The sequence below is a fragment of the Brevibacterium zhoupengii genome, assembly GCF_021117425.1.
GTDB classification, from domain to species: domain Bacteria; phylum Actinomycetota; class Actinomycetes; order Actinomycetales; family Brevibacteriaceae; genus Brevibacterium; species Brevibacterium zhoupengii.
On sequence record NZ_CP088298.1, the window covers coordinates 2,761,766 to 3,223,138 of the forward strand.

General features: G+C 62.8%; 415 protein-coding genes, 6 tRNA genes, 2 rRNA genes, 1 other RNA gene and 1 pseudogene (2 of these 425 only partly in view). 154 read left to right on the forward strand and 271 right to left on the reverse strand.

From position 1 onward, the window contains the following. The 12 genes from LQ788_RS12565 to argC all read right to left on the reverse strand — a co-directional run. Positions 1-1,951, reverse strand: a 23S ribosomal RNA gene (locus tag LQ788_RS12565); it reaches 1,163 nt to the left of the window's first position. Between the two features lie 414 nt (positions 1,952-2,365). Then, positions 2,366-3,900, reverse strand: a 16S ribosomal RNA gene (locus tag LQ788_RS12570). The 16S and 23S rRNA genes sit together here, the layout of an rRNA operon. Positions 3,901-4,438: 538 nt before the next feature. Then, complete coding sequence (locus LQ788_RS12575; RefSeq protein ID WP_231441465.1) at positions 4,439-4,840, reverse strand: YccF domain-containing protein; 402 nt, start codon at positions 4,838-4,840, stop codon at positions 4,439-4,441. A 258-nt stretch (positions 4,841-5,098) separates the two neighbouring features. Continuing rightward, positions 5,099-6,385, reverse strand: coding sequence for a tyrosine--tRNA ligase (gene tyrS, locus LQ788_RS12580; RefSeq protein WP_231441468.1), 1,287 nt, complete (start codon positions 6,383-6,385; stop codon positions 5,099-5,101). 113 nt (positions 6,386-6,498) lie between these two features. Beyond that, a complete protein-coding gene (locus tag LQ788_RS12585; RefSeq protein ID WP_317207042.1) occupies positions 6,499-6,759 on the reverse strand; it encodes a type II toxin-antitoxin system prevent-host-death family antitoxin in 261 nt (86 codons plus the stop codon). Between the two features lie 79 nt (positions 6,760-6,838). Beyond that, positions 6,839-8,260 (reverse strand): argininosuccinate lyase, encoded by a 1,422-nt coding sequence (gene argH, locus LQ788_RS12590; protein WP_231441472.1) that lies wholly within the window; start codon positions 8,258-8,260, stop codon positions 6,839-6,841. Between the two features lie 102 nt (positions 8,261-8,362). Then, complete coding sequence (locus LQ788_RS12595; RefSeq protein ID WP_231441474.1) at positions 8,363-8,896, reverse strand: arginine repressor; 534 nt, start codon at positions 8,894-8,896, stop codon at positions 8,363-8,365. After that, on the reverse strand, positions 8,893-9,816 hold the full coding sequence (gene argF / locus LQ788_RS12600; protein WP_231441476.1) for an ornithine carbamoyltransferase: 924 nt from the start codon (positions 9,814-9,816) through the stop codon (positions 8,893-8,895). The genes LQ788_RS12595 and argF overlap by 4 nt, the downstream gene beginning before the upstream one ends. A 92-nt stretch (positions 9,817-9,908) precedes the next feature. Next, positions 9,909-11,135, reverse strand: coding sequence for an acetylornithine transaminase (locus LQ788_RS12605; RefSeq protein WP_231441478.1), 1,227 nt, complete (start codon positions 11,133-11,135; stop codon positions 9,909-9,911). After that, positions 11,128-12,156, reverse strand: coding sequence for an acetylglutamate kinase (gene argB, locus LQ788_RS12610; RefSeq protein ID WP_231441479.1), 1,029 nt, complete (start codon positions 12,154-12,156; stop codon positions 11,128-11,130). Before argB ends, LQ788_RS12605 begins: the two co-directional genes overlap by 8 nt. Further along, positions 12,153-13,331: a bifunctional glutamate N-acetyltransferase/amino-acid acetyltransferase ArgJ gene (argJ, locus tag LQ788_RS12615; RefSeq protein WP_231441481.1), complete on the reverse strand. Its 1,179-nt coding sequence runs from the start codon at positions 13,329-13,331 to the stop codon at positions 12,153-12,155. The genes argB and argJ overlap by 4 nt, the downstream gene beginning before the upstream one ends. Continuing rightward, complete coding sequence (gene argC / locus LQ788_RS12620; RefSeq protein ID WP_231441483.1) at positions 13,328-14,437, reverse strand: N-acetyl-gamma-glutamyl-phosphate reductase; 1,110 nt, start codon at positions 14,435-14,437, stop codon at positions 13,328-13,330. The genes argJ and argC overlap by 4 nt, the downstream gene beginning before the upstream one ends. 44 nt (positions 14,438-14,481) lie before the next feature. Between argC and LQ788_RS12625 the strand changes: the two genes are divergently transcribed. Continuing rightward, positions 14,482-15,456: a quinone oxidoreductase family protein gene (locus LQ788_RS12625; RefSeq protein WP_231441485.1), complete on the forward strand. Its 975-nt coding sequence runs from the start codon at positions 14,482-14,484 to the stop codon at positions 15,454-15,456. Between the two features lie 265 nt (positions 15,457-15,721). Here LQ788_RS12625 and LQ788_RS12630 read toward each other — a convergent pair whose 3' ends face one another. From LQ788_RS12630 to LQ788_RS12655, 6 genes are all read right to left on the reverse strand, one after another. Beyond that, on the reverse strand, positions 15,722-17,422 hold the full coding sequence (locus LQ788_RS12630; RefSeq protein WP_231441487.1) for an AIPR family protein: 1,701 nt from the start codon (positions 17,420-17,422) through the stop codon (positions 15,722-15,724). A 315-nt stretch (positions 17,423-17,737) separates the two neighbouring features. Beyond that, the gene (locus LQ788_RS12635; protein WP_231441488.1) at positions 17,738-19,042 is read right to left on the reverse strand and encodes an MFS transporter; all 1,305 of its coding nucleotides are present in this window, start codon (positions 19,040-19,042) and stop codon (positions 17,738-17,740) included. Beyond that, positions 19,039-20,379 carry an MFS transporter gene (locus LQ788_RS12640; protein ID WP_231441491.1) on the reverse strand — a complete coding sequence of 447 codons (1,341 nt, stop codon included), beginning with the start codon at positions 20,377-20,379 and terminating at the stop codon, positions 19,039-19,041. The genes LQ788_RS12635 and LQ788_RS12640 overlap by 4 nt, the downstream gene beginning before the upstream one ends. A 33-nt stretch (positions 20,380-20,412) precedes the next feature. Further along, complete coding sequence (gene dgoD / locus LQ788_RS12645; protein ID WP_449495032.1) at positions 20,413-21,615, reverse strand: galactonate dehydratase; 1,203 nt, start codon at positions 21,613-21,615, stop codon at positions 20,413-20,415. Next, positions 21,597-22,211, reverse strand: coding sequence for a 2-dehydro-3-deoxy-6-phosphogalactonate aldolase (locus LQ788_RS12650; protein ID WP_231441494.1), 615 nt, complete (start codon positions 22,209-22,211; stop codon positions 21,597-21,599). Before LQ788_RS12650 ends, dgoD begins: the two co-directional genes overlap by 19 nt. Further along, on the reverse strand, positions 22,204-23,184 hold the full coding sequence (locus LQ788_RS12655; RefSeq protein WP_231441496.1) for a 2-dehydro-3-deoxygalactonokinase: 981 nt from the start codon (positions 23,182-23,184) through the stop codon (positions 22,204-22,206). Before LQ788_RS12655 ends, LQ788_RS12650 begins: the two co-directional genes overlap by 8 nt. Positions 23,185-23,260: 76 nt before the next feature. On the opposite strand from LQ788_RS12655, the gene LQ788_RS12660 reads away from it, so the two are divergent. Further along, positions 23,261-24,049 carry an IclR family transcriptional regulator gene (locus tag LQ788_RS12660; protein ID WP_231441497.1) on the forward strand — a complete coding sequence of 263 codons (789 nt, stop codon included), beginning with the start codon at positions 23,261-23,263 and terminating at the stop codon, positions 24,047-24,049. A 152-nt stretch (positions 24,050-24,201) separates the two neighbouring features. Continuing rightward, positions 24,202-25,707, forward strand: coding sequence for an amidohydrolase family protein (locus tag LQ788_RS12665; RefSeq protein WP_231441499.1), 1,506 nt, complete (start codon positions 24,202-24,204; stop codon positions 25,705-25,707). Between the two features lie 66 nt (positions 25,708-25,773). Here LQ788_RS12665 and LQ788_RS12670 read toward each other — a convergent pair whose 3' ends face one another. The 7 genes from LQ788_RS12670 to LQ788_RS12700 all read right to left on the reverse strand — a co-directional run bounded on the left by LQ788_RS12670 (position 25,774) and on the right by LQ788_RS12700 (position 34,535). Beyond that, positions 25,774-27,501: a DUF885 domain-containing protein gene (locus LQ788_RS12670; RefSeq protein ID WP_231441501.1), complete on the reverse strand. Its 1,728-nt coding sequence runs from the start codon at positions 27,499-27,501 to the stop codon at positions 25,774-25,776. 73 nt (positions 27,502-27,574) lie between these two features. Next, positions 27,575-29,098, reverse strand: a complete 1,524-nt coding sequence (locus LQ788_RS12675; RefSeq protein WP_231441503.1) for a S10 family peptidase — start codon at positions 29,096-29,098, stop codon at positions 27,575-27,577. A gap of 87 nt (positions 29,099-29,185) precedes the next feature. Continuing rightward, the gene (locus LQ788_RS12680; protein ID WP_231441505.1) at positions 29,186-30,001 is read right to left on the reverse strand and encodes an ATP-binding cassette domain-containing protein; all 816 of its coding nucleotides are present in this window, start codon (positions 29,999-30,001) and stop codon (positions 29,186-29,188) included. Then, positions 29,998-30,846 (reverse strand): ABC transporter ATP-binding protein, encoded by an 849-nt coding sequence (locus LQ788_RS12685; RefSeq protein WP_231441507.1) that lies wholly within the window; start codon positions 30,844-30,846, stop codon positions 29,998-30,000. The genes LQ788_RS12680 and LQ788_RS12685 overlap by 4 nt, the downstream gene beginning before the upstream one ends. After that, positions 30,843-31,838 (reverse strand): ABC transporter permease, encoded by a 996-nt coding sequence (locus LQ788_RS12690; protein WP_101598523.1) that lies wholly within the window; start codon positions 31,836-31,838, stop codon positions 30,843-30,845. The genes LQ788_RS12685 and LQ788_RS12690 overlap by 4 nt, the downstream gene beginning before the upstream one ends. Next, a complete protein-coding gene (locus LQ788_RS12695) occupies positions 31,838-32,782 on the reverse strand; it encodes an ABC transporter permease (RefSeq protein ID WP_231441510.1) in 945 nt (314 codons plus the stop codon). The genes LQ788_RS12690 and LQ788_RS12695 overlap by 1 nt, the downstream gene beginning before the upstream one ends. 7 nt (positions 32,783-32,789) lie before the next feature. Beyond that, on the reverse strand, positions 32,790-34,535 hold the full coding sequence (locus tag LQ788_RS12700; protein ID WP_231441512.1) for an ABC transporter substrate-binding protein: 1,746 nt from the start codon (positions 34,533-34,535) through the stop codon (positions 32,790-32,792). A gap of 220 nt (positions 34,536-34,755) precedes the next feature. Between LQ788_RS12700 and LQ788_RS12705 the strand changes: the two genes are divergently transcribed. Then, on the forward strand, positions 34,756-35,604 hold the full coding sequence (locus tag LQ788_RS12705) for a MurR/RpiR family transcriptional regulator (protein WP_231441514.1): 849 nt from the start codon (positions 34,756-34,758) through the stop codon (positions 35,602-35,604). Positions 35,605-35,708: 104 nt separating this feature from the next. On the opposite strand, the gene LQ788_RS12710 is transcribed toward LQ788_RS12705, so the two are convergent. The 11 genes from LQ788_RS12710 to LQ788_RS12755 form a co-directional block, all read right to left on the reverse strand. Next, entirely contained in the window at positions 35,709-35,987 is a 279-nt protein-coding gene (locus LQ788_RS12710) for a hypothetical protein (RefSeq protein WP_231441516.1), read from the reverse strand. 5 nt (positions 35,988-35,992) lie between these two features. Then, positions 35,993-36,904 carry a patatin-like phospholipase family protein gene (locus LQ788_RS12715; RefSeq protein ID WP_231441518.1) on the reverse strand — a complete coding sequence of 304 codons (912 nt, stop codon included), beginning with the start codon at positions 36,902-36,904 and terminating at the stop codon, positions 35,993-35,995. A 468-nt stretch (positions 36,905-37,372) separates the two neighbouring features. After that, entirely contained in the window at positions 37,373-37,603 is a 231-nt protein-coding gene (locus LQ788_RS12720) for a hypothetical protein (protein WP_231441520.1), read from the reverse strand. A gap of 132 nt (positions 37,604-37,735) precedes the next feature. Beyond that, positions 37,736-38,527, reverse strand: a complete 792-nt coding sequence (locus tag LQ788_RS12725; protein WP_231441523.1) for a hypothetical protein — start codon at positions 38,525-38,527, stop codon at positions 37,736-37,738. Further along, positions 38,524-41,709 (reverse strand): P-loop NTPase, encoded by a 3,186-nt coding sequence (locus LQ788_RS12730; RefSeq protein WP_231441525.1) that lies wholly within the window; start codon positions 41,707-41,709, stop codon positions 38,524-38,526. The genes LQ788_RS12725 and LQ788_RS12730 overlap by 4 nt, the downstream gene beginning before the upstream one ends. Before the next feature lie 476 nt (positions 41,710-42,185). Further along, on the reverse strand, positions 42,186-42,320 hold the full coding sequence (locus LQ788_RS19860; RefSeq protein ID WP_262908268.1) for a hypothetical protein: 135 nt from the start codon (positions 42,318-42,320) through the stop codon (positions 42,186-42,188). Between the two features lie 123 nt (positions 42,321-42,443). Continuing rightward, positions 42,444-44,459 (reverse strand): ABC1 kinase family protein, encoded by a 2,016-nt coding sequence (locus tag LQ788_RS12735; RefSeq protein ID WP_231441527.1) that lies wholly within the window; start codon positions 44,457-44,459, stop codon positions 42,444-42,446. Between the two features lie 441 nt (positions 44,460-44,900). After that, a complete protein-coding gene (gene dctP / locus LQ788_RS12740) occupies positions 44,901-46,184 on the reverse strand; it encodes a TRAP transporter substrate-binding protein DctP (RefSeq protein WP_231441529.1) in 1,284 nt (427 codons plus the stop codon). 138 nt (positions 46,185-46,322) lie between these two features. Next, positions 46,323-47,876: a TRAP transporter large permease gene (locus tag LQ788_RS12745; RefSeq protein WP_231441531.1), complete on the reverse strand. Its 1,554-nt coding sequence runs from the start codon at positions 47,874-47,876 to the stop codon at positions 46,323-46,325. Between the two features lie 23 nt (positions 47,877-47,899). After that, positions 47,900-48,436, reverse strand: a complete 537-nt coding sequence (locus LQ788_RS12750) for a TRAP transporter small permease (protein WP_231441533.1) — start codon at positions 48,434-48,436, stop codon at positions 47,900-47,902. Continuing rightward, on the reverse strand, positions 48,436-49,446 hold the full coding sequence (locus tag LQ788_RS12755; protein WP_231441535.1) for a LysR family transcriptional regulator: 1,011 nt from the start codon (positions 49,444-49,446) through the stop codon (positions 48,436-48,438). The genes LQ788_RS12750 and LQ788_RS12755 overlap by 1 nt, the downstream gene beginning before the upstream one ends. Before the next feature lie 115 nt (positions 49,447-49,561). On the opposite strand from LQ788_RS12755, the gene LQ788_RS12760 reads away from it, so the two are divergent. Then, positions 49,562-50,257, forward strand: a complete 696-nt coding sequence (locus tag LQ788_RS12760; RefSeq protein ID WP_231441537.1) for an aspartate/glutamate racemase family protein — start codon at positions 49,562-49,564, stop codon at positions 50,255-50,257. A gap of 101 nt (positions 50,258-50,358) precedes the next feature. On the opposite strand, the gene LQ788_RS12765 is transcribed toward LQ788_RS12760, so the two are convergent. The 6 genes from LQ788_RS12765 to pheS all read right to left on the reverse strand — a co-directional run bounded on the left by LQ788_RS12765 (position 50,359) and on the right by pheS (position 59,039). Next, positions 50,359-50,964, reverse strand: a complete 606-nt coding sequence (locus LQ788_RS12765) for a hypothetical protein (RefSeq protein WP_231441538.1) — start codon at positions 50,962-50,964, stop codon at positions 50,359-50,361. 518 nt (positions 50,965-51,482) lie between these two features. Continuing rightward, positions 51,483-52,256: an aminotransferase class IV gene (locus LQ788_RS12770; RefSeq protein ID WP_262908269.1), complete on the reverse strand. Its 774-nt coding sequence runs from the start codon at positions 52,254-52,256 to the stop codon at positions 51,483-51,485. Then, complete coding sequence (gene pabB / locus LQ788_RS12775; RefSeq protein WP_231441542.1) at positions 52,253-54,475, reverse strand: aminodeoxychorismate synthase component I; 2,223 nt, start codon at positions 54,473-54,475, stop codon at positions 52,253-52,255. The genes LQ788_RS12770 and pabB overlap by 4 nt, the downstream gene beginning before the upstream one ends. Positions 54,476-54,526: 51 nt before the next feature. Next, on the reverse strand, positions 54,527-55,408 hold the full coding sequence (locus LQ788_RS12780; RefSeq protein ID WP_231441544.1) for an SDR family NAD(P)-dependent oxidoreductase: 882 nt from the start codon (positions 55,406-55,408) through the stop codon (positions 54,527-54,529). A gap of 12 nt (positions 55,409-55,420) precedes the next feature. Then, a complete protein-coding gene (pheT, locus tag LQ788_RS12785) occupies positions 55,421-57,994 on the reverse strand; it encodes a phenylalanine--tRNA ligase subunit beta (RefSeq protein WP_231441546.1) in 2,574 nt (857 codons plus the stop codon). A 1-nt stretch (position 57,995) separates the two neighbouring features. Then, the gene (gene pheS, locus LQ788_RS12790; protein ID WP_231441548.1) at positions 57,996-59,039 is read right to left on the reverse strand and encodes a phenylalanine--tRNA ligase subunit alpha; all 1,044 of its coding nucleotides are present in this window, start codon (positions 59,037-59,039) and stop codon (positions 57,996-57,998) included. A gap of 167 nt (positions 59,040-59,206) precedes the next feature. Here pheS and LQ788_RS12795 point away from each other — a divergent pair, with 167 nt between their 5' ends. Beyond that, positions 59,207-60,862, forward strand: a complete 1,656-nt coding sequence (locus tag LQ788_RS12795; protein WP_231441550.1) for an acetolactate synthase large subunit — start codon at positions 59,207-59,209, stop codon at positions 60,860-60,862. A gap of 42 nt (positions 60,863-60,904) precedes the next feature. On the opposite strand, the gene LQ788_RS12800 is transcribed toward LQ788_RS12795, so the two are convergent. Then, positions 60,905-61,255 carry an SdpI family protein gene (locus tag LQ788_RS12800; protein WP_231441552.1) on the reverse strand — a complete coding sequence of 117 codons (351 nt, stop codon included), beginning with the start codon at positions 61,253-61,255 and terminating at the stop codon, positions 60,905-60,907. A gap of 697 nt (positions 61,256-61,952) precedes the next feature. After that, on the reverse strand, positions 61,953-62,612 hold the full coding sequence (locus LQ788_RS12805) for a pentapeptide repeat-containing protein (RefSeq protein WP_231441554.1): 660 nt from the start codon (positions 62,610-62,612) through the stop codon (positions 61,953-61,955). 81 nt (positions 62,613-62,693) lie between these two features. On the opposite strand from LQ788_RS12805, the gene LQ788_RS12810 reads away from it, so the two are divergent. Beyond that, the gene (locus LQ788_RS12810; protein ID WP_231441556.1) at positions 62,694-63,110 is read left to right on the forward strand and encodes a VOC family protein; all 417 of its coding nucleotides are present in this window, start codon (positions 62,694-62,696) and stop codon (positions 63,108-63,110) included. Positions 63,111-63,635: 525 nt separating this feature from the next. Here the strand turns inward: LQ788_RS12810 and LQ788_RS12820 are convergent. From LQ788_RS12820 to infC, 4 genes are all read right to left on the reverse strand, one after another. After that, entirely contained in the window at positions 63,636-64,526 is an 891-nt protein-coding gene (locus LQ788_RS12820; protein WP_231441559.1) for a TrmH family RNA methyltransferase, read from the reverse strand. Positions 64,527-64,651: 125 nt separating this feature from the next. Further along, a complete protein-coding gene (rplT, locus tag LQ788_RS12825; protein ID WP_009885052.1) occupies positions 64,652-65,041 on the reverse strand; it encodes a 50S ribosomal protein L20 in 390 nt (129 codons plus the stop codon). Positions 65,042-65,142: 101 nt separating this feature from the next. Further along, positions 65,143-65,349: a 50S ribosomal protein L35 gene (gene rpmI, locus LQ788_RS12830; protein ID WP_009885053.1), complete on the reverse strand. Its 207-nt coding sequence runs from the start codon at positions 65,347-65,349 to the stop codon at positions 65,143-65,145. 98 nt (positions 65,350-65,447) lie between these two features. Beyond that, a complete protein-coding gene (gene infC / locus LQ788_RS12835) occupies positions 65,448-66,128 on the reverse strand; it encodes a translation initiation factor IF-3 (protein WP_081448649.1) in 681 nt (226 codons plus the stop codon). 271 nt (positions 66,129-66,399) lie between these two features. Here infC and LQ788_RS12840 point away from each other — a divergent pair, with 271 nt between their 5' ends. Together LQ788_RS12840 and LQ788_RS12845 are read left to right on the forward strand one after the other, a co-directional pair. Then, positions 66,400-66,771, forward strand: coding sequence for a DUF1844 domain-containing protein (locus LQ788_RS12840; protein ID WP_231441561.1), 372 nt, complete (start codon positions 66,400-66,402; stop codon positions 66,769-66,771). 124 nt (positions 66,772-66,895) lie between these two features. Continuing rightward, positions 66,896-70,318, forward strand: coding sequence for a DEAD/DEAH box helicase (locus LQ788_RS12845; RefSeq protein ID WP_231441563.1), 3,423 nt, complete (start codon positions 66,896-66,898; stop codon positions 70,316-70,318). Positions 70,319-70,367: 49 nt separating this feature from the next. On the opposite strand, the gene LQ788_RS12850 is transcribed toward LQ788_RS12845, so the two are convergent. Continuing rightward, positions 70,368-71,021, reverse strand: coding sequence for a TetR/AcrR family transcriptional regulator (locus LQ788_RS12850; protein ID WP_231441565.1), 654 nt, complete (start codon positions 71,019-71,021; stop codon positions 70,368-70,370). Between the two features lie 198 nt (positions 71,022-71,219). Between LQ788_RS12850 and LQ788_RS12855 the strand changes: the two genes are divergently transcribed. Continuing rightward, positions 71,220-72,179, forward strand: coding sequence for an NmrA family NAD(P)-binding protein (locus LQ788_RS12855; protein WP_231441567.1), 960 nt, complete (start codon positions 71,220-71,222; stop codon positions 72,177-72,179). 62 nt (positions 72,180-72,241) lie between these two features. Here LQ788_RS12855 and LQ788_RS12860 read toward each other — a convergent pair whose 3' ends face one another. The 9 genes from LQ788_RS12860 to LQ788_RS12900 all read right to left on the reverse strand — a co-directional run bounded on the left by LQ788_RS12860 (position 72,242) and on the right by LQ788_RS12900 (position 80,351). Then, positions 72,242-73,879 carry an AbgT family transporter gene (locus LQ788_RS12860; RefSeq protein WP_231441570.1) on the reverse strand — a complete coding sequence of 546 codons (1,638 nt, stop codon included), beginning with the start codon at positions 73,877-73,879 and terminating at the stop codon, positions 72,242-72,244. Positions 73,880-73,926: 47 nt separating this feature from the next. Further along, entirely contained in the window at positions 73,927-75,273 is a 1,347-nt protein-coding gene (locus LQ788_RS12865; RefSeq protein WP_231441572.1) for a M20 family metallopeptidase, read from the reverse strand. 96 nt (positions 75,274-75,369) lie between these two features. Further along, positions 75,370-76,134, reverse strand: a complete 765-nt coding sequence (locus LQ788_RS12870) for an SseB family protein (protein WP_231441574.1) — start codon at positions 76,132-76,134, stop codon at positions 75,370-75,372. 4 nt (positions 76,135-76,138) lie between these two features. Then, entirely contained in the window at positions 76,139-76,876 is a 738-nt protein-coding gene (gene priA / locus LQ788_RS12875) for a bifunctional 1-(5-phosphoribosyl)-5-((5-phosphoribosylamino)methylideneamino)imidazole-4-carboxamide isomerase/phosphoribosylanthranilate isomerase PriA (protein WP_231441577.1), read from the reverse strand. A gap of 76 nt (positions 76,877-76,952) precedes the next feature. Next, positions 76,953-77,582 (reverse strand): imidazole glycerol phosphate synthase subunit HisH, encoded by a 630-nt coding sequence (gene hisH, locus LQ788_RS12880; RefSeq protein ID WP_231441579.1) that lies wholly within the window; start codon positions 77,580-77,582, stop codon positions 76,953-76,955. Next, positions 77,579-78,181, reverse strand: coding sequence for a hypothetical protein (locus LQ788_RS12885; protein WP_096160569.1), 603 nt, complete (start codon positions 78,179-78,181; stop codon positions 77,579-77,581). The genes hisH and LQ788_RS12885 overlap by 4 nt, the downstream gene beginning before the upstream one ends. After that, complete coding sequence (gene hisB / locus LQ788_RS12890) at positions 78,178-78,774, reverse strand: imidazoleglycerol-phosphate dehydratase HisB (RefSeq protein ID WP_009885065.1); 597 nt, start codon at positions 78,772-78,774, stop codon at positions 78,178-78,180. Before hisB ends, LQ788_RS12885 begins: the two co-directional genes overlap by 4 nt. Before the next feature lie 101 nt (positions 78,775-78,875). Then, positions 78,876-80,009, reverse strand: coding sequence for a histidinol-phosphate transaminase (locus LQ788_RS12895; RefSeq protein WP_231441581.1), 1,134 nt, complete (start codon positions 80,007-80,009; stop codon positions 78,876-78,878). 9 nt (positions 80,010-80,018) lie between these two features. After that, positions 80,019-80,351 (reverse strand): LysM peptidoglycan-binding domain-containing protein, encoded by a 333-nt coding sequence (locus LQ788_RS12900; RefSeq protein ID WP_009885067.1) that lies wholly within the window; start codon positions 80,349-80,351, stop codon positions 80,019-80,021. Between the two features lie 234 nt (positions 80,352-80,585). On the opposite strand from LQ788_RS12900, the gene lexA reads away from it, so the two are divergent. Beyond that, a complete protein-coding gene (gene lexA / locus LQ788_RS12905; protein WP_231441583.1) occupies positions 80,586-81,341 on the forward strand; it encodes a transcriptional repressor LexA in 756 nt (251 codons plus the stop codon). Between the two features lie 90 nt (positions 81,342-81,431). Here lexA and LQ788_RS12910 read toward each other — a convergent pair whose 3' ends face one another. After that, on the reverse strand, positions 81,432-83,399 hold the full coding sequence (locus LQ788_RS12910; protein ID WP_231441585.1) for an ATP-dependent DNA helicase: 1,968 nt from the start codon (positions 83,397-83,399) through the stop codon (positions 81,432-81,434). Continuing rightward, positions 83,396-84,871: a GTPase HflX gene (gene hflX, locus LQ788_RS12915; RefSeq protein ID WP_231441588.1), complete on the reverse strand. Its 1,476-nt coding sequence runs from the start codon at positions 84,869-84,871 to the stop codon at positions 83,396-83,398. Before hflX ends, LQ788_RS12910 begins: the two co-directional genes overlap by 4 nt. 111 nt (positions 84,872-84,982) lie before the next feature. On the opposite strand from hflX, the gene LQ788_RS12920 reads away from it, so the two are divergent. Next, the gene (locus tag LQ788_RS12920) at positions 84,983-85,597 is read left to right on the forward strand and encodes a class I SAM-dependent methyltransferase (protein WP_125188066.1); all 615 of its coding nucleotides are present in this window, start codon (positions 84,983-84,985) and stop codon (positions 85,595-85,597) included. A gap of 84 nt (positions 85,598-85,681) precedes the next feature. Here LQ788_RS12920 and dapF read toward each other — a convergent pair whose 3' ends face one another. The 12 genes from dapF to LQ788_RS12980 form a co-directional block, all read right to left on the reverse strand. After that, complete coding sequence (gene dapF / locus LQ788_RS12925; RefSeq protein WP_231441590.1) at positions 85,682-86,671, reverse strand: diaminopimelate epimerase; 990 nt, start codon at positions 86,669-86,671, stop codon at positions 85,682-85,684. Between the two features lie 46 nt (positions 86,672-86,717). After that, positions 86,718-87,644, reverse strand: coding sequence for a tRNA (adenosine(37)-N6)-dimethylallyltransferase MiaA (miaA, locus tag LQ788_RS12930; protein WP_231441592.1), 927 nt, complete (start codon positions 87,642-87,644; stop codon positions 86,718-86,720). A gap of 12 nt (positions 87,645-87,656) precedes the next feature. Next, a complete protein-coding gene (locus LQ788_RS12935) occupies positions 87,657-88,346 on the reverse strand; it encodes a hypothetical protein (protein ID WP_231441594.1) in 690 nt (229 codons plus the stop codon). A gap of 1 nt (position 88,347) precedes the next feature. Further along, positions 88,348-89,844: a tRNA (N6-isopentenyl adenosine(37)-C2)-methylthiotransferase MiaB gene (miaB, locus tag LQ788_RS12940; protein ID WP_231441596.1), complete on the reverse strand. Its 1,497-nt coding sequence runs from the start codon at positions 89,842-89,844 to the stop codon at positions 88,348-88,350. Positions 89,845-89,886: 42 nt separating this feature from the next. Next, positions 89,887-90,663, reverse strand: coding sequence for a regulatory protein RecX (locus tag LQ788_RS12945; RefSeq protein ID WP_231441599.1), 777 nt, complete (start codon positions 90,661-90,663; stop codon positions 89,887-89,889). Then, positions 90,644-91,756 (reverse strand): recombinase RecA, encoded by a 1,113-nt coding sequence (gene recA / locus LQ788_RS12950; protein ID WP_231441600.1) that lies wholly within the window; start codon positions 91,754-91,756, stop codon positions 90,644-90,646. The genes LQ788_RS12945 and recA overlap by 20 nt, the downstream gene beginning before the upstream one ends. A 307-nt stretch (positions 91,757-92,063) precedes the next feature. Continuing rightward, entirely contained in the window at positions 92,064-92,291 is a 228-nt protein-coding gene (locus tag LQ788_RS12955) for a DUF3046 domain-containing protein (RefSeq protein ID WP_231441602.1), read from the reverse strand. Beyond that, positions 92,291-92,620: a helix-turn-helix domain-containing protein gene (locus LQ788_RS12960; RefSeq protein ID WP_029417702.1), complete on the reverse strand. Its 330-nt coding sequence runs from the start codon at positions 92,618-92,620 to the stop codon at positions 92,291-92,293. The genes LQ788_RS12955 and LQ788_RS12960 overlap by 1 nt, the downstream gene beginning before the upstream one ends. Before the next feature lie 196 nt (positions 92,621-92,816). After that, entirely contained in the window at positions 92,817-93,392 is a 576-nt protein-coding gene (locus tag LQ788_RS12965; protein ID WP_231441604.1) for a CinA family protein, read from the reverse strand. After that, positions 93,346-94,050, reverse strand: coding sequence for a CDP-diacylglycerol--glycerol-3-phosphate 3-phosphatidyltransferase (gene pgsA, locus LQ788_RS12970; protein ID WP_231441606.1), 705 nt, complete (start codon positions 94,048-94,050; stop codon positions 93,346-93,348). The genes LQ788_RS12965 and pgsA overlap by 47 nt, the downstream gene beginning before the upstream one ends. 144 nt (positions 94,051-94,194) lie before the next feature. After that, entirely contained in the window at positions 94,195-96,972 is a 2,778-nt protein-coding gene (locus tag LQ788_RS12975; RefSeq protein WP_231441608.1) for a DNA translocase FtsK, read from the reverse strand. A 260-nt stretch (positions 96,973-97,232) separates the two neighbouring features. Beyond that, positions 97,233-97,832 (reverse strand): ArsR/SmtB family transcription factor, encoded by a 600-nt coding sequence (locus LQ788_RS12980; protein ID WP_231441610.1) that lies wholly within the window; start codon positions 97,830-97,832, stop codon positions 97,233-97,235. A gap of 133 nt (positions 97,833-97,965) precedes the next feature. Between LQ788_RS12980 and LQ788_RS12985 the strand changes: the two genes are divergently transcribed. After that, positions 97,966-99,324, forward strand: a complete 1,359-nt coding sequence (locus LQ788_RS12985) for an MFS transporter (protein WP_231441612.1) — start codon at positions 97,966-97,968, stop codon at positions 99,322-99,324. A gap of 398 nt (positions 99,325-99,722) precedes the next feature. On the opposite strand, the gene LQ788_RS12990 is transcribed toward LQ788_RS12985, so the two are convergent. Then, a complete protein-coding gene (locus LQ788_RS12990) occupies positions 99,723-100,382 on the reverse strand; it encodes a response regulator (protein ID WP_231441614.1) in 660 nt (219 codons plus the stop codon). Then, complete coding sequence (locus tag LQ788_RS12995) at positions 100,379-102,250, reverse strand: sensor histidine kinase (RefSeq protein WP_231441617.1); 1,872 nt, start codon at positions 102,248-102,250, stop codon at positions 100,379-100,381. The genes LQ788_RS12990 and LQ788_RS12995 overlap by 4 nt, the downstream gene beginning before the upstream one ends. 142 nt (positions 102,251-102,392) lie before the next feature. Here LQ788_RS12995 and LQ788_RS13000 point away from each other — a divergent pair, with 142 nt between their 5' ends. Together LQ788_RS13000 and LQ788_RS13005 are read left to right on the forward strand one after the other, a co-directional pair. After that, positions 102,393-103,901 carry a CitMHS family transporter gene (locus tag LQ788_RS13000; RefSeq protein WP_231441620.1) on the forward strand — a complete coding sequence of 503 codons (1,509 nt, stop codon included), beginning with the start codon at positions 102,393-102,395 and terminating at the stop codon, positions 103,899-103,901. Between the two features lie 13 nt (positions 103,902-103,914). After that, positions 103,915-104,376 (forward strand): universal stress protein, encoded by a 462-nt coding sequence (locus LQ788_RS13005; RefSeq protein WP_231441621.1) that lies wholly within the window; start codon positions 103,915-103,917, stop codon positions 104,374-104,376. 28 nt (positions 104,377-104,404) lie between these two features. On the opposite strand, the gene LQ788_RS13010 is transcribed toward LQ788_RS13005, so the two are convergent. The 4 genes from LQ788_RS13010 to aceB form a co-directional block, all read right to left on the reverse strand. Beyond that, positions 104,405-105,910, reverse strand: a complete 1,506-nt coding sequence (locus LQ788_RS13010) for a heterodisulfide reductase-related iron-sulfur binding cluster (protein WP_231441623.1) — start codon at positions 105,908-105,910, stop codon at positions 104,405-104,407. Beyond that, positions 105,910-107,040, reverse strand: a complete 1,131-nt coding sequence (locus LQ788_RS13015) for an FAD-binding oxidoreductase (protein WP_231441625.1) — start codon at positions 107,038-107,040, stop codon at positions 105,910-105,912. Before LQ788_RS13015 ends, LQ788_RS13010 begins: the two co-directional genes overlap by 1 nt. A 17-nt stretch (positions 107,041-107,057) precedes the next feature. Beyond that, positions 107,058-108,518 (reverse strand): FAD-linked oxidase C-terminal domain-containing protein, encoded by a 1,461-nt coding sequence (locus LQ788_RS13020; RefSeq protein WP_231441628.1) that lies wholly within the window; start codon positions 108,516-108,518, stop codon positions 107,058-107,060. Between the two features lie 136 nt (positions 108,519-108,654). Continuing rightward, positions 108,655-110,259 carry a malate synthase A gene (gene aceB / locus LQ788_RS13025; protein ID WP_231441630.1) on the reverse strand — a complete coding sequence of 535 codons (1,605 nt, stop codon included), beginning with the start codon at positions 110,257-110,259 and terminating at the stop codon, positions 108,655-108,657. 198 nt (positions 110,260-110,457) lie between these two features. Here aceB and LQ788_RS13030 point away from each other — a divergent pair, with 198 nt between their 5' ends. Then, positions 110,458-112,407 carry an L-lactate permease gene (locus tag LQ788_RS13030; RefSeq protein WP_317207043.1) on the forward strand — a complete coding sequence of 650 codons (1,950 nt, stop codon included), beginning with the start codon at positions 110,458-110,460 and terminating at the stop codon, positions 112,405-112,407. A gap of 132 nt (positions 112,408-112,539) precedes the next feature. On the opposite strand, the gene LQ788_RS13035 is transcribed toward LQ788_RS13030, so the two are convergent. The 7 genes from LQ788_RS13035 to ypfJ form a co-directional block, all read right to left on the reverse strand. Further along, entirely contained in the window at positions 112,540-114,186 is a 1,647-nt protein-coding gene (locus LQ788_RS13035; RefSeq protein ID WP_096167165.1) for a ribonuclease J, read from the reverse strand. A gap of 34 nt (positions 114,187-114,220) precedes the next feature. After that, positions 114,221-115,144, reverse strand: a complete 924-nt coding sequence (dapA, locus tag LQ788_RS13040) for a 4-hydroxy-tetrahydrodipicolinate synthase (protein ID WP_231441633.1) — start codon at positions 115,142-115,144, stop codon at positions 114,221-114,223. Positions 115,145-115,375: 231 nt separating this feature from the next. Further along, on the reverse strand, positions 115,376-117,121 hold the full coding sequence (locus tag LQ788_RS13045) for a sodium:solute symporter family protein (protein ID WP_231441634.1): 1,746 nt from the start codon (positions 117,119-117,121) through the stop codon (positions 115,376-115,378). Next, the gene (locus LQ788_RS13050) at positions 117,118-117,297 is read right to left on the reverse strand and encodes a hypothetical protein (protein ID WP_231441636.1); all 180 of its coding nucleotides are present in this window, start codon (positions 117,295-117,297) and stop codon (positions 117,118-117,120) included. Before LQ788_RS13050 ends, LQ788_RS13045 begins: the two co-directional genes overlap by 4 nt. A gap of 135 nt (positions 117,298-117,432) precedes the next feature. After that, complete coding sequence (locus LQ788_RS13055) at positions 117,433-118,068, reverse strand: TetR/AcrR family transcriptional regulator (protein ID WP_231441638.1); 636 nt, start codon at positions 118,066-118,068, stop codon at positions 117,433-117,435. Further along, positions 118,065-120,032 carry an NADH:flavin oxidoreductase gene (locus LQ788_RS13060; RefSeq protein ID WP_231441639.1) on the reverse strand — a complete coding sequence of 656 codons (1,968 nt, stop codon included), beginning with the start codon at positions 120,030-120,032 and terminating at the stop codon, positions 118,065-118,067. Before LQ788_RS13060 ends, LQ788_RS13055 begins: the two co-directional genes overlap by 4 nt. A gap of 55 nt (positions 120,033-120,087) precedes the next feature. After that, positions 120,088-120,966 carry a KPN_02809 family neutral zinc metallopeptidase gene (gene ypfJ, locus LQ788_RS13065; RefSeq protein ID WP_231441641.1) on the reverse strand — a complete coding sequence of 293 codons (879 nt, stop codon included), beginning with the start codon at positions 120,964-120,966 and terminating at the stop codon, positions 120,088-120,090. 48 nt (positions 120,967-121,014) lie between these two features. On the opposite strand from ypfJ, the gene LQ788_RS13070 reads away from it, so the two are divergent. Next, positions 121,015-122,394 (forward strand): heparan-alpha-glucosaminide N-acetyltransferase domain-containing protein, encoded by a 1,380-nt coding sequence (locus LQ788_RS13070; RefSeq protein WP_231441643.1) that lies wholly within the window; start codon positions 121,015-121,017, stop codon positions 122,392-122,394. On the opposite strand, the gene LQ788_RS13075 is transcribed toward LQ788_RS13070, so the two are convergent. The 22 genes from LQ788_RS13075 to LQ788_RS13180 all read right to left on the reverse strand — a co-directional run bounded on the left by LQ788_RS13075 (position 122,357) and on the right by LQ788_RS13180 (position 146,462). Beyond that, positions 122,357-122,815 carry a tetratricopeptide repeat protein gene (locus LQ788_RS13075; protein WP_231441646.1) on the reverse strand — a complete coding sequence of 153 codons (459 nt, stop codon included), beginning with the start codon at positions 122,813-122,815 and terminating at the stop codon, positions 122,357-122,359. The two genes, LQ788_RS13070 and LQ788_RS13075, sit on opposite strands and share 38 nt — an antisense overlap. After that, on the reverse strand, positions 122,815-123,564 hold the full coding sequence (gene dapB, locus LQ788_RS13080; protein ID WP_231441648.1) for a 4-hydroxy-tetrahydrodipicolinate reductase: 750 nt from the start codon (positions 123,562-123,564) through the stop codon (positions 122,815-122,817). Before dapB ends, LQ788_RS13075 begins: the two co-directional genes overlap by 1 nt. An 81-nt stretch (positions 123,565-123,645) precedes the next feature. Continuing rightward, the gene (locus LQ788_RS13085) at positions 123,646-124,191 is read right to left on the reverse strand and encodes a GNAT family N-acetyltransferase (protein ID WP_231441650.1); all 546 of its coding nucleotides are present in this window, start codon (positions 124,189-124,191) and stop codon (positions 123,646-123,648) included. 181 nt (positions 124,192-124,372) lie between these two features. Further along, positions 124,373-124,999, reverse strand: a complete 627-nt coding sequence (locus LQ788_RS13090) for a superoxide dismutase (protein WP_069600429.1) — start codon at positions 124,997-124,999, stop codon at positions 124,373-124,375. A gap of 196 nt (positions 125,000-125,195) precedes the next feature. After that, entirely contained in the window at positions 125,196-126,362 is a 1,167-nt protein-coding gene (locus LQ788_RS13095) for an acyl-CoA dehydrogenase family protein (protein WP_231441652.1), read from the reverse strand. Further along, a complete protein-coding gene (locus LQ788_RS13100; RefSeq protein WP_231441654.1) occupies positions 126,359-128,062 on the reverse strand; it encodes a thiamine pyrophosphate-binding protein in 1,704 nt (567 codons plus the stop codon). The genes LQ788_RS13095 and LQ788_RS13100 overlap by 4 nt, the downstream gene beginning before the upstream one ends. Beyond that, the gene (locus LQ788_RS13105; RefSeq protein WP_231441657.1) at positions 128,059-130,161 is read right to left on the reverse strand and encodes an acetate--CoA ligase family protein; all 2,103 of its coding nucleotides are present in this window, start codon (positions 130,159-130,161) and stop codon (positions 128,059-128,061) included. The genes LQ788_RS13100 and LQ788_RS13105 overlap by 4 nt, the downstream gene beginning before the upstream one ends. 4 nt (positions 130,162-130,165) lie before the next feature. Continuing rightward, positions 130,166-131,371: a glutamate dehydrogenase gene (locus LQ788_RS13110; RefSeq protein WP_231441659.1), complete on the reverse strand. Its 1,206-nt coding sequence runs from the start codon at positions 131,369-131,371 to the stop codon at positions 130,166-130,168. A 107-nt stretch (positions 131,372-131,478) separates the two neighbouring features. Then, entirely contained in the window at positions 131,479-132,096 is a 618-nt protein-coding gene (locus LQ788_RS13115; protein ID WP_231441660.1) for a TetR family transcriptional regulator C-terminal domain-containing protein, read from the reverse strand. A 155-nt stretch (positions 132,097-132,251) separates the two neighbouring features. Then, entirely contained in the window at positions 132,252-133,535 is a 1,284-nt protein-coding gene (locus tag LQ788_RS13120) for a M16 family metallopeptidase (protein ID WP_231441662.1), read from the reverse strand. Between the two features lie 68 nt (positions 133,536-133,603). Beyond that, positions 133,604-135,823, reverse strand: coding sequence for a polyribonucleotide nucleotidyltransferase (locus LQ788_RS13125; RefSeq protein ID WP_231441663.1), 2,220 nt, complete (start codon positions 135,821-135,823; stop codon positions 133,604-133,606). 393 nt (positions 135,824-136,216) lie between these two features. After that, positions 136,217-136,486, reverse strand: coding sequence for a 30S ribosomal protein S15 (gene rpsO / locus LQ788_RS13130; RefSeq protein ID WP_009882989.1), 270 nt, complete (start codon positions 136,484-136,486; stop codon positions 136,217-136,219). 93 nt (positions 136,487-136,579) lie between these two features. Beyond that, a complete protein-coding gene (locus tag LQ788_RS13135; protein WP_231441664.1) occupies positions 136,580-137,518 on the reverse strand; it encodes a bifunctional riboflavin kinase/FAD synthetase in 939 nt (312 codons plus the stop codon). A gap of 73 nt (positions 137,519-137,591) precedes the next feature. Further along, the gene (locus tag LQ788_RS13140) at positions 137,592-137,963 is read right to left on the reverse strand and encodes a hypothetical protein (RefSeq protein WP_193078314.1); all 372 of its coding nucleotides are present in this window, start codon (positions 137,961-137,963) and stop codon (positions 137,592-137,594) included. Next, positions 137,953-138,603 carry a MarR family transcriptional regulator gene (locus LQ788_RS13145; protein WP_231441666.1) on the reverse strand — a complete coding sequence of 217 codons (651 nt, stop codon included), beginning with the start codon at positions 138,601-138,603 and terminating at the stop codon, positions 137,953-137,955. Before LQ788_RS13145 ends, LQ788_RS13140 begins: the two co-directional genes overlap by 11 nt. A 78-nt stretch (positions 138,604-138,681) precedes the next feature. Further along, on the reverse strand, positions 138,682-139,599 hold the full coding sequence (truB, locus tag LQ788_RS13150) for a tRNA pseudouridine(55) synthase TruB (RefSeq protein ID WP_231441667.1): 918 nt from the start codon (positions 139,597-139,599) through the stop codon (positions 138,682-138,684). A 13-nt stretch (positions 139,600-139,612) separates the two neighbouring features. After that, entirely contained in the window at positions 139,613-140,518 is a 906-nt protein-coding gene (locus tag LQ788_RS13155; protein ID WP_231441669.1) for a ligand-binding protein SH3, read from the reverse strand. A 185-nt stretch (positions 140,519-140,703) separates the two neighbouring features. Continuing rightward, positions 140,704-141,132 carry a 30S ribosome-binding factor RbfA gene (gene rbfA / locus LQ788_RS13160; RefSeq protein WP_231441671.1) on the reverse strand — a complete coding sequence of 143 codons (429 nt, stop codon included), beginning with the start codon at positions 141,130-141,132 and terminating at the stop codon, positions 140,704-140,706. A gap of 328 nt (positions 141,133-141,460) precedes the next feature. Beyond that, positions 141,461-144,472 (reverse strand): translation initiation factor IF-2, encoded by a 3,012-nt coding sequence (infB, locus tag LQ788_RS13165; protein WP_231441673.1) that lies wholly within the window; start codon positions 144,470-144,472, stop codon positions 141,461-141,463. Positions 144,473-144,604: 132 nt separating this feature from the next. Further along, on the reverse strand, positions 144,605-144,880 hold the full coding sequence (locus LQ788_RS13170; protein ID WP_262908271.1) for a YlxR family protein: 276 nt from the start codon (positions 144,878-144,880) through the stop codon (positions 144,605-144,607). Positions 144,881-144,951: 71 nt separating this feature from the next. After that, positions 144,952-145,914 (reverse strand): transcription termination factor NusA, encoded by a 963-nt coding sequence (gene nusA / locus LQ788_RS13175; RefSeq protein ID WP_125240602.1) that lies wholly within the window; start codon positions 145,912-145,914, stop codon positions 144,952-144,954. Between the two features lie 83 nt (positions 145,915-145,997). Continuing rightward, positions 145,998-146,462, reverse strand: a complete 465-nt coding sequence (locus LQ788_RS13180) for a ribosome maturation factor RimP (protein ID WP_231441677.1) — start codon at positions 146,460-146,462, stop codon at positions 145,998-146,000. Positions 146,463-146,593: 131 nt separating this feature from the next. Between LQ788_RS13180 and LQ788_RS13185 the strand changes: the two genes are divergently transcribed. Continuing rightward, positions 146,594-147,571: a hypothetical protein gene (locus LQ788_RS13185; protein ID WP_231441679.1), complete on the forward strand. Its 978-nt coding sequence runs from the start codon at positions 146,594-146,596 to the stop codon at positions 147,569-147,571. Further along, positions 147,568-148,587, forward strand: a complete 1,020-nt coding sequence (locus tag LQ788_RS13190; RefSeq protein ID WP_231441681.1) for an aminoglycoside phosphotransferase family protein — start codon at positions 147,568-147,570, stop codon at positions 148,585-148,587. The genes LQ788_RS13185 and LQ788_RS13190 overlap by 4 nt, the downstream gene beginning before the upstream one ends. A 91-nt stretch (positions 148,588-148,678) precedes the next feature. Here LQ788_RS13190 and LQ788_RS13195 read toward each other — a convergent pair whose 3' ends face one another. Both LQ788_RS13195 and LQ788_RS13200 read right to left on the reverse strand, forming a co-directional pair. Further along, on the reverse strand, positions 148,679-149,485 hold the full coding sequence (locus LQ788_RS13195; RefSeq protein ID WP_231441683.1) for a TSUP family transporter: 807 nt from the start codon (positions 149,483-149,485) through the stop codon (positions 148,679-148,681). Between the two features lie 13 nt (positions 149,486-149,498). Continuing rightward, positions 149,499-151,346, reverse strand: coding sequence for a proline--tRNA ligase (locus LQ788_RS13200; protein WP_231441685.1), 1,848 nt, complete (start codon positions 151,344-151,346; stop codon positions 149,499-149,501). Between the two features lie 255 nt (positions 151,347-151,601). Here LQ788_RS13200 and LQ788_RS13205 point away from each other — a divergent pair, with 255 nt between their 5' ends. Together LQ788_RS13205 and LQ788_RS13210 are read left to right on the forward strand one after the other, a co-directional pair. Continuing rightward, positions 151,602-152,417, forward strand: a complete 816-nt coding sequence (locus tag LQ788_RS13205) for an NUDIX hydrolase (RefSeq protein WP_231441686.1) — start codon at positions 151,602-151,604, stop codon at positions 152,415-152,417. A 25-nt stretch (positions 152,418-152,442) separates the two neighbouring features. Further along, complete coding sequence (locus tag LQ788_RS13210) at positions 152,443-152,859, forward strand: RNA-binding S4 domain-containing protein (RefSeq protein ID WP_231441688.1); 417 nt, start codon at positions 152,443-152,445, stop codon at positions 152,857-152,859. Between the two features lie 156 nt (positions 152,860-153,015). Here the strand turns inward: LQ788_RS13210 and LQ788_RS13215 are convergent, their stop codons facing one another. Both LQ788_RS13215 and ispG read right to left on the reverse strand, forming a co-directional pair. Next, complete coding sequence (locus tag LQ788_RS13215; RefSeq protein ID WP_231441690.1) at positions 153,016-153,894, reverse strand: GNAT family N-acetyltransferase; 879 nt, start codon at positions 153,892-153,894, stop codon at positions 153,016-153,018. A gap of 60 nt (positions 153,895-153,954) precedes the next feature. Beyond that, on the reverse strand, positions 153,955-155,103 hold the full coding sequence (gene ispG, locus LQ788_RS13220; protein ID WP_231441692.1) for a flavodoxin-dependent (E)-4-hydroxy-3-methylbut-2-enyl-diphosphate synthase: 1,149 nt from the start codon (positions 155,101-155,103) through the stop codon (positions 153,955-153,957). Positions 155,104-155,291: 188 nt separating this feature from the next. On the opposite strand from ispG, the gene LQ788_RS13225 reads away from it, so the two are divergent. Beyond that, positions 155,292-156,728 (forward strand): serine hydrolase domain-containing protein, encoded by a 1,437-nt coding sequence (locus tag LQ788_RS13225; RefSeq protein WP_231441694.1) that lies wholly within the window; start codon positions 155,292-155,294, stop codon positions 156,726-156,728. 62 nt (positions 156,729-156,790) lie between these two features. Here the strand turns inward: LQ788_RS13225 and LQ788_RS13230 are convergent, their stop codons facing one another. Together LQ788_RS13230 and dxr are read right to left on the reverse strand one after the other, a co-directional pair. Beyond that, the gene (locus LQ788_RS13230) at positions 156,791-158,257 is read right to left on the reverse strand and encodes a M50 family metallopeptidase (RefSeq protein ID WP_231441696.1); all 1,467 of its coding nucleotides are present in this window, start codon (positions 158,255-158,257) and stop codon (positions 156,791-156,793) included. A gap of 1 nt (position 158,258) precedes the next feature. Beyond that, positions 158,259-159,512, reverse strand: a complete 1,254-nt coding sequence (dxr, locus tag LQ788_RS13235; protein WP_231441698.1) for a 1-deoxy-D-xylulose-5-phosphate reductoisomerase — start codon at positions 159,510-159,512, stop codon at positions 158,259-158,261. 111 nt (positions 159,513-159,623) lie between these two features. Here dxr and LQ788_RS13240 point away from each other — a divergent pair, with 111 nt between their 5' ends. Continuing rightward, the gene (locus LQ788_RS13240; protein WP_231441701.1) at positions 159,624-160,811 is read left to right on the forward strand and encodes an acyl-CoA dehydrogenase family protein; all 1,188 of its coding nucleotides are present in this window, start codon (positions 159,624-159,626) and stop codon (positions 160,809-160,811) included. Positions 160,812-161,012: 201 nt separating this feature from the next. Here the strand turns inward: LQ788_RS13240 and LQ788_RS13245 are convergent, their stop codons facing one another. The 9 genes from LQ788_RS13245 to rpsB all read right to left on the reverse strand — a co-directional run bounded on the left by LQ788_RS13245 (position 161,013) and on the right by rpsB (position 169,071). Continuing rightward, on the reverse strand, positions 161,013-161,807 hold the full coding sequence (locus tag LQ788_RS13245; protein WP_231441703.1) for a N5-glutamine methyltransferase family protein: 795 nt from the start codon (positions 161,805-161,807) through the stop codon (positions 161,013-161,015). 28 nt (positions 161,808-161,835) lie between these two features. Beyond that, a complete protein-coding gene (locus tag LQ788_RS13250; RefSeq protein ID WP_231441704.1) occupies positions 161,836-162,576 on the reverse strand; it encodes a hypothetical protein in 741 nt (246 codons plus the stop codon). Further along, complete coding sequence (locus tag LQ788_RS13255; RefSeq protein ID WP_029416982.1) at positions 162,569-163,129, reverse strand: DivIVA domain-containing protein; 561 nt, start codon at positions 163,127-163,129, stop codon at positions 162,569-162,571. Before LQ788_RS13255 ends, LQ788_RS13250 begins: the two co-directional genes overlap by 8 nt. Positions 163,130-163,211: 82 nt before the next feature. Next, complete coding sequence (gene rlmN, locus LQ788_RS13260; protein ID WP_193084469.1) at positions 163,212-164,519, reverse strand: 23S rRNA (adenine(2503)-C(2))-methyltransferase RlmN; 1,308 nt, start codon at positions 164,517-164,519, stop codon at positions 163,212-163,214. A gap of 68 nt (positions 164,520-164,587) precedes the next feature. Next, positions 164,588-165,610: a phosphatidate cytidylyltransferase gene (locus tag LQ788_RS13265; protein WP_231441706.1), complete on the reverse strand. Its 1,023-nt coding sequence runs from the start codon at positions 165,608-165,610 to the stop codon at positions 164,588-164,590. Further along, positions 165,610-166,167 (reverse strand): ribosome recycling factor, encoded by a 558-nt coding sequence (gene frr / locus LQ788_RS13270; RefSeq protein ID WP_009883025.1) that lies wholly within the window; start codon positions 166,165-166,167, stop codon positions 165,610-165,612. The genes LQ788_RS13265 and frr overlap by 1 nt, the downstream gene beginning before the upstream one ends. Before the next feature lie 150 nt (positions 166,168-166,317). Next, on the reverse strand, positions 166,318-167,070 hold the full coding sequence (gene pyrH, locus LQ788_RS13275; RefSeq protein ID WP_009885084.1) for a UMP kinase: 753 nt from the start codon (positions 167,068-167,070) through the stop codon (positions 166,318-166,320). Positions 167,071-167,244: 174 nt separating this feature from the next. Further along, positions 167,245-168,072, reverse strand: coding sequence for a translation elongation factor Ts (tsf, locus tag LQ788_RS13280; protein ID WP_231441708.1), 828 nt, complete (start codon positions 168,070-168,072; stop codon positions 167,245-167,247). Positions 168,073-168,105: 33 nt separating this feature from the next. Further along, a complete protein-coding gene (gene rpsB, locus LQ788_RS13285) occupies positions 168,106-169,071 on the reverse strand; it encodes a 30S ribosomal protein S2 (RefSeq protein WP_231441710.1) in 966 nt (321 codons plus the stop codon). 563 nt (positions 169,072-169,634) lie between these two features. Here rpsB and LQ788_RS13290 point away from each other — a divergent pair. Continuing rightward, positions 169,635-170,693, forward strand: a complete 1,059-nt coding sequence (locus tag LQ788_RS13290; RefSeq protein ID WP_231441712.1) for a peptidoglycan DD-metalloendopeptidase family protein — start codon at positions 169,635-169,637, stop codon at positions 170,691-170,693. Positions 170,694-170,726: 33 nt separating this feature from the next. Here LQ788_RS13290 and LQ788_RS13295 read toward each other — a convergent pair whose 3' ends face one another. The 18 genes from LQ788_RS13295 to LQ788_RS13380 form a co-directional block, all read right to left on the reverse strand. Beyond that, positions 170,727-171,686, reverse strand: coding sequence for a tyrosine recombinase XerC (locus tag LQ788_RS13295; protein WP_231441714.1), 960 nt, complete (start codon positions 171,684-171,686; stop codon positions 170,727-170,729). A 52-nt stretch (positions 171,687-171,738) separates the two neighbouring features. Beyond that, the gene (gene dprA / locus LQ788_RS13300) at positions 171,739-172,953 is read right to left on the reverse strand and encodes a DNA-processing protein DprA (protein WP_231441716.1); all 1,215 of its coding nucleotides are present in this window, start codon (positions 172,951-172,953) and stop codon (positions 171,739-171,741) included. Next, positions 172,950-174,500, reverse strand: a complete 1,551-nt coding sequence (locus tag LQ788_RS13305) for a YifB family Mg chelatase-like AAA ATPase (RefSeq protein WP_231441717.1) — start codon at positions 174,498-174,500, stop codon at positions 172,950-172,952. The genes dprA and LQ788_RS13305 overlap by 4 nt, the downstream gene beginning before the upstream one ends. Then, positions 174,497-174,895 (reverse strand): YraN family protein, encoded by a 399-nt coding sequence (locus LQ788_RS13310; protein ID WP_231441718.1) that lies wholly within the window; start codon positions 174,893-174,895, stop codon positions 174,497-174,499. The genes LQ788_RS13305 and LQ788_RS13310 overlap by 4 nt, the downstream gene beginning before the upstream one ends. A 170-nt stretch (positions 174,896-175,065) precedes the next feature. Further along, entirely contained in the window at positions 175,066-175,383 is a 318-nt protein-coding gene (locus LQ788_RS13315; RefSeq protein WP_231441719.1) for a DUF2469 domain-containing protein, read from the reverse strand. Further along, complete coding sequence (locus LQ788_RS13320) at positions 175,380-176,111, reverse strand: ribonuclease HII (protein ID WP_231441720.1); 732 nt, start codon at positions 176,109-176,111, stop codon at positions 175,380-175,382. The genes LQ788_RS13315 and LQ788_RS13320 overlap by 4 nt, the downstream gene beginning before the upstream one ends. Continuing rightward, on the reverse strand, positions 176,111-176,815 hold the full coding sequence (gene lepB / locus LQ788_RS13325) for a signal peptidase I (RefSeq protein ID WP_231441721.1): 705 nt from the start codon (positions 176,813-176,815) through the stop codon (positions 176,111-176,113). Before lepB (LQ788_RS13325) ends, LQ788_RS13320 begins: the two co-directional genes overlap by 1 nt. 178 nt (positions 176,816-176,993) lie before the next feature. Then, positions 176,994-177,617, reverse strand: coding sequence for a signal peptidase I (gene lepB / locus LQ788_RS13330; RefSeq protein ID WP_231441723.1), 624 nt, complete (start codon positions 177,615-177,617; stop codon positions 176,994-176,996). Positions 177,618-177,650: 33 nt separating this feature from the next. Continuing rightward, positions 177,651-177,992 carry a 50S ribosomal protein L19 gene (gene rplS, locus LQ788_RS13335; RefSeq protein WP_231441725.1) on the reverse strand — a complete coding sequence of 114 codons (342 nt, stop codon included), beginning with the start codon at positions 177,990-177,992 and terminating at the stop codon, positions 177,651-177,653. A gap of 175 nt (positions 177,993-178,167) precedes the next feature. Next, on the reverse strand, positions 178,168-179,013 hold the full coding sequence (trmD, locus tag LQ788_RS13340; protein ID WP_231441727.1) for a tRNA (guanosine(37)-N1)-methyltransferase TrmD: 846 nt from the start codon (positions 179,011-179,013) through the stop codon (positions 178,168-178,170). Between the two features lie 8 nt (positions 179,014-179,021). Beyond that, entirely contained in the window at positions 179,022-179,522 is a 501-nt protein-coding gene (gene rimM, locus LQ788_RS13345) for a ribosome maturation factor RimM (RefSeq protein ID WP_231441743.1), read from the reverse strand. Between the two features lie 274 nt (positions 179,523-179,796). Next, positions 179,797-180,027 carry an RNA-binding protein gene (locus LQ788_RS13350; RefSeq protein WP_009885102.1) on the reverse strand — a complete coding sequence of 77 codons (231 nt, stop codon included), beginning with the start codon at positions 180,025-180,027 and terminating at the stop codon, positions 179,797-179,799. A gap of 1 nt (position 180,028) precedes the next feature. Further along, positions 180,029-180,445, reverse strand: coding sequence for a 30S ribosomal protein S16 (gene rpsP, locus LQ788_RS13355; protein ID WP_231441745.1), 417 nt, complete (start codon positions 180,443-180,445; stop codon positions 180,029-180,031). Positions 180,446-180,605: 160 nt separating this feature from the next. Then, on the reverse strand, positions 180,606-182,213 hold the full coding sequence (gene ffh / locus LQ788_RS13360; protein WP_009885104.1) for a signal recognition particle protein: 1,608 nt from the start codon (positions 182,211-182,213) through the stop codon (positions 180,606-180,608). Between the two features lie 135 nt (positions 182,214-182,348). After that, positions 182,349-183,569: an ammonium transporter gene (locus LQ788_RS13365; protein WP_231441747.1), complete on the reverse strand. Its 1,221-nt coding sequence runs from the start codon at positions 183,567-183,569 to the stop codon at positions 182,349-182,351. A gap of 175 nt (positions 183,570-183,744) precedes the next feature. After that, positions 183,745-184,887, reverse strand: a complete 1,143-nt coding sequence (ftsY, locus tag LQ788_RS13370; RefSeq protein ID WP_231441749.1) for a signal recognition particle-docking protein FtsY — start codon at positions 184,885-184,887, stop codon at positions 183,745-183,747. 181 nt (positions 184,888-185,068) lie between these two features. Beyond that, a complete protein-coding gene (locus LQ788_RS13375; protein ID WP_009885107.1) occupies positions 185,069-185,470 on the reverse strand; it encodes a hypothetical protein in 402 nt (133 codons plus the stop codon). Positions 185,471-185,669: 199 nt separating this feature from the next. Continuing rightward, entirely contained in the window at positions 185,670-189,308 is a 3,639-nt protein-coding gene (locus tag LQ788_RS13380; RefSeq protein WP_231441750.1) for an AAA family ATPase, read from the reverse strand. A gap of 86 nt (positions 189,309-189,394) precedes the next feature. Between LQ788_RS13380 and LQ788_RS13385 the strand changes: the two genes are divergently transcribed. Together LQ788_RS13385 and LQ788_RS13390 are read left to right on the forward strand one after the other, a co-directional pair. After that, a tRNA-Asn gene (locus LQ788_RS13385) sits at positions 189,395-189,467 on the forward strand. 251 nt (positions 189,468-189,718) lie between these two features. After that, a complete protein-coding gene (locus LQ788_RS13390; protein ID WP_231441753.1) occupies positions 189,719-191,557 on the forward strand; it encodes a BCCT family transporter in 1,839 nt (612 codons plus the stop codon). Between the two features lie 115 nt (positions 191,558-191,672). Here LQ788_RS13390 and LQ788_RS13395 read toward each other — a convergent pair whose 3' ends face one another. Beyond that, positions 191,673-192,398: an SDR family oxidoreductase gene (locus tag LQ788_RS13395; protein ID WP_231441755.1), complete on the reverse strand. Its 726-nt coding sequence runs from the start codon at positions 192,396-192,398 to the stop codon at positions 191,673-191,675. Positions 192,399-192,489: 91 nt separating this feature from the next. Here LQ788_RS13395 and LQ788_RS13400 point away from each other — a divergent pair, with 91 nt between their 5' ends. From LQ788_RS13400 to LQ788_RS13415, 4 genes are all read left to right on the forward strand, one after another. Next, entirely contained in the window at positions 192,490-193,389 is a 900-nt protein-coding gene (locus LQ788_RS13400) for a LysR family transcriptional regulator (RefSeq protein WP_262908274.1), read from the forward strand. A gap of 52 nt (positions 193,390-193,441) precedes the next feature. After that, entirely contained in the window at positions 193,442-193,705 is a 264-nt protein-coding gene (locus tag LQ788_RS13405; RefSeq protein WP_231441757.1) for a hypothetical protein, read from the forward strand. After that, positions 193,693-194,328, forward strand: a complete 636-nt coding sequence (locus LQ788_RS13410; RefSeq protein WP_231441759.1) for a hypothetical protein — start codon at positions 193,693-193,695, stop codon at positions 194,326-194,328. The genes LQ788_RS13405 and LQ788_RS13410 overlap by 13 nt, the downstream gene beginning before the upstream one ends. A 97-nt stretch (positions 194,329-194,425) precedes the next feature. Next, entirely contained in the window at positions 194,426-194,971 is a 546-nt protein-coding gene (locus tag LQ788_RS13415) for a hypothetical protein (protein WP_231441761.1), read from the forward strand. Here LQ788_RS13415 and mutM read toward each other — a convergent pair. From mutM to LQ788_RS13450, 7 genes are all read right to left on the reverse strand, one after another. Then, positions 194,962-195,885, reverse strand: coding sequence for a bifunctional DNA-formamidopyrimidine glycosylase/DNA-(apurinic or apyrimidinic site) lyase (gene mutM, locus LQ788_RS13420; RefSeq protein WP_231441763.1), 924 nt, complete (start codon positions 195,883-195,885; stop codon positions 194,962-194,964). The two genes, LQ788_RS13415 and mutM, sit on opposite strands and share 10 nt — an antisense overlap. Before the next feature lie 10 nt (positions 195,886-195,895). Then, the gene (gene rnc, locus LQ788_RS13425; RefSeq protein ID WP_231441765.1) at positions 195,896-196,600 is read right to left on the reverse strand and encodes a ribonuclease III; all 705 of its coding nucleotides are present in this window, start codon (positions 196,598-196,600) and stop codon (positions 195,896-195,898) included. Between the two features lie 3 nt (positions 196,601-196,603). Beyond that, positions 196,604-196,807 carry a 50S ribosomal protein L32 gene (gene rpmF / locus LQ788_RS13430; RefSeq protein ID WP_009885115.1) on the reverse strand — a complete coding sequence of 68 codons (204 nt, stop codon included), beginning with the start codon at positions 196,805-196,807 and terminating at the stop codon, positions 196,604-196,606. Positions 196,808-196,809: 2 nt separating this feature from the next. Then, positions 196,810-197,328, reverse strand: coding sequence for a YceD family protein (locus LQ788_RS13435; RefSeq protein WP_231441767.1), 519 nt, complete (start codon positions 197,326-197,328; stop codon positions 196,810-196,812). 121 nt (positions 197,329-197,449) lie between these two features. After that, positions 197,450-198,637 carry an MFS transporter gene (locus LQ788_RS13440; protein WP_231441769.1) on the reverse strand — a complete coding sequence of 396 codons (1,188 nt, stop codon included), beginning with the start codon at positions 198,635-198,637 and terminating at the stop codon, positions 197,450-197,452. Positions 198,638-198,640: 3 nt separating this feature from the next. After that, on the reverse strand, positions 198,641-199,129 hold the full coding sequence (gene coaD, locus LQ788_RS13445) for a pantetheine-phosphate adenylyltransferase (RefSeq protein ID WP_231441772.1): 489 nt from the start codon (positions 199,127-199,129) through the stop codon (positions 198,641-198,643). Beyond that, a complete protein-coding gene (locus tag LQ788_RS13450; RefSeq protein WP_231441775.1) occupies positions 199,126-199,887 on the reverse strand; it encodes a GntR family transcriptional regulator in 762 nt (253 codons plus the stop codon). Before LQ788_RS13450 ends, coaD begins: the two co-directional genes overlap by 4 nt. Before the next feature lie 115 nt (positions 199,888-200,002). On the opposite strand from LQ788_RS13450, the gene ehuB reads away from it, so the two are divergent. Genes ehuB through ehuA form a run of 4 tightly spaced genes read left to right on the forward strand, consistent with a single transcriptional unit; the run spans position 200,003 to position 203,161 of the window. Then, positions 200,003-200,884: an ectoine/hydroxyectoine ABC transporter substrate-binding protein EhuB gene (ehuB, locus tag LQ788_RS13455; protein WP_231441777.1), complete on the forward strand. Its 882-nt coding sequence runs from the start codon at positions 200,003-200,005 to the stop codon at positions 200,882-200,884. A gap of 24 nt (positions 200,885-200,908) precedes the next feature. Next, entirely contained in the window at positions 200,909-201,700 is a 792-nt protein-coding gene (gene ehuC, locus LQ788_RS13460; protein WP_231441779.1) for an ectoine/hydroxyectoine ABC transporter permease subunit EhuC, read from the forward strand. Next, the gene (gene ehuD, locus LQ788_RS13465) at positions 201,697-202,356 is read left to right on the forward strand and encodes an ectoine/hydroxyectoine ABC transporter permease subunit EhuD (protein WP_009882488.1); all 660 of its coding nucleotides are present in this window, start codon (positions 201,697-201,699) and stop codon (positions 202,354-202,356) included. The genes ehuC and ehuD overlap by 4 nt, the downstream gene beginning before the upstream one ends. After that, positions 202,343-203,161, forward strand: coding sequence for an ectoine/hydroxyectoine ABC transporter ATP-binding protein EhuA (gene ehuA, locus LQ788_RS13470; RefSeq protein ID WP_275902172.1), 819 nt, complete (start codon positions 202,343-202,345; stop codon positions 203,159-203,161). Before ehuD ends, ehuA begins: the two co-directional genes overlap by 14 nt. Positions 203,162-203,229: 68 nt before the next feature. Here ehuA and LQ788_RS13475 read toward each other — a convergent pair whose 3' ends face one another. From LQ788_RS13475 to LQ788_RS13495, 5 genes are all read right to left on the reverse strand, one after another. After that, entirely contained in the window at positions 203,230-203,478 is a 249-nt protein-coding gene (locus LQ788_RS13475; protein WP_231441781.1) for a hypothetical protein, read from the reverse strand. Further along, a complete protein-coding gene (locus LQ788_RS13480; RefSeq protein ID WP_231441783.1) occupies positions 203,475-204,221 on the reverse strand; it encodes an RsmD family RNA methyltransferase in 747 nt (248 codons plus the stop codon). The genes LQ788_RS13475 and LQ788_RS13480 overlap by 4 nt, the downstream gene beginning before the upstream one ends. A 67-nt stretch (positions 204,222-204,288) precedes the next feature. After that, positions 204,289-206,436, reverse strand: coding sequence for an ATP-dependent DNA helicase RecG (locus LQ788_RS13485; protein WP_231441785.1), 2,148 nt, complete (start codon positions 206,434-206,436; stop codon positions 204,289-204,291). Further along, positions 206,433-208,139, reverse strand: a complete 1,707-nt coding sequence (locus LQ788_RS13490; RefSeq protein WP_231441787.1) for a DAK2 domain-containing protein — start codon at positions 208,137-208,139, stop codon at positions 206,433-206,435. The genes LQ788_RS13485 and LQ788_RS13490 overlap by 4 nt, the downstream gene beginning before the upstream one ends. Position 208,140: 1 nt before the next feature. Next, complete coding sequence (locus LQ788_RS13495; RefSeq protein WP_231441789.1) at positions 208,141-209,247, reverse strand: thiamine-phosphate kinase; 1,107 nt, start codon at positions 209,245-209,247, stop codon at positions 208,141-208,143. 32 nt (positions 209,248-209,279) lie between these two features. On the opposite strand from LQ788_RS13495, the gene LQ788_RS13500 reads away from it, so the two are divergent. Both LQ788_RS13500 and LQ788_RS13505 read left to right on the forward strand, forming a co-directional pair. Continuing rightward, positions 209,280-209,798, forward strand: a complete 519-nt coding sequence (locus LQ788_RS13500) for a DUF3515 family protein (RefSeq protein WP_231441791.1) — start codon at positions 209,280-209,282, stop codon at positions 209,796-209,798. 238 nt (positions 209,799-210,036) lie between these two features. Beyond that, entirely contained in the window at positions 210,037-210,993 is a 957-nt protein-coding gene (locus LQ788_RS13505; protein ID WP_231441793.1) for a hypothetical protein, read from the forward strand. A gap of 356 nt (positions 210,994-211,349) precedes the next feature. Here LQ788_RS13505 and LQ788_RS13510 read toward each other — a convergent pair whose 3' ends face one another. The 7 genes from LQ788_RS13510 to leuC all read right to left on the reverse strand — a co-directional run bounded on the left by LQ788_RS13510 (position 211,350) and on the right by leuC (position 218,474). Beyond that, positions 211,350-212,465: a D-alanine--D-alanine ligase family protein gene (locus LQ788_RS13510; protein ID WP_231441795.1), complete on the reverse strand. Its 1,116-nt coding sequence runs from the start codon at positions 212,463-212,465 to the stop codon at positions 211,350-211,352. Positions 212,466-212,521: 56 nt separating this feature from the next. After that, positions 212,522-213,055: a YbhB/YbcL family Raf kinase inhibitor-like protein gene (locus tag LQ788_RS13515; RefSeq protein ID WP_231441797.1), complete on the reverse strand. Its 534-nt coding sequence runs from the start codon at positions 213,053-213,055 to the stop codon at positions 212,522-212,524. 50 nt (positions 213,056-213,105) lie between these two features. Then, a complete protein-coding gene (locus LQ788_RS13520; protein ID WP_231441799.1) occupies positions 213,106-214,119 on the reverse strand; it encodes an NAD(P)H-dependent glycerol-3-phosphate dehydrogenase in 1,014 nt (337 codons plus the stop codon). Next, the gene (locus tag LQ788_RS13525) at positions 214,116-214,904 is read right to left on the reverse strand and encodes a lysophospholipid acyltransferase family protein (protein ID WP_231441801.1); all 789 of its coding nucleotides are present in this window, start codon (positions 214,902-214,904) and stop codon (positions 214,116-214,118) included. The genes LQ788_RS13520 and LQ788_RS13525 overlap by 4 nt, the downstream gene beginning before the upstream one ends. Then, positions 214,901-216,217, reverse strand: coding sequence for a UDP-N-acetylglucosamine 1-carboxyvinyltransferase (murA, locus tag LQ788_RS13530; protein WP_231441803.1), 1,317 nt, complete (start codon positions 216,215-216,217; stop codon positions 214,901-214,903). Before murA ends, LQ788_RS13525 begins: the two co-directional genes overlap by 4 nt. A 154-nt stretch (positions 216,218-216,371) precedes the next feature. After that, entirely contained in the window at positions 216,372-216,971 is a 600-nt protein-coding gene (gene leuD, locus LQ788_RS13535) for a 3-isopropylmalate dehydratase small subunit (protein WP_231441804.1), read from the reverse strand. Positions 216,972-216,983: 12 nt separating this feature from the next. Further along, on the reverse strand, positions 216,984-218,474 hold the full coding sequence (gene leuC / locus LQ788_RS13540; protein WP_231441805.1) for a 3-isopropylmalate dehydratase large subunit: 1,491 nt from the start codon (positions 218,472-218,474) through the stop codon (positions 216,984-216,986). Between the two features lie 198 nt (positions 218,475-218,672). Between leuC and LQ788_RS13545 the strand changes: the two genes are divergently transcribed. From LQ788_RS13545 to LQ788_RS13580, 8 genes are all read left to right on the forward strand, one after another. After that, entirely contained in the window at positions 218,673-219,389 is a 717-nt protein-coding gene (locus LQ788_RS13545) for an IclR family transcriptional regulator (RefSeq protein ID WP_009882470.1), read from the forward strand. A gap of 10 nt (positions 219,390-219,399) precedes the next feature. Next, positions 219,400-220,173, forward strand: a complete 774-nt coding sequence (locus tag LQ788_RS13550; RefSeq protein WP_231441806.1) for a DeoR/GlpR family DNA-binding transcription regulator — start codon at positions 219,400-219,402, stop codon at positions 220,171-220,173. 123 nt (positions 220,174-220,296) lie between these two features. Next, the gene (locus LQ788_RS13555; protein ID WP_231441807.1) at positions 220,297-221,385 is read left to right on the forward strand and encodes an ABC transporter substrate-binding protein; all 1,089 of its coding nucleotides are present in this window, start codon (positions 220,297-220,299) and stop codon (positions 221,383-221,385) included. A gap of 1 nt (position 221,386) precedes the next feature. Then, on the forward strand, positions 221,387-222,958 hold the full coding sequence (locus LQ788_RS13560) for a sugar ABC transporter ATP-binding protein (RefSeq protein WP_231441808.1): 1,572 nt from the start codon (positions 221,387-221,389) through the stop codon (positions 222,956-222,958). Continuing rightward, positions 222,955-223,923, forward strand: coding sequence for an ABC transporter permease (locus tag LQ788_RS13565; protein WP_231441809.1), 969 nt, complete (start codon positions 222,955-222,957; stop codon positions 223,921-223,923). The genes LQ788_RS13560 and LQ788_RS13565 overlap by 4 nt, the downstream gene beginning before the upstream one ends. Then, positions 223,920-225,017: an ABC transporter permease gene (locus LQ788_RS13570; protein WP_231441810.1), complete on the forward strand. Its 1,098-nt coding sequence runs from the start codon at positions 223,920-223,922 to the stop codon at positions 225,015-225,017. Before LQ788_RS13565 ends, LQ788_RS13570 begins: the two co-directional genes overlap by 4 nt. Before the next feature lie 114 nt (positions 225,018-225,131). Then, complete coding sequence (locus LQ788_RS13575) at positions 225,132-226,829, forward strand: sodium:solute symporter family protein (RefSeq protein WP_231447426.1); 1,698 nt, start codon at positions 225,132-225,134, stop codon at positions 226,827-226,829. A 17-nt stretch (positions 226,830-226,846) separates the two neighbouring features. Then, positions 226,847-227,137: a hypothetical protein gene (locus LQ788_RS13580; RefSeq protein ID WP_231441811.1), complete on the forward strand. Its 291-nt coding sequence runs from the start codon at positions 226,847-226,849 to the stop codon at positions 227,135-227,137. Positions 227,138-227,199: 62 nt separating this feature from the next. On the opposite strand, the gene galK is transcribed toward LQ788_RS13580, so the two are convergent. Both galK and galT read right to left on the reverse strand, forming a co-directional pair. Continuing rightward, a complete protein-coding gene (galK, locus tag LQ788_RS13585; protein WP_231441812.1) occupies positions 227,200-228,438 on the reverse strand; it encodes a galactokinase in 1,239 nt (412 codons plus the stop codon). Further along, positions 228,435-229,604 (reverse strand): galactose-1-phosphate uridylyltransferase, encoded by a 1,170-nt coding sequence (gene galT / locus LQ788_RS13590; RefSeq protein WP_231441813.1) that lies wholly within the window; start codon positions 229,602-229,604, stop codon positions 228,435-228,437. Before galT ends, galK begins: the two co-directional genes overlap by 4 nt. Positions 229,605-229,783: 179 nt before the next feature. On the opposite strand from galT, the gene LQ788_RS13595 reads away from it, so the two are divergent. After that, positions 229,784-230,740, forward strand: coding sequence for an aldose 1-epimerase family protein (locus LQ788_RS13595; RefSeq protein WP_231441814.1), 957 nt, complete (start codon positions 229,784-229,786; stop codon positions 230,738-230,740). Positions 230,741-230,812: 72 nt separating this feature from the next. Further along, entirely contained in the window at positions 230,813-231,610 is a 798-nt protein-coding gene (locus tag LQ788_RS13600; RefSeq protein WP_231441815.1) for a DUF4282 domain-containing protein, read from the forward strand. A gap of 211 nt (positions 231,611-231,821) precedes the next feature. On the opposite strand, the gene LQ788_RS13605 is transcribed toward LQ788_RS13600, so the two are convergent. The 5 genes from LQ788_RS13605 to LQ788_RS13625 form a co-directional block, all read right to left on the reverse strand. Beyond that, positions 231,822-231,894 (reverse strand) — tRNA-Glu (locus LQ788_RS13605). A 38-nt stretch (positions 231,895-231,932) separates the two neighbouring features. Beyond that, a tRNA-Gln gene (locus tag LQ788_RS13610) sits at positions 231,933-232,004 on the reverse strand. 170 nt (positions 232,005-232,174) lie between these two features. Further along, positions 232,175-233,542, reverse strand: coding sequence for an alpha/beta fold hydrolase (locus LQ788_RS13615; RefSeq protein ID WP_231441820.1), 1,368 nt, complete (start codon positions 233,540-233,542; stop codon positions 232,175-232,177). After that, entirely contained in the window at positions 233,539-235,005 is a 1,467-nt protein-coding gene (gene gltX, locus LQ788_RS13620) for a glutamate--tRNA ligase (protein ID WP_262908275.1), read from the reverse strand. Before gltX ends, LQ788_RS13615 begins: the two co-directional genes overlap by 4 nt. 115 nt (positions 235,006-235,120) lie before the next feature. Continuing rightward, positions 235,121-235,927: a fumarylacetoacetate hydrolase family protein gene (locus tag LQ788_RS13625; RefSeq protein WP_009882606.1), complete on the reverse strand. Its 807-nt coding sequence runs from the start codon at positions 235,925-235,927 to the stop codon at positions 235,121-235,123. Positions 235,928-236,000: 73 nt separating this feature from the next. On the opposite strand from LQ788_RS13625, the gene LQ788_RS13630 reads away from it, so the two are divergent. The 3 genes from LQ788_RS13630 to LQ788_RS13640 all read left to right on the forward strand — a co-directional run bounded on the left by LQ788_RS13630 (position 236,001) and on the right by LQ788_RS13640 (position 240,808). After that, a complete protein-coding gene (locus LQ788_RS13630) occupies positions 236,001-238,709 on the forward strand; it encodes an ATP-dependent RNA helicase (RefSeq protein ID WP_231441822.1) in 2,709 nt (902 codons plus the stop codon). A 35-nt stretch (positions 238,710-238,744) separates the two neighbouring features. Further along, complete coding sequence (locus LQ788_RS13635; protein WP_275902200.1) at positions 238,745-239,644, forward strand: 3-methyladenine DNA glycosylase; 900 nt, start codon at positions 238,745-238,747, stop codon at positions 239,642-239,644. A 111-nt stretch (positions 239,645-239,755) separates the two neighbouring features. Continuing rightward, positions 239,756-240,808 carry an alcohol dehydrogenase catalytic domain-containing protein gene (locus tag LQ788_RS13640; RefSeq protein ID WP_231441826.1) on the forward strand — a complete coding sequence of 351 codons (1,053 nt, stop codon included), beginning with the start codon at positions 239,756-239,758 and terminating at the stop codon, positions 240,806-240,808. A 45-nt stretch (positions 240,809-240,853) separates the two neighbouring features. On the opposite strand, the gene LQ788_RS13645 is transcribed toward LQ788_RS13640, so the two are convergent. From LQ788_RS13645 to LQ788_RS13700, 12 genes are all read right to left on the reverse strand, one after another. Continuing rightward, the gene (locus LQ788_RS13645) at positions 240,854-241,288 is read right to left on the reverse strand and encodes an HIT family protein (RefSeq protein WP_231441827.1); all 435 of its coding nucleotides are present in this window, start codon (positions 241,286-241,288) and stop codon (positions 240,854-240,856) included. Positions 241,289-241,295: 7 nt separating this feature from the next. After that, positions 241,296-241,874, reverse strand: coding sequence for a maltokinase N-terminal cap-like domain-containing protein (locus tag LQ788_RS13650; RefSeq protein WP_231441828.1), 579 nt, complete (start codon positions 241,872-241,874; stop codon positions 241,296-241,298). A gap of 1 nt (position 241,875) precedes the next feature. Continuing rightward, positions 241,876-242,661 carry an FAD-dependent thymidylate synthase gene (gene thyX, locus LQ788_RS13655; protein ID WP_231441829.1) on the reverse strand — a complete coding sequence of 262 codons (786 nt, stop codon included), beginning with the start codon at positions 242,659-242,661 and terminating at the stop codon, positions 241,876-241,878. 41 nt (positions 242,662-242,702) lie between these two features. Further along, positions 242,703-243,551, reverse strand: a complete 849-nt coding sequence (locus tag LQ788_RS13660) for a Type 1 glutamine amidotransferase-like domain-containing protein (protein ID WP_231441831.1) — start codon at positions 243,549-243,551, stop codon at positions 242,703-242,705. Next, entirely contained in the window at positions 243,512-244,006 is a 495-nt protein-coding gene (locus LQ788_RS13665) for a hypothetical protein (RefSeq protein WP_231441833.1), read from the reverse strand. Before LQ788_RS13665 ends, LQ788_RS13660 begins: the two co-directional genes overlap by 40 nt. Positions 244,007-244,008: 2 nt before the next feature. Then, entirely contained in the window at positions 244,009-245,097 is a 1,089-nt protein-coding gene (locus tag LQ788_RS13670) for a lipoate--protein ligase family protein (RefSeq protein ID WP_231441835.1), read from the reverse strand. A gap of 46 nt (positions 245,098-245,143) precedes the next feature. Beyond that, the gene (locus LQ788_RS13675) at positions 245,144-247,393 is read right to left on the reverse strand and encodes a prolyl oligopeptidase family serine peptidase (protein ID WP_231441836.1); all 2,250 of its coding nucleotides are present in this window, start codon (positions 247,391-247,393) and stop codon (positions 245,144-245,146) included. A 64-nt stretch (positions 247,394-247,457) separates the two neighbouring features. Then, positions 247,458-248,096 carry a GNAT family N-acetyltransferase gene (locus LQ788_RS13680; protein ID WP_231441838.1) on the reverse strand — a complete coding sequence of 213 codons (639 nt, stop codon included), beginning with the start codon at positions 248,094-248,096 and terminating at the stop codon, positions 247,458-247,460. Between the two features lie 282 nt (positions 248,097-248,378). Next, a complete protein-coding gene (locus LQ788_RS13685; RefSeq protein ID WP_231441840.1) occupies positions 248,379-249,701 on the reverse strand; it encodes an HNH endonuclease in 1,323 nt (440 codons plus the stop codon). Positions 249,702-249,785: 84 nt separating this feature from the next. Beyond that, positions 249,786-251,225 carry an MFS transporter gene (locus LQ788_RS13690; RefSeq protein WP_231441842.1) on the reverse strand — a complete coding sequence of 480 codons (1,440 nt, stop codon included), beginning with the start codon at positions 251,223-251,225 and terminating at the stop codon, positions 249,786-249,788. Positions 251,226-251,529: 304 nt separating this feature from the next. Next, on the reverse strand, positions 251,530-252,621 hold the full coding sequence (locus tag LQ788_RS13695) for a branched-chain amino acid aminotransferase (protein ID WP_231441844.1): 1,092 nt from the start codon (positions 252,619-252,621) through the stop codon (positions 251,530-251,532). 120 nt (positions 252,622-252,741) lie between these two features. After that, complete coding sequence (locus LQ788_RS13700) at positions 252,742-253,779, reverse strand: 3-isopropylmalate dehydrogenase (protein ID WP_231441846.1); 1,038 nt, start codon at positions 253,777-253,779, stop codon at positions 252,742-252,744. A 197-nt stretch (positions 253,780-253,976) separates the two neighbouring features. Here LQ788_RS13700 and LQ788_RS13705 point away from each other — a divergent pair, with 197 nt between their 5' ends. Together LQ788_RS13705 and LQ788_RS13710 are read left to right on the forward strand one after the other, a co-directional pair. After that, complete coding sequence (locus tag LQ788_RS13705; RefSeq protein WP_231441848.1) at positions 253,977-254,828, forward strand: HpcH/HpaI aldolase/citrate lyase family protein; 852 nt, start codon at positions 253,977-253,979, stop codon at positions 254,826-254,828. 10 nt (positions 254,829-254,838) lie between these two features. After that, positions 254,839-255,597: a phosphatase PAP2 family protein gene (locus LQ788_RS13710; RefSeq protein ID WP_231441850.1), complete on the forward strand. Its 759-nt coding sequence runs from the start codon at positions 254,839-254,841 to the stop codon at positions 255,595-255,597. A 41-nt stretch (positions 255,598-255,638) separates the two neighbouring features. On the opposite strand, the gene serA is transcribed toward LQ788_RS13710, so the two are convergent. The 5 genes from serA to LQ788_RS13735 form a co-directional block, all read right to left on the reverse strand. Next, positions 255,639-257,231 carry a phosphoglycerate dehydrogenase gene (gene serA, locus LQ788_RS13715; RefSeq protein WP_231441852.1) on the reverse strand — a complete coding sequence of 531 codons (1,593 nt, stop codon included), beginning with the start codon at positions 257,229-257,231 and terminating at the stop codon, positions 255,639-255,641. A gap of 136 nt (positions 257,232-257,367) precedes the next feature. Next, positions 257,368-258,660 (reverse strand): GNAT family N-acetyltransferase, encoded by a 1,293-nt coding sequence (locus LQ788_RS13720; protein WP_231441853.1) that lies wholly within the window; start codon positions 258,658-258,660, stop codon positions 257,368-257,370. Positions 258,661-258,789: 129 nt separating this feature from the next. Then, entirely contained in the window at positions 258,790-259,821 is a 1,032-nt protein-coding gene (gene ilvC, locus LQ788_RS13725; protein WP_069600489.1) for a ketol-acid reductoisomerase, read from the reverse strand. A gap of 150 nt (positions 259,822-259,971) precedes the next feature. After that, positions 259,972-260,484, reverse strand: coding sequence for an acetolactate synthase small subunit (ilvN, locus tag LQ788_RS13730; protein WP_096178825.1), 513 nt, complete (start codon positions 260,482-260,484; stop codon positions 259,972-259,974). Then, on the reverse strand, positions 260,481-262,418 hold the full coding sequence (locus LQ788_RS13735) for an acetolactate synthase large subunit (protein ID WP_231441855.1): 1,938 nt from the start codon (positions 262,416-262,418) through the stop codon (positions 260,481-260,483). The genes ilvN and LQ788_RS13735 overlap by 4 nt, the downstream gene beginning before the upstream one ends. Before the next feature lie 333 nt (positions 262,419-262,751). Between LQ788_RS13735 and LQ788_RS13740 the strand changes: the two genes are divergently transcribed. Beyond that, positions 262,752-264,518 carry an ABC transporter ATP-binding protein gene (locus LQ788_RS13740; protein WP_317207044.1) on the forward strand — a complete coding sequence of 589 codons (1,767 nt, stop codon included), beginning with the start codon at positions 262,752-262,754 and terminating at the stop codon, positions 264,516-264,518. After that, positions 264,515-266,368, forward strand: a complete 1,854-nt coding sequence (locus LQ788_RS13745; RefSeq protein ID WP_231441859.1) for an ABC transporter ATP-binding protein — start codon at positions 264,515-264,517, stop codon at positions 266,366-266,368. The genes LQ788_RS13740 and LQ788_RS13745 overlap by 4 nt, the downstream gene beginning before the upstream one ends. A 117-nt stretch (positions 266,369-266,485) precedes the next feature. Here the strand turns inward: LQ788_RS13745 and LQ788_RS13750 are convergent, their stop codons facing one another. Next, positions 266,486-267,493, reverse strand: coding sequence for a hypothetical protein (locus tag LQ788_RS13750; protein ID WP_231441862.1), 1,008 nt, complete (start codon positions 267,491-267,493; stop codon positions 266,486-266,488). 232 nt (positions 267,494-267,725) lie between these two features. Here LQ788_RS13750 and LQ788_RS13755 point away from each other — a divergent pair, with 232 nt between their 5' ends. Beyond that, positions 267,726-268,316 carry a hypothetical protein gene (locus LQ788_RS13755; RefSeq protein ID WP_231441864.1) on the forward strand — a complete coding sequence of 197 codons (591 nt, stop codon included), beginning with the start codon at positions 267,726-267,728 and terminating at the stop codon, positions 268,314-268,316. Positions 268,317-268,464: 148 nt separating this feature from the next. Here LQ788_RS13755 and LQ788_RS13760 read toward each other — a convergent pair whose 3' ends face one another. Then, a complete protein-coding gene (locus LQ788_RS13760) occupies positions 268,465-269,070 on the reverse strand; it encodes a protein-L-isoaspartate O-methyltransferase family protein (protein ID WP_231441865.1) in 606 nt (201 codons plus the stop codon). 76 nt (positions 269,071-269,146) lie between these two features. Here LQ788_RS13760 and LQ788_RS13765 point away from each other — a divergent pair, with 76 nt between their 5' ends. After that, positions 269,147-269,665 (forward strand): adenine phosphoribosyltransferase, encoded by a 519-nt coding sequence (locus tag LQ788_RS13765; RefSeq protein ID WP_231441867.1) that lies wholly within the window; start codon positions 269,147-269,149, stop codon positions 269,663-269,665. Positions 269,666-269,694: 29 nt separating this feature from the next. On the opposite strand, the gene LQ788_RS13770 is transcribed toward LQ788_RS13765, so the two are convergent. Then, on the reverse strand, positions 269,695-270,147 hold the full coding sequence (locus tag LQ788_RS13770) for a PTS sugar transporter subunit IIA (protein WP_231441869.1): 453 nt from the start codon (positions 270,145-270,147) through the stop codon (positions 269,695-269,697). Next, positions 270,144-271,067 carry a MurR/RpiR family transcriptional regulator gene (locus LQ788_RS13775; RefSeq protein WP_231441871.1) on the reverse strand — a complete coding sequence of 308 codons (924 nt, stop codon included), beginning with the start codon at positions 271,065-271,067 and terminating at the stop codon, positions 270,144-270,146. Before LQ788_RS13775 ends, LQ788_RS13770 begins: the two co-directional genes overlap by 4 nt. 122 nt (positions 271,068-271,189) lie before the next feature. On the opposite strand from LQ788_RS13775, the gene LQ788_RS13780 reads away from it, so the two are divergent. Next, positions 271,190-273,208, forward strand: a complete 2,019-nt coding sequence (locus LQ788_RS13780) for an HPr family phosphocarrier protein (protein ID WP_231441873.1) — start codon at positions 271,190-271,192, stop codon at positions 273,206-273,208. 25 nt (positions 273,209-273,233) lie between these two features. On the opposite strand, the gene LQ788_RS13785 is transcribed toward LQ788_RS13780, so the two are convergent. After that, positions 273,234-273,467 carry a PTS transporter subunit EIIB gene (locus tag LQ788_RS13785; protein WP_231447430.1) on the reverse strand — a complete coding sequence of 78 codons (234 nt, stop codon included), beginning with the start codon at positions 273,465-273,467 and terminating at the stop codon, positions 273,234-273,236. 173 nt (positions 273,468-273,640) lie between these two features. Here LQ788_RS13785 and LQ788_RS13790 point away from each other — a divergent pair, with 173 nt between their 5' ends. After that, positions 273,641-275,014: a PTS transporter subunit EIIC gene (locus LQ788_RS13790; protein WP_231441875.1), complete on the forward strand. Its 1,374-nt coding sequence runs from the start codon at positions 273,641-273,643 to the stop codon at positions 275,012-275,014. A gap of 172 nt (positions 275,015-275,186) precedes the next feature. Then, positions 275,187-276,008, forward strand: a complete 822-nt coding sequence (locus tag LQ788_RS13795) for an aldo/keto reductase (RefSeq protein WP_231441877.1) — start codon at positions 275,187-275,189, stop codon at positions 276,006-276,008. A 139-nt stretch (positions 276,009-276,147) separates the two neighbouring features. Here the strand turns inward: LQ788_RS13795 and LQ788_RS13800 are convergent, their stop codons facing one another. The 8 genes from LQ788_RS13800 to cysK form a co-directional block, all read right to left on the reverse strand. Continuing rightward, a complete protein-coding gene (locus LQ788_RS13800; RefSeq protein WP_231441879.1) occupies positions 276,148-277,089 on the reverse strand; it encodes a D-2-hydroxyacid dehydrogenase family protein in 942 nt (313 codons plus the stop codon). A 147-nt stretch (positions 277,090-277,236) separates the two neighbouring features. Then, a complete protein-coding gene (gene ilvD, locus LQ788_RS13805; protein WP_096157301.1) occupies positions 277,237-278,949 on the reverse strand; it encodes a dihydroxy-acid dehydratase in 1,713 nt (570 codons plus the stop codon). 112 nt (positions 278,950-279,061) lie between these two features. After that, positions 279,062-280,009, reverse strand: coding sequence for a 2-hydroxyacid dehydrogenase (locus LQ788_RS13810; RefSeq protein ID WP_231441881.1), 948 nt, complete (start codon positions 280,007-280,009; stop codon positions 279,062-279,064). Positions 280,010-280,087: 78 nt separating this feature from the next. After that, positions 280,088-280,552, reverse strand: a complete 465-nt coding sequence (locus LQ788_RS13815; protein ID WP_231441883.1) for a MarR family winged helix-turn-helix transcriptional regulator — start codon at positions 280,550-280,552, stop codon at positions 280,088-280,090. 2 nt (positions 280,553-280,554) lie between these two features. Then, a complete protein-coding gene (locus LQ788_RS13820) occupies positions 280,555-281,265 on the reverse strand; it encodes an NAD(P)H-dependent oxidoreductase (protein ID WP_231441885.1) in 711 nt (236 codons plus the stop codon). After that, complete coding sequence (locus LQ788_RS13825; protein WP_231441887.1) at positions 281,265-282,443, reverse strand: LLM class flavin-dependent oxidoreductase; 1,179 nt, start codon at positions 282,441-282,443, stop codon at positions 281,265-281,267. Before LQ788_RS13825 ends, LQ788_RS13820 begins: the two co-directional genes overlap by 1 nt. 285 nt (positions 282,444-282,728) lie before the next feature. Continuing rightward, positions 282,729-283,409, reverse strand: coding sequence for a serine O-acetyltransferase EpsC (gene epsC / locus LQ788_RS13830; RefSeq protein WP_231441889.1), 681 nt, complete (start codon positions 283,407-283,409; stop codon positions 282,729-282,731). Positions 283,410-283,534: 125 nt separating this feature from the next. After that, positions 283,535-284,461 carry a cysteine synthase A gene (gene cysK, locus LQ788_RS13835; protein ID WP_231441891.1) on the reverse strand — a complete coding sequence of 309 codons (927 nt, stop codon included), beginning with the start codon at positions 284,459-284,461 and terminating at the stop codon, positions 283,535-283,537. 485 nt (positions 284,462-284,946) lie between these two features. On the opposite strand from cysK, the gene def reads away from it, so the two are divergent. Further along, positions 284,947-285,522 (forward strand): peptide deformylase, encoded by a 576-nt coding sequence (gene def, locus LQ788_RS13840; protein ID WP_231441893.1) that lies wholly within the window; start codon positions 284,947-284,949, stop codon positions 285,520-285,522. Between the two features lie 36 nt (positions 285,523-285,558). Here the strand turns inward: def and LQ788_RS13845 are convergent, their stop codons facing one another. From LQ788_RS13845 to LQ788_RS13890, 10 genes are all read right to left on the reverse strand, one after another. After that, on the reverse strand, positions 285,559-286,668 hold the full coding sequence (locus LQ788_RS13845) for a hypothetical protein (protein ID WP_231441895.1): 1,110 nt from the start codon (positions 286,666-286,668) through the stop codon (positions 285,559-285,561). Positions 286,669-286,883: 215 nt separating this feature from the next. Continuing rightward, positions 286,884-288,365, reverse strand: coding sequence for an Asp-tRNA(Asn)/Glu-tRNA(Gln) amidotransferase subunit GatB (gatB, locus tag LQ788_RS13850; protein WP_231441897.1), 1,482 nt, complete (start codon positions 288,363-288,365; stop codon positions 286,884-286,886). After that, positions 288,362-289,864 carry an Asp-tRNA(Asn)/Glu-tRNA(Gln) amidotransferase subunit GatA gene (gene gatA, locus LQ788_RS13855; RefSeq protein WP_231447432.1) on the reverse strand — a complete coding sequence of 501 codons (1,503 nt, stop codon included), beginning with the start codon at positions 289,862-289,864 and terminating at the stop codon, positions 288,362-288,364. Before gatA ends, gatB begins: the two co-directional genes overlap by 4 nt. Next, positions 289,864-290,169, reverse strand: coding sequence for an Asp-tRNA(Asn)/Glu-tRNA(Gln) amidotransferase subunit GatC (gatC, locus tag LQ788_RS13860; protein WP_009882665.1), 306 nt, complete (start codon positions 290,167-290,169; stop codon positions 289,864-289,866). The genes gatA and gatC overlap by 1 nt, the downstream gene beginning before the upstream one ends. A 145-nt stretch (positions 290,170-290,314) precedes the next feature. Then, on the reverse strand, positions 290,315-290,854 hold the full coding sequence (locus LQ788_RS13865) for a hypothetical protein (RefSeq protein WP_231441899.1): 540 nt from the start codon (positions 290,852-290,854) through the stop codon (positions 290,315-290,317). A gap of 73 nt (positions 290,855-290,927) precedes the next feature. Next, positions 290,928-293,117, reverse strand: coding sequence for an NAD-dependent DNA ligase LigA (gene ligA, locus LQ788_RS13870; protein WP_231441901.1), 2,190 nt, complete (start codon positions 293,115-293,117; stop codon positions 290,928-290,930). Next, positions 293,114-294,268: a uroporphyrinogen decarboxylase/cobalamine-independent methonine synthase family protein gene (locus tag LQ788_RS13875; protein ID WP_231441903.1), complete on the reverse strand. Its 1,155-nt coding sequence runs from the start codon at positions 294,266-294,268 to the stop codon at positions 293,114-293,116. Before LQ788_RS13875 ends, ligA begins: the two co-directional genes overlap by 4 nt. After that, positions 294,261-296,273, reverse strand: coding sequence for a prolyl oligopeptidase family serine peptidase (locus LQ788_RS13880; RefSeq protein WP_231441905.1), 2,013 nt, complete (start codon positions 296,271-296,273; stop codon positions 294,261-294,263). The genes LQ788_RS13875 and LQ788_RS13880 overlap by 8 nt, the downstream gene beginning before the upstream one ends. 84 nt (positions 296,274-296,357) lie before the next feature. Continuing rightward, positions 296,358-297,551, reverse strand: a complete 1,194-nt coding sequence (mnmA, locus tag LQ788_RS13885) for a tRNA 2-thiouridine(34) synthase MnmA (RefSeq protein WP_009882674.1) — start codon at positions 297,549-297,551, stop codon at positions 296,358-296,360. Next, positions 297,548-298,759 (reverse strand): cysteine desulfurase family protein, encoded by a 1,212-nt coding sequence (locus LQ788_RS13890; RefSeq protein WP_231441907.1) that lies wholly within the window; start codon positions 298,757-298,759, stop codon positions 297,548-297,550. The genes mnmA and LQ788_RS13890 overlap by 4 nt, the downstream gene beginning before the upstream one ends. Positions 298,760-298,883: 124 nt before the next feature. Here LQ788_RS13890 and LQ788_RS13895 point away from each other — a divergent pair, with 124 nt between their 5' ends. Together LQ788_RS13895 and LQ788_RS13900 are read left to right on the forward strand one after the other, a co-directional pair. Next, positions 298,884-299,234, forward strand: coding sequence for a hypothetical protein (locus LQ788_RS13895; protein WP_231441909.1), 351 nt, complete (start codon positions 298,884-298,886; stop codon positions 299,232-299,234). Further along, complete coding sequence (locus LQ788_RS13900) at positions 299,231-299,698, forward strand: hypothetical protein (protein WP_231441911.1); 468 nt, start codon at positions 299,231-299,233, stop codon at positions 299,696-299,698. Before LQ788_RS13895 ends, LQ788_RS13900 begins: the two co-directional genes overlap by 4 nt. A gap of 146 nt (positions 299,699-299,844) precedes the next feature. Here the strand turns inward: LQ788_RS13900 and LQ788_RS13905 are convergent, their stop codons facing one another. The 3 genes from LQ788_RS13905 to LQ788_RS13915 form a co-directional block, all read right to left on the reverse strand. Next, positions 299,845-301,569 (reverse strand): hypothetical protein, encoded by a 1,725-nt coding sequence (locus tag LQ788_RS13905; protein WP_231441913.1) that lies wholly within the window; start codon positions 301,567-301,569, stop codon positions 299,845-299,847. Positions 301,570-301,622: 53 nt separating this feature from the next. Further along, on the reverse strand, positions 301,623-302,567 hold the full coding sequence (locus tag LQ788_RS13910; protein WP_231447434.1) for a tetratricopeptide repeat protein: 945 nt from the start codon (positions 302,565-302,567) through the stop codon (positions 301,623-301,625). A 189-nt stretch (positions 302,568-302,756) separates the two neighbouring features. Then, a complete protein-coding gene (locus tag LQ788_RS13915; protein WP_231441915.1) occupies positions 302,757-304,376 on the reverse strand; it encodes a hypothetical protein in 1,620 nt (539 codons plus the stop codon). Between the two features lie 193 nt (positions 304,377-304,569). Between LQ788_RS13915 and orn the strand changes: the two genes are divergently transcribed. The 3 genes from orn to LQ788_RS13930 all read left to right on the forward strand — a co-directional run bounded on the left by orn (position 304,570) and on the right by LQ788_RS13930 (position 307,389). After that, positions 304,570-305,175 carry an oligoribonuclease gene (orn, locus tag LQ788_RS13920; protein ID WP_262908276.1) on the forward strand — a complete coding sequence of 202 codons (606 nt, stop codon included), beginning with the start codon at positions 304,570-304,572 and terminating at the stop codon, positions 305,173-305,175. 100 nt (positions 305,176-305,275) lie between these two features. Further along, positions 305,276-305,698: an ArsR/SmtB family transcription factor gene (locus LQ788_RS13925; RefSeq protein ID WP_231441916.1), complete on the forward strand. Its 423-nt coding sequence runs from the start codon at positions 305,276-305,278 to the stop codon at positions 305,696-305,698. Further along, positions 305,695-307,389, forward strand: coding sequence for a SulP family inorganic anion transporter (locus LQ788_RS13930; RefSeq protein ID WP_231441918.1), 1,695 nt, complete (start codon positions 305,695-305,697; stop codon positions 307,387-307,389). The genes LQ788_RS13925 and LQ788_RS13930 overlap by 4 nt, the downstream gene beginning before the upstream one ends. Positions 307,390-307,444: 55 nt before the next feature. On the opposite strand, the gene LQ788_RS13935 is transcribed toward LQ788_RS13930, so the two are convergent. Continuing rightward, positions 307,445-308,365 (reverse strand): SCO6745 family protein, encoded by a 921-nt coding sequence (locus LQ788_RS13935; protein ID WP_231441920.1) that lies wholly within the window; start codon positions 308,363-308,365, stop codon positions 307,445-307,447. A gap of 16 nt (positions 308,366-308,381) precedes the next feature. Continuing rightward, positions 308,382-309,293, reverse strand: coding sequence for a FadR/GntR family transcriptional regulator (locus LQ788_RS13940; RefSeq protein WP_231441922.1), 912 nt, complete (start codon positions 309,291-309,293; stop codon positions 308,382-308,384). 222 nt (positions 309,294-309,515) lie between these two features. Between LQ788_RS13940 and LQ788_RS13945 the strand changes: the two are divergent. The 8 genes and pseudogenes from LQ788_RS13945 to LQ788_RS13980 all read left to right on the forward strand — a co-directional run. Further along, positions 309,516-310,256, forward strand: a pseudogene (locus LQ788_RS13945) ((Fe-S)-binding protein); the annotation flags it as partial. A gap of 251 nt (positions 310,257-310,507) precedes the next feature. Then, on the forward strand, positions 310,508-312,034 hold the full coding sequence (locus tag LQ788_RS13950; protein WP_394801309.1) for a lactate utilization protein B: 1,527 nt from the start codon (positions 310,508-310,510) through the stop codon (positions 312,032-312,034). Next, positions 312,031-312,828 (forward strand): LutC/YkgG family protein, encoded by a 798-nt coding sequence (locus LQ788_RS13955; protein ID WP_231441924.1) that lies wholly within the window; start codon positions 312,031-312,033, stop codon positions 312,826-312,828. Before LQ788_RS13950 ends, LQ788_RS13955 begins: the two co-directional genes overlap by 4 nt. Positions 312,829-312,877: 49 nt before the next feature. Further along, positions 312,878-313,606 carry an LmeA family phospholipid-binding protein gene (locus tag LQ788_RS13960; protein WP_231441927.1) on the forward strand — a complete coding sequence of 243 codons (729 nt, stop codon included), beginning with the start codon at positions 312,878-312,880 and terminating at the stop codon, positions 313,604-313,606. 67 nt (positions 313,607-313,673) lie between these two features. Continuing rightward, positions 313,674-313,823, forward strand: coding sequence for a hypothetical protein (locus tag LQ788_RS13965; RefSeq protein WP_231441929.1), 150 nt, complete (start codon positions 313,674-313,676; stop codon positions 313,821-313,823). A gap of 113 nt (positions 313,824-313,936) precedes the next feature. Further along, on the forward strand, positions 313,937-315,208 hold the full coding sequence (gene nhaA, locus LQ788_RS13970) for a Na+/H+ antiporter NhaA (protein ID WP_231441931.1): 1,272 nt from the start codon (positions 313,937-313,939) through the stop codon (positions 315,206-315,208). A gap of 57 nt (positions 315,209-315,265) precedes the next feature. After that, the gene (locus LQ788_RS13975; RefSeq protein WP_231441933.1) at positions 315,266-316,546 is read left to right on the forward strand and encodes a Zn-dependent hydrolase; all 1,281 of its coding nucleotides are present in this window, start codon (positions 315,266-315,268) and stop codon (positions 316,544-316,546) included. Between the two features lie 45 nt (positions 316,547-316,591). Continuing rightward, a complete protein-coding gene (locus LQ788_RS13980) occupies positions 316,592-316,951 on the forward strand; it encodes an antitoxin (RefSeq protein ID WP_231441935.1) in 360 nt (119 codons plus the stop codon). Between the two features lie 6 nt (positions 316,952-316,957). Here LQ788_RS13980 and LQ788_RS13985 read toward each other — a convergent pair whose 3' ends face one another. Together LQ788_RS13985 and LQ788_RS13990 are read right to left on the reverse strand one after the other, a co-directional pair. Continuing rightward, positions 316,958-317,710, reverse strand: coding sequence for a hypothetical protein (locus LQ788_RS13985; RefSeq protein ID WP_231441936.1), 753 nt, complete (start codon positions 317,708-317,710; stop codon positions 316,958-316,960). Positions 317,711-317,712: 2 nt separating this feature from the next. Continuing rightward, entirely contained in the window at positions 317,713-318,561 is an 849-nt protein-coding gene (locus tag LQ788_RS13990) for a hypothetical protein (protein ID WP_231441939.1), read from the reverse strand. Between the two features lie 206 nt (positions 318,562-318,767). Here LQ788_RS13990 and LQ788_RS13995 point away from each other — a divergent pair, with 206 nt between their 5' ends. Continuing rightward, positions 318,768-320,087 (forward strand): glutaminase, encoded by a 1,320-nt coding sequence (locus LQ788_RS13995; RefSeq protein ID WP_231441940.1) that lies wholly within the window; start codon positions 318,768-318,770, stop codon positions 320,085-320,087. A gap of 178 nt (positions 320,088-320,265) precedes the next feature. Further along, positions 320,266-321,084 carry a siderophore-interacting protein gene (locus LQ788_RS14000; protein WP_231441942.1) on the forward strand — a complete coding sequence of 273 codons (819 nt, stop codon included), beginning with the start codon at positions 320,266-320,268 and terminating at the stop codon, positions 321,082-321,084. A 49-nt stretch (positions 321,085-321,133) separates the two neighbouring features. Here LQ788_RS14000 and LQ788_RS14005 read toward each other — a convergent pair whose 3' ends face one another. From LQ788_RS14005 to LQ788_RS14025, 5 genes are all read right to left on the reverse strand, one after another. Beyond that, positions 321,134-323,443 (reverse strand): choice-of-anchor I family protein, encoded by a 2,310-nt coding sequence (locus tag LQ788_RS14005; protein ID WP_231441944.1) that lies wholly within the window; start codon positions 323,441-323,443, stop codon positions 321,134-321,136. Between the two features lie 136 nt (positions 323,444-323,579). Next, positions 323,580-324,503 carry a dihydrodipicolinate synthase family protein gene (locus LQ788_RS14010; RefSeq protein WP_231441946.1) on the reverse strand — a complete coding sequence of 308 codons (924 nt, stop codon included), beginning with the start codon at positions 324,501-324,503 and terminating at the stop codon, positions 323,580-323,582. Continuing rightward, complete coding sequence (locus LQ788_RS14015; RefSeq protein ID WP_231441948.1) at positions 324,500-325,363, reverse strand: ribokinase; 864 nt, start codon at positions 325,361-325,363, stop codon at positions 324,500-324,502. Before LQ788_RS14015 ends, LQ788_RS14010 begins: the two co-directional genes overlap by 4 nt. A 90-nt stretch (positions 325,364-325,453) precedes the next feature. Continuing rightward, entirely contained in the window at positions 325,454-325,882 is a 429-nt protein-coding gene (locus tag LQ788_RS14020; protein WP_231441950.1) for an organic hydroperoxide resistance protein, read from the reverse strand. Positions 325,883-326,071: 189 nt separating this feature from the next. Further along, a tRNA-His gene (locus tag LQ788_RS14025) sits at positions 326,072-326,144 on the reverse strand. Positions 326,145-326,368: 224 nt separating this feature from the next. Here LQ788_RS14025 and LQ788_RS14030 point away from each other — a divergent pair. The 6 genes from LQ788_RS14030 (at position 326,369) to LQ788_RS14055 (ending at position 331,445) form a co-directional block, all read left to right on the forward strand. After that, positions 326,369-328,078 carry a hypothetical protein gene (locus LQ788_RS14030; RefSeq protein ID WP_231441952.1) on the forward strand — a complete coding sequence of 570 codons (1,710 nt, stop codon included), beginning with the start codon at positions 326,369-326,371 and terminating at the stop codon, positions 328,076-328,078. A 109-nt stretch (positions 328,079-328,187) separates the two neighbouring features. Further along, a complete protein-coding gene (locus LQ788_RS14035; RefSeq protein ID WP_231441954.1) occupies positions 328,188-329,810 on the forward strand; it encodes a hypothetical protein in 1,623 nt (540 codons plus the stop codon). Between the two features lie 26 nt (positions 329,811-329,836). After that, positions 329,837-330,562, forward strand: a complete 726-nt coding sequence (locus LQ788_RS14040) for an ASCH domain-containing protein (protein ID WP_231441956.1) — start codon at positions 329,837-329,839, stop codon at positions 330,560-330,562. A 93-nt stretch (positions 330,563-330,655) separates the two neighbouring features. After that, a complete protein-coding gene (locus tag LQ788_RS14045; protein ID WP_231441958.1) occupies positions 330,656-330,946 on the forward strand; it encodes a DUF3618 domain-containing protein in 291 nt (96 codons plus the stop codon). Continuing rightward, positions 330,939-331,259, forward strand: coding sequence for a GroES family chaperonin (locus LQ788_RS14050; protein ID WP_096161198.1), 321 nt, complete (start codon positions 330,939-330,941; stop codon positions 331,257-331,259). The genes LQ788_RS14045 and LQ788_RS14050 overlap by 8 nt, the downstream gene beginning before the upstream one ends. Before the next feature lie 110 nt (positions 331,260-331,369). Further along, positions 331,370-331,445 (forward strand) — tRNA-Lys (locus LQ788_RS14055). A gap of 496 nt (positions 331,446-331,941) precedes the next feature. On the opposite strand, the gene LQ788_RS14060 is transcribed toward LQ788_RS14055, so the two are convergent. Then, the gene (locus LQ788_RS14060; RefSeq protein WP_231441960.1) at positions 331,942-332,580 is read right to left on the reverse strand and encodes a GntR family transcriptional regulator; all 639 of its coding nucleotides are present in this window, start codon (positions 332,578-332,580) and stop codon (positions 331,942-331,944) included. Between the two features lie 203 nt (positions 332,581-332,783). Here LQ788_RS14060 and LQ788_RS14065 point away from each other — a divergent pair, with 203 nt between their 5' ends. From LQ788_RS14065 to LQ788_RS14100, 8 genes are all read left to right on the forward strand, one after another. Next, a complete protein-coding gene (locus LQ788_RS14065; protein ID WP_231441962.1) occupies positions 332,784-334,034 on the forward strand; it encodes an NRAMP family divalent metal transporter in 1,251 nt (416 codons plus the stop codon). 2 nt (positions 334,035-334,036) lie between these two features. Next, the gene (locus tag LQ788_RS14070) at positions 334,037-334,822 is read left to right on the forward strand and encodes a LamB/YcsF family protein (RefSeq protein WP_231441964.1); all 786 of its coding nucleotides are present in this window, start codon (positions 334,037-334,039) and stop codon (positions 334,820-334,822) included. Beyond that, the gene (locus tag LQ788_RS14075; protein ID WP_231441966.1) at positions 334,819-335,607 is read left to right on the forward strand and encodes a putative hydro-lyase; all 789 of its coding nucleotides are present in this window, start codon (positions 334,819-334,821) and stop codon (positions 335,605-335,607) included. The genes LQ788_RS14070 and LQ788_RS14075 overlap by 4 nt, the downstream gene beginning before the upstream one ends. Further along, positions 335,604-337,286: a 5-oxoprolinase subunit B/C family protein gene (locus tag LQ788_RS14080; RefSeq protein WP_231441968.1), complete on the forward strand. Its 1,683-nt coding sequence runs from the start codon at positions 335,604-335,606 to the stop codon at positions 337,284-337,286. Before LQ788_RS14075 ends, LQ788_RS14080 begins: the two co-directional genes overlap by 4 nt. Positions 337,287-337,289: 3 nt before the next feature. Next, positions 337,290-339,038, forward strand: coding sequence for an ATP-binding protein (locus LQ788_RS14085; RefSeq protein WP_231441971.1), 1,749 nt, complete (start codon positions 337,290-337,292; stop codon positions 339,036-339,038). 84 nt (positions 339,039-339,122) lie between these two features. Next, complete coding sequence (bcp, locus tag LQ788_RS14090) at positions 339,123-339,596, forward strand: thioredoxin-dependent thiol peroxidase (RefSeq protein ID WP_231441973.1); 474 nt, start codon at positions 339,123-339,125, stop codon at positions 339,594-339,596. Between the two features lie 81 nt (positions 339,597-339,677). After that, positions 339,678-339,759, forward strand: a tRNA-Leu gene (locus tag LQ788_RS14095). 151 nt (positions 339,760-339,910) lie between these two features. Then, positions 339,911-340,387 (forward strand): GNAT family N-acetyltransferase, encoded by a 477-nt coding sequence (locus LQ788_RS14100; protein WP_231441975.1) that lies wholly within the window; start codon positions 339,911-339,913, stop codon positions 340,385-340,387. Here LQ788_RS14100 and LQ788_RS14105 read toward each other — a convergent pair. Next, positions 340,365-341,018 carry a MerR family transcriptional regulator gene (locus LQ788_RS14105; RefSeq protein ID WP_231441976.1) on the reverse strand — a complete coding sequence of 218 codons (654 nt, stop codon included), beginning with the start codon at positions 341,016-341,018 and terminating at the stop codon, positions 340,365-340,367. The genes LQ788_RS14100 and LQ788_RS14105 overlap by 23 nt on opposite strands. 86 nt (positions 341,019-341,104) lie before the next feature. On the opposite strand from LQ788_RS14105, the gene LQ788_RS14110 reads away from it, so the two are divergent. Then, positions 341,105-341,545 (forward strand): DUF1772 domain-containing protein, encoded by a 441-nt coding sequence (locus tag LQ788_RS14110; RefSeq protein ID WP_231441978.1) that lies wholly within the window; start codon positions 341,105-341,107, stop codon positions 341,543-341,545. Between the two features lie 38 nt (positions 341,546-341,583). Here the strand turns inward: LQ788_RS14110 and LQ788_RS14115 are convergent, their stop codons facing one another. Then, the gene (locus tag LQ788_RS14115) at positions 341,584-342,222 is read right to left on the reverse strand and encodes a maleylpyruvate isomerase family mycothiol-dependent enzyme (RefSeq protein WP_231441980.1); all 639 of its coding nucleotides are present in this window, start codon (positions 342,220-342,222) and stop codon (positions 341,584-341,586) included. A gap of 13 nt (positions 342,223-342,235) precedes the next feature. Next, on the reverse strand, positions 342,236-342,994 hold the full coding sequence (locus tag LQ788_RS14120; RefSeq protein ID WP_231441982.1) for a FadR/GntR family transcriptional regulator: 759 nt from the start codon (positions 342,992-342,994) through the stop codon (positions 342,236-342,238). Positions 342,995-343,065: 71 nt separating this feature from the next. On the opposite strand from LQ788_RS14120, the gene LQ788_RS14125 reads away from it, so the two are divergent. The 4 genes from LQ788_RS14125 to LQ788_RS14140 all read left to right on the forward strand — a co-directional run bounded on the left by LQ788_RS14125 (position 343,066) and on the right by LQ788_RS14140 (position 346,198). Continuing rightward, a complete protein-coding gene (locus LQ788_RS14125; RefSeq protein ID WP_231441984.1) occupies positions 343,066-343,950 on the forward strand; it encodes a carbon-nitrogen hydrolase family protein in 885 nt (294 codons plus the stop codon). Positions 343,951-344,038: 88 nt separating this feature from the next. Beyond that, entirely contained in the window at positions 344,039-345,385 is a 1,347-nt protein-coding gene (locus LQ788_RS14130) for an APC family permease (protein ID WP_231441986.1), read from the forward strand. A 49-nt stretch (positions 345,386-345,434) separates the two neighbouring features. After that, on the forward strand, positions 345,435-345,827 hold the full coding sequence (locus tag LQ788_RS14135) for a nuclear transport factor 2 family protein (protein WP_231441987.1): 393 nt from the start codon (positions 345,435-345,437) through the stop codon (positions 345,825-345,827). A gap of 8 nt (positions 345,828-345,835) precedes the next feature. Then, positions 345,836-346,198: a TfoX/Sxy family protein gene (locus tag LQ788_RS14140; protein ID WP_231441990.1), complete on the forward strand. Its 363-nt coding sequence runs from the start codon at positions 345,836-345,838 to the stop codon at positions 346,196-346,198. Positions 346,199-346,237: 39 nt separating this feature from the next. Here the strand turns inward: LQ788_RS14140 and LQ788_RS14145 are convergent, their stop codons facing one another. Continuing rightward, entirely contained in the window at positions 346,238-346,699 is a 462-nt protein-coding gene (locus LQ788_RS14145; RefSeq protein ID WP_231441994.1) for an ASCH domain-containing protein, read from the reverse strand. Between the two features lie 75 nt (positions 346,700-346,774). Between LQ788_RS14145 and LQ788_RS14150 the strand changes: the two genes are divergently transcribed. The 3 genes from LQ788_RS14150 (at position 346,775) to LQ788_RS14160 (ending at position 350,649) form a co-directional block, all read left to right on the forward strand. Next, positions 346,775-347,122 (forward strand): PadR family transcriptional regulator, encoded by a 348-nt coding sequence (locus tag LQ788_RS14150; RefSeq protein ID WP_231441997.1) that lies wholly within the window; start codon positions 346,775-346,777, stop codon positions 347,120-347,122. Beyond that, complete coding sequence (locus LQ788_RS14155) at positions 347,119-348,084, forward strand: HAAS signaling domain-containing protein (protein ID WP_231441999.1); 966 nt, start codon at positions 347,119-347,121, stop codon at positions 348,082-348,084. Before LQ788_RS14150 ends, LQ788_RS14155 begins: the two co-directional genes overlap by 4 nt. A gap of 63 nt (positions 348,085-348,147) precedes the next feature. Beyond that, on the forward strand, positions 348,148-350,649 hold the full coding sequence (locus LQ788_RS14160) for an excinuclease ABC subunit UvrA (RefSeq protein WP_231442001.1): 2,502 nt from the start codon (positions 348,148-348,150) through the stop codon (positions 350,647-350,649). Positions 350,650-350,651: 2 nt separating this feature from the next. On the opposite strand, the gene LQ788_RS14165 is transcribed toward LQ788_RS14160, so the two are convergent. Both LQ788_RS14165 and LQ788_RS14170 read right to left on the reverse strand, forming a co-directional pair. Next, the gene (locus LQ788_RS14165; RefSeq protein WP_231442003.1) at positions 350,652-350,885 is read right to left on the reverse strand and encodes a hypothetical protein; all 234 of its coding nucleotides are present in this window, start codon (positions 350,883-350,885) and stop codon (positions 350,652-350,654) included. After that, on the reverse strand, positions 350,882-351,301 hold the full coding sequence (locus tag LQ788_RS14170) for a hypothetical protein (RefSeq protein ID WP_231442005.1): 420 nt from the start codon (positions 351,299-351,301) through the stop codon (positions 350,882-350,884). The genes LQ788_RS14165 and LQ788_RS14170 overlap by 4 nt, the downstream gene beginning before the upstream one ends. Positions 351,302-351,453: 152 nt before the next feature. Here LQ788_RS14170 and LQ788_RS14175 point away from each other — a divergent pair, with 152 nt between their 5' ends. Both LQ788_RS14175 and LQ788_RS14180 read left to right on the forward strand, forming a co-directional pair. Next, positions 351,454-352,617 (forward strand): sensor histidine kinase, encoded by a 1,164-nt coding sequence (locus LQ788_RS14175; protein WP_231442006.1) that lies wholly within the window; start codon positions 351,454-351,456, stop codon positions 352,615-352,617. After that, entirely contained in the window at positions 352,614-353,300 is a 687-nt protein-coding gene (locus LQ788_RS14180; protein WP_231442008.1) for a response regulator, read from the forward strand. Before LQ788_RS14175 ends, LQ788_RS14180 begins: the two co-directional genes overlap by 4 nt. Positions 353,301-353,318: 18 nt before the next feature. On the opposite strand, the gene LQ788_RS14185 is transcribed toward LQ788_RS14180, so the two are convergent. Beyond that, positions 353,319-354,560 carry a class I SAM-dependent methyltransferase gene (locus LQ788_RS14185; protein ID WP_231442010.1) on the reverse strand — a complete coding sequence of 414 codons (1,242 nt, stop codon included), beginning with the start codon at positions 354,558-354,560 and terminating at the stop codon, positions 353,319-353,321. A gap of 209 nt (positions 354,561-354,769) precedes the next feature. Here LQ788_RS14185 and LQ788_RS14190 point away from each other — a divergent pair, with 209 nt between their 5' ends. Both LQ788_RS14190 and LQ788_RS14195 read left to right on the forward strand, forming a co-directional pair. Next, entirely contained in the window at positions 354,770-355,174 is a 405-nt protein-coding gene (locus LQ788_RS14190) for a universal stress protein (protein WP_231442012.1), read from the forward strand. A gap of 325 nt (positions 355,175-355,499) precedes the next feature. Beyond that, positions 355,500-356,669, forward strand: coding sequence for an RtcB family protein (locus LQ788_RS14195; RefSeq protein WP_231442013.1), 1,170 nt, complete (start codon positions 355,500-355,502; stop codon positions 356,667-356,669). A 79-nt stretch (positions 356,670-356,748) separates the two neighbouring features. On the opposite strand, the gene LQ788_RS14200 is transcribed toward LQ788_RS14195, so the two are convergent. Both LQ788_RS14200 and LQ788_RS14205 read right to left on the reverse strand, forming a co-directional pair. Continuing rightward, positions 356,749-357,906 carry a threonine aldolase family protein gene (locus tag LQ788_RS14200; protein ID WP_231442015.1) on the reverse strand — a complete coding sequence of 386 codons (1,158 nt, stop codon included), beginning with the start codon at positions 357,904-357,906 and terminating at the stop codon, positions 356,749-356,751. 228 nt (positions 357,907-358,134) lie between these two features. Then, positions 358,135-359,106: a GlxA family transcriptional regulator gene (locus LQ788_RS14205; protein ID WP_231442017.1), complete on the reverse strand. Its 972-nt coding sequence runs from the start codon at positions 359,104-359,106 to the stop codon at positions 358,135-358,137. Between the two features lie 101 nt (positions 359,107-359,207). Between LQ788_RS14205 and LQ788_RS14210 the strand changes: the two genes are divergently transcribed. After that, the gene (locus LQ788_RS14210; RefSeq protein ID WP_231442019.1) at positions 359,208-360,491 is read left to right on the forward strand and encodes an APC family permease; all 1,284 of its coding nucleotides are present in this window, start codon (positions 359,208-359,210) and stop codon (positions 360,489-360,491) included. A gap of 85 nt (positions 360,492-360,576) precedes the next feature. Here the strand turns inward: LQ788_RS14210 and sucD are convergent, their stop codons facing one another. Continuing rightward, positions 360,577-361,473: a succinate--CoA ligase subunit alpha gene (sucD, locus tag LQ788_RS14215; RefSeq protein WP_231442021.1), complete on the reverse strand. Its 897-nt coding sequence runs from the start codon at positions 361,471-361,473 to the stop codon at positions 360,577-360,579. 18 nt (positions 361,474-361,491) lie between these two features. Beyond that, positions 361,492-362,661, reverse strand: coding sequence for an ADP-forming succinate--CoA ligase subunit beta (gene sucC, locus LQ788_RS14220; protein ID WP_231442023.1), 1,170 nt, complete (start codon positions 362,659-362,661; stop codon positions 361,492-361,494). Between the two features lie 195 nt (positions 362,662-362,856). Here sucC and LQ788_RS14225 point away from each other — a divergent pair, with 195 nt between their 5' ends. The 4 genes from LQ788_RS14225 to LQ788_RS14240 all read left to right on the forward strand — a co-directional run bounded on the left by LQ788_RS14225 (position 362,857) and on the right by LQ788_RS14240 (position 366,228). Further along, positions 362,857-363,351: a MarR family winged helix-turn-helix transcriptional regulator gene (locus tag LQ788_RS14225; protein WP_231442025.1), complete on the forward strand. Its 495-nt coding sequence runs from the start codon at positions 362,857-362,859 to the stop codon at positions 363,349-363,351. 95 nt (positions 363,352-363,446) lie between these two features. Next, positions 363,447-364,133: a GNAT family N-acetyltransferase gene (locus LQ788_RS14230; protein ID WP_231442027.1), complete on the forward strand. Its 687-nt coding sequence runs from the start codon at positions 363,447-363,449 to the stop codon at positions 364,131-364,133. A gap of 160 nt (positions 364,134-364,293) precedes the next feature. Next, entirely contained in the window at positions 364,294-365,007 is a 714-nt protein-coding gene (locus LQ788_RS14235; protein ID WP_231442029.1) for a hypothetical protein, read from the forward strand. A 39-nt stretch (positions 365,008-365,046) separates the two neighbouring features. After that, entirely contained in the window at positions 365,047-366,228 is a 1,182-nt protein-coding gene (locus tag LQ788_RS14240) for an FAD-dependent monooxygenase (RefSeq protein ID WP_231442030.1), read from the forward strand. Between the two features lie 50 nt (positions 366,229-366,278). Here the strand turns inward: LQ788_RS14240 and LQ788_RS14245 are convergent, their stop codons facing one another. Continuing rightward, positions 366,279-366,896, reverse strand: coding sequence for a histidine phosphatase family protein (locus LQ788_RS14245; protein WP_231442031.1), 618 nt, complete (start codon positions 366,894-366,896; stop codon positions 366,279-366,281). Positions 366,897-366,985: 89 nt separating this feature from the next. Next, positions 366,986-368,182 carry a PEP/pyruvate-binding domain-containing protein gene (locus LQ788_RS14250; protein ID WP_231442032.1) on the reverse strand — a complete coding sequence of 399 codons (1,197 nt, stop codon included), beginning with the start codon at positions 368,180-368,182 and terminating at the stop codon, positions 366,986-366,988. A 58-nt stretch (positions 368,183-368,240) separates the two neighbouring features. On the opposite strand from LQ788_RS14250, the gene LQ788_RS14255 reads away from it, so the two are divergent. Next, positions 368,241-368,666 carry a DNA-binding protein gene (locus LQ788_RS14255; RefSeq protein WP_231442033.1) on the forward strand — a complete coding sequence of 142 codons (426 nt, stop codon included), beginning with the start codon at positions 368,241-368,243 and terminating at the stop codon, positions 368,664-368,666. Beyond that, positions 368,663-369,298 (forward strand): transcriptional regulator, encoded by a 636-nt coding sequence (locus LQ788_RS14260; RefSeq protein WP_231442035.1) that lies wholly within the window; start codon positions 368,663-368,665, stop codon positions 369,296-369,298. Before LQ788_RS14255 ends, LQ788_RS14260 begins: the two co-directional genes overlap by 4 nt. A 4-nt stretch (positions 369,299-369,302) precedes the next feature. Here the strand turns inward: LQ788_RS14260 and LQ788_RS14265 are convergent, their stop codons facing one another. From LQ788_RS14265 to LQ788_RS14285, 5 genes are all read right to left on the reverse strand, one after another. Continuing rightward, complete coding sequence (locus LQ788_RS14265) at positions 369,303-369,761, reverse strand: hypothetical protein (protein ID WP_231442037.1); 459 nt, start codon at positions 369,759-369,761, stop codon at positions 369,303-369,305. After that, complete coding sequence (locus tag LQ788_RS14270; protein WP_231442039.1) at positions 369,758-370,864, reverse strand: adenosine deaminase; 1,107 nt, start codon at positions 370,862-370,864, stop codon at positions 369,758-369,760. The genes LQ788_RS14265 and LQ788_RS14270 overlap by 4 nt, the downstream gene beginning before the upstream one ends. A gap of 64 nt (positions 370,865-370,928) precedes the next feature. Further along, positions 370,929-372,074 (reverse strand): BMP family lipoprotein, encoded by a 1,146-nt coding sequence (locus tag LQ788_RS14275; RefSeq protein WP_231442046.1) that lies wholly within the window; start codon positions 372,072-372,074, stop codon positions 370,929-370,931. A 42-nt stretch (positions 372,075-372,116) separates the two neighbouring features. Then, positions 372,117-373,343, reverse strand: a complete 1,227-nt coding sequence (locus LQ788_RS14280) for an amidohydrolase (protein WP_231442048.1) — start codon at positions 373,341-373,343, stop codon at positions 372,117-372,119. Between the two features lie 102 nt (positions 373,344-373,445). Then, positions 373,446-374,561: a mannose-1-phosphate guanylyltransferase gene (locus LQ788_RS14285; RefSeq protein ID WP_231442050.1), complete on the reverse strand. Its 1,116-nt coding sequence runs from the start codon at positions 374,559-374,561 to the stop codon at positions 373,446-373,448. A gap of 328 nt (positions 374,562-374,889) precedes the next feature. Between LQ788_RS14285 and sdhC the strand changes: the two genes are divergently transcribed. The 12 genes from sdhC to LQ788_RS14345 all read left to right on the forward strand — a co-directional run bounded on the left by sdhC (position 374,890) and on the right by LQ788_RS14345 (position 384,128). After that, positions 374,890-375,267, forward strand: coding sequence for a succinate dehydrogenase, cytochrome b556 subunit (gene sdhC / locus LQ788_RS14290; protein ID WP_035279682.1), 378 nt, complete (start codon positions 374,890-374,892; stop codon positions 375,265-375,267). A gap of 1 nt (position 375,268) precedes the next feature. Next, a complete protein-coding gene (locus LQ788_RS14295) occupies positions 375,269-375,721 on the forward strand; it encodes a succinate dehydrogenase hydrophobic membrane anchor subunit (RefSeq protein ID WP_231442052.1) in 453 nt (150 codons plus the stop codon). A 10-nt stretch (positions 375,722-375,731) separates the two neighbouring features. Continuing rightward, positions 375,732-377,492, forward strand: coding sequence for a succinate dehydrogenase flavoprotein subunit (sdhA, locus tag LQ788_RS14300; RefSeq protein ID WP_231442053.1), 1,761 nt, complete (start codon positions 375,732-375,734; stop codon positions 377,490-377,492). Further along, positions 377,492-378,289 (forward strand): succinate dehydrogenase iron-sulfur subunit, encoded by a 798-nt coding sequence (locus LQ788_RS14305; protein WP_069600613.1) that lies wholly within the window; start codon positions 377,492-377,494, stop codon positions 378,287-378,289. The genes sdhA and LQ788_RS14305 overlap by 1 nt, the downstream gene beginning before the upstream one ends. A 164-nt stretch (positions 378,290-378,453) precedes the next feature. Next, positions 378,454-379,710 carry a D-alanyl-D-alanine carboxypeptidase family protein gene (locus LQ788_RS14310; RefSeq protein WP_231442056.1) on the forward strand — a complete coding sequence of 419 codons (1,257 nt, stop codon included), beginning with the start codon at positions 378,454-378,456 and terminating at the stop codon, positions 379,708-379,710. 48 nt (positions 379,711-379,758) lie between these two features. Then, on the forward strand, positions 379,759-380,232 hold the full coding sequence (locus LQ788_RS14315; RefSeq protein ID WP_231442058.1) for a hemerythrin domain-containing protein: 474 nt from the start codon (positions 379,759-379,761) through the stop codon (positions 380,230-380,232). Positions 380,233-380,623: 391 nt separating this feature from the next. Next, the gene (locus tag LQ788_RS14320; RefSeq protein WP_231442061.1) at positions 380,624-380,791 is read left to right on the forward strand and encodes a hypothetical protein; all 168 of its coding nucleotides are present in this window, start codon (positions 380,624-380,626) and stop codon (positions 380,789-380,791) included. A 227-nt stretch (positions 380,792-381,018) separates the two neighbouring features. Beyond that, positions 381,019-382,134 carry an FUSC family protein gene (locus LQ788_RS14325; protein ID WP_231442063.1) on the forward strand — a complete coding sequence of 372 codons (1,116 nt, stop codon included), beginning with the start codon at positions 381,019-381,021 and terminating at the stop codon, positions 382,132-382,134. Positions 382,135-382,766: 632 nt separating this feature from the next. After that, positions 382,767-383,300 carry a hypothetical protein gene (locus tag LQ788_RS14330; RefSeq protein ID WP_231442065.1) on the forward strand — a complete coding sequence of 178 codons (534 nt, stop codon included), beginning with the start codon at positions 382,767-382,769 and terminating at the stop codon, positions 383,298-383,300. A 40-nt stretch (positions 383,301-383,340) separates the two neighbouring features. After that, positions 383,341-383,556, forward strand: a complete 216-nt coding sequence (locus tag LQ788_RS14335; protein WP_231442067.1) for a hypothetical protein — start codon at positions 383,341-383,343, stop codon at positions 383,554-383,556. Positions 383,557-383,634: 78 nt separating this feature from the next. Next, positions 383,635-383,925, forward strand: a complete 291-nt coding sequence (locus LQ788_RS14340) for a hypothetical protein (protein ID WP_231442069.1) — start codon at positions 383,635-383,637, stop codon at positions 383,923-383,925. A gap of 29 nt (positions 383,926-383,954) precedes the next feature. After that, a complete protein-coding gene (locus LQ788_RS14345) occupies positions 383,955-384,128 on the forward strand; it encodes a hypothetical protein (RefSeq protein ID WP_231442071.1) in 174 nt (57 codons plus the stop codon). Positions 384,129-384,418: 290 nt separating this feature from the next. Here the strand turns inward: LQ788_RS14345 and LQ788_RS14350 are convergent, their stop codons facing one another. Next, on the reverse strand, positions 384,419-384,727 hold the full coding sequence (locus LQ788_RS14350) for a hypothetical protein (protein WP_231442073.1): 309 nt from the start codon (positions 384,725-384,727) through the stop codon (positions 384,419-384,421). A 364-nt stretch (positions 384,728-385,091) separates the two neighbouring features. Here LQ788_RS14350 and LQ788_RS14355 point away from each other — a divergent pair, with 364 nt between their 5' ends. Then, entirely contained in the window at positions 385,092-385,880 is a 789-nt protein-coding gene (locus LQ788_RS14355; protein ID WP_231442075.1) for a tyrosine-type recombinase/integrase, read from the forward strand. Positions 385,881-386,389: 509 nt separating this feature from the next. Here LQ788_RS14355 and nrdF read toward each other — a convergent pair. The 4 genes from nrdF to nrdH all read right to left on the reverse strand — a co-directional run bounded on the left by nrdF (position 386,390) and on the right by nrdH (position 390,312). Further along, a complete protein-coding gene (gene nrdF, locus LQ788_RS14360) occupies positions 386,390-387,370 on the reverse strand; it encodes a class 1b ribonucleoside-diphosphate reductase subunit beta (protein WP_009881980.1) in 981 nt (326 codons plus the stop codon). Positions 387,371-387,516: 146 nt separating this feature from the next. After that, a complete protein-coding gene (nrdE, locus tag LQ788_RS14365; protein WP_231447440.1) occupies positions 387,517-389,643 on the reverse strand; it encodes a class 1b ribonucleoside-diphosphate reductase subunit alpha in 2,127 nt (708 codons plus the stop codon). Between the two features lie 5 nt (positions 389,644-389,648). Beyond that, positions 389,649-390,062, reverse strand: a complete 414-nt coding sequence (nrdI, locus tag LQ788_RS14370; protein ID WP_231442077.1) for a class Ib ribonucleoside-diphosphate reductase assembly flavoprotein NrdI — start codon at positions 390,060-390,062, stop codon at positions 389,649-389,651. Between the two features lies 1 nt (position 390,063). Further along, a complete protein-coding gene (gene nrdH, locus LQ788_RS14375; RefSeq protein WP_009881976.1) occupies positions 390,064-390,312 on the reverse strand; it encodes a glutaredoxin-like protein NrdH in 249 nt (82 codons plus the stop codon). A 588-nt stretch (positions 390,313-390,900) separates the two neighbouring features. Between nrdH and LQ788_RS14380 the strand changes: the two genes are divergently transcribed. Genes LQ788_RS14380 through LQ788_RS14410 form a run of 7 tightly spaced genes read left to right on the forward strand, consistent with a single transcriptional unit; the run spans position 390,901 to position 397,191 of the window. Continuing rightward, a complete protein-coding gene (locus tag LQ788_RS14380; protein WP_009881973.1) occupies positions 390,901-391,896 on the forward strand; it encodes an AAA family ATPase in 996 nt (331 codons plus the stop codon). 12 nt (positions 391,897-391,908) lie between these two features. Next, positions 391,909-392,793 (forward strand): DUF58 domain-containing protein, encoded by an 885-nt coding sequence (locus LQ788_RS14385; protein WP_231442079.1) that lies wholly within the window; start codon positions 391,909-391,911, stop codon positions 392,791-392,793. Then, positions 392,780-393,232: a hypothetical protein gene (locus LQ788_RS14390; protein WP_231442081.1), complete on the forward strand. Its 453-nt coding sequence runs from the start codon at positions 392,780-392,782 to the stop codon at positions 393,230-393,232. The genes LQ788_RS14385 and LQ788_RS14390 overlap by 14 nt, the downstream gene beginning before the upstream one ends. Next, complete coding sequence (locus tag LQ788_RS14395) at positions 393,223-394,197, forward strand: vWA domain-containing protein (RefSeq protein ID WP_231442083.1); 975 nt, start codon at positions 393,223-393,225, stop codon at positions 394,195-394,197. The genes LQ788_RS14390 and LQ788_RS14395 overlap by 10 nt, the downstream gene beginning before the upstream one ends. Continuing rightward, positions 394,194-395,267: a vWA domain-containing protein gene (locus LQ788_RS14400; RefSeq protein ID WP_231442085.1), complete on the forward strand. Its 1,074-nt coding sequence runs from the start codon at positions 394,194-394,196 to the stop codon at positions 395,265-395,267. The genes LQ788_RS14395 and LQ788_RS14400 overlap by 4 nt, the downstream gene beginning before the upstream one ends. After that, complete coding sequence (locus LQ788_RS14405; RefSeq protein WP_231442088.1) at positions 395,264-396,058, forward strand: tetratricopeptide repeat protein; 795 nt, start codon at positions 395,264-395,266, stop codon at positions 396,056-396,058. Before LQ788_RS14400 ends, LQ788_RS14405 begins: the two co-directional genes overlap by 4 nt. A gap of 23 nt (positions 396,059-396,081) precedes the next feature. After that, positions 396,082-397,191, forward strand: a complete 1,110-nt coding sequence (locus tag LQ788_RS14410) for a histidinol-phosphate transaminase (RefSeq protein WP_231442090.1) — start codon at positions 396,082-396,084, stop codon at positions 397,189-397,191. A gap of 12 nt (positions 397,192-397,203) precedes the next feature. Here the strand turns inward: LQ788_RS14410 and LQ788_RS14415 are convergent, their stop codons facing one another. Next, positions 397,204-398,694 (reverse strand): PucR family transcriptional regulator, encoded by a 1,491-nt coding sequence (locus tag LQ788_RS14415; RefSeq protein WP_231442092.1) that lies wholly within the window; start codon positions 398,692-398,694, stop codon positions 397,204-397,206. Between the two features lie 135 nt (positions 398,695-398,829). Between LQ788_RS14415 and speB the strand changes: the two genes are divergently transcribed. The 4 genes from speB to LQ788_RS14435 all read left to right on the forward strand — a co-directional run bounded on the left by speB (position 398,830) and on the right by LQ788_RS14435 (position 404,996). Continuing rightward, positions 398,830-399,840, forward strand: coding sequence for an agmatinase (gene speB / locus LQ788_RS14420; RefSeq protein WP_231442094.1), 1,011 nt, complete (start codon positions 398,830-398,832; stop codon positions 399,838-399,840). A gap of 2 nt (positions 399,841-399,842) precedes the next feature. After that, positions 399,843-401,531, forward strand: coding sequence for a thiamine pyrophosphate-binding protein (locus LQ788_RS14425; RefSeq protein ID WP_231442097.1), 1,689 nt, complete (start codon positions 399,843-399,845; stop codon positions 401,529-401,531). 49 nt (positions 401,532-401,580) lie between these two features. Beyond that, entirely contained in the window at positions 401,581-403,107 is a 1,527-nt protein-coding gene (locus LQ788_RS14430; RefSeq protein WP_231442098.1) for a sodium:solute symporter, read from the forward strand. Positions 403,108-403,343: 236 nt separating this feature from the next. Continuing rightward, positions 403,344-404,996, forward strand: coding sequence for a thiamine pyrophosphate-binding protein (locus LQ788_RS14435; RefSeq protein WP_231442100.1), 1,653 nt, complete (start codon positions 403,344-403,346; stop codon positions 404,994-404,996). A 78-nt stretch (positions 404,997-405,074) separates the two neighbouring features. Here LQ788_RS14435 and ssrA read toward each other — a convergent pair. The 5 genes from ssrA to ftsE form a co-directional block, all read right to left on the reverse strand. Further along, positions 405,075-405,451: a transfer-messenger RNA gene (ssrA, locus tag LQ788_RS14440) on the reverse strand. A 153-nt stretch (positions 405,452-405,604) separates the two neighbouring features. Then, positions 405,605-406,075, reverse strand: a complete 471-nt coding sequence (gene smpB, locus LQ788_RS14445) for an SsrA-binding protein SmpB (protein ID WP_009881955.1) — start codon at positions 406,073-406,075, stop codon at positions 405,605-405,607. Between the two features lie 188 nt (positions 406,076-406,263). Continuing rightward, positions 406,264-407,493, reverse strand: a complete 1,230-nt coding sequence (locus tag LQ788_RS14450; protein ID WP_231442102.1) for a M23 family metallopeptidase — start codon at positions 407,491-407,493, stop codon at positions 406,264-406,266. A 1-nt stretch (position 407,494) separates the two neighbouring features. Further along, on the reverse strand, positions 407,495-408,409 hold the full coding sequence (ftsX, locus tag LQ788_RS14455; RefSeq protein WP_009881953.1) for a permease-like cell division protein FtsX: 915 nt from the start codon (positions 408,407-408,409) through the stop codon (positions 407,495-407,497). Then, positions 408,406-409,095 (reverse strand): cell division ATP-binding protein FtsE, encoded by a 690-nt coding sequence (gene ftsE, locus LQ788_RS14460; RefSeq protein ID WP_231442104.1) that lies wholly within the window; start codon positions 409,093-409,095, stop codon positions 408,406-408,408. Before ftsE ends, ftsX begins: the two co-directional genes overlap by 4 nt. A 252-nt stretch (positions 409,096-409,347) precedes the next feature. Here ftsE and LQ788_RS14465 point away from each other — a divergent pair, with 252 nt between their 5' ends. The 3 genes from LQ788_RS14465 (at position 409,348) to LQ788_RS14475 (ending at position 413,264) form a co-directional block, all read left to right on the forward strand. Next, entirely contained in the window at positions 409,348-410,487 is a 1,140-nt protein-coding gene (locus LQ788_RS14465; protein WP_231442106.1) for a LacI family DNA-binding transcriptional regulator, read from the forward strand. Positions 410,488-410,828: 341 nt separating this feature from the next. Beyond that, complete coding sequence (locus tag LQ788_RS14470; protein WP_231442108.1) at positions 410,829-412,217, forward strand: MFS transporter; 1,389 nt, start codon at positions 410,829-410,831, stop codon at positions 412,215-412,217. Positions 412,218-412,277: 60 nt separating this feature from the next. Further along, a complete protein-coding gene (locus LQ788_RS14475) occupies positions 412,278-413,264 on the forward strand; it encodes a DUF2804 domain-containing protein (RefSeq protein WP_231442110.1) in 987 nt (328 codons plus the stop codon). 140 nt (positions 413,265-413,404) lie between these two features. Here LQ788_RS14475 and prfB read toward each other — a convergent pair whose 3' ends face one another. Both prfB and LQ788_RS14485 read right to left on the reverse strand, forming a co-directional pair. Next, on the reverse strand, positions 413,405-414,523 hold the full coding sequence (gene prfB / locus LQ788_RS14480; RefSeq protein ID WP_069600633.1) for a peptide chain release factor 2: 1,119 nt from the start codon (positions 414,521-414,523) through the stop codon (positions 413,405-413,407). Positions 414,524-414,535: 12 nt separating this feature from the next. Further along, complete coding sequence (locus tag LQ788_RS14485) at positions 414,536-414,682, reverse strand: hypothetical protein (RefSeq protein ID WP_231442112.1); 147 nt, start codon at positions 414,680-414,682, stop codon at positions 414,536-414,538. A 326-nt stretch (positions 414,683-415,008) separates the two neighbouring features. Between LQ788_RS14485 and LQ788_RS14490 the strand changes: the two genes are divergently transcribed. The 8 genes from LQ788_RS14490 to LQ788_RS14525 all read left to right on the forward strand — a co-directional run bounded on the left by LQ788_RS14490 (position 415,009) and on the right by LQ788_RS14525 (position 423,545). Then, positions 415,009-416,232: a CpaF family protein gene (locus LQ788_RS14490; protein ID WP_231442114.1), complete on the forward strand. Its 1,224-nt coding sequence runs from the start codon at positions 415,009-415,011 to the stop codon at positions 416,230-416,232. Then, positions 416,229-417,155 carry a type II secretion system F family protein gene (locus tag LQ788_RS14495; RefSeq protein ID WP_231442116.1) on the forward strand — a complete coding sequence of 309 codons (927 nt, stop codon included), beginning with the start codon at positions 416,229-416,231 and terminating at the stop codon, positions 417,153-417,155. The genes LQ788_RS14490 and LQ788_RS14495 overlap by 4 nt, the downstream gene beginning before the upstream one ends. Continuing rightward, entirely contained in the window at positions 417,152-418,090 is a 939-nt protein-coding gene (locus LQ788_RS14500) for a type II secretion system F family protein (RefSeq protein WP_231442118.1), read from the forward strand. The genes LQ788_RS14495 and LQ788_RS14500 overlap by 4 nt, the downstream gene beginning before the upstream one ends. Before the next feature lie 53 nt (positions 418,091-418,143). After that, entirely contained in the window at positions 418,144-418,377 is a 234-nt protein-coding gene (locus LQ788_RS14505) for a hypothetical protein (RefSeq protein ID WP_231442120.1), read from the forward strand. Positions 418,378-418,400: 23 nt separating this feature from the next. Then, entirely contained in the window at positions 418,401-418,823 is a 423-nt protein-coding gene (locus LQ788_RS14510; protein ID WP_231442122.1) for a TadE family protein, read from the forward strand. Continuing rightward, a complete protein-coding gene (locus tag LQ788_RS14515) occupies positions 418,816-419,310 on the forward strand; it encodes a hypothetical protein (protein WP_231442124.1) in 495 nt (164 codons plus the stop codon). The genes LQ788_RS14510 and LQ788_RS14515 overlap by 8 nt, the downstream gene beginning before the upstream one ends. Before the next feature lies 1 nt (position 419,311). Beyond that, the gene (locus LQ788_RS14520) at positions 419,312-419,749 is read left to right on the forward strand and encodes a pilus assembly protein TadG-related protein (RefSeq protein WP_069600652.1); all 438 of its coding nucleotides are present in this window, start codon (positions 419,312-419,314) and stop codon (positions 419,747-419,749) included. A gap of 166 nt (positions 419,750-419,915) precedes the next feature. After that, the gene (locus LQ788_RS14525; RefSeq protein ID WP_231442126.1) at positions 419,916-423,545 is read left to right on the forward strand and encodes an FtsK/SpoIIIE domain-containing protein; all 3,630 of its coding nucleotides are present in this window, start codon (positions 419,916-419,918) and stop codon (positions 423,543-423,545) included. 23 nt (positions 423,546-423,568) lie between these two features. Here the strand turns inward: LQ788_RS14525 and LQ788_RS14530 are convergent, their stop codons facing one another. Further along, a complete protein-coding gene (locus LQ788_RS14530; RefSeq protein WP_394801310.1) occupies positions 423,569-425,044 on the reverse strand; it encodes an amino acid permease in 1,476 nt (491 codons plus the stop codon). A gap of 74 nt (positions 425,045-425,118) precedes the next feature. Continuing rightward, positions 425,119-426,120: an N-acetyltransferase gene (locus LQ788_RS14535; RefSeq protein ID WP_231442128.1), complete on the reverse strand. Its 1,002-nt coding sequence runs from the start codon at positions 426,118-426,120 to the stop codon at positions 425,119-425,121. A gap of 46 nt (positions 426,121-426,166) precedes the next feature. On the opposite strand from LQ788_RS14535, the gene LQ788_RS14540 reads away from it, so the two are divergent. The 3 genes from LQ788_RS14540 (at position 426,167) to LQ788_RS14550 (ending at position 429,417) form a co-directional block, all read left to right on the forward strand. Further along, the gene (locus tag LQ788_RS14540) at positions 426,167-426,976 is read left to right on the forward strand and encodes a purine-nucleoside phosphorylase (RefSeq protein ID WP_231442130.1); all 810 of its coding nucleotides are present in this window, start codon (positions 426,167-426,169) and stop codon (positions 426,974-426,976) included. 92 nt (positions 426,977-427,068) lie between these two features. After that, positions 427,069-428,937, forward strand: a complete 1,869-nt coding sequence (locus LQ788_RS14545; RefSeq protein WP_231442132.1) for a phospho-sugar mutase — start codon at positions 427,069-427,071, stop codon at positions 428,935-428,937. A 3-nt stretch (positions 428,938-428,940) separates the two neighbouring features. Further along, the gene (locus tag LQ788_RS14550; RefSeq protein WP_231442134.1) at positions 428,941-429,417 is read left to right on the forward strand and encodes a hypothetical protein; all 477 of its coding nucleotides are present in this window, start codon (positions 428,941-428,943) and stop codon (positions 429,415-429,417) included. A gap of 18 nt (positions 429,418-429,435) precedes the next feature. Here LQ788_RS14550 and LQ788_RS14555 read toward each other — a convergent pair whose 3' ends face one another. The 8 genes from LQ788_RS14555 to LQ788_RS14590 all read right to left on the reverse strand — a co-directional run bounded on the left by LQ788_RS14555 (position 429,436) and on the right by LQ788_RS14590 (position 438,537). Beyond that, a complete protein-coding gene (locus LQ788_RS14555; protein WP_231442136.1) occupies positions 429,436-430,506 on the reverse strand; it encodes an alpha/beta hydrolase in 1,071 nt (356 codons plus the stop codon). A gap of 74 nt (positions 430,507-430,580) precedes the next feature. Next, positions 430,581-431,234 carry a deoxyribose-phosphate aldolase gene (gene deoC, locus LQ788_RS14560; protein WP_231442138.1) on the reverse strand — a complete coding sequence of 218 codons (654 nt, stop codon included), beginning with the start codon at positions 431,232-431,234 and terminating at the stop codon, positions 430,581-430,583. Positions 431,235-431,331: 97 nt separating this feature from the next. Then, on the reverse strand, positions 431,332-432,621 hold the full coding sequence (locus LQ788_RS14565) for a thymidine phosphorylase (RefSeq protein ID WP_231442140.1): 1,290 nt from the start codon (positions 432,619-432,621) through the stop codon (positions 431,332-431,334). A 109-nt stretch (positions 432,622-432,730) separates the two neighbouring features. Continuing rightward, positions 432,731-433,225 (reverse strand): cytidine deaminase, encoded by a 495-nt coding sequence (locus LQ788_RS14570; RefSeq protein ID WP_231442142.1) that lies wholly within the window; start codon positions 433,223-433,225, stop codon positions 432,731-432,733. Positions 433,226-433,252: 27 nt separating this feature from the next. Further along, positions 433,253-434,536 carry an ABC transporter permease gene (locus LQ788_RS14575; protein WP_231442144.1) on the reverse strand — a complete coding sequence of 428 codons (1,284 nt, stop codon included), beginning with the start codon at positions 434,534-434,536 and terminating at the stop codon, positions 433,253-433,255. Position 434,537: 1 nt separating this feature from the next. Continuing rightward, on the reverse strand, positions 434,538-435,770 hold the full coding sequence (locus tag LQ788_RS14580) for an ABC transporter permease (RefSeq protein ID WP_231442146.1): 1,233 nt from the start codon (positions 435,768-435,770) through the stop codon (positions 434,538-434,540). Continuing rightward, a complete protein-coding gene (locus tag LQ788_RS14585; RefSeq protein ID WP_231442147.1) occupies positions 435,767-437,392 on the reverse strand; it encodes an ABC transporter ATP-binding protein in 1,626 nt (541 codons plus the stop codon). Before LQ788_RS14585 ends, LQ788_RS14580 begins: the two co-directional genes overlap by 4 nt. Positions 437,393-437,466: 74 nt before the next feature. Continuing rightward, entirely contained in the window at positions 437,467-438,537 is a 1,071-nt protein-coding gene (locus tag LQ788_RS14590) for a BMP family lipoprotein (protein ID WP_231442150.1), read from the reverse strand. 350 nt (positions 438,538-438,887) lie between these two features. On the opposite strand from LQ788_RS14590, the gene LQ788_RS14595 reads away from it, so the two are divergent. The 4 genes from LQ788_RS14595 to LQ788_RS14610 all read left to right on the forward strand — a co-directional run bounded on the left by LQ788_RS14595 (position 438,888) and on the right by LQ788_RS14610 (position 443,476). Continuing rightward, complete coding sequence (locus tag LQ788_RS14595; RefSeq protein WP_231442151.1) at positions 438,888-440,747, forward strand: ABC-F family ATP-binding cassette domain-containing protein; 1,860 nt, start codon at positions 438,888-438,890, stop codon at positions 440,745-440,747. Positions 440,748-440,769: 22 nt separating this feature from the next. Continuing rightward, positions 440,770-441,114: a TraR/DksA family transcriptional regulator gene (locus tag LQ788_RS14600; protein ID WP_231442153.1), complete on the forward strand. Its 345-nt coding sequence runs from the start codon at positions 440,770-440,772 to the stop codon at positions 441,112-441,114. A gap of 119 nt (positions 441,115-441,233) precedes the next feature. Continuing rightward, on the forward strand, positions 441,234-442,265 hold the full coding sequence (locus LQ788_RS14605; protein WP_231442156.1) for an acyltransferase family protein: 1,032 nt from the start codon (positions 441,234-441,236) through the stop codon (positions 442,263-442,265). A 164-nt stretch (positions 442,266-442,429) separates the two neighbouring features. Then, positions 442,430-443,476 (forward strand): homocysteine S-methyltransferase family protein, encoded by a 1,047-nt coding sequence (locus tag LQ788_RS14610; protein ID WP_231442158.1) that lies wholly within the window; start codon positions 442,430-442,432, stop codon positions 443,474-443,476. Positions 443,477-443,653: 177 nt separating this feature from the next. Here LQ788_RS14610 and LQ788_RS14615 read toward each other — a convergent pair whose 3' ends face one another. The 6 genes from LQ788_RS14615 to gndA all read right to left on the reverse strand — a co-directional run bounded on the left by LQ788_RS14615 (position 443,654) and on the right by gndA (position 451,932). Continuing rightward, entirely contained in the window at positions 443,654-444,496 is an 843-nt protein-coding gene (locus LQ788_RS14615) for a formate/nitrite transporter family protein (protein WP_231442160.1), read from the reverse strand. A gap of 242 nt (positions 444,497-444,738) precedes the next feature. Further along, positions 444,739-446,082 (reverse strand): MFS transporter, encoded by a 1,344-nt coding sequence (locus LQ788_RS14620; RefSeq protein ID WP_231442161.1) that lies wholly within the window; start codon positions 446,080-446,082, stop codon positions 444,739-444,741. Positions 446,083-446,213: 131 nt separating this feature from the next. Then, positions 446,214-447,791 (reverse strand): class I adenylate-forming enzyme family protein, encoded by a 1,578-nt coding sequence (locus LQ788_RS14625; RefSeq protein WP_231442163.1) that lies wholly within the window; start codon positions 447,789-447,791, stop codon positions 446,214-446,216. A gap of 135 nt (positions 447,792-447,926) precedes the next feature. Next, entirely contained in the window at positions 447,927-449,081 is a 1,155-nt protein-coding gene (locus tag LQ788_RS14630) for a PucR family transcriptional regulator (RefSeq protein ID WP_231442165.1), read from the reverse strand. Positions 449,082-449,125: 44 nt separating this feature from the next. Then, positions 449,126-450,268: an alanine--glyoxylate aminotransferase family protein gene (locus LQ788_RS14635; protein ID WP_231442167.1), complete on the reverse strand. Its 1,143-nt coding sequence runs from the start codon at positions 450,266-450,268 to the stop codon at positions 449,126-449,128. A gap of 65 nt (positions 450,269-450,333) precedes the next feature. Next, positions 450,334-451,932, reverse strand: coding sequence for an NADP-dependent phosphogluconate dehydrogenase (gene gndA, locus LQ788_RS14640; protein ID WP_231442169.1), 1,599 nt, complete (start codon positions 451,930-451,932; stop codon positions 450,334-450,336). Positions 451,933-452,126: 194 nt separating this feature from the next. Here gndA and LQ788_RS14645 point away from each other — a divergent pair, with 194 nt between their 5' ends. After that, positions 452,127-452,624, forward strand: a complete 498-nt coding sequence (locus LQ788_RS14645; RefSeq protein WP_231442171.1) for a gluconokinase — start codon at positions 452,127-452,129, stop codon at positions 452,622-452,624. A 93-nt stretch (positions 452,625-452,717) separates the two neighbouring features. Continuing rightward, complete coding sequence (locus LQ788_RS14650; protein ID WP_231442173.1) at positions 452,718-454,121, forward strand: GntP family permease; 1,404 nt, start codon at positions 452,718-452,720, stop codon at positions 454,119-454,121. Positions 454,122-454,142: 21 nt separating this feature from the next. Here the strand turns inward: LQ788_RS14650 and LQ788_RS14655 are convergent, their stop codons facing one another. Genes LQ788_RS14655 through rsmA form a run of 3 tightly spaced genes read right to left on the reverse strand, consistent with a single transcriptional unit; the run spans position 454,143 to position 456,744 of the window. Continuing rightward, positions 454,143-454,889 carry a FadR/GntR family transcriptional regulator gene (locus LQ788_RS14655; protein ID WP_231442175.1) on the reverse strand — a complete coding sequence of 249 codons (747 nt, stop codon included), beginning with the start codon at positions 454,887-454,889 and terminating at the stop codon, positions 454,143-454,145. After that, a complete protein-coding gene (locus LQ788_RS14660; protein WP_231442177.1) occupies positions 454,889-455,839 on the reverse strand; it encodes a 4-(cytidine 5'-diphospho)-2-C-methyl-D-erythritol kinase in 951 nt (316 codons plus the stop codon). The genes LQ788_RS14655 and LQ788_RS14660 overlap by 1 nt, the downstream gene beginning before the upstream one ends. After that, positions 455,836-456,744 (reverse strand): 16S rRNA (adenine(1518)-N(6)/adenine(1519)-N(6))-dimethyltransferase RsmA, encoded by a 909-nt coding sequence (rsmA, locus tag LQ788_RS14665; RefSeq protein ID WP_231442180.1) that lies wholly within the window; start codon positions 456,742-456,744, stop codon positions 455,836-455,838. The genes LQ788_RS14660 and rsmA overlap by 4 nt, the downstream gene beginning before the upstream one ends. Positions 456,745-456,928: 184 nt before the next feature. Here rsmA and LQ788_RS14670 point away from each other — a divergent pair, with 184 nt between their 5' ends. From LQ788_RS14670 to LQ788_RS14680, 3 genes are all read left to right on the forward strand, one after another. Then, positions 456,929-458,182: a class I SAM-dependent methyltransferase gene (locus LQ788_RS14670; RefSeq protein ID WP_231442182.1), complete on the forward strand. Its 1,254-nt coding sequence runs from the start codon at positions 456,929-456,931 to the stop codon at positions 458,180-458,182. 53 nt (positions 458,183-458,235) lie between these two features. Then, positions 458,236-459,072 carry a sulfurtransferase gene (locus tag LQ788_RS14675; RefSeq protein ID WP_231442184.1) on the forward strand — a complete coding sequence of 279 codons (837 nt, stop codon included), beginning with the start codon at positions 458,236-458,238 and terminating at the stop codon, positions 459,070-459,072. Positions 459,073-459,625: 553 nt separating this feature from the next. Next, positions 459,626-460,504 (forward strand): C40 family peptidase, encoded by an 879-nt coding sequence (locus LQ788_RS14680; protein ID WP_231442186.1) that lies wholly within the window; start codon positions 459,626-459,628, stop codon positions 460,502-460,504. 101 nt (positions 460,505-460,605) lie between these two features. On the opposite strand, the gene LQ788_RS14685 is transcribed toward LQ788_RS14680, so the two are convergent. Continuing rightward, positions 460,606-461,373, reverse strand: partial view of a glycoside hydrolase family 3 N-terminal domain-containing protein gene (locus LQ788_RS14685; RefSeq protein ID WP_231442188.1) — the final stretch only. The gene runs 840 nt beyond the window's last position; 768 of the gene's 1,608 nt are visible here — the last part of the coding sequence; its start codon lies beyond the right edge, outside the window — the gene reads right to left on this strand; the stop codon is at positions 460,606-460,608.

Below are 461,373 nucleotides of genomic sequence, written 5' to 3' on the forward strand. Positions count from 1 at the left end.
CAGCACATCACCAAGCACGTTGGCTTCACCGGGATGGTCCCCCTTCTCCCGAAGTTACGGGGGCATTTTGCCGAGTTCCTTAACCACGATTCTCTCGATCACCTTAGTATTCTCTACCTGACCACCTGTGTCGGTTATAGGGTACGGGCAACACACAACCTCACGCCGATGCTTTTCTCGGCAGCATAGGATCACCAGATCACCCCACCACAAGTGGGGCGCCCATCAGCTCTCACACTCAAAGTGGGGACGGATTTACCTACCCCCACGTGCTACGACCTTAGACCACGACTACCATCGCGTGGCCTGGCTACCTTCCTGCGTCACACCTCGCGCTTACCGACTCCACACTCAGGTCCCAGCCGCACATCCACAACAGGTCCGAAGACCCGAAAGGACGATTGGATGGTTAGTATCGTGTGTTTTGGTATTGACGGTTGAGCGTCGGTACCAGAATATCAACTGGTTGTCCATCGACTACGCCTGTCGGCCTCGCCTTAGGTCCCGACTTACCCAGGGCGGATTAGCCTAGCCCTGGAACCCTTGGTCATCCGGTGGACGGGTTTCTCACCCGTCTTTCGCTACTCATGCCTGCATTCTCACTCGTACCGGCTCCACCACTCGTTCACACGGCGACTTCACTGCCAGCACGACGCTCCCCTACCCAACACCCCACCATTACGGCTACTTGGGGTGCTGCCACAACTTCGGCGGTGTACTTAGCCCCGCTACATTATCGGCGCTCAATCACTTGACCAGTGAGCTATTACGCACTCTTTCAAGGATGGCTGCTTCTAAGCCAACCTCCTGGTTGTCTTCGCAACTGAACATCCTTTCCCACTTAGCACACGCTTAGGGGCCTTAGTTGATGGTCTGGGCTGTTTCCCTCTCGACAATGAAGCTTATCCCCCACTGTCTCACTGCCACGCTGAACCTTACCGGCATTCGGAGTTTAGTTGACGTCAGTAACCCGGTGGGGCCCATCAGCCATCCAGTAGCTCTACCTCCGGCAAGAACCACGCAACGCTGCACCTAAATGCATTTCGGGGAGAACCAGCTATCACAGAGTTTGATTGGCCTTTCACCCCTAACCACAGGTCATCCCCTCCATTTTCAACTGAAGTGGGTGCGGGCCTCCACGCGCTCTTACACACGCTTCACCCTGCCCATGGCTAGATCACTCCGCTTCGGGTCTAGGACACGCGACTCATTCGCCCTATTCGGACTCGCTTTCGCTACGACTACCCCTCTCGGGTTAACCTCGCCACGCACCGCTAACTCGCAGGCTCATTCTTCAAAAGGCACGCCATCACCCCAACAAAGGAGGCTCTGACGGATTGTAAGCACATGGTTTCAGGTACTATTTCACTCCCCTCCCGGGGTACTTTTCACCATTCCCTCACGGTACTATCCGCTATCGGTCATCAGGAAGTATTTAGCCTTACCAGGTGGTCCTGGCAGATTCACACGACATTCCACGAGTATCGTGCTACTCGGGCAAACACATATCGTCGGGGCCACATGTTTCGTCTACGGGACTCTCACCCACTCCGGTACTGTTTCCCACCAGCTTCGACTACACAAGGCACACATCAACGACTCGGTCATGCTGGACCGAACACGCATTCCCCACAACACCGCATACGCAACACCAGCACGTTTGACACGCACACGGTTTAGGCTGATCCAGTTTCGCTCGCCACTACTCCCGGAATCATGTTTTATTTTCTCTTCCTACGGGTACTGAGATGTTTCACTTCCCCGCGTTCCCTCCACGCATCCTATATATTCAGATGCGGGTCACCACACTCTCATGTGGCGGGGTTTCCCCATTCGGACACCCTCGGATCACAGCCCGTTTATCGGCTCCCCGAGGCTTATCGCAGATTTCCACGTCCTTCATCGGCTCCTGATGCCAAGGCATCCACCATGCGCTCTTACACACTCATCACACCCAAACAAATTGGTTGCAATCGTGTGTGCGAAATTTTTCACACTAAGATTTCACAAGAAAAATCACATTACATAACAACCCAAACAAATGTTCGGGCTGTTGATGCTCGCGTCCACTATACGATTCTCAAACCACTACCAAACACCACCCACACCACGAACAGCTTTTTCGACTGCGAGTGTGGACGGGTTGGTCCTGTTGGTTGAAACCACAGACAACCATTGCTGGTTGGTTTGTGATCCCAGGACCCAATAACGTGTTCGTTCTAGCCCACCATCATCACACCGTCGACAAGGCATGAACCTTAACGACGCTGTGCGGGTTGAGCGAAAATAATGATGTTCCACCCTTGAGCTCCCAACCGGCACCACGTTCGGGTGACACGTTGGGGTTCTTATGTGTGCTCCTTAGAAAGGAGGTGATCCAGCCGCACCTTCCGGTACGGCTACCTTGTTACGACTTAGTCCCAATCACCAGTCCCACCTTAGACGGCCCCCTCCCACGAGGGGTTGGGCCACCGGCTTCGGGTGTTACCGACTTTCGTGACTTGACGGGCGGTGTGTACAAGGCCCGGGAACGTATTCACCGCAGCGTTGCTGATCTGCGATTACTAGCGACTCCGACTTCACGTAGTCGAATTGCAGACTACGATCCGAACTGAGACTGGCTTTAAGGGATTCGCTAAAACCTCGCGGTCTCGCATCTCTCTGTACCAGCCATTGTAGCATGCGTGAAGCCCAAGACATAAAGGGCATGATGATTTGACGTCATCCCCACCTTCCTCCGAGTTGACCCCGGCAGTCTCCTATGAGTTCCCACCATCACGTGCTGGCAACATAGAACGAGGGTTGCGCTCGTTGCGGGACTTAACCCAACATCTCACGACACGAGCTGACGACAACCATGCACCACCTGTACACCAACCCCAAAGGGGAGGAACTGTTTCCAGAACGGTCTGGTGTATGTCAAGCCTTGGTAAGGTTCTTCGCGTTGCATCGAATTAATCCGCATGCTCCGCCGCTTGTGCGGGCCCCCGTCAATTCCTTTGAGTTTTAGCCTTGCGACCGTACTCCCCAGGCGGGGCACTTAATGCGTTAGCTACGGCGCGGAGAACGTGGAATGTCCCCCACACCTAGTGCCCAACGTTTACGGCATGGACTACCAGGGTATCTAATCCTGTTCGCTCCCCATGCTTTCGCTCCTCAGTGTCAGTTACAGCCCAGAGTCCCGCCTTCGCCACCGGTGTTCCTCCTGATATCTGCGCATTTCACCGCTACACCAGGAATTCCAGACTCCCCTACTGCACTCTAGTCAGCCCGTACCCACTGCACGCGCAACGTTAAGCGTTGCGTTTCCACAGCAGACGTGACCAACCACCTACGAGCTCTTTACGCCCAATAATTCCGGACAACGCTTGTACCCTACGTATTACCGCGGCTGCTGGCACGTAGTTAGCCGGTACTTCTTCTGCAGGTACCGTCACCCGTAAGGGGCTTCTTCCCTGCTGAAAGCGGTTTACAACCCGAAGGCCGTCATCCCGCACGCTGCGTCGCTGCATCAGGGTTTCCCCCATTGTGCAATATTCCCCACTGCTGCCTCCCGTAGGAGTCTGGGCCGTGTCTCAGTCCCAGTGTGGCCGGTCGCCCTCTCAGGCCGGCTACCCGTCGTCGTCTTGGTGAGCCATTACCTCACCAACAAACTGATAGGCCGCGAGCCCATCCCCAACCGAAAAAACTTTCCACAACCAAAGATGCCTTCGGTTGTCATATCCGGTATTAGACCCAGTTTCCCGGGCTTATCCCGAAGTCGGGGGCAGGTTACTCACGTGTTACTCACCCGTTCGCCACTCATCCACCCACAGCAAGCTGCGGGTTTCAGCGTTCGACTTGCATGTGTTAAGCACGCAGCCAGCGTTCGTCCTGAGCCAGGATCAAACTCTCCATAAAAAAATTATGTTACGAATGAATCCCAGCAAGACAGCCAACCAAACGATCACGGGGTGACCGCAGTCGGCTCAATGTTCATGTCCACACATGCTGGCGTGACCGCCCGGCGAAGGGCAGTCACAAATGTGTGACCATGTGATTGTCTTACCAGAAAAATAATGTTTCTGGCATCACTATTTGTTCAAACAAACACGCTATTGGATTCTCAAACCACAAACACTCACCCATCACCACAACCCACAAAAAGGGGCGTGTTCACTGGGGGTGTCAGTTTCAATTTATGTGGCTGCCAACCACGTTTCCGTGTGAACCAACTAAACTGTGTTTGTGCTGGTCACACCCGGTGAAAACTGTTCTCGAAGAGTTCGTTTTCTGCGGGGCAACGAGATACAACTCTAGACCAGGCCAGCCTCCCCGTGCAACTCGAAACCGAACCTTTGGCTGTGACACCCGTCACCGAAGCCTCATCGGGCCTCGCGTTCCCCGAGTTCTAGGGGTTCAGTCCCTACATGCGGGTCCTTGTTGCGTGGCACCCGGCTCAGGCTCCGCGGTAGCCGGGCATGAGGGAATCGCTGTCGACGATCTCTTTGCCCAGGGGCATCAGTGAGACGGGAATGAGTTTGATGTTTGCCCATCCCAGTGGGATGCCGATGATGGAGACGAACAGTGGGATCGAGGTGACCACGTGTCCGACGGCCAGCCAGATGCCGGCGACGATGACCCAGATGATGTTGCCGAGAGTCGTCGCAATGCCAGCAGGCCTGGTCTCAATGACTTCGCGGCCGAAGGGCCAGAGGGCGTAGTTGCCGATCCGGAAGGAGGCAATGCCCCAGGGGATGGTGACGATGAGAATGCAGCAGATGATGCCGGCAAGGTAATAGCCCAATGCCAGCCACAGTCCGCTGAAGATGAACCAGATGATGTTGAGCAGTGTTCTCATATTCTCCTCGTTTCGACGTAGTACTGATACCAGTCTCGGTCACAGCGCCGGTCAGTGCCATGAGGTTGTCCAGAGATCTGACAATGGCGAGCACCACATACAAGCGACTTCCTTGTCTTCGTTCATAACAAGGCTTTCGCTTGTCCAATGCTTTTCATGCTCGACACCAAGGCATCAAGTCGTGCCCATGTGCCCGGATACGACGACACCGTGCCCTCGAGTTAATCAAAGGCACGGTGTCGTCGGCATTCGTGGAGCTCAGCTGATGATGTCAACTGCTCCCAGGGTCTTCTTTCCCCGACGCAGGAGGATCACTCCTCCGCCTTCGGTGGGGAGCACCTCGGCGGGGGTCAGGGTTTGGTCGTCACCGGTGACCTTGACGTTGTTGACGTAGGCGCCGCCGTCCTTGATGGCTCGACGTGCGTCGCCCTTGGACTTCACGATGCCGGCAGTCACGAAGGCGTCCGCTACGGGCACGCCCTCAGCCAGCTGCGCCGAGCTGACATCGCCGCGAGGAAGTTCGGAGGTCGCAGCGCCCAGGGTGGCGGCATCGAGACTGGCCAGCTCTCCCCCACCGAACAGCGCAGAAGCCGCCGCGGTCGCCTGCTCGTACTTCTCCTTGCCGTGGACCAGAGTCGTCACGTCCTCGGCCAGCACCTTCTGTGCCAGACGGGTGTGTGGTGCTGCGGTGAATTCGGCCTCGATCTGCTCGATCTCCTCGAGCGATCGGAACGAGAACACCTTGAGGTACTTCACGACGTCGCGGTCATCCGCGTTGAGCCAGAACTGGCTGAACGCGTACGGGCTGGTCAGGCTCTCGTCCAACCACACGGTGCCGGACTCGGTCTTGCCGAACTTGGTGCCGTCGGCCTTGGTGATCAGCGGTGTGGCCAGGGCATGGACACTGTGCTGTTCGACGCGACGGATGAGATCGACGCCCGAGGTCAGGTTGCCCCACTGATCGGAGCCACCGGTCTGCAGGGAGCAGCCGTAGCGGCGGTGGAGTTCGAGGTAGTCGTTGCCCTGTAGCACCTGGTAGGAGAACTCCGTGAAGGAGATTCCTGCTTCGCTGTTGAGACGAGCCGAGACCGATTCCTTGGCCAGCATTCGGTTCATCGGGAAGTGCTTGCCGATGTCGCGGAGGAAGTCGATGGCAGACATCTCGGACGTCCACTCGTAGTTGTTCACGACCTGCGCGGCGTTGGGACCGCTGAAGTCGAGGAACTTCTCGACCTGTGCCCGGATCTTCTCCAACCATTCCTCGACGACCTCGCGCGGGTTGAGCGTGCGCTCTCCCGACATGCGGGGGTCACCGATGAGCCCGGTTGCTCCGCCGACGAGCGCCAAAGGATTGTGTCCTGCTTTCTGCAGGCGCGCGGCGGTGATGAGCTGGACCAGATTGCCCATGTGCAGGCTGGGTGCGGTGGGATCGAAACCGACATAATAGGTCAGCGATTCCTCATTGAGAGCCTTCTGCAGGGCGGCTTCGTCGGTCGAAACCGAGACGAGGCCACGGGCCTTGAGTTCACTGAAGATGTCGGTCACTTCGGTCCTTTCAGATGTGTATGAAGTGTCGGCGAGAAGCCGACGGGGACAATTCTACGGGGTGTGCCGAGGTGTTTCTTCACGCCCGAGGCGCGGATTCTCTTCCAAGCGGCTTATCCCGTTTGGCAGCCAATCTCTCGGACGAGGTCCTCGTGAGTGACTCGTTCGGATTCATCACGCGTCGCGGCGACAGATCGGATATCAGCTTGATCTTCCAGCGCCTGCAGGGCACGGTCATAGAACTCCGGAGACACAACGACAGCACGACGGCCCGCCCCGCGCGACGTGATCTCGACGGGCTCTCGCTGCGCAGCGGCAATGTAGTCACTCTGCTGATTGCGGAATTGCGACAGTGTCACTGAAACCATGGCCATTATCGTACAACTTGTACAAGTCGCACGCTAGGTTCACGGTTTCAGAGATGCCAACGCTGCACTGTACCCGGCCGGTGTTTCACACGCTCCGTGCCGAATCAGCGAACTCGCGCAGCTTCGCAACTTCGGCCTTCGCATTGGCCAGCTGCTGATCCACGGCGCTGCGGGCGGTGCCGCCCTTGGAACTGCGGGAGTCGATCGACCCGAGAGTGGTGAGCACTTCACGCACATCGGGGGTCAGGTGCTCGGAGATGCCGGCGAACTCTTCGTCCGTGAGATCCCACAGTTCGGCGTCCTTCGACTCGGCAAGTTGCACGCATTCTCCGGAGAGTTCGTGGGCGATGCGGAAGGGCACGCCCTTGCGCACGAGCCATTCGGCGATGTCCGTGGCCAGGGCGAATCCGCGGGGTGCCAGGTAGGCCATGCGTTCGGTGTTGAACTTCAGCGTGGCGACCATCCCGGTGAACGCCGGGAGCAGGAGCTCAAGGGTGTCGGTGGCGTCGAAGACCGGTTCCTTGTCTTCCTGCAGGTCACGGTTGTAGGCCAGGGGCAGCGCCTTGAGCGTTGAGAGCAGCCCGGTGAGGTCACCGATGAGGCGACCGGACTTGCCGCGGGTCAGCTCGGCGACGTCGGGGTTCTTCTTCTGCGGCATGATCGAGGACCCGGTCGAGTACGCATCGTGGAGGGTGACGAAGGAGAATTCCTTGGTCGCCCAGGCGATAACTTCCTCGCTGAGACGGGAGAGGTTGATGCCGATCATCGTGGTGATGAACAGGTATTCGGCGAAGACGTCGCGGCCGGCTGTGCCGTCGATCGAGTTCTCTGCCGAGTCGTTGAAGCCCAGATCGGCGGCCACGGCCTGCGGGTCCAGGCCCAGCGATGATCCGGCCAGGGCACCCGAACCGTAGGCGGAGATGCCGGCGCGCGCATCGAAGTCGACGAATCGTCCGACGTCGCGCAGCAGCGGCCAGGCGTGGGCCAGCAGGTGGTGGGCCAGGAGCACGGGCTGTGCGTGCTGGAGGTGGGTGCGTCCGGGCATCGGTGCTTCGGGGTGTTCTTCGGCCTGGGCGATGAGGACATCGACGGTGTCGAGGACCAGGCTGGCCAGGTCACGGGCGTGATCGCGCAGGTACATGCGTCCCAGGGTCGCGATCTGGTCGTTGCGGGATCGGCCGGCGCGCAGTTTGCCGCCCAGGTCGGGTCCGGCGATCTCGATGAGTCCGCGTTCGAGTGAGGAGTGGACGTCCTCGTCCGATTCGGCGGCGACGTATTCGCCGGTCTCGACGCGGCGGCCGAGTTCGTCGAGCGCCTCTGTCATGCCCTTGAGTTCGTCGTCGCTGAGCAGACCCGAGCGGTGCAGGACCTTTGCGTGGGCCTTCGAACCGGCGATGTCGTAGTGGGCTAGGCGCCAGTCGAAGTCCGTTGACTTGCTCAGCGCGGCCAGTGCATCGGCCGGGCCGTCCGAGAATCGTCCGCCCCATAGGCTCAGTCGTTCGCTCACAAAAGGTCCTTCCCCACCGTCGGCGCCTTCACGCTGCCGGTTTGAATCCATCGGTTCGGTGTTCCAGTTCCCGGTCGGCCGGGTCTGCGTGTATCGGGTGTGTCAGTTCTCGGCGGCGTTTCCGGCCGCATATTCGAGGAATGTCTCGGCCAGTGCCTGTCCCCCGACGGAGGACATGGCGATGACGAGAACAGTATCGTCTCCTGCGATTGTGCCAAAGATTCCGACCATCGAGGAGCGGTCGATCGCCGAGGCCAGGTACTGCGCGGCTCCAGGAGGCGTGCGCAGGACGACGGTATTGTCCTGTGCCGCTGCGGAGACGAGGAGCTCTTCGAGCAGCCTCGGCAGTTTCGCGTCGAGGCTGTCGCCGGTGGACTGCTGCAGGCTCCGGTCCCCGCCCTCACCGGGGACGGCGTAGACGGATCCGGCGGTGGATCGGATCTTCACGGCCCCCACCTCGGCGAGGTCGCGTGAGAGTGTCGCCTGGGTGACGGTGATGCCCATCGTTGCCAGGTTCTCGGCCAGATCGATCTGCGAATGCACGGATGTGCGGGTGATGAGATCGATGATCTTCTGCTGCCGCGCGGTCTTCGTCAGCGGCGCCGAATTCGTCGCTGATGTGGCGTTCTCGCTCATCGCTGCTCCAGGAGGAATGTCAGCAGCGCCTTCTGCGCGTGCAGTCTGTTCTCAGCTTCATCGAAGACCGCCGAGGCGGGGCCGTCGATGACCTCGGCGCTGACCTCTTTGCCCCGATAGGCCGGCAGGCAGTGGAGGAAGATCGGGTCGTTGCCCAGTTCCATGAGTTCCTGTGTGACCTGGTACTTCACGAACGGAGAGGTCTCGTCGTCGCGTCCTGCCGAGTCCTGTCCCATGGACACCCAGGTGTCGGTGACGAGGACATCGGCACCCTGGGCCGCGGCTTTCGCGTCGTCGGTGACCGTGACAGATCCGCCGGTGGTCTGGGCAAGTTCGTTGGCCTCGGCGATGATCTCGGCTGCCGGCTGGTAGTCGGCCGGGGCAGCGATGCGCACATGCATGCCGGCGTTGACTCCGCCGAGGACGTAGGAGTTGGCCATGTTGTTCGCGCCGTCACCGTAGTAGGTCATGGTCTGCCCGGCCACGGCTCCGCGGTGTTCGCGGATCGTGAGCAGGTCGGCCAGGATCTGACAGGGGTGGAAGTCATCGGAGAGAGAGTTGACGACGGGCACCGAGGAGTACTGGGCCATCTCTTCGAGCCCGGCTTGGGCGTAGGTGCGCCAGATGATCGCCGAGACCATGCGCGACATGACCTGTGCGGTGTCGGCGATGGACTCCTTATGCCCCAGCTGTGCCTCACCGGGGTTGATGATCAGCGGCTGGCCACCCAACGCAGCGATTCCGGCGGCGAAGGACACGCGGGTCCTCGTGGAGGTCTTGTCGAAGATCACGGCCGCGGTCTGCGGTCCGGCCAGCGGGGTGCGCGAGTACGGGGCTGCCTTGAGTTCGACCGCGAGGTCGAGGACCTGGGTGAGTTCGGCCGGGGTGAGGTCCGTGTCCTTGAGGAAATGCCGTGTCATGGTGTGTCCTTTGTCAGTCTGTGTGGGGCGGCCGGGTCGGTCGCTGGATGCTCCGGTCGCCGAGGTGGCCGCTGAGTGGGCGGCGAACGTGATCAGCCGCGCAGCAGTCCGGGCAGCGCTTCCAGAAATGGTCCGAGATCGTCCTTCGTGATGATCAGCGGTGGGGCCAGGCGCAGGCGGCCGGGGGCGACGGGGTTGATGATGAACCCGGCCTCAAGTGCGCGAGCGGCGATCGCCTTTTCATTGAGTCCCTCGGCCAGTTCGAGGCCCAGCAGCAGTCCGGTGCCGGTGACCTTCTCGATGCCGTCGATGTCCAGCAGCTGCTCGGTCAGCCATGCCCCGGTGTCCCGGGTGTGGCCGAGCAGGTTCTCGTTCTCGATGGTCTCGAGGACGGCGAGTCCGGCGGCACACGCGATCGGATTGCCGCCGAAGGTCGTCCCGTGCTGTCCGGCTTCGAGGAGTTTGGTATTGGCATCGCCGACGGTGATGGTGGCTCCGATCGGCATGCCTCCGCCCAGGCCCTTCGCCGAAGTGATGATGTCGGGGACGACTCCTTCGCCGATCTCCGGGTCCTGGTAGGCGAACCAGGATCCGGTCCTGGCCACACCCGACTGAACTTCGTCGAGGACGAGGAGGGCACCGGCTTCGCGGGTGAGTTCACGGACCTTGGTGAGGTAGCCGGCCGGGTGCTGTCGGACTCCGACCTCACCCTGGATGGGTTCGATGAAGACGGCGGCAGTGGTGTCGTTGATGGCGGCGGAGAGCGCCTCGACGTCGCCATAGGGAATATGGACGACGCCGGGGACGCCGGGTGCGAAGGGTTCGCGATAGGCGGCCTTGGCCGTCAAGGCGAGCGCGCCCATCGTCCTGCCGTGGAAGGCACCTTCGATGGCGATGATAATCGGGCGTGAGCCTCCCCCAGCGCGTCTGGCCATCTTGAAGGCCGCCTCGTTGGCCTCGGTGCCGGAGTTTGAGAAGAACACTGCGGAACCGCTGGGCAGGTCGAGGATCTTGTGGAGCTTCTCGGCCAATGCGATCTGCGGTGGCGAGGTGAAGAAGTTCGAGATGTGGCCCAGGGTTTCGGCCTGCTCGGTGATGGCCTTGACCCAGGCGGGGTGGCAGTGGCCGAGTGCGTTGACGGCGATACCGGCAAGCAGATCGAGGTATTCCTTACCCGAGGCATCCCAGACCTTCGTTCCCTCGCCGCGAACGATATCGAGCTGAGGGGATCCGAAGACCGGTGAGAGGACGCGGGAGAAGTCGTCGCGCCAGGTCTGGGCGTCTGAAGTCTGGGAGTCTGCGGTCTGCGTGTCACTCATTGTTGTCCTCCACTGTTCCTGTGTTTCCGTCGCCCTCGTGTCCGTCGCCTGTGTGCCCTTCACCCTTGTGCCCGTCACCCAGGGGTGCGGGTTCGACGACGGTGTCTTCGACCATCGTGCCGATGCCCTCTGAGGTGAAGACCTCGAGCAGCAGGGAGTGCGCCATGCGGCCGTCGATGATGTGGGCCTGCTTGACCCCGTTCTCGATCGCCTCGAGTGCTGCTGTCATCTTCGGGATCATTCCCGCATCCAGGCTCGGCAGCAGTTCCTTGAGCTTCTTCGGCCCGATGCGCGAGATCAGCGAAGAGGTGTCCGGCCAGTTCGCGTAGAGACCTGGCACATCGGTGAGCATGATGAGCTTGTGCGCCTTGAGCGCCTTGGCCACCGCGGAAGCGGCGAGGTCGGCGTTGATGTTGAGCGGTTTGCCCGCTTCCCCGTCGATCTCCGAGGCGATCGAGCAGATGACGGGTACCCGACCGGCGTCGAGGAGTTCGTTGATGACGGTGGTGTTGACCTGGTCGATCTCGCCCACCCGGCCGAGATCGATCTTCTGTCCGTCCACCTCGGCGTGGGTTTTGTGCGCCAGCAGCAGGTCCGCGTCCTCACCGGAGAGGCCGATGGCGGCATTGCCGTTGCGGTTGATGCGGCTCACGATGTCGCGGTTGACCTGACCGGAGAGAACCATGCGGATCACCTCGGCGGCTTCAGGGGTTGTGACCCTCTGCCCGGCCTTGAACTCGCTTTCAATACCCAAGCGAGACAGCATGGCCGAGATCTGCGGGCCTCCCCCGTGGACGACGACGGGACGGATCCCGGCGAAGCGCAGGAAGGCGATGTCATCGGCGAAGGACTGCTGCAGCTCCGGGGAGATCATCGCGTTGCCGCCATACTTGATGACGATCGTGGCACCAGAGAACTTTTTGATCCACGGCAGTGCCTCGGTCAGGGCCTCGGCCTTAACCTGAGCGGCGGCGAGCCGGGCGGCCGTGGATTTCGTGGACATGTCGTGCGGGTTGCTCATGTGGAGTAGGCGCTGTTCTCTTCGACGTAATCGTGGGTGAGGTCCGAGGTCCAGACCGTTGCGGACTGGTCGCCGGCGTGGAGGTCGATGACGACGTCGACCTCGCGGGAGAATTCGACCTTGTCCGGGTCTTCGTAGGGACCGGATGCGCGGCAGACTTCGACGCCGTTGATGCTCACGTCGATCTGCGTGGGATCGAATGCCGCCGAGGTGGTCCCGACCTGAGCGACGACGCGACCCCAGTTCGGGTCCTGACCGAAGATCGCGGCCTTGAACAGGGCCGATCGTGACACCGAGCGGGAAACCATGACAGCGTCGTCCTCGCTCGCGGCCCCTTGGGTGGTGATGGCGATGTCGTGGTGGGCGCCCTCGGCGTCGACGTGGAGTTGGCGCATGAGGTCGAGGCAGAGATCGGCGACGAGGCTGGAGAACTCTGCCTCATCGACTGCCCCCTCGTGGGCGCCGGAGCTCATGAGGATGACGGTGTCATTCGTCGACATGCAGCCGTCGGTGTCGAGGCGGTCGAAGCTGCGGCTGGTTGCTCCACGCAGTGCGGAGTCGAGCACGGTCTGGTCGACCTTGGCGTCGGTGGTGATGACGACGAGCATGGTGGCCAGTCCGGGGGCGAGCATGCCCGCACCCTTGGCCATGCCGCCGATCGTGTACCCGGAGCCGCCTTCGCGTGTCGCGACCTTGGCGACGGTGTCGGTGGTCATGATCGCCTCTGCTGCGTCGGCGCCGCCTTCGACTGAGTCCTCGGCAGCTGCCACCAGTGGTGGGAGGTGGTCGATGATGGTGTCGCGGAAGTCCTGTCCCCCGACGCCGATGAGTCCGGTCGAGCAGACGAGGACGTCATCGGCTGTGGTGGCGTTGCCTGCTTCGCTGAGGAGTTTGGCTGTGTACTGTGCCGTGAGCTTCGTCGTCTCGTAGCCGAAGTCGCCGGTGTAGCAGTTGGCTCCCCCGGAGTTGAGCACGACGGCGCTGGCTTGGCCGTTGGCCGAGACCTTCTGTGACCACAGGACCGGGTTCGCCTTGCATCGGTTGGAGGTGTAGACGGCGGCGACGGCGTTGTCGGGGCCGGTGTTGATGACGAGCGAGAGGTCCTTCTTCCCGCTGGGTTTGAGTCCGGCGATGAGGCCGGAGGCGGTGAAGCCAAGAGGTGCGGTCACACTCACGGTGCGACTCCTTCCATGGGCAGTGCGGTGGTCTCGTCGAGGCCGAGGGCAAGGTGGATGGACTGCAGTGCCTGGCCGGCGGTGCCGCGGACCAGGTTGTCCAGTGCCACGACGACCAGAACCTTCTCGGCTCGTTCGTCGATGGTGAACTGGATGTGGGCCATGTTCGACCCCGTCGTCGACGAGGTGCGCGGCCATTGGCCTTCGGGAGGAAGGTGGACGAAGGGTTCGTCGTCATAGGCCTGACCAAAGGCCTCGCCGAGGTGGCTCTGCAGTGCCGCGACATCGATCGCGCCGTCCGCGGTTCGTGGTGCGCTCTCCCCCAGGTCGGCGGTGATGGTCGCGAGAATCCCGCGGGCCATGGGCACGAGTGTCGGGGTGAAGGAGATCCGGATGGGGCCCTCGGCTGCGTCGGCGCCGAGACTGCCGTTGAGGTTCTGTTCGATCTCGGGCACGTGCCGGTGGGTTCCACCGGTGCCATAGGGGCTCGCATCGCCGAGGACTTCAGCGGCGGTCAGGTGAGGTTTGAGTGCCTTGCCTGCCCCGGAGACTCCATTGGCGAGTACCGCATTGAGGCCGGTGGGTGCAGCGAGTCCGGCCTGGATGAGTGGTGCGAGACCCAGGGTCACCGCGGTGACGTTGCAGCCGGGGACGGCAATGCGCTTCGTGTCCTTAAGAGCCTCACGCTGCTTGGTTCCACCTGCGGTGAGGAGTTCGGGCAGACCGTAGGTCCATGTGCCCTGATGGGTCGAGCCGTAGAACTTCTCCCAGGCGGCGGCGCTGATGAGGCGGTGGTCGGCGGCGAGGTCGACGATGAGCGTCTCGGGACTCGACTGTTCGAGCTCGGCGGCGATCTGCCCGGATTGACCGTGGGGCAGGGCCAGGACGACGACATCGTGACCGGCGAGCACCTCGGCGGTGGACTCTTTGACCACAAACTCGGCAAATCGTGGAAGATGGGGTTGGTGACGCCCGAGTTTCTCGCCCACCGAGGAATGCCCGCACACGGTGCGGACGTTGAAGTTGGGGTGAGCGCTCAGCAGCCGGAGGATCTCCCCTCCGGCGTAACCGGTGGCACCGGAGACGGCAACACTGAAATCGTTCATATGTATAACTATACCGCACATTTAAATTATATGCAGGAGGCGCAATGACGCAGGCTATTCGGGCAATGAGTGCTGGCGGACCAGAGGTTCTCGAATTCTCGGAGATTGAAACTCCGCAGGCCGGGCCCGGTGAGGTGCTCGTCGACGTCGAGGCCGCGGGTGTGAACTTCATCGATACCTACCGTCGCTCGGGCACCTACCCCATGGAATACCCGCACATCGTCGGCTCCGAGGGCACCGGCCGCATTGCCGCCGTCGGCGAAGGCATCGAGTCCTGGTCCGTCGGTGACCGCGTGGCCTGGCATGAAGGCCCCGGCTCCTATGCCACACAGGTCATCGTCAAGACCGACAACCTGCTGCGCGTGCCCGAGGGCGTGAGCACCGAAGTCGCCGCCGCCATGCCCCTGCAGGGCCTGACCGCCCAGTACCTGGCCACGAGCTCACACGAGATCAAACCCGGACACACTGCCCTCGTCCACGCAGGCGCCGGCGGTGTCGGCCTGCTGCTCACCCAGATCATCAAGCACCTGGGCGGCAACGTCATCTCCACGGTGAGCACCGAGGAGAAGGCCGAACTGGCTCGCAAGGCCGGAGCCGATGATGTTTTCCTCTACGGCAATGGTGTCGACATCGCGGCCAAGGTCAAGGAGCTCACCGACGGTGAAGGCGTCCAGGTCGCCTATGACGGCGTCGGCAAGGACACCTTCGACGCATCACTGGCCTCGCTGGCACCGCTAGGCTCGATGGTGCTCTTCGGTGGGGCCTCGGGTCAGGTGCCTCCGTTCGACATCCAGCGCCTGAACTCCTCGGGCGGCATCTTCCTGTCCCGTCCGTCACTGGCCTGGTTCGTCCGGTCTTCGGAGGAACTGGCTAAGCGCTCGGCGATGTTGTTCAACGGCATCGAACACGGGTGGCTGAACTTCCGGGTTGGCGCGACGTTCGCGTTGGCTGATGCAGCGGATGCACATCGGGCGCTTGAGGGGCGTGAGACTACGGGGAAGGTTGTGCTGACGGTGTGACTGGTGCGCCCATTTCGAGGCCCGGGATTTCCATATCTAACTGGAGTCCCGGGCCTCGTCTTGTAAATGCACGACGCCAATTGCCACCCAAACATCCATGACCAGAAGAGCGTCCACCACACCAGCGCGTCTCACTTGTCGCTACACGGCATTAACCTCATCCGGCTGCGTGACTGACAACCCACCTATCGCGGCAAGATTATGTTCGGTTTTACAAACCTACGCGGGCAACAATCAAGCGGCGTCCCACCTGCAAGCGCAACAATCAAATCTTTCGAGATGAAGCTAAATATTGCCCCATTCGCTTCTTTATCTGTGTAGTAGCTAGAGGATTTTTCGCCAGCCTGTCAAACAGCACCTCGTTTGTCGCGCGCGCAGTTCGCCCGAATTCATCTTGAACTAACTCAACAAGAAAGCCGAGCAACTCATCGTTGAGGTTCTGATCAATTGCCCCAATATCCTTCGCGCGAGGTGTGAGCTTCCTAGTTAATGCAATGCCAGCCGCCATCGACAGATGAAAGACAAAGTCTTCCACCTGCGCCTGAGTCGTTCGATTATCACGCAAATACGATTCACACGTGCGCACGATGGAAATTGACCTCGCATAAACTCTAATCGGATGGGCCGCAGAGAACACGACATTGTAGATCTCGTCTTCAAATATACGAGAAACTGAGCCCCGTGAAAACTCCGGAGTCTGCACAAGAACAGCCATCACAGCCTGACCCATTTGGTCAATGGACACAAGGTCAACAATCGGAACATTCTGATTTTGATAATAGTTCTTTCGACGCTCGTAATAGAGTCCTTCTGCCCTCAGTATTTCTTCAATTTCGCGCTGAACTCGGTCAGTCGCGCGCAATGAACTTAGCCCCAGAGTCGTTTGGCTGTTCGTTGCACGAATGATTCTATCCTTGATTTCGTCGTCGCCTGCCTGTATCACTTTCACAAGGACTCCCCGGTTTTCGCTATATTCTTGCGAGCGACCTCTCTTGTAGATCTCATGAGAAGTCTGCAGCCCGTTCACAATTTGAGGAGATTCAAGCGAAAGATTCTTACCCGCGAGTTGCACTTTATCGGCTACGATGGTCACACCGTTATTCAACCACCAGAAATCTACGACCCTGTCCTCATGCTCGAGAGTGCCTTGAATACTTTTGTTTACTTCTGATTCAATTTCGTAGTCCCGAACATTAGCCTCGAAAAGCCCAGCGTCAAGATTCCCTGAATTATCAGTAATGAAATCCTGGTAATCTTCCAGCCGAACTAAACCTACATATCCACCGGATATATCCGTGGATATGGGGTTCTCAGCTAAAGTCAAATTTACGGTCACCGGTGGTCGATCACGCGCTAGATCGGATATTGCTGCAGCATCGAGCAATTGCACCTGAGTTTCGCTTGAGCCAAAGCAGCCTATCAATACTCGCTCTAGCTCCTTAGTCTTCAAATTGACATTAGGATGGAACTCTGTAGATTTCAGCGACGCAAATGCTACAAAGATCCTAAGAGCAGGCATATCCATTGAACGATATAACTCGAGAAATCGGCGAGTCACCTCAAGTACCTTTGGATTGAACTGCTCGCTCAGAGCTGAGTCATCTCGTCTAAAATCTAGCAATTTTGGAAGATTTATTATCAACTTGTCAATCGCCGATTCACCAAATCCTTTGGTGTTCTTTACTTGAACAAGGATGAGATCGAGCTGCGGGCTCCTTCCAAGCGAATCTGCACCTATATCATCGCGCAGGCAATATCCGTTACCAAAAACATAGACCGCGTCGACTCCACCATCCAGCGTTCCATCGACGATTCCCGATTGCACGTCGTCGTGGCTAGGTTTATAGTATTTCAAATAGTGTTTCGAGAAAAAGTATGCCTCTTGTTCGGACGAGGATAATTCATTAGTTTCCTGCCGAGATTTATCAATCATTCCTGACAGCAATAGGACATCGTTGTCGCTCATAACCATATACTCCAGTCATTGAAAATAATTAATTTGATACTGCTACTCTTTATATCCAAGTTAACTATCTGGAGCCTGATTTGAGTCGCCGGTTTCACCAGATGGTAATGCAGTGGATTGGAACTAGGCCCTACTTGCTACTGCCTATATCATTGGACCTGGAGAGTTTTGACACTTTCGGAATCATCTGACCCGATCCTTTTCACCCCAGTTGTTGTCTCTGTGCCTGATTCTATAGTAGTTTCGAACCGGTGTCGCCGACCAGAAACTCTTACACATCGGAGTATTTGATCGCTCGAAGCGAGCCTGGCTCTTTCACTCGTCCACCCGCTCAACTCTCCCCACCAGGAACACATACGACAGCACTCCGACGATGGTGATCGCTGCCATGTACACGAACGCCGGAGCGAAATCGATGTCGGTGACGAGGAAGCCGATGACGATCGGGGTGGCAATAGAGGAAAGGTTGCCGATGAAGTTGAACATGCCACCGGTCAGGCCCAGCAGGCGCTCTGGAGCCAAAGCGGACACGAGCGACCAGGTGATCGAGGCGAAGCCGTTGCCGAAGAACGCGATCGACATGAATACGATCACCAACGCAGTTGAATTCGTATAGTTTGCGCCGAGCATGAACACCGTCATTGCGAGACCTATGATGATCGGCAGCTTGCGCGCGGTGCCCAGAGACAGGCCCTTCTTCACCATAAGGTCAGAGACCCAGCCTGAGAGTAGCACGCCCACAAGCGCGGCAATGAACGGCAGAGAAGCCATGAAGCCGGACTCAATGTAGTCCATTCCGCGGTAATCAACAAGGTAGGTCGGGAACCAGGTGAGGAAGAACCACAGGGTCGAGGTCAGGCAGAACTGGCCGAGGTAGATGCCCCACAGCTTCCGCCTCGTCAGCACAACCTTGACGTCGGACCACCTGAGCTTCGGCTTAGTCTCCTTCTTCGTACCACTCTCGACGTCGACCAGTCCCCCACCGGATGCGATGAGATCGATCTCGGCCTGGTTGACCCCCGCCTTGTCCCGCGGTTCGCGGTAGACGAACCACCAGATCGATGCCCAGATGATGCCGACGACACCAGTGAGGATGAACACCCAGTGCCAGGTGAGCACCGTCTGCAGCCACGACAGTACGGGTGTGAGCAGCGCGAGGCCGATGAACTGTCCCGAGGTGTAGAAGGCGATGACTCGTCCGCGCTCACGCTCCGGGAACCACGCGGTGGCCACCTTGTTGTTGATCGGGTACGCCGGAGCTTCGAACCCGCCGACCAAGAGCCGGAGGATGATGAGGGCAACGAACCCGCCGGAGATTCCCATGAACAGCGTAGCCAGGGACCACAGCACGAGGCATGAGGCATAGAGCACTCGAGGTCGCACTCGGTCAACCAGCCATCCGCCGGGTAGTTGCATCGCGGCGTAGGTCCAGCCGAATGCCGAGAGCAGAAGTCCCTGCTGGCCGGTGGTGAGATCGAATTCCTGAGACAGCGCCGGCATAGCGATAGACAGGTTGGCCCGGTCCATGTAATTGATGACGACGGTGATGAAGAGCAGAACCGCGATGATGTAGCGGATCCGTGTGGGCTTCGTGCGCGTGTGTTCAGCGATCTTCGTCATGAGGTGGTTTCTCCGTTTTCGATAGTGGCTCCGTGCACACGAATCGGGGTACGCAGCAGAAGCAGATAGGCGATTCCCGCGATCACAGCGACCACGGCCCCGACGATGAACGGCACGAGGTAGGACCCGGTCGTTGTCACCAGCACTCCGGTGAGCCAGGGTGAGAGTGAACCAGCGAAGTAGCCACCGAAGTTCTGGATGGACCCGAGTGAGGCGACTCGAGTGCCGGTGACGACGTCGGCCGGGATCGACCAGCCGACGGCGCTCAGTGCACCGCAGAAGAACAGCGCGAGGCTCATTGCACACAGCTGAAGAACGAAGTGTCCGGTGGTGATGCCGACGAGGATCGAGCAGACCGCGAGTGCTGCGCCGTAGACGGCAGCGATCTGTCGTTTGCAAGCAAGGGGTGCCAGGTGTGCGCGCATCTTCGAGTACTTCGTGGTGAACCATCCGCCGAGGATTCCGCCCACACCGCCGACAGCGAATGGAATCGCGGTGTACCAGCCCAGGGCCGCATCGGCGACGGAGTAGATGTCGTTGAGCATGAGCGGAAGGAACGTGACGAAGATGTTAAGCGTCCACACTACGGCGACGAATCCCAGCACCATTGCCCATGTCTGTGGCTGGGTGAAGAGTCGCAGCCACGGGATGTGCCCGGCGGGGGCGTGATTGTCTTCTTCTCTCGCCCGGATGTGTGCGAGTTCGGCCGCGGAGACTCTGCGATCGTGTTCCGGAGAACGGTAGAAGATCCAGAAGCCGACGGCCACGAGAACGCCGAGCACACCGAGGATGACGAACATGGCACGCCACCCGAACCCGAGGATGAGGAAGGTGAGGATCGGTGGAGCGACGGCCGGCCCCCATTTACTTCCCGAGTCATAGACTCCGACTGCTGCGCCGCGTTCCCTGGGCGGGAACCATTCGGCAACGATCTTCGCCGAGGTGGGTGACACCGGCGCTTCAAAGATCCCCAGTAGGATTCGGGAGATCATGAAGTGCCACAGGTGGTGGCCGAACGCCATCAGCGAGGTCGCGATCGACCAGAACCCCAATGCGATGATGTAGACAGGTTTCGCGCCGAGACGGTCACTCAACCAACCGGCAGGCAATTGGAAGAACGCGTACGTCAGCGAGAACGCGGTTCCCAGCAAGCCGATGTCGGCAGCGGTCAAACCGAGTTCGTCGATCATGTGGGGTGCCGCGATCGACAGTGACGACCGGTCCATGTAGTTGATCATCATGGCTGCCAGCAGCCAGCCCAAGATCCACCACCTGGCACGTCCCGGTGACTTAGCTCGTTTGCCTGCGGGCAGCACAGTTGTCTCTGGATTCGTCATTGAATGTCCTTGTTTCTTTCGGAGTTTCCTAGCTCACCACTCGGCAAACGAACCGTCTGCGTGACGCCAGATGGGGTTGCGCCACCTGTGTCCCTCGGCCGCTCGTTCGATGACGTAGTCTTCGTTGACCTCGATGCCCAGCCCCGGACCGGTCGGAATGTCGATCATGCCGTCTTTGTAGGTGAACACCGATGGGTCGGTGACGTAGTCGAGCAGATCGTTGCTTGTGTTGTAGTGGATGCCCAGGCTCTGTTCCTGGATGAAGGCGTTGTAGCTGCCCGCGTCGACCTGCAGGCAGGAGGCGAGCGCGATTGGTCCAAGAGGACAGTGCAGGGCGAGCGCCACATCGTAGGCTTCGGCGATCATGGCGATTTTCCGGGTCTCCGTGATGCCACCGGCGTGGGAGACATCGGGTTGGATGATATCCACCGCCCCGGAGGTGAGCACCTCGCGGAAGTCCCACCGGGAGAACAGTCTCTCCCCCAGCGCGATAGGTGTCGCGGTGTTCGCCATGACATCACGCAGCGAGGACAGGTGTTCGCAGAGCACCGGCTCTTCGATGAACAGGAGCCGATAGGGTTCGAGCTCCTTGATGAGTACCTTGGCCATGGGTTTGTGCACGCGACCGTGGAAGTCGATGCCGATGCCGAAGTCCTCCCCGGTGGCCTCCCGGATCGCCTGCACGTTGGCGATGACCTGGTCGACCTTGGTGTAGGAGTCGATGAACTGCAGTTCTTCTGTGGCGTTCATCTTCACGGCGGTGAAGCCGCGGTCCTTCGTCTCCAGCGCCGCTGCTGCCGTATCACCGGGACGATCGCCGCCGATCCACGAATAGGTGCGGATCCGATCTCTCACCTTTCCACCCAGCAGCTGATGCACAGGCTGGTCGAGGGCCTTACCCTTGATGTCCCACAGTGCCTGGTCGATGCCGGAGATCGCGCTCATGAGGATCGGCCCACCGCGATAGAAGCCTCCGCGGTACATGATCGTCCACAGGTCTTCAATGTTCGCCGGATCCTTGCCGATGAGCAGGTCGGAGAGCTCATCGACGGCAGCTGCGACCGTGGCGGCTTTGCCCTCGATCACCGGTTCGCCCCATCCGACGATCCCTTCATCGGTTTCGATCTTGAGGAACAGCCACCGAGGTGGCACCGTGTACGTTGTCAGCGACGTGATCTTCATTGGTCTGGCCTTTCGTTCAGGTGTCGTCGGTGGGTTCAGTGGGCCTGAGTCCACGCCGATGCGATGGCTCGAGCTCGGTCGTGTACGTCTTCGGGGCGGTCACCTCGGCGATAGAGGGAGGACCCCAGACCCAAGCCGGCGGCACCGGCCTGACGCCACTCGGCGGCGTTGTCGGCTCCCACTCCCCCGACAGGGAAAAGTTCGGTGCCTGCGGGCAGTACCTCGGTCCAGGCTTTGAGGCCGCTGATGCCCACGGCAGTCGAGGGGAAGAGTTTGACCTTGGTGGTACCGGCCTTGATCGCGGCGAATGCTTCGGTCGGGGTTGTCGCCCCCGGGTACGGGGTGAGTCCGAGTTCGAGCGCGGTGGTGATGACCTCACGGTCGGTGTCTGGTGCGACGATGATGCGGGCTCCGGCCTGCTCACAGTCGCGAACCTGGCTAGCAGTGAGTACCGTACCTGCACCGATCTGCACCCTGTCGCCGAATCGTTTCGACAGTGCCGTGATCGAGTCCAAAGGGTCCGGAGAATTCAGCGGCACCTCGATAGCGGAGAATCCGGCATCGACGATGCCTTCCGCGATGTCGAGGACCTCGTCGGAGCGGACTCCGCGAAGGATGGCGATAAGCCCTGCGGGAACGGTGTCAGTCATGGGTGTTCTCCTTGGTCGGCACGAGGCCGGATTGTTCGGCAATGCGGAAGAGTCCAGTGGCAGCGGCGCGAGGATCCGCTTCTGTCGTCTGTCGCCCGTGTCGGCGGAGGGCGCGTGAGTATCGCATCGTCAGGTCCGCGGTTCCGCAGACGATGAAAGGGACTGCAGAGTCGGTTGTGGTCGTGAGCTGGGCGGCCACCTCGGCGCCGATGAGCATTCCCGAAAGGTAGTCGTTGATTTCCTCGGCGTGCAGTCGTCCGTCGAGGGCCCAGGTGCGCGCGGAGAAGATCGAGGAGGTGAGCGCGGCGGGGTCGTCACCTCCGACGCTCAGTCCCCAGTCGAAGGCGTCGGATTGGAAGACATCGGTGGGTTCGGCCAGGCGGCTGAGGATCGACGAGGTGCGCAAAAGGCCGAACATCTCTCCGCTCATCGAGGTGGAGAAGTCAGCCACGCGCTGACCCTGGCACCTCACCCATTTTGTGTGCGTGCCCGGAAGGATCACCGTAGTCGCGTCGATCTGCTCTGCATCGAGAAGGCCAAGCAGTTGGGTCTCTTCTCCACGGATGACATCGGGGGCAGTCGCTTCGGTCGATGTCTTCTGGAGTCCCGGGACGATGTGGAGTTCGCCGATGGTCAGTTCGACAGACGTCAGATGCCTACCCAAGACAGAAAGTTCGGTGGGCAGGTCGAGGTATCCGGCCTCGGCGACTCCCTGGGTCGAACCGATCATTCCGCACGCCAGGACCGGGAGGGGACCATGGGTCTCTACCCAGTCACCAATCGCGGCATGCGCGATTCGGGAGAAATCACCTCGGAGGTCGCCGGTGTCCGGACCGACGGCCATGATCCCGTCTGATCCGTCGCGTTCGGCGAGGACGCCGCCGTCGCTGCCGATGAGGAAAGCTCGCAGTGAGCTCGTCCCCCAGTCGAGGCCGATCATCAGCGAGGCCTCGGTTGTTGCCAGTTTTGCCATAAGTGCCACTATGGGCAGGCGTTCCACCATGCGCCACCGGTGTCCCTATATGTGGGATACGTGACAGACTGGGACGATGATCGAAGATTCTGGAACCGACGTCAACGATGCGATTCCCCAGGGCACTCAGACACTGGCCAGAGGGCTGCAGATCATCAGCGCCGTCGCTCATGGGTCCACCACTTTGAAGTCCGTCGTCGACGCCACTGGAATCGGTCGATCAAGTGCGCACAGGATGATCCAGCTGCTGGTGCACATGGGTTATCTGCGACACGGTTCACCGGGAGAGTTTCGTCTTGGCCCCACTCTCATCGAGTTCGGCTTCACCGCACTCAATCAGGATCCGCTGCCAGTCGTCGCCCGGGAGAGTCTCGAAACTCTCGCTGTGCGGACTCAGGACACGATTCACCTCTCCGTCGAGGATGGTGAGTCGGTGCTCTATCTCCATAAGATTCCGGGAACGCGCGGTGCCGAGATGCGCTCGCGCATCGGTCACCGGATGCCGATGACTCGTACCGGTGTCGGTAAGGCGCTGCTGCTCGGGCAAGAAGAGCGTTGGGAACGGATTTTCCTGTCGGAGAATCCAGGTGCAGACTCAGCCGCAGTCGAGGCCTTCGTCAAACGGATGCACGGGTATACCCACGACGGTGCTTCGCTCGACCTCGAGGAGAACGAACCAGGGATCCGATGCGTGGCAGCCCCGATCCGGGACGGCAGCGGAAGCATTGTCGCGGGAGTCTCACTGTCGGCCACTCGTCCCTACATGCCGAAGGAACGGATGCAGGCATTGGTACCGGTGATGAAAGCTGCTGCGCGGGATATCTCTGTGAAGCTGGGGTATACCGGTGATCGCATTCGAGTGTGAAGGTCAGGCACATTCTGGTCCCAAGGAGCATTTGTGTCCTACATCCCGGTTGATCTGCACAAGACGCTGGCTGTCGCGCTAGCCTGAGTGAGTATGAACAAGCTCAGCGAAGAGTTCACCACTCGTACGCAAAACCCCTGAGAGGACCGCCAATGACGCTCGAATCCACTGGCCAGATCGCCGCCCCCGCTAGGAGCACCGGGTCAGGGCCCTACCCCAGACTCGTCCTCCGCGATGCCATGATCATCGACGGAACCGGCGCTGCCCCATACGGGCCGGCGGACATCCTGATCGAAAACGACAGGGTCACCGGAATCTGGGAACCGAACGGCGCGAGCAGCCTCACCGAACGTCCCACGTCCGACGGCGCCGAAGTCATGGACCTCAACGGTTCCTACGTCCTGCCGGGACTCATCGACTCCCACGCCCACATCGGCAAACCCGAGCAGGCACCGAATGCCGACTATGTCTATAAACTCTGGCTCGGCCACGGCGTGACCACCGTCCGCGAACTCGGCGCGTTCAACGGCCTCGACTGGACCGTTTCCGAGGCCCGACGAGCCGAAGCCAACGAAATCACGGCCCCGCGCTTGCACATCTATCCCGCACTGCGTGCCGGAACCCTCGACGGGCCCACCCCGGTTACGGCTGACCAGGCAACCGCGTGGGTTAATGAGGTCGCCGACCGCGGAGCGAACGGAGTGAAGTTCTTCGGCACCTCCCCCACTGTGTTCGGTGCCGCCGTCGAGGCAGCACAAGCACATGGCCTGCGGACCGCCTGCCACCACGACCAGCGCCGAGCCGCGCAAGTCAACGCCCTCACCTCGGCGAGGTGGGGACTGGACAGCATCGAACATTGGTACGGCATCCCTGAGGCGATGTTTCGCGACCGCACGCTCCAGCACGTGCCCACCGATTACAACCACAACAGCGAACCTCAGCGCTTCAGCCAAGGCGCCCACCTGTGGTTGCAGACCGCCGAGCGCGGCAGCAGCGCCTGGCAGGAGACCCTCGCGGAGCTCCTCGAACTCGGAACCGCACTGAGCCCGACATTCAACATCTACATCGGGTCCCGCGACGCCGCGCGAGTGCGCACCTCCGAATGGCACTCCGACTTCACATCCCCCACCCTGTGGGAGTTCTTCCAGCCCTCGTCCGACAAACACGGTTCCTACATGGGCGACTGGACGAGCGAGGACGAGATCGCCTGGCGCCACGCCTACGTCAAATGGATGTCCTTCGTCAACGACTACAAGAACCTTGGCGGCTTGGTCACGGCCGGGTCGGACTCTGGTTTCATCTACAAGGTATTCGGCTTCGGCCTCATCGAAGAACTTGAACTCCTTTTCGAAGCCGGGTTCCACCCTCTCGAAGTCGTCCGCGCCGCCACGCTGAGCAGCGCCCAGCTTCTCGGCATCGACGACGAGCTCGGCTCCGTCGAACCGGGCAAGATCGCCGACCTGCTCATCGTCAAAGACAACCCCCTGAGCAACTTCAAGGTCCTCTATGGCCACGGTCATCTCCGCGCTGAGGAGTCCTGCATCAACCGTGTCGGCGGAGTCGACTTCACTCTGCGCTCCGGCATCGTCTATGACGCCAGGCAACTCCGCGAGGACGTGAAGTCAATGGTCGCCGAGGAGCGAGCGGGGCAGCACTGAGCGACATGACTCGACTCCGGTCGGACTGAGTTCCGACCGGAGTCGACGGTGTCAGAGACGTAGTACTCAGTGGCCAGCGGCCGCCTGTGTCTGTTGATCGGCGGCTGCCGAGCGGATAGCTGCACGCACTTGTGCCTGCAGCACGGTGAGCGGTACGCTGCCCATCCCGAGCACCGTGTCGTGGAAGTCCCTGATCGAGAAGTCCTCGCCCAGCGCCTCCTCGGCTTCCTGCCGCAGCTGCTGAATCGTCAACTGCCCGAGATAGTAGGCAGTGGCCTGCCCGGGCCAGGAGACGTAGCGATCGATCTCCGTGACGATCTCATGTTCGGCGATCGCCGTATTGTCCCGTAGGAAGTCCTGCGCCTGCTCCCGACTCCACCCAAGCGCATGCATACCCGGATCGACGACGAGCCGCACGGCCCGCCACATCTGGAACGAGAGCATGCCCATGCGTTCGAACGGCGTCTCGTACATCCCCATCTCATCGCCGAGGCGTTCGGTGTAGAGGCCCCAGCCCTCGCCGAAGGCCGAGATGTAGAGCCGCCGGAAGTCGGCGAGCTCGAGTTCCTCGGCCAGCGAGATCTGGAACGAATGTCCGGGCGCAGATTCGTGCAGGGTCAGTGCCGGCAGAGAATACAACGGTCGCGCCGGCAAGTTGTACGTGTTGAGCAGGTACCGGTCGGGAGCGCCCCGGCCGAAGGTGTCGAATTTCGCAATCTCCGCCGGTGTCTCCATGATGGCGAAGCGCTGCTGCGGCAGACGCCCGAAGTACTGATGGACCACCCGGTCAAAGGACTTGCACGTGTATGCGGCTTCGGACAGCAACTGACGAGGAGACGTTGCATAGAACTGCCGATCCGTGCGCATGAACTCGAACAAACCCGGCAGGTCGTCGGGATAGCCGAGCTCGACGGCGACGTCCTCCATCTCCTCCCGGATCTTCTTCACTTCGACCTGTCCGAGGTCGAAGATCTGCTGCGGGCTGAGGTTTGTCGTCGAATACTCCCGGATCTGGGACCGGTAGAAATCGAGGCCACCAGGCTGGTCGACCGCGGCGATCGACTCCGGCAGATTCGGTAGATACTCCGTTGTCAGGAAATCAAGAAGTTTACGGTAGGCGGGCACGACCTCAGCCGAGAGCACCTGCGCGGCCGCCTCGTGGAGTTCGGTTCGAACCTGTTCAGACACGACCGCCGGGATTCGTCGGAACGGTTCGAAGAACGACAGCTCGGTGACGTCCTCGGTCTCGGCGACGACCCGCACCGGTTCTTCTCGTCCGCTCATGCACACTCTGGCAGGCCCAAAGCCTCGAGCCACCCCGGCCCTCATGTTCTCGATCTGCTGATGGAAGAACCGTGGGATGTCGCCGAGCAAGCTGATGTATGCCCGAGCCGAACTGACGTCTTCGAGCACAAGACGGTAGGCGTCGAAGGCGAGCGTGCGCCAGAAGGCAGAATCCGCCGTGGCAGGTCTCTCCCACATCCGGTATCGCTGCGCCTCGACCAAGGTGACCAACTGCTGGCGGTAGACCTCGAAGTCGATAATCTCCTCCGCAGTGAGAGCATCGGTACTGACCGACTCGAGATTTCCGAGCGTGTCCTCCCACATCTGCTGCCGACGCAGCTGCGAGACTTCACCGACATCCGGCAAGAAGTCGACGACGGAGGCCTTCTGAGACAGTGATCCGAATTCAGCCTCTCTCCATGTCCACTCCGCGTTGATGATGGTGGCGAGCTTCCTGCCTTCGGCTGAAGCCCCTGCATGTGAGCTGCCTCGATGATGGCTCTCGGGCACGTCGATTCTCCTGTTCTCGATGATGATCGTCTTGGTGTGGTGCCGAACGGCTCGGTGCGCGTGACCGTCCGACTCAGACGGGTTGGTTCGACTCAGGCTTGGCACCGTCTCCGATCGACCAAGCGACGAAGTCTGCGATATCGCGCAGCTGCTCGACACGGACCTGCTGGTCGACATACATCATGTGACCGGCCGCGTAATAGCGACGAACGATCTGATCATGGGACTCATCGGCAACGCGCAGGTGGGCAAGCACATGCTCTGAGGCGGCGAACGGCGTCGCCGAGTCGTGATAGCCGAAAGCCACGTAGACCTTGAGATGCGGATTCATGCGCATCGCGAAAGCCAGATCTTCGGCAGTGTTGACGGTGGAGTTCTCGAACTCCTTGTACGACCATGGATGAACTCTGGAAGTCAGCACCTCGTAGGTGAGGTCCGATTCGTATCCGAGCTCGGCACGCAGCAGATGATTGATCCCCACGGTGTAGGGATACTGTATCGCCGGATACGAAGGGTCGTCGCCGAGCACTTCGGAAGCGACCTTGCCCGGATGCGCGGTGAAGCGGGAATCCAAACGACCGATGCGCAGTCGCTGATCGCGGAGCAATTCTGTGAAGAAGGTGAACTCGTCAATGCGAAGGTCGGCCAGCCGGACGAACTTCTCATCGATCCCGATGAGCTCGGCCAGTTTCGCAGCTATCAGGGAGTGTTCGGAGGCCTCGAGCCGATGTCCGCGCGCGAGCGCCTGGCTGAAGTCCCCATGGGCAAAATCCGTCGCCTCTGCGACGACATCTTCGAGCTCGCGCCCAGGATGTTTGCCGTGATAATGCGCGATGGCGGCAAACGTCGGCAGGTAGTGGATGTAAGGAGCTTCATTGCCCTCCGCGAAATCGATCGTGGCGAAATCGAGGACGGCCGAGATGAGGAGGATGCCGTTGAAGGCGATCCCGTGGCGTTTGGCCAGATGTCCGGCCAGGGCCGCGGCACGGGTGGTTCCGTAGGACTCCCCGGCGAGGAACTTCGGTGAGATCCACCGCTTGTTCCGTGTCAGCCACAGCCGGATCGCCTCGCCGACGACGTCGCGATCCCCAGTGAACCCGTGGAAGTCCTCCGGCTTCTCCCCCTTTGCGGTGCGGGAGTATCCCGTGGTCACCGGGTCGATGAAGACCAGATCGGCGTGAGCCAGAGTCGTCTCAAGATTGTCGACGAGACCGTATGGCGGCGGGGTGCGATCATTGACGTCGTTGGCCACCACCCGTCGTGGACCGAAGAGACCGATGTGCATCCAGGCCGATGACGATCCCGGGCCTCCGTTGAAGACGAAGACGACCGGACGCTGAGCATCCTGACCGTCGTCGGTGCCCTCGGTGATGGCGGTGTAGGAGGTGAGGAAGATCTGTGCCTTGGGCTTGAGGCCGGCAAACACGCCGTCCTCGACGATTTCGGAGCCTATGACCATCCGGCCCGCCTGGGCCCGATACCGGAGTAGACCGGCGGGCAGCTGAAGTTCATGGACAGTGGTGACGAAGTCATCGACCGGCTGCGGTGGGTCTGCCGGCTGATTCGTGGGCTGTGACTGAGTCTGCGTATCAGACATGATGGAGTTGAGGTCCTTCCCTGTGTATGGAAATGGTGGAGAACCGGTGGTCGGTGAGGATGCTGACCGCCGAGGTGCTTGTGTCGGTCAGGAACGCCGACCCGCGTCCCAGCGGGGATCGATGCTCGGGACCGCAGTGAGCAGGGTCTTCGTGTATTCGTGCTGCGGGTCATCGAAGATCTCGTCTCGTGGCCCTTGCTCGACGATCCTGCCCTTCTGCATCACCGCAACCTTGTGGGCAATCTGTCGCACGACCGCCAGATCGTGGGCGATGAAGATGTAGGAGATGTCGCGTTCGCGTTGCAGGTCGACCAACAACTCGAGCACCTGCGCCTGAACCGACACGTCGAGAGCGGAGACCGCCTCATCGCAGATGACGAGCTTGGGTTCGACGATGAGTGCGCGAGCGATGCCGATGCGCTGGGCCTGCCCTCCGGAAAACTGGCGCGGATAGCGAGTGGAGTGATCGGGGTTGAGTCCGACTCGATCCATTGCCGCCTTGACCATGCTCCGGTAGCCGCCCGCGGCCGTCCGCTTCTGATAACGGAGGGGTGCCGACACCACCTCTTCGACCGTGTGACGAGGGTTGAGCGAGGAATAAGGGTCTTGGAATACCACTTGAACCCCGCTGCGAAAGTCCCGCAAGGACGCACCGGAACGCTGGGTGATGTCCTCACCTTGGAACTCCACCGACCCGGAAGTGGGATCAATGAGGCGTGCGATCATCCGTGCCGTGGTCGACTTCCCCGAACCGGACTCTCCGACGATACCCAGTGTCTGTCGCCGGTGGACGTCGAAGGAGACTCCTTCGACTGCAGTGAATTTCTCTCTGCGGCCGGTGCGGAAATCCTTGCTCAGGTCATTGGCTGCCAGCAGCGGCGTGGCGATGTCGCTCATGCTCATTTGCCCCCTTTCGTGAGAATGGGCTCGGGAAGATCAACGATGTCGTCGAGGCGCGGTGTCGCTGCGAGCAGCGCTTTGGTGTAGTCGTTGCCCGGATTCGAGAAGATCTGTTCCGCAGTGCCCTGTTCGACGGTCCGGCCGAACCGCATCACCGTCACATGGTCGGAGATCTGGCTGACGACGGCCAGGTCATGGGTGATGAACAGCATCGCCGCCTGTGTCATCTCCTGCACCTCGGCGAGCAGGTCGAGGATCTGGGCTTGGACTGTGACATCGAGGGCCGTGGTCGGTTCATCGGCGATGATGAGGTCGGGTTCGCACACGAGCGCCATCGCGATCATCACTCTTTGGCGCATACCCCCGGAGAACTGATGGGGGTAGTGTCCGACGCGGCCGGCGGCGTCGGGGATACGAACTCGATCCATCGCCTCGGCGGCTTTCCTCATCGCCGCTGCCTTCGTGCCTCCCTTATGAGCACGGTAGGCTTCGGCGATCTGGAAGCCGACCGTGTAGTAGGGGTTGAGCGAGGACAGGGGATCCTGAAATATCATCGCGATCTGGTCGCCGCGGGTACGCCTCATCGAGGCATCGGACCGGTGGAGCAGTTCATCACCGTGGAACCGAGCCGACCCTGTTGTCGTCGCCTCCTTCGGCAGCAGACCCATGATCGCCAGTGAGGTCATCGACTTACCAGATCCTGATTCGCCGACCAGTCCCATCGTCTGGCCTCGTGAGATGTCGAACGAGCTTCCGTCGACGACGACGCCGAGCGGAAATTCGATGCGAAGATCCCGCACAGACAGGACCGGAGCCTCACTTGCAGCTCTCGACGGGTGTGCGCTCATGAGGTGCTCACTCTCACTCGGGGGTCGAGCACCCGGTAGAGCAGGTCGACCACAATGTTGGCGATGATCACGGCGAAGGCTGCCACGAGCGTGACTCCCATGATCACGGGCTGATCGTTGACGGCGATCGCGTCGTAGGCGTACCGGCCGACGCCGTTGAGCCCGAAGACCGTCTCGGTGATGAGGGCTCCGCCCAGCAGTGTGGCGAAGTCGACGCCCAGGAGTGTGACGATCGGGGTCAGTGACGGACGCAGTCCGTGCCGGATGAGGACGGCGCTGCGTCCCAGGCCTTTGGCACGGGCAGTGCGCATGAAGTTCTCTCCCATGGTGTCGATGACATTGGTCCGGGTCAGCCGCGCGTACATCGACGCGTACATGAGCGCAAGCACCATCCACGGCATGAGGTAGGCCTGGAACCACTGCACTGGGCTGTCAGTGAACGGAACCACCGTCGGGAACGGGAGCCATTGGAGCTGCACGACGAGGAGGTATTGCAGGACCAACGCCACGAAGTAGTTCGGCAGGGAGATACCGGCCAGGGCGAACATCATCGCTCCCTTATCCCACCATGTGCCTTCCTTCACAGCGCTGATCACGCCTGCGGCCACACCGGAGAGCAGCCACAGGACCGCAGCACCGACGGCGATAGTCACCGAGACGGGCAGACGATCGACGATCCCCTGCAGGACATCCTGGTTGGTCTGGAACGAGTACCCGATGCACGGGGCGTTGCAGTGGACCACCGAGGCACCCGAACCGTAGTCGCGACCAACAAAGATCGCGGCGAGGAACGTGAAGAACTGAGTGAAGAATGGTTCGTTGAGTCCCAGCTGGTCCCGGATCGCCTCGATCCTCTCCGGGGTGCAGGTCTGGCCGCAGATGCTGGCGGCCGGATCCGGTGAGAGTTGGAAGAAGATGACGAAGGTGAAGAACACGACGAGCAGCATGATGATCAGCGCCGCGAACAGTCGTTTGACGAGATAGATGGCCATCAGAGTCCTCCCGCCCAGATCTTCTGGAGGTTGTCACCGAGCACGGTGAATGACAGCACTGTGAGGAACAGGAACATACCCGGTATGGCGAAGAACATCGGATCGCTGGAGTACCAGGTCACCGCCGAGGCGATCATCTGCCCCCATGAGGGATCGGGTGGAGTGATGCCCACTCCGAGGAAGGACAGTCCAGCCTCAGTGGCGATGAACGTCGGCACAGCCAGCGTGGCCATGACGACGATGGTTCCCGAAAGGTTGGGCAGCACTTCCCGAAATACCAGCGGGACCCAGCCTGCACCCGATGTTCGGGCCGCCTCGACGAATTCACGATTCTTCAGTGACAGAGTCTGGCCGCGGATCACGCGGGCCGTGGCCGGCCAGGAGAAGAGGCTGAGCACGAGGACGAGCAGCAGCGGACGGTTCCCCTGTGGCAGGGCCGAGAGGATCGCGATCATGAAGATCAGTGCCGGGAACGCCATGAGAAAGTCCATCACCCGGGAGATCACGGCATCGACGAACCCTCCGAGGAAACCGGCGATCACGCCCATGACCACGCCGATGACCATGGTGATCGCGGTTGCGCCGATGCCGATGAGCATAGAGACACGCGCGCCGTAGGCGATCCGAGCGAAGATGTCCCGGCCGTTCTGGGGCTCGACTCCCATCCAATGCTCGGCACTGATGCCACCGAACGAGCCGTGCGGCAACCCACCCAGTGCCGGGTCCACGGCTCCTTCGTCGAATTCGTAGGGGCTGTAGCCGGAGAGCTGAGTAATAAGGGGAGCGAAGATCGCGAGGATGACGATGAAAACGAGGAACCCTGTGGACAGAATCACTGTCGGTTTGCGCAGGATCCTCTTCAGGGTTCCCAGCCCGGGGGAAAAGTCCTCCCCCGGGCCAGGCCGACCGAATTCTTCGACCTGATTCGAAAGCGAAGCAGTCACGAGTGAACTATCCTTCCGGCTTGAGTAGCCCCAGCTGCGAATAGTCGATGTATCCGGTCTTGGACGGATTGGCGAACGCTCCGCCGACGTTCGAGCCGACGAGCTGGAGAGGGCGCGGGCGGACCAGGGGCACGACGGGAGCGAGCTCGAGGACCTTTTCGTTAATCTCGGCATAGGCCGCTGTCTTGTCGTCAAGATCGGGCATGACTGCCGCCTCGGCGAGGGCCTTGTTCAGTTTCGGATCATCGATCTGGGACTGATTGAGGTTGCCGGTCTTCGTGATTCGCTCACCGTCGAACAGGGGTCCCAACAGCGGTTCACCTGAGAACCAGCCGTTGGAGCACCAGCCGGTAATCGCGAGCTCGTTCTGCTGGCTCGGTGTAGCTAGGACCTCGTAGAACTTCGCCTGGTCGATGACGTTGAGTTTGACCTCGATGCCGACCTTCTTCAGTGACTGTTGCACCGCCTCGGCCTGCGCCTGCCACATCGGCAGTGCACGTACGTCCATGGTCAGTTTGAGGTTCTCCGCTCCCGCTTCCTTGAGCATGGCCTTCGCCTTCTCTGGATCGCCCGTGTTTCCCTCGGTGGAGTAGGGATCGGTGTCGTCGTACTGCGGAACGCTGGGCAGTAGCAGGTTCGGTGCGACATCGGCCAGCTGTGGGCCGCCGCTGGCGTTGACCACGCTCGACTTATCCACAGCCCAGTTGATGGCTTGTCGGACCTTCTTGTCTCCAAGCGGCTTCTTGGAGTTGTTCATAACCATGAAGTAGTTGCAGGATGGAAGGCTTTGAACCGTGCGCTCCCCAAGTTTGGGATCCTGCGTGATTTTGGCAAGATTGGCCGCCACTACTGGGTTGGTCGATGCCGAGACCGCATTCGCATCCTCACCCTGTCCGGACATCATCCGCTGATCGATCGTGTTCTGATCGAGACTGACCGTGAATTTGAATCCATCTGGGTAGGCCGGACGAATGTCGTCGGTGTCTTTATTCCAGTTCTCGTTTCGCACGAGGGTCAACGACTCGCCCCGCTTGTATTCCTCGACCTTGTACGGGCCTGAGGAAATCGGATCCTTCTGGATCTGATCGACCTTCTTCACTTCGTCTTTGGGAAACGGTGTTGCTGGGGCCGTGGCGACCACGTTCGGGAAGTCCGCCATCGGTTCATTCGTCTCGATTGTGATCGTCCGATCGTCGACGACTTTGATCGAATCGAGGCCTTCAGGATCCTCGAAGGCACCCTCGTAGTCCTTGGCACCCTTGACGTAGTTCTGAAGGTAGTCGAGGCCGATGGCCAGCGACGGGTCGAAGGCATGCTCGAAACCGAATTTCACGTCCTCAGCGGTGATCGGCGATCCGTCCTCGAACGTGATTCCTTCTTTGAGTTTGAAGGTCCACTCAGTGGCATCCTCGTTTGAGCTGCCCGTATCTTCGGCCAGATCGCCGACGAGTTCGAGTTCTCCGGACTCTCGGTTGTATTTGTATTGAGTGAGGTTACGGTAGAGAAGGTTGTAGAGGTTGAGGACATTGCCGTCGCTGCCCATAGCGGGATCGAGATGAGAGAAATCGACTCCGCCCAACACTTCGACGACGCCACCCTTCTGCGGATCACCGGTGTACGAGGCGAAGCCCGTCTTGTCGTCAACGACAGATTGAGATTCCCCGCCCTTTTCTGAGCCACCGCTTCCACAGGCACTCACCAACATCGTGGCGGCAGCGGCGATCGCAACCATCGACATAGCTCGCTTGTTCATGAAAAGTCTCCTTCGACTGTTCCGTCATGATGCGTGGTTCAGAGTCCGCGAGTGACCGCACCCCAACTTCTGCAGTGTCTATTGCATGCTCTATTTCCGTCAACGCCCGTGTTATTCAGCGCTCAAGACCAAGAATCAAGCTCCAGACGGTACATAAGTGACCTCAACCACATCTCGTATACAATCAGATCGCAACGTTCATTGCAATAGGAGATTCATAGTGGGAATCATCGCGACATGGCTGGAGCACCTCATGTCTCAGCGCAAGCTGTCTCCGGGGACAACGACAGTACTCAAGGCGATTGCCGCCGATCCCGAAAGAGCTTCGTACTGCAGTGCGGCAGCACTCGCCGAGGCGGCTGGGGTCAACGTCGCGACAGTTGTCCGAGCAGCGCAGGCCATCGATTTCACAGGCTGGTCGGAGTTGTCGACAGAGATTCGGAATCGATTTCTCTCTTCATTGGATGCTGACAAACATTTTGTTCGCAACTCGACCATTGGCACGGGTCAGGCTGTGAAATCGATTCGTAAAGATCTCGAGCTCCTCGGTCTTCTTTCAGAGTCACTCTCCGACGCATCAATCAGAACTATTGCCGAAATGATCACTTCGTCGCAATCGACCAAGGTCCTTGCCACTGGCGCATACGTGGCACCGGGCGCAGTTTTGGCTCACAATGCACAAGGCCTGGGCTATAACGTGTCACTCAGTGATGGTTCGACAACAAGCATGATCAACGACGTTCGCTTGCTGCAGCCGGGCGACTGCCTGCTGACCTTTTCCATCTGGAAAACCAGCTCAAGCATCGTTCCACTGTGTGAACTAGCCAAAGAACGAGGTGTGCGGCTGATAGTCATTGCCGACCAGCATTCGCTACTGGCCGAACTCGCCGATCAACTCGTCCTTGTACCTTCTGAAGGCGTCGGCCCGATGGCCTCAGTGACCTGCGCGGTCAGTGTCGCCCAGAGCATCGTGGGTGCGATTGCGAACGTCGACACACAGCATTCTGCCGCGATGCTCGAGGAACTGCAGACCATGTGGTCTCGCACCCAGGCAGTGATCAGTGACTGACGTGTTGAGAGCCTCGCAATACGGTTGATCAGTTCGAGTACTCTGTGCGTCTTGCCACATGAGTCACAACAACCACTGCTCGCCCTATCCATGTGGCTGACGATTCAGTCGGCCTGTTTCGGCGCACTATCGTCGCGCATGCTCGCTTCGGCATTCCAATATTGACTAACCTTGAAGCAACCGACAACCAAACTTTTCATATTTTCGGCTATGCGGTTGATTTTGAAAGCCCGTCCTTCACTTCGCTCTCTGTTCGCCCAGAAAGCGAAATCCTTCGGCATGTATTCCCGATTTTTCGTGCAGTGTGCAACTGCGAAGATATATGAGCCAGCCATATGACCGACGATCCCGTTACCACCTGAACTTGAGATCACTACTTCCATCTCAACTACGATCCAACAAACTCCCGGATCGCCGGCAACTCACGTCGTGATTGAGACAGACCCATACGGTGCGCTGCCGCGAGACGGGAGAGATCGCGAGTGCCGTTGTCGACAGGCATGCGCTCCGGGGCGAACACGTGCGCCTTACCTTCAGCTTCGAGAGCGAAGATGCGTTCACGTGTCTCGTTGTACCGCACCCACCGAGTCAACAGCGCATCACCCAGTGCCGGGTACCGGCGGAAGAGGCTGCGATAGAACGCGGGGAACCGTTGCGGCACCTTCTTATACGAGCGCTCCTGAGTGAGGACAATAACAAACTTCTCAAACCCCTCGCGCTGAGCCTGACTCAGGGGTACTCCCCCGTCCTCGCCCATTGCCCCGTCGACGTACGCATGCCCGTCCAGGTGAACGGTCGGCATGAGCCCAGGCATTGTCGAGGACGCGCGGACACGGACCATGAGGTCATCGATTTCGGGGGTGTCCTTTTGGGACCACACGACGTCTTCACCTGATTCTGCGTCGAATGCAGTGATGCGCATATCGCCAGTACTCGACTGGAAGGATTCCCAGTCGAAGGGAAGCGCCATGCCGGGCGCGCCTGCCTGCTGATAGATGTACTCCGCATTGAACATCCCCTGCCCGCGGGCGAAGTAGCGCAGACCACCGAACTGCTCATCCGCGGCGAAATCAACGAACGACCGGCGGGCCCGACGTGCATCGCCCGACAAATAGTTCACCGCATTCGACGCACCGGCGCTGATGCCCGCAACCCAGTCGAAATCCAGCCCGGCTCCGAGCAATGTCACAACCATCCCACTCGTCAGTGACGCTCGCATGCCACCGCCTTCGAAGATGAGTGCGGTGTCGCTGATCCTTCTCGTATCTGCCTTTGCCGTCGCCTGGTGTGTGTCCGTCATGTCCGCCATCTTAACGAGGCAGGGCCGGGGAGCAGACTACCGCCAGAATCCTTCACTGTCTCGTCACCGGGCCGCTCGTTCCGTCTTCACACTCTGCACTCAGTCCAGCTACGTTTCGTAGAACTTCCGTTCGGCAGCGTCCTCTTTCATCGGCTGGGCGGTCTTGCGCAGTTTGAGCTTATGGGGTCTCCCGGTTGGCTCGGTTGTGTGGGTCACAGGCAATTCTTGGGCATCGATCATCGCCTAGATGTGCTGCCGGCGGGCTCGGCCAGTGGGCAAGTCGATGAGCGTTGATCTGCCGCTGCCAGAAACGACCCTAAGTGCTCACAGCCTTCACACCCACAGCCGGTGAACGATATCCACCAATCATCTGAGTCATGCTGCGGTCACCAGAAAAGGCACAGATATCAAAGGTACCCCCGAGGGCGAATATTCAGGGTCGTTGGAGAATCTGAATGTCTCTGCCTTTCATGACTGGGTCCCGTATTCGTGCCAGGCCCGGGCCACAGTAACTTCCAGATGCTTGCCCAGCAATCGCGAGGACCAATGATTGAGGCCGTATTTCTCCGGTGGCGTCGCCAACTTGGTGGTGACGATGTCGACGTGGTCGCGTCGCTTCGCCCCACGCGAGCGCGCACTATCGCCGAGTGCGGTGATGCATGAGTCGGCATAGCGGGCCCAAAACTTCGGCGCTGTCAATTCTGACGGGTCCGATCAGCTCGCCGATGCCTGTGTTCACGACGCCATTCGGCGAACCAACAACCTTGAGCGGGCGCCAGTCTCAGGGCTTGCTATATTAGTTGTGTTTGAAATTAGAGTGCCACATCGGGATCATTTCTGGACGAGTGCCCACCACATCTCAGAGGTCTTTCGTTTGAAATTGTCACCCTCTAACTCGGGGAGCGCCCGTGCCGTTGCATAGGCAAGCGCAAGTACGGCTGAAGCATTTCTCGACCTGAGTAGTCCGAGTTCGTCGAGGAGCTCGGTGTAGTCAGCTGGCAAAATCGCGGCTTCAGAGAGAACCTCCTGAACGCAAAGGTCTGCGATGACACGCCGCTTCGGGCCCTTCAAATGTTCTCTCCTGTAGCGAGCTTCGATCGCTCGCACTTTCGCCTGTCTAGCACCAGTCGAAAAAGACAAGTTAAGATCACGACACACCGCGGCAAAAACGGATGGGACTGAGACTGAAGTAGCTTCCACCCATTGCTGGCTCAGATCGGGATCCCGTCGAACCTTCTGAGCTGCCCGAATTAGTGAGTTCATATAGCCCTCGACCTGATTCACGAGTCTCTCGACGGCGTCATCCCAATCGATCGGCTCTTCCCCGAGCCAATTGCTATAGAAAATTAAGGCACTCTTGTTATCTTTATGCTGTCGAGCAGTCCTTAACATGTAAACCGATCGTGTTGCATCTTGGCGTTTCCCGAATACCCCGATCGCAGAGAGGAACGAAGCATCTTCTGCAAGCGTCTCGCGAAGTGCCACGTATGACGAAGATACGAAAGAATCGAAGCCATCGGCTCCGGAGTTTGAACGAGGCAGCTCAATATTTAATCCCACCTCGCTTCCGAGGAGGAGTGAACGAAGTTGCTCGTATTGGACGATAAAATCTGAAATCGTCACGCGCGATTCCCGTGTTTGAACCCAACCGGCTCGGCTACAGCACCCGTCGACAACTTGAAGCCCACAGTAAATTGCGCGATGGACTGGTTCTTAGCCACCTCCCCCGATGCAAAAAATCTGAGAGGATCGAATCGCACGGCTGTGCCGAGCTCGTTGACCCAAAGCTCCCCGCCTCGGCCTTGCGCCCATCGGACGCGGCCCGAATAGGTTCGAGCGTGCCCACGCTCGTTGGCAATTAAATTCGTTGTGTGAAGGCGCCGCGTGAGCTGACGCGTTGCTTCCTGAGTTGCCCGGAATTCGAGGCGAGCATCCGGGTAGTCACCACCGATGAAGGCAAGCATTGCACTTACATAATTCAGCCGATATGTGTCAGGCAGCTCAACGCCATCGAGACTTGCGATCACGTGGCGAAGGTATCTTGCTTCATGTTCTGTCATGTACAAAGGAACACGTTCCCCGTGAAGCAAATCGGAACCAGTAGCTCGCTTCCAGGCAAGGTTCAATAAAAGATTCGCACACCGCCAATCCCGGAGAGTCGCTGGAGAATTCTCCAGCCGGGTTAGGGCTTTGGCCTCGCCGTCTCCGCCATCACGAGCGTCAAACTGCGCAAGAAAATACGTAGCAGCAGGATCCTCGTTGACATCAAGTTCGGCCAAATAATGCCAGACTGCCTCGTCATTCTTTAGCAATCCCTCTAGTGTTGCGCTTCGGTCGTCAAGCTGAGCACGTTTTGCAGCTGAAACCGAATCTCTATCAACTGACTCAATCATCGCGAGCGCCGATGCCGCCCGGTCCACTCGTTCCGATTCTGATAAGACGCCCGACCGAAGTGCGTCTCTGGTCGCCCAAGCAAGAACGTCGATTGGATGCACATTTGTGGGATCGATAGCGAGCGCGCTCTTCACAGCGTTGAAGATATCATCGAGACGAGTCGCCAAACCGAGATTATCCGCAGTCGCATCTTTCGAGTTGGTCACCTCGTGGGTAATTGCCCCTAGCGTCGAGGCCAGCTCTACAGCAAGCGACAATCGAATCATTCCGCGCATAGTGTCGTCCGCAAGAACCTCCTCAAGCGTGTCACGGTTACGCTCCAACAGTAGAATTCTTTCGTCTGTCGTCGTATTCGTTTTAGTCTGTTGCCAATGCACGTGGGCCCGGATGAGTGCTGATTCTTGTAGGACAAGTCGCGGACTTATAGTAGCGTCATTTTCCCGCCGTAGACGAAGCGACTCTGAAAAATCGAGGTAATACGGCCGAAACCTCATATCTGACGCATTCGCACCCACCACCTCCAACAATTGAACTAGGAAGCTGACCTCGTCTGCAGACGAATAACCAACGGTCGTACGCACATTTGCAATAATCGTCTCGACGACTTCTGCCTCAACCGAGAGTGGAACTTCGTGCTGAGCCAAGAGAATTGCTTCCAGCCGCGAACGAGCGACGAGCGACAACTCTCCCGTTTCATCTTCGTCATCGCGAATGATGTCGTAAGCGGTGAGAGCAGCTCTGATTGACTGCGAACCCTGCCGACCAATAGTTCGAAGCACTAGGTCCATTGGAACTGGCAAGCCATATCTCCCTGCCACGATCACGATTGTCGTGACTCTCTGGATTCCGCTTCGGTCATCGAAACTCGCGTCATACAACTCTGACTCATCAACGAGAGAGCCCTCATTTACAGGCAAACTGTAACCAGCTGCAGCGAATGCCGCTTCCAACGCAGTCATTCTGCTTGATGCTTCTCGGACCTCGTTGTCTTGTGACGTCAGTTCGCGAAGCCCTCGTTCAGCTGCCCGCATCTCGGACGCAAGCCCATGCCGCAGGGAGTGTTCCGTTTCCGGCAGCGCGCGATACAGAAAGCCGAGGAAGCTTGAGTCAACTGGCCCCAGTTTTGGCGTAATCTCAATGCCAAAATTGCCGAGAAGCCTTGTGATTCTTCGAACCTCCCCATCGCTAAGCACAGCCGGAGCCTTGATAGCATCAGGCTCGGATGTCTTTTGCCAATAAGTTGACCCAACTAGGACAACTTTTCGACCGCGGGCATGTAATCGCCGCGCCAGCGACTCGTATTCAGACGCATCAGTCATGCCGTCCCAAATAAAGACAACTGCGCGGGCTCCCTCGTCTTGGGACCATTGTGCAAACTTCTCTATGTCGTCGAACGAGGGCCTGGAAGTACGACGCGACTGGTGCAACACAGCAGCCCGTCCACTCGCGGCAATCTTTACTGCTAGAGCTGCGAGAGCAATTGACTTCCCTGTCGAGGTTTGACCAGCAACCACGATCGGGCCGAAGGCATTAGGATCCTGGATAAAATCATTCACCTTGATTTCAAGCTGGTCTTCGAAATCGCGTTTTAGATTCATTCCTGCGGAAAGACCCGACCAGCGCGGCGCACCGTCGGGAGCGCCCATGAATGCTCGAAACTCTTGATAGCGTGAAGCGCTTGATCCAAGCGACGGCGGCTTGAGCAAATCAAGATCAATTGGTCGTGCTGAGCGGCGAACTTCATTCCAAGTAGCTATGTCAATTGGGACGAACTTGTCGCCAATCGGAATGACGTGCGACGATTTTTCGGCACCGAATCGGTCAGGAATGGCGCCCTTGTTACCAAGTTCAGATAGCGCGGATTCCAGCGATTCTATGTGAGGTACTAAAATTTCACGCGCGATAAGATCGTCTACGAACTCATCACGGTCGTGCTTATACGCAGAAAACAGGTGAACTTGCCCCATGGACAGCTGGGAAAGTATTGGCATTAAGTCTTCAGGCTTAAGGGGGTCTTCCTTTCCCCACCCTTCGATAACTATCACGCCGCGGGGGGTGATAGTCTCTGCTGATAAGCGGCTAAGCTCCTGAATGGCCGAGCTCTTCCGAATCGCGCGAGTAACTGCATCCGCCCCCGGAAGTTCCTCTTCGGGGAGCATTAGCCCTCCAAACAGGTGCCTAATCTGAAGTTCGCGGGTTGAGCGCGAGGGTACTGATCGCATTGCACCAAATCGCTGCACACCCCGACTGGGACTAGCAAACAGCTCACCGATCTGCGCCTCCACCCGTGAGGTGTATATTCCGCTCCAGCCGTAACCTGTCATCGCGGATGTCTCACCGACATCGTCGCAACCAAGAATCAAAAATGCTGGGCCGCCGGCTAGCATCGCACCCAGATCAAAACGATCCATTGAGCCCCCCATGATTCTCCTAGCTGCCGTCCAGCATTGATCCTACCGTGAGGCAATACACAAACAACGACAAGACACCACTCTAGTTTCCGCACATGCTCCCACTCTGCAGATGCCGGTTTGGAGGTTGCAGTACCCACGCTCTCGTTTGCAACAGCCGTGTCAACAGCCAATTGCAGGGTTCGACATTAGCGGAGCCTAGGACAGCACTTGCCTCGCAAGTCAGAATCGAAATATATAGCACGAGATCCGCGGCCGACGAGCTCTTAACGATTTTGTGATGTGGTTCGTATGTTGATTGCCAGCTTGGTGTTGCCCCGCCGCTTGACGGTCAATCAGAGAGAGCGCGATGGGAACGACTGCATTGTCAGTCATGGGTCTCAGCGTTCCGAAGATCGCCCTCGTCACGTAGAAGACCACCAGCAATGAGACGTCGAATTAAATGCTGAAAACCAACCTCAGCAGTTCGACGCCCCTCAGGATACTGACTGCGCGCGCACTGCGCTGCGGTCGAAGCCGTCGACCCACACACCATTCGGCAATGTGACAAGTGTGCGCACCACTGCGTGCAGCCTGGCCAATCCCTCGACCAGTCGCGCATCGTCAGTCATTGATGCCGCCAGCAACGGTATAGATACAATGGCTAAACCTTCGGCAAAGTTCGAGAATGCGTTCGCGCTCCAAAGCACACTGAAGGCGCGACTAAGTGACATGCGTTCAGCCTACTGGCGGAACTACCCCAGCCCTTCCCAGACCATGCGTTGGCGCATCGCAGGCGCCAAAACCAGAGCGGCAATAACGCTGCCCACTAGCAGCACCCACGCCCCGAAGTACGTAAACAACTTGAGCTCGGGTGCCAAGGCCGGCCCGAAGTCGGCAGCCATGAGGATGACTCCGCCGAGGATCAATGCCGTGGAGACGATCACCTGGATGAACTGTTCGACCGTCGACTTCAGCAGGTTCTTGATCATCGAAATGTTCAGACCACTCGTACCGACGTCCAGGGTGCCATCCTGCAGGTGGCCGGCGATGCGTGAGAGTTGTCCGGGCAGCTCCGCCAGCTGCGGGGCCACGGCTGCTCCGTAGAGAGCGGCCTCGTGCACATCAACGCCCAGTCCCCCGACCTCGCGCAGAAGGCTGCGACCGTTCTGCGTCACCAAGGTGAGCAGATTCAGCTCGGGGTTGAGCTTCGTGATCGACCCTTCCAAGGTGCTGATCGCACGGAAGGCTGTCGCCACAGAAGCGGGCATGGGGAATCCGAAATCGACGACGAAGTCGATGAGCTCACCGAACAATGCCGCCGAGGTGGACCCGGGCATTCCGTCGCCGTACTTCAGCAGAATCTGCCCGATCTCTCGTTGCAGCTCCCTCAGGTTGACGTCACTGGGTGTTCCGAGGAGGTCGAGGATCGCGGCCGTCGCCGCTTGGGAATTCTGAGAGTCGAAGGCCATGAGCAACAGGGCGATCGCTCGGCGGTCGCGTTTGTCGATGCGCCCCACAGCGCCGAAGTCCACAAGGCCGGCACGCCCAGCGGGCGAGATAACGATGTTTCCGGGGTGTAGGTCGGCGTGGAAGATCCCCTTGCCCAGAACCTGCCGGACGACCATGAGAAACAGGTCCTGGGCGATCTCGTCCCTGGCCAGCTCCGAGAGGTTCTCGATGACCTCGGTGGCATGGGACAGGGGAACGCCTTCGATGAGGTCCATGACGATGACGAACTCACCGGAGTACTCCTTGTACACACGCGGGATGCGCACCATCGAATCCGTACCCGCAGTAGATCGTCCCGTCTCATCGGCCTTACGCAGAGCCTCGATGTGGGAGAGCTCCCCGCGGTAGTCGAGTTCGCCCTGGAGCGAGTCGACGAAGCTGCGTGCCAGCTTCCCAATGCCGACCTTGCTGGCCCAGTCGGTGGATCGTTCAAGGCGCTCGGCCAGGCTGAGGACGATATCGCAGTCGGCCCTGACCTGTTTACGGATCTTCGGACGTTGCACCTTCACCGCCACGACTCGGCCCTCCCACGTGACCGCACGATGGACCTGCGCAACCGAAGCGGCAGCGAAGGGAACCTCGTCGAACTCCTCGAACACCTCGGCGACGGGCCTGCCCCACTGGGCCTCGAGCTGCCCTTTGACCTCAGTGAAGGGCACCGGCGGGACACCCGCTTGCAGTGTCGAGAACTCTTCGACGAATTCGTGCGGGATCATGTCACCGCGGGTGGCGATGAACTGTCCCAGCTTGATGAAGGTGACGCCTGCTGCGGCCAGAGCGTCACGGGTCGTCGATGCGATCTCACGCAAGGACACGCGCAGCGTCGGGATCCGTGGCTTGAGGTAACGGGAGAGGCCAAACTGGATGAGGATCTTCTGAATCTGGGCCAGGCGGCTGAAACGGCGGTACCAGGTGGGGATCTTCGGCGCAGACCGTAACAGCGAAGTCAGAGATCCTGTCGGCATAACGAGTTCGATGGCCAGGAGCACGAACATCTGGATGACGATGAACCAGGCGAAGAGCAGCAGGAAAACCATGGTGGCGGGGAAACTCATATCCAGTGTCGGATATTGGCCTCCCTCGGAGATTCCCAGCAAGCGGAATGCCTGGAGAGTGATCGGCCAGATCGAGAGCCCCATGACGAGGGAGACGACGATATTGCGGGCGGCCCCTGTACCGGTGAACATCATGCGCCGGACAAGGAATCCGACGATGACCGCGTTGATGAGGCCCAAACCGATGGAATAGAGGATCGTCACCCGTCAGCCCTTCTGTCGTTCGATCAGATGCGCGCTTACTGCACGTTGGCTCTGTTGTGCGCCGTCACCAGCCTAGTTGATGTGGCGGGCGATGAGATTGAGAGTTCGCAGTGCATCGAGGGATGGGCGGTTGGCCGATCAGTACGTACTATTGAACCAACGCCAAGGGAGGTCGACATGAATCACGACTCCAATCAAGAATTACCTGATCGCAAGGAACTGCGGGAGCCGTCCCAAACTGATGCTCCGCCCAGTGACTGTAGTCTCTCCGATCTGATCTCGATGAACGATGATCAAGATGTCCGCTTCGAACCGGAAAGGCTCGGACTTCGAGCGCGCGTTGTCGATATCTGACAATCGGCGTCAGCACCCAGACCAGTCCTGAGCTGGTCGACTTGCCGGGGAAGTTGCCACAAAGCTTCGCATCAGCCCTAAAGGTGCTCACTCCGGGCGGTGGCCTGCCATCGCCTTGTCGAAAAGCTCGGCGCCGAGGTCGTCGTAGTTCGCGTCCTTCGGGTACCACTCGTCCAGTGAAGCGAAGTCGCCCTTGTCGTCGTAGCCGAGCTCGGAGACGCTCTTCTGCCAGTCCTTCGCCGCCGAACCCAGCGTCGTCGGAGCATCAGGAACGCCTGCCTTGTCCGCAGTCTTATCGGACAGTGTCTCTGCGTACTTCGCCATCTGCTTCTGCACGTCGTCGTCGAAGGGTTCGACGGATCCGTCGTTGGCCTTCGCTTCTTCAACTGCCTTCGCCTTAGCGCCGATGACAACTTCCATCATGGTGCTGAAGGTCGTGGACATCGAGTCGAAGATGACCTGCTGGTAGGCCACCGGCAACTCGGAGTACTTCTTTCCGGCGGTGATCGCACCAGCCGAGCGGGCGATGCCTGCGTCGGCGGCGACTCCGATGTGGGGCGCAACTTCAAACGTTCCGGCTTCGACGTTGGGAGCGAGCTGCCCGAGATCGCAGTCGACGGTCCCCCGCTGCAGCGCCTCGTACGTCTCTGGGAACGACAGTGAGACTGGGGTGGCACCGAGATCAGTCACCTGTTTGCCGGCCGCGGCCGATCCGACGCGGATCTGATTGCCCTTCCAATCCTCGGCGGAGCTCATCGGCTTCGAGCACATCGTGGAATACCCGCCGGCCGCGAGCATCGGGATGAGCGGGACGAGACCCTTGTCTTCGAACTCGGCGAGCACCTCTGGTGTCTCCCAAGCGGCCTGGACGCCGGCCGCGTTCGCTGCGAGGTCGCTGGCCACTGGTGAGGAGGGCAGCGTCGACATGGCCGTACCGATTGCATCGAATGCGGGATATTCGGCTGGGGTGTAGGACGGCAGTGTGAATGCGAGGTCGACTCGACCATCGGCCAAAGCATCGTCAACGTCGGCGTAGCTCGCGATCGCCTGGCCCCACACGATGTCGACGGTGATCTTCCCGCCGGAGCGCTCTTCGATCGCCTTCTTCACGTCGAGCCCATTCGGCGCCAGGATCGAGTTCTCCGACATGGCCGAGGGCTGGAACTTCAGGGTGACCGGGTCGAGATCGGCCAATGCCTTGTCGATGTCCTCCTGCGAGGCCCCGGCGGTGAACCCCTTCCCTGCAGAGCCTTCCGTATCCGATTTCGAGTCGCCTCCGACCGATCCGGCGCATCCGGCCAAGAGCGCCAGCGACGCGACTGTCGCGACGGCGGTGAGAGGGCGGACAGATGCCGACCGAATGCGATTCATGGGACCCCTTTGAACAACGACTGAGAGTTTCCTTAGATCATAGATCTGAATGAGTCCACCCTGTTATGACTCCCCTCACACAGTGCGGAAGCCGTTGATCGGCACAGTCCACGGCAGGGTGAGCCACCTCGGCGAGGATCAGCCGCCAGTGCCGCTGGTGTTCTCGATGAGGTCGGGCAGCCATTCGGTCATTCCGGGGACGGCGACTAGGAGGATGAGGAAGACGACGGCGACGGGCAGGAACCACAGCAGCGAGATGAAGATGTCGCGCAGAGTGATCGTCGTGCCGACGTTGACGGCCTTGTCCTTGACGATGCTGTGGATGATGTAGGGAATGATGCCGACCGGCGGGGTGACCATGCCGAACTCCCCCAGCAGGACGACGAAGACACCGAACCAGAGGGGGCTGACGCCCATCGTCTCCAGCGTCGGCAGCAGGATCGGGATGGTCAGCAGCATCATGGACATGGTGTCGAAGAACATGCCCATGATGATGTAGAGGAGGATCAGCACGAGCAGGAAGCCGAGCGTTGAGAGCCCCAGGTCCGTGATGAAGCCGGTGAGGATGGGTGCCACCCCGGTGATGGCCAGCAGGCTGGTGAGCATCGTCGCGCCGATCATGATGAAGAAGATCGCCGAGGTGGCTGAGACGGTGGCGAGCGCCGATTCAGCAACCTTCTTCCACGGTCCGTCGCCGCGTTTCTCCCACAGGCACAGCAGCACCGAGCACAGGGCGGCAGCGGCACCGGCCTCGGTGGGGGTGAAGATGCCCGAGAACATGCCGCCGAAGAGCACGACGAGGATGACCGGGAAGCCCCAGATACCGCCGAGTGAGGTGAAGCGCTGACGCCAGGTCGGCGAGGTCCGCTCGACTCCTTCGACTCCGCGGCCGACGAGTTTGGGGAAGACCACACCGAGGCCGAGGATGAAGACGGCGAAGCAGACCGCCAGCAGTATTCCGGGCAGGGCGCCGGCCATGAGAGCTGGGCCCACGGGCACCGAGGCGATGCCAGCGTAGATGACCATGAGGATCGAGGGTGGGATGAGGTTTCCGGTCATGCCGGAGACCATGATCGTGCCCACGGCCATGCGTTTGTCGTAGCCGGCCTTGAGCATCTCGGGGATCCCGGCACGGCCCAGCGCGTAGGTCATGCCGATGGTCGAACCCGTCACAGCTGAGAGTCCTGCCCCGGCGAAGTTCGTGCCTATGCCGATTCCTCCGGGTAGCCAGCTGAACCAGTGATCGGCCACCCGGTAGACCTTTGTCGAGAGTCCGGATTGGGTCAGCAGCATGCCCATGAAGATGAACATCGGCAGCACGCTCAGCGTCCAGTCCGAGACCGCGCTGAAGGGTGCTGTGGAGAGGATGTTCATGGTCGCGGGGATGCCGCTGACCGCGTACACGCCGATGATGGACGGCACGGACAAGGCGATGGCGACAGGCACCGATAGGAACAGCAGGACGAGCATCATGGCGATGCACCAGGTCCCACCGACCGCCGCCGAGGGGCTGGTGAACAGTCCGATCAGGCAGACGATGACGAGCCCGAAGCCGATTGTCAGCCCGAGGTAGCCGGGCCGCTTCCGGCGGGATCCAGAAGGCAGCAGGGTGGAGCCGTTGGGCGTGAGGCTCTCGGGTGTCTGGCCATCGGGTGTCGGGCCGGCGGCGGTGGAATCAGTATTTGGGTTCACAGGTCGTTTCCGTCAGCAGCTTGTCAGTAGGTTCTGTCTTCGGCATCGTGTTCGGCGGGTCTGCCAGTGGCAAGGTCGAGTTCGGGCTCACCAGTCCGGGCGATGAGGACGGCATCGAGGATGTAGAGCGCGGCCAGGAGAACGAAAACGATCGGGACGAGGAAGTAGACCGGCCAGGTGATGACATCGGAGACGTCGGCGGTCGAGCCGATCGCCATGTTCTCCAGTGCCTTCATGAGACCGAACCAGGCGAAGCTGAGCGAGACCAGCGCACCGAGGATGCAGGCGAAGATCTTGAACACCGAGGCGGTTGCTTTGCTTGCGCGTTCGGTGACCATGGTGACAGTGATGTGTTCCTTCTGCAGCTGAGCAGCGGGAATCCCCAACAGTGCCACGATCGGCAGATACCAGTACTCGACGATCTCGTTGGTGCCGTAGATCGGGGCGTCGAAGAGGGAACGGGTGAGTGCGTGGATGACGATGTGGAGCATCATGATGATGACCGCTGCGGCAGTGACTATTGTCAGCCACTTGTTGAGGGTCTTGGTGAATGCCAGCATCACACGTCACTTGCTTCGGGCACCGTTGTTGCTGCCACTGCTTTGGGTGCCACAGTGCTGGGTGCTCCCGCGCTGGGTGATACTGATCGAAGCGCGGTCAACAGGTCTTCGACCTCTGAGGTGGATCTCAGCACCTCGGGGACCAACGCGGTGACCCGGCGTGCACCCGCCTCGTCGAGGACGATCGAGTCGATACCGTCCACCTGGGAATAGTGGCGGGCGCTGCGCGGCAGAAGGGCAACGCCGAGCCCGTTTGAGACGAGCGACTGGATCGCCCCCGGGTTGTCGGTGACGTGTCGAGTGCGTGGTTCGAAACCGGCACGTCGGCAGAGTCGCTCGGCTGTGGAGCGGCAACGCAGACAGCCCATGATCCAGGGCAGGTCTGCGACATCTTCGAGATGAGTGAACAGCCCGGCACGGTTCCACCGCTCGGGCACTATCAAATCAAGATGATCGGTCCCGAGTTCTACGGAGTCATGCCCCGGTAGCATTGGTGCGTCCTCGTCTTCGTGATGAAACACGAAAGCCAGGTCGATCTCGCCATCTTCGAGCAGTGTCAGCGCCTCGGGCGGTTCTGCTTCTTCAACCTCGTAGGAGTGGTGGTGGACGTCGCCACTGCCAGTGCCGGTCGCCGATTCGAGATTGCCCAATGCGGCGGCAAGGGGGCCGACGACGAAGCTGGGGAATCCGGCCAGCCGTACGTTGCGTCCGCCGAGGCCAAATGCCTTGGCCAGGTCCCCACGCAGACCCGTCACCGAGGCAGCTATCTCATTCGCACGGATGCGGGCCAGCTGTCCCGCTGTGGTGAGGACGATGCCCCGCGGAGTGCGATCGAAGAGAGTTACCCCAAGGTCCTTCTCGAGGGCGTTCATGTGTTGGGAGAGCGCCGGCTGCGACCACCCCAGATCACGCGCGGCGGCACCGATGCTGCCTGCCTCGGCGATAGCGCCGAAGATCAGCAGCCGCTTCGGCTCACCAATATCGAGAGCCTGCTCAAACACATTTGCCATAAGTCCAGCTTATGCCAGAGCAGAGAAGACTGGGTCTACCGGGTGGGATTGGCACGGGACAGACTTGATGATGACGAGAGACTTATGAAAGTTTCGCGAATTGAGGAGACGAACAATGCGCAGGATCGGCCTTTTGGGTGGGATGAGCTGGCACTCAAGCATCGAGTACTACACGAAGATCAACACCGCTGTAGCGCAGCGTCTCGGCGGTCATCATTCGGCTCAGATCCTTCTCGACTCCACCGACTTCGCCGATATCCGTGATTTGCAGGTAGCCGAGGACTGGGCTGGTGCCGGTGCTTCGTTGGCTGCGACTGGTCAACGCCTGCAGGCGGGTGGCGCCGAGGCTGTCGCCATTGCCACCAATCTCATGCATAAATGCGCGCCCGCTCTAGAGGCCGCGGTAGACGTGCCGGTCATTCACATTGTCGATTCGATCGCCGCTGTAGCTCGTGAGCGCGGATACTCGACCCTTGCGGTGCTCGGCACGAGATTGACTATGCTCGATGGCTTCTACACCGAGCGCCTGGAAGCTCAGGGCTTTCGCACGCACGTCCCCGATGAGCAGACCTGCAACGAGGTCGACCAGATCATCTTCGACGAACTCACTCAAGGGATTTTCACCGACGCCTCGCGAGCTCGCCATGTCGAGATCATGGACGGTCTCAAAGCACGCGGTGCGGATGCAGTTGCGCTGTCTTGCACGGAGATCGGTCTGTTGGTTCCGCCTGAGACCGCTCCCCTGCCTGCAATCGATTCGGTGGATGCGCACGTGGCGACGATTGTGGAGTGGATGATGGCCGCCGTCTGACTACACCGTTTGGCCTTCTGAAGTTGCTTGCGCGGAGGCAGACGATTACGGCAGTAAATTCCAGGCCATACCTCGAGCTAATTGAGTTGGTGCCAATGATGCTAATTCAAGGGCGGGCTCACAGAATTCAAAGCAGACGCCCTCGAGGATGTTTGTGATCCTGACTCCTGAATCTGACCATTTTCCGAACGTGTCTCTTTGGCCTCCGACATGGCAATGGCAGCGTCGAGGATTTCACTATCGCTGACTGGCTGAAAGTCTTCAGGAGAGAAAGCGCCGTCCATAAACAGATACCCCCAGGTGTAAAGGAAGACCGACAGAACTACCCATGTGCTGAATACTCGCAACAGATCATCGGAGACGAATGCCATTGCAGAAGCAAGAACAGCGATCCCTCCACCTACCGCGGCATTTCGGGTGATCCTCAGGAACTGCGTGAAAGTCCTCCGGGGATGTTTAGATTTACGAAATAAGGGGACGCACAGCAGAATGGCCGCCGAAATAACGATGTACACAGAAGCGATGAGAAAGCCACCGCGCACATATATCAGAGTGGAAATCTTTTCGAAGTCATCGGGGTCAGGCACAAAAGGAAGAGCTGCTGCAAAAACTATCAAAAGTGTGATGATACTTCCCTTGAGAAGGGCTTTGACCGCTCGTAGTTTCCTCCACGCCCAGATCAAACGCAATAGTGTCAATACTCGCACTCGCCACCGCTCCCAAACGGTTACTGGGCTGTGCGCGATCGCACGATCTCTTTTCGGACGATGAGGCACAGGAATGTACGTCCTTCCGTTGCAGGAGACCAGCCATCTCACCCTGAGGTTCACGAGCCGATGGTCGGGTCACTGTATAAATGTTTTCAGCATCAAAGCGGAGCACTTATCTCAGCCGTACCCACTTTCGGAATCGGCTGTGAAGATCTCGAAAGATCAATGTGTCGATAGTGGTTTCGAGCCTAACCGCATTGCCCCGAATATCTGGAATCGAACTGTGGTTTAGGGGACGCTCGTCCTCCTGCAACGATAAGGCCGAGGCCTAGCGACAACATGGTCGGGTGCGCAGTCAGAGGGTAGTCTCTGGGATCTTCAGTTCTATGACCGTTCACCCTCGTCGCCGAGTTCCAGGCTGTCAGCGACGACGATCTTCGCTGGCGCGGGCCATGCGCTTCTTTGGCGCCGCTTACTCGGCAATTTGGCATTCCTATCGCCGAGACGCCTCGTTCTCAGATTGGCTCCACCTGCGCGTTCAACCATTTCTTCCACTCCCAGAACCATCCCGGAGCAGTTGCGGAATCGGAATCGAGCGGGCGAGACCAGGCTCTGATGCGCCCGATTCCGTGCAGAGCGTTGACGAGCCATACCTCGTGTTCGAACAGATCTTCAGGGCGTGCCCGTCGATACTCGATGCCAATGGCCCTCCTGCGAGCTTCTGCCACGATCAGGGCTGAGGTGATGCCTGGAAGCTGCGCCAGATCAGGGTGAGGCACACACAGCGTCTCGCCCTCCCACCACAGCAGACTTGAGGTTGCCGATTCGACGGCCAGTCCTTGTTCGTCGACAAGCAGCACCTCGTCGCAGCGGTGTTCCTCGTATGCTCTGGTGCGCAATTCACCGAGCAGAGCGATGTCCGGGCCCTTGGTCCGTGGCCGCTGACGCGGATCAGTAAATGGTGGAACCCACACGCTGAGTTCGTCGGTGCGAACTGGTGCTGGTCTCAGTCGAAACCCGAGAATCGGGTCGTCGTTGCCGATGATCTCTACTCTGGGGAACCACTGACCTGAACGCGGAATGAGGTTGATGAGTGCTGACCAGAAGTCATCTGAACCAGCGTCGGGGAATCCGAGCTCGCGAGCAGCCTCAGTGAATCTCTGCCGATGCTCATTCAGTGCTCGCACCGTACCGTCATTGACTAACCAGGAATCTGCGGCCCAATTAGTGCCGCTGTTTTCACATGGCTCTAAGACCTTTTCGAGGGGGTTCCAGGTCCAGCTGCTCATTTCAGGGCCTCTCCCCTGCTGATTTCAATGCCGGCACTCGTCCGCTCGCTCTCGTCAGGAAATTCAGAATCGTGGAGCAGCCTCAGCAGTGGAGCGGCTTTGGTCACGGTTTCAGCGTATTCGTCTTCAGGGTCAGAGAGTGCGACGATGGCGCCGCCGACCCCGTACCGTGCGGTGTCATCCGCGACGACCAGCGTCCTGATGACAACGTTGAGATCGACGGCTCCGTTGAGGGAGAAGTAGCCGATAGTCCCGCTGTACACACCACGGGGGCCGCCCTCCAACTCTTCGATGATCGACATGGTTCGCAATTTCGGTGCGCCGGTCATCGACCCGGGTGGGAAGGCTGCTTTGACGCATGCGACTGGCGAATTCGCCGGGTCGAGGCGCGCGCTCACCGTGCTGACCATCTGATGCACCGTGGAATAGGTTTCGATGTCGAAGAGCTTCTCGACGGCCACCGAACCGAGCTGTGCGGTTGCTCCGAGGTCGTGGCGGACGAGGTCGACGATCATCAGGTTCTCCGACCGGTCTTTTTCACAGTGCCGGAGTTCGTTTCTGATCGCTTCGTCCTCGGCCTCGCTGTTGCCTCTCGCTCGAGTGCCTTTGATCGGCTTGGATTCGACCGTTCCATCGGAGCCGATGCGCAGAAACCGTTCGGGGGACGTACTGAGTATGGTCACGTCCTTCGATGTGAGATAGACACCGAAGGGTGTGGGATTGTCTGCGCGCAGCGAAAAGTAGGCGTTCAAAGAGTCGGAGCGAGAGTTCAGGGTGACGAACCCACCGTCTGACTCGAGCATGTTGGTCAGGCAGATCTCATAGGATTCGCCATCTGTAATCTTCTCCAGCGACCGTGCGATCAGAGCAAGATACTCGGAGTGAGAATGGTGTGCGCGCAGCGGCGATCTGCCGAAGGAGGCACCTTCACTGGGACTCACCGCTGTCTCAACATTGATCGCACAAATCAAGTTACGAGTCTGCTCACACCAGTCTTCACAGTCTGCTGTCGATGCGCCGAGTCCTTTCAACGCCAACAAGTAGATTCTCGATTCCACGTGATCGATGACGATGGCTCTGTCCAAGAACATCATCGTTGCGTCTGGCAGGTCCGAGTGGTGCTGATTCGGCGATCCGACTTCGGCCTTGAGCTCATATCCCAGGTAGCCGACCCACCCGAGTCGAAAGTCGAAGGGAAGTGGCGGACAATCAACGTCAGACTCAACCTCGATACTGGCGAGTTCGTTTTGCATCCAGTCGAAGAAGCCGCTGTTGACAATGGCCGGTGCCGAGACCAGCTCCGCCGAGGTACTCGCAGTACGGCGGACTCGCACCCTGCCGTTGGTCGCATCGGCTGTCGCAATTTTTCCATCTGGTCCTATGGGCGCACCCATAATGGAATACCGTGACGACTGGCTGCTGGGGTGATTCCCGTCGAGCCAGACGGACTCCTCCTCATGACCGTAGAGCGCTGCGAAAATCTGCTCCGCCGGTGCGCAGTGATCCAGGACTTCGACGTGCAGTGCCGCCTGACCCTTCAGACCTTTATCTGCGGGGCCCGAATGCTCAGTGCGCTCACCGGTTCGACCCGGACGTCTGTCATTGTGCACTTCGCTGTCCGGGCCTGACTTCGCGTCCGCCCACTCCCCGGTCAGTCGCGCAAAATTACCCAGCAGTTGAAGACTGTACTCAGTCGAGATCGACTCGGGATGGAATTGGACTCCCCACTGCGGCAGGGTGCGATGGCGCAGGCCCATGATGACTCCGTCATCGGAATACGCGGTGACCTCCAGCGCCTCGGGAACGTCGGTGACTGCCAGCGAGTGATACCGCACCGCGTTGAACGTCGGCGGAAGATCGGTGAAGAGATCGACACCGAAGTTTCGGATCTCCGAGAGCCGGCCGTGCCGTGGGCTGGGAGCGTGAGCCACCGTTCCACCGTGAGCCAGCGCAATCCCCTGATGCCCCAGGCAGATGCCGAGGACAGGGATCGTTGCCGTGGCGATGACCTCGGCACAGATACCGAAATCCGCGAACTTATCCGGAGAGCCTGGGCCCGGTGAGATCACCACATTGTCGAACCCGTCCAGCACTCCCGGGTGCCAGTCGGCCCAGTCATTGGGCACAACGACTGGCGGGGTGCCGTTGACCTCGGCGAGGTAGTGGTGCAGGTTGAAGGTGAACGAGTCGTAGTTGTCGATGAGGAGTGTGCGGATCACTGCTCTGCCGATACTTCAGTCAGTCCGTGAACTCTGCGCAGACCGAGGAACTCAGCCGAGCACGAGCCGACGCGTGGATTTCTCCAAGCCAGCAGCCGCCTCGGCGATCAAGGACTCTTCGGTGTCAGCACCGGCACGCACATAGCGGCCGGTGAACGCGTCGAGTGAGCCTGAAGCCAAGGCCAGGGCCAGGTCGGTGACCTGGGACGGTGTGGTCCAGTCGCCTTCGCCGCGGAAGTCGTGGACGGGCATGGACTTCGTCATTGCCGTCTCCACAACTCCGGGAGCCATTTCGAAGATCCGCAGCCCCTTGTCGTGACCGAAGTGCACGACGGAGTCAGCAATGCGGAACAGCGAGGCCTTCGACGCCGAGTACACCGCGTAGGCAGGCGTGCCCTGGGCACCCGAGCCGGAGTTGAGGTCGATGATGCGACTCGATCGTCCGGTCGCTTCGGCGTTGTCCATGAGCGCCGGGGCGAACGAATTCACCATGAGTGCCACGCCGAGGATGTTGGCGCTCACGACCACGCTCAGGCTCTCAGGCTCGGCCTCCCACAGCGGGCCCTCGGTGGATTCGATCTGCCCGGCGTTGTTGATGAGCACCTGCACACGGCGTGAGGTCTCGGTCTCCAAAGCGAGCACTGTGTCCTTGAACTCTGCGACGGAAACCGCATCGTCGACGACGAGCCCGCGTCCGGTGACCGATCCCCCGGTGGCACCGATGATATCGGCGGCCGAGGTTTCGGCTCGACTCGCCGAGGTGGCCGTGATGACCACGTGATAGCCGGCCTTCGCAAACGCCTCGGCGAGGTGGCGTCCGATTCCGCGTCCCCCTCCGGTGATGACGGCGATCGTCTCGGCAGGAACGGCATCGGACACGGCGTCCGCACCCGATTCGGGAAGGTTCGTGCCGTAGGGCAGCTTCTCACTCATACTCAGTACTCCTCAGCTTCTCACTTCGGCGCCGTGGCGTTCGGCGGCCAGCTTCGTCGCAGCCTCACGCATCGCCGAGGCGTCGTCGGCCTTCAGTGTGCGGTCGGCGGCACGGAAGGTCAGGCGGAATGCCAGGGACTTCTTGCCTTCGGGCAGTTGGTCACCGGTGTAGAGGTCGAAGGTCTCGAGCAGCTCGAGCTCCTCCCCCGCACCTTCACGAAGTGTTGCCGCCAGGGTCTGGGTTGGCAGATCCGCTTCCACGATGAGTGCGACGTCCTGGCGGGAGACCGGGTAGGTCGACAGGGCACCGTCCCAGGTGCGCAGATCATCCTGTGCCAGCAGCGCATCGAGATCGATTTCGAAGGCCACGGTCCGGGCCGGCAGACCCAGGTTCTCGCACACCTTCGGGTGGAGTTCACCGGCATGTCCGAGTTCCTGACCATCGGCGAGGACGAACTTCGCGGCCCGTCCCGGATGCCATGGTGCGATCTGGTCGGCCTCAACAGTGACGTCGATGCCGTTGGTGCGGGCAATGCGACGCGCGGTGTCGATGACATCGGCGGCCTCGGCCTTACGACCCTTGCCCCAGACTCCGGGGAGTTCGACGTTGCCGGAGATGATGCCCGCATAGTGGTAAGGCTGGGCGGGAACCGAAGCGTAGATCTCTTCGAGTTCCGCATCGGTGGGGTGGTAGCCGGGCAGGTGGCGTGGTCCGGGTCCAGCAGGCAGTCCCGCCGAGGTGGAGACGAGTCCCGCTTCGAACAGTGCCACGTCCTTGACTCCGCGACCGAAGTTGCGTGCCACGAGGTCGACCAACGTCGAGAGCAGGGTGGTGCGCATCAGCGGCAGGTCTTCGGACATCGGGTTCGCCAAGCGAATGTGCTTGCGGCGGATGTCGTCAGCCTCAAGGCGCAGCTGGTCATCGCGTTTGGCGCTCGTGAACGGGTAGGACAACACCTCGGTGTAACCATCGGCGGCGAGCAGGTTCGAGATCCGACGACGCGTCTTCTGCGCCTCGGTCAGTCCCTGTCCTGCCCGAGCGGATGGCTGGATCGATGGGATCTTGTCGTAGCCGCTGGTCCGGGCCACTTCCTCGATGAGATCCACATCGGCGGTGATGTCGGTGCGCCAGCTGGGAACGGTCACGGCCAATCGATCTTTGCCGACGACGTCGATGCTTGCACCGATGTCCTCGAGCCGACCGGTCACCTCGGCGGTGGTGTAGTCGACGCCGACAAGCGAACCAACACGATCGACTGGAAGCTCGATGACCGTAGGATCAGGTGCCTGGCCGACCTTAGTGGTCGCCGGGTTGATGGTGCCCCCGGCGAGTTCGACGAGCAGATCGGCGCAGCGGCGTGCGGCCACCGGGCCGAGCTTCGGGTCGACACCGCGTTCAAAGCGACGCGAGGCCTCAGAGGAGAGCTTGTGTCGGCGCGCGGTGCGGGCGATGGAAATCGGGTCGAAGTGCGCGGCCTCGATGACGATGTCGGTGGTTCCTGAGTGGACCTCCACGTCGGCGCCGCCCATGACTCCGGCCAGGCCGATGATCTTGCCACCTTCGCCACCACGGTCGGTGATGAGGAGGTCTTCGGGGTCGAGCTTGCGCTCAACGTCGTCGAGAGTGGTCAGCTTCTCCCCCGCCTGGGCCCGACGCACGACGATCTCCTCGCCGAGCAGCGCGGTGTCGTAGGCGTGCAGGGGCTGGCCGAGTTCGAGCATGACGTAGTTCGTGACATCAACGGTGAGGCTGATGGGGCGCATGCCTGCTGCGGTGAGCCGACGCTGCATCCAGAACGGGGTCTTCGCACTCGGGTCGATGCCATTGACCTGCAGCGCGGTGAACTGATCGCAGCCGATGACCTCGTTGATGGGGTTGGAGTCTTCGATGCTGACAGGGAACCCGTCAGCGGTGGGGGCGTTCACCTCGGCGACGGATGGGCTGCCGATGTCGGTGAAGGTCTGGCCCTTCATCTGCGCGTACTCGCGGGCGATGCCGCGCATGGACAGCTGGTAGCCGCGGTCGGGGGTGACATTGACGTCGAGGGTGACCTGGTCAAGTCCCAGCAGTTCGATCGCGGAGTCACCGGGTTCAGCACTCAGACCGAGGTCTGAAAGCACGATGATGCCGTCGTGGTCGTCCCCGAGGCCGAGCTCCTTGGACGAGCAGATCATGCCGTCGGAGACGTGACCGTAGGTTTTGCGTGCCGCGATGTGGAAGTCACCGGGCAGGGTGGTGCCGGGCAGGCAGGCGACGACGAGGTCGCCTTCTGAGAAGTTGTGGGCACCGCAGATGATGCCGCGGCTGGGACGCTCGGCGCCGGGCTGAGGGTCCTTCGGGTTGTCTTCGGCTTCGTTGTGCTCAGGACCGACGTCGACGCGGCACCAGTTGATGGTCTTGCCGTTCGAGTGCTCTTCCTTGACGAGTTCGAGGACTCGGGCAACGACGAGGGGTCCGGAGATTTCGGGCCCGAAGTAGTCTTCTTCTTCCAAACCGATCGCGGCGAATTCGGCCGCCAGGGCATGGGTATCCGTATCGGCTGGGAGATCGACGTAGTCGGCCAGCCAGTTCAGTGGGACGCGCATATCAAGCCTTCATTCCGAAACGAGCCGAGAAGCGCACATCGCCCTCGACCATGTCATGCATATCGTTGATTCCCTCGCGCAGCATCAGGGTGCGCTCGATGCCCATGCCAAAGGCGAAGCCCTGGTAGACATCGGGGTCGATGCCCGCGGCGCGGAGCACGTTGGGGTGGACCATGCCGCAGCCGCCCCATTCGATCCAGCCGGGCCCGCCGACCTTGTTGGGGAACCAGAAGTCCATTTCCGCGCTCGGTTCGGTGAACGGGAAGAAGCTGGGACGCAGGCGGGTCTTCGACTCGGGTCCGAACATTTCGCGGGCGAAGCCGTCGAGGGTGCCCTGCAGGTTGGCCATGGTCAGGCCTTTGTCGATGGCGATGCCCTCGATCTGGTGGAAGACAGGCGTGTGGGTGGCATCGAGTTCGTCGGTGCGGAAGGTCTTTCCGGGGCACACGACGTAGAGCGGGACGCCGCGCTGCAGCAGTGAGCGCGACTGCACGGGCGAGGTGTGGGTGCGCAGCACGAGACCGGCATCGGCGGGATCGACGAAGAATGTGTCCTGCATCTGCCGGGCAGGATGGTCGGGTCCGAAGTTCAGGGCATCGAAGTTGAGCCATTCGGATTCGATCTCGGGGCCTTCGGCGACTTCCCAGCCGAGGCCGATGAAGTAGTCCGAGGCCTGTTCCTGGATGAGGCTCAGCGGGTGCCGGGCGCCGAGGCGGGCCCGATCCGTTGGCAGGGTGACGTCGATGGACTCTTCGATGAGCACAGCGGCATCGCGTTCGGCTTCGAGCTCGGCCAGGCGCTCGTCGTGGGCCTTCTTGACCTGCCCGCGGGACTTGCCGACGATCTTTCCGGCCGCGGCTTTGTCGGCCTTGTCCAGCGACCCGATTGCCCGGTTGGCCAGCGCCAATGGGGCCTTGTCGCCGGTGAAGTCGATCTTCGCCTGCTTGAGGTCGTCAAGTGTGCGTGCGTCCGCGAATGCGCTCAAGGCCGCGTCAACGGCCGCCTTCACGGCCGACTCGTCCAGAGGGTCGAGCTGGTCAGTCATCAATGTCCTTCATATGCCTGCGTAGGTACCGTTCTTCTACCGCGCATCAGTCTATCGCCTGTGATTCGGTGCCAGGCCACCCGTCCGGATGATGTGCCATCGGGACTTCGCCTGGGTCTGTGACCTGGCTCATCGAGACCTGTTGTCAGAAGATGTAGTGTCGAAGGATGACGACTCAGCGAGCTTCCGATGTCATGGTCAAGGCCCTGGAGAACGAGGGAGTCGAACGCATCTTCGGCATCCCCGGTGAGGAGAATATCGACTTCATCGATTCTCTGCGCCAGTCCTCCATCGAATTCGTCCTCACCCGCCACGAACAGGCCGCTGCCTTCATGGCCGCGACCTACGGGCGCCTGACCGGCAAACCGGGGGTGTGTCTGACCACCCTGGGCCCGGGTGCACTCAACTTGGCGACCGGGGCCGCCTACGCCCACCTCGGTGGGATGCCGGTGATCATGATCACCGGACAGAAGGGAATCCGCACGGCCGAGCAGGCACGCTTCCAGATCGTCAATACCGTGGCGACGATGAAGCCGCTGACGAAAGACAGCCGTCAGATCACTTCGCCGAGGATGATCCCCACCATGATCAGGGAGGCCTTCCGCGTCGCCCAGTCCGAACGACCGGGTCCTGTGCACCTGGAACTCCCGGAGGACATCGCCGCGATGCCACTGGAGCAGAGCGAACTCGTGCAACCGCACACCAATGGACGCGCCACGGCCAGCGACGATGCCATCGATGCCGCCGCCCAGGTGATCCGGACCGCGAAGCGACCGCTGCTCATGCTCGGCGCCGATGCCTCACGTTCGGACGCCAGCGAGGCTCTGTCGAGATTCGTCTCCCGGGTGCGCATCCCCTACTTCACCACGCAGATGGGCAAAGGAACCGTGTCCGGCTCGTCCGATCTGTACATGGGCACCGCGGCTCTGACCAGCCGTGACTACGTCCATGACGCGATCGAGAAGGCCGACGTCATCGTCACCATCGGCCACGATACGACCGAGAAGCCACCGTTTACGATGGATGAGAACGGACCGACTGTCGTCCACGTCGGCTACCGGGCAGCCGTCGTCGAGCAGGTCTACTTCCCGCAGGTTGAGACCATCGGTGACCTCGGGCCCAGCCTCGACCGTCTCGCCGTGGAACTCGTCGGACACGTGCCCAATGCCGGAGCACTGTTGCCGATGCGGGCAGGAATTCTGGAGAAGATCGAAGAACGGTCGAACGATGAGCGCTTCATCCCGCAGCGCATCGTGTCCGAGGTGCGCAAGGTCATGCCCGTTGACGGGGTCGTCGCCCTCGACAACGGCATGTACAAGATCTGGTTCGCCCGAAACTACCGCACCACGAGGGCCAACACACTCCTCCTCGACAATGCACTTGCCACCATGGGTGCCGGCCTCCCCTCGGCCATGGCAGCGAAGCTGACCTACCCGGAACGCCGGGTCATGGCAGTCGTCGGAGATGGCGGGTTCATGATGAACAGCCAGGAGATGGAGACCGCGGTGCGACTGGGCCTCGACCTCGTCGTACTCGTCCTCGAAGACAGCTCCTACGGCATGATCCGGTGGAAGCAGGCTGTCGACGGCATGCCCGACTATGGGCTGACCTTCGGCAACCCGGAGTTCGTCGCCTACGCCGAGTCCTACGGGGCTACCGGGCACCGGCTTGAGAATGTCGACGACATGCATGACGTCCTCGAGTCCGCCTTTGCCGCCGGCGGAGTCCACCTTGTGGTCATACCCGTGGACTATTCGGAGAACGAGCGAGTGCTCATCGACGAACTGGGTCAGCGGGAGGCTGCGGCGCTGGACGCGCAGTAGGGCTGGGCGAACGGCCCGGGTGGGCGAACGGTCGGATTGGCCTCACGGGTCGACTGATCTCGCGGCACCATTTGCCGCTCTGACGGCGAGTACAGCGCCGACGAGGATGAGGACCCACCCGAGCAGAGCCAGTATGTGCCACGCTGCCGTGGCGTTCGAGAGTTCAACGCACAGTAATGCCACGGCGTGGCCGATGCCGATGACAACCATGCCGAAGAGATAGGGAACACCCGCTCGTTGGCCTGCCTCCCATGCGGCATCGGAGGCCAGCGTGTGCCGCGTGCGTATTCCTATCGCAGAGTTCTTGCCGATCGCCTGTCTGCGCACAGCGACGATCAGAACGACGCTGACTGCTGCCACGATCAGGTAACCCGCCATGGGTGCGTAGAACATCAGTGCTGCTCCTCCTTACCCCGAACTATCGTCGGCCATTGTCAGTCCACGCCGAGCAAATTTGTCCCCGTTGCCTCGACGGGAAATACTGACCCAGCGTAGAACGACCGGATGCGAGACTAGCCGAGCATGCCATCCTCGAGGCGGTCAGCCTGGGCCGCACGAACTCTCATCATGAGCACTTTAAACCGGACTCGCAGGGTACGGTGGCGGCGGTCGTTGCAGTCTCGTCACCGTTCACCCAAACCAGGCACCTCGCTTCGAGTCACCTCGCGTTGAGGCTACGTAGCGTTGTCATCGCCCACTGGAAACACAACTATCACACCCAGGAGAAATGATGACGACTCGCATCCGATCGAAAGTGGCCGTCGTGGCTCTCGCGCTTGCTACTTCTGCAACCCTTTTCAGTGCCTCTCCGGCGGCCGCCTCCCCAACCTACGGTTGGGGCATCTCGGTCCCCGGTGCCAAGAGCAAGTGCCTGTCGGCCACAAACAAGAAGATCCACGAGATCAGAACGGACGGTGGATCCATCGTCAAGAGTTCTATCTGCAAATTTGCGCTCGGGAAGAACCCTGCCACGGGCAAGCCCATCATCTACCATTCGACGAATCTCAGTTGGAAGCCTAGGTACTGATCGCACCCGCTGGACGGCCCGCGTCGACACTGCGCGGGCCGACCCCCAGCAATGTTGGCCCGATCATTCGACCGTAATACCGAGTTCGCTGGCGAAGAGTTCGGCGAAGAGCATCATCTGCATCTCATCGATGGTGGCACCCCGCAGCGAGTGGACGCCCGAGATCTTATGCGGCTGCAGACCCCGCAGATCCACATTGCCCAAGGTTGCGCTCTCGCACTGCAGCACCCCGACTCTCGAACCGGGGAAGGACACTCTGTTGGCTTTGGCCCGGTCGAGATCGATCTCGTCGATGACGCAGTCGCGGAATTCGACGTCGGTGAGTTTGGCCCCGCGGAGGTTGAGATAGGAGATTCGACAGTTGCTGAGAACGACTTTCTCCCACACGCTGTCATGAACCACTCCTGCACCGATCCGCGTGCCCGAGATCTCAGTGTGGACCAGACTCCCCCGCGGCATTGTCCAGGTGTCGGCCCGGCAGTCCTCGATTCTGCTGCCGGAGAACCGTGCACCGGTGAGGTTCACGGGAGACTCGGCGTCACCGAAGTTCACCCTGGACAACGAGGAGTCCAGGTACGTGGCCTGGGTGGAATCCACCTCGGCGAGGTCAAGGTCCTTCAACTCCATGCCCTCGAGAAACTCCTCCGGACCGATGTCGCCGAGGTAGCCGGGCGTCAAGTTCGTCAGCTTGATCTTCGGTGCGCGTGGAGCTTCAGTCGTCATGGTCTCTACCGTATCGGGACGTGCTGGCTCAGACGATGCAGCAACCAACCGAGTCTTCCCACGATCACTAGACTAGGTCGCATGAATCCTTTGACGACGGTCCTGTCACTGCCCGTTTCTGACCCCCAGAAGACCACAGACTTCTACCGCGATGGCCTCGGCCTCGACACCGAGGGAGTTGAGGATGGCATCGTTGCCTTCGAGCTCCCTAATCTTTCGATCTTCTTCATTGAAGCAACCGAATACGGAAAGTACCTTCAGCAATCCGGTCAGAATATCGGGCAGTACCCTGCTCCCGGCGCCAGCATCATCTCCTGCGCCTTCGCAACGCCCGGGGAAATCGACGAGGTCCTCACCAAAGCAGTGGCCGCTGGTGGTTCAGCTGACCCCGCCGAAGACGTCGACGACTCCTATATGGGCTACTTCGCCGACCCCGACGGGTATGTCTGGGAACTCGTCGCCAATGAGCACACCGCCCGGGCCGCAGCGGCTGAGTAGACTCACATCCGCTGGTTGCGAGCACTCTCGTAGATGCACACGCTGGCGGCTGTGGCGAGGTTGACGCTTTCGGCCCTAGCGTAAATCAGCACGGCTACCGATGAGTCGCAGGGGTCGAAGTCTTCCACCGACGCAGGCTAAGCCGACGGCGCCCCGGCTGGCAACGGCTGTACAAAGTCGAACCGTCTCTTTGCGCGGAAGTAACTAACAAGGTCCGTGAAAACTAGAGCGGACATCGTCGCAGAGATGAGCAGGCGTGGGACCGAGGGCGAAGAGCTGGTACCGAAGTTGATGGCCCAGAACAGTGCGGCGACCGCGATGCATAGCAGGACAGAGTTCAGCACGTCACGCACGCACTTCGCGTGGAGTTCCGACAGCGACTGCGGCCGAATTTTCGTGCCAGGCATTGCTTCGCTCCGTCCTGCGTCTCACCCATAAACAAACAGGTACCTTGCGTTCAACGCTAGCAGACGTCGCTCTGATCTGGAACACATGCTCGGCGCAGGCCGGAGTGGCTGAGTAGGCTCACATCCGCTGGTTGCGAGCACTCTCGTAGATGCACACGCTGGCAGCAGTCGCCAGGTTGAGGCTCTCAGCCTTACCGTAGATCGGCACGGCGGCCGAGGCGTCACAGAGCTGGAGGTCCTCGTCCTTCATCCCCCAGGCTTCGTTGCCGAATACCCAGGCGGTGCGAGCAGTCAGATCGAGTCCGCTGTCCCAGGGATGGTGGATGTCGTGAGACTGTTCGTTGGCGTCGGCGGCGAGCACCTGCAGGCCGCGGGCGCGAGCCAGTTCAGTCACCTCGGCGAGCCCGACCCCGGTGACCACGGGAACATGGAACAGGGAGCCAGCAGTCGAGCGGACTGTCTTGTCGTTGTAGATGTCGACGCTTGACGAGGTGAGGACCACGGCGTCGGCCCCTGCGGCATCGGCGAGACGGATGATCGTGCCGGCGTTGCCGGGGTCACGGACCTGGGAGAGGACGACGATGAGCTGTGCTTCCTTGTCGATGACCGAGGTCAGATCGACGTCGATGCGTTCGCAGACGGCGACGACGCCCTGTGAGTTCACCGTTGCCGACAGCTCGGTGAGCACCTCATCGGTGATGATGTTCCAGCGGATGTCGCAGTCCTTGACGGTCTCGACAAACTCCGAATGCGCCCCGGCGGCTTCCTCTGTGATGAAGAGTTCGATGACCGCGCCGCGCGGATCAGCATTGGACCCCACCCAGTCCGGAACGCCGGGTGCCTGGCCAGGAAGGCCCAGCTCTGCATGCCGTTCCAGAGCCTCACGCACGGCCTGGGGTCCCTCCACGAGGAACTGGCCCATCGTCTTGCGGCTGTGGCGCTTGAGCAGCTTGACCGCGTTCTTGACCCGTTTCGAATTCGGTGAGGAGATGGCGTCTGGAAGTTTCATGGAATTCGCTGACCCGCATTCTTGCTGGAGGGACTACTGGCTATCGGAGGTATTGGTGCTGGGACAAAATCAACGGCCCCGAACCAAGTAAGTTCGGGGCCGTTGAAAGTGTGAGGACCGGCAGCTCAGGCTGCGGCGGTCTTCGCTGCGTTGACGTCAGCCGGGAGGGCTTCCTTGGCAACCTTGATCAGGTGCGCGAAGGTGGCTGAATCGTTGACAGCGAGCTCGGCGAGCATACGGCGGTCAACCTCGACGCCAGCGGCCTTGAGGCCCTGGATGAAGCGGTTGTACGTCATGCCGTTGGCGCGAGCACCAGCGTTGATGCGCTGGATCCACAGGCGACGGAAGTCACCCTTGCGGGCGCGACGGTCACGGTAGCTGTAGACCAGCGAGTGGATGACCTGTTCTTTGGCCTTGCGGTACAGGCGTGAGCGCTGTCCGCGGTAGCCGCTTGCCCGGTCAAGGATGACCCGGCGCTTCTTGTGAGCGTTGACCGCTCTCTTAACACGTGCCACGTGTTACTCCTTCAAAGTTGGTTCAACCGGCGGTGCCGGAGTCTGGTTCAAGCTGTGGGAACCACATCAGTGGCTGCCCGGGATGGAGACCCGAAAGGGTCTCACCTGCCCTTGAGCTTGCCCAGAAGCTTGCGGGCTTTGGCGCGATCTCCGCCGGTGAGGACCTGGTCCTCGGCAACGCGACGCTTACGGGCCGAGGACTTGCCCTCGAACTTGTGCTGGTTGTTCACGCCTTCACGCATGATCTTGCCAGTACCCGTCACACGCATGCGCTTCTTGGCGCTGCTGTTCGTCTTCTGCTTCGGCATCGAGCCGTTCTCCTTTGCATTTCGTTGTCGGTGGCGACCACCGGCAACTACTTCACACGCTGAAACCGTTCAGGCTCCAGCGAATCGGTACTTACTTCTCACGCGTCGGGCGCTGCTTGTTTCTCTGCAGCGACGCGATCGCGTCGGGACTTCACCTCGGCGACGTTGCCCTTGGCATCGGATGATGCCTTGCGGGCCTCGGCCTTGGCGTCGGACTTTGACTTATGTGGGGCAATGACCATCACCATGTTGCGTCCGTCGACCCGTGGTGAGGATTCGACGGTGCCCAGTTCCGACACATCTTCGGCCAGGCGGTTGAGCAGCTTGATGCCCATTTCGGGGCGAGACTGTTCACGACCGCGGAACATGATCATGACTTTGACCTTGTCGCCACCGGACAGGAAGCGGGTCACATGCCCCTTCTTCGTCTCGTAGTCGTGTTCATCGATCTTGAGACGGAAGCGGATCTCTTTCAGCGCAGTGTTCGCCTGGTTCTTGCGGGCTTCTCTGGCCTTCTGAGCAGATTCGTATTTGAATTTCCCGTAGTCCATGAGTTTGGCGACGGGAGGCTTCGCCTGCGGTGCAACCTCGACCAAGTCGAGATCTGCCTCGCGAGCGAGGTCGAGTGCCTTGCGAATGGCAACGATACCGACCTGTTCACCGTTGGGTCCGACCAACCGGACCTCGGGAACCCGAATCCGGTCATTGATGCGCGTCTCGCTGATGTGTTCACTCCTTTTTAGCTCAAATGATGTCGTGGCAATAGAAAAGGCTCCCATTGACCACATGCCAAGGGAGCCTGCACACACATCAGAGCACGGTATTGAAACCGCAGCACTTCAAGTGAATACACCTCGATCTGAAATCTTCTGCCTCAGGCTTGCACCTGGGCTGTCGATCATCAGATCATTGGACCCGATCGCTCTACACGATCAAGGTGGGAGTCAGACCCCGCTTCGCACCACGACTTAGTGTACTACGCTTCATGACTCTTCGCACATCGAGGCCGAACGTGCAATCGACGCGTCGTTCATATGTCAAGCTAGTCCCATGAGTTCTGAAAATTCTGTACCCGCCGAGGCGGTTGCCGATGTCACGCGCGACATCGCCGAAGTACCAGCCATCGAGGTCATCACATCAGCAGCCGTGCACTTGATGTCCGCTGCCGCCGTCAAATGCGGACTGGCCGAAGACTCCCCCGAGGCTCCGGCAGCAGAGCTGCAGGACCTGGACGAGGCACGCAAGCTCATCACCGCGCTGGCCGGCCTGGTCACCGGAGCCGCCACCGTCATCGGCGACCACCATGCTCGCCCCCTGCGCGACGGTCTGCGCAGCCTCCAGTTGGCCTTCCGCGAAGCCTCGTCGATTCAGGATGAGCCAGGACAGGGTCCCGGCGAGAAGTACACCGGTCCCGTTCGCTGACACACCCCATTGTGCGTACCGACCGTTTCGTCGTGCGCCATGGCTCCGACATATTCGCTGCGGCTCCCGACCACTGGTCGAGGGCCGCTTCTGTCATGTCAGTGCCGAGTGAGACCATCGTCCTATGCCTCCCGTAGAACTGCCGTACGTGAGTGCCAAGGAGTTGCAGGACTACTTCGGCACCACGTTCTACGAGCGCGGACGCAGCTACGCCAATAAGGGCATGGTCGGGCAGGCACGTTGGGACCCGGAGGACAATACTCTGCGGGCAGACGTCGCAGGCAGCGCGGCTCAGGATTACACCAGCATCGTGCGGCTGAAGCGACACAGCCCCACTGCCAAATCATTCACCGTGCTCTCCTCGCAGTGCACATGCCCCGTGGGCGGAGACTGCAAACACGTGGTGGCTGCACTCATGGCGGCATCGGTTCGGCAGGTGGCTCCATTCGGTTCGACGGCGCTGCACGACCCGGACCAACGCCGCTCCCCCGAGCCTCCCAGCTGGCAGACTGCCCAAAGTAGGACGTCTTCTCGCAGCCGCACATCGTCGCCTCGGCGTGCGGAATCGGATTGGAAGTCGATCCTCTCCGGTTTCTCCTCCGACCGCGTCGACGCATCTGTGTGGGCCTCTGGTCCCGGTGGCACCCTCGCCGGGGCAGCACCGACGCGGCTTGCGCTCGGCTTCGAGATCTCCGAACTGCGGCGCACACGCTTCGGGAACTTCGAAGTGCACCCGATCACGCGCACGAAGCTCACCGGTTCCACCGACCTCGTCATCACCCTGCGCCCTCTGATGGAGGGGGCACGCCGCAATTGGATCAAGGGCAACGTGTCCTGGTCCAACATCGCCAACAACTCCACCACCCGCGCCTATGCGCGCGGTCAGGCGGCATGGTTCGCTCAGCTGTACGGGCTCTCTGCCATCAACTCGAATCGCCTTGTGACCAATGAGGTCACGGTGGTTCTTGACTGGTTCGCCTCACCCCTGCTGTGGCATCTCTTCGACCAGGCGAGGACCTTGGGCATCGAAATCGTCGGCACCCGCCGCGAGCTCACGGTCCGCCAGGCTGACGAGGCGACCACGGAATGCGATGTGCTCGCGACGCCACAGGGTCTCGAGGTTCGCTCCCTGATCACCGTCGACGGAGAGACGTTCGACCAAGGGCTCAGCGGACCGATCGACGATCATGGCTTCTACGGAATCTCGACCGCGGCAGGACTCTCCCTCGTCCTGGCACCGGCAGAGAAGACCACAGACCATGCGGTCGTTGAGATGCTGCGCCGTTGGGAGCCGGTCACCATCTCGAAGGACCAGATGGATGACTTCTTCACGAGCTTCTATCCCAAGCTCGCCTATGCCACCACCGTCGTCTCCTCCGACGATTCGGTGACCCTGCCCGTGCTCGTCCCTCCCGACCTCGCGCTCACTATCGCCTACGGAGATCATGGTGCCCATCTGACGTGGGAGTGGCACTACCATCACCCGGCTCATACGTTCCCGATCCGCCGAGGTTCAGCACCGGACCGCGACCGCAGCATCGAACACGAAGACACTGTGCTCGCGGATCTCAGCTCCACGGTTGCGGCAATCCCAGTCCCGCTGACCCTTCCCAGTGCGTTGGGCCATGCGGGCACCGTGAACCTTGATGGCCTGCAGACTGCCGTCTTCGTCGACAAGGTCCTGCCCGCTCTGAGCGACATCGACCATCTCGAGGTCAATGAGGTCGGCGATCGCCCGGACTATCGGGAAGTCACCGAAGCACCGCTGGTGTCGATGTCGACCGACGAGGCCGAAGACAGTGACTGGTTCGACATCCGCTTCCACATCATGATTGCCGGACAGAAGGTTCGCTTCGCCGACCTGTTCGTAGCCCTCGCACAGGGAGCAAAGATGGTGGTCCTGCCAGATGGCGCGTACTTCTCCCTCGACGGGCCCTTCTTCGACAAGTTTCGGCGCATGCTCGCCGAATCGGATGTCATCGCTGACTGGCAGCCGGACTCACCTCGCCTTTCGCGCTATCACATGGATATCTGGGCCGAATTCGACGAACTCGTCGACGACTCCACGGCCGCGGCCTCATGGCGACGTTCGGTCGAAGCGCTCAGCCACCTCGGCGAGATTCCGTCTCTCAACGTGCCGGAGGGAATCGAGGCCACACTGAGGCCCTACCAACAGGAAGGGTTCAGCTGGCTGGCGGCACTGTGGTCCAGCGGACTCGGCGGCATCCTCGCCGACGATATGGGTTTGGGCAAAACGCTGCAGGCACTGAGCCTGTTCACTCACATCAAGAACACGACGGCGAACGCCTCCCCCATCCTCGTCGTCGCACCCACATCGGTGATGTCGACATGGCGTGCGGAGGCCGAGAAGTTCGCACCCGGTCTGCGAGTCACCACCATCTCCGCCACAGAGAAGAAACGGAAGACCGCCTTGGATGAGGAGATCGAGGATGCCGACCTCGTCATCACCTCCTATGCGATTCTGCGCCTCGATGCACAGGCCTTCAGATCGATCGTGTGGGAGACCTTCGTCCTCGACGAGGCGCAGTTCGTCAAGAACAGGACGGCCAAGGTCCACACTGCGGCGAAGGGAATCCAGGCTCGATTCCGCCTGGCCATCACAGGAACACCGATGGAGAACTCGCTGACCGACCTGTGGTCGCTGTACTCGATCACCTCACCAGGGTTGCTGCCGGGCATCGAGAAGTTCCGTCGCGAGATCGTCTCTCCCATCGAATCGGGCGAGAGCCCGGAGGGCATGGCTCTGCTGCGGCGGCGGATCAGACCGTTCATGAAACGGCGGAACAAGGAACTGGTCGCAGCCGACCTGCCGCCGAAGCAGGAACAGATCCTCAGCGTCGAACTCAGCGCCAAGCACCGGGATCTCTACAACACGGTCCTGCAGAAGGAGAGGAAGAAGCTTCTCGGCCTCATCAACGACATGGATCGCAACCGCTTCGCCATCTTCCGATCATTGACACTGCTGCGGATGTTGGCCATCGACCCCTATCTCATCGATGAGAAATACGAAGCGATCGGGTCAAGCAAACTCAGCGCTCTCTTCTCCCACCTCGACGACATCATCGCCGAGGGGCATCGCACCATCATCTTCAGCCAGTTCACCTCGTTCCTGTCACGGGTCGGCGAACAGCTCGAGCATCGCAACATCAACTACTGCTACCTAGACGGCTCCACTCGGAACCGAGGTGCGGTCATCGATGATTTCAGGGCTGGGGAGGCACCGGTGTTCCTGATCAGCCTCAAAGCCGGCGGATTCGGGCTGACGCTGACGGAGGCCGACTATGTCTTCCTGCTTGACCCCTGGTGGAATCCGGCGGTGGAGGCTCAGGCGGTTGACCGTGCGCACCGCATCGGGCAGACGAAGAACGTCATGGTCTATCGGATGGTGTCTGAGAAGACCATCGAGGAGAAGGTTCTGGCGCTGCAGGAGAGGAAGGCGCAGCTCTTCGATTCCCTGGTCAATGAGGGTGAGGGCTTCTCCTCGACAATCACGAGTGAGGACATTCGCGGACTCCTCGACGGGTGAACGGCTCCTCGTAGCTGCCGCTGACGCTGACTCGATGCCGTTCGCTGACTCAGTGCCCGAGGGACGATACGACTCCGCGCATGAGCTCGTCCTCGACGAGTTCGACTCCAGGGCCGAACTGTCCGAAGCGAAGTGCGTTGATGAGACCAATGAGCGCTGCCCAGACGGTCACAGAGCGCACGATCACCTGATCATCAGGTTCCAACCCCAGCTCCCGCAGCCCTTCCCGCAGTGCCTCCAATGCGTGAGGCGGCGGGAGCTCAGAGGGAGCCTGGTCTGACGAGGACTTTTCCAACAGGTTCGTCAGCGTCACCATGATCCTGGTCCCGGGCACCACGGTCTCATCCCGCGGGGCCTGGTAGTCCGGAATGGGTGTGCCGTAGATGAGCGACCACCGATTGGGATGCCTGCGCGACCAGGCAAGCATCGTCACACCGACCGTGAGAACGGACTCGTCGCGTGCCAGTGCCTCATCAACCTCATCGGCGATCGCAGTGAACGCGTCACGGATGAGTATGGTCAGCAGCTCATCGCGGTTCTTCACGTATCGGTAGATGGCGCTCGAGACGATGCCGAGTTCACGAGCAATGGCGCGAAGTGAGACTCCCTCGAGTCCATCGTCGTCGAGCATGCGATTCCCGATCCGAGTGATCTGGGCTTCGGTTTCCAGCCGGGCCCGCTGGCGCGGAGTCGAGTTCGTCATGCCTCCACCCTAAAACGAGAGAGCGCAGATACCAATAGTGAGCACTGCTCTTGAATTGCAACACGGATGAGCCTACTCTAATTTCAGAGAGCAGTGCTCTCGCAAATTGTGAAATCAACGGTCCGCACGACATCACGACATCACGACATCACGACATCACGACATCACGACATCACGACATCACGAAGGATGATCATCATGAAATCTGCACTCGTCATCGGCTACGGACAGATCGGCAGTGAAATCGCCTCCCAGCTCACGGCAGCAGGGATACACGTTGCAGTCGCCACCCGCTCGGCTCCATCCGCAGTTCCGGTTGTCGCCGCCGGCACGGGATCGGCAGTCTCGGCCTACGCCGACCACGCCACAATCGACCGTGTCCGCGCGGACGCAACCGACCCCGATCAGCTGCGCGAGGCCGCCGCTGGCAGCGAAGTCATCTTCGCCTGCGTTCATGCCCCCTATGACAGCCGAGTGTGGGCACAGGTACTGCCGCAGATGGAGAAGACGATCATGGACGTCGCCGCGGAGCTGGCCATCCCGGTCATCTTCCCCGAATCGGTCTACGCCTTCGCCGGTCTCCACAGCCCGGTGACGGAGTCCTCTCCGTTTGTCCCGGTCGAGGAGAAGGGACGGATCAGGCAGCAGCTCATGGAGGCAAGGCTGGAACACCCGGCCACCTCGGCGAGCATCATTGCAGGAGATCTGCTCGGCCGAAGCGCACAGCCGTGGTCCTCAGTGGTGAAGATGTGCATCACCACTCCGATCGCCAAATGGCATCGGGCCATCGTGCCCGCACGCTCCGATGTCGCCCACGGCATCACCGTGATCGAAGACCTCGCTGCCGCGATGATCCGCGCGGCACAACTGCTCGAAGACGTCCCCGCGGGGACGCATCGCCTGCTGATCGCTCCGTCTTCGAATCCGACTCTCGGCGAGATCGCGGAGTTCACTCACGAGCATCTGGGAACGCAGCCGAGGAAGCCACTGTCCCTCCCCCGTTGGACGACTCGCGTCGCCGGAGTCTTCGATAGGTCAATGTACGAACTCAACCAGCTCGCCCCGATCTGGTACTCCCCCTCCGTCATCGAGCCCGGAGAGTTTGCGAAGGATCTGGGCACCACAGATTGGCGTGAAGGCGTCACGCAGATGCTGTGAGGCCACCCCAACTCGAGACGTAGGGTGCACCGAACTCGGACGAACAGGCCCTCGCGTCCGTCCTATTTGAGGAAGATGCCGTTGCCCGGGCCTAGTGGCAGATCGAAGAAGAACCAGATCGCCAGCAACGCAGCCCACGCCAGCCAGAATGGAATGACGAAGGGGAACATCCTCGAGATGATGGTGCCCAGTCCGGCGTTGGGTTCATACCTGCGCACGAGGCCCAGAAGCACGATCATGTAGGGGTTGAGTGGGGTGATGACCTGGGTCGCCGAGTCGCCGACACGGAATCCGGCCTGGATGAAGGCCGGTTCGTAGCCGAGCAGCGCGAACAGCGGAACGAATACCGCCGCCATGAGCGTCCACATCGAGGAGCCGGAGACGATGAAGAGGTTGAGGACACTGGCCAGGAGCATGAACCCGATGACCGCGGCAAAGCCGGTGAGTCCGATAGCTTCGAGCCCGGAGGCACCGGCCACTGCGATCCAGGATCCGATCCCCGTCCAATTGAACAGTGCGATGAACTGACCGAGGATGAAGGCGAGGATGAGGAAGGACATCATGTCGACGATCGACTGGCTCATCATCCGCACGAGATCGTTCATCGACCGCACGGTGCGCACGACGAAACCGTAGACCACGCCCATGAGCATGAAGTAGCCGAAGACGATGAAGACGATTGAGGACAGCAGCGGGGACTTCGGCAGAAACCCGCCGTCCTCATTGCGCCAGGGTGAGTCGGGAATGAGCACGGCGAAGAGCAGCACGGCGGTCAGCAGCAGCGCCGATGCCAGGGACCACACCAGGCCCCGCTTCTCCTCGGGTTCGAGCTGGGCCTTGACCTCCTTCTGCGATTCCTCGACCTCTTCGTCGGATACGGAGTTCTCGCCGTAGGGGTTGCCCTTCGCCTGGTATTCCTTGGCCAGGCCCGAACCCTTGGCATCGGCGTATTCGCGCGGAACGCCTTTGCGAACCATGTTCGGTTCGATGAGCTTGTCGATGATGAAACCGGCGATGACCGCCAGAACGATCGAGGCGACGATGTTGAAGAAGTAGTTCGACACCGGGTTGACGGCTGAATAGTCAGTGTCGGGCAAGGTCCCCATCACCGAGGTGGTGATGCCGGCGAAGAGCGCATCGAGGCTGGTCGGCACGATCGAGGTCGAATACCCGGCACCGGTGGCGGCAAATCCGCCGATGAGGCCGGCCATCGGGTGTCGTCCGGCGGCCTTGAACACGAGTGCGGCCAGCGGCGGGATGATGATGAAGGCGGAATCGGCCATGATCGACCCGACCACGCCGACGAAGCCGACGGCATAGGGCAGCAGCCAGCGTGGGCTCTTGCCGAAGGCGATTCGCACAGCTGCGGCGAGCATGCCCGACTTCTCGGCTACGCCCACCGCTAGGAGGATCGGCAGCACCGTGGCCAAGGGCGGGAATCCGATGTAGTTGTCGCCCATCGTCGTCGTCAGCCACGACAGCCCCTCGCCTGTGAACAGACCTTTGATCGCCACGGTCTCGTCACTGCCGGGAATCGAGACCGACACGTCTGCAATAGCCATGCCAGTCGATATCGCTCCTGTGATGAGGAACAGTCCGAGAAAGAGGGTGAACGGCTCGGGCAGTTTGTTGCCTATCCGTTCGATCCCGTCCAGCAGACGCTGGCCGATACCGACTTTCGCTGATGTCGTCGTTGACATGTGTCTTCCTTCTCTTCGATGGTCGCAGTCCGAGCGGACTCCCCGGACTAGTTGAAATAGTTCTCCACGTCGACCGCTCCTCCGTCGCGCTCGAATTCTGCAACCACCTCGGCGGCCAGGTCATCGTCGACGAGGAAGTCCAAAGCCGTACACGCCAGTCCATACCCGGCGTCATGGGCGGCAGCTTCGGCGGCGGGCGTGATCGAGGCTGCCGCGAACTCGCGGGTATGCAGCGCCACCTCGGAGTCGGCGGTTTTGATCAGTGGATGGATGCCCGGTATCCGGTAGGACACATTGCCGAAGTCGGTCGACGCTGCAATCGACTCATCGAGCACCCCACCGGGCAGCGGTGTTCGCCCTTGCGTCTCCTCGTGCACGGCCCAGCGCTGTGTGAGAGCGGAGTTCGTACGCACTGGAAGCGAAGGCGGATGCTCGTCCCAGTCGACTTCCACTCCCGTGCCGGTCATGAGGGCCGCTCCCTTTGCCGCGTCCTCGACCCTGTCGGACAGCTCCTTGAGCGTTTCGGGGAACTTCGACCGGACATAGCACTGCACTGTGGCGGCTTCCGTGATGATCGAGGGCCGGGTCCCGCCGTCAGCGATGACGGCGTGCAGTCGGGAGATCGGCGGCATCTGCTGGCGAATCAGTCCAAGACCCTGGTAGAAGAGGTTCGCGGCGTCGAGTGCGTTGCGGCCCATGAACGGCTGCGCCGAGGCGTGGGCGGCGATCCCTGAGTAGTTGACGGTCAGCAGACGCCTGCCCAACCACACCTGTTCCGCGCAGTCGTACCCGTATCCGTGGACCATAATGGCTGCGTCGATCCCTTCGAAGGCTCCGCTGCGGGCCATGACCTCTTTGCCCGAGTGGCCCTCTTCCGCGGGAGTCCCGAGCAGCACTACGTTGCCGGGAACAGCGCTGGGGTCCCGTTCCCAGAGGGCGTGAAGGGCGAGGAATGCTCCGACTCCGGAGGCGGCTATGAGGTTGTGCCCGCAGGCATGACCGATTTCCGGCAGTGCGTCGTATTCGGCGAGGATCGCGATCGTGCGTCCGTCACCATTTCCCGTCGTCGCGCGCAGGCTCGTCTCGACACCGTACAGCCCGGTCTCGACCTCGACGCCCCGTGAGCGCAGCAGTGAGGCGATAGCACTGACGGATTCGTATTCGACGAATGCGGTCTCTGCCAATGAGTGGATGGTGTGCAGCAGCCTGTCGAGATCAGACCGGGCCGCTTCAAGGCCTGCGGCGAGGCCTGCAGTGCTTGACTCGGGAGCCCCACTGAATTCGGAACTCCACTCACCTGCTCGCTCGCTGCGTGTTTGAGTCTCGGCGGCGATCTGGTCGAGATAGCTCGCGTTCGGGACTGTCGGTTGGCTCAGGTCGCGGATCTCACTCATGGAGATCAAGCATAGGAGACTTCGGGCAAGTGCACATGCCTTTTCCCTATATTCGGGACTCGACCCGAAGTATTGGGTACGCTGCGGGCCGGGAGTCTACGACTCAGCGATCTGCAGAGCCAATGAGTCCACTCTCTCCACGATCGTCTCATCAGCGGCCAGAGCTAGTTGGAATCGCTTCATCTCCTCGGCGGAGACTTGAGAGCGAACCCCAAGTCGGATGCCGACCTCGGGCCCCTCGACATGGACTCGGGCACTGCCGGGACTCAGACTGATCTGCGCCAGCCAAGGAAAATCCTCGGCGATGGCGACCAGCGCCTGGCCCACCTCGGCGTCGGCCCAAGACGGAGTCCAGGGCTGGCCCTGGGCAAACGCGAACATTGCGGGACGACGCAGCAGGAACGAGGTCTCGGCCCCGGGGTCGAGGACGACGAGCTGTGATTCGGCTTCGATTGCGCCGAGGACGAGTCGTTCCGATTCGATCGGCACAGGCCGAGCCTCGGGATGCCACGCCGTCAATGGTGGAATCGAGCAGAATCCGGGTGTGCACTCACGGCCGTCCTCGGCCTGGAGCCGGACCATGGCCATCTCCGAGGAGTTGTCGACCATCAGTCCGTTCTCCCCGACCTCCTGGTCAACCGCCATCGGAACGATCGGTGCGTACAGCCTGGCGCCTGACAATGCGGAGAGCACCTTGCTGTGCAGCGTCGGGTTCATCGGCTCCTGACCCACCTGGTTCAGGGCCTCGATCAGCCCGGCATCGGCAAGCCCGGAATCGCCCGAGAAGGGGTTCGGCCGCAGGTCACGGCCGGACCAGGATTGTCCGGCCGAGTCCGAGCGATCGCCCGTATCCGATGCCACTTCTTCAGCCTCCAGCGACTTCGAGGGCTTCTTCCAAGGTGAACTTTCCGGCGTAGAGGGCCTTGCCCACGATCGCCGAGTCCACGCCGTAGGGTACCAGCTCGCGCAGGTTGCGCAGATCGTCGAGGCTCGAGACTCCGCCCGATGCCACGATCGGCTTGTCGGTCTTTTCTGCCATCGACTTCAGCAGCTCCACGTTGGGTCCCTGCAGAGTGCCGTCCTTGCGGACGTCGGTGACGACATAGCGGGCGCAGCCTGCCTTCTCAAGGGTCGAGAGGACCTCGTAGAGGTCTCCCCCGTCCTTGGTCCAGCCGCGGGCGGCGAGAGTGGTGCCGCGAACGTCGAGGCCGATGGCGACCTGATCGCCGAAGCGGGAGATCATGTCGGCGGTCCATTCCGGGTTCTCCAAGGCGGCGGTGCCGATGTTCACGCGCTCAGCGCCCGTATCGAGTGCTCGTTCGAGGCTCTCGGTGTCGCGGATGCCGCCGGAGAGTTCGACCTTGATGCCGACGGCCTTGACGACCTGGTTGAGCAGATCTGAGTTCGATCCGCGACCGAATGCGGCGTCGAGGTCGACGAGGTGGATCCACTCCGCTCCCCGGCTTTCGAAGTCCTGGGCTGCGTCGATGGGAGAACCGTAGTCGGTCTCCGTGCCGGCCTCGCCCTGGACGAGGCGGACGGCCTTGCCATCGGCGACGTCAACGGCAGGAAGGAGGACGAGCTTGTTGGGGGTTTGAGTCATTGTGACCTTTCTCAAGAGGCTGTCGAGACTGATGTGAACGAGTTGGAGCAGTTGAACCTGGAGGGATCGGACAATCCTAGTCGCGGGTCGCGCCCGCTTCCGGGAAAGAGCCGATCCAGTTGCGCAGCAGACGCGCACCTGCGTCGGCTGACTTCTCGGGGTGGAACTGGGCCGCCCAGGTGGTGCCGTCCTCGACTGCTGCGATGAAGCTGCTGCCATGGGTTGCGGTGGTCACCACCGTGTCCGGTGGGGGTTCGGTGGCGGCATAGGAGTGGACGAAGTAGAAGCGCTCCTCGGCCACACCCTCAAACATCCGTGAGGACGTCGGTGCGCTGACCTGTGACCATCCCATGTGTGGAACGACCGGAGCCTTGAGCGCGGTGACGGCGCCGGGCCAGAGTCCGATGCCTTCCGTCTTCACACCGTGTTCTTCTCCGCGCGCGAAGAAGACCTGCAGACCCACGCAGATGCCGAGCAGAGGTCGCTGACTTTGGTGCCAGGAGCGGATCAGCTCGTCTCCGCCGATTCGCGTCAATCCGGCCATCACAGCCGAATAGGCGCCGACGCCGGGAACGAGCAGACCGTCGGCGCCATCGATGGCGGACCGGTCGGCGGTGAGAACGACCTCGGCACCGGCTGCTTCCACCGCGCGAACGGCTGAGCGGACGTTTCCTGCCCCGTAGTCGAGGACAGCGACCGTGCTCATTGCTTTGCTCCCTTGGTCAGGACGCTGTAGATCCTCCACAGGGAGAAGCCGAGGACGATTGCGCCGAAGACGGCGACCACCCAGGCCATGGTGTTGCCGGTGAGCCCGATAGTGATGCCGAAAGCGGTGATGAGTCCGGCGAGTACTGCCACGACGATCCACAGCAGTGCCGTTCGCGCCACAGCGGCCCGGCCAGGAGACATCGTGGCGGCACTGGCCTGCAGCTTTGTCATGGAGGAGGTGGGGATGTTGCCCTCCACCTCGTCGGCCGACTTGATCTCGAGCAGGAGCTGCTCGAGGACATCTGGAAGGTTCTTCAGGGCCAGTCCTGCTGGCACATCCGATTCGCGGGCACCGTGGCGGAAGTGACCGGCGTCGATCTGCTCCTCGCTGCGGGCAAGAAGGAGAACTTCGTGTTTGCCGGAGAGTTTGGAGATCGCAGCGGCCGCTTCGTTGCCCGCCTGCACGTCGGTGTCGGCCAAGACGATTCCGGTGAAGTCTCCGATGGGAACGATGGTTCCCTTGATGTTCGACAGCACGCAGGCAGCGGCCAGCTGCTCGGCTACGCCGAACGGGGTCACGACGACGGTGGTGCTCACAGGACTCCCTTGGTGCTGGGTACCGAGTTGTTGCGCTCATCGGGTTCGACTGCCTCACGCAGAGCGCGGGCGAAGGCCTTGAACTCTGCTTCGGCAATGTGGTGCGGGTCCCGGCCGCGCAGCAGGTCGAGGTGCACGGTGAGGCCGGCATGGAAGGCAATCGACTCAAGCGAGTGCGAGGTCATCGACCCGGTGAAGTGACCGCCGATGAGGTGGTACTGCTGGCCTTCGGGCTCACCTTCGTGCACGAAGTAGGGGCGGCCGGCCACATCGACGACGCACCGGGCCAGGGCCTCATCCAGCGGCACCGCAGCCAGACCGTAGCGGCGGATGCCGGACTTGTCGCCCAGTGCTTCGAGCAACGCCTGGCCCAGGACGATGGAGGTGTCCTCAACCGTGTGATGGACGTCGATGTGTGTATCACCGTCGGCCTTGATCTCCATGTCGATGAGTGAGTGCTTCGACAGCGCCGTGAGCATATGGTCGAAGAAGGGAACACTCGTCGAGATGTCGGACTGACCGGTTCCGTCGAGGTTGATGGAAACGTTGACCGAGGATTCCGAGGTCGTACGGGAGCGTTGTGCCTGCCTCATGGATGGCCTTTCGTAGGAAGGGTAAGTGCCGTCTGAGGACCATTGTCCTCTGACTCAAGCGAAGTGGTATGTCGGGGTGTGCGCATCTCAGCGATGTCGACTCAGTTGGCGGACAGCACGATGGCCGGGTCCTCGGCCAATATTTCATTGACTGCGGTGAGGAACGCGGTGGTTTCCTCATCCGTGCCGGCATTGACCCGTGCGTGATGGTCGATGCCGATGTCGCGGATGAGAATTCCGCGATCGAGCAGCTTCTGCCACAGATCATGAGGTGAGGCGATGCTGCCGAAGAGAACGAAGTTCGAATCGCTGGGGTAGACGGTGAACCCCGCCGCATCCAGGTGTTGCGAGATTCGGTCGCGGGAGTCGATGAGCCTGTCCACGTTCTCCAGGAGGAGGTCGGCGTGCTCCAAAGCGGTGGACGCAAGCACCTGCGTGATCTCCGAGAGGTGGTAGGGCAGGCGAACCAGACGCAGAACATCGATGAGATCCGGTGACGCAATGGCATAACCGAGACGCAGTCCGGCGCAGGCGAAGGCCTTACTCATCGTCCGTGACACGACCAACCGGGGACGGCCGTCCAGCAGCGTCATGGCAGAGGCGCGTGCAGGTCGGGAGAACTCGGCGTAGGCCTCATCGACGATGACAATGCCTGAGCAGTTGTCGTAGGCGGCTTCGATGACGTCGAGGTCGATCGAGGTGCCTGTCGGGTTGTTGGGGGTGCACAGGAAGACGATGTCCGGGTTCACTGCGGCCACCTCGGCGGCGACGGTTTCCGCATCAAGCGTGAAGTCGTCGTTGCGCGCCGAGGCCTGCCAGGTGGCACCGGTGCCTGTGGTGATCAGGGGGTGCATGGAGTAGCTGGGGGTGAATCCGAGGACAGTGCGCCCGGGTCCGCCGAAGGCCTGCACGATATGGGAGAGGACCTCGTTCGACCCGTTTGCCGCCCAGATCATGTCGGAGCTGAGCTCGACGGACTGTCCGGCGCGGTCATTGACGCCCTGCAGATAGGTGACGAGATGCTCGCGCAGGTCTTCGAACTCACGGTCGGGATAGCGGTTGAGTCCGGCGAAGTGTCCGTCGACGGCTGAACGCATACTCTCGACGACCACATCGGGGATCGGATAGGCGTTCTCGTTGACGTTCAGCTGCACTGGCACATCCAGATGCGGAGCGCCGTAGGGCTTGAGGCCGACTAGGTCCGAACGCACTGGCAATGACTCGTTATTTCCCACCGCATCAGTCTAGCGTTTGGGCACATCCAAGGTCTGCCCCGGGTGCACCACAGGCGAGGACAGGTGGTTGATGTCGACGATGTCAGCGACGACATCGCGGGTGTCGCGGTCGATCCCGAGGTCCACGGCCACTGCCCACAGTGACTCCCCTTCACCGACGACGACTGCCTCGGCGTCGATGCCGATGTCCTCGGTCTCTGCTCCGGCGGCTGCCGAGAACGACTGTGTGGCGACGAAGAATGCTCCGCCGACGATGACGAGAGCGCACACCATGGTCCGAAGCAGGCGCATGGCCTGGCGTCCACGAGTGGTGAAACGCAGTTCCTGGTTCAGTGCAGACATCGCTTAACCTCTTTCCTTCGTACGATTCCACCCGTAATAGGTAGAACGTCTGTTCTATTCAACATGCCAATCGAACATATGTCCAGTCCAACTCGAACATTTATGCGACAATGAGAGAGAACCAGCGTTGTTGATTGATCTGAAAGAACCATCTCAGGCGGCACTGACACGAGAATTCTCGACGTGAGGATCAAGCGGTGGGGCCGGCGGGAATAGAACGAAGGGGAACGAGCAATGGTTCAGAACAAACGAGGGAGGGGCCGTCCCCGCAACGAGGACGTCGCCAGCGAAATCGCAGCCGCCCGCAGCGATGACGAGGACGTCTCGATTCCGGAAGGCTCCACCGGCGAGGGCGATTTTCGTCTGACCCCACGACAGCGTCTGGTCCTCGAGACCATCGAACGCGCAGTCGTGACCAACGGCTACCCGCCGAGCATGCGCGAGATCGGCAAGGCTGCCGGGCTGGCCTCGCTCTCCAGCGTGGCTCACCAGCTTTCCCAGCTCGAACGTCTCGGCTATGTCCGTCGGGACCCGAAGCGCCCGCGCGCCATCGAAGTGGTCAATCCCTTCGAAGAGGAAGAGGCAGAGCGGGCCAAGTACGAAGAGCTGGCCAACAACACCGTCCAGGTCCCCGTCGTCGGCCGCATCGCCGCCGGTGGGCCCATCTTGGCTGAGCAGGAGGTCGACGATGTCTTCTCCCTGCCGACACAGGTCGTGGGCTCGGGCGACATGTTCCTGCTCAAGGTCGTCGGTGACTCGATGATCGAAGCCGCGATCTGTCACGACGACTGGGTGGTCGTGCGCAAGCAGCACACCGCTGACAACGGTCAGATCGTGGCGGCCCTGCTCGATGGTGAGGCGACTGTGAAGACGCTCAAGCGCAAGGCCGGCCGCCAGTGGCTGCTCCCCCAGAACAAGGACTATGAACCGATCGACGGCACCTATGCCCAGATCATGGGTCTCGTCGTGTCAGTGATCCGTCGCCTCTGACTTTTCTCCCCAGGTCTTCGACCACTGAGGTTCCGATGACTGTGCCCCCGACCGATGACGGTCGGGGGCACAGTGCGTCTCGGGCTCAAATCAGTCGTCGGTGGCTGCCAGACGTCCCAGGCTGGACTTCACGAGCGTCGAATCCGTCGTCGGCCACATCGACGGCATCGAATTCACTAGGTACCCGCCGTAGCGAGCCGAGCGCAGGCGCGAGTCGAGCACGGCCACGACTCCCCTGTCCTTGGTTGAGCGGATCAGGCGACCCGCTCCCTGTGCCAGGCGCAGTGCGGCATGGGTGGCGCTGACGGCCATGAAGCCGTTGACTCCGCGGTTGTCGGCGTCTTTCGATCTTGCCTGCATCAGTGGGTCATCGGGCCTGGGGAACGGAAGCCGGTCGATGATGACGAGGCGGTTGGTCCGGCCCGGAACGTCGACTCCCTGCCACAGTGACATGGTGCCGAAGAGGCAGGCTTGGTCATCTGCGGTGAATTGGGAGACGAGTGAGGGCAGTCCGTCATCGCCTTGGAGGAGGATCGGGATGTCGAGCTTCGCCCTCAGGTGTTCGGCTGCGGCATTTGCGGCCGCTCGGGAGGAGAACAGTCCCAGTGCCCCGCCCTTGGAGGCGGTGACCAGTTCCTCAAGCTCATCCAGTGCCTGTTCGCTCAGGCCGCTGCGGCCGGGACGTGGGAGGTGGGCGGCGACGTAGAGGATGCTCTGTTTGCCGTAGTCGAAGGGTGATCCGACGTCGAGGCTGTCCCACTTGGGTGCGTCGGGGCCGAAGAGTCCCAGGGACGCTGCGACGGCGTCGAAGTTTCCACCCAGGGACAGAGTCGCCGAGGTGGCTACCACTGTTGAGTCTTCGAAGATCCCTGAGCGCATGGTGCCGGCCACGCTGAGCGGGGCGACGACGAGGTTCGTGGTCTCACGTTCGCGGAAGGTGCTGCGCGAGAGCCACACGACGTCGTTCTTGCCGGGGTCGCAGAACCGTTCGGCCAGTTCGAAGATCTCCTGGCAGCGGGCCTTGGCCATCTGCCGCCCGGCGTCGGAGTCCTCGGTCTTGCCGCCGATGTCGTTGATGATCTGTCGAGCGGAGTCACGAATCTGAGCCAGCGCGAGGGACAGTGCCTCGCTCATATTGAGGATCAGACCTTCGCTGACACCGCTTTGGGCGCGTTCGAGAGCTGCGGCCGCGGAGTCAAGCAGTGCGACGACGCCGTCCTGGACGATGGTGTGCTTGCGCACGGAGCTTGTGGCGGCCGAGAGCATGCTCGTGTTGATCTGACCCGACAGCGCGTTCGTCACCCGATCCTTGAGTTCGTGGGCCTCGTCGATGATGATGACATCGTGTTCGGGCAGCACGGTGTTCTCACCGAAGGCGTCGATGGCCAGGAGCGCGTGGTTGGTCACGACGATGTCGGCTTCGGCCGCGTTGTTGCGGGCCAGTTCAGCGAAGCATTCGGTGTACAGGGGGCAGTTCGAGCCGAGACAGTCGAAGGAGTTGACCGAGACCTCTGACCAGGCGCGGTCGCTGACACCGGGCAGGAGATCATCGCGGTCGCCGGACTCTGTGGTCTTCTCCCACGTCCGAATTCGCTGGATCTCCTCACCGAGGCCGGACCGGTCGGTGGCCTTGCGACCGGCCTCCGCATCCGCACCGAGGTCGAAGAGCATCCCTTCGCCCTCATCGGGGTATCCGCCGCCGAGCTTGTGCTTGCAGACATAGTTGCGCCTGCCCTTGAGCAGAGCGGCCCGGGGCAGCGGATCGAGGGTCTTCTTCACGGCCTTGAACAGGCGCGGCAGATCGCGGTGGATGATCTGCGTCTGCAGAGCCAAGGTCGCCGTGGACACGATGACGCGGTTGCCCGTCCGGCTGGAGTACTCGGCCGCCGGGACCAGATAGGCCAAGGACTTGCCGGTACCGGTGCCTGCCTGGACCAGCAGGTGGATGCCCTTGTCCACCGACGAGGAGACTGCTTGGGCCATCTCTGTCTGACCTTCTCGGGTCGAGCCGCCGATGGCCCCTACGGCGGACTCGAGCAGTTCTTCGACGGTGCTCACTCGCCGATGACCAGGTCCGGACGTCGGAAGTCTGCGAGTTCCGCGGCCAGTTCTGCCGGAACCTTCGCCTGCATCGCGGTTCCGCCGGCACCGTGCTCTTCGTGTTCGACCATGCCGAGGGCATAGATCTTCGACACAAGATCTCCTCGCTCATAGGGAATGAGCACGGTGACCTCGATGTTCGGGGAGGGCAGCATCGACTCGATTGTCTCGACGAGCTCTCCGACGCCTTCCTTGGTCACAGCAGAGACGAAACGTGCCTCCGGGTACTCCGCGTGAAGTCCGGTGATCACTGCATCATCAGCGATGTCGGCCTTGTTGAAGACGAGGAGTTCGGGAATGTCTCCTGTCTCGACGTCTTTGAGCACCTCGCGCACGGCATGGATCTGACCATGCGGATCCGGGTGCGAGGCATCGACGATGTGCAGAAGCAGATCCGAGTCCGAGGCTTCTTCCAATGTCGAGCGGAACGCTTCGACCAATTGGTGGGGAAGGTTCCGGACGAATCCGACGGTGTCCGTGTAGGTGAAGGTGATGCCGTCGGCGGTCCGGGACTGTCTGACAGTCGGATCCAAGGTCGCGAACAGCGCATTCTGCACCATCACCTCGGCGTCGGTGAGCTGGTTGAGCAGTGAGGACTTGCCGGCGTTGGTGTAGCCGACGATCGCCACCGACGGGATGTGATTGCGGGCGCGGTTCTTGCGCTTCGTGTCCCTCGACGGTGCCATCGCGGTGATCTGACGGCGCAGCTTCGACATTCTGGCCCGGATCCGACGTCGATCGAGTTCGATCTTCGTCTCACCTGGACCGCGGGAACCGATTCCGGCACCGCCGGCGACTCGGCCACCGGCCTGGCGGGACAGGGACTCGCCCCAACCGCGCAGACGCGGCAGAAGGTATTCGAGTTGAGCCAGTTCGACCTGGGCCTTGCCTTCGCGGGACTTCGCATGCTGAGCGAAGATGTCGAGGATGAGCGCCACTCGGTCGACGACCTTGACCTTGATGACGTCTTCGAGTCCGCGACGTTGGCTGGGTGCGAGTTCGGAGTCGATGATCACGGTGTCAGCACCCACGGAGGCGACGATCTCGGCCAGTTCGGCGGCTTTGCCCTTGCCGAGGTACGTGCCGGGGTCCGGGGTCTCACGTCGTTGGATGATCGCGTCGAGGACCTCCGAGCCGGCGGTCTCTGCCAGAGCAGCGAGCTCCCGGATCGAGTTCTCAGCATCGGCCTGGGTCGTGTTCCACAGTCCTGCGAGGACGACCTTCTCCAGGCGAACCTGGCGGTATTCGACTTCGGTGATGTCTTCGAGTTCGGTGGACAGGCCGGCGACTCGTTTGAGGGCCGCTCGTTCAGCCAGATCGAACTGCGAGGCGTCGTCGACGGGTGATTCGTTGGTGTCCAGAGCCTGGGCACCTCGTGCGAGAACGCGATCGAGCATCGCGTCCCGACGCTCTTTTTCAGTGGACGTCATTCATTCCTTTGTTCGTTTCCACTCTCGGCGCCACATGGTGTCGCCCGGAGAGTCTCCCCTCAGTTGAGAGAGGTGTCCATCAATTCTCCCACAGCCGTCTAGACTGTAACGGTGTCAGAGCACTATTTCACCGAATCGCCCAGCAGCGAGGCCAAAACACGCGAGCTCACCCTCGATCTCGCTGGCCGTGAAGTCACGGTCGAGACCGTCTCGGGAACCTTCTCCCCCACACGTTTGGATCTGGGGACCGCGGTCCTGCTGCGACATCTGCCCGTGCCCGAGCCCGGCGACATCCTCGATCTGGGGTGTGGTTGGGGGCCGATCGCCTTGGACGCGGCCCTGAGCGCCAAGGACGCCGAGGTGGACGTTCGTGTGTGGGCACTCGACGTCAACTCCCGGTCCCTTGAAACGACTGCCAAGAATGCGCAGCGTCACGGACTCAAGACAATTCGTCCCGTCACCGCTGATGAGATTCCCGACGACCTGCAGTTCAGTGCGATCAGGTCCAACCCGCCGATCAGGGTCGGCAAGGAAGCTCTGCATGAGCTGCTGAGCACCTGGCTGCCCCGTCTGGCCCCGGGCGGACGCGCGGATCTGGTGGTCTCGAAGAACCTCGGCGCGGATTCGCTGCAGAAATGGCTCATCGCAACCCTCGGAACCGGCTTCAGCGTCGTACGCACCGGATCGTCGAAGGGCTATCGCGTCCTCACGATCGACCGCGACTGACGCGTCGTCAGTCTGCGTGTATTGGCTGTCAGTCTGTGCGAATCGGCCGTCAGGCTTCTTGTTTCGGCTGTCAGTCTGCGTGTGTCAGCTGATCGTTCCGTCGGCGACCAGCACAGCCGGTCCCGACAGGGTGACGCTGCCGCGTGTCCCATCGGCGTTGGGTGTGATGCCGATACGCAGCTGTCCACCGGGGACATCCACGCGCCATTGCAGGGGTGAGGTCGGTCCCGCCCAGTGGTGAGCGGCGATCGCTGCGGCACAGGCACCTGTCCCGCAGGAGCGGGTCTCACCAACACCGCGTTCGAACACCCTCATGCGCAGGGCGCCCTCTCCCCCGGCCACATCGCTGCGGGCCGGTTCCATGACGATGTATTCGACGTTCGATCCCTGCGGCGGAACCGGGTCGAGGACGGGTGCGTCGCGCAGTTCTGCACTTTCGAGTTCAGCGGACTCCGCCAGTGCGACCACGGTGTGCGGGTTGCCTGTTTCGACGCGCATGCCTGGGCGGGGAACTTCGATGCCCGAGGTCGAAACGATGACGTCTTCGCTGTCGTCGAGTGACCATTCGCCCATGTCGATCATGTACCAGGAGTCGGCTGCTGATCCGGGAAGCGACTGCCCTGCCGAGGCTGTGGCGTCGCCGGCCTGCTTGCCCAGTGCCGGGTTGAGGACCGTGCGCACGGTCTTGATGCCATCACGAGTGCCGACGAGGATCTCTCTCGAATCGGCCGCAACACGTCCTGTCGTGGCGAGCACGTGTGCGAAGACTCGCACTCCGTTGCCGCACATCTCAGAGAGGCTGCCGTCGTGGTTGTAGTAGTCCATGAACCATTCGGCGGCTGCCTCGGCCTGTTCCTTGGCACCGGGGATCCCGCTGCTCGCTGAACGCACGATGCGGATGACCCCGTCGCTGCCCAGTCCCGACCGTCGATCGGCCAGCAGCGCGATCGTCTCGGGATGCATCTCCAGTGCACTGTCATCGTCGACCAGGAGGACGAAGTCGTTCTGTGTGCCGTGGCCTTTGATGAAGGTCGTGCCTGCGATGTCCGCGAATGGTGACTGGGAGGAGCTCATGGTCTTATTCTATCGGTGACAGGCCAGCTGCCGACACAGTCGGCATTCAGCTCGTCGTGGCGGCCACAGCGTCGAGGGCGCTGGCCGCATTGGCCTCATGGTCACCCGCTGTGGCGTCGATCCAGACGATGCGCGGGTCTCTGCGGAACCAGGTGTCCTGCCTGCGTGCAAACTGTCGAGTTCTGATGATCGTCTGCTCCTGAGCTTCGCCTCTGTCGAGCGCGCCTGCCAGGTGCTGCTGAATCTGAGCGTATCCGATCGCTCGTGAGGCGGTTCTGCCTTCGGCCAGGCCGTGTTCGAGCAGGTTGCGGACTTCGTCGACCCACCCTTGTTCCCACATCGTCTCCACCCGGGACGCGATCCGCTCATGCAGGATCTTTCGTTCGACACTCAGGCCCAGGTGGATGGTCGGTTCGATGGCCTGATAGTCGGGCAGCTGAGCGCTGAAGGGACGTCCGGTGAGTTCGATGACTTCAAGGGCACGCACGATGCGCCGCGAGTCATTGGGAGTGATCTTCGCAGCGGCAGCCGGATCGATTTCCTGCAGATGCCTGTGCCTGCCCCAACGATCGGCCTCGACTTCGGATTCGATGCGTGCCCGCACCTGCGGATCGGTGCCGGGGAACTCCATCCGATCAGTCGCGGCGCGCACGTACAGCCCCGATCCGCCGACGAGAATCGGTCGTTTCCCCCGCGTGCGGATGTCGGCGATGGCTTCACGCGCCTGCCGTTGAAACGTCTGCACGTTGGCTTCTTCTCGGACGTCGAGGATGTCGATGAGGTGGTGGGTGATCCCTCGGCGCTGGTCGGCGGGAAGTTTGGCGGTGCCGATGTCCATGCCGCGGTAGAACTGCATGGAGTCCGTATTGATGATCTCCCCGCCCAGGTGCTCGGCCAGGTTGAGGGCGAGATCCGATTTTCCGGTGGCGGTGGCCCCGGCAATGGTGATGGTCGGCTGTGACGACGTGCTCAACGGTGTCTCATCTCAATATGTCCCGGTCCCGCACAGTGATCGAACCTCGTGAAGGTACTCGTCGAAGACAGTGGTGAAGGAATAGTCGGATGACCTGTGGGCCCACATGTGGGCTGCGGCTGCCTCGAGGAGCTCGAGATCAGCATGCACGTCAACGGCGGCCGCGACGGCGGTGACGACCGACCTAGGATCATCGGCGCTGAGCGCAGCAACAATCCGCTCGTCGGCCTGTGCCGCCCCTGGTACGGGGGCCAAAGGGGCCTCTTCAGAGGCAGCGGCTGAAAGGTCGATAGGGACCAACAGGTTCTCGTTGCTGGCCAGTGCTCCGCTGTCGGCCGGTGATTCGCTGTCGGGCAGTGCTCCGATGCGCACTCCGGCTGAGTGTGCATGGAGGAGTGCCACAGCAATGGCAGGATGTGCGGACTCACAGAGTGCACGGTCGGCAGGGTTGAGCTCCGACACCGCCTGAACCCAGTCCTCGCTCTCGAGCAGCTCATTCGTTCGCGTGTCGATTCCGCGATCGATTCCCAACCCGCCGAGACCTGCCAGCGGAGGCAATTGCCGAACCGGAAGCGCCCACTCTGATCTGGTCGACAGGCAGGATTCGATCGCGGCTCGCATCTGCCCAGCTTGCGAGGCCTCTGCCAGGTCCACGTCTGCCAGCAGGATCGGGGCTGCCGGGATCACTGCAAAAGAGGCCATCTCAGCTGCGAGTGCGGATGGTCGGCATGCCCAGGTTTGTGGAAGCCCCACTCGTCTGGCCCGATGTGGGAGTTCCGCAGCTGTCCGCCTGTGCGCGGTCGTAGGCGTCTCCGGCTCGTGAGGGTCGCAGTGCGTAACCGGAGTCTGCTAAGAGGAAGAACGGTTTGGCGTCGGTCACGGTCGCGGTGACGAAGTCGCCTGGACGCGGCATCTGCTCTCCGTCGGGGATGCCGACGTGAACGAGTCGATTGTCCGCCGAACGACCGGTGAGCCGTGGGGAGTCATCATGGGGTCGGGTCGTGACGAGGACTTCGACCTCGCGGCCGATCTGTGCGGTGTTCTCTTCCCAGGAGATTTCGTCCTGGAGAGCAGTCAGGCGTTCGAAGCGCTCCTGCACGATGTGTTTGGGCACCTGGTTCTCCATCGTTGCGGCGGGGGTGCCGGGGCGGATGGAGTACTGGAAGGTGAAGGCCTGCGAGAAACGCGCACGTCGGACGATGTCCATGGTTCCCAGGAAGTCCTCCTCGGTCTCGCCGGGGAATCCGACGATGATGTCGGTGGTGATCGCTGCGTTCGGGATCTTCTCGCGCACCGAGTCGAGGATGCGCATGAACCGGCTGGTGCGGTAGGAGCGGCGCATTGATTTGAGGATCGAGTCCGAGCCGGACTGCAGCGGCATGTGCAGCTGCGGCATCACGGTGGGTGTTTCCGCCATGGCGTCGATGACGTCATCGGAGAACGAGGCCGGGTGTGGGCTGGTGAAGCGCACACGTTCGATGCCTTCGACCTTTCCGACTGCGCGCAGCAGTTTCGCGAAGGCGCCCTTGTCCCGGAATTCCGAACCGTAGGAGTTCACGTTCTGGCCCAGGAGCGTGACTTCGACGACGCCGTCTGCCACGAGTGCTTCGACTTCGGCCAGGATGTCGCCGGGCCTGCGGTCTTTCTCTTTGCCGCGCAAGCTGGGAACGATGCAGAAGGTGCAGGAGTTGTTGCATCCGACCGAGATGGACACCCATCCGGAATGCTGAGACTCACGTCGACTGGGCAGAGTGGAAGGGAAGACGTCGAGGCTCTCAAGAATCTCGACTTGGGCTTCCTGGTTATGTCGCGCTCGTTCGAGCAGTGCAGGCAGTGAGCCCATGTTGTGGGTGCCGAAGACCACGTCGACCCATGGAGCCTTCTTGACGATCGTGTCGCGATCCTTCTGCGCCATGCAGCCGCCGACGGCGATCTGGAAGTCGGGATTGCGTTCCTTGACGTGGGCCAGCTGACCGAGGTTTCCGTAGAGACGGTTGTCCGCGTTCTCTCGCACCGCACAGGTGTTGAACACGATGACATCGGCTTGGTCATCGGCGTCTGCGGGAACATACCCGGCGTCGTCGAGAAGTCCGGAGAGTCGTTCGGAGTCGTGGACGTTCATCTGGCAGCCGTAGGTCTTCACCTCGTAGCTGCGCGGTGAGCTCTCGGCGGAGGTGGGTGCATCAATCAGTTCAGTCATGGCGCAACTATTCTAGCTGTTGTCCCTCACAGTCGACGATGTTCAGTCCTCGGCAAGGACTTCGCGTGTCACCTTGAGACAGACCGAGGATGCGAAGCCACGACGTGCGAGCATGCCCAGGATGCGACGTTCACGAACATCATGGTCAAGACCGCGAGTCGAGGCGGCCTTCTTCTCCGCGACTTGGCGGGCGAGATCATCTTCACCGTCGACGTCTTCAACGGCGTCGGAGACGATCTCGGCAGGCAGTCCCTTTTTGTTGAGTTCACGCTTGAGGGCCGAGCGGGAGAGCTTTCGCCGCTCCCGGTGAGCGCGCACGTAACGGTGGGCGAACTCTTCATCATCAAGGAGACGTGACTTCTGGAGCTTGGCGATGAGTTCATCGACTGCGGCCGGCAGGAAGTCACGTTTGAGGAGTTTGTCGCGCAGCTCTCCGCTGGCGTGGTCGCGCATGGCCAGCATGTTCATGGCCGTCTTCTTCGCCTTGGCGTAAGCGGCGTCGAAATCCACCGGGCCGTCATCATCATCGTCATCATCGTCGAATGACAGTGCATTCGCGAAGGATGGGATGCCATCAGACTCTGACGTCTGCACGGGTCCAGAGGCTACAGAAGGCCCCGGAGTCTGTGCTTCCGAGGCGTCATCGGCGAAGAATCCGCTTTCGCCTTCGGCATGGCGTTGGTCGATCTCGGAGATGGCCTCGCGAAGCTTCTCCAGCTTCGACGAGGCCGCCCCTGATCGCACCGAGTCGGTCCCGTGTGGGTTCGACTCGGCAAGATCACCACCGCGACCGTGTGGGTCAGGAGACTTCGACGTCATCCGATTTCGAGCTCTCTGCTGCGGCGCCGTCTGCCTGATCGGCGTCTGCGTCTGCTTCGGGTTCGTCGACCTTGATCAGACCCATCTTGTGTTTGATCTTGAGCTCGATCTCCTCTGCCAGGCCCGGGTTGTCGCGCAGGAAGTTACGCACGTTCTCCTTGCCCTGGCCCAGCTGGTCACCGTCATAGGTGAACCATGATCCGGACTTGCGGATGATGCCGTTGTCGACGCCCATATCGATGAGGCTTCCCTCGCGGGAGATGCCCTGGCCGTAGATGATATCGAACTCAGCCTGCTTGAACGGCGGGGCGATCTTGTTCTTGACGATCTTGGCACGGGTGCGGTTGCCGACCGCGTCTTGGCCTTCCTTCAAGGTCTCGATGCGACGCACGTCGATGCGCACCGAGGCGTAGAACTTCAGAGCCTTACCACCGGAGGTGGTCTCCGGGGAGCCGAAGAAGACTCCGACCTTCTCACGCAGCTGGTTGATGAAGATGGCGGTGGTCTTCGACTGGGACAGGGCGCCAGCGATCTTACGCAGTGCCTGCGACATCAGTCGTGCCTGGAGGCCGACGTGGCTGTCACCCATCTCACCTTCGATTTCGGCCTTCGGCACGAGGGCTGCGACGGAGTCGATGACGATGACGTCGAGTGCTCCAGAGCGGATGAGCATGTCAGCAATTTCGAGTGCCTGCTCACCGGTGTCCGGCTGAGACACGAGGAGCTGGTCGGTGTCGACGCCGAGCTTCTTCGCGTATTCCGGATCAAGTGCGTGCTCGGCATCGATGAATGCTGCGATGCCGCCTGTCTTCTGTGCGTTCGCAACAGCGTGGAGCGCCACGGTGGTCTTACCCGAGGATTCCGGGCCGTAGATCTCAACGACACGACCGCGGGGCAGTCCGCCGATGCCCAGAGCGATGTCGAGTGCGATGGAACCGGTGGGGATGCAGGCGATCGGTTCCCGGACTCCTTCGCCCAGGCGCATGATCGCGCCCTTGCCGTAGTTGCGGTCGATCTGACCCAGTGCGGCGTCGAGTGCCTTCGACTTGTCGCCGCCGGTCGGGATCTGCAGGTTCTTCGGTGTACGAGCCATGGTCTCTCCTAAAAGTGTCGTTTTCCGTTGAGACCAAGGCTAGAAGGTGGCACTGACATAACAACAGAGGAACGAAGCCCCCCGTGGATAATCAGCCACTCATGGTCACAGGTCCCGTGATTCATTACCAGCATAACCGACATGGGAACAAGTGTTCTATATGTCGGTGCGTGTCGCACTATTTTGCGCGATGTCATTGTGCAGCCGGTGCGAGAGAACCCGATGCGGTGATCGACAGAGACGTTGCGCGTCGAGGAGCGAAGCCCCAACGATCAGTTACCACCACGACCGGGAAAACAGAACGGCCTCAGAAGGGACGGGAGCGTGGTTTCTCTTTACCCAGGCGACGTGATTCCGGTACGCCGGAAGCGTCGCAGACTGCGATCCAGATGTCGCGGGGTTCAATCCCGGCTTTGAATGCTTCTTCAGCGGTTCGGGAACCCAAGCTGCTCAGCGCGAGATCCGTGTGCAGTGATGCGGCTCGTGCCTCGCCGAATTCCTCGTTCATGAGAACCCAGTAGAGGGTGTGACGCATTAGGGCTTGGCTGCCAGTCGCGGCACGGTGTAACCACCGGGACGACCGAGGATCTTGTCGGAGAGCTCCTGTGGGATGGTGTCGGGAATCTCAACACCTTCTTCGAGTGCGAACCGATCCGAGACCGAAGACAGCAGAGCCGACAACGGCAAGTCGAGGGCTTCACAGATTGCGGAGAGGAGCTCCGAAGAAGCTTCCTTCTGACCGCGCTCGATCTCGCTGAGGTAGCCCAGCGAGACGCTGGCTCCCATGGAGACATCGCGCAGGGTTCTCCCCTGGCGGCGGCGAACGGAACGCAACGCGTCACCGATTTCTACTCTCAGTAACATAACGCGTCCCTCCCTTTGTCTCCGCGAACTGTCCTAACGGTGTGCTCAACTTTACAGCCCGGTCGATGCCGAGCGCCAACCTGGGTGTGTGACCTGATGGTTTTGCCAGTCCATTCGAAGGTACCGGTGCATGTTCTTTCAATTGCCATTACTTGCTTAACTTCAACGAGGTGGAACTTATTCCAGGCATACGCGTTCAGGCCTCGACGGAGTCGTCTGCTTCAGGTCCGAACGCCAAGCGGGTGACGAAATCATCGAGGTCGGCCATCATGGCGGCCACGGTCTGACTGCGGATCGCCTCTCGGTCTCCCTCGAAATGGTGTTCGCTGACCTGTGCCTTCCCGGCGAAGGCGATGGCGGTGTAGACGAGACCGACCGGCTTCTCGTCCTGCGGGTCTGGTCCTGCCACTCCCGTGCAGGAGACTCCGATGTCGGCGACGCACTCGCGTGCCGCGCCGGCTGCCATCTGGGCCGCGACGACTTCGTCGATGGGCCCGGTCTCTTCGAGCTGGTCTGCGTCGACTCCGGCCAGTCGAGATTTGAGGTCGGTGGCATAGGTGATGAGCCCGCCGCGAACGACCGCGGAGGCCCCGGGGACGTCGACGAGTGTCGCCACGAAGCGACCACCGGTCAGCGACTCTGCTGCCGCGACCGAGAGTCCCACCTGCGTGCAGGTGGTGATGAGGTGCTGGCTGCGGGAAAAGAGCTCGGTCTCGTTCACGATCTCACTTGGCGTCTGGGCCGGTGTGTCCATCCGCGGCAGGAGGGCCATCGGCAGGGCGTTCCCCGGCGGGGCCGCCGACCGTGTGTGAGTCTTTGGCAAGTTTCGCAGCCTGGACGCAGTAGTCGATTCCGGTCACGACGGTGACGATGATGGCAGCGACCATGGTCAGCCAGGCCAGGATCAGCACGGCGAAGGTCACTCCTTCGGGAACGATCTGCGCAAGGGGGCGCAGGAGCAGGAAGAGTCCGATGGCGACGGTCTGCAGCACCGTCTTGATCTTGCCGCCTCTGGACGCGGGCATGACGGCGATGCGGATCATGAAGAAGCGAAGCACGGTGATGCCCAGCTCCCGGATGAGGATGATGACCGGGACCCACCAAGGGATCTCTGTGATCATCGCCAGGCCGATGAGGGCCGCTGCCATCAGGGACTTGTCGGCGATCGGGTCCGCGATCTTGCCGAAGTTCGTGATGAGGTTGTATTTGCGTGCCAGGTCCCCGTCGATCTTGTCCGTGGCCATCGCCAGCAGGAAGACGGCCAGTGCCCACCACCGCATGGTCATGTCCTGGCCGCCGTCGGCGAGGAGGAGGACGAGGAAGACGGGGACGAGCAGGATCCGGAGGACGGTCAGTGCGTTGGGAACATTCCACGGGCTGGGCTCTGCCGGTGTGTGTCCCGGGGCGCTGTTCTCTGGTCGATCATTCACGTGACAACCCTATCTGAGGGACATGTGAAAGGCGTGGAGCCGACCGCTCGTTTCAGCGGTCAGCTCCACGCCGTATTCTGTTCTATTCGCACCCCGCCCGATGGGCATGGGGCCCTACTCAGCGGGCCTGAGGTGCATCTGCGGTCAGCGACCCGTCAGTGACCAGGCGTCTTCGCCGCTGGTTTCGACGACTTCGAGTCCCGTCTCGGGATCGACATCGCCGACGTGCAGGTCTGCGGCATGTCCCACGCCCGTCGCATAACGGTCGTTGGCACCGGAACCTGAAGACCTCGCCGAGGTGCTCGCACCCGAGTCGCCGTAGTCGTCGAACTCCTCATCGAAGTCCCCGGCCGCCGACTGTGTGCCGCCCTGTGATCGGCTGTTCCCGCCGTAGCCGGAACCGTCGTCGTAGGCACCATCGTCGCCTGCCGCCGAGCTCGGTTCTTCGTCCGGAGGAGTCTCACCCTTGATGATCGCCAGGGTGCCGGGCAGATCCTCCGGCCGGACGAGCACGTCGCGGGCCTTCGAACCTTCGGAGGGGCCGACGATGCCGCGAGATTCCATGAGGTCCATGAGGCGACCGGCCTTGGCGAAGCCGACGCGCAGCTTGCGCTGCAACATCGACGTTGAACCGAACTGGGTGGTCACGACCTGCTCGGCTGCCTGGAGCAGGAGCTCGAGGTCGTCGCCGATCTCCTCGTCGATGACCTTCTTCGGTGCCTCGACCGCGACATCTTCACGGTAGTTCGGCTTGAGCTGGCCCTTGACGTGGTCGACGACCTTTTCGATCTCCGACTCGTTGACCCAGGCACCCTGGACACGCATCGGCTTCGCAGCACCCATGGGCAGGAACAGGGCATCACCCTGTCCGATGAGCTTCTCCGCACCCGGCTGGTCGAGCACGACTCGCGAGTCGGCCAGGGAAGAGGTGGCGAATGCCAGACGTGAGGGCACGTTGGCCTTGATGAGGCCGGTGACGACGTCGACGCTGGGTCGCTGTGTGGCCAGGACCAGGTGGATACCGGCTGCACGTGCCAGCTGCGTGATGCGCTGGATCGACGCTTCGACGTCGCGGGGGGCGACCATCATCAGGTCGGCGAGCTCGTCGACGACGACCAACAGGTAAGGGTAGGGCTGGAGCACCCGTTCCGATGCTGCGGGAACTTCGACGCGACCCTCCCGGACGGCCTTGTTGAATTCGTTGATGTGCTTGAACCCGAAGTTCGCGAGGTCGTCGTAGCGAGCGTCCATTTCGCGCACGACCCATTCGAGCGCCTCGGCGGCCTTCTTGGGGTTCGTGATGATCGGGGTGATGAGGTGCGGAATGCCCTCGTAGATCGTGAGCTCCACGCGCTTGGGGTCGACGAGGATCATGCGCACCTCGTCGGGGGTCGCACGCATCATGATCGAGGTGATCATCGAGTTCACGAAGCTCGACTTACCGGCACCGGTGGCACCGGCGACAAGCAGGTGAGGCATCTTCGACAGGTCGGCGACGACGAAGCCGCCTTCGACGTCCTTGCCCACACCCATGACCAGTGAGTTCTCGGTCTTGCGGGCGGCCTTCGAGCGCAGCACATCGCCGAGGGCGACGTTCTCACGGTCGGAGTTGGGGATCTCGATGCCGATCGCCTTCTTGCCGGGAATCGGCGAGAGGATGCGCACATCGGCGCTGGCTACTGCGTAGGCGATGTTCTTCGACAGCGCCGTGACCTTCTCGACCTTGGTGCCCGCGCCGAGTTCGACCTCGTAGCGGGTGACCGTGGGGCCACGGGAGAATCCGGTGACCGCCGCGTCGATCTTGAACTGTTCGAGCACGTCGCGCAGTGCTTCGACGACGCGGTCGTTGGCCTCGGAGCGTTCCTTCGCAGGAGGTCCGGGCAGGAGGTTGTCCGATGCTGGCAGGGTGTAGGTGACGTCGCCTGCCAGGGTGAGCTGCTCGACGCGTTCGGGCAGCTGTTCCGTGGGTGGGGGTGCCGGGCTGTTCGTCAACGGCACCGGCGCCGAGGCGGCTCCCGAGGTGGTTTTCTTCGCCACGGTGGCAGCGTCATCGTCCATGCCGATGGTCTTCTTCAGCGCAGCTGTTTCACGCTCGGCTTTCGTGGGCCGACGTTCGCCGGGTTTGAACTGCGGACGTTCGATGACGGTGGTGTCAGCTTCTTCATCGCTGACATCGTTTTCGTGGATGTAGGCCTTGTCGTAGGCCTTGGTCGCCGTGTCATCATCGGGATGCTCGCCCTCGGGGAGGTCGGTCTTCTTCTTCCGCGAGCGACGCTTGGCGCCCATGACGGGCTTGAGGGTCGAGGTCCGGGCATTGTCGGCGACGAGGTCGGTCGAATCCTGTCCATCCTGCTTCTCGGAATCGGGCCGAGCCCCTCCGGTGAGACGCAGGTAGAGATCCATCAGGCGCTTCGGGATCGAGCGCACAGGTGTCGCGGTGATGACCAGCAGGGAGAAGAGCCCGAGCAGGATGAGCAGCGGAACGGCCACATATCCGGTGGTGGCGACAACAAGGGGTGAGGAGATGACGAAGCCGAGCGCTCCTCCCCCGTTGGCCATAGCCTCACGGGAGTTGACGAAGCTGGGGTTGCCTGCGGCGATGTGGGCCAGTCCGGCCGCTGCGAACAGACCCAAGATGATGCCGATGAGGATCCGGTTGTTGCCTCGGTTGTCGTCTCCGCGCAGGAACAGTCGGATCGCATATGCGGTGAAGATCACCGGCAGGGCGAGGGCTACGCGGCCGAAGGTGCCTTCGACGACGTTGCGGACAACGTCGCTGATCGCACCGGGGATGTTCCACCATTCGAAGGCTGCGATGATGATCGAGAGACCGATGAGGAAGAAGGCGGTGCCGTCTCTCTTCGTCGGTGACTGGTCGGTCGGTTCGTCACTGAGGATCTTTCGCGCACGGTTTCCGGCCATGTGGGCCACTCCCCTCCACGCACCGGTGACAACGTTTGTCCCGGGGTCTTCCTTGGTCCCCGCTTGCCCGGTCCGACCAGCAGTTTTACGCGCTGTGCCTTTTCCTTTACCAGAAGCGGGGGAAGTCGTTCTGGTCGCCATGCTTCTTATCTTAGGGCGATTATGCGCCCCTGCCCAGTAAATCCGCAGGGTTCGGCGCGCCGAAAGAGTGGGCAGAGGTTGGTCAACGAGGCGCCAGCGAAAGGAATCTCACGGCGTATTCAGACTTCTGGGTCAACGCTCTCTGAGCTGCGTTCGGTGCTCGGCGGACTGCTTTCATTGTTCATCGGAGAGCTGGGGTGCATGGCGATGAAGAGCCCCCATTGTCTGGTGGCTGATCTACTCCGCCGGGATTTGAACTCTTCGAAGAGTTCGGCGATGCGGGTTCGGAATTCCTCGACTTCGTCCTCGGTGAGCATCGCGGCCATACGTCCCATCGTGCGCTCCTCGTAGGGAGCCGCCGTGAATTCGGCGGTGAAGGCCTCGATCATCGGGTTCGTCACGTCGCCGACATCGATGTACCAGCTTTTGCCCGTCGCGAGGTACGGGATCTCCCGGGCACCCCGGCGACCCCGTCTCGGCTCCTGCGCCTCGAGGAAACCTGTGTCGGCGAGCATCCGCACATGGTGCAGCGATGTCGCGGGGTTGAGGTCGGTCGCCTCGGCTATTTCGCGATTGCTCAGCGCCTCGTCCAGGCACAGCCGCAGGATGCGAATGCGCAGACTCGAGGCCAAGGCCTTCGCCTCGGCATCGGTGGCGTCACGGCGTTCAACGGCTCGCGCGACGGTCCGCGCTGTGTTCTCGGCGCGCTCAGCATTCATATCTCAACGCTAACGAGTGATCGGGAGAAGTCAATTGGTCACTCCACAGTGATTGACTTCTCTCAATCAGTAGTGTGAAACTAGCGATTGACAGTTGTCAATCACTCGTCATTCAGGACTCGGAGTGGAACCTATGACCGCGCACGGCCCGCCCGAAAAGACCAGCCCGACCGAAGTGACCGGTTCAGCGTCGCTGTGGCGCCATCATGATTTCCGGCAGCTGTGGATGGGCGACACAGTCTCCGTCTTCGGGGTCCAGTTCGTCGGCTTCGCTATGCCGCTCATCGCCGTGCAGCTGCTGCATGCGGACGCATTCGAGATGGGAGTGCTCTCCACCCTTGAGTCCCTTGCCTTCCTCCTCATCGCCCTTCCCGCCGGCGCCTGGGTCGATCGGATGCGCAAGAAGTACGTACTCATCTCCGGTGACATCCTCAGAGCCCTGGTGCTGCTGAGCATTCCTGCAGCCTGGCTGCTCGGTACTTTGTCATTCGTCCACCTGTGCATCGTGGCCGCGGTGGTCGGCATCATCACCGTCTTCTTCGACGTAGCGAATCAGTCGTACCTGCCCGAGATCGTCACCGGCGATCAGATCGCCGAGGGCAATGGGAAGCTCCAGGCCAGTCAGCAGACCGCCAATGTCATCGGTCCCTCGGCAGCGGCGGGCCTGGTAGCGCTCATCGGGTCACCGCTGACGGTCGGCGTCACCAGTGTCTGCATGGGACTTTCGAGTCTGTTTGTCAGTCGGATCAGACATCGAGAGCAGGCGCCCAGCGCAGTGAGCAGACAGCCTTTGCTGAAAGAGATCCGGGCCGGACTGGCCTTCGTCTTCAGTCATTCCCTGCTGGTCAGAATCGTCGCCTGCACCGGTACCAGCAACTTCAGCTCCTCAGCGATCTTCGCGTTGTCGACCCTCTACATCCTGCGCACTCTCGATCAGCCTCAAGCCGTCCTTGGGCTCGTGCTCTCAATCAGTGCCGCCGGAGGGCTTCTCGGAGCCCTGGCGGCTCCCGCCCTGCAGCGCATCGTCGGTGAAGGTCGCACCATCTCCCTGTCCGCACTGGCAGGAGGCCTCACCTTCCTCAATCTGCCGTTGGCATCAGTCCTGCCACCGGTGCCGACGCTGACGTTCGGAGGGTTTCTGCTCGCTGCCTCGGTCGTCGTCTACAACATCACTCAGGTGAGCTTTCGCCAGCGGCTGTGTCCCAAACCTCTGCTCGGGCGGATGAACGCATCGATTCGATTCCTCGTCTGGGGTCCGATCCCCATCGGGGCCTTCCTTGGGGGAGCAATCGGGCATTCCATCGGCATCGTGGAGACCCTGTGGGTCTTCGCCACATTGGGCATCGTGGCATCTCTACCGGTGCTTCTCTCACCACTGACCGCGATGAGAAATTTGCCGAGCGCGCTCAATCTGCTCGAAGACGGCACGGGAGACGGCGACGGGCCTGACGGCAGAGACAGGTCCGGAGGTTGCGATCCGCGGCAAGATTAAGGGCATGCACGACCGAGAGCACGCAGGCACGGCTACGGATGCTCAACCGGTGTGAATGGTTCGTGATTCCAGATTCCGTTGCAAAATGTGATGGCACCTGACCTGAGTTCGGGGGTGCTGCGTGCTGGAAACTCTGCCATAGAGACTCCCAGCAACTTTCCTCTCCCGAAATACCGGACACCGACGCCGATCCGGACCGTTGAATCCTGGTCGATCTCAATTTCTGTGGGCTGCGACCAGATCAACGGGTACTCTGCACGACCGACAATGGCCACGGGTTTCGACAACAGTTTCAGAAACCAGCTATTGACCCAATGCGCCCTAATCCTGATTCTGTATTTCATCCTCAAACTTTTCTCGGCGGAACGATCAGGCATGCGTTCGAGACCGTTGATCCTTCAGCCCATCCCGTAGAGATGCTCTGGACGTCCGGTGCTTCCGTACTGGAGTGAGACGGTCACGGCACGGGATTCGGCGAGCTTGGCCAGGTGGCGTTGGGCGGTGGCACGCGAGGTGCCGACCACCTCGGAGACCTCCATGGCTGTCAGCGGCTGATCGGCGCTCTCGAGTGCCTCAAGGATCCGGCCGCTCGTCGACGAGCCCGAGCCCTTCGCCGGAGCACTGCCCGGGGACGCGACATCGTGCAGGCTGCGCAGCTGGCGTTCAAGGTCCGGTTGGCTCACCTTCTCCCGGTCCCAATACCGGCGGAAACGGGCGTAGCGACGGAGGAAGTCCTGCAGCTCTTCGGCAGCGAAGGGCTTGAAGATATAGGTCATCGCTCCGGCCCGCAGCGCCGATCGCACCACATCGGGATCGGTCACGGCCGAGAGCACGATCGCATCGACATCTGTCTCGCGGATGAGTTCGACGCCGTTGCCTTCGGGCAGGACATAGTCGGCCAACAGCAGGTCCACCTGCTCCTCGACGATGATCGTGCGGGCGGTGCGGAGGTCTCTCACCGGCTCCAGGGCCTGAAATCCCGCGACCTCGTTGACGTAGCGACAGTGGATCTGTCCCACATAGAAGTCGTCGTCGAGAACCAGAACATTGATCATCATCTCTCCTTCTCATCCGTGTCGTCGCTGAGCGCATCGGGCAGGTGGACGGCGAAACCGGCTCCACCCAGCACCGGGTCATGACCTGTCAACAGCCACACTCGGCCGCCGTGTCGGCGTGCAGTTCTCCGGCACAGGGCCAACCCGATGCCGTGTCCGTGATCTGGGTCGAGATCATCGGCACTGCTGACACCCTCGTCGAAAATGGACTCCACGTCCGCGTCCTCGACTCCCCCACCGGTGTCGGTGACGACGGCATGCAGCTCCGAACCGGACCCGAGCAGCGTCACTTCGACCCTGCCGAACACCGCGTCTGTCCGATCAGCGTCGTCGCCCACTCCACCCATGGCATCCGTCACCACAGCTCGCACGGCGTTGTCGATGAGGTTGCCGAGGATGAGTGTGACGTCCTCGGGCTCATTCACCCTGCCCAGCACCAGCGAATCCGGTGTGACAGAAAGACTCACGCCCACCTCGGCGGCGGTGGTGCCCTTCGCCTCGAGGAGGGCCCTCAGGTAGGGCTCGGAAATCACCTCGATGCCTTCGACGGGAGTCGCTATCGGTCCGGTGCGCAGAATGGTGGCGAGGTAGTTTCGAGCTTCGTCGGTCGCACCTGTGTCCACGAGGCCTAGGACAGTGTGGAGACGGTTGGCGAATTCGTGTCGCTGGGTCCGCAGGGCTCGCGCCATCGAGGTCACCGACTCGAGCTGACGAGCCATGGTCAGGACCTGGGTCTCATCGCGCAGGGTGACGACACCGCCGACCGAGACTCCATCACGGCTGACTCTGACGGCGGTGGCCAGCAGGATCCGGTCGCCGACGTTGACTCGGCGCCGCAGGGCTCCGTGATCGGGTGCGTCGACCATCATTCGTCTGATCACCTCCGGCACTTCCGCGCGTGGGCTGATCCCGGATCCGTGGGCAATCGCCATCGTGGTGCCGCTGTCGGAATCGGCGTCGACACTGGAAGACGCGTCGACATGGGAGGGAGCGTCGACCTGGGAGGCAGCGTCGGCATCGGACAGCGCATTGGCGTTGGCATCGGTACGAGAGGGCGCATCGGGATCGGCATCGGTTCCCGCCTCGACATGGGCGATGCCGAGCAGCTGCTCGGCCGTGGAGTTGCTCAGGGTCGGGACTCCGGTGGAGCTGAAGGCCAGGACTCCATCATCGAGACCACGCAGCACCGCTCCCTGATCACGTGCCATCTCCGCAAGTTCCTCGGGACCCACACCCAAAGTCTCGCGGCGCAGCCTGCGCCCCAGCGCCAGCGAAGCGATGACCCCGATGGCCAGAGCCAGGACGGCCACAGAGCCGAGGACGAGGAACTCGCGGCGCAGATCGGCATCGAGGACCGAGGCGTGGATGCCCACGGAGACCTGCCCGACGACGGTCTTGCCATCGGAGGTGGAATAGATCGGCACCTTGGCGCGCACGGTCTCACCAAGGGTGCCGCGCTCATGGCTGATGTTCTCGCGCCCGGCCAGGGCCTCGTCCGGGGAGGTCGATACGTGTTTGCCGATGTTGTCCCGGTCCGGGTGGGTCAGTCGGATTCCACGGTCGTCGGTGATGACTGCGAAGACGATCCCCGAGGAGTCTCGCAGGTCGTCGGTGATCTTCACCAGCGCCGAGGTGATCGCTTCGTCAGGCTCCTCCGCGTGCTGTGCCGATGCGCGGGTGGCACCCTTCCTCACTTCCGGATCGACTGCCAGTGCCCGGGCAGTCGCCAGGGCCTCGGTCTCGGTGACCTCGGTGACCGAACGGCCGCCCATCCACGCGAAGACTCCTGTCACCAGTGCCAAGGTCACCACGATGACCGCGAGCTGACTGAACAGAACACGGCGGGAGAACGATCGGGCGGGACGTGGCACCAACCCACACTAACCAGGCATGAGCGAAATGCGCAAAAGGTGCCAAACAGGCAGAACGTGTTCAGTGCACACAAACGCGCGCCGCCGCGGTGACCGACCTAGGGTGTATCGGGCATCACATCCGCCTTCATAGGAGAAGTTCGTGCTCGTAATTCTTGGTTTCGCGATGATCATCGTCTTCATGACGCTGATCATGACGAAGCGACTCTCACCGATCCTGGCGCTGATCATCGTCCCGACCGTGTTCGGACTGTTCACCGGCGCAGGTCTGGGTATCGGAGAAATGGTCATGGACGCCATCGCAGACATGTCCTCGACAGCTGCGCTGCTGCTCTTCGCCATCATCTACTTCGGCATCATGATCGACGTGGGACTCTTCGACAAACTCGTCTCCTTCATCCTCAAGGTCGCCGGCCACGATCCCGTCAAGGTCGTCATGGGCACCGCCCTGCTGACAGGAGCGGTCTCCCTCGACGGCGACGGGTCGACGACGTTCATCGTCGTCACCGCCGCGATGCTGCCGATCTATCAGCGCCTGGAGATGTCACCGGTGGTGCTGACCTGTGTCGCCGGCCTGATCAACGGCACGCTCAATATCGTCCCCTGGGGCGGTCCGACAGCACGAGCCTCCTCTGCCCTGCAGATCGATGCCAACGACATCTTCGCTCCCATGGTCCCGGCCCTGGCAGCCGGTCTGCTGGTGTGCTTCGTCTTCGCCTACTTCCTCGGCATCTCCGAACGCCGACGCCTCGCCAAGAACGGTGTGGCCTGGGTCGATGAGGCCAGTTCCGGGACGTCGGGGTCGAAGCGCTCCGACCTCGTCGGCGCCGTCGCCCGCGCAAGCTCAGAGTCAATCTCGAGCACAGGGTCAAACTCGGGCTCAGGCTCGGAATCGGGTGCCGCTACCGGTGGCGCCACCTCGGCGACGTCGATGTTGGCTGACAGTGACGGTACCGATGCTGGTTCCGGTCACGACGCCGGTTCCGGTTCTGCCCTGACCGACACCGCACTCGACCCCAACCGGGCGACGCTGCGTCCCAAGCTCTTCTGGTTCAACCTCATCCTCACCGTGGCCGTGATGGTCATGCTCGTCGCCGACCTGCTGCCCCTGCCCTACCTGTTCATGATCGCCATGGTCATCGCGCTCATGGTCAACTTCCCCAACATCAAGGCACAGCAGGAAGAGCTGGCCTCACACGCCTCGGCGATCATCGCCGTGGTCGCCATGGTCATGGCCGCCGGCGTGCTCACCGGCATCATGAGCGGGACCGGAATGGTCGACGCCATGGCCGAGTGGCTCGTCGCCGTCATCCCCTCGTCCATGGGCCCCTACATGGCTGTGATCACCGGACTGCTCTCGATCCCGATGACGTTCTTCATGAGCAACGACGCCTTCTACTTCGGCATCCTGCCCGTGCTCGCCGAGACCGCCGGCCACTTCGGCATCTCCGCGGCCGACATGGCTCGCGCCTCGATCACGGGACAGCCGGTGCACATGCAGTCACCGCTGGTGCCGGCGATCCTGCTCCTCGTCTCACTCTCGGGAGTCGAACTCGGAGACCACCACAAGAAGGTCCTGTGGCGAGCCCTCATCGTCTCCCTGGTGATGCTGACCGTCGGCGTCCTCATCGGCGTCATCGCAATCGGATAGGAACACAACCGATATGACTGACTTCTACTCAGCACCCCAGCACAGGTTCCCGGTGCCCTCCCTGCGGGTGGCGGCCTCGGCCGACATCGACGATGCGCAGAATACGATCATTCTGGCCTACCGCTCGGAATCCTCAACGGCGCTCCTCGAGCAGGCGATCGCCGCCGCCCGGCGAGAGAACGCAGCTGTGCGTGTCGTCCACTTCGAATCGGATACGACGACCGCACCCTCGGCAGGTGCCCTGTCCCAGACGAAGGAACTGGCCGATTGGCTCGCCGAGGCGGACCTCGAGTTCGAGATCCAACGCGCCGATTCCGATGTGGCCTCCCAGATCATCGACCTCGCCGAGGAGTGGCAGGCGAGGCTCATCGTGATTCCTTCCAAGCGCCGCTCCCCCGTGGTCAAGCTGCTGCTGGGCTCGAGCACCCAGAGGGTCATCCTCGAGGCCGAGTGCCCGGTGCTCATCGTCAAGTAGCGTGCAGCCGGTCAGCAGCCCGAGGACCTCAGCGTGCCAGCAGTTCTCCTGCTCCTGCACCGGTGAGTGAGGCGTCGAGGAGTTCGATCGTGTGAGCAGTCGGAAGCGTGGCTTCCCCCTGCCTGCGCAGAGCGTCCGTGACCTGCAGCAGACACCCGGGGTTGCCGGTGACGACGAGTGCGGCGTTAGTGGCGGCGATGTTCGTGGCCTTCTTGTCCCCCAGCTCGCGGGCCGTCTCCGGGCGCACCAGGTTGTAGATGCCAGCCGATCCGCAGCAGGTGTCGGCATCCTTGATCGCTGCCAGTTCGATTCCGGGGATCTGGCCTAAGAGTTCGCGTGGTGGATTGCGCACTCCTTGGGCGTGGGAGAGGTGGCAGGCGTCGTGGTAGGCGACCCGCAGTCCGCCCTCGGCCACCGGATGCCGTGGTGCACTGGGGCCGAGTTCGACGAGGATCTCGGTGACGTCCTTGACCTTGTCCGCCAGCTCCTTCGCACGCTGGGCATAGGCGGGATCATCGGCGAGGATGTCGGCGTATTCCTTCATCGTCGACCCGCAGCCGGCGGAGTTCACGACGAGATAGTCCACCTCCGCCGAGGTGAAAGTGTCGACGATCCTGCGCGCGAAGTCCTCGCCTTCCTCGCTGCGTCCGGCATGGACCGACAGTGCCCCACAGCAGCCCTGGGACTGCGGCACGACGACCTCGCAGCCCTCCATGTTGAGCACGCGAACCGTGGCGGCATTCACCTGTGGGTAGAAGGTCCGCTGCACACAGCCGAGCAACATCCCCACCCGAGCCCTCACCGGCAGGGACTCGCCTGCAGCCGAGCGTGGCGGGTTCGTGGCGGGAATGGTGACCTTCTTCGTCACCGGCGGTGCAATGGCCTCCATCGTGGCCAGGGTCGGTGAGAGCTTCTCGAGGATCTTGGACTTGCGGATGACATTGGACAGTCCCGTCCGCTGATAGAGCTTGAGCGGTGCCAGCAGGGCCTTGAGGCGGTCCGGGTACGGGAACAGTTGGAAGATGGCCTCCCGCAGTGCCACCTCGGCGCGGCTGCGATGCTCTTTTCCGTTGCGTTCGACCTGACCACGGGTGGCTTCGATGAGTTTGTCGTACTGGACCCCGGACGGGCAAGCGCTGACGCAGGCCATGCAGCCCAGGCAGGCATCGAAGTGCTCGACCATCGAGGCGGTCATCGGACCTTCTTCCAGGCCCTTCTCCATCAGGTAGATGCGCCCGCGCGGTGAGTCTTCCTCATTGCCCCACAGTTGGTAGGTCGGGCAAGCGGGAAGGCAGAAGCCGCAGTGAACGCAATCGGCGATGAGACCCGGGTCCGGTGGGTTGAAGACGTCGAAGGCCGAATGGTCCATGGTCGGCGGGGCCATCTCCATCGTGGTCCGACCCGCGGTCGCCATCGTCATCTCCAACGGTGAGAGTCCCGATGCGCCTCCGGCCGACGCTGTTCCCGACCCGCTCGTCTCCTTGGGCGCTCCGCCGCCCTGGCAGCCTCCTGCGCCACCGCAATCGCATGACATCACAGTCCTCCTATTCCACGTCCGGGTGAGAGCAGACCGTCCGGATCGAACTGGTCCTTGACGGTGCGCATGAGCCCGAATCCGGGGATCTCGCCCCATGCATCGACCTCGCCCCACACCGAGGCGGGGGCACACAGCACGGTCGCGCTCAGCTGCTTCTGACCCCAGGAGCGAAGGTGTTCGAGAACCACTCGGGTTGCGATCGTGGGGTCCGAGTCGAGGTCGCCGATGCCCAGATCGAAGACGCCCATGGCGGACCCGCGCAGCTGGATCGGGTAGCCGATGGTGTCCTCGAGGCGGGCGATCTCCCCGACGAGCTGTGGAACCAGCGCAGGAGACACCGAAGCCCGGATGGTCACCGGCGCCTGAGCTCGCCGTGCCCACCAGCTCGGCTCAACGCAGCGCTGCGCCCCCGGGTAGGTGTTGACGATGCTCTCGGTGCGCGAAGTCACAGATTCTTCGAGTCCTTCGACCATGACCACAGTCGACGCCTGCCCGCCCGGGGACCGATCGATCTCCACAGCAGCCGGTGCCACCTGGGAGCCGATGGCTTCGAGTGCCGCCTCGGCGCCAGGGATCTCCACGTAACCCTGGGTCTGGGGCTTCGGGTAGAGCCGGAGCGCGGCACTGGCGATGATGCCCAGGGTGCCCCAGGATCCGGTCATGAGTTTGGAGAGGTCGTAGCCGGCGACGTTTTTGACGACCTTGCCGCCGGCCTTTGCGATGGTTCCGTCGGCGAGGACGACGGTGACGCCGAGGACGACTTCACGCAGCGGCAGCCGTCCGATGCGGCGCGGCCCCACGGACCGGGTGGCGATGGCGCCTCCCAGCGTCGATCCTGAATCGGTGCGATCGGCGGGAAAGTCCGGCAGGAGCTCTTGGTCCCCGGTCTCGGCGACGGCGTTGAGGTCGGCGATCGTGGCTCCGGCCCCGGCGACGAGGACGAGGTCCCCGGGTGAGTGTTCGATGACCTGGTTGAGGCCTCCTATGTCTATGAGGAGACCTGGGGTGTGTCCCGGAGGGTGGTCATCGAGCGCGGTCCCGCCGCCGTAGACGGCGATGGTGCGAGATTCGCGGTGGGCGCGGCCAACGATCTCGGACAGTTCCTCAACACTCTCGGGCCGGGCCATCCTGGGAAGTTCCTCGGTCAAAACAGCTCCGCCTTTCCTGCCGCCTGCAGTGGATGCTCCCCCGATGTTCGCCGAGGTGGTTCCCCGCACAGCCGTGGAGTCGGGAAGACCTTGCCGGGGTTGGACAGGTTGTTCGGGTCGAAGGCACAGCGCAGGATCTGCATGGTGTCGAGGTCGTCGTTGGTGAACATGCGCGGCATGAATTTGGCCTTGTCGGAACCGACCCCGTGTTCGCCGGTGATCGACCCGCCTTCGCTCAGGCACAGATCGAGGATGCGTCCCGAGGCGGTCTCGGCCAGTTCGGTCTGACCCTCGACGCTGCCGTCGAAGAGCACGAGCGGGTGCAGGTTGCCGTCACCAGCATGGAAGACGTTGGCCACGCGCACACCGCACTCCTCCGCGATCGTGGAGATCGAGGCGAGCACGGGCCCGAGCCGGGACCGTGGGATCACCCCGTCTTGGACGATGTAGTCGGGGCTGATCCGGCCCACGGCCGCGAAGGCGGACTTGCGGCCCTTCCAGATCAGGCCGCGTTCGACATTGTCGACGGCGACTCTGATCTCCCCTGCCCCATGGTCCTTCGCCCGGGCGATGACCGTCTCACGTTCCAGGTCGACATCGATGGCCGGACCGTCGAGTTCGACGACGAGGACGGCACCGGCACCCTCGGGATAGTTGCAGGCCACGGCCTTCTCAGCGGCTTCGATGGCCAGCGCGTCCATCATCTCGATGGCCGCGGGCATGATTCCCGCGGAGATGATGTCGCTGACTGCTTCCCCTGCTGCGTCGGTGGACTCGAATCCGATGAGCAGCGTCTCCACGGCCTCTGGCAGGCGGGTCAGTCGCACGGTCACCTCAGTGACGATGCCCAGTGTTCCCTCGGATCCGCAGAGCACGCCGAGGAGGTCGTAGCCGGGGTATTCGGGGGCGTCTCCCCCGATCTCGACGATCTCGCCGTGGGCTGTGACGAGGGTGACGCCGGTGACGTGGTTGGTGGTGAACCCGTATTTGAGGCAGTGGGCGCCGCCGGAGTTCTCGGCGACGTTGCCGCCGATCGAGCACACGCTCTGACTTGAGGGGTCCGGGGCGAAGTAGTAGCCGCCCGGATTGGCCTCATTCGAGAGATTGAGGTTGATGACCCCAGGCTGCACGATGGCACGCTGGGCGATCGGATCGATATCGAGGATGTCTCGCATCGTCGACATGACGATGAGCACGCCCTCCGCATGGGGTTGAGCTCCACCGGAGAGCCCGGTGCCCGAACCGCGGGCGACGAAGGGGACGTCGAACTCATGGCAGGCAGCCACGGTCAGGGCCACCTCGGCGGTGGAGGTGACACGGATGACCAGGGCTGGGACGGTTCTGTGCACCGCCAGCCCATCGCACTCGTAGGTTTTGCGTTCGTTCTCGTCGGTGACGATCGCCTGTGGCGGCAAATGCGGTTCGATCCGCGTGAGAACCGATTCGATTCTGCTCATGTCCACTCCCGCCTCCTTGCGTCAATGGTGTCGAGCTTAGCGAAGAACGCCGCCGAAAATGTGCCTCGCAGCACATTTTCGACGGCGTTCTTACCTGGTGAGACTCCTGAACCGCGGAGACTCAGGGGACCGAAACTCAGGGCATACGGGCGTAGGCCGGGAGTGTCAGGAAGTCGACATATTCGTCGGCGACGGCCACGGACAGGAACGTGTCCGTGGCATCCTTCCAGTCCGCTTCCTCACCGGGCAGCTTCGCGACCTCTTCGGACACGACCTGACGCACGAGGTCGCCGGTGACGGTGACTCCGGTGTCGAGTTCGACTCCGGCGTCCATCCACTGCCACACCTGGGAGCGGGAGATTTCGGCGGTGGCCGCATCCTCCATGAGTCCGTGGATGGCGACCGCGCCGTTGCCTTCGAGCCAGGCCCGCAGGTACTGGATGCCGACGTTGACGTTGGTGCGCAGACCCGCCTCGGTGATGGAGCCGGGTGTCGACTTCACGTCGAGGAGATCAGCCGCAGTCACAGAGACGTCTTCGCGCTTGTTCTCGATCTGGTTGGGCTTGTCACCCAGCGTCTCGGTGAAGACCTCCTTGCAGAGGGCGACCATGCCGGGGTGGGCGACCCAGGAACCGTCGAAGCCCTTGCTGGCCTCACGGGACTTGTCCTCGCGAACCTTGTTGAAGGCGGCCTCGTTTTCGTCCTTGTCCTTCGACGGCACGAAGGCGGACATGCCGCCGATCGCGTGGGCACCGCGCTTGTGGCAGGTGCGCACGAGCAGTTCGGTGTAGGCGCGCATGAACGGCACCGTCATCGTGACATCCGAACGGTCGGGCAGCAGGTAGTCCGAGCCGCGGGACCGGAAGTTCTTGATCACCGAGAAGATGTAGTCCCAACGGCCGGCGTTGAGGCCCGAGGAGTGCTCGCGCAGTTCGTAGAGGATCTCCTCCATCTCGAAGGCGGCCGGGTAGGTTTCGATGAGTACGGTGGCGCGGATGGTCCCGCGTGCCAGGCCGAAGGCGTCCTCGGCATGGTCGAAGACCTGATTCCACAGTCGCGCTTCGAGGTGGGATTCCATCTTCGGCAGGTAGAAGTAGGGACCCTTGCCCTTCTCGATCTGGATCTGTCCGGCGGTGGCGAAGTAGAGCGCGAAGTCCACGAGGGAGCCCGAGGCCTCTTCTCCGTCGACGAGGATGTGCTTCTCCGGCATGTGCCAGCCGCGAGGACGCACGACGATGGTCGGCAGCTCCTCGTCGGGGGCCAGCGTGTAGGACTTGCCCTCCGGGGAGGTGAAGTCGATCTCGCGGTTCAGGGAGTCAAGCAGGTTGATCTGTCCGCCGATGACCGAATCCCACTGCGGGGTGTTCGCGTCTTCCTGGTCGGCCAGCCATACCTTGGCGCCGGAGTTCAGGGCGTTGATCGTCATCTTCTTGTAGGTGGGTCCGGTCACCTCGACCCGACGGTCTTCGAGGCCCGGGGCCGGTGGTGCGACCTGCCAATCGGGATCATTGCGGATCTCGGCGGTCTCGGGAAGGAAGTCGAGGTCGGTTCCGGCGGCAATCTGAGCCTGGCGCTCTTTGCGAGCCTCCAAGCGCTCGAGGCGGACCCCATTGAACTTCCGGTTCAGCTCGACGATGAGTTCGAGGGCCTTCGGGGTAAGCACCTTCTGGGCCCCGTCCGGCAGTTCGCCGGTGATCTCCATGCCTTCTGGAATTTCCAGATTCTCGAGTTGAGCAGTCATCGGTGGTTCTCCTTAGTCAGCACTTTCACTAGTGCATCGCTGATCGCTGGCAACGGGGTTTAGCCTGCGAAACTTTCACATCGTGAAATTTATTGTTCACACAACGAAAAGAATAGGAGGTGATGCACATCTCGTCAAACGCTTCCCTCGAGGTGAGACGCAGGATTCCCTTGACGGTACAACAATCCACCAGGCACGATGAAGTCAGGTACTTCGTTTGCGGAGTCGGCACCACATCGTGCGCTGATCAACCGATCAGAGATGGGGGGACTCCTCGACCAAGCGGCAACGATGCCGCGGATCGGATTCACGATGGACAACCTCGCTGTCGCGGCGCTTCTTGCGCTCACCCCCATCCTCCTGGCAGGAATCCTGCTCATCGGATTTCGCTGGCCCGCAAAATATGCCATGCCGATCGGCCTGGTCGCTGCTGCACTCGTCGCGAACTTCGCGTGGCAGATCAACTGGGTGACGATCAGCGCTTCGGTGGTTCAGGGTCTGCTCACCGCGATCGGGCTGCTGTGGATCGTCTTCGGTGCCCTCCTGCTCCTGGCCACCGTCACACGATCGGGCGCGATTCAGACGATCCGCGCCGGCTTCGTCTCGATCTCGCCGGATCGACGTGTCCAAGTCATCATCATCGCTTGGCTCTTCGGTTCCTTCATCGAAGGCGCTGCCGGCTTCGGCACTCCCGCCGCCGTGGTCGCCCCGCTGATGCTCGCCCTCGGCTTCCCCGCCATCGCAGCGGTCCTCGCCGGTCTCATCATCCAGTCCACACCGGTGAGCTTCGGCGCCGTGGGAACACCCATGGTCGTCGGGATCGGCACCGGACTGTCGAAGGAAGACGGCAGCATGTCTGCCGATGTGGCGGCCAGAGCCTCCGAGCTCGGTCTCAGCCAGTCCGAGTTCATCGCCCACACGGCCACCCAGGTCGCTCTCATGCACGGCATCTGCGGAATCCTCATCCCGCTTCTGCTGTCGTGTCTGATGACCGGTTTCTTCGGCCGCAACAGGCGTTTCGCCGACGGCCTGGCGATAGCCCCGTTCGCTGTCTTCTCCGCGTTGGCCATGATCGTGCCCTACCTCCTCGTAGCCAACCTGCTCGGGCCTGAATTCCCCTCGCTCATCGGCGGCCTCGTCGGTTTGGCGATCGTGGTCACCGCCAGCAAGGCCGGATTCCTGATGCCGAAGAAGACCTGGGACTTCGCCCCGCGCGAGATGTGGCCCAAACACTGGATGGGCACCGTGGACCCCGCCGATGAGGCGGCGGAGCTGACGAAGAAGATGTCGATGATCCGCGCGTGGTCGCCCTACCTCATCGTCGTCGCGCTCCTGCTCTTCACCCGCAACGTGCCCCCGGTCAAAGAGTTCCTCACCGGACCCGCCGTCATCAAGATCGAGGAGATCTTCGGTACCGCGATCAGTTCGGATATGGACCTCCTGTGGTCCCCGGGCTTCATCTTCGTCATCGCCTGCCTCTGCACCTACCTCATCCACCGGATGACCGGCTCGCAGATCGCCGGCTCCTGGAAGATCGCGGGTTCGCAGATCGCCGGGGCCGCCGTGGCGCTGCTGTGCTCACTGCCCTTGGTGCGTGTGTTCATCAACTCCGGCAGCGACTACAACTCCTCCGGTCTGGATTCGATGCCGGTGACCCTCGCCGAGGCGGCCGCCAGTACCGTCGGCAGCGGCTGGCCGCTGCTGGCTCCCTTCGTCGGAGCCCTGGGCGCTTTCGTCGCCGGTTCGAACACGGTCTCGAACATCATGTTTTCGCAGTTCCAGTTCTCCACCGGTACGGCGATCGGGGCGGCCAGTCCCGAGACGGTCGTTGCCGCGCAGGCCGTGGGCGGAGCGGCCGGAAACATGGTTGCCGTCCACAATGTCGTCGCCGCCTCGGCGACAGTGGGTCTCATCGGACGCGAAGGCGAGCTCATCAGACGCACCTCCATTCCGATGCTCGTCTACTCGCTGACCGCCGGTGCGCTGGCCTTCATCGGCATCAACGGACTCGGGTTCAATTCCGGAACGATCGTCTTCGGAGCAGTCCTCGTGGGACTCATCGTCGCCGTCGTCCTCGCCCGGAAATCACCGGGCAAGGAACTTGTGGCTGAGGCACCCCGAGCCAAGGAAAAGGCGGTCGAGGACTGAGCCCACAGCCGCCGCACAGCGGCCTCCTCAGAGCCCACAGCCTCTGCAGCGCCCTGAGATGCACTTCGCCCGCGGCGGACCCTTCTAGGAGGGTTCACCGCGGGCGAAGTCAATGTGCGTGGTCGAACGAACTCAGACGATGACGACCATGGGGACGATCATCGGCTTGCGACGCAGCTTCGAGGACGCCCAGCGTCCCACGGTGCGGCGTACGACCTGCTGCAGCTGGTACTGGTCCGTCGTTCCGTCCTTGAGGGCGTCTTCGACGGCCTTGGTGACCTTCGGCATGATCGAGTCGAAGACCGAATCGGATTCGGCCACACCGCGAGCATGGATCTCAGGGCCGGCGATGAGGGACTTGGTCTGGCTGTTGATGGCCATGAAGATCGTGACGAAGCCTTCGCCGGAGAGCACAAGACGGTCCTTGAGGTCTGCCTCGGTGATCTCACCGACCGAGGAGCCGTCGACGAAGACGAAGTTGCAGTCGACTGCTCCGACAACCTCGGCGTGGCCGTCCTTGAGGTCGACGACCCAACCGTCATCGGCCAGCACGATGTTGTCCGGATTCACTCCGGTCGCCTCGGCGTGCCTGGCGTTGGCGAGCATGTGTCGCCATTCGCCGTGGACGGGCATGACGCCGCGGGGCTTGACGATGTTGTAGCAGTAGAGAAGTTCGCCGCCGGAGGCGTGGCCGGAGACGTGGATCTTGGCGTCGGCCTTGGAGATGACGTTGGCGCCCAGCTTCATCAGCCCGTTGATGACCTTGAACACGGAGTTCTCGTTGCCGGGGATGAGTGAGGAGGCGAGGATGACGGTGTCGCCGTCGCCCACCTCGACGCGGTGGCTGCGGTTGGCCATCCGTGAGAGCGCGGCCATCGGCTCACCCTGCGAACCGGTGCACATGAGCACGACCTGGTCGTCGGGGAGCTTGTCGACCTCTTTGATGTCGATGAGGGCACCGCGCGGGACCTCGAGGTAGCCGAGGTCTTCGGCGATCTTCATGTTGCGCACCATCGAGCGACCGACGAGAGCAACCTTGCGGCCGTGGGCGTCGGCGGCGTTGAGCACCTGCTGGACGCGGTGGATGTGTGAGGAGAACGAGGCGACGATGATGCGACGCTCGGCGTGACCGAAGAGGTTCTCGAGAACCGGTCCGATGTCCTTCTCCAGGGCGGTGAACCCGGGGACCTCGGCGTTCGTCGAGTCCGTCATGAACAGGTCCACGCCTTCTTCGCCGAGGCGGGCGAAGGCGCGCAGGTCCGTGATCCGGCCGTCGAGCGGGAGCTGGTCCATCTTGAAGTCGCCGGTGTGGAGGATGTTTCCGGCGCCGGTGCGGATGAAGACCGCGAGGGCGTCGGGGATCGAGTGGTTGACGGCGACGAACTCGAGGTCGAAGGGACCGAGCTGATCGAGGTCGTCTTCCTTGACCACGCGGGTGATCGGCTTGATCCGGTGTTCCTTGAGCTTGGCCTCGATGAGCGCGATCGTCAGCTTCGAGCCGAGGATCGGGATGTCGGCCCGGCGACGCAGCAGGTAGGGCACTGCACCGATGTGGTCTTCGTGGCCGTGGGTCAGCACGAGGCCGACGATGTCGTCGAGGCGATCATCGAGATACGCGAAGTCGGGAAGGATGAGGTCGACGCCGGGCTGATCCTCTTCGGGGAAGAGGACGCCGCAGTCAACGATGAGCAGCTTGCCGTGGTACTCGAACACGGTCATGTTGCGTCCGACTTCGCCGAGGCCGCCGAGCGCGACGATGCGGACGGCTTCTGCGTCCATCTTCGGCGGAAGCTTCAATTCTTGGGTCAATGCATTATTCACTGAGGTAACCACTCCTGGTCAATTGGGCGGTCACGAGCGCCATCTGCTCTTCGTCTGCTGGGAGCAGGGGCATTCGCGTTCCGCGGTTGTCGAGTATTCCTTGGGCCTGCAATGCGGCCTTGGCCGAGATGACTCCCGGCATGTGATTCATGAGCGCGTCAACCATGTCTGCCGTTTCATGGGCAATTGCGCGAGCGGTGGTGAGGTCGTTGTTCGCAACGGCTGAGACCATCTCAGCGAACCGCGGTGTGCAGACGTGGCCGGCGACGGAGACCACGCCGAGGGCACCGAGAGCCAGCAGCGGAAGGTTGAGCGCGTCCTCGCCCGAGTAGTAGACGAGGGAGCTGCGGTTCATCACCTGCGCCGAGGCGAAGAGGTCGCCCTTGGCGTCTTTGACCGCGAGGATATTGGGGTGATCGGCCAACCCGAGGAGGGTCTCCGTTCTGATGGGCACGCCGGAGCGGCCCGGGATGTCATAGAGCATGACGGGAAGGTCGGTCGAGTCGGCGGCTGCGCGCATGTGAGCGGCGATGGCCGGCTGCGTCGGCTTCGAGTAATAGGGCGTGACGATGAGGATGCCGTCGGCACCGGCGGCAGCCGAGCGCTTGGACAGATCGATGGTGTGCGCGGTGACATTGTTGCCGGTGCCAGCGATGATCTTCGCGCGGTTGCCGATGACACCGCGGACGACCTTGAGCAGCTCGATCTTCTCATCGTCGGTCGTCGTCGGTGATTCGCCGGTGGTTCCAGACACGACGAGCATGTCGTTGCCGAGGTCGACGAGGTGGTTCGCCACCTTCTCCACGGCAGGATAATCGATGGTTCCGTCGTCCTTGAACGGCGTCACCATCGCCGTGCCGACAGTACCGAACGCATCAATCGCAGCGGCTGCTGCGCTGTCACCGAGAATCGCCATACGAAAAGGATACCGCGCACAGTCCACGACTGCGGCAGTGGCCGTGCGCGCGCCACGAGTGCATTGTCTCTTCACCGGTGCCTGCCTGTGGCCACGGGCCGCTCATCGGAGGCGTGGAAGGCGTTCCCCTCAGGCGTTGCCGATCGCTTCCGTCTTGAGAGACAGATCACACCAACCGGGCACTGTCGGCAGACGAAGAATGCGCATTTCCCATTGCGCCCACTTTGGCCATCAGAGAGCGCTACCGTAAGGAATCGCGTACAGCACGACCATGACGACCGAGCACAAAACCAGGCCGATGCCACAGATCGCCATGATTGTCCTCGTCAGCTTGAGGTCCTTCGGATTGCGGTCTTCGTCTGGCACTGCGAGAAGCGTCCGCCGGAACGCGTTGCCCGCTTCAGGTGGAACCTGGCCGAGATTTCCCAACCACGTGCCTACGATGCTGGCGAGGAACCCAAGGATTACAGGGTCAAGAATTGTTGGAAGTGCCAGTCCAGCGAATTCCGTAGCACTGTTGAGGACCCCGACAACGAGGAATCCGCTGATCATGCCAGCGGCGGCTCCTCGAGCGGTCAGACGCTCACTGCGGACCGACCAAAAGGCAATCGGGCCCCATGAGGCCGCAAACAATGTAGCTGCGAAGTATCCGATTGTCAGAACGGCGGGGCTTGCAACTGCCGTGATTGCGAGAACGACCAGGCCGACGACGAACATGGTGATTCGAGAGGCCCACAGGCCTCGTGTTCCTTCGTCTTCTGTGGAGCTGTCTGCAGCTGCCTGTTCGGCTCCTCTGCTCGCCTCACCACGGTCGTAGGGTGAGGCCGACGCGGCATATTCGTTGTTCGCACCCGCAGTTGCTGCGACAGCTGAGACATTCTCGGCGCTTGTCGTGCTACGACGGAAGAGAACGGGAAGAATGTCGTTGGCAGTACTGAACCCGATGAGTGACAGAAATGATGCGGCGGAGGATAGTCCTGCGGCCACAATTCCGGTGACTGCGATAACTCCGATAACCGGAGGCATGACGTTTTGGGCGGTCCAGATAAAGGCGACTTCTGACGGATCGATCGCTGGGTTGAATGCATTGATCGCGAATCCGCCGAAGGTGAGAAAGAGGTAGATGGCAGCAAGCACCACCATCGAGATCGCACCCGAACGAATGCAGACATGTTCGTTCTTCGCCATGAGGAAGCGACTCGACTGCCACGGACTGACTGCAACCACTGTCGCCCAGACAAGCCCAAGCGTCACACAGTACATAACGATGTCCGCGTGGGAACCCATATAGTTCGTTTCACCGGTCAGCCCGTGCCAGGCCAGCCCATCAGGCTTTGATGCCAACGCTGAGAGCTTCTCAATCGCCGCCCCTGGGCCACCTGCTTTGATGAGGACGTAACCCATGCCCAGGACAGCGGCAATGGTGAAGACGAAGAACATCAAAGTGTCGTTGACGAGAACTCCCTGTGACCCCGACAGCATTGTGAACAACGTGTAGCTGGCCCACACGATGACTAGCAACAAGGTCTCGTTCAGCCCAGTCAGTTGCACAAGCACGAGAACGAGTCCCTGCGTGACCGCTACGAGGTAGAGGCCTATACCGACGACGACCATAACCCCGGCGATGGCCTGAACCGCTTTGGAGTCGAATCGATTACCGAAGTATTCCGGCACTGTCAGAGCTTGGGAACGTCGCAGGTATCGACCGAAGAAGAGCACACCGACTACGTAACCGCACACATTGAACAGTGTCAGAAACAACATCGGTACGGGATAGCCGTCGTAGGAGAATCCAAGCTCCCCCATGAACGACACCGTCGACAGGAAGGATGCGACCAATGTACCTGCGATCAGCAAGGTTGGAGCCGCTCGTCCGGCCACGTAGTAGTCGGAGGTGTTCTTGACCTTTCGCCCGACGATTGCCCCGATGACAAGATAGAGGACGAACGAGCCGAAGATAGCGAGTGTGAACATCATCGCGCATCACCATCCTGTTCGGAGTGTGGTGCCCGATTGCGCGTCCCTGTGGTCATGTCGGAGGATTCGCCGACCGTTTTTGTTCCATAATCACGGCGGACGATGTGCCAGCCGAGCATGATGATCGCTGCGGGAACCAACCCATAGCAGATCGAGACCAAATACGTTCCTAACATGAGTTCTCCTTTGAACCGGTGTTCTGAGTTTCCTTGAGTTATCGTGAGATCTCTGCTGGTACAGAATCTCCAAGGGTGGCCGCCGATCGACGACCGACGGGCAACGCCGAGTCGAATCTGGCCGAGTCGGGTGGCCTATTCGTATTCTGGTTCGCGCGTCATGTCGACGCCCAACGCTGCCGCGGCAGTGATTTCGAGGGACTTCACGATCCGGTCGGGCGAAGTTGACCCTCGTCCTGCGACTACGGCGACGTCGAAGCCGTCGATCGCCGCGATGAGAGTGTCAACGATGAGGTCGGTGTCTGCCCGCGGCCGGAAGCTCCCGTCACGGATACCGGTGTCGATGATCGCTCTGAAATGTGCGCCCCATTTGTCGAAGACCTCGTCGACCGAGGCTCGCAGATAGTCGTTGCGGCTCGAGACTGCAACGAGTTCGATCCAAATTTGCGAGCGCCTTCGCAGGTCGCCGATCGAGGGGAACGCCCATAGGCTGGATTGCACCTTTTCCCATGCTGAGCCATGAGTCTGCGACAATCCGGCGATGTCTTCAACCACCGAGCTGCTGTGAGTTGAAAAGGCCTGGACGAGCAGGTCCTCGCGAGAACCGAAGTAATACTGCACCGTGCCCACCGACACCCCGGCGTCTTTGGCGACATCCTTCATCCGCACGGCCTCCGGACCACGTTTCACGATCTGTGCCAACGCCGACTCGAGGATGATGGCGCGTTTGGCCTCAACCTCTCCTGCAGAGTACTGGGGCCGGGGACTCACGAGGCCACAGCCAGACTGTTCGCAGCCTCGAGCCCTTCGAATACCGCTTCCTCCACGGTCCGCGGGGCCAGGGCATCGCCTATGGTGTGAACACTCGCAGAGCCGAAGTCGAGATCGGGGATCACGGACTGCGGGGCACCGGAGACGATCGTGGCGGCCACACCCTCGACCTCGTGGACGATCTCGCACAGTGTGGACTGCAGGTAGCCGGTGTCGGCATCGACGCCGACGAGACGCGCGTCGTTGACGAAGTCGACCCCGGCCCGCAGAGCCTGGGACATGAGCAGCGTGCGCGTGTACTGCTGGATCGCGGCGCCCGCGAAGTTCGCCGCGGTCGCCAGGGTCACCGGCACACGGGCTTCAGCCAGACGCAGGGCGATGCCCAGGCCGATCCAGTCGCCCTTCCAGTCGGTGACGAGGACACGGCCCGTGGGCAGAATCGGCTGGGTGCTCAGGTAGTCCCGGGCTCCGATGACGAATGCCGCATCGTCGACCTCGAGGTGCGGCATGCGTTGCCTGGCACCGGTCGCGACGATCACGTGTTCGGGGGCGACCTCATCGAGGATCTGCTGGGTCACCGTCGTCGATGTTCGGATATCGACACCGGCCCGTTTCGCCTCAGCACTCAGATTAGTCGCCGCTCCCCCGAATTCGGACCGATAGGGCAGCTCCTGAGCCAACAGCACGGCCCCGCCGAGGTGGGGCTCGCGTTCACAGAGAACGACGTCACCTCCGGCCTCGGCCGCCACCGCCGCAGCCTTGAGTCCGGCGGGCCCACCGCCGATGACGAGGACACGGCGTCGGGTTCTCACTCTGGGTCTGGGCAGAAACGTAAGCTCCCTGCCGGATTCGGGGTATTGGATGCAGGAGATGGGCACGCCCATCTGGAAGTGTCCGATGCAGGCCTGGTTGCAGCCGATGCAGGCCCGGATCTCGTCTACGGCATCACGGCCGGACTTGTTCGCGATCTCCGGGTCGCAGATCATCGCCCGAGTCATGATCGCCATGTCGGTGCGGCCCTCGGCGATGGCCTTCTCCGCCTCGTGGGGCTGGTTGATCCGCCCGGCGACCATGACCGGTTTGTCGGTGATCTTCTTGACCTGTTCGGACAGGCTTGCTGCGTAGGCCGGGTCGATCTGCATCGAGGGCACGATGTGCACCGCACCCTGCAGAGTCGACGAGTCTCCGGCGGTGATCGAGAAGTAGTCGAGGCAGTCAAGGGAGTCGAGGTGTTCGATGAGGTCGAGGATCTCGGTGGCGACGAGACCGTCCTCGGTCTTCTCCTCCCCCGAGATCCGCAGGCCCACCACCACATCGGGACCGACGGCTGCGCGTACCCCGGCGACCACCTCGGCGAGGAAACGTCGACGGTTGGCCGAGCTGCCACCGTATTCGTCGGTGCGGGTGTTGACTCGCGGGTTGAAGAACTGGATGGGCAGGTAGCCGTGGCTGGCCACGATCTCGACGCCGTCGATGCCGGCGTCGGTGATGCGCTTCGCGGCGCTGGCATACCCAGCGATGATCTCCTTGATCACCTCGATGCTCAGAGCCTCGGGAACGACCTTGAATCTCTCCTGTGGTGCGTCACTGGGAGCCACAGCCCGCGGCGCCATCCCGCGTTCACCGTCCATGACCTCGCGGCCAGGGTGGAAGAGCTGGGCGAAGATCGTGGCACCGTGGCGGTGGACCGCCTCGGCGACGGACCGGTATCCGGGGATCGAGGAATCGTCGGTGGCCATGAGCACATGGTTCGTGTACCGGGCGGTCTCGTGGACGCCGGAGACCTGGAGGACGATGAGCCCGCACCCGCCTTGGGCCCGCGCTTCGTGGTAGGCGACGAGGTCATCTCCGATCGACCCGTGGTCGTCGAGGACGGTGTCGTGGCCCGAGGACACGATGCGGTTGCGGATGGTTCGGGTGCCCAGGGCGATGGGTTCGAAGAGGTGCGGGAACAGTGAAGACATGATCATCCTTGATGCATGCGGGTGCAGCTGACCCTTTATTCATATCACGATATGACTAACCGGAGTAGGCCTCGCCGAAGGTGTCACAGCTGCCTAAGCCGTTCTCGTATCCGCTGGCGAACCATTTCTGGCGCTGCTCGCTCGAACCGTGAGTGAAGGACTCGGGGTTGACGGAGCCCGCGGACTGCTTCTGGATGTGGTCATCGCCGACGACGAAGGCTGCGTTGAGCGCATCGTCGATCTGTTCCTGGGTTGGTGTCTGCAGGTAGGGCGTGCCGTTGTCGTCGGTCAGGGAGGTGACATCGCCGAGCCATGCCCCGGCGTAGCAGTCGGCTTGGAGTTCGATGCGCACACCGTTGCTCTCGGCTCCGGTGCCGTTGTTCGGGTGATCGCTCATCGTGCCCGTGATGTTCTGGATGTGATGACCCCACTCATGACCGACGATGTAGAGCTGGGCGAGCTCGTCGGCGGAGGCACCGAACTGCTGACGCATGATCTCGAAGAAGCTCGGATCGATGTAGACGCCCTGCTCGGGCGGGCAGTAGAAGGGACCCACCGCATTCGACGCGGTTCCGCACTGAGTTGAGGTCTGGCCGTCGACGATGGTCAGCAGTGGAGGCTTGTAGCCGTCGACGTGCTGGGACCAGTATTCATCAAGGACGACCTGTGCCCCGGCCATCCGGCAGTCTAAGGACTCATTGGCATCTTCGCCTGTGTCACATTGGGCCATCTCTTCGACACCCGAGGACTGTGACGACTGCTCACTGTCGAGGCTGCCGCCGCCCATGAGCCCGGTCACATCGACGCCGAGCAGCGGCCCGATGAGGAAGACGAGGAGGCCCACGATTCCGACGCCGCCGCCGGCGATGGCGGTGTTGCGTCCTCGCCGGCTGGTCTTGTTGCCCGAGATGTCAGCATTCGGATTGAAGGTCATAGCCATAAAGATACAACGGCTTGTCACCTGGCATGTGAGAATCGATGCATGAGCTCTCACCGCTCCCCCACCTCGGCGACTGCTGGGATTGAAACGGTCCGTGATCGCCTGAGCCCTGCCGGCCGACTCATCGGCCTCGACGCCGCTCGCGGAATCGCCCTGTTCGCGATGATGGTCACGCACATCTTCGCCCTGTCCGATCCCGAGGGCTTCCCGACCTGGGCCGCTGTGTTCGCGGGGCGGGCCTCGGCGCTGTTCGCGGTCCTGGCCGGTTGTTCACTGGTGCTTTCGACCCGGTCACGATTGGCAGCGTCCGGACGTCTGCGCGGTGCCGTGCCCAGTGTGCTCATCCGTGCGGGAGCGATCATTGTCATCGGCCTGTGCCTGGGGTCGGTGTCGTCGCTGCTGGCTGTCATCCTCGTCAACTACGGGGTCATGTTCGCAATCGCAATGCTGTTCCTGCGCCTGCGCGCGAGGACGTTGTTCATCATCGCCCTGGGCTGGATGGTGCTCAGCCCCGTGCTCTCGATGCTCATCCGCAGTCAGTTCGGGCTGGAGCCGCAGTATTCGTCGATGTCATGGTTCGACTTCGCGACCCCGCTGACGATGCTCCATGACCTGGTGCTCACCGGCTATTACCCGATTCTGCAGTGGCTGTCCTACATCCTGCTGGGGATGGCTGTTGCCAAGATCGACATCGGCAGACACCTTATGTCCCTCTTCGCCGCCGGCCTGGGCCTGTTCCTCGTCGGCAAGGGAGTCTCCTGGCTGCTCCACAACGTCGCCGGTGGTGGTGACGAGCTGGTGCGCGTCTCCGAACTGTACGGAACCGATCTCAATGCGGCGCTGTTCACCGGAAGCTATGGGGTGACGCCGACGACCTCGTGGTGGTGGTTGGCAATCGCGGGCCCGCATTCGGGTACACCCTTCGACCTACTCGCCACGGCCGGAACTGCGCTGCTGACCATCGTCGTCTGCCAGTCCTTGGCGCTGCTGCTGGGTCGCAGAACCTCGGTGTTGGCGCCGCTGACTGCACCTGGGTCGATGCCCTTGAGCGTGTACTCCGCTCACGTCATCCTGCTCGAGATCACACGCCCGTGGGTCGAGGCCAACCCGATGCTCGGCGGTGAGGCGATGACGCCACAGGCTGTCGAGTTCGGCCTGCATGCTCTCGTGTTCATCGGATTCGCCCTGATGTGGAAGCTGGCAATCGGAGCCCACGGTCCGCTGGAGGGCGGAGTCGCTGCGGTCATCCGGTCTGCGTCGCCGGCCCCGGGTCACGGGGCATCAGCGGATTCGGGAGCCGCCTCGGGAGCGGGGCCGACTTCAGGGCCGGGTCTAGCCTCAGGAGCGGGGCCGGCCTCAGCGACGGGTCCGGATGAGGATTCCGCTAGGAATTCTGCTTCACGCCCGCCCGATATATATTGACCGCTTTGCGCATCGTCGATCGGGCGCGCTTGCGGTCTCCGCACGCATCGTAGGCGCAGGAGAGACGGAACCAAGAGCGCCAGTCATCGGGCGCGGCTTCGGCCTCGGCCTGGTATTGGCCGAAGGCTTCGTCGGCGGACTCGCGGATGATCTTCCCGCCCGGTGTGCGCGGCAGATCATCGACAGGCAGGCCGCCTTCGGACTTCAGGATGCGCGCCAGCTTCTCCGTCCGCGCACCGAACATGAGTTCGACGACCAGGGTCCAGGCCCCGATGAGTGGCAGAACGAAGAGGGCGATGCCCATCAGCCGGGGCACGAGATCGGGTTCCCGAACCAGTATCCATGCTCGATGCCCCATGAGGACGAAGTAGAAGACGAGCACCACTGAGACGACGATCGCCCCGATTTTGCCTTTGGACATCAGAGGTCGAGCATATTCTCGAGGCCGTGCAGCAGACCCGTGTATTCGGAGATCGAACGCACAGCAGTCACGATTCCCGGCATGAACGCCGAGGTGGAGTGGGAGTCTGTGCGGATCGTCAGGGCTTCACCGTCCGAGCCGAAGTGGATCTCCTCGTGCGCGTTCATGCCCTGCTGGCGGATGGCGTGGACGTGGATGCCGTCGATGACGGCGCCTCGGGCCCCGTGAGGATCGCTCTCGGTCGAGTCGGGGACCTGTGGCAGGCCGGCTGCATTGCGGGCGGCGGCGATGCGCTGGGCTGTGTGGTTAGCGGTGCCTGAGGGAGCGTCAAGTTTTCGAGTGTGGTGGATCTCGACCACCTCGGCGGAGTCGAAGTACGGTGCGGCCAGTTCCGCGAACCGCATCGCCAGGACAGCGCCGATCGAGAAGTTCGGGGCAATGAGTACGGCGGTGTCAGCGTGCCCGCTGAGCAGAGTTTCGAGGTTGGAGAGCCTGTCGGCATCCCAACCGGTGGTACCGACGACGGTGTCGATGTCATGCTCGACGAGGAAGCGCACATTGTCTTCGGTCGACTTCGGGACAGTGAGTTCAACCGCAACGTCGATGTTCTTCTCGAGCACGGTCTCGATGGAGTCGCTGCTGCCCAGAGTCGCAACGAGCTCGAGGCCTTCAGCCTCCGTGATGGCGTCGACAGCTTGGGCGCCCATGCGGCCCTGTGCTCCGATGACGGCTACTCGAATCGCATTCATAAGTCCTGACTCCTTGCTCGACGATCTCCGCAGGCCAGTCTAACGACTCTCACTGCTGCCACCGTCATCAGGTGATGCGATTCAGAACGTCACGAACGGCAATCGGTGGCTCTGAGGCCGTGGATCCCCGGCCAGTCGAGCACATTCCTCTGTGTCATAACGGGCCCCGTCGTAGAGCAGCCGTTCGCGCTGACGCCCTTCGACGATGAATCCGGCGCTCTCGGCCACCGCAGCTGATGCCGGATTGTTCACGCGGTAGCCCAGTTCGAGGCGATAGACGCCAATTTCATCGTGGACGTGGTCGACGAGGCTGCAGAGTCCTGCTGCAGCCAGGCCCTGGCCGCGAGCGTCCGGGTCGAGCCAATAGGAGATCCAGGCGGTCGAGTGCCGCCGATCGATGGCTGTCGCCATGACATTGCCGACCGGTGTGTGGTCACCGGCCACGATGGCGAGGGCGACCATGGATCCGTCTGCTTCTGCTGTGCGGATTCCTTCGAGCCATGCCTGCGCACCGGTCAGAGACGGATCGTCGGGGATGTTGTTGAAAAGATCGGCATCGGCCCGACTGTAGATCTCTGCGAGGGCAGCAGCATCATCGCGGTGCCAGCGTCTGAGGAAAGCGGTCATGCGCCCAGCGTAGCGAGGCCTGAGAGGCCTGAGCCCTCAGGTGAGCCACCTTCCGGGCGCTGAGCAACCCCGCCAAACGTTGCTGAGCGCACGGAAGGTGGCTCACCTGGTCGGCCCGGACATGACAACGGCGGCCCCGCCGCAATGGGTCGGAGCCGCCGTTGAGGGGTCTGTACGGCTATCAGCCGAGCAGGAGGCCCTTGGTCTGAGACACGGCACGGTCGAAGCGTGCGCCTGCATCTGCCCAGTTCACGATGTTCCACCAAGCCTTGACGTAGTCAGGCTTGACGTTCTGGTAGTCGAGGTAGAAGGCGTGCTCCCACATATCGAGCTGGAGAACCGGGGTTCCGCCGAGCTGGATGTCCGACTGCTGGTCCTTGAGCTGTTCGATGAAGAGGTTTCCACCAAGCTGATCGTAGACGAGCACGGCCCAGCCGGAGCCCTGGATCGTGGTGGCTGCCGTGGTGAAGTGCTCACGGAACTTGTCGAAGGAGCCGAACTGGTCGTCGATCGCTGCTGCGAGTTCGCCGACTGGCTTGTCGCCGCCGTCTGGAGACATGTTGTTCCAGAAGATCGAGTGGTTGACGTGTCCGCCGAGGTTGAACGCGAGATCGCGGGTCAGCTTCGGCACGTTGGCGAGGTTTCCGCTTTCGCGGGCTTCTGCTAGCTGTTCAACAGCAGTGTTGGCACCCTTGACGTAGGTTGCGTGGTGCTTGTCGTGGTGCAGCTCCATGATGCGAGCCGAGATGTGCGGCTCAAGTGCGGAGTAGTCGTAGGGCAGTTCCGGAAGGACGTACTGCTCAGCCATGAAATTCCTCCTGAAGAGAATTGATGTCCGCCAAGTCGGCGGCTTCATTTCGACCCTATAGCAGGGTCTCATCTCGAACAACACGGTCATCGCGGGGTCTATTCCAGATGACGCCATGTGACCTCGGAAAATATCGTTTCACCACGGAAATGAGTCCTCACGCCGCACGCCCGATAGAGGCGTCAGTGCCCCAGATTCAGGGCAGATTGCGTGAGATCAGCAGCCGCATGATGTCCGAGGTCCCTTCCTCAATTTCCTCGAGTTTGGCGTCGCGCATCCACTGTTCGACCGGGTGCTCGCGCGAATAGCCCCACCCGCCCAGAGTCTGGACTCCAGCCCAGGTGCAGAACATCGCGGTCTCCGAGGCGCCCATCTTCGCCATCGCGGCGGAGGCAGTGACCTTCTCCCGCGGCACCGACTCCCCCGCATCGATCATCCGTGCCGCGTTGAGGACCTGCAGCCAAGCGGCATCGATGCGCGCAGACATGTCTGCCAGGCGGAAGGCCACGGACTGGTGGTCGATGATCGGGGAGCCGAACTGTGTCCGCTCACGTGCGTAGTCGCGGGCGTATTCGTAGGCGGCCCTGGCCGTGCCCAGAGCAGCGGCACCGAGGACCACTCGGGAGATGTCGAAGGTGCGCATCAGCCCGTAGAAGCCCTGCCCTTCCTCGCCGAGGCGGTTCTTTGTCGGGACGAAGGCGTCGGAGAAGAAGATCTCCCGGCATACGATCGCACGCTGACCCATCTTCTTCATCGGTGCCCCAAACTCCATCCCCTCGGTATCACCCGGAAGGAGGAACGCGGTGACCCCGCGTGAGCGCTGCGTCGGGTCGGTCTTGGCGAAGACAACGTATCCCGTGGCCAGGCCGGCATTGGAAATCCATGCCTTCTGCCCGTTGAGCAGATAGCCGCCGTCAACAGCCTCAGCACGGGTAGTGATCGAGGCCGAATCAGACCCTGATCCCGGTTCCGTCGTCGCCAGTGCGGTGAAGATCGGATCTGGGCCGGTCAGAGGACGCAGCCACGCCTCCTTCTGCTCCTCGCTTCCCAACGCCAGGATCGGATCGGCGAAGAAGCCGTTGGAGCACAGGAAGTTACCGATGCCGGGGTCGCCGAAGCACAGCTGCTCCTGGACGAGGCATTGTGTGAAGACGTCGGTGAAGCCACCGCCTCCGTACTCCTCGGGGATCATGAAGTCGGTGATGCCCACGCGCGCCGCTTGGCGAAACAGCTCGACCGGGGACTGAGTGTCCGCCTCGTCGACGCCGCGGCCGGCTGGCCGGATCTTGTCTTTGGCGAATGCGGCGCACAGTTCGATGATGTCCGTCTGCTCATCGCTCAACGGCCAGGGTGTGTAGCTCATGTCAGGTTCCTCTCCTCAGTCGACTTCGGCTCCTCGGTCGACTTCGCTCTCTGACCGAACGCACCCAGCATGTCCGTGGCTGCGCGTGAGTCCTCGGTGATGTGGATGAGGGTGGGGCCGGCGAATTCCTCGGCCTCCCGCAGTGCCGCCGCCAACTCAGCCTGTGTCTCGATGTGGAGACCGCGAGCGCCCAGCGAGGTTGCCAAGGCGGGGAAGTCCGGTCCCAGCAGGGCAACTCCGGCAGGAGTGTCGCCGCGATCGGCCATTTCGTTCCTGATCTCCCCGTACCCGCCGTTGTCGACGATGATGAGCGCCAGGGACACCTGCGCCTGCGCGGCCGCGGAGAGTTCGGCGATCGTGAACATCGCTCCCCCGTCACCTTCGATCGCCACTACCCTGGCCTCGGGTGCGGCGAGCTTGGCACCGATTCCCGCCGGCAGACCGAACCCCAGGGTTCCTGCACCTGCCGGATAGAGGAAGCGGTCACCTCGCCGCGCCCGCCATCCGGTCTGCACTCCGTAATAGCAGCACATCGTCGAATCTGCGGCGACGATGACTGGTGATGTCGACGAGGTGGTGTAGTCGTTGAGCCCGCCGCACAGCGCTGCCCAGGGTGCACCTTCATCTTTGCCTGCGGCCGTGATCGTGTCATGCCAGCGGCGCAGCCATTCGCCTGCTGCCCGTGAGAGACCGGCCGATCTGGTCTGTCGCAGCTGGTGCGTCAACGCGATCGTCGCGTCCGTGGCATCGGCGGGGATGGGGTGGGTGACGCGAGCATTGCGCAGCATCTGCACCTCGTCGACATCGATGCGCACAACAGTGTCCGGCAGCGGCATGGGCTCGGGCCAGAAATCGCTGGGGGCCAGTTCCGTACCGATGGCCACCACAGCATCTGCGGCGAGCAGCATCTCCGGCAGCACCTCGAGGACCCCGATGGCGCCGAGGTTGTTCTCAAACTCATCATCGATCGTGCCCTTGGCATTCGAAGACAGGATGACCCCGGCCCCGAGCGCGGTCGAGAGCTCTTCGATCTCGACTCCGGCAGCACGGGCCCCGGCACCGACGATGAGCAGGGGACGCTGGGAGGCGGCGAGCGCCTCGGCGGCGGACCTGATCGCATTCGGCTCCGGACTCGGGTGAGGGCGGGTCACCGACGGGTGCAGCGTTCCAGGTCCGGTGGCCTCGATGAGGTCGAGTGGGATCTCGATATAGGCGGGCCGACTGCGCCCGGATCGCATCGTCGACAGGGCCTGTCCGACCGCCAGGGACACCTCACCGGGGCTCGTCACTCGATGGCTGTCGCCGAGGACGGCCTCGATGGCCTGACTCTGATTGCGCACCTCATGGAGGAGTCCGTTGCCGCGTCCCGGGTGGGTCAGCGGCATGCCGGGACCGATGAGGAGGACCGGGACCGAGTCGGTGAAGGACTGCAGCAGTGCGGTCAGCGCATTGAATACCGCCGGCCCTGTCGTGGTGACCACGACCTGCACCTTTCCGGTGACACGAGCCGCACCGTCGGCCATGTACCCGGCGCCCTGCTCATGCCTGGGCGAGACGATATCGATGCCCTCGGTGGCCAGTTGGGCGAAGATCTCAAGATTGTGGGTCCCGGGAATCCCGAAGACCCGCGTGATCCCCTCTGCCCGAAGCGCTCGGGCCAGATGTGCCCCACCGGTGATCTCTGCGTGTTCCTCTGTCATCGTGGCTCCTTGTTATCGGCACGGTTGCTGTCATCGTCGTCGCTGTTGCTGTCACTGCTGTCATCGTTGTCGTCGTCGCGGCTGGTCACGACCAATGCGTCGACCGCGAGTGCCCCTTCGGGGGCGACGCGGACCGGGTTGATCTCGATCTCCTGGATTTCGTTGCTGCCGGCGATCAGGCGGGAGACCGAGACGATGATCTCGGCCAGTTCGTCGAGATCGGCCGCTCGCCGTCCCCGCCACCCGGTGAGCAGGCGGTAGCAGGTGAGCCGGGAGATCATGTCGAGTGCCTCCGCGTGCGTCACCGGCGCCAGTTCGAGCCAGGTGTCCCCGTAGAGCTCCGTCTCGGTTCCCCCCGCACCCACCAGCACGATGGGGCCGAAGTTCTCGTCCCAGCGTCCGCCGACGAGGATCTCGACTGCATCATCGCGGGTGTCCATCTCCTCAATGATGTACTCCCCCTCGCCGAGGCGGCCCACCATCTCCGCATGCGCGTGTTCTACCGCAACGGCATCGTCGAGTCCGAGGGCGATCGCCCCGAGTTCGGTCTTGTGCGCGGGCCACCCGGCCTTGAGCACGAACGGCGGTGTCAGATCCGAGCCCGCCAGCACCTCGGCGACTGCAGATCCGCGACTCAGCGCCAATGCCCGCGGCACCGGCACGCCAGCCGCTGCGATCGTGTCCCTGGCCGCAGCGTAGCCGCTGCCCCAGGGCGTGACCGGTCCCGACTGCTCCAGAGCCTCGGTGATGCGCCCGGCATGCGAAGCGTAGAAACCGGCCCCGGAGACCACGCGCATGACCGAATCGATCGACGTGTAGACGGGAATCGAGTTCTCCCACAGAGCGGCGACGGCGGCTGAGTCGGCACTCATCGAGTGCACGATGAGGGGCTTGCGGTGACTGCGCACGGTCTCTCCCAACCGCTGCACCTCGGCGAGTTCAGGTTCGCGCAGGGCAGCGATGTCTTCGCCGTAGCAGCCGAAGTACCCGCTGAGGATGACCGCGTCGATCCCCTCATCGGCTAGGAGTGCATCGACGAGTCGCGAGTGCACGCTCAGGTCCGCCTCCCCTGCGCCGTCGAGGTCGATCGGATTGTCGGTGTGACCGGCCTGCGGCAGGTGATGCTCGACGTGGGTGCGGGTGGCTTCGTCGAGGACGTTGGCGCGCAGACCATGGGACTCGGCTCTGTCCGCGGCGATCGCACCCTGCCCTCCGGAGTCGGAGATGATGGCGATTCTTCGGCCCGCAGGCAGCCATGATGTGGCGAGGAATCCGGCGAGTTCGACCGCCTCACCTGGGGTGGTGAGTCGGATGGCACCGGCGGCGCGGCAGGCGGCATCGATCGTGTCCATCGCCGAGGTGAGTGATCCTGTGTGTGATCGTGCGAGCCTGGCACCGGCATCCGATTGGCCCGTGGTGAGAATCATGGTCGGCTTCCCGGCCGCGCGCAGCGCCTGCATGGCCGAGACCAGGGCAGTGCCGCCGGTGAAGGATTCGAGGTAGAGGACGACCTGAGTGGTGGCATCGTCGTCGACGAGGGTGGTCAGGACCTCTGCGGCCCGGACGTCTGACTGACCGCCGATGGAGGCGAAGCGTGAGATCCCGAGCCCGCTGCGTGCGGAGAGGGTGGCGATCTCCGTTCCCAGCTGCCCGCTCTGCGTCACCACAGCCAGGGAGCCTGGGGTGAAGTTGCCCCAGGCCAGAAGCAGCTCATTGCCGGAATCGACCACCCCCAAGGACGAGGGACCGATGAGGCGGGCGCCGGCGGCAACGATGCGTGCGGCGATATCGGCGGCCCCGGGCACCCTGGCCGAGATGATGAGGAACGCTTTCACTCCCGCTGCCAAGGCCTCATCGACCACGGCAGGCACTCCCGTACCGGGAATCGAGATGACCAAGAGTTCCGGCGTCTCGGGCAGATCGGAAAGGTGAGCGAAGGTGGGTTCGGCCTGGATCGAGGCGACGCGGGAATTGATGAGGTAGACCCGGCGCCGGTGAGCGCCCTTGAGCGCTCCTGCCGAGAGCCAGAAACCCCATTTCGCGGGATCGTTCGACGCCCCGAGGACGGCCACACTGCCGGGATCGAAGAAGCGCTCCATGGTGCTAGTGCTCTGCGCTCGCGGAAGTCATCGGGGCGGTAGCGCTCGGATGGCCCGTCTCGGACCGCAGAGCCTCGAGATTGGCATCCACCAAAGACTGTGCCGCCTGTCGGGGCGTGATGCCTTGGCGCTCGGCTTCGCTGAGCACCTGAGTGGTGAGTTCGCGCAGGGTCTGGGTGACCAGTGACCTGCTGTCATCCCAGGTGCCGTCGACGTCGCCGAAGGTCACCCACCACCACCAGGCATTCGTCGCCGAGTTCGCCAGGAAATCTGGCACGACCTTCACCCCACGAGCCTGCAGCTGCGCTTCGGCATCCGGGAGAACGGGCATGTTCGCGGCCTCGACGATGAGCGTGGCGGTGATGGCAGCACAGTTCTCACTTGTGATGGCGTAGCTGACCGCGGCGGGAACAAGCACGTCGCAGTCCGCCGACAGCCAGTCTCCCCGATCGCCGACGCGATCTTCGGGGCGCAGAGTCGAGCGATCGATGCCGCCGAAAGGATCACGCGTCGCCAGCAGCGCCTCGACATCGAGACCGGCCGGGTTGGACACAAACCCATCGGCATCGGCGATGCCGACGATGCGCACCCCCGCCTCGGCGAGGAATCTCGCGCTCGCCCCACCCATGGAGCCGAACCCTTGGAGCACGGCGGTCGCGGAGGCCGGATCGACCCCGTCAGCCTCAAGTGCGGCAAGCACCGAGGTCGCCACTCCAAGTCCGCCGACGAGTTCGTCTTGGCCAACACCGTCGACGATGGTGGAGAAGGCTGTCTCTGCCCGAGCTGCGGCAGCCTGCGGATCGGCCAGCAGCTTCTCAACGGCACTCAGCGCGCTGCCGAGGTCACGTGAGGCGAGGATGTCATCGATGTCCCTCTGGCGCACGCCCAGATCCTCGCCCAAGGCCCAGTAGGCACGCATGATCGGGTTCACTGCGATGAGGAACCGTTCGAGGACGTCCCTGGCTCCGGGCTGGCGCGGGTCGAAGTCGATTCCGCCCTTGGCACCTCCGACAGGAACATAGTGTCGGCCCTCGCGCAGGTGGATGGCTTCCTTGCGCGTCATCCCTTGAGCCAGGCCCCGGACCTCTTCGAGAGTGCACCCCTGTCGCATCCGCAGGCCGCCCGAGGCCGTTCCCCTCACGAGCGTGTCGATGACGACGAATCCGTGTGTTCCGGTGACCGGATCCTGCCAGGTGATGTCCATGAACATGTCGCTCCCAAGGATTTAACTGAATCGCTGTTCAGTAAGGTTCAGAACACCAGTCTGACCGCCTCGACGCAGTGCCGTCAAGAGAGGTGCGGTGAGAAGTTCCGGGCTCAGTCCAGTTCGCGTGAGACGAACGCATCAACCCAACCCGACAAGGTCGTAGGAGACACCGTTTCGGGGTTGACGATGAGTTGGATTGCGAGCCCGTCGAGATAGGCCAGGATCCGCGTGGCACTGCCCTCGGCCGCCTGAACAGCAGACCCCTCTGCGAGGTCTATTGCGTGAGCGCACCGGAACTCACCCGCTTCGAGACCGGCGACGATGAGCTCAGACAGAATCGTCTTCCATTCGCGGTCGAGGGCGGTGAACGTCGATCTCACCTCGTCGTCGAAGAGTCCGGCCGACCAACCGTCGATCCAGATCTTCCAACTCCTGGTCGAACCTGTCGGCATGTACCACCGGACTACGTCGTTGAGCCTTTCCCTGGCCGACTTCCTCCCGGCGGCGAGTCGACGGGCGCGGTAGAGGTCGTTCTCTCCGGCGTGCGCGAAGGCCGCAGCGACGAGGGCCTCCTTCGTCACGAAGTGGTAGATGACCAGGCTCGGGCTCAGGCCCAGTCGCGCGGCCACGTCGGCGACTCGGAGGGTGCGCAGACCGGTGCTCTCGATCTCTTCCACGGTCGCTGCCAGGATCTCTTCCCGACGGACCGATGCGCTCTTCCGCGACATGGCCTCCTCCTTCACACAGACAGAAATGGCTGCGCAGCAAGTACCTTGCTGTACAGCCATTCTAGTTCCAGGCGCCGGTGAACCCTGTGCCCACGCCACCAGTGGGCGCCGGCGTCAGTGGGCGCCCACGCCACCAGTGGGCGCCGGCGTCAGACTCAGCGCAGGACGACGTCCGTCTGAGGTCCCACAAGCGACAGCGACTTCGGTCGGCTCAGCAGATCGCCGGCCATCGTCGTCACCTGTTCGGCCGTGACCGAGCGGACGCGTTCGATGAGGTCGAGCGGAGCCTCGAGCGGGATCCCGAAGATCTCGGATCTGGCCAGGCGGTTCATGCGCGCGGCCGAGGATTCGAGCCCGAGGACCATTGATCCCGAGAGCTGGGAGACGATCGCGTCGAGTTCCGAGCGGCTCGGTGCCTCCTGCGCCAGGCGATCCCATTCGGCCAGAGCCAGATCGACGACGGCCTGCCCGTTCTCCGGTGTACACCCGGCATAGATGCCGAACGTGCCGAAATCGGTGAACTGGCTGGCTACACAATTGACGGCGTAGGCGAGGCCGCGTTCTTCCCGCACACTTTGGAAGAGGCGGGAGGACATGCCCCCGCCGAGCATCGTCAGCAGCACCGAATAGACGAATCGATCCGGGTGGCCCTCTTCCAGACCTTCACAGCCGAGCAGGATACCCAACTGTTCGGTGTCTTTGGCCGTGTGTGAGCGCCCCGAATGGAACGTCGGCACCTCACGTGCGCTTCGTCCGGACGTTTCCGTCGCCGCAGCCGACCCGGTTCCTGCGGACGAGCCGGAGGTCGCCACGGTGTCCCAGGTGTGTGAACCGGCCTCTGAACCGACGCCGGCCTCGGCCAAGGCATCCTCGACCATACGCACAACCTCGTCGTGGGTGGAACCGCCGGCGGCGGCAATGACCAGACGCGGGGGAACATAGGTCGTCGAGTGGTGCTCGAGAAGTGTGTGATGGCCCAGCACGCGGATCTGGTCCTTCGTCGCACCCACAGGACGTGCCAGGGGGTGGTCGCCGAAGATGAGCTCGTCGAAATCATCGAAGAGAACATCACCGGGGTCGTCGGCGGACATCGCCAGCTCTTCGATGATGACTCCGCGCTCACGTTCGAACTCCTCGGCATCCAGGCTCGAGTTCGAGACCATGTCGACGAGCAGAGACGTGATGTCGGCTAAATCTGTGACGAGGCACCGGGAGTAGTAGCAGGTGAGTTCCTTCGCCGTGATGGCGTTGGAGTCTCCCCCGGTCCGGTCGAAGGCCGCTGCGATCGTCTTCGCGTCCTTCGTCGCCGTTCCCTTGAAGAGCATGTGCTCGAGGAAATGGGTCGAGCCCGCGGTCTCGGTCGATTCATCGCGTGAACCGGCTGCGACCCAGATGCCGATCGTCTCTGAGGCCAGCCCGGGCATGTGTTCAGTGGTCACCGTCAAACCACCGGGGAGGACAGACCGATCGATTCGGCTGCCCTCCCCGGTGTGAGAATCTTTGAGTATCAGTTGTCTGATTCCTCTTCTGTCTCTTCGTCATCGTCGCTGACAGGCGCGAGTGACAGCTTGCCGCGGTCGTCGATCTTCGTGATCTCGACCTGGACCTTCTGGCCGACTCCGACGACGTCTTCGACGTCCTCGACGCGCTTGCCATCGTTGAGCTTGCGCAGCTCGGAGATGTGCAGCAGTCCGTCCTTGCCCGGCGTCAGGGAGACGAATGCGCCGAAGCTCATCGTCTTCACGACCGTGCCGAGGTAGCGTTCGCCGACCTCAGGCACCTGCGGGTTGGCGATGGCGTTGATCATCGAACGGGCAGCTTCGGCAGACTCGCCGTCGGTGGCGCCGATGAGCACGGTTCCGTCGTCTTCGATGCTGATGTCAGCGCCGGTGTCTTCCTGCATCTGGTTGATCATCTTGCCCTTGGGTCCGATGACCTCGCCGATCTTGTCGACGGGGATGTTCACCGAGATGATGCGCGGAGCAGTCGGAGCCATCTCTGCCGGAGCATCGATGGCCTCAGCGATGACGTCGAGGATGACCATGCGGGCTTCCTGCGCCTGCTTGAGCGCGGCACCGAGCACGGAGGCCGGCAGGCCGTCGAGCTTGGTGTCGAGCTGGATCGCCGTGATGAAGTCACGCGTTCCGGCAACCTTGAAGTCCATGTCGCCGAAGGCGTCTTCGGCGCCGAGGATGTCAGTCAGTGCCGCGTATGCGGTCTGGTCACCGGAGTCGGTGGAGATGACATCGGAGACGAGTCCCATGGCGATGCCTGCGACAGGAGCCTGCAGCGGCACACCGGCCGAGAGCATGGCCAGTGTCGAAGCACAGACCGAGCCCATCGAAGTGGAGCCGTTGGAACCGAGAGCCTCTGAGACCTCACGGATGGCGTAGGGGAAGTCCTCGCGCTTGGGCAGAACCGGCACGAGCGCACGTTCAGCCAGTGCACCGTGTCCGATCTCGCGACGCTTCGGGCTGCCCACACGACCGGTCTCTCCGACCGAGTAGGGCGGGAAGTTGTAGTGGTGCATGTAACGCTTCGTGGTCACTGGCGAGAGCGAATCGATGTGCTGTTCGAGCTTGAGCATGTTCAGCGTGGTGACACCCAGGATCTGGGTCTCGCCGCGCTCGAAGATGGCCGAGCCGTGGGCACGTGGGATCACGTTGGTCTCTGCGGTCAGCGGACGGATGTCCTTGAGGCCACGACCGTCGATGCGGATCTGCTCGGTGAGGATGCGCTTGCGCACAACCTGCTTGGTCAGAGCATTGAGGGCCCCGGCGATTTCCTTCTCGCGGCCGGCGAAGCGCTCGCCCAGCTTTTCGAAGAGCTCAGACAGCAGAACTTCGCCTGCGGCTTCGCGCTCCTGCTTGTCAGCGATCTGGAAGTTCTCGGTCTGCTTGGCTTCGGCGAGTTCACGCACTGCTTCGTAGACGTCGTCCTCGTAGTCCTTGAAGACCGGGAATTCGACGGTCGGCTTGGCGGCGCTGTCGGCCAGCTCCTGCTGGGCACGGCAGAGTTCGCTGATGAAGGGCTTCGCTGCTTCGAGTCCCTCGGCCACGACCTCTTCGGTCGGTGCGGGGGCACCGGTCTTGATGCGGTCGATGGCGTTGTCCGTGGCTTCTGCCTCGACCATCATGATCGCAACGTCGTCACCGACAACACGGCCAGCGACGACCATGTTGAACACTGCGTCGTCGAGCTGCGAATGGTTCGGGAAGGCAACCCACTGGCCGTCGATGAGTGCGATGCGCACGCCGCCGATGGGGCCGGAGAAGGGCAGTCCGGAGAGCTGAGTCGACATCGAGGCAGCGTTGATGGCCAGCGCGTCGTAGATGTGATCGGGGTGGATCGACATCACTGTGACGACGACCTGGACCTCGTTGCGCAGTCCCTTCACGAAGGAGGGGCGCAGAGGACGGTCGATGAGACGGCAGGTGAGCACTGCGTCGGTCGAGGGGCGTCCCTCGCGGCGGAAGAACGAACCGGGAATGCGGCCCGCGGCGTACATGCGCTCTTCGACGTCGACGGTCAGGGGGAAGAAGTCGAAGCCCTCACGGGGGTGCTTGCCGGCCGAGGTGGCCGAGAAGAGCATGGTTTCGTCATCGAGGTAGGCGACGGCGGAACCGGCGGCCTGCTGTGCGAGGCGTCCTGTTTCGAAGCGGATGGTGTGTGAACCGTAGCTGCCATTGTCAATGTGCGCTACGGCGGATTCAGGGTTGAGTCCCACGTATTCTCCTTGTAAGTAACCGGTACGCGGACACCTTCGAAGTCCGAAGGCGGAAAGTCCGCGCCAATCCGGTGGATATTGACTTGGACATCCCATGGATCCAAGCCGGTCATCGATCGGGGCCCACGGAACCGGCGTATGTCTGCCCGTTCTTCCGGAGGCCACTACCGAGGACCGAAACGTCCATGGCATGATTGTCCGCTTCGAAGTCTACCGCAGTTGCCTCATTGAGCCATCGAGACGCATGCCACCCGGGCCTGCCGCGAAGAATCGGCCTGCCTCAGAAGACGAAGAAGCGCCCTGCATGATGCAGGACGCTTCGTTTCGTCTGAGGTGACTTGCTCGAACCTGTATCGGTTCGTCTGAGCCGCACTCAATGTCAGGGTGCTGGTCTCAGCGACGCAGACCCAGGCGCTTGATGAGCGAGCGGTAGCGCTCGATCTCGACGCGCTGCAAGTACTTGAGCATACGACGACGCTGACCGACGAGGAGCAGCAGGCCACGACGTGAGTGGTGGTCGTGCTTGTGATCCTTGAAGTGCTCGGTGAGCTCGGTGATCCGGCGGGTCAGCAGCGCAACCTGGACCTCGGGAGAACCGGTGTCGCCCTCGTGAGTTGCATATTCCTTGATGACTTCTTGCTTTTCAGCAGTGCTGAGAGCCATGGACTTCTCCTTTAAGATCGTTGCGCGGCGCCGAGACCTGTCAGTCTCAGCACTATCGAACCGCGGCCGGTGAAAACGGCAGAGTTCAGTTTATCAGGTGTGGAGCACCTCGCGCACATCGGCGATATCCTCGTGCATCTTCACCACGAGTTCGTCCATGCCGGTGAACGTGACCTGTCCACGGATGCGCGAGACGAATTCGAGAGTCATGTGCCTGCCGTAGACGTCGAAATCGCCGAATTCCTTGTCGAGCACATGTGCTTCGACCCGACGAACGCTGCCTTCGAATGTGGGGTTGGTCCCGATGGAGATGGCTGCGGGGTATGGCTGTGTGTCGTCCGAGAAGGTCGCCCATCCGGCGTAGACGCCATCGGCGGGAATGAGCCCTTCGGCATCCTCGGACAGGTTCGCCGTCGGGAACCCGAGGTCGCGGCCTCGAGCGTCGCCGTGGACGACGGTTCCCTCAACCCGATGGTAGCGACCCAGCTGATCAGCAGCCTCGGCGACATCACCGGCGACGATCTGCTCACGGATCCGCGAGGAGGAATATCGTCCCCCGCGTCCGACCTCTTCGATCGTCTCCGTCCGGAACCCGAATTTCTCGCCGAGGTGGCGCAGGGTCTCGATGGTGCCCTCGTTGTCTTTGCCGAAGCGCACATCATCACCGACGACGACGATCTCACAGGCCAGTGCCTCAACGAAGTAGGTGCGAACGAACTCCTCGGCGCTCTGGGAGGCGAAGTCGAGATCGTAGTGCTGGACGAACAGGGCGTCGATGCCGGTGTCGGCGATGAAGTCGGCCTTCTGCTCGGTGCTCGTGATCATCAACGTCGGCTCATCCGTACGGTGGACCGTGCGCGGATGCGGGTCGAAGGTCATAGCCACGGAGCGCAATGAGCGCTCGGCCGCCAGTGCTGCCACCGCCTGGAGAACGGTTTGGTGACCGCGGTGGACCCCGTCGAAGTTGCCCAGGGTCACGACGGTGCCGACATCGCCGGCCCCGACCTCATTCAGTCCGTGATAAAGCTCCACTCGACGCTTGCTCCTTCCGTGCACCGGATCAGGTTATCTCAGAGATGTTCTCACTTGCTAACCCACGTCGGCCTCAGGAGATGACGGCCCAGCCGATCACGCCGATGAGGGAGGCGATTGCGATGGAGACGAAGGTTCCGATGATGAATCGCTCACCAGCGGCGGACGAGGATTTGATCTCGGCGAAGCGGCCGAGGCCCTTGACCGCGACGACGACGGCCATGAGTTCGGGTCGGCCCAGAACAATTGCCCCGGCGATGAGCGCACGCTCGACGATGCCGATCCACATGCCCCCGCGCAGCACTTCAATGTCCTCGCTGCCTGTGCGGCTCGGCTTCGAGCCGGGGCCGTCGTGGGTCATCCGCAGGAACAGCGGCACGAGCGGATATCCGCCACCGGCCGCGACGATTGCTGCAAGGACCGCGATGAGTACGTCAAACCACATGGTCACCTGCCTGAGAGTCGTCCTTCGCGCCGTCGTCCTGATCACGAGTGCCCCGGTCCGCTTCTGCTTTGTCGAGGTGGAAGGTCGCCAGGGCGCAGGCGCCCTCGATGAGCTCGACCCCGCCCGGGGAGAGTACTCGGGAGACTGCCTGTTGGGAGACGTCGAAGTGTGCGGCGATGTCGTGCTGAGTGGCCTCGGGGTGGTCGAGTCGACGGTCGATGTAGCGCCGGGACTGGGGTCGAATGTTCTCAAACGTCCAGATCAACAGGCGCAGGGCGCTTTCGGCCAAGCCCGCATGGTCCGCGCTCGGGTCCACGACAAGGTTCGCCGGAGCACTCTTCGCTGCTTCGACTGCACGTCTGGCCGCGTAGAAGGCTTCGCCTCTGCCCTCGGCAGTTGAAGTGGGAAGTGGATTCTCGACCGAGCCGATTCCGATGCCGATGTGCCACTCGGCCTGTGTGGCCAGCAGGCGTACGGCGAGGGCCACCTGCTCTGGTGAGTCGAGAACGCCCTGCACCTCGTCGCCGATCGTGCGCTCGAAGCCCAGCCGAGTCTCGACCCGGCTCAGAAGTTCCAGCACCTCGGGCACACCATCGGTGCCCTCACGAGATCCTCGCTGATCGATGGTCATGACGTACATGACTCAAGTACACCAAACCCCACGAGAGAAAACAACCGTTTCGCTTGTAATCAATGAAAACAAGCGTATTGGTTGTATCTAGGCAAGATCGATGGCGAAGGCTGTCTGGGACTTGAGCACTCCCCCGGCCCTCACTTCAGCGATGGAGACGAGCTCATCGTCGCAGATCACGACGACCTCACCACTCTCCACCGGGCTCCGGTCGGTGGTGACGGTCTTGCCCTGCATCAGTGCCTTCGCTTCACCGGCGTCGACGTGCACGGACGGAAGCAGGGTCCGGGCCACCTCGGCGAGCGATGTCAGTGTGGGCGCTGCGGTGTCAAGATCCTCGGGGATCGTGACGGCATCGTCGATGCCGAAGGCACCCACACGGGTGCGCCGCAGCGCGGTGAGATGCCCGTGGACGCCGAGGTTGCCGCCGAGATCGCGGGCCAGGGCACGGACGTATGTTCCCGACGAACAGTCGACTTCGACGTCGACATCGATATGGCCGTCGGCGAGAGCGTAGCGGGTGTCGAGGATCGTGAACTGTGAGATCTCGACCCTGCGCGCCTTGAGCTCGACTTCCTCCCCTGCGCGGACGCGGGCGTAGGAGCGCTGCCCGTTGACCTTGATCGCGGAGACGGCGCTGGGAACCTGGTCGATGGGACCGGTCAGCGCAGAGACGCCCTGGGCGATTCGGGTATCGGTGACGGCCGCCAGCGCTGAGGGTTCGGCGAAGAGATCCGGCTCCGAGTCCGCGTCGTCGGTCGGCGTGGCCGAGCCGAGGCGGATCGTGGCCAGGTAGGTCTTGGACACACCGGTGATGTAGCCCAGAAGTTTGGTCCCGCGACCGAGGCCGAGAACGAGGACGCCGGTAGCCATCGGATCGAGGGTTCCGGCATGCCCGACCTTGCGGGTGCCGTACCAGCGCCGAATCCGTGAGACGACGCCGTGGGAGGTCAGGCCTTGGGGCTTATCGCAGACAAGGATGCCCTGTGGGGAAGTATCGCTCACGCGTCAGTGGCGATCAGTTGAACGAGACGTGCACGTGGTCGAAGTGGTTGTCCGTGGGTGATCCACGATCTTCCATGCTCGACCAGCCGCTGCCCGGGTTCCAGATGCGCTGTTCCCAGATCACGTACTTGACGTTGAGTGCTCCGGAGTTCTTGATCAGGTAGTCCGCGATGCGGTCGCCGGTGGCGCCGGTGATCATGATGTCGACGGCTCCGCCGGTGTAGTGGTCCGAGGTGCCTGAACCTGGGCGGACGCCGCCGTAGGTCTTGACCTCGGGGAACTTCGCACACACGGCACGGTAGCCGTTGACCGCGTTGGGCTGCAGTCCGGACTCGATCGACGAAGAGACCGAGCAGGGCTCGTTCGAGATGCCCTCAGGCGTGTCTCCGCCGGATGACTTCTCATCCGAATCCGAGGACTTGTCATCGGATGACTTCTCGTCTGATGTCGACGCGCCGCCGGAGTTGGTCTCGGCCTTCTCCGTCGTCGGAGAGGGCTTGGGTTTGGGGGTCTTGACGTCGAGTGTCGTCTTCGAGGTCTTGTTCTTGTACTTGGGATCGTCCTTGACGTCCTTGAGGTACTCTTCGCCGGCCTTCTCGCGCTGAGCGTCGATCTCATCCTGGCTGACAGCCGAGGGGCTCGACTGCGACTCCTGCGCGGAGGTGTCAGCGGCTTCGGTCGTGACATTTCCGGCCTCTGGCGGGCTCATGACGACAGTGGAGCCGACGACGGCGGCGGTGGCCGCGGCCGGAACCGCGATCGCGGCAACGACGGGACGCTGGCGGACGGTGGCCAACACCGAGGTGGCAGTTGACGGCGCGTCCGAGGAGTGCCGACCGGCTGAGCGCTTGCTGGCGGGAGTCAGATCCCGGACCAACTGCTTGGCAAAGCCAGGCTTTGGCGAAGAGTGCTTACCCAATTCAGAATTCCCTTAACAGAGTCGTAATCATTTCGTTACCGGAAAAAGTCTAAACCAGAAGTGAAAGATAACAAAACTGTTACGTGAAGTTTTTTCTCCGAAGTGACTGAGATCGCGATTGGGCCTACGCATTCAGCCGGGCCCAGCCGTGCTTAGCCGTGTGCCTGCGGCGGAGTGTCGCTGGCTCAGGCCTCGTCGTCGGTCTTCTTGTAGGGATCTTCATCCCCGGCAGGCTTCGCACCCTTGGCGAGGTCTGCAACCCGTGCATCGTCGGCTGCGGCCTTGGCCAGAAGTCCATCGAGATGGGCGGCAGCCTCGGGCACTGCGTCGGCGATGAATTCGAGGCTCGGGGTCAGTCGAATCGTCAGACCCTTGCCGACCTCTGAACGGATGAAGCCCTTCGCCGACTCCAGCGCTTTGCCTGTCGCTTCGAGGTCCTGTCCGTCACCGAAGACCGTGTAGAAGATCGAGGCGTGCTGCAGGTCTCCGGTCACGCGCACATCGGTGACCGTGACGAAACCGAGACGTGGGTCTTTGAGCCTGCGTTCGATCGTGCTGGCGACGATGACCTTGATCTGGTCGGCGATCTTACGCGCCCGAGTTGCATCTGCCATGGTGTTTTCCTTCTTCATCTGAACTGTGTCTGGGGTGGAGCTGGAACTGTGTCATTTGGTGTGACTGTGTCTGAGTTTCTGGGTGTATCTGTGTCACCGGGAGTGACCGTGTATCCGCGCCGACGAGCCAACTCCCCCGGCACATTCTCTCATTGCCGGGACTGTCATGATGTCGACTGCCATGACGTCGACCGTGGTGGTGCGGAACTGCGAACCGGCCCGACAACCGCAGACCGGGTCCTGCCCGGGTGGTGTGCGGGCGAGTGGACTCTTGCCACCCGCTCGCACACAACCCGTTCAGAACCCGGTGCGGACTGCGATGTGCTGATCAGTCGCGCGGCTTCTCACGCATCTCGACGGTCTCGATGATGTCACCGACACGCAGATCGTTGAAGCTGCCCAGTCCGATACCGCACTCGAATCCTTCGCGGACCTCGGTGGCATCGTCCTTGAAGCGGCGCAGGGACTCGATCTTGACCTTGTCCCCGATGACCACTCCATCACGGGTGACGCGAGCGGTCGCGTTCCTGGTGATGTGACCATCGCGAACGATGGAGCCGGCAATGTTGCCGAACTTGGAGGAGCGGAAGACTTCGCGGATCTCCGCGGTGCCTGTCTGGACCTCTTCGTACTCCGGCTTGAGCATGCCCTTGAGCGAGCTCTCGATGTCGTCGATCGCCTGGTAGATGACCGAGTAGTAACGGACATCGACGCCTTCGCGCTCGGCCAGGTCGCGTGCCTTCGCTTCCGGACGGACGTTGAAGCCGAGGACGATCGCGTTGTCGACCGTGGCCAGGTTGATGTCGTTCTCCGTGATCGCACCCACACCGCGGTGGATGATGCGCAGGTCGACGTCGTCGCCCACATCGATCTTGAGCAGCGAGTCCTCCAGTGCTTCGACAGCACCCGAGACGTCGCCCTTGAGGATGAGGTTGAGCATGTCGACCTTGCCCTCGGCGAGTGCCTTGGTGAAGTCCTCGAGGCTGATGCGCTTGCGACCGCGGGCCTGAGCGGCATTGCGCTCGATGGCGTCGCGCTTCTCAGCGATCTGACGTGCTGTGCGGTCGTCCTCGGTGGAGATGAACGTATCGCCGGCACGCGGCACGGAGGACAGACCCAGCACCTGCACGGGACGGGATGGTCCCGCCTCCTCGACGAGGTTGCCGTTCTCATCGAACATCGCACGGACACGGCCGTAGGCAGTGCCGCAGACGATCGCATCGCCCTGGCGCAGTGTGCCGGAGTCGACGAGCACGGTCGCAACCGCGCCGCGGCCCTTGTCGAGCTTGGCTTCGATCGCGATGCCGCGAGCCGACTTGTCGGGATTCGCCCGCAGGTCGAGTGCGGCGTCGGTGGTCAGCAGCACGGATTCGAGCAGCTGGTCGATGCCTTCGCGCTTGAGCGCAGAGATCGGCACGAACATGGTCTCGCCGCCGTATTCCTCGGCCACCAGGTTGTACTCGGTCAGCTGCTGCATGACCTTCGAGGGGTTGGCGCCCTCCTTATCGATCTTGTTGACCGCGACCACGATCGGAATGTCCGCCGCCTGAGCGTGGCTGAGCGCTTCAACGGTCTGCGGCATCACACCGTCGTCGGCTGCGACCACGAGGATCGCGAGGTCCGTCGACTTCGCACCGCGGGCACGCATGGCGGTGAACGCCTCGTGGCCCGGAGTATCGAGGAAGGTGATCTTGCGATCGGCGCCTTCGTGCTCGACCTCGGCCTGGTAGGCACCGATGTGCTGGGTGATTCCGCCGGCTTCGCGTGCCGCCACGTTCGCTGAGCGAATGGCGTCGAGAAGCTTGGTCTTACCGTGGTCGACGTGACCCATGACGGTGACGACCGGTGGACGTGCTGCGAGATCCTCGTCGTCCTCGTCCGCGGCTTCCGCGTCAAGGTCGATGTCGAAGGTCTCGAGCAGCTCACGGTCTTCGTCCTCGGGTGAGACGATCTCGATCTTGTAGCCGAGTTCCTCGCCGAGAACCTCGAAGGTCCCCTCGTCGAGAGACTGGGTGATGGTCGCCATCTCGCCGAGGTGGAAGAGCACCGTGACGAGGTTCGTCGGATCGGTGTTGATCTTCTCAGCGAAGTCGGCCAGCGAGGATCCGCGGCGCAGGCGCAGCGGAGTCGAGCCGTCGCCGCGTGGAACAGAGACGCCACCGACGGACGGTGTCTGCATCTGTTCGAACTCGGCGCGCTTGGCCCGCTTCGACTTGCGTCCCTTCTGACGGGGACCTCCGCCACGGCCGAATGCACCCTGTGTGCTGCCGCGACCGCGGCCTGAACCACGACCGCCTGGACCGCCTCCGGGTCCGCGACGACCTGCAGGTGCGCCGCCTGGAGCTGCACCTGGTGCACCGGGTGCGCCACCGCCGGCGGGCGCGTTGCCACGTCCTCCGCCGCGACCGCGACCTGGGGCCGGCTTGTTGAGAGCCGAGTTCTTCATCATCGATGGGTTGGGGCGAGGTGCGCCCGGGCGTGGTGCCGGACGTGGACCTGCTGCGCCTTCCTCACCGGATGCGCGAGGAGGCTTCTGACCTGGCTTCGGCATTCCCTGCGAGTTGGCGAACGGGTTGTTGCCCGGACGTGCTCCTGGACCGCCTTGACCGCCCTGGCCACCTTGGCCGCCGGGGCGATTGCCGGACTTCGGTCCACCGCGGCCTGCCGGTTTGGGCATGCCCTGGGCTGGAGCGAAGGGGTTGTTGCCGGGACGAGCCGGCGAACGGCCGCCTGGCTTCGGGGCAGAGCCCGGCTTGGGAGCCGAGCCTGGTTTGGGAGCTGCACCCGGCTTCGGTGCAGCGCCTGGCTTCGGTGCGTTCGCACGTGGCGCAGGTTTGGTCTGCTCAGCGGATGCTTCGGCTGCTGCCGGAGCTGCCGGGGTGTCATCAGCCTTGGGCTCTGCAGCGGGCTTCGACTCAGCAGCAGGAGTAGCTGCAGGCTTCGCGCCCGGCTTCGCACCGGTGGGCTTGGCTGCGGGCTTTTCCGCTGCAGGGGTGCTTTCGGCTGCTTCGCTTGGTGTCGAGGCTGCTTTGGCGCCGGGCTTAGCGCCTGGCTTGGCGGCAGTCTTCGCACCGGGCTTGGGAGCGCCGGGCTTCGCTGCGGGCTTTGCGCCCGGCTTGGCTGCCGGCTTCGTCTCGGCGGAGGCGCTGGAGGCCTTGTCTCCGCTGGACTTGGCCGGAGCGGAATCGGCGAATGCTTCCTTCACCTTCCGCACGACGGGTGCTTCGAGGGTCGAGGAAGCGGAGCGAACGAATTCGCCCAGGTCCTGGAGTTTCTCGAGGACGTTCTTACTTGTAGTGCCGAGCTCTTTCGCGAGCTCATGGACACGGGGCTTTGCCACAGTTCTCCTGTCCGGGTTCTTTCCCGGTCAGGAAAGAACCTCATCAATGAAGAGCAGTTCTCATTTCACTGCTCTCTCGAATTCCGATAGCGGTGTCATCGCACGACACTCACAACTTGTCATCCATTCGGGCTACCCGCTCTTCTTGGGTTCGGTATCCATCCTCGGCAGGTCCGAGGCGGTGACCTTCGTTCGAAAGGCTCGAGCGAAGGATGCGGCCGTCAATGCCTTCTTCAGGCATGTGGCGTCCGGGTGCACCCAGGCTCCTCGTCCCGGCAGTGTCGCTGACACGTCATGGACGATGGCCGGATGCTGATCAGGTCGAATCACGAATCGTGTGAGTTCGTCCCGGTCGGCCTTTTGCCTGCAGGCGATGCACGTCCTTCGAGGTGCCTCGCCTACAATCACAGTACATAATTCTACAGCACTTCCGTCCCCACCCGTGCCACGCCCCGGGTGGTTCAGATCACGCTCGATGCCTATTCGCCTGGGACGATGTCGATCTTCCAGCCGGTGAGCTTGGCAGCCAGGCGGGCGTTCTGCCCTTCTTTGCCGATCGCCAGGGAGAGCTGGTCCCGGGGCACGATGGCACGAGACTCCTGCAGGTCGGGATCAAGGATGTCGACCTTGCTCGCCTTGGCTGGTGAAAGCGCGTGGCCGATGAACTTGGCCGGGTCGTCGCTGTAGTCGACGATGTCGATCTTCTCCTGGCCCAGTTCGTTCATCACGGCCCGCACTCGAGATCCGAGTTCGCCGATGCACGAGCCCTTCGCGTTGACTCCGGGCTTCGTGGCGCGCACAGCCAGTTTGGTCCGGTGGCCGGCCTCACGTGCCAGGGAGACGATCTCGACGGTGCCATCCGCGATCTCGGGCGCTTCGTGCGCAAACAGCCGACGTACGAGGTTCGGGTGAGTGCGCGAGACGGTGACCGATGTTCCCTTCGGTCCCTTATGCACGTCGGCGATGTAGACACGCAGGCGAGTTCCGTGACGGTAGGACTCACCGGGAACCTGCTCATGCGGTGGCAGAACTGCCTCGACATCACCGAGGTCGACCTGGACCATCTGCGGATCCCTGCCCTGCTGAATGGTGCCGGAGACGATCTCGCCCTCGCGGCCCTTGAAGTTGCCGAGCACCGATTCGTCTTCGACGTCGCGCAGGCGCTGGTGGATGACCTGGCGTGCCGTCTGCGCAGCGATGCGCCCGAAGCCGGTGGGGGTGTCGTCGAATTCGCCGATCGGATTGTCATCGTTGTCGAACTCGACCGCGAGGATGCGAACCTCGCCCGTGGTCTTGTCCAGTTCGGCGCGGGAATCAGGCCACGCGCCCTCGGTCTTCTGATAGGCAAGGAAGAGCGCTTGTTCGATGAGTTCGATCAGAGTGTCGAGCGGAATCTCCCGCTCTCGCTCGATAATGCGCAGAACACTGAGGTCGATATCCATGGCCTATATCCTCTCCGGCTCCCTCGAGCATTGAATTGTCGGTCTTCATTTATGCAGGCGTGACATTCTATCTCAGATTACGCTCACCGAAATTTGAGTTCGACCTGCGCCTTGACGATGTCGCCGAGCTTGACCGTGCGCTTCTCACGACTGGCGGGATCGATGCCCGAGATTGAGTGATCGCCCACATCGTCGAGATCGAGCTTGAAAGTGTCCTTCTTCGTGCTGATTTCGAGTCGACGGCCGAGCACGCGCTTGAATTGCCGAGGCTTCTCCAGCTTCCGCGTCGCACCCGGACTGGTGACCTCAAGCTGATAGGGCTTGTCACGGAAGACCTCGACTTCGTCGAGGGTGTCACCGACGAGACGGCTCGATTCGGCGATCTTGTCCATCGACATCGGTTCCGTGCTGGACTCGTCGAGGTCGACGACGACCGTCAGTGCCCGTCGCTGGCCCGCTGCCACTGCCTTCACCGATTCCAGGTAGAACCCGGAGGCCTGCAGCGGTTCCCGCAGAAGCTCCTCGATCTGCGCCACGTCCTCGTCCATGTATCCTCCAGTCCTCGTTCCGTCAGCGGAGCGAACCCCGCGCGGAACTGTTGTCTCTGCCCTGCTGCTTGCCTATTCTCCAACCCTAAGCGACTCCTCGGTTGAGGTTAAGCATCCGCTAGGATTGGCCTATGCGTTTTCCCGTCAGCCGTCGCGCTCTTCTCCTCTTCGGTGCGAGCGGGGCGAGCCTGAGCCTGCTGTCGGGCTGTGGTGTGAGACTCGATACTCCCCCAGACGTGCCGACGCTCGATGAGACGAATCAGCTGCGCAATCGGATTGCCCGAATCCTCACCGCCACGACTCCCGGAGACAAGGACCCGGAGACCTCCGGTGAGGCCCTGCAGAAATTCCGGGACGCCATCGGCCCCGTCTGGTCCCCGCCGACGGAGATGGCCACCGAACCCCCACCGACCGAGGAGCAGCGCACCTACATCGCCGCCGCAGAGGTGGTCACCACTGCCGTATTCACCGACCTGTCGACCTTAGGCTCAGGCCTCAACCCCGTCCTGGTCGACGTGGCGACCGGCCTTGCCCTGACCGCCGGGACGAAGGACGCCGAAATCATCCGCAGCTCAGATGCCCTGGTTCGAGAATCACGCAGTTCCAGTCCCGCAGATTCCTCGGCAGAGCCGGGAACTGCAGAGGCCACCAAATCCCCCGGTGAACAGGTGCCGACGGCTGATGATTCCGCTGCTCCCCCAATGTGGAATGCGATACTCAGCCAGGCAAGAGCCGCCTCCTACGGGTACGAGCGACTCGCCGTGAACTTCGATTCCAAGTCAACCGAACGCAGACGTGCCGTGGCCCGTCTGGAGTCGCTGGGGTCTCTGGCTGGCGAAATGCTTGAGCGCCTCGGCGAGAACAACGCAGATCCGGGTGCTCCGTCATGGAAGCTCGACCCCAGTCCCACCGACCCGGAGACTGCCAAAGAACTGGCGCTGGCTCTTGAAGACGGAATCGCCGCAGCCCTCCTGCCGTGGCTGCAGATGGACACACGGGCGGCACTGCGCCTCTGGGAATCCGCCCGCACGCGCACGGTCTTCGCCACCCCGCAGGTGCTCCGGTACACCTATTCCGGGGACTCCGGAGAGGCGGAGGCACAGAAGTGAAGGTCCCACCAGTCCTGTTCAACGCCACTCGAGACATCATCGGCGAATTCCGCACCACCTCCTGGGTCGCGGCCCTGGACTTCATGGCCAGCGAGCTCGCCGACCGGTGGAAGCTGACCTTCGACGATGTCCCCGGTTCACCGTGGGCAGGCTGCGAGAGCCTCGTCATTCCAGTCCTGACCCAGGAGCACTACCAGGGAGTGCTGCGGTTCGCGGCCCCCACCTCGGCGCATACGGCCGCACATGCACAGGCCCTGCGGGCGCTGAAGATGTGGAACGGGCATGGTGCCGTCCGGGTGATCAGGGACGATCACAGCTTCCGGGTGACACTGCAGGAGCGGCTGCGAACGAAGGACAATCTCTCCGTGCTGCCTTTGGCTGATGTACCTCCGGTGTGGGGTGCTCTGCAGCGGTCTCTGGAGGTTCCGGCGGATTCAGATTTCCTGCGGGTCCAGGACGTGGCCGCGGGATGGTTGACCACCTTCGATGCCGACGCCGGGCTGCTCAGCGGCTGGTCCGAGGCTGGTCCCGGTGATTCGCTGCTGCTCTCGTTCGCGCGCAATTGGATGCACACGCTGGCTGCGTCTGAGGAGAACTGGCTCATCCACGCAGATCTGCACTACTACAACATCCTTGCCGGCAATCCCGATGCCTCCGGGATCGCAACGTGGAAGGCCATTGATCCGCAGCCGCTGTCGGGACCGACCGCCTACACCTTGGCACCGGTGTTGTGGAACCGTCTCGTCGAGATCCCAGCCCAGCATCCCCAGGCCCAGGCCGCATGGCTGCGCGGATTCGCCACCGATCTCGCCCTGTGCGCGGGCATGGACCCGCAGTATGGGATGGGTGCCGCAGTCGCCCGGGAGATCACCAACATGTTCTGGTATTTGAAGTCTGCCCGCAGCGGTTCGAATGCGGCTCTGGCCGATGCCGCCCGCTCACTGTGGGTCGCCCGTGCCCTCTCGGGTGCCGATGTCGCCGGCGTCAATGCCCACGCGCTCAAACCCATCGGCTGATCACCCCGCCGCTAATACTCCCTGACGTCACTAATGCCGCATGGCGCCGGGCGCATTTAGTGACGTCGGGGAGGTTTAGCGATGGAATACCTCAATGGACGAGGCCGGAGATCACGTCGTAGCCGAGTTTGATGATCATCGCGGAGACCACGACGACGAAGACGACTCGAACGAAGCCGGACCCCTTCTTCAATGCCGTCCGGGCACCGAAGATTCCGCCTGCGACATTGCCCACGGCGACAACGAGGCCGAGCGCCCACACGACCTGACCATCGGGGATGAAGAAGACGAGGGCTCCGAAGTTCGTCGCCCAGTTGATGACCTTCGCCGTGGCTGAGGCCTGGAGGAATGAGAATCCGATGACCGTGACGAACGCGATGACGAGGAAGGAACCGGTGCCGGGTCCGAGCACTCCGTCGTAGATGCCGATGACCAGGCCGATCAGCCATGACAGACCATGGTGACGTTTCGAGGACTCCCCGAATCGCAGCGTCGCATCGGCGCCGAGGCTGGGGTTGAGGACCGTGAAGAGTCCGACCCCGATGAGCGCGACCAGAATGATCGGAGTGAAGAGTTCACCGGGGACCAGGGTCGCGAGTTTGGCGCCGAAGACGGCACCGAGGAACGCCGTGGCAGCAGCAGGGATCGTCGCCGAACGGTCGGGTGTGATTGTGCGCAGATAGGTCACCGCCGAGGCGGTCGTGCCCGCGATCGAGCCCACCTTGTTCGTGGCCACGGCCTGGACCGGTGTCATGCCCGGCACCAGCAGCAGTGCCGGAAGCTGGATCAGACCCCCGCCGCCGACGACGGCATCGATCCACCCGGCCAGCACACCCGCGGCCAACAGCCACAGAAGCATGCCGAGGGTGACATCGATGCCTGCGGTGAGAGCCTCCATCACCTACGTCGGTTCACCGAGCAGGTGCTTCGGCAATCGCGGCGTCCGCCGCAGCATCGGCAGCGGCGTAGGCGGCACGAATCGTAGCCACGGTGCCAGCGACCACCTCGGCGACGGGCACTTCCTGCTTCTCATCTGCGAGACGGTTGCGGACTTCGACGACTCCATCGGCCAGTCCGCGACCGACGACGATCACGGTCGGGATGCCGATGAGTTCGGCATCGGCGAATTTGAAACCGGGTGAGACCTTGAGGCGATCGTCGAGGAGGACGCTGACGCCTTCGGACTCGAGCTCGGCTGTCAGCTTCTCCGCCGCCTCGGCGATCTCTTCGCCCTTGCCGGCAGCGATGATGTGCACGTCGGCCGGAGCCAGGTGCTGAGGCCAGAGGAGGCCGGATTCGCTGTGGTATTCCTCCGCGATGCAGGCCATGACACGGGTGACGCCGAGACCGTAGGAGCCCATGGTCACGGTCGTGGCCTTGCCGTTCTGGTCAAGGACCTTGAGGTCGAGGGCCTCGGCGTACTTGCGGCCGAGTTTGAAGATCTGACCGATCTCGACACCGCGGGCCAGCTCCAGCGGACCGGAACCGTCGGGTGCCGGGTCACCGAGGACCACCCCTGCGGCTTCGATGGTGCCATCAGCGGTGAAGTCACGACCGGCGACGAGGTCGAAGACGTGGCGGCCGGGCTCGTTGGCGCCGGTGATCCAGCGGGTGCCGTCGACGACGCGGGGATCGAGGAGGTAGCGGATCTTCGAGGTGCCTTCGAGGCCGAGGATCTGATTGTCGAGGTCGTTGCCCGGTCCGATGTAGCCCCTGACGAGCTCCGGGTGGGCTGCGAGGTCCTCGCTGGTGGCGGCCTCGAGGTCGACCTCGCCGTTGCCGAGCATTCCGGTGCCGGCGGCGCGATCGAGGTCGACGTCCCGGTCTCCGGGCAGGCCGATGACGATGATCTCGCGGGTGCCGTCGGGGTGGGTGACGGCGCAGACGACGTTCTTGAGCGTGTCCGCTGCGGTCCAGGCGCGGTCCTCGCGAGGGTGGTTCGCATTGGCGGCGTCGACGAGGGTCTCGATCGTGGGCGTGTCGGGGGTGTCCTCGACGTGGGCCGCGGGAGAGTTCTCGAACGGGATCGTCTCGGGCACGATCGAGGTCACTGCCTCGACGTTGGCGGCGTATCCGCCGGGTGAGCGCACGAAGGTGTCTTCGCCGACCTCGGAGGGGTAGATGAACTCCTCGGTGCCGGAGCCGCCCATGGCACCCGGGGTGGCCTTGACCGGCAGGCAGGGCACGCCGAGGCGGGCGAAGGCTCGCAGGTAGGCCACGCGCATCGCTTCGTAGGAGGCGTCGAGTCCGGCATCGTCGATGTCGAAGGAGTAGGCGTCCTTCATGATGAATTCGCGTCCGCGCAGCAGGCCTGCGCGGGGGCGTGCCTCGTCACGGTACTTGGTCTGGACCTGGTAGATGGACAGCGGCAGGTCCTTGTAGGAGGAGTAGAGGTCCTTGACCAGGAGGGTGAAGACCTCTTCGTGGGTCGGGGCCAGGATGTAGTCGTTGTCCTTGCGGTCCTTGAGGTGGAAGAGGTCGGGGCCGAAGGCTTCCCAGCGTCCGGACTTGCGGTACGGGTCGGCGGGCAGCAGACCGGGGAAGTGGACTTCCTGTGACCCGGCGCGGGCCATCTCCTCGCGCACGATGGTTTCGATCTTGCCCAGGACCTGCAGTCCCAGGGGCAGCCATGTGTAGATCCCCGGTGCCGATCGGCGGATGTATCCCGCACGGTGCAGAAGTTTGTGGCTGGCGACCTCGGCACCGACCGGGTCTTCCTTCTGGGTTCGCACAAACAGGGACGACATGCGCAGGGCCATGGGTGATACTCCTCAACTTGTCAAGACTCAGATCGAACACTATCGCACGCGAGTATCCGCACTGCAATTGTGAGACCAAACCGTTCTGCGGCTCACACAGACAGGGCCGGTGAGGGGTGGTGGAGGTTCTGTCTGTGAGCGCGGATTCGTCAGGTGGTGGAAGCGAATTAGACTGGTGGGCACAGACGTCCACCAGGGCCTGAGCGAATTGGGCCGAATCGCTGACCGACCGAATTTCTGACCGATACGAAGAGCATGCCTGATTCCACTCAACTGACGCAGTTCCCGCGGCCCTCGGTCGCGGTCGACACCGCAGTCCTCTGCCCCGTTCCCCGACGTGGCCTGCACGTGCTCCTCACCCATTCCGGCGACGGTGCCTGGCAGCTGCCGGGATCGATTCTGCGACCCCAGGAACGCCTCGCCGAGGCGGTCGCGCGGTGTCTGCGCGAGAAGGCGAGGCTCGTCGATCGTGCCCCGGTTCAGCTCCATGTCTTCGACCAGCCCGATCGTGATGATCGTGGCTGGGTGATCTCGGTGGCCCACCTCGACGTGCTCTCGACGAGGGATGTGGGGTTCGGCGATGCCAGCTCCCCAGAGACCGAACCGGATCCGCAGGATGCCCGGAGACGAAAACTGGCACCCGTGCATTCGGTGCGTGAACTCAGCGCCGAGCATCAGGAGATCGTGCGGGTTGCGGTGCATCGCCTGCGCGCCCTGCACGAACGCACCCCCGATCCGTTCGGACTGCTGCCGGAGGAGTTCTCGCTGCGGCAGCTGCGTGAGCTGCATGAGATCGTCTCGGGAGAGAACCTGCAGGCGGATACCTTTCGCCGCACGATGCTGCCCCTGCTCGCACCCACCGGACAGGCGGTGTCCCAAGGTCGCGGCCGCCCTGCCCAGACGTTCACCCGCCGCAGCGAGATCGCTCTGCGCAGCGATGCCGACCACGTGATTCCGAGTGCAGGAGACGCGGACCAAGCTGCAGGCAGAGCTGCACCGAGTACAGGCGACGTTCCACCGAGTGCAGATGACGCGGCCCCGAGTGCAGGCGCAGACGGGACTCGGCGCTGAGTGCTGACGATCATGGAGGCTGACTATGGAGATTGACCGCTCCCCCGGCAAACACGTGCGCGTGGATGTCTGGCTGTGGACGACCCGGATGTTCAAGACCCGGAACCTGGCGACCCAAGCCTGTCGGGGCGGACACGTCCAGGTCGAGGGCCAGCGAGTCAAGGCGGCGCAGAAGGTCTCCGTCGGCCAGGAGGTGCGCGTGCGCAAGGCCGGCACCGAGTTCATCTGGAAGATCACCGGGTTCATTCCCACGCGTCCCCAGGCTGCGATCGCCGTGCAGTGCTACGAAGACCTCACCCCGCCGCCCGATCCTGCTCTGCGCGGATTCGTCCCCCGCAGAGACAAGGGCTTGGGCCGGCCGACGAAGAAGGACCGGCGCGAGATGGAGAAGTTCCTGGGAGACATGGCCAAGCCCCAGAATCGCGATCGCCGAGACCACTGATCAGGCCAGCGAGAGTTCGAGTTGCTGCGACTGACGTGCGACTTGTCGTCGAAAGCACAGCCGACGCTCGAAAGCAGACTCCCTGAGCTCGACCCCCGGCGCTACCCTCTGCTCTCGACGCCGCCCTCTGCTCTCGACGCCAGGGCCGGCTCAGGCTCAGTACATGACGGTGGCGAAGGTGCCGACCTGTTCGAAGCCGACTCGCGTGTACATGCGCAGGGCCACCTCGTTGTAGTCGTTGGCGTAGAGGCTGACCGTAGTGTGCCCGGCCGCCCGAGTCTGTGCCACAACGGCCGCCATTCCGGCAGCCCCCAGACCTTGTTGGCGCACATCGGGATGGACCCAGACGCCCTGCACCTGAACGATGCGCGGTGCACGAATTCCGATGTCGGCCTTGAACAGCACCTGCTCGGGCTGCTCGGTCGCCGGCCAGCGGCCTACCAACCCGCCTTGCGGCAGAGTGTCAGAGATACGGGCGAAGCAGTTCTTGCCCCGGATAATGTTGCGGACTCGGGCCAGGTAGCTGGACTGACCGCCTTCGATCGGAGAGAAGCCCACCTCGTTGGTGAACATGTCGACGCTGGCGGCGAACACCGCAGGCAGCTGCTCCACCGTGACCAGGTGCACCGCTTCGTCGGGGTCGACCAAGGGGTCGGAACTGATCGCCAGCAGCGGCTGCCGATCGCGGACACCGCGGGCACGGCCCCAGTTCAGGCGGTTGTGCAGATCGAGGATGATCTCCCGGGAACCGATGAGGGAGCAGGAGTAGCGCCCATCGGCGTTGAGCTTCTCTGCAAGTGCCTGGTTCGTTGCCGGGGTCGCAGCGACGGGAATGATGTTCCCACCCACCCAGTAGGCGGAAACCGGGCGGTCACCGTCGAAGACACCCAACACGGTACCGGCCGGTGAGTTCATCTGCGCTGTGCCGGTGATTTCGATCAGCGCGATGAGGTAGACGTTCTCGCACGGATTGAGTGCCAGCAGGCTCTTCAGCCACCCGGTGTGCTGATGTCCCAGACGAGCGACTCTCAGCACCAGAGAGCCTCCTTGTTCTGATCCTCACACACCGGGGAGCTTTTCGAGATGGTTCGGGTTTCAGCCGACGACGACGTCAGGTGATCCGGACGGGGCGTCGGACTCCGCTGCGATGCGGTTGGCCTCTTCGATGAGAGTCTCGACGATCAGAGCCTCGGGCACGGTCTTGATGACCTCGCCCTTGACGAAGATCTGGCCCTTGCCGTTGCCGCTGGCCACACCGAGGTCGGCCTCACGGGCTTCACCGGGACCGTTGACGACACAGCCCATAACGGCGACTCGCAGAGGAACTTCCATCCCTTCGAGACCGGCCGTGACCTTGTCCGCAAGGCTGTAGACGTCGACCTGGGCGCGTCCGCAGGACGGGCAGGAGACGATCTCGAGCTTGCGTGGTTTGAGGTTGAGGCTCTCTAGAATCTGGTTGCCGACCTTGATCTCCTCCACCGGTGGTGCGGAGAGGGAGACGCGAATCGTGTCGCCGATGCCCTGCGACAGAAGCGAACCGAAGGCGGTGGCGGACTTGATCGTGCCCTGGAAGGCGGGCCCTGCCTCGGTGACACCCAGGTGCAGGGGCCAGTCACCGCGTTCGGCGAGCAGCTCGTAGGCGCGGACCATGACCACGGGGTCATTGTGCTTGACGGAGATCTTGAAGTCGTGGAAATCGTGTTCTTCGAACAGCGAAGCCTCCCACACGGCGGACTCGACGAGCGCTTCCGGAGTGGCCTTGCCGTATTTCTCCATGATGCGCTTGTCCAGGGATCCGGCGTTGACACCGATCCTGATCGAGGTCCCGGCGTCGTTTGCCGCCTTCGAGATCTGCTTGACCTGATCGTCGAATTTGCGAATGTTGCCGGGGTTGACGCGGACCGCGCCGCAGCCGGCGTCGATCGCGGCGTAGACGTACTTCGGCTGGAAGTGGATGTCAGCGATGACCGGGATCTGCGACTTCTGTGCGATCACCGGCAGTGCCGCAGCATCATCGGGCGAAGGGCAGGCCACTCGCACGATGTCACAGCCTGCGGCGGTAAGTTCGGCGATCTGCTGCAGAGTCCCGTTGATGTCAGTGGTCTGAGTCGTCGTCATCGATTGGACGCTGACAGGGAAATCGGAACCGACGCCGACCTTTCCGACCTGGATCTGTCGCGTTTTACGGCGCGGCGAGAGCACAGGAGGTGGTGGGGCAGGCATTCCGAGGTTGACCGATGTCACGAAGACATTCCCTTCATTGACGACTGGGGACCAGACTGATCGTTCGAGTCATTCATATTGTAGGACTTCAAACCGTGTCCGGGCTCTCCGATCACGGTGTGATCGCTCACCACAGCATCATTTCGCAGGTATCGTGAAGGAAACTTGCCGTCCCATCCCAGAAGATAGCCGTGAGCCGAGGAGATTTCGTGCCATTCACCCACCCCGATACGCAGGCCATCATCTCCCGACTCGAATCTGCGGCGACGTCTCTGGCCGAGCAGGGCGGAACCCTGGCCTGGGGCGTCTTTCCCAAAGGTGAGGCCGGGACCGTGGCCAACGGCGAAGTTCCCTACCGGATCGCTTCGATGACGAAGTCGTTCACGGCCGCAGCGATCGGACGGCTCAGGGCCCAGGGATTGGATATCGACATGCCCTTGGGTCGGCTCCTGCCCGAACTCAGCGGCACAGCGATCGCCGATCGCACCTGCCGACAGGCGCTGACGATGGGAACCGGGTTCACGAAGGACGATCCGTGGGCCGATCGGGTGGAGGCGATGACGGGTGCCGAGCTCATCGACTATCTCAAGCGCGGAGCCATCCCCATCGCACCGGCAGATACCGGATACGAGTACTCCAACCTCGGGTATGCCCTGCTCGGTCTCGTCGCCGAGGCGGTGGCTGGAAAATCGTTCATCGACGTCGTCACCGCCGAGGTGCTCGCGCCCTTGGGACTGACCCGCACCGGCTTCGACATCGCCGAATTCCCGGACCTGATGCCAGGAATCCGCATCGACTTCAACGGTCACAACCACCCGGCCGAACTCACCGGCCCCGGGGTCTTCTCCCCCATCGGCGGAGTCATTTCCACGGTCAACGACATCGGAACCTGGATGTGCGCCCACCTGGACGCCCTGGAAGACATTGATTCCTACGAACCTGGCGCACTGCCGCGGATTCTCACGGACAATCAGCAGTCCCATCGCCTCATCGAGATCCAACACAGTGAGCATCACACCGAATCCGTCAACTACGGCTTCGGCCTGCAGCCGCGCCTGGACTCCAGGTTCGGTCGGATCGTCTGCCATTCCGGTGGCTACCCTGGTTACGGCTCTCACATGCGGTGGTTCCCGGACCTGGGGCTGAGCATCGTCGTCTTCGGCAATACGACCTACTTCCCGGCCGAACGCACCGTGAGGGAGGCCATCGATGCCGGTTGGGCCGCTGCCGTGGGCACTCCCGACCTGCAGCTGACTCGCACCACCACTGCGACACCGGCCCCTCACCATCCGGTCGCGGCCAGACAGGCTGAGACCGTGCTGGCCGCAGCGAACCTGGTCATCGACTTCGACGACACGATCGCTGATGAGCTCTTCACCATCAACATGGACCTCGATGAGCCCCGCGCCGAACGCCGCGAACGCTTCACCGCGTGGAAGGAGGACCACCAGCTCAGCCGGCCCCTCACCCTTGAGGCACTCACCATGCTGACTCCGCTGAAGGGCACGGTGACCGTTCCTGTCGTGCCAAGCAGCGACGAACCAGTCACGGGGCATCCTGCGACGGAGCCGGCAGCCCAGGCACCATCGATCATGGTGAGCTTGGACCACCTCGGCGAGGTGCAGACGATCACGCTCAGCAGCTGAGCACGGGGACGACCAAGCACCTGGGCAGTTAGCCTCCTGGGCCGCCGAACAGCCCAGCGTGACTATCCGGAGTTGAAGATCGCGTCGAGCGTGACCGGTTTGACGAGGTCGACGTAGACGAGCAGTGCCGTCATGCACAGCATCAGCCCGATGACGACGTAGGTCAACGGCAGCAGCCGGGCCGTGTCGAAGGGGCCGATCTTGCCGCGTCCGCGGAACTTGTTGATTTGGCGGCGTGCGCCTTCGTAGAGACCGACCGCAATGTGTCCGCCGTCCAGCGGCAGCAGCGGGATCATGTTGAAGGCGAACAGGAAGATGTTGAGCGAGCCCAGCATGCCCAACCCCAGCTGTGCCTTCTCGACGATCTGGAACTGGTCGGTCGACACGATCTCACCGGCGATGCGCCCGACTCCGACCATTCCCACCAGGCCTTCGGCGTCGCGTTCCTTCGAACCGGTGGCCACCTCGGCGATGTCGATGAGCTTGACCGGCAGGGTCACGATCGCGTGGAAGACGCCGCTGACCTGCTCCCAGACGGCTCCGGGGAACTCGTTGAGCGGCAGCGGCTGACGCTCTTGGACGGGACCCACGCCGAAGAAGCCCTCGATCACCGTCTGCGGTGTGCCGTCGGCGTTCATCTGCGCCTCGCCGCGGTCATCGACGACGGCTCTCTCGTGGGCGATGATCGGCACTGTCACCGTCTGCTTCTCGCCATCGCGGGTGAACTCCACGTCGACGCGTTCACCGGCATGATCCTTGATCACGCTGGAGAGTTCGTCCCAACTGTCGGTGGAGACACCGGCGACCGAAGTGATGTCATCGCCGGGTTTGATCCCGGCTTCCCACGCGGGAGTCAGCGGATCATCGTCCTGGCAGGTCTCCTTCTGGGCAGCAGGGCGCTGCGCCGCCTCCGAGGCAGGGACCGCACATTCGACGACGGTCTGGACCGAGGTAGTCGGGGTCATGACGCCGATGCCGATGAGCGAGATCGCCATGATGATGATCCCGAGCACAAGGTTGACCAGGGGGCCTGCGAACATCACGACGAGCCGTTTGGGCACGTTCAGTGCGTAGAAGGTCCGGTGCTCCTCCCCCGGTTCGATCTCCTGGTTCGAGAAATCCCGGGCATCGGCCATCGTGTTCTCAAACAGCCGTCCCCGGCGCTGCTTCCGCGGCCGGAGAGGAGCCTCCGTCGCGAGGTCGGAAGGTCCGTTCTCGTGCTCGACCGTGCCGACTTCGTTGCGCTCGTTCCCGGCTGCAGTCGTGCCGGCCCGACGAGTCGTGGCCTCCAGCGGCGGGTACATTCCGGGCATGGCGATGAAACCGCCCAGAGGCAGGGCCTTGATCCCGTATTCGGTCTCCCCGCGTCGGAAGGAGAACACCGTCGGACCGAAGCCGACCATGTAGTGGGTGACCTTGACCCCGAACTTCTTCGCCGGTGTCAGGTGGCCGAGTTCGTGGAGTCCGATCGAGATCGAGATCCCGATGAGGAACAGGACGATCCCGACGATGTAGAGGACGACTGTCATATCAGGAGCCGCCGGCGGTCGCACCGTGTGCAGATGCTGGTGTCTGCTCGGCCTGTGCCTTCAGATCTTGGCGGGCGAACTCCCGGGCCCATGCATCGGCGGCGAGCACGGTTTCGACGGTGTGCTCGGCTGCAGGCTCGTGAGCCCGCAGCGCCCGTTCGATGCCCTTGTCGATACCGGTGAATGGGATCTGTCCGCCCACGAAGGCTTCGACGAGGACCTCGTTCGCGGCGTTGAATACCGCGGGGAAGCTCTTCCTCTTCCGTCCTGCTTCAACGGCCAGGCCCAGTGCCGGGAACGCGAGGTGGTTGACGGGTTCGAAGGACCAGTGCATGGGCTGACCCCAGTTGTTGGCCACCGCACCGGAAGACAGGCGTTGGGTCTGGCCATCGGTCTGGGTGCCGAGTGCATAGGCGATGGGCAGTCGCATGTCCGGTGGGGAGATCTGCGCGATCGTCGAAGCGTCGGTGAATTCGACCATCGAATGGATCTGCGACTGCGGGTGGACGACGACCTCGATATGGTCGAAGTCGATGTCGAAGAGCAGATGCGCTTCGATGACTTCGAGCCCCTTGTTGACCAGGGTCGCCGAGTTGATGGTGATCATCGACCCCATCGACCAGGTGGGATGTTTCAGCGCCTGAGCCGGAGTGACACGACGCAGTGCATCGCGGGTCATCCCGCGGAAGGGTCCCCCGGAGGCGGTGATGACGAGTTTGCTCACCTCACCGTGGGTGCCCGAGCGCAGGGCCTGGGCGATGGCGGAGTGCTCACTGTCGACAGGGATGAGAGACGCGTTGTTTCGGGCGGCGGCATCGAGGACGATCGAGCCGCCGATGATGAGGGACTCCTTGTTCGCCAGTGCCACATCTGTGCCGCGCTCGAGGGCGGCCAGGGTCGCACCGAGCCCGGCGGCACCGGTGACAGCGTTGAGAACCATGTCGGCAGCGGCACCGGCGACCACCTCGGCGGCGTCAGGGCCCACGTAGATCTCACGGACGGGATCACTGACTCCCCGTTGACCGGCTGCCTGCTCCAGTCGTTGCCTGATCTCCTCCGGGCCACCCTCTGGCGGGCTGGTGAGACCGATGACGGGGACCGAGAATTCGAGGGCCTGGGCGACCAGCGCATCGAGCTGGGTTCCGGCGGCGAGGCCGATGACCTCGAAACCTTCTGCGTTCTCCGCCAGGACGTCGAGGGCCTGGGTGCCGACCGAACCGGTCGAGCCGACTACAATGATTCTACGTTTGCTCACGCCTACCGATAATGCCAAAGTTCTCTGAGAAATGACTCGACATCGGCGTCATCGGCGACGTGAGATATGCAATGCGAATCAATGGCGAAAGAGGATTTAATGAGTGCAGCGATGAGCCCCGACGACATTCTCGGATTGGATTCGGTCTTCGAGGAAGACGACCTCGAGTTCGCGTCGATCGTGAAGAAGTGGCTGGATGAGAACGTCCGCGAGAAGATCGGCGACTACTTCCTCGACGCCACGATCCCCGCTCGGGAACTTGCCGAGGGACTCGGCGAACTCGGGCTCCTGGGCATGCACCTCGACGGCTACGGCTGCGGCGGTTCCACCGCCACCCAGTACGGCCTGGCCTGCCGTGAACTCGAAGCCGTGGACTCCGGTCTGCGCTCGCTCGTCTCGGTCCAGGGATCCCTGGCCATGTTCGCCATCCACCACTTCGGCTCGGAGGCACAGAAGGAAGAATGGCTGCCGAAGATGGCCGCCGGCAAGGCCATCGGCTGCTTCGGTCTGACCGAGCCCGATGTCGGCTCCGACCCCTCGGGCATGAAGACGACCGCGAAGAAGGACGGATCCGACTGGATCCTCAACGGCGCGAAGATGTGGATCACGAACTCGCCTGTCTCCGATGTCATGGTCGTGTGGGCCAAGACCGAAGAGACCGACGCCAAGGGCAAGCCCGTCGTCCGCGGATTCGTCGTCCCCAGTGACACCGAGGGTGTCCAGACTCCGGAGATCCACCGCAAGATCTCGCTGCGGGCCTCGATCACCGGCGAAATCGTCCTCGACAACGTGCGCCTGCCCGAAGACGCCATGCTGCCGGGGGCCAAGGGCCTCAAGGGACCACTGTCGTGCCTGTCCGAAGCCCGCTACGGAATCGTCTTCGGCGTCACCGGTGCCGCACGCGACGCCCTCCTCTCGGCACTCGAGTACACCAACACACGCATTCAGTTCGACCGTCCGCTCTCCTCATTCCAGATCAGCCAGCAGAAGCTCGCGAAGGCCTTCGGCCAGTATTCGCAGATCACACTGCTCGCCGCTCACCTGGGCAAGCTCAAGGACGCAGAGAAGGGTGTGCGCCCTGAACAGATCAGCCTGGGCAAGATGGTCAATGTCGATACCGCGATGAACGTGTGCCGTGACCTGCGCGCACTCTTCGGCGGTTCCGGCATCACCAGCGAATACCCACCGCTGCGCCACGCAGTGAACCTCGAGACCGTGCTCACCTACGAAGGCACCCACGAGGTCCACCAGCTCACCTTGGGACGCAGCCTCACCGGAATCAACGCCTTCGCGAACTGATTCGCAGGGCCTGAGCACCTGACCACCTGAGCACCACCCAGCAACCGCTGGCAAGAAGTGTGTACGCAGTGCACTCATGCAGCACCACTGCATGTCTTGCCAGCGGTTGCTGTCATTCACCTCAGTCACCGGCCTGCATGGCGGCCGCTCACCGGTCTGCGCTGTTGCCGTTCACCGGCCGACAGCGCGAACTGAGCGTGCTCAGTCGCGCAGCCGCAGTTCGAGCACGACGGTCTGTTCGTCGTCGCCGAGCCTGTGCCTGCTGTCGAAGCCCAATGGTTCGGCGAAGTCGGTGGCCTGTTCCTGCTGCTGGGTGCCGAGTTCGATGAGCAGCACTCCACTTGGTGCCAGCCAATCGCGTGATTCGGTGATGAGGCGCCGGACCAGGTCGAGCCCGTCGGCCCCTCCGAAGAGCGCTGTCGCCGGCTCGTACTCGACCGCTTCGTGGGGAAGGTATTGTGCCGCAGAGTCCGGCACATAGGGCGGAACCGCGGAGATCACGTCGAAGCCGCCGGTCAGGGTCTGTGGCAGTCCCACCAGGCAGTCGAGCAGGTGCGTCGTTGACTGGGCGCCGACGTTCTTCTTGGCGCAGTCAAGGGCAGTCTCATCGTGATCGCCGAGGTGGATCTGCGTTCCGTGCAGAGTGCGGGAGACGGTGGTGGCCACGGCCCCCACACCACAGAAAGCTTCGAGGAAGCGCACCGATTCTCCTGCGGCCTGCACGGCCAGGATCGACTGCTGCGCCAGGAGCGTCGTTCTCTGCCGGGGTACGAACACGCCGGGCGCGACCGCGATGCGCTGACCCGCGAAGTCGACCCATCCCACGACCTGTTCCAGAGGCTCACCGGCGACGCGGCGAGCCAGTAATCGGCCGAGAACAGCGCGGCAGTCAGCGAGTGCGGATTCCTGTGCGGCCTCCATCAGGATTCGGGCTTCGTCTTCGGCGAAGACGCACCCTGCTCGGCGCAGATGGGCGGCGACCATGCCTTGGCTCATCTGCTCAGTCGTGTTCGGATCAGAGGCGTCAGGCCTCAGGAAGGAGCTCCTGCGACAGCCAGTCCAGGCTCGAACGTGCGTCGAGAGAAGTTTCGTCGGTGACGATCAGTTCTCGATCCGGTGACAATGCGACGACAGCTGCCGGTTCGACCCGTGAGTCCCGCATCGCCTGATCGATATTGGCAGTCTCCCCCGTCACGGTGATGCCCACACCTTCGAATTGGGAGCGGATGGCCTTGACCGATGCCCGTCCCGACTCGATCGGCGGTGCGTCGATCGTGTGGACGAACACGGTGGTGGTCTCGGCAGCTCCGGGCCGAGCAGAGGGCTGGGCAGAGGAGGACTCGGCCGACGGGGCCGATGCGGGGGCCGCGGTGTTCGCCGCCGTTGAGCTCACGTCGACGCCGACTCCGATTCGGACAGCCCCGAGGATGCTGAGCGCCCGGGAGACCGGTGGAACATCCTCGGCGATGATGATGCGTTCGTTGGCTGTGCCGCTGATGCCCATGGCACGGAGGACTCCGGCGAGTTTCGCACTCCGGTCGAGCACCTCGGCGCGATCGAGTTCCACGGGCTTCGACAGTGCCTTGACCAGACGTGGATCGGTGACCACGCGACCATCGACCATCGGCTGGTCTGGGACCGGGCCGGTCAGGACGATGTCATCGGCCCCGCCCATGGCGATCGGGAAGTCGAGCAGCTCGAAGACCGGGTTGAGAGTTCCGGCCGAGGTATCCGTGGGTGATTCGAAGTAGTGGAAGTCAGTCAACGGAGGCCATCACTTCGACGACACGGTCGATGAAGGCATCCACCTGGTCCTCGTCGTAGGCCTTGTCACCCTTGGCCGTCTTGAACAAGACGCGACGCACCTGGTCGACGCTCATGGCCACACCCTGGGTGAAGTAGGCGTTGACCTTCTCGCACATGTCATCGACCTGGTCGATGTCGTAGCCGATGACTCCGGGAGCCGGGTTGTCGAAGTGTTCGCCGGGTTCGCGCACCAGACGTCCCCGCAGGGACGCGGCCACACGAGTCAGCTCGGACACCCAGGCATCTTGACCCGACTGTGCGATGAGGCGGTCACGTGCCTGTTTGGCGAAGGCGTCTTCGAGTCGGTCGAGTGCGGCATCGACGACGGCGACGTGGTATCCCTTGCGCACCAGGTCGAAGCCGACAGTGCGCACGGCACGGGAGTCGAGGTCACCGGGCTGCGGGGTGGGACGTTCGAAGGATTCACGCGCACGTTTGAAGAAGCTGTCGACTTGTTTCGGGTCGTAGCCGTTCTTCCATCCGGACATTCGGGGGAAAGTCGTGTCCGCCATGTTGCCTCCAGAAGCGAATCGCCGTATTGGTCATTTCCACCATGATAAATGGCGGACGCGGAAAATGCGTGTTCGCGGCTTCTCAGTCGGCGGCAGCGAGCTGTCCGCAGGCTCCGTCGATGTCCGATCCGCGGGTATCGCGGATGGTGGTGGGGATCCCCTGGTCGATGAGTCGGCGCACGAATTCATCTGCCACCTCCGGCTCGGACGCGGTCCACACCGAGCCCGGAGTCGGGTTGAGCGGGATCGGGTTGACGTGCACCCAGCCGCGGCCGCGAGCGTTGAGCTTCTTCGCCAGCAGCTCTGCACGCCAGGGGTGATCGTTCATGTCCTTGATGAGCGCGTATTCGATGCTCACTCGACGCCCTGTCACCTGGTAGTAGTTGTACGCGGCATCGATGGCCTCATCGGCCTTCCACCGGGTGTTGACCGGGATCATCTCATCGCGCAGCTCATCATCGGGTGCGTGGAGGCTGAGCGCGAAGGTGACGGGGATGTCCTCGGCCGCGAGCTTGTTGATGCCGGGGACCAGTCCGACCGTGGAGATGGTGATCCGGCGGGCAGACATGCCCAGTCCCTGGGGAGCAGGTTCGACGAACCGGCGCACCGCGTTCATCACCCGCTTGTAGTTGGCCAGAGGTTCGCCCATTCCCATGAACACGATGTTGGAGACGCGTTCGGGTCCCGTCGCCGAGGTGCTCGTGCCCGATTCGTCGACCGTGGCCTCGGAGGTCTCCCCCTGGTCGTCATCGGCTTCGGCACCGAGTGCGGTTTCGCCTTCGGCCGGCATGTCTGATGTGGGTGCGGGTGCGAGTTCACCGGCGGCGATGACCTGGTTGGCGCGGATGACCTGTTCGACGATCTCAGCCGCGGACATATTGCGTGTCAGTCCCTGCTGGCCGGTGGCGCAGAAGGGACAGTTCATGCCGCAGCCGCACTGGCTGGACACACACAGGGTGACGCGGTTGCGGTAGCGCATGAGGACTGATTCGACGAGTGCACCGTCGTAGAGGCGCCACAGGAACTTGATCGTGTCACCATTGGCAGTCCTCAGTCGACGAACCTCGGTCAGCAGGTGGGGGAAGAAGCGTTCCTGCAGGTCAGCACGCAGATCCTTGGGCAGGTCCGTCATGGACTCCACGTCGGTCTGATAGTGCGAGAAGTAGTGTGTTGAGATCTGCTTGGCACGGAAGGCCGGCAGTCCCATCTCTTTGACCGCGTCGATGCGTTCGTCCATCGTCATATCGGCCAGATGCTGCTTCGGCTGGCTGGCTCGTGGGGATTTGAAATTGAGCAGCGGACGACCATCACGCGTCGGCGTCTTCGATGTCGTGCCGTCTGCGTGTTCGACGACGGGCCGTGTCTGCCTGTTACCTGCTTGAGAACTCACACGTCCATTGTCTCATGAGAGCAATTCGTGTGGGATGTGTGTGCCGCCACGGCCCGGCGGGTGTCGGATCAGAGGTATCCGGGCAGAACGGAGAACATCACCAAAGCCACCGGGGCCGTCGGCAGGATCGAATCGAGTCGGTCCATGACTCCGCCGTGGCCAGGCAGCAGGGTTCCCATGTCCTTGAGCTCGAGATCGCGTTTGATCATCGATTCGCTGAAGTCGCCGAGAGTGGCGAAGGCCGGAATAACCACACCGAAGACCAGTCCGGTCCAGAAGGGTGCGTCGAAGAGCGTCAGAGCGAGGATGGTCGCGACCGCGGCGGCGAAGACCACCGAGCCGATGTAGCCTTCCCAGGATTTCTTCGGTGAGATCCTCGGGGCGATCGGGTGTTTGCCCCACAGCACGCCGAAGACGTAGCCACCGGTGTCCGAGGCGACCACACTGGCGAGGAACAGGATGACGTAGAGGTTGCCGTCGGGCTGCGTGAGCAGGTAGACGACGAAGCAGGCCATGAGGCCGACGTAGGTGAGCGCGAACAGGGACAGTGAGACGTCTTTGACTGCGTTCTTACGTCGCTCGACCATGGTGAAGAGCATGACGGCGCCGGCACTGGCGGCGAAGGTCACCCACAGTGCTTCGCGTCCGCCGACGAACGTTGCCAGCACCATGCAGGCGGCGGAGACCATGGTCGGAATGCGTGAGACCAGCGATCCCGAACGGGACAGCGCGTTGGCCAGTTCCCACATCGCAGCGACGATGGCGATGAGGATGATGAAGAGGAACGAGATCGGGAAGAAGATGAGGGAGACCAGGACGACGCCGCCGATGAGCAGCCCGATGCCGATCGCGGCCGGCAGATTTCGTCCGGCCTTGCCGTAGTCCTTCTCTGCCACCTCTGGAACGTCTTGCCCGGTCTCCGCTGCCGGATTCGTCGTCGGATCGTCCGGTGAGTAGTCCTTATCCGAGTTGCGCAGGTCTCGGCGCCTGGGAAAGGGGGTCTCAGAGCCTGATGGATGCGGAACCGGATCCGGCCCCCCGAAGGAAGCCGGATCGGATGCAGGACTGTCTGACCCGGTCAAGGAAATCATCAGACCTCGAGTAGCTCAGCTTCCTTCTGGTTCAGCAGCTTGTCGACGTTGTCGACCTTGCTCTTCGTCAGGTCGTCGAGTTCGGAGATTCCACGTGCGACTTCGTCTTCGCCGGCGTCGCCGTCCTTCTTGATGCGCTCCAGGGTCTCCTTGGCATGGCGACGGATGTTGCGGATCGAGACCTTGCCGTCTTCGGCCTTGCCCTTGACGATCTTCACGTACTCCTTGCGGCGTTCCTCGGTGAGTTCCGGGAGCACAACGCGGATGACGTTGCCGTCATTGGCGGGGTTGGCTCCGATGTCCGAATTGCGCAGTGCCGTCTCGATGTCACCAAGTGCCCCACGGTCGTAGGGAGTCACGAGGATCGTGCGCGCTTCCGGTGTCTGGAATGAGGCCAGCTGCTGCAGAGGGGTCGGTGCACCGTAGTAATCGATCTCAATGGACGCGAACAGTGCGGGATTGGCGCGGCCGGTGCGGATGGACGAGAAGTCCTCCTGCGTGAATTCCACGGCTTTGTCCATCTTCTCTCTGGCCTCGGCCAGTGTCTCTTCAATCACGACTCACTCTTTCCGTCGGTGGGGTGCTTTGGGTTCATTCTATGGGTCATAGCTCACGAATGCCCCACTCTATTGGTCCAGGGATAGTCCTGGACTTCATTTGAGGGGGTGTTTCGCGGTGGTGCGGCTATCAGGCGGTGCGCCCTGAGACTAGTTGACTACGGTGCCGATCTTGTCTCCGACGATCGCCTTGCGCAGGTTGCCTTCGCCTTCCATGCCGAAGACGTGCATCGGCAGCTTGTTGTCCATGCACAGCGAGAAGGCAGTGGCGTCGACGACCTTGAGGCCTTTCTGCAGTGCCTCCTGGTAGGTGATCTCACGGATCTTCTCTGCCGTGGGATCGATGTTCGGGTCAGCGGTGTAGACACCGTCGACCCCGTTCTTGGCGATGAGGACTTCATCGGCGTGGATCTCCAGCGCACGCTGTGCGGCGACAGTATCGGTGGAGAAGTAGGGCAGTCCGGCTCCTGCACCGAAGATGACGACCCGGTTCTTCTCCATGTGACGCATCGCCCGGCGTGGGATGTAGGACTCGGCGACCTGCGACATCGGGATCGCGGTCTGCACCCGAGTGTCGACTCCGGTCTGCTCGAGGAAGTCCTGCAGCGCCAGGCAGTTCATCACTGTTCCCAGCATGCCCATGTAATCGGCGCGGGTACGGTCCATGCCCCGCTGGGACAGCTCTGCGCCACGGAAGAAGTTACCGCCGCCGACGACGATGCTGACTTCCACCTCGTCGACGGTGGGTGCCACTTCTCTGGCGACTGCGGCGACGACGTCGGGATCGACTCCGATCTTGCCTCCGCCGAACACCTCCCCGGAGAGTTTGAGGAGAACGCGGCGGCGGTGGGTGCGGACTGGTCTGCTGGCGTAGCTGGATTCGTGAACCGGGGTGGATGTCATTTAGTCCTTCTTCCGTCTGGGCAGGTTGGAGCCCGGATGAGTCGTCGGTGTCAGTTTAGCGAAAACGGGGCCGGACCGATTGGTCCGACCCCGTCTGCCGCTTATGAGTTCACTCTCAAGCGAGACGACTGCTGTGCGGGTCGGAAACCGACTCGCTCAACGGTCAATGATGTTTCAGGCTCCGACGCGGAAGCGCAGGAATCCGGTGGCCTTGACGCCGGCAGCCTCAAGAACCTTGCTCACGGACTGCTTGGGATCCTTGGCGAATCCCTGGTCCAGCAGGCAGTTCTCCTTGAAGAAGCCGTTGACGCGGCCTTCGATGATCTTAGGCAGAGCCTTCTCCGGCTTGCCTTCGTTCTTCGCGGTGTCTTCAGCGATGCGACGTTCGTTCTCCACGAGGTCAGCGGGGACCTCTTCACGGGAGAAGTACTTCGGGCTCATCGCAGCGATGTGCACGGCGACATCGTGGGCAACCGAGGAGTCGTCACCTTCGTAGGCCAGCAGAACGCCCACCTGAGGAGGCAGATCCTTGTTGGTCCGGTGCAGGTAGGACTCGACGCTTGCGCCTTCGAGACGTCCGACGCGGCGCAGGGCAACCTTCTCGCCCAGAGTCGCACCGCTTTCGGTGATGAACTCCGAGACGGGCTTGCCGTCCTTTGTGGACTCGAGGACAGCTTCGGCCGAATCGGCGTTGCTGGACACGGCCAGAGCCAGAACTTCGTCAGCGAGTGCGACGAAGGGATCGGACTTCGCAACGAAGTCGGTCTCCGAGTTGAGCTCGATCATCGTTCCGACGCCGCCGTCGACCTGTGTGGCCACGAGACCGTCGGAGGTGGAGCGACCTTCACGCTTGGTCGCGCCTTTGAGGCCCTTCACACGGAGGACCTCGATGGCTTTCGCCTGATCGCCGTCTGCTTCGTCAAGAGCCTTCTTGACGTCCATCATTCCGGCGCCGGTCTTCTCGCGCAGTGCCTTGATATCAGCGGCAGTGTAGTTTGCCATTCTTTCTCCTCAGGGTGGTGGAGTTATGGAAAATCAGGACTCGGTCGACTCGGTGGAGTCTGCAGCAGCTTCTGCGGCAGGTGCTTCGGTCGCCTTGTCAGCGGCCTCGGCAGCAGCCTCAACTGGGGGCTCGTCGGTTGCCTCTTCAGCCGCAGCAGCGGCGTCAGCGGCTGGCTTCTCAGCAGCGTCTGCAGCCGGGGCGGCAGCTTCCTCAGAGGCAGGAGCGTTGCCCTCGAGCAGTTCGCGTTCCCATTCAGGCATCGGTTCGACGGCGGAGACGTTCTTCTCTCCGCTGTCATCGTCCGAGGAGTGACGGGCGATGAGGCCCTCTGCCACTGCGTCGGCGATCACGCGGGTCAGCAGGGACACCGAGCGGATGGCGTCGTCGTTGCCCGGGATCGGGTAGTTGACGTCGTCGGGGTCGCAGTTGGTGTCGAGGATCGCGATGACCGGGATGCCCAGCTTGCGAGCTTCGTCGACGGCGAGGTGTTCCTTCTTGGTGTCAACGATCCAGACAGCCGAAGGGGTCCGCTGCATGTCGCGGATACCGCCGAGGGTCTTCTCGAGCTTGTCCTTCTCACGACGGAGAATGAGCAGTTCCTTCTTGGTGTGCGAAGAACCTGCAACGTCGTCGAAGTCGATCTCTTCGAGTTCCTTCAGGCGGCGCAGACGCAGCGAGATGGTCTGGAAGTTGGTGAGCATGCCACCGAGCCAACGCTGGTTGACGTAGGGCTGGCCCACGCGCTTGGCCTGTTCGGCGATCGATTCCTGCGCCTGCTTCTTGGTGCCGACGAAGAGGATCGAGCCACCGTGGGTCACGGTTTCCTTGACGAACTCGAATGCAGTGTCGATGTAGCCCAGCGACTTCTGCAGGTCGATGATGTAGATGCCGTTGCGCTCGGTGAAGATGAAGCGCTTCATCTTCGGGTTCCAACGACGGGTCTGGTGTCCAAAGTGAACGCCGCTGTCGAGCAGCTGGCGGATGGTGACGACGGCCATGCCGACGCCCTCCTTTCTCTTGCGCCTGTGGGCGCTTTTACGTCAGTGTTCTCCGGCAGCATTGAGCTGCCGGCAACAGTGACCTTTTCGGTTGATTCCTGGTATTCGGTTCATCCGCCCCACAAATTCGCCCTTACGGACAATTTGCACCATGGGATGGAGAAGAAATCGAATACGCGTAGTCAGAAGGCACGCTTCTGCTGAGGCCAGTCTATCCCCGTTGCCCAAGGCATTTCCAATCGATCAGGCACCTGCCGGATGGTCTGCATCACATGTATCGCGCGTTCGCTCGCCATTTCGGAGACGGTGCCCCTCGACTCGCGTGCACCGGTGTGTGGACAACACCGGATCTGTGCATGCGTGAGTCCTCAGATCTGCTGCTGGTCTTGTCGACCCAGATGGCTCTCGGCCACCTCATCAGAGACTGTGGCTTGTCACTCGTGCGTGATCTCCTGTGGATTGCCCGACGACTCGTGTTCGTTTCGCCTGTGGACTCTCGCACGCCGTCCACAGGGGTCGTGGAGGGGCCTGACTTCGGCAGGTGATCCGGCTTCCATGGGCTCATGGCTCTCTTCACCGGCTCCGCGCACATTGACCGCTCCTCCCGGCTTCGGCCCGGCCCGACTTCTCGTCGACTGCGACTCCTGCTTGCCGGGAGCCTGCTGGCCTTCACTCTCACCGTCGCCGAGGTGGGGGTGCCGTTCGCGTCACCAGCGGCCACCTCGGCTGCGGCCACTGCCTCGGTGTCCGAGGCTGAGCAGACCTGGGTGTCCCCGGTGCCTGCGATGGAGATCATCGAGGCCTTCGATCCGCCCATCGAAGCCTGGCTGAAGGGACACCGCGGCATCGATGTGCTGACGGTCAGTGGTGAACCGGTGCGTGCGCCCGCCGCGGGCACCATCCGATTCCGGGGCTCTGTGGCCGGCACTGCGACCGTAAGCATTGTGACCGACTCCGGCCATGTGGTCTCCTTCCAACCAGCTGAGACGGAGCTGAAGAAGGGTGAGAGATTCGCTGCCGGTGAGGAGATCGGGACCGTCGGTGAAGGTTCGCACTGCGATGACTCATGCCTGCACGTCGGAGTCTGGGCGGCTCAGGGCGACAAGGTCTACATCGACCCGGCAGGCTTCTTCGGACAGGAGGAGTCGATCCTTCTGCCTCTGTCTCGCAAACCCGCGAAGGAACCGACCGGGGATTCTACGACCTCGGGTGCAGGCGCCTGGGGTGGGCATCGCAACGGCCGAATTCCTGCGGCTGCAATGTGCACGCTGGACTCGGCGCCGGGGCAGATGCTGCGCTGTGATGCGCAGAAGGCATTCGACCGCATGTCCCACGCCTACGAAGCCAGATTCTCATCTCCGATCTCAGTCACGGATGCTTACCGCGACTATGACACCCAGGTCATCCTCAAGAAGCGCAAGGGACGGATGGCGGCAACCCCGGGAACCTCGAACCACGGATGGGCACTGGCCGTTGACTTGGGTGGCGGAATCAATTCCTTCGGCAGTGCCCAACATAGATGGATGCGCGCAAATGCACCCAAGTTCGGGTGGATCCATCCTGGCTGGGCCCGCCAGTCAGGTTCTCTGCCGGAGCCGTGGCATTGGGAGTTCCGCCAGTGATGGCGTCCCACGACCGCGCTCGGCTCGCTGGGATCAGGCCCGGGGGTGCGCCTGCCGATAGGTTTCCTGCAGCCGTTGCATCGACACGTGGGTGTAGATCTGGGTGCTGCTCATCGTCGAATGCCCCAGAAGCTCTTGGATCTGGCGTAGGTCCGCTCCCCCGTCGAGCATGTGTGTAGCGGCCGAGTGTCGGAGTCCGTGCGGGCCGATATCGGGTGCGCTGGAGTCAGCGGCACCGTAGCGATGAACGAGCTCTCTCACCTGCCTGGCTCCGATGCGGCCGCCTCTCACGCCGAGGAAGAGCGCATCGCCGCTGTGCTCGGAGGCGAACGTGTCCCGCAGACTCAGCCACTGCGACAGTGCCGTCTGGGCTGGTTTTCCGTAGGGGACGCGTCGTTCCTTGTTGCCCTTGCCCAGCACAGTGATCATCGAACGCTGGTGATCGACGTCGCCGCGGTTCAGACCCGTCAGTTCCGATACACGCACCGCGGTGGCATAGAGCATCTCCAAGATGGCTGCGTCTCTGACCCACTTCGCGGCCTCGATGGGGTCACGGTTGTCAGCCTCGGTGTGAACTGTCCGCTCCCGGGATACGAGATCGGCGGCCTGCTGCGGTTTGAGCACGGTGGGCAGGCGTGAGTCCTTCTTGGGAGTTCGCAGCCGTGCCGCCGGATTGTTCGACAGCCCTTGCTGGTTCACGCAGTAGGCGAAGAACGACTTCACTGCGGCGATCTTCCGAGCCACCGTCGACTTCGCCGCTCCGGCGTCATCAAGGGTGATGAGCCACGACCGCAGATCGTTGAGATCGATGTCGCTGACCTGAAGCTCAGCAGTGCGGGACTGATGACCGGAACCCGGTGCGTGGGCCGCATGGTCGAAGAAGTCGCTGACGTCGGCGACGTAGGCTCTCGAGGTGTGGGCTGAGACGTCACGCGATCTCAGGTGGTCGGCATAGCCGGACACCACCTCGGCAATGGTCGTCGGAAGGGTCACAGCCCCAGGTTACGCGATCGGCCGCCCTCAACGGCGGACCTTCATCGGAGTCTCATTGTGGTGGCCGCAGCTTGACCCAGCCGGATTCGCGGCGGGCGCTCAGGCCTGCAAGTTCGAGGACGGCGAGCGCGGAGAGGGTGTTCGACACTGTCAGTCCGGCCCGGGAAGCCACTGTTGAGACGTCGAGTGCCTTAGTCACCGAGAGCACGTTGACACAGATCTTCTCCCGTTCGGCGAGATCATCGATCGGGTCGGAGGCCGTTGTGCTGGGGTGCTCGTTCGTGAGACTTCCGTCGTCGAACAATGTCGGTTCCTCACCGCCGATGAGTTCGATGACGTCCGTGCAGCTGGTCACCAGCTCCGCTTCATGCGCGCGGATGAGCCTGTGGGTACCCGTCGAGGATGCCGAGTACACGGATCCGGGGAATGCTGCGACCGCGCGTGAGAGTTCCAGCGCGTGCCGGGCGGTGTTGAGGGCTCCGCTGCGCCAGCCGGCCTCAACGATGACCGTGACTTGGGATGAGGCGGCGATGAGGCGGTTGCGCAGCAGGAACCGATGCCGCATCGGGGTCATTCCGGGAGCGGTCTCCGAGACGATCGCTCCGCATTCGAGCACCTGCTGGAACAGTTCGGTATTGGCCACCGGATAGAAGCGATCGACTCCCCCGGCCATGAAGGCGATCGTAATGCCCTCTCGGGCGATGGCTGCCCGGTGAGCGGCTGCGTCAATCCCGAAGGCCCCTCCGGAGACGACGGTCTGTCCCCGTGCGGCCAGGTCCCAGGCAAGGTCTGAGGCGCACTTGGTGCCGTAGTTGCTGGACGCCCGTGCTCCGACGATGGCGACGGCCGACCGCAGCGCCGTGTTCAGGCGTGCCCCGCCTCGGACCCAGAGTCCCAGTGGTGCCGCCGGTCCCAAGTCGGTGAGGGCGACTGGCCATTCGTCATCGCTGGGGACGACAAGTCGCCCGCCCAGCCTGTGCACGGCTTCAAGATCACGATGCCCCTGGGCATCTTCGCCACGCACTGCCCACCGGTCAAAAGCCTCTGGGAGCTGTCCGCTTCCTGAAACTGCGGTCACGATCGTTGAGAGACTCTTAGCGGCTTCGGTCGCTGATGACGTTCCTGCAGCCACTGCCCGAATGAGTTCGAGGACTGCGATCGGACCGATTTCGGCGACGAGGCCGGTGAGCAGACCGTCGCCGGGTTCGCCGATTCTCAGCAGCGCGGCCACAGCTGCCCTGATCTCCCCATTGGTGTCGTCGTTCATGATTCCTGAGTCCTCAATGCCAGTGCCGCCGTGATCTTGTCGGGTGTCGGCGAATCGGCCCCTTCGAGGTCGGACAGAGTCGTTGCAACCCTGAGCACTCGGTCATATCCGCGCATCGTGATCCTTCCGGTGTCGAGAGCACGGTCGAGGTCCCGCAGACTGTCTGGGCGCAGTGCAAAGTGTTCACGCAGCCATGCTCCGGGAGCATTCGAGTTCAGCGTCCACTCGCAGTCGACGTATCTGTCTGCTTGTCGTTGTCGGGCGAGCCTGACCCGCGTGGCCACGGTTGTGCTGTCCTCCTGTGCCCCACCGAGGCGGATGTCTGCTGGAGAGACCGGGAACAGTTCAAGCTGCAGGTCGACTCGGTCCAACAGTGGCCCGGAGAGCCTGTTGCGGTAGCGGCGTTTGTCCATCGGTGTACACCGGCACGTGGATTCGGCTCCGCGCATTCCTACCCCGCACGGGCAGGGGTTGGCCGCCATGACCAGCTGGAACGATGCCGGCAGCACCATGGACCCCCACGCCCTGTGGATGTGGACCTGACGAGATTCCATGGGCTGTCGCAGTGCCTCGAGGACGTCTCGTGAGAATTCGGGGGCCTCATCCATGAAGAGGACGCCCCGGTGGGCTCTGCTGAGTATGCCGATCGATCCGGGTCGGCGCCCGCCGATCAGCGCCGAGGCGGTGCTGCGGTGGTGGGGTGCCTCGAACGGAGGCGTGTGGTCGAGTCCTTCACCGCCGTTGAGTTCTCCCCTCAGCGAGCGCACAGCCGCCGCTTCAATGGCCTGTTCGTCATCCAATGGCGGAAGTATCCCCGGCAGGCACTGTGCCAGAAGCGTCTTTCCGGCTCCTGGTGTGCCTCGCATCAGCAGATTGTGTCCACCGGCTGCGGCGACTTCGAGGCCGAATCGCGCTTCTGCCTGGCCTTGGACTTCGATGAGGTCGTGACGTTCAGACGTTTCCGGGCTGATGGTCTCGACCTCGATGACCGGTGGCAGTTTCGGGATCGCCAGGCTTCCACCATAGATGTTGATGAGTTCTGCCAGTGAGGTGACGGCCTTGATACTGGTTCCCCCGAGCAGGGCCGACTCCTGGCTGTTGCCGACGGGAACGACGAATCGTTCGAAGCCTGCCAGGAGACCACTGTGCAGGCTCGGCAGCACCCCGGTGACGGGACGAATGCGCCCGTCGAGTCCGAGCTCGCCGCAGTGGATGATCGATTCGGTGTCCGTCGCGGTGATGATGCCTTGAGCCTTGAGCACGGCCACGGCGATTCCCAGGTCGAATCCTGTGCCGATCTTGGGCACAGTGCCCGGGGTGAGGTTGATTGTCAGATGCTGCGAAGCGACGGGTATTCCCAGGTAGGCGAGCGCGGCCCGAAGCCGTTTCCGGGACTCGCTCACGGAGGCATCAGGCAGCCCCACGATGTCAATGCCCGGCAGGCCAGCGGTGACGCAGGCTTCGATGGACACGATCTTGCCCGCCAGTCCCCAGAGTGCGACGGCGGAGGCGCGTCCGATCACGTTGAGCTTCGTCTCCTCGCTCACGAGTCGACCTGGACGTTGCGGCGATGAGAGTAGTGGGGTCCGGGTTCCATCACGATGCCGAGGGCATCGATGCGGATGGATGCGAAGAAATCGTTCTGGCGGTTCAACCAGATTCCCGACAGTGTTCTGATCTTCCGCAGCTTTGCTGCCGTGACCGCTTCGAGAGGAGATCCCTGCGCAAGGGTTCTGCGGGTCTTCACCTCGACGAAGACGATGGTGTCACCATCTTTGGCGATGATGTCGATCTCTCCACGTGGACACCTGAAGTTGCGTTCGAGGATGACCATTCCCTGCCGTTGCAGGAACTCTGCGGCCAGGTCTTCCCCGCTCTGCCCCAGTGCGCGCTGGCGCAGTCCCGGTGTCGTTGCCCTGCGTCTGCCAGTTGTCGGTCCCATGGCAGTCAGACCACCATCGGAGAAACTAACGTGGCAAGGGCAGAAGTGCGGCCTGTGGACGACGCTTCGTCGTCCACAGGCCGGTTACATACAAGTCGAGGCCCCTTCCACAACAGAACGGTGTACGAGTGCTCCGGAACGTGTCAGGACCTCAATTGCACCGGCTGCTTTCAGCCTCTGATCGACGTCGGTGGCTCCAGATCGCTCTTAGAGATCTCCTCGATGTTGACGTCTTTGAAGGTCAGCACGTGCACGGTTTTGATGAAACGTGCTGATCGGTAACTGTCCCATACCCAGGCGTCGCGCAGCGTCAGCTCGAAGTAGACATCCCCGGCGTCGTTGTGGGCCTTGAGGTCGACGTGGTTGGCCAGATAGAAGCGCCGTTCCGTCTCCACCACGTAGGCGAAGAGTCCTACGACATCGCGGTATTCCTTGTAGAGCTGCAACTCCAGTTGAGCTTCGTAATCGTCCAGATCATCGGTGCTCATGACGATCCCTCCTTCGCATCGTGTGCCGTTTGCAGGCGGAAGCTTCTCCGGTGGTGAATGCTGGGACCGAAGTCGGCGATGCCCCGACGGTGTTTGCTGGTTCCATACCCCACATTCGACTCCCAACCATACTGGGGGTGTGCATTCGCGAGTGCGATCATCTCTTCGTCTCTCTGCACTTTTGCCACAATACTTGCTGCGGCAATCACCGGAACACTTCCGTCGCCTTTGATTACGGTTCGCACTTGAGGCAGTTCGAGGTCGGCTGCGTCCCCGAATATCCCCAGGCAATCGAGCGTAAGTGGTGCCGAGAGCCAGTCATGTTTGCCGTCGAGGAGGATCATCGTCGACGGCGGAAAGTCAGTCGATCCGACGAGCAGCAGCAACATCTCAGACAGGGCTCTCCGACCGGCCAGGTTCAGGGCCATGGTCATCCCGAGTTCGTCGAGTTCGTTCGGAGTCGTCGATCCCACGGCGGTGGCCCGCGCCCACGCGTTGACACGATCGGTCGCGGACTGGCGGGACACCGCACTGAGCTGTTTGGAATCATGGATGCCGGCGGGCACCTCGGCGGCGGTGAGCTCTTTGAGGTCGAAGAGGGCGACACCGACACTGACGGGTCCTGCCAGCGCTCCCCGACCGACCTCGTCGACGCCGATGACGAATTCATAGCCCTCTGCCACCAGTGCGCTCTCACAGCTGAGGTCGTGCAATCCTGTCTGCGCCATCAGCTGCCGGTGATTCCTTCGGAGTCGGGAACATCGGCGAAGACCGCCTTCGGTGTCGACATCCAGCTGAAGTGCTTGAAGGGCCAGTTGATGAGGAAGACGGTGCCCACCACATTGTCTTCGGGCACATAGGGCTGTGTGTCGACGTGGTACCTGGAATCGGCGGAGTTGCTGCGGTTGTCGCCCATGACCCAGTAGTGGCCTTCGGGGACGGTGACCTTGAAGTCCACTTCCGACGGGGCGATGTCATCTTCCAGGTAGGTCTCATCGATGGGTTCGCCGTTGACGAGGATGCGTCCTTGCGCGTCGCAGCATTCGACAGTGTCGCCGCCGACGCCGATCACGCGTTTGATCAGCTGCTGGCCCCCGTCGGCAGGAGCCAATCCGACGAATTCGAGGATCGGGTTGGGCTCATACTCCGAGACTTCCTCGGGGCTCAGCCAGTGGTCTGGGTCGTCGAAGACGATGATGTCGCCGCGGTTGGCCGGTCCGAAGCGGGGTGCCAATTGATTGACAAGGACCCTGTCGTCGATCTGCAGGGTCTCCATCATCGATCCAGACGGAATGTAGAAGGAGCGGACGACCCAGGTCTTGAGGGCGGTGGAGATGAGGATGGCGACGAGGATGATCGCTGCGGTCTCGAGCAGGCCACGCAAGAATCTCTTCGAGGCTGAAGGTGGGGAAGCTTCTGATTCGGTTGACATTCGTTCGCTTTCGCATCGGACCACAGGTTCCGCAGAGGGACTGAAATGAGCGTACCAGCACCTCGTCACGTCATCTGTCAGGCAGCGATCATCTCTGTAAACCGGCCAGTTTCCCAACTGGTGCCTGTCGCCAGGAGGGTCAGACGGCCAGGGCGGTCGACCCCGTCGGACAACCTGCTCAGTCGACTGAGGAGCCGTGCCCGATGACCGGACCGATGACACGGTCGAGCGGAATGAACCCGCCTCCGGGTCTGCCCAGCAGCGCTCGGGAGTCTGCCGAGTCGTTCCGGTTGTCGCCCATCACCCACATGGTGTCGGCGGGGACCTCGATCGAGAACTCCGTCTTCGAGGCCGGGAGCGGGGCGTAGTCCTCCTTCAGCGGTTCGTCGTTGAGGAGCAGTCGACCCTGGGCATCACAGCATCGGAGAGTGTCTCCGCCGACGGCGATGACGCGTTTGACGTAGTAGACGTCTTTGCTGCCCAGCCCCACCCATGACCCCACCTTCTGCAGCGGGGTCGGAAGGGCATCGTCGACGAAGGAGCCTCGTCCGTCGAAGACGACGATGTCACCGCGTTCGATGTCAGAGCTCAGCGCGTCGGGACGCCAGACGCTGATGTCGTCGCCGACATCCAGGGTCGGCTCCATCGATGCGCTGGGAATCGTGAACCGTTGGATGATGAACCCGCGAACGGATCCGCCGATGACGATGATGAGGATCGCAATGACAGCGATGAGCTTCCAGAACCGGCCAGAATACAGAAAACGCGACCCGAAGGTCGCGTTTTCCTCTTGCTCCGGCACAGCGCGATCATCGCCCACAGTGCCAGCCAATAATCAGGCCTTTTCGCGGATGCGAGCAGCCTTGCCGCGCAGTTCGCGCAGGTAGTACAGCTTGGCACGACGAACGTCACCGCGGGCGAGAACTTCGAGCTTCTCGACGATGGGCGAGTGCACCGGGAAGGTACGTTCGACACCGACGCCGAAGCTGATCTTACGAGCGGTGAAGGTCTCACGGATTCCGTCGCCCTGGCGACGGATGACGATTCCCTTGAACACCTGGATACGCGAACGCGATCCTTCGACCACGCGGACGTGAACGTTGAGCGTATCGCCCGGGCGGAAATCAGGAACGTCAGTCTTCAATGAGGCTGCGTCAACAACATCAAGCTTCTGCATTGTGTTTCTCCATGTGTCCCCTGCTTCAGGTCGAGAACACGCATATCGGACCGGTTGCACCGGTGATTGGATCGTCTGTCGGGATTGCTCCCCGGAATTCTGCGATATCGACACCGCAGAATCGCTGTGGGCATCCATCCCCCTGAAGCAGGTGAATGCCAACAAACGCGACGATCTATTCTGTCATGGATTCGTCTCCGGACTCAAACCGTTCCACAACGGCGCGGTCGTGCTTGTCCAGATCTTGGAGTTCGGCGAGCAGATCGGGCCTGACCTCGGCCGTGCGTTCGAGCCTCCGGTCTCTTCTCCACCGTGCGATCGCACGGTGGTTTCCGCTGAGCAGGATCTCTGGCACGTCTTGGCCGCGCCAGCTGGCGGGCTTCGTGTAGATGGGGTATTCGAGGAGCCCGTCCTCGTGGCTTTCCTCCGTCAGCGATTCCGGGTTGCCGATGACTCCGGGGATGAGACGGCTGACGGCTTCGATCATCACCATCGAGGCGACCTCTCCCCCGTTGAGGACATAGTCTCCGATGCTCATGGGGCGCACATCGAAATGCTCGGCCGACCAGTCGATGACCCGCTGGTCGATGCCCTCATAGCGCCCGCAGGCGAACACGATGTGCTCGGCCTCGGACAGGTCTTCGGCGATGCGCTGGTTGAACACGGGACCGGCTGGACTGGGCACAATGAGGATCGGCTTCCGGGCCGCGCCCGTCCGTGCATCGTAAGGGCTGTCCCCGTCTCCGTTTTCGGCGCCGGGCCCGCTGGCACTGTCCTCCCCTGCGGCCTGCTGCCCCTTGAGGATGTTCTCGAGGGCCAGCGCCCAGGGCTCGGCCTTCATCACCATGCCCGCGCCGCCGCCGTAAGGTGAGTCATCGACGGTGTTGTGACGGTCGAACGTGAAGTCGCGCAGGTCATGGACGGTCAAGTCGAGCAGCCCTTGGTCGACGGCCTTGCCGATAAGTGAGAGCTGCAGCCCGGCGAGATACTCCGGGAAGATGGAGACGACGTCGATCTTCATGCTGGCACTCACGAAGCGTCGAAGAGACCGGCCGGAGGTGTGACCTTGACCCACCCGGCCTCAACATCGACCTCGGGCACGATCTCCGTGACGAAGGGAATGAGTGCCTGATGCCCGTCGACGTGCTTCATGTGGAGCAGGTCCTGGGCGACGCCATTGGTCACATCGACGATCTCTCCGACCTGCGTCTCACCGTCGAAGACTCGGAGTCCGATGAGGTCCTCAAGGTACCAGGCATCGTTCTCGACTTCGTCCTCCTCCTGGTCGCTGAGGATCAGGGTGTTGCGGATCTCCTCGGCCCGATTGCGATCGGGAACCTCGTCGAAGGTCAGCAGCAGCCGGTCTCGGTGCCACCTCGCGGTCCGCAGCGTCAGCTCACCGATGTCGGGATCAGTGGAGTAGGTCTGCCCGGGAACGAGTCGTTCATCGGGCCGGTCCGTGCGCACCTCGACGGTGAACTCACCTTTGATGCCGTGCGGTTTGCCCAACCGGGCGATCACCGTGTCCATGCTGCTCCTCGTGTTCGTGGAAGTGCTCAAGTTCGTGTTCGTGAAGACGTAGGTTCCCATGCAGACATGGGCACGTATTCACTTCAGTCACACAGTTTAGTCCGCTGCCGTGCCTGAGCCGCATCGTGTCTGCAACACCCAGGTGCCCGCGGAAAGTGGCCTCTCCGTGACTCCGCAGTTCGCAAAAGCCTGTAAGGGAGGCGCCTGCAGAGCGGTGAATACAGGAAAGGGGACACGGCGATGATTCGCCGTGTCCCCTTTCCTGATGAAGGTGTTACGCCTCGATGAGGTCCACTCGCACCGACTCGCGGCCGGCAAGAGAGTTGATCACGGTGCGCAGAGCCTTTGCGGTTCTCCCTGCGCGACCGATGACACGACCGAGGTCTTCGGGGTGAACCCGGACCTCAAGCGTGGTCCCGCGCTGTGACGAGCGGGATCGAACTGCAACATCGTCTGGATGATCGACGATGCCGCGGACCAGGTGTTCGAGCGAATCAGCCAACATGTCAGGCTTCAGCGCTCTCTTCGGAAGCAGCAGGTGCAGCTTCTTCAGCAGCCTTGTCCGAACCCTTAGGGGTGATAGCTTCCTTGATGACGGAGCCAGCGGTGGGAGCCACGTAGGCTTCCTTCTCCGGCTGCGGCTTCACAGTGTTGACTGCTTCGCCGACGCCGGTGTGCTTCTGCCAGTCACCGGTGAGCTTGAGCAGGTTGCGAACCTGATCGGTCGGCTGAGCGCCGACGGAGAGCCAGTGCTGTGCACGCTCCGAATCGATCTCAATGACCGAAGGGTTGCGTGTCGGGTGGTAGATGCCGATCTGTTCGATGGCCTTACCATCACGACGTGTACGCGAATCAGCGACAACGACGCGGTAGAACGGTGCACGGATCTTGCCCATGCGGGTCAAACGAATTTTGACTGCCACTTTAGTGGTGTCTCCTTTTGTCTTTAAGTTGCACAGAGGTCCCAGAAGAATCGTGGGGTTGATCTGCCGGAATCTGTGACCTGGACTATCACTCCGGGGCGGAAGAGAGGGCCCGCACCGGTAGCAAAAGTACAAGAGTCAATTGTGCCAGAAAGCCCTATTACTTTCCACCTGGGAACATTCCCCCGAAGCCCTTGGGCAGATTCTTCATATCGAACTCTTCGTCACCGTCGAGATCGACTCCCCCGAAGGCCGAGCCGACCGGGTCTTTCGTCTTGCCGGCCTTCTTGTCTTCAAGCGCCTGAGCCTGCTGTGCGCGCTTGGCGGGGTTGCCCGACTGACCGCCCTTGCGGCCCTTCTTCTTGCCCACGGCCTTCTTCTTGCGGTTGGCTCCGCCACCGGGCATCGAACCCATGCCGGGCATACCGCCCATACCCGGCATGCCGCCTCCGCCCGGCATACCGCCGCCACGGGTCATTCCGCGCATCATCTTCTGTGCCTGTGTGAACCGCTCCATGAGCTGGTTGACCGCGGTCACCGTGGTGCCGGCACCCTTGGCGATGCGCGCACGGCGTGATCCGTTGAGGATCTTCGGGTTGGTGCGCTCTGCCGGAGTCATCGACCGGACGATGGCCTCGACCCGGTCGACTTCGCGCTCGTCGAAGTTCTCAAGCTGATCTTTGTACTGGCTCATGCCGGGCATCATGCCCAGCATCTTCTTCATCGAGCCCATCTTCTTCAGGCCCGACATCTGAGTCAGGAAGTCATTGAGATCGAAGTCCTCACCGGCTTCGACCTTCTTCTGGAGCTTCGCCGTCTCCTTCTCATCGAAGTTCTTCTCGGCCTGCTCGATGAGGGTCATGATGTCGCCCATGTCGAGGATCCGGTCAGCCATCCGGTCGGGATGGAACTGTTCGAACTCCTTCATCGACTCACCAGTCGAGGCGAACATGATCGGCTTCCCGGTCACCTCGGCGACGGACAGCGCGGCACCGCCGCGTGAGTCACCATCGAGCTTCGAGAGCACGACACCGGTGAAGTCGACACCTTCGAGGAAGGCCTCGGCGGTCTTCACCGCATCCTGACCGATCATCGCGTCGATGACGAAGAGGACCTCATCCGGGTTGACCGCGGAACGGATGTCCGCGGCCTGCTGCATGAGCTCTTCGTCGATGCCGAGTCGACCGGCGGTGTCGACGATGACGACGTCGTGGAGCTTGGCCTTAGCGACCTCGAGTGAATCTGTGGCCACCTGCACCGGGTTGCCGACGCCGTTGCCGGGTTCGGGTGCGTAGACGAAGGCGCCCGCACGTTCGCCGACGATCTCGAGCTGGTTGACCGCGTTCGGACGCTGCAGGTCGGCTGCCACGAGCATCGGGCGGTGGCCTTCGGACTTCAGCCAATAGGCGAGCTTACCGGCCAAGGTGGTCTTACCCGCACCCTGCAGACCGGCGAGCATGATGACCGTGGGTGGTCGTTTCGCGTAGTTGAGGCGACGGGTCTCCCCGCCGAGGATGCCGACCAACTCATCGTTGACGACCTTGACGACCTGCTGGCCCGGGTTCAGAGCGCCCGAGACCTCTTCGGACAGGGCCCGCTCGCGGATGCGTCCGGTGAACGCACGGACGACGGGCAGGGCGACGTCGGCGTCCAGAAGGGCACGACGGATCTCGCGGATGGTGCCATCCACATCGGCTTCGGACAGCCGGCCCTTGCCGCGCAAGTTCTTGAACGTCGCGGTGAGCCTGTCGGAAAGAGAATTAAACACGTACAAGCCTTCTTCACGATAATTGGTCGACTCCCTAGCCTAACAACTCACCGGTGTCCGACTGAAACCGAGAAAGCTGGGAAAGCGCCCACAACCGGCACCCTGACAGGTCCGGTCGTGAGCGCTTCCACCGCTTCAGCGAAACGAGTAGGCCTGCTCCGCGTGCTCGAATGCGTCGATGCCTGCCAGTTCGTCGCGGGGATCGATGCGCAGTCCCATGGTCGCGCGCAGGACGAGCGCGATGACCAGCGTGACGGCTCCCGCGAAGAGGAGCGCGACCAGGGTTGCCACGATCTGTGCCCCGAGGAGTCCGAATCCCCCGCCGTGGAAGAGACCTGCCGGCGAGTCGGCGCTCGGGACCGCGAAGAGACCGATCATCACAGTGCCGATGACTCCGGCGACGAGGTGGACGCCGACGACATCGAGAGCATCGTCGTAGCGCAGACGGTTCTTCGCTTCGACCGCCAGCACTGCACCCGCACCTGCGGCGATTCCGATGATGATGGCCGCATAGGGTTCGACATTGGCGCAGGCCGGTGTGATGGCCACCAGACCGGCGATGGCACCGGAGACGCTGCCGATGCTGCTGGGACGGGTGGCGCGGATCCGTTCGATCGCGATCCAGGTGACCAGTCCTGCAGCGGGTGCGACCAGGGTGTTGATCCAGATCAGACCCGCCTGCTCGATCGTCGAGGCGGCTCCCCCGTTGAATCCGAACCACCCGAACCACAGCAGTGCGGCACCGAGGACGGTGATCGGGATGTTGTGCGGTTTGTGAGGTGTGGAGAACCGGGCCCGACGACCCATGACGACGACCAGCACGAGGGCGGAGACTCCCGCGTTGACGTGCACGACGGTACCGCCTGCGAAGTCGATCGCGGTCCCCACCGCGCTGCCGATCGCTCCGGACTCGCTGAGCAGTCCATCGCCCCAGACCATGAACGCCAGGGGGCAGTACACGAACGTGACCCACAGTCCGGCGAAGACCAGCCAGGTGGAGAACTTGGCGCGATCGGCCACGGCACCGGCGATCAGGGCGATCGCAATCATGGCGAAGGTGGATCCGTAGCCGATGGAGATCAGGGTCTCGGGTTGGCTGCTGACCGCCTCGGCGAGGCCGATCTGGGACAGCGGATTGCCGAAGATTCCCAGCACGGAGTCACCGGAGCTCAGCCCATATCCGAAGAGGACCCAGACGAGTCCGCCCACGGCCATGGCGGAGAAGACCATCATCATCATGTTGATGCTCGAGGTGATTCGCGTCATTCCGCCGTAGAAGAAGGCGACCCCGGGTGTCATGAGCAGGACCAGACCTGCCGCGATCATCATCCACACACTTGTTGCATCGAGTTCCATGTTGTCACTTCCACGTCATTGCCGGCTCCGGGTCGAGCCGAACAATGACAGTGTCTATGACACATGTCACCATAGTGAGTCAGTGATGTTTCCAGCATGTGACACGGGCGCTCTCACGCTGGAATATTGCTGAATTCTCCAGTGGAGACGATAGCCTCTCTGCGACGAGGCGAACTCAGTCGAGGAGCGCGTCGACGAATCCCTCAGCGGTGAATGGGGCCAGATCATCAGCGCCCTCACCGAGGCCGATGAGTTTGACAGGAACTCCGAGCTCGCGCTGGACTGCCACGACGATTCCGCCCTTGGCCGTGCCGTCGAGCTTAGTGAGCACGATGCCGGTGATGTTGACCGCCTCGGCGAAGACCTTCGCCTGCTGCATTCCGTTCTGACCGGTCGTGGCGTCGAGGACGAGAAGCACCTCGTCGATCTCGTGCCCCTCACCCAGGGGACGAGTCGCGACACGCTTGACCTTGCCGAGCTCGTCCATCAGGCCGATCTTGTTCTGCAGACGTCCGGCCGTGTCGATGAGGACGACGTCGGTGTTCTCCGATTTGCCTCGTTCGACGGCGGAGTAGGCCACGGAGGCGGGATCTGCACCCTCCTCACCGCGGACGGTCTCGACTCCGACGCGTCCGCCCCAGGTGGACAGCTGCTCGGCAGCGGCGGCGCGGAACGTATCGGCCGCCCCCAGGAGCACACTCTGGTCTTCGGCGACGAGCACGCGGGCGATCTTGCCCACGGTCGTGGTCTTGCCGGCCCCGTTGACGCCGACCACGAGCATCACTGCCGGGTCGTCACCGGTGCCCGAGACCGCAAGCTCACGGTCCATGGTGGGATCAACCAGTTTGATGAGCTCCTCGCGCAGCAGTCCTCTGACCTCTTCGGGTTCGCGGGTGCCGAGGACCTTGACGCGTTCACGCAGTCGGTCGACGAGCTCGGTGGTCGGATCGACTCCGACGTCGGCGAGGATGAGCGTGTCTTCTATCTCCTCCCACGTCGATTCGTCGAGCGTGTCTCGCGACAGCAGGCTGAGCAGTCCCCGCCCCAGACCGGAGTTGGACTTCGCCAGGCGTTCGCGGAGACGAACGAGTCGGTTCGCGGGTTCGGTGGGAACCTCGGAACCGCGAGTCGCCTCCTTCTCCTTGGCGACCGCCTCGGAGATGTCGTCGATCTTGAGTTCGCCGGTGACATCGGCGTCGATGCTGCGCCGGTCGCGCAGCCCCTTCCGCTTCGCGTTGACGCGCAGCGTGAAGCCCAGCCCGACAACGAGTATGAAGACGATGGCTGCGACGATGAGCAATACGATCGGCTGATCCATTGACGTACGTCCTCCTTTGAGTACCTTTGCGAGCCCCACGTTCTCACGCGGCGGCTGCCGGCCAAGGGTGCAGTCCCGGTTCCGTTGCGCGCATCAGCCCAAGGCCGTTGACACGTTCCGGTGGCCCGCACCCCAGCACCCCGCTGTCTCGGGGCGCGTGTGATGATGTCGTGTTGTCCGGTCAGGAACCTCGGCTGCCGAAGAGCAGACCGGCTGTGGTTCTCCACCCGGTGCCGGATTCCGGGATCTTCCAATGGCGGGTGCGCGGCCTCACCGTCAGCAGAGACGGCGCTGCGTGCCGGCGCGGCTGCGGCCTGAGCACGTAGGAGTGGTCTCGGATCGCGGTGACGGCAGCCTGTTCCCGAGTTGCCAGGTGGGAGGTGCCGTCATCATGTCCGAAGAATTCGTGGACCTCGTCGTCATACCCGGTCCATTGGCCCGGCAGACGAAACCGCTGCACATCTGAGGAGTACTTCAGGCGACCTTCGGCCCTCAGCCCCGGCAGTGCGACGAGGAGCACGACGATGAGGGCGAGCGCGAACGATACGGCGAGTCCGACGATGACGACGAGTACTGCATTCATGCTCGCGAGTCACCTCGTGATTCAGCCGGCTCGGCCATGGACGTCCCGCTCCTCAAGGTTTTCGACAATGTTTCCCTGTGCTCAAGTCTATCGTCCCAACACACGACATTTGTGCTCAGGGTCCGTGAGCCTGGTGGAGAATTTCCTGGGACTCCCCTGGACATCCCTGCCGAATCGGCGTCTCGCGAAAGGCCGCCGATCATGGGATCCGCTGCGAGATGACCTTCGACACACCGTCCCCGTGCATCGTCACCCCGTAGAGAGCGTCGGCGATCTCCATCGTTCGCTTCTGGTGGGTGATCACGATGAGCTGCGAGGAATCCTGCAGCTCCTCGAACACGGTCAGCAGGCGGGACAGGTTGAGGTCGTCAAGGGCCGCCTCGACCTCGTCCATGACGTAGAACGGGCTGGGTCTGGCCTTGAAGATCGCCACCAGCATAGCCACGGCGACCAGTGATCGCTCTCCGCCGGAGAGCAGCGACAGCCGCTTGACCTTCTTGCCTGCCGGCCGGGCGTGGACATCGACGCCGGTCGTGAGCATGTCATCGGGGTCGGTCAGGCTCAGGGAACCCTCACCGCCGGGGAACAGTCGGGAGAAGATGTCCTCGAACTCCCGCGCAGTGTCCGCATAGGCTTCGGCGAAGACCCGTTCGACGTGCCGGTCGACCTCGTCGACGAGCTTCATCAGGTCCTTCCTCGAAGTCTCGATATCGGTGATCTGCTTTTCGAGGAACTGGTGCCGTTCTTTGAGCGCCTCGTACTCCTCGAGCGCCAGCGGGTTGACTGTTCCGATGCGTTTGAGTGCGGCAGTCGCCTGCTTGTGTCTCTTCTCCACCTCGGCCCGCACATAGGGTCGTTCCTCTTCGTCCTCACCGAACGCGGGAACCGGAGTGTGGGGACCGTAGAGTTCGACCAGCCGCTCCAAGCTCAGACCAGTCTCCTCCCCTGCCCGGTTCTCGATCTCCTCGAGTTTGAGTCGAAATCGTTCCTTCGCGAGTTCGGCTTCGGCCGCGGCATCTTTGAGTCGCTGCAGCTCTGTGCGCGTGGTGCCCAATTCCTCGCCGAGGTGGCCCTTCTCCTCTCGCATCTGCCCGCGCTCTTCGACGAGCACCTGGATCTGGGATGCCAGTTCGGTCACCGTCGTCTCCGCGAGCCCCGTCGCGTTCTGCGCGGTCTCGACGATGAGCAGCGCAGAGGCGGCGGACCGCTTCTTGCGGGCGATCGTCCGCTGCGTCTGTTCGCGTGCGCTTTCTTCAGCCGCCGCCTGTCTCAGCAGGGAGTCGACTCTGTCGGAGAGGAATCGTGCTCGGTCAGTGGCTGCCTTGTGGCTGATGCGGGTCTCGATGACGTCTTCGGAGGATTGCGAGACCTGCCGGCTCAGCTCATCGCGGTCGGTGGTGTCGACGACTTCTTCGACGTCTCCTGCTCCGGCGAGGGCGGATTCGGCAGCGCGGGCATCACGTTCGGCAGTCTCCAATCGTGTCGCGAGCTCCACCTCGTTGTCCTTGGCCCGCTGCAGGCGGGTTTGGGCTGTGGTGATGTCGCTCGCTATTCGCGATACCTCCTCGCCTGCGGCCATGATCGCCGCGTCCGAGGAATGCAGCTTCTCAAGTGCCGCGGCGGCCACGGTCTTAGCCTCGGCGAGCTTCGCGGCGACCTGGTCGATGTCGGTCTCGACTCCGCTGTGAGTTGTCTGCAGTTCAGAGATGGAGGCATGGGTGTCTTCGAGCGCGGTCTGCGAGGCCAAGCGGGTCCCCGAGGCGGTGCGTGCCCGACTGACGCGTGTCGCGGTCACGATCTCCCCGTGGATGGTCACGGCGGTGAGTTCGGGATGGGCGTCGATGATGGACAGTGCGCTGCCGGCATCATCGACGCACACGACCGTCTCCAGTGCAGCGTTGAGGAGCTGAGTCAGTTCAGGGACGTCGCTGCTGACAACCTCGGTCAGCCACCGCACCGTCGATTTTCCCTCGGCTGAGCCGGTGAGCGTGGGCAGTGCCCGCGGCGTGGTCATGGTCTCGGCAGTCGGGTTCGCGCCCTTTCCGGCACTGGTCTTGCCCGCACCGGACTTGCCTGCCGCTCCCCCGCGTGACCCCGCACCGGCTGTCGAGCCGCTGGTCGCACCGGTGGGGATCGTGAGGTGGACGTTCGTGTCCTCGCCGAGGTGGTCGAGGACCGTCAGCGCCACCTGCCCGGAGTCGACGAGCACACCGGAGACCGTGTTCGACAGGGCAGCGGCCACGGCCATCTCGAATCCGGTGGCCACGCTCAGTCGTTCTGTCACCGCCGAGCCGACACCCGGCAGATCGGCGTTGAGGATGTCTTCGAGGTCAGCTTCCAAGGCTGTGCCGAGTGACAGTGCTTCGGCCCTGGCCTGCGCCGAGGCCAACTCCGAGGCCGTCTTCGCCTTCTTCGCGCGCAGGGCCTCGAGCTCGGTCTCCAACACAGTCGCAGCCTCATTGGCAGATTCGTATTCCGTGTCGAGTTCGGACTCCCCGGCTTCGACTCCTTCGACGGCGGCCTCGGCTGTGGCCAGTTCATCGCGGCGCTCGGCGATGCGGGCCGTCGCGGTGTCGATCTCCGTCCGGTTGGCTTCGATTCGTGCAGTGAGGTCGCTGATGCGCTCACGTGCTTGGGAGCTCTTCGACTGCAGGGCCGACCGGTTCTTGATCGCCTCGGTGATGGCCAGCTGTGCCGCCTTGACCTCGTCATCGGCCTTCTTCAGCGCCAGGGCGAGCTCTTCCTTGCGCATCTGACTGCGATCCAGAGCCGCCGCGGATTCCTCCACCGCTGTCTCCGCGGCACCGAGCTCTTCCCGATGATGCTCTGCCTGAGTCCTCAGCTCTTCCGGCGATTTCGATTCCCGCCTCCCCAGGCTGGCCACTTCGGAGAGCAGGTGTGCACGTTTGTCCTCGGCGCGCTGGGCGATCCCTTTGGCCCGCACGATCTGGGTCTGGGTACGTGATTCTGCGGTGCGCAGGTCCTCGAGTTCGGCGTCGAGTGTCCCCAGTCGTGATTCGATCTCCTGCAGCCGCTCTTCGGTGCGGGAGCGGCGATGTTCGAGGTCGCTGATGCGATCGCCGCCGCCCTCGCCGCCAGCGCTGGCCGTCGAGGCCAGGGAGGCCTGCAGGCGCACGGTGTCATCGGCGAGCAGCCGTGCGGTGGAGTCGCGCAGTGTGGCTTGGACCGTGGCGGCCTTCTGCGCGGCCTCTGCCTGCCGGCCCAATGGCCCCAGCTGCCTATTGAGTTCGGAGCGCAGGTCCGAGAGTCGATCGAGGTTCGTCTGCAGACCCGTGAGTTTGCGCACGGCCTTGTCCTTGCGCCGCCGGTGCTTGAGGACGCCGGCGGCTTCTTCGATGAAACTGCGACGCTCGATCGGGTCCGCGTGGAGAATCGCATCGAGACGCCCCTGGCCGACGATGACGTGCATCTCCTTGCCCAGGCCCGAGTCGTTGAGCAGCTCCTGGATGTCAAGGAGTCGTGCCGGGGTCCCGTTGACGGCGTATTCGCTTCCCCCGGTGCGGAAGAGGGTGCGTGAGATCGTGACCTCGGTGTAGTCGACGGGGATGGCTCCGTCGGTGTTGTCGATGGTCAGGGTCACCTCGGCGCGGCCCAATGCCTGGCGCTTGGAGGTGCCGGCGAAGATGACGTCGTCCATCTTGCCGCCGCGCAGATTCTTCGCTCCCTGCTCGCCCATCACCCAGGACAGGGCGTCGACGACATTGGACTTGCCGGATCCGTTGGGGCCGACAACACAGGTGATGCCCGGCTCGAATCGGAGAGTCGTCGCCGAGGCAAAGGACTTGAATCCTCGCAGGGTCAGGCTTTTGAGATGCATTGTCCACCCAGCATATCCCGAAGGAGTTCCAACAATTCTCGAATCTTTTGATAGAGTATTTCCTCGTGCGCCGAAATCGGTGCCTTTCCTCCGTAGCTCAGTTGGCAGAGCATTCGACTGTTAATCGAAGGGTCGCTGGTTCGAGCCCAGCCGGGGGAGCTGATCGAGGCCCCGTCGTTCGCGACGGGGCCTTGACCATGTCCGGGCAGAATCGTCATGTCTCTACCCGCCTCGCATCTCATCTGAGAAGATCATTGGTGTGAACCGACAGGAAACTGAAAAATCGGACTAGTTTGGACTCAGCGCCCCAATCGGCCCGATGACAATCAACGCCGTCCATGAACAGGAAGGAGCGCCGACCGGGACCGGCCGCGGACCTACTGCGGCCACGCTGATCGGCAAGCATCCCTATGAGCAGTGAAACGACTAAGACTCAGGAGCTGATACGGCACCTGAAGAATCCGACCACGAAACAGAAGCCGCTCATCCGCAAGGGCGTCGACAAAGTGGTCTTCTTCACGGCAGGCGTCCTCGCAGTCGGCTTCGTCGTCTGGGGCTTCCTCTCCCCGGACAGCCTCGGGGCTGTGGCAGGAACTCTGCTGACCGGCGTGATGGACAACTTCGGCTGGCTCTTCGTCATCGCCGCCACGGTCTTCACGATCTTCGTCATCATCGTCGCCCTGTCCAAATTCGGGCGGATTCCGCTGGGCCGAGACGATGAGAAGCCGCAGTTCAAGACATCATCGTGGATCTCGATGATGTTCGCGACCGGCATGGGCATCGGTCTGGTGTTCTCCGCCGTCGGTGAGCCCCTGTTCTTCTACATGTCTCCCCCGCCCAACACGGTCGATGGTTCCACTGCCGAAGCCATGGGCACCTCGATGGGCACCACGCTCTTCCACTGGACCCTCTACCCCTGGGCGATGTACGCGATCGTCGGCCTCGGCGTCGCCTACGGCTCCTTCCGTCTGGGACGTTCCCAGCTGTTCTCGTCGATGTTCACCCCGCTGTTCGGTGAACGTGCGGTCAACGGCGCCGGCGGCAAGGTCATCAACATCCTCGCGATCCTCGCCACACTCTTCGGCTCGGCCTGCTCGCTGGGCCTCGGTGCGATCCAAATCGGCGGCGGCATCGAGTCGGCGGGCATCATGTCCGATGTCTCCTCGCCGATCCTCGTCATCATCATTGCGATCCTCACCGCAGCCTTCGTCGCTTCGGCCGTGTCCGGTGTCGAGAAGGGCATTCAGTGGCTGTCGAACATCAACATGGTCCTGGCGATCATCGTTGCGCTCATCGTGTTCATCGGCGGACCGACGCTGTTCATCCTCAATGTCATTCCCTCCTCGCTCGGTTCGTTCATCGAGGACCTGCCGCAGATGGCGTCGCGGACTGCGGCCAACGGCCAGGACGTCAACACCTGGCTGTCTTCGTGGACCGTCTTCTACTGGGCCTGGTGGGTCTCATGGTCGCCCTTCGTCGGCCTCTTCATCGCCCGCATCTCCCGCGGTCGCACCGTGCGTCAGTTCGTCCTCGGCGTCCTCATCGTTCCTTCGGTTGTCTCGACCATCTGGTTCGCGATCTTCGGCGGCGGTGCCATCGGCATCCAGGAACGTGCTGAGCGCGGCGAAGGCACGGTCAAGGCCTTGGCGAAGATCGTCGACGGGGAACCGGACATCAACATGGACACGATCCTGTTCGATCTCCTTGGTGCCCTGCCGCTGCCCAACGCCATCGCCATCATCTTGATGGTCGTCACGGTCATCCTCATTGCGATCTTCTTCGTCACGGGCGCCGACTCCGCGTCGATCGTCATGGGCACGCTGTCGGCCAACGGTCGAGAAGAGCCCGGCAAGGGCCTCGTCCTGTTCTGGGGTGTGGCTACCGGTGCAGTGGCAGCGGTGATGCTCCTGGCCGGAGGTTCCGACCCGGCAGAGGCGCTCGAGGGTCTGAAGAACATCACCATTGTGGCGGCATTGCCGTTCGTCATCGTCATGCTGCTGTTGTGTGTGGCCGTCTGGAAGGACCTCTCGCGAGATCCGCTGATTATTCAGGGTCAGCTGGCCAATCACGTCCTCGAGCAGTCGGTCGCCACAGCCGTCAACGAGTACGACGGTGAGGTCTTCGGACTCGAGACGTCCGAGCTGCCTGTCGAGGAGATCGAAGACGACAAGGAAGACGCCGAGGCTGATGCCTCAGCGAATTCTGCCAGCGACGATGTCGATCACGAGAACGGCGACACCGTCAAGTAATCCGATGTCGCGGTGCTGATCACGCGACATCAGGGAATACCAGAGGCGGCTGGTGAGACTCGGTGAGAGTCTCACCAGCCGCCTCTCGTCTGCGTCAGCAGCTACTGGATCCGGATCACCATGGCACGACACCATCGTCATCGAAGAAGCCGCCACGAGGTCCGTCGTCAGGGAGAGTCGCGAGCCTGATCGCGACAGCGGCCCCCTGCTCTGCAGTGCGATCCGAGGCGTGGCCGGTGAAGTCGGTCGCGACGTAGCCAGGACAGTAGGCGTTGATGATGACATCGGTGTCGGCGAGTCTGCGACTGTACTGGGCGGTGATGCTGTTGAGCATGCTCTTCGACGGCGCATAGGCGGCCAGTTGAGGGCCGGTCTGCAAAGCCAGGGATCCCATATTGCTTGAGGCGTTGACGATCCGGGGCGACGGTGACAGACGCAGGAGCGGGAGCATGGCGTTGGTCACCCGCACCACCCCGAAGACGTTTGTGTCCAGGACGGAACGCAGGACGTCGAGATCGAGGGTGGTCGGGTCCTGCTCACCATTCAGATAGCTTCCGCCTATGCCGGCGTTGTTGACAAGGACGTCGAGGCGGCCGACCTTCTTCGAGATGGTTTCGGCCGCTTGGTTGGCGCTGTGATCCGAGGTGACGTCGAGAGCGACGCCGAATGCGTCTACGCCCGACGAGCGTAGGCGGTTGACGGCATCGGCGCGGCGGGTGTCGTCGCGTGCACCTACCGCGACGGTGAACCCGAGCTTGCCGAGACCCTCTGCAATCGCGAATCCGATGCCCTTGTTCGCTCCCGTCACGAGCGCTGTCTTCTTCTTCGAGCCACTATTCATGAAACCTATCGTCGCCTCCAGCGATCGGAGTCGTCCAAGATCGATTCGGTGGTCTGTGATACCTGACAGGCATTACGAGTAAGGTTGGCCCATGCTTGACCTCGAGACGCGCGAGTTGCGCTACTTCGTCACCATCGCAGAGGAACTGCACTTCCGACGTGCTGCGGAACGCCTGGGCATGGCACAGCCTCCGTTGTCGCGGGCCATCGCTCGCTTAGAGCGCCGCCTCGGCGTCCAGCTCTTGGAGAGGAATCGCCGCGGCGTGAGGCTCACCGACGCAGGTTCGGTGCTGCTCGGAGAAGCCCGGAAGGCGCTGGACGCGGTCTCTGCCGCGGCGGAGCTGACAAGGCGTGCTGGAACGTCACGTCAACCGCTCATACTCGCGACTAAAGCTGGTGCGTCACATGAATTGCTGCAGCGGCTGCTCGAAGCAGTGGCGAGCGAACACGGCCCCGGGCATATCGAGGTGCGGCTGTGCGAGGTCGGTGAGCAAGCCGAGCTGCTGCGATCTGGGGCCACAGATGTTGCCATCATGCACAGTCCCGTCGATGACCTCGTCGGGTTCGACACCGTGGACCTGTGCACAGAAGACCAGGTCGTGATCGTCCCCGCCGCCCATCCTCTCGCTCGCCGCAACGAGGTCACCCTCGCCGAGCTGCAGAATGATGACTCGGTGCCGCTGGCCAGATGGCCCCGCCTGGACGGCACGTATCCCAAGGGGCCCGGGCCGGAAGTGCGCACACAGTCTCAGATCGCCCAGCTCGTGGCCCTAGGGAAGGCTCTGCTCGTCATCCCCGCATCCAGTCGCGCATGGCAATGGCCTGAGCATGCGGCTGTGCCAGTCACAGACGCACCACGCGTCACAACGCTCTTGGCGTGGCCGGCTGGCAGCCATTCGACTGCAATCGCCGAATTCGTCCGTGTCGCTTCCGGTTTGGGAGACCCGCTGAGGCAAACACTCCGATCATCTCAAGGAGACACCAGCCGGTGACGCGGCGTCCTTGAGATCTACGGCCCATGGCGTTGGCCTCAGCGGTAGGGGTGTGGCAACCGGTGCAGTGGCAGCGGTGATGCTCCTGGCAGTCTGGAAGGACCTCTCCCGCGATCCGCTGATCATTCAGGGACAGCTGGCCAACCACGTCCTCGAGCAGTCGGTCGCCACGGCCGTCAACGAGTACGACGGTGAGGTCTTCGGACTCGAGACGTCCGAGCTGCCGGCTGAGGGCCGGGTACTGCTCCGAACGGAGCGGGACCGGCCCTCGTTCCCGGCCGGTCACCGTTATATTCTGAGTGTATGGATTCGATGACCGGGCTGAGCAGCATTCTGCAACGCTTGGAATTCCACGGCAGCGTGACGTTGCCCGGTCGACCGTCCGAACCGCTGTCTCGTTGGCTGCGGAAGAGAAGCATTGCAAGCGGAATCTCGTTCGCAACCGCTGGCGCTGGAGTGGTGCTGATCGTCATCGGTGCCGTTCTCCGCGATGTCGGATTCTGGTCTCTCAGCATCATTGTCGGCGCGTTGCTCGCCGTGCTGGGTCTGTTTGTCGGAGTCATCCTCGTTGGCGTGGGCCTGCTCTGGCGTGAGCGCATCGCCTCCGAGAAACTGCCCGTGCGCCTTGATGCTCTCGGAGTCTCCCTGCGCGGCATCGGCCCCATACCTTGGGGAGATCTTCGCGCCCCCGAACGCCGTTATGTGCCGGTGAAGAACGACATCGGGGGCCGATGCACCGTCATGCCGCTGACACAGCGCGCTCAGACCCGGGTACGCATGCAGCCAGGTAATTGGCAGCTGCGAGTCGGTCCCCGCCCGTACCTGCGCTTCGACCAGCCGTTCCTTCTCCTGCCCGGAATCCAGGGCCTCAGCGAGGACGAGGTAGTTCAACTCTTCCACCATGTCTGGTCCAGGTTCTCGACTGAGTACCAGCGCTGAGGCACGGTATGGGCACAGGCGCCCATCCTGCCGCGCCGCTGACGTGAGAAGATAGCGCCGTGCGCCTGACGGATCAGCGGGAAGGAAGCGACGACGAATGAATACGATCATCCGAACTCACGGTGTGGCGTCACTCGTCGTCGGGTGGATGCTGACCGGCATGGGGATTCTGGCTATTGCGACGGTGATCATTCTTTCCGTATTCGTGGAGGGCTGGATGATCGTATTCCTCTTCGGTCCTGTCCTCCTCTTCATCGGCGCTGGAGTCAATTTCTGGATGGGGTCCAGGGCACGATTGGAGATCACTCCCGATCGCTTCATCTGGTGCGGCCCCATCGGTCGAGCTCGAAGCATCGCCTGGCACGATGTGCACCGGATCCTGCGACCACCACCAGGTTCGCCCCCGCGTCTGGCCGCCGTCGCACACCTCAGGGACGGCAGTTACGTCGAGGTCAAAGCCCTGTGGAAATCTCCGACCTGGCCGACGACCTATCTCAGTCACCAAGACCACGGGCGCGCGCAGCAGGCCTTGATCGATGAGCACATCGCCCACCTCAATCGGATGTCACGAGGTTCCCAGCCGCAACGTGGGCGACAGCAGCCCGGCTGGCCTCTGGGACAGCGTGGCGGTCCTCAGCGGTAGCGCGGCGGCTTCTGGCAGTTCGGGCAGAAGTGACTGCCGCGTCCACCGATCGTCATCTTCTCGATCTCGGTCCCACAGCGCACACATTCCTGGCCACCGCGTCCGTAGACGAGCAGGGCACGGTCGAAGTAGCCGGATTCTCCGTTGACATTGACGTAGAGGGCATCGAAGCTCGTCCCACCCACGGCCAGTGCATCGCTCATGACTCGTGTCGCGGAGTCGAGGACGGCGGCGAGACGGGACTTGCGAGTGCGAGCGGGGACCGCAAGGGGGTGGATTCCGGCGCGGAACAGTGCTTCGTCGGCATAGATGTTGCCGATGCCGCTGACCAGGGATTGGTCGAGCAGCGCTGATTTGACCACCGTCCGCTTGCGAGAGAGCTGTTCGAGAGCGAGGCCGGGTTCGAAGGCCGGTTCCAGAGGATCGGCTGCAATATGATTCGCCGAGGCGGGTACGAGCCGACCATAGGCATGCACCAGTGGCTGTACGCCGAGATGGCCGAAGATCCGTTGGTCGATGAAGCGCAGCTGAAGGCTCTCGCTCCCCCGTTCGAGGTGGAGGATTGCCCGGGTGTGCCTGTGGATCTCGTCAGCGGCATCGTGCACGCGAAGCTGACCGCTCATGCCGAGGTGGACGAGCAGACTGAGTTCGGGGGCAGCCGGTTCGGCAGCCGGGCCGGCCCGGAGGTCGGCCCCCAATGTCAGCCACATGAACTTGCCGCGACGTTCGGCACCGATGATCCGGCGACCGGTGACGGCGGCGACGAACCCGTCGACGGCGGAAGCATCGATGCGACGCTGGGATGTCGTTCCCAGGATTCGGGGGTCGATCACCTCGGCGCCGGTGATGGTGGTGCCAGCAGTCCACTCATGGACGCCCACACGGACGCTCTCGACCTCGGGAAGCTCAGGCATCAGGAATGCCTCAGCGCGTGTAGTCCGGGTAGATGGTGCGGATGGCCTTGACGGCGACTTCCGCGGCGGCCGCTTCGGCGTTCTTCTTCGAGGATCCGTCGCCGGTGCCCCAGCCGTTGGCGCCCAGGAGCGCCGTGGCGGTGAAGACCATGGCATGGTCTGGTCCCGAGGACACGATCTCGTAGCTCACGGCACCCAGGTCAAGGTCGGCCGCTGCTTCCTGCAGGGTCGTCTTGTAGTCCATTCCGGCACCGAGGTTCACAGCGTCGGAGAGCATCGAATCGATGAGGCGGTGGACGAGGGCGAAGGCCTCTTCACGTCCCCGGGCGACGAAGGTCGCGCCGATGAGGGCTTCGACGGTGTCGGCGAGGATCGAGTCCTTGTCACGACCGCCGGTGAGCTCTTCGCCCTTGCCCAGCAGAATATGGGGGCCGATGCCGTGCCTGCGCGCGATCGATGCCAAGGCTCGGGTGTTGACCACGGCCGAGCGCATCTTGGCCAGTGAACCTTCGGCCAGATCCGGGTTGTCGTAGTACAGCGATTCGGTGGCCACGAGGCCCAGCACGGAGTCGCCGAGGAATTCGAGGCGCTCGTTCGTGGGTATGCCGCCGGCTTCGAAGGCGAAGGAGCGGTGAGTTAAGGCGAGACGAAAAGTCTCGGGATCAATATCGATCCCGAGACTCTTCTGCAGTTCTGCTGTGGTGTCAGTGTCCACAGGTCAGACGTCAGCGACCTTACGTCCCTTGTATTCAAGGAACAGCGGGGTGCCTGCTGCGTCTTCGACAACTTTGGCCTGGTGAGGGCGCGAGTACACAACGCGACCGTTCTCCACAGTCTTGACCAGGCTAGGAGCCTGTGCCTTCCACTGCGAACGACGGTGGCGGGTGTTGCTGCGCGACAATTTACGCTTTGGAACAGCCACGTCTAGCTCTCTTTCTTCTCATCCAACAAACTCTTCAATGATGCGAACGGCGAATCCGCTTCACTCTCGTCCACCTCGAGGTCCTCCCCCACGGTGAAGCTGAACTCTTCGCTTTCGTCCTTTGACGGACTGAACGGAAGAGCCATTACGACAGCGTCTCGGATCGCGGGCTCGAGGTCGAGCTGATCGCGGTCGATGACATAGGAATCCTCGTCGCCATCGGCCTGCTCATAGACGTACATCTCTTGGATGTCGACATCTATAGGCAACTCGATTTCGTCGAGAGTCCTCACATCTTCGCCGCGGGCCGTGGCCGAGACAGTGCCCGACACGTAGATTCCCTCCGACACGCTTTCGAACATCAGCTCGAGTGCCAGTGGTGAACCTTCTGCGACCCCGATCACTTCGATCTTGAGATCCGCCGGAGCAGACAGGGTGGTGTTCACCCGTTCCCATTCACCAGGATGACCGAGCAATCCCATCGACCTGAGATCGTAGACGAACTCAGACTGCTTCTTCATGCTCACTCCTCCTTTACGTGATTGAGGATGCTTACTCCTGCGTTCACACGCGACTCACCATTCTAGTCATCATCGCCGGTCATTACCAATCGAGCCTGCACAGATGCCCGAGTGTTCCCGGTCACCATTTCTCGCGGTGATTGCGCAGCGTCACCGCACCGGCCGCCAACAGCAGTGCCCCGGAGATCGTGAACACGATGCCCGAGCCCGCGATGAGGGTGAGCAGGGACGCCGCCGAGGGGATTGCGACCTGGCTGAGTCGGTTGCCGGCGAGCCGGATCGAGAGGACCGCGGCACGGTTGGCCGGGTCCGACAGGGTCGAGACCCAGGTCATCGTCAACGGCTGCGTGAGCCCGAAGCAGAACCCGGAGATGAGCAGCAGGATCGCCAGCGCCCACGGCTGAGTGAAGACGGGGATGAGGATGATGCAGACCCCGGCCAGCGCCGAGGCGGTCCACAGGAGCGAGAGATTGTGCCATCTGCGGGTCAGCACCCCGATGATGAGCCGCGAGATGACCGAGGCGAGCGTACGCAGGGTCAGCAGCCAGGTCACCGTTGTGACCGACAAACCGTTCTGCTGACCGATGAGCGGCAGATAGGCCGTCATCAGATCCACGGCCGCCAGCGTGGTCATCGAGGCGAGGATCGCGGGCTTCATTCCCCGGATCGAAAGCAGAGACCAAGGCGTGCGAGCGTCCTTGGCCGCATCGGCGCGGGAGACGTGCGGTGTCCGCCCGCGGAGCATGACGATGACCGCCGCAACCAGTGTCAGCGCGGAGACCGCAGTCATGAACCACAGGGCACCGACGATGTGCGGTGACCCGTCGGTCGAATCCGCGATCATGCCGGCCACAGGTAGACCGATCGTCTGACCGATCGAGACGCCGAGTGTGAGATAGCCGAACTTCGACGTCAGCGCCGAGGCCGGGAAGCTCTGCGGGATCAGCGCCTGGGAGGCCACAGTCGTCAGCAGCTGGCCCAGGCCCAGGCTCATAGTGGCGAGGAGAAGCACGCCGAGGTTGGGCGCCAGCGCGGCAAGGCCGACGGGCACGATTGAGAGAATCGTTCCCGTCCACAGCACAGCTGTCGCGTACCCGCGATCGACGAGGCGGCCGACGAAGAGTGCCGTGAGCAGCGGGACAAGTGAGTAGCAGGCGGTCATGAGACCGAGGACGACTCCGCTGCCGCCCAGCTCCAGGGTCCGGTAGGAGATGAGGACGCGCACACCGTTGTAGGTCGCGTGCGCGATCACGGTGTGGAAGATCAGCCCGAGGAACCATGCCCGGGAGGAGGAAGAGGGAATCGGCATGCCTCAGCGGCTGGCGTTCAGCGCCGACAGCACCGCATCCGGCACCAGTCCCGTGATGTCTCCCCCGCCGGAGTGGACTTCCTTGATGAGTGAGGACGAGACGTGTTCGAACTCGGGATTTCCCGGGACGAAGATCGTCTCGAGTTCACTCAGATGCTTGTTCATCAGCGCCATCGGCAGTTCGTAGGCGAAGTCCGTGCCCGAGCGCAGCCCCTTGACCACGGCGGGTGAGCCGATGGAAGTGCAGTAGTCGACAAGGAGGCCCCCGGCGACGGTGTCGATCGTGATGTGCTTCGCACCCTGGGTCCGCTCATCCTCATTTAGAGAGGCGCGGATGAGATCAGCGCGAGCCTGTGGGTCGAATCGTCCGGACTTCTTGGGGTTGTGCACGACGGCAACGACGACCTCGTCGAAGAGCCGGGCACTGCGGGCGATGACATCGAGATGACCCATGGTGATCGGATCATAGGAACCGGGGCAGACAACCTTCATGGCTTCATCGTATCTCTCAGCTGCGACCACTGGTCGTCGACAGGCTCGTCGAGATCACCAGCCCTGACGATGACAGCCTCGGGTTCCGTCAGAGGATTGTGCAGGCGGGATGCCGCGCAGCTCATGACTCTGCCGACGATCGCCAGGGACAGCTGTTCGTCAGCGTCAGCGATCGCCTCGGCGAGTTCTCGGTGCGTTTCGATGAGGTCGCATCGGACCTCGTAGCCGCGTGGATCGGAGAGCGAGAGCAGACGAGTGTGGACCATTGAGACCTTCATCAGGTCGCTGAGCCTGACGGAACCGGAGCAGGCGACGATCGAATGGTGGAAGTCGAGGTCGGCATCGCCGATAGTGCGCGCCGTGTTCCCCGCGATCGCCTCCTCCAACCTGGCCAGCGCCTGGCGGATGCGGGCGATCGGCTTGCCTGAGCGGATGACGATCTTCACGGCTTGCGCTTCGATGGCTTCCCGGACCGCATAGACATCGTCGATGTCATCTGTGCTCATCCGCTTGACCCAGACTCCGCGACCGGGTGCGTGGGTCATCACTCCTTCGCTGACGAGGCGCTGCAGAGCCTCCCGCAGTGATGGCCGGGAGACAACGAGGAGCTCGGCCGTACGGACCTCGTTGATGGACTGCCCCGGAGCCAACAATCCGCTGTAGATGGCGTTCCGGAGCTGATCGGCGATGAGGTCGATCGTCGAGGAGCGGATGACCTTGCGCAGGACAGGGAGCTCCGAGGTCGGGGGTGAAGGCATATCACGATCATATAACGTTGTCTGACAGTGTGACATCCGGACAACTAAAGTATTGAATAGTGTTCTTGAGACGCATGTCACGAAGATGTGTCAACGTACTAAGAAAGGGACAGCTATGAAAGCCATCAAGGGGCTAGCCGCCGCGACCTCGATCCTCGCCCTGACACTCACCCTGGGGGCTTGCGGCGGAAGCGATTCCGACAAGAGCACTCTGCAGAAGGCCATCGACGACGGAAAGATCTCAGTCGGCTTCGCCGGTGAGGCACCGTACAGCTTCGAGAAGGACGGCGAGCTCCAGGGCGCCTCTGTTGAAATGGCCAAGACGATCTTCAAGGAGCTCGGTGTCGACGACGTCGAAGGTGTCAACACCGAATTCGGCTCGCTGATCCCTGGCCTCAACGCCGACCGCTTCGGGGCCATCTCTGCCGGCATGTCGATTCTGCCCGATCGTTGCGAACAGGCTGCCTTCGGCAACCCCGAGTTCATGTACACCACTGCCCTGATGACCAAGAAGGGCAAACAGGACGGCATGAAGACCATCGACGACGTCAAGGAGAAGGGCCTCAAGCTGGCCACCATGACCGGTGCGATCGAATCCGACTACGCCAAGGACCTCGGCATCAAGTCGCAGGAAGTCGGCACTCCCCAGGACGGCATGGACGCCGTGACCACGGGCCGTGCAGATGTCTTCGCTCTGACCGGCATCTCGCTCAACTGGATGGCACAGAACAACAAGGATGCCGACGTCGAGGTCAGCGAATCCTTCGTCCAGGAGATCGACGGCGTCCCGCAGATCGGTGCCGGCGCCACGGTCTTCCGCACGGATGACACCGAGCTCAAGGATGCTTGGAACAAGGAACTCGACAAGATCGTCAGCGACGAGAAGAAGTACCTTGAAGTCGTCGGCGACTACGGCTTCACGAAGGAAGAACGCCCCGACGGTGAGATCACAACGGATCAGCTGTGCAAGGGCGAACTTCCCACAGCCAAGTCCTGATCTGCCTACTGAGCACCTCAGATCATGACTGACAATTTCACGACGTTGCTGAATTTCCTCCCACAGCTGTGGGAGGGAATTCAGACAACGCTCATCCTCACCGTCGCGGGCGCGATCGGCACCATCATCATTGCGATCATCCTCGGGCTCGCGATGACGTCGCTCCACGCCTGGATGCGTATCCCGGCACGCATCATCGTCGAGTTCTTCCGCGGCACATCGCTGCTGGTGCAGCTGTTCTGGCTCTTCTACGTCTTTCCGCTCCTCGGCGTCGACCTCGACCCCATTCTCTGCGGCATCGGAGCTCTGGCTCTCAACTACGGTGCCTACTCCGCCGAGGTGGTTCGGTCGTCGATCAAGACCGTCGACAAGGGCCAATGGGAGGGTGCCATCGCACTCAGCCTCTCCCCCACCAGACGAATGGTCCGCGTCATCTTCCCCCAAGCCTGGGCACTGATGATCCCGTCCCTGGCGACCTTGCTCATCCAGCTCCTCAAAGGCACAGCGGTCGTCTCCTTCATCACTTTGCAGGACCTGACCGAGAAGATCGATCAGCTGCGCCAGTCGACGAACGACACCTACTTCGCCTTCACCATCGGGCTCATCATCTACTTCGTCATCGCCTGGCTGATCCAGGAGGGTATGAACTTCCTCGAACGCAGGGCCACAGCAAAGCTGGGCCGCAGACGACCAAACTCACGTGCCGACAGACGGGTAGCGCGCCGCGACGCCCGCGCAGATAAGAACAGTGACCCCGGTTCCACTTCAGTGGCTGGGCCGAACGCAGGCAACGTCGGATACGGAGGCCCACTGTGATCTGGAACTGGGAATTCGCCGCCGAAGCGCTGCCGATCCTCCTCCGAGGATTCGTCAACACGCTCATCGCCACCGTCATCGGCACGCTCATCGCCGTGGTCCTCGGCCTCATCATCGCCGTCGCGATCCGCTCACTGCCACGCTGGATCAACTGGCTGATCCGACTGCTCGTCGCCTTCGTCCGCAACACACCGCTGGTCATGCAGCTGATGTTCGTCTACTTCATCTTCGCCGGAATTCCCGGCTTGGTGGACGTGCCAGCGCTCGTCATCGGCTTCATCGTCATCGGCATCCACTATTCGACCTACATGTCGGAAAGCTACCGTGCGGGCATTGATTCGGTGCCTCCGGGCCAACATGAGGCAGCGACCGCACTGTCGCTGCCGCCGGTCCGGAAGTTCACCGCGATCGTCCTCCCGCAGGCTCTGCGCGCCACGGTCCCGTCGTTGGGAAACTACGCCGTCGCGATGTTCAAGGACACCCCGTTCCTGTTCGCGATCTCCGTCGTCGAGCTCGTCACCTCGGCACAGCAGTTCGGAGCGGCGAAATTCGCCTACACGGAAGCCTTCACCCTGGCCGGTCTCATCTTCCTCGCCGCCAGCTACCCGACATCCCTGCTCATCCAACGAATGGAGAAGCGCCTTGCCACCTACTGAGAACACCTCATCAGCACCGGGCACGACCACCTCGACCTCCGGCACTCCGGCCATCGAGTTCAAGGACGTGGAGAAGCGGTTCGGGAAGACAACTGTCCTCAAGGACCTCAACTTCACCGTCGCCCCCGGAGAGCGTGTGACGCTCATCGGCCCCAGCGGCTCCGGCAAGACGACGATTCTCCGTCTTGTCATGACCTTGGAGGAGCTGACCGGCGGCTACATCTTCGTCGACGGCAAACCCCTGACGCACACCGAGAAGAACGGCAAGCGAGTCGAGCTGCCTTCGAAGACAACGCGCGCCATGACGACGCGCATCGGGATGGTCTTCCAGCAGTTCAACCTGTTCCCCAATATGACGGTGCTCGAAAACATCATCGAGGCTCCCGTCCATGTCTTGGGCAAGCCGAAGGCAGAGGCCGTCAAAGAGGCGAAGTCTCTGTTGGAGAAGGTCGGACTCGGTGAGAAGGCCGATGAGCATCCCACCAGGCTCTCGGGCGGTCAGCAGCAGCGTGTGGCCATCGCCCGAGCATTGGCGATGAGCCCAGAGATCCTCCTCCTCGATGAGGTGACCTCCGCACTCGACCCCGAACTCGTCGGCGACGTCCTCGGCGTCCTCCGCGACATCGCCGAGACCACCGACATCACCATGCTGCTCGTGACTCACGAGATGCAGTTCGCACGCGAGGTCTCACACAGAGTGATGATGTTCGATGGCGGGCAGGTGCTCGAGGAAGGTCCACCGGACCAGATCTTCAACAACCCGCAGCACGAGCGGACACGGACGTTCCTCTCCAGCGTGCAGTAGCCACACGTTCAGCAAGGCCCACCGGAGTGCGACTCCGGTGGGCCTTGCTGTGTCTCATCCCCCGTGCTTCAGCTGCGGATGCGTCGCACGAGCCGCCAGATTCTCACGATCACCGCAATGACGATGAGCACCATGGCCACCCAGAACAGGATGTCCGTAGGTCCTGGCCAGAAGATGTCAGATCGACTCACCGGATCGGCAGCTCTCGCATCCGACTGACTCCTCAGCCACTTGAGTGCGAACCAGAAGAGCAGCAGACCCACTCCGCACGCTGCGAACACCCAGGGTGTGCGGTACCAGGGACGGCGGGAGCTCACGCCGACTCGTCCGCTGCTGCTGAGTCCGACACCTCTTCAGGCTTGCCTTTGAGCTGGACGAAGTAGAGAGCGGTCTCGCCGAAGGTCTTCGAACGGAAGACCTCGAGGGCCGCTGGCATGGTCGGTTCCGGGGCTCGTGAAGCGCGTTCGACCACGACGATGGATTCCATATCGAGGAGCCAGGAGAGCTTGCCCAGAATCTGAGTCACAGCGTCCTCACCCAATGGGTAGGGCGGATCCATGAATACCAGGTCGAAGATGCGTCCATCACCGTCGTCGATGTCGCTTCGTGTCTCAAGCACCTCGCCGTCCAGAACCGCATCGAGCCCGTCTCCGTGCTCGCCTCCCCCGCTGTGGGCTCCCCCGCTGTGGGCCTCGGAATGCAGCTGCGCCGAAGCGTGCTGCTTCGGGACACGCTGCGAGCTGAGGAATGATACGACGTCCGAGGAATGGATTCGAGTCGAGTGATCGATTCCCAGCTTTGCGGCATTCGCCTCGACCGCACGGGCAGAGGCACCTGCCGAATCGACGAAGTCGACTTCTGCGGCGCCCCTCGACATGGCTTCGAAGCCCAGTCCACCGGACCCGGCGAAGAGATCAAGGACGTTCGCGGCCTGCAGCACCCCGTAGCCGTCGAGCATGGAGAAGAGGGATTCCTTGACTCGATCCGAGGTCGGGCGGGTGTTGGACCCGCCCGGTGCGACGAGCTTGGAACCTTTGTAAGCACCAGCGATGATTCTCATTGCGGCTCCTCCTCATGAGGGTGGTTCGACAGCACACGAAGGCTTGTCTTCTCACAGTAGCGCGACATCAGCTCGCCTCGATGAAGTGGGCCGACTCTGCGGGAAGAACCCTGTTGATGAAGGTTCGCAATGCTGGCAGCGCACTCAGATCGGGGTCGACGGAGATGATCTTCTCCGCGATGCCCCTCGCCTCTTCGACGATCGGCGCATCGCGCAGGATGGACAGGTGCCGCAGCGAGGATCCGCCCCACTGCGAGGCTCCGAGCACATCGCCTTCTCCTCGCGTGCCCAGATCGTACTCGGCCAGGGCGAAGCCGTCGAGGGTGCCTGCCACCTCAGCCAGTCGTTCGAAGCTCTCATCGACTTCAGGCACCTCGGTGAGTAGGAAGCACATGGCCGCACTGCCGTCGCGTCCGACGCGCCCGCGCAGCTGATGGAGCTGAGCGACGCCGAAGCGTTCGGCTTCGAAGATGACCATCATGGTTGCCCGGGGGACGTCGACTCCCACCTCGACGACGGTGGTGGAGACCAGGATGTCGGTCTCGGCGGAGACGAACGCCGCCATCGTCCGGTCCTTCTCCGCCGGAGACATCCGACCGTGAAGAAGCGCAATCGAACGTGAACGGAGCTGATCGGAGTTCTGCAGAAAGTCCCTCAGCTCCTCAATTCCCTTTCTGGCACCGATCACATCGCCCGTTTCGGGATCTTCGATATCGGAGGCCTCGATGCGCGGGAAGACTACGAAGGTGCCTCGCCCATTCTCGGCCGCCTCGTCGATGAGCTGGAGGACGCGGCCCAACCAGTTGGGATGGTCGCCCAGGGAGACAGCGTGGGTGGTGATGTCCTTGGTGCCGGCAGGCATCTCGTCGAGGGTGGAGACATCGAGGTCGGCGAAGACCGTCATCGCCACGGTTCGTGGAATCGGGGTCGCGGACATCACGAGGGTGTGCGGGACCTTGAGCCCGGCCTTCGCGCGCAGTGCTTCACGCTGTTCGACGCCGAAGCGATGCTGCTCGTCGACAACGATGAGACCCAGTGTGTCGAACATCGTCGTATCCGACATCAGGGCATGCGTGCCCACGACGATGTCGATCTGGCCGGTGGCGAGGTCGAGTGCCAGCTGTTTGCGTTCCCGGGCCGGCATCGACCCCGTCAGCAACGCCACTCGCACCTGGTCGTCGCTCGACAGCAGTGGGCTCAGCGCCATCTGTTCGCCGAGGAGGGTCTCGATGGAGCGGAAATGCTGAGTGGCGAGCACTTCGGTGGGAGCAAGCATCGCGGCCTGGGCTCCCGAGTCGACGGCCGTGAGCATTGCCCGCAGCGCCACGACGGTCTTACCGGAGCCGACGTCTCCGTGGAGCAGGCGATGCATCGCCGTCTTCCGGCCCATGTCTGCCTCGATCTCCTCACCGACCCGCAGCTGCGAGGCTGTGAGGTAGAAGGGCAGACTGTTGTCAAATCGCTCACTTCTGGCTCCGACGTTGAGCAGAGGGGTGGCCTCGAGCTTTTCGTAGTCGGCCTTGCGGGAGACGAATTCAGCCTGCAGCGCCAGCGCCTCTTCCCATTTCCAGCGCAGCTTGGCCTTCTCGGTCGCTGCGGCTGACCGGGGCCGATGCATGTCATTGAGCGCGGTGCGCAGGTCAGGCAGGTCGAGGTTCTCGCGCATGGCGCTCGGCAGCGGGTCCTCGAATTCCTCGGGGTCGGCGACATCGAGGAGAACCTTGATGGCCTTCCACAGTCGCGTCTGCGCGATGCCTTTGACCCGTGAGTAGACGGGGAACGGGGAGTTGAGGTCTTCCGGGGTCCACTTCTCGTCGTGTTCGTCCCGGTTGAGCCAGGTCGGTGAGTTCAGGGTCAGCTGCCCGCGGTACTCCTCGACCTTCCCGGCGAAGACGACAGTGAGCCCTGGCACCAGCTGGGCGTCCAGCCAACGCTGGTTGAAGAAGGCGATCTTCATCGACTGCTGTCCGTCGTGGACGATCACATCGGTGATGGTGCCGCGGCGTCTCTGCATGCGGCGGGTGTCCACGGAGATGACCTCCGCCTGCAGGATCGCGGTCTCGCCGAGCGGGAGACCGCCCAGCGGCGTCTTCTCGCCGGGTACGAGGAATCTGCGTGGGAAGAAGCGGAACAGATCCGCCACCGAGGTGATTCCGCGCTTCTTCAGTGCACCGCGGTCTCGGGCGGTGAAGTAGTCCTCAAGGCGGGCGCTCATTCGACTCCCATGATGAGCAGTGTGGCCCGGTCCCTCGAGTCGATGTCCTGGAACCGCACTTGGGAGTGTGATTTGCGGATCCAGTCCCGCAGATGCGAGAGGACGTCGGGGGCGCAGCCGGGACCGTGGACGACGGTGAGGAGCTCTCCCCCGGCTCCCAGGAGTCGATCGGCGAGCTTCTCGACCAGGGTCGTGAGTTCGGTGCTCTGCGTCTTCACCTTCCCGTCGATGAAGACCCGGTAGAACTGTGAGGGATGAGAGAGTGGAATCCTGCGCATCCCCGCCGTTCCGGAATCGAGTCCGGTGTCGGACTCGAGTGCCGACTCTCGCCTGGAGCCGAACGTTGAGTCTGGATCCGAACCCGCTCCAGGAACATCGTCGATGACAGGCAGGGCACCTGTGGGCGGGTTGAGGGCAAGCTGTTCTGCCGAGACGATCGTGCCCACGCGGGTGCCGGCAGCGGCCTCGGTCATATCCGCGAAGATCTCCGCGGACGGGGCGAAGGGATCATAGACCGCGAGCGCCGAGAGCAGAGTGGCGACATTGCGAGAGCGGACCACCTGCCCACCGGAGACCTGTCCCAGTGCCTTCAGGACGGTCGTCGAACTGGGGACGACGATGACCTCACGTTCCTCCTCGGCGATGATGTCCCTGGTCATGGCGCGCACGTCACCGGAATCCGGTGACAGGGCACTTGCCCCGTTGAGCGCGCAGTGCATGAGAAGCCCGGTGCCGGAGACGATGGCCACCAGATGGGTCTCGCCCTCCTCCTCGTGCAGACGCAGGTCTTCCATATTCAGACGGGCGATGCCAAAGCCGGCGAGATGGTCGAGAACGGTCACGGCGGTCGCCTCATCGGCGACGTGGACGTGAACCTTGGATCCGTTGATGACGATCGAGGTCCCACCCAACTCATCGAGCGCCTCGGCGAGGGTGGAAGTCGTCTGATCGGAATCGGTGGATGTCGGGGTCGTGGCCAGGATGGCAACGATCTCGAGTTCATCGGCACTGGCCTGATGGACGATCCGTGGGGACCTGGTGACTTCGCCGAGCATCGAATCCTGCGGCGTCCTGCCGGTGACCGTGGCGTAGAGGAGATCGAAGAGCTCCACGATCCCCGTCGAACCGGCATCGACGACTGCGGCCTCGCGGAGCACGGGCAGCTGCCCGGTGGTCTCGCGTAGTGCCGACCGGGAGCGCAGGCGCACAGCGGAGATGAGTTCGATGAGGTTCGCCCCGTCTGCGGCCTTCTCGGCCGCCTCTGTGGCCATGGCGTCGAGCACCGTGAGCATGGTGCCGTCGACTGGTCGGGCCACGGACTGCCGGGCCCTGGCGGAGGCGAGTTCGAGAGCTTCGGCCATGGCTTCGGGCGTCGCCACGGTCACCCCGTCCAGGGCATCGGCGACTCCCTGGAGTGCGACGGCGAGGATGAGTCCGGAGTTTCCGCGAGCACCACGTCCTGCGCCCTCGGCGAGTGCGGCGACGACCTGGGGCAGCGTGACGGGCCCGGTGAGCTCTTCGACGGCCAGATAGGCGGCGCGCAGCGTGTGGTACATGTTCGTGCCGGTGTCGCCGTCGGGGACGGGGAAGACGTTGAGTTCGTCGATTTCGACGCGTTCCTTGCGCAGTCGATCAACGGCTCGCCGAGCCCACCTGGCGGCCAGACGCCCATTGAGGCCGATGGCTTGATTGGGTCCGCTCATGTCACTTCCCGAAATGGCTGAAGCCGCTCGTCGGCACCGATGCGCCGTCGAGACTGACCCCGCTGCCGTCTCTCATCTCTCCGATTCTCCGCCAGCCTACCGGAGGCGTGTCGAACTGCGCCGACGACGCGACGAAGCCGTGGTCCTCTCCCCCGTTGAGCACCCAGTGCAGCGCCAACTCCTCGGCCTTGTCGGTACTTCCGGCCGCTTCGGTACCGGAGCTCCTGCCCACCAGGTGCCAGGCTGCCGGCAGCAACGGGTCGATGAGCTCCTGGAGTGCGGCTCGGTCGATGCAGGCGTGGACTCCCGAGGCTGCCGCGACCCGCCCCAGGTCCGTACTCAGCCCATCGGAGACATCGATCATCGCCGAGGCTGCCCTCATCTCAAGGACGGCCGCATAGTCCGGCTGTGGGGCCAGTTGGGTATTGATGAGTACGGTGAGGCTGGTTCCCGTATGAGAATCAACTGGGTCGACACCAGTGCTCGGGTCGACCCCAGTGCTCGGGTCGACACCAGTGCTCGGGTCGACACCGGCGAAGAGGAGATCCAGTCCGGCGGCCGCGCGACCGATGGTCCCGGCCAGGTAGATTCCGTCCCCCGGTTGCGCCCCCGCACGGGTGATCGCTGCACCCTGGTTTCCTGCAGGCGAGGCCCCAGAACCTCCGACGGCGCCCAGGGCAGTGATCGCGATGACGATGAGACCCGATGAGGACAGGTCTCCGCCGATGATCGGGATCTCGCAGCCCAGTTCCTCCCCCGCACGAGCCGCCTCGGCGACGATGCCCGAGAAGAGAGCCTCGAGATCCTCGATCTCGGTCGAATTCGGCACGGCCAGCGACACGAGCAACCCGTGCGGCTTCGCACCCATGACGCACACATCGGAGAGGTTCTGTGCTGCGGCTTTGACGCCGAGGCGGTGCCAGTCGAGCCAGGTGCGGGTGAAGTCCTCATTCTCCACGAGCATGTCGGCCGTCGACACCAAGTTGCCGTCCACGGCGGTCACGGCGGCATCGTCCCCGGGTCCGATGATCACCTGCGAACCGCTGCGATTGTGAGAGAGGATACGTTCGAGCACGTGTGATTCGCCAAGTTCGGACAGTCGGGTCATGACTCCAGGTTATCGGGAGATACGGTAGTTGTATGAGATCTCGTCGCCTCCGCCCGTCGCTTCGAACGTCGCCTCGGAAGACGCGCACCTTCGCCCTCGCCGCCGTTGCCACAGTGTTGGCCGGTGTGAGCCTGGCAGGGTGTGAGCGAACCGTCGTCGTTGAGCCCGCGCAGGACGCACAGAATCCCAAATGCGCCGACATCATGCTGCGCATGCCCGATGAGATCGCCGGCCAGAAATCACGCACGACGTCCTCCCAGGGCACGAAGGCGTGGGGAGATCCCAACATTGCAGTGGTGCGCTGCGGGGTCACCCCACCGGGGCCGACCACCGATCAGTGCGTGAGCGTGAGCAGCGTCGACTGGATTTCGAAGGCGTCAGAGGAAGACGACACCTGGGTGTTCACCAGCTACGGTCGCACCCCGGCCGTCGAAGTCCTCGTCAACCGCAAGGCGGAATCGGGCAACAATGTGCTCGCGGCCATCTCGCCGGCGCTGACGGCCATCAAACCTGAGGCCAAGTGCGTGGGAGCCCAAGACCTCGAAGGCTGATTAGTCCCCAATCCTCGTCTTCGGGCGAACCACTTAGCATCGACCGGAGACTCTATAAAGTAGTCGCTGGATGATAAGTAGTCCCCTCGACGAAAGCGCCCGCGGCGCATGTCCTCTCGACGAAAGTGCCCGCGACGCCAGTGAGCAGCGATCGAGAATAGTGCAGTCGTTAAATGCATTTAATATTGTTTGATTGTTTTTGTTGCGCTTAGAGACTCTTAGGTATCATAATGGGAAAATGGTCTCGGTCTTCAGATCCAAGGCACTCCATGACCTCGGATTCACTGAGGCGGACATTCGTGATGCACTCAACTGTTGCCTGCGACGGATTCGTCGCGGCCACTTCGTTTTGAGTTCGCCCTGCAGCAAGACTGACCATAAGCCGCTCCAACTTCTGCACAATGCCACTGCCACGGAGTACCCGCGACGTTATGGAGACATCCGCGACAACTCGGAGTGGCTCAGGGTGCTGATCCGCTCTTATGCTGACGAGCTTCCGTCAGGGGCCGTCTTTTCTCACGTGTCCGCGGCACTCATACATGGTCTGGACCCGCCATTTCCGGCAACCGATGCAGCCGAGGTGGTTAGGCCCGGATTTCACCGAGCGAAGAAGACGCTGCGGACCCGTGACCGTTCGCTGAGCTCCGAAGAAATGACGCATGTGGGCGATCTGCCTGTGACAACGGTCAGCAGAACACTTGTCGACCTTGCCAAGGACTATCCGCTGGAGGTCTCAGTGCCCTTGGTCTCTGAGGCGCTGCGTCGAGGTCTCGCATCCCGCGAGTCACTGCACAGGAGCATCCGATCGGGCACACGAGGATGCAGGCGGGCTTCCCGGGCCTTCGACTTGGCCAGCCCGTCTCACGAATCATCGGGTGAGGCGCTGTGCGCAGTGAAGTTCGTTCGGTTCAGCATCAGCGGGATGATTCCTCAGGTGAATACCTACAATGACGCGGGAGCGTGGATCGCTCGCAATGACTTCCGGCATGAGAAGCATCCCGTCATCGTCGAGTTTCATGGCGTGGGAAAGTACTATCTCAACGATGCGGGCCCGGACCGCGCCAGCTCTGAGAACCATGAAAGACACATGAAGCTGCTCAACGCCGGATACCGCGTCTTCAATCTCGTATGGGCAGATCTCTTCCGCGCGAGTGAGTTCATTAAGATCAGGGCAGCAATCGCTGACCTCGACTGACAGCCGGAAGCTCATTCGGAAAGCGGCACACGGCAGTTCTGTCCGAGACCACTTCGACGTCTATGATCACACGTTGCATGTCGACGAGCCCAGGCCCATTCGGAAGCTGCAACGGCATCTTGCTGACACCTCAGCGCCCCCAAGATTGCGCCTGTGCTTGGGATCTGTGCCGGACTCGAGCAACGGCGGGACTACTTATCATCGAGGGGTCAGGGTATAGCGTGGCCCCTCGACGATAAGTGGTCCGCTCGATGATCAATTGCATATGCAACCTACCCGCCAGGTGGGTTCAAGGAGCTGTAGGTGTGGTCAGGAGCTGCAGAGCCTCAGCGCGCGGGACTCAACTCAAACAACCCTCAGTGGGTGCGGGCGTGATCGACCAGGGCGATGGTGATGAGTTCTGAAATGAGCGCCGGGTACTCGATCCCCGACTTCGACCACATGAATGGGTACGCCGAGGTGGGGGTGAATCCCGGGAGGGTGTTGATCTCGTTGATGAGGACCTCACCGGAGTCCGTGACGAAGGTGTCGACGCGGGAGAGTCCTGTGCAGTCGAAGAGTCGGAACACCTGTGCCGAGAGTTCCTGGATCCGCGCCGTCGTGGTCTCATCGACACGGGCCGGGCAGGTCAGCTGGGCATCGGCAAGGTTGAGGTATTTGGCTTCGAAGTCATAGAACGAGTGTTCGCCGGAGACCTCGATCTCTCCGGGGAACGAGACCCGGACCTCCCGGTCGTGGACAGAGCCGAGCACAGCGCATTCGATCTCACGGCCGACGACCTGCGGTTCGACGATGACCTTCGAGTCATGTTCGAAGGCCGAACGCAGCGCCTGGTCCAGTCCTTCGGCGGATTCGACGCGGCTGACACCCATAGAGGACCCGGCCCGGGCAGGTTTGACGAACACAGGCAGCCCCAGACCGGTGATCCGATCCTGGGCCTCGGCCTGGTCGGCCTCCCACATGGTTTCGGTCACGAGCTCCCAAGGACAGGTCGGGATCCCGGCATGGGCCATCAGGGACTTCGTGTAGTGCTTGTCCATGCTCGCCGCCGAGGCGAAGACCCCGGAGCCGACGAAGGCCGTGTCGCTGAGTTCGAACAGTCCCTGCAGGGTGCCGTCCTCCCCGTACTGGCCGTGCAGGAGCGGGAAGTAGACGTCGACCGATCCGAGTTCGGTGTAGTGTCCCTCAGCGTCCCGCTGCAGCAGGGGCGAGCCCTGAGCTGAGATCGGCGGGATGATCTCGGTCCCGTTGTCGACGACCTCGGGCATATTGTCCGGGTCGAAGGCCATCGTCGACCAGTCTTCGACGATGCGCCAGACGCCGGCCTTCGTGATGCCGATCGGCAGAACGCGATAGGCGTCATCGTCGATGGCCCGGATGACCCCGGCAGCAGTGACGCAGCTGACGGCATGTTCGCTCGATCGTCCGCCGAAGAGGACTGCGACGAGTGGCCGGTGATCAGATTCAGGCATAGAAATCCTTGGTCGTTAGCGCGCGTGACCGTTTGTACGGACTGGAAAACTCTAGCTCACTTGAGCTCGAACGTGCATTCCAGGGATGCACGGGCGATGCCCTTGAAGAACATGTTGAATCCGGCGAAGGCCGGTGATGCAGAATCGTCAAGGCCCAGAGGCTCCGCCAGAGCAGTGACGATGAAGAAGTAGCGGTGCGGTCCGTGGCCCTGGGGTGGTGCGGCACCGACGAAGCGAGGTTCGCCCGCATCGTTGCGCAGCGTCACCGTTCCGGCAGGCAGCAGGTCCGCCGAGGGGTCGCCGGCGTTGGCGGGCAGGCTGGTCGTCGAGGCGTCGAGGTCGGTCACGACCCAGTGCCAGAAACCGGAGCCGGTGGGTGCGTCCGGGTCATAACAGGTCACGGCGAAGGCCTTGGTCTCCTCGGGGAAGCCCGACCACGACAGCTGCGGCGAGACGTCCTGACCGCCGTCGACGCCCATGGCGCCCGAGAGCTGTGGTCCGGTCAGTTCGCCCCCGGCCTCGACATCCGTGCTGGTGAGGGTGAAGCTGGGGACATCGGAAAGGTTGTAGAACGGTGAGTTGACGCTCATGTCTGCTCCTAGTCGTACGAGTTATTGCGGTACTGGACAGCCTGAGGTGCTCAGGCTGGTGGTCCCTCGTGCTTACGCTTCCGAGACAACAGCAAACCGGCGAGTTCGTCAACCCGCAGCCGCCCTCCGAGGACTGCGCACACGGCTTCCGTGATCGGCAGGTCGACGGAGTACTTGCGTCCCAGGGCGAGGATGGCGGGCGCCGATTTCACTCCCTCTGCGGTCTGCGAGGTGTGAGCGATGACATCGTCTAGGCTCATTCCCTCACCGAGGTGGCGCCCGAAAGTTCGATTCCGCGACAGTGGGGAGGCACAGGTGGCGACGAGGTCGCCGAGTCCGGCCAGTCCCGAGAGGGTGTGCGGCTGCGCGCCCATGGCAGCGGCCAGACGTGAGGTCTCGGCTAAGCCGCGGGTGATGATCGAGGCCTTCGAGTTGTCGCCGAGCTTCTGGCCATCGGCGATGCCGACGGCCAGAGCGATGACGTTCTTCACGGCACCGCCCATCTCGACGCCGACGACGTCGGTGTTCGTATAGGGACGGAAGTACCCGTTCGCGCTGATCTCAGCGACAGCCTCGGCGGTGTCGATGCTCTCCGCGGCCACCACGGTGGCCGTCGGCTGCTGATCGGCGATCTCGCGGGCCAGGTTCGGACCGGAGACGACCGCGATCTGGGTGGAGTCCACCTCGGCGACCTCGGCGATGACCTCGGACATGCGCTTGCCCGTGTCGACCTCGATGCCCTTCATCAGGCTCACGAGCTTCACGCCCGGACGCAGGTGCGGCTTCCACCGGCTGAGGTTCTCACGCAGTGTCTGCGCGGGCACGGCGAGGATGATGACCTCGGCGTCGGTGACGGCGGCGATGTCGTCTGAGGTGGCGCTGAGCAGTTCGGGCAGGACCCGATCACCAAGGTACCGTTCGTTCGTATGGGAGTTGGTGATCTCCTCGGCGACCTCGGACCGGCGAGCCCAGAGAGTGACGGGGAATCCGGCATCGGCGACGACTGCGGCATAGGTCGTCCCCCACGATCCTGCACCCAGCACCGCGGTCTTCTTCACGCTCATTCGCCGACCTCCTCATTGTGGAATCTCGCTGGCAGCTCACGGTTCGAAAGCTCACCGACCATGGTTGCTATGGTCTTCGTCAGACGGTGGGTCAGCACCGTCTTCGACCTCTTCTCCTCACGGTGGGACCACAGGTCCTCGTAGTCGATGGGATCACCGAAACGGACCACCGAGGTGTGTCTCAGAGGTCGGAACTTCGGCACCTTCGCTCCCTGCGGGAAGATCTCCTGCAGACCCCAGTGCGCGGCGGGAATGATCGGGGCACCCGTTTCGAGTGCGAGCCTGGCGGTGCCGGACTTGAAGTGCTGAGGCCACAGCTCCGCGTCCTTCGTCAACGTCCCTTCCGGGTAGATAACGACGCATTCGCCCTTGGCCAGAGCCTCTTTCGCATATTCGAGGGAGTCACCGGCCTGGTTCGAGGACCGCAGGACGGGGATCTGTCCCAGGCCGCGGAGGACGGTTCCGAGGGCACCGGAGAACAGGGTCGATTTGGCCAGGAAGTGCGGCAGGTGACCATTGCGCCACAGCGCCAGGCCGACGAGGATCGGGTCCAGGTGGCTGGCGTGGTAGGCGGCGATGATGGCGCCGCCGCCCTGGTTCGCAGGCATCCCCCGCAGGCGCTGGATCCGCGGCGTGCGCGGGGGCAGGATCTCGGCGTTCTCGACCTTGATCTTCGAGGTCAGACGGTAGAGCCCATAGGCGGCCGAGGCCACGACGAAGGCGACTCGGCGCTGGGACCTGACCGCGGAGGGCTCGAAGGAGACCAGCACCTCCTCCTCGCTCACGCGGCCACCTCGGCCCCGAGGCCGATGAGCTTGTCGAGGAAGTTCTCGTATCCGCGGTTGATGAGTTCGATGCCGTGGACCTGACTGGTGCCACGGGCTGCCAAGGCGGCGATGAGGTGGCTGAATCCGCCGCGCAGGTCGGGCACGTCGATGCGTGTTCCCGTGAGCTCGGTAGGTCCCGAAACCACGGCCGAGTGCTGGTAGTTGCGGCGCCCGAAACGGCACGGCGTGCCGCCGAGGCATTCGCGGTAGAGCTGGATCTGGGCGCCCATCTCACCGAGGGCATGGGTGAAGCCGAACCGGTTCTCGTACACGGTCTCGTGGATGATCGACAGTCCCTCGGCCTGGGTCATGGCTACGACGAGCGGCTGCTGCCAGTCGGTCATGAAGCCCGGGTGCACATCGGTCTCCAGCGCGAAGGAGGTGAGTCTGCCGCCGGGGTGACGGAAGCGGATTCCCGTTTCCTCGACCTCGAACTCCCCGCCGATGCGACGGAAGACGTTGAGGAAGGTGATGAGCTCGGGCTGGGAGGCGCCTTCGACGAAGATGTCGCCGCCGGTGGCCAGAGCCGCAGAGGCCCAGGAGGCGGTCTCATTGCGGTCGGGCAGTGCCCTGTGGATGAAGCCGCGCAGGGAGTCCACACCTTCGATGCGCACGACCCGGTCGGTGTCGACGGTGATGATGGCGCCCATCTTCTGCAACAGGGCGATGAGGTCCATGATCTCGGGTTCGATGGCCGCATTGCGCAGTTCGGTCACGCCTTCGGCGCGGACCGCGGTCAGCAGCACCTGCTCGGTCGCTCCCACTGAGGGGAAGGGCAGTTCGACCTTCGTGCCCTGGAGGCGTCCACGGGTGGTGAGCATGATGCCGCCGGACGTCTTGTCGACCTCTGCGCCGAATTGGCGCAGCACATCGAGGTGGAAGTTGATGGGCCGGTCCCCGATGTGGCAACCACCCAGATCAGGGATGAACGCCTGCCCCAGACTGTGCAGGAGAGGTCCGCAGAAGAGGATCGGGATCCTCGACGACCCGGCGTGAGCATCGATGTCGACGATCGAGCCCTGCGCCATGTCGGAGGGGTCCAGGTGCAGCTCACCATCGGAGAGGTCTCCATCGCCGCCGGGACTGACCCGAACCCCGTGGAGCTCCAGCAGACCGGTGACGATCTCGACGTCCCTGATCTGCGGCACCCCACGCAGCACGGAGGGCGTCTCCCCCAGCAATGAGGCGACCATGGCCTTGGGCACCAGGTTCTTGGCACCTCTGACCTGGACTGTTCCACCTAGCGGATTACCGCCGCGAACTTCGAGCATGTTCCTCCCTGCGTCACACTTGCACCCGGTGGGATCCGGACGTGGCCCAGACTAGTCCGGACTCGTCCAAGACTAGCGCAGAGGACACGCAGGTCCCTTGTGGGAAGGCTCTCAGACCGCCGCGTCGGACGATTCGAGCCTTCACGCGGAAGGGTCAGACCTTTGCGGGCAGGGTTGTCGGCTTGAAGTTCGCCCGCTTGGACTCGAAATCGGAGATCTCGGATTCCTTGGCCAGCGTCAGGCTGATGTCGTCATGGCCTTCGAGCAGGCGCCAGCGTGTGTAGTCATCGATCTGGAAGGTCACGGTCACCGAATCGCAGGTCACGGTCTTCTGGTTCAGGTCGACGGTGATCGGGGTGCCCGGGTGGTTCTCCAGGATCTTCCAGATCAGTTCGATGTCGGCCTGGTCGAGCTGAGCGGCCAGGAGTCCCTCTTTGCCGGAGTTGCCGCGGAAGATGTCGCCGAAGCGTGAGGACAGGACGACGCGGAACCCGTAGTCCTTCAGAGCCCACACGGCGTGTTCACGCGATGAGCCCGTGCCGAAGTCGGGTCCGGCCACAAGGACGGAGCCGGCTGCGAAGTCGGGGTCGTTGAGGACGAAGTCCTCGGCGGTCCGCCAGCGGTAGAACAGTGCGTCTTCGAAGCCCGTGCGAGTGACTCGCTTGAGGAACTTCGCCGGGATGATCTGGTCGGTGTCGATGTTGGCGCGGCGCAGCGGGACGCCGATTCCGGTATGTGTGCTGAAAGCTTCCATCAGTCGGTCTCCTTACGCGTTCGCCGAGGTGGGGGTGGGTGTCAGTGTCAAGGTGGGCTTATCGTCTGTCCACGCCACCGGTTCGGCGTCGCGGGGCAGGTCCTTGACGTCACCGGGTGAGGACAGCGTTCCGCGCACGGCGGTGGCCGCTGCCACGAGTGGCGACACGAGGTGGGTGCGACCGCCCTTGCCCTGTCGGCCCTCAAAGTTGCGGTTCGAGGTCGAGGCACAGCGTTCACCGTCGGCCAGCTGGTCCGGGTTCATGCCCAGGCACATCGAGCAGCCGGCGAAACGCCACTCTCCCCCGAAGTCCTTGAAAATCGTGTCGAGGCCCTCGTCCTCGGCCTGGAGGCGGACCTTGGCGGATCCGGGAACGACCATGAAGCGGACGTTCTCGGCCTTCTTCCGGCCGCGGACCACCTCGGCGGCGGCACGCAGGTCTTCGATGCGTGAGTTCGTGCACGAACCCAGGAACACGGTGTCCACCTCGATCTCGCGCAGCGGGGTGCCCGGCGTCAGGCCCATGTAGGCCAGAGCGTTGGCGGCCGAGGCCTTGTCGTTCTCGTCGGCGAAGTCATCGGGTGAGGGCACGGAGGCCGACAGCGGCAGTCCTTGTCCGGGGTTGGTTCCCCAGGTGACGAACGGTTCGATGTCCTTGGCTTCGAGCACGACCTCATGGTCGAACGTGGCGCCCTCGTCGGTGTACAGGGTCTTCCAGTATTCGACCGCCGCATCCCAGTCCTCGCCCTCGGGTGCATGCGGACGGCCTTTGACGTAGTCGAAGGTCGTCTCATCGGGGGCGACCATGCCGGCACGGGCGCCGGCCTCGATCGACATGTTGCAGATGGTCATCCGTGCTTCCATCGACAGCGCCCGGATCGCCGAGCCGCGGTACTCGAGCACATAGCCCTGCCCGCCGCCGGTGCCGATCTTCGCGATGATGGCGAGGATGATGTCTTTGGCACTCGACCCTTCGGGCAGTTCGCCGTCGACCGTGATCGACATCGTCTTGAATGCCTTGAGGCTCAGTGTCTGGGTGGCCAGCACATGCTCGACCTCGGAGGTGCCGATGCCCAGTGCCAGCGCACCGAAGGCACCATGGGTGGAGGTGTGGGAGTCACCGCAGACGACGGTGGTGCCCGGCTGGGTCAGGCCCAGCTGTGGGCCCACGACGTGGACGATGCCCTGATCGGCATCGCCGAGGCTGTGCAGCCGGATCCCGAACTCCTTCGTGTTCTTGCGCAGAGTCTCGATCTGCGTGGCGGAGGTGGGTTCGGCGATGGGCTTGTCGATGTCCCAGGTCGGAGTGTTGTGGTCCTCCGTCGCGATCGTCAGGTCGGGGCGGCGCACCGGGCGCCCGGCGAGTCGGAGTCCGTCGAATGCCTGCGGGCTGGTGACCTCATGGACGAGGTGGAGGTCGATGTAGATGAGGTCGGGCGCACCGTCTTCGCCCAGGGATACGACGTGATCGGCCCAGACCTTCTCGGCCAGAGTGCGTGGCATGATTCCTCCCGCCAATACAGGGATTGCCTGTACGTGCTTACTGCTGCGACGTCCGCGAGTCCGCAGCGTCTGTGACATTCGAATTGGTGACTCGGCGAGTGCGCAAGGCTGTCTCAACGAGTGTGTACAGGAAACCTACTCGTCCGTATCGCATTTCGAACTTGCATCTCGCCCACTGAGACGCGCACAATGGTATCTATGACAAGCAATGGTAGCGGCGTCGGAGTCATCGACAAGGCCGCAATGGTTCTCTCCGCCCTCGAGGCCGGACCCGCTTCACTGGCCGAACTGGTCTCACTGACCGGACTCGCCCGACCCACTGCCCACCGCCTGGCTGTTGCACTCGAATTCCATCGCATCGTCGGTCGTGATCTGCAGGGCCGCTTCGTCCTCGGCCCACGCCTGGCCGAGTTGTCTTCCGCAGCCGGCGAGGATCGCCTGCTCGCCGCGGCCGGACCGGTACTCGGCCAGCTGCGCGACCAGACCGGCGAGTCCGCGCAGCTCTTCCGCCGCCAGGGCGACCTGCGCCTGTGCGTGGCTGCCGCCGAACGCCCAGTGGGCCTGCGCGACTCGGTGCCGATCGGCGCCACCCTGAGCATGCGCGCCGGCTCTGCCGCCCAGGTCCTCCTGGCCTGGGAGGAGCCCGACCGCCTCCACACCGGTCTGCGCGGAGCTCGCTTCTCCGCCACCATGCTCTCCGGTGTCCGTCGCCGAGGCTGGGCCCAGTCGATTGCCGAACGTGAACGGGGCGTTGCCTCTGTCTCCGCCCCCGTGCGCGGACCCAGCAACCGCGTCGTGGCCGCAGTGTCGATCTCCGGCCCCGTGGATCGCCTGACACGTCAGCCCGGACGTCTGCACGCGAAGTCCATCATCGAAGCGGCTCGAACCCTGAGCGAAGCTCTCATCAGAGGCTGAGGACGACACCATGATCGCTGCCCAACGACGCAATGTGATCATCGAGACGATCGAACGCGACGGCGCGGTATCCATCTCCGCTCTGTCCGAACGGCTGGAGACCTCGGCCGTGACGATCCGTCGCGATCTCGATCAGCTCGCCGACGAAGGCCGCCTGACCCGCACCCACGGTGGGGCAGTCCCCTTCTCCAGCGCGCGCGAGTCGAGCTACGCGGAGAAGCTCGAACAGGCCCTGGCCGAGAAGTCAGCAATCGCCCGAGCCGCGGCCAAGCATGTGCGCTCCGGCGACGTGGTCGCCCTGGGGCCCGGCACCACGACCGAGCTCCTGGCCAAGGAGCTCAGCGGACGCTCGGGCATCCGCATCGTGACCAACTCCCTCCTCGTCGCCGAGGCGATGGTCTCCTCCCCCGATATCGAAGTCATCGTCGTCGGCGGAATCCTGCGACATTCGATCCGCGCCTTCGTCGGCGGCGGCACGGTCTCACAGCTGCTTGGCCTGAGGGCCGATACAGTCTTCCTCTCCGGCAACGGTCTGGCCGCGGACTTCGGCCTCTCCACCCCAGCCTTCCCCGTGGCCGATACCGACCGTGCCATGGCCACAGGTGCCGGGCAGGTCACCGCCCTCGTCGACCACACAAAGGTCGGGCTGCGCTCATCCGTCCTCACCGTGCCGACAGAGGAGATCGACCAGTTGATCACGGATTCGGGCAGTGATGACTCCGAACTCGATGCCCTGCGCACCGCGGGGGTCGAAGTCGAGGTGGCCACCACCACCGCGAGTTAGCCGGGGAACCTCAATCTCTCGATCTGATGACGATCGGGCGTCACTTCTTGATTGTTTTGTTGTGATTCTGATAACTTTTGATCAGTCGCGGCGATGGCGCCGTGCAGGACAAAAGAGGTACCTATGAAAATCACAGCATCGAGTACAGTCCTCCGGGCCACCGCATTCCGCGTCTCCGCAGTCGCGGCAGCGGGTGCCCTCCTATTGTCCGGCTGCACGAACGAAGGTTCGACATCCGAGCCGACGAGCAGCGGCGAGGCCGCACAGGCCGCCGACAGCGCCGGCTCTTCGGGCCCCACCTGCACTATGGACGACTACGGAGTCGACAAGATCGACCTCAAAGGGGCGAAGATCGGCTTCTCCCAGTCCGAACCGGACTCGGCGAGCTTCAGAGCCGCAGAGACGAAGTCGCTCAAGGACGCGGCCAAAGAGGCGGGATCAGATCTCGTGGTCACCAATGCCAACAATGAGCTGCCTAAGCAGATCAGCGACATCGAGAATCTGCTCAGCCAGGGCATCAAGGCACTGGTCATCGCCCCGGTCAACTCCGACGGCCTGGACTCTGCGCTCAAGGCGGCCAAGGACAAGAAGGTTCCCGTGGTCACCATCGACCGCAAAGTGACCAACAAGTCCTGCGACGACTACCTCACGTTCATCGGCTCGGACTTCGTCAAACAGGGCGAGCGCGCCGCCGACGCTCTGGCGAAGGCCACAGACGAAAAGGCCAAGGTCGCGGTTCTGCTCGGGCCCTCCGGCAACAACGTCACCGATGGTCGGCAGAAGGGGTTCAAGGACCAGGTCAAGGCCGAGTACCCCGACATCGAGATCGTCGCTGAGCAGACGGCCAATGCCTCACGGTCCGAGGGCCAGGAGGTCACGGCTCAGCTCCTCCAGTCGAACCCCGACATCAACGCCGTCTACGCCTTCAACGACGAGGAGGGCCTGGGCGCGATGGCCGCGATTCAGGAAGCGGGCAAGACGCCGGGAGATGAGGTCAAGATCGTATCCATCGACGGCACGAAGAACGCGGTGGAGGCGATTGTCGACGGCAAGTACAACGCTGTCATCGAGTCCAACCCTCGGTTCGGGCCCCTGGTGTTCGACACTCTGACGAAGTTCTACGAGGGTGAGAAAATCCCGGAGGACATCATCATCAAGGACGGCGAATACACCCCCGACAATGCTGAAAAGCAGGTCGGACAGGCATTCTGACGTGGCAGAGCCCGGATCGTCCTCGGCCGAGGCTCAGTCTGCACCGGCAACCCAGCCTGTGCTGTCTGCGCGTGGACTGAACAAGTCCTTCTCCGGTGTGCACGTGCTCCGCGATGTCGACTTCGTGCTCGGCCCCGGGACCATCCACACGATCGTGGGTGAGAACGGGGCCGGGAAGTCGACCCTGATCAAGTCACTGACCGGGGTCTATCAGGCAGATTCCGGCAGCATCGAACTTGCCGGGAACCCGGTGTCGTTCAATCATCCGTCCCAGGCTCAGGACGCGGGAATTTCGACCGTCTATCAGGAGGTCAACCTCGTCCCCCTGCTCTCGGTCGCACGCAACATCTTCCTCGGCCGCGAGCCTCGCACACGCCTGGGACTCATCGACCTCAAGGCTCTGAATTCGCGTGCCGCCGAGGTGGTGTCCGACCTGGGCATCGACGTCGACGTGACCGCCGAGCTGGGTGCGTTGGGGTTGGGGGTCCAGCAGATGATCGCGCTGGCGCGGGCCGTGACCACCGAGGCGAAGGTCATCATCATGGACGAGCCGACGTCCTCACTTGAACGCAGGGAGGTCGACGTCCTCTTCGGAGTCGCACGCCGGCTTCGGGACCAGGGTGCGGGGATCGTCTTCGTCTCCCACCGCCTCGACGAACTGTGGGAGCTCTGCGACGAGGTCACGATCCTCCGCGACGGTGAGGTCGTGCACACCGGAGCGATGGCCGACCTCGATCGCCGGTCCCTCATCTCGGCCATGCTCGGACGTGACATCGCCGCGCACGGAGTGACCTCGTTTACGGAGGACTCCCCCTCCGCTGCAGACGACTCCCCCACCGCCGAGGTGGTGCTCGAGGCCAGCGGACTCAATGCTCCAGGCCGTCTGCACGACGTGGACGTCCGTGTCCGGGCTGGTGAGATCATCGGCTTGGCCGGACTGTTGGGGTCTGGACGCAGCGAAACCGTCAAGGCGATCTACGGCGCCCTCGACACGAGCGCCGGTTCGATCACCGTCAAAGGGGCACCCATTCGACGGCAATCGGTGCCCGCGGCTCTGAAGGCCGGTATCGCCCTGCTCTCCGAAGACCGCAAGTCCGAGGGCATCGTGCCCGAGCTCTCCGTCCGCGACAACATCGTCCTCGGCATCCTGCCCCGCGTATCCAGGGCCGGAGTGCTGTCGCAGAAGAAGATCGACGAACTCGTCGACACCTACATCGACCGTCTGGGCATCAAGGTTGCTTCGCCGAAACAGCTCATCTCGGAGCTCTCGGGAGGCAACCAGCAGAAGGTCCTCATCGCCAGGTGGCTGGCCACCGAACCAGCAGTCTTCCTCCTCGACGAACCCACCCGTGGAATCGACGTCGGAGCCAAGCAGGAAGTCCAAGCACTCATCGACGAGCTCGCCGATCGAGGGATGGCCGTCGTCCTCATCTCCTCGGAGACAGAAGAACTCGTGGCCGGATCCGAATCCGTCATCGTACTGCGAGATGGTGAGATCAGCGAGATCCTCACCGGCGACGAGGTCGACAACACGCGCCTCCTGCAGTCTCTGGTCTCGGGAGGTCAGGAATGACGACTGCCACAGCCACCACCTCGGCGCCGGTGAAGCGGTCGACCTCGGTGCGCACGTGGATCGCCTCCTACGGTGTCTACCTCGCCCTTGCCCTGCTCGTGATCGTCAACGTCATCATCACCCCGCACTTCCTCACCGTGTCCAATCTGCGCCTCCAGCTGATCCAGACCGCTCCGGTGCTCATCGTCGCCCTGGGGATGGCGATGGTCATCGGCACGAAGGGCATCGATCTCTCCGTCGGCAGCGTCATGGCCCTGTCGGCTGCTGTCATGCCGCTCTACATCGGCTACGGGACGCTGCCGGCGATCATCATCGGCATCGTCGCCGGCGGGCTCAGCGGGCTGATGATCGGCCTCCTCGTGTCCCATTTCGGACTCCAACCGATCGTTGCCACCCTCGCCGTCCTCATCGGCGGACGGGGTCTGGCCAACGTCATCGGCGGTGAGATCAAGAACCTCTCCGATCCCGGCCTCGCGGTCCTGGGCACAGGTTCCCTGCTGGGCGTGCCCTATTCGGTGCTCAGCGCGATCGTGTTCGTCATCGTTGTCGGCTTCTTCATGCGCCGAACCTCGTTCGGAGTCATGATCGAGGCGATCGGCGGCAACAAACGCGCGGCCGAACTTGCCGGCATCCGGATCAAATCGGTGCTCGTCACCGTCTATGTCCTCTCCGGCCTGCTCGCAGCCTTCGCCGGGATCCTCGTCGCCGCCCGGTCACAGGCCAGCGACCCGCGCACCCTAGGCCTGCTGATGGAGCTTTCGGCCATCGCGGCCGTCGTCATCGGCGGAACATCGTTGAACGGCGGACGAGTCAGAGTCCTCGGCACCGTCGGGGGCGCACTGCTCATGCAGCTCATCGTCTCCACATTGGTCTCCCACAATGTTGCGGACTCCATCTCGCAGATGGTCCAGGCCGTCGTGATCGTCGTCGCGGTCGCACTCCAAGTCGGAAGGAGGAGAACATGACGAAGCCCGATCCCGTCGATGTGGTCTCTGCCAATCAGACCAATCGCTCACGCATCGAGATGCTGGCCAGACTGACGCAGCGCAACGGTGCACTGGCCATTCTGCTCGGACTCGTCGTGATCACATCAATCGCGTTTCCGTCATTCGCCTCGGTGGGGAATCTTTCCCAGATCGCCCTGCAGTCCGCTTTCCTCGCCCCCTTGGCTCTGGGTCTGACGTTCGTCATCTTCACCGGCGGTATCGATCTGTCCGTCGGATCGGTCTTCGCCCTCGGCGGCGTGCTTGCAGCCTGGGCTTCGCAGTACGGCTTCCTGGCTGCGGTGGTCCTCCCTCTCATCGTGTGCACTCTCATCGGGCTGATCCAGGGCGCCATCATCGCCGGCACATCGATCCCGGCGTTCATCGTCACCTTGGCCGGACTGCTGTTCGCCCGGGGCCTGCTGCTGGCACTGACCCAGGAGGGGTCTGAAACGTACAAGGTGCCCGCCGAGGCGGCTTTCCTCCAGCTCAGCCGCGGTTCGTTTCTGGGGTTGGGCTATCCGGTCTGGATCGTCGTGGTTCTCTTCGCCATCGGTGTCCTCGTCCTGCATCGGACCTCCTACGGCTCGACGCTGCTGGCGATCGGAGGTCAGCCCGATGCCGCTCGGCTGATGGGCCTGCCCGTGCTGCGCTCCACACTCATCGTCTACGCGGTCAGCGGCACGATGGCCGGTCTCGCCGGAGCCCTGACGGCCTCATATACGGCCTCCGGAGTCACAACGTTGGGTGTGGGCCTGGAGCTCACCGCCATCGCCGCTGTGGTTCTGGGAGGGACCCTGCTCACCGGGGGCGCTGGCACGGTCGTCGGTTCTCTGGTCGGTGTCACGCTGCTGCAGGTTGTCGCCAACCTCATCAACCGCCTCGGGCTGACGAATTCGAACTGGCAGGCCGTCGTCAACGGAGCTGTCCTCCTCGTCGTCGCGGTGGCGCAGGTTCTCCTCTCACGGGTCCAGGCGAAGGAGCGAGAGCGCAGGCGCGGAGGCGAGACCGAGGAGGGTGCCTCCGACACGCCGAGAGCAGAGCAGGGATCCCCGCCCACAAGCGAGCGATCATAAACAATCAAAACTTTTCATGTTCGATCACTGGTGATCGGACGATCTGTCCTCTAAAGTATCGATTTGAGGTGGCTTAACCACAAGGAGCCATTCACCGAAGACGCTGGAGGAACCTTGGAAGACATCCGTCTGGACGCCCAGTGGATCGACTATCTGCTGATCGCGATCTACTTCGTATTCGTTCTCGGAATCGGCTGGTTCGCCAAGCGCGGCATCTCCTCGAGCATCGAGTTCCTGCTCTCCGGGCGCAGCCTACCGGCCTGGGTGACGGCATTGGCCTTCGTCTCGGCCAACCTCGGTGCCGTCGAGATCATGGGTATGTCGGCCACCGGCGCGCAGTACGGCATGCCGACGATGCACTATTTCTGGATCGGTGCCGTCCCGGCGATGCTCTTCCTCGGTGTCGTCATGATGCCGTTCTACTACGGCTCGAAGGTCAGATCCGTCCCGGAGTTCATGCGCAGGCGCTTCGGCACCGGCGCCCACCTCGTCAACGCGCTGTCCTTCGCCGTCGCTCAGATCCTCATCGCCGGCGTCAATCTCTTCCTGCTCGGCACGATCGTCAATCGCCTCCTCGGCTGGCCGCTGTGGATCGCCCTGGTCGTCGCCGCCGCCATCGTCCTGTCCTACATCACGCTCGGCGGACTGACCGCTGCCATCTACAACGAGGTGCTGCAGTTCTTCGTCATCGTCGCAGCCCTGCTGCCGCTGACGATCATCGGCCTCAACCGCGTGGGCGGCTGGGACGGCCTCGTGGCGAAGGTCAGCAATGACGGCATGCTCGGGGCCGAGCAGCTCAGCAGCTGGCCAGGCGAGCAGCTCTCCGGTTTCTCCAACCCGGTGCTCTCGGTCGTCGGGATCGTCTTCGGGCTCGGCTTCGTGCTCTCCTTCGGCTACTGGACGACGAACTTCGTCGAGGTCCAGCGTGCCATGGCTTCGAAGAGCATCAACGCCGCGCGACTGACGCCGATCCTCGGTGCCTTCCCGAAGATGCTCATTCCGTTCATCGTCATCATCCCGGGAATGATCGCGGCAGTGCTCGTGACTCAGCTGACGAAGTTCAAGCAGATCGCGTCCAGCGTCGACGAGGCGACCGCTCAGGCCCAAACCGGTGTGACCTACAACGATGCGCTCCTGCTGCTCATGCGCGAGGTCCTGCCCAACGGCCTCCTCGGCGTGGCGATCGCCGGCCTGCTTGCCGCGTTCATGGCCGGAATGGCTGCCAACATCTCTGCGTTCAACACGGTCTTCAGCTACGACCTGTGGCAGCAGTACGTGGTCAAGGACCGGGAGGATTCCTACTACCTCAAGGTCGGTCGCTACGCCACGATCGGCGCCTGCATCGTCGCGATCTTCACCGCCCTCATCGCCGGCAACTTCGCCAACCTCATGGACTATCTGCAGACGCTGTTCGGCTTCTTCAATGCGCCGCTGTTCGCCACCTTCATCCTCGGTATGTTCTGGAAGCGCATGAGCCCCACTGCCGGTTGGGTCGGTCTGGTCGGCGGCACTCTCTCCGCCGTTGCCGTCTTCGTCCTCAGCGAGACCGGCGTGTTCGACCTGCCCGGCCAGGGTGCGGCATTCCTCGCCGCCAGCACGGCTTTCGTCGTCGACATCGTCCTCTCGGTGATCGTCACCTTCAGGACCACACCGAAGCCCGCCCATGAACTGCGAGGGCTCGTCTATTCGGAGACCCCGAAGACCGACTTCGAGGATCTGAACGAACCGAAGCCTCCGATCTGGAAACGCCCGGTGCCTGTCGCAGGCGTGGCACTGGTCCTCGTCATCATCCTCAACGTGGCCTTCGGCTGAAGGAGCAAGTGAGAACAATGAGCACAGCAAACGAACTGACCAAGACCGCAGGTGCCTTCGACATCCGTAACTTCATCGGGGTGCTGCTGGGGATCTTCGGGATCATCCTCACCATCGCCGGCGTCGTCGGCTACACCCCCGACGAGGCGGAGCGAACCGGCGGAATCGATGCCAACCTCTGGACCGGAATCGGCCTCATCCTCACCGCGGCATTCTTCCTCATCTGGGCCAAGCTGCGCCCGATTCGCATCATCGCCGATGACGCAGCTGAGGTGGCCGAGGTGGCCGACACGGATCCCCGCGACTAGCGCGACCGTGCCTAGCGCGACCGCGCTCTGCGCGAGTGCGGCACCGGCCTAACTGCGTCTGTTCAGTCGATACGGCCGGCGCCTGGCCCCGGGCCGACGGCGAAGATATCGGGCGCACGGAAACCGCGGTCGGAGAATTCGGCCACGACAGCCTCGGCGATCATGTCGACCTTCTCCGTATCGACAAGTGCGATCGCCGATCCGCCGAAGCCGCCGCCGATCATCCTCGCTCCGAGTGCTCCCGCTGACATCGCCGCGCTGACTGCGGCATCGAGTTCGACGCAGGAGACCTCGTAGTCATGGGCCAAGGAATCGTGAGAGGCAAGCAGGAGCTCACCGATTCCGCGGATGCTGCGCCCCTCCCCGCCTTCTCCTTCCAGGAGTTCGACAGTGGATGCGACTCGGGCATTCTCGCTGAAGACGTGTCGCACTCGCTTCCGCTGCACCTCGGTGAGGGGACTGAGGTCGACGGATTCGTCGAGTTCGCGCAGACTGTTGGCTCCGAGGATTCCGGCGGCTTCCTCGCAGGTGCGTCGCCGGTCGCCGTAGCCGCTTTCGCTGTGGGAGTGGGACACCCGGGTATCGATGACGAGCAGCCGCAGCCCCTCGGCGTCGAGGTCGAAGGGGATCTGTCGAGATCGCAGGTCACGACAGTCGAGGAAGAGCGCGTGTCCGGCCTCGGTCATGATGGAGGCGGCCTGATCGACGATCCCTGTGGGAGCACCGACGAAGTCGTTCTCGGCGCGCTGGGTCAGCAGCACCTTCTCTCGGTCGTCGAGACCGAGACCGTAGACCGCGTCGAGTGCGATGAGGACCGCCACCTCAAGGGCATGAGACGAGGACAGTCCTGCACCGACTGGCACCGTCGACTCGATATAGAGGTCGATGCCGCCGACAACCGTGCTTGTCGTCTTGGCGATCTCATCGACGACACCCGCAGGATGGTTGAGCCACGCTGGAAGAACTCCGGGCACGAGGTCCTCGGCGATGAACTGGCCTGTGAGTCGCTGGCCCCGATCGTCTCGATGGTCGGAGACGATGCGGATACTGTTCTCATGGGCTGGCGGTGCCGCGGTTCCACATCCGTGAGCGTCCGCATGGCTTTCAGTGCGTCGTCCGATGGCCACCTGCACAGCCCGGTCAATGGCGATGGGCAGGACGAATCCGTCGTTGTAGTCGGTGTGCTCGCCGATGAGGTTGACGCGTCCTGGGGCACGAAAGCAGTCGAGTGGCTGATAGCCGAAGAGCGCTTGGAACTCGGCACGCAGACTCTGCCCGACAGAAGTGTGAGTCGCGTTCATCGGTGACCGTCCTCGTTCGTCGTAGTTGCCTCGCGCATCGAGTCTGCCGACCGCGGTTGCACGTTGCGCAACCTTGCTGCGGTCTCCTCGGCGGAGACGTCTCCGACGAAGGCGCCCATGGCCGCTTCGGACCCGGCGAGGAACTTCAGCTTGTTCTCGGCACGCCTGGGGCTGGTGATCTCCAGATGCAGCCACTCTGCGGCGCGGTCCTCACAGTTGACCGGCGCCTGATGCCAGGCCGCGATGTAGGGAGTCGGTGTGGAGTACAGGCCGTCGATCCTTCGCAGGGTCTCCGGGTAGATGCGAGCGAGGTCCTCGCGTTCGGTCTCGTCGAGTTCGTCGATGCTCAGCACCTGCCGATGCGGGACGATATGGACTTCGACCGGCCATCGAGCCGCATAGGGCACGAAGGCAGAGAAGTGGGCGGAGTCGAGAACCATCCGCTCGCCGGATCGGCGTTCGAAGGCGAGGATGTCGGCCATCAGTGTTCGGCCCGTCTCACGTCTGTGTTGGACCGCCCGGGCCGAGGTGACCTTGGTGTGTGGAGTGACATAGGGATAGGCGTAGATCTGGCCGTGTGGATGATTCATCGTCACGCCGATCTCCTCGCCCCGGTTCTCGAACACGAAAATCTGCTCGATCCCTACGCAGGAGGCGAGCTCACGCGTCCGATTCGCCCAGGCGTCGATGACTGTGCGGGCTCGCGCCGTGTCGAGGTCGGCAAACGAGCCGTTGTGTTCGGAGGAGAAGACGACGACCTCACAGCGTCCATGGGCCGGGGCCCTCAGGGCGGTCTCCGAGGCCACCTCGGCGAAGGTATGGCTCGGATCGGCACTGACCGCACCGATTCCAGGACCCAGCGACGGGAAACGATTCTCGAAGACCACGACCTCGTAGTCGGCTGCCGGAATCTCTGTGGGTCGTCCCGGTGCCGACGGGCAGAGGGGGCATTCGGCGGCGATGGGAAGATGAGTACGCGACTGGCGATGCGTGGCTACGGCCACCCACTCACCGGTGAGCAGGTCGAAGCGCAGCTGGCCGCCGGTGGGACGCGGCTCCGCGGGGCGCTGGTCCTCAGCTAACGGCGCAGCTGGCGAATCGGTGTCGTGGAAGAACAGGATCTCTCGGCCGTCGGCAAGGGTGTTCCTGCGGATCTGCGTGTTCAACGGGGACCTGTGAACTCACCGCTGCGACGGTGGATATGAGAAATGCAACGCTGGCTCATCAACCCTCCAAAACCGATCATTTTCGATCATAATGCTAACATCTGATGAGTGGAGAACACAGTTCTGCCGTAGAATTCTGGGACACCAGAACATTCGCACACAAATTGCGCAGGAGTCGCATGTCCGGTTCCATTGAGCTCACTCAGGGCAACGACAGCGCGGTCGTGTCCACACGCGGTGCGGCTCTGCTTCACTACACCGTCGGCGATCGTCCTGTCGTCGTTGAGATGTCCGCCTTCGACGGCGCCGTACTGGCACCGTGGCCGAACCGGATTGCCGATGGGCGCTACGACTTCAAGGGCCGCTCCCACCAGTTGCCCATCACCGAAGCCTCCCGCAGCACCGCCCTGCATGGCCTCGTGGCCGAAGTCGACTGGACGGTGTCCGCACGCGATGCCGATTCGGTGACGCTGTGCACTGAAATCTCGGACTTGCCGGGATACCCCTTCGCAATCTCCCTCGCGGTGACATACGCCCTCATCGGCCATGACGACGAGGGCGAGGATGCAGGCCGCGGTGAGCTGCGGGTCCGCACTCTGGCACGCAACATCGGGCAGAAGCCGGCTCCATTCGGACTCGGCTTTCATCCCTGGATCCACCCGGGCGCGGAACACGTCGATGAGGCTCAGCTTCTCATTCCGGCCGACACCTGGCTCGAGACCGACGACAGGCTCATCCCCCAGGCGGTCCGACCCTTCGACACAGGGACTTTCATCCCCGCCGACCATGGGCTCAACGAGGCGAGCTGCCTTCTCTGCAAGGACTTCCGCGCACTGCGCTCTTTGGGCCGTACTGTGCTCGATGATGCCTTCGGCACACCTCAGCGCGATGACCACGTGTGGTCGCGGGTGCGGTTGAAGGGTGCCGACGACAGGACGGTCGTTATCAGTATGGATGACCATTTCCGGACCTGGCAGATCTGCACCGGCGACGAACTCGGCGCGGACCATCGGCGCCGTGCGATCGCGATCGAACCGATGACGTGTCCACCGAACGCCTTTGCCACTGGCTCGGACTACGACGTCATCGGACCACGGGGTGAACTCAGGATGGAATGGAGCATTGCTCTGCGTTAAGAGTTCCGGGTGCAAAGTCATCTTGCCCTGATAAGTTGCGACTATCGGCTTCAACACGTGCGAAGGAAGATAATGTCGACACCACAGAACCCGTACTCCGGTTCGGACGCAGAGAACAATCAGAACATCACGAACGACCAGCTCGGTCCCGACACGAACCGGGTCAGCCCTGCGTCGGACGAGGTCAGCCCTGATTCGAACTCGACTGGCTCTCAGTTCAGCCAAGCCGAGCAGTACAGTCAGACCGAGCAGTACAACGAGCACCAGACTCAGTTCGCTTCGCCGAATCCGCAGGGCCAGCAGTACCAGTACAACCCAGGCGGAGAGTACAACCAGGGCGGCCAGTACAACCACGGCGGTCAGTACGATCCTCAGAATCAGTACGGAGAGTTCGAGCAGCCGGCTCAACAGGGACAGTACTCTCAGGACGCTGGCTATGCCGCATATGGCCAGGGCAATTACGCAGGGTCCCAGCACGCCCCGGTCGGCAATTTCCAACAGCCTGCAGCGCAGCAGAAGACTGGCGGCAGCGGCGGCTTCTTCAAGTCGCTCTTCGACTTCCGCTTCGACAACTTCATCGCCGTTCGCTGGGCGGGATTCATCTACATCATCGCCATCGTGGTGGCCGCGCTGTCCTGGCTGGGATCCATCATCGGCGGAATCGTCACAGGCGCAGCTGCGGGCAGTGCATCCGCCTACTTCGGCGAAGCCCCGAGCTTCAGCCCATGGCCGCTGCTGCTGGCGATCATCTTCGGCTGGATCATCCCTGCACTCTGGGTGATCTTCGTCCGTCTGGCCCTCGAACTCATCGTGGCCAACGTCAAGACCGCTGAGAACACGAAGCAGATCGCAGACTCACTCAGGCGCTGAAACGCTTCAGTATTCGCTCTGAGGCTCAGGCATCTGATTATTCAGGGATCTGAGCCTCAGGGATCGGCTGTGCTATCGAAGGGATCGGCTGTGCAGTCGAACTCTGAGGCTCGGACAAACCCTGAGGCTCGGAGGAGCCGAGGCAACTGCAGAAAAATGGCCGTGAATTAGAGCGAGCCCCGCACCGATTCCTCGATGCGGGACTCAACCGTACCCCCGAGCAGGTTCGAACTGCCGTTTCCGCCTTGAGAGGGCAGCGTCCTAGGCCACTAGACGACGGGGGCCAATAAACAGCTCAGAGTCATACTCCCGATGCTGTTCGCTGGGGTACCAGGACTTGAACCTAGACTAAATGTACCAGAAACACTCGTGCTGCCAATTACACCATACCCCAATGTTATTCAGGTTCATCCCCGAAGGAATTTCCCTGAGCAACGAGATATAACTCTACACAAACCCCCCGCCCGACTCCAAATCATCGGGCCCCTTTTCCAGTGTGACCTTCTTAACATTCACCGTCAGGCCCCACCTCAGGCCTCCCTGTCGCCTACGCTCGCGCGCCACTCATCCGCGAGCGAGTGAGATGAGCCGGTCAAGGACCCGATAGCCGTCGGCGCGCAGTCCGTTGTGCTCGTATTCGTTCGTCACCCAGGGCTTGACCCCGCCGAGGAGGTCGGCCGTGGCCAGCGAGAACTCGGCCGGGACATACGCATCCTCGAAGTACACCGCTGCCGCGCCGCGCACGTCAGCGGCCCGCAGAGCGTCAACGTCGTAGAGCCTGGGCCACTCCCGCTGTGCTGCGAGTTCGGCCACCTCGGCGAAGGGCGCGAGCTCGGGGTCCTCGGTCAGAGACTCCGGTCCGGCGTGCTCACCCGCCAACAGTGTCGGGTCGGCCTGGACATCTGCGGGCATCGCCCGTCGGGCCGCCCAACCGGTGACGCCGCCGTCGGCCCAGCAGGATTCGTGGATGATCGCGTAGAGCGGGTTGCGTCCGGAGAATGGCAGTGCCGCCGCCAGATCATGACGGAATGCCACCGAGGCGGGATCCTGGTCGAGCAGATAGTGCAGCTTCTCCGGGCCATCGGAGGCCCCGAGGAAGTGTCCGAGCAGTCGGATACGTTCGCTCGTCGCGCGGGCTCCGCCGGGCAGAGTGATGCCGTCATCGGAATCGGCTAAGTCGATGAGGTGCGACAGCTTCTCGCGGTCGCCGGGGAAGGCACGGTAGTACTGCTCTGACTTGCGCTTCATCCCCTCCCACGTTCTCGCGTACACGGTGGCCGGATCGGTGTCGACCGCCGGCAGTCCGCCGGTGAAGTAGACCTCGTCAAGCGATTCGGAACGCGCGGAGACATAGCGCAGAGCGGTGAAGCCGCCGAAGGACTGACCCAACAGCGACCAGGTATCGACGCCGAGCGCCTCGCGCAGGATTTCAGCGTCTTCGACGATCGAGTCTGCTCGGTAGTGGCTGAGCGCCTCGGCGATGTCCGCGGGATCGTCTCCGGCTGCGTCGAGGCCGGTGATCCGCCCCTCGACGGAGCCGATGGGACTCGACTTTCCGGTGCCACGCTGGTCGAACATGATGACCTGGAATTCTTCGAGCGCGCGAGCCAACCACGTGGACGCGCCGACCGGTGTCGTCGGTCGGGGTGCCTCGTTGCCCGGACCACCCTGGAGGAAGACCAGGTAGGGCTTCTGGCTGTCCGCCTCGGTGGCGACGATCCGCGCGAAGATCTCGATGCTCGATGGACCCTGTGGCTTGTCCGAGACCGGTGCTGCCAATGAGGCTGCTGCGGACTTCGCCGCTCCCCCACCGAAGTGGGCGAATGGAGCCTCGAACGTCACGTCCTTCAGGTGCAGTCCCCCACGTGTCCAGCTCGACTGCTGCAGACCCTCGGCTTGGCTCGCACCCTTCGACTGGTTCGCATCTGTCACAGTGAGGCCGCCAGGGCACGCAGGCGTGTGAGCGAGGAGTCCTTTCCGAGGATCTCCATGGACTCGAACAGCGGCGGTGAGACCTTGCGTCCGGACACGGCCACGCGCAGCGGACCGAAGGCCAGTCGCGGTTTGATCCCCATCTCGTCGACGAGCTTAGCCTGGAGCACACTGTGCAGGGTATCCGTGGTCCAGTCGTCGGTTCCCTCGAGGACCTCGATGGAAGCGGCGAGCACCTCGGGGGCCGAGTCCTTGAGAGTCTTGAGTCCGTCCTCGGCCATGGTCAGCTCGGAGTCGGGAGTGAACAGGAACGCCAGCAGGTCCGGAGCCTCGGCGAGAAGATTCATCCTCGTCTGCACGAGGGGTGCGGCCTGGTTGAGGACGTCCAGCTGAGCCTCCGATGGCTTCTCAGGAAGCACCTCGGCGGCCTGGAGATAGGGCACCAGACGGTCGCGGAAGTCATCGCCCTCGAGAAGTCGAATGTGGTCGGCGTTGATGGCCGTGGCCTTCTTCACGTCGAAGCGGGCCGGGTTGGGCAGGACATCGTGGATGTCGAAGGCCTCGACGAACTCCTTGACACTGAATACGTCGCGGTCGGGGCCGATCGACCAGCCGAGCAGGCCGAGGTAGTTGATCATGCCCTCGGGGATGAAACCGTTGTCGCGGTGGAGGAACAGGTTCGACTGCGGATCACGCTTGGACAGCTTCTTGTTGCCGTCACCCATGACGTAGGGCAGGTGACCGAATTCGGGGGTCGCCTCGGCAACGCCGATGTCTTTGAGTGCTTCGTAGAGCACGACCTGGCGCGGGGTCGAGGACAGCAGGTCCTCGCCGCGCAGCACGTGGGTGATGCCCATGAGCGCGTCGTCGACGGGGTTGACCAGGGTGTACAGCGGCTGTCCGTTCGCGCGGACGACGACGTAGTCGGGAATGGTGCCGGCGCGGAAGGTGATTTCTCCGCGCACGAGGTCGGTGAAGGTGACGTCCTCGGCGGGCATGCGCACACGCCACACGGGTTCGCGGCCCTCGGCCTTGAAGCCGGCGATCTGTTCGGACGTGAGGTCGCGGTCGTAGCCGTCGTAGCCGAGCTTGGGGTCGCGTCCCGCGGCCTTGTGGCGAGCTTCGACCTCTTCGTTCGTCGAGTAGGACTCGTAGATGTGTCCAGCGGCCTTGAGCTTCTCGATGACACCCTGGTAGATCTCGCCGCGCTGGGACTGACGGTAGGGTCCGTCGGGTCCGCCGACATCGATGCCTTCGTCCCAGTCGAGGCCGAGCCACTTCATGGCCTCGACGACCTGGCCGAAGCTCTCCTCGGAGTCACGTGCGGCGTCGGTGTCCTCGATGCGGAAGACGAACTTTCCGCCGGTGTGCTTCGCGTATGCCCAGTTGAACAGGGCGGTGCGGACCATGCCGACGTGCGGGGTGCCGGTGGGTGATGGGCAGAAACGAACTTTGACGCTCACGGTAGTCCTTATGTCGTTTGATGGTGCGAGTCTGTGATGGTGCGAGTCTGTCGGCAGCGAACGGCGTGTGGTGCTGCACGTGTGTGCTGCAGTGCGCTGCCCGGTGGTGCTGGTCTCAGGCGTCCATGACCATATTGGTGAGGACTCCGAGTCCCTCGATGGCGATGTCGACACGGTTGCCGGACACGATCTGCCCCACTCCGGCAGGGGTGCCGGTGAGGATGACGTCACCGGGCAGCAGTGTGATGGTCTCGGACAGGTGTTCGATGAGGGTCGGGATGTCAAAGATGAAGTCGGCGGTGTTGCCGTCCTGCTTGAGCTCCCCGTCGACCCAGGAACGGATGGAGAGGTCGTCGACGTCGAGTTCGGTTTCGATCCACGGGCCCAGCGGGCAGGAGGTGTCGAAGCCCTTGGCTCGTGACCACTGTTTGTCGGACTTCTGGATGTCGCGCATGGTCACATCATTGCCGCCGGTGTAGCCGAGGACGTAGTCGAAGGCGTTCTCTGCCTTCACACCCTTGGCGACGCGACCGATGATGACGGCCAGTTCGGCTTCGTAGGACACGTATTCGCTGATGGAGGGCAGGCGAATCGGATCGCCGGGGCCGATGACCGCGGTGTTGGGCTTGAAGAAGGTCAGCGGGCTGACGGGCACTTCGTTGCCGAGCTCGGCGGCATGGTCGGCGAAGTTACGTCCCACGCCGATGACCTTCGAGCGCGGCAGGATCGGGCTGAGCAGACGAACGTCGTCGAATTTCAGCCGCTCACCCGTTGACTGGGCCGGAGCGAAGAAGGGGTCCTGGTCGAGAACGGCGAGACTGAGACCGGACGTGTCCCACGTGCCGTCCTCAATCTGCGGCACGTCGCCTTCGACGACTCCGTATTTGGGTTCATCCTGGTGCACAAATCTGGCAATACGCATGTCCCCCAGTCTAGTCAGTCGGCCGGGCCGCTGACACACGGGCTTTCTGCGCTGGGACTGAGACACTTAAGACATGCCCGATTCCCCACACTTCGACCTGCACGCCATCGCCGAGGGCCTACCCGCTGCGGCACTCATCGACCAGCTGGCGAGCGCGGCTGTCGGCAGAATCCCCCGCCTGGTCGTCGAAGCCCCGCCCGGAACCGGCAAGACCACACTGGTGCCGCCGCTCATTGCCGAGCATCTTCGCAGCTCAGCGGACGTACCGGGGCGAATCATCGTCACTCAGCCGCGACGCATGGCCGCTCGAGCAGGCGCCAGGCGGCTGGCGACGCTGACGGGGACCCGCCTCGGCGAGGACATCGGGTTCACGGTTCGCGGCGAGTCGCGGACCTCCGCGCGCACGCGGATCGAGTTCGTGACCACGGGAGTCCTGCTGGCCCGGCTGCTGCGCGATCCCGAATTGGCAGGTGTCTCGGCGGTCATCCTCGATGAGGTGCACGAACGTCACCTCGACACCGACCTGACCTTCGCACTGTGCCGGGAACTCGTCGATCTGCGTGAGGACCTTGGCCTCATCGTCATGTCAGCGACCCTGGACGCCACGCTGTGGGCACGACGCTTGGGAGCAGGTGACAGTGCCGGTGGGGCCGAGGCTCCGGCCACACTGCTCTCGGTGTCCGCCCAGGTCCATCCCCTCGAGGTCAGGTGGGCGCCCGCGAAGCAGCGGCCTCTGGACGCACGCGGTGTGACCTGGGACTTCCTCGATCATGTGGCGCGCACAACCGTCGATGCCCTGTCTGCGCACACGAGTGGGGACGTGCTCGTCTTTGCTCCCGGTGCCAGGGAGGTCGAGGAGATCGCCTCACGCATCGCGCGGTCCCTTCCCTCCGCACCGACGACTGAGGTTCACACCCTGCTCGGGCGCACCCCGGCCAAGGAGCAGGATGCGATCTTGAAACCGCAGGCCGCCGAGGTTGGCCGACGTCGGGTGATCGTCTCGACCTCGGTCTCGGAGTCGGCTCTCACGGTTCCCGGGGTGAGCATCGTCGTCGATTCGGGGCTGGCCAGGGGTCCCCGGTTGGACACGCGGCGTGGAATGTCTGGTCTGGTCACAACCCGGGAGTCCAAGGCCTCGGGCACCCAGCGTGCCGGTCGTGCTTCGAGGTTGGGCCCCGGCACGGTCTACCGGTGCCTGTCCGAATCCGATTGGGCGAGCCTGCCCGAGCACACGCCGGCTGAGATTGCGACCTCCGACCTCACTTCGGCGGTGCTGACCCTCGCGGTGTGGGGTGGTGACACAGGCCTGCTGCCGGACCCGATGCCAGAGGGCCCCTACCGCCTGGCCGTGGACAATCTCGTGGCGCTCGGGGCAATCGAGGCGGCAGATCCGGATCAGGGGGCAGATCCGGGTCAGGGTGCAGGGGCTGAGCGCGATGCAGGTGCCAAGGAGGCCTCGATCACGGTCACCGAGCTGGGGCGGGCCATCTCCCGGATCCCGGCCTCCGCGTGGTCGGCGCGAGGTCTCTTCGACGGAGCCGCAATGCTGTCCCCGGCAGCTGCCGCCGAGGCGATCGCTGTGATCGAATCCGAGCAGCGTGCCCCGGGTGCCGATCTTGTGGCCACCCTGCGCGAGCTGCGGCGCGGCAAGGACCGTCGATTCACCCAAGACGTGAAGCGCTTCGCCGGTTTGGCCGCGGAGTTCTCGAACCCGCAGGGTGCAGCGGATCAGGGTGCAGAAGCTCAGGGTTCGGCTCGGGGAGGGTCACTGAGTCCCGATGACCTGGGACTCGTCGTCGCCCTCGCTCACCCGATGCAGATCGGGCGACTGCGCAGCTCCTCGGCCTCTGAGTATCTGCTGGCCTCGGGCACAGCCGCGACACTGCCGCGGAACTCCTCACTGCAGGGCAGCCCGTGGTTGGCGATCTCCGATGTCGGCCTTTCGGGCGGACGCGCAGTGATCAGAGCTGCTGTTGTCATCGACGAGGACACCGCGGAACTTGCGGGGGCTGGTCTGATGGCGACTGAGGAGACGGCGACGTTCGAGCAGGGCAAGGTCCGTGCGGTGCGCCGGACCCGCCTCGGCGGTATCGAACTCACCGCGACACCGATCAAGGCGAGTCCGGAATTGGCCCGCTCGGCGATCGCAGCGTCGGTGCGTCAGCGCGGGGCCAGAGAGATTCTGCGACCCAGTGAGGCATTCGAGGAGCTGCGCTCGCGGCTGGGACTGCTGCACGCAGTCTATGGCGCGCCGTGGCCGGATGTGCGCTGGTCACAGCTGTCGCAGACGCTGACCCAGTGGTGCCCGGCAGCCCTGGACCGGGTCGCACGAGGAGCCGACCCGAGCAGAGTCGACCTCGTCTCCACGCTGCGGACTCTCCTGCCCTGGCCGCAGGCGTCGCGCCTCGACGAACTGGTGCCGGTCAGTGTTGAGGTGCCCTCCGGTTCCCGAGTTCGCCTCGACTATCCCGATCCCGACCGAGTGGACTCGGAGTCCGATTCCGACCAGGGACCTGTGCTCGCGGTCAAGCTCCAGGAGTGTTTCGGTTGGCAGACGGCGCCGAGCGTGTGTGAGGGTCGAGTCCCGGTGGTGGTCCACCTGCTCTCCCCTGCCCGCCGACCGCTGGCGGTCACCAGCGACCTCGCCTCCTTCTGGGCCAACGCGTATTCCCACGTCAGAGCCGAGAACCGCGGCCGTTATCCGAAGCATGCCTGGCCCGAGGATCCGCTCACAACACCCCCGATGCGCGGGACCAAGCGGTCTGGGACAATGAGGAGGTGACTCTCGCCGCCTCCCTGACTGCTGATGGCACCGACATGCTCGGTGCTGCGATCAGCGCACTCACGTGGCGAGTTCTGCGCGATGGGCACGCAGCGAGGATTGCGGAGAGGACCGATGCGCACCTCGCCCGCCGGCTCAGGGGCGAGAAGCACCCGGTCGAGGATTTCCTGTTCACCTACTATCCGTTCAAAGCGGGTCAGTTGGCCAAGTGGAATCCCGGCCCCGGGGTGCAGCTCGAGTTGGCCACCGAGGCCGACCGGACCTACTTCGACCGTCGCTGGTACACAACGAATCCTGCCGGAACGATCGCCGAGGTGGATGTCGAGTCCTGGCGCAGCGACCGTGGCGATGGTGCGAAGTTCATTGCCTCGCTGCTCCAGTCGACCCTGCGTCGGGAGGCGAACTTCGGGTGCTTCGGCATTCACGAATGGGCAATGGTCTACAAACTCAGCGAGGAGCAGCGTCGCCATCAGCAGGTGCCGCTGCGGCTGAGCCATGAGGCCACCGATGCCGTCGTCGAAGGTCACCGGATCCAGTGCTCACATCACGACGCGTTTCGTTTCTTCACCGAACCTGCCCGGCCGCGGAATACTCTCCAGCCCACCCGCGAGTCCATGGTGGCCAACGAGCAGCCCGGCTGCCTGCACGCGGGAATGGACCTGTACAAATGGGCGATGAAGATCGGGCCCATCGCCCCCTCCGACCTCGTCGTCGACTGCTTCGACCTGGCCCTGGACATCCGCACCCTCGACATGGAGGCCTCGCCCTATGACCTGCGCGGTTGGGGCTACGGTGTCGTCGCCATCGAAACCGCCGAGGGCAAGGCCGAATACATGGTTCGCCAGAGAGCCTTCTCCGAACGGGCCCAGGCTCTGCGACAACGACTGCTCAACTCCTTGGCTGCAGTTGGGGTCCACGCCAGAGAGTCTGACTGAAGGCAGCGCCGACCGATAGAGTGCCCGCCCCACCCGAGGCCGGGCACCGGCAAAGTGCACACAGTGTGGACCGCGGTGAGTCGCCGGCCCCTGCCTGCATAGGATTGCGGTGTGCGTGCAATCGTCTATGAAGAGTTCTCTGTCCTCCCCCAGCTGAGAGACATCGAGTCCCCCTCCACTCCCACCGCCGGTGTCGTCATCGACGTCGAAGCCACCGGCGTCTGCCGCAGCGATCATCACGCGTGGTCAGGCCACGACTCCACGATCTCCTTGCCCCATGTGCCCGGCCATGAGCTGGTCGGTCACATCGCCTCGGCGGGTCCCGAGGTCACAGCCTTCGCAGTCGGCCAGCGCGTGACCGTGCCCTTCGTGTGCGGCTGCGGGAGCTGCCGGTGGTGCCTGAGCGGTAATGCTCAGGTGTGCCCGAATCAGACTCAACCCGGCTTCACCCACTTCGGTTCCTGGGCGGACCAGGTGGTCATCCACAATGCCGATGCCAACCTCATCGCGGTTCCCGACGATCTGCCCGCCTCGGCGATGGTCGGACTCGGGTGCCGTTTCGCCACCGCATTCCACGGGCTGAGGGTGCGGGCGAACCTCAGTGCCGGTGAGACGGTCGCGGTCTTCGGCTGCGGCGGGGTGGGCCTGTCGGCGATCATGATCGCCCGGGCCATCGGCGCCCAGGTTGTCGCCGTCGATGTCAGCGATGCCGCACTCGAGCGAGCCCGCCAGCATGGAGCGGTGCACACGGTCAACGCCTCTGGCAAGAACCCGACCCAGCTGTCCGCCGAGGTGGTCGCACAGTTCTCAGTCAAGTGTCCCGATGGTGTGGCCGTGAGCGTGGATGCGCTGGGCCGCGAGGACACGATCGCTGCCGGGATCGCCTCACTGGCACCCTTGGGCCGTCATGTCCAGATCGGACTGCTGTCCGCTCCACCGGTGATCGACGTGGGACGTGTCATCGGCCTCGAACTCAGCGTCCTCGGCTCCCATGGGATGGCCGCGGCCGAATACCCGGAGATGCTGGACCTCGTCATCGACGGCAGACTCCGCCCGCAGGACCTGGTCACGAACGTCATCGGTCTTGAAGACGCCCCTGCGGCCATGGAGATGCTGGGCTCGAACACCGGCTCAGGAATGACCATCATCGACCTGAGCCGCTGAGCTCGGCGGCCCGACCCGCCAGATCTGCGCCGGTGGTATGCCGGGTCAGCCTTCCTGCAGGGCTGAGCGCATCGAGGATGCCAGATCCTCAATCAGCGCAGCGTCACCGCGCACGCCCGGTTCGAACGGCAGCCGCAGCCGGTCCTTGTTCTTGTCCCGATAGCGCGGGATGAGGTGCATGTGGAAGTGGAACACCGTCTGCCAGGCGTCCTTGCCACAGCAGTTGAGCAGGTTGACCCCGTCCACGCCCCACGCCTCGAAGACGTGCTTGGCGATGCGCTGTGACTCGATGGCCACCTCGGCGAGATCAGCCGGCGGGATGTCGCGCAGATCGGTGCTGTGACGCTTGGGAACGACGAGCAGATGCCCGTCGGAGCCCGGTTGGATGTCCATGAATGCGTAGGTCGTCTCAGTTTCAGCAACCTTCGCACTCGGCACGTCACCTGCGACGATCCCGCAGAACAGGCAGTCCTGGCTCATCGGTGCATCACACCATCACTGCGAGCACGACCGGAGCTTCCTGACCGGTCCAGCGGCCCAGGAGCAGTCCCGCGTCAGATCCTTCAGCGGGAGAGTCGAGGTTGAGCTCATACAGCACCTGCACGTCTTCGGCGCCGGCCAAAGGTCCCGTGCCCCAGGCATGAGCCACATCGGTGATCTCGTCGATTCGGTTGCCCTCAGCGTCGACGCGGTACTGCTTTGCCGAGGTTCCGGCGGTGGCGATCGCGTGGTCCAGTCGCTGCCGGAAGAGCGGGTCGCCCATCCCGTCATAGACCCAGCGCGCGCCGAGGATGGAATGTTCCATGGTCGAGACCAGGTGCTTGTCGGCACCGGCCAGCTCCGCACCACGGTAAGTCAGCGGCACCTGGAAGACACGGTCACCGGCGGCCACGATATGAATCTCGGCGCCAACCTTGCCTTCCGGATCATCGAATCGGTAGGACGTGACCTTCGTCAAGGACTCCGGAGCCACATCGACCTCGGCTGCCCATGACTGCTTGGACAGCCATGCAGAGATGACGTCGAGTTTTCCAGGGTTGAGTTCGGCGCTGTAGATGTCAGCCATGTCATGCCTTCCGGGTCCCGGGGATCCATTCCCCGTCGACCACTTCATAGTCGGAGAAGATCGCTGGGGCCTCTTCGCGCATGGCCTCACCGATCTTGTTGAACACGAGACGGATCTCTTCCTCTGCCCCCTTGGCGGTGCGCATCTCGATGACGTGACGCAGGGAGCGCAGGTTCGCGGTGTAGACGATGCCGGTGGCCAGGCCCTCGGGTGCGAAACGGCGCATGAAGGAAGTCATGTGCTTCTTGTGGGAGAACTTGGTGCTGGCTTCGTCGAGTTCGAAGTGCTCGGCCATCCACTTCTGGTGCTCTTCGAGGGTGTCGAGGACCTTGAGGGAGCGTTCCATGAGCTCCGAGTCCTCACGTGCCCATTCGGGGAACCAGAACGGAATGTCGGCCAGGCGCACGTAGCGCAGGGATTCCTGCGAGAACGCGGATCCGGCGCGGTGACGGATGAGTTCGTGGGTGAGCACCCGTGAGACGTTGTGGAGGACGAAGGTGAAGTTCGCGTGTTCGAGCACCGATCCGTGCTGGGAGGCGATGACGTTGCCCAGGTACTGGGCCGAGTCGGTGCGCACGCGCGACACGTTCGGGTTCAGTCCCGGCTCCCACGAGCGGTAGCACATGCGTCCGGAGAACTCGAGCAGATCCTCGGCGTCGGGAGAATCGGCCTCTTCGACACGGTCGGCCCAGGTAGTTCCGCCCACCTCGTCGAGGTATGTCCTCATCGATTCCCAGTCGATGCTGGGTTTTGCGAGCAGTTCTACGGATGGTTCGACCTGGCGCATGGCTCTCCTTGTGCAGGGTATGGCTTGATTGATTCCCAATCCTACAGATCAGATCGCCGAGGTGGTTCGACCGTGCGTGGCGAATGTTGGGTCACGTCTCTGTCGAGCCGTGTTTCGCCTCGCTCGTCGACGATATAGGCGTGTGCCTCGGATTTCTCCGCAATCACCGAGGTGGCTCTGAAGTTCTCGAAGACGACCGCAGCATAGTCATCGATGGCCAGCCCTGGCCCCGGAAGCTGGCCGGTCTCGATCCATGTTCGGAAGGTCTCAGCCCGACCGGGTTCACCGTGATAGTGCGGGCAGGCGCTTCCGGAGATGAATCCGAGGCCGTCGTTGAGTGGAGCCAAGGGCCCGAACGAATCTGTCGACGAGGCCTCGAACCAGCAGTTGGCGCCGGCACTGATTCCGGCCAGGACGGTGCCTCTCGATGCGGCGAGCGCCATGATGTCGTCGACTCCGTGGTCACGCCACAGCGTCAGCAGGTTGGCGGTGGATCCACCGCCGACGTAGATGAGGTCCATGTCCAGGAGCATCTTCGGGTCCTGGTAGTCCCACGGGCTCTGTCCGAACAGTGAGAGCACGTGCGTTTCGGCCCGCCCGGCGAAAGCCGCTTCGAAGCGGTGGATGTAGTCGGGGTTGTCTCCCGAGGCGGTCGGAACGAAGCACACGCGAGGGAGCAGCGAAGCTCCGCGACTACCTCGGCGGTGGTGAGCTTCTGTGCTGCGTTTGTCCCGAACGGTGGCCGCCAGCTCAAGGAGGTAGTCATCGATCGCTGATGTCCCCGATTCCGACATCGAGAACCCGCCACCACCGAGAGCGACGATCGTCGACTGATTCAGAGCATCATCCTTCATCGTCTCGTGGGCCTGTGAGGTCGTCCGTTCTGCCATTGGTCACGGGGTTTCCGTCTCGTTCGGCCAGCCTTCACCAATGCCGCGATGGCGCCGACTCCGAAGAACAGGAAGCCGATTGCGGCGACGATGAGCACCGCGATCTGGTTGCCGCTCGCCCCATAGGTCAGCGCCGATAAGAGCGTGAAGATGAACAGGAGCCCCATCCCGAGCCCCATCAGCAGCCCCACCCACAGTGTGAGTACGAAGGTGGTCCGGGAGTTGGGGTCCCTGCGCATCAGGATTCCGCCGAAGAGACAGGCACCGAAGAAGACCAGGCACACCAGCCCGATCAGGCGGAGAGCGCCGATGAACATACACAGCAGCGAGGCCGCCACGAACACAGACGAGACGATGATGAGTGCGGTTCCCTGCCGTCTCTCACGGCGTTGTGCTTCTGCAGCCAGTGCCAGTGCTTGGGCCTGCCACCAGGGCCCTTGATCCTCTGGGGACATGCTCACGGCACCCGGTGCGTCCACTTCTCGGTGCCGAACTTCTCGTCAACCAAGGCCTGCGCCTTGTCCAATTCGTCGGCGGTGAAGGTGTCGAAGCTTGCCCCGTAACGGTCGGCGAAGGTGTTGGCCATGACGTCGATGATGTCCTTGCGGGCCTCACCGGTCTGGCTGCGGAGGGGGTCGACGCGCTTCTTGGCGCTCGAGACTCCCTTGTCGGAGATCTTCGCCTCGCCGATGCGCAGAACCTCGACCATCTTGTCGGCGTCGATGTCATAGCTCATCGTCGCGTGGTGGAGCAGAGTGCCATCACGCAGTCTCTTCTGTGCCGCACCGCCGATCTTGCCGCCGGTTGAGGAGATGTCGTTGATCGGTTTGTAGAAGGCTTCGACGCCGAGGCTCTTCAGAGCGGCCAGCACCCACTGGTCGAGGAAGACATAGGACTCCTCGTAGTCGAGGCCGGCGACCAGCGAGGGCGGCACGAACATCGAATAGGTGATGCAGTTCCCGCCTTCCATGAACATCGCTCCCCCGCCGGAGATGCGGCGCACAACCTGCACGCCGTACTTCTCGACGCCTTCTGGGCGAAGTTCGTTGACATAGGACTGGAAGGCCCCGATCACCGTGGCGGTGTCGTCCCATTCCCAGAATCGCAGTGTCGGTTTCCGACGTCCCGCCGCGACCTCCTCCAACAGCACCTGGTCGAGGGCGACATTGACCTGTGTGGGCAGCACCTGACCGCGGATGACCTGCCAGTCGAAGTCGGTGAAGTTCGCCGCCGACCCCAGAGCACGGCGGACGACTGTCGCGATGTCAGAGGTGGAGAATCCGTGCATCGCCAGTTCCGAGCCGTAGCCGGCGAGCGCCGCATCGAGTCGTTGCCGCAGATTCGCGTTGTCGGCGGTGACGCTGGCTCCCACAAGCGCAGGGGCGAGATCGAAGTAGGCCTCTTCGGGTTCGAGGAAGAAGTCACCGGAGATCTTGAGCTCGGTGATGGTCTTCCCGTCGGTCTCCACATCGGCGACCACGAGCTTCCCGCCGATGACCTTGTACTCGGCGTGAAAACGCTGGGGTTCGTGCATGTCGTTCGTCATGGTTCCAAACCTACTCTCGGGGCAGTCTTCGTAGCTATGAACTTGCTCACTCGCCGGTCAGTGAGTTCCACAGGAACCGGTAGCTCAGGGCCCGGGTGAAGGCCGCCTGCTTGTTGTCCGATGCCGCCGAGTGTCCGCCTTCGGTGTCTTCGAAGAACCACACGTCAGCGATGCCGCGATCCTGCATTCGGGCAGCCATCTTGCGTGCCTGGACTGGCCCCACACGATCATCCGAGGTCGCTGTCCAGAACAGCACCGGCGGATAGTCCGTACCGTCTTCGAGCAGATGGTAGGGCGAGAACTTCTGGATGAACGCCCAGTCCTCGGCCACATCCGGGTCACCGTATTCGGCCTTCCACGAATAGCCGGCGCTCAGTTTGGTGTAGCGGCGCATGTCCAGAAGAGGCACTCCGCACGAAATCGCGCCGAAGAGCTCGGGATACTGGGTGAGCATGTTCCCCACCAGCAGTCCTCCGTTCGATCCGCCAGCACAGGCCAAGCTCGACGGACTCGTCACTCCGCGTGCGATGAGGTCCCGGGCAACCGCGGCGTAGTCCTCGTAAGCCCGCATCCGGTTCTCCCGCATCGCCGAGGTGTGCCACCCTGGCCCGTATTCTCCACCGCCGCGGATGTTGGCGAGGACATAGACCCCGCGCCGTCCTGCTGGAACCGAGGCTTCGGTTCCAGCCGTGCGCCCCAACCAGCCGATGCCCATGACCGGAGAGTAGACCGGTGTCCGGCTGACTTCGAAACCGCCGTATCCGTCCAGCAGGGTCGGATTCGACCCGTCGAGTTCCAGGCCGCTGTCGCCGATCTGGAAGTAGGGGACCTTCGTTCCATCGTCGCTGGTGGCGAAGTGCTGTTCGACGCGGAACCCTTCGCTGGGAAACAGTGCTGGCGCCGATTTGATGACTTCTGGTGTGGTCGAGCTGCTGGTGCTGCCAGAGCTCTCGGTATCTCCTGAGGCCTTCAGACTCCCGTACGACAGGGTCGACGGGGTGAGGAAACCCGTGCTCACCAACCAATAGTCGTTGGCAGTCGCATCATCACGCTTGTCGACGGCCCCGAGACCAACCATGTGATTGGCCGGGACGCCGGGCAGTCGAGACGAGGAGAAGCCGTCGTTCGGGTCAAGAACGACCAACTGCGATTGAACGTCGGAGAGCAGTTCGAGGACGAGGTAGTCCCGTGTCCATGTCCACGACTGCAGTGCGGTGCGCTCATCTGGGGTGAAGATGACGGTTGGGGAGATTTTCCCGGCCTTCACCTCGGCGATATCGGCAACAGCCAGGCCTCCGGCCGCGACCGTGAGACCCTCATGATCCCACTGAGACTGGGGACGGAAGAGAACGAAGTCTCGCTCGAATCCGACCTCCACATCGGTCGGGATATCCACGACGTGACGTTTGTTCTCCCACGCCAAGGCGGAGGCTGAGATCGACCCGGATTCGTCTCTGACATCGTCGACGTCGATGAAGCTCATCCTCGTGTTGAAGAAGTCGATCGCGTCGATGACGAATGCCCGGTCGGTGGAATCAGGATCTGCTGCTCCCACGTCGCTGCCGACGAAGATGGCGACATGGTCGCGCGGCACCTCGGCGACGATTGGCGCATCTGTGATGGCCTGGCCACGTGTGAGAACTCGTGCCTGACGCGGATAGGACGAGGTGGTGAGAGAGTCCTCACCGGTATCGGTGGCGACGATGATCGTGTCGTCGTCGAGCCAGGCGAAGCGAGTCTTCGCCGACGGCAGGTCGAAGCCGCCTGCAACGAAGGATTTGGTCACCAGATCGAATTCGCGCACCCGGTGTGCGTCCCCACCATCGGGAGACAAAGACACGAGAGCACGAGAGTTGTCCGAGCGACGTACCGAGGCTCCGGCCCAGACCCAGGGTGTGTCCTCGGCGATGCCGAGTGCGTCGATGTCGATGAGGACTTCCCATTCCGTGGAATCGGAGACATAGCTGTCCCAGGTGGTCTGTCGCCATACGCCTTTGGGGTTCGTGGAGTCGCGCCAGAAGTTGAAGTAGTGATCGCCTCGTTTGGCCACCATCGGGATCTTGCCCTCGGAGTCCAACGCGGTCTGAATATCGCCGGCGATGGAGTCGAAGAGATCATCATGGAAGCGGGCGAGGGTGGTCGCGTTCTGTTCCTTCACCCACGCAATCTGCTCCGCCCCGTGGATGTCTTCGAGCCACAGGTTCTCATCGTGTGGCATTGGGGCAGCGTCATGCGGCTGCATTGCCGCGGTGGAGTTCTCGTTCGTCTGGTCATCTGCCGAAGCTTCTCTGCGCATGCCACCATCCTAGTGATCGTTGAGCACCGCCGAACTCGGGTGCCCGCACAGCAGGCGGTTCAGTTCAGACCGGTGGTCGGAACATGATCAGTCCCGGTTGGCCGTTGGGTGCTTGGGGTCCGTGGCCGAGGTCGTAGAATCCGAGGCTTTCGTAGAGTCGGCGGGCGGGACTGTCGATGTCGGTGGTCTGGAGCCAGCAGCTGTATCCTCTGATGCCGGCCAACCAGGCCTGCAGAGTGGCTCGTCCGAGTCCGGATTGCTGCAGATGAGGGTCACGTGCCAACAGGTTGAGCGCGAACGACCATTCGATTGTCGCGGCGTTATCCCCGAGGGTGGAGCGGAGTTCATGCGCCCAGTCGTAGTCCTGTTCGGCCCAGGACCAGAAATGGCCGTAGGCGATTGATCTCAGGCGACCCTCGGAACGTGCTGCGGCGACGAGGACCTGGCCATTTCGGACCGAGAGATCGTAGAGACTGCCGAACAGTGCAGCATGCTTCGGATCTTCGTTCAGGGGCGGCTCGGCTGCCGCAGCAGCGTAGAGTTCCTCGACCTCAGACGGAGGCGGGAGTACCCCCGGGATTCCGGCTGCCGAACCTACGGGGGCCCAGCTCTGCCCCAGACCGCCCGGCACTCCCCACACGAGCTCAACGTCGAGCTCTGCAGGTGAGGTTCCGAGCACTTCACGCTCGGCATGTTCATCCATGCTCTCACCCTAACGACGTCGGCAGGCGATCAGTTGAATTCAGGGAGAATTCTCGCCAGTGGATTGAAGAGCTGACGGCTGATTTTGGCACCCGGTTCAGGTGGCTGGCTCTGGCGACTGGTTGAGGGCGTCATGCCGTGGAGACAAAATCGGCGAGCTGTCGATCGAGGCACACTTCCATCGTGCTTGGGGGCTCCTCATAACATTCCCAAACATCCACGTTCAGCGATGCGAACGGCGCTGCAAGTCTCGGCGCTTTCACTTTTCGCATTGGTGGGAGTTTCACAGAGAAGAGATTCGAATCGTTGGCCGGATCGGAGGCCTGTTCGTCTCTGAGCTTGGAACGGGGACCTTCTCGGGAGTTTGCCGTCGGTTTTCCAATCGGTCTGGTGCCGATCCGGTAGCGATGTCCGGTGGGAGTTCGTACGACCAGCTCTTCTGCCGTGGCCTCGTGCCGCCTGGCACCTCTTTGAGAAAGTTACATGCTGCGCAGAGACCTGAGGCGTTGTCCCAGCTGGTCTCACCGCCGCCGGAGTACGACTGCGCGTGGTCGGCATGCTTGATCTTGGCATCGCACCAAGGTGAGCGACAGACATCATCACGGATGACCACCATACGCCGAAGCAGACCAGAGAACTCACGCCGCTTCGAATCCATCCGGACCAGTTGCCCATCGGATGGTCGGGTATACAGCCGTCGGATGAACGTCGCAGCTTCGTTCTCGGCGATGAAATCACGTGCCGTCTTCGCGGGGACCGGGCCGAAGCCGGGAAACCATGCCGGGGTGTCGCCTGGGGAGAAGAGGCTGTTCTCATTCATCACGACGTGAACTTCGGTGGGAATGGCTTCTGCGTTATCTTGCCCTGTGGTTCTCTCGACCAGGAGGTCGGCCATGATCTGGCTCTGAGATCTTCCTTCGGCCTGTCCTATTCCGACGATCGACTGCGCGGACTTCGCGAGGTTGGTGTACGCCGCCACTGCCTGCGACAGGGGCAGGAGCGCCGTCAGATACGCCATGTTTCCTGGTGCTGGGCGCACGGTGACGGCACGCTCTTCCACACACCTGTCGAGGTGCTCGACGGCAGCCTTTTGGTCGAGTTGCTGGGCAAAGGCTCGGACTTCATTGCCCAATCGACCGACGCCGACCTCGGAGAGACGATCGGACATCCGCTCATCGACCTGGTGTCTTTTGTCCCTGGGGAGCCAGTCGGTTTCCTTCGCGACGACGCGTGCCTTCTCTTCCGAGATGACTCCGGCCTTCAACGCGGCATAGGTTTTGGGCAGGTCCATCAGCAGTGAGCGAGAGAAGCCGAGCAGTTTGCTGCCTCGGGCTCGAGACACCTTCCGAGCCAATCCGATCTCGGCGCCCAGGCCTCTGCCCTGTTTGCGGCTCGGCACTCCGTCTTCGGCCTCGCGATTCCGACGGTGCATATCGAAGGTCAGGGTTTCTCTGGCCTGCGCCGCTGCGCTCACTGACACCAGTTCTTCCAGGGCAGTGATCCGATCGATCGCTTCGTGCTCGGTCCGTGCTGGGGGCAGATCAGACAGCTTCTCGCGCCACCGATGAATCTCGGCGATCACATCTGAAACCGGCTCTGCCTCCATAAGAACACGGTAGCGGTCGGCACTGACATGAGATTTTGGTCGTGTATCATCCCAGGTCAGAGGTGGAACCGAGCGACGGGAGCCTCAGCCGAGCGCTTCGCCTGTGGTCTCTCTGGCGAGCAGGGCCATCAGCACCACTGCCACAACCACGAGCACACCTGTGAGGATGAACGTCAGTGTCAGGCCGAGAACCGGCCACATGAAGGCACCGAAGACAAGAGGTGCGATACCGGTCGCGATGCGCGATGCCGCCGATGCCCAACCGAATCCCGATCCTCGCAGGCGAGTTGGGTACAGCTCTGAGACGTATGTGTAGAGGGTGGGAATCGCAATCTGCACGACGAAGCCGAACCCGATGATGCTGGCCTTGGCGGCGAATGTCAGCTCCGAGCCGGAAGCCTCGATGAACACTGCAGCGCCGACGAGCAGGAGCGCGGAGACAATTGACGTGGTGCCGAGCACCCACTTACGACCGACTCTCTCGACGATCAGCGCCGAGACGATGACACCGAGGATTCCCACTGCGGTCATCGAACCGGTGACCATGAATGCTGCCTGGTCACCCAGGCCCTGTTTCTTCAGGATCCCCGGCAGCCATGTCAATGCTGCGTAGTAGACCAGGAGAACGGAGACGAACAGGGCCCAGGAGACGAGAGTCGTCTTGGCAGAGTACTGCCATAGCTGTACCAGTTGGCCGGTGGCAGCGCGTAGCTGTGCATTGACGTTGGTGATCTTGCCGGGCTGGGACGGAGCGTTCGGAATTGCCTGAGCCGCAGCACTGGTCTGGCTCGCGGCTGTTGCGGGGACATCATGGGTCCAGGTCGTCACCTCGGCGCCGGTGCGCTCAACGAGTCGGGCGATGATCGCATCGGCCTCTTTGTAGCGTCCGACAGAGGCTAGGTAGAGAGGTGATTCGGGAATTCCGAAACGCACGGCAACGGTCAGCAGCGCGGGCACGATCATGACGAGCATGATCAGTCGCCAATCCCCCACTCCCAGCAACCATGCGGAGACGAAGGCGCACAGTGAGGCGCCGATGGGCCACCACCCGTCCATCGCGGTGAGAACTCGGCCTCTGTGCTTTTTGGGGGTGAATTCGCCGACGAGGGCGTAGTCGACGGGGATGCAACCGCCGAGCCCGAATCCGGCGAGGAATCGGAAGAGGATGAACCAGCTGAATGCCGGAGAGAATGCACCTGCGACGGTGAAGACTGAGAACACCAGCAGAGTGAGGGTGAATGCCTTCTTCCGGCCGATCACATCGGCGATGCCGCCCCAGATGAAGGCGCCCAAGGCCATGCCGATGAGGTTGGCAGTGGCGATCCAGGCGGCTTGGCCGACACTCAGGCTCCAATAGTCGCTGAGCAGCGGGATGAGGAACCCATTGAGGGCGACGTCCCAGGCGTCGAACATGAATCCCAAGCCGCCGATGATGAAGATGGCACCTTGGGTTCTCCATCGCCAGGGAAGGTTGGCGACGACTTCGGAGGCGGTCGGCGTTGTCGCCGAGGTTGCAGTAGACACGAGGCCACAATACCTCTTTAACTCATTTGTGAGTAAAATTGCCCGCGACTCGTCTAAGCGCTCCGTGCCGCCCGGTGGAACATGTCTAGATGAAGTACGCCTATTGGACCAGGCGCGCCGAGCCCCAGGTCGAAACTCCTGAGACTGTCATGGCACATGCCTGAGACTGTCATGGCACACGAAGAGGGTCGGGTGCCGCGATCGAAATCGCAGCACCCGACCCTCTCAACGCGGGGCAAACTGAACCGCCGCGCACGCCTCAGTGCTCGAGCCAACGCAGCCTTCAGCGCCCAAATATCAGACCTCAGGCCAGGCGAACCATCCAGTTGTTCTTGTCCTCGGTCCGGCCGTACTGGATGTCGAGCAGCGTCTTGCGGAACTCCATGGTCTTCGCACCCGGCTCAGCGCCGTGATCGATGGTGAAGTCGTTGCTGACGACCCGACCGATCGGTGTGACGACCGCGGCGGTGCCACAGGCGAAGGCCTCGACGATGTCGCCGTTGGCAGCGCCCTCGCGCCATTCATCGATGGTGACCTTCCGCTCTTCGGGCTCGAGACCCAGCTGAGGGGCGAGATCGAGCAGCGAACGGCGGGTCACACCATCGAGGATCGAATCGCCGAGTTCCGGAGTGACCAGACGACCATCCTTGGTCACGAGCATGAGGTTCATGCCGCCGAGCTCGTCGATGTACTTGCCCTCTGCAGCATCGGTGAACAGCACCTGCTGGCACCCCTGAGCTGCGGCTTCGTTCTGCGCGGCCAGTGAGCTGGCGTAGTTTCCGCCGCACTTGGCGAATCCAGTGCCGCCGGCACCTGCACGGTTGAAGTTCTGCGATAGCCAGATCGAGACGGGCTCGATGCCGCCGGAGAAGTAGGGCCCGGCCGGGCAGGAGATGACGTAGTAGTCCACTTCATGACTGGAGCGCACACCGAGGAAGCGCTCGGTGGCGATCATGAACGGACGCAGGTAGAGGCTCGACTCGTCGGCCTCGGATTCGGGAGTCGGGACCCACTGCTGATCGAGGGCGACGAGGGCCTTGAGCGACTCGATGAAGTCCTCTTCCGGCAGCTGCGGCAGTGCAAGCCGTTCGGCGGACTTGTTGATGCGAGCGGCATTCCGATCGGGACGGAAGGTCCAGACCGAACCGTCAGCGTGGCGGTAGGCCTTGAGACCTTCGAAGATCTCCTGCGCATAGTGGAACACAGCCGCCGCAGGATCGAGCTGCAACGACGCGTATGGCTGCACCTGGTGTGCGTGCCAGCCATCGTCCAGGGTGTAGCGGACGTGGGCCATGTGGTCGGTGAAGTACAACCCGAATCCGGGGTCCTTCTTGATGTTCTCGCGCACCAGCTCGGGTTGCGGCTGGATGTTTTTGAGAACGGCAAACTTAGTCATAAGAACTCTTTTCTCATTTGTGATGAGTGACACTGTCAGGGTAGTCCATCACCCCGGTGCGCGTCGCACCGGGGTGATGGTGATCCAGGCCGCAGCAGCGGGTGAAACCAGACAGGAAGCTCAGCCCAGGCGAGCCGCGATCGCGTCGCCCACCTCGGCGGTGGAGCGCTTGGTTCCGTCCCGATCGGCCAGATCGGCTTCGACAGCTGTCTCAATCGACTTCGCGACGACGTCGAGCCCCAGGTGTGAGGCCATGAGCGCACCGGAGAGGATCGACGCGGTCGGGTCGGCGATCTGCTGCCCGGCGATGTCCGGCGCGGAGCCGTGAATCGGCTCGAACAGGCTCGGTGCTGTGCCTTCGACATTGAGATTGCCCGAGGCAGCCAGGCCGATGCCGCCGGTGACCGCGGCCGCGAGGTCGGTGAGGATGTCACCGAAGAGGTTGTCGGTGACGATCACGTCGTAGCGACTCGGGTCGGTGACCATGTAGATGGTGCACGCATCGGTGTGCTCGTAGTTGAACGTCACCTCGGGGTATTCGGCGCCGACCTTCTCTACGACGCGACGCCACAGGTGACCGGCGTGGACCATGACGTTGTGCTTGTGCACGTAGGTGAGCTTCTTGTTGCGGGCCTGCGCGCGCTCGAAGGCGTCGCGGACTGCCCGCTCCACGCCGTACCAGGTATTGACCGAGACCTCGGTGGCGACCTCATAGGGGGTGTCCGTCCGGACGGAGCCGCCCATGCCGGTGTAGGAGCCTTCGGTGCCCTCGCGGACGACGACGAAGTCGATCTCACCCGGGTTCGCCAGCGGGCTCGTGACACCGGAGAAGAGCTTCGAGGGGCGCAGGTTGACTGCGTGGCTCAGCCCGAAGCGCATCTTGAGGATCACACCGCGTTCGAGCACGCCCGAGGGCACGCTCGGATCACCGCAGGCACCGAAGAAGATGGCATCGTGCTTGCGCAGTGATTCGAGCTCTTCGTCGGTGATCGTCTCGCCGGTCTCGTGCCAGCGGCTGGCGCCGACATCGTAGTCTGTGAGATCGAGTTCGACCGGCTCTCCGGACACCTCGATCGCACGTTTGAGCACCTTGAGACCTTCGGGGACGACCTCGTTGCCGATTCCGTCGCCGGGCATGACCGCAATTGAAAACTTCATGGTCTCAGGTTAGAACTCATCTCACCATGCAACTAGGTTGTCCTACTATTCGGACAGCTTTGGGCGCTCGGTGCCAGCAAATCCCGTCATCCACAATTTCATGTCTCAAACTTCGTTCCCGACTACAATTTCCCGTCCCGAACGCCGAAGATGGGAGGAACAACCCCAGCGAAACAAACCCCAGAGAAAGTCGATCATTGACAGAGACGATCCGCAACGCCCGAGCCGCCGCCCTCCCCGCCAAGCTCTCCCGATCCTGGCTGCTGGTCAACGCCGCCAAAGAGGAGATCTTCACCGAGGCGCAGATCTCCGAATCGGATTCCGTCATCTTCGACCTTGAGGCCTCGGTCTCCGACGACAAGAAGATCGCCGCCCGTGACAACGTCGTGCGTGCCCTGGAAGGCGGCATGTCCGCCTGGGTGCGCATCAACAAGATGGACTCGGAATTCTGGGATGACGACCTCGCCGCCATCGCCATGCTGCCCGGACTGCGCGGCGTGATGCTGCCGGAGACCGAACGCCCCGAACAGGTCTCCTACACCGCGATGCGTGCGAAGGCGGGACTGCCGGTCATCGCCCTGCTCGAATCCGCCATGGGCGTGGAGAACGCAACCAAGATCGCCGAGGCACCCGGCACCTTCCGCCTGGCCTTCGGAACGAACGACTTCCGCAAGGACACCGGCTTCTCCGGTGACCCGATGGCGCTGGCCTACGCTCGCTCGCGCCTGACCATCGCCTCGCGCATGGGCGGGCTGCCCGGCGCGATCGACGGCCCATCCGCGGCGACCGCCAGCGATGAGCAGGTCCGCAACGACGCCGAGGTGACCCACATGATGGGCATGACCGGAAAGCTCGTGCTCAACGTCGATCAAGTCGTAGCGCTCAACGAATCGATGAGCCCGAGCGAGGATGAGCGCGATTGGGCTCGACAGCTCCTCGAAGCCGCTGAGGGCGGATCCGAGATCACGGACGGTTCGTACCTCCCCCGCCTGGCACGCGCAAAGAAGATCGCATCTCTGGCATCGACCTACGGTCTCTGGAACGCCTGAGTCCTCGGACGTGTCGGTCCGTCAGCCTTCGTGGATCCTCTGGTCGACCCTGCCTGCGATTCTCCTGGTCATGGCCTTCGGGCTGTGGCTGAGAGGCAATGTCTCCGGCCCTACAACGGTCGACCAGGACTGGCTCAACCTCGTCGGACTCGATCCCGACACCGTCCCGTACTGGATAGCGGTCACCCTCGCCGAGGTGGGTGGGGGCACGGGTGTCGTGATCTGCACGGGAGTGCTGGGTGCGGTCTTCGTCCTCCTGCGACAGTTCCGTTCCGCTGGCGTCCTCGTGACCACCATGCTCCTGGGAATTGCTCTGTCCGAGCTGCTCAAGGCCGTGGTGACCCGAGTCCGTCCCAGTGAGCAGCTCTACGATTCCCTGGGCTATTCGTACCCGTCGGGCCATTCCATGGGTGCTGCCGCCCTGGCCCTGGGACTGGCCTTCATCGCCTCACGGGCGCATATGCTGCGCCTGGCCGAGGTGGGCGCAGTCGCCCCATTGGCACTGCCGCCGGAGAGCACGAACGAGGTCGAGTCGGCTCCGACCGAGATCACTCCCCCACTCGAGCCCGTCGTCCTGCGGTTCCACTGGTCGATGCTCCTTGCCGCTGCCTGGATCCTGCTGATGATGTGGTCGCGGACCGCACTGCAGGTGCACTGGCTCTCCGACACGATCGCCGGTGCCCTCATCGGCATCTCAGCTGCGGTGCTCGCCGACGCACTCTGGACCTCGCTGACGATGAGGACCCGCTCACCTCGTCATGAGAGGTGAACGGGTCCCGTTCGATCTGCCGTTTCCGGTGACGGTGGAGGTCAGTCCTCGCTCAGTGAGACTCCGCTGAAGGCGGAGGCATTGACGGCTCCGGCCACGGCCTTGACGACTTCCTCGGAGACCGCCGAGTCGACGGCGAGAACCGAGAGCGCATCGTTGTCGGTTGCCGAAGGTGAGACCTGCATGCCGGCGATGTTGATCTCGTTGGCACCCAGTGCCTGGCCCAGCTGCCCGATGATTCCGGGGCGATCTTCGTAGCGGAAGATGAGCAGGTTGTCGGTGAGTTCGATCTCGAGGTCGAAGCCGTTGACCTCGGTGAGCTTCTGCACGAGCTTCGGTCCGGTCACGGTGCCCGAGACGGAGATCCGCTGCCCTTCGCTCGTCGTCGCGGTCAGCCGCGTGACATTGCGGAAGGATTCGCAGTAGGGATCGGTGACGAGTTCGACGCCGATTCCGCGCTCCTCGGCCAGGAGCGGTGCATTGACGTAGGAGACCTGATCGGACACGACGTCCTTGAACAGACCCTTGAGAGCGGAGAGCTTGAGAACGGACACGTCCTTGTCAGCGATCTCGCCGTTGACCTCGACCTTGAAGTGGGTCACCGAGGAGTTGGCCAACGAGTTGACCACGCGGCCCAGCCGTTCGGCCAGGGGAATGCCCGGGCGTACGTCCTCGTGGATGGCTCCTCCGGCGACGTTGACAGCGTCGGGGACGAGTTCACCGGCGAGTGCCTTGCGCACGGACTTGGCCACGGCCACGCCGGCCTTCTCCTGTGCTTCAGCTGTCGATGCGCCGAGGTGGGGCGTGACGTTGACGGCGTCGAGGTCCATGAGCGCCGAGTGCTCGGGTGGTTCCGTGCTCCACACGTCGATGCCTGCACCGCCGACCTCACCTGCTGCGACAGCCTCGGCGAGGGCGTCCTCGTCGATGATGCCGCCGCGGGCGACGTTGATGAACCGGGCGCCGGACTTGGCGGCCTTGAATTCCTCGGTGCTGATCATGCCGATCGTCTCAGGCGTCTTGGGCATGTGGACGGTCACGAAGTCGGACACGGCCAGCAGTCCGGGCAGGTCGACGACCTCGACGCCCATCTGCGCGGCGCGTGCCTGCGTGATGTAGGGGTCATAGCCGACCAGTCGCATGCCGAAGGCCTTGGCACGCTCGGCGACGAGGCCGCCGATGCGGCCGAGTCCCACGATGCCCAGAGTCTTCTCGTAGAGTTCCACGCCGGTGTACTTCGAGCGCTTCCACTCCCCCGCCTTGAGCGAGGTGTTGCCGGCGCCGAAGTAGCGTGCGGAGGCCAGAATGTGTGCCATGGTGAGCTCGGCCGCGGAGATGATGTTCGAGGTCGGAGCGTTGACGACCATGACGCCCGCCGAGGTGGCAGCTGGGACGTCGACATTGTCGAGTCCGACGCCGGCACGGGCGATGACCTGGAGCTTCTTCGCCGCGGTGATTGCCTCGGCGTCGACCTGGGTCGCGGAGCGGACGAGGATCGCGTCGACATCGACGATGTCGTTGAGGAGCTGGGAGCGGTCAGCACCTTCGGTGTGACGGATCTCGAAGTCTCCTCCGAGGGCATCGATGGTTGCCGGTGACAGATTTTCGGCGATGAGCACGATGGGCTTGGGCACTGAGTTCCTCCTGTTGCGTCCGGGACGCGTCCATCTTATGAGACTTTGTGAATGCATTCACAAAGTCTCAAATTATGGGAAGTGAGTCTCGACTCACTCAGGCGAGTGCATCAGCCGTGTCACTCAGGCGAGTGCCTCAGAACCCGTTGGGCGAATACGGCATCCGGCCCAGGTTGAACATCGAACTCGCGCGCACGGCCGCACCCGGCACATTTTCGTCGATGCGTCCTGCGCGGGCGAGGATCACCGGATCGGCGCCACCGAAGTAGAGGGACCCGAGTTCTGCGATGCCGAGACTCAGGTCGGCAGGGGTCGAATCGGGGGCGGTCTCGACGACGGCGTTCTCTCCGTCCGAGGTGATCGTGTAGCGACCACCAGCCAGATCGAGGGAGTCGTCGATCTCGAGGACCAGTGTGCCCGGCACATACCAGGGACGAGCCTCAAGGGCGGCTTTGACGTCGAGGATCCGCATCCAGATGTTGTCCTCTGTGGACACGGTCCGGACTCGGCGGGAGTCGGTGAGCAGCCACGGCAGCGGTGAGTCCTCGGCAGACTCTCCGAAGGTCACCCTCGTCGTCAGGTCGATGGCGGCCAGGAATGACCACAGCGAGGCGTAGGCGGCATCGGTGACCGCGACGAAGTCGATGAGTTCGATCGTCGGCGGATTCTTCGACCAGCCGGCGAACTTATAGGACACGTAGCCGTCGGCTTCACCCTGCTCGTCGAAGTGCAGGGCGGCACGCACACCACGATCGGCCTCGCCGGTGTCCGTGTTCAGGTCTCCGGTGGCGCGCTCGATGTAGGTCTGCTGGCGTTCCATGGCACCGGGTGAGGTGCGCATGAACTCTCCGTAGATCTTCGGTGCCAGCTCGCGCAGTTCGCTGGGCAGGCACATCTCGACCCGGCGGTCGGGTTCGTGGACCATCTTGAACCCCGGTGAGGTGTCGACCTCGATGGAGTGTGCCCAGGTCGCAACCCCGAATCCGAAGCGGGAGTAGATTCCGCCTTCGGTCGCTGTGAGTGCGGCGAAGGGGTATCCGGCGGCCTTCGCCTCGGCGAGGTCGGTCGTCATCAGCGAGCGCAGCAGGCCACGTCGGCGATGGGTGGGCCGCACCGTCACCCAGGTGATCAGGTGGCCGGGCACCAGACGTCCGCCGCCCACGTTGACCAGCTTCTCGAACCACGCAAACGTCGCCACGGGGACGCTGGCGTCGAGAGCGTGCTCGTATTCCTGCTTCGCGTAGACGGCGGTGAGATTCCGCCCGTCGGCGATGGCTCGCTCGACGCGATTCTTCAGCGCATCATCGGTCGACCGTGCGTCATGGAATCCCACGCTCGTCGACGCGAAGTAGCCCTGAGTGCGCTCATCAGGGGCTCCGGTCGACTCGTCGAAGGCTGGCTTGAAGTTTTCGAATCTGTAGTTCGTCACGATCCCAAGAGTAATTCACATCACCGCAGATGCGACTCATGCATGAGCGGAAATAGTCGCCTCGCACCGGGCGCAGATACGACGATGCCCCGGAGGCCAAGCGGCTTCCGGGGCATCGAGGTAAGACGATCAGCGAGCGGCAGTGCCCTCGGTGTAGTCGTCATCGGAGTCCTTGAGCCATGCGAACATCTTGCGCAGTTCGCGGCCGGTGGTCTCGATCGGGTGCGTCTCTTCCTTCGAACGCAGCTCCTTGAACTCAGCCGCACCGTTCTTCTGGTCGTTCATGAAGCGCTCGGCGAACTTGCCGTTCTGGATGTCGGCGAGGACGGCTTCCATGTTCTTCTTCACGTCAGGGGTGATGACGCGAGGACCGGAGACGTAGTCGCCGTACTCAGCGGTGTCGGAGATCGACCAGCGCTGCTTGGCGATTCCGCCCTCGACCATGAGGTCGACGATGAGCTTGAGCTCGTGGAGGACCTCGAAGTAGGCGATCTCCGGCTGGTAGCCGGCCTCGGTGAGGACCTCGAAGCCGTACTGCACCAGGTGGGAGGTGCCACCGCAGAGAACGGTCTGCTCGCCGAAGAGATCCGACTCGGTCTCCTCGGTGAAGGTGGTCTTGATGCCGCCGGCGCGCAGTCCGCCGATGCCCTTGGCGTAGGACAGGACGAGGTCCCAGGCCTTGCCTGAAGCGTCGGCTTCGACGGCGACGAGCACGGGGACGCCGCGACCGTCGACGTACTCGCGACGCACAACGTGGCCCGGTCCCTTGGGTGCGACCATGATGACGTCGACGCCCTCGGGAGGCTGGATGTAGTCGAAGCGGATGTTGAAGCCGTGAGCGAAGAGCAGCGCATTGCCGGGCTTGAGGTTCGGGGCGATCTCAGCGTTGTAGATCTCAGCCTGGACCTGGTCCGGGGCGAGGATCACGACGAGGTCGGCCCACTCGGAGACCTCGGCCGGGGTGCCGACTTCGAGGCCCTCTGCTGCCGCTTTGTCGCGGCTGGCGGAGCCTTCCTTGAGGCCGATGCGGACCTCGACGCCGGAATCGCGCAGGCTCAGTGCGTGTGCGTGTCCCTGGCTGCCGTAGCCGACGACGGCAACCTTCGTGCCCTGGATGACGGACAAGTCTGCATTGTCGTCGTAATAGCGTTCTGCTGCCATAGTTCTCTTGCTCCTTCAGAGGTTTGGGGTACTCCCCCATTGTTTCACAGTTCGGTACTGCTGTTCACTTATTGAGATGGTTGACGTTCCACGAAGTGGAACGAGAAGGCCTCAGCCGCGCAGGGTTCAGGTGCGCAGCATCGCCAGGCTTCAGCTGCGCAGGGCGCGGTCGGTGATCGACTTCGAGCCGCGCCCGATGGCCACGGTGCCCGATTGGACGATCTCTTTGATCCCGAAGGGTTCGAGGACCTCGCGCAGGGCCTCGACCTTGCCCAGTTCTCCGGTGGCCTCGACGCTGACGGAGTCGGGTCCCACGTCGACGATCTTGGCGCGGAACATCTCCACGGCCGCCGCAACCTGCGGGCGGGTGGTGGCGTTGGCCTTGACCTTGTAGATGATGTGGGCCCGCCGCACAGAGGTCGCTGGTTCGAGTTCGACGATCTTGATGACGTTGACCAGCTTGTTGAGCTGCTTTGTCACCTGCTCCAGCGGCACGTCCTTGACGTCGACGACGACCGTGATGCGCGAGAGCTCATCGTGTTCGGTGACACCGACGGCGAGGCTGTGGATGTTGAAGCCGCGGCGGGCGATGAGGCCGGTGAAGCGGGTCAGCACGCCCGGCTTGTTCTCGACCAGGACTGAGAGTGTGTGCCGGTTGTTCATTCCAGGCCTCCTTCGATCTGTGCCACGGAGCGAACTGTGCCGTCTTCTTCGGTACCGGCTTCTGCGATCTGGCTCTCAGCCTGCTCGTCGCCTTCGCCGTCGAACTCGGGGCGAATACCGCGGGCGTATTCGATCTCATCGTTGGATACACCGGCGGCGACCATCGGCCACACCATGGCATCCGGCGGGACCGTGAAGTCGAGGACGACGGGACGGTCACTGGTCTCCAGCGCCGTCTTGATCGCAGCATCGACATCGTCATTGCTGTCTACGCGCAGGGCCAGGCAGCCGTAGGCCTCGGCGAGTTTGACGAAGTCGGGGATCCGGATCGTCTCATGTCCGGTGTTGAGATCGGTGTTGGAGTACCGGCCGTCATAGAACAGGGTCTGCCACTGGCGAACCATGCCCAAAGACGAGTTGTTGATGATCGCAACCTTGATCGGGATGTCGTTGAGCGCGCAGGTCGCGAGCTCCTGGTTGGTCATCTGGAAGCATCCGTCTCCGTCGATGGCCCACACGACACGGTCGGGTTCGGCGACCTTCGCGCCCATCGCGGCAGGCACCGAGTAGCCCATGGTGCCCAGGCCCCCGGAGTTCAGCCAGGACTTGGGGCGTTCGAACTCGACGAACTGGGCGGCCCACATCTGGTGCTGACCCACGCCGGCGGCGTAGACGGCCTCGGGTCCGGTCAGCGCCGAGATCCGCGAGATCACATACTGGGGATCGCAGAGTTCGTCCTGAGTGGAGTAGCCCAGCGGGTAGGTCGTCTTGAGACGGTTGAGGAAGCGCCACCAGGGTTCGCGCTGACGTTCGAGCGCCTTGGGGAACTTGCTGCGCAGTTCGCTGAGCATCTCCGCAAGTACCTCGCGGGCGTCTCCGACGATGGCGACGTCGACGTCACGGTTCTTCCCGATCTCCGCCGGGTCGATGTCGGCGTGGATGACCTGCGCGTTCGGTGCGAAGGAGTCGAGGTTGCCGGTGACTCGGTCATCGAATCTGGCACCGATGGTGATGAGGAGGTCGGCCTTCTGGAAGGCGGTCACGGCGGGCACACTGCCGTGCATTCCCGGCATTCCGAGGTGGAGCTGGTGCGAGTCGGGGAACGCGCCGCGGGCCATCAGAGTGGTGGCCACGGGAATGTTGGTCGCCTCGGCGAGTTTGAGCAGTTCCTTGTCGGCCTGCGAACGGATGACTCCGCCGCCGATGTAGAACACGGGGCGCTGGGCCTCCGAGATGAGCCGGACGGCCTCGCGAATCTGCTTCGCATGCGGCTTGAGGATGGGACGGTAGCCGGGCAGCTGCGGCTCACCGGGCCAGACGAAGGGCGCGGTGCCCGTCTGTGCGTCCTTGGTGACGTCGACGAGGACCGGGCCCGGCCGGCCGGTGGTCGCGATGTGGTGGGCATTGAGAATCGCCGAGGGGATGTCCTCGGCCTTGGTGACGAGGAAGCTGTGCTTGGTCACAGGCATCGTCATTCCCACGATGTCGGCTTCCTGGAAGGCATCGGTGCCCAGCAGCTTCGAGCTCTGCTGGCCGGTGATGGCCAGGACGGGCACGGAGTCCATATGGGCGTCGGCGAGCGCCGTGATGAGGTTGGTTGCTCCCGGGCCCGAGGTTGCGATGCACACGCCCAGCTTGCCCGAGGCGGCGGCATAGCCTTCGGCCGCGTGTCCGGCACCCTGCTCGTGGCGAACGAGGATGTGGCGGATCTTGTCGGTCTCGAACAGGGGGTCGTAGGTCGGAAGGATGGTGCCGCCGGGAAGGCCGAAGACCGTCTCGACCTCGAGGAGCTCGAGGCTGCGGACGATTGCCTGCGCTCCGGTGAGGACCTCTGGGGTCGAGTTGCGTCGAATGCTTGACGGGGTCGCGGTGACCGGGGCTGCGCTGGGCGCGGTGCCAGTTCCCGCTGACTGGGCCGAGGGCGTGGCTGCCATCGTTTCGTATCCTTCCTAGTGATCCATCTTGTCTCCGCATGAAAAAAGCCCCTCCGGTTTCGGTAGGGGCGCGCGGAACATGTCGTGTTGACAGGCTACGGAAGATCCGCGCGCTGGGTAATAACGACGACAAGAAGGTGAGTCATGGCTCAATAGTTCACCTCCGGCGATAAGGGTGTCAAACGTCGCAATGGATCGTCTCGCAGAATGGGACATTTGTGGACTGAAGGATGAGACCCTGCAAACGTACCCGCGGCTGCACCACAGGGAAGAAGGAAAGCCCGATTGCGCGAACCATAGACTCCGACACGCGCTCCGACTAGGCTCTTGAAGGTGCGTCCCCTCTTACGTTTCTGGCCCGATCTGCGCTCTCGAATCGGCGTGTACATCGCAGTACTCGTGCTCACACTCCTGGCCAACGGCATCCAGCTGATCATCCCCCTGATCACCGGTCACATCATCGACGGCCCCATCGCCCACCGTGATCTGTCGGGCCTGTGGCTGCCCGTGCTCGGCGTCCTTCTCATCGGCATCGCCGAGGCGGTGGCGCTGTGGGCACGGCGCATGCTCGTTGCCCCGGTCGTCGCCCAGTGGGAGATCACCTGGCGTTCACGTCTCTTCGACCGACTGCAGTACACCTCGGTGGCCATCCACGACTCGTGGGAGTCCGGGCAGCTGCTCTCGCGCGCGATCAATGACCTGTCCCAGCTGCGCCGGTTCTTCGCCTTCGGTATCCCCTTCCTCGTGACCACTCCGCTGATCATCATCATCGGCACCATCATCCTCACCTTCCTCCAACCGGTCTTCGGACTCATCATGCTGATCATGGCCGTACCGACGATTGCCACGGTGACGGTCTTCGAGAAGAGGTACCGCGAGGCCTCTCGACGCTCCCAGGACACGGTCGGTGAGATCACCACCGAGGTTGAGGAGTCGATTCAGGGGATCCGGATCCTCAAATCCTTCGGCCGCTCGCCCTGGGCCGCGCAGCGCTTCTCCCTGCTGTCGCGGAAGTTCCAGGGTCTCGAGGTGCGCAAGGCGAAGCTCGACTCCTGGTTCTGGAGCGTGCTCATCCTCCTGCCCACGCTTGCCCAGGCAGCCATCGTGGCCGTCGGCACGTGGGGCGTCGTGCAGGGGTGGACGACGATCGGCACCGTGGTTGCGGGAGTGACCATCTCCATGGTGATGCGGATGCCCATCGAGATGCTCGGCTTCCTCCTCGCAGATGCCCTCATGGCCTTGACAGCCGCGGCCAGGTACTGGGAGGTCATTGACATCAGGCACGACATCACCGACTCCGACGGCCAGATCGCCGATGCCCCAGATGTGCGTCGCTATCAGGGCGAACTCGATTTCGAGGACGTCGACTTCCATTTCGCCGACACCGACCGCGAGACCCTGAAGAAACTCAACCTCCACATCGCTCCGGGCCAGACCCTGGCCATCGTCGGAGCCACGGGCTCGGGCAAGACGACCCTGGCTTCTCTGGTCCCGCGACTGCAGGACGTCACCGGCGGATCGGTGCGGATCGATGGCACCGATATTCGCGATCTGCCCGTCAACGAGGTGCGCAACCTCGTCTCCGTGTCCTTCGAAGACCCCATCCTGTTCTCCACCTCGGTGGCCGAAAACGTGAGCATGGGAGCAACCGGGGTCGATGATGCCGACATCTGGCAGGCCCTGGAGATCACGGCCGCGAAGGACTTCGTCGAACGACTGCCGGAGGGCTTGGACACCCAGGTCGGCGAGCAGGGACTCTCGCTGTCCGGTGGGCAGCGACAGCGGCTGGCACTGGCCCGCGCTGTGATCGGCGCTCCCCGCATCCTCGTCCTCGATGACCCACTCTCCGCAGTCGACGTCGATACGGAGGATCGGGTGCAACGGTCGCTGCGGGAGATCCTGCCCGATTCGACGACGCTGATCATCGCCCACCGCCCGTCCACCTCGGCGCTGGCTGATGCTGTTGCCGTCCTCGACGAGGGCCGCATCGTCGCACTGGGCACCCACGATGAGCTGCTGGGATCCTCCCCGCTGTACCGCGAACTCATGGGCGCATCCGCAGCGAGCGAGCATGCAGCGAGCGACGGAGGCAGCCGATGAGCATTCCCCGCCTCAATGAGGACGAGGTCGAGCAGCTTCCACCGGACATCGCGAAGAAGGCCCGCGCGCTGCTGCTGTCCCTGGTCCGTCCGCATCTGCCGATGGCGATCTTCCTGCTCGTCATCGTCGTGCTCACGGCGCTCTTCCTCGTCATCGGTCCGATCTTCATCGCCGATGCTCTCGACAACGGTGTGCCGAAGGCTGTCGAAGGCGATCCGGAGCCTCTGATTCGGGCAGTCTCAGCCTTCGTCATCTCAGCGATCGCCTCGGCAGTGCTCGCCTTCACCTCGACGAGGCTGGTCGGCATCACTGCGCAGAAGGTCGTCTACAGTCTGCGCGAACGGCTGTTCAAGCACATCCAACGCCTCGATCTGGGCTATCACGAGCGCTCGACCTCGGGCCGGCTGGTGTCGCGGCAGACCTCGGACATGGAGTCGGTGCAGCAGTTCCTCTCCTACTCGCTCTTCGATACGGCGCTGGCGCTGTTCGAGATGACGTTCATCGCGGTGACGCTCATCGTCCTCGACGTGCCTCTGGCCGTTGTGGTCTTTCTCGGCTTCATCCCGCTCTTCTTCATCACGAAGTCCGCGCACACTTCGCAGCGCAGCGCCTACCGTCGGACGCGGACCTCGATCGCGAAGGTCATCGTCCACTTCGTTGAGACCATGGGCGGGATCCGCGCGGTGCAGGCCTACCGTCGGCAGCCTGACCGACGCGGCACGCTCAAAGACGAGGACACCCAGTACCGCGACGCCAACACCGATGCTCTGCGCGGAGTCGCCTGGTTCGCCGGCTGGACGCGGCTGGTCGGCAATGTCACCCAGACCGTGATCATCATCGTCGGTGCCTGGCTCGTCATCGAAGACTGGACACAGATCGGCGTGCTCGCGGCGTTCATCCTCTATCTGCGTCGCTTCTACGGTCCGCTCGATGAACTGGTTCAGTCCTTCAATCTCTACCAGTCCGCCTCGGCCGCACTGGAGAAGATGGCCGCCGTCCTCGACACCGACCCCGAGGTGGTCGCACCGGCGAGTCCCAAACAGTTGCCCGTGCACAGTTCCGACCGGAGCTCGGGCACCACCTCGGCGACGGAGGACCTGCCTGACAAACCCAGCGGCCGCTCGATCGACCTCAATCATGTCCGCTTCTCCTACGGCGACGGCCCCGATGTCCTCCCCCGGTTCGACCTGCGCATCCCCGCGGGCCAGATCGTGGCGCTCGTCGGGGCGACCGGCGCGGGCAAATCGACCCTGGTCAAACTGGTCACACGGTTCTACGATCCCAGCGAAGGTCGCATCACCATCGACGAGGTGGACCTGCGTGACCTCGACGATGCCGAGCTGCGTCAGAGCGTGGTCATGGTCACCCAGGAGTCGTTCCTGTTCGCGGGCACGATCGCCGACAATATCCGGATCGGCAACCCCGATGCCGGTGATGACGACGTCGTCGCCGCGGCCACGGCCGTCGGCTTGGATCCCTACATCCGGCGACTGCCAGAGGGCTATGAGACCGATGTGAAGAAGCGCGGCGGTCGGCTGAGTTCGGGACAGCGTCAGCTCGTGTCATTTGCCCGCGTGTTTCTGGCCGACCCGGACATCGTCGTCCTCGACGAGGCGACCGCCCACCTCGACATCCCGTCCGAACGCCTGGTCCAGAAGGCACTGGCGACGGTGCTCGAGGGACGCACCGCGATCATCATCGCCCACCGGCTCTCGACTGTGGAGATCGCTGACCGCGTTCTCGTCATGGACTCCGGTCGGATCATCGAAGACGGCACACCGGATGAGCTGATCTCAGGGGCGGGCAAGTTCGCGCAGCTGCACAAGGCGTGGCGGGACTCGCTGGTGTAGGGCTGCGGGCCAGCCAACCCTGCCTCATTCGATATCAGCTCGGTGAACCGACACCAGCTAGGCGCATGGACCTGGCTACTGTCAGTTCACCGAGCTGATGGCCGGACCGATTGCGGCTCAGCCCGCCATATTCCGTGGAGTTCGTGCCCGCACGAGCCTTTCGATGTCGACGAACGCCTGCCGATGCCACAGGTCTTTCCAATAGACACGGATTACGTGATAACCAAGTGCACGCAGACGCCGTTCGCGTTCACGCTCACGGTCGAACTCCTTGCGAAGGTCGCGACCATTGAGCGTGTACTTGGCTCGTCCGTCGAACTCGATGATCGTCTTCGACGGCCGATGGATGAAGTCGGTGCGCGCCACGAAGAACCCGTTCTCATCAAAGATCTCGAACTGCGGCTCGATATCGTCCAGGCCGACTTCATGGAGACGGATTGCGACGATAGATTCTCCCGGGGACTCGTGCCGGGCGTCTGCCAAGGCGAGTGCCGCAGCGACTCGATGGCAGTTCCGGGCCTCCTTGCAGGTTGCAATTACAGTGCGGAGTTCCTCCTTGGAGACCAGCTGTCTCCGCAGAGCATCGTCGAGCATCGGGATGCTGTCTTCGAGCTCGTAATCACGGGCGACGTCGATGAGCGTCCGAGGTTTCGAGGTCAGCATCATTCCGCCGAGAGACTCGACATGTACGGCGTCGAGCTCCCGCCTACGAACGATCAGCTGAGCGAACCGCGCACTGGAATTCGGCCGGATGACTTCCACACGAGAATGCGCAATCTGCACAACCTCGAGCTGCCACAGCAATGCAGCAGACAGATGAGAGAAGACATCGCTTGTCGTATGCGAACCCTTCGCTGTCTTCCTATTGATCTTGTCGGCACGAGCTCGGATCAGCACCTTCACCCTCTCGACGGCATCACGCTTGTCTCCCAGTCGCACGAGTTCCTCGGCATCCCCGTCTGCGAGAGTTGCCCAGATCTTTACATGCCGAGGATTCGCACACATGCCTGTGACAGCGAAGCGACCGCGCGCAACACGCTCGAGACAGCACCCGATCGCGGCACGAATGTCGCGGTCCGAGTAGCCGAGACGCATCAGATCCGTCGTCGCAAAGACTTGGTACATGGCATTATCATCTATCAAACGCCATCAAACAGCAATACTCTGCATGTGATGGTCTCAACGATCCCAGCCCGGCCAATCGACCTGTCGCTTATCAGCCCGGTCAACCGACATCAGCGCGGCCCATGCACCGGGTAGGTGTCGGTTCACCGGGCTGATGAGCCTCAACTGCCAGCCGACACGACAACGTATATTGTTTCTAAGCTGACTGTTCGACTCGACAAGGAGGACACCGATGGACGCGGAGAAGCGGAAAGAAATCGGTCCTGCGGCCGAAGCCGGCACCGAGGGCGCCCTGGAACTCAACGTTCAAGCCGGAACTGGAGCCGGTTCCACGAACGGGACAGAACCCGTCACAATATCCGAGGAGCGACGGATCATCGGCGATGCAATTGCTCGGGGACATCAAGTGACGAGATGGACCGCATTGATCATCGGCCTGCTGTTCATCGCTTCAGGATTATGGTTGGCGGGCGTCCTCGTCCTCGTTGTGACGGTTTTCGATCTGCCCCGTATCGCAACTGAGCGCTATGCCCGCAAGCGTGGGGCCCGGCTGGACGTTCCCTCCCTCGACGTAGTTGAGAAGGCTTCTCTGTCAGGCCTGCTGATCCCGGTCGTATTCTTCTCTGCAATCTGTGGGCTCATCGTCGTCGAAGCGAAGCTCGGGCATCCACTGCTGCCGTGGTCATGGAAGAACCCGCAATACCGGGAAGATGATCTGTACATGATTGTTCCTTTCGTCGTCGCCGGATTGGTTCCCACCATCGCCTGGTTCGTCCGACGCAGAAAACACAACCGGCATCACAAGGATGGCGTCAACCACTGATCAGCGGTACAAAGCGATAACTGCCATGCCGCGTGATGGTGACGTCTGAGTCAGCACCGAACTCGTCAAAGAGCACCCTGAGCATGACTCGGATCAGCCTTGCTCAGTCGCGGCGTGGGCCGCACGGCCAGCACAGTCGCGAACCAGGTCAATTGAGGATGAGCGGAACGAATCGGTAGCGTCCGTGCCGGGTGATGGTGATGTCTCGGTCGCCCGATCCGGAGCGCTCGACCCTGAGCATCTCACCCTGCACGGGAATGACCATGACCCCACCGATCTCCAACTGCGCGATGAGTTCAGCTGGCATGCTCTGGGCCCCGGCTGAGACGAGGATGCGGTCGAATGGACCGGCATCCGGGAGGCCGAGGACACCTGAGGTCGCAGCGACGATCTCGACATTGCCGAAGTCGACATCGTCCTGAGCGAGGCGCTCCAGTGCCGCCCGTGCGTGTGTGATGAGTTCAAGGTGACGCTCCACTCCAGCCACATGCCCGCGAGAGCCGACTAGGACGCCGAGGAGAGCGGTCGTCCATCCCGAGCCCGAGCCGAGGTCGAGCACACGGTCGCCAGGCTGCGGGTCAAGGAGTGCGAGCATGTCTGCCACCGTGCTCGGCTGCGAGTTCGTCTGCCCCTCGCCGATCTGCAGCGGCACATTGCTGGAAGCGAATTGTTGTTCTTCCTTTGGCAGAAACAGCTCACGAGGAACCTGGGCGAAGGCCTCGGCGAGTGAGTCAGCTTGTCGATCGGATGCCATGGAATCCTCCAATGCTGTGACTTCTACGCTACTCCCCCACCTGATGGCACTGCCGCCCACCGAGTATCGTTGACCCGTGACGAATACCGATCTCGAACGCGCGCAGACACTGATCACCTCGATTCCCGACTACCCGCAGCCGGGGGTGAACTTTCGCGATATCTCGCCACTCATCGCTGACGGTCCTGCACTTCGTGCCGTCACCGAGGCGCTCATCGCACCTTTCGAGGGACAGTTCGACATCGTCGGCGGCCTTGAAGCACGCGGCTTCCTCTTCGCCGGAACGATCGCGGCAATGACAGGAGTCGGCATTCTGCCCATCCGCAAGGCCGGCAAACTCCCCCGCCCAGCCGCAGCCGTTTCCTACTCACTCGAATACGGCACCGCGACGATCGAAGGTCCGGACGTGCTCAAGGAAGGCGAGCGTGTCCTGCTCGTCGACGACGTCCTTGCCACCGGCGGAACGCTGACTGCTGCGCAATCACTGGTCAAGGACCTCGGCGCCGAGGTGGTCGGCTCAGCCGTGGTCCTCGAACTCGTCGACCTCGGCGGTCGGACGCTCACCGGAGACGTGCACGCACTCTTCACCGGCTGAGGTCGGCTGCACCGACCCCAGTTGCGCACTCATCCCAGTTCGAGAAGTTGGTCCCCCGCACTCACAGCACCCTCGGCAGTCACTGTCAGCGACTCGGCCTCAGCCTCGAGCACGACGACCGGCACGACGAGAGATCGCCCTGAGTTGCGGGCAGGCTCGGTGTCCCAGGTGATGAGCCGATCTCCCGCGTTCACCGTCTGCCCCGCCTCGACGTGAAGGGTGAAGCCCTCCCCCTTCAGCTCGACGGTGTCGATACCCAGATGGACGAGCACCCCCTGATCGGACTCGGTGGCGATGACGAAGGCATGAGGCTTGAGTGAGCTGAGAGTGCCAGACACCGGAGCCACTGCCGTGACGGTCGACGAGCTCCCGGGATCGATCGCCGTTCCAGGGCCCACGAGCGCCTCGGCGAACACTGGGTCTGGAACATCTGCAAGTGGAATGACGGTGCCACTCACCGGTGAGGAGATCGTGCGCGTCATGATGGGTTTCCTGCCTTTCTTCGACGGGGTGCCAAGCGGCGGTGGGATGTGCCGACGGCATCTCGTGCCCGAGCCCCGCAGCGTTGGAATACAAGAGTGAAGAGAACATCGACGATGAAGAGCTGACCCGTTCGCGAACTCATCGCAGCCGAACGCATGCCCGATTCCCGGGCGGCGACGCCGATGAGAACATGGTCGGCCGAGGTCAGAGTGCTGCGCGGACGAACCGTCAGGGCCACGGTCGGCACCCCGGCTTCCCTGGCGGCAGCGAGAGGTTCGATGATGTCGGTGGTCTCTCCAGAGGCGGAGATGACGACCAGCAGCTCATCTGGTTCCATGAGCACGGTCAATGTCATCGCCATGTGACCTTCGGTGACGGCACGGGCGGTGAGACCGATCCGCTCCAGTTTCGTCGACAGATCCTCAGCGACGAGCCCCGAGGCTCCGATACCGGCGATGACGATCCGCCGTGCCGCGACGATCGCATCGGCTGTGGCTTCGAGTGCGGCGACGTCGAGGTTGGCCGCGGTATCGGCGAGCGCCTGCCGCTCCTCGGCCGCAAGCTTGGCCACGACCACGACGGGATCATCACCGACACTGATATCGGCAGGCAGCCCGCTGGGACGACTCACTTCCTCCTGCGCAGCAGCCGCGGCAAGCAGGGTGCGAAACTCCCGGTAGCCGCTGCAGCCGGCAGCCTGGGCGAGTCGGATCACCGAGGCCTCGGAAGCCTGAGAATGTGCGGCGAGCTGCTGGACTGTCATGGGCACTGCCAGCCGGGGATCGTCGAGGACCGTGCGTCCCACCGCCGCCGGACCGCGGCTGAGCGTGGGCACGAGGGAGCGCAGCCGGGCCAGCACCGAGGCGGAGGCTGCGGAGGTGATGGCCGTCGTTCCGGCCCTGCCCCGAACAGCGCCCACGTTACCTCCTGTGGAGGTTTCCTCCGCATCACTTCCCATAAATCGGAGTTTTGCACCTAGACTGACGATGTGTCAAAGATCACTATCAGGTTCCGACATCGAGGTCGGGGCGAGGAGACGACGTGAGGCTGCAGGGAACCGGCGTGAGCCACGGCTGCGCCCTGGGACCGGTCCACCGCGTGACGCGCACCGTCGACGAACCTTCCGTCGCCCCACGTCCGTCCGATTCCGAGACCGGACCCGAACTCGAGCGCTTCCACGCAGCTGCCGCGGCGGTCGCAGATTCCCAGGAAGCAGCAGCACGCACGGCGCAGTCCACTGCACGCGATGTACTCGAAGCGACGGCGGAGATGGCCGCCGATCCCGCGCTCCTGGCCATCGCGAACCGCCACATCCAAGACGGTCGGCTCACCGCCGAGCGCGCGACGTGGGAAGCCACCGGCGAACTGCGAGCACGCCTCGAGGCCGTCGGCGGATATCTCGGCGAACGGGCCGCGGACATCGATGACATCCGGGACCGGATCATCGCCGCCCTGCGCGGCGGCCCTCTCGGGATCACTCTGCCGACGACACCGTCGATCCTCGTCGGCGAGACTCTGTCGCCGACCGACACGGCTGGACTCGACCCTGACACCGTGCTGGCCATCGTCACGACCAACGGTGGAGCGCAGTCCCATTCGGCCATCCTCGCCCGTACCCTTGGCATACCCGCCGTAGTCGGAGCAGACGCCCACGTGGTCGACATCGACGACGGTACTCAACTCTTCGTCGACGGATCCACCGGAGTCCTCAGCGACGACCCCACCGAGGACGAGCGGGACCGGGCCGTGCAATTCTCCGCGGAGCGTTCCGCGGCACCGGTGCTGACCAGCCACGGCGAACTCGCCTGCGGAACGCGAATCCCCCTGCTGGCCAACGTCGGCTCTGCCACAGAGGCGAAGGCGGCCGCCGAGTCCGGCGCCGAGGGCATCGGGCTGCTGCGCACAGAATTTCTCTTCCTCGATCGCGAGGACGAACCCACCGTGGTCGAACAGACGGAGGTGTATGCGGAGATCTTCTCGCATTTCCCCGGCCTCCCGGTCACCGTCCGCACCCTCGACGCGGGTTCGGACAAGCCCATCCCGTTCATCTGGGGCAGCCGCGACGAACCCAATCCGGCACTGGGAATGCGGGGCTTTCGCACACATTCCTTCGCACCCGAAGTGCTGGAGCGCCAGATCGAAGCGATCGCGCGTGCGGCAAAGTCCGCCACCGCCGAGGTGAAGGTGATGGCTCCGATGATCACCACCCCGAAGGAGGCTGTCCGGTTCGCCGCCCTTGTCCGTGCCGCCGGGTTGGACTCCGCGGGCGTGATGATCGAAACCCCTGCCGCGGCACTGTGTGCCGAATCAGTTCTCGAGCCCGTCGCCTTCGCGAGCATCGGCACGAACGATCTGGCGCAGTACACACTCGCCTTCGACCGCGAGCTCAACGACTACGAGGAACTGCAGTCGGCACGGCAGCCTGCGATCCTCCGCCTCATCGACGCCGTCATTGTGGGCGCCCGGCGCGCTGACGATGGTGACGCTCGCGCCGGTGACGAGTCGAGGGCGGAGGCACGCGCAAACCCGCGTCCCGTGAGTGTCTGCGGGGAGGCCGCGGCCGATCCTGAACTTGCCGTCGTCCTCGTCGGTCTAGGGGTCTCGACCCTGTCGATGTCTGCGCCCGCCCTACCTCGAGTCGCCGCTCGCCTCGCCGAGGTCACCCTCGAACAGGCTCGGGAATCGGCCCTCCAGGCGCTCGACGGCACGCTCTGGACCGACGACGGCGCGAATGCGATGGCATCCGACATCGAGCCGGAGGCGGGCACCGGCACCGGCACCGGCACCGGCACCGAGGCGATTCGGCGCACGATACACGTCACGGCACCAACGGGCCTCCATGCTCGGCCGGCGGCTCTGCTCGCCCGAGCAGTGAAGGCACTCGACGCCGAGATCACCCTGCGTCGTCCCGGAAACGAAGCGACCGCCTCGGCGACCAGCGTCATGGACATCATGGGACTCGGCATCGATCCGGGACACGATGTCGAGGTCAGCGCGTCCGGACCGGATGCCGCCGCCGCGGTCGCAGCCGTGGAGGCGGCGGCCACCGGAGAGGCATGAGATGTCGTGGAACCAACTCCCCGAGTCAGTCGAGCAGATCCTCGATGTCGTCAACCAGATTGTCGGCCTCGGGACCGACGACGACCTGCACCGCATTCCCCTGGACGAGGACTCCGAAGGCTCCGGCACCCTTGAGGACGCGTTCGTCGACAAGGTCCCCGTCGCCGACCTCGACGCGCAACCGCGTGATGCACGCTTCGACCTCGTCGATGTTGTCCGCGCCGCCCAGTCCGGCGACGATCTGCTCCGCTTTGCTCATATCAGCTGCCTTGATCTCCCGCACCCGCGTACCGGTTCCGGGGTTGTGTTCTGCGATGTTCGTCACAAGTCTACGGCGACCAACGGACATTGCCGGAAGCACACGCTGCACCGACGATCCACCGTCGGCGCAGCAACTCCAGCACCGGGCGCATCTCGATTAGGAGGAATCCGATGAACACTGCATCCACCGATGATGCCCCGAGGAAGAAGAAGCGGTCGGTCCCCGGCTTTGCGCAGCTGCAGCGCGTAGGACGCTCCCTCATGCTGCCGATCGCGGTGCTCCCCGCCGCTGCACTGCTGCAGCGGTTCGGGCAACCGGACATGCTCGGCGCCGACGGTTTGGCCCAGTTCGCACCGTGGCTCCAACCGGTGGCCGACACACTCGCCGCGGCCGGTTCGGCACTGTTCGACAACCTGCCGCTCATCTTCGCCGTCGGCGTGGCGATCGGCTTCGCGAAGAAGGCCGACGGTTCCACAGCGCTGGCGGCCGTGGTCGGCTACATGGTCCTCGACGGAGTGCTCACGGCTCTGGCTCCCACCTTCGGATCCGACAGCGGCGACGGCGAGATGGTGATCAACTACGGTGTGCTCGGCGGCATCATCGTCGGCATCGTCACCGCGGTGCTCTATCAGCGCTACCACCGGATCAAGCTGCCCACCTACCTGGGGTTCTTCGGCGGCAGACGCTTCGTGCCTATTGTCACGGCGGTCGCGGCGATGCTCATCGCCGTCGTCATGGCCATCGTCTACCCAGTCTTCGATACGCTCATCAACAAGGGCGTGGGTGGCTTCCTCATGGAACACGGCTCGAACCCGGGCACGGGATTCGTCTTCGGCACGGTCAACCGCCTGCTCATTCCCTTCGGCCTGCACCACCTGCTCAACAACCTGCCGTGGTTCCAGCTCGGTTCGTGCACGAATGCCGCGGGCGATACGCTCCACGGCGACATCACCTGTTTCTACAGCGGAGTCGACGGAACAGCGGCCTGGACCGGATCCTTCATGACCGGGTTCTTCCCCATCATGATGTTCGCCCTGCCGGCCGCGGCTCTCGCGATCTACCGCACGGCCCATCCCAAGCGCCGCAAGGTCGTCGGCGGCATCATGCTCTCGGTGGCACTGACTGCCTTCATCACGGGAATCACCGAACCGCTTGAGTACGCCTTCGCCTACGTCGCATTCCCGCTCTACGCCGTCCACGCAGTCCTCACCGGCACTTCGTTGGCGCTGGTCAACGCCTTGGACATCAAGTCCGGCTTCGGATTCTCGGCCGGAGCCATCGACTATGTGCTCAATCTCGGCCGAGCCTCCGAACTCTCAGGCGGCATCGGACCGGTCCTGCTGCTGCTCGTCATAGGTCTTGCCTATGCGGTGATCTACTACGTCCTCTTCCGGTGGGCGATCATCAAGTTCAACCTGCACACCCCCGGGCGCGAGGACGACGACGAAGCCAGCATCGGCGGCCCCTCGGTCTTCGACGAGGCGCAGGAAGCCGCCGAGAAGTCCACCGGCAAGCGACGCGCCCAGGACGAGGGGCGAAGTTAGTACGCGGTCCTGGCACCGGTGGCCAGCGGCACCGAATTCCACATGACATCGTGTCGATCACACCTGGGAATACCGCACTTCCACCATGACGTTATAGGCTCGCACAGGTACCGTCACCACGGTGCCCGTTTGCAGCACGACAGACCACCAACCCGTGACGAAAGGCGGCACCTTGACGGTTCCCACACTCACACTCAATGACGGCAAGACCATTCCCCAGCTGGGCTTCGGCGTCTTCAAGGTCGATCCCGAGGAGACCGAGCGCATCGTCACCGACGCCCTCGAGGTCGGCTACCGCCACATCGACACGGCCGCCGTCTACGGCAATGAAGAGGGCGTGGGCCGCGCCATTGCGAAGTCCGGAATTGCCCGCGATGAGCTCTTCGTGACCACCAAACTGTGGAACGACCGGCACGGTGCCGACGAGTCGAAGCGTGCCCTGGGCGAGAGCTTGGAGAAGCTGGGCCTCGACCACGTCGACCTCTACCTCATCCACTGGCCGACACCGGAGAACAACAACTCGGTCGAGACCTGGGAGGCCTTCCCCTCCTACCGCGATCAGGGTCTGACGACGTCGATCGGTGTCTCGAACTTCGATCACCGCTACCTGCCCCAGGTCCTCGATACCGGAATCATCCCGGCCGTCGACCAGATCGAATGCCACCCGCAGTTCCAGCAGATCGAGACCCGTCCGCTGCTGACCGAGCACGACATCAAGGTCGAGGCTTGGGGACCGCTGGGACAGGGCAAGGTCGACTATGCCGACACCGTGATCGGCGAGATCGCTTCCGCCCACGGCAAGTCCTGGGCCCAGACCATCATTCGCTGGCACCTGCAGCGCGGGCATGTCGTCTTCCCGAAGTCGAACAACCGCGACCGCATGGCCCAGAACTTCGATGTCTTCGACTTCGAACTCACCACCGCCGAGGTGGCGGCCATCGATGGCCTGGAAAACGGCGGTCGCGTGTCCGGTGATCCCGCCGAGGTGAACTGAGGTTCTGACGTCAGCTGAGGTTTGTGATCTGAACCGAGGTTGAACGTCCAAAGGCCCGCTTGGAGCTTCATCGCTCCAGGCGGGCCTTTTCAGTGTCTTCCAGCAGTACTTTTTGTCATCTCCCATCTGGCCTTGGACGTCAGGTGAGCAGACGAACCGGCTCCCCCGCCATCCACGCGGCGATGTTCTCGACAGTCTGGGTGAAGAAGATCCGATACGTGTCTTCGGTGACATAACCCAGGTGCGGAGTCAGCACGGTCCGCGGAGTGCTGCGCAGAGCATGATCATGTGGCAACGGCTCAAGGTCATACACGTCAATCCCCGCGCCGCGAATGCGACCTTCTGCCAATGCGTCCTGCAGTGCTTCCATGTCGACGAGGCCCGCCCGAGAGGTGTTGATGAAGATGCTGTTCGGCTTCATCAGTGACAGTTCCTTCGCAGCGACAAGCAGGCGGCTGCGTTCGCTGAGCTTATAGTGCACGGTCACGACGTCAGAGGTTGAGAAGAGTTCCTCTTTGCTCACTGCGTGCGCCCCGACATCGGCTGCCCGCTCCTCGTCGAGGTTCTGACTCCAGGCCACGACGTCCATGCCGAAGGCGGCCCCGACCCGGGCGACCTGGGTGCCGAGTCTGCCGAGTCCGATGATCCCGAGTCGGTGCCCGAAGAGGTCACCGCCGACGGTGGACTGCCAGCCGCCGGAGTGCATCGCGGCGTCTTCGGTGGGGATGCTGCGCAGCACCGAGAGAATGAGTCCCCAGGTCAGCTCCGGGGTCGCCGAGGTGGTGGATTCGGTCCCGCAGACCGTGATCCCCTGGGCTCGTGCCGCATCCAGATCGATTGATGCGTTGACTCGTCCCGTGGTCACGAGGAGTTTGAGATCGCGCAACTGGGCCAGTCGCTCGGCAGAGAAGAGGGTGCGTTCACGCATGGCAACGACAACCTCGGCGCCGGCCACCGTCTGCACCAGATCCTCGGTGTCGCGGATCGGACGGGAGACGAATTCGACCTCGGCCCCAAGCTCCTGCCAGTTGGCAAAGTCTGCCGCCACATTCTGGTAGTCATCGAGCACAACAATGTGCATGTCTGTCCCTCCTCGGATGTCGCGGGGTATCAGTGAGATATCGGCCGAGGCGGTGCGAACATTCGTCCGCACCGCCTCGGCGATGGATCGCTCCCCCACACAGCGGTGGGAGGCCAGCCGATGATCAGCTCATCGGCTGGAAGCTGCTCAGAAGCAGACGGCTCCGGTCGACGCCGACTGGACGAGCTTGGCGTACTTGCCGAGCACACCAGTGAGGCGGTGGTTCTCGGGGATCGTCCAGGTCTTGCGACGCTCTTCGAGCACCGACTCGTCAACATGCAGATCGATGGACCGTGCCGCGATGTCGACGGTGATCTTGTCGCCGTCCTCGACGAGTGCGATCGGTCCGCCGTCGACGGCCTCGGGCGCCACGTGACCGATGCACAGTCCCGTCGATCCGCCGGAGAAGCGTCCGTCGGTGATGAGCAGGACGTCCTTGCCGATTCCCGCGCCCTTGATCGCACCGGTGATGGCGAGCATCTCGCGCATACCGGGTCCGCCCTTGGGTCCTTCGTAGCGGATGACGACGACATCGCCCTTCTTCAGCTCACCGTTGAGGACGGCATCCATGGCCGGCTTCTCCTGGTTGAACACGCGAGCGGTGCCTTCGAAGACGTCGGCATCGAAGCCGGCGGACTTCACGACTGCACCTTCGGGAGCCAACGAGCCCTTGAGCACGGTGAGGCCGCCGGTGGCGTGAATCGGGTTGTTGAGCGCGCGCAGGATCTTGCCGTCGGGGTCCGGCGGGTTGATCGTCTCGAGGTTCTCCGCCACGGTCTTTCCCGTCACGGTCATGCAGTCGCCGTTGAGCATTCCGTTGTCGAGCAGAGCCTTCATGATCACCGGCACGCCGCCGATCTTGAACACATCGTTCATCACGTACTGGCCGAAGGGTTTGACGTTGCCCAGGTGCGGGACCTTGTCGCCGATGCGGTTGAAGTCATCGAGGGCGAGTTCGACTCCGGCCTCGTGGGCGATGGCCAACAGGTGGAGGACGGCGTTGGTCGAGCCGCCGAAGGCCATGACCACGGCGATCGCGTTGTGCAGCGATTCCTTCGTGATGATGTCCTTCGTCGTGATGCCCTGGCGGAGCAGGTTGACGACGGCGTCACCGGACTTGCGCGCGAACATCGTGCGGTCGCGGTGGATGGCCGGTGGCGCGGCCGATCCCGGCAGGGACATGCCCATCGCCTCGGCTGCCGAGGCCATGGTGTTGGCGGTGTACATGCCGCCACAGGCGCCTTCACCTGGGCAGACAGCGCGCTCGATGGCGTCGACGTCCTTCTGGGTGATAGTTCCGGCACGGCAGGCGCCGACGGCTTCGAAGGCGTCGATGAGAGTGACTTCCTTCTCAGACCCGTCGGACATCTTCGCGGTGCCCGGCATGATCGAGCCGTTGTAGAGGAAGACGCTGGAGAGGCCAAGACGAGCCGATGCCATGAGCATGCCAGGGATCGACTTATCGCAGCCGGCCATGAGAACCGATCCGTCGAGGCGTTCGGCGCTCATCACAGTCTCAACGGAGTCGGTGATGACCTCGCGGGAGACCAGCGAGTAGTGCATGCCCTCGTGTCCCATGGAGATGCCGTCGGAGACGGAGATGGTGCCGAATTCCAAGGGGAATCCGCCCGACTCGTGCACGCCTTCCTTGGCGGCCGCGCCGAGGCGCTGCAGGGACATGTTGCACGGGGTGATCTCGTTCCAGGACGTCGCAATGGCGATCTGCGGCTTGACCCAGTCGTCATCGCCCATTCCGACGGCACGCAGCATGCCGCGTGCGGCAGTGGCTTCGAGACCGTCGGTGACGTCGCGAGAACGTGGTTTGATGTCCGGTTTGGTGGAGTTCGTATCAATGCTCATGCAGGCACTCTACGCCGGAGCCCATCATGTATAGGCCAAGTTCTCGCATGTTGGAACTTGTTTTGGGCGGTCGCTCGAGAACTGGCTGGCAGTTCCTCGAGAACCGCTGCGATCACTCCGCCGCGACGAGGTTGAGCGGCTGCTCGCCGTCGTTGAGCCGGCGCACCTGCTCGGCCAGGATCTGCACCACCCGTGGCTCGAACGCCGAGGTGTCCCCGCCCTCGTGGGGTGTGATGAGAGTGTTCGGCGTCCCCCACAGCGGATGGTTCTCCGGCAGCGGCTCGGGGTCCATGACGTCAAGCGCGGCATGGAGACGGCCGGTGCTCAGCTCGGCCACGAGGGCATCGGTGTCAACGACCTTGCCTCGAGCAACGTTGACGATGAGAGCGTTGTCGGGCAACAGGGCCAAAAAGTCCTTGTCGACAAGCTTGTTCGTCGACTCGGTCAGAGGCGTGATGAGGACGACGACCTCGGTGTGGGGCAGCAGCTTCGGCAGCTCATCGACACTGTGGATCTTCCCGCGATCATCTTCACGAGCGGTTGTCGCCACCCGCGTGAGGTCGACCTCGAAGGGAGCGAACCGATCGGCGATCGCCGAGCCGATCTCGCCGGCGCCGATGATCATGACGCGGCGATCCTGCAGGGAGCGGTTGCGTTTGTGGTTCCAGATCCTCGCGCTCTGCGCACGAACGGCATCATCGATGCCGCGCAGGCTGGCCAAGGTCAGAGTCAGGGCGAGTTCGGCCGTTCCGCCGGTGTGCACGCCCGAGGCGGTCGCCACCTTGATGCCGCGCTCTGGCAGGTGAGCGACTGGGTCGTACCCGGTGGTCTGGGTGATGACCAGGCCCAGGTTCGGCAGCTCGTCGAGCAGTTCGATGGTCGGTCCCGAATCGAGGTACGGGAGCACGACGACATCGACGTCGTCTCGGCTCAGCTTCGCCGACTTCTCGGCGTCCGAGTAGACGACCAGGTCGACGTTGGCACGTTGGTGCGCCGGAATCCGGGCGATGACGCGGTTGCGGAGTTCAGAATCTGGGAAGGCAATGGTCTTGATCGACATGGACACATTGTCCCACGAACAGGCTCACTCGGGCAGGGGTGATCAGACGGTCCTGTTCGAGCTGGCCCTCAGACAGTCCTATTCGGGCAGAGCCTGACCGATACGCGCGAACACTCGCTCGATGACTTCGAGTTCGTCATCGTCGACGTGGGAGAGGAAGACCTCGTCGATGTTCTCCCGGTGCTGACGCCCCGCGTTGAGGAAGGCCTGAGCACCAGCCTCGGTGAGCCCGACGTTATGCGCTCGTTTGTCGTCTGCGCATTCCGTCTTCGTCACCAGGCCCGCGTCTTCCAACACCTTGATCCGGTAGTTGAGCCGTGAGGGTGAGAACACCAGCTTTTTGGCCAGCACGCTCATCGTCAGCAGGTGCGACGGTTCTTCCCATAGCAGCAGCAGCGTGTTGTAGTCACTGACGGTGAGACCGGCGCGGTCCTTGAGATTGCCCTCGAGGTTCTGCCGGATGCGCTGCGAGGTCTCGAAGTACAGTCGCCACGACCTCTGCGCGAGCGCGTCACGATTCCGGCCGAGTTTGATCTCGACCATCGTCAACCCTCGAGAAGTTGGGCGAAGGGGGTGATGAGCTCGGGATTGAACTCATCGTCGATGCTCGGGTTCCGCTGCGCGCCGCGCCGACCGAACTCGCCGGTCGTCGTGGTCGCGGTGCCGCCGCCGGCGGTCTCACCGGCAGTGCCTGCGTTCGAACCGGTGCCGACACCGTGCAGGCTCGCCGCCAATCCGATCAGCTCCTCGCTGGCCTGAGCGATCCGAGCGTTGAGACTGCGGCCGCCCTCGATGCTGCCCCAGTCATCGGTGGCGGCGAAGACCGTCGTCGGTACGACGATGCCCTTGAGGTAGGACAGCATCGGACGCAGCACAGTCTCCCCCGCCAGCGAGTGCCGAGGCGTCCCACCGGTCGAGCCGATGAGCACAGGCTTGTTCGCCAGCGCCTTTTCGTCGATGAGCTGCCAGAACAAGGTGTGCAGGCCCACCGGAGCGACCTTGTACACGGGTGCCACGGTGACGATCACGTCTGCCGCGGCGACCTGCGCGAAGGCCGCCTCGAGGCTGTCCGAACGGAATCCGGTCAGGGCCATGTCGGTGAGGTCCGAGCTCAGGTTCCGCACGTTGATGTGCTCGGTCTCCGCGCTCAGGTCCACAGCATCCGTCGCCGAGGTGGCGGCTGCGATGATCTTGTTCGAGAGTTTCAGTGTGGTTGAGTCCTCGCTCAGCGAGGTCGTGATGCTGAGAATTCGCATCAGCGATCAGCTCCTTGGGTCTCGTTCTGCTCCGCTGCCCTGGCCTGACGATCGGCGTAGGCACGTGATCCGGGACCACCGCCGGGGATGGGATCGCGGCCCTCACGGTGACGGATGACGAGCGATTCGTGGGTCGGGGCATCGGGGACATCGGCTGGACGGTCCTTCGCGAATTCCTTCCGCAGAACTGGAACGACTTCCTCGCCGAGGAGGTCGAGCTGTTCCAGCACAGTCTTCTGGGGCAGGCCCGCGTGGTCGATGAGGAACAGCTGACGCTGGTAGTCGCCGGCCCATTCGCGGAAGCTCAAGGTGCGTTCGATGACCTGCTGGGGCGATCCGACCGTCAGCGGGGTCTGCGTCGAGAAGTCCTCGAGGCTGGGGCCATGGCCGTAGACCGGTGCGTTGTCGAAGTACGGACGGAACTCCTTGACGGCGTCCTGCGAGTTCTTGCGCATGAACACCTGACCGCCGAGTCCGACGATCGCCTGGTGTGCAGCTCCGTGGCCGTAGTACTCGTAGCGCTGGCGGTAGAGCTGAACCATGCGGGCAGTGTGCGACACCGGCCAGAAGATGTTGTTGTGGAAGTATCCGTCACCGTAGTATGCGGCCTGTTCGGCGATTTCGGGGCTGCGGATCGATCCGTGCCACACGAAGGGCGGGACATCGTCCAGAGGTGTCGGTGTGACGGTGAACCCGTTGAGAGGCGTCCGGAACTTGCCCTCCCAGTCGAGGTTCTTCTCGCGCCACAGGCGGTAGAGCAGGTTGTAGTTCTCGACCGCCAGCGGGATACCCGAACGGATGTCCTTGCCGAACCAGGGGTAGACGGGTCCGGTGTTGCCGCGTCCCATGACCAGGCTGATGCGTCCGTCGGAGAGGTGCTGAGCATAGGCATAGTCCTCAGCGATGCGCACCGGGTCGGTCGTCGTGATCAGTGTGGTGGCCGTCGACAGATGCAGCTTCTCAGTCTGGGCCGCGATGTTCGCGAGCAGGACCGGCGGGTTCGCGGGTGCGACGAACGGCGGGTTGTGGTGCTGACCGGTGGCGAAGACGTCGAGGCCGACCTCTTCGGCCTTCTTGGCGATCTCGACCGTGTTCTTGATCCGCTGATTCTCAGACACCGTGGTACCGTCGGTGGGATCGCTGGTGACGTCTCCGATGGTGAAGATTCCGAGTTCCATGTCTGCTCCTTCTGCTCGCTGTTCGCGAACTCTCCTTGAACTGAATAACTTCAGTTTTGAAGTAACTAGTTGAAAGTTTAACAGACTTGGATTGAGAAGTATTCCCGAGCTCTGTCACGCAACGATCTGAGCTGAGTCACACGGCACCTGGGCTGTGTCATCTGGCTCTCGGAGGGTCCGGGACACAGCAGACGCCGGGCCCTTTGAGTCGAATCCTTTGCGGAAATCGGCTGGGAGGGCCCGGCGTCGACGGTGCTGCGGTGCAGTAGGCGAGTGAGTTCTTGCTCAGATCCAGATGGCGGGATCGATCAGCTCGAAGTCGGCGTAGGCCGAACGTGAGTCACCAGCATCGGACCCGACCGCCTCGGGAGTGGTGCGATTCTTGTAGGGCCTGACCTTGGCAGGGATTCCCACTGCACTCGAATCGGCGGCGACGTCTTTGACGACGACCGCGTTGGCACCCACCGAGGAGTTGTCGCCGACGACGACTGGGCCGAGGATCTTCGCACCGGCACCGACGAGGACATGGTTGCCGATGGTCGGGTGACGCTTCGTCTGCTCCATCGATGTGCCGCCGAGGGTGACCTGATGGTAGAGCATCACGTCATCGCCGATCTCCGAGGTCTCGCCGATGACGACCCCGTTGGCGTGGTCAATGAAGAAGCGTCGTCCGATCTGAGCGCCAGGATGAATCTCAACACCGGTCAGCGTCCTCACCGCCTGTGACATCAGCCTGGCCGGCACCTTGGTGGCATCGCTCTGCCACAGTCGGTGCAGGCCGCGGTGGGCCCAGATCGCGTGCATGCCCGGGTACGAGACCAGCGAAACGAAATCGTTGGTGGCCGCAGGGTCACGCCTGCGCACGGTATCGAGGTCTTCGCGCAGTGTCGCGCGCACCTCGGGTCGACTCAGCCCATAGGCTGCCGCGCCGATCGCCGCCGCCGCCACGGTCCACAGTGCCTTCATCTCAACAGCCCTTCTTACTCGTGATCGTCAATCCTCAATGCCGCGAGGGCGCCAAACATGTGTTTGACGCCCTCGCCGCAGAACCGGCATCTGCCTGCGGCGATGCTCAGTCGAACCTGCTCTGCTCAGTCCATGTACTCGGCGAACAGCGGTGTGGTCAGGTAGCGCTCACCGAAGTCGGGCAGGATGACGACGATGCGCTTGCCTGCGTTTTCCGGGCGAGCACCCAGCTCTTCGGCCGCCACGAGTGCAGCACCCGAGGAGATTCCGACGAGCAGTCCCTCTTCCTTGGCAACCTCGCGGGCGCGGGAGAAGGCATCATCGTTTTCGATGGTGACGACTTCGTCGTAGATCTTGGTATCGAGTACGCCGGGGACGAAGTTGGCGCCCAGGCCCTGGATCATGTGAGGGCCGGCAGCTCCGCCGGAGAGCAGTGCCGAGGCAGCGGGCTCAACGGCAACGATCTTGACGTCGGGGTTGGCCTCGCGCAGGGCGGCTCCGGCACCGGTGATGGTTCCGCCGGTTCCGATGCCCGAGACGAAGATGTCGACCTTGCCGTCGGTGTCGGCGAGGATCTCGGGACCCGTGGTCTTGCGGTGGATGTCAGCGTTGGCCTGGTTTTCGAACTGGCGGACCAGCACTGCACCGTCGGCGGCGATCTCTTCGGCCTTCTCGACAGCGCCCTTCATACCCTGGGCCTTGTCGGTGAGGACGAGCTCGGCGCCGAATGCGCGCAGCAGTGCACGGCGTTCCTTCGACATGGATTCCGGCATGGTCAGCTGAACCTTGTAGCCACGTGAGGTGCCCACCATCGCCAACGCGATTCCGGTGTTGCCGGAGGTGGCTTCGACGATCGTTCCGCCCGGCTTGAGGTCGCCAGAGGCTTCGGCGGCATCGATCATTGCGACGCCGATGCGGTCCTTGACCGAGTTCGCGGGGTTATAGGATTCGAGCTTCGCAACGATCTCCGCGCCGGAGCGTTCGCTGGCCTTGTTCACACGAATCAGCGGGGTGCGGCCGACCAGTTCGGAAACATTGTTGAAGATGGTCAAGACATGTCCTTTCACGCTTATTTGTTCGCCCGGTACTGAGGGCTGTGACGAAGACGTCACGCAACCACCAGCCAAAGGCTTCAGCTGCTGATCTCGTCTCGTGGACCGAGACGGTTCGACACCATCATAACCACCCGCCATCTGCGGATGTTCCCGATATGGTTGCTCAACAATCCATGTTCGCTTCCGGCGAAATATGTTGTCATTGCGCGTCATATGCACTTAACTGCCCATTCTGCTTAGCAGCACCAGCCTCTCTCGGTGATCGAACCGCTGAACAATCGGGCACGAAAGCGCCAATGCAGCTTCCCTCGGCAACATCTCGCAAGAGCCGATAGACGGGTGTGAATCTGAGACGCCGAGGCGGACATGGGACAGCCGATCGGTCTGCGAGATCCCGACGGGCTGGTCACGAGGCGGCGCACCTGGATGAGCCTGCTTCCCTGCGACACGATGCTGTAAGGAAAGCCGATACGATTGTCCTCATGGCTATTCATCCCATCGTCATCTACGGCGAGCCCGTGCTGCATCAGCGTGCAGAGAAGATCACCGACTTCGACGAGGAGCTCGCAACCCTGATCGCCGATATGCACGAGACTCTCGATGCCAGCAACGGGGTCGGTCTGGCCGCTCCCCAGATCGGCGTGGGCAAACGCATCTTCGTCTTCAACGCGGAGGACGAAGAGGCGGGAGTTCGTCGACGCGGCACATTTATCAACCCGCTGCTCATCGCCTCGAAGGTGCCCGACACCCGCCCCGATCCTGATGAGGAGACGGAAGGCTGCCTCTCCGTACCCAGCTTGGACTTTCCGCTCAAGCGCGCGGACCGCGTCACGGTCAACGGTCTCGATGAGACCGGGCAGTCGGTGTCACTGACCGCTGAAGGCTGGTTCGCCCGCATCATGCAGCACGAATACGACCACCTGCAGGGCACGCTCTACGTGGATCGACTCGACAAGCGCTGGTCGAAGAAGTGGAAGAAAGAGCAGTCGGCCAACGGCTACAACGTGCCCGGACGTTCATGGACACCGGGCGTCGACCCTGATCCCTTCGGCCACTGAGCCGGCACTGATTCAGACGTAGTGACGCTCGTCGGATCACTCCAAGCGGCGGTTGTCCTTCGGGTCGGTCTTCGCAGCAGGCGATGACGAAGGCGTGGGTTCGAGCGCGTCGACCGACTCCTGGGCCGCTGCCAGACGTGAGTCGAAATCATCGAAGTCGTCTGCGGTCTGCTCAAGCTCGGCGACAAGCCCCGAGATGATCGAGGACTGCGACTCGGCGTCGATCCGCAGTTCCCTGAACTGCCAGTCAGCGGAGTCATCGGCGGCCGTCCGTGACAGTACGTCGAGGACGCGGTCGCCGAGTTCACGTGAGCGTTCTGAGTTTTGAAGCAGCATGAGCTGCTCGTCGAGAGCGATGAGATGCTCATAGTACTCATGCATCGACAGCACACGGTTGGCCATCGAGGTGAAGGCCACAGCAAGCTTCGACAGGTATGTCTCCACCGACTTTGCGGTCCCCGCGTCCCTGATGCTCTCGATCTCCTCACGCAGCCGGACCAGTTCGGCCAGCCGTACACCGATCGAGGCGACAGCATGGTCAAGGTCGACACGTGAGACGTGGTCGCGCAGGATCGGGTGGGTCCAGGCACGAGTCCGGACGATCTTGCGCGCAATGGTCACGGCGAGGTGGAACAGTCGCTGTTCGTCGGTATCGCGGCCTTCCTTGCGGCCAGGCTGGAATCCCAGTGAGGCGGGCGTGATCCACTGTGCCTGTCCGACCTGCTGACGGTTCTTGCGGCTCAGACGTTTGGGGTCTCGAAAGTACTTCGGGGCGGTGACTGCGGCGAACACGCCGGTGCCGACAGCGGTCGTTCCTCCGAGCACACCGAACATCAGTGCAGCATCGGCGAAGCCGGACAACAGCGCCAGGCTGCCGGGTGCGGCGAAGCCCGCTGTCACAGCGGCGCCGGTTCCGGTGCCACCTTTGAACAGCATGCTGGAGCGGAAGAAGTTCCGACGCATTCCACCGGTGAGCATGATCGCGCTGGGGGCACCGGCGGTATAGCGATACCCGCGAGCGTTCCAGGCCTGCATGATGTCCTGATTGACGCTTTCGGGCACGAGAACCCGGTAGATCGGGATCGACTTCCCGCATTCGCTCTTCCACAACGACTTCCACGACTGGGACACCGCATTCACCTCCACGTACGGATGGCACCCTCACGCCGGCCGCCGGAAAACTGCCCGGTCGAGTCGGCGTCCGGTCCGGCAGAATGCGAACAGCCACACCCTCCGGACTTCTTTGGTATCCGAGTCTAGAGGGTGTGGCTGGATCAATCCTGAGTTCTGTTCAGACGCTTACATCTGTTCAGATGCTTATATCTGTTCAGTCGTCTGATTCAGTTCAGACGCCTGTGAACTCAACCGTTGATCTTGGCAAGGATCAGGTCCTTGGCCTTTCCGGCATCGGCCTGACCGCGGGTGGCCTTCATGATCGGTCCCATCAGAGCGCCGATGGCCTGCATCTTTCCGCCCTTGATCTTCTCGACCACATCGGGGTTCGCGGCGATCGCTTCCTCGACGGCAGCCTCGAGAGCTCCGGTGTCTTCGACGATTTCGAGACCACGGGCACTCATCACCTCGGCGGGTTCGCCTTCTCCGTCGGCCACGGCGGTGAGGACGTCCTTCGCGAGTTTGTCATTGAGCTTGCCGTCATTGATGAGCCCGATCAGGGCAGCGACCTGTGCCGGTGCGACGAGATCGGAGGGGTGCTGGTCCTTCTGATTGGCCAGTCTGGCCACTTCACCGGTCCACCATTTGCGTGCTGCTGCAGGCTTCGCACCAGCGGTCACGGTGTCTTCGATGGCTTCGAGCAGACCAGCGTTGACGATGTCTCGCATCTCCAGATCGCTGAACCCCCACACGCCTGCCAGACGGCGGCGCTTCTGGGCTGGCAGCTCGGGCAGGGTAGCCCGCAGCTCTTCGACCCACTCGCGGCTGGGCACGAGTGGAACGAGGTCCGGCTCCGGGAAGTACCGGTAGTCGTCGGCATCGGACTTCGGGCGTCCCGATGAGGTCTCACCCGTTCCCTCATGGAAGTGACGGGTCTCCTGCACGATTGTCTCTCCGGCTTCGAGACGGGTCGCCTGACGGGCGATCTCGTAGCGGACCGCGCGTTCGATCGAGCGGAAGGAGTTGACGTTCTTCGTCTCTGTGCGGGTGCCCAGTGGAGCATCGGGGCTCTCGCGCAGGGAGACGTTGACGTCGGCACGGACGTTGCCCTGTTCCATGCGTGCCTCCGAGACATCGAGGGCACGGAAGATGTCACGCAGGGTTCGCACATAGGTGGAGGCCACCTCGGCGGCCCGTTCCCCTGTCCCGGTGATCGGGTGGGTCACGATCTCAACGAGGGGCACACCGGCACGGTTGTAGTCGACCAGGGAATGGTCGGCTCCGTGGATACGGCCGGTGGCGCCGCCGATGTGGGTGTTCTTGCCGGCGTCTTCCTCCATGTGAGCACGCTCGACCGGGATGGTGAACATCGTGCCGTCTTCGAGCTCGACCTCGACCGAGCCTTCAGCGGCGATGGGCTCATCAGACTGGCTGGTCTGGAAATCTTTGGGCACGTCCGGGTAGAAGTAGTTCTTCCGGGCGAAGCGGCAGGTCTCTGCGATTTCGCAGCCCAGTGCCAGGCCGATCTTGATCGCGTACTCCACGCCCTTCTCATTGACGACGGGAAGGGAGCCGGGCAGGCCTAGAGAGGTGGGAGTGATATTGGTGTTCGGTCCCCCGCCGAAGGTGTTGGGTGCGGCGTCGAACATCTTCGTCGCGGTGCCCAGTTCGACGTGGACTTCGATGCCGATGACCGGATCGTACTTCTTGATCGCGTCTTCGTATTTCACTTGGTGGTCAGTCCTTCCGCAAGAGTATCGAGCACACGAGATCCGGAGGCTTCCAAAGCGGCTTCGAGCGGGCCGGCCACCTCGTACATCTTCACGTCCTGTCGTGCCGGGGCGAGGATCTGGAATCCGACGGGCAGACCATCGGACAGTCCTGCCGGCAGCGACAGGCCGGGGATTCCGGCGAGGTTGGCCGGAATCGTCGCCACGTCGCCCAGGTAGAGGGCCATCGGGTCGGATGCCGCCTCGGCACCGAACTTCAGGGCCGTCGTCGGAGCTGTCGGCGAGACGAGGACGTCACAGGATTCGAAGGCCTTGGCGAAGTCGTTCTGCACCAGGGTGCGGATCTTCTGCGCCGAGCCGTAGTAGGCGTCGTAGTAGCCAGCCGACAGCGCGTAGGTGCCGAGGATGATGCGACGCTTGACCTCGGCGCCGAATCCTGCGGCACGGGTCGCTGACATGACCGTCTCTGCGGTGACCGGACCGGATTCGGGCTCGACGCGCAGGCCGTAGCGCATGCCGTCGTAGCGTGCCAGATTCGATGACACCTCGGAGGGCATGAGGAGGTAGTAGGCATCGAGGGCGTAGGAGATCGACGGGCAGTCGACCTCGACGATCTCGGCACCAGCGGCTGCAGCCACGTCGAGGGCAGCGGAGAAGGCATCGCGGACGCCGTCCTGGTAGCCCTCGCCGCGCAGCTGCTTGATGACACCGAGCTTCTTGCCCTTGAGGTCCGAAGTCTGTGCCGCGGAGAGGAAACCTGCCACCGGGTCGGGCAGCGAGGTTGAGTCGAGCGGATCATGACCGGCGAGCAGTTCGTGCAGAACCGCGGCGTCGGCGACATTGCGGCCCATCGGGCCGACCTGATCGAGGCTCGAGGCCATGGCGATGATGCCGAAGCGCGAGATCGAGCCATAGGTCGGCTTCACACCGACGGTGCCGGTGAACGCTGCGGGCTGTCGCACCGATCCGCCGGTGTCGGTGCCGATCGACAGTGGAGCTTGGAAACCGGCGAGTGCTGCTGCCGCGCCTCCGGAGGATCCGCCGGGCACGTGCTCGAGGTTCCAGGGGTTGCGGGTGGTGCCGAAGGCCGAATGCTCGGTCGTCGACCCCATGGCGAACTCGTCGAGGTTGGTCTTGCCCAGGACCGGAAGTCCGGCGGCCTTGACCTTGTTGTGCACGGTCGATTCGTAGGGCGGGACCCAGTTCTCGAGCATCTTCGACGCGGCGGTTGTGGCCACGCCTTCGGTGACGATGAGGTCCTTGAGCGCGACCGGCACTCCGGCCAGTGCGTGGACTTCCTCGCTGGCGCTGCGCTTGGCATCGACGGCCTTGGCGGTCTCAAGTGCGAGATCGTCGGTGACGGTGATGAATGAACCGAAGTCTGCTTCGGTGGCGTGGATGCGGTCCAGGTGAGCCTGGGTCACCTCGACGGAGGAGAACTCGCCGGCTTTCAGTCCTGCGGCGAGTTCGAGGGCGCTCTTGGTGGTGAGTTCGTTCATCATTCCTCCCCGAGGATCTGTGGGACGAGGAATTTGTCATCGGCGGATGCTGGTGCCGAGGCCAGAGCCTGCTCGCTGGTCAGGGTCTCGCCCACGACATCGGGGCGCAGCACGTTCGACAGTGCGATCGGGTGGCTGGTCGCCGGCACATCGTCGCCGGCCACTTCGTTGACCCTGGCGACATTGCTCAAAATGGTGCTCAGGTCACCGGCGAGCGACTTCAGCTCGTCTTCGCCCATGGCGATCCGAGACAGCGAGGCCAAATGCTCGACTTGTTCGGGGGTGATTGCGGAGGACTCCGTCATTCCCTGCCTTTCATCGGTCTGTTTACTCGTCAGCAAGTCTAGTCTCTTTGCCGGACCTGTTCTGATGGGATCGATGTGAGGTTGTCCGAGCATCATTGCTCAGCTGCGTCGAGGCGCACGGGTCTCGCCGGGTAGGGTTCCGAACTCAGGCGACGGTGCGCTCTGGCCAGGTGCGTTCGCCCTTGATGTAGCTCGAAAGCTCGCTGAGCACCCTGTCTGCGTCCGCCTGGGTGTATTCACCGGCGTCAACACCGGTCTGCAGGTCGTGCGCAAGATCTGAGACACGAGATTGGGCGTCGGCAACGGTGTGTGCGACCAAGCCCGCCGAATCTCCGGCCCCCACGGCGAGGTCGCTGGCCTGCACGGCGACGTCGCTGGCCTGCGATCCGGTGCCTGTTGCTTCACTGGGGCCTCCGTGCAGACGGTACTGATCGTTCGGCTGCTCACCGTTGGACTCTTCGTCGTGAGAGGTTTCGTTGTCGACACCGTCGCGGTCGTCGCCACGCGTCCTCACTGGTGCAAGAAGCTCCGAGGTCGAACCGGAGAGTGCGGGGGCCGCGCGTTTGATCGGCGGCTGCCCCGGATTGAGGACGAAGTCGGCGATACCGGCTGTCACCGGTGCGGTGGTGAGTACAGCGGCGAGGACGACAGCAGTACCAGCGACCAACCGCGGGATTGATTTCATGCCTTCACTCTTTCAGACTCAGCTGTCTCCCCACTTGATTATGCCTGTGACGATCCTGAAACTCGATGGCCGATCAGTCCACGTTTCCGGTCTCCAGGAGTGTGCGGAAGGTGTCCTCGTCGAGGACTCTGACTCCCAAAGATTCGGCCTTCTCCAACTTCGATCCCGCGTTCTCACCGGCCACCACGTAGTCCGTCTTCTTGGACACGGAGCTTGCCGCCTTGCCGCCGGCGCCGAGGATCGCTTCCTTGATCCCGTCCCGGGTGAATGTGCTCAGCGAACCAGTGGCCACGATCGTCAGGCCCTCCAAGGTCTGTGCCCCCGCTTCCTGCTCCTCATCTTCCATCCGCACACCGGCTTCGGCCCAGGCCTCGACGATTTCGACATGCCAATCGACGGCGAACCAGTCGCGGATGCTCGCTGCGATCGTCGAACCGATGCCGTCGACGGCCGAGAGCTCCTCGAGTTCGGCCGCCCGGATCGCTTCAAGGGTGCGAAAGTGTGCGGCCAGGGTTCGTGCAGCAGTCGGTCCCACGTGCCTGATCGAGAGCGCGACGAGGGCTCGCCACAGGTCCTGGTCCTTGGCCTTGTCGAGTTCGTCGAAGAGCTTCTTCGTATTCGCGCTCGGGGCGCTGGGCTTCTTCGCTGTAGGGCGCGTGTAGAAGTAGGGCACCAGCTCGCGTTCCCCGGTCTCCACGCCCTTGACCTTCTTGTTCCTCCAGATCTTCACCTCGGCCAATTCCTCGGCTGTGAGATCGAAGAGGAACGCCTCCGAGGTCAGCGGCGGTGACTCGGGCTCGGCCGGTGCGGTCAATGCCAGCGCCGCCTCTTCGCCCAGGGCTTCGATGTCGAAGGCGGCGCGGGAGGCCAGGTAGAAGATGCGGTTGGCCAGCTGCGCGGGACAGGACCGGGCATTCGGGCAGCGCTTGTCCTTGTCCCCTGCCTTCTGCTCCCCCAGCTTCGTTCCGCAGGAGGGGCAGTGTGTGGGCATGACGAATTCGTATTCGCTGCCGTCACGCTGAGCGACCACCGGGCCGAGCACCTCGGGAATGACGTCACCCGCCTTGCGCAGGGTGACCGTGTCGCCGATGAGCACACCCTTGCGGGTGACCTCGTAGCCGTTGTGCAGGGTCGCTCGTTCCACCGTGGACCCGGCGACCGTGACCGGTTCCATTACCGCGAACGGGGTGACTCGTCCCGTCCTGCCCACCTGGACCTGGATGTCGAGGAGCTTCGTGGTGACCTCTTCGGGCGGGTATTTGAAGGCCGTGGCCCACCTCGGCGCACGTGAGGTATAGCCCAGGGTCTCCTGGACGGCGATGTCGTCGATCTTGATGACAATGCCGTCGATCTCATGGGTGACGTCGTGGCGGTGTTCGCCGTAGTAGGTGATGAAGTCTTCGATCTCATCGACGTTGTCCAACACCTTGAAGTATTCGCTGATGGGCAGACCCCAGGTCCGGAACTGCTCATAGACCTCGGACTGATGAGCCGGTTCGGGATGTGAGTCATCGGCCGGTGTCCACACCGCGATGCCGTGGACGAGCATGTGCAGGGGCCGCACAGCGGTGACGGCGGAATCCTTCTGGCGCAGGGATCCGGCGGCCGAGTTGCGGGGGTTCGCAAACGGGGCCTTGCCCTCTGCGACGAGGGCGGCGTTGAGTTCGGTGAACTTCTCCAGCGGGAAGAACACTTCTCCGCGGATCTCGACTTCGGCCGGCGGGTAGTCGGTGTCGAGCTTGTCGGGGATGTCGGAGATGGTGCGGACATTGGCGGTGATGTCTTCGCCGATTCGTCCGTCGCCTCGGGTGGCGGCGCGCACGAGTTCACCGTTGCGGTAGAGCAGGTTGACGGCGAGTCCATCGATCTTGAGTTCGCAGAGGAACTTCGACTTCGCCGAGGTGGCCGCCCGGACACGGTCGTACCATCCCCTCAGTTCCTCGAAGTCGAAGACATTGTCGAGGCTGTACATCCGACCGATGTGTTCGACCGGGTCGAAGGTGGAGGTGTCGACATTGCCGCCGACGGTCTGGGTCGGTGAGGAGTCGGTGACGAGTTCCGGGAACTTCCCCTCAAGGTCCTCAAGCCGGTGGACGAGGTCGTCGTATTCGGCGTCGGCGACCAGAGGCGAGTCGTCCTTGTAATAGGCAGCGCGCTGCTCTTCGATCTTCTCCACGAGCTCTGCATGAGCTTGGGCACGGGCCGTGGCGTCCGAGAGGTCAGACTTGTCGGACTCGCCGGAGTTGTCGGGCGTTTCGGTCATTCGATCTCCTCAAAGGCACGCCGCAGACCGGCGGCGATCATCATCGTTCCCGTGCTGATGTTCTTGGCACCATCTGCTGTGTCCCCCTCGACCGAGGTCAGCAGCGGTGGGTAGGTCAGCGGAAGCTCATCGCCCGCGAGGACGCCGAAATCACGCAGACTGGTCGTGCTCATGCCGATGCGGTTCCACGGCGTCATGATTCGGTTCAACCAGTGCTTGACCTCCTTCGGCCTCGATCCTGCGGCAGGCGGCAGTCCCATCCATGTTCCGATCCCGGCCTCGGAGATCATGGCCAGCTGTTCCCAACCGTGTGCCTTCAGGCTAGCCAACGGCACTGACACGGCGGTGGCACCGGAATTGCGGACCACCTCGGCGGCGGTGATCTCCTTGCCCTGCAGCGGCAGGGGGTCGAAGTCGGGGAGGCTGAGCAGCACCGGGGGCAGATGGCGCAGGGTCGACTGGAGTGCGGCGTAGACCTGGGCTTCGGGGATGGCGGGCAGGGTGGCCCAGCCGGAGACCGTGGGCCAGGTTCCGGTGAGGATCGGGTGCAGGCGGGTCTCGACGAGGCGGATCACAGGCTGCATCCCCAGTGAGGCCAGCTTGTCGGCGAACGCGGCAAGACCGAACGCGTAGGCCTGGATGACGTCGCGGCGAGCACCGTGGTCGGCGAGCACAGGCGCCCCGGAGGTCAGGCTCAGTGCCGTGACCAGGCTCCACGGTCCCGGGAGGGAGATCTGGACTTGGCCGGTGTAGCCGTCACCGTATTCGGCGATGGCGTCAAAAGCCTCGCTGAGGGCCGAGGATTCGAGTCGCTCGTCCTTGCCCGCCGCACTTGTCAGACGCCAGCCGAATGAGGCTCGGTCGACGTGAAGCTCGGTGAGGAGTCCGACGGCACGACCGATCGCGTCGGCACCCCACCGATCCTCGGAGCGATGGGCGCTCAGCGGCACCGGCGGCAGCTGTTCGCCGAGGTGGGTGAACGCTGCTGCGGCCGCTTCGCGGACGGGGCTGTTGGCGATGTAGCCCGCGGCACCGGACTTCGATCCCGCCCCGGTCTCTGGTCTGGGGCCCGGAATCCAGATACCGGTGGTCGTTCCGGCCGGTTCCAGGGCTGCTGCGGTGTCGGCCGGGGACGCGACAGGTTCAGCCATGGTTGCGGCTGCGTGGGATTCCGAAGACGTCGGCATAGAACCCGAACTCGCTTTCCAGGGAATCGATGATGGTTTCGGTGCGGACGAAGCCGTGGGATTCGCCCTTGTACAGACGGAAAATGTACTCCACTCCGGTCAGTTCCAACATATCGACGAAATCCTGGGCCTGATTGGGTGGGACGATCGGATCCCGATCGCCTTGCATGATCGCCACCGGGACTCTGATCTGGCTCGTGCGTCTGATCGGTGAGCGGGTGATGTAGGCGTCTTGGGCCTCCGGCCAGGGGCCGACCAAGCCGTCGATGTAATGCCGCTCGAAGTCGTGGGTGTCGACGACGAAGCGCATCAGGTCGGTGACCCCGAAATAGGAGGTGCCGCAGGCGAAGACGTCCGAGGAGGCCAAAGCGGTGAGCACGGTCCACCCTCCCGACGAGGCACCGGAGATCGCGATGCGATCCGGGTCGGCCAGCCCCTCGGCGACTAGAGCTTCGACCGCCGCGACGGCATCGGCGACGTCGACGATCCCCCATTGGCCGCGCAGTCGGTTGCGCCAGGCTCGGCCGTAGCCGGTCGAACCGCCGTAGTTGACCTCCATCACGCCGATGCCACGGGAGGTGAAGTAGCTGGATCGGGCCGACATGTCCGGGGTCGCCTGCCCTGTGGGCCCACCGTGGATGGAGATCACATAGGGCGGGAGCTCCCGGTCGAGGGCGGTGAATCTGGGGTTGTGCGGTGGGTGGATGACGACGGGAACGCCGCCGAGGACTCGGGTGCCAGGACGCGAGTAGTAGTCCTGATGAGCGTCGAGGCGTTCCTGCGCAATCTCGGTGAAGTTGCCGGTGACCCGGTCAACGGCGTAGAGAGCACCGGTCGAGTCCGCGGACTTGCCGGTCAGCAGCACATGGCTGTCGTTGAGATCGTGGAGTTCAAGGCTGCCGAACGGCGCTCCGGGCGGGGTGATCTCCTCGACGTCACCGCCGGTGGCATCGTTGGGCAAGAGTGGGAGACGTGCCCGGATCAGGGAGGCGGTGTCGGACTGGGAATGAGCCCAGATCTCCTCACCATCGCTGAGGTGCCAGTGGGTTCCCAGCTGCCAGAGGGGGCCGCCGATCTCGCCGCCGGTGTCGAGGACCGGTCGCAGCTCGGAGATGTCGAGGTGGTCAACGGAACTGTCTGCCTGGCCGGCTGGTCCCCGCGCTGCGGCCTGTCGGTCACGGACCAGGCAGTCGACCGGTTCGAAGTCCAGTGAGTACAGGCTCCAGGTTCCGCTGTGGTCGGAGCTGAGGATGAGCGAGGAGTCCGAGGTGAATTCGGGTTGCAGGAGGGAGACGTCGTGCCCGGCCAGCACTGCCACGGCCGGAATGTCGGAGGTGCGCACGTCGATGAGCCACAGGTTCGTCGAATCCCAGGGCATATTGGGATGTTCCCAGCCGATGAATGCCAACGTCGAACCGTCCGGAGACAGTCGGGGGCTGGCCATGAAGTAGGAATGACGTGAGAGCACATTCGTCGTCCCGTGCCGGGTGATGAGGACGATGGCGCGTTCCCGGCGCGTTGACCGGCAGTCTTCGCGCACGCACAGCAGACCCCAGCGCGTCATCGTCAGGTCACCGTAGCGGATGCGGCCAGAGGTGTCCGGGGTCAGCGCATGAGGAGCCTTGCCCGGAATGATCTGCCAGATCCGCTGGTCAGAGGCATTGACGAAGTAGATGACTTCGCTGTCGGGATCCAGGGCCCAGGCCGCTCCCCCGTATTCGTGCACCGAGGACCGGATGTTGAAGTCCGCTGGCAGCACCTGTTCCTTCAGGCCCGGATGCGAGAGCGTGGTCCGAACCAGCCCGGTGCGGGAATTCTCCGCCGGGACCTTCGTCGAGAAGTAGATGTGCTCACCACGGAAGGCGGCATCGAAGATCGGCGCGGAACCGGCAGCCACCTCCGCAGCGCTGAGCGGTGACGACCAGGTTCCGAAAGGTGCCGTGACGACATCTTGGGGAAATTCCTTCATACCCCCAGGTTAACGCAGGCGCGAGGCGCGCGACTCAGTCGCCGAGGTGGTCCGTGCCCTCAGACGCTGTGGCAGTCTTCGTCTTCAGACGCCGAGGCGGTCCTTGGCTGTCACGTCGATCGTGGCCTGTCCGAGAACTCGGGTTCCGCGGTAGATGACCATGGTCTGCCCGGGTGCGACGCCGGAGAGTTCTTCGTCGACGTCGATATGCATGAGCTGTCCGGCCGGTCGTGCGGCCGGAACCTCGACCTCGTCGACGATCGGGTTCACTTCGTGCTCGGGTGCCTCGGAGATGTAGTCACCGAGCCAGGCCCGAGCCGGAACGGGGTCGCTGTGGGCCCGAATCTGGACCTCGCAGTCGATGGCGGTCGCCGGTTCGCTGCCGATGTCGGTTGGTGCCGGACCGGCCCAGGTGGTGCGGATGCCGGTCAGGTGGGACACCGCGAGATCGCTGCGAGAACCCACCGTGACGGTGTTCGAGGCCGGGTCGAGACCGGTGACGAAGCGAGGCTGGCCATCGGCAGCGGGCTTCTGGATGCCCAGTCCCTTGCGCTGGCCGATGGTGTAGGTCATCGCACCGTCGTGTTCGCCCAGGGTCTCACCCTCGGCGTCTTTGATCAGGCCAGGACGCATGGGGATCTTATCTGCCAGCCATGCCTTCGTATCACCGTCGGGGATGAAGCAGATGTCATAGGAGTCGGGCTTGTTGGCCACGGAGAACCCACGTTCGGCCGCTTCGGCACGGACCTCGGCCTTCGAGGCAGTGGCACCGATCGGGAAGTAGCAGTGTTCGAGCTGATCGCCGGAGAGCACACCGAGGACGTAGGACTGGTCCTTGGCCAGGTCCTCACCGCGGTGGAGTTCCGGGAGACCGTTGTCATCGCGCAGCACCTCGGCGTAGTGGCCTGTGGCGATGGCGTCGAAGCCCAGTGCCAGGGCACGGTCGAGGAGGGCGGCGAACTTGATGCGCTCATTGCAGCGCATGCACGGGTTCGGTGTGCGTCCGGCCGCGTATTCGGCGATGAAGTCATCGACGATGTCTTCTTTGAATCGCTCGGAGAAGTCCCACACGTAGAAGGGGATGTCGAGCATCCCGGCTACGCGGTGGGCGTCCCGGGAGTCTTCGATGGTGCAGCACCCGCGTGAACCCGTGCGCAGGGTTCCGGGCATGCGGGACAGGGCGAGGTGGACGCCGACGACTTCGTGGCCGGCATCGACGGCGCGTGCTGCGGCGACCGAGGAGTCGACTCCGCCGGACATGGCGACGAGAATTTTCATGATGCTCCTTGCATCCAGCGGGGAGTGGCCGAGACCATTCCCGCTTGGTGTGCTTGTTCGACGACTTCGGGCAGGACCGCGAGAAGTCGATCGACTTCCTCTTCGGTCGAGTCGTGGCCGAGGCTGAATCGTTGGGCTGATCTGGCGACGTCTTCCTCCATGCCGCAGGCCAGCAACACGTGGGAGGGACGGGAGACCCCGGCCGAGCAGGCCGAGCCCGTCGAGGTCGCCAGTCCTCTCGCGTCGAGGCCGAAGAGGAGAGAGTCGCCCTCACATCCGGAGAATGTGAAGTGCGCGTTCGCGGGCAGCCTGCCCTCACCTCGGCGACCGGAGAGGGTGGCACCCTGGATCGTGTCTTCGATGCCGGCGATGAGCCGGTTGCGTAGGAACGAGAAGCGAGCGGCCCGAGCCTCGATGTCGGAAGTGGCGAGTTCGACGGCCTTGGCGAAGGCGACGGCGCCGGCCACGTCGAGCGTGCCCGAGCGGACTCCGCGTTCCTGACCGCCGCCGTGCAGGATCGGGGCCGGGGCTGCGCCGCGGTCGAGCAGCAGTGCGCCGATGCCCACGGGACCGCCGATCTTGTGGGCGGTGATCGACATGGCGGTGGCGCCGAGTTCGGCGAAGTTCAGCGGGATCTGGCCCAGTGCCTGCACCGCGTCGATGTGGAAGGGCACGCCGAGTTCCTTGGCTGCCGCGCCGATCTCGGCGATCGGCTGCAGAGTGCCGATCTCATTGTTCGCGGCCATGATGGAGATGAGTGCTGTGCGTTCTGGGGCGCTGCGCAGTTCGGCCAGGGCGGCATCGAGGTCGAGGTATCCCTCGTCGTCGACGTCGAGGTAGACGATTTCGGCACCCTGAGTGCCCAGCCATTCCACGGAGTCGAGGATTGCATGATGTTCGACCGTGGTGGTGAGCACGCGGGGGCGAACCGGGGCTTCGAAGGTGGAGTTGTTGCGGGCTAAGTAGAGGCCCTTGAGTGCGAAGTTATCGGCTTCTGTGCCGCCGGAGGTGAAGATGACCTCGGACGAGGTGGCAGCGCCGACACCGCGGGCAATGTCCTCACGAGCGGTCTCGATGCGCATTCGCGCGGCCTGTCCCACGGCGTGCAGAGCCGAGGGATTGGCCCGTCGGCTCAGCTCAGCGGTGTAGACGTCGAGCACCTCTGCCGGCATCGGCGAGGTGGCTGCGTGGTCAAGATAAATCGGCACTCTCCCTATTTTAGGCCGCGAACGGCACTTCGGCCAGGATCAGTGCCGCATCTCACCCGAGGCTCCGGGCAGATCCGGGCACCGCAGGTTCCGGGTGCATACCAGTGCCGACTAAACTGGGGCTGTGTTCACCGTTCTCACCTTCGTGCTCTATGCCGTCTCCGCCGTGCTGGCCATCTGGTCGATCGTCGAAACCATCCGCAACAAGCCCGCCGGCAAACTGCTGCTCGGTGCGACCGCGTTCCTTCTGCTGCTGCTCATCGTGCAGCTGGTGCTCTCGATCGTCACGTTCGGATCGACTCACGACATCGATCCGCTCCTGTACTTCGGCTACGTCATCACCGCGATCCTCGTCATCGCCCTGGCCGGCTTCTGGGCGTTTGCGGAACTGAGCAGGTGGGGACCCGGTGTGCTTGCGGCGGCAGGACTGACGGTGATCGTCATGATCGAGAGATTGGACCAGATTTGGCAGTGAAGAAGCGAGAAGAGATCGCCGCGGCGAAGCAGGAGAGGGCCGAGAAGCGCCGCCGTTCACCGTTCTCGGCGATGCATACCGGACCGGGTCGGGCACTGACTGCCGTCTACGGAGTCTTCGCGCTCTCGGCAACCGCACGTGCCGGCTATCAGGTCATCCGCGAGTTCGACGTGGCCCCGATTGCGTATTCGCTGTCCGTGCTCGCCGCCGTCATCTACATTGCGGCCACGGTCTGCCTGGTCATCGGCAACCGCGTCTCACACCGGACTGCGATCGCTGCCTGCCTCGCCGAATTCGTCGGCGTCATCGTCGTCGGCATCCTCAGCTTCACCCACCCCGAAGACTTCGCCAAACCCTCGGTGTGGTCATCCTTCGGCAGCGGCTACGGGTACATCCCACTCGTCCTGCCCCTCATCGGACTCTGGTGGCTCTTCCTCGTCGGACGCAGAATCCGCACCAGCTGACATCGCACCAGCTGAGCTCGCACCAAATGACAAGTCAGGCCCCACCTCGGCGGGGCCTGACTTGTCTTCTCACCTGACGTGGACTCTCACTCGATGCCTGAGGTTGTCACTCGACGGGTGAGGTTGTCACTCGACGTAGGAAGTTGTCACTCGATGCGTGAGGAGAGCACGTTCCAATCGGTGGCCACGGCGCTGAGTTCGTCGCCGGTCTTCATCAGCACATACGGGTGGGCGGTGTCGACCTTGACGGTGTTGCCGTCCTTGTCATTGGTCTTCACTGCTTCGATGGTGTCGCCCAGGTCGACCGAGTAGTCGTCGGGGACCTCGATCGTCATGGTGCAGCGGACCTCGCCCATGCCGATCGCACCGTGTTCGGTGCTCAGCGTCATCGAGGTGAAGTCGAGCTTCTCATAGGGCTTGCAGGAGACGTCGACCTTCTCGAAGCCGGAGTCCTTGCCCCGCAGGTCGCCCAGATAGTCTCTGAAATCCTTGAACCCGCCTTCCTTCAGCCCATCGGCATCGGCTTTGCCGGCCTTGCCATCAACGAGGAATGACGATACTTGGTCCGCGGTCGCCGTCATATCCTTATCGAATCCCTCAGGGCCGGTCTTGACCGCTCCCTGCCCGTCAGCCATCAGCGTCGGCATCTGATCGGTCGGGATGTAGGAGGCGGTGCGAACGATCGGATCGGCCGCTGCCGACTCGCGAGTCACCAGCTGCACCTGCGTGAGCTTTTTGTCGCCCTTGCTGGTGCCGAATGCGTAGAACCACATCGGATATTCGGTGAAGCTCGGGCTGCCGGCGACGACCTCGCTGAAGTTGGGTGCCCGCAGCTTCTGCTTCGCCTTCTCCGCGATCTGCATCTGTGCGCGAGTGTGATCGATCAGGGGCTCGCCCTGAATCTTCTCCAGGTCGGTGCCGCCGTCTTTGAGAGTCTCGTCGAGAGCCTCGGTGTAGCCGGTCATGAAATCCCCGGCCTCGCCCGGGCGCATCGCCGTGCGCTCATAGGGGGTGATGTCGGGGCTGTGCGGCTGAGCCACGGGCAGTGCGCTGCACCCGCTCAAGGCCAGGCCCGAAGTCAGCGCTGCGGCGGTGACCGCGCGCATGGATCGTCTGCCGCGCGCGCTCTGGCGCCGAGGTGGCGCTGCGTTCGTCCCGGCAGGTTTCTTCACGAGGCGCGAGCTCTGCACACGTCCTGTGTTCGTCCCGTCGGCGAACGTCCCGTCGGTATCCGTTCCGCCGCCGCTGCCAGAACCTGGACCTGAGCTGCGGCGGCTGGGGCGGGCCTTCGTAGTCTTCTTCTCCGGTCGGATGCGGCCGTGGAACCAGCGCAGGAAGAAGTAGGCGCCGAATCCGGCCAAGATGATGCCCAGAGCGATACCGATGAGGCTCAATGCCAGGACTCCTTCCACACGCATCTTCATCGAGACCGTGGTGCCGTCAAGGCTTTCGCCCTCGTTCGCTGCCGAGATGACGAGGACCTGGGGGTCGGCATCGAGGTCGAAGGTCTTCGCGACCTTCTCCCCCGTGTCCTTGCTGATCCACCAGTCCCGGTCCGTGATCGTGGCTTCCGGTTCGGCATCGCCGGGGATGTACCTGTGCTCGAGTGTGTTGGGGAACTCGACGTTGCTGACCTGTTCCTGTGCCACTCCGTCGAGGATGCTGTCGGTGTCGACGCCGTTCGCGGTGCCGACGAACAGTTCCGTGCCCTCGGAATTCTCGGCCTCAACGGTGACGCTGGTGCCCGAATAGGGCACGATCGCCTCGTCGAGGACGACGGCGTAGGCGCCGTCCTTGACAGTGAAGGGTTCGGACTCGGTGACCTCGTCGGTGCCGACGACGGACAGAGCGGAGACAACCAGAACTGCCACGATCACCGCTGCAAGCGCGAACAGAATGGCTGTGGTGAGACGGATTCTCTGGATCAGAACAAGGCCCTCATCAATGCTGTGCGTGCCTTGGTCACGGCCGGATCATCCGCACCCAGGACTTCGAAGAGTTCGAGAACCCGCAGACGCAGCGCTTCCTTCTCATCACCGGCGCTGACGCGGATCAGTGAGATCAGTCGGTTGAAGGCGCTGCTCGGGTTGCCGCCGACGATCTCGGCGTCGGCTGCTGCCTTGGCCGCCTCGGGGTCCTTCGGGTTCGCATCTGCGGCGGCGACGAGCTGCTGCGGATCGGCGTCGATGAGGCGGCGTCCCAATCCGGCACGAGCGAGACCGAACTTGGCCTCCTCATCGGCCGGAGACGCAGCCAGCGCTGCCTTGAACAGGGACTCGGCAGTATCGAAGTCACCCCGGTCCAGTGCCTCTTCAGCCTCGGGATGGGCAGGACCGGCCGGTTCCTGCTCGGCTCCGGCAACGACGGCATGCCCGGTGACGCCGTTTTCGCCGGCGAGTTTGAGCAGCTCATCGAAGTAGGCCTTGACCTGCGCCTCGGGCAGTGCGCTCTGGAACAGAGGCACGGGCTGGCCCTTGACGATGGCGATGACGTTCGGGATCGATTCGACGCCGAAGGCCTGCTGCAGGCGTGGGTTCGCATCAACGTCGACTCGTGCCAAGACCAGACGGCCGCCGAAGGATTCGACGATGCGCTCGACGATCGGTGAGAGCTGCTTTCCCTGATCGCTCCATTCCGCCTGCAGGTCGATGACGACGGGAACGCGATCCGAGATCGCGACGACGTCGTTGAAGCTGGCTTCGTCGACGTCGAATGCCAGGGCCGGCACCGGCACCGCATTCGGGTCCGCGGCGGCTCCTGCGGACTGACCCGGTCCACCGGTCTTCTCCTCATGGGGCAGGTTCTTGCTGCGCACCGCGGACAGGTCGAGTCCCTGGTTGGGCTGCGTGTTGTCCTGCGAGGGATCCATTGACACGTGGTCTCCTTTGTTGCGGGAAGTGCGAATTCGTACGGTACGTCTCGTCCGGAACTCTACAGTTCAGACGGCGTTGATGACATCCAGTTTAGAACGTATCGACATCGTCGGGCCTGCACTCACTTCAGATCGCAGTGCCCGCGACCATTTCAGGTCGCCGGGCCTGCGACCCTTCAGTTCGGACTATTCCAGTTCAGCGCCGCTGAGAGTCTCCAGTCCGCCGATGAGGCGCACCTTGCCATCCTTGGGCACGAGGAACGTCAGGACCTGGGTCGTCTTCGTCGTCACCGGCTGCTGGGTGCTGTCGGATCCTGTCAGCTCCTTCTGCGGGCTGGACAGCGTCAGGGTTCCGGTCCGGCCGTCGACCGATTCCGGAGAGATCGTCGACTCGGCCTCGACGACTCCCGTGACGACGGCGGAATCATCAGCAGTGCCCTGCGCAACGATCTCCTTGCCCGGGGTGTACTTGTACTTGACCTCGGCCTTGCCTTCTTCGGCACTCTGCTTCTGCGCCTGCTGGTTCTTCCAGATCGACTTCGAGAAGTCATCGGACTCGAACTTCTTCGCTTCCTTCGAAGCCTTCCCCGAACCCAGTGCCTTGGCGTATTCGGACACGGCCTTCTCCGGTGTCATCGCAAAGTCCTTGGACTTCGGATCGAGAAGTGCCGAACCCTGCCTGGCATCGGGAATCTCCGGCAGCTCCGTACCCGGGACCAGCTGGGTCTGCGACCACAGCTTGTAGTCGGCCCGTGGGTCCTCCTGGGTCAGGACCAGAAGCTGAGTGTCCTTGCCCGCCGAGGTGACGAGGCTGGTCATGCGCGGCCAGGAGTCGGTGGCCGCGGTGTAGTTCACGACGACCTTCTCATTGGCCACTGCCGGTGGAAGCTTCTGCTTCTCGACCTTCTCCTTCACCTTATAGGCATCCTCGCGCTGCTGCAGGGCAGGTCCTGCAGCGGCCTTCTTCAGATCGGAGCTGGAGGTCTTCTTGTCTGCGGCCTTGATGTCTTCGGCCACGGAGTCGAGGATCCGTTTGGCCTGATCATCGTTGACGCCGGCTGCGGCAGAGCTCGGCGCTTCCGAGGGTTCCGGCTTAGGCAGCTCTTCGGGACCACAGGCGCTCAGTGCCAGAACCGGAACGATCGCAAATGCGGTTCCGTATTCTGCCAGCTTCTTGCGGCGTTCCTGACGGGCCGTGCGTCGGTTCTTCTCCTTCTTCGCGCTCTTGCGGTTGAAGAAGAGGACGACGATGCCGCCGATGAACAGTGCCCCGCCGATGATCATGAGAGGAAGAGCCCAAGGGGTCTCGGCGTGGTTGGGCCAGGAGATGGTGACGGTCTTGACGTCGCCGGGTTCACCGCTGCCTGCGATGAGGAATCCGGTCCGGTTCGCGTCATCGGTCCAGTCAAGCTTCACCGTGTCTGTTCCGGTGACTTCGGAGGTCCAGAGATCGGCACCGGCAGGGTTGGGAACCTTCGCCTTGCCGTCCTGGGCCTTCACGGTCAGTTTGCCTTCGGGGGCGAGACCGGTCACATGAGCCGAGGCTGAGTCGCCCACCCAGGCTTCGACGTTCTCGGCTGGTGCCTGAGCGATCGTCAGATCGCCGGAGCCCTTGACCTCAAGAGTTGCGGGGGTTTCGTAGAGATTGAGCATCCCGGGGTCGACGACGACGGCCGGTGTCTCCGCATCGATCTCTGCGGTCGCGGTGATCTGGTCGTCCGGCGCCCACAGGGTCTTCTGCAGAATTCCGAGGCCTCCGACAACGACGCCCACCACCATGAGAATCACAGCTAGTGTGTAGCGCACGTACGAACCCTTCCCTCAACAAAGTGTCTTCTGACCCCACGTTCACCCGTGGGACAGTCCAAGTTTAAGTCACTGAGCGCCGATTGGTTTTGTGCGTGTACTCAGCGTGTGTCGACGCGCACAGCTGACGGTGTGGTGGTGCGCACAGCCAGGGGAAATGCTCAGCCCCGCCCCTCTGCTCTAAGCTGGAGTGGTGAGCAACGACAAAATTGTGTGGATCGACTGTGAAATGACCGGCCTCGACGAAGTCAGGGATGAGCTCATCGAAGTGGCGGCTGTCATCACCGACTTCGACCTCAACCCCCTCGACGAGGGCATCGACATCGTCATCAAACCCTCCGCCTCGGCGCTGGAGAACATGAACGACTTCGTCACCAAGATGCACACGAGTTCCGGGCTCATCACCGAACTCGATGCAGGCACAACGGTCGCCGAGGCGCAGACTCAGGTGCTCGATTACATCAAGAAGCACGTCCCAGAGGCCGGCAAGGCGCCCCTGGGCGGCAACTCGGTGGGCACCGACAAGGTGTTTTTGAACAAGCAGATGCCCGAGCTCGTCGAGCACCTCCACTACCGGATCATCGACGTGTCCTCGATCAAGGAACTGAGCAAGCAGTGGTTCCCCCGCGCCTACTTCCAGTCCCCTGAGAAACACGGCGGCCACCGCGCCCTCGGCGACATCCTCGACTCCATCGTCGAACTCCAGTACTACCGCAAGGCCGTCTTCTCGGCTGAAGGCCCGACCTCCGACGAGGCGAAATCCATCGCCGCCGAGGTCAGCGCCAGCGTCTCCCGCTGACTGGCCCGAGCATCACCGCCGGACTGGCCCGAGCATCACCCTCTGACTGGCCGAGTGCCATTCGCCGTCTTCGGCGTTGATGTGAAATGATGATTCCATCATGCCATTAAGTCACGGACAGCGTCCCCTCTATGAGGTCAAGGCCAACCTGTTCAAAGGGTTGGCCCACCCCTACCGAATCCGCATCCTCGAGCTCCTCGCCGGCGCCGCAGAGGTCAGCGTCACCGACCTGCAGGCCGAGACCGAGCTCGAAGCCTCCCACCTCTCCCAGCACCTCGCCGTTCTCCGCCGACATCGCCTGGTCGAATCCGAACGTCGAGCCAGCCACGTCTACTACCGCCTGTCCGACCAGCGCACAGCGGAGCTCCTCTCTGTGGCCCGGTCGCTGCTGCTGTCGATGCTCGAAGACGACGAGGGGCGCCTCGCCGAGGCCCAGACGCTGCCGCAGATTCCAGGTGGTCCTGCCACCTCGGGCAGAGTTGCGCCCACAGCCGGCCCTGTCACCAGCGAGCCGGCGCAGTGAGTGCGCCCAGCACCGCCTCGGCGGCCCTGCTCAGCACGCTCAGACGAGCACGCTCTCTGCTGCCTCGCGTCTCCGACTACAGCGAGACTCGCCGCTCGTGGCCGCGGGACCTCCTCGCCGGTGTCACCGTCGGCATCGTCGCGCTTCCGTTGGCACTCGGCTTCGGCGTCAGCTCGGGACTCACCGCGGAACAGGGGCTGATCACTGCAATCGTGGCGGGTCTGCTCGCGGCGATCTTCGGTGGCTCGCATGTGCAGATCTCGGGACCGACAGGCGCCATGGCCGTCGTGCTCGTGCCCATCGTCGCCACCCAGGGCGCCGAGGCGGTGGTTGCGGTCACGCTCATCGCCGGGATCATCGTCGTCGCGGCCGGCCTATTGCGTCTGGGCCGTGCCGTGTCGTTCATTCCCTGGCCCGTGATCGAGGGATTCACCCTGGGGATCGCGGCCATCATCTTCTTGCAGCAGGTCCCCTTCGTCACCACGCCGAGAGACTCACAGCCCGGAGAGCACAGCACGAATGCGCTCCTCGCGGCCGTTCAGCTCATCGGTGAGGCCGACTGGTCGTACATGCCCTATTCGCTGACGGCAGTTGCGATCGTCGTCGCATGCATGGTCCTGGCACCGAAGATCCATTCCTCGATCCCAGGCTCTCTCGTCGGCATCATCATCGTCACGGTCCTCGCCGCACTCATTCCCAACCCCCTCGCGACCATCGGGGAAATTCCACGCTCGCTGCCGCTGCCGTCGATTCCGAGCATCGATCTCGGCGCCATCGGCGGACTGCTGCCGGCAGCAGGGACGATCGCTGCCTTGGCGGCCATCGAATCGCTGCTCTCAGCGCGGGTGGCCTCCTCGATGTCGGAGTCGGGCGCCTACAGTCCCGATCGGGAACTGGTCGGACAGGGAATCGCGTCCATCGGCTCCTCACTCTTCGGCGGCATGCCCGCGACCGGTGCCATCGCGCGCACCTCGGTCAATATCCGTGCCGGTGGTCGCACCAGGCTCGCCTCGATCGTCCACGCTCTCGTGCTCCTGGCCATCGTTCTCGCCGCGGCCGCCCCCGTAGGGCATATCCCGCTAGCGGCCCTGGGCGGAGTCCTCTTCGTCACCGCGGTGCGCATGGTTCATCTGACCACGGTGCGTGCCATCATGCGTTCGACGCGCTCCGATGCGGTCGGCTTCGTCATCACCGCACTCATCACTATCTCGTTCGACCTCATCATTGCCGTCGGAATCGGTATGGTGGTGGCCGCAGCGTTCGCCCTGCGCAACCTGTCCCGGGCCACCGGAGTCACGATCGAAGAGGTCTCCGCCGCCGATTCCGCCGATCCAGGCGATGACTCGATCTCGATCGTGCGCTTCGATGGACCTCTGTTCTTCGCCTCCTCGGACCGGGTCTTCGACGAAGTCATGGAACTCGACGGAATCGTCGTGGTGATCCTGCGGATGTCCCAGCTCGAGCTCGTTGATGCGTCCGGCGCGCGGATCCTCGCCGAGGTGGTGCACACCTTCGAACGCCGCGGGATCACGGTCCTCATCAAGGGCGTCAAGGACTCCCATGTCGATCTGTTCCGTCACGTCGGCGTACTCAGCGCGCTCAGGCACAACAAGCACCTCTTCGATGACCTGCCCAGTGCGATCGAGCATGCTCGCTCACACGTGAAGCGGGCCTCGACTGGCTCCCGCTGAGCCGACGTGGATGCCAGCCTGGGGCCGACGTGGATGCCAGCCCTGCTACAGTGACTCAGCTGGTCTTCTTGGCCGGCTGGGCGAAGACCGACGCGGGGAAGGCTCCCGACTGAGCCAGGACCTTGATCAGGCTGCGGCTCGGGGACACGAGCGCCTCGATCTCCTCATCGGAGAGGACTGACCAGGCTGCGGCCACGGTGCCGTCGGTGAGCTGTTCGACCTGCTCCTTGAGATCGCGTCCGGCATCAGTGATCGCCGGCAGATCGAATCCGCGCTCGTCCTCGCCGACGGTGATGAGACCGGCCTCGGCCAGGCGCGTCTGTGCGCTCTTCCATTCTTCGTCGGTGTATCCGCGGGTCTTCTGTGCCGCACGAGGTTTGAACGAGGCGCCCGTGGCGACATCGAGCAGGAGGGCGTCGATGCCCGGCACACCTGTTGTCACCAGTGAGGCCACGTGGCCGTCACCGCGGAACTCTCGGGCGATGGTCGCCACGCCCCACAGCCGCTCGAACGCTGTGTTCGGCTGGTGGGCAGTCAGTGCGTCGGCGGTGGCCTGAGCCAAGACTCGGCCCGAGAAGTCCATGTTCTCCAGCACCGGCGCCACAGCGGTCGCGACCTCCGTGGCCGCCTCGGTGAGCAGGGCGATGTCCTCACGGGAGTCGAAGAGCTCGGACATGAATGCGGCCACCGCGTCGAAGCGCGCCTGCACCATGGTCTCCGGTGAGGCAGTGTCCCAGATCTTCGGGAACTGGGTCGAGAGGAAGGCATGTGAGTAGTTGTAGTAGGCGGCGCTGACCACCCCGGCATTCACGCGCCCCAGCGGAGCCGATCGTCCGGCCAGGTTCCCTTCGACTCCGGGTTCGAGTCCGTGTTTGGCATATTCCCGGCCCACGGTCTCGGAGAAGTACATGGCCGAGTGGAACGAGTTGAGGCGGGAAGAGATGGTCCTGATGTTCTGCGTGCGCTGCGAGTTCATGGTGCCCATCCTATGGTCAGGTCTCCCGTGCGTCGAGAGCGTTCGACGGCGTATCTGTGCTGGTGGACGCGGTATCGGTCGACGCGGTGTCAGGGCCGGTGGTCGTGGTGTCAGCGTCGGCGAACGCAGAGCCGGTGGTCGCAGTGTCAGCGCCAGTGGTCGCGGTTCTGATTCCGGTGGTCGCAGCGAACCAGTGGATGTGGTCCGCACATTCTCTCCGTGCCCGCTCCGCATCACCGGCGAGGACGCTCTCGAGGAGACCTGCATGCTGTGCGGTGAGTTCGGCCTGCACCCATGGCCAGTCAGCGGTGCCGTCTGCCGCCGCGGAGACATAGTCGAGGATGCTGCTGGACAGCGAGGCCAGAATGATGTCGGTGACCGGATTGCCTGCCGCGGCACACAGTTCGCGATGGAATCGGGCGTCGAGATCATGGAAAGTCGCCTTGGCGATGTCGGCCTCTCGCATCCGAGCCAAGAGTTCACCGGCGCGTCTCAGGTGGACCCTGCTCAGCCCGGTGCCGTGTTCGCCCGCCGGTGACATCCTCGCGGCAGAGCCAACTTCGCCGGCAGCCTCGGCGGCGACAGCCTCGGCGGCGGTGGCGACCGCATCGGATTCGAGGACGACTCGGGTGGTGAGTACGTCTGCGGGAGCGATATGCCGGGCCGAGACGTGCAGCTTCAAGGCCCGGGACAGGCCCACCGCAGGCTCGGAGACGATGACCGATCCGGCCTCGGGTCCCGATCCGACACCGGATCGGATGAGTCCGACGGCGTCGAGGATGCGAATGGCTTCGCGCACGCTGGACCGGGAGACGGCGAAGCGCTGAGCCAGGGCACGCTCCCCCGGCAGCCGGTCGCCGAGGTTGAGCGTACCGTCGAGGAAAGCACCCTCGATTCCGGCAAGGACTATTTCATAAGCCTTATTCATCGTAATTGCCTTTTCGCCGTCCGCGGTTCCCGCGAAGAGTCCGCTGTCTGCGGGGTTGTCAGGGGCATCTGCATCGAGGCCTTTGCGGGGACATCCCCTTATGTTATGGTCTGACCACATTTGTGACAAGAACCACTTCCGTCGCATTCGATCGGTCTTCGCTCAGGAGCCGAGCCCCGGATCCGATTCTTGGCACTGCAGGCACCACGGCTTGGAGGTCAGATGAAGATTGCACTGTTCGCCACGTGCATCGTCGATGCCATGTATCCGGAGGTCGCGCAGGCGACCGTGACGATTCTGCGCAGACTCGGCCATGAGGTGATCTTCCCCGAGGGGCAGACCTGCTGCGGCCAGATGCACATCAATTCAGGAAAGTTCGCGCAGGCAGAACCGGTCATCGCGGCCCATGCCCGCGCCTTCTCCAGCACCGAGTGGGATGTCGCTGTCGCCCCCTCCGCGTCCTGTGTCGCCTCGCTCGGACACCAGCAGCCGATGGTCGCCAGGCGGATGGGAAACGAAGCCCTGGCTACGGAGGCCGCCGACATCGCCGGACGCACCTATGAACTCTCTCAGTTCCTCACCGACGTCCTCGGCATCACGGATGCCGGGGCCGACCTGGGGTCCTACTTCCCTCACCGGGTGACCTACCACCCTTCGTGTCACGGAATGCGTCTGCTGCGCCTCGGCGATCGCCAGAGCAATCTGCTGCGCTCGGTCGAGGAGATCGACTTCGTCGAGCTTCCTCTGGCGGACTCCTGCTGCGGATTCGGAGGAACCTTCTCGGTGAAGAACCCCGAGGTCTCCTCCGCGATGCTCGCCGACAAGGTCCGCACCATCCAGTCGACCGGCGCCGAGGTGTGCACCGGCGGAGACGCTTCCTGCCTCCTGCACATGGGCGGCGGAATGTCTCGCTTCCAACGGACCGGGAACTTCGAGGGCACCCCCGACGTCACGGCCGTGCATGTGAAGCAGACGAGCTCGACCGAGGCCGGCGCCGACAATGCCGATCAGCTCACAGCGGTCGTCGGAGCCAGCGACGATGACCACCGTATCCCCGGCCAGCAAGGCACGCGGCCGCAGGAACCGAGTCAGCTGCAGTCGGGTCTGAGGGGCGGACAGTCGGCGGTCCACCTGGCGCGGATCCTCGCCTCGACCAAGGAGGCTCCGCTGCGTGTCCAAAGTGAAGGAGCAACCGTGAGCGGAGGGAGTCTGCGATGACTTTTCTGGGAATGCCGCTGCTGCGGTCCACACGCCATGACGATCATGAGATCCCGGGCGGACAGGGCAATATCGTCGAAGACGAGTCCTTCGCCGGGGTCTCACATCAGCATCTGTCGAACCAGCAGCTGCGCAACAACATCGGACATGCGACCGCGACGATTCGGGACAAACGCTCCGAGGTCGTCGCCGAACTCGACGATTGGGAGGCCCTGCGCGAGGCCGGGTCTCGGTCCAAGAATCAGGTGATGGAGAACCTGCCGGAGTATCTGGCCGAGTTCGAGAAGAACTTCACGGCGGCCGGCGGCGTCATCCACTGGGCCCGAGATGCCGATGAGGCCAATGCCATCGTCACCGAACTCGTCGAGGCCAACGCCCCGGTGCTGGAGAGCGGGCGCCGTGAGGTCATCAAGGTCAAGTCCATGGCGACCCAGGAGATCGGACTCAACGAACACCTCGAGACGCAGGGCATCGATGCCTTCGAAACCGACCTGGCCGAGCTCATCGTCCAACTCGGCGATGACAAGCCCAGCCACATCCTCGTCCCCGCCATCCACCGCAACCGCGATGAGATCCGCGACATCTTCAGAGACAAGATGCCCGACGCCGGAGAGCTGACGAATGAGCCGGCAGTCCTCGCCGAGGCTGCCCGAAGGCATCTGCGCCACAAGTTCCTGACCACGAAGGTCGCGGTCTCCGGAGCGAACTTCGGCATCGCCGACACCGGGTCACTCGGCGTCGTCGAGTCCGAGGGCAACGGCCGCATGTGCCTGACCCTGCCGGAGACGCTCATCACCGTGATGGGCATCGAGAAGCTGCTGCCGAGCTTCGATGATCTCGAGGTCTTCCTGCAGCTGCTGCCCCGGTCATCGACCGGTGAGCGCATGAACCCGTACACCTCGTTCTGGACGGGCACGACCCCCGGCGACGGTCCGCAGAACGTCCACCTCGTCCTCCTCGACAATGGCCGCACCCGGGCCCTGGCTGATGAGCACGGACGCACCGCGCTGAACTGCATTCGCTGCTCGGCGTGCATGAACGTCTGCCCGGTCTACGAACGCACCGGCGGTCACGCCTACGGGTCGACCTATCCGGGGCCGATCGGTGCGATCCTCTCACCACTGATGACCGGCATAGAAGTCGAAGAGAACGGCTCCCTGCCCTACGCCTCGAGCCTGTGCGGAGCCTGCTACGACGTGTGTCCGGTCAAGATCAACATTCCCGAGATCCTCGTCCATCTGCGCGGCGAGGACGTCGAAGCCAACCACTCCCCCGTCTCCTCACAGCTCGACGCAGCGCTCACCGGCGCCTCGTGGATGATGAGCGACGGCAAGCGGATGGCCGCAGCCGAATCCGGTCTGCCCATCGCCCACGCGGTCACCGGTGGCGACCAGATCAATTCGCTGCCCGGCATCGCAGGAGCGTGGACCTCGAGCCGTGACATCCCCGCGCTGCCGGAGAAGAGCTTCAGACAGCTGTGGGCCGAGGATGCCGCCCGCGCAGAGGAAGAGGACGAGACATGACGGACACTGCACGCGAAGAGATCCTCGGCCGCATCAATCAGGCCCTCGGTCGCCGAGGTGGGGGCGAGTACGTCTCGTCCGCCTCCGGGACCGTGCCCGCCGGTTCACCCCAAAGTGCCACCGGCTCCGTGCAGTCCCATGGCACGAGCACGCAGACGAGCGCCGAGGTTGCTAGCGCTGAAGGTGCCGACGCCGAGGCTGCAGGTGCCGACATTCCCGCGGCCGGCGGCGGCATGGTCAATCAGAGCGCGGACTATCGTCGCACCGGCACGCATGAGGGCGAGGACCTCATCGAGCTGCTCATCGACCGTCTTGTCGACTACAAGGCCAACGTCCACCGCGTCAGCGGCGACCCAGCGACGACTATTGCGGGACTCCTCGACTCCGGGTCGAAGGTCGTTGTGCCTCGCGGGCTCGATGACTCATGGCTGCGTTCGTTCTCCGGTGAGGTCTCGGTCGATGCCCCAGGGCAGGAGCTGAGCGTCCCCGAACTCGACGCCCAGGCGGCAGTGGTGACCGCCTCGGCGGTGGCGATCGCCCAGACGGGAACCATCGTCCTCGACGGATCACCGGAGTGCGGCAGGAGGGCGATCACGCTCGTGCCAGATCATCATGTCTGCGTTGTGCGCGTGGCCGACATCGTCGACATCGTGCCCGAAGGGATCGCCCGCCTGAATCCGACAGCGGCGCTGACATTCATCTCCGGGCCCTCGGCGACAAGCGACATCGAGCTCAAACGCGTCGAAGGCGTCCACGGTCCGCGCACCCTCGACGTGGTCATCGTCGATACGTGAGTCGGCCCCACGACCCCAAGGCCATCGGCGATGCGGAACAATGGTGGCCATGACGATGGCCCGCACTGCAGAATACCCACGCGAACCACCTCGGCGGAGGTCTCGCCGGTCCAAACTCATCGTCACCGCGGTCATCGTCGTGATCACCCTCATCCTCGGCGTCATCGCCGCCGACCGGGTGGTCGACTTCACCACCGAGCAGAAGATCGCCTCGAGCCTCGAACCCTACGGCGAGGCTGATGTCAACGTTGAGGGCTTCCCCGTGCTCACTCAGATGGCCGGAGGAACGCTTGACACCGTTCGTGTCACAGCGGATAAGGCGCAATATGAGAATGTCGACTTCACCGATGTCGATGCCGAACTCTTCGACGTCCCGGTCGACACCTCACGCCCCATCGGCACGGTCGAGGCGAGCGCGGTGATTCCGCTGTCGACGATCGACTCGCTGGCCACCGAGCACGCCTCGCTGCCCGATGGCATGTCATTTGCCACTATCGACGGCGGACTCTTCCTCAAAGGCTCACTGCTCGGTCAGGAGCTGCTCATCGGCATCGACCCGCAGGCGCAGTCGCGGCAGGTCGTGGTCAATGCCACGACGATCAAGCTCGGATCTGCCGAGATCGACATCGACTCTCTCCCGTCCTTTCTGACCTCGTCGATCTCCGACATCGTCATCGACCTCGACTTCCTGCCCGCAGGCCTGGAACTCACCGACATCAAGGCCACCGACACCGGCCTGGAGATCAGCCTCCACGGCACCGGAGTCTCGTTGAACTGAGATTGGGGCGACTCGAAGCGGGGCGTGAACCTGCGAAAGCATTCTGATTTCGCGTAGACTGACTGTGATGACTCCCACGATGCCTGACACCGTTTTCACACCGAAGGTGTGGGTTCTGGGGCATCCGGGCACCAATGGCTACATCACCTCCTGGGGCATGATGCTCTCAGGAACAGCCCCACTTCTGGCCGGCGAACGACTCCGGCCCATCCTCTGAGCAGACGATCGTGAGCGCGAGCGCCTCGGCGCTCGATCACTGACCACTCTGGCAGAGCACCCACACATTTCGGGTCGGAGAAGCACACCGTCCGACCACGAAATGGGATCACCGTGTCTTCACCTTCTCCAACGACCACCGGCGGCAACCGCCTGCTCACCTCTCTGCGCAAGGACACCGTGGGCGGCGGACTCCTCGTCATCGCCGCACTCACCGCCCTCATCTGGGCGAACTCTCCACTCGCGGACTCATACTTCGCTCTCAGAGACGTCGAGATCGGCTTCGCGCCGTGGCACCTGCAGCTGAGTCTGGGCACCTGGGCCGCCGACGGGCTGCTCGCGATCTTCTTCTTCCTCGTCGGGGTTGAGCTGAAGACCGAATTCACGCATGGAGACCTGCGCCGTTTCCGCACGGCCATCGTCCCCATCACTGCCGCCGCTGGTGGTGTCATCGTCCCGGCCCTCATCTACACGGTGCTCATGACCTCTCACCCGCAGCTGCTGCGCGGCTGGGCAATCCCCACTGCGACGGACATCGCATTCGCCGTCGCTATCCTCGCGATCATCGGCTCCCACCTGCCCAAGGCGCTGCGCATCTTCCTCCTCACCCTCGCCGCGGTCGATGACCTGCTGGCGATCGGCATCATCGCCGTCTTCTACACCGAGTCCATCACCCTCATCCCCCTGCTGGCCGCCGTTGGAGTCATCATCGTCTACGGACTCATCGCCGCCCGTTGGAGAACATCCTTCGTCGACCGCGCCTGGGCGGCGTGGGTGATTCTTCTGCCGCTGGGACTCATCGCCTGGGGCCTCATGCATGCCTCCGGGGTCCACGCCACGATCGCGGGTGTCGCGCTCGGGTTCACCATCCCGGCCTTGGCTCGGCGCCGGCGCAGGGCCCAGGACGAGACCCCGAACCTCGCCGAGGTGCTCGAACACCGCCTGCGTCCCCTCTCCGCAGGGTTCGCCGTCCCCGTGTTCGCCTTCTTCGCCGCGGGTGTGGCCGTGGGCGGATTCGAGGGGCTGGCCACGGCGTTCTCCCAGCCGCTGACCTTCGCGATCATCGCGGCACTGGTGCTCGGCAAACCGCTGGGCATCCTCGCTTCGACCTGGCTGGTCTCCCGCTTCACCTCCGCCGGGCTGGATCCGAGCCTTAAGTGGCCCGATCTGGCCGGGGTCGGTCTGCTCGCCGGCATCGGCTTCACGGTCTCCCTCCTCGTGGCCGAACTCAGCTTCATACCAGGTTCTCCCGAACACGATTATGCGAAGGTCGCCATCCTCAGCGCCTCCGTGATCGCGGCCCTGCTGGCCATGCTCGTCTTGGGCAGCAGGAACCGTCGGTATCGCACTGCAGAGGGCGCTACCCTGGATGTGCATCAAGTCTGACGAGGGCACACCTCTTCACGCACCCCAGCACCGCCTCACCATCAGAAAGGCTCAACGATGAGCACGATCACCCCGGTAGTCCCACGATTCGAATCTGAACTGACGACGCTGGCCACCCTCGTCGACTCGGATCGGCCCGGATGGACGAGGCGAGCGCTGAGCGAATTCGATATCGCCGGGCGCGACTACGCCCGCACCCTGATGAAGCAGGCAGGGCTGCAGACCCGAGTCGACGGTGCCGGCAATGTCATCGGAGTCCTGCCGGGTCGCCTCGGCGGGCGTGAGATCATGCTCGGGTCCCACACCGATACCGTCGACGGCGGTGGCCGCTTCGACGGAATCACCGGTGTCCTCGGTGCCATCGAGGTCGTGCGGCTGCTGCGGGAGAACGACATTCGACTCGACCATGACCTCGTCATCGTGGTCTTCTTCAACGAAGAGCCCAATGACTTCGGTTTCTTCTGCGTCGGCTCCCGGGCGATGACCGGACTCGTCGACCGCACCACCCTGGCCGCCACCGACACCAGAGGCCGCAGCCTCGCCGAGGCTCTGCCGGATTCCGGCATCGATCCCGAGGCTTTCCTCGAGGCACGCTACGACTTCTCCAAGGTCACCGCCTTCCTCGAACTCCACATCGAGCAGGGGCCCGAGCTGGAGCGGATGGACAGACAGATCGGCGTCGTCGAGACCATCACCGGCATCAACCACTTCAAGGCACTCTTCACCGGGCGACAGGACCACGCAGGCACGACCCCGATGGATGTCCGCGCCGACGCTGGATGTGCTGCTGCCGGCACGGTGCTCGCCGTCGAGTCGATCGCCGAGTCCGGGACGAATACTCGGGGTACGAGCGGCCAGATCCAATTCACTCCGGAAGCCGTCAACGTCGTCTCAGCCAATGCCAGCGTCGAAGGCGAGTTCCGCGGCCCCGAGGGGTCTTGGCTGCAGGAGGCTCAGCGGCGGCTCACCGACGCGGCCAGCCAGAACGCCGACAAGCGCGGTGTCCACGTGGAGATGGAGTGGACGACCGACGATGCGCCCGTGCCCCTGCACGAACCGATCACCTCGACCATCGCCGAGGTGGCCGATGAGCTTGGTCATACCCGCGCCACCATGTTCTCCGGCGCCGGTCACGACGCGGGCATCATCGCCGCGAAGACGCAGGTGGGCATGATCTTCGTGCCCTCACATGATGGCCGCAGCCACTGTCCCGAGGAATTCACGGAACTCGATGACATCGTGCCTGGAATCGAGGTTCTTCTGCAGACGGTGCTCCGCCTCGACGGGGCCGCAGTTACAGGTGGGATGCCACGATCAGGTGGATCACAGTCTCGGTGACTACAGTCAGTGCTGACACGACAGTCTGCTGAAAAGGGCCGCATCATGCCATTCGACAAGTTCATCAACAAAGCCAAGAACCTGGCCAACGATCCGAAGGTCCGCGAAAAGCTCAACTCCGAAAAGGGAGAGAAGGCCACCGATTCGATCCTCGACAAGGCGGCTGGGGTTGCGGAGTCTCTGACCAAGGGCAAGCACACCGATAAGATCCAGAAGGCCCGAGACGCCGCCGACCGCGCCGTCGGCACCGATGGGAAGTCGGAGAACAACCAGGCCGATGGCCAGCGACCGGCCGGTGAGCAGCGCCCTGCTGACAATCAGCGTCCCACTGACGATCAGCGACCGGCCGGCGAGCAGCGTCCCGATGTGAATCCTCGCACCGACGAGGGCGATACTCGCCCCTGAGGATCCTCACTTCGTCGAATCGATCCTCGGCTCGATGAGGCCAGCCTCGTCGGTGTTGACAATGATCCGCACGGCGTCGGTCTCTGCCAGCTCGTCAGGCCCGATCAACCAGTCATCACCGGACTTCCGGCCGCAGGATTCGCCCTCCGGGGGCCAGTCCTCACACTCGACGGCGACGATCGATTCAGCTGATTTTACGACCACGTCCCCGGGCACCAACGGTCGGAAGTAGACGGCGACTCCCCCGGTCTTCGCCTTCGCCTGCGCTTTCGTTTTCGCCTGCGCGGAGCCGACTGCTGCACCGGTGACCCTGTAGTCGACGGTGGCCTCGTGCTCTCCTTCGGTGAATTTGTCCTCGGCGGAGATGTCGACGGCGTGGACCTCGTGTTCCACCTCCACCTCGGCGGGTTGGCCATCCATAGTGATCGCCGGATCTGAGTACTGTGCCCGCAGGTAGGGCGGCAGCACCGACTCGGTGTCGGGCAGACGGAAGCCGTCGTGGACCGCACCGCCGAAGGTGAATGTGTAGTTCCTGGCCAGTTCCATGGTCTGGTCGATGTGCACCAGATAGCTGCCGTCGGAGTCGATGGTGATGGTGTGAGTGGCGTCCTCTCCCATGTACGGGTTGGGTGCGGCAGAGACGTCATCGACGGTGACCGTGCCGGCGACGACGGCCGCGGCTGAGACCACCAGTACTCCTACGCCGGCACCGGCGGCTTTCCGGCTGCGTGAACTGGTCCCGTGCTTTCGGGAGTTCATGATCAGCTCCTCTCACGTTCGGGTGCGTCAATGGGTTCGGCCTGCATATTCTCCGGGGCAGCGAATCCGATGGCACCGATGCTGCTTGAGATCTCTTCTGACCAGGTGAGTCTGGTGCCGTCGTCGGTGAAGCGATGTTTGTCCAAACCCGTGCATTCCGGATCAGGGTCGAAGTCCATATTGTCTGGCAGGCACTGAATCGGACCGCCCGCTTCCAGTGACACGGTGCGCATGCTCGGCGCTTCGTTCGATCCAGAGGGAAATCGCAGGGGCAGAACGAAGAGCTCATGCCCATCGACGTTGAGGTAGACGTCGTCAAGAACATAGGTGAAGTCGACGACGTGCCTGCCCGGGGTCCACTGCGAATCTTCGCCAGCCTGCTTCGGGCGCGTGAAGTCGTAGACGGCCGAATCAGAGAATGAACCGTCGATCGCCGGATTCTCGCGTGTCACGGTGAGATCGCCCACCTCGGCGGGATTCTCCTTCGTTGAGTCCTCCGCGGTGCTCAGCTCCTGCGCTGAGACCTCCCCAACCTGTGGCAGAACGTAATACCTCGGGCCGGCACCGACTCCGTAGCCGATCCGCTCTCCACCGACATACCAGGACAGCGGCGACTTCATCTCGTCGGTGACATCGAAGATCAGGCGCTGGCTCACATGCAGCGACCCATCGTTGCGCGGTGCCACGTTCACCGTGATCTCTTCGGGCGTCAGCGCCTGTTCGGGATACCTCGACCGATCCGGTGGCATTTCGGGGCTGCGAGTGAACACCGGGAACACGATCACGAGGATGATGACTATCGCGGCGAACCCGATGGCACCGGCGACGATGATGCTGGTTGGCTTCGACATGTTCACACAATATGGTTGGCCACTGCGGCATCTGTGCCAGCCCAGTTCCGGTTCTGTCACATGCTCTGCCCACATTGAGTTCACTGCCCCGCGGTGGACTCCCCACCAGCACCGGGGTGTGTGAGAATAGCAGTCGGGCATCAGCGGCCCCCGCCATATTCAGCCGAATCACATCCCACGAACTTCATCACACTGCAGGAGGTGCAATGCGATCCCCTATCCCTGATTTCCTGGACGAGACGCTTGATCGTCACAGGTCAGACCGGTCCGGTGCGAACGCGGACTATATCCCCGATCTGGCGGCAGCCGATCCGGAGAAGCTGGGCATCTGCATCTCCACCCTCGACGGAGTCGAATACTCCTCCGGCGACTCGGAGTTCGAGTTCTCCATCCAATCGATGTCGAAGCCCTTCATCTACGGCATGGCGATCGAGCAGGAGGGACTGGCTGCGGTGCTCGACATGGTCGGTGTCGAACCCAGCGGTGAGGCCTTCAACGAGCTTTCCCTGGACAAGATGTCGGGCAAGCCTCTCAACCCGATGATCAACGCCGGAGCCATGGTCATCCATTCGCTCCTGGGCGAGCCGGGAACCTCGCTGGCCGAGCGGATCGAGATCGTGCGTGCCGGCCTGTCCGAGTTCGCCGGACGGCAGCTGCGCGTCGACGATTCGGTGGCCGAAGGCGAATGGGGTGAGGCTTACCGCAATGTCGCGATCGCCAATATGCTGCGCTCATACGGTGTCTACACCGACCAGCCCGACGAGGTGGTCCAGGGCTATATCGCCCAGTGTTCGATCCTCATCACCACCAAGGACCTGGGCATCATGGCCGCCACCCTGGCTGCCGGCGGAATCAATCCGATCACCGGCAAACAGGTGCTCTCACCTCGTGTGAACCGTCAGGTCCTCGGGGTCATGATGACGTGCGGCATGTACGACGCGGCCGGTGACTGGATGACAGAGGTCGGCGTGCCCGCCAAGTCCGGCGTCTCCGGCGGAGTCTTCGGGGTCCTGCCCGGGCAGGTCGGCATCGCCACCTTCTCTCCGCGCTTGGACAAGCACGGGACGAGCGTTCGCGGAGCCAACATCTTCCGGACCCTCTCACGCGAGCTGAGTCTGCACATCATGGACGCCCCCGAACCTGCCCGCTCCATCATTCGCCGTGACCGACGCTTTGTGGACTCCCAGGGCGTCATGGTCCGCATCTGCAGCCTCCAGGGCCTCATCCAGTGGAGCGGTGCCGAGAACGTCATCCGGACCATGGACGCACCCGAGTCCAATGTTGAGGCCTTCGTCCTCGACCTGCGTCGGGTCAACGAGATCAACGGGGTGGCCCGACGCATGCTCACCGAGGCGATGAGCCGGCTCGAGGACGACGGGAAGCGCATCGCACTCATGGACCCCGAAGACATGCTCCTGTGCAAGAGCCCGAGCACGTCCCTGCCCGATGTCGAATACGTCGACTCGCCCAAGGCGCTCAAGGGTCTGCGGCGGCTGCGCGAGGACTGGTCACAGAGAGCCGTGTGATTCCCCGCGTAATTTCGCAGCGGCTCCCGGTGGCCCGGCTGACGTGACTCACACCGTCACTTGATAAGGTAAGGCTAACTAACCTGATCATGCAGGCGCAGTTTGAGGCCCTCGCCGAGGCGGCCCATCCGAACAGCCCGGCCCTGTCGCATCCCAGCGCATCCCAGGAAGGCTCTCTATGTCGACGACGCCCACTACGCAGAACAGCTCAGCCCGTCCACCCCGGCCGCAGGCCATCCTCACCGTCCACGAGGTCACCGCCGTCTCTCCGAACCTGATTCGCATCAGGGCCGGCGGTGAGGGCTTTGATGCCCTCAACAGCAACGAAGCGACCGACAAATACGTCAAGCTCATGTTCGCCGACCCCGCGCACGGCCTCACTCCGCCCTATGATCTGGCAGAGCTGCGGGAGAACTCCCCCGAGAAGCTGCCCCGCAACCGCACCTATACCGTGCGGGAGATCAACGAAGACGAGAAATGGCTGTCACTGGACTTCGTCATCCACGGCGACGAGGGCGTTGCAGGCCCCTGGGCCAAGGCCGCGCAGCCAGGCGACACCATCGTCATGGTCGGTGCCGGAGGCAAGTACCGGCCGAACCCTGATGCCGCATGGCATCTGCTCATTGCCGACCACACCGCAATACCTGCCGTCAGCACCGCTCTTGGGGCCATGAACGCCGAGGCGAAGGGCACGATCATCGCCGCCGTCGCAGACGAAGCCGACCGACTGCTGCCGGCAGCACCGGCTGGCTTCACCGTGGTCTGGGTCGACAGCGACAATGAGCTCATCTCCGCTGTTCGCGGGCTCGACTGGTCCGCAGGTACTCCACAGGTCTTCGCCCACGGTGAGCGTGGGACCATCAAAACGATTAGGACGATCCTCAAGGAACACGAGGTGCCTCGTGAGTCGCTGTCGATCTCAGCCTATTGGGCTCGCGGTCGCGCCGAGGACCAGTTCCAGGCCGAGAAACGCGAACCCATCGGCAAGATCGACTGACACCGTCTCAGGCTTCAGCCCCACCCGGCCGGCCGGAGATTCTTAGCGCTCAGTCCCAACCGATTGATCCGAGGACGTCGTTGCTCGACTGTGCCCCGCTCCGGCGCCCGTCTCCGCGCCGACCGCTCCGACGGCGACGTGACAGGTAGATGGCAAGGACACCGAAGCCGATGAGACCTAGCGCGATACCGGCCATGATGAGGTACTGACCCATGTCGGCTCCGGTGCGCGGCAGCGAGCCAGCATTGTCGCCGTCCGCGTCTGTCCCGTCGGAGGAGGCGCTGGCGTCGCTGTTCGCCGCAGTGCCTGCGCCAGCCGCTGAGTCCGAGCCGTTCACTGCCGCCTCGGACTCTGTACCTTCGGAGTCTGCGGCGGCATCTTCGCCTGCGCCCTTGGAGTTGGCAGCTCCGTCGGTGTCCACCGAGCTGTCAGCGTCCTCCGCGCTCTCGGAGTCCGTCGAGTCGCCGGAATCGGCCGAAGTCCCGGAGTCGGAGGAAGCCTCGGACGTGCCTGAGCTGTCGGCATCCGTAGAGTCATCGGATGCAGCCGAGCTGTCGGAGTCCGTCGAGTCATTGGAATCGGTCGAGTCATCCGAGTCAGCTGAGTCGTCAGTTTCGGCTCCTGCGCCCGAACCACCGTCGTCGTTGAGATCAGCGACGGAGTACAGACTGGTGGTGCCCGAGACCTCGTTGCCGACGACGAGGGCGGCCTCATCGGTCGGCGACTCGTCGGCACCGAGGAAGGTGATGCCTTCCGGCCCGAGGTCGCCGGCGCTGGAGAGCAGAGCGTCCGGGTCGGCGGCGTCCTCGATCTCATCTTCGACGGAGATCGAGAAGTCGCGGTTGTTGAAATAGGTGGCGAAGGTGGGGTTCGCTGGGTCGCTGAGGTCGAAGGCGGCGATTCCGCCCACCCGTTCGAACCCGGCGAAGGCATAGGTGGTCTCCCCCACCTGACCGACAGTCAGTGCTTCGGGTTCTGGCCCCTTGTCATCGCTGCGGCCCTCGAGGTTGGACTCGGAATGGTTGGAGTTGAAGAAATCGGGAATCGCCTCGGCGGTCATCTGTTCGAAGCTGTCGCCGGAGTCGGCGACGAGCGTACCCTCGGTCGTCCACACGGAGAAGGATCGGGCACCGAAGGAGTAGAGCTCCTCATAGCAGTCACCGCTCTCGCTCAGCCCCAGATCGGTGATGACATTGAGCCTGCCCAGGTCCTCGTCACCGAGCTTGTCGGCCAGCGGGGAGGTCTCACAGACCGGCGCCAATTCGTCCTCGCCGAGGTCCTTGACCCTGGCCGCGTCGACGAAGTCGCCCCATTCTCTGGAGTCTCCCTCGTTGGCGGTGACCAGATAATCAGTGCCGCCGGAGGTGAATGTTGAGATCGTGTCGGGCATGTAGGCGCCTTTGAGTCCCGGGTACTCAGCGATGTTCTTCTCCGGCGCGTCCTCGGGGTCACGGTCGGAGGCGTCGAGTCCGTTGCCGACCTGACCATGATCCTTGAAGCCCAGCGGCAGAACGTCGGTGACCTCGGCTGTCGCGATATCGACAACGGCGATCGCATTCGCCTCCTGCAACGTGGCATACGCCTTGTCACCTGCGACGGTGATGTATTCGGGTTCGAGGTTGCGAGACACCGGCAGATCGTCATGAGGTTCGGGTCCGAATACGCGAACGTCATCGGTCAGAGTCTTCGAACCGCCGTCCTCCAAGTCGTGGAAGTCGGCGGTGTGCACATCCGATTCCTCGGGTGCGGCCACCTCGGCGGGCAGGTCGACTACGGATACTGACCCCTCAGGATCCGTGCCAAAGTCTTCGTCCGGCTCGCCCTCGTTGGCCACCAGCGCATGCGCGCCGTCCGGGGTCAGTGCCACCATGTCCGGCAGCGATCCCACTTCAACAGTGCCCAACACCGTCGCCGAGGTGGTGGTGGCGTCGAAGAACATCAACGATCCCGGTGCGGTCTTGTCTTCGTTCTCCAACGCGATGACTCCGAGCCCGTCGTCACGGACGGCGATGGAGTTCGCGATTCCGGAGCCGGTGACCTCACCGGACTTCTCGGGCTTGTGCGGATCGGAGATGTCGATGATGTCGACGGTTGCCGCCTTCGCATTGACGGTGAAGGCCGTGTCGCCGTGAACGGCGGTGATCTCTGCGGCGGACTCGTCGAACTGACCGGTCTCGTGCGAGCCGAGGAATCCGAGGTCCAGGTTCGCCTCCGGTGCGGAGTAGCTGATGGGCTCACTCACCTCGGCCGCGGCTGCTGCTCCAGTGCCGATCATCGTCCCTGTCGTGCTCAGGCCCGCGGTCAGCAGCAGGACGGTCAGGGCGGCCGTGGTCGAGCGCGAGGTGGACGGATGCGTCATCGGTTCTCCGGAGTCGAGGTGATCGAGGGGGCGAAACTGCCCGCAACCACTCATATATAGGCAGGTGGTCTGTCTCTGCCTCGAACTACGGGTGGATTCCTGGTGAACACACGTGTCCTACTCCGGGCGCGGTTGCTCAGCCGAGGTTGAGGGTCTCGGCCACCTCGGCGGCTTTCCTCTTCTGGTCATCGGTGAGGCCGAGGATCGGACGGGGCAGGGAATGCTGGGCAACCAGTCCGAGATGTTCGGCGATCGCGACGGTGACTCGAAGGCTGCCGCCGAATTCGGCGAAAAGATCCCACAGGGGTTGGAGTTCGGCGGAGAGTTCCAACGCCCGGTCAGCCTCGCCGTTCTGGGCGGCGCGGGTGATCGCGAGCATCGGGGTCGGCAGGGTTCCTCCGACTGCCGTGTACCAGGCATCGCAGCCGGCGTTGAGGCCGGCCGCCCCGAACGCGTCACCGGAGATCCCGATGCTCACGCGGTTGCCGGTGGCGGCCCGGATCTGTTCGACGTGGGCAGTGAAGTCCGGGGGCGACATCGCCTGCCCGGGAATCTTGATCGAGGCCACGCCGTCGAGTTCGGCCAGTCGGGCGTAGAGATCAAGGGTGAAGGTGAAGTGCGTGGTGCCCGGATTGTCGTAGACGACGACGGGAAGATCGGTCGCCGAGGTGACCGTGCGGAAGAGTTCGAACACGTCTTCCTCGGTCAGCGGCTGATAGCTGACAGGTGCGAGCAGGAGCCCCTGAGCGCCAACGGCTTCAGCCGCGGCCACATTGGCCAGAACGTCGCGCGTGCGCAGTGCTCCAATCCCGACGAATACGGGGATCCCGGCAGCATGCTCGACGGTCAGCTGCGCGACTCGGGCGCGTTCCTCGGTGCTGAGATAGACATACGATCCGGTCGACCCCAGGGCAGTGATCGAATCGACGCCGGAGGCGACGAGACGCTGGATCAGTCCCGCGTAGGCAGCCTCGTCGATCGCCTCGTCGCGGATCGGGGTGAGGGGGAAGGCGCTCAGGCCGTTGAACAAGTCAGGCGATGGAGTGTTCGGGTCCGTCATGTCGTGGTCTCCGTAGAAGTCGTCGATTGCAGGTAGTGCTCGAGTCGGTGGAATTCGGGTTGGGCATTCGGGTCCATCACAGCCTCGGCACCGATGGCATTGGCCACCGCCAGTGATTGATGCCGCGAATGTCCGGTAGCCAAGGCGATGGTGAGGGCCGCGCAGAATGCGTCTCCGGCACCCACGGTGCTGACCGGTCGACGCGGCAATGCCTCCGCGAAGGCCACCTCTCGACCGTATTCGTATAACCCCGAACCCCGCGAACCATAGGTGATCGCCACGAGCCTCGCGTCACGCAGCTGCGGGAGCAGATCGTATTCGCTCTCGTTGACGATGATGAGATCGGCTCGCTCGACCACCTCGGCGGGCAGAGGGAGAGCGGGGGCGGCGTTGATGACGAATCGGCCAGGCACGGTATGTGACAGTTCTGTGATCAGGTCCATGGACACCTCGAGCTGAGTGAGCACGGTTTCCTGGGCACCGAATCCGCATTCGGCGATGCTCACGTGGGCATTCGCGCCTTCGCAGACGGCGATCTGATTCTCGCCAGCTGCATCGACCATGATGAGGGCGGTCCCTGTTTCCGAGTCGACGACAGCAACGTCATCGGTCCCGACGCCGGCACTCAGCAGTGCGTGTGTCATCGCCGTGCCTGCGGCATCGGAGCCGACGGCTCCGATCATTCTGGTCCTCGCGCCCAGTCGCGCCGCGGCACTGGCTTGATTGGCACCCTTGCCGCCGGGACTGTGGACGAGCCGACCCCCGCCCACGGTTTCACCGGCTGCGGGCAGACGGTGGGTGATGGCGGTGATATCGGCGTTGATGCTGCCAACGACGGTGAGGTCGAGGTCAATGGTCATGGGTTCCTCCCCTCAGACCGATGTCGGCACCCGAGATGCTTCTCGGGTGCCGACATGTCGTCGTGTTCAGTTGGGTGTGCGGTGGGCCGATCAGGCGCCGTGGACGACGAGTTCTACCGGGATGTTGCCGCGAGTGGCCTTCGAGTAGGGGCAGAGTTCGTGGGTGCGGTCGACGACCTTCTGCGCGGTGTCCTGGTCGACGCCGGGAATGGTCACGGTGAGCTTGACGCTGATGCCGAAGCTCTCCCCCTCCTTGCCGATTCCGACTTCGGAGTTGACGACTGACTTCGAGGTGTCGACTTTCAGCTCCTTGCCGGCCAGACCCATCGCGCCCTGGAAGCAGGCTCCGTAGCCGACGGCGAAGAGCTGTTCCGGATTCGCTCCTCCACCGGGCCCGCCCATTTCCTTAGGGGTGCGCAGATCGACGTCGACTGCCTTGTCATCGGTAGCTCCATGACCGTCACGGCCTCCGGTGATCTCGGCCTTTGCGGTGTAGGCGATGCTCTCTGGGGTGTTCATAACACGTCTCCTGTTCGTCGAATCGTGATGTCACAGATCGTGGTCCTTCACGAAGAAGGCACCTGCGACCGAGTATTGTCACTTCGCCGACGGAAGTCCAGGGGCGGCCCCGTAGCCGTCTGAAGAGGAATGGACATGAGAAAAGCCCCGGAGTCTTTGTGCTTTCAGACTCCGGGGCTTCCCGTTCGGGGTGAGTAACGGGACTTGAACCCGCGACATCCGCGACCACAACGCGGCGCTCTACCAGCTGAGCTATACCCACCACATGCGCTGCAACCAGGTGCAGACAGCAAGATACATCCTAACCTCACTCAGGCACCCGGGCAAACTCACAGCGCATATGGTGCACAATGAGACACAGATCTCCTGACGTGCAACGATTCAGTAGCGATGTATAACGGTTTCGGAAAAACGGTAGGTGCATCCACTCGGATTCAATAGTATTGTCACGGTCCTATCCTCAATATCGTTCAAGGAACCCTGTACATGGCTCGTGCGCTGATCTCCGTCTCTCAGGACGGGTTCACCTATCTCACCCTCAACGGGGCGACGAGTCGCTACTCCGACACCGGACAGGCCATGACCTACCTTGGCGACTACGCCAGGGAGACCGCGACCCGAGTTCCCGTGACCATCGACGACGGCAAGCAGGAAGTCGATGTCGTCCTGGACGAGACCGGCAAGATCGCTCCCGCAGCTTCCGCATCACCGACTCCCCCTCCCACGCAGGAACCATCCTCCTCCCCTGCATCCCCCGAGGCCCCCGCAGCTGCCTCGACCCCCGCAGCAGCGGATGGGACCATGTCGACGGATGAGATCACGACCACCTCGGCGACGGACGGCGACCTTGGTGATGCACAGACAGAGCTGCAGCGGCAGGGCAAGACCGACGCCGAGGCGGGCAATGGGGACGAGTACCCCCTGGGCACCCCGTTCTCCGGACCCGCCACCCCCAACGCTCCGACGGTCAAGCGCACTCGAGTGCGCAAGCGCGCACCGCAGCATAGGAACTCATCGCAGAATCGCCCCCAACGACTGAAGAAGATCACCGTTCCCGGCCTCGTGCTCATCGGCATCGTGATCTTGATGATCGGGGCATTCGTCATCCCCAACATCGTCCCTGCAGGTACCCAGGACTCACCGCAGACGATCGAATCGGAACAGCAGATCAACCCGGCCTCCGAACTCTCCGTAGATAAGACCGAAGACGTCGTACCCGGCTTCGACAATTCACCGACGTGGGAGACCAAGATCCCCAAAGACGCTTCGGTTACGGCCTCCGACCGCGGTGTCCTCGTCGTCGACGGCGGGAAGCTCGTAGTCCTCGACTCCGCGACAGGCAAGACCCGCTACTCGGGAAAGACCAGCGAAGCCCCGACCTTCGCCGTCGACACGATCATCGACGGTAAGCCCGCCCTGCTGTGGCAGGCCGGCAATACGGCCGAGGCGCTCATCGACGGTGAGGACAAGCCCAAGACCTACCAGCTGCCGGAGAACGCACGCATCACCTCGGCGGGCAAAAGCGTCCTCATCAAGTCGGGCAACCGCCTGTCCACGTTCGGCGTCGATGGCCTCGTGAACGTACCGACCCCCGAATCGGGATCGACGCCGATGGCGATCGAAGACAACGAACTCTTCAGTTCCGACTGGAATGGTCCGGTCAAGGCGAAGAACATCGAGTCCGGCGACGAACGATCCGTCAAACTCGAGGCCCCCGCCGATGGACTCCAGATCATCAAATGGGTCTCGGCTGGCCACGGCAAGGCCGTGACGCTGTGGGGCGAACAGGGAGCGTCGACGAACTCCGGTCATCGCATCCAGCTCGTCGTCCACTCCCTGGAAGACGGTTCGATCCTCTCGACCGTGACCACCACGACCGACATCGTCGGCGAGATGTCATGGGTACGTGGCCAAGGTGGAAAGCGAGCCTACATCGGCCCGTATCTCTTCGACCTCGAATCCGGCCTGCTGCTCATGGACACCTCGAGCAAAGACATCCACCTTTCGGAGCCGCGGGGCACGATCGTTCCCTGCACCGTCGACAACGAGGACTCCTGCCTGCTGGCTGGCAAACACGCTTACCGCACAGATACCAACCTGCTGGCACTGACCGACGACGGCGGCAGAGCCATCGTCGACGGCGCAGACTCGACGATCAGAGCCTACGAGAAGTCGTCCGACACGAGCGAGAAATGACCGAAAACTTTCCCACCCTTGGTGTAGCCATTAGGATGGGCAAAGACGTGCCTGTCTGCCAAGTCCCCTTGCACGTCTGATGCCGGAGTCCCCACACCGAAGGAACACAGTGCCAGCTACACGCGAGTTCAGCCGCACAGCGGCCGCCCTCGGCACTGCTCTTGCCCTGGTGCTGCTCCCGCTCACAGGCACAATCGCTCCAGCGCAGGCCTCGCCCACTGCGGTCGCCGAGGCGTCCGACTCTATCTTTGGGTCTGCTGACCCCGAGGCCGACGGTTCGACAGATGGCACGGAAGCCGCGTCGGCAGCGGACTCAGGCTCGACGTCGAGCGAAGCGGATTCGAACTCAAACGGGTCCGATGATGGTGCCGAAGCAGATAATGATTCTGGAGCAGATGACGAGGCCCCGGCAGACGAAACCGGGTGCGACCCCGACAACGAAGCTCCAGAGGGACAGCCGTGCGATGTCGAAAAGCCACTCGATACGACATGGAACGACTCTCATAAGACCATCAAAATATCGCCCTCGGAAGAATTACCTGAGAGCTGGAAGAATGTGACCTTCCAAGGGCCGTCCCAGGATGACAACAAGAGTTGGCCAGTCCAGAATTCGTCAGACTCTGAAGCGGAACCCACGTCCTCGACAGATGGTGCCGAATCCAGTGGAGATACTGACGACAGCGGCAACCCGCTTCCCTCTACCGCCGAGGACGATGTCCCCACCGAGTTCCAGATCAACAATGACGGTTACGTCGTCGACGCCGACCATCCCGAAACAGAGATGGTCTTTGAGAATTTCACCGAGGACCCTGAGTGGATATTCGAATCCAAAGACGGAACCATCACAGTCACAGGTGACGAATACACGAGCAGTGGCAACGGCGATGACGGAGCCTCAGGCGAATCAAGCGGCAGCGTTACCGACACCGCCAACAGCAATGACAACGATGACGGCACCTCCGACGGCGGAACCAAGGACGCCTCCTCGGGTGCGGACATGAGTGCCGGCGAGGACGCGGGTGCCGGCACCGACGGATCAGATTCAGACACAGGTTCAACGGGCAACAAGGCGAATTCCGACAGTTCCTCAGATACGAGCACTTCCTCGGATGCTTCCTCCGACTCCAATTCCTCGGACTCCGCGCAAGCCGATTCGAAGGACGCCGACTCTTCGTCGACGGCCGATGCGGATTCGGCCCAGCAGGAGTCTGATTCGAACTCGTCAGGATCATCGAACGGCTCCGATTCCGGTAACTCCGATAGCGTCGGAAACGCCGACAAAGACGGCAGCTCAAGCAACGACAGCGGCAAGGACGACAAAGGCTCGGCCGATACGGACGGCTCGGGAACTACCTCGGGCGGTGACGGCCCGAACGGCGCGGACACCACCCCCGATCCTGCGACCGGGAACGGCTCGTCCGACACTCGCGATGAGATTCCCGGCGACGTCGGCGACGATTGGATGCCCGGAAACGGCGAGCCACCACCACCGGACTATTCGGATCCAGTCCCACAGAACCCGGACACGCCTGTGCCCGACGATGACACCGACCTCATCACCGGAGGCAACACACCGGAACCGCGCAGCGACAAACCACCGTCGACGTCGTTCGGTGAGTCGATCGTGTCGACGATTGTGAGTTCGTGGCCGATCTTCATCCTCGCCGCCTCAGGCATGGCTGCTGTCGGCTTCATCATCTGGATCGTCGGGCGACGCAACAAGCAGAACTGAGTTCACTGTTGCCTTAGGATCGCAGCATGGACCTCTACGACTCAGAGCTCAAGGTCGTCGCCGCCGCACAATCGCTGGCTGCCACCCTGGACAAGAACGTGAACCACACTGTGGCCGCGGCCGCGATGGACACCTACGGGCGCATCCACACAGGTGTCAACGTCCACCATTTCAACGGCGGTCCCTGCGCAGAGCTCGTCGCAATCGGCAACGCGGTTGCAGCCGGGGCGGGACCGTTGGTGACAATCGCAGCGGCCGGATGCGGCGACCGGGGCCTGCTCTCTCCCTGCGGGCGCTGCCGTCAGGTCATCCTCGACCTGTACCCCGACGCGCTCGTCGTGGTCCCGGGGCCGGAGGGTTCGGGCTCACCAGAGATCGCTCCGATCTCTGCCCTTCTCCCCTATTACTACCGTCACCCTGACTCGGCGCCACAGCGACTCCTGCGGTTCCACCCTCGGTACTACGAGGCCACCGTCTCACGGCAGAAGACCCTGACGGTCCGGTGGCAGGAATCCCACACCCCCGGGCCTGCACTCGCGTATTTCGAACACACCGAGCACGGGCCGATCCCCATCGACATCACGTCGGTAGACACGCACCGACTGAGCGAGCTGACTCCGCCGCTTCTGCACCTGCGAGAAGGCTCAAGTGTCGACAGCTATATTGCAAACCTCCGCGAGCACTATCCGACGATGCCGCAGGACGCGACAGTCGACATCGTGACTTTTCGGCTCTCCGCGCCCAATATCTGACACTGAGAGAATCAAGCGGTTAAGCTTGACACGAAGCACCGTGGCACCCCGTCACGTGCATGAACGTATTCTCGACCCGGAGGACCTGCCCCGATGACTGACAATGTCTACACCTCAGATGTGACCGTCGACTCAGCGTCACCCAGCCAGCTGGCGGAATCGATTCGCCTGCGCGAAGAGCGCATCGCGGACAACATCGATGAACTTGTGGGCCGTGTCCACCCGAAGGTCCTTGCGACTCGCGCCGCGAACAAGGCGAAGTACTCCGTCGTCGAAGAGGAGAGCGGCTCGGTCAAGCCCGAGGCGATCGCCCTCGGTGTCGGAGTCGTCCTCGGCGTGGCCGCACTGATCGTGGGTGTCTCCGGTCGCAGCAAGCGTGGCTGAGTCCGCTCTGCCCATCCGCATGCTGCATGACCGGATCCTAGTGGATCCGGGTGAGGAGGCCGGGGAACGCAAATCCTCGGCCGGGATCGTCATCCCGGCGACCGCCAGCATGGGCAAGCGTCTCGTGTGGGGCAAGGTCGTCGCGGCCGGCCCCCACGTGAGGCAGGCCAACCTCGGCGACACCGTCCTCTATGATCCTGAGGAGCTCGCCGAGGTGGAGCTGGAGGGGACGGCGTACGTTCTCCTGCGTGAGCGCGACGTCCACGCGATCTCAGAACCAGCGGAGCAGTCGAGGTCCGGGATGTACCTCTGACGTGCAGGTATGCGAGCTACCTCACAAAATCTGAAAAGGGCCGTTCTCAGTTTGCATGAACCCTGGGAACCTGAGTAATATTAATTCTCGTTGCGCGGCAAGCGCAGCTCGCACCTCTAGCTCAATTGGTAGAGCAACTGACTCTTAATCAGTGGGTTCCGGGTTCAAGTCCCGGGGGGTGCACCACAGCAAAGAAACCGTCGTTCGGATGATCCGAACGGCGGTTTCTTGTTTGTCTTCCGTAGCTGGCACCAGGGTCGGTGCCAGGCGGTCAGTGTTGGCGTCGAACCGGTGCCTTGGCCGCAGATCGGACTGGTGTCCTGGTTGCTCTGCGGGCCCTGCCATTCATTCGTGTCCTATAGGGCTTGAGTGCATTCTCAGAAACGCCGCAGCCGTCTGCGCACTCGAGCATGGGGTTGAGATTTGCTCCGTCACCGGGCTCCGCAGAAGCGGCGGTGTCGATGAGACGGCCGTAGCAGTCGGGACAGAGATATGGTGCATACTTCATTGCGCACTCCTTGCAGACCGACCACTGCCTGATCTGCCGATAGACATGCAGGCCTGAGCCGACATGGGCGTATGCAATTTGCACAAACACGTCTCTGCCAGTCTAGCAGTCGGGCCTCAGCGGGCCCTGTGCTGAGAACATCATGCTGAGAACATCGCGTTCAGAACATGGTGCTCAGTCCTGACCGGCGCGGGCGTAGGCGCCGAGGACCTGACGTTCGGAGTCACCGAGGTAGGCGCCGAGTTTCGCGGCCGCTTCCTTCGGGGTCTCATGCAGATAGGCGTCGAGGACCTCTTGGTTGCGTTCGACGAACGGCGCATGGAGGAAGTCGAGGACCTCGACCTTGAGGAAGGCCAGTCGCAGCTCGGCCAGGACATTGCCGAATGAGCGCATCAGCCGGGAGCTGTCCGACAGCGAGACCACAGCATTGTGGAACGACATATTCAGCGTTCCCACCTGCAGCCAGTCATCGGCGGCCGCGGCAGTCTGTGCGGCTTCCACCGCCCGGCGCATCTCCTCGGCGCCCGGGTGATTCTTCGGAGCGTTCTCCAGCACTGAGCATTCGATGTGGCGTCGCACCCGGTAGATGTCGATGACATCGGAGGTGTTCGGTGAGGCCACCGAGACTCCGCGGTGCGGGATGTGATTGACCAGCCCCTGCTCCCCCAGCACGCGGAAGGCTTCGCGCAGAGTGTTGCGGGAGACGTCGAACTCCTTTGCCAGGGCGGCTTCGGACAGGCGGACGCCGGGCGGCAGCTCGCCGGCGATGAGGCGGTCGGTGAGCTGATTGACCAGGGACGATTCGTGGTTCACGGTTCCATCCTAGTGACCGAGGCAACAAATGGCCCAGATTCATGGGAACAATTCTTGATCCAAAATGTGATGCAAGTCTATTCTTGTTGAACAATCCATGCTAGATTGTCTAACGCTTCACCGATAGTGATGCGGACCACCAGCGAGGCTGGTCTCGTATCGCGCAGAGAGGCAGACCAGACGTCAGGCAACTTGGAGATCCCATGTCACAGCCGCAAGATACAGCTACGAATCAACCAGTGAAGGTCAGTCGCAGTGCCATTCTGGGTGCGATCTTCCTCATGGCCACCTCGGCCATCGGACCCGGATTCATCACCCAGACGGCGACATTCACCGCGCAGATGGGCGCAGCCTTCGCCTTCGCCATCTTCATCTCGATCCTCATCGACATCGCCATCCAGCTCAATGTCTGGCGCATGATCACCTCGTCGGGCAAACGTGCGGCTCAGCTGGCCTCGAGCGCCATCCCGGGCACGGGCATCCTCCTGTCCATCCTCATCGTCATCGGCGGACTGGCCTTCAACATCGGCAACATCGCCGGCGGCGGCCTCGGCCTCAACGCACTCCTGGGCATCGACCCGAAGCTCGGCGGGCTGCTCACCGGCGTACTGGCCATCGGTATCTTCCTGTTCAAACGCGCCGGCAAGGTCGTCGACACCGTCGTCATGGTCCTCGGCGTCGGAATGATCATCCTCACCGTCATCGTCGCCATCGTCTCCAACCCACCGGTCGGTGAGGCGATCAAGCAGAGCTTCCTGCCCGACACCATCAACTTCGCCACCATCACGACCATCGTGGGCGGAAGCGTCGGCGGCTACATCACCTACTCAGGCGCCCACCGCTATCTCGACTCGGGCAAGACCGGACCAGAGCACGCTCCTTCGGTGATGCGCTCGGCACTGATGGGCATCCTCGTCACCGGCGTCATGCGCTATGTCCTGTTCTTGGCCATCCTCGGCGTCGTCGCCTCAGGCGTGGCCCTCGACCTCAGCAGCAACGTCGCGAATCCAGCCGGTCAGGCCTTCGCCGCGGTCCTCGGCGACGCCGGCATGCGCATCTTCGGCGCCATCTTCTGGGCAGCGGCACTGAGCTCGGTGATCGGGGCGGCCTACACCTCGGCGACCTTCTTATCTGCCTTCTCCAAACGTCTCGAGAAGGGGTGGCCGCTGCAGCTGGCCACGGTCGCGTTCATCACCGTCTCGCTCATCATCTACCTCATCGTCGGAACTGCGCCGGCGACACTGCTCGTCTTCGTCGGCGGATTCAACGGACTCATCCTGCCGATCGGTCTGACGATCTTCATGTACATCGGCTGGTTCAGACCACGCCTGCTGCGCGTCGACAAGTACCCCTTGTGGTTGCTCATCATCGGCACCGCGGCAACACTGGTGATGTGGTACACGGCTGTCGAGTCGGTCGGCCCCATCTTCGCAATGATCGGAATCGGAGGATGACAATGAACGCCAATGACACCATGACAATCGACCTCAACTCGGACCTCGGGGAGAACGTCCCAGACCGCGTCGTCAGCGACGATGCGGCCATGCTGGAACTGGTCACCAGCGCCAACGTCTCCTGCGGCTTCCATGCCGGCAGCCCCGAGGGCATCCGGGAGACCCTGGCAGCGGCGACGCAGGGCGGAGTCGTCATCGGGGCACACCCGGGTTATGACGACTACGAGGGCTTCGGGCGCCGCCCCCTCGACGTTCCCGCATCCACCCTGCAGGCACAGGTCGAATACCAGATCGGTGCCCTCTTGGGGCTGACCGCAGCTGTCGGCGGTTCCGTCGCCTACGTCAAACCTCACGGCGGGCTCTACAACGCCATCGTCCGTGACGAGGCTCAGGCCAAGGTTGTCGTCGCCGCCGTCAAGGCTGTCGATCCGTCCCTGGTCTTCCTCGGGCTAGCCGGCAGCGTGGCCAACCGCGTCGCCGCCGAGGCCGGACTGACAGTTGCCGCCGAGGCCTTCGCCGATCGCTCCTACAACCCCGACGGGTCGCTGGTGGCTCGCACCGAACCCAATGCTGTGCTGCATGACCCGCAGACCGTAGCCGCGCGTGTGCTCAGGCTCGTCCAGACCGGTCAGGTCGAGGCCATCGACGGCAGCCTCGTCGATGTCGACGCCCAGTCCATCTGCTTCCACGGCGACAGCCAGGGTTCCATCGACATGGCCCGCACTGCGCGTGAGCTCCTCGAATCCTCGGATGTGAGGATCGCGGCCTTCGCCGGTGCCGGTCGATGAGTCAGTTCGACGCTGCAGCCGGGGCGCAGGCCCGCGAGCGCATTCGGGCCGGTGCCACGGACCCCACCTCGGGTCTGGCTCCCGGTCTCGTCCAGGCCAACCTCATTGCGGTGCCCGCCGACTGGGCCTTCGACATGCTCCTCTTCGCCCAGCGCAACCCGAAGCCGTGCCCGGTCATCGACGTCCTTGAGCCTGGTCAGGTCGAATCCGCGCTGGCCCCGGGCAGCGATCTGCGCACCGACATTCCCCGCTACCGCCTGTGGGAGAACGGTGAACTCCTCGACGAGGTCGCCGACGCCACCACGGCCTGGGCACAGCACCCCGACCTCGTATCCTTCCTCATCGGGTGCAGCTTCACCTTCGAGACCGGGCTGCTGGAGGCAGGCATTCCGATCCGCCACCAAGAGGCCGGGCGCAACGTGCCGATGTACTCCACATCGATCGCCTGCAGTCCCGCCGGCCGCGTCAGCGGAAACATGGTCGTGTCCATGCGTCCCATTCCCGCCCGACAGGTCGCCGAGGCGGTGCGCATCACCGACCGTTTCCCCGCCGTCCACGGTGGCCCCGTCCACATCGGAGAACCCGAGCAGATCGGCATCGCCGACCTCTCTGCCCCCGACTTCGGCGACGCGCCGATGATCGAGGACGGCGACATTCCCGTGTTCTGGGCCTGCGGAGTCACTCCCCAGGTCGCCATCCAAGCCTCGGCCCCACCATTCGCGATCACGCACTCACCGGGCCGGATGTTCATCACCGACGCGCCGGAAGGCAACTACCGCCAATGATCGACACCCTCGAATTCCACACCGCCTCCCGCCGTCATCTCCTCGTCGAATGCCCGGACCTCGCGGCCACTATGCACTTACATCGTGCTCTGGAGGCGGCCGCGCTCGAGGGCGTCGAGGAACTGATCCCGGCTGCACGGACGGTCCTGGTCAGGTTCAACCCGACCCGCACCTCGGCGCCGGTGCTCACCGATGCCATCCACGGGCTCGAACACACGGGCACGGATTCGAGTGAGGCCCGTGAGGTCACGATCGATGTCCACTACGACGGTGAGGATCTCGCCGAGGTGGCCGATCTCCTCTCCCTGTCCCCCGCCGAGGTGGTGACCCGGCATCAGCGCGCCACCTGGCAGGTCGCCTTCTCCGGTTTCGCCCCCGGGTTCGGCTACCTCGCCGGTGACGACCCGATCTTCGACGTTCCGCGTCGATCCTCTCCGCGCACCCGCGTGCCCGTGGGCGCGGTGGCCCTGGCCGGGGAATTCACCGGCGTCTACCCTCGCGCCTCCCCAGGCGGCTGGCAGCTCATCGGCCGCACCGATGCCACACTGTGGGACCTCGACCGGGAACCCCCGGCCCTGTTCGTGCCCGGAACGATCGTGAAGTTCCGGGAGGCTGAGCGGGAGTCGGTGACAGTCGCTGAGGCGAGCGCGGAATCCGCCACGTCTTCGCAGCAGGAGGCGCCCGTACCGCCGGTGTCATTGTCGCAGCCGGACGCAGCCGCCTCGGCGCATTCCTGCACGGTCATCCGTCCCGGACTGCAGCTGCTCATCCAGGACCTCGGGCGTCCCGGATTCGCGGCCATGGGCGTCTCGAGCGCAGGCGCCGCCGACCGCAGTGCACTGCAGACTGCCAACCGTCTCGTCGGCAATGCCGAGTCCGCGGCCGGGCTGGAGAGCTTCGGCGGTGGGGTGAAACTGGCCATCACCGGTGCCGGTGTGGCCGCTGTGACCGGGGCGAGAGCCTCGATCACCGTGACCTCTGCCGACGGTGCCGTGTTCCGGCACCACCTCGGCGAGGCCTTCGCAGTCGACGACGGAGACGAACTCGAACTCGGCAGCACCGAGCGCGGGACCCGTGCCTATATCGCCTTCCGCGGCGGCATTGAGGCCGAGACTGCCCTGGGCAGCGCCTCGGCCGATACCCTTGCCGGCCTCGGCCCTGCACATGTGGAGCCGGGCACCACGATCAGCTTGGGGCGACCCGAGTCGGCGCCCCACCTCGTCGATCCCATCCGCAGTGCAGACGGTCAGCGGAACCTTCCCGCACCGGGAGAGACGATCGAGCTGTCGGTGACCCTGGGACCCCGCGATGACTGGTTCACCTCCACCGGCCTGCAGACCCTGCTGGGACAGGTCTGGACGGTCACCCACGAATCCGATCGGGTCGGACTCAGACTGGCCGGTGAGATCCCACTCGAACGCGCCCGCACTGGGGAACTGCCCAGCGAGGGTGCTGTGACCGGGGCCCTGCAGGTCCCACCCAACGGTCAGCCGGTGCTCTTCGGACCCGACCACCCGCTGACCGGCGGCTACCCGATCATCGCCAGCGTCGACGACACGGACCTCGCGGCACAGCTGGCACCCGGCGTCATGATCCGCTTCGTCACCGAGAAATCTCCGGTGGCCGACGATGCCACCACCACAGACCACACCCGCCATTCACCGCAGAACGGACACTGAATCATGCCGAAGATCCTCATTGCCAACCGCGGCGAAATCGCCGTCCGCGTCATCCGCGCCTGCGCCCACTACGGCCACACCTCGGTCGCCGTCTACGCCGACCAGGACCTCGAAGCCATGCACACGCAGATGGCCGATGAGGCCTACTCCCTGCCGGGGACCAATGCGGCCGAGACCTACCTCAACATCGGCGCGATCATCGCCGCAGCAAAGAAGTCGGGCGCCGATGCCGTCCACCCCGGCTATGGCTTCCTGTCCGAAAACGCCGACTTCGCCGCCGCAGTCGAAGACGCCGGCCTCATCTGGATTGGACCCACCGCGGACACCATCACGGCACTCGGCGACAAGGTCACCGCTCGCCAACTGGCGCAGAAGGTCGGCGCCCCGCTGGCCCCGGGCATCGATCGACCACTCAAGGACGCCGGCGAGGTTGAGGCCTTCGCCGCCGAACACGGTCTGCCGATCATCATCAAGGCAGCCCACGGTGGAGGCGGGCGCGGAATGAAGATCGTCCACGACCTCGCCGAGGTTGCCGGAGCCTTCGAATCGGCGACCCGTGAAGCGGTGGAGGCCTTCGGACGCTCCGAATGCTTCGTCGAGAAGTTCCTCGAGCGCCCCCGCCATGTCGAGGTCCAGATCGTCGGCGATGGTCAGGGACGTGTCGTGGCCGTCGGCGATCGCGATTGTTCGGCCCAGCGCCGCAATCAGAAACTCATCGAAGAGGCACCTGCTCCCGGACTCAGCGCCGATCAGCGTGAGCGCCTGCACCGTTCGGCCGAGGCCATCTGCGCCGAGGTGAACTATAGGGGTGCGGGCACCGTCGAGTTCCTCCTCGCCGCCGATGCCACGATGACCTTCCTCGAGGTCAACACCCGACTCCAGGTCGAACATCCCGTCACCGAGGCGGTCTCCGGCGTCGATCTCGTCGCCGAACAGTTCCGCATCGCCTTCGGCCAAGGCCTGTCGATGTCGGCGACGCCCGAGCCACGGGGGCATGCCATCGAGCTGCGCATCAACGCCGAAGACCCGGGACGTGGCTTCCTGCCGACTCCGGGCCGCATCGATGTGCTCAACGCCCCGGGCGGTCCCGGCGTGCGCTGGGATGCGGGAGTCCGGGCCGGTGACATGGTGCAGCCGGCCTTCGATTCGCTGTTCGCCAAACTCATCGTCCACGGCCCTGACCGTGCCTCCGCGATCGCGCGCACAGTGACCGCGGCGAAGGAGCTGCGGGTCGACGGCGTTGCGACTGTGCTTCCGTGTTCCTTGGCGATATTGACCGATCCTGCGTTCACGGGTGATGAGCTCGGCATTCATACGCAGTGGATCGAATCCGAGCTCCTCCCCCGGCTGACGACACAGCCTCGGCCTGCGCCGGCGTCCGAGTCTTCGCTGACGCGTGTGACCATCGAAATCGACGGCAAGCTCTCCAGCCTCGGCCTGCCGAGTGCACTGCTGGCCGCATTGGGCAGCGCCGGTGGCGGGGCTACCAGTGCTGGCGATGGTGGTGCTGGTGGAACTGGCTCTGAAGGTGGCGCCACGGAGACCGGTGGTGTCAGTGCTCCGGTGCCCGGTAACCTCGTCGACTATCTCATCGCCGACGGCGCCGAGGTGGCCGAGGGGGACGATGTCGCTGTGCTGTCGGCGATGAAGATGGAGACCCGAGTGCAGGCGCCCAGCGCCGGAAGACTGAAACAGCTCTCGAAGGTCGGTGACATGGTGGCCGTCGGCGAGGTCTTCGCTCGAATCGAGTGAGGCTGAACCGTGTCGGGGTCTCGGACTAGAGTGGGTACTGAACTGAGAACTTCTGAGAAGTTGAGAACGAGAAGAGGAGACACTATGCCACGTCTGTCAGTCGGCGACACCGCCCCGGATTTCACTCTGAGCAATCAGGACGGGAAGTCGGTGACCCTCAGCGAGTTCAAGGGGCAGCGGGTCGTCGTCTACTTCTACCCAGCTGCCATGACTCCCGGCTGCACGACCGAGGCCTGCGACTTCCGTGATTCGCTCTCGGCGCTCTCCGCTGCCGGGCTGGTCGTCCTGGGCATCTCGCCTGACAAGCCGGAGAAGCTGAAGAAGTTCGCTGAGAAGGAGAGCCTGAACTTCGACCTCCTCTCCGACCCCGACAAGACCATGATGGAAGCCTGGGGTGCTTTCGGGGAGAAGAAGAACTACGGCAAGGTCGTCCAGGGCGTCATCCGCTCCACGCTCGTCATCGATGCCGACGGCGCTGTGGAACTGGCGCAGTACAACGTCAAGGCCACCGGTCACGTTGCTCGTGTGCGCAAGGCACTGGGAATCGACGCGGCCTGACCGGCAGCGACTCATGATCGGCAGCGTCGCCTGACCGTTTTCAGCAACGCGCCCTCACCCTGCTAATCTTGAGGGCGTCGCGCGCGAGTGGCGGAATTGGTAGACGCGCTGGATTTAGGTTCCAGTGTCTGCGGACGTGGGGGTTCAAGTCCCCCCTCGCGTACAGAACGGAAATCGGCCCCTGGCTGGGAAAATATCTTCCCGGCCAGGGGCTTTGTCGCATATTCTTGCAATACATGTCGCTTTGCATTGCTCACATGTCACCCCGCAGATCCAATCACCCCGAAGATCCATGAGGAAAGGTTCGGACAGCCATGGCAGATTCGTCGACCACTTCCGTTCGCCCTGTTGAACCGACAGACGAGACTCGCTGGCGTGAGCTCTTCCGCGGCTACCGCGAGTTCTATCACCTGCCGGAGTCCGAGGAGGTCGTCTCCCGGGTGTGGAGTTGGCTCATGGATGCCGAGCACGAAAGCCAGGGCTTGGTCGCCGAGGCGGATGGTCGTATCGTCGCAATCGCAGATTTCCGGAGATTCTCGCGCCCATCGACTGGGACGGGCGGTCTCTGGCTCGATGACCTCTTCACCGATCCCGAGGCTCGCGGCACAGGTTCCGGACGCGCGCTCATCGCCCGTCTCCAGGAGATCGCTGCGGCCGAGGGACGTTCGGTCGTCCGCTGGATCACCGCGGACGACAATGATCAGGCACAGATCCTCTATGACAAGGTGGCGACGAAGACTCACTGGCTCACCTACGATGCGAAGCCTCTCAGTCCGGTTTCGACCGATTGAGACTCTGCACGGCGTACTGTTGGGCGAAGTGCTGCTGAGCGAGGAGCACCAGCGCATCGAGTAAGGGCCGGCGAAGCACACTGCCCAACACGACCCGTCGGATCTTCTCCTCGACGTGCTGGGCAGCGCCGATGGCCTCGAGATCGGATCGACCGACCATTTCCGCAGCCTGAGCATAGTCTCCCAAGCGATCAAGAATCGCGGTGAGATCCTCGGCGTGCAGCTCATCGACTGCGCTCACTGCCGCCTGATAGGCAGGCGATGCCGGTTCACAGAGCCATCCGCGTTCTGCGATCACGCGGTCTAAGACCGGTGCGGCTTCGACCGCCTTCGGTGCGGAGTCTCCGAGAAGCACATCCTGGGTCACGGCCATGGCATCAAGGACTGATGACTCCCCAGTCACGGCCTCCACCACATCGCGGACCTTAGACAGCGGGAGTCCGGCCACGGTGGTCAGCGCACGAATCAGCCGGAGCCGCGACAGGTGGTCATCGCCGTAGACAGCCTGATTCACGCTCGTTCGCCGCCCCTGCTGCAGCAGCCCCTCGCGCAGGTAGTACTTGATCGTGGCCACGCTCAGCTCCGAACGTCGCGCCAACTCGGCCATGCGCATCTCAGTCGCTTCCGCCATACGAATCTCCTTCGAGGTATTGCACGTTCAATACAGATACTACTACTATCTATTACAGATAGTTCCACTACCCATGAGGAGATATCGTGGACATCATCGAAATCGCAGCCATCCTGGTCATCGGATTCGTCGGTTCGGCAGAGTTCGGCTCGGCGACCCTCGTCCACCCGGTGATCCGCAGACTGGAAAAAGACGACCAGCTGACGTTTGAGAAGGGGCTGCTGAGAACCTTCGGACGAGTCATGCCCATCGGAATGACAGTGGCAACCGTCCTCGGCATCATCGTCGCGATCAATGACCCATCGGCATGGCTTGTCGTCGCGGCCATCAGCCTCAGCATTGCGCTCATCGTCACGATCATCGGCAATGTTCCGATCAATCTCCGCACCAGCCGCATCACCGAAGAGACCGCGCCCGAGGGGTTCATCGCGATGCGCAGACGCTGGGATGCCTCTCAGATCGTTCGGGCGTCAACGCAGCTCATCGGCTTCGTCCTTGTCACGATCGGCATCGTCACTGCCGCGTGATCGACGCATGCTCAAGCTCCCCGCACCTGGCGGGAGGATCAGGACATGCGATGGCGCAGCTCGTCGGCACCTTCCCCACGCAGGGCGGCGGCGAAGGTGGGTCGTCCAGCTAGAGCCATCACCAGATCGAGAAGCTTCCCTGCGACCAACGGCCCGCTGCCAATTCTGAAGTCGACGTCGTCGGCTTCAAGCGACAGACCCTTAACGAGGGTCTTGCTGTTGACCGCGAAGTCCTTTGTCGCGAAAAAGCGAGCGACCTCGCAAAGCGCCTTCTCATCAGGGAGGAGAGTCTGGCCTAGCGGCGAAGCGATGTCCTGGCCGTGGACAATCACTTCGCCGAGGAATGCCGGATAGTCCTTCGTCGGAGCGATCGTGGCGGTGATCGAGTCGTGGAAGATGCTGAGAGTCTCTTCTGGGGTGCGGCCCTGGTATTGCGAGAGCAGGCGAGCGTTGTGCTTGGCCGCGTTGAATCCGGCGGCGACGATGCTGCGAACCCACGCCCATCTGCCGGTGTTCGCAGCGGCGCTGAGATGAGCAACCACCTGCTCGATGGTCCAGTCAGAACACAGCGACAGTGCCCGCCACTGTGCTGCGGTGAGGCCGTCAAGGAGACTCACCAGGCGTGCGCGTTCGGTGTGGATGAGTGTCCAATAGCCCGAGTCCCTCACAGGGGTCACCTCACCTTCATAGTCAGTGGCCGAGGCCGACGAACATCTCTCGACGCAGTGCGTCTACGTGAATGCGCGCGATGTCGACGGCCGCCATCGGGTCGTGGGCGCGAAAGGCGGCCACGAGCCGAGCATGATGGTCGCGGCCCTCATCGAGCTGGTCCTGCGGATAGGGAACGAAATACTTGGTCAGTGCCTCATAGCAGGCGAGATAGGTGGGCACTTCCGGAAGGCCGCTGATCTCGGCGCACAAGCGGTGGAAGCGAGTGTCGGGGATGTGGTGCTCGTGCCAATCGGCGGCGTTCTTCGACTGCAGAATGAGATCGTCGAGTTCATCGCACTGCGCCGCCGTCGCGCGCTGTGCGGCCGCAACGACAATCGCGCTCTCCATCAGGCTGCGCTGATCGATGAGCCGGAGAATCGACTGCTCGTCGGCCCGATAGGCCGTGACTGAGGAGTCATTGAGCGCCGGTGGTTCGTCGGCGACGAAGGTTCCGCCCCCGCGCCCGCGACGGCGCACCAGGACACCGTCGTCGACCAGGCTCTCCAAGGCACGGCGTGCGGTGATGTGGCTGACCTCGAGGCCCCCGGCGATGAGCTCAGTGCGGGGCAGCTTGCTTCCCGGCGCCAGCAGCGCATGCTCGATCGACAGGAGAACTCGAGCTCGGACAGTATCGACGGCCGAGAGCCGAGTGACCGCAGCAGATCCCGGAGCTGTGAACAGAGCCTGGTCGACCTCATGGGTCTCCCGGTTCGAGGCACGCGAATTTTTTCCCGCCATGTGTTGAGTCTATCGGCTCACGAGTTTATAGTGTTCAAAATGAACACTTATGTTGAGCGAAGGAGCTTCCGGTGCCACAGAGAGAACTGAGCGTCGGACTTGCTCAGCGCACTCCGCTCCACGGCTCGAATGTGCTGGCCGAGCTGCACGCGGACGTCGAACGCACGCTTACAGCCCATCCTGACCTCGACATGCTCGTCTATCCGGAGCTCCATCTCCAGGGAGTCGACCACCTGCCGAACAAGGAACAACCGGCCGCGCTCGCACAGATGGCCATGCCCCTCGACGACCCCTTCGTGGCGAGGATCGGCGAATTGGCCGCTGCATTCGGCATCTGGCTGTGCCCAGGAAGCATCGGCGAGACGACCAGCACACACGCGCAGTACAACACCCAGCTCCTCTTCTCCCCCGACGGGACGCTTGTCGCCAGCTATCGCAAGATGTTCCCGTGGCGGCCCTTCGAACCCCACCTCCCCGGAACGGAATTCGTCGTCGCCCCGATCGACGGCCACGGCGTTCTCGGTCTATCGAACTGCTATGACGCCTGGTTCCCCGAACATTCGCGCCATCTGACATGGATGGGCGCCGACGCCATCATCAACATCGTCAAGACCACTAGCCAGGACCGCGATCAGGAGCTCGTCCTCGCCCGCGCCAATGCGATCGTCAATCAGGTCTACATGCTCAGCGTCAACTGTGCCGAACCAGTCGGGCGCGGCCTCAGCATCGCCGTCGACCCTGAGGGACATGTCCTCGCCGAGGCGGGGGCCGGTGAGGACACCCTCGTCGTTCGCGTGGACTCCGGCCACATCCAGCGCGTGCGGGCTCGGGGCACTGCCGGGACCAACCGAATCTGGTCGCAGTTCGCCCCAAACGACGAACCGATCCCGCTGCCGCTCTACGACGGACGGATCGAACCCAAGCAATGGTCGCCCCACTATCGCGGGCACGACTGAGCCGAACGCCGACCCCAGCGCAGATTCCCGACTCACCGTCGCACCACCTCGGCGGCCCTATGTCATCACTGAGAACAATGGAGTAATCATGTCAGACACCGTCACGCTCAAACGGACTCTCAAGCTGCCCTCGCTCGTCATCTTCGGCCTTGCGTATCTCACGCCGCTGATCGTCCTCGGCATCTTCGGAGTCATCGCCTCTGAAACCGGAGGTGCAAGTGCCAGCGCCTACCTCCTCGCGTTGGTCGCCATGCTCTTCACTGCCAACAGCTATGGCCGTATGGCCGCGGCCTATCCGGTCGCAGGCTCTGCCTACACGTATGTACGAAAGACGATCGACGGCAGAGTCGGATTCCTCGTCGGATGGGCAACCATGCTCGACTACCTGTTTCTGCCGATGGTCATCTGGCTCATCGGCGGCTCGTACCTGCAGGCGCAGTTCCCCGGGGTGCCGATGGCAGTATGGATCGTCGGCTTCATCATCCTCACCACGATCCTGAACATTGTCGGCATCAAGGTCGCCGATCGCGTCAATCTCATACTGATGTCCTTCCAGGTACTCGTCATCGTCTTCTTCGTCGCGCTCTCTCTTGCCGATGTCGTCGGCACTCAGGGCGGACCCGGACTGCTCAGCGCGAGCCCGTTCACCGGAATCGGCTCAAGCGTCATCGCCATCGGCGGAGGTGCAGCGATCGCCGCGTACTCATTCCTCGGCTTCGACGCGGTGACGACATTCACCGAGGAGACCATCGATCCGCGGCGCACTGTGCCGAAGGCGATCATGCTCATCGCGATCATCGGCGGCGGCATCTTCGTCATCGTCGCCTATGCAGTTCAGCTGGTTCACCCCGGCGGAGTCTTCGAGAACTCAGATGCCGCCGGATTTGAGATCGCACAGCGAATCGGCGGCCACCTCTTCGGTGCAGTTTTCCTCGCCGCCCTCGTCATCGCCCAGTTCACCTCAGGTATTGCAGCACAAGCGGCGGGGAGTCGTCTGCTCTACGCCATGGGACGTGACGGGGTCCTTCCGCGGCGCTTCTTCGGCAAACTCAGCCCCCGCTTCCACACGCCGGTTCTCTCGCTCTTAGCTATTGCCGCAATTGGGCTGATCGCGATCTTTATGAACGTTGCCACCTCGACGTCGTTCATCAATTTCGGCGCATTCCTCGCGTTCATCATGGTCAATGTCTCCGTCATCGTCTATTGGGCCAAAGAGCGCCGCGCGGGGCGTCATTGTGGGGTGGTCCTCTACCTGGTCTGCCCGATCATCGGAGTCATCGTCATCGGCTTCCTTGTCTCGCAGCTCGATGTCCATGCCGCCGCGCTCGGCTCGATCTGGCTGGTCATCGGCGCCGTGATCCTCGCGTTTACGACCAAGGGGTTTCGGACCCAGCCGTCCGAACTGGCACTCGATGAGGTGGAAGCCGCGGAGTAGTGTTGCGCACAGGGTGTCCGAGCGGATATTCGATGACGAAGGAGTCCTCATGGCAGACGAATCACCCTCAACGATTTCGCCCAAGACGATAGTCAGGGACTATCACCACGCATGGACCAGCGGAGATGTCGATCGGGCCATGAGCTTCGTGGCTGATGACGTCTTCTGCAGGGCACCGGGAGTCGATCTCCGCGGCAAGGAAGCGTACCGGGAATTCATCGCGGGCTTCGCTCCGATGCTCACCGGAATCACCGATATCGCAGACTTTGCCGACGACAACAGAGTCGCACTCTTCTACTATCCGGAGACAGCAACGACAGCAACCGCACCCGCGGCAGAATTCTTCACAGTCAGTGGGGGTTTGATCTGCGAGAGCGTTCTGATCTTTGATCGGCTCTCCTATGGCCCTCCCGACCAAGACGAACCGCACGAAATCGATTGAGACTGACGATGACACCTGCACAGAAGTCATTGGTCGGACGCATCAGAGCTGCGATCTCAGATAAGGCGCCAAGGCGAGAAGTGGCAATGATCGGTGGTTTGGCGTTCATGGTCAACGAGAAGATGATTGTCAGTGCAGGCAAAGATGGGAACCTGCTTGTTCGGGTCCCGGCCGCTGACCACGAGCAGCTCCTCGAAGCGCCGGGCGCCTCTCAGGCCGAGATGGGAACCGGACGATCCATGGGCCCTGGGTGGATCACGGTAACCGCCGACCACCTCATCGACGATGATTCCCTTGCCTTTTGGATCTCGATTGCTCTTGAGAACAACAGCTCGGTCACGTCGAGACAGCCCGACACAGCCTCTGACTGAATCTCCCGCTACAGCCTCCCACAGAGATTCCTCACGTCATCAGGCTGCGAACATGAGCTCAAATCGCTCGCACACGATGAGCATATCTTCACTGAACACACCGGCGCCCTGACCGTACTCACGCCAAAACGCTTCGTGACTCGACCGCCAATGAGCCAGCGTTCGATCACCCTCCCCCTCGGAAAAGGCATGCTCAGCGCTGACGGCCGAGAAGGGCACACACTCAACTGCTGTGGTTTCGATGACTGCCCGTGGGTGACCGGAACCATCGAGGATGATGCTCAGATCGCCGGGTTCGGGAACGGAATCACCTTCGGCCTCAACGTCCAGCATCGATGATGCAGTTCCGGTCTTCGTACCCGCAATGACCAGAGCGAGGAGCTCATCCGCGTGCTCAGAGGTTGCCCCAAACGCCCACGCCTCCGGCACCTCGCTCGGAAGCATCGGCACCGCAGTCCTCGCCTGGAGCCAAAAGTCCTCGATGCCTACCCCTTTTTCCATTCTCACAGTCTAGTGATGCCGTTCCTCATACCCCGCCTATTGCAATAGTGTGCGACACACACTATTGTGTCAGACATGAACGAGGATGAAGAGCAGTCATTGGCAACTCACGAACAGGAGCTGCGGCGGGGAACCGTCGTCTTCGCCAGCCTCGTTGCCTGCCGTCAGCCGCAGTATGGATACTCGCTGCTGACGACTCTCACCGAAGCCGGCATCGCGACAGAGGCCAATACCCTCTACCCCCTGCTGCGACGACTCGAGAAGCAAGGGCTGCTCAGCTCCGAATGGGACACCGAGCAGGCGCGTCCACGCAAGTACTACAGCGTCACTGCCAGCGGGGCCGAAGTCGCCGCAGCGCTCCACTCGCAATGGCTGGAACTCAACACCAGCATCACGAAACTCTGGAAAGAAGGAACACCATGAGTGCGCTCACCACCATCTACGTCGACAATGTGGTCGGCCATCTCCCGGAGGACTCCCGGGGTGACATTGCGGCAGAGATCAAGGCCACGATCGACGATATGATCGAGGCCCGCCTCAGCGGTCTGGAACATCCTGCAGACGAGCAAGCCGCGGCTGCCGAACGCGAGGTACTCGAAGAGCTCGGCGATCCGGCTCAACTCTCCCGGGAGTACTCGAACTCACCGCAGCATCTCATCGGGCCGAAGTCCTACCCGGTCTTCATCTGGACGATACGCTGGGTGCTTCCACTTGTCGCCGTGGCCGCAGCCGTGACGAACTCGATCGCGTTCATCGCCACCAACGATGAAGTCCAGATTGGGGCGCTCATCGGTCAGCTCGTCGGCAATACGGTCGTCGCGCTGCTCACGGCCTTCGCCGCAATCACACTCCTCTTCGCCCTCGGCGACAGGGAGATGAGCGGAGGTGCGGCGGAGAAGATCGCTGGCACGACGAAGGGCTGGTCAGTCGATCAGCTGCGTGCGACAGATGCGAAGGCGAAGCAGATCCGCGCCGAGGCGGTCCTGAACCTGGTCTTCATCGTCCTTCTGGCCCTCCTTCCGCTCGTGCCCACCTCACTCTTCTATGTCGGCCATCTCAACAATGGCGAGCCCTTCGTCAACCCAGAACTGGGATTCGGATGGTTCCTCGGGTATTGGGGATTCCTCGCACTCATGGCCATCGTCGAGGTGGTGAAGCTGGTTCGCTCATCAGCAAACACAGCTGTGCTTGTGATCGGAGCGATCCTCGACGTCGCGATGGCCGTCTTCCTCACGATCGCCCTGCTGTCACAGCAGGTGCTGCACCCCGAGCTGACGAACACCTCGGGCGCCGACTTCCAACAGATCATCACGGTGATCGCAATCTGGGCGATCGTCATCTGGGATCAGATCAGCACGTGGCGCGCCCACCGAGCGAACCGTTGACCGCGTAGCCTGGTCCGGGTGCAGCTTCATCGCTGCGCCCGGACCAGAGGAAGAGGCATGCATATGACCGAGCAGATCGGCATCGTCGGTGCCCGCGAGCACAATCTCTCCGGATTCTCCGTCTCTCTGCCGCACAGACAGCTCATCGGCATCTGCGGCGTCTCCGGCTCGGGCAAGTCGTCGTTGGCCTTCGACACCATCTACGCCGAGGCGCAGCGACGCTACCTCGAATCGGTCTCCCCGTTCACCCGTCACCTCCTCGGTGCGGTCTCTGCTCCCCAGGTCGATCGGATCACCGGTCTTCCTGCGGCAATTGCAGTGAAACAGCTGGTGTCGACGCCCCCGGAGAATTCGAGCGTGGGCACCCTCTCCCAGGTCTCTGACCTGCTGCGGGTCCTCTTCTCCCGCTTTGGTGACTACCCTGCGAACCAGGGGCGGCTCCTCGCCTCGGCCTTCTCCCCCAATACAGTCGAGGGCGCCTGCCCAACCTGTGCGGCGAAGGGCAGCATCCATGAGATCGACCTCGAGGCTGCCGTGCCCGATGACAGCCTCACCATCCGCGAGGGCGCCATCGCGGCCTGGCCCGGCGGATGGCTGGGCAGGAACTTCAAACACCTCGTCGAGACCATCGGCATCGACATCGACGTCGCCTGGAAGACGCTGCCTGCCGAGACCCGCACCTGGCTGCTGACCACCGAAGACACCCCATCGATCACGGTCACACAGGAGAGCATCCGCGAACACATCACCCGCGGCTACACCGGCAAGTTCCGCAGTGCCCGCCGCTATCTCCTCGACACGATGGTCACGACGGGCAGCGAGACGGTGAGGGCGCGCACTCAGGAGTACCTCAGCAACGAGCTCTGCCCGGACTGCCACGGCAGCCGCATCAATCCGGCGGCACTGTCGGTGACGATCGGCGGTGCCAATATCGCCGAGGTGGCTGCCCGTAGCCTCACCGACTTGGCCTCGTCTCTCCACACCGCGATTGCCGCTGACCTCGACCGTGATCACAACGAGGCGAAACGGTTCTCCGGCGCCACCGATGATGCCGCCCAGGTTCTCCTCGACGAACTCGACAAACGTACGGAAGTCATCGAGCGCCTCGGCGTCGGCTATCTTCCACCTCACCGTTCGGCGGCTACCCTCTCCCCCGGTGAGCTCCAGCGCCTGCGCTTGGCGGCCCACCTGCACAGTGGTCTGCACGGCATGGTCTACGTCTTCGATGAACTCTCCACCGGCCTGCACCCCAAAGACACCGAGCACCTCTTCACCCACATCGAGGCTCTGCGCGACGCCGGGAACACGGTCATCCTCGTCGAACACGATATGGAGCTGGTGCGCCGCTGCGACTGGGTCGTCGAACTGGGCCCCGGCGGTGGTGCCCGCGGCGGGCAGCTGATGTTCTCCGGACCCGTGGCCGAGGCACTCGACGGGGAGAGTTCAACCGCGGTGCGCCTGCGCAACGAAGCACCCAGCGAACCCTGGCGAGCGCCTCAGGAGTTCGAGACCTGGGCACGGTGTTCGGGACTGTCGGCGAACAACCTCGGCGATCTGAATCTGGCCTTTCCCATCGGTGGTCTCACGACACTGACGGGAGTCTCCGGGGCGGGGAAGAGTTCGGCGCTGCGGACGGTGGCGGTCCTGGCCAGGAACGCTGGAGCCTCACCGTTCGACGATGACGATGAGCCGCAGGCGGTGGCCCGCAGCGGTCGCGGTGAACTTGCCGGGGCTGATGCCACCGGACTTGAGGCCTTCGACCGGGTGGTCAGCTTCGATCAGTCCACTATCGGCCGGTCACCGCGTTCGGTCATCGGCACCTATCTGGGCATCTTCGACAAGATCCGCAGCCTCTTCGCAAAGACCGATCTGGCCCGCAGTCGAGGTTTCACCGCCTCGCAGTTCTCCTTCAACACAGCCCGGGGACGGTGCCCGCGCTGTGAGGGGCTGGGCATCATCACCATCGATCTCGTCCACCTGCCGGCTTCCAGCGGCACCTGCCCCGAATGCGAGGGCCGCCGGTTCACCGAAGAGACTCTCGAGGTCACCGTCGAAGACCTGACAATTGCCGAAGTCCTCGATCTGTCCATCGATGCGGCGGCGACGGTCTTCGCCGAAAGGCTGGGGCTCGTCGCCCATTTCGAAGTTCTGCAGAGGGTCGGCCTGGGCGGTCTGCTGCTCGGTCAGTCCTCAGCGACGCTGTCCGGCGGTGAGGCGCAGCGGCTGCGTCTGGCCGCGGTGATGCGGGCCCGGAAACGACGTGAGCGCTCACTGTTCATCCTCGACGAACCGGCCAACGGCCTGCACCCCAGCGATGCCCGGGTCCTTGGCCAGCTCTTCCGGCAGATCGTCGATGAGGGCGACACGATTCTCATCGCCGATCACAATATGGAGCTGGCCGCCGGCTCGGATTGGCTCATCGATATGGGGCCGGGTCCTGGACCTGACGGTGGACGCATCGTTGCCGAGGGTACGCCTCTGCAGGTGGCGACAGCTGGCGTCGGTGCCACGGCTGAAGTGCTCTCGGCACGATTCGGCACCACCACTGGCGCTGCGGTCGGCTGACTTCAGCTCCGGCGGGTCAGCCGTCTGTACCCGAAGCCGCCTGCCAAACCGGCTCCGGCGAGCCCGCCGACAGGAAGGCTCACCGGGGCAATGACCAGCAGCGCTTCCTGCCAGATCCCTGCGATGAGGTCATTGACGATGATCATGGCAAGGACTCCTCCAATGAATCCGAGCACCATCAGACCGATGACACACGCCCAGAGCCGACCGCCTCGGTGGGCTTCTTTCCCGGTCATCGTCCGACTCGATTCAGAGTCCAGGTTCCCCATCGCAGACGGCGGACGAGCAGTGCCAGTCCCCCAGCGATGACACCCCAGACAGCGTTCGTCACCAGCATGGGGATGATGGCCAGCGGCTGCGCCAGAGGCCCCTCAAGGTGGCCCAGCAGAATCGGGGACAGGATGCCGCTGAGGATGATGGCGCCGAGGGCGTAGACGAGTGCGACGACGACGCCGCTCAGGAGCGGGTTCACCGACCGTGACAGCCCTAGGACCAGCACCCATACCAGCGTCACCAGCGCCGTCATTCCGAGAGCGATGGGTGGGGTGGGAAGCCCGGAGTTCTCGAGGGCGATACGCGCCACGGGGCGGACGAGGCCGAGCAAGCCGAGAATGATGAGCAGAGGCCATTTGAGTTCACGAAAATACTTCATGGTTCGAGATTAGGGTCGGCGGACACCCGACCGAATCGGCTCAGACGCGCGACCGGCATCGAGTTATGAGGACCTGCCCGTACGTCGAGAAGCGACATTGCAGTGCGCTTCCAGCCGTGCTCATTGAGGTGAGACGTCTCTATGCTGGGATCATGGGACCGCGAAGAACCGACGCCATTCTCGCCGTTGTGGTGACAGTGTCGCTGGCAGCCATCATTTCACTGGCGCAGATCGACGAAGGGGCACCGCTGCGGTCGTTGTCCTTCGTCTTCGCCCTCGGGTTCGGCGCCGTGCTCCTTCTGCGGCGCGGACTGCCGAGGACCGTCGTCGTCCTCAGCATCCTGGGAACCTTCGCCTACTACAGCCTCGACCTCGTCCCGATCGGGGTCGCTCTGCCCGTAGTCGCTGCGCTCTTCTCCGTCGCCGAGGTGGGGCTGACCCGATTCGCCGTCGTTTCGGGGGCCGTGGTGTTCCTTGTGTCGACCGCCTTTCGGATTCGTGATGACTCGCTTCCGCTCGGCCGTCTTCTCGGGGCTGAGTCGATCTCAACGATCGCACTCATCGCGGCGGCGATTGCCCTCGGACATGCCGTGGCCACCCACCGACGCTTTCTCGACCAACACACCCAGCTGCTCCGTCTCCAGGACGAGCACCTGCGCAAGGAATCCGAGAGACAGATCCAGCACGAGAGACTGCAGCTCTCCCGCGACCTCCACGACACGCTTGGGCACAAACTCTCGGTTATCTCTCTTCATGCTGCTGTCGGCATCGAGGCGATCGAGCAGGCTGGAGGGGAGGGTTCACAGGCGGCAGAGGCCCTAGACAGAGTTCGCGCCGAAGCCGGAGAGTCATTGGTCGATCTGCGATCCATGGTCCGCGTCCTGCGCTCCGGGGACGAAACGACCCGCACCAGACTCGGCATCGAAGGCATTGAGACTCTCCTCGAACAGGCGAGATCCATGGGGATCTCTGTCTCGTCGACGCTGGGACTCTCACCCGGCCAGGTGCCCTCCCCTGTCGAGGCGGTGATCTTCCGCGTCGTTCAAGAGGGAATCACGAACGTGCTCCGTCATGCCTCGGCGACGGCTGTCAGCGTCGAGGTCGGTCTCAACGATGACGATGTCACGATAACAGTGGCCGACGACGGATCTGGAGCCGATTCCGTTGCCACTCTCGGAGAAGAGAGCGTGGAAGGACACGGACTCAATGGGATGAGCGAGAGGGTGCGCCTCCTCGGCGGACAACTCAGCACTCGATCCGCCCCGGGTCAGGGCTTCACCCTGCACGCCACACTGCCGAGAAGGCTCGACTCATGATCTCTGTTCTGCTTGTCGACGATCAGGAACTCGTGCGCACCGGACTGCGCCAATTGGTCGCCAGCGATGGCGATATCGATGTCGTCGCCGAGGCAGCCGATGGTCGAGCAGGGCTCGGGCTCGTGCGACAGCTGGTTCCCGATGTCGTGCTCATGGACATTAGGATGCCCGTAATGGATGGGATCACGGCGACGAAGCTCATCACCGGCGACCCTGGGCTCAATTCCACGAAGGTCGTCATGCTCACGACCTTCGACGACGATGAGGACATCGTGTCCGCCATTCGGGTCGGCGCCAGCGGCTACCTGCTCAAGGACATCAGACCGGCCGACCTGCGCTCGGCCATCCGCTCCGTCGCAGGCGGTGATTCGCTCCTCTCCCCGTCGGTGACCAATACGGTGCTGCGACAGTTGAGTGCCGGGCAGAAGGCGACGCCACGCCCCGAACTGCTCGAAGCACTCACCGCTCGCGAGAGGGAGGTTCTGGAACGCATCGGTCGCGGTGAGTCGAACCAGCAGGTAGGTGCCAGCCTATTCATCAGCCCGGAGACTGCGCGCACCTACGCCAGCCGTCTGCTGGGCAAACTCGGAGCACGTGACCGGTCACAGCTCGTCGTTCTCGCCTACGAGTCCGGGCTCGTCGTCCCCGGAGATGCGGTGCCGGAAGGCAACGGCCCGACATGAGCGTTCGATCGCGTGAGCTCAGACGCGTCTGAGGCTGCGGACGACCGTGAATTTGCTGGTGCGAGCCAACTGTTCGCTGGGTCCGATGGTGCGTTCCAGGGTGGCGCGGTAGTCCAGGTGTGAGTTGTAGACGGTGAAGACCTGTCCCTCTGGCGCCAGGAGCTTCGAGGCTGTGGCCATGAGTCCGGCGGCGGTGTCAGTCTCAATCGTCGTGCCCTGGTGGAAGGGCGGGTTGAGCAGGATCAGGTCGTACCCACCGGATAGAGCCTGGACATCCGTGGCGTCGGCGAGGATGGTCTCAACCTCGAGTCCGTTCGCCTCTGCAGTCTCCCTCGCCGAGGCGACCGCCGCCTTCGACACGTCCACCCCGGTGCCGTTCTTCGCCGCCGTCACCTGCATCGCCGCCGAGAGCAGCCATCCGTTCCCACACCCAAGGTCAAGGACCGACTTCGGTGACCCGAGGACCGCCTCGGCGGGCTGGGTCTCGGCGGGCTGGGCCTCGGCGGATTGAGTTTCGGCGGCCAGGGCTGTGAGCAGCGCAGTCGACCCCTCGTCACTCTTGATCCCGGAGAAGCAGGCGCCATGGGCTCTGACCTGGAGCGCGCCGGTGGCCGGATGATCGATGGTGCCGCGTCTGGGGTAGCTCGGCAGACTGGGTGAAGACAAGGGTCGGCTGCCGATGATCATCCGATGTTTGCCGACACCGGGCGAGACATCGACTCGCGCATAGCCACGGGCAAGCTCTTTGTTCACGGCTCGGCTCATCGAATCGCTGCGGCCGATGACGATGACCGTGGACACGTGGGCCTGGACTGCCGCAATGGTTTCGGCCAAGGCGTGGGTGGCCTTCGGCGCGTTGACGATCGCCCACACCTCATCCCGGTCCGAAGCGAAGGCGGCGAGATCGTCGATGGGGCTGGGCCGATCTGCCACCTCGGCGACGGTGTGTGCCTCATCGATCCGGTCGTTGTAGGTCCGCACGGGTGCGATCTCACTGAGCAGGCGCGACTGCAGCCCCTGCGCGTCATCGACGATGAGGATCTCATGCGGAAGCCCCGCGACCACCTCGGCGGCAACAAACGATCCGTCTGTGGCCCGTCCCGAGACATCGAGCTCTCCGCTGCGTCGACCCAACACATACTCGACGAGGACCCTGGCCTGGGGGAATCCCGGAACTTCAGCGAGCTTGGGAAACTGCTCCAGCAGATCCTCACTGCGTTGGCGGGCAGGAGAATCCGGAGTCAGCAGGGTGGAAGGCATTCGAACAGTCTAGTCGGACTCGACGGACCCGCCGAAGATGGAGTTGCCCACCGCATTGGTCAAGCCGACGTCGCATCCACGGATGTGGGCACGGAACATCTGCGCCTTCACACTGTCGGAGAACGGTTGAGATGCTCGTCAGAGGATCGCCGTGCGCAGGTATGCTACTTATTGAGAGCGCTTCGTCCAATGTCGTATCAGGAGAAACCATGACAATTCTCGTCGGATATTCCCCCTCCCCCGAAGGCAAGGCTGCCGTCACATTCGGCATCGATCAGGCCAAGGCCTTCGATGACACCGTGATCGTGCTCAACGCCGGCATCGGAGAGACGCCCGACGAACGCGGTGTGGCGACGAACCAGGACATGGAGGAGCTCAAGGAGGCGCTGCGTTCATCCGAGGTCTCCCACGAGATTCTGCAGTTCCTGCGCGGCAACGATCCCGTCGAAGAGCTCCTCGCCCTCGCCGAGGCGACCGAGGACACCCGCATGATCGTGATCGGATCGCGTCGCCGCTCCCCCGTCGGAAAACTCATCATGGGATCGACGGCTCAGCGCATCATCCTCGACTCCGATGTTCCCGTCGTCTCGGTGAAGGCCGACCGGAAGAAGTGATGATGCTGTCAGCCGGCACGGAAGCTCGTGTATAGTCGTACTTTCGTGTCGGCAGACACGCTGGCTGCGCCACCTCGGCGCAGTGAACACCCACGAAGGAATCAACTGATGAACGTTTTCGCCTCATCGCGCGAACTTCGCGGATCGAAGCAATTCGAATCCGCTCATCAGTCGACCCTTCGGTGGCGCGACATCTGACCCAGCGCAAGTCAGCATGCCCCGCACCGATCACCGGTCCGGGGCTCTTTTCATATCGCAGCCATGGCATTCCAGATCTTCGCGATGTGGGTCCCGGACCTCACCACAAGGAAATCAGGAAAGGACCATGGAAAAACTCAGCAGACGGCTGATCTCCTGGGCATCACTTCTCGACGAGAAGACCCTCGAGCAGGCGCACACGACTGCGCGAATGCCGTTCATCTACCCCCATGTCGCACTCATGCCCGATGCCCACCTGGGCAAGGGAGCGACCGTCGGATCGGTCATTCCCACCCTGGGCGCGATCATCCCCGCCGCGGTCGGTGTCGACATCGGCTGCGGCATGATCGCCGTGCGCACACAGTTCACCAGACCGGATCTCGAGGAGCGCGATCTCACCGGACTGCGCGAGGCGATCGAACGGGCGGTGCCGACCTCGGCGGGTGCCTACAACCGCAAAATCGTCGCCACGGCAGCACCACGCATCACCGAGCTCGAGGAGCTTGCGGAGAGGTCCGAATTCGACCCTGCCGACTATGCCGGACATTGGCGGCATCAGCTGGGATCGCTGGGCTCGGGCAACCACTTCATCGAGGTCTCCGTCGATGAGGACGAGAGGGTGTGGATGTTCCTGCATTCAGGATCGAGAGGCATCGGCAACAAGATCGCCACTCACCACATCAAGGTCGCCGCACAGCTGAACAAGAAATGGTGGATCGATCTTCCGGACCCGGATCTCGCCTACCTCGTCGAGGGCACCCCCGAGTTCTCCGCCTACATCAGGCAGCTGAAGTGGGCTCAGCACTTCGCCCTACTCAACCGGGAAGAGATGATGGACCGGGTGGCCCGACAGCTGTCGGAGACGATGGGCGAGACCGTGGTCGAGGCAGAACGCATCAACTGCCACCACAACTTCACCCAGTCCGAGAAGCACTTCAACAAGACGGTGTGGGTATCGAGAAAGGGCGCGATCGAAGCCGATGCCGGACGGCCAGGCCTCATCCCCGGTTCGATGGGCACCGCATCCTACGTCGTTGAGGGCAAGGGAGATCCAGTATCGCTCAACTCCTCACCGCACGGTGCGGGGCGGCAGTATTCCCGTACCGCAGCCAGGAAGACGTTCAGCCATGACCAGCTGCGGGCGGCCATGGTCGGCATCGAGTACCGGGACACGGACGCCTTTATCGATGAGATCCCGCAGGCGTACAAACCGATCGACCAGGTGATGGCCGATGCCTCGGCGCTGGTCGAGATCAGGCATACGCTGCGTCAGCTCGTCAACGTCAAGGGCGATTGAGCAGGAAGTGCCGACGGTCGACCGACATGAGATCTGGGTCGGTCGGCCTGCCTTTGCGCCTCTGCTCAGGACTGGATGTTCAGGACTCGACGATGGCAGCGATAAGGGCGTCGACGTCTTCGGACGTGGTGTCGAAGGCACACATGAGGCGCACGACGTTCTCGGCCATGGGCCAGTTGGCGAAGGCGAACTTCTGCCGTGCCCGCGCCGCGACCTCCTCGGGCATATGCACGAAGACGACGTTGGATTCGGTCTTGGCCACGATCGAAATATCGGGGGCACGGCCGGTGGACACCGCCTCGGCGAGGCCATCTGCCAGCCTCCGTGCCATCGTGTTTGCGTGATTCGCCGAGGTGGACCACAGCTCGCCGTCGTAGAGGGCATTGAGTTGGGCGGAGAGGAAGCGCATCTTCGATGACAGCTGCAGATTCATCTTCCGCAGGAACTTCATCCCCTGGCCGATGTCGGGATTGAGGACGATGATCGCTTCGGCACCGAGGAGCCCGTTCTTCGTCCCGCCGAGGCTGATGATGTCGACTCCGACATCGGTGGTGATGGCTCCGAGGCCGGTGCCGAGATAGGCGGCGGCGTTGCCCAGTCGGGAGCCGTCGACGTGAAGGATCATGTCAAGACCGTGCGCGGTGTCCGCGATCGCACGGATCTCGTCGGGTGTGTACGTCGTTCCCCATTCGGTCGATTGGGAGATGCTCACTGCCAGGGGCTGTGCGTTGTGCTCGTTGCCGCGGCCAAGGACGGCACCGTTGATGATCTCGGGCGTCAGTTTGCCGTCCGGAGTTGGAGCACCGATGACTTTGAGCCCGCCGACCTTCTCCGGGGCCCCGGTTTCATCGTAGTTGATGTGGGCCGACGCGGCGGTGATGACGGCCGCCCAGCGGGGTAGAGCCGACTGCAGTGCCAGCACATTGGCACCGGTGCCGTTGAAGACAGGAAATGCCTGGGCCGAGGGGCCGAAATGGCCCTTCATGACCTCACCGAAGCGTGCCGTCCAGGGGTCACCGCCGTAGCCGGGCGTGTGTCCGACATTGGCCTCGGTGATGGCGGCGATGACCTCCGGATGGGCGCCCGCCCAGTTGTCGGAGCCGAAGTTGCGCGGATGGGCTTCCGGGGAGGCATCAACGGCCGGTGAGTTGAGGGCCGTCGCCTGGTCGGCCGGTGGGTTGAGGGCCGTCGCCTGGTCGGCCGGTGGGTTCTGGGACAGCGGTGTCTGGTCATTCACATGTTCAGGTTAGCCTCCCGTGCCGACCCCGCACAGTCCGTTCCATAACCACCCGTTGCAACGGGGTGATTTGAGACTGTCGGGGCGGGGTACTGAACTAACTGGAGGAAAAGCGAGTCCTGGTGTGAATTGCTGCTCCCGGTGCGTGACCCATCGGTGCGTGACGCATCGATGCGTGCTCGCCGCGGTACGAACGTGCCGGGTGCCGGGTGCCGGGTGCCGGGTGACCTATGCTCCCAAATTGAACGACTGTCGGTAAGCCGACGGAGTGGTTCCGACGAGCTCTCGAAAATGTTCACGCAGCTGTGTTGCCGAGGCATACCCGACTTCGTGGCCGACCTGGTCGATGGATAAATCTGTATTCTCGAGGAGCTCCTGCGCACGTTGGACCCGCTGATGCGTCACCCATTTGAGCGGCGTGGTCCCTACCTGGGCAATGAATCTGCGAGTCAGCTGCCTAGTCGAGAGCGCGGAGCGATCGGCCAATGCTGCAAGATCAAGGTTCGTGCCCAAACGGGCCTTCGCCCAGTCCAAGGTCTCGGCCAGGCCAGTGTCTCCGCGATCAGTGCCGGCCGAATCGGCACGACTCGGCCAATCGACGAACTGCTGCTGCCCGCCGTGTCGCAGTGGTGCCGTGACCATCCGTTTGGCGATCGTGCTCGCCGCGGCCGCACCCAGCTCTCGTCTCACCACATGCAGACAGGTGTCGATGGCTGCCGCCGTGCCGGCCCCGGTCACGACCCGGCCGGTGTCGGTGAAGAGGTTGGAGCTGACGATGTCCACCAGTGGGAATCTGCGGGCCAGCTCATCTTCGAACAGCCAGTGAGTGCTTGCAGACAATCCGTCCAGGAGGCCGGTCTCGGCGAGGATGAAGGCCCCGCTGCACAACGACACCACGAGCGCACCATTGGCGTACGCTTCCCTGATAGCGCAATGTTCCGCCGCATTTCCGGTCGACGGAAGCGTCGCAGAGACGATGACGACATCGGCATCAACGAGACCCTCCAGACCATGCGTCGACTCGACGTACACCGAAGGCTGATGCTTCGACTCGACCCGATCAGGGCCGCCGTCCGAGCACACTCGATAGTCCACGAGCGGCAGACCGGCATCCGAGCGATCGATTCCGAAAACTTCCGCCGTCACCCCGAATTCGAAGAGCGAGATGCCCTCGCGGATCAGCACTGCCACAGTCCACATGTCATCCAGTATGGACCTCAACAACGCAGATGTCTCGAAACCGTTGATGAATGTCATTCCAGCCACTCGTCGCTTGGCCGTGTTCGCGATTGGGTGAAGGTATGACAATCCAACAACAGCATTCTTCGCGTTTCCCCTCGCGCATCACCGGTGTGGCCGCCGGCCTGGCGTCCGTCGTCGGTGCTGGTCTCATCGGAGTTCCGGCGGCGGTGATCAACGAAGCTGGCTCCGCTGCAATACTCACGTGGATCGTCGCGGCCTTAGCCTGTGTCCCCATGCTGTGTCTGTTCAGGGACACCGTGGTGAGTCGACCCGAGAGCCGTGATCCGCTGCGAGACACGGTCGCCTCGGGGCTGGGGCGAACCGCAGGAAACATGGTGCCGGTGCTGTTCGGCATGGTCGTGCTCGTCGGTCTTCCGGCGGGGTCGGTGATGGCGGCCAGGAATCTCTCGGTCATCACGGGATCGACACTGCCCGAGAGTGTGTCCGCCGTCGCGATCCTCGCAGTCGCTGTGGCGACGAACCTGCTCGGAAAGCACGTCGGGCACCAGGTGGAGAGAATCGGGACAGTGGCCCTCATCCTCGCTCTGGCCGGAGTGGTCGTGTGGTCGACTCTCCATTCTCAGCGTGTCCCCGAAATCATCCCCGAGGGAGGAGATGTCCTGCTGGTTCCCGTCGGCTTCATGGTGGCCTTCTGGGCCTTCATCGGCTTCGAGAACCTCACCTTTCTGGCTCGGGACCTGCCCGACCCCAAACGAGACTTCATGCCCATCGCGCTGACGAGCTTGGGACTCCTGCTCCTCCTCACCACTTCGCTGACTGTCGCGGTCCTCGTCCTCACCCCCAACACGGATCCAGTCACTGGAGTCGTCGATGCTCTGCGCATGACACCGTACGGAAACATCGTCGCCTTGGTTCTCGCCGTGTCTGGAGTAGTGGGGATGCTGCTCAATGCGGTCGCCTGGGTCCGCGGTGTCGGTCTGGTCATCGATTCTGCGGCCCGAGACGGCATACTCCCTCACAGAATCGCCGGGCCCGATGCGCTGAATCCGCGCCGGGCCATCACGATCATGAGCTGCGGCTTCGCAGCTACGCTGGTGCTGCTCCAGCAGAATCCGGACCTCGTCATCGACATGTTGGCCGCAGCCAGCGGAGTCTTTATGGTCATCTACACCTTGTGCATCCTCGCCTACGTTCGGGCCTTCGGCCTCAGAGCCTCGACCGTGGCCAACCTGGTGCTCGTCCCCGTCCTCGTCTGGTCGCTGGCATCGTCGGGGTGGAGGGCAGCATTCCCTCTGACCGCTGTCCTCATCGCGTGGATCATTGTGCGCGTGGGTTTCCGCAAGTCGGTGGGGCCGGAGATGCACGAAGCCCGCCTCCGCTGAGGGAGACGGGCTTCGACGCTGTGCTTCAGCTGCTGCTGTGATTCAGCAGGTACTGAGCTTCAGCCTAGATTGTGTTCCAGACTGCTCAGGCGAGGAGTTCGCGCATGAGGTCAGCGGTTTCGGTCGGGGTCTTGCCGACCTTCACGCCTGCAGCCTCAAGAGCTTCCTTCTTCGCCGCAGCGGTTCCTGAGGAGCCGGAGACGATGGCGCCGGCGTGGCCCATGGTCTTGCCCTCGGGAGCGGTGAAGCCTGCAACATAGCCGACGACTGGCTTCGTCACATGATCCTTGATATAGGCAGCGGCGCGCTCTTCGGCGTCGCCACCGATCTCGCCGATCATGACGATGGCTTCGGTCTCGGGATCATTCTCGAAGGCTTCGAGCGCATCGATGTGCGTGGTGCCGATGACCGGGTCACCACCGATTCCGATGGCGGTGGAGAAGCCGAGGTCACGCAGTTCGTACATCATCTGGTAGGTCAGCGTGCCGGACTTGGAAACCAGTCCGAGCTTGCCCTTCTTGGTGATGTTGGCAGGAATGATGCCTGCCAGCGAAGCCTCTGGGGAGATGATGCCCGGGCAGTTGGGTCCGATGATGCGTGTCGCATTGTCTGCGGCCTGCGCACGTGCCCAGACTTCGGCGGCGTCCTGGACCGGGATGCCCTCGGTGATGATGACGAGCAGACCGATCTTGGCGTCGATGGCCTCGATGGCTGCATCCTTGGAGAATGCCGGCGGCACGAAGGCCACGGAGACGTCGGCACCGGTGGCTTCCATCGCCTCGGAGACGGAGCCGAAGACCGGCAGCTCAACTTCGTTGCCGTCCTTGTCGTTGTGCTTGACGGTGGTGCCTGCCTTGCGGGCGTTGACACCGCCGACGACGTTGGATCCGGCTGCGAGCATGCGCGCAGTGTGCTTGGTTCCTTCGCCGCCAGTGATGCCCTGGACGATGATCTTCGAATCGGAATTCAGGAAGATAGACATGTGTGTAAAGACCTTTCCTTACTTGGCAGCGGCCAGTTCGGCGGCCTTGTCGGCTCCACCGTCCATGGTGTCGGTCAGAGTGACGAGTGGGTTAGCGGCTTCCTTGAGGATCGCACGTCCCTCTTCGACGTTGTTTCCGTCGAGGCGGACGACGAGCGGCTTGGTAGCCTGGTCGCCGAGGATCTCGAGAGCCTTGACGATGCCGTCTGCCACAGCGTCACACGCGGTGATTCCGCCGAAGACGTTGACGAAGACTGACTTGACCTGCTCATCTCCGAGGATGACCTCGAGCCCGTTGGCCATGACCTCAGCAGAGGCGCCGCCTCCGATGTCGAGGAAGTTGGCAGGCTTGACGTTGCTGTGCTTCTCACCGGCGTAGGCGACGACGTCGAGGGTCGACATGACGAGTCCGGCACCGTTTCCGATGATTCCGACTTCGCCGTCGAGCTTGACGTAGTTGAGGTCGAGCTTCTTGGCCTTGAGCTCGAGCGGGTTCTCTGCGCTGTCATCGCGCAGTTCCTCGTGCTCAGGCTGGCGGAAGTCGGCGTTCTCATCGAGAGACACCTTTCCGTCGAGCGCGATGATGTCACCGGCACCGGTCTTGACCAGCGGGTTGACCTCGACCAGGGATGCGTCTTCCTTCTCGAAGACGGTCCACAGGGACATCAGCACAGGGGCCACCTTAGCGGCGGTGTCCGCGTCGAAGCCTGCTTCCTTGGCGATCTCTTCGGCCTTCGCGGCATCGATTCCGTCGATGGCAGAGACTGGGATCTTAGCGAGTGCTTCCGGACGTTCCTCGGCGAGCTGCTCGATCTCCACTCCGCCTTCCTTGGAGCACATGGCCAAGTAGGTGCGGTTGGACCGGTCGAGGAGAACCGAGAAGTAGTACTCTTCAGCGATGTCTGCGCCCTCGGCGATCATCACCTTTTCGGTGATGTGGCCCTTGATGTCGAGACCCAGGATGTCCTTGGCGCGAGCTTCGGCCTCTTCAGGATTCTTCGCAACCTTGACGCCGCCGGCCTTGCCGCGGCCGCCCATCTTGACCTGAGACTTGACGACGACTACTCCGCCGCCGAGTTCTTCGGCTGCCTTCTTCGCTGCTTCTGGTGTCGTCGCGACCTGAGCCTTGAGCACGGGCACTCCGTGCTTCTCGAACAGGTCACGTGCTTGATACTCGAAAAGATCCACGTGTATTCCTTCGTTTCTACTGCCGGGTCTTTTGGCCCTGCAGGTGCGTTGACGGATGCAACAACCATGACCACTTTATTCCCAAACGACCCCGTCCATCCAAACGTGCAGGCCAAATCAGCCAATGAGTAAGAAATATCTCGAGAAAAAGTATCTTTGGTGCAAAGAATCTTGATCTGGACGTAAAATCGGAACATGGACGAGGTTGATCGGATTGTCGCGGCATGGCGCCACGAGCGCCCGGACCTCGATGTGTCCCCGATGGAGATCCTCTCCCGCGTCTCACGCTTGGCTCGCCAGCTGGATTTGGCGCGGAAGTCGAGCTTCAGCGACTACGGCATCGAAGGCTGGGCCTTCGACGTGCTCTCAGCCCTGCGCCGCTCTGGTGAGCCCTACCAACTCTCCCCCTCGACTCTGCTGCAGGAGACTCTGGTCACCAGCGGCACCATGACCAATCGGATCGATCGCCTGGTCACGGCCGGTTGGGTCGAACGACTGCCCGATCCCGGAGATCGCCGAGGTGTGCTCGTGCGGTTGACCGCCGATGGTCGCGCCACCGTCGACTCTGCTCTGGCCGACCTGCTGGTCAAGGAGCGGGAGATTCTCAGTGATCTCACCCCCGCCGGTCGCCGTAAGCTCGCCTCCTTGCTGCGCCAGCTCTCAACCGGCTTCGACGGCGACGAAGACTGAACTGATCAATAAGGCACGCCTGGCCCGCAGCGCCCATCCGGCCGCTCCGGGACGGGCCGATGGAAGAGTTCAAGGATGAACGAGAAGGAGCAGTCATGACCGAGACGAACCTCAACGATTGGACCGGGGTCGAACCACCTCGGCGGGAGACGATCCACGGCCGCTATGTCGACCTCGAGCCCCTCGATGCCCACCAGCACTCGGACTCGCTCTTCGCGGCCGCCTCTGCAGAGGGTTCGGATGAGCGTTTCCGATACCTGCCGCAGGCGCCGCAGCTTGCGCGCGCGGACTTCGATGAGTGGATGGCCACGGCCTCGCAGTCGCCGGATCCGCTGTTCTTCGCTGTCGTCGACCGCAGCACCAAGCGGGCCGAGGGGCGACAGGCGCTGATGCGCATCGATGCGAACAACGGCGTCATCGAGATCGGAAACATCCTGTGGGGACCGGCACTCTCACGCACACGAGGAGCCACCGAGGCGCTCTTCCTCTTCGCCGATCTTGCCTTCGCCAGCGGCTACAGGCGCTTCGAATGGAAGTGCGATGACGACAACGCCCCGTCGAAGAAGGCCGCGACACGTTTCGGGTTCACCTTTGAGGGACTGTTCCGTCAGCACCTGGTCGTCAAGGGCCGCAATCGCGACACCGCCTGGTTCTCCATCATCGACACCGAATGGCCCAGCCTGCGCGCGGCCTATGTGCAGTGGCTCGATGAGGACAACTTCGACGAATCCGGCGCACAGAAGGTCAGCCTCAGCGATCTCATGCCTCACCGAGCACGGTAACCGCCGCGCACAGTAACTCCCGGGCCCAGTAACTACATCCCAGAGCAATCGGCGCTGGGTCAGCGCGTCCACCGGGACGAGCGCAAGCTCTCGGATTAGGCTGGAAACAAGACTGGGCCCCGGGCCCGGCACCGCCACGCCGACCACCTCTCGAGGAATCATGCGCATTCGCTCTCTTGCCCTCCTGACCACCGCCGCAGTGCTGGCCACGACGACAGCCTGCGTTCCCACTTCGGAGGAGACCCGCCCACAGCCGCGTCCCTCCGTCAGCGAGGAGGAGGTCACTCCGATCGAGACGCCGGATGACGCGCCGAAGGTCTCCATCGTCGATTCCTCCCCCGGCGGGGCGAAGGACGCCGATCCTCTGTGGCAGGGCCTCGCCGAGGCGGCCGCGAACAAATCGGAGGCCTACCTCAAGGTCTACGTCCACACCGGCAACCCCGACGTTCCCGATTCGGGCGAGGCCACCATCACCGCCGACACCCCGGACAGTGTCAGTGTCACCGTCGATGCCGAGAATGTCGACACCGAGAAGTCGCCCTTCCTGCTCATCCAGGGCACCTTCACCGTTGAGGAGATCGGCGGGTCCGCGTACACGCTGACGACGGAGAACTCCGACGAGATTTCCGACCTCGACCCGAAGGGGCCCGATGACGAGGCTCGGTGCACAGCTGATGATGCGCAGGACCGCATCTCCCTGGCAGCTCAGGACCTGGCCGATGATCCCGATAAACGCGAGGACTTCCGTCAGCAGTGGGGCGCGTCTCCGCAGGTCTGGTGGGGCATCCAGAAGACCGCAGACAGCCTCAACCAAGAAGGCGGCGTCGCCGGTGACTTCCTCACCGAAGCCTGCGGGGAGTACCTTCAGCAGTAAGGCAGACGCCTGAGATCTCGGACGAGAGGCTCACACCCCATGAGGATCGCAATCGTCGGAGCCGGCATCGGCGGGCTCTCAGCCGCCGTGGGTCTGCAGAGGGCTGGTGCGCAGGTCACCGTGTTTGAAAAGGCCGCCGAGGTGCGCGCCGGTGGTTCAGGGCTGTCGATCTTCGCCAATGGGCTCAGGGCTCTTGAATCGTTGGGGCTCGGTCCTCAGCTCGCGACGATCACAGACAAACAGGCCGAGTCCTTCGCCGCAGGCCAACGCCGACCCGACGGACGCTGGATCGCACGACTTCCCACCGACAGCGTCGGCGAGCTGCGAATCGTCGACAGGGCCGACCTGCACCGGGTACTCCTCGATGCCCTCGATGAGGGAACTGTGCGCACTCTCTCTGAGGTCACCTCGGCGAGCATTGATGCAACGGTGATGATCGGGCTCGGGACGGAAGCCAACGCCCCTGAGGACTTCGATCTGGTCATCGGCGCCGATGGACTCAACAGCCAGGTGAGAGAAACCGTCGAATCCGGCATAGGAGCACGCTATTCGGGGTATTCGTGTTGGCGCGGAATCACCGAGCACCCGGTCGATCTGGGTGGTGCCGCAGGTGAGACCGTGGGGCGTGGCCTGCGCTTCGGCATCGCTCCGCTCATGGACGGACGCGTGTACTGGTTCGCGGTGGCGAACATGCCTGAGCACGCGAGTTTCGCCGATGAGAAGGCCGCGGTCCGGGATCTGTTCTCCGGCTGGCATGCACCGATCGTCGAACTCATTGCCGCGACTCCGGCGCCGCGGATCAGGCGCACCGCGATTTCGGACCTCGCTACTCCCCTGTCGACCTACCACCTGGGACGCGTCGTCCTCCTCGGCGATGCTGCTCATGCGATGACCCCGAACTTGGGACAGGGCGGGGGCCAGGCACTCGAGGACGCCGCAACACTGTCGGCCCTGCTGAGGCCGGTGATCATGGAGTCGGAAGGCCTGGCGGAGGCAGCGGAGGCGGGGTCAGACGTTGACGTTCAGCTGCGCCGCTACGACCGGCTGAGGAGGAAACGCAGTCAGTCGATTGCGGCGAAGTCCCGTGCCCTCGGCGCAGTTTTCCAGCTACAGTCCCCGCTGGTGGCGGGACTTCGCGATGCAGTCTTCACCGCGGTTCCCTCGAGAGTCACAGCCGCTCAGGCCGCCAGCGTGCAGAGGTGGGAACCGCCGCGAATCTAGATGTGGACTGCCGGCCGAGCATGTGCGTCTGATCCCACTGATCCGTCTGTTCACGGGCGAGGTACCTCAGGGAACCCCGTCCACTGCAGCCGCGAGGGCAGATGTCCCATGTCGTTGAACATGATGATCGTCGGCGGAAGCTGGGGGCGGTGCTCGATGACCGTCAGCGCCGTGTTGGCGCTGTTGAGTCCCAGCCACCGCTGTGGCGGTGCATCCAAGGCGTCGCGTACGAGCCAGGCGATCGGATACGCATGGGTGATGAGAACCTCGTGTATATCGTCATCGCGACTGGTCATGGCTTCGCTGCCGACAGTGCCGAAGCGCCCGGTGAGACTTTCAGCGATCGTGTGGCCAGCGTCGGCCTCTTCGCGCTCGTACCCGTCGAAGAAAGGCACCCATGCCCGCGGGGTCTCATCTGGTGTCGGCACGTAAGGGACGTGGTCGATCAGTTCCGGAGCCTCGCCCACCGTGACCTTGCCGGTGAGGAAGATGTTGAGTTCCCGGGCACTATCGGCAGCGCGAGGCAGCGCAGAGTGCCAGATGGCCCCGATCGGCAGATGAGCCAAACGCCGCCCCAAGAGCCGCGCCTGCTCCCTGCCTTTGTCGGTGAGGTTCCCGAATGCGTCAGCATCGCCGTGTCGTGCGATGTAGAGATTTCGTGTTGCCATGGTGCGTTCCGGGGGAGCTCCAGACGGTTGGCTCCCCGTGTCCTTCCTCGTGAATGCCTGATCGTTCCTTGTCCGTGCCGAATTGTGAGTCAGTGCATCGTGATCGTTCCGGCCGTGCCGTCAATTGTGATGAGGTCACCGTTGGTGATGCGCACCCTCGCCGAGGTGACGCCGAGGACCGCGGGGATGCCGTATTCCCGTGCGACGATCGCTGCATGCGACAGGGCTCCTCCCACCTCAGTTATGATGCCAGCGGCGATGGAGAACAGTGGCGTCCAGGAGGGATCCGTAGAGGAGCAGATCACCACTTCACCAGGCTTGACGTCGGAGAATGCGGACAAGTCGGAGACGATGCGGGCAGGGGCAGTCACGACCCCGTGGGACCCCGGGGCCCCTTCCAAGCTCGTCTCAGGCAGCAGACCATAGTTGATGTCGGGGCCGGAATTAATGGAACGTCCGGTACCCGGCAAGGGCGGCAGTGGGGCGGTCACAGGACGCGATTGGACGATCCAGATCGTGCCGTCTGCGATGGCCCATTCGATATCCTGGGGTCCACCGAAGACAGCAGACACGCGAGCGCCTAGAGACTCAAGGCCGAGGAGCGCCTCGTCGCTGAGTGTTCGCACGGTCTGCAGCTCGTCAGCGACCGAGGTGGTCGTCGTCCCGTTCTGCTTGTCGACAGCATCGGTTCGAACCTTCTTGAATCCGAGCGCGGCGGTGATGGCACCCGCGGGCCCGACTTCGTACGAGTCTGGGGTGAGGCCGCCGTTGACGACGGACAGTCCCAGTCCCCACGATGATTCGATCCGGGTCGGCTCGTTCACATGGCGAGGTGTGAACATCACACCCGAGACTTCAGCCTCTATGAGGACCTGCACGACAACAGACATGCCTGTCGCAGGATCCTCCGCGCCACCGCCTCGGCGTCGGTAGTCGCGGATTCGCACAGAGTCAGCTGAGTGCGCGCAGGAGACGATCGCGGCACATACCTCGTCAGTGCCGCGGACGCCCAGGACGGTGTCATACATTCCTGCAGCGGATGCGTCGGCCTTGTCTTCATCGGCGGCCGAGGAGCGGACCGCCACCACTGGATCACCCAGTCTCGAGAGTTCCAGGTCAATCTGGTCTCGCACCGTGCCATCGAGCTGAGAGGCAAGGGAACGGTCGGCATCGACAGTGACGACGAAGCCGTCAGGCACCGGAAATCCAGCGCGCAGAAGCCTGGCCAGTGACCGTGCCTTTCCTCCTGACCGACCATCGCAGGAGTCGGAAAGTGTTCTCACCATCACCCCACCTTCAACATTATGTTGACAACATAATGTTGATAATAGCAGGATGTGGCCTATGGATGGCAAGCACGAAACAGACCACACCTACCACGGGGACAGAACGGTCGTAGACAGCACGGTCGGAGACCATGCAGAGGCTCGGCGCGAACACGATGCGCAGGCTCGGCTCCTGGCCCTCGGTGCGGATCAGCTGGAGCCTCGTGAGTGGCGCCCCGAGCCTGGCCCGCCCACCGCGGTCGACCTCACCCAGTTCGCACTGTGGAGATCGACGGACCTGGGCCCCGATGATCTCCTCGCGGCGCTGACTCTGCTGCCTGCAGCTCGCGCGGAGGTCGAGGGAGTCGAGATCGGGCTCATCTTCACGGCGCGCAGCAAAGGACTGACGTGGTCGCAGATCGCTGCGACCATGGGGTTCCGCTCGCCGCAGGCCTGCCAACAGTATGTGGCTCGTCTGAGCTCTCGACAGGATGAGCAGCGATGAGTCACCGTTCAGAGCCTCAGCTCCTCATGCTCCATGCGGTGCGCCTGCTCGGCTTCACCGACGAAGGAGCCATGGCACAACGAGCGGGAGCCAGCGCAGAGGAGACCGCGACCTTTCTGCGAGAGGCCGAGCGCAGCGGCTGGGTTCAGCACCTCGAGCTCTTCGACCTCAACGGCTGGTCGCTGACCGACTTCGGCAAATGGGAGAATGAACGACAGCTCACATACGAACGTCGTATCGCGGACCCCGGAAATGAGATCGCTGCGATCTACCGCGAGTTCCTTCCGCTCAATGCTCGGATGTTGAGAGCGACCACCGACTGGCAAATCAGGCCAAGAGCCGATGACACCTTCGCGAGCAATGATCATTCCGACGCTGACTGGGACGCACAAGTCCTCGATGAGGTCGAGGCGCTGGGCATCGAACTCGCGCCGCTGGTCGAAAGACTGACGAATGTCCTGACACGGTTCGAGGGGATCCTGAATCGCTACGAGGCAGCGTTGCGCAAGGCCAAGGAGGGCCAGACTGAGTGGATCGATCGGACCGATGTCGATTCATGCCATCTCGTCTGGTTCCAACTCCACGAGGATCTCATCGCCACTCTGGGCATCGACCGCGGCACCGAGGTCTGAAACCTCAGCCTTCGAGTGCCCTGTTGTAGGCGTCGACGACTGAGGGCTGGAAATAGCCGAGAAGCACGGCAAGCGCCGTGACCAGGCAGGCCAGGCCGAGGCAGAGCGAGCCTGCGATGACGCTGAAGGCGAAGACGATGACGAGCAGCTCGAAGGCGATCGCCGCGGGTCGGGCCCAGCGGTGCAGCTTCCACGATCCGCGCGCCGCAGCGGCGACTCCGGCGGCGAAGATGAGGAACATGACTGCCAGTCCCAGCAGCGATCCGGCCAGAGGACCTGCGCTGATGGCGGTGAGAACGAACGACAGGGCGGACCCGAGGAGGGCCAGCACCTGGATCCCAAGCACCACGACGACCAGCAGCATCGCCCGCGGGGTGGGAACACCGTGCCCGGCAGGCTGAGTCGAACCACCCGACGGTGCTGCACCGTCGGGTGTGTTCGAACGCTTGTCCCGTGAACTCAAATGTTCACCCGGGCGAATCCTGGGATGAGGATCTCGTCGAGCATGCGCTCGCGCACGTCGAGAGGCAGGAAGGCTGCCGTGACCGCATTGACGGTGGCCCATTCGAGATCGGTCTGTGTCCAGCCGGCCTCGTCGACGAGGCGACGCATCTCACGCGTGACCGAGGTCGCCGACATCAGCCGATTGTCTGGGTTGATGGTGACGGCGAAGCCCAGATCCTTGAGCCCGGTGATGGGGTGGGAGGCGATGGTGCCGCCGATATCGGTCTGCAGATTGGAGCTGGGGCACAGCTCGAGCGGGATCTGCTGGTCGAGGACCCAGGCGGCCAAGCTGCCCAGCTGTCCTTCGCCGTCGACGATGTCCATGTCTTCGACGATGCGAGCGCCGTGACCGATGCGCTGGGCGTGGCAGACGGTGAGTGCTTCGTGGATCGAGGCCTTGCCCGCGGCTTCCCCAGCGTGGATCGTCACGGGCACATAGGCCTGGTGGAGTGCGTTGAATGCGGACAGGTGCGCCGAGGGTGGGAAGCCGTTCTCGGGACCGGCGATGTCGAAGCCGACGACTCCGGACTCAGACCCCTTCTCGCGGTGCCGGATCGCCAGTTCGGCAATCGCCATCGAGTTGTCGGCCTGACGCATGGCGGTGATGATCTGACCGACGCGGATGAACTTGCCATCGGAGGAGGCTTCGATGACTCCGGCCTCGAGTCCCTCCTGGACGGCGTCGACGACCTCGTCGAGTTCGAGTCCGCTTTCCAGATGCTGTTCGGGAGCCCAGCGGGCCTCGGCGTAGAACACACCGTCGGCCACCTGGTCGAGGACCCATTCCTTGGCCACCCGCATCAGGCCCTCACGGCTCTGCATCACGGCAACCGTGTGCGAGAAGGTCTCGAGGTAGCGGACCAGGTCACCGGAGCTGGCGGAATCGTAGTACCACTGAGCCAGTGCTTCCGGTTCGGTGGCGGGCAGTTCATGACCGATCGAGGCGGCCAGTTCGATCAGGGTGGCGGGGCGCAGGCCACCGTCGAGGTGATCATGGAGGGAGACTTTGGGCAACTGCAGGATCGGGTCGTCTTCTGCGACTCCGGCGGGATTATTCAACACCCGCACAGCTTATCGGATCAGGGTGCGAGAAGGATGGAAGAATCCACTCGCTCAGAACTTCCGTTCAGGACTTCTCAGGATCGATGTCCCCGCTCTTGATCCTCTCCCGCAGATCGGTGATGCTGCGGCCTGCGTCGGAGACGCGGCTGAGGAACCCGTCTTCGGCGGAGATCCCCACTCCGCCGTTGTCGATCGTGCCCTTGTAGTGCTGGTCGGTGATGAGGAATCCGCCCATGTCAACGGGTTCGTCCTTCGACGCCTCGGCCACCTCGTCAGGGTTCCTGCTCTGCGGCCATTCGGCAAACATGCTGCGCAGTCCCCGGCGGATGTTCGGCTCGATCGTTGCGATGATGGTGTCGCTGAAGGCCCCGGATGCTCCGTACCAGATGACCTTCGGCAGGACCTTCTCTTCCGCGCCCTCTTCCTTGGGCTCTTGGGTGCGCTGGGCCGCCATCTCCTCGGTCGACGCGGTGACGACGCCCATTCCCGCCGCCGATCCAAACGGCACGAGCACATCGACATTCGAGTCATAGGCCGATTCGAAGAACTTCCGTCCCTCATCGCTGGTGTCGGCCACGGTCCGGTCGTCGACGGCAGAGTCACGATAGGACTTCACGTTCTCGGCACCCTCGTCGGCCTCGTCGTTGTAGAGGGCGACTCCGGCATCGAAGGCGTTGAGGATCTTCTTCGCCTGCGGGAAACCTTGCGACACGAGCGCGCCGACTTCACCGGTTTCGCTCGCAGTCGCTGCGATGTAGCCGGCGATGAAGGCCGGAGGAACGAGGTCGAAATCGATGCTGAGCACATTGTCCGGGAAGTCCTTGTGCCCGCTTGCCACCCCGAGGAAGATGTCGTCCGGATTGGACTTGGCGTGGTCGCTGAGTTCGTCGGCCCCGCCCGGTCCCAGCACCGTCGTCAGTGCGCAGTTCTGGTCCTTCATCCTCGTCAGAGCCGCCGAGGTGGCCGATGAGTTGGTCACCCGCTGGCTCGAGGTCGCGGAGAACAGTCCCGCTGACCGTGCCAGTTCCGTCTCTGCCAGGGTCAGTGCCCCGGCGGAGTGATCGTCGAATCCGGCAGGAGCCGAGATCATGCATCCGAGGGTTTCGTCCTCGACGGGTTCGGGTGTCGACATCGAGCAGGCGCTCAGGGCCACCAGGCTCAACGCGCTGAAGCCGGCGCCCAGCACCGTACTCATGACCTTTGCTCTCATGTCTCCAAGATTATCGGTTCTGTCTGAGTCCCCGGTACGCCATCAGTCTCGCTGCAGAACCTTCAGCGCGGTCGCGGTGAAGATGCGGGCGGCGATCTCAACGCTGTCCTCATCGATGAGGAGATCACCCTGGTGGATGTCGTAGGTGGTTCCGCCGGGGGTGCGGGTGCCCATGCGCACGAGCGCTCCGGGACAGTGTGTGAGGTACCAGGCGAAGTCCTCTCCGCCCATGGACTGCGGGGTCAGTTGGACGGAGTTCTCGCCGAGCTCTCCGCGGACGGCGGACTCGATCAGGGCGACCTGGTCTTCGGTGTTGACCACCGGCGGCACACCTCGGCGATGGTCGAGGTCGACGGTGACTCCGTACGGGCCGGCGATGCGCTCGACCAGCTCCGGCAGCACCTCGGCGACCTGGTTCCAGCCGTCGACGTCGAGGCAGCGCAGGGTTCCGCGCAGGATGCCTTCGCTGGGGACGACATTGGCCGCGTGACCGGCGCTGATCTCGCCCCAGACGAGGGAGATCGCGTGGCGCGGGTCGATGAGGCGGCCCAGCGTCGAGGGCAGGTCGGTGGCGAGTTTGCCCAAGGCGTAGACGAGGTCCTCGGTCAGGTGGGGTCGTGAGGTGTGCCCGCCGTGACCGGAGAGGCGGATGATGACGGTGTCGCCGGCTGCGGTGATGGCCCCGATGCGGGAGCCGATCTTGCCGACGTCGACATTCGGGTCGCAGTGCAGGGCGTAGACCTCGGGAACGCCGTCGAGGACGCCCTGGGAGATGACGCGCAGCGCACCGCCCGGGGTGACTTCCTCGCCGGGCTGAAAGATCAGCCGCACCCGTCCACCGAGTCCGCCGGGAGTGGATTCGTGGAGTCGCTGCAAGGCGATGGCTGCGCCGACGAGGCCCGTCAGGTGCACATCGTGGCCGCAGGCGTGGGCGACGCCTGGCACCGTTGAGGCGAAGTCCTCGTCGATGAGGTCGTCGATGGGCAGCGCATCGATGTCGGCACGCAGACCCAGAGCCAGCGGTCCTTCACCGACCTCGCACACGACACCGGTGCTCTCAAGGCGCCGAGGTGACAGACCGGCGGCTTCCAGGCGTGAGACGATCTTGTCCGTGGTGCTGAACTCCTGAAAGGACAGTTCCGGGTGCGCGTGGACATCGCGGCGGAAATCGATGAGTTCGGCACCGATCTCAGCAATGGTCGAACTGATCACGTCTGGTCCTTCTGGGAGCGCGACGCCGGCGGGGCGCGGTTCGGATATCTGAGACATTGACTGCAATGCTAAGCACTCCCCGTCACATTTGGGCGCAATGCGACCAATTTCGACACACTCCGCAGGCGGCTACCGTCTCCCGGTGAGATGCGGGTGCTCCTACAGCAGGTCTTCGAGTCCGCGTTCGCCTGCGGCCGAGACCGCCTTCTTCACGTCCTGGGCGTGGGAGCGGGAGGTGATGAGCAGGACATCCTCGGTGTCGACGACGACGAGATCGTCGAGGCCGACGATCGCGACCGTGCGCGGCTGCTTGGATTCGGAGAAGACGACACCGGAGGCATCGATTTCGAGGAGATCACAGTTCTGACCGATCGAGATGACCCCTGCAGGCTCTCCCGGCACCGGCTGGCGCAGACGGGCCACGGAGTCGAAGTCGCCGACGTCATCCCAGCCGAAGTCACCGGGAATGACGATGACACGACCGGCCGCGGCAGCAGGTTCGGCCACGACGTAGTCGATGGCTCGCTTCTCCAACCCGGGCCACACCTCGGCGAGCACCTGCGCCTGGGCATCGGTCCCCCACGCTTCGGCGATCCTCGACAGGCCTGCGAACAGTGTCGGGTCCTCGGTCTCAAGGACTTCGAGGAGGGCCGCGGCCTTGGCGATGAACATGCCGGCGTTCCAGCGGTAGCGGCCGGAGTTGACGTAGGCACGCGCCGTGCTCGCGGCAGGCTTCTCGGCGAAGGCCCGAGCACGACGGGCAGTCGGTGCACCCTGCAGGCCCAACAGATCACCGGTTTCGATGTAGCCGTAGGCGGTGGCGGGGTTGCGGGGCATGATTCCGACGGTGACGATGTCGCCGGTCTCTGCGGCGACGCAGGCTTGGTCGATGACCAATCGGAACTCGTCGACGTTGGTGATCGAATGGTCTGCGGAGAATGAGCCGACGATCGCGTCCGGGTCTTCCTTCGCAATGAGCATGGTGGCCAGGCCGATCGCGGCGGCGGAATCCTTCGGCGAAGGTTCGGCGAGGATGTTGTCCACCGCGATCTCAGGCAGCTGTTCGGCCACCTGGTCGCGGTGGCTCTGCCCAGTCACGACCCAGACCTTCTCGGAGCCCACGAGTGGGGCGACTCGATCCCAGGTGGACTGGATCAGGCTCCGGCCCGTACCCAGGACGTCGTGGAGGAACTTCGGCGATGCCTTGCGCGAGAGCGGCCAGAGCCTGGTTCCGGATCCGCCGGCGGGGATGATGGCGTGGAAGTGTGTGTTCACATCATCAGTGTCTCAAAGTTCGGTCACGCTCTGACCGATGTTGTCCGCCGTGTCGGGGTGAGGAGAACCGGAATTCTCAGAGGCCGTTCTCAGCACCCACCTCGGCGATGGACCCGACTCACCAGGTCAGCCCGGCGAACAGATTCTTTAGAGCATATGATTGTTCTGTAATTGAAAATCGTCGTATCTGAACATCGCGACTATGAGGGAACTGCCAGGAACTTAATGTGATCCACCACGCTCAGGCGTGGCTCAACTGGCAACCAGGCGGCGTTCGGCGTAGTTTCTTGATGTACACAGTCGATTAATCCAAGATGGAGGATGCTCCGTGGCCAAAGCGTCTACGGGCACTCTGTACCGAGGAAATGAAGGAATGTGGTCCTGGGTCGCGCATCGCGTCACAGGCGTCGGAATCTTCTTCTTCCTGCTGGTCCACGTGCTCGATACTGCACTCGTCCGCGTCTCACCCGAGGCCTACAACGCCGTGATCGGAACGTATAAGACACCGTTCATGGCCATCGGCGAGATCGCACTCGTTGCCGCAATCGCATTCCATGCGTTCAACGGTCTTCGCGTCATTCTCGTCGACTTCTCGAAGAGTGGACCGAAAAATCAGAAGAAGCTGTTCTGGGGAGTCATCGTCGTATGGCTCATCATCATGATCGCCTTCATCCCCCGCCAGCTGATGCACACGTTCGGAGGATGACATGAGCACAACATCGATCCCGGCTCCGCGCACCGGCTACTCGCGCCACAAATCAACTCGGTCGAAGTTCGAAATGTTCGCATGGCTGTTCATGCGCATCTCGGGCGTCGTCCTCGTCATCCTCATCTTCGGCCACCTCTTCGTGAACCTGTGGGCCGGCGAAGGCGTCCAGGCCATCGACTTCGGGTTCGTGGCCGGCAAATGGGCCAGCCCGTTCTGGCAGATCTGGGACCTGCTGATGCTGTGGCTGGCTATGCTGCACGGCACCAACGGTCTGCGCACCATCATCATGGACTATGCCGAGAAGCCAAGCACCAGGATGGCTCTCCAGGTGATCCTCTACATCGCCTCGGTCATCGTCATCGTGCTCGGCACGCTCGTCATCTTCACATTCGATCCCTGCCCGGCCGGAGCCGACCCCGCATTGCTGGCGTCATTCTGCTCGGCCGCATAGAAGGAGAAACATGCAGGTACATCAATACGACGTTGTCATCGTCGGTGCCGGTGGCGCCGGGATGCGCGCAGCGATCGAATCGGGCCAGCGCGCCCGGACCGCAGTCCTGACCAAGCTCTACCCGACCCGTTCGCACACGGGTGCTGCCCAGGGCGGCATGTGCGCCGCACTGGCGAACGTGGAAGAGGACAACTGGGAATGGCACACCTTCGACACCGTCAAGGGCGGTGACTACCTGGTCGACCAGGATGCCGCCGAGGTGATGGCGAAGGAAGCCATCGACGCCGTCCTCGATCTCGAGAAGATGGGGCTGCCCTTCAACAGGACCCCAGAAGGCAAGATCGACCAGCGTCGCTTCGGTGGTCACACCCGTGACCACGGCAAGTCCCCGGTCCGCCGCTCCTGCTACGCAGCCGACCGCACCGGCCACATGATCCTCCAGACTCTGTACCAGAACTGCGTCAAGCACGGCGTCGAGTTCTACAACGAGTTCTACGTCCTCGACCTGGCCATGACCGAGGTCGACGGGGTCCGCCGTCCGGCCGGCGTCGTCGCCTACGAACTGGCCACCGGCGAGATCCACCTGTTCCAGGCCAAGTCGGTCGTCTTCGCAACCGGCGGCGTGGGCAAGGTCTTCAAGACCACTTCGAACGCCCACACCCTCACCGGTGACGGCATGGCCGTGGCCTACAACCGGGGCATCCCGCTCGAGGACATGGAGTTCTTCCAGTTCCACCCGACCGGCCTGGCCGGTCTGGGCATTCTGCTCTCCGAGGCAGCCCGCGGTGAGGGCGCGATCCTGCGTAATTCCGACGGTGAGCGCTTCATGGAACGCTACGCTCCGACGATCAAGGATCTCGCTCCTCGTGACATCGTGGCCCGTTCCATGGCCAATGAGGTGCGTGAGGGCCGCGGTTGTGGACCGAACAAGGACTACGTCCTGCTCGACCTCACTCACCTCGAGCCTGCGCACATCGATGCGAAGCTGCCCGACATCACCGAGTTCGCCCGCACCTACCTCGGTGTGGAGCCCTACACGGAGCCGGTGCCGGTCTTCCCGACCGCGCACTACGCCATGGGCGGTATTCCGACCAACATCGAGGCAGAGGTGCTGGCGGACAACGACAACGTCATCCCCGGCCTCTACGCCGCCGGTGAGGTTGCCTGCGTGTCCGTGCACGGCTCAAACCGACTGGGCACGAACTCGCTGCTCGACATCAACGTCTTCGGTAAGCGCGCCGGCATCGCCGCCGCGGAATACTCGAAGACCGCTGACTTCGTCGAACTGCCCGAGGGTTCGGAGAACGACACCGTCGCACTGCTCGAGAAGATGCGGACTTCAGACGGCACCGAACGCATCGGCGCCATCCGCAAGGATCTGCAGGAACTCATGGACGCCAACGTCCAGGTCTTCCGCACTGACGAGACTCTGCGTGAAGCGCTCGACGAGATCGCGAAACTGCGTGAACGTTACAACAACGTCGGCATTCAGGATCGCGGCAAGCGCTTCAACCTCGACCTCCTCGAGGCCGTCGAGCTGAACTTCCTGCTCGAACTCGCCGAGGTCATCTCCGTCGCCGCCATCCACCGCAAGGAATCACGCGGTGGGCACTTCCGAGAAGACTTCCCGGACCGTGACGACGAGGGATTCATGCACCACACGATGACCTACCTCGATCCTGATTCCGAGACCGACGGCATCAAGGGCATGCGTCTGGAGACGAAGCCCGTCATCGTCACCCGTTACCAGCCGATGGAGCGTAAGTACTGATGAGCACCGATACCTCAACCGAAACCCCGGAGCCGGCCTCGAAGATCGACCTGCCCGACCATGTGGCCGGCGACAGCGGTTCGATCCCGTCGTTCGACTGCACCTTCAAGATCGCACGCTTCGACCCCGAACAGGACGAAGAGGCGCACTGGGAGGAGTACAAGGTCACGATGTACGGCACCGACCGTGTCCTGGACGCCCTGCACAAGATCAAGTGGGAAGAGGACGGTTCGCTGTCCTTCCGCCGCTCCTGTGCCCACGGCGTCTGCGGCTCCGATGCCATGCGCATCAACGGCCGTAACCGTCTGGCTTGCAAGACCCTGCTGAAGGATCTTGACACCTCGAAGACGATCACCGTCGAAGCGATCAAGGGTCTGCCTCTGGAGAAGGACCTCATCGTCGACATGGAGCCCTTCTTCCAGTCCTACCGCGAGGTCATGCCGTTCCTCATCACCTCCGGTCACGAGCCGACGCGTGAGCGTCTGCAGTCGGCCGAGCAGCGTGAGGCATTCGACGACACCACCAAGTGCATCCTATGCGCTGCGTGCACCTCGTCGTGCCCCGTGTTCTGGACCGATGGACAGTACTTCGGACCGGCAGCCATCGTCAACGCGCACCGTTTCATCTTCGATTCGCGTGACGAGGGCGGAGACATGCGCCTGGAGATCCTCAACGACAAGGAAGGTGTGTGGCGCTGCCGCACCACCTTCAACTGCACCGAGGCCTGCCCTCGTGGCATCGAAATCACCAAGGCCATCGCCGAGGTGAAGCAGGCAGTCCTGCAGCGCGCATTCTGATCTGACGATCACCATCGCCGAGGCGGCCGTGCACTTTTCGTGCACGGCCGCCTTTCGCGTTCCCTGGGGTGAGTCGGGTGGGTGTTGGTGGGTGGCGCAAGTTGTGCCCAATCGCACCGAGTTTCCTGAAAGCTCCCAGTTCGCCTCGGTCGTAGACTGGTGCGATGCGTTCTCACCACCTGTCTTCTCCGACGCGTACAGCGGTACTCCCCCGTTCACCTCGGGCAGGACTTCGTCTCATCGTCAGTGCCGCAATCGCGTTGCTGCTGATTGGGGCTCAGCTGGTCCTCTCCCCCGGCACCTCGCACGGGCTGAGCCAACCGGAGGAGACACCGGAGAAGGTCTACGAGTCTCCGGCCGACCTCGGCGACGGATCGAAGCCACCGACACCGGTGGGAACGTCATGGCTGGTGGGAGACCTCGACACGGGTGAGCTCCAAGTCGCGCATGACATCGACAAGAAGCATGCCCCGGCATCGACGATCAAACTCCTCACTGCCCTGGCACTCGTCGAGGTCCTCGACGATCCGAAGCAGAAGGTGGAGGCGGAGTTCGAGGACATGGAGATCGACGGCACCAAGGTCGGTCTCATGCAGAAGAACGAGTACACCGTGGATCTGCTCTTCCACGCAATGCTGATGTCGAGTGCCAACGATGCTGCGAATGCGCTCGGGCGAGCCGCCGGTGGTCAGGACAAGGCTGTGGCCCTGATGAACGAGAAGGCCGAAGAACTGGGGATGACGAACACCCACGCGGCGAACACTTCGGGCCTCGACGATAAGGATCAGTACATGACTGCTGCAGACATGATGAAGCTGGCGTGGGCTGTGTGTGAGAACGACTATCTGATGAGTGTCATCGACACCGAGACCTACAAGTTCCCGGGTGGCAAGAACCCGGATACCAAAGAGAAGTTCAAAGGCTACGAGATTCAGAACCACACCAAGATCGTCGGCCAGGTCGACGGTGGGCTCGGGCTGAAGAACGGGTTCACACGTCAGGCCAAGGGCGCCTATATCGCTGTGGCAGAACGTGATGGCCGTCGTGTCGTCTCGACGATGCTCGGAATCGACAACAACTCCCGGCAGGCAGCGGTCGACCTTCTCGAATGGGACTTCGCCCAGAAGGATCCCAAATCTCTGCAGACCGTCCCGGTCGGCCAGGCGGTGACGCCCAGTGGCGACCCGAGCGCTTCGGAGAGCGGCAGCCATGCCGGCGGAGCCGACGCCGACGACAATGCAGCAGTCGGCGCCCAGGTGGAGTCCGGCGACGACTCCCCCACTGCTGCGAACGAAGCCAAGGCCTCATCATCGGTCCTGGGCATCCCTGCGGAGCGTCTCCTCGCGTTCGGAATGTTGGCCGGCGCTGCAGTGCTTCTCCTCGCGGCTGCGGTCATCTTGGTGCGGCTGCGCAGAGGCTGAAGAACCCGTTCTCGGATAGAATCGAGGTAGTCCCGTTCGGAGGTTGCCGTGAATTCACCATTGTTGTCCACACTGCTTGAGCGTGAGCATGAGGAGATCGATGGCGGAATCGAGGAGTACGCCGACGGACTGACCCGCGACGAATCTGACTCAGCACCCTTGCTGCGGGCGATGGCAGCTCTGCGACGTCACATCTATCTCGAAGAAGAGTTCATCTTTCCAACGCTGCGCACAGCCGGACTGATGATGCCTGTGTTCGTCATGCTCCGGGAACACGGTGAGATCTGGGACGCGATGGCCTCTCTTGACGAACAACTGGCAGCTGACGCCGATGCGCAGGCTATGGATGAAGCGTGCCGGGACCTGCTGACTCGCCTCGAAGCACACAATTCGAAGGAAGAGCCGATCATCTATCCGCGTGCGGATGCGGAACTCTCAGACGATGCGACGAACCGCCTACGGGGTTTCCTTGACGCAGGCGCCATGCCTAAGGGGTGGCAGTGCGAAAAGGCAACGCTGTGATCAGGGTCGCGACCGGTTCACTCGGCCGTCCGCTCCGTGATTTTGACATCTTCTAGGCAACTTGTATAAGCTGATGTCTTGCGTTCGAAGCAGTCCGGCTTCATCGAACCTTTGATTCGACTCTTACGACGATTCGCCATTCATTACGGCAGTCGAAGAATCTGGTTCAACTTGCAGATGAAATGCCACGGACTCTGTGTCTCTTCTGAATGCAGATCCCCCACCGTGAAGGATCAACCCGCACCACGGTGAAACCCCGCCGGTATGCCTCCGACATTTTCGTTTGGCAGCCTGCACCATCCGGTGACTACCCCGTCACCAACTCAACACGAACTGAATTGCGTGCACAGATGCACGCCATTCAATGAAACATGAATGAAAGGAGGGAACGATGACTCAGTTCCCACAGTGGGTTCAGCGTGCCGTCGAGCACGCCGGACTGATCGATCCGCGGATCAGCACCAGGAACACTGGCGAAATCACGATCAGTGATTCCACCGGACGTACCGTGCTGTTCACCGGCTCATCGCTGCGTGAGATTACGCCGCTGGCGGCCTGATCGCCGCCGTCTGTCAGGTTTTCCTTCGCACTGCTGGGTTTTAAGCAGAGCGAGAACCACGACAGTCTGACCTCTGCCCGACATTTCGCAGGTTTCGCCTGCAGGAATGTCGGGCTTTTTCATTCTCCGCCCGTGCCCCTTGTCCATGCCCCTCGCCTGGACGGGTCACCTGCCGTACATGCCTTGTAGGGTGGGACCTCCATGCACTCTGTCCGAAAGGACGACCAATGCAGCAGAACTCACGAGACCAGCTACCACTGCTGGCCAGACGCCCCGACGTCGTCACGGACATTCTCCAGATCGTCAAGACCGTCATCGCGGCCACCGGCGCGTGGTGGCTGTCGGACAATGTCCTCAACTCCCAGATGCCGTTCCTGGCTCCGTGGGCGGCGCTGCTGACAGTCCATGCCACCGTCCACCGCTCCCTGTCTCGCGGAGCACAGTCGACGATCGCCTCGACTCTCGGTGTTGCCTTGTCCTTCCTCATCGGCAACTACCTGGGGGTGAGCATCTGGACATTTGCTCTCGCGCTGCTGGTCGGTCTCGCTGCCGCGCGTCTGCCATGGATACGCGATGAAGGCGTGGCGATTGCGACAACAGGAATCTTCGTCCTCGGCAGCGGCTTCGACAGTCAGCAGCCCTTTCTCGGGGAACGGATCTTGGAACTCTGCATCGGTGTCGCCGTCGGCATCGTGGTCAACCTACTTGTGATTCCGCCGCTGCGGGATCAGCAGGCCGCGCGATACGTCGACAGCATCAACCGGCGCATGGGCACCATGCTCGTCGACATGGCAGATGAACTGGACGACGGCTGGGAAACCGCGGACGCCGATGACTGGTTCAATGAGACCGAGTCGATGAGCGAAGAGATGAACTCCGCATGGCAGTCGGTCAGGTTCGCTCGCGAGAGCCAACGAGCAAATCCGCGTGATCGTCTGCGTCGGAAGCGCACTCCATCGGGCGAGGCTCGAGACACTCAGACATCGCCGAAGGATGCCAGCTACGAGAATATCCTGCAGCGGGTGGACGAAGGCATCTCCCATCTGCGCCATCTCACGCGAACTCTGCGCGAGGGGTCCTATGAAGACGGCGAATGGGACACTCGCTTTCGCGAGCAGTGGACCTCGATCGTCCGCGACGCAGGCCGATCGATTGCCGACCCGGATGCGGAGGTCGAGCCGATCTTCAAACGCCTCGAAGAGCTGTCGGTGAACATGGCCGCCGATGACGGCCTCCCTGAGCGCTCCTGGGCTCTTTACGGGTCGCTTATCGCAAGCATGCAGCACATCGCCGCAATCGTCGACGACGTCGCCTCCGCACGTGAGGCACGCGAATCTAGCTGACAACAGTCAGTTGAGATGAGCAGCTGAGATGAACCGGTTCCGCCTGCAGACTCCTCAATGCAGAAAAGCGGCCCACCCAAGCAGTGTGTGCTCGGATGGGCCGCAAGCCCGTACCTGGGGGAGTCCGGACTCCCAATCGCTCAGAAAGCGAGTCAGAAGTCCCAGTCGTCGTCTTCCGTCTGTTCGGCCTCGCCGATGACGTAGGAGGAACCGGAGCCGGAGAAGAAGTCGTGGTTCGTTCTTACCCCCTGATCAAAGGTCCGATCGTTGAATTCTAGACGGAGTTCAGGGGTGCCTCCCGAGGTCTACCTGGTGTGATCGTGGGCAGGATTTGGGCAAATTCTGGGTACTCACTTCCCAGGCCACCACACGCCAAGCGTGGAACAGCAGCGTGAAACGCTGCCTATCATCGTGCAGCAAATGGTCATGAGACCGCAAAGACCGACGTCGACCGTGACGATCGTCTCCATCTGGGATGCAGAAGTATCGTCGCACGGTGATGCTCATAAATAGTGCCCACGGTCACCCCTGCGGCACAGCCGGCAACCACCGAAGCAGGGAATCCATAACGAATTGGATACTAAGTCAGTAGTCGGTACGTGCTTGAACCATAAACATCTTATGATCCGATCATGCCCAAAACTTTCCTCGCCACCCTTGTGGCCACAGCCTTCTTCATCACTGGGTGCGCTGGAGTACCCGCCACCACTGCGGGAGCCGAAGTAGAACCCGCTGCCGAGACTGAAACCACCGAGGCGAGTGCTGAGGAGTTCGCCTCGATTATTGCTGAGGGACGCCGAGACGTCGACGAGTGGCTTGAGACGTGGGACGAAAACTACTGCAGCCCCATTGGTGTGGGAGATGGTACCGACATCATGGCGTGCGAAATCAGCCTTATCTCTGGTGGACTCATCGCCGATACCAAAGTCATCGAGATGGACTCCGCCACCAAGGAGGACTCCCTGGTCTACATCGGAGAACCGCCGGAATCGATCGCAATCATCTGGCAATCCACGTTGGATGCCGCAACTGCGGCGTCTGAGGCCGGCGAAGCGGTCCCCGACGACTGCACGACCGCCGACGACTGCACGTCCAAAGTCATGGAGTTCACCATGGCGATGGAAGACCTGCAAGGCAAGTACGACGCATGGGAACCGTACATGTGACCGAGTGCCGACCCAGCCACCAATCAAACAGGAGAATACTATGGGAACGTTCATCGGCATGCTCATTATCTGGGCAATCAGCCTCATCATCCTCATTTTCGTCATCGCCCAAGGCGTGCGCATTGGAATGCGCTGGTCTCGTAAGGACGAACGAATCGAGCGGGTCGACAGAGGAGAGATGCCGCCAAACAAGCTCTCGACGTATCGAAAGGGCGAATCAATGTTCGACTACCGGCCCAAAGACAAGTTCAACTAGGCAGCAGGGGACACACCGCGAAACGTCGTAGTTCCCCTATAGCTTGCTCAACAGTGACATGCGCCAAGGAGTCGAGTCATGAAGATCCGAATAAGTTCGCTTCTCTCCCCGTTCTATGTCCACTCGGACTCTCCCCGAGGGGTCGCCAAGATTCCGAAGCGCGCATCCAGAGATCCTGATGAGGTCGAACGCCGGCTAGATGAAATCTTCAATGGACAGTCGGAAATCCGCCTTTTCCTGGAAGACACCGGCGTACCAGTCAAGACGGTGGTGTACGGGGCTGACTCACGAGGCTATGAAAAGTCGCACGTTGAAGGTGGGGTGGGTGCTGCTGTCCACGTCTGGAAGCTACGCGATCAAACCGACTAGTGCACTGCCACCACCATCAGGAGAACATCATGGAAGCAATCGGTCCCATCATCGTCATCGCAATCGTCTTCTTCATCCTCCTCTTCGTCTCCATCTTCATCATCGAAGAAGGCGTTCGCCGAGGCATGAGGAAAGCTCGAGCTGAAGAACGCGCCGAAATCGCCGACATGGAAGCGTCGGAGGAAGAACACGCCGACGACTAGACTGGCTTACCCTCCCACCACACATCGTCAGGATGCAACCACACACAAGTGAACCTGCACCGCTTGTCCGAGAGCTCAACGAAAATTGCCGGACCATTCGGATCCAGGCGCAATGCGTTCCCGGTCTTCCACTCCTCCCCGTCCTGCTCCCACACGAGTCGAACGCGGACGGGGAGTTTTGTGCGTGGGGGTCTGTCTCTGGCGGGGAGTGTGTTGAGAACGTTCTGCCATTTGACCGCGCTGCCGGTGAAATGGACGGGGCTGACGCAATCCGTCACTCCCGTAAGCCGTCAGCCAATCCGACGGAGTTCGGCGACGATGCTCTCGAGCATGTGGATTACCCCAGCTCCTACGGAGAGCGTGAGCGTCGACGTAAGCAAGTATGAAAAATAGTAGGGATCGAGTATCAACGTAATGAAGGTGGCGATTCCGCTGAGCGCCACGAGGACGAACATCAATGTTGACCAGCCTCGGCTGGCAATTGTCTTGTACTTGATCCCCCTGGTGACGACATACCCGCTCGGGGTCAATCGGACGCCTCCGGGTTCGAGCGGAGGCGTCCCGTGAACAGCATGAGGATCGCTCGGGAAGCCGTCCATATTGCCTTGCTGATTGGGGTACTGGTTCGGTTGGCCATGCGAAGGGTCTTGCTGATTTCAGTTCGGATTCTGATTCTGGGGGTTGGTCGACATTTGGCGCCTATCTAGTTTTCTGGGCTGTGAAGCGACCGCTTTACTGGACTGCGCTCACCATATGCTATCTGTAGTTTGACGACCCGGAGCTTCTGCTCGATCACGAATAGGTCTCATATACTACGGTTATGAGGACTTGCGCTGTCGTGTCGTGTCGTGTGACCGTACCGCGGTGGCGCGTGGCCTGTGCAATCGGTGCTATGCACGGTACAAGCGTGGCCTGGGCCCGAACGAGACGCGGCAGTACACAACGCGAGAGACCAAGGAACGCGTGCGCTACGAGGTCACGCAGCGTCGCGAGCATGGTGAGACTTCATTCTGTTTGAGGTACAGGCACTTCTTCAAGTGCTACGTCCTGCAGGCGGTCTTGCAAATGGCTGTGGACGACTTCCTCATCTCGCGTAACCCTGCCAACGGCATCAAAAACCTGCCCGACTTGGCACACCGGAAGAATGTGTATCTGACCTACGAGCAAGTCGAGAAGGTAGCCCAGGCTGCCGACGATTACCACTTGAGGCTACAGCGCGGCCGATATGGGTTCGTCATCTACCTCGCCGCCTACATGGGATTGCGGCGGAGTGAAAGCGCGACACTGAGACCCGACGATGTTGAACTCAAAGATCGCCGGGTGCGGATCCGCGCCGCAGTCTCAAAGAACGGTCGGGAACAATCCGTGGGTTATCCGGAGTTCATGCACGAGCAGTTCCGCGCAATCTCCCTCAAGGCCGAGCCGGAGGGGCTCCTGATCCCAGATCTAGCCGAGACGAAGAATCAGGAGTCGTGGCTCCTGAGCGTAAGGAAGAAAGCAGGGCTGGCCGAGAGTTTCGTGTTCCAAGATTTGCGCCACTCGGCGGCATCATTCGCGGTGTCTGCCGGCGCCTCGGTAAAGGTCGTGCAGAACATGCTTGGACACTCGTCTGCAGCCATGACGTTGGATGTGTACTCGGACCTGTTCGAGACTGACGTTGATGATGTCGCCCAGCGAATCAACGATCGGCGTGAGACGGCTCTCAACGATCGGCCGACGGGTGGACACCGGGCCGTAAATGATAGAGGATAGATACGTCTTCAGCACTGGCCGAAGACAAGAAGAGGGGCCGCCGAACCCGAAGGTCCGACGGCCCAATCCGGATCACTGATCAGGCAGCTGCAACTGCCTCATCGACCAGAATCCAATAGGATGGCCCTCTATCGGGACGCCATCTCAAGCCTGCAAGCGGTGGGAAGGTCGCTCCAGCCGGGAAGAACTTAATTCTTCCGTCTTGGTCGACCCACTCCCCTGCTTGCGGAACTCTCTGACTATTCTTCCACTCCCCATTGGGGCCAAGTGGCTCATGTGTAGTCATGAGTCATTCTTTCCCGGCGGAGAATTTATCCCGCCCCACCGGCAACGGTCCCGCGCTTATGCACAGAATCCTTTTGCGCAGCCACTCCTTTCGCTACCTAACTGCGCCAAATCAGTTGTGGGCAAATTCTGGGCAATTGCCTCTCGAATAGCCCAAACTTCCACATACAGTGCGGGCCCACTCACCACTCAGATTGAGTAGAGTAGGCCCGTCACCAGCAGTTTCAGAAGTCCCAGTCGTCGTCTTCCGTGTTCTCGGCCTTGCCGATGACGTAGGAGGAACCGGACCCGGAGAAGAAATCGTGGTTCTCGTCGCTGTTGGGCGAGAGAGCCGCGAGGATCGCCGGGTTGACCTCGGTGACCTCCTTCGGGAACATCGCCTCATACCCGAGGTTCATCAGGGCCTTGTTGGCGTTGTAGTGGAGGAACATCTTGCAGTCCTCGGCCAGACCCACGGAGTCGTAGAGGTCATGGGTGTAGGCGACCTCGTTCTCGTAGAGCTCGAACATGAGGTTCATCGTGTAGTCCTTGAGCTCCTGCTTGCGCTCTTCGGACTGTGACTCCAGGCCCTTCTGGTACTTGTAGCCGATGTAGTAACCGTGCACAGCCTCGTCGCGGATGATCAGGCGGATGAGGTCCGCCGTGTTCGTCAGCTTCGCGTGTGCAGACCAGTACATGGGCAGGTAGAAGCCGGAGTAGAAGAGGAACGATTCCAGCAGCGTGGAGGCAACCTTGCGCTTGAGCGGGTCATCGCCACGGTAGTAACTGAGGATGATGTCGGCCTTGGACTGCAGGTAGGTGTTCTCCCGCGACCAACGGAATGCCTCGTCGATCTCCTTCGTCGAGCACAGGGTCGAGAAGATCGAGGAGTAGGACTTCGCGTGCACGCTCTCCATGAATGCGATGTTCGTCATCACTGCTTCCTCGTGCGGCGTGACCGCATCCGGGATCAGAGAGATCGCACCCACAGTGCCCTGAATCGTATCGAGCAGAGTCAGACCGGTGAAGACGCGCATCGTCAGCGTCTTCTCCTCCTCGGTGAGTGTCGCCCACGAGGGGATGTCATTGCTCAGCGGCACCTTCTCAGGCAGCCAGAAGTTTCCTGTGAGGCGATCCCAGACGTCATCGTCGACGGGATCGACGACACGGTTCCAGTTGATGGCGTCGACGTGCGAGGCCAAAGTCAGATTCTCCAACGTTTCCATCTCTCTTCCAAGTTGCAGGTACGTCGTGCGTACGTGTCGTCTGCCCAGCAGACTAAGAATGTTGAGCACCCGGAGCCTGCACGATGGGCAGGCCCCGGGTCAAGAGTGCTGTGGGCCGGTTGGCACCGGCCCACAGCACTCAATGGTCACAGCATGCAGGAAACGCAGCCATCAACCTCGGTGCCCTCCAGCGCAAGCTGGCGCAACCGGATGTAGTAGATGGTCTTGATGCCCTTGCGCCACGCGTAGATCTGCGCTTTGTTGATGTCACGAGTCGTTGCGGTGTCCATGAAGAACAAGGTCAGCGACAGGCCCTGGTCCACGTGCTTCGTGGCCTCGGCGTAGGTGTCGATGATCTTCTCGTAGCCGATCTCGTAGGCATCCTGGTAGTACTTGAGGTTGTCGTTGTCCATGAAGGGTGCCGGGTAGTACACCCGACCGATCTTGCCCTCCTTGCGGATCTCAACCTTCGAAGCCACAGGGTGGATCGACGAGGTCGAGTTGTTGATGTAGGAGATCGATCCTGTGGGCGGAACGGCCTGCAGGTTCTGGTTGTAGATGCCGTGCTCGGCAACTGCAGCCTTGAGCTCACGCCAATCATCCTGAGTGGGGATATGCACACCGGCTTCGGTGAACATCTCAGCCACCCGCTGGGTGCGTGGTTCCCACACTTCGTCGGTGTACTTGTCGAAGTATTCGCCGCTCGCGTATTTCGACCTCTCGAATCCGGCGAAGGCGGTCTGACGTTCCTTCGCGATCTCCATCGATGCCCGCACACAGTGGTAGGCGACGGTGTAGAAGTACATGTTCGTGAAGTCGAGGCCCTCATCGGAACCGTAGTAGATGTGCTCACGGGCAAGGTAGCCGTGGAGGTTCATCTGGCCGAGTCCGATAGCATGCGACATGTCATTGCCGCGGGCGATCGAGGGCACCGACTGGATGTCAGAGGTCTCAGCGACAGCGGTCAGTCCGCGGATCGCAGTCTCGATGGTCTGCCCGAAGTTGGACGAGTCCATCGTCAGAGCGATGTTGAGAGAGCCGAGGTTGCAGGAAATGTCCTTGCCGACGACGTCGTATCCGAGATCGGAGTCGTACTTGCTGGGCTCGGACACCTGCAGGATCTCGGAGCACAGGTTCGACATGATGATCTTGCCGTCGATCGGGTTCGCCTTGTTCACTGTGTCTTCGAACATGACGTAGGGGTATCCGGACTCGAACTGGATCTCTGCCAAGGTCTGGAAGAACTCGCGTGCATTGATCTTGTTCTTCTTGATGGCCGCGTTGTCGACCATCTCCTCGTACTTCTCTGTCACGTTGACGTCGGAGAAGGGCATGCCGTAGACACGTTCGACGTCATACGGGCTGAAGAGGTACATGTCCTCATTGCGCTTGGCCAGTTCGAAGGTGATGTCCGGGATGACAACGCCCAAGGACAGCGTCTTGATCCGGATCTTCTCATCGGCGTTCTCGCGCTTGGTGTCGAGGAACTTGTAGATGTCGGGGTGGTGAGCGTGGAGGTACACGGCACCGGCACCCTGACGTGCGCCCAGCTGGTTGGCGTAGGAGAAGGAGTCTTCGAGCAGCTTCATGACGGGGATGACACCCGAGGACTGGTTCTCGATCTTCTTGATCGGTGCACCGGACTCGCGGATGTTGGTCAGAGCGAAGGCCACACCGCCGCCGCGCTTGGACAGCTGCAGAGCGGAGTTGATGGAGCGGCCGATGGACTCCATATTGTCTTCGATGCGCAGCAGGAAGCAGGAGACGAGCTCGCCGCGCTGCTTCTTTCCCGCGTTGAGGAAGGTCGGAGTGGCCGGCTGGAACCGACCATGGATGATCTCGTCGACGAGCTGCTTAGCCAGGGTCTCGTCGCCGCGAGCAAGGAACAGTGCGACCATGACGACGCGATCTTCGAAGCGTTCGAGGTAGCGCTTTCCGTCAAAGGTCTTCAGCGTGTACGAGGTGTAGAACTTGAAAGCACCGAGGAAGGTCTGGAACCGGAACTTAGCCGAATAGGCGTGCTTCGAAAGCTCCTCGATAAAGTCGAAGGAGTACTGATCGAGAACTTCGGGCTCGTAGTATTCCTTCTCGACGAGGTAGTCCAGCTTCTCCTTGAGGTCATGGAAGAAGACTGTGTTGTTGTTGACATGCTGCAGGAAGTACTGCCTGGCAGCCTGTTTGTCACGCTCGAACTGGATGCGACCATCCTGGTCGTAGAGGTTCAGCATGGCGTTGAGCGCATGGTAGTCAAGATCCGTCTCTTCGCGGATGATGTCTTCTACATTGCGGTCTTCAGCGAGCTCGCGCACAGTTTGTCCAATCCTAAATTCACTGCTTCGACGTCCTCTGGGGTTCCGAGGAGTTCGACACGGTACAGCACGGGTACATTGCATTTCGCGGCCACTTTGCGTGCCGCGCGACAGTATTCTTCGCCGAAGTTCGTATTTCCGGCGCCGATGACGCCGACGAGGTGGCGGCGATTCGATTCGATATTGAGGAACTTGATCACTTGCTTGGGGACGGCGCCTCTGTTGGGGCCGGCTCCGTAGGTGGGAGTCACAAGGACGAACGGTTCGTCGATCGCCAGCGTCTCATCTTTTGTCAGCAGGGGAAGTCGGCGTGAGGGGTGCCGCAGCTTGCTGACGAATCGGTCGGTGTACTCAGAGCTGCTCGAGTAGTAGACCAGGAGCATGTCAGGCTACAACGGAAACCGAGGTCTGCTCGCCGGCCAGAGTGGCGATCTTGTCCGGACGGAAACCTGACCAGTGGTCGTTGTCGGTGACAACGACGGGAGCCTGCATGTAGCCCATGGCCTTGACGACATCCAAGGCGTTCTCATCGACACTGAGATCGACCGACTTGTACTTCAGACCCTTGGCATCGAGCGCACGGTAGGTGGCGTTGCACTGGACGCAAGATGGCTTGGTGTACACGGTGATCATCGCGACTCCTCAATTCTGCACTTCGGCTTAGATTCCACGGTATGTCCTGCTCGGACTATGACCTTGACAATGACGAATATCACGTAGATCAGGCCCGAGTGTGACCACTAGATGTTGTGTTCGAGGTCGACTCTACCCCTATATCCAGTGTTACACCAGTGTTGTTTCAACCATCCACACCCTGTGTTCAAATCGTCCACAGTCATCCACAAGTCACGAATGACACTGATGTAGTTCGATCACCTGCGAGGACACTGGACAGCGGGGTCGAAAACCCATTTTCGGGCACCTCCCCCAACTGCGTTTTCCACACTTGTCCACAGATAAAAATTTCACCTGTGGGCGCTTTTTCGGCGTGTCACGCTCGACTGTGTTTACGGTCGAATGTGGTCCGCTTCCACGGTCACCGCCTCCCTTCTTCATCACGTCGATTTCGTGGCGTTGTGCGCGACTTCGCGGCGTCTTCCACGGCTGTGTGTCGTTCCCTGCACTGTATGTGTCGGTACTGACACGAAAGTGCCCAGACGCGTGTCAGGGTCAGCCCATATGCTTGTTTTGTCAGCCAGTTGAGATTTGAGAGGCCCCACCATGACGGCAACGGCACCCGCCAACACTCAAGAGATCGCGCATGCTCAATCGATTCTCAAAGGCTTGGAGTCCTATCTGGACCATTTCGTCGTCGGACAGCAGCGTTTGCGTGAGAGCCTGCTCATCGGTCTCCTCTCCGGTGGTCATCTGCTCCTGGAGAGTGTTCCTGGTCTAGCCAAGACGACTGCGGCAGCGGCGTTGGCCAATGCGGTGGCCGGAAAGTTCTCCCGCATCCAATGCACTCCCGATCTGCTGCCAGCCGACATCATCGGCTCACAGATCTACAACGCTCAGGAGGGCTCGTTCAATACGGTCTTGGGGCCCGTGCACGCCAACATCGTCCTCCTCGATGAGATCAACCGGTCCTCGGCGAAGACGCAGAGCGCCATGCTCGAGGCGATGCAGGAGAAACAGACCACGATCGGCGGCCAGCGGTTCGAACTTCCGCGTCCGTTCCTCGTCATGGCCACGCAGAACCCGATCGAACAGGAGGGGACCTACCAGCTTCCTGAGGCTCAGCTCGACCGGTTCATGATCAAAGATCTCCTCACCCATCCGAGTCCCAATGAGGAGATGGAGATCCTGTCCCGTCTCGATTCGGGTGTCTTCGACCGCGATTCCGTGCCTAAGCCTTCGTGCAGCCTCGAGGACGTGGAGACGCTGCAGCAGTATGCACGCACCATCTACGTCGACCCATCGATCAGCCGGTACCTCGTCGAACTAGTCCACGGCACCAGGAACACCACGAAGTACCTGGGCAGACTGGCCCCCTTCATCGAATACGGTGCCAGCCCTCGTGCCTCGATCGCTTTCACCAACGCTGGACGGTCCCTGGCGATGATCCGGGGCCGCAACTACGTCATCCCCGAAGACATCAAGGACCTGGCCCACCGGATTCTCGCTCACCGCATCCAGCTCAACTTCGAAGCTGCGGCCGAGAACATCACGAGCGCACAGGTCGTCGATGCCCTCCTCATGGCCGTCCCGACTCCCTGATCGGATGCATCGATGACTGCTCTGCTCAACCGGATCAAGGCGCGGATGACCATCCACGCGCACCGTCGAACCCGCCGGCTCCTCGACGGGGACTACTCCTCTGTCTTCCACGGACACAGCCTCGACTTCGATGACCTGCGTGACTACATCCCCGGCGACGAGATCCGCGACATCGACTGGAAGGCCACGGCTCGCCATTCGAACCCACTGGTCAAACGCTACGTCGCCCACCGCAGACACATTCTGGCACTGGTCGTCGACTCCTCTCGGAACTTCGACGCGATCACCTCGGCCGGAGTCGACAAACGGCAGCTGGCGATCCTCATGGCCGGAATGACCGGCTACCTTGCCGTACGCCACGGTGATGATGTGATGCTCGTCCATGGAAACTCAGCACGGACCACCGCCTCGCCTCGCAAGGGCAGCGAAGCCCACCTGGAGAACCTGCTGCAGCAGATCCTCGCCGAATCCGGCACCGACAGCGACGGTTCGATCGATGAGCAGCTGCAGTGGATCGCCACCCACATCAACCACCGGATGCTCGTCGTCGTCATCTCCGATCAAGCGCCCCTCGGCCCGAAGGAAGAGGCCACGATCAAACGTCTGCGCGCCCAGCACGAGGTCCTGTGGATCACGATCACCGACGCAGACCTTGCCCAACTGCCGACCGCCTCGGCGCCGTTCGACGTCTCACGACCGGACGTCGGCCTGCCATCATCCGTGATGGCCAACCCGAGCGTGCGCGCCGAGTTCCAGGCCGCCGAGGCTAGCCGCCGGCAGCACCGGAACGACCTGCTGACCAAGCTCGGGATCTCACACACCGAAATCGCCCACCCGGACCAGGCCCTGGGCAATCTCCACACTCTGCTGCTGAGGCACCGCCATGGGCCCCGCTGAACTCGTCGGGCCCCTGCAGCTCTCGGCCTGGTGGTATGTCGCCGCCAGTGCCGTTCTGCTGGCCGCCGTCCTCAATCTGTTCGCTCCGCTGCTGCGTGCGGCGGCCGGTTCAGGCGCGAAGTCCGGACCTCGCATTCCCATACCTGTTCGCAGCACGTACATGTCGCGGATCGCCGCCGTCGAGTCGAAACTCGGTGACGGAGAAGCCGGTGTCAGAGATTCGGCCCGGGAACTGGCAAAGATCGTACGCGAGTTCGCCCGTGATGCCTGGGGCGTCCAGGCCGAGCACCTCACCTACCGAGATGCCGCCGTGGCCGGCCTCGATGACCTTGCCGAGTCCCTGTCGGGCCTCTACGAGGCGGAGTTCGCTGAGGACGAGGCCCACGATCTGGGGCCTCAGATCGCCGGTGCCAGAAAGTTGGTGACACGATGGTCCTGATGCTCTGGTGGTTGGCGATCATCCTCCTCGTGCTGGCCGCGGCAGCGGTCTTCTTCTTCCGCAGGCCCAAGGCCACCGCCTCATCGCTTGCCGTGGCACACAGTGCGCGGATGACGACCCTGCCGAGTTTCCGCAAAGCCATGCGGACCCGTCTGCTCACGACGGTCGCCTTCCTCGGTGTCATCGCCCTCACCGGGTTGTCGACGTTGGCTGGGATCTCTCGGCCGGCTTGGGTTGAGACCGTCAACCCGGAGAAGAAGCTGCGCGACGTCATGCTCTGCCTCGATGTGTCCGGTTCAATGCTGGGATACGATGCCGATCTCCTCGAGGCCTATCAGGAGCTCGTCGACCGGTTCGACGGCGAACGCATCGGCATGACCGTGTTCAATTCCACCGCTGTCTCCGCGTTCCCGCTCACTGATGACTACGAGATGGTCCAGAGTTACCTTGAAGAAGCCGAAGAGGGTTTCCGCACCTGGGGTTCGGAAGGCACCGACTACTCATGGTCGACCTCACCGCCGAACATCGGCGGTTCCTCCCTCATCGGCGACGGTCTCGTCTCCTGCGTGGACAACTTCGATCGTCAGGATGAGGATCGTTCCCGCTCGATAGTCTTCGCCACCGACAACATGCTCGCCGGTGACCCGCTCTTCGACCTCAACGAGGCCACGGACATCGCGGTGGAGTCGGATGTCAGGGTCTACAGCCTCTCTCCCCCATCGGTGCTCGCGAACACGCAGACCAAAGAGCTGAAGTCAGTCTCCGATCGCACGGGAGGAAAGCAGTTCGACATGGGTTCGGCCTCGACGATCGATCGCATCGTCTCAGAGATCCAGAGCCAGGAGGCCGAGAACACTCCGGGCCGTTCCTACACCGTCGTCCATGACATGCCTGCTGTTCCTCTCGGGATCGCGGTCTTCGGCCTCGCCGGTGTCTTCGTTCTGGCGTGGAGGACGAAATCATGATCTTCGATCCCATCTTCACCTGGTTCGGCTGGGGCTTCCTCGTCCTCGCTCTGCTCACCGTATGCATCATTCCAGCTGTGCGCGGGGATGGTCCGCGTTGGAAATGGTTCGCGCGCATGGGCATCGTCGCCGTGCTCGCTCTGGCTTTGGCTCGCCCCGGCATTCCGATCAAATCCTCGACCGAGGAGTACGAGGCCGCAGCCGACGTCTACTTCCTCGTCGATACGACGACCTCGATGGCCGCTGAGGACTATGACGGTGACAAGACCCGCCTGGAAGGGGTGAAGAAGGACATGCTCGAGCTGGCCAAGCAGCTGCCCGGCACCAGACTGAGCATCATCTCGTTCGCCTCGACCGCTTCGACGGTCATGCCTCTGACGACCGACCATGCTGCGTTCGCCTCCGCCGTCGACGTCCTCAGCCCCGAGATGTCGTTGAACTCGAATGGCTCGTCCATCACCGAGGCGGGGGCTGAGTTGGACAAACGCATGAAGTCCAATCAGGAGGATCGTCCCGAGAACAAGAGCCTGGTCTTCTACTTCGGCGACGGTGAGCAGACGGCTGAGACCTCTGTCGACTCATGGTCATCCTTCGCCTCGCGCATCGATGATGGCGCGGTGTTCGGATACGGAACCGCGCAGGGCGGGAAGATGAAGGAACCCCAGCCCTTCGGCTACGGATCCTCTCCCGGAGATGATCCCGGCCTCGGCGACCCCCAAGACCCTGACGGTGCTGGCGGGTCCAACGGATCAGCCGACGAGTACATTCGCGACGGGCAGGGCAATCCCGGGATCTCGAAGATCGATGAGACGAACCTCAAACAGTTGGCGACTGATCTCGGCGTGAAATACCACCATCGTGAGGGCGGGGCCTCGATGTCGAGCGTCTACTCGGCCCCGAAGTACGATCAGACTCTGGTGAAGAAGGATGGCCGCGTCACCGTCGACGAATACTTCTGGGTCCCCCTGATCCTCGTGTTCGCATGGATCGCAGTCGAAATGGTGTTCGGGGTCCGCGAACTTCTGCGGCTGCGTACCATCGCCCCCACACGGCGAGGAGGTCGGCCATGAACCGGATCACACGCACCTGGTCGACGATGCGCAGGTTGTCTCGCATCAACATCATCATCGGGTCCGTCCTGCTGCTCGTCTTCGGCTATGTGGCTGTGACCCTCTATTTCGGGGCCGCCTCACAGGTACGCTATTCGTCGAATGACTTCCCCGGAGCGAAGAAGGCATCGACCGCCTTCCTCACACTCAGTCCGGTCCAACGCCACATCGGCTACTACAATCGCGGCACCGCGGAGGCAGCAGTCGGCGATTTCGAACCGGCGCGAGACGACCTCGAGTCGGCTCTCGAGATTGCTCCCGTCCGTGACGAGTGCGCCGTACGAATCAACCTGTCCTATGTCTACGAGAAACTCGCCGACGAAGCCGCGGGGCAGGAACCAGAGAAGTCGGATGAGCTCTACGAACAGTCACTGAAGACCTTGGAGGATGCTCCGAAGGAATGCCAGCCGAAGAAGAGCGAAGAGCAGCAGAAGAGCGACGAGGCGAAGAAACGCGTCGAGGACAAGAAGGCCGGAGAGAAGTCGAAGCAGGAAGGGTCCGAAGGCGAGGACTCAGAGAGTTCCGAGAGCGATGATCAGAAGAACGGCGACTCCGGAGATGACTCGAAGAAGAAGGACGAGAAAGAGGGCTCTGGCGAAGGCGAAGAGAAGTCCGATGACTCCGGAGAGAAGTCCGAGGAGGAGCAGAAGCGCGAGAGGCTGCGCAAGCGCGGCGAGGACTCAGAACGTGAACAGCAACAGCAGGGACCTGGCGGTGAGGGAGGTCGTTCGGCCCCGGACAAACCCTGGTGAGTCTCCTGTGCGATCATGAGTCCATGAGCACTCCGGACACCTCAGCTGACAGCACCTCGACCCCGCGGCTGCGGGCCTCGCTGGAGACATTCCCGCCGTATGTTCCTGGGAAGGCACCCAAGGAAGTCGACGGGCTCGCCCCGTTCAAGCTGTCCTCGAATGAGAACTACCTCGAGCCGCTGCCAACTGTGGTCGCTGCCATGGTCGCGGATGCGAAGAATCCTGCCCTGTACCCCGATGACGCGGCGTTGGCTCTGCGCACAGAACTAGCCGACCGCCTCGGCGTGAGCATCGATGAGCTCATCGTGACCACAGGCGCCAGCGAGCTGCTCGTGGCTCTGACCCAGATCACCTCGGACGCCAGCACCGAAGCGATCTACCCTTGGCCCTCGTTTGAGATGTATCCCCAGACCACAGGACTGGCCGGGTCGAAACGAATCGAGGTTCCGGTCCGTGACGACGGTCGACACGACCTCGATGCGATGGCGGCGGCGATCACCGACAAGACCAGCCTCATCATTCTCTGCTCCCCGAACAATCCGACGGGTCCTGCACTCCGCGATGAGGAGGTGCGCCGATTCCTCGACCGCGTCCCGGCAACGGTGCTTGTCGCCCTCGACGAGGCCTATTGGGAGTTCGCCACCGCCGAAGGAGTCGTCGACGGGGTCGCTCTGGTCGCCGACTACCCCAATGTCGTTCTGGTCCGGACCTTCTCGAAGGCTCACGCTCTGGCCGGCCTGCGGGTCGGCTACGCGCTCGCTCACGCATCAGTCATCCAGGGACTGTTCAAGGCCGTCATTCCCTTCGGAGTCACCGATATCAGCCAGACTGCCGCCCTGGAGTCTCTGCGCCACAGTGATGAGGTCGACGTCCGAGCCAAGGAGATCGCAGCCGTCCGCGATGACTTCGCCGAAGCGCTTCGCAACCAAGGATGGGATGTGCCCGAGGCGCAGGGGAACTTCGTGTGGCTGCCGCTGGGCCCGCTGTCCTCAGCCTTCGAAGATGCCTGCGTCGAGCAGGCTGTCGCGGTGCGCAACCTCGGCGACGGTGTCCGCATCAGCATCGGCGAGCAGGAAGGCCTCGACCGGGTTCTCGCGGTCGCTTCGGACTTCTATGCCGAGCACTTCGGCTGAGCCGGCCGCCTCTCAGAGTTCTGCAAGCTCCAGGGCCAAGGCCACGGCTTGGACCGATTCGGCCCGGCTGAGATCGCGACCCAACAACGTCTCGATCTTGGCCATGCGTGCTCGCACAGTATGCCGGTGGATGCCGAGCTCGGCCGCGATCGCATCTCTGACTCCCCCGGTCGCGATGAACGAGCGCAGCGTCAGCAGCAGGTCCTGTTCGTCGCGTGAGGCGAGGAGCGTACCCAGGACTCGGTCGACGAATCTCTGCGCCGCTGCCTCATCGATCGACGACAGCAGCGCCCGCACATCCGAGCTCGCGGTTTCGTGCTGTGTTCGCCACACGGTCCAGGCGTGGTGGACCTGGGTCAACGGGATCATCTTCGCAGACAGTTCGCTGAGACCGGTGACGTCTGCGACCCGTCCGACCACGCTGACCTGATCTGGTGCAGAACCTGCGGAACCAGCAGAATCTGCGGAATCTATGGCATCGCGGTAGCTGCGATCGGCATCCTGCATGCCGGCCTCGATGACTCCGAGCATCGACCCGGCCCGGGCCAGGAGAGTTCCGGGACCCAGATCCCCCATCAGCGTCTCCGGATCCTCACCGCGCACATTGCCGAAGACCGTGAACTTCACTCGCGAGACCGGAGCCAGTCCGGTCTCCTGCACCCACTCGGTCCGGGCCTGCTCTGCCGTCAAGGGAGTGGTGAAGAGCGGTGACTCCGATCGCCGAGGTCGGGCCTCCGTGATGCTCAGACTCAGCAGTGCCGCTGCGGTGGAGAGGAGGAGGGCGCGGGTGCGGGCATTGCCGGTCGCCTCGGCGGGGGCGAGGATCCAGGCCCGCACCTGATCGTCTCCGACCGGAACGGCCTCGACGATACCTGTCTCAGTGCGCAGAAGGCGCGGTGCCATAGAGGGCTTGAGTGCCTCGAGGATGAGCTCGTGACGCACCTGGATCTTCGCATCAGCACCCGTCAGACCCCTGCCTGTGGGTGAGACGAAGTGGACATCTGCAGCCAGTGTGCTGGCCAGATCGTCGACCAGAGCTGCGGGGCCCTGATGCGCAAGGTCGGTGGCGAAGCGTCGCCCCGCGCTGCTGGCCCTGGTCAGTTCCCGGGTCGTCTCCTCCTCTCGCATTCTGGTGAAGGCATCGACGACGGCCACAAAGGGAACCGGTTCGGGCACCCCGAACAGAGCCAACTCCTGCGCCCTCGCCTGCTCGATCAGCACCGGTGGAAGTTCCTGCCACGGCAGGGCAGAACCGAGACCGATGCCGAGCGCATGGACGCCTGCTCTCTTGAGGCGACCGACATAGTCACCCACGCCCTCGCCGCTGAGGTCTTGGCCGACACCGATCGTGAGCAGGACCTCTCCCCCGGCCAACCATTCGTCGACAGCGGGCAGCTCCGAGGAGTGCACGATTGTGACATCTTCCAATCTGGAGTGCGGCGAATCGACGACGACGTCGAGCGCAAGTTCCTGCCGCGCCCAGAGCTGACCCAAGGTGACCATGAACCCCATACTATCCGCACTGGACAACCCGTTCTTCAAATTATCCATTGTGGATATCGGCGTGGTGTGAGCCACGTCCTAGGCTGATGGCAATCACACACCACTGCCAGCATTGACAATTTCGAAGGAGAGCCGATGTCGACTCAACCCCTGGGACCAGCCGATTACAGCAAGACACCACGATTCGCCGGGCCACCGACCTTCGGTCTGCTCCCGCGCATCGACGAGGTCGAAGCCCAGAGGCCGGGTGAGAAGATCGACGTCAAGATCCTCGGAGTCCCCTTCGACGCCGGAGTCAGCTACCGTCCCGGTGCACGTTTCGGTCCCGCCCACATCCGCCAGTCCTCGAAGCTGCTGCGCCCCTACAACCAGGCCACAAACGTCCACGCATTCACCTGGCAGCAGGTCGCCGACTGCGGTGACTTGGGCGTGAATCCCTTCGACATCGAAGAGGCCATCACCGAAGTCGAACGCTCCGCCGATGAGATGCGTGCCGACGGGGCGAAGCTGCTCACTCTCGGTGGCGATCACACATTGGCTCTGCCGAACCTGCGTTCCCTACACAAGACGCACGGCAAGATCGCGGTCCTGCACTTCGACGCCCACCTCGACACCTGGGACACCTACTTCGGTGCCCCGTACACGCACGGCACCCCGTTCCGCCGCGCCAGCGAAGAGGGCCTGCTCGACCTCGAGTCCTGCATGCATGTCGGCATCCGCGGACCCCTCTACGGCCAAAAGGATCTCGAAGACGACGCTGTGCTCGGCTTCCAGATCATCCGCAGCGACGACTACCAGTTCACTTCCGTCCAGGAAGTCGTGGCCCGTATACGCAAACGGCTCGGTGACGCACCCGTCTACCTCTCCGTCGACATCGACGTCCTTGACCCCGCGGCAGCACCGGGCACGGGCACGCCTGAGGCCGGCGGTATGACGAGTCGCGAACTGCTCAACTCGATTCGCGGGCTGCAGGGGCTCAATGTCGTCGGAGCCGAGATCGTCGAAGTGGCACCGGCCTACGATCACGCCGAGATCACCGGACTCGCCGCCGCCCACGTCGGCTACGAAATGCTTTCGCTGTGGGCCGCCGAGGCCAATGGTCTCACCGGCCCCTCGGGCCCCAGCGGCGAAGCACTCGGGCTCTGATCATGGCAGATGACACGAACAGCGCCGTGGCCGGCGAGGAGTTCCGCAACGGCGGTCGGGCCGTCATCGCGACCCTGGCCGCACACGACGTCGACACGATCTTCGGGATTCCCGGAACGCACAATCTCGAGTTCTACCGGCACCTGAGTGAATTCGGCATCCGCGCCATCACGCCCCGCCACGAGCAGGGTGCCGGCTATGGTGCCGACGGGTATTTCCTCGTCTCCGGCAAACCCGGGGTCGTCATCACCACCTCAGGTCCGGGACTGACGAATGTCATCACGGCCGCGGCGACCGCGTATGCGGAGTCACGACCGATGCTCATCCTCTCCCCCGGTGTTCCCACCGGCATGGAGCGCGCCGACGTCGGAATGCTCCACGAGACGAAGGACTCCTCGGGCGCACTGAACCGCCTGCTGGTCTCCTCCCAGCGCACGCGTACGGCCGAAGGCGCTGCCCAAGCCGTCGCCGAGGCGTTCGCCATGTTCTCCTCCTCGCGGCCTGGCCCCGTTCACATCGAGGTTCCCCTCGACGTGCTCGAGGGCGCCTGGAACGGCAGTGTGCCGACCCCGATTCCCGGCCGCCGTCCCGGCCTTGACTCGCGTGTCGTCTCCCGTGCCGCCGAGGCGGTGGCCAGTGCCACTCGCCCGCTCATCGTCGCCGGCGGTGGGGCCCGCCGGGCAAGTACCGAGGTCAAAACCTTCGCCGAGCTCCTCGACGCACCCGTGGCCACGACAGCCAACGGCAAGGGCATCATCTCTGAGACCCATCCGCTGTCGCTGGGCTCCAATGTTCGCTTCCCCAGCGTCCAGGCCGAGTCCGCGGCCGCCGACGTCCTCATCGTCCTCGGGTCCGAACTGGCCGACTCCGACCTGTGGGGCGGACTCATCGGCGCCCAGACTACTGTCGGCGTCCGCGACGAGAATTCCTCGCAGATCGTCATCCGCTGCGATATCGACCCCGACCAGCTGGGCAAGAACCTCGGCGGGGACATCCTCGCCTGTGCCGACACAGGCGAGTTCCTCACCGCGCTGATGGCCGAGCTCGATCACAATGAGGCCACAACCACCTCGGCGAGGGATGCCGCGTCGACCGGAAGCGGAAGCGACCGGGTCGCGGCGATCCGAGGCTCTTGGAACTCGGACTTCGACTTCGAGTCCATCGGTGCCCGCGTCACCCGCCTGGTCGAACAGGGCGCAGGACCTGCTGTCGTCGTCGCCGGGGACTCGTCCCAGGTCACCTACGACGGTTCCGTGCACGCTCTGACAGCCAGCACACCCGACCAGCTGCTCTACATGCCCGGTTTCGCCACCTTGGGCTACGGAATTCCGGCAGCCATCGGGGCGAAGCTGGCCGACAGCGCTCGGCCGGTTGCCTGCATCCTCGGAGACGGGGCGGCCATGTTCTCGATCCAGGAGCTGATGACAGCCAGCGAGCTGGGGTTGGGGATTCCCTTCGTCATCGTCGACAACGGCGGGTACGCCGAAATCGAAGCTCAGATGGTCGACCGGACGATCGAACCGTTCGCGGTCAAGCTCGCCCGTCCCGACTTCGCAGCCCTGGGCCAGTCCATGGGTGGGGCAGGGGTCACGATCGCTGAGTCCGACATCGACGAAATGTTGCCGCCGGCCGTCGCCGAGGCTCTGGAACGAAGTGTTCCCACCACCATTCACATCACCGTCGGGTGCTGAAGCACCCAATTAGCCGGCTGCTCACGCAACCAATCAAGAAAGGGTCGACGTGGACTCTCTAGTCGTCATCATCTACCTCGCCGCCATGGTGGGATTCGGAATCTGGGGCCGCTACAAGGCGAAGAACCAGGACGATTTCCTCGTCGCCGGCCGCCGCCTGGGCGGGTGGCTGTACACGGGCACGATGTCCGCGGTCGTCCTCGGCGGAGCCTCGACGATCGGAGGCGTCGGACTCGGCTACACCTCGGGACTGTCGGGGATGTGGCTGGTGTTCAGCATCGGCCTGGGCATCATCCTGCTCTCACTGTTCTTCGCCCCTAAGATTCAGAAGCTGGAGATCTACACGGTCTCGCAGATGCTGGAGCTGCGCTACGGGAAGGGCTCCCGCCTGGTCTCGGGCACAATCATGACCGCCTACGGGCTGATGATCTCCACGACGTCGACGGTCGCCTATGCGACGATCTTCCACGCGCTCTTCGACCTCAATAAGTTCTGGTCGGTGCTCATCGGCGGCGGCATCGTCATCCTCTACTCGATGCTCGGCGGAATGTGGTCGATCACGCTGACCGACTTCGTGCAGTTCTTCATCCAGACCATCGGCATCTTCCTCATCATGCTGCCGGTCGTGCTGAGCAAGTCCGGCGGCATCGGAGAGCTGTTCTCATCACTGCCGGCCGAGCAGACGAGCCCGGTGGGCATCGGCTGGCAGGCGATTCTGGGCTACATCCTCATCTACACTCTGGGGCTGCTCATCGGCCAAGACATCTGGCAGCGCGTGTTCACCGCACGCAGCCCGGGTGTGGCCAGGTGGGGCGGTCTGTCCGCTGGCGTCTACTGCCTCCTCTATGCCGTGGCCGGTGCGCTCATCGGTATGGCCGCAACGAAGATCGTTCCCGGCATCGAGGTCCAAGACGATGTGTTCGTCGCCGTCGTCGATGCTGCGATGTCGCCCCTGTTGGGCGGATTCGTTCTCGCCGCAGCGCTGGCAGCGATGATGTCGACGGCCTCCGGCTCACTCATGGCCGCCGCGACGGTCTGCCGCCAGGACATCGTCGAACCCCTGCTGGCTCGCAAGGACATCGTTCCGGTGACGAAGGATGCGGCCGGTTCGACACCTGATCGAGCGACCACTGCCGGTGAGGCATCTGCGGCTGCGGAGCACGGAGGTGCGAAGTCGACGCTGGTGAAGTCTCTGGTCCGTGAGACCGGTGATGAGATCCGCGATTCTCGCATCTACCTCATCGGCCTCGGCGTCGTCACCCTCATCCTCGCGATGATCATGCCCAGTGTCGTCGAGGCACTCACCGTCGCCTACAACCTGCTGGTGGCCGGACTCTTCATCCCCATCCTCGGCGGGCTGATCTTCAAGCGCGGCAACATCGTCGGCGTCATGGCAGGCATGATCCTGGGTTCGATCACCACTATCGTCATCATGATCACGATGGGCATCTACTCCAACGAGGCCATCTACCTGGGCCTCATCGCCTCGCTGCTCGGCTACGTCGTCGGTTCGCTGGTGTCGAAGCCGACGCCACCAGAGGTCATGGCCGCCTGGAAGGAACGTCTGAACCGCTAGTTGGCATCCGCACTGGCTGCCAGCGGGCCGGTCGTACGAGTCTGCACCGAGGAGGTGCCGGCTTGGACGACCGGCCCGCTTTCATCTATATTCGAATGGTCAGGCCGGTGACAACGTCGATTCCGGTTGCTGCCGAACAGCCGGCGCTCGAAAAAGGAGCGCGAAGCCGCGGAGACCGCGTGTGAGACATATATGGATCCTTCTCTTCCATATCTCTCATTCGCGAAAGGCCCCTCATGGCTCACACCTCTGCCCACGTCGCTCACACCCTGGCCCACCACATCGATGAGGTCTTCGGCCTCATGGGCAACGGCAACGCCTACTTCCTCGATGCACTGCTGACCTCCACCTCGGCGACCTACACTGCCGTTCGCCACGAAGCCGGCGCGGTCGTCGCCGCCGATGCGCACTTCCGCACCTCCGGAAGGATCGCTGCAGCCACCACAACCTACGGGGCTGGGTTCACGAACACACTCACCGCACTGGCCGAAGCCGCGCAGGCCAAGGTGCCACTCGTCCTCGTCGTCGGTGATGAGCCCACGTCCGGGCCTCGCCCGTGGGATGTCGACCAGATCGCCATGGCCTCGGCCGTGGGCGTGCGCACCTACACCGTGGGGCGCGTCGACGCTGCTGCCGCGACTGTCACGGCCATCGAGCACGCACTGACGTACCGTGTGCCCGTCGTCCTGGCGATCCCCTACGATGTCGCGACCCTCGACATCGGCGAGATTCCGTCTGTCCCGGGACCCGGTCGGCCCACTCCCCTGGCGCCATCGTCCGAATTCGCACAGACCTCACTCTCTCGCCTGGCCTCCACCCTCGCCGAGGCTAAACGACCAGTTCTGCTGGCCGGTCGAGGTGCATGGTTGGCGGGGGCAGAAGAGGAACTCGGCGCCCTGGCAGAGGCCACAGGGGCGTTGACTGCCACGACTGCGCTGGGCCGAAATATCTTCCCTGATGACGAGTTCGACCTGGGCGTGGCCGGAGGCTTCGGAGCCCCGGAGGCGATGGAGCGAATCCGTGAAGCCGATGTCGCCGTCGTCTTCGGGGCATCGCTCAACCAGTTCACGATGCGCTTCGGCGAACTGTTCCATCCGTCGACGACCGTCTGGCAGATCGACACCGACGATCGGGCAACGAATGCCCGAGTCGGCGGTTTCGTCCGCGGCGACGTGAGGCTTTCCGCGGGTGAGCTGGTTTCTCGGCTGGAAGCTGCCAGGGCTCGACCGAGCGGATGGCGCGAGACTGTGGACACAGCTTCCGACCGGGCCTATGAGATGGGGACGGAGTTTGCTGAGGACGGCCGCCTGGACCCGCGAGCTGCCGCTGCGAGACTCGGAGAACTGATGCCCGAGGACCGCGTCGTTGTCTCCGACGGCGGTCACTTCATCGCGTGGGCGAACATGTTCTGGGAACCCAGCGCACCCGACCGGCTGGCGATGGTCGGCACCGCATTCCAGTCGATCGGACTCGGCTGGCACAGTGTCGCAGGAGCAGCACGCGCCAATCAGGATTCGACGATCGTTCTCACCACCGGCGACGGTGGTGGCGCCATGGCGCTGTCTGACCTCGACACCGCCATCCGTTCAGCCGGAGGCCGCGGCATGGCCGTGGTGTTCAATGATGCCGCCTATGGTGCCGAGGTGAACCTGTACGGTCTCAAAGGGCTGGATAAGTCGCCGATGCTCATCGACGAGATCGACTTCGCCGCCTTGGGCAGCGCTGCCGGAGGACACGGTGTCGCCGTTCGCTCACTGGCCGACCTCGAGGTCGTCAACGAGTGGAAGGCGACTCCGGTCGACGAACGGAAGTTCCTGGTCCTCGACCTGCGGATCTCGGGTGCGGTCATCGCGCCCTACCAGGAGGAAGTCATTCGTGTGAACTCGTAGGGGTGCCTGGCCCGGTCGCGTTTTCCAACGCGAAGAAGCCCGGTGACTCAGTATTCTGAGTCACCGGGCTTCTTCTATATGTGGAGATGGCGGGAATCGAACCCGCGTCCGTCGGCAGATTGTCAGGACTTCTCCGGGCGCAGTTCGTGAAATAGTTTCTTAGGTTCTGGCCCTCACACGAACATGTGGACCAACAAACGGAGTTGAGTAAAAGTCCCTCAGATACCCTCAACAAATATCTGAAGCAGTGGCTCCCTAAGCGACGCCAGGACCTAGAGTGGAAGCAACTCTAGACTGACGGATTCGCAGCTCGGCCTAATCAGGCAGCGAGGGCGAAATCGGTGCGGTTATTAGACTTAGCACCTATTGTTTTGCAGAGGACATTAACGAGATGACTCTACATTCTCGGCCCGCTTCTCCCGTCGCAGTGTCCGACGTCGAAACCGATCATCCCCATATTCTTTTACCAAACCTGCCCAGCTCATTCACCTGCATAAACAGGGTCATGCGCTGACCAGAATAACCAGCATACTCGTAGAACACCAGTCGATCCAATTGCATTCCCACGAACGGAAATCCGGTTGGCCGACGGTGACAGCCGCGTCAGTTCAGAGGAACTGCTTGGACTTGATGGCGCGCTCAGCCTCACGCTTGTCCTGCGCCTCACGCAGCGCCTGGCGCTTGTCCCATTCGCGCTTGCCCTTGGCCAGAGCGATCTCGACCTTGACGCGCGATCCGTCGAAGTACAGTTCCAGTGGAATGAGTGTGCGTCCCGATTCCTTGACCTTCTGCGAAAGCCTCAGAATTTCGTCACGGTGCAGCAGCAGCTTCCGCCGGCGACGAGCGGTGTGGTTCGTCCACGTCCCCTGTGCGTATTCGGGAATGTAGACGCCCTCGAGCCACGCTTCGTTCTGGAAGATCAACGCGAAACCGTCTGTCAGTGACGCCCTGCCCTCTCGCAGCGACTTCACTTCGGTTCCGCTCAGCACGAGACCGGCCTCCCACGTATCTTCGATGAGATAGTCGTGGCGTGCCTTGCGGTTCCTCGCAATGACTTTCTTGCCAGTTTCCTTCGGCATGTCCGGCCTCCTTCCTGTGTCTCGGTTCAGTGTGTCCGACCCCGATTGTCAGCCTCAGAAGACTGTTCAATCGCGTGGACACGCAGACCAACTACTCTAGCTCAATGATATCGCGCACGAAAGGCCACAATCACATTCAACCGGGAGCCACCTCGGCGAGGTCAGGTCCCGAAGGACGATGACCATCGTCAGGAGATGTAGGGCATCGGGTCGACGTAGCCGCCGTTCTTCATGATCTCGAAGTGCAGGTGGCAGCCGGTGGAGGCACCAGTAGTGCCCGAATCAGAGATGACCTGCCCCTTCTTCACCTTCTGCCCATCATGGACCTTCAGGTCCGTGTTGTGGTTGTACGTCGAGGCGATCGAGTCGCCCTTGATCTTTCCGTGGGAGATCACGACGCGGTTGCCATACCCGCCGGTCCAACCGGAGATCACGACGATGCCATCGCCTGCGGCACGGATCGGGGTGCCGCAGGGAACGCCGAAGTCGGTGCCCGAGTGAAGCTTCTTGGCCCCGGTGATCGGGTGGATGCGGTACCCGAATGGTGAAGTGGTGGGATAGCCCTTAGCAGGGTTGGCCAGTTCGCCGTCGCCGTAGACGAACTTGCCCTTCTTCTCCTGCTCCTTCTCCCAGTCACGGACCTTCTTCGCCAGACGATCCTGCTCGTCCTGTTCCTTCTGCAGCTGTTCTTCGGTCTCAGCCTTGTTGTCGGAGATCGTCTTCTCCGCATCGTCCTTCGCCGAGATGATGTCATTGAGGCTGTCGGACTTCTTCTTCGCGTCGACCTGTGCGGCCTCCTTGGCCAGCACCGCCTCGGCGGCTTCATCCTTGAGGTCCGAGATCTCATCGGTGACACCGGAGAGGCGCTCTTCGTTGTTCTTGTTCACCGCTCGCTGCTCGGAGAGGTTGTCGATCGTGCGCTGCTGTGATCGCACTGCGGAGTCCACCCGCCCGATTCCGCCATCGGCGCTAGTGCCCTCGGCCATCTGCAGCAGCATCGCCAGGTCGGAGGTGATGCCCGAGTTCTGGTAGGCCTGACGCCCAATCCGTGCGGCCGAGGTCTTGTGCTTGTCGATCTCCTCCGCGCCGTCCTTGATCGAGGTCTTGAGATCCTTCTGGGCATTCTGCGCCGAGGTGAGGCGAGCGGCCATGGCATCATCGTTCTCGATGGCCTCGGCCAGAGCATCATCGGCCTTCTTCGACGCGGCTTCTGCGTCGGGCAGCTTCTCCTCGGCCGCATCGCGTTCGGCGATGACTCGAGCCAGTTCCTCGTCAAGTCCCTCGAACTCCTGCTGGAGCTCCTTGACCCGCTCATCGACCTTGCTCTTGTCATCGCGAGGGTTCGCCCCCGCCGAGGTGACGGGCATGATGATGGCCAGCACTGCTGCTGTGAGAACTAAACCGAGTCTGCGCTTCATCTCAGACCTTCGTGTACTTATTCAAGGTGATCAGGGACGATGCGCCGGCCATGATCACACCGATGGCGATGAGGATCGGTGCCACGATGAGGACGTTGACTCCCGAGATCAGGCTGAAGCCGGTCGCCTGGCCTTCCAACCACCCGCTGACGCCGAAGTGGACGAGGAGGCCCAGCGCGCCGGCGGACAAGGTGGCTCCGATCGCCGAGGCGATGACGCCTTCGAGCAGGAACGGGAGTTGGATGAAGGTGTTCGAGGCACCCACCAACCGCATGATTCCCGTCTCACGCCGCCTGGAGAACGCGGAGAGTCGGATGGTCGTGGCGATGAGCAGCATGGCGCACAGCAGCATGATCCCGGCGATCGCGACAGCGACGACGGTGGCGATGTTGAGGACGCCGAACAGCCGGTCAAGGAGCTGGTTCTGGTCAACGACTTCTTCGACGCCCTGGGTCGAGGAGAACGATTCCTTGATGATGTCGTACTTCTCGGCGTCCTTGAGTTTGACCCTGAAGGACTCGTTCATCTCGTCTTCGGGAACTGTGCCTTCGAGACTGGTGCCCTTGAACTGGTCTTGGAAGTGCTCGAATGCCTCGCCCTTGTCCTCGAAGTAGACCTCGTCGACATAGGGGGCAAGCTCAGAGCTTTCGAGCTGATCTTCGATGTTCTTCTTCTGCGTATCGGTGGCTTCGCCCTCGACGCAGTTGGTGGCCTCGGAGTCCGGTGGGCACAGGAAGACAGAGACCTGGACGCGGTCGTACCAGTAGTCCTTCATCTGACCGACCTGCATCTGCAGCAGGATCGCGGCGCCGACGAAGAGCAGGGACACAAAGGTCACGAGCACCACGGACAGGACCATGGAGACGTTCTTGCGCAACCCCGACCAGACCTCGGAGAGGATGAATCCGGCCCTCATGAGGCGACTCCGTACGTGCCCTCTTCGACATCGCGGACGATTGTTCCCTCGGAGAGTTCGATGACTCGTTTGCGCATCCGGTTGACGATCTCCCCGTCGTGAGTAGCCATGAGCACTGTGGTTCCGTTGCGGTTGATCTTCTCGAGCACCGACATGATGTCCGCACTGGTGGTCGGGTCGAGGTTGCCTGTGGGCTCATCGGCGAGCAGGATGCCTGGCTTGTTGACGACGGCGCGGGCGATGGCCACGCGCTGCTGTTCGCCACCGGAGAGTTCGTTGGGGTAGCGCTTCTCCTTGCCGGCCAGTCCCACAGTCTCGAGCACATCGGGGACCAGGGTCGACATGGCGGCCCGGGACTTGCCGATGACCTGGAGGGCGAAGGCGACGTTGGCGAAGACGGTCTTGTTCGGCAGCAGGCGGAAGTCCTGGAACACGGTGCCGATCCCCCGCCGCAGGTAGGGCACCTTCCAACTGGGCATCTTGACGACCGATTTTCCGGCGATGTGGATTCGTCCGTTACTGGGGACCTCTTCGCGCAGAATGAGGCGGATGACCGTGGACTTACCCGAGCCCGAAGCGCCGACGAGGAACACGAATTCTCCACGCTCGGCCTCGAACGAAATGTCGTCGAGTGCTCGGCGGGAGCGTGCGTCGTAGGACTTCGAAACTGAGTCGAATTTGATCAAGAGGTTCTTCAATCATGTCGCGGATGGCTCGGCCGCTTCCACTGTACGTAACAGCTCCGTCATGTTCGGGGAGGCTTAAGGGCGTGTGTTGCGCATTGGAGGAAGTTCACAGCCGCCGAGGCGGTGCCTCGATCGGGCACTGCGTCGATCGGGCGCTGGGTCGACCAGCCGTTCGACTACCCTTTGTTTTCCGCCTGCCTGAGTTGTGTGGAAATATGATGGCTTGAGGAACAGACACGGAGAAGTGGTTATATGACAGACGAGGCCGGGACTAAGCGAGGCAAGCCCCGCCCGAGTATCAAGGACGTCGCCGCCTTGGCTGGAGTGTCATGGCGGACCGTTTCCAACGTCATCCACGGACATCGATACCTGAGGCCGGAGACGAAGGCCAAAGTTGAGAATGCGATTGCCGAACTGGGCTACAAACCCCAGATGGCGGCCCGGCAGCTGCGCAGCGGACGCAGCAATCTCATCACTCTGGCCATCCCCTACATCGATCACCCCTACTTTGCCAGCTTGGCGCATGCCGTCGTCGAGGCAGCCAAGGCCTATGAATACACCGTGCTGATCGACGAGACTCGCGGCCTGCCGGAAAAGGAAGAGCAAGTCGCTCGCGGCTACCAAAGCAGCCAAGCCGACGGCATCATCTTCAGTCCCTTGACCTTGCCCGTCGACTCAATCCTGGCCGCCCGTGACAGCACACCGCTCGTGCTGCTCGGCGAGCATACCCTGGATCCCCGGATCGACCATGTCACGGCCGACAATGTCGAGTCGACACGTGAAGCGACAGCGCATCTCATTTCCCTTGGCCATCGCAGAATCGCGTTCCTCGGCTATCTCACCGAAGGCACGCTCGGCACCGGCGATCTCCGCCTCGAAGGCTACCGCCGCGCTCTTGCCGACGCAGACATCGACGAAGACCCAGCTCTCATCATCGGCGCCGCCCCGCAAGCGACTCCTGCCACTTCCTCCGGCATATCCGCTGGCGCAGAGGTCGGCAGAGAAGCCGGTGCAGAAGCAGGCGCAGAAAGCGACTACTCACGCGAAGAAGGCTACGCTCGCGCGCAGCAGATTCTGCTGCTGCGGCAGTCCGCTCGGATCGATGCGGTGGTGTGCGCGAACGATCTTCTGGCAATCGGGCTGCTCCGCGCGTTCAGGGAAGCCGACGTGAATGTTCCCGGCGACGTGGCCGTGACAGGCTGGGACAACACCCCCGAGGGCGGGTTCTCCGCCCCGACGTTGACGACGGTCGCGCCCGATATGAATGCCATCGCGCGGTTCGCCGTTGAGGCGGTGCATCAGCGCATCATGGGTTCGACAGATGCGCCCATCGGTCGTGTGGCACCTCATAGCCTGATGATTCGCGAGTCAACTGCAGGCAACGCCAACTAACAGTCACCTCTGGCCCCGGCTTCTGTCAGGTTCCGGGACCGCTCAGTTCCAGCCACTTTTCGTTTCTGTTTTTCACGACCGCAAGAACCCGCCTGCGAACAGCACTTCTGCCCGTCTCCGATGCATTTGCTTGTTTATTTCCACGTTGCAATACGCTCGCTGATCTGTTTAGATCTTTCTGAAGAGCACCTTCGCAGAGCGCACAGTCTCGTCGAATCTGCCCACAATCACATGCCTGAATTCACGACTGCGAATCACTTCGTGTCGAAGGCCAACGGCACACCCGCCGAATAGCGCGTCAAAGGTAAGAGCTTTGATGCCTGGAATGACCAAGGAAGCTCATGCCTTTGAACAACACCGCCAGCCCGATCAAACAGCGCGATCCCGAGAAGCCGGGCTTCGTTGAGAAGCTCGGCTATGGAATGGCCGGTGGCGCGAACAACGTCGTCTGGACCGGGATTTCAACCTTCCTCGTGTACTTCTACACCGACATCGTCGGCATCGCCGCGGGACTGATCGGCACAATTTTCCTCTTCTCCCGCCTCGTCGACGGAGCAAGCGATGTCGTGATGGGCGTCGTCCTCGACAAAACCCGGACTCGCTTCGGCAAGGCACGCCCCTGGCTCCTATGGATGGCACTGCCGTTTGCGGTGGTCGCCACAGCGCTCTTCGCAGTTCCCGATGCCAGCGCCACGGTTCAGATCGTCTACATCATCATCACGTACAACATCGCGCTACTCGTCTACACGGCGGTGGAGATTCCCCACGGCACGCTCGGTGCACTGATGACCTATGACCAACACCAACGATCGGTGCTCAACGTCGCGAAGATGGTCGGCGCCTATGTCGCCATCATCGCCATCACGAACATCACTCTGCCGATCGTCGACTTCTTCGGCGGCGGGCAGTCCGGGTGGATCTACGCTTTCATCCTCTTCGGACTCATTGCCGCAGCCACGTACTTCTTCACGTTCTGGTCCACGAAGGAAAGAACAGACCCGGTCGGCACCAAGCAGAATGCGGACAAGCCGACCGTCAAGGCCAGCCTGATCTCGCTGGTGCGCAACAAATACTGGTTCATCGCGACCCTGGTCCTGTTGCTCATGTACATCTACAACGCGATCACTGCCGGAGTCGCAATCTACTATTCCGAGTACGTACTCGGGTCCCCCGCACTGGTCGGTGTCGTAGCAACTGCACTCACTCTTGCCACACTCGGCGGCATGCTCATCGTCGTGCCGATCACTCGTCGATTCGGCAAACGCAATACGGCGATCGTCGGCTGTCTGATCGCCGTCGTGGGTTCGCTGATCATCTTCGCCGTTCCCGACAGCACCGCGTTCGTCGTCATCGGACAGATCGTCCGGGGGATCGGCAAGGCCGCCATCATGGGCGTCATCTTCGCCATGCTCGCCGACACCATGGAATACGGCGAATGGAAGACAGGCATCCGCATCGAAGGGCTCATCTACAGCGGAGCGAGCATGGGCATCAAGGTCGGTACCGGACTTGGAAGCGCCCTCATCGGATGGGGTCTTGCCGCCAGCGGATACGTCGGAGGTCAGGCAACACAGTCTGCCGAATCGGTGACGATGATCTCAAACCTCTTCATCTGGGTCCCGACTCTCGTCAGCGTCCTCATGGCTGTGCTCCTCTACTTCTTCAAGCTAGACAAGCAGTACCCGCAGATCCTCAAGGAGCTCCAGGAGATGAAGACTGCGAAGGACTGAACCACGGCCCGCAGCTGATCCACACACCGAACGACCATTGAAACAGAGCAAGGGATACGCATGGAGAAAGAACTGCACGAGCCCGTCGACATGTGCCTCGGTGACGGCACACTCAACCAGGCAGCCGTCGGATGGAGCCGGTTCCCGCTGCACAGGGCCAACCTCAAGGGCTGGGGCCGACGGAAGAGATTCGACTACTGGTGCATCGTCTCCCCGGAGATGATTCTCGCGTTCTCAATCTCGGATACCGACTACAAGGCCGCCACCTCGATGTTCTTCCTCGATAGGAAGACGCAGACAGAGACGACGGCCGGCAGCATGGACTGGTTCAGGTCCAACCCGACCTCACGTGCCCCATGGGGTACCGAGGCGATCCACTCCGGCAAGAAGGACATCGATATCGCGATCACACCAGGTGATCAGACGATGCTGCTCACTGTCGCCACACCCCAGGTGAATGCCGAAATAGAGGTCAGCATTCCCGCCGATCATCAGTCGATGGGCGTCCTGGTGCCATGGAGCGAAAAGCGGTTCCAGTACACCCGCAAGGACAACTGCCTGACCGCAAGCGGACGAGTTCGGGCCAACGGAGTCACCTACCAGCTGGACGAGAAGTCCACGACCGCGACCATGGACCACGGGCGCGGCAAGTGGCCGTACGAAACCCTGTGGAATTGGGCCTCCGGCAGCGGAACGACGAATGGCGAGGAGATCGGTCTGCAGTTCGGAGCCAAATGGACCGCAGGTACCCCGTCGACTGAGAACGCATTGCGCCTAGGCGGCCAGATCGAGAAGATCAGCGAAGAACTCGAGTGGACCTATGACACCGAGAACTGGATGGCGCCCTGGACCATCAAGGGCGAACGAGTCGATCTGCTCTTCACCCCCGAATACCATCGCCATTCGGAATTCGATAAGAAGATCGTCAGCAGTCGCGAGGATCAGGCCTTCGGCTACTTCTCGGGCACCGTCTGGTCCCTCAGCGGTCGCGCCTACCCCGTCGAAGACGTCTTCGGCTGGGCTGAAGAGGTTCACCGCCGCTGGTGAGGATGGTCATCTCCGGTGATGAGTGTGGGCGTGCGGGCAATTCCTTCGAGGAATTGTCCGCACGCCCACATCTACCTCTCGCGCCTCAGAATCATGCACAGCCGCCGAGGCGGTGCGTGACCTGGCCGAGCAGCCGAAGCTCACTCAGACTCTTCGGCCATCTCCTGCTCTTTGCGCCAGCGGATGCCGGCTTCGATGAGACCGTCGAGGTCACCGTCGAAGACATTTGAAGGGTTGTTGACCTCGTAGCCGGTGCGCAGGTCCTTGACCATCTGGTACGGGTGGGTGACGTAGGAACGCATCTGGTCGCCCCAGCTGGCCTTGATGTCTCCGGCCAGTTCCTTCTTCTGCGCTGCCTCTTCCTTGCGTTTGAGGTCAAGCAGGCGTGACTGGAGCACGCGCATCGCGGCTTCGCGGTTCTGGATCTGGGACTTCTCGTTCTGCATGCTCACAACGACGCCGGTGGGCTCGTGCGTGATGCGCACGGCCGAGTCGGTCGTGTTCACGGACTGACCACCGGGGCCCGAGGACCGGTAGACGTCGATGCGCAGATCGTTCTCATCAATTTCGACATGGTCGGTGGACTCGATGAGCGGGACAACCTCGACGGCGGCGAAGGAGGTCTGGCGACGTCCCTGGTTGTCGAAGGGGCTGATGCGTACGAGGCGGTGTGTTCCTGCCTCAACCGACAGTGTTCCGTAGGCGTAGGGGGCGTTGACCTGGATGGTTGCGGATTTGATGCCCGCACCTTCGGCGTAGGAGGTGTCAAGCTGCTGCACATTGTATCCGCGGTTCTCGCCCCAGCGGATGTACATGCGGATGAGCATCTGCGCCCAGTCGGTGGCGTCGTCGCCGCCGGCGCCGGAGCGCACGGTCACGACAGCGGAGCGCTCATCGTATTCGTGGTTGAGCAGGGTCGAGATCTCGAGCTCGGCCAGCTGGTCGTGGAGCTTCTTGAGATCGCGTTCGGCTTCGACCTTCGAATCCTCATCGCCTTCGTCCTCGGACATCTCGATGAGCAGCTCAGCATCGTCGATGCGCTCACCGAACTTCTCGAGCTTCTCCAGGGTTCCCTGCTTGTGCGAGAGCGTGGCTGAGATCTTCTGCGCGGAGTCCGGATCGTCCCAGAAGGACGGCGCCGATGCCTGCTCCGTCATTTCGGCGACCTCGGAGCGAAGGTTGTCCAGATCGGACACATCCAGGATCGCTTTGTAGGTCTGACGGAGGTTGGCGATTTCAGCAGAATAATCAAGGGCCATAATGAGCCCAGCCTAGTACATCGCGGCCCTCAGGCTTGAATCCTCGCCCTTCAACCCCACCGTCAACCGGCGCCGAGGTGGCACGACCGATCGTGCCACCTCGACGAGGCCGATGAAGCCCTTGCGCGTGGTGTCGGTGACCCGGCAGCTGACTGACATTTCACCGCGGAATGAAAATAGCGACGCCGGCGGGAGATCAAGTCATCCCGCCGGCGACGCGGCCTGTGGTGCGCGTGATTCGACGTCGAAATCACCGCAGCAGTGAGGAAAATCTATACCTGATTGCGAGCCTACGCAATGTGTTGGTCGCGATTTCCTCGAGCCTTCAGTGCCCACCCAAACTACATAATTGGCATTTCCATTTCATGCACAGAGTTATCCACAGATTTGAAGAATCGCTGGATTCTTGATTCGACTACATATAGGTTAAAAACAAATTCAGCTGTTGGAAATGTGATTCGCATTCTGTAGTCCAGGGGTTCAACGTGGAAGCCACCGAGGTCATCAAGAGCGAAGTTCACAAGAGGATCAGAGACCTCGATGTGGATCCTCGTGCCGATACTCAGCGCTCGCGCGAAGTCATTCGCACCGTCATCTCCGAGTACGATGAACGCAGTCTCGTCGCGGATCTTCCGCCTCTTGAGGATAAGGAAGCGACTTTCCGGACGATCGACAATCAGCTCTCCGGCTTCGGTGCCCTGCAGGACTATTTCGATGATCCCCGCGTCGAGGAGATCTGGGTCAACTCCCCCAGCGAGGTCTTCATCGCCATCGACGGCCTGCATCAGCTGACGACGACGAAACTCACCGCTGGCGAACTCGATGATCTTATCGAGAGAATGCTGCGCACCTCGGGGCGACGAGTCGACCTGTCTCAGCCATTTGTCGATGCGATGCTCCCAGACGGCTCCCGACTCCACGTCGTCCTGCCCGACATCACCCGTTCCTATCCTGCGGTCAATATCCGCAAGTTCATTCAGCGTCCGCGCAATCTGGCCGGTCTCGTCGCCCAGGGGTCGCTTACCCCGCCAGCCGCGCGCTTCCTCGATGCCGCCGTCGCCAGCGGCGCGAACATCTTGGTCTCCGGAGCAACACAGGCCGGCAAGACGACCATGCTCAATGCGCTGGCCGGTTCCATTCCGGCTCGTGAACGGATCATCTCCTGCGAAGAGGTGTTCGAACTCAACCTGCCCAGCCGAGACTGGGTTCCCATGCAATGTCGCCAGCCCTCCTTGGAAGGCACGGGCGAGGTCACGCTGCGGTCCCTGGTCAAGGAAGCTCTGCGCATGCGACCGACGCGCATCATCGTCGGTGAGGTGCGTGAGGCAGAGAGCCTCGACCTGCTCGTGGCCTTGAATTCAGGTCTTCCCGGGGCAGGCACGATCCACGCGAACTCCGCTCGGGCTGCGATCACGAAGATCTGCACCCTGCCTCTTTTGGCTGGGGCGAACATCTCTTCGTCCTTCGTCGTTCCCACTGTGGCGGTGAGCATCGACGTCGTCGTCCACCTCCGGCGTGACCCGAACGGCACCCGCCTCGTCAGCGAAATCTGCGCAGTCCCCGGCGGCGTCGAAGGTGACGTCGTCGAACTCGACACCATCTTCCATTCACCGCAGGGACAGCTGGTTCGCGGACAGGGATTCGGCCACCTCGGCGAACGATTCGCCGCCATCGGCAAGGATCTTCATTCCATTCTGGAAGCCGCATGAGCTATTCCCAATACAGTCTTCTCATCGGCGCGTGCTTGGGCGCCGGTCTCTTCCTCCTGTGGATGTCACTGTGGCAGAAACCCTCGAAGAGACGGGTGCAGCGACGATGGGTGCGCGAACTCGACGATATGCTCACCGGGGCCGGCTTCCCACGACTGCACCCCAGCCACCTGGTTCTCATCTCCCTTGCCGTCTTCATCGTCGTTGTCGTCGTCGCCACCGTGCTCACCGGATCGTGGGCCATCGCCTTATGTTTCGGGGCATTCGCCTCCTGGCTGCCGCACAGACTGCTCCAACATCGCGCCCGGAGCAAGCAGGTGATGCGCCGCGAGCTGTGGCCCGAGACCCTCGACCACCTCAATTCCGGAGTACGTGCCGGCCTGTCACTGCCCGAAGCCCTGAGTTCGCTGGCCCACCGTGGACCCGAACCCCTGCGTCCTCTGTTCGAGGTCTTCGCCGAGGAATACCGAGCCAGCGGTTCCTTCGCCATCGCCCTCGAACGCTTCCGCCAGGTCAGTGCCGACCCTGTGGCCGACCGGATCGTCGTCGCGCTCAGCGTGACCAGGCAGGTCGGCGGAAGTGACCTCGGCACGATGCTGCGCGCACTTGCTCAGTTCGTCAGGGACGATGCCCGCACCCGCAATGAACTCTCCGCCCGGCAGCAGTGGACCGTCAACGGTGCCCGGCTGGCGGTGGCCGCTCCCTGGGTGGTGCTCGCTTTCCTCTCGACCCGACCGGAAACGGCGGTTGCCTACAACTCCCAGACCGGGCTGCTCCTCCTGGCAGCCGGATTCGTCGTCTCGCTGCTGGCGTATCAGGCGATGAAACGCATCGGCCGGCTCCCTCAGGAACCGCGCGTCATCGAAGGATCGTCCCTGTCCTCGTCGTTCCACCGGCCGGTCGAGGGCAGTGAAGTCGCGTGAGCGCGTTGAGCGATCCGCTGACGATCCTTGCCCTCGGGGCCTTCAACGGGTTTGCGCTCTGCGTCTTCGTCCTCTCCCTGCCGCCGCTGCGCCGCCCGACTCTGTCGTCTCGAATCGCTCCGTACCTGCGTGATCAGGAGTCGCTGGTCGACATCTATGCGCCGCCGACTCCGCGCACGGAAGGCCTGCTGGGGCTGCTCAAAACCGCCACATTCGGCGCCACTATGTGGGTGACGTCCCGGATCACAACCGACGCCACATTGAACCTGCGAATCAACCGTCTCGGCGGGGGTGCATCTCTGGAGCGTTTCCGGATCAATCAGATTCTGAGCATTCTGGCAGGCATGATTGCCGCCGGATGTGTGGCCGGGCTGCTCTCGGCACAACGCGGCTTCTCCCCCGTGGTCACGATCGTGCTCATCATCAGCGGCGGCATCGCCGGGCACATCGCCAACGACTGGCGCCTGAGCCAGGCCATCGCCCGCCACGAATCGCGGGTCCTGGCAGAATTCCCCACCATCGCCGAACTCCTCGCCCTATCGATCACCGCAGGTGAGGGAATCGTCGAAGCCCTCGAACGGGTCTGCCGCACCTGTTCAGGCGATTTGGTCGACGAGCTGCGCGGCGCACTGGCCACGACCAGGACCGGAACGCCGCTGGTCGATGCGCTCGATTCGATGGCCACCAGGATCGCCATTCCCGAGATCGTGCAGTTCGTCGACGGGCTGGCCGTGTCGATGACGCGCGGCACGCCCTTGGCCGAAGTCCTTCGTGCTCAAGCCGCTGATGTGCGTGAGCAGTCGCGCCGTCGTCTGCTCGAACTGTCGGGAAAGAAGGAGATCGGCATGTTGGTTCCGGTGGTCGTATTCGTGCTCCCGGTGACCGTCATCTTCGCCGTCTTCCCCTCGCTCACGGTCCTTGATCTGAGCCCCTGACCTGCCACCCGATCATCAACCTGCCACCGATCACCCCGGAAGAAGGAGACACTATGTTCCACCATCTGATGAACCGATTCACCGTGTTCGTCATCGGCCTCTCAACCGATGCCCCCGATCGCGAAGGCGAGCGCCGAGAGGAGAGACCGGACCGCGGTGACGTTCCCGGTTGGGTCCTCATCACGCTGATGACGGCTGGGCTGGTCGTTGCGCTGTGGGCATTGGCCGGAGAGGCCTTCACCTCGATGTTCCAGGATGCGATGAATAAGGTTCGGGGCGCCGGGTGAGTCATCGGATGTGTGGTGTCGACGTGGACGTGGACGCTGAGGCCTACGATGTTGACTGCGAAGCCGGGGCTGACTCCGGTTCTGCGATCGCCGAGTTCGCGCTCATCGGGTCACTCCTGGCCCTCGTCTTAGCCGGGACTCTGCAGATCGGTCTGGTCATCCACGTCCGCAACACAGTCATCGATTCAGCCATCGCCGGTGCCCGCCAAGCCAGCCTCGCCGATCAGTCGAATGCCGACGGGAGACGTCTCGCCTCCGAACTCATCACTGTGTCCGTGGGCGAACGCTATGCCCAGTCGATCACCGTCACCACAGCCCGGCACGGTCCAGACGATGTCGTCGAGGTTCGTGTCCGGACTCCGCTGCCCGTCCTTGGACTGTGGGGCCCCGCCGAGGTGTGGGATCTGAGCGGACGGTCGATCGTTGAGGACATCGATCGTGACTGAGCCTGACCTTGCGGTGCCCGAGGAGCGTCCCGACTCGCTGTCGGAGGAGCGCGCCGATTCGGTGTCGGAGGAACGGCCCGATTCGGGCACGGCCGTCATCGAGTTCATCTTCGCGTCCATCGTCCTGCTCATCCCGGTCGTCTATCTCATGCTCGCCATCTCTCAACTGCAGGCTGCCAGCTATGCGACGACGTCGACCGCGATCTCGGCCTCCCGGATCGCGGCCCGCGATGCCGACCCCTCCGAACGCCGAGCCCACCAGCTCGCCGACATGCATTTCACCGATTTCGGACTCACCGGGGTTCCCATCACGATTGACTACTCATGTTCCGGACCCTGTGGACAAGCAGGATCCCTCATCACCGCGCGGGTCGAGACGAAGGTGTCGCTGCCCGGGTTCCCGCTCCTCTTCGGCACCAAACACTCCCCGCACATCACTCTTCGGGCCTCCCACACCGATGTCGTCGCCACAGCGGGTGGAGACTGAGATGCCGCGCAGACACCGGTCCCGCGTCGACGACGGGTCCATCACCCCATTGGCCATCGGCTTCGTCGTCATCGCCTTGCTCTTGGCCTTCCTCATCGCGGCGCTGACGGATCTGCATATGACTCGCCGCGAGCTGCAGAGCGTGGCGGACTCTGCAGCACTGGCTGCCTCCGACTCATTCGAACCGGCTCCCGGCGGCGAACCCGGGCTCGTGTTCTCACCCCCTGCGGCGAAACGGGCCGCCAGCCGCTACATCGATGCTGTTCCCACCCCGCAGGGACTGCACAATGTGGAGCTCAGCGCCGATGCTGACGGGCAGCATTCGGTCGTGATCCGCCTGCGCGCCGACTACACACCCGCATTGCTGTCACGGTTCGTCCCCGATCTCATCGAACTCCAAGCCACCGCCTATGCTCGCGGTTCGCTGCGAATATCGTGATGGTCGCCTGCAACGATTCGGACGAGGACACCTGCGACGACTCTGCCGTATTCTCTTGTGGACACTTCCCCCACTTGTGAGCGAAGAATCTGTGGACACAGAACCGCCGTCCACAGGACGATGAGGCGCCCTTGGTCCGCCCGGTGAAACACGTGATCCTGAAACAATGAACACGCTCGGTCTGATTCATCGCATCGATGCCAACGCCAACATTCGCACCGATGTGATCGAAGCAGACTCTGAGCAACCCGTCCTCGAGGTGCTTCGCTCCCTCGTCGGTCCCGCCCTGACCCTGGCTGACCTGCTCGCGGGCAACCGCCTGCCCGCAGAATCCGGCAACCCAGATGATCTGGTGAAGACCATGGCCTGGGGACGGTGGCAGTCGCTGAACCCGGTCACCGTCCTCGGAACCTCGTCCCTCGATCGTGGATCCGGATCTGCCGTGGTCTCGGTGCTCGCCGGACCCGATTCGGGCTTCACGATCGGAATCGATCCCCGAACTCCCCTGCTCAGCCGCATCTCCCACCCCGAGAGCCTGACCATCGTCGACCCGTGCCTGTCCCGCCAACCGGCACGACTCGAGTTGGGCCCGGCCAGGGAGCAGACGTTCTCAGCTTTAGGCACCACTATCTTCTCGCCCAACTCCCCCACTATCTCCCATTCCCGCAGACCTCTACCGGATGCAACCCGGACTCGTGTGTTCGCCGGCTCTGGGCGTGAACCCACGCATGTGGCACCTGAGTCAGTTGATGACCCACGCCCGGCGAAGCCTCCCCAGTGGTGGGCGTTCCTCATCCCCATCGCCATCGGAGGGGTTCTCGCAGTTGTGACAGGAATGTGGTGGTTCCTCCTCTTCAGCGTGTCCGCACCCATCTCCGGCTACGTCGCCTTCGTCATGGAGAAGCGTCGATATGCACGCGACTGCGCCCAATGCGTCCTCGACAGACGCGCGGCGCTCGAGACGGCCCGGCACGGGCTGTCCACGGTGGTCGACGACCACAGGCGCCTCCTGCAGACCGGTTCGGGACTGTGCCTCGGCTTCGGGGCTGCCCGCAGCCCTATCACGATCGCCGATGAACTCCGCGAGGGCACCGAACATCTCGACGGGACGGTCATCATTGACGACGTGCCGCTTCGCATCGACCCCACCACCACCTCGGTGACGGTCACCGGCGATGGCGAACAGCTGCGCCGCATGTCCCTGTCTTGGCTGGGCGACCCCACCTATGACTGGCTGCCGTGCCCCGAGCTGCTTCGACTGCCCGAATTGCAGGGTAGCGGCTTCGACCACAGCGACGGCGCCGAGTCGGGAATCGGCGTGGTCCTGTCCGAACAGGCCACGTCGGCGCGACTGCTGCTGCAGGCACCGTCTCCCGTCGCATCGATCTCCCTGTCACTGGGCAGCCTGGCCCAGGCGCGCACCGACGATTCTTCGGCTGCAGATGGTCCCGCGCCGGGCAGAACCCTCGTTGCCTCCCTCATGCCGCCTGGGCGGTTCCTCGCTCTCGGGCACCGGCAGGCGACGGACGGCAGCGTCGAACGGCTGCCGAATCATGGCCTCGGCGATCTCTACGACGATGCACCGCAGGTCATTCGTCAGCGCTGGGCGCACACTGCACCTGGTCCCGTGCGGATTGGGCGCGGACGAGATGGGGACATCGCCCTCGACCTCTTCAACGACGGGCCTCACGCGCTCGTGGCTGGAACGACAGGCAGCGGGAAGTCGATTCTGCTTCAGACCTGGCTGCTCGCAATGGCTCTGGAACACCCACCGTCGCGGCTGGTGTTCGTTCTCATCGATTTCAAGGGCGGTGCGACTTTCGCCCCGTTGGAGGAGCTGCCGCATACCGACAGCGCCCTCGACGACTTCGATTCCGCGGCTGCCTTCCGCGCATTGGTCTCCGTCCGTGCTGAGATCACCCGCCGCGAGCGGCTCCTGGCCGACCACGGGTGTTCCGATGTCCTCGAACTCGACGATCCCCCGCCGAGGTTGGTCGTCGTCATCGATGAGTTCCACGCACTCATGGCGACCCACCCGAAAGCGGCAGATCTGTTGGAGCACCTGACGGCTCTGGGGAGGTCACTGGGTGTGCATCTCATCCTCGCGACACAGCGGCCGCTCGGCGTCGTCACCGGACAGATGAAAGCCAACATCAACATTCGGTTGTGTCTGCGAGTGCGCGAGGATGCGGACTCCTTCGACGTCATCGGCGTCAACGACGCTGCTCACCTGCCACCGGACACACCAGGGGCAGCGTGCCTCGATTCGGGTTCGTCGATCATAGAGTTCCGCGTCGCCGTTCCCACCTCTGCTTCTTCCTCTGCTGCCGGTGTTCGTGAGCGGCCTCGGCTCCGACCCTGGGAACCCGGCCGAGGTCTTCCCACTCAACACAGCGTCAACGGCATCCATGTCGGCAATCTGCAGCAGGCCAATCGTGAGGCGCCGGGCGGGACGCAGCCATCGCCTCAGCGACATCGTTCGGTGGTCCTCCCTCCCCTGCCCGATGCTGAGGATGTCCCTGCGTTGCTTTCGGCTTGGACAGGAAAGGGTGGCACCACAGAGACCGGTCCAGAGGTGATTGGCACGGCTACCGGGACAGTGACCGGGATCGTTGACATTCCCAGTCACCAGAAGCAGAGCGCATGGTCATACTCCCCTGCCGTTGACGGTTCGACCATCGTCGTCGGCACCGACGCGGACGTCGTCTCGTCAGTGCTGAGGCGCATGGTCGCCAATGCCGCCCAGACTCACCGGGTCGTGGCCTTGGGACGCATCGCGACGTCCTTGGACTGGGCCGACATCGCCTGCGGAATGGACACCGGGTGGCGATTCCACGCGATCCTCGACCATCTGCACCGAGGCTCTGCCGACGAACGTGTGCCGGCCACGATCGTGGTGTGCAGCAATTGGAACGAGTTCATCGACTCTCTGGACCATCAGATGGCTGCCGAGACGGAGCGACTGCTCAAGCATGGCTCCGGGTTGGGGCTGACGTTTCTGCTGGGCGGGTGCCGAACGTCGACGAGCACGAGCGCCGCCTTCACCTCACAGGTGATCTTCCCACCCAGCGCAGGAGGTGATGGGCTCAGCGTCGGACTGTCCAGGCAGCGATTCGTCGGGACGTGGCCGGAATACAGGGCAGTCCTCGTCGGCCCCAGCGCGCACGAAGCAGGTGGCGACGGCGCCGATGTGCAATTGGTGCCGCACCTTGCACCTGAAGGCAATCGAAGACGTGACAGACTCGAACCCCGTTGGCGCGGACTCACGGCAACACCGGAACACGCCACCGCGCCACTGGATCCGACGGGGACCTGGATTCCACTCGGACTCGACCCCTTCGGGAAACTCGTCGCGTGGAAGCCCGCGCGTGACGGAGAGGTTCTCAGCGTCCGCGGATCACCCCAGAGCGGGAAGAGCGAGACCGCAGCCATGGTACAGGAAACCTGCTCCGACGCAGCAGCGGCCAACATTCATTCGCTCACGGTCCATGACGACGCGCATCTGGAAGCCAACCCGGACGCCTTCGATCTCCTCGACGGGGGACTGCATGTCGTGACGATGCCGGTGCGGTTCACCCCCGGCTACGGTTCCCCGTTGGCCAAGGCACAAGGACTGGGACCGACGCTGATCATCGGCGTCCACAGTCGGCAGGACCTCAGCAATCTGGGCCTGCTCAGACTGCCACCACTCGGCGGCGATCCCGGGACCGCATGGTTCGTCACCGAAGGCAGGGCGCAAGCAGTGAGACTCTTCTCAGCGGAGGGAACCGCCGATGTCACGGTGAGGTCTGCCTGACCGATCGCGTTTCGAACTGACGATCAATCAGTACTCTCGTTGTGCCTGCCCACGGCCATTGGCTCGGTGCGGTCGATGAGCTGGTAGGGTCGGCGCCCCTCACCCCGAACGAAAGCGAAGTAGCACAGCCACAGCGCCCCGACCCAGAGCAGACCCACCCACAGTGCCGGACGGGAATCGGGCACGATCCCGACCATGACGATGACGAAGAGGATGAATGCGACCGTCGCCCACGACCCCACAGGCCACAGCGGCATCGGGAACTCACTGCGCAGTCGGTTCTCCTGCACCAGCACCCGCTTCATCCGAATATGAGCGGCGAGGATGACCAACCACACCAGCACCGTGGCAAACGTCGCCAATGCGCCGAGCAGGAACAGAGCCTGGTCGGGGTAGAGGTAGTTGAGGAGCACGCCGACCAGCAGGGCCACAATCATCGTGATCACAGTCATCACCGGCACTCCGTTGCGGGTGGTGTGGGCAAAGGAACGCGGTGCCTGCCCCTGCTCCGCCAGACCATGGAGCATCCGACCGGCCCCGAAGATATCGGCATTGATGGCCGAGAGCGCCGCCGTGATGAGCACAACCTGGAGGATGGCGGCTGCTGCGTTGAAACCGACGGAGTCGAAGATCGCGACGAAGGGGCTGATCTCCGAGGTGATCTGGTTCCAGGGCAGGATGCACATGATCACGCCGAGGGTGAGCACGTAGAAGAGCAGGATGCGCACCGGCACCGAGTTGATGGCGGCCGGCAACACCTTCTTCGGGTTCTGCGCCTCGCCGGCGGTGACTCCGATGATCTCGATGCCGCCGAAGGCGAACATCACGATCGTGAATGATGTCAGGAGCCCCCAAAGTCCGTGCGGGAACGCTCCCCCGTGGTCGAACAGTGCACGCGGGCCCATCTGATCGTGGTCGGCGATGCCGAAGCCGAAGATGATGATGGCCACGCCGGCCGCGATGAGGGCGATGATCGCGACGATTTTGATGAGCGCGAACCAGAACTCCAGCTCACCGAAGACCTTGACGCCGATCATGTTGATTGCGGCAATGAAGAGTACGACGGCCAGCACCCAGATCCAGCGCGGTACTCCAGGGAACCAGAAGCCCATGTACACGCCGACGGCGGTGGCGTCGAAGACGGCGACAAGGATCATCTCGAAGACGAAGGTCCAGCCGACGAGGAAACCGGCGAATGGATGGAGATAGTGCGATGCGAACTGGCCGAAGGATCCCGAAACGGGGTGGCGGACCAGCATTTCGCCCAGCGCACGCATCACCATGAAGACGGCGGCACCGCCGATGATATAGGCCAGCAGCACGGACGGACCTGCGGCTTGGATCGACTCCGAGGACCCCATGAACAGCCCCGTGCCGATGGCCGAACCCAAGGCCATGAAGCGGATGTGCCGGGCGGTCAGTCCCCTGCGCAGACCCACGTTCTCAGTGCGAATGTCATGGGTGATCGCCTCTCTGCTCCCACTGTCAGCCGAAGACACAGGTGTCCTACTTTCTCTCAAATTCTCCCGCCATGCCTGCCCCGGTCATTGTGAACCCTCGGGGCAACGTCGGCTCAGCGAGCGTCGGCGGGCGGTCCCGTGAGCGTTTCGTAGCGGTAGAGTTCCGTGGCCTGGCCGGCTTCGACGAGTCGATCGGCCAACGCAGAGACCACTGGCATACCGCTCGTGACCTCAAGGACGACGTCGGCATCGACGGAGAGTCGGGCAAGGAGAAGCTCGGCGTCGGCGATCGCGGCCTTGAACAGGTCGCTTGAGGTGTCGGCGGCCTCTTCGCGGGTTTCGAACATCGACCCGATGATGAGTTCGGTCGGTGCCTCTTCATCGTCACCAGGGGCCGGCATGGCATCGGTGATCTCGACGCCTGGCTGATCTGCTTCCCGTGCGTAGGAGACGGCGAAGGCGCTGAGTCCTGAGTCTTCGGCGGCGCCGGCTTCACCGTTGAGCAACGCCGCACCATGGGCACCCGCTGCTTCGGAGAGGAACGCATTGTTGACCTGACCGATCGTCAGTGGACCGACGGCGTCGTCCTTGTTCACGGCCGTGTACCAGGCGAGGAAGGCCTTCGTGAGCTTGACCGATCCGGTGGCCACGATCTCGAGGTCCTCGGCGCGTCCGCCACCGCTGGGCGGCAGTGCACCGGCGGCGACCTTGATCACCCGTGTCGTCGTCAGCGGTGTGAAGCCCAAGGCCTTGGCGAAGCCTTCACCCGGGCTGCCGGCCTCCACTCGTGCACGCAGGTCAAGGCCCTCCAGAGCAGTGCCGACGGTTTCGGCGCAGGCGGCTTCGAAGAGTTCCCGACCCTGACCGTGGCCCTGTTCCTCGCCCGCGACCTCGACATTGACCCACGCCCGATAGGGGTGAAGGGGGGACTCGGCAATCGCTGCGACACCGACGGGAACCTCAGGGACCACCTCGGCGATGACAGATCGCAGCAAGGGAGAATCCGAGGAGGGACGGAACAGGGACCTGGCCATGTGGGCGGCCGGTGTCGCAGCGTCGGCGAGCACCTCGTTCAACCGCAGGTCGTCACCATCGGTCAGGTCTCTGATCGGCATTGTGTGCGCTCCTTGAACGGGTCGAGAACTTGATAATCTTGGCGTCATGACTGACTTAAGCGATCCTACCGCCGCCGCCCGCGCCGCGGCCACGACTATCAACTCCAAAGCCGGTATCGAGGCCCATGACATTGCTCTCGTTCTCGGTTCGGGTTGGGGTGGAGCAGCGGAGCTCCTCGGCGAGACGATCAGCGAGATCTCGGCCGCAGAAGTCCCCGGCTTCCACGCACCCGCCGTCGAAGGCCACGGCGCCACCCTGCGCACGATCCGGATCGAAGCCAGCGGCAAGCACGCTCTCGTCCTCGGTTCCCGCACCCACTACTACGAAGGCAAGGGCGTGCGCGCCGTCGCCCATGGAGTCCGCACCGCCGCTGCCGCCGGATGTGAGAGCCTCGTACTCACCAACGGCTGCGGTGGCCTCAACCGCAATTGGGCTGCCGGCATCCCGGTCCTCATCTCCGACCACCTCAACCTCACCGGCACCTCCCCCATCGAAGGTGCGAACTTCGTCGATCTCACCGACCTGTACTCCCCGCGCATGCGTGCCATCGCCAAGGAGATCGACCCCAGCCTCGACGAAGGTGTCTACGCCCAGTTCCGCGGACCCCACTACGAAACCCCCGCCGAGGTGCGCATGGCCGGAGTCCTCGGGGCCGACCTCGTCGGAATGTCGACCACGCTTGAAGCCATCGCCGCACGTCAGGCTGGGCTGGAACTCATGGGCATCTCCCTGGTGACGAACCTGGCCGCCGGCATTCAGGAGACTCCGCTCTCCCATGCCGAGGTCATCGAGGCCGGGGTCGCTGCGGCTCCGCGGATCTCTGGGCTGCTCGCAGACATCGTCTCGAAGCTCTGAGCACTTTCAGCGTCGATCTCACCGCCCGCGCCTCCAGCACTCCCCTCCCCGACGGGTGCTCCCCGTTTCGACAGCATTGGACAAGGACAGATATGACCGAAGTAGCCGATCGCTTCACCAACGGCTTCGACGCCGCTATCGTCGAGGCGTGGATCGCCGATGACCCCGATCAGCAGACTGCGACCACCTTAACCAACATCCTGGCCGCGGCGAAGACCGGCGACGGGGCGGCCCTGGCTGACCTTGAGGATCGCTTCGCCGGTCCCCTGGAGTTTGGAACCGCGGGTCTGCGCGGAGAGATCGCTGCCGGACCCAATCGGATGAATCGTGCTGTCGTCATCCGCGCCGCGGCCGGGCTCTCCCGTTTCCTCCTCAACACCGTTGGTGAGGGTTTCACCGTCGTCATCGGCTGCGATGCCCGCTACAAATCCTCGGACTTCGCGACCGACACCGCTGCGGTCGTCACAGCCGCAGGCGGAACTGCCATCCAGTTGCCCGATCAGCTGCCGACCCCGCTTTTGGCTTTCGCACTGTCCCATCTGCAGGCCGACGCCGGCGTCATGGTCACCGCGTCACACAATCCGCCTGCGGACAACGGTTACAAGGTCTACCTCGGGAAACGTCCGCTGCAGGCCATCGAATCCGACCCCAAAGCCGCCGAGGCAGGTGCCGGGGCTCAGATCGTCAGCCCCGCCGATGCCCTCATCGCCGAGCAGATCTCGGCCGTGTCGTCCGTGGCCTCGGTGCCGCGTGCCGAATCCGGGTGGGAACATCTCGATGAGTCGATCGTCGAAACCTATCTGGCTCGCATCGATGCCCTCAATGTGCGCTCGAGTGCCGACCTGACCATCGTGCACACCTCCCTGCACGGTGTCGGAGCCTCCGTCGCCGAGGCGGCTCTTGCCCGCACAGGTTTCACGAACGTCCACCCGGTGCCCTCCCAACAGGCACCCGACCCGGACTTCCCTACGGTGACTTTCCCGAACCCGGAAGAGGCTGGCGCCCTCGATGAGTCCTATGCCTTGGCCAAGGAGGTCGGCGCCGAACTCATCATCGCCAACGACCCCGATGCCGATAGGTTCTCCGCTGCCATCCCCGATGCTTCGCGGGCCGCTGGCTACCGGCAGCTCTCCGGCGACGAGGTGGGACTCCTTCTCGGCGAAGACATCGCAACGCGTCTGGCCCAGGGCACCCATCATTCGACGCAGCAGGCTGCCGAGGACTCTGCCGGGGTCGACGACGCTGCCGGCGGCTCCGCACCGGTGTTCGCCAACTCGATCGTCTCCTCCCGGGGCCTGGCAGCCGCTGCAGAAAACCACGGGTTCACCGCGACGAACACACTCACAGGGTTCAAATGGATCTCCCGTGTCCCCGGCTTGGTCTTCGGCTACGAAGAGGCCTTGGGCTACTGCGTCGATCCCACCGCAGTCAGGGACAAGGACGGTATCTCCACTGCCGTGACCTTCGCCGCGCTGGCTTCCAGGCTGAAGGAATCGGGTTCGAGCATCGAGGCCGAACTCGACCGGATCCGCAACCGCGACGGATACTTCGCCACCGCCCCACTGAGCTTCCGCCTCGACGATGTCACCCTCATTGCCGCGGCCATGACGAAACTGCGAGAGAACCCACCGACCACGCTGGCAGGGTCCCCAGTCGCCGAGGTCCATGACCTCTCGCAAGGTTATGACGGTCTGCCTCCCACCGACGGCATCCTGCTGCTCTCCGAGGCGAACTCACGCGTGATCGTTCGTCCCTCGGGTACCGAACCGAAGCTCAAGTGCTATCTCGAGGTCGTCGCCGACCCTGAGGGACTCGCCGCCGCTGCCGCCGCCGATCAGCGCGCGGTCTCTGCCGCCGGGCTGAGAGTCCCGACCACCTCGGCGAGTGCAGCACTCCAGCCTGCGCTCAAGGAACGACTGACGTCGATCAGCACCGAATTCAAAGCCTTCTTCGGGCTCTGATCGATGACTGACCACGAAATTCCGGCCGATCCCGAGATCGACAGTGTCCTCACAGAGGCGCTCGGCGGCCTGGGCGCGAAGTCAACGATCTTCGGTGCGGGACGCCACGGTGCCAAGTGGTCAGCCAGACGACTGAAGACGGAGACTGCCCAAGAAGTGATCGAGGTTGCTCCCGCTGAACAGGGACGCATTCTCGCTGAACTGGCAGGTGGCACCTCCGGCGCAGCGGGGTCGTTCAGCGCAGCAGGATCGTTCAGCAGACTCGAAGCGCACGACGACGCGGTGGTGACGCTGCGCGGCATCGTCGGCTCCGGGGTCGGGTCTCTGAATCCGGCCTACGTGATCATCGTCGTCGACACCCAGACGTCGACGATCGGCATCGCCGCGCACGCCAAAGAGGGGCTGATCAAACAGCGAACAGCGCAGAAGGCCGTGGCCAAAGTGCGCTCAGCCCTCGGGCTGCAGCAAGATCGACGCTGACGTCGATCAGCACCGAGCTCAGGGCCTTCTTCGGGCTCTGAGGAGCTCGACGAACCGGTCGGGTTTCTCCCCGTGCACATTGTGGCCCGACTCGATCCGGACCAGTTCGATGTTCTCATTGAGTGAGGTGATGCGTTGGGCGTCGGCATCGTCGATGGCACCCTGCAGAATCCCGTCCGGACCGTACTCCCAGTCCGCATGGATCAGAGTGGTTGGTGCCTCGATCCTGCGCAATGTGTCCTCATGATCGAAGCCTTCATCCCAGCTTCCGGTGAAGAAGGCGTCTCCGAAGCGCGGGTCGTATGTCAGCAGTGATCGCTGCATGTCGTTCCAGCCTGAGGGCATGAAGAACAAGGTGATCGGACGTTGCGGATGCTTCGCGTGCTGTCTCAGTCCCGAGCGGACGATTCGGTCCTTAGCCTCACCGAAGAAGGTCCAGAGGCGTTGGTGGGCAAAACTGTAGGCAGCCCAATCGGTGTCTTCAGATTCGAGGAAGTCGTGGCAGATCGTGGCCAGGTCGACCCAGTTCCACGTCTGTTCGGCTCGCGGCAGCAAAGTGGTGAAGAGTGGCGGGTCCTCCAACACGACGGCGCGGACGAGGTCGGGCCGGTGTCCGGCGACCCATGCCGCGAGCTGACCGCCAGAGGAATGTCCCGAGACCACGACGGGTTCTCCGATCACCGTCTCAATGAAGCTGGCGAGATCATGTCCGATGGCCGCCGCCGTGTACTTCTCCGGGGCGCGTGCGGAATCCCCATGCCCGTGGACGTCGACGGCGAAGACGTTGAAGTCGCGGGAAAGTGACGGCAGAACGGGGGCATAGCTGCGCCAGTCGACTCCCTGACCGTGTATCAGCAGCAACGGCGGACCGGAATTACTCGGTCCCGAAGCGTAGTTCAGTCGCGTCTCGTTGATGTGGACAGAGCTCTCGCGGAATCCTGCTGCGCGGGTTCTCCTTTGAGCGAGGTCATGGCCTTTCAGGTTGTTGAGCGCCCACGCGCCGACAGCGGCTCCAGCGATAGCGAGCACCCCGGCGACACCAGCCATCCCGTATCCGGTTCTGCGTTTGACCACGTCGCTTATCTCCATCAACTCACCACTGCCGTCAGTTCTGCTGTCGGAATCGTCGAGGCAGCGCCGGGTGGGGCGTGCCCCTACGGCCTTCAGTCGCTGAGGCCGTCGAGAATACCTTTCGACCCCGACAGCCCGAGACGTGAGGCTCCCGCAGCGATCATCTCCTCAGCAGCTTCAACCGTGCGGATTCCACCCGAGGCTTTGACGCCGAGGCGGTCGCCCACGGTTTCGCGCATGAGGGAGACTGCGTGTGCGCTGGCTCCGCCTGCTGGGTGGAAACCGGTGGAGGTCTTGACGAACCCTGCTCCGGCGGCCTCGGCGCGGCGGCAGGCCTCGACGATCTGCTCGTCGCTCAGCGCAGCTGATTCGATGATGACCTTGACCAGAGACGTGCCGCTGGCCTCGACGACTCCGCGGATATCGGCCTCCAGTGCATCGAAGTCACCGGCGATGGCCTGGCCGATATTGATGACCATGTCGACCTCGTCGGCACCGTCGGCGACGGCTTGAGCAGCCTCGGCGGCCTTGATCTCTGCTTTGACCTGACCGCTGGGGAAGCCGACGACGGTGGCAACGACGAGCTCGCCGGGCTCGGTGACGGGAAGCATCGACGGAGATACGCAGATCGCGAGCACGCCGAGGTCCTTGGCCTCTGCCACGAGTGCCTCAACGTCGGCAGGGGTGGCCTCGGGCTTGAGCAGTGTGTGATCGATGATCGCTGCGACTTCGGCTCTGCTGGTCATGATTGTCCTCCAGTGGGGTACGTGCTGCGTGGGTTCGTACTGCGGTGATGATACATGCGGCCACGCGCTGTGCGTGACCTGTCGTTGAATCTGCGGTTCAGGTGATCTTCTCGAGCACGATCGATTCGGAGACCGCGCTGAGGTCACCTCCGACCTCGACGGCATCCTCAAGAGATTCGATCGCTCGGGCGAAGCGCTCCGGGGTCGCCGTGTGCAGGGTCATGAGCGGCTGGCCTTCAGTGACCGTGTCACCGGGTTTGGCGTGGAGTTCGATGCCTGCCACGTCCTGGACCGGGTCTTCCTTGCGTGCTCGTCCGGCACCGAGGCGCCAGGAGGCGACTCCCACGGACAGGGCATCGAGTCGACTGACGACTCCGGAGGCAGGCGCCGTGACGACCTCAGTGTGTTGGGCCACGGGCAGGGCGGCATCGGGGTCACCGTTCTGGGCCCGGATCATCCTCTTCCACACGTCCATGGCCCGACCATCGCCCAGAGCCGCGCGCACATCGACGCCGGTCTTGCCGGCCAGTCGCAGCATCTCCTCGGCCAGGGCCACCGTCAGGTCGACGACGTCGGAGGGGCCGCCGCCGGCGAGGACCTCGACGGACTCGCGGACTTCCAGGGCGTTGCCGACCGTGAGTCCCAGCGGGGTGGACATGTCGGTGAGCAGCGCCGAGGTCTTGACCCCCGCGGCCTTGCCCAGTTCGACCATGGTCCGTGCCAGTTTCTGGGCCTTGGGCAGGTCCTTCATGAAGGCACCCGATCCGACCTTGACGTCGAGGACGAGCCCCTCGGTGCCTTCCGCGATCTTCTTCGACATGATCGAGGAGGCGATGAGCGGAATGCAGTCGACCGTCGAGGTGGTGTCGCGCAGTGCGTAGAGCTTCTTATCCGCCGGCGCCAGGCCGGAGCCTGCCGCGCAGATGACCGCGCCGAGGTCCTCGAGCTGGTTGAGGATGGCCTCGTTGCTCAGGCCCGCCTGCCAGCCGGGAATGGATTCGAGTTTGTCCAGGGTTCCGCCGGTGTGGCCGAGGCCGCGGCCTGAGAGCTGTGGGACGGCGACGTCGAAGACCGCGACGAGTGGGGCCAGCGGCAGGGTGATCTTGTCCCCGACTCCCCCGGTCGAATGCTTGTCCGAGGTGGGACGGGTCAGGGAGGAGAAGTCCATCCGCTCGCCCGAGGCGATCATCGCCTGCGTCCAGTCCGCGATCTCGCGCGGTTCCATGTCGTTGATGAAGATCGCCATGGCCAGGGCGGCCATCTGCTCATCGGCGACGACACCGCGAGTGTAGGCATCGATCACCCAGTCGATCTGCTCTTTGCTCAAGGTGCGGCCATCGCGTTTGGCGGCGATGACGTCGACGGCATCGAATGCCTCTACGCTCACAGTGTCTGTCCTTCGTTCTCGGGAAGTGACCGCAGTCGTGGTCACAAGTGGTCACAGTCGATCGCCGAGGTGGCGCTGGGATTGCGGGGCCACCTCGGCGATATCGGGGTCAGTGTTTGGCGGAGCCTTCACCCGGTGCATCGGGCTCCAGGTGAGCTGGGCCGAATGCTTCGGGCAGCACCTTCGACATGGGTGCTCTGCCGCTGGGCATGTTGAGCACCATCTCGGTGCCGCCGTGTTCGAACAGGAGCTGGCGACAGCGTCCGCAGGGGGCCAGGGTCTGACCCGCTCCATCGACGCAGTCGAAGGCCACGATCCGGCCGCCGCCGGACATGAACAGGTCGGAGACGAGTGAGCATTCGGCGCACAGCGTCACCCCGAACGAGGCGTTCTCGATATTGGCGCCGCTGACGATGCGGCCGTCATCGACGAGGGCGGCCGCACCCACGGGGTAGGACGAGTACGGGACGTAGGCGAAGCGCATCGCCCGCAACGCCTCGTCGCGCAGCAGCGACCAGGTGTCCTCGCTCAGGTCGGCGACCGAGACGGGGGTGGGTTCCACGCTCCACACGTGTTCAGAGGCTTCGACATCTGCAGAAGTCATAGGGGATACCTCTCTCTTGGGGTTGGATTATTTCACGTACGGCACGCCTTCGGCCGCCGGTGGGCGAACCCGGCCGACGAAACCGGCGACGGCGAGGACCGTGACGATATAGGGAAGCATGAGCAGCAGCTCGTTGGCCACCGGGGTTCCGATGGACTGCAGAGTGTTGCCCAAACTCTTGGAGAACCCGAACAGCAGGGCAGCCAGCAGAGCGCCCTTCGGGTTCCATTTGCCCAGGATCATAGCAGCGAGTGCGATGTATCCCTGTCCGGCCGACATCTCCTTGCCGAATGCCAGGCCAGAGCCGACGGTGAAGAAGGCACCACCGAGTCCTGCGATGGCACCGGCCATGAGGGTGTTGCGCACACGGGTGAAGTTGACCTTGATGCCCACGGTGTCGGCTGCCTTGGGGTGTTCGCCGACGGCCCGCATCCGCAGACCCCACTTCGAGCGGAACACGAAGATCTGGAGGGCGATGACGACGACGTACATGATGTAGACGAGGATGTTCTGGTCAAAGAGCACCCGCCCCAAAACGGGGATGTCCGAGAGCAGCGGGACCGGCAGGTTGGGCAGCTGCTGGCGCGCGTTCCACAGTCCGGGGTTCTCCGACAGCACCGTCGAGTAGAGGAAGCTGGTCACACCGACGACGAGCACGTTGAGGACGACGCCGATGATGATCTGGTTGACCCAGTACTTCACTGCGAAGAATGTCAGGACAACGGCCACGAGAGCACCGGCGATCGGTGCCGCAAGGAGTCCCGCGTACGGGTTCTTGGCCACTGATGCGACAACCGCGGCGAGGAAGGCACCGGCTAGGAGCTGGCCTTCGATGGCGATGTTGATGATGCCGGAGCGTTCGCCGACGAGACCGCACATGGCGCCGAAGATCAGCGGCACCGACAGTGCCAGGGCACCGGCCAGCAGTGTCGTCAGCGGGATCACTCCGCCGCTGCCGCCACCGGCCCACGCGAGGAAGGAGACGACGAAGAGGATGCCGAAGACCATCGGGAACCACGAGTCGAGGGTGACTCGCTTCGTCGCGAAGTAGATCGAGGCTGCGGCCATGACGACGAGGATCAGTGACAGCACGAGTCCGGCGACGGTCGAGGAGACGACCACGTCGGGGATCGCGAACAGGTCTCCGCTCGTGGCGATTCTGAATGTCGTCTCTCCGTCTCGGCCGATGATGCCGAAGAAGACGAGGGACACCACGGCCAGGATCGTATAGACGATCGGGAACTTCCACGAGATCGGGGTCAGTGACTTGGGCTGGGACGCGGACTGTGCCGCAACGGTCTGAGCAGTCATGTCAGGCCTCCTTCCGCTTGAGCACCGGTGTGGGCAACCGGAAGATCGACCTCACCAGCGGTGGGGCCGCAATGAGCAGAACAATGACGGACTGGACGACCAGAACGATGTCGATGGGCGTACCGGTCTGTGACTGCATGAGATAGCCGCCGGCCTTGAATGCGCCGAAGAGCAATCCGGCCATGAAGGTGCCCCACGGCTTCGATCGGCCCAGCAGAGCCACCGTGATGGCGTCGAAGCCGATGGATCCGCTGATGCCGCCGGTCAGTTTGCCCTCTGTGCCAAGCACTTGGGCGGCTCCGCCGAGACCGGCCAGAGCACCGGCGACGACCATGACGAGGATCGTCACCTTCGACACGGAGATGCCGGCGGTGCGGGCAGCGTGCGGGTTGGCGCCGACGGCCTTGAATTCGAACCCGATCGTTGACCGCTCGAGCAGCCACCATACGAAGATCGTCGCCAGGATGGCCAGAATGAACCCGAAGTGCAGCCGGAACGGCGGCGGCAGCATGAGGAACATCTCCGAGGTGTCGTCGATCGCTCGGGACTGCGGGTTCGCCGAGGTGGTGTGCGTGAACCAGCTCTGCTTGAGCAGGTAGCCCAGCAGGTAGCCCGCGATGGAGTTGAGCATGATCGTCACGATCACCTCGTTGGCTCCGGTGCGTGCCTTGAGCACACCGGCGATGCCGGCCCAGATCGCTCCGCCGATGATGCCGCCGATGGCTGCGATGAGCATGTGCACGACGGGCGGCAGGTGCAGGGCGTAGCCGAGGAATCCGGCGATGGTGGCGCCGAGGATGACCTGGCCCTGACCGCCGATGTTGAACAGACCGCAGCGGAAGGCCATGGCGATGCCGAGTCCGGTGAGGATGAGCGGGGTGCCGCTGACCAGGGATTCGGTCAGGGGGCGAATAGCGCGTTCGGGAGTGCGGGCGTTCCAGTCGAAGACCGATCCGCGGAACAGCGCCGAATAGGCTTCGCCGACTGTGGAGAACAGGGTGGAGAAGAAGGCTCCTGGCGCGCCGAGGAAGTTCTGTGCCGCTGCGACGACTTCGGCGTTGGACACGGCGATGAGCACACCGCCGAGGAGGAGGGCGACCACGATGGCCAGCACCGAGACCAGCCATGACCCGGACAGGATCTCCTGCAGCAGGTTCTGTTCCTTGCCCGGCTCTGCCTCGGCGGTCGGTGGTGGTGCCGGCGATGGCGCCGCCGGTGATATGTCAGTCGTCATTTGTTCTCCTCCGCCGAGGTGGTGGCCGAGTTCTCGTCAGTTGCCGCGGTGGCGGCAGGGTCGTCAGCCGCGGAGGTGGTGGCCGAATCGTTCTCTGGTGTCGCGGTGGCGGCAAATGCTTCGTCGGCCGGGACTCCGGCCATCATCAGGCCCAGGGCCTCGCGGGAGGTGTCGGCGCCGACGATTCCGACGATGCGACCCGAATACATGACGGCGATCCGATCGGCGAGACCATAGACCTCGTCGAGTTCGGTCGAGACGATGAGGCACGGGGTGCCCGCATCGCGTTCTGCGATGACACGTTTGTGGACGAACTCGATCGAGCCGACGTCGAGGCCGCGGGTGGGTTGGCTGGCGATGAACAGGCGCAGCTCACGGCCGAGTTCGCGGGAGAGCACGACCTTCTGCTGGTTGCCTCCGGAGAGCGTGGCGATCGGGTCGACGACGCTGCCGAGACGGATGTCGAATTCCTCGACCTTCTGCTTCGCGGCTTCGGTGATGACCGAGGTTTTGAGGTTGAGCCCCTTCGCGTACGGCGGGCGGTCGTAGACGTCGAGGATCATGTTCTCGCGGATCGCGAACTCGGCGATGATTCCATCGGTCGAACGATCCTCGGGAACGAAGCCGATACCCGCGCCGAGGCGGTCCTTCACCGACTGCCCGACCAGGTTCTTCCCGTCGAGAGTCACCGTGCCCAGACGCGGTTCGCTCAGACCGATGATGGTTTCGGCCAGCTCTGTCTGACCGTTGCCCTGGACACCGGCGACTGCGAGGATCTCGCCGCGGCGGACGTCGAAGCTGACATCGTCGACGACGATATTGTCTGCTTTGTCGACGACGGTGAGGTTGCGGACCTGGAAGGTCGCGTCACCGGGATCAGCCGCGTCCTTCTCCGTCGTCAGCGACACGGCGCGGCCGACCATCTGGCTGGCCAGCTCCGCCTCGGTGGATTCTGGGGATGCTTCGCCGACGATCTTGCCGCGGCGGATGACCGTGATGGAGTCTGCGATCGCGCGGACCTCACGGAGTTTGTGGGTGATGAAGACGATCGAGGTGCCCTGCTCCTTGAGCTGGCGCATGATCGAGATCAGCTCGTCGGTCTCCTGCGGGGTGAGCACCGCAGTGGGCTCGTCGAGGATGAGGATCTTCGCGTCCCGGGACAGCGCCTTGATGATCTCGACTCGCTGCTGGGCACCGACGGGGAGATCTTCGATGAGGGCATCGGGGTCGATGTTGAAGTTGAAGCGAGAGGAGATCTCGGTGACCTTCTTGCGCGCCTCGGCGAGGTCGATGAGTCCCAGGGACTTCGTCGGCTCATAGCCCAACGCCACGGATTCGGCGACGGTGAATACGGGCACGAGCATGAAGTGCTGGTGGACCATGCCGATACCGGCGGCCACTGCGTCACCCGGCCCGGCGAAGGTCACAGCCTTGTCGTCGAGGAGGATCTCTCCCCCGTCGGCGTCGTAGAGTCCGTAGAGGACGTTCATCATGGTGGATTTTCCAGCGCCGTTCTCACCCAACAGAGCATGGATCTCGCCCGGTTCGATGGTGAGATCGATGTGGTCGTTGGCCACAAACGATCCGAACACCTTGGTCATCCCGCGAAGCTCGAGTTTCACTGCTTCCGGTACTCCTCACAAATTCGAAAACTGCAGGGCCGAGAATTCTCGACCCTGCAGTTTAACCTGTTCGCTTATTTCGGCGAGTTCTCGGAATCCACGGTCAGAGAACCGTCGATGATCTGCTTCTTGAGCGTCTCGACGTCCTTCTTCACGTCTTCGGGAACCTTGTCATCGAAGTCGTGGTACGGAGCAAGTCCGACGCCTTCGTTTTCGAGGGTGCCGACGTAGGGCTCAGAGCTGAAGTTGTCCTTCTGAGCCTCGGACACGGTGTCCTCGACAGCGTTCGCGATCTGCTTGACCACCGAGGTGAGGATGATGTCACCGTATTCGGTGGACTCATAGCCGTCGGAGTCGACCCAGACCAGCTTGACGTCTTTGGCTTCCTTCGCAGCCGCTGCCGCGCCGAGGCCCACAGGTCCGGCGACTGGCATGATGACGTCGGCGCCCTGGGAGATCAGCTGCTTGGTCAGAGCCTGACCCTGTCCCTGGTTCTCGAAGTCACCGGAGAAGGAGCCGTCCTGCTTCTTCTTGTTCCAGCCGAGGAGTTTGACGTCCTTCTTGTTGTCTTCGTTGAACTTCTCCACACCGTCGGCGAAACCGTCCATGAACACGGTCACGGAAGGAATCTGGATTCCTCCGAAGGTGCCGACCTTTCCGGACTCGGAGGTCGCGGCGGCGACATAGCCGGCGAGGTAGGCGGCCTCTGCGGTGTTGAAGACGAGTGGCTTCGCGTTGTCGATGGTGACTGGCTTGCCGTCAGCATCGGAGAATGTCGAGTCGATGAGGGCGAAGTTGAGGTCAGGGTTGGCCTCGGCGGCTTCCTGGATCGAGTCTTCGAGGAGGAACCCGACGCCGAAGGTCAGATTGCAGCCCTGCTGGACCATGTTGTCGACGTTGGGTCCGAAATCGGCGTCGCCCTGCGACTCGGCCAGCTTCTCCTGAATGCCGAGGTTGTCCACCGCTGCCTGCAGGCCCTCACGTCCGGACTGGTTGAATGACTGGTCATCCCAGCCGCCGGAGTCCGAGACCATGCAGCCGAGGAAGTCCTCGGCATTGGTCTCGCCGCCGCTTCCTGATCCACAGGCGGAGAGCACGAGGGCGGATGCGGCGGCAATCGACACCGCAGATACGAGCTTCTTCACGTTTACTCTTTTCTCAAGTTACTCAGGACCAGCCCTGGCGTCGATCGAGGCACAGAGTCCTCCGCCGAATTTGTGAAACCACTGGATGATCACTCATATTTCAATGAATTTTCCGTCAGTCTAATGCAACTGGGGCCCATATCAGTGGCCTCTAGCATCTGAATCCTCGACACCGATATGAAAACGCAACATAACTTCATGTTGGCGTCTCCCCCACCTGCCTCCGGGTGCCCCGGACCGCGGCGTCGGCCTCGGTTCTCCGAGTGCCCGTGGAGGCTGCCTGTCAACCGCCCGTCGGCGAGCTGCGCATGCTGGTCCCAGGCCGCTCGTGCCCTAAGCTAGAGGGCGTTATGGCACATCTTCTCGGGGCTGAAGCCCTGCACCTCGAATACCCCACCCGCATCGTCTTCGACTCCGTCACCCTCGGCGTCGACGCCGGAGACATGATCGGCATCGTCGGCCGCAACGGCGACGGCAAGTCCAGCCTGCTGGGCATGCTCGCCGGCACCATCGAACCCGATTCCGGCCGCGTGACCTACCGCGGCGGAATGCGCCTGGGGATGCTCAGCCAGCGCGACACCATGGACTCCGAGGCGACCGTGGGCTATTCCGTCGTCGGCGACATGGACGACCACGAGTGGGCTCGCGACGCGAAGGCCCGCGACATCATCGCAGGTCTCATCGCCGACCTCGATTGGCATGCCACCATCGGCAGCCTCTCCGGCGGTCAGCGCCGACGTGTGGCTCTGGCTGCGCTGCTCATCGGTGACTGGGACCTGCTCATCCTCGATGAGCCCACCAACCACCTCGACGTCGACGGCATCTCGTGGTTGGCCAAGCACATCAAGAACCGCTGGTCGAAGAACTCCGGGGCTCTGCTGCTCGTGACGCACGACCGGTGGTTCCTCGATGAGGTCTGCACGAAGACCTGGGAAGTCCACGACCAGATCGTCGAACCCTTCGAGGGCGGATACGCCGCCTACATTCTCCAGCGCGTCGAGCGCGATCGCATCAACGCCGCCACAGAGCAGAAGCGCCAGAACCTCATGCGCAAGGAACTGGCATGGCTGCGCCGAGGTGCTCCTGCCCGAACCTCGAAACCGAAGTTCCGGATCGAGGCGGCAAACCAGCTCATCGCCGATGTGCCAGAGGTCCGCAACCCGATCGAGCTGAAGAAGATGGCGACTGCTCGTTTGGGCAAGGATGTCGTCGACCTCCTCGATGTGTCCCTGAGCTTCGGTGATCAGCAGATTCTCGACAATGTCACCTGGCGCATCGGTCCCGGCGAGCGCACCGGCATCCTCGGGCCCAACGGTGCCGGCAAGTCGACCCTGCTCAGCCTCATCTCCGGCGAGCTCGAACCTGATGAGGGCAGAGTCAAGCGCGGGAAGACCGTGAAGGTCGGTGTCCTCGACCAGCAGTTCAAGGAACTCGACGCCATCGGCGGGCAGAAGGTGCGCGAAGTTCTCTCGGAGTCGAAGACGAGCTTCAACATCGAAGGCAAGGACTTCACCCCGGCACAGCTGTTGGAGCGCCTCGGCTTCGCCAAGGAACATCTCTCGGCCCGGGTGAAGGAACTCTCCGGAGGACAGAAGCGGCGTCTGCAGCTGCTGCTCCTCCTCATGTCCGAGCCCAATGTCATCATCCTCGATGAGCCGACCAACGACGTCGACTCCGACATGTTGGCCGCGATGGAGGACCTCCTCGACTCCTGGCCGGCGACCCTGATCGTGGTCTCTCACGATAGGTACCTGCTCGAACGCGTCACCGATCAGCAGTACGCGATCCTCGATCACGGCCTGCGGCACGTGCCCGGAGGTGTCGACGAGTATCTGAAGCTGCGCGCCGAGGGCGCCAAGTCCGGTGGATCAGGGAAGTCCAGCGGGTCCGGGAAGTCCAGCGGACCGGGCAAGTCGGGTGGAGGTTCGTCGAACTCCGGTTCGGCCGGTGCGAACTCCTCCGCCGATTCGGGCGCCGATGCTCTCTCCGGTGCCGAGGCCCGCGCGGCGAAGAAGGAAGTCTCCTCGATCGAGCGTCGTATGGACAAGCTGAGCAAGCGCATCGCCCGTGCCCATGACGAGATGGCCGACCACGACCAGTCCGACTTCGAAGGACTGCAGAAACTCACTTCTTCTCTGCAGGAGCTCAAGGACGAAATGACCGAGCTGGAAGAGCGCTGGCTCGAAGCCAACGAGGCCCTGGACGCCTGATAGAGGTCGATGAGGAGGACAGATGGTCGACTCGGATCAGATGCGCGAGCTTCTGCGCGCCGAAGAAACTGAGACCAGGAGGCTCATCGCCGCTCTGTCCTCGGACATCAAGGATCTCGCCGCGGCACGCGAGGGCGACAACAGCGACGACGAGCACGACCCCGAAGGGTCGACGCTGGCTTTCGAACGATCGCAGGCAGAAACCCTGCTGCGTCAGTCCGAGGAACGCCTGACCTCCATCGCCGAGGCGGTGGAGAGGCTTGACGAGGGCACCTTCGGAATCTGCACCAGCTGCGGAAACCCCATCCCCGAAGTCCGGCTGGAGATCCGCCCCTACGCACCGACCTGCGTCGCCTGCGCGAGCTGAACGAACAGCTGCCTCCCCACCGCGCATAGGGCTCAATCCGGGCCGAACACACCCTCCATTCCGCCTGACTCCGGCGCGTGACCTTTATGCTTCGGGCTCCAGCGGGCTATCGTGGCGGGGTGCCCACACGAGATCACAGACTGGACCGCGCCAAAGGCATCCTCATCTTCACTGTCGTCCTCGGCCACCTGCTGGCCCGGACCTCACCATGGGATGACGACGTCCTCCGTGCGCCGATGTACCTCATCTATTCGTTCCACATGCCGGCTTTCGTCTTCCTGGCCGGCAACACAGCGAAGTCGACGAGGCTGCCCGAGCGTGTCCTGACATTCCTGGTCCTGCTGTTCACCGTTTTGCCTCTGATGTGGGGGTGGCTGTGGATCTTCGATCTGGATCCTGACTACAGCTTCCTGACCCCGTTCTGGTACACCTGGTTCCTGCTCTCGATGGCGTGCTGGATCATCACCGTGCCGTTCATCGAACGATTCCCACGAACGATCCTTGTCGCCTCGGTGGTGGTGGGGCTCTTCGGTGGGATTCTGCCGATCCTCGACACCGAGCTCTCAGCCTCACGATCGATGATCTTCTGGCCCTTCTTCGTCATCGGCAAGCTCTACGGCAAGCAGATTCTCAACTGGGCGGGCAGCCTGCGCATCTGGCAGAAGCTGTTCTTCACGGCGGCCGCCCTGGGTGCTGTCGGCTACTTCTACCTCGATGAGGTCTACTACAAGTGGTTCTACGGCAGCCTCAACTTCGCCCACTTCGACGTCAGCATTCCCGAGGGCGTCGGCATCCGCCTCATCGTCGACATCGGGGCCCTGCTGATGACGTTGATGCTTCTCATGTGGGTCGGAGACAAGGACACGATCATTGCCAAGATCGGTCGAAACAGCCTCGCCGTCTACGTACTCCACGGATTCGTCGTCCGTGGCCTCCAGCCTCTCCTCGATGACATCGAGGACGTGCTCAGCGCCCCGCTGATCTTCCTCCTGTGCCTCGTCCTGGCGCTGCTCGCCACCTATCTGCTGTCCTGGGGCCCGTTCGAGAGGGGCTTGCGCTGGTACTCCTCAACCGTGACTCGTCTGCTGCTCACACCGTTTGCGTCGTTGCGCGCGAAGCCGGGCAGACACTCGGACAAAGCCTCTTCATAGCCCACTGCCACCGACGGCGACGGTGACTCCGATCGTCATATGACTTCTTTATGTCATTGTGACGTCGACCACATCGGTGTGAGTGGCTATTATGCGGGGAGCTTGGGTGCTCAGCCTGAGCGCGTTCAATCGCCTGTCCTCTACCTTCATTACGGAGAGCGCTCATGACCACCCATGCTCTGACCCAACGCCTCGACGCCGGTCCTGTGATCTGCGCCGAAGGATTCCTGTTCGAACTCGAAAAACGCGGCTACCTGTCTGCTGGAGAATTCGTGCCCGAGGTTGCGCTCGAATTCCCCGACGCTCTGCGCTCCCTGCACATGGATTTCCAGCGCGCCGGTTCGGACATCGTCGAGGCCTTCACCTACAACGGACACCGCGAGAAGATGCGGGTCATCGGGAAGGAGGATCTGCTCGAGCCGCTCAACCGCTCCGCCCTGCAGATCGCCCGCGGCGTTGCCGACGCCAAGCCCGGAAACTTCATGGCCGGAAACATCTCGAACTCGAACATCTGGGATCCCGAGAACCCGGACCGCCAGGCCGAGGTCCGGGCGATGTTCACCGAGATGGTGGGCTGGGCTGTGGACGAAGGCGCCGATCTCATCATCGGCGAGACCTTCTACTTCGCCGGCGAGGCCATCGCCGCGGCCGAGGTCGCCAAGGCCAGCGGGCTGCCCGTCGTCCTCACCCTCGCACCCATGGCCTTCCAAGAGATGGCCGATGGCGTGGGAATCGTCGAGACCGCACAGAAGCTCGAACAGCTGGGTGTCGATGTCGTCGGCCTCAACTGCTTCCGCGGACCCGCCACAATGCTGCCGTGGCTGAAGGAGATCCGCTCGGCCGTGTCCTGTCACGTCGGCGCCCTGCCCATCCCCTACCGCACGACTCAGGATGAGCCCACGTTCTTCAATCTCTCAGATCCCCGCGCCGAGGTGGCCTCCCCGCACGGTCGCACCTTCCCCACCGCTCTCGATCCGCTGCAGACGAACCGCTATGAGATCGGTGCCTTCGCGAAGGAAGCCTACGAGCTGGGTGTCAACTACATCGGCGTGTGCTGTGGTGCGACTCCGATGCATATCCGTGAGGTCGCCGAGGCGGTCGGACTCACGACCGATGCCAGCCGGTTCTCCGAGAACATGAAGAACCACTTCATGTACGGCGATAACGAGCGCCTCGCTGAGAACGTCGTCGCTCTCGGCTCGACCGCCTGAGGCAAGCAGCGAGCAGTACCTCCTGCACGAAGCCCTCAGCACCACCACACACCGCCAGCGCCAAGACCCCTCGCCCCAACGGGAGGTTTTGGCACTGCGCGTGCGCAGTAGAGCTGCCGGTGCCAGCAGCAGCTACCGGTAGGAGTGACGACTATGAGGTGAAGCTGCGACTTCCGCTTACTTCGTCTGAGCCTCGAGGTCTTCCAGCGAGACCGTGCCCTGACGCACTGCCCGCAGCACACGATACGTGCGGACCACCCGGGGCAGGGTGATGAGGAGAAGACCACCGAGCATGTTGAACGGGATGACGATCGCAAACCACTTCAGCAGATCCAGCATCGAGATATCTGCCCCGGCCAACATGGCGGCGAAGATGACGATCGCGTTGAGGGCACCGTGGAGCATGCCGAGACCGATGAGCAACAGACCCGATGCCATGCTGACGATGGCAAGGACGACGCCGTTCGAGGTGCCCTGTGACATTCGAGTCGACAAGGTGACGGTGGCTCCGGCCAAGAGCGAGAGTCCGATCATCACCACCAAGGACGGTTGGTCCATGTACTTCACGGCCGTTTCGATCATCGTCGAATGGTAGTCAGGCAGCGCCACAACCATCAGTCCGGCGAAGGCCAGGCCCCCGAACAGGTTGGTCACCAGGGTCACCGCCCACAGGCGGACCACCTGAAGGACATTGGCCTGGCCTGCGATGACGGCGTTGATAGGCAGCAGAAACTCTTCGGTGAACAGCTCTGAGTGGGCAAGCTTCAGCGCCAACAGCCCGATGCCGAAGGCAATACCGGCCAGCACATCAGAGCCTGTTGTCTGCTTGACCAGCACCATCGCCAGAATGCCCAGGCCCACATCGACACCGCCGAAGAACCCGGTGACGAGGAGTTCCGGCCATTTCCGATTCAGACGCTTTGCTCCCGTGACCACGGTCGCGGTTGCCTCGTCGACCAGTTCGTCTTCAAGATCGAAGTCATTCGTCCCGAGCCGCTGACGCTGTGCTTTCTGGGTCATCGTCACAGTGTATTTGTGACACCTGTGCTCGGCCAGTGACGGACTGGGACCTGATACTCGGACTCTTCCGACTGGGCCGGAGCCGATGCTGGTGCCGGTGCCGCGGCAAAGTTCCAGCATCACACACCGAGAGCGCCAAAACCTCCCGTCGCAACAGGAGGTTTTGGCGCTCTCAGTTTGCTGAGCAGCGTCAGTTCTACACCGTCAACTCTGACAACGTAACTATCGGTACGAGACCTTCGTCAGGAGTCGGCTTTGTAGAGCAGACTCGGCTCGTGCGCAGGGATCGTCTGTACTTGCTCAGCCTTCTCGAAGTCGTCCTGCCGCAGGATCAAAAGCGCTATCAGCGAAATTAGACCGGTCCCTACAAAGAAGTACCACGGTGCTGTGATGTCACCGGTTGCCGAAATGAACCACGCAGCGATCAAAGGCGCGCTTCCACCGAAAAGTGCCACCGGCAGGTTGTAGGCAACAGCAATTCCGGTTGACCTGATGCGAGTGGGCAGCAGCTCCGTCATGGTTGCGTACGTCGTCGACGCATAGAAGCCGAATGAAAGAGCACACGCCATCAGTGGGAAGAAGAAGCTCAAAGGTGTGGCGCCAGGTGCGGCGAGGAAGAACCACAGCATTGATCCGGTTGCAGCCACCCCGGAGACCAACAGTATCGGCTTCCGTCCCCACCGATCAGACATCATTCCGCCGATCGGCATGACGGTCGCAGATAGGAGGCATGCACTGATGACGAACCAGAAGCGAACTGTCCCTGAGAACTGCAGAATTTCGCTGATGAAGGTCGACGCATATGTGAGCACGAGATAGAAGATCGACGCATGGACAGTAATGATGCAGAACACCAGCATGATTGCGCGCATCCAGGACAGTGTTTCGCGTAAGGGCGCCTTTGAGCTCTCGCCCGCGGCTACTATCGCTTGGAACTCAGGGCTGTCTTCGAGCTTGAGCCGAATGTAGATCGCAACAAGGCCCAGCACGCCGGCAAACAGGAACGGGAGTCTCCACCCCCAAGCAAGCATCGATTCTGCACCGATGATGGCTGATAGGCCATTCGCGACGAGACTTCCCAGAAGGAGTCCCAGGACGGCAGTTGTCATGAGCCAACTCGTCAAATGACCTCGCTTGCCCGGTCCTGCGTATTCGGCGATGAAGCTAGTCACAGTCCCGATCTCCCCGCCTGCGGAAAACCCTTGAATGCAACGTAAGAGAATCAGGAGAATCGGTGCTGCGACTCCGATAGTGCTGTAGCTCGGTAGAAGCCCGATACAACAGGTGGATCCAGCCATGAGTATCAAGACGATCAGGAGTGTCTGCTTCCGTCCGATCTTGTCTGCCATGGGCCCGAAGAACAATCCGCCGAGTGGCCGGATGAAGAAGCTCAGTGCAAATACGGCAAAGCTGCTCAGCAGCGACACCGTCGGGTTCTCGGAAGCGAAGAAGAGCTGCCCCATGTACACAGCCAAGAACCCGTATATCCCATAGTCGTACCACTCGATGACGTGCCCGGTCACGGCACCAGCGAACGCTCTTTTTCGACGTTGACCGCTGACTTCCTGTATCTCGATTTCGCGCATTGTTCTACCTTTCTCAGACGCGTCGCTGCGTCGATGAGGAACGTCATGACGTTGGGTCATAACGCGGAATTTCTGTGATCATCCGCTGAGGCCGAGCCGGAGCCGAGCGCGGCTCGACACGCAGCCGAGAGTCAGGACTCGGAGGGTCCGATCTTGAACCGGCGGATTTTCCCTACGCTTGTGCGTGGGAGTTCATCAATAATGTGCCATTCCCGCGGGCGGGCCGAAGGTGCTAAATTCTGCTCAGACCAGGATGACAACCTGTCGATGTCGAGTTCTTTTGCGCCACGCCGAGCAACAACATAGGCGTGAGGAACGACATCTCGTATGGGGTCCGGGGCGGCGATGACTGCGGCTTCCAAGACACCTGGCGCCTGAGCAATCACGGCTTCCACTTCGGTCAGGCTAACGTTCTCTCCCGACACCTTGACGACGTCGTCAACTCTGCCGACGAACGACAGCTCCCCGATTTCGTCCGATCTCGCCAGGTCTCCCGTCAACAGCCATTCGGTGCCTGAGTCGTCAGTCAGAAAGCTCCGAGAAGTCGTCGCCGCATCGTCGAGGTATTCGAGAAAGAGGTCTTTGCCTCGCGTACCTGCCACTGCAATCATTCCTGGGTTTTCCCCTGTAACCTCGTCGTAAGTCACAGGATCGAGCAGTCTCACATCTCGGCCTGGCAGAGGACGACCAATCCGGTCTGGGCGGGGAGGCTGTGAACGATCATATGAAACTATCGCGATCGTCTCTGTCATGCCATAGAGCTGCCTGGGCGCCACTCCCGCCAGTTGACTGAATTCCTGGTGATGAACGGGCGCAAGATTCTGTGCATACCAGACGTGGTCGAGATCGAGAGGATCAGTGGCTTCCGGAGTGCGAGCTAGAATCATTCGAATCGGAGCGGCAAACAGACTGGCGTGAGTGACACCAAGCTCTCTGGCCTGCTCAATCCAGCGGCTGGCAGAAAAATTGGCCGTCATGGAGACAGATGCCCCCACCTTGATCGCCGACGCGAAACAGTAGTACTGCGCATTCGCATGGAAGAGAGGCAACGTCACATACCACCGGTGGTGTGGTTTCAGCGCAGCAGCCTTCGCCATCTGCGTCGCGACATTGAGATAGTTTCCCTGGGTCAGAACCACACCTTTGGGCTGTGAAGTCGTGCCTGACGTAAACATAACTGCCAGACGATCTGTCGGATCATGCGGCGGCTCTGGCAACGGGGCCGAGGTGTTGCCTATCAGAGCAGATCCTGCCGCAACATCTGCCGAGGACTCGTCAAGCTCGACGATTGGCAGCGTAACCTGCGACTGTGCGCCGGTTCGATAGTCTGCGGCTCTTTCACTGCTGCAGATGCCAAGGGACGGCGTGACGCGATCGATCTGCGATGAGATGTCTCGTGACGATGAGGCTGGGTCGGCCGGGACCATCCACGCACCGATCTTCGCAATGGCCAGCCAGAGTGCGACGAACGCTGGACAGTTCTTCAGACACAGATGGACCGGATCACCTGCACCAACACCGTATTCAACGAGCGTGCCTGCGACCCTGTCGACGATGCTGGAAAATTCGCCATAGGTCCATCCGGAGATTGCTCCGTCGTCGTCACGGAACTTGAGGAACAGCCGTGTATTGTGTTGCCCCACTGTGTTGTCCCAGAGCAGCGAGAAGGTGTCGGAGGATGGGGACTGGCTCGGCGAAATCGCGGTCATTCGGTAGCTCCACTGTCATCATTGACGTCTTGTGATCCTGTTGATTGTCACAATCATTGCAGGTTCTCAACCGAGCTGATACGTCGAGCTCTCCGAAATTTCACCGCCGCAATTAGAGAAATCTCTAAAATTGGATCAGTGGGGATCCGTGCCTGCAATGCATCCACTGTCGTAAGCTTCCAATGCCCACCGCAACCCGAGGAGCTCATCGATTCCGTACTCGAATCCTCCAATCAGATCGCTGAACCTCTGTAGACGATATCGGACAGTGTTCTCATGAACATTCAGTTCTTCCGCGGTCCGTCTAACAGAGGATGATGCTCGCAACCATGTCCGGAGTGTTTCCAGAATGTCTCGCCCAGCGGCCGTGCCCGGACGAAGCGGACTGATGTACCGGTGGATCAGAAACTCATTGATGTCCGTGGAATCCGGTACAGCCAGCCGCCAGCCGTACGACTCCATACTGTGGACCCCTGACCGCTCTTTGCGTGCCAGCTTCCAAACCTGCTCACAGATTCGCGCCGACGTGGCAAGCTGCGTCAGCGGGACGAACGGACCGATCGCGATGGGCACATCCGAGACTGCCTCTGTCGGTTTTCGAGCAACGATGGCGATGACACGAAGGTCGATCTGCGCGACCAGTGCCTGGGCTCGAACTGTCGAGCCCGAGGACTTCACATCACGGATGATCTTCTCCACGTCATGGCCAGAGGCAGGGACGGCAGCAACGGCATAGACCCCGTCGATGTCCACACCGTATTTCTTCACCTGTTGCGTGGTGTCATCGTCAATAACGGATTCTGTCGTCAGCTTGCGCACTAATGAACCGATTTCGAACGACTGTCTCATCGCTTCAGTGCCCGCCCGGTAGCGGTACTCAGTCGCAGCGCCCGCAGTGAACCAATCACCGAGACGCCACAGCAGTGTTGCTCCATCCAGCGTGCTCTGGGGATCAAGGCCAGCAGCTGAAGCCTTTGAGATGAACGAATCGTGCGTGGCGCTCAAGCTGATTCGGTAGGCACGTATTATGTCCTCGATGGGCACGTTCTCATCGATCCGCGCACGCGTAGTCGCCCTGTGCTCAGCATTCTCTGAGACTGAGGGAATCTGCCGAGAGATCAGGACGTCCACTGCACGGCGGGCATTTGTCCTCACTGAAGCGAGCAGCTCATCTCGTGGCACCCCAACGTAGGTAGCCAGCTCCCCGTAAATCCGAGAGGCTGCGAGATCAGCAATGCTGTCTTCATCCTCTCGGATTCTGAGGGCGACTTCCGACAGCGCCGAGCTCACGCCAGCTCTTTGGATTTCACCACGACTGCCTCGCGCGGGCGGCATCAGCTCTGCGGCGTCACGCCGATCGAGTCGAGCGCGGTTTCGAGGCGGGTGATCGTGCCGTCGATGTCGCCGAGCTTGTCGAGGCCGAAGAGTCCGATGCGGAAGGTCGAGAAGTCCTCGGGCTCGTCACACTGCAGGGGCACTCCGGCAGCGATCTGCACGCCGGCTTCCTTGAACTGTGCGCCGGTGGCCAGCTTCGGGTTGTCCGTGTGGACGACGACCACGCTGGGTGAGGCGAACTCCGGTGTCGCGACAGAGGGCAGCCCGCGCTCGGCGAAGACCTTGCGGACCCGGTCGCCGAGTTCGAACTGTGCCGCCGAGAGTTTGTCGAAGCCGAGCTGCTCGGTCTCCAGCATGATGGCGGCGTTGTGCGCCAGCGAATCGGTGGGCATCGTCGCGTGGTACGGCGCCCGACCCTCTTCGTACTCGTCAGCGATGAACAGCCACTTCTTGAGGTCCATGGCGAAGCTCGTCGACGTGGACTCCTCGACGGCGGCGCGGCCTGCTTCGCTGAGCATGACGTAGCCTGCGCAGGGTGAACCGCTCCACCCCTTCTGCGGGGCGCTGATGAGGACGTCGACACCCAGATCCGTCTGCGAGGCCCACACTGCACCGGAGGCGATGCAGTCGAGGACGAAGATGCCGCCCACGCTGTGGACCGCGTCGCTGACCTGGCGCACGTAGTCGTCGGGCAGCAGCATTCCGGAGGCGGTTTCGACGTGGGGTGCGAACACGACTGCTGGGCGTTCGGACTCGATGGCGGAGACCACCTCGGAGATGGGGGCAGGCGACCAGGCCGACTGGTGCTCGTCGCTGCTCGGGGACGCCTTGAGCACCGTCGTCTCGCTGGCGATGGATCCGGCGTCGAGGATCTGTGACCAGCGGAATGAGAAGAGGCCGTTGCGGACCACGAGGCATTTCCTACCGGTCGCGAGCTGCCTGGCCACGGATTCCATGGCGTAGCTGCCACCACCGGGAACGATGGCCACGCTGTGCGCATCATAGGCTTCGCGCAGGACGCGGTTGATGTCCTGCATGACGGATACGAATCGACCCGACATGTGGTTCAGTGATCGGTCGGTGAAGACCACCGAGTATTCGAGCAGGCCGTCTGGGTCAACATCTTCGTGTGGCAAAGTCATGCCTCCAACATTGCCATGTTCACGTGGTTTGGGCCACTACCGCCCAACTGCAGAGACGTCGCCCCTCACAGCTGCACTTCGCTGCGGTCACCCGACCACAGGGTGTGGAAGGTTCCCGAACGATCTGTGCGCGCGTACGTGTGGGATCCGAAGAAGTCTCGCTGCCCCTGCACCAGCGCCGCCGAGGACCGGGAGGTGCGGATGCCGTCGAAGTACGACAGCGCCGAGGCCAGGGCCGGAATCGGCACGCCGGCCGACGCGGCGTCGGCGACCGTATCCCGCAGAGCCTGCTGCCCGGCGTTGAGCGAATCCTGGAAATACGAATCGGCGAGCAGTGAGCTCAGCTTCGGATCGGCCTCAAAGGCGTCCGTGATCCGGTCGAGGAATCTGGCGCGGATGATGCAGCCCGCCCTCCAGATTCTGGCCACTTCTCCGAGGTCTGTGTTCCAGCCGTGTTCCTGTGCTCCGGCGGCGATCTCGTGGAAGCCCTGCACATAGGCGAGGATCTTTCCTGTGAACAGCGCTTGCCGCACGGTCTCGATGACCGTGTCACGATCGACCGGCGCCGAGGTGGGCGCTTCATCGTCCGCCGAGGTGCGGGCTTCGTCGTCGGCCGAGGTGGCATTCGAAGGACCGTCCAACGCCGTCCCGGAGGAACGCAGTACGGAAGCCGCGGACAAGGACCTGGCCGAGACCGCCTCGGCGATGGTGGCGACAGGAACACCCAGATCGAGTCCGGTCTTCACTGTCCACCCGCCGGTCCCCTTGGCCCCGGCGGAGTCGGCGATGACGTCGACGAATGGCTGGCCCGTGGCCGCATCGGTGTGGTCGAGGACCTCGGCGGTGATTTCGATGAGATAGGACTCGAGTTCTCCGCGATTCCATTCCCTGAAGACCTCGGCGACCTCGGACGGAGTAAGCCCAAGCCTGCTTCTCAGCAGCGCGAACGCCTCGGCGATGAGCTGCATGTCCGCATATTCGATCCCGTTGTGGATCATCTTGACGAAGTGACCGGCCCCATCGGTGCCCACATGCGCGATGCACGATTCCGGGTCCACCTGTGCGCGATCCACCGGTGCGCCGTCTCCGTCGCTGGACTCGGCACGCCCGTCGCTGGACTCGACATGTCCGACACTGGACTCGGCGTGCCCGTCACCGGTTTCGGCGCGTGCGGCGATGGGTTCGAGGATCGGCCGCAGCCTCGACCACGCGGATTCGGTGCCGCCGACCATCATCGACGGCCCTTCGAGGGCGCCGACCTCTCCCCCGGAGATGCCGACCCCGACGAACTCGATTCCGGCCTGCCTCACGGTCTCGCCGCGAGCGATCGTGTCGGTGAATAGCGAGTTTCCACCGTCGACGATGATGTCTCCGGGTTCGAAGACTTCGACCAGATCGTTGATCGCCGAGTCCGTAGCCGCGCCCGCATTGACCATGAGGATCGCCACGCGTGGGCCCGAGAGCTTGCTGGCCAGATCCGCTGGCGATGAAGCGACGAGGAAATCCGCCTCGGGGTGTTCGGCCGCGAGGGCTTGGGCCCGTTCGACGTCGCGGTCGTAGACGGCGACTCGCGCTCCTGCCCGTGCGGCCAAATGCCGTGCGAGGTTTCGTGCGAGGTTCGAGCCCATCACTCCGGTGCCGATCACGCCCACTTCCGCGCTCATACCCAATCCTCTTCCTCGTGGCTGTTAGTCGTCTGGCTGCTAGTCGTCGTGGCTGACAGTGACGGCGAAATGTCGCAGCTGACAGATTCTCGAAACGGTTGACAGTTTCACGCGTCTCATCTAGATTTTTATAAATCTGATTTAATGGTTGCAGTTTAGCAATGTCATCATATTTTTACGAGAGGCCGATTGAAATGGACCTTCCCCCGCTTGTCATCATGGGGGTGTCCGGCACGGGGAAGACCCTGATCGGCCGTCGCTTGGCTGCGGAACTCGGAGCCGTCTTCGTCGACGCCGACGATCTCCACAGCCAGGACAACAAGGAGAAGATGCGTGCCGGAGTCCCGCTCGACGATGAGGATCGTTGGCCGTGGCTGAAGTCTGTGGCGAGTGAGCTGATCGCGACTCCACCGCCTGTCGTCGCCTGTTCCGCGCTGCGACGCAGCTATCGGGACTATCTGCGGGCGCAGGCACCTGCAACCTTCTTCGTCCACCTCACCGGGGACCGCGAGATCATCGTCGAACATCTCGCGCGGCGTTCACACGAATTCATGTCGCCGACGCTCGTCGACTCCCAGCTGGAGACGCTGGAACCGCTCGCCGTCGAGGAAGCACATTTCCTCGCGCCCATCGACCTGTCGCCCGACGAGGTGAGTCGATACATCATCGAACGCCTCCCCCAGGGCCGCTGACCCGCGACCTATGCCATCCGACCACCGCCCACAACAACCTGACCGCCATCTGCTGCAACCTGACCGTTGTCGAACCTCAAGGAAGAGGAAATTGTGACCGAGATCGAACTCAACTGGACGCTGTCGGCCCCGGCGCTGCTCGGCATCGCCGCTGCAGCCATCGCCGTGCTGCTCGTCCTGATCATCCGTTTCAGGCTTCATGCCTTCATCGCGCTCGTCGTGGTCAGCGTGCTCACCGCCCTGACTGCGGGAGTCTCCCCCGGCGATCTCGTGCCGGTCATGTACGACGGCTTCGGATCCACGCTGGCCAGCGTCGCACTCCTCGTGGGACTCGGCGCCATGCTCGGGCGGATGCTCGAACTCTCCGGTGGGGCGCAGGTGCTCACGGACGCGCTCATCAGGACCTTCGGAGAGAAGCGTGCGCCCTTGGCCTTGGGACTGACCTCGCTGCTGTTCGGGTTCCCGATCTTCTTCGATGCCGGACTGGTCGTCATGCTGCCGATCATCTTCACCGTGGCCAAGCGCCTCGGCGGCTCTCTGCTGCTCTTCGCCATGCCCTCGGCAATCGCCTTCTCGGCCATGCATATCTTCGTCCCGCCGCATCCCGGGCCAGTGGCCGCATCCGGACTTCTGGGCGCGAATGTCGGACTCGTCCTCATCTGCGGCCTCATCATCGCCGTGCCGGCCTGGTACCTGTGCGGGTATCTGTTCGGGCTCTTCATCGGCAGACGAGTCGAGGTCTCGGTTCCCTCACTCCTGGCCCATGACCCGGCCGAAGAGTTCGCCGACTTCAGGTCCTCACCCAAGCTCTCGACGGTCCTCTTCCTGCTTGCCCTGCCGCTCGTGCTCATCTTCCTCAACACCGGCCTCAACTTCGCAGGCGAGGCCGGCTGGGTCGACGCCGAATCCACTCTGATCGCCTCGCTGCGGATGCTCGGGGAGACCCCGATCGCCCTGCTCATCACCGTGCTGGCAGCCATGTGGCTGCTGGGATGGCGCAAGAAGAAGGGCCGCGGCATGGTCGAGAACATCGTCGACTCGGCCCTGGGTCCTGTCTGCTCGATCATCCTCATCACCGGAGCCGGCGGCATGTTCGGCGGTGTGCTGCGAGCCAGCGGGATCGGTGATTCCATCGCCGACTCGCTGGCCGCCCTGGGCTTGCCGGTCATCGTGGCCGGATTCGTCATCGCAGCGATCGTGCGCATCGCCCAAGGCTCGGCCACGGTCGCGCTCACAACTGCTGCGGCTCTCATGCAGCCGGTCGTCGTCGGAAACCCGGACTTCTCGAGCCTGCAGGTCGTCGCCATCGTCCTGTCCCTGGCCGCAGGCTCCGTAGTGGCCAGCCATGTCAACGATTCAGGATTCTGGCTGGTCTCCAGGTTCTTCGGCATGGATACGAAGACCACGCTGAAGACCTGGACCGTGGCTCAGACCATCCTCGGCCTCGTCGGCTTCGCCCTCAGCCTCGCCCTCTACGGAGTCGTCAGCACGTTCTGATCAGTACGTCTCACGGTCTGATCAGTACGTCTTCAGGCGGGGTTGGCCCTCCCACGCGTCTTCCATCTCGGTGAACGCTCGATCCATCATCTTCGTCATCGCTGCGTGAGCGCGCTCAGGGTCGCCGTTGCCGATGGCATCGGCAACATCGAAGTGCCATTGCAGCGCTTCTGGATGTGGGAATTTCGGCATCAGGCCGGCGTGCGTGCGGCCTCGCAGGATCTCAGCGACGACTGTGTCGAAGGAGGCGAAAAGCTCATTGCCGCCGGCTCTCAGGACTGCCCGGTGGTAGGCGATGTCGACCTCCAGCACCGCCTCCACATCGCCCTTGCTCCCGCTGGCGCGCATTCTGGCGGCCAGCCGCATGATCTCCTCGGCCACATCGGCTGAGGCATGGATGGCTGCGAGGTATGCCGCCTGCGGTTCGATGGCGACTCGCAGCTCCGTCAGCGAGCGCAGCTGCAGTGCCGGGGTTGCCGCCATTCGCCACCGCACGACCAGGGGGTCGAGGATGGTCCATTCCTCCATGGACAGAATCACCAGACCCAGGCGACGAATCGGCTTGACCATTCCCAGAGACTCCAGGACTCGCACCACTTCGCGCACCACCGACAGTGAGACCTCATAGCGCACGCGCAGCTCCTCGGCCCTGATCACCGTTCCCGGTGCCAGGTCGCCGGTGACGATGTCCGTGCCCACCGAGTTGAGCAGGCTCTCATGCAGGTTGCCGCCGGAAGATCCCGTGCTCGGATCCTTTGCTCCAGCCATCAGTGCGATTCGATGACGTGGGCGCCGGGGGCAGGTCCCGTGGTCCGCAGCGCTTCCTTGACTCCGCGCGTGGCCTGGAGCAGGACCGCGAGGTCGAGGGCGTGGTGGGCGTCGCGGGCGAGGAAGCCGATCGTCGGACCGGAACCGCTGAGCAGGGGCAGGAGTGCACCGGCGTCGCGGCCGGCCTCCATCACCTCGGCGAGTTCGGGCATGGCCGATATTGCGGCATCGGTGAGGTCGTTCGCGGCGGCCGTGGCCAAGGTGTCCGGGTCTCCGGCGGCGAGCGCCGTCAGCACCTCGGCGGGCACGACGGCAGGTTCGGGGTCCGGTGTGAGTTCGTCGAACCGTGCGTACATCGCCGGGGTCGACAGCTGCCCCGCCGAGGTGGCCATGACCCAGTGGAATGATCCGCGGGTGAGGACGGGGCTGAGCTTCTCCCCGCGTCCGTGGCCGATGGCCGTTCCACCGTGGAGGAGGAAGGCGACATCCGCGCCCACTGCGACCGCGCACTCGTGGAGGATCGACTCCTCCACTCCCCCGACGAGGTGGGCTGCTCCGACCAGTGCTGCAGCCGCGTCGGCAGATCCGCCGCCCATGCCGCCGGCGACGGGCACCTGCTTGTCGATGACGATGTCGAGGTCGCGCAGCACGTCGACATCACGGTCGTCTTCGAGGGCAGCGATAAGCAGGTTGATGGCCCTGCGAGCGAAGTTCGATTCGTCCTGTGGAACCTCGGCATCTCCGTACCGGCCCCCGACGACGATCGAGGAGCTGCCCCCGGGAATGAGGGTCAGGGTCTCGTTGAGGTTGAGTGCTTGGAAGACCGTCGCGAGTTCGTGATATCCGTCCGCGCCTGCCCCACCGACGCCGAGGTGGACGTTGATCTTCCCCGGTGCCTGGACCTTCACCGGTGTCTGGGTCGTCGGGCACGAGTGCAGCTGTGCGCTCATAGCTGCGGACTTTCGTGAGTGTCCGGGCTTTTGTGAGCGTCCGGGCTGACCACTGCGGCCCCGGCTGCGGCGAGACGTTCGAAATCGGCGACGCCGAGGGCCTCACCTCGTGTTCTGGGATCGATTCCGGCCGCGCGCAAGAGCTCTTCTGCCTGCTGGGGGCTGCCGGCCCAGGTGGCCAGGGCCGCGCGCAGAGTCTTGCGGCGTTGGGCGAAGGCCGCGTCGACGACGCTGAATAGGCGCCGGCGCTGCTCCGGGTCACGCTGTGTGCGGGTCACGTCGATGTGGACGAGGCCGGAGTCGATGTTCGGAGCCGGCCAGAACACGTTCTTGCCGATGCGTCCGGCCAGGGTGACGTCGCCGTACCACTGGGCTTTGACGCTGGGCACACCGTAGGTGCGGGATCCGGGGCCGGCCGCGAGGCGTTCGGCGACCTCGAGCTGGACCATGACGAGCACGGACTTCAGGCTCGGGAAGATCTCGAGGAAATGCAGCAGCACCGGGACCGCCACGTTGTAGGGCAGGTTCGCGACGAGTGCATCGGGTGCCGTCGGCAGTTCGGTGACCCTGAGGGCATCGGCGTTGACGAGCTCGAAGTTCGCGGCTTCCTGGGCAGCGTCTGCCGTGTTCCCGTACTTCTGCACCGTCGCAGGCAGTCGCTTCGCCAGGACCTCGTCGATCTCGACGGCGGTGACATGGTACCCGGCTTCCAGCAGGCCCAGAGTCAGCGAGCCCAGACCGGGTCCGATCTCGACGACGCTGCTGTGGTCCTGCAGTTTCGCGGACGTGACGATCGAGCGCACGGTATTGGGGTCGATGACGAAGTTCTGCCCCTTCTGCTTAGTCGGGCGCAGACCGATGTCGGCGGCGATTTCGCGAATGTCGCGTGCGGTCAATAACGTCACAGCCAACAACTTACAGCACTCATTCGCAGGCACAATCACCGAACACTCCTGACGCCGATTCCTTATAGTCCTGCAACATCGCAAAGCAACTGACGAAGCAGCGTAGGCACTCGACGAGCCATCCCAGAGACTCGACTGACCTGCGCAGTCAGACGACCTATGCCAGGGCGATAGGGTGAAGAGTATGGATCCGCAGACACTCACCGAACTCCTCGACGTCTCCGTCCTCGACCGGCTCGACCGGATCGAGGACCTGCCTGCGGATGAGCTCGCCCGCTCCTCGGCACTGCGCAAGGAAGGCTATTCCGCCGAGGTGACGGCCGGCCTGCTCACCCAGGCACAGCTGCGCAAGGACGCCGTGAAGAAACTCGGCCCCTTCGCCGAGGACATGCTGTTCACCCGCGATGGGCTCGCCCAAGCCACACGACTGCCCGTCGCCGCTCACCATGCCCGCCGCCTCCTCGGCGAGGGCAAGGACACCGGCGGCGACAACGACGACAATGGCGAAACGACAGACACGGCGCCCACGATTGCGGATCTGGGGTGTGGGATCGGCGCCGACTCCTTCGCCTTCGCTGGAATGGGTGCCCAGGTCACCGCCGTCGACGCGGACGAGGTCACGGCCGCGATCGCCAGCTTCAACCTCCGCCACCTGGCCAATGCCAGCGTCGAGCACGCCCGTGCCGAGGACATCGACACCGCCGAGTTCGACGCCCTGTGGTTCGACCCCGCCCGCCGCACGGTCGGGAAGGGATCCAAAAGCGGGTCCACCGCACGCATCTTCGACCCTGAAGACTTCTCCCCCTCCCTGTCCTGGGTCATCGACAAGGCGATCGCGGCGAAGGCAGCGGGGGTCAAACTCGGACCCGCGCTCGACCATTCCCTCATCCCCGACGAGGCTGAGGCGCAGTGGGTCTCCCACGCAGGTGAGGTCGTCGAGGTCTGCCTCTACTTCGGCGCGGCCCGGCAGCGGCCCGGCCGCAGTGCTCTCGTGATGGGTGAGCGCACCCTCCTCGTCCATGAAGATGATCTGCCCGCCGAGGATGAGGACGGTGTCGGTGAGCTCGGCCAGTACCTCCTCGAACCAGACGGAGCGATCGTGCGCGCCGGGCTCGTCACTGCACTGTGCGGACCGCTGCAGGCTCGCCGCGTTCACCCGAAGATCGCCTACCTGACCACCGATGTCGAACCGACGGGCCCTGCTTCGGCCGGGGTCACATCCTATGAGGTCACCGATGTGCTGCCGGCGAAGATCCCCAGCCTGCGCAAGGCCCTCATCAGCCGCGGCATCGGCAAGGTCGTGATCAAGAAGCGTGGAGCTGATATTGTTCCTGACCAGGTCAGGCGTCAGCTCAAGCTGCCGTCAGGAGACAAAGCGACATTGGTCTTCACCCGCCTCGGCGACCGCCATGTCGTACTCCTGACCCAGCCCTGCTGAACCGTCCCACCCCTGCTGTACTCCCTGCACCCCACCCCACTAGGAGAATCCCCATGAACCGCTCCGACGTTCTCATCACCGCCGACGAACTCTTGGCTCGCCTCGCCGATGACGGATCCACGCCCAGGCTGCTCGACGTGCGCTGGACGCTGCAGAAGCCCGATGGTCGCGATGACTTCGCCGCCGGTCACATTCCCGGAGCCGTCTACGTCGACCTCGACACGGAACTCGCCGCGCACTCCGAGACCGATCCCACCGCAGGCCGGCACCCGCTGCCGTCTGCCGAAGCATTTCAGGATCAGGTGCGGGCGTGGGGCATCGACCAGCTCACCGAGGTCGTCGTCTATGACGACAACTCGGGTCAGGGAGCTGCCCGCGCCTGGTGGTTGCTGCAATGGGCAGGAATGACGGCACGCGTCCTCGACGGAGGATTGAACGCCTTCGTCGCCGCCGGCGGCGAGCTGGCAACTGGCCCCAGCGAGCCCGTGCAGCCGAGCACCGTGACGATCACTCCAGATTCGATGCCCGTCATCGACGCCGAAGCCGCGTCCTCGTGGACCGGAGTTCTGCTTGACGCTCGGGCCGGCGAACGCTTCCGTGGAGAGACCGAACCGCTCGATGCCAAGGCCGGCCACATTCCCGGAGCCAAGAGCGCGCCTGCCAGCGAGAACACTGCCGAGGGAAAGTTCCTCGATGAGGAAGCCCTGCGCTCGCGCTTCTCATCCCTCGGCGCACTCGACCAGCCCGTGGGCGTCTACTGCGGCTCAGGCGTCAGCGCCTGCCATAATGCTCTGGCGCTGGCGAGCCTCGGAATCGAGTCGAGCCTCTACCCCGCCAGCTGGTCCGGCTGGTCCTCCGACCCCGCCCGCCCGGTCGCAACCGGAGCCTGACAACCGCAGCAGCCGCAAGCAGCGTTCGCGATCAGCAGTTCCTCACCAACGGTCGGCAAGTTCACCTCGATCTCAGCAGAAAATTCGAGACGGACTTGCCGATCGTTCGTCGTTCACAGTTCCTCCCGGGGACGTGCGAGATCCCTGGTCACGAAGCTGCTGAAATGATCCGCAGGGCTAGTCAAAGACGCCGCGAATCACGTAGCGAAAGTGTCATTTTTGACCCTCCATACATCTCGATTCGTTATATAAGCTCCTCGAACATAACGAGAGATGGGTCATAGAACTGCGGGAAGACGACTCGGAAGAGCGCAACTGTTACAAAAACTTTGATCTTTAATAGCTCTCTGACCTGCATGTTTATAATCTGTCGCAACAAATCCTCCGCCAATGTAACGAAAACGTGACATTAGATCACTGATTGGTTACAGTTGTGAAGGTCGGTCACGAGAGTGCCGACTTCACAGCGAGAACCGCACGCCACGCTCGATGTGAAATCACTACGGACCACAGTGGCGGTTGGGATCTTTCCAATAGGTGACGAGAGGAAAACGTGGCAACTAAGAAGCATGGCCGCCGCGCCGCAGAAGCCAAGGTCAAGACGCCTTTGACCGAACTGACCGACATCCTGAACGCCAACTCCGCCGTCTTCGGACGCCGTGCAGCCGTTGTCGCTGCCAGCGGTGGACTGCTCACCGCAGCCGTTCTTCCGGCAGCAGGACAGGGAGCCGACGACAAGGCCTCAGTCTCTGCCGAAGCCGAGAACCATAAACAGGTTGAGTTCAAGAACCAGACCGCGACAGTCAATGCTGGCGCAGAATCGTCATCCAAGGATGGGAAGCAGGGCGCATCATTCGGCGCAGACGTCGAGACCGTCACTGCTGAGGCCGCTCCCAAACCGGAGCCGAAGCCAGAGCCGAAGCCGGCTGAGACCGTCGAGGAAGAGGCTCCGGCCCCTGAACCGGTTTCGGACGGCTCCGACGACGATGCGAACACCGGCTCTTCCGATTCCGGTGACAAGGACAAGAGCGAGAGCGGCGACAAGGGCGAGAGCAAGGACTCCGGCTCCGGCGATGCCGGTTCGATCGACGGCTCGAAGGCCGAGCAGGTCATCGGCTGGGCAGAGAAGGGCGTCGGCACCCCCTACGTCTACGGTGGAACTTCACAGAGCGGCTGGGACTGCTCCGGCTACACCTCGTGGGTCTACGGCAAGGTCGGTGTCGACCTGCCTCGTAACTCGAGTGCACAGAAGGCTTCCGGCAAGGTCGTCTCCCAGTCGGAGGCCAAGCCCGGTGACCTCATCTGGCACCCAGGCCACATCGGCATCTACGCCGGTGACGGACAGATGTACGATGCCGGTTCCCCAGGTTCGGGCACCTCGAAGCGCAGCTACAGCTGGATGGGCAACGTCACCTTCATCCGCGTTCTCTGATCCAGTTCACACACGAAACCCCTCGCCCGGCTCGATGGTCCCAGCCGGACGAGGGGTTTCTGCATGCCCGCAACCGCTTGTCGGCTACAGTCGGGTGTTTGTCAGCTGCAGTCTGGGGCCTTGTCGCTTCCCTCGTATTCGACGGGCAGCGTGCCCGAAGCGCTGAGATCGCCCTTCAGCCATTTCGCCACGGCCTGCAAGGCATTGGGGTTGCTGTCATAGGCGGTGACCGCCGACTTTGCCGAGGTATTGCGCATCGTCCACGGGGCAGCGGTGCCCACCGCCACCTCGGCGGAAGTGCTCGGGCTCAGACTCACGCTCGTGCCACCGGATCCGACCTTGAGTCCCACATCCTTCGCCGCCTTCGTCAGCGCGGTCTTCTCCTTCTCGCCACCGCCGACGATCGAGATCGAGTCGGTGCCCGCAAAGGAGCACTCGCCCTTCAGCACGGTCAGGGACTTCTCGGCCACATCGGTGAGCACCTTCTGCGGGTCCTCGGCGTCATCACCGTTGATCGCCTTCTGCGTCTCGGCCGTGGCCAACTGCATCGCGACCACGCGTTCGGCCTTCTCCTTCAGCTCGTCCTTCTTCAGCTCGCCGTTGTCCAAAGCTGTGACCACAGCCTGTTGAGCGGCGGCGGAATCGGGCGGCATCAGTGCCAAGTCGGCACCGGCGGACAGCGCCTTGACGGTCTCTTTCCCACTCTGGTTCTGGTCGACGGCCTTCATGTTCAGTGCGTCGGTGATGATGACTCCGTCGAAGTCGAGCGTGTCACGCAGCGCCTGGTAAGCCTTCTTGTTCAGTGTCGCCGGCGTCGTCTTCGCGTCCGGCAGACCGATGTGTCCCATCATCACCATCGGGATTCCGGC

Excerpts from the sequence above, each read along its gene's own strand:
- LQ788_RS14185 (WP_231442010.1), bottom strand. The coding sequence starts at position 354,560 with ATGCCTTCCACCCTGCTGACTCCGGATTCTCCTGCCCGCCAACGCAGT.
- priA (WP_231441577.1), bottom strand. The coding sequence starts at position 76,876 with ATGACTCAAACCCCCAACAAGCTCGTCCTCCTTCCTGCCGTTGACGTC.
- LQ788_RS12990 (WP_231441614.1), bottom strand. The coding sequence starts at position 100,382 with ATGATGATCAATGTTCTGGTTCTCGACGACGACTTCTATGTGGGACAG.
- LQ788_RS14395 (WP_231442083.1), top strand. The coding sequence starts at position 393,223 with ATGGTCCTGATGCTCTGGTGGTTGGCGATCATCCTCCTCGTGCTGGCC.
- LQ788_RS14450 (WP_231442102.1), bottom strand. The coding sequence starts at position 407,493 with ATGAAGCGCAGACTCGGTTTAGTTCTCACAGCAGCAGTGCTGGCCATC.
- ligA (WP_231441901.1), bottom strand. The coding sequence starts at position 293,117 with ATGACCGAAACGCCCGACAACTCCGGCGAGTCCGACAAGTCTGACCTC.
- miaB (WP_231441596.1), bottom strand. The coding sequence starts at position 89,844 with ATGACTGAACTGATTGATGCACCCACCTCCGCCGAGAGCTCACCGCGC.
- LQ788_RS13495 (WP_231441789.1), bottom strand. The coding sequence starts at position 209,247 with ATGACCCGACTGTCCGAACTTGGCGAATCACACGTGCTCGAACGTATC.
- LQ788_RS14250 (WP_231442032.1), bottom strand. The coding sequence starts at position 368,182 with ATGGTGAGAACACTTTCCGACTCCTGCGATGGTCGGTCAGGAGGAAAG.
- LQ788_RS13435 (WP_231441767.1), bottom strand. The coding sequence starts at position 197,328 with ATGAAGAAGCAGTCTGAGTTCGTCTACGATCTCAGGTCGATGGGATTG.
- LQ788_RS14545 (WP_231442132.1), top strand. The coding sequence starts at position 427,069 with ATGACCGAAGTAGCCGATCGCTTCACCAACGGCTTCGACGCCGCTATC.
- galK (WP_231441812.1), bottom strand. The coding sequence starts at position 228,438 with ATGAACGCGACTCACACTTCTGTCGGGCAGAGTCTGCGTGCCGAGTTC.
- LQ788_RS13975 (WP_231441933.1), top strand. The coding sequence starts at position 315,266 with ATGAGCACGATCACCCCGGTAGTCCCACGATTCGAATCTGAACTGACG.
- lepB (WP_231441721.1), bottom strand. The coding sequence starts at position 176,815 with ATGTCAACCGAATCAGAAGCTTCCCCACCTTCAGCCTCGAAGAGATTC.
- LQ788_RS13770 (WP_231441869.1), bottom strand. The coding sequence starts at position 270,147 with ATGACGCGCACGATCTCCTCACCGGTGAGTGGCACCGTCATTCCACTT.
- LQ788_RS14495 (WP_231442116.1), top strand. The coding sequence starts at position 416,229 with ATGAGCTATTCCCAATACAGTCTTCTCATCGGCGCGTGCTTGGGCGCC.
- LQ788_RS13580 (WP_231441811.1), top strand. The coding sequence starts at position 226,847 with ATGAGCACAGCAAACGAACTGACCAAGACCGCAGGTGCCTTCGACATC.
- LQ788_RS12625 (WP_231441485.1), top strand. The coding sequence starts at position 14,482 with ATGACGCAGGCTATTCGGGCAATGAGTGCTGGCGGACCAGAGGTTCTC.
- LQ788_RS13060 (WP_231441639.1), bottom strand. The coding sequence starts at position 120,032 with ATGTCTTCACTGTTCCCGCACCTCTTCGAACCCATCGCCCTGGGCACC.
- LQ788_RS14610 (WP_231442158.1), top strand. The coding sequence starts at position 442,430 with ATGACCACCCATGCTCTGACCCAACGCCTCGACGCCGGTCCTGTGATC.
- ilvC (WP_069600489.1), bottom strand. The coding sequence starts at position 259,821 with ATGGCAGCAGAACGCTATTACGACGACAATGCAGACTTGTCCGTCATC.
- pyrH (WP_009885084.1), bottom strand. The coding sequence starts at position 167,070 with ATGACATCCACCCCGGTTCACGAATCCAGCTACGCCAGCAGACCAGTC.
- LQ788_RS13950 (WP_394801309.1), top strand. The coding sequence starts at position 310,508 with ATGACTTTTCTGGGAATGCCGCTGCTGCGGTCCACACGCCATGACGAT.
- ilvD (WP_096157301.1), bottom strand. The coding sequence starts at position 278,949 with ATGAGCATTGATACGAACTCCACCAAACCGGACATCAAACCACGTTCT.
- LQ788_RS13030 (WP_317207043.1), top strand. The coding sequence starts at position 110,458 with ATGAAGTCAGGTACTTCGTTTGCGGAGTCGGCACCACATCGTGCGCTG.
- LQ788_RS13105 (WP_231441657.1), bottom strand. The coding sequence starts at position 130,161 with ATGGAGCGCTTCTTCGATCCCGGCAGTGTGGCCGTCCTCGGGGCGTCG.
- LQ788_RS14130 (WP_231441986.1), top strand. The coding sequence starts at position 344,039 with ATGTCAGACACCGTCACGCTCAAACGGACTCTCAAGCTGCCCTCGCTC.
- LQ788_RS12935 (WP_231441594.1), bottom strand. The coding sequence starts at position 88,346 with ATGGCCTCTTTTGCAGTGATCCCGGCAGCCCCGATCCTGCTGGCAGAC.
- ehuB (WP_231441777.1), top strand. The coding sequence starts at position 200,003 with ATGAAAGCCATCAAGGGGCTAGCCGCCGCGACCTCGATCCTCGCCCTG.
- epsC (WP_231441889.1), bottom strand. The coding sequence starts at position 283,409 with ATGAAGGCACTGTGGACCGTGGCGGCGGCGGCGATCGGCGCGGCAGCC.
- LQ788_RS14435 (WP_231442100.1), top strand. The coding sequence starts at position 403,344 with ATGGCTCACACCTCTGCCCACGTCGCTCACACCCTGGCCCACCACATC.
- LQ788_RS13005 (WP_231441621.1), top strand. The coding sequence starts at position 103,915 with ATGACTGACTTCTACTCAGCACCCCAGCACAGGTTCCCGGTGCCCTCC.
- LQ788_RS14345 (WP_231442071.1), top strand. The coding sequence starts at position 383,955 with ATGGAAGCAATCGGTCCCATCATCGTCATCGCAATCGTCTTCTTCATC.
- bcp (WP_231441973.1), top strand. The coding sequence starts at position 339,123 with ATGCCACGTCTGTCAGTCGGCGACACCGCCCCGGATTTCACTCTGAGC.
- LQ788_RS14295 (WP_231442052.1), top strand. The coding sequence starts at position 375,269 with ATGAGCACAACATCGATCCCGGCTCCGCGCACCGGCTACTCGCGCCAC.
- LQ788_RS13500 (WP_231441791.1), top strand. The coding sequence starts at position 209,280 with ATGAGATCTCGTCGCCTCCGCCCGTCGCTTCGAACGTCGCCTCGGAAG.
- LQ788_RS13480 (WP_231441783.1), bottom strand. The coding sequence starts at position 204,221 with ATGAGAATCATCGCTGGTGCTTACAAAGGTTCCAAGCTCGTCGCACCG.
- LQ788_RS12945 (WP_231441599.1), bottom strand. The coding sequence starts at position 90,663 with ATGACGTCGAAGTCTCCTGACCCACACGGTCGCGGTGGTGATCTTGCC.
- LQ788_RS14390 (WP_231442081.1), top strand. The coding sequence starts at position 392,780 with ATGGGCCCCGCTGAACTCGTCGGGCCCCTGCAGCTCTCGGCCTGGTGG.
- nrdI (WP_231442077.1), bottom strand. The coding sequence starts at position 390,062 with ATGCTCCTGGTCTACTACTCGAGCAGCTCTGAGTACACCGACCGATTC.
- LQ788_RS14160 (WP_231442001.1), top strand. The coding sequence starts at position 348,148 with ATGACCGAGCAGATCGGCATCGTCGGTGCCCGCGAGCACAATCTCTCC.
- LQ788_RS13415 (WP_231441761.1), top strand. The coding sequence starts at position 194,426 with ATGAATACGATCATCCGAACTCACGGTGTGGCGTCACTCGTCGTCGGG.
- LQ788_RS14410 (WP_231442090.1), top strand. The coding sequence starts at position 396,082 with ATGAGCACTCCGGACACCTCAGCTGACAGCACCTCGACCCCGCGGCTG.
- LQ788_RS13635 (WP_275902200.1), top strand. The coding sequence starts at position 238,745 with ATGCTCGGTGCTGCGATCAGCGCACTCACGTGGCGAGTTCTGCGCGAT.
- LQ788_RS13075 (WP_231441646.1), bottom strand. The coding sequence starts at position 122,815 with ATGTCCAAAGGCAAAATCGGGGCGATCGTCGTCTCAGTGGTGCTCGTC.
- LQ788_RS13400 (WP_262908274.1), top strand. The coding sequence starts at position 192,490 with ATGCTTGACCTCGAGACGCGCGAGTTGCGCTACTTCGTCACCATCGCA.
- LQ788_RS13515 (WP_231441797.1), bottom strand. The coding sequence starts at position 213,055 with ATGAGCGTCAACTCACCGTTCTACAACCTTTCCGATGTCCCCAGCTTC.
- LQ788_RS13490 (WP_231441787.1), bottom strand. The coding sequence starts at position 208,139 with ATGAGCGGACCCAATCAAGCCATCGGCCTCAATGGGCGTCTGGCCGCC.
- LQ788_RS13750 (WP_231441862.1), bottom strand. The coding sequence starts at position 267,493 with ATGTACCAAGTCTTTGCGACGACGGATCTGATGCGTCTCGGCTACTCG.
- LQ788_RS13390 (WP_231441753.1), top strand. The coding sequence starts at position 189,719 with ATGAGCAGTGAAACGACTAAGACTCAGGAGCTGATACGGCACCTGAAG.
- LQ788_RS14400 (WP_231442085.1), top strand. The coding sequence starts at position 394,194 with ATGATCTTCGATCCCATCTTCACCTGGTTCGGCTGGGGCTTCCTCGTC.
- def (WP_231441893.1), top strand. The coding sequence starts at position 284,947 with ATGGCTATTCATCCCATCGTCATCTACGGCGAGCCCGTGCTGCATCAG.
- LQ788_RS13925 (WP_231441916.1), top strand. The coding sequence starts at position 305,276 with ATGCCATTAAGTCACGGACAGCGTCCCCTCTATGAGGTCAAGGCCAAC.
- LQ788_RS13035 (WP_096167165.1), bottom strand. The coding sequence starts at position 114,186 with ATGGACGCAGAAGCCGTCCGCATCGTCGCGCTCGGCGGCCTCGGCGAA.
- LQ788_RS13685 (WP_231441840.1), bottom strand. The coding sequence starts at position 249,701 with ATGGAGGCAGAGCCGGTTTCAGATGTGATCGCCGAGATTCATCGGTGG.
- LQ788_RS12975 (WP_231441608.1), bottom strand. The coding sequence starts at position 96,972 with ATGGCCGGAAACCGTGCGCGAAAGATCCTCAGTGACGAACCGACCGAC.
- LQ788_RS13070 (WP_231441643.1), top strand. The coding sequence starts at position 121,015 with ATGAGCTCTCACCGCTCCCCCACCTCGGCGACTGCTGGGATTGAAACG.
- LQ788_RS12850 (WP_231441565.1), bottom strand. The coding sequence starts at position 71,021 with ATGACGAACTCGACTCCGCGCCAGCGGGCCCGGCTGGAAACCGAAGCC.
- LQ788_RS13205 (WP_231441686.1), top strand. The coding sequence starts at position 151,602 with ATGCCTGATTCCACTCAACTGACGCAGTTCCCGCGGCCCTCGGTCGCG.
- LQ788_RS13985 (WP_231441936.1), bottom strand. The coding sequence starts at position 317,710 with ATGAACTCCCGAAAGCACGGGACCAGTTCACGCAGCCGGAAAGCCGCC.
- pheT (WP_231441546.1), bottom strand. The coding sequence starts at position 57,994 with ATGCGCGTCCCACTGAACTGGCTGGCCGACTACGTCGATCTCCCAGCC.
- LQ788_RS13245 (WP_231441703.1), bottom strand. The coding sequence starts at position 161,807 with ATGAGCCAAGGCATGGTCGCCGCCCATCTGCGCCGAGCAGGGTGCGTC.
- LQ788_RS13100 (WP_231441654.1), bottom strand. The coding sequence starts at position 128,062 with ATGACAGAGGAACACGCAGAGATCACCGGTGGGGCACATCTGGCCCGA.
- LQ788_RS12955 (WP_231441602.1), bottom strand. The coding sequence starts at position 92,291 with ATGCGTCACACCCTCTACTGGGTTCTCATGAACGAGGAATTCGGCGAG.
- LQ788_RS13785 (WP_231447430.1), bottom strand. The coding sequence starts at position 273,467 with ATGAGCAAAGCGGAGCAGATCGTCGCCGGACTGGGCGGCGCGGACAAC.
- LQ788_RS13020 (WP_231441628.1), bottom strand. The coding sequence starts at position 108,518 with ATGAGCAGAATCGAATCGGTTCTCACGCGGATCGAACCGCATTTGCCG.
- LQ788_RS13800 (WP_231441879.1), bottom strand. The coding sequence starts at position 277,089 with ATGCACATTGTTGTGCTCGATGACTACCAGAATGTGGCGGCAGACTTT.
- ftsY (WP_231441749.1), bottom strand. The coding sequence starts at position 184,887 with ATGGATCAGCCGATCGTATTGCTCATCGTCGCAGCCATCGTCTTCATA.
- LQ788_RS13990 (WP_231441939.1), bottom strand. The coding sequence starts at position 318,561 with ATGTCGAAGCCAACCAGCATCATCGTCGCCGGTGCCATCGGGTTCGCC.
- LQ788_RS13910 (WP_231447434.1), bottom strand. The coding sequence starts at position 302,567 with ATGGATCCCTCGCAGGACAACACGCAGCCCAACCAGGGACTCGACCTG.
- LQ788_RS14580 (WP_231442146.1), bottom strand. The coding sequence starts at position 435,770 with ATGACGACTGACATATCACCGGCGGCGCCATCGCCGGCACCACCACCG.
- LQ788_RS14615 (WP_231442160.1), bottom strand. The coding sequence starts at position 444,496 with ATGACCCAGAAAGCACAGCGTCAGCGGCTCGGGACGAATGACTTCGAT.
- dctP (WP_231441529.1), bottom strand. The coding sequence starts at position 46,184 with ATGAATCGCATTCGGTCGGCATCTGTCCGCCCTCTCACCGCCGTCGCG.
- LQ788_RS14655 (WP_231442175.1), bottom strand. The coding sequence starts at position 454,889 with ATGGCTGGAGCAAAGGATCCGAGCACGGGATCTTCCGGCGGCAACCTG.
- ehuC (WP_231441779.1), top strand. The coding sequence starts at position 200,909 with ATGACTGACAATTTCACGACGTTGCTGAATTTCCTCCCACAGCTGTGG.
- LQ788_RS12845 (WP_231441563.1), top strand. The coding sequence starts at position 66,896 with ATGCCTCCCGTAGAACTGCCGTACGTGAGTGCCAAGGAGTTGCAGGAC.
- leuD (WP_231441804.1), bottom strand. The coding sequence starts at position 216,971 with ATGGAAGCTTTCAGCACACATACCGGAATCGGCGTCCCGCTGCGCCGC.
- sucD (WP_231442021.1), bottom strand. The coding sequence starts at position 361,473 with ATGTCTATCTTCCTGAATTCCGATTCGAAGATCATCGTCCAGGGCATC.
- recA (WP_231441600.1), bottom strand. The coding sequence starts at position 91,756 with ATGGCTCGTACACCGAAGAACCTGCAGATCCCGACCGGCGGCGACAAG.
- LQ788_RS12960 (WP_029417702.1), bottom strand. The coding sequence starts at position 92,620 with ATGTTACTGAGAGTAGAAATCGGTGACGCGTTGCGTTCCGTTCGCCGC.
- LQ788_RS14520 (WP_069600652.1), top strand. The coding sequence starts at position 419,312 with ATGCCGCGCAGACACCGGTCCCGCGTCGACGACGGGTCCATCACCCCA.
- nrdH (WP_009881976.1), bottom strand. The coding sequence starts at position 390,312 with ATGATCACCGTGTACACCAAGCCATCTTGCGTCCAGTGCAACGCCACC.
- LQ788_RS14280 (WP_231442048.1), bottom strand. The coding sequence starts at position 373,343 with ATGTCTCAGATATCCGAACCGCGCCCCGCCGGCGTCGCGCTCCCAGAA.
- LQ788_RS14155 (WP_231441999.1), top strand. The coding sequence starts at position 347,119 with ATGAGTGCGCTCACCACCATCTACGTCGACAATGTGGTCGGCCATCTC.
- LQ788_RS13230 (WP_231441696.1), bottom strand. The coding sequence starts at position 158,257 with ATGACAGTCGTCCTCTACATCGTCGGGATCGTCCTGTTCCTCATCGGG.
- LQ788_RS19860 (WP_262908268.1), bottom strand. The coding sequence starts at position 42,320 with ATGACTGACGATGCGCGACTGGTCGAGGGATTGGCCAGGCTGCACGCA.
- LQ788_RS14140 (WP_231441990.1), top strand. The coding sequence starts at position 345,836 with ATGACACCTGCACAGAAGTCATTGGTCGGACGCATCAGAGCTGCGATC.
- LQ788_RS12700 (WP_231441512.1), bottom strand. The coding sequence starts at position 34,535 with ATGAACAAGCGAGCTATGTCGATGGTTGCGATCGCCGCTGCCGCCACG.
- LQ788_RS14385 (WP_231442079.1), top strand. The coding sequence starts at position 391,909 with ATGACTGCTCTGCTCAACCGGATCAAGGCGCGGATGACCATCCACGCG.
- LQ788_RS14085 (WP_231441971.1), top strand. The coding sequence starts at position 337,290 with ATGCCGAAGATCCTCATTGCCAACCGCGGCGAAATCGCCGTCCGCGTC.
- rplS (WP_231441725.1), bottom strand. The coding sequence starts at position 177,992 with ATGCAGAAGCTTGATGTTGTTGACGCAGCCTCATTGAAGACTGACGTT.
- LQ788_RS13520 (WP_231441799.1), bottom strand. The coding sequence starts at position 214,119 with ATGAGCGTGAAGAAGACCGCGGTGCTGGGTGCAGGATCGTGGGGGACG.
- LQ788_RS13265 (WP_231441706.1), bottom strand. The coding sequence starts at position 165,610 with ATGATTTCCTTGACCGGGTCAGACAGTCCTGCATCCGATCCGGCTTCC.
- LQ788_RS14675 (WP_231442184.1), top strand. The coding sequence starts at position 458,236 with ATGAACCGCTCCGACGTTCTCATCACCGCCGACGAACTCTTGGCTCGC.
- LQ788_RS14555 (WP_231442136.1), bottom strand. The coding sequence starts at position 430,506 with ATGGAGATAAGCGACGTGGTCAAACGCAGAACCGGATACGGGATGGCT.
- LQ788_RS14550 (WP_231442134.1), top strand. The coding sequence starts at position 428,941 with ATGACTGACCACGAAATTCCGGCCGATCCCGAGATCGACAGTGTCCTC.
- LQ788_RS13755 (WP_231441864.1), top strand. The coding sequence starts at position 267,726 with ATGGACGCGGAGAAGCGGAAAGAAATCGGTCCTGCGGCCGAAGCCGGC.
- LQ788_RS14015 (WP_231441948.1), bottom strand. The coding sequence starts at position 325,363 with ATGACCATTGACCTCGACCTCACCGTCGTTGGCAGCATCAACGCCGAT.
- LQ788_RS14210 (WP_231442019.1), top strand. The coding sequence starts at position 359,208 with ATGACAATCCAACAACAGCATTCTTCGCGTTTCCCCTCGCGCATCACC.
- LQ788_RS13195 (WP_231441683.1), bottom strand. The coding sequence starts at position 149,485 with ATGGAGGCTCTCACCGCAGGCATCGATGTCACCCTCGGCATGCTTCTG.
- LQ788_RS13760 (WP_231441865.1), bottom strand. The coding sequence starts at position 269,070 with ATGGCATCCGATCGACAAGCTGACTCACTCGCCGAGGCCTTCGCCCAG.
- thyX (WP_231441829.1), bottom strand. The coding sequence starts at position 242,661 with ATGCGCCAGGTCGAACCATCCGTAGAACTGCTCGCAAAACCCAGCATC.
- LQ788_RS13650 (WP_231441828.1), bottom strand. The coding sequence starts at position 241,874 with ATGGCTGACATCTACAGCGCCGAACTCAACCCTGGAAAACTCGACGTC.
- LQ788_RS13240 (WP_231441701.1), top strand. The coding sequence starts at position 159,624 with ATGAGCCCCGACGACATTCTCGGATTGGATTCGGTCTTCGAGGAAGAC.
- coaD (WP_231441772.1), bottom strand. The coding sequence starts at position 199,129 with ATGAAGGTTGTCTGCCCCGGTTCCTATGATCCGATCACCATGGGTCAT.
- mnmA (WP_009882674.1), bottom strand. The coding sequence starts at position 297,551 with ATGAAAATTCTCGTCGCCATGTCCGGCGGAGTCGACTCCTCGGTCGCC.
- LQ788_RS14525 (WP_231442126.1), top strand. The coding sequence starts at position 419,916 with ATGAACACGCTCGGTCTGATTCATCGCATCGATGCCAACGCCAACATT.
- LQ788_RS13200 (WP_231441685.1), bottom strand. The coding sequence starts at position 151,346 with ATGGCCCTGCGCATGTCGTCCCTGTTTGTGCGAACCCAGAAGGAAGAC.
- LQ788_RS13140 (WP_193078314.1), bottom strand. The coding sequence starts at position 137,963 with ATGTGGTTTGACGTACTCATCGCGGTCCTTGCAGCAATCGTCGCGGCC.
- LQ788_RS13440 (WP_231441769.1), bottom strand. The coding sequence starts at position 198,637 with ATGCCGATTCCCTCTTCCTCCTCCCGGGCATGGTTCCTCGGGCTGATC.
- LQ788_RS12805 (WP_231441554.1), bottom strand. The coding sequence starts at position 62,612 with ATGACGACTGAAGCTCCACGCGCACCGAAGATCAAGCTGACGAACTTG.
- LQ788_RS13550 (WP_231441806.1), top strand. The coding sequence starts at position 219,400 with ATGATCGCTGCCCAACGACGCAATGTGATCATCGAGACGATCGAACGC.
- LQ788_RS12635 (WP_231441488.1), bottom strand. The coding sequence starts at position 19,042 with ATGACGAAGATCGCTGAACACACGCGCACGAAGCCCACACGGATCCGC.
- LQ788_RS13090 (WP_069600429.1), bottom strand. The coding sequence starts at position 124,999 with ATGGCTGAGCAGTACGTCCTTCCGGAACTGCCCTACGACTACTCCGCA.
- hisH (WP_231441579.1), bottom strand. The coding sequence starts at position 77,582 with ATGAGCACGGTCGCTGTCCTCGACTACGGGGCAGGAAACGTCCGCTCA.
- LQ788_RS13735 (WP_231441855.1), bottom strand. The coding sequence starts at position 262,418 with ATGGCAGCCACGCCCTCGGCCCAGTCAGCGGGAACTGGCACCGCGCCC.
- LQ788_RS12780 (WP_231441544.1), bottom strand. The coding sequence starts at position 55,408 with ATGAGTGAGAAGCTGCCCTACGGCACGAACCTTCCCGAATCGGGTGCG.
- LQ788_RS12640 (WP_231441491.1), bottom strand. The coding sequence starts at position 20,379 with ATGACGAATCCAGAGACAACTGTGCTGCCCGCAGGCAAACGAGCTAAG.
- LQ788_RS13180 (WP_231441677.1), bottom strand. The coding sequence starts at position 146,462 with ATGGACGAGGACGTGGCGCAGATCGAGGAGCTTCTGCGGGAACCGCTG.
- LQ788_RS13095 (WP_231441652.1), bottom strand. The coding sequence starts at position 126,362 with ATGAGCTACACACCCTGGCCGTTGAGCGATGAGCAGACGGACATCATC.
- rimM (WP_231441743.1), bottom strand. The coding sequence starts at position 179,522 with ATGGACACGGTGATCGCCCGGTTGGGCAAACCGCACGGCATCAAAGGT.
- LQ788_RS14000 (WP_231441942.1), top strand. The coding sequence starts at position 320,266 with ATGTCGACGACGCCCACTACGCAGAACAGCTCAGCCCGTCCACCCCGG.
- LQ788_RS13290 (WP_231441712.1), top strand. The coding sequence starts at position 169,635 with ATGGCTCTCTTCACCGGCTCCGCGCACATTGACCGCTCCTCCCGGCTT.
- ftsX (WP_009881953.1), bottom strand. The coding sequence starts at position 408,409 with ATGAGGGCCGGATTCATCCTCTCCGAGGTCTGGTCGGGGTTGCGCAAG.
- LQ788_RS13815 (WP_231441883.1), bottom strand. The coding sequence starts at position 280,552 with ATGGTCGAGATCAAACTCGGCCGGAATCGTGACGCGCTCGCGCAGAGG.
- LQ788_RS13820 (WP_231441885.1), bottom strand. The coding sequence starts at position 281,265 with ATGCGAATTCTCAGCATCACGACCTCGCTGAGCGAGGACTCAACCACA.
- LQ788_RS12730 (WP_231441525.1), bottom strand. The coding sequence starts at position 41,709 with ATGGATCGTTTTGATCTGGGTGCGATGCTAGCCGGCGGCCCAGCATTT.
- LQ788_RS12710 (WP_231441516.1), bottom strand. The coding sequence starts at position 35,987 with ATGGAAGTAGTGATCTCAAGTTCAGGTGGTAACGGGATCGTCGGTCAT.
- LQ788_RS14325 (WP_231442063.1), top strand. The coding sequence starts at position 381,019 with ATGCAGCAGAACTCACGAGACCAGCTACCACTGCTGGCCAGACGCCCC.
- LQ788_RS13255 (WP_029416982.1), bottom strand. The coding sequence starts at position 163,129 with ATGGCGGACACGACTTTCCCCCGAATGTCCGGATGGAAGAACGGCTAC.
- gndA (WP_231442169.1), bottom strand. The coding sequence starts at position 451,932 with ATGAGCGCGGAAGTGGGCGTGATCGGCACCGGAGTGATGGGCTCGAAC.
- LQ788_RS12750 (WP_231441533.1), bottom strand. The coding sequence starts at position 48,436 with ATGCTGGCATTCACCAAGACCCTCAACAAGTGGCTGACAATAGTCACT.
- leuC (WP_231441805.1), bottom strand. The coding sequence starts at position 218,474 with ATGCCACGCACTCTGGCCGAGAAGGTCTGGGCCGATCACGTCGTATCC.
- LQ788_RS14625 (WP_231442163.1), bottom strand. The coding sequence starts at position 447,791 with ATGACCGCGATTTCGCCGAGCCAGTCCCCATCCTCCGACACCTTCTCG.
- LQ788_RS14350 (WP_231442073.1), bottom strand. The coding sequence starts at position 384,727 with ATGGACGGCTTCCCGAGCGATCCTCATGCTGTTCACGGGACGCCTCCG.
- LQ788_RS14245 (WP_231442031.1), bottom strand. The coding sequence starts at position 366,896 with ATGGCAACACGAAATCTCTACATCGCACGACACGGCGATGCTGACGCA.
- LQ788_RS12770 (WP_262908269.1), bottom strand. The coding sequence starts at position 52,256 with ATGAGCAGCTGGACCTGGAACCCCCTCGAAAAGGTCTTAGAGCCATGT.
- LQ788_RS14275 (WP_231442046.1), bottom strand. The coding sequence starts at position 372,074 with ATGAGAGCAAAGGTCATGAGTACGGTGCTGGGCGCCGGCTTCAGCGCG.
- LQ788_RS12820 (WP_231441559.1), bottom strand. The coding sequence starts at position 64,526 with ATGAAACTTCCAGACGCCATCTCCTCACCGAATTCGAAACGGGTCAAG.
- LQ788_RS12715 (WP_231441518.1), bottom strand. The coding sequence starts at position 36,904 with ATGACGGACACACACCAGGCGACGGCAAAGGCAGATACGAGAAGGATC.
- dapB (WP_231441648.1), bottom strand. The coding sequence starts at position 123,564 with ATGAATGCGATTCGAGTAGCCGTCATCGGAGCACAGGGCCGCATGGGC.
- hflX (WP_231441588.1), bottom strand. The coding sequence starts at position 84,871 with ATGACGTCCACTGAAAAAGAGCGTCGGGACGCGATGCTCGATCGCGTT.
- LQ788_RS13545 (WP_009882470.1), top strand. The coding sequence starts at position 218,673 with ATGACAAGCAATGGTAGCGGCGTCGGAGTCATCGACAAGGCCGCAATG.
- deoC (WP_231442138.1), bottom strand. The coding sequence starts at position 431,234 with ATGACCAGCAGAGCCGAAGTCGCAGCGATCATCGATCACACACTGCTC.
- LQ788_RS14195 (WP_231442013.1), top strand. The coding sequence starts at position 355,500 with ATGGAAAAACTCAGCAGACGGCTGATCTCCTGGGCATCACTTCTCGAC.
- LQ788_RS13700 (WP_231441846.1), bottom strand. The coding sequence starts at position 253,779 with ATGAAGTTTTCAATTGCGGTCATGCCCGGCGACGGAATCGGCAACGAG.
- LQ788_RS13210 (WP_231441688.1), top strand. The coding sequence starts at position 152,443 with ATGGAGATTGACCGCTCCCCCGGCAAACACGTGCGCGTGGATGTCTGG.
- LQ788_RS13380 (WP_231441750.1), bottom strand. The coding sequence starts at position 189,308 with ATGCATCTCAAAAGCCTGACCCTGCGAGGATTCAAGTCCTTTGCCTCG.
- argB (WP_231441479.1), bottom strand. The coding sequence starts at position 12,156 with ATGAGCAACCCGCACGACATGTCCACGAAATCCACGGCCGCCCGGCTC.
- lexA (WP_231441583.1), top strand. The coding sequence starts at position 80,586 with ATGGTTCAGAACAAACGAGGGAGGGGCCGTCCCCGCAACGAGGACGTC.
- LQ788_RS13555 (WP_231441807.1), top strand. The coding sequence starts at position 220,297 with ATGAAAATCACAGCATCGAGTACAGTCCTCCGGGCCACCGCATTCCGC.
- nusA (WP_125240602.1), bottom strand. The coding sequence starts at position 145,914 with ATGGATATCGACCTCAGTGTTCTGCGCATTATCGAGCGAGAGCGGGAG.
- LQ788_RS14415 (WP_231442092.1), bottom strand. The coding sequence starts at position 398,694 with ATGGTCACCTTGGGTCAGCTCTGGGCGCGGCAGGAACTTGCGCTCGAC.
- LQ788_RS14150 (WP_231441997.1), top strand. The coding sequence starts at position 346,775 with ATGAACGAGGATGAAGAGCAGTCATTGGCAACTCACGAACAGGAGCTG.
- LQ788_RS13410 (WP_231441759.1), top strand. The coding sequence starts at position 193,693 with ATGGATTCGATGACCGGGCTGAGCAGCATTCTGCAACGCTTGGAATTC.
- LQ788_RS13185 (WP_231441679.1), top strand. The coding sequence starts at position 146,594 with ATGCGTTTTCCCGTCAGCCGTCGCGCTCTTCTCCTCTTCGGTGCGAGC.
- LQ788_RS13350 (WP_009885102.1), bottom strand. The coding sequence starts at position 180,027 with ATGTTGGCTGATTCGCTCGAACACCTGGTCCGCGGCATCGTCGATCAT.
- LQ788_RS13015 (WP_231441625.1), bottom strand. The coding sequence starts at position 107,040 with ATGGCCCGGCCCGAGAGTGTTGAGGAACTGTCCGAGATCGTTGGCCGC.
- pheS (WP_231441548.1), bottom strand. The coding sequence starts at position 59,039 with ATGACTGACCAGCTCGACCCTCTGGACGAGTCGGCCGTGAAGGCGGCC.
- LQ788_RS13115 (WP_231441660.1), bottom strand. The coding sequence starts at position 132,096 with ATGTCGCGGAAGAGCGCATCGGTCCGTCGGGAAGAGATCCTGGCAGCG.
- LQ788_RS12840 (WP_231441561.1), top strand. The coding sequence starts at position 66,400 with ATGAGTTCTGAAAATTCTGTACCCGCCGAGGCGGTTGCCGATGTCACG.
- LQ788_RS14170 (WP_231442005.1), bottom strand. The coding sequence starts at position 351,301 with ATGAAGTATTTTCGTGAACTCAAATGGCCTCTGCTCATCATTCTCGGC.
- LQ788_RS14670 (WP_231442182.1), top strand. The coding sequence starts at position 456,929 with ATGGATCCGCAGACACTCACCGAACTCCTCGACGTCTCCGTCCTCGAC.
- LQ788_RS12760 (WP_231441537.1), top strand. The coding sequence starts at position 49,562 with ATGCGCAGGATCGGCCTTTTGGGTGGGATGAGCTGGCACTCAAGCATC.
- LQ788_RS14505 (WP_231442120.1), top strand. The coding sequence starts at position 418,144 with ATGTTCCACCATCTGATGAACCGATTCACCGTGTTCGTCATCGGCCTC.
- LQ788_RS13675 (WP_231441836.1), bottom strand. The coding sequence starts at position 247,393 with ATGCGCAGAGAAGCTTCGGCAGATGACCAGACGAACGAGAACTCCACC.
- LQ788_RS14165 (WP_231442003.1), bottom strand. The coding sequence starts at position 350,885 with ATGACCGGGAAAGAAGCCCACCGAGGCGGTCGGCTCTGGGCGTGTGTC.
- LQ788_RS14635 (WP_231442167.1), bottom strand. The coding sequence starts at position 450,268 with ATGACTTTGCCACACGAAGATGTTGACCCAGACGGCCTGCTCGAATAC.
- LQ788_RS13110 (WP_231441659.1), bottom strand. The coding sequence starts at position 131,371 with ATGTTCATGGACATCACCTGGCAGGATCCGGTCACCGGAACACACGGA.
- LQ788_RS13630 (WP_231441822.1), top strand. The coding sequence starts at position 236,001 with ATGCCCGATTCCCCACACTTCGACCTGCACGCCATCGCCGAGGGCCTA.
- LQ788_RS14470 (WP_231442108.1), top strand. The coding sequence starts at position 410,829 with ATGCCTTTGAACAACACCGCCAGCCCGATCAAACAGCGCGATCCCGAG.
- LQ788_RS14100 (WP_231441975.1), top strand. The coding sequence starts at position 339,911 with ATGGCAGATTCGTCGACCACTTCCGTTCGCCCTGTTGAACCGACAGAC.
- gatC (WP_009882665.1), bottom strand. The coding sequence starts at position 290,169 with ATGACGGAGTCCTCCGCAATCACCCCCGAACAAGTCGAGCATTTGGCC.
- trmD (WP_231441727.1), bottom strand. The coding sequence starts at position 179,013 with ATGAAGATCGACGTCGTCTCCATCTTCCCGGAGTATCTCGCCGGGCTG.
- LQ788_RS13565 (WP_231441809.1), top strand. The coding sequence starts at position 222,955 with ATGACGACTGCCACAGCCACCACCTCGGCGCCGGTGAAGCGGTCGACC.
- LQ788_RS13995 (WP_231441940.1), top strand. The coding sequence starts at position 318,768 with ATGCGATCCCCTATCCCTGATTTCCTGGACGAGACGCTTGATCGTCAC.
- hisB (WP_009885065.1), bottom strand. The coding sequence starts at position 78,774 with ATGAGGCAGGCACAACGCTCCCGTACGACCTCGGAATCCTCGGTCAAC.
- argF (WP_231441476.1), bottom strand. The coding sequence starts at position 9,816 with ATGACACGGCATTTCCTCAAGGACACGGACCTCACCCCGGCCGAACTC.
- argC (WP_231441483.1), bottom strand. The coding sequence starts at position 14,437 with ATGAACGATTTCAGTGTTGCCGTCTCCGGTGCCACCGGTTACGCCGGA.
- LQ788_RS13875 (WP_231441903.1), bottom strand. The coding sequence starts at position 294,268 with ATGGCTGAACCTGTCGCGTCCCCGGCCGACACCGCAGCAGCCCTGGAA.
- LQ788_RS13825 (WP_231441887.1), bottom strand. The coding sequence starts at position 282,443 with ATGGAACTCGGAATCTTCACCATCGGAGACGTCACCAGCGATCCCACC.
- LQ788_RS14335 (WP_231442067.1), top strand. The coding sequence starts at position 383,341 with ATGGGAACGTTCATCGGCATGCTCATTATCTGGGCAATCAGCCTCATC.
- LQ788_RS14575 (WP_231442144.1), bottom strand. The coding sequence starts at position 434,536 with ATGACTGCTCAGACCGTTGCGGCACAGTCCGCGTCCCAGCCCAAGTCA.
- LQ788_RS12860 (WP_231441570.1), bottom strand. The coding sequence starts at position 73,879 with ATGTCAACGACGACATCAGCGAAAGTCGGTATCGGCCAGCGTCTGCTG.
- LQ788_RS14310 (WP_231442056.1), top strand. The coding sequence starts at position 378,454 with ATGCGTTCTCACCACCTGTCTTCTCCGACGCGTACAGCGGTACTCCCC.
- LQ788_RS12595 (WP_231441474.1), bottom strand. The coding sequence starts at position 8,896 with ATGAGCGAGAACGCCACATCAGCGACGAATTCGGCGCCGCTGACGAAG.
- aceB (WP_231441630.1), bottom strand. The coding sequence starts at position 110,259 with ATGACTGCTCAACTCGAGAATCTGGAAATTCCAGAAGGCATGGAGATC.
- LQ788_RS13940 (WP_231441922.1), bottom strand. The coding sequence starts at position 309,293 with ATGAATAAGGCTTATGAAATAGTCCTTGCCGGAATCGAGGGTGCTTTC.
- LQ788_RS14645 (WP_231442171.1), top strand. The coding sequence starts at position 452,127 with ATGGACCTTCCCCCGCTTGTCATCATGGGGGTGTCCGGCACGGGGAAG.
- LQ788_RS14030 (WP_231441952.1), top strand. The coding sequence starts at position 326,369 with ATGGCTCGTGCGCTGATCTCCGTCTCTCAGGACGGGTTCACCTATCTC.
- LQ788_RS14065 (WP_231441962.1), top strand. The coding sequence starts at position 332,784 with ATGTCACAGCCGCAAGATACAGCTACGAATCAACCAGTGAAGGTCAGT.
- LQ788_RS12795 (WP_231441550.1), top strand. The coding sequence starts at position 59,207 with ATGACGACTCAGCGAGCTTCCGATGTCATGGTCAAGGCCCTGGAGAAC.
- LQ788_RS14120 (WP_231441982.1), bottom strand. The coding sequence starts at position 342,994 with ATGGCGGGAAAAAATTCGCGTGCCTCGAACCGGGAGACCCATGAGGTC.
- LQ788_RS14235 (WP_231442029.1), top strand. The coding sequence starts at position 364,294 with ATGCGCATTCGCTCTCTTGCCCTCCTGACCACCGCCGCAGTGCTGGCC.
- LQ788_RS13450 (WP_231441775.1), bottom strand. The coding sequence starts at position 199,887 with ATGCCTTCACCCCCGACCTCGGAGCTCCCTGTCCTGCGCAAGGTCATC.
- LQ788_RS13485 (WP_231441785.1), bottom strand. The coding sequence starts at position 206,436 with ATGAGCGCCCGCCTTGAGGACTACTTCACCGCCCGAGACCGCGGTGCA.
- LQ788_RS12665 (WP_231441499.1), top strand. The coding sequence starts at position 24,202 with ATGACGCTCGAATCCACTGGCCAGATCGCCGCCCCCGCTAGGAGCACC.
- LQ788_RS12810 (WP_231441556.1), top strand. The coding sequence starts at position 62,694 with ATGAATCCTTTGACGACGGTCCTGTCACTGCCCGTTTCTGACCCCCAG.
- LQ788_RS12660 (WP_231441497.1), top strand. The coding sequence starts at position 23,261 with ATGATCGAAGATTCTGGAACCGACGTCAACGATGCGATTCCCCAGGGC.
- LQ788_RS12675 (WP_231441503.1), bottom strand. The coding sequence starts at position 29,098 with ATGTCTGATACGCAGACTCAGTCACAGCCCACGAATCAGCCGGCAGAC.
- LQ788_RS14180 (WP_231442008.1), top strand. The coding sequence starts at position 352,614 with ATGATCTCTGTTCTGCTTGTCGACGATCAGGAACTCGTGCGCACCGGA.
- rpmI (WP_009885053.1), bottom strand. The coding sequence starts at position 65,349 with ATGCCGAAGCAGAAGACGAACAGCAGCGCCAAGAAGCGCATGCGTGTG.
- tsf (WP_231441708.1), bottom strand. The coding sequence starts at position 168,072 with ATGGCAAACTACACTGCCGCTGATATCAAGGCACTGCGCGAGAAGACC.
- LQ788_RS12865 (WP_231441572.1), bottom strand. The coding sequence starts at position 75,273 with ATGAGTGAGATCCGCGACCTGAGCCAACCGACAGTCCCGAACGCGAGC.
- infC (WP_081448649.1), bottom strand. The coding sequence starts at position 66,128 with ATGGGAGCCTTTTCTATTGCCACGACATCATTTGAGCTAAAAAGGAGT.
- dapA (WP_231441633.1), bottom strand. The coding sequence starts at position 115,144 with ATGGCGATTCTCGGTGACAGCGCAGCAGCCGCTGCGATTGATGCGTTC.
- LQ788_RS14570 (WP_231442142.1), bottom strand. The coding sequence starts at position 433,225 with ATGACTTCTGCAGATGTCGAAGCCTCTGAACACGTGTGGAGCGTGGAA.
- dprA (WP_231441716.1), bottom strand. The coding sequence starts at position 172,953 with ATGAACGACGACACCAATGGGGAGATCAGGGCAGCTGTGGCCGCGCTG.
- LQ788_RS14535 (WP_231442128.1), bottom strand. The coding sequence starts at position 426,120 with ATGCCGATCAGAGACCTGACCGATGGTGACGACCTGCGGTTGAACGAG.
- sdhA (WP_231442053.1), top strand. The coding sequence starts at position 375,732 with ATGCAGGTACATCAATACGACGTTGTCATCGTCGGTGCCGGTGGCGCC.
- LQ788_RS14380 (WP_009881973.1), top strand. The coding sequence starts at position 390,901 with ATGACGGCAACGGCACCCGCCAACACTCAAGAGATCGCGCATGCTCAA.
- nrdF (WP_009881980.1), bottom strand. The coding sequence starts at position 387,370 with ATGGAAACGTTGGAGAATCTGACTTTGGCCTCGCACGTCGACGCCATC.
- LQ788_RS13665 (WP_231441833.1), bottom strand. The coding sequence starts at position 244,006 with ATGTCCCCAGAGGATCAAGGGCCCTGGTGGCAGGCCCAAGCACTGGCA.
- gatA (WP_231447432.1), bottom strand. The coding sequence starts at position 289,864 with ATGAACGAACTCACCACCAAGAGCGCCCTCGAACTCGCCGCAGGACTG.
- LQ788_RS14020 (WP_231441950.1), bottom strand. The coding sequence starts at position 325,882 with ATGAACACCCCAGAGAGCATCGCCTACACCGCAAAGGCCGAGATCACC.
- LQ788_RS14135 (WP_231441987.1), top strand. The coding sequence starts at position 345,435 with ATGGCAGACGAATCACCCTCAACGATTTCGCCCAAGACGATAGTCAGG.
- LQ788_RS13955 (WP_231441924.1), top strand. The coding sequence starts at position 312,031 with ATGACGGACACTGCACGCGAAGAGATCCTCGGCCGCATCAATCAGGCC.
- LQ788_RS13810 (WP_231441881.1), bottom strand. The coding sequence starts at position 280,009 with ATGTCGATCAAGACCATTGCCTTCCCAGATTCTGAACTCCGCAACCGC.
- LQ788_RS13375 (WP_009885107.1), bottom strand. The coding sequence starts at position 185,470 with ATGAATGCAGTACTCGTCGTCATCGTCGGACTCGCCGTATCGTTCGCG.
- mutM (WP_231441763.1), bottom strand. The coding sequence starts at position 195,885 with ATGCCTGAGCTTCCCGAGGTCGAGAGCGTCCGTGTGGGCGTCCATGAG.
- LQ788_RS14600 (WP_231442153.1), top strand. The coding sequence starts at position 440,770 with ATGGTCGACTCGGATCAGATGCGCGAGCTTCTGCGCGCCGAAGAAACT.
- LQ788_RS13680 (WP_231441838.1), bottom strand. The coding sequence starts at position 248,096 with ATGGATGAACATGCCGAGCGTGAAGTGCTCGGAACCTCACCTGCAGAG.
- rpsO (WP_009882989.1), bottom strand. The coding sequence starts at position 136,486 with ATGGCTCTCAGCACTGCTGAAAAGCAAGAAGTCATCAAGGAATATGCA.
- LQ788_RS12685 (WP_231441507.1), bottom strand. The coding sequence starts at position 30,846 with ATGAGCGCACACCCGTCGAGAGCTGCAAGTGAGGCTCCGGTCCTGTCT.
- LQ788_RS14045 (WP_231441958.1), top strand. The coding sequence starts at position 330,656 with ATGACTGACAATGTCTACACCTCAGATGTGACCGTCGACTCAGCGTCA.
- LQ788_RS13865 (WP_231441899.1), bottom strand. The coding sequence starts at position 290,854 with ATGAAATCAATCCCGCGGTTGGTCGCTGGTACTGCTGTCGTCCTCGCC.
- LQ788_RS13045 (WP_231441634.1), bottom strand. The coding sequence starts at position 117,121 with ATGATGTTCACACTCGCTATCTTCGGCTCGTTCGTCCTCTATCTTGTC.
- LQ788_RS14040 (WP_231441956.1), top strand. The coding sequence starts at position 329,837 with ATGGACCTCTACGACTCAGAGCTCAAGGTCGTCGCCGCCGCACAATCG.
- LQ788_RS12985 (WP_231441612.1), top strand. The coding sequence starts at position 97,966 with ATGACCGCGCACGGCCCGCCCGAAAAGACCAGCCCGACCGAAGTGACC.
- LQ788_RS12605 (WP_231441478.1), bottom strand. The coding sequence starts at position 11,135 with ATGAGTGACACGCAGACCGCAGACTCCCAGACTTCAGACGCCCAGACC.
- LQ788_RS12755 (WP_231441535.1), bottom strand. The coding sequence starts at position 49,446 with ATGGCAAATGTGTTTGAGCAGGCTCTCGATATTGGTGAGCCGAAGCGG.
- LQ788_RS14260 (WP_231442035.1), top strand. The coding sequence starts at position 368,663 with ATGAGTCACCGTTCAGAGCCTCAGCTCCTCATGCTCCATGCGGTGCGC.
- LQ788_RS12575 (WP_231441465.1), bottom strand. The coding sequence starts at position 4,840 with ATGAGAACACTGCTCAACATCATCTGGTTCATCTTCAGCGGACTGTGG.
- LQ788_RS13085 (WP_231441650.1), bottom strand. The coding sequence starts at position 124,191 with ATGACCGCTTTCCTCAGACGCTGGCACCGCGATGATGCTGCTGCCCTC.
- LQ788_RS13395 (WP_231441755.1), bottom strand. The coding sequence starts at position 192,398 with ATGAATAGTGGCTCGAAGAAGAAGACAGCGCTCGTGACGGGAGCGAAC.
- LQ788_RS13880 (WP_231441905.1), bottom strand. The coding sequence starts at position 296,273 with ATGAAGGAATTTCCCCAAGATGTCGTCACGGCACCTTTCGGAACCTGG.
- LQ788_RS13980 (WP_231441935.1), top strand. The coding sequence starts at position 316,592 with ATGCCATTCGACAAGTTCATCAACAAAGCCAAGAACCTGGCCAACGAT.
- LQ788_RS12900 (WP_009885067.1), bottom strand. The coding sequence starts at position 80,351 with ATGTCTGCACTGAACCAGGAACTGCGTTTCACCACTCGTGGACGCCAG.
- LQ788_RS14425 (WP_231442097.1), top strand. The coding sequence starts at position 399,843 with ATGGCAGATGACACGAACAGCGCCGTGGCCGGCGAGGAGTTCCGCAAC.
- LQ788_RS14005 (WP_231441944.1), bottom strand. The coding sequence starts at position 323,443 with ATGACGCATCCGTCCACCTCGCGCTCGACCACGGCCGCCCTGACCGTC.
- LQ788_RS13670 (WP_231441835.1), bottom strand. The coding sequence starts at position 245,097 with ATGACGAACGACATGCACGAACCCCAGCGTTTTCACGCCGAGTACAAG.
- LQ788_RS13695 (WP_231441844.1), bottom strand. The coding sequence starts at position 252,621 with ATGACTAAGTTTGCCGTTCTCAAAAACATCCAGCCGCAACCCGAGCTG.
- LQ788_RS12655 (WP_231441496.1), bottom strand. The coding sequence starts at position 23,184 with ATGGCAAAACTGGCAACAACCGAGGCCTCGCTGATGATCGGCCTCGAC.
- prfB (WP_069600633.1), bottom strand. The coding sequence starts at position 414,523 with ATGGCCCTTGATTATTCTGCTGAAATCGCCAACCTCCGTCAGACCTAC.
- LQ788_RS14595 (WP_231442151.1), top strand. The coding sequence starts at position 438,888 with ATGGCACATCTTCTCGGGGCTGAAGCCCTGCACCTCGAATACCCCACC.
- LQ788_RS13745 (WP_231441859.1), top strand. The coding sequence starts at position 264,515 with ATGAGCATTCCCCGCCTCAATGAGGACGAGGTCGAGCAGCTTCCACCG.
- LQ788_RS14205 (WP_231442017.1), bottom strand. The coding sequence starts at position 359,106 with ATGTGGACTGTGGCAGTGCTGATCCGCGAGGGCATCTCGCTCTTCGAA.
- LQ788_RS14075 (WP_231441966.1), top strand. The coding sequence starts at position 334,819 with ATGAGTCAGTTCGACGCTGCAGCCGGGGCGCAGGCCCGCGAGCGCATT.
- rpsB (WP_231441710.1), bottom strand. The coding sequence starts at position 169,071 with ATGGCCGTCGTCACCATCCGCCAGCTGCTCGACAGCGGCGTTCACTTT.
- LQ788_RS14305 (WP_069600613.1), top strand. The coding sequence starts at position 377,492 with ATGAGCACCGATACCTCAACCGAAACCCCGGAGCCGGCCTCGAAGATC.
- LQ788_RS13365 (WP_231441747.1), bottom strand. The coding sequence starts at position 183,569 with ATGGAACTCGATGCAACAAGTGTGTGGATGATGATCGCGGCAGGTCTG.
- LQ788_RS14340 (WP_231442069.1), top strand. The coding sequence starts at position 383,635 with ATGAAGATCCGAATAAGTTCGCTTCTCTCCCCGTTCTATGTCCACTCG.
- LQ788_RS13960 (WP_231441927.1), top strand. The coding sequence starts at position 312,878 with ATGACGATGGCCCGCACTGCAGAATACCCACGCGAACCACCTCGGCGG.
- LQ788_RS13315 (WP_231441719.1), bottom strand. The coding sequence starts at position 175,383 with ATGAGCACCGATGATCTGGACGATTACGAAGCTCAACTGGAGTTGCAG.
- LQ788_RS14485 (WP_231442112.1), bottom strand. The coding sequence starts at position 414,682 with ATGTCAGTCAGCTGCCGGGTCACCGACACCACGCGCAAGGGCTTCATC.
- smpB (WP_009881955.1), bottom strand. The coding sequence starts at position 406,075 with ATGCCGAAGGAAACTGGCAAGAAAGTCATTGCGAGGAACCGCAAGGCA.
- ypfJ (WP_231441641.1), bottom strand. The coding sequence starts at position 120,966 with ATGACCTTCAATCCGAATGCTGACATCTCGGGCAACAAGACCAGCCGG.
- LQ788_RS14225 (WP_231442025.1), top strand. The coding sequence starts at position 362,857 with ATGGACGAGGTTGATCGGATTGTCGCGGCATGGCGCCACGAGCGCCCG.
- LQ788_RS14405 (WP_231442088.1), top strand. The coding sequence starts at position 395,264 with ATGAACCGGATCACACGCACCTGGTCGACGATGCGCAGGTTGTCTCGC.
- murA (WP_231441803.1), bottom strand. The coding sequence starts at position 216,217 with ATGCTCGAAGTTCGCGGCGGTAATCCGCTAGGTGGAACAGTCCAGGTC.
- LQ788_RS14475 (WP_231442110.1), top strand. The coding sequence starts at position 412,278 with ATGGAGAAAGAACTGCACGAGCCCGTCGACATGTGCCTCGGTGACGGC.
- LQ788_RS14175 (WP_231442006.1), top strand. The coding sequence starts at position 351,454 with ATGGGACCGCGAAGAACCGACGCCATTCTCGCCGTTGTGGTGACAGTG.
- LQ788_RS12855 (WP_231441567.1), top strand. The coding sequence starts at position 71,220 with ATGAAATCTGCACTCGTCATCGGCTACGGACAGATCGGCAGTGAAATC.
- LQ788_RS14540 (WP_231442130.1), top strand. The coding sequence starts at position 426,167 with ATGACTGACTTAAGCGATCCTACCGCCGCCGCCCGCGCCGCGGCCACG.
- LQ788_RS13790 (WP_231441875.1), top strand. The coding sequence starts at position 273,641 with ATGAACACTGCATCCACCGATGATGCCCCGAGGAAGAAGAAGCGGTCG.
- LQ788_RS14240 (WP_231442030.1), top strand. The coding sequence starts at position 365,047 with ATGAGGATCGCAATCGTCGGAGCCGGCATCGGCGGGCTCTCAGCCGCC.
- LQ788_RS12980 (WP_231441610.1), bottom strand. The coding sequence starts at position 97,832 with ATGAATGCTGAGCGCGCCGAGAACACAGCGCGGACCGTCGCGCGAGCC.
- LQ788_RS13010 (WP_231441623.1), bottom strand. The coding sequence starts at position 105,910 with ATGTCATGCGATTGCGGTGGCGCAGGAGGCTGCCAGGGCGGCGGAGCG.
- LQ788_RS14620 (WP_231442161.1), bottom strand. The coding sequence starts at position 446,082 with ATGCGCGAAATCGAGATACAGGAAGTCAGCGGTCAACGTCGAAAAAGA.
- LQ788_RS14105 (WP_231441976.1), bottom strand. The coding sequence starts at position 341,018 with ATGGCGGAAGCGACTGAGATGCGCATGGCCGAGTTGGCGCGACGTTCG.
- LQ788_RS12680 (WP_231441505.1), bottom strand. The coding sequence starts at position 30,001 with ATGAGCATGAGCGACATCGCCACGCCGCTGCTGGCAGCCAATGACCTG.
- LQ788_RS13935 (WP_231441920.1), bottom strand. The coding sequence starts at position 308,365 with ATGAACTCGCAGCGCACGCAGAACATCAGGACCATCTCTTCCCGCCTC.
- dapF (WP_231441590.1), bottom strand. The coding sequence starts at position 86,671 with ATGAGCTCCTCCCAGTCACCATTCGCGGACATCGCAGGCACGACCTTC.
- LQ788_RS14330 (WP_231442065.1), top strand. The coding sequence starts at position 382,767 with ATGCCCAAAACTTTCCTCGCCACCCTTGTGGCCACAGCCTTCTTCATC.
- ilvN (WP_096178825.1), bottom strand. The coding sequence starts at position 260,484 with ATGAACAACCGGCACACACTCTCAGTCCTGGTCGAGAACAAGCCGGGC.
- LQ788_RS13570 (WP_231441810.1), top strand. The coding sequence starts at position 223,920 with ATGACGAAGCCCGATCCCGTCGATGTGGTCTCTGCCAATCAGACCAAT.
- LQ788_RS13050 (WP_231441636.1), bottom strand. The coding sequence starts at position 117,297 with ATGTTAGGAACGTATTTGGTCTCGATCTGCTATGGGTTGGTTCCCGCA.
- LQ788_RS12800 (WP_231441552.1), bottom strand. The coding sequence starts at position 61,255 with ATGTTCTACGCACCCATGGCGGGTTACCTGATCGTGGCAGCAGTCAGC.
- LQ788_RS12630 (WP_231441487.1), bottom strand. The coding sequence starts at position 17,422 with ATGAGCGACAACGATGTCCTATTGCTGTCAGGAATGATTGATAAATCT.
- LQ788_RS13625 (WP_009882606.1), bottom strand. The coding sequence starts at position 235,927 with ATGCGTATTGCCAGATTTGTGCACCAGGATGAACCCAAATACGGAGTC.
- LQ788_RS14660 (WP_231442177.1), bottom strand. The coding sequence starts at position 455,839 with ATGAGCGCACAGCTGCACTCGTGCCCGACGACCCAGACACCGGTGAAG.
- LQ788_RS13310 (WP_231441718.1), bottom strand. The coding sequence starts at position 174,895 with ATGGGACCGACAACTGGCAGACGCAGGGCAACGACACCGGGACTGCGC.
- LQ788_RS14255 (WP_231442033.1), top strand. The coding sequence starts at position 368,241 with ATGGATGGCAAGCACGAAACAGACCACACCTACCACGGGGACAGAACG.
- LQ788_RS13660 (WP_231441831.1), bottom strand. The coding sequence starts at position 243,551 with ATGGCAGAACGGACGACCTCACAGGCCCACGAGACGATGAAGGATGAT.
- LQ788_RS14230 (WP_231442027.1), top strand. The coding sequence starts at position 363,447 with ATGACCGAGACGAACCTCAACGATTGGACCGGGGTCGAACCACCTCGG.
- LQ788_RS13145 (WP_231441666.1), bottom strand. The coding sequence starts at position 138,603 with ATGTACGTCATGACCATCGATCAGCGAGGATCTCGTGAGGGCACCGAT.
- LQ788_RS14465 (WP_231442106.1), top strand. The coding sequence starts at position 409,348 with ATGACAGACGAGGCCGGGACTAAGCGAGGCAAGCCCCGCCCGAGTATC.
- LQ788_RS13600 (WP_231441815.1), top strand. The coding sequence starts at position 230,813 with ATGTCGACACCACAGAACCCGTACTCCGGTTCGGACGCAGAGAACAAT.
- LQ788_RS13645 (WP_231441827.1), bottom strand. The coding sequence starts at position 241,288 with ATGAGCCAGGACTGCCTGTTCTGCGGGATCGTCGCAGGTGACGTGCCG.
- LQ788_RS13320 (WP_231441720.1), bottom strand. The coding sequence starts at position 176,111 with ATGGCGCAGACAGGATTGCACGACCTCAGCTGTGAGAGCGCACTGGTG.
- LQ788_RS12650 (WP_231441494.1), bottom strand. The coding sequence starts at position 22,211 with ATGACTGACACCGTTCCCGCAGGGCTTATCGCCATCCTTCGCGGAGTC.
- LQ788_RS14190 (WP_231442012.1), top strand. The coding sequence starts at position 354,770 with ATGACAATTCTCGTCGGATATTCCCCCTCCCCCGAAGGCAAGGCTGCC.
- LQ788_RS13510 (WP_231441795.1), bottom strand. The coding sequence starts at position 212,465 with ATGCCTGAATCTGATCACCGGCCACTCGTCGCAGTCCTCTTCGGCGGA.
- LQ788_RS13505 (WP_231441793.1), top strand. The coding sequence starts at position 210,037 with ATGGTCTCGGTCTTCAGATCCAAGGCACTCCATGACCTCGGATTCACT.
- speB (WP_231442094.1), top strand. The coding sequence starts at position 398,830 with ATGTCGACTCAACCCCTGGGACCAGCCGATTACAGCAAGACACCACGA.
- LQ788_RS12690 (WP_101598523.1), bottom strand. The coding sequence starts at position 31,838 with ATGGCCATCTATCTCGTCAAACGACTGTTCGCGGCGCTGATCATCATG.
- LQ788_RS14010 (WP_231441946.1), bottom strand. The coding sequence starts at position 324,503 with ATGACGGACCCGAACACTCCATCGCCTGACTTGTTCAACGGCCTGAGC.
- LQ788_RS12585 (WP_317207042.1), bottom strand. The coding sequence starts at position 6,759 with ATGGCCATGGTTTCAGTGACACTGTCGCAATTCCGCAATCAGCAGAGT.
- rbfA (WP_231441671.1), bottom strand. The coding sequence starts at position 141,132 with ATGGCAGATGCAACTCGGGCGCGTAAGATCGCCGACCAGATCAAGGTC.
- LQ788_RS14145 (WP_231441994.1), bottom strand. The coding sequence starts at position 346,699 with ATGGAAAAAGGGGTAGGCATCGAGGACTTTTGGCTCCAGGCGAGGACT.
- LQ788_RS14070 (WP_231441964.1), top strand. The coding sequence starts at position 334,037 with ATGAACGCCAATGACACCATGACAATCGACCTCAACTCGGACCTCGGG.
- LQ788_RS14320 (WP_231442061.1), top strand. The coding sequence starts at position 380,624 with ATGACTCAGTTCCCACAGTGGGTTCAGCGTGCCGTCGAGCACGCCGGA.
- LQ788_RS14080 (WP_231441968.1), top strand. The coding sequence starts at position 335,604 with ATGATCGACACCCTCGAATTCCACACCGCCTCCCGCCGTCATCTCCTC.
- LQ788_RS13595 (WP_231441814.1), top strand. The coding sequence starts at position 229,784 with ATGTCCGGTTCCATTGAGCTCACTCAGGGCAACGACAGCGCGGTCGTG.
- LQ788_RS12965 (WP_231441604.1), bottom strand. The coding sequence starts at position 93,392 with ATGGCCCTCCTGCCGCGGATGGACACACCGGCCCAGACGCCAAGTGAG.
- LQ788_RS13965 (WP_231441929.1), top strand. The coding sequence starts at position 313,674 with ATGACTCCCACGATGCCTGACACCGTTTTCACACCGAAGGTGTGGGTT.